This is a genomic window from Streptomyces sp. NPDC023541 (assembly GCF_055559995.1).
In genome coordinates this window covers 55,813-404,851 of sequence record NZ_JBVHJO010000008.1, presented here as the reverse complement: position 1 = coordinate 404,851, position 349,039 = coordinate 55,813, and the positions used below count along the sequence as shown (strand labels likewise).

Annotated in this window: 312 protein-coding genes, 9 tRNA genes, 1 rRNA gene and 2 pseudogenes (1 of these 324 cut by a window edge); 219 read left to right on the top strand and 105 right to left on the bottom strand. The window is 72.4% G+C overall.

Features of this window, described 5'->3' with window-relative positions:
* From rrf to ACZ3X1_RS22580, 3 genes and pseudogenes are all read left to right on the top strand, one after another.
* Positions 1-91, top strand: a 5S ribosomal RNA gene (gene rrf, locus ACZ3X1_RS22590); the annotation flags it as partial.
* Between the two features lie 105 nt (positions 92-196).
* Positions 197-1,126: pseudogene (locus tag ACZ3X1_RS22585) on the top strand (hypothetical protein); the annotation flags it as partial.
* A 228-nt stretch (positions 1,127-1,354) separates the two neighbouring features.
* Complete coding sequence (locus ACZ3X1_RS22580) at positions 1,355-2,191, top strand: tetratricopeptide repeat protein (RefSeq protein WP_467280746.1); 837 nt, start codon at positions 1,355-1,357, stop codon at positions 2,189-2,191.
* 115 nt (positions 2,192-2,306) lie between these two features.
* Here the strand turns inward: ACZ3X1_RS22580 and ACZ3X1_RS22575 are convergent, their stop codons facing one another.
* Positions 2,307-3,578 carry a DUF1015 family protein gene (locus ACZ3X1_RS22575; protein ID WP_467280734.1) on the bottom strand — a complete coding sequence of 424 codons (1,272 nt, stop codon included), beginning with the start codon at positions 3,576-3,578 and terminating at the stop codon, positions 2,307-2,309.
* An 87-nt stretch (positions 3,579-3,665) separates the two neighbouring features.
* On the opposite strand from ACZ3X1_RS22575, the gene ACZ3X1_RS22570 reads away from it, so the two are divergent.
* The 4 genes from ACZ3X1_RS22570 (at position 3,666) to ACZ3X1_RS22555 (ending at position 7,760) form a co-directional block, all read left to right on the top strand.
* Positions 3,666-4,757, top strand: coding sequence for an HAD-IIA family hydrolase (locus ACZ3X1_RS22570; protein ID WP_467280733.1), 1,092 nt, complete (start codon positions 3,666-3,668; stop codon positions 4,755-4,757).
* 74 nt (positions 4,758-4,831) lie between these two features.
* A complete protein-coding gene (locus ACZ3X1_RS22565) occupies positions 4,832-5,890 on the top strand; it encodes a FecCD family ABC transporter permease (RefSeq protein WP_356815064.1) in 1,059 nt (352 codons plus the stop codon).
* On the top strand, positions 5,887-6,933 hold the full coding sequence (locus ACZ3X1_RS22560) for a FecCD family ABC transporter permease (RefSeq protein ID WP_467280731.1): 1,047 nt from the start codon (positions 5,887-5,889) through the stop codon (positions 6,931-6,933). Before ACZ3X1_RS22565 ends, ACZ3X1_RS22560 begins: the two co-directional genes overlap by 4 nt.
* The gene (locus ACZ3X1_RS22555) at positions 6,930-7,760 is read left to right on the top strand and encodes an ABC transporter ATP-binding protein (RefSeq protein WP_467280730.1); all 831 of its coding nucleotides are present in this window, start codon (positions 6,930-6,932) and stop codon (positions 7,758-7,760) included. The genes ACZ3X1_RS22560 and ACZ3X1_RS22555 overlap by 4 nt, the downstream gene beginning before the upstream one ends.
* Before the next feature lie 26 nt (positions 7,761-7,786).
* On the opposite strand, the gene ACZ3X1_RS22550 is transcribed toward ACZ3X1_RS22555, so the two are convergent.
* Positions 7,787-8,134, bottom strand: coding sequence for an alkyl sulfatase C-terminal domain-containing protein (locus ACZ3X1_RS22550; RefSeq protein WP_356815067.1), 348 nt, complete (start codon positions 8,132-8,134; stop codon positions 7,787-7,789).
* Between the two features lie 65 nt (positions 8,135-8,199).
* On the opposite strand from ACZ3X1_RS22550, the gene ACZ3X1_RS22545 reads away from it, so the two are divergent.
* From ACZ3X1_RS22545 to ACZ3X1_RS22525, 5 genes are all read left to right on the top strand, one after another.
* Entirely contained in the window at positions 8,200-8,517 is a 318-nt protein-coding gene (locus ACZ3X1_RS22545; RefSeq protein ID WP_467280729.1) for a hypothetical protein, read from the top strand.
* 7 nt (positions 8,518-8,524) lie between these two features.
* Complete coding sequence (locus ACZ3X1_RS22540) at positions 8,525-9,340, top strand: TlyA family RNA methyltransferase (protein ID WP_467280728.1); 816 nt, start codon at positions 8,525-8,527, stop codon at positions 9,338-9,340.
* Positions 9,337-10,245 carry an NAD kinase gene (locus ACZ3X1_RS22535; protein WP_356815070.1) on the top strand — a complete coding sequence of 303 codons (909 nt, stop codon included), beginning with the start codon at positions 9,337-9,339 and terminating at the stop codon, positions 10,243-10,245. Before ACZ3X1_RS22540 ends, ACZ3X1_RS22535 begins: the two co-directional genes overlap by 4 nt.
* Positions 10,246-10,446: 201 nt before the next feature.
* The gene (gene recN / locus ACZ3X1_RS22530; RefSeq protein WP_356815077.1) at positions 10,447-12,171 is read left to right on the top strand and encodes a DNA repair protein RecN; all 1,725 of its coding nucleotides are present in this window, start codon (positions 10,447-10,449) and stop codon (positions 12,169-12,171) included.
* A 252-nt stretch (positions 12,172-12,423) separates the two neighbouring features.
* A complete protein-coding gene (locus ACZ3X1_RS22525) occupies positions 12,424-13,539 on the top strand; it encodes a glycosyltransferase family 4 protein (RefSeq protein ID WP_390080160.1) in 1,116 nt (371 codons plus the stop codon).
* Positions 13,540-13,934: 395 nt separating this feature from the next.
* Here ACZ3X1_RS22525 and ACZ3X1_RS22520 read toward each other — a convergent pair whose 3' ends face one another.
* The 3 genes from ACZ3X1_RS22520 to ACZ3X1_RS22510 all read right to left on the bottom strand — a co-directional run bounded on the left by ACZ3X1_RS22520 (position 13,935) and on the right by ACZ3X1_RS22510 (position 18,959).
* Positions 13,935-15,554 (bottom strand): PucR family transcriptional regulator, encoded by a 1,620-nt coding sequence (locus ACZ3X1_RS22520; protein WP_362633715.1) that lies wholly within the window; start codon positions 15,552-15,554, stop codon positions 13,935-13,937.
* Positions 15,555-15,576: 22 nt separating this feature from the next.
* Positions 15,577-16,959: an FAD-binding oxidoreductase gene (locus ACZ3X1_RS22515; RefSeq protein WP_356815073.1), complete on the bottom strand. Its 1,383-nt coding sequence runs from the start codon at positions 16,957-16,959 to the stop codon at positions 15,577-15,579.
* Between the two features lie 170 nt (positions 16,960-17,129).
* Complete coding sequence (locus ACZ3X1_RS22510) at positions 17,130-18,959, bottom strand: glycoside hydrolase family 15 protein (RefSeq protein WP_356815078.1); 1,830 nt, start codon at positions 18,957-18,959, stop codon at positions 17,130-17,132.
* Between the two features lie 444 nt (positions 18,960-19,403).
* Between ACZ3X1_RS22510 and ACZ3X1_RS22505 the strand changes: the two genes are divergently transcribed.
* From ACZ3X1_RS22505 to ACZ3X1_RS22440, 14 genes are all read left to right on the top strand, one after another.
* On the top strand, positions 19,404-21,056 hold the full coding sequence (locus ACZ3X1_RS22505; RefSeq protein WP_356815074.1) for a CTP synthase: 1,653 nt from the start codon (positions 19,404-19,406) through the stop codon (positions 21,054-21,056).
* Between the two features lie 76 nt (positions 21,057-21,132).
* Positions 21,133-21,774, top strand: coding sequence for an NUDIX domain-containing protein (locus ACZ3X1_RS22500; RefSeq protein WP_467280727.1), 642 nt, complete (start codon positions 21,133-21,135; stop codon positions 21,772-21,774).
* A gap of 392 nt (positions 21,775-22,166) precedes the next feature.
* Positions 22,167-24,143, top strand: coding sequence for a tetratricopeptide repeat protein (locus tag ACZ3X1_RS22495; RefSeq protein ID WP_467280726.1), 1,977 nt, complete (start codon positions 22,167-22,169; stop codon positions 24,141-24,143).
* Positions 24,144-24,296: 153 nt separating this feature from the next.
* Positions 24,297-25,412 carry an alanine dehydrogenase gene (ald, locus tag ACZ3X1_RS22490; RefSeq protein WP_266598142.1) on the top strand — a complete coding sequence of 372 codons (1,116 nt, stop codon included), beginning with the start codon at positions 24,297-24,299 and terminating at the stop codon, positions 25,410-25,412.
* A gap of 449 nt (positions 25,413-25,861) precedes the next feature.
* Positions 25,862-26,899, top strand: coding sequence for a ParA family protein (locus ACZ3X1_RS22485; RefSeq protein ID WP_225884681.1), 1,038 nt, complete (start codon positions 25,862-25,864; stop codon positions 26,897-26,899).
* The gene (locus ACZ3X1_RS22480) at positions 26,884-27,420 is read left to right on the top strand and encodes a hypothetical protein (RefSeq protein WP_467280725.1); all 537 of its coding nucleotides are present in this window, start codon (positions 26,884-26,886) and stop codon (positions 27,418-27,420) included. The genes ACZ3X1_RS22485 and ACZ3X1_RS22480 overlap by 16 nt, the downstream gene beginning before the upstream one ends.
* Before the next feature lie 468 nt (positions 27,421-27,888).
* Positions 27,889-28,935 carry a segregation and condensation protein A gene (locus ACZ3X1_RS22475; protein ID WP_467280724.1) on the top strand — a complete coding sequence of 349 codons (1,047 nt, stop codon included), beginning with the start codon at positions 27,889-27,891 and terminating at the stop codon, positions 28,933-28,935.
* Complete coding sequence (scpB, locus tag ACZ3X1_RS22470; RefSeq protein WP_356814160.1) at positions 28,932-29,564, top strand: SMC-Scp complex subunit ScpB; 633 nt, start codon at positions 28,932-28,934, stop codon at positions 29,562-29,564. Before ACZ3X1_RS22475 ends, scpB begins: the two co-directional genes overlap by 4 nt.
* On the top strand, positions 29,564-30,931 hold the full coding sequence (locus ACZ3X1_RS22465; protein ID WP_390080170.1) for a pseudouridine synthase: 1,368 nt from the start codon (positions 29,564-29,566) through the stop codon (positions 30,929-30,931). Before scpB ends, ACZ3X1_RS22465 begins: the two co-directional genes overlap by 1 nt.
* 127 nt (positions 30,932-31,058) lie before the next feature.
* Positions 31,059-31,670, top strand: a complete 612-nt coding sequence (gene pnuC, locus ACZ3X1_RS22460; RefSeq protein ID WP_467280723.1) for a nicotinamide riboside transporter PnuC — start codon at positions 31,059-31,061, stop codon at positions 31,668-31,670.
* A complete protein-coding gene (locus tag ACZ3X1_RS22455; protein ID WP_356814163.1) occupies positions 31,667-32,746 on the top strand; it encodes an AAA family ATPase in 1,080 nt (359 codons plus the stop codon). The genes pnuC and ACZ3X1_RS22455 overlap by 4 nt, the downstream gene beginning before the upstream one ends.
* Positions 32,743-33,483, top strand: coding sequence for an NUDIX hydrolase (locus ACZ3X1_RS22450; protein ID WP_362633739.1), 741 nt, complete (start codon positions 32,743-32,745; stop codon positions 33,481-33,483). Before ACZ3X1_RS22455 ends, ACZ3X1_RS22450 begins: the two co-directional genes overlap by 4 nt.
* Positions 33,480-34,490: an ADP-ribosylglycohydrolase family protein gene (locus tag ACZ3X1_RS22445; RefSeq protein WP_467280721.1), complete on the top strand. Its 1,011-nt coding sequence runs from the start codon at positions 33,480-33,482 to the stop codon at positions 34,488-34,490. The genes ACZ3X1_RS22450 and ACZ3X1_RS22445 overlap by 4 nt, the downstream gene beginning before the upstream one ends.
* A 3-nt stretch (positions 34,491-34,493) precedes the next feature.
* Positions 34,494-35,258, top strand: coding sequence for a nucleotidyltransferase domain-containing protein (locus ACZ3X1_RS22440; RefSeq protein ID WP_390080173.1), 765 nt, complete (start codon positions 34,494-34,496; stop codon positions 35,256-35,258).
* Here ACZ3X1_RS22440 and ACZ3X1_RS22435 read toward each other — a convergent pair.
* The 3 genes from ACZ3X1_RS22435 to ACZ3X1_RS22425 all read right to left on the bottom strand — a co-directional run bounded on the left by ACZ3X1_RS22435 (position 35,247) and on the right by ACZ3X1_RS22425 (position 36,922).
* On the bottom strand, positions 35,247-35,927 hold the full coding sequence (locus ACZ3X1_RS22435) for a nucleotidyltransferase domain-containing protein (RefSeq protein ID WP_467280720.1): 681 nt from the start codon (positions 35,925-35,927) through the stop codon (positions 35,247-35,249). The genes ACZ3X1_RS22440 and ACZ3X1_RS22435 overlap by 12 nt on opposite strands.
* Before the next feature lie 88 nt (positions 35,928-36,015).
* On the bottom strand, positions 36,016-36,498 hold the full coding sequence (locus ACZ3X1_RS22430; protein ID WP_356814170.1) for a Rieske (2Fe-2S) protein: 483 nt from the start codon (positions 36,496-36,498) through the stop codon (positions 36,016-36,018).
* 82 nt (positions 36,499-36,580) lie between these two features.
* The gene (locus ACZ3X1_RS22425) at positions 36,581-36,922 is read right to left on the bottom strand and encodes a DUF952 domain-containing protein (protein WP_356814172.1); all 342 of its coding nucleotides are present in this window, start codon (positions 36,920-36,922) and stop codon (positions 36,581-36,583) included.
* A gap of 185 nt (positions 36,923-37,107) precedes the next feature.
* Here ACZ3X1_RS22425 and ACZ3X1_RS22420 point away from each other — a divergent pair, with 185 nt between their 5' ends.
* From ACZ3X1_RS22420 to der, 4 genes are all read left to right on the top strand, one after another.
* Positions 37,108-38,196: a prephenate dehydrogenase gene (locus tag ACZ3X1_RS22420; protein ID WP_356814173.1), complete on the top strand. Its 1,089-nt coding sequence runs from the start codon at positions 37,108-37,110 to the stop codon at positions 38,194-38,196.
* 186 nt (positions 38,197-38,382) lie between these two features.
* Positions 38,383-39,090: a (d)CMP kinase gene (gene cmk, locus ACZ3X1_RS22415; protein WP_356814175.1), complete on the top strand. Its 708-nt coding sequence runs from the start codon at positions 38,383-38,385 to the stop codon at positions 39,088-39,090.
* Positions 39,045-39,734, top strand: coding sequence for a lysophospholipid acyltransferase family protein (locus ACZ3X1_RS22410; RefSeq protein WP_390080177.1), 690 nt, complete (start codon positions 39,045-39,047; stop codon positions 39,732-39,734). The genes cmk and ACZ3X1_RS22410 overlap by 46 nt, the downstream gene beginning before the upstream one ends.
* Before the next feature lie 76 nt (positions 39,735-39,810).
* Positions 39,811-41,274, top strand: a complete 1,464-nt coding sequence (gene der, locus ACZ3X1_RS22405; RefSeq protein ID WP_467280717.1) for a ribosome biogenesis GTPase Der — start codon at positions 39,811-39,813, stop codon at positions 41,272-41,274.
* 13 nt (positions 41,275-41,287) lie between these two features.
* On the opposite strand, the gene ACZ3X1_RS22400 is transcribed toward der, so the two are convergent.
* Both ACZ3X1_RS22400 and ACZ3X1_RS22395 read right to left on the bottom strand, forming a co-directional pair.
* Positions 41,288-41,695 (bottom strand): hypothetical protein, encoded by a 408-nt coding sequence (locus tag ACZ3X1_RS22400; RefSeq protein WP_356814178.1) that lies wholly within the window; start codon positions 41,693-41,695, stop codon positions 41,288-41,290.
* 209 nt (positions 41,696-41,904) lie between these two features.
* Positions 41,905-42,723, bottom strand: a complete 819-nt coding sequence (locus ACZ3X1_RS22395) for a hypothetical protein (protein ID WP_356814180.1) — start codon at positions 42,721-42,723, stop codon at positions 41,905-41,907.
* 294 nt (positions 42,724-43,017) lie between these two features.
* Here ACZ3X1_RS22395 and ACZ3X1_RS22390 point away from each other — a divergent pair, with 294 nt between their 5' ends.
* Positions 43,018-43,899 (top strand): LysM peptidoglycan-binding domain-containing protein, encoded by an 882-nt coding sequence (locus ACZ3X1_RS22390; RefSeq protein ID WP_467280716.1) that lies wholly within the window; start codon positions 43,018-43,020, stop codon positions 43,897-43,899.
* A gap of 30 nt (positions 43,900-43,929) precedes the next feature.
* On the top strand, positions 43,930-44,910 hold the full coding sequence (locus tag ACZ3X1_RS22385) for a helix-turn-helix transcriptional regulator (protein WP_467280715.1): 981 nt from the start codon (positions 43,930-43,932) through the stop codon (positions 44,908-44,910).
* Positions 44,911-45,192: 282 nt separating this feature from the next.
* On the opposite strand, the gene ACZ3X1_RS22380 is transcribed toward ACZ3X1_RS22385, so the two are convergent.
* Both ACZ3X1_RS22380 and ACZ3X1_RS22375 read right to left on the bottom strand, forming a co-directional pair.
* Entirely contained in the window at positions 45,193-46,260 is a 1,068-nt protein-coding gene (locus tag ACZ3X1_RS22380) for a phosphatase PAP2 family protein (RefSeq protein WP_362633770.1), read from the bottom strand.
* A gap of 238 nt (positions 46,261-46,498) precedes the next feature.
* A complete protein-coding gene (locus ACZ3X1_RS22375; protein WP_467280714.1) occupies positions 46,499-47,614 on the bottom strand; it encodes a glycosyltransferase family 39 protein in 1,116 nt (371 codons plus the stop codon).
* Positions 47,615-47,896: 282 nt separating this feature from the next.
* On the opposite strand from ACZ3X1_RS22375, the gene ACZ3X1_RS22370 reads away from it, so the two are divergent.
* Positions 47,897-49,585 (top strand): MFS transporter, encoded by a 1,689-nt coding sequence (locus ACZ3X1_RS22370; RefSeq protein ID WP_356814186.1) that lies wholly within the window; start codon positions 47,897-47,899, stop codon positions 49,583-49,585.
* A gap of 265 nt (positions 49,586-49,850) precedes the next feature.
* Positions 49,851-51,020, top strand: a complete 1,170-nt coding sequence (locus ACZ3X1_RS22365) for an acyl-CoA dehydrogenase family protein (RefSeq protein ID WP_391707668.1) — start codon at positions 49,851-49,853, stop codon at positions 51,018-51,020.
* A 9-nt stretch (positions 51,021-51,029) separates the two neighbouring features.
* Here the strand turns inward: ACZ3X1_RS22365 and ACZ3X1_RS22360 are convergent, their stop codons facing one another.
* A complete protein-coding gene (locus ACZ3X1_RS22360; RefSeq protein WP_356814188.1) occupies positions 51,030-51,479 on the bottom strand; it encodes a cell division protein SepF in 450 nt (149 codons plus the stop codon).
* 286 nt (positions 51,480-51,765) lie between these two features.
* On the opposite strand from ACZ3X1_RS22360, the gene ACZ3X1_RS22355 reads away from it, so the two are divergent.
* The 3 genes from ACZ3X1_RS22355 (at position 51,766) to ACZ3X1_RS22345 (ending at position 55,556) form a co-directional block, all read left to right on the top strand.
* Entirely contained in the window at positions 51,766-53,142 is a 1,377-nt protein-coding gene (locus ACZ3X1_RS22355) for a DUF5685 family protein (protein WP_467280712.1), read from the top strand.
* Between the two features lie 951 nt (positions 53,143-54,093).
* Positions 54,094-54,978 carry a S1 family peptidase gene (locus ACZ3X1_RS22350; RefSeq protein WP_356814190.1) on the top strand — a complete coding sequence of 295 codons (885 nt, stop codon included), beginning with the start codon at positions 54,094-54,096 and terminating at the stop codon, positions 54,976-54,978.
* Positions 54,979-55,076: 98 nt separating this feature from the next.
* Entirely contained in the window at positions 55,077-55,556 is a 480-nt protein-coding gene (locus tag ACZ3X1_RS22345; RefSeq protein ID WP_362633784.1) for a hypothetical protein, read from the top strand.
* Positions 55,557-55,600: 44 nt separating this feature from the next.
* Here ACZ3X1_RS22345 and ACZ3X1_RS22340 read toward each other — a convergent pair whose 3' ends face one another.
* The 7 genes from ACZ3X1_RS22340 to ACZ3X1_RS22310 form a co-directional block, all read right to left on the bottom strand.
* Entirely contained in the window at positions 55,601-56,497 is an 897-nt protein-coding gene (locus ACZ3X1_RS22340; protein WP_356814192.1) for a DUF4231 domain-containing protein, read from the bottom strand.
* 75 nt (positions 56,498-56,572) lie between these two features.
* Complete coding sequence (gene fxsT, locus ACZ3X1_RS22335) at positions 56,573-60,571, bottom strand: FxSxx-COOH system tetratricopeptide repeat protein (protein WP_390080190.1); 3,999 nt, start codon at positions 60,569-60,571, stop codon at positions 56,573-56,575.
* Entirely contained in the window at positions 60,555-61,940 is a 1,386-nt protein-coding gene (locus ACZ3X1_RS22330) for a TIR-like protein FxsC (RefSeq protein WP_356814198.1), read from the bottom strand. The genes fxsT and ACZ3X1_RS22330 overlap by 17 nt, the downstream gene beginning before the upstream one ends.
* A 43-nt stretch (positions 61,941-61,983) precedes the next feature.
* Positions 61,984-62,838, bottom strand: coding sequence for an AAC(3) family N-acetyltransferase (locus tag ACZ3X1_RS22325; RefSeq protein WP_467280711.1), 855 nt, complete (start codon positions 62,836-62,838; stop codon positions 61,984-61,986).
* Positions 62,835-65,087: a radical SAM/SPASM protein FxsBH, inactivated beta-hydroxylase extension form gene (gene fxsBH, locus ACZ3X1_RS22320; RefSeq protein ID WP_467280710.1), complete on the bottom strand. Its 2,253-nt coding sequence runs from the start codon at positions 65,085-65,087 to the stop codon at positions 62,835-62,837. Before fxsBH ends, ACZ3X1_RS22325 begins: the two co-directional genes overlap by 4 nt.
* Before the next feature lie 28 nt (positions 65,088-65,115).
* The gene (gene fxsA, locus ACZ3X1_RS22315; protein WP_063761584.1) at positions 65,116-65,280 is read right to left on the bottom strand and encodes an FxSxx-COOH cyclophane-containing RiPP peptide; all 165 of its coding nucleotides are present in this window, start codon (positions 65,278-65,280) and stop codon (positions 65,116-65,118) included.
* Between the two features lie 579 nt (positions 65,281-65,859).
* Positions 65,860-66,762 (bottom strand): alpha/beta fold hydrolase, encoded by a 903-nt coding sequence (locus tag ACZ3X1_RS22310; protein WP_356814195.1) that lies wholly within the window; start codon positions 66,760-66,762, stop codon positions 65,860-65,862.
* A 927-nt stretch (positions 66,763-67,689) separates the two neighbouring features.
* Here ACZ3X1_RS22310 and ACZ3X1_RS22305 point away from each other — a divergent pair.
* The 3 genes from ACZ3X1_RS22305 (at position 67,690) to ACZ3X1_RS22295 (ending at position 73,251) form a co-directional block, all read left to right on the top strand.
* Positions 67,690-71,235, top strand: coding sequence for a DNA polymerase III subunit alpha (locus ACZ3X1_RS22305; RefSeq protein WP_467280709.1), 3,546 nt, complete (start codon positions 67,690-67,692; stop codon positions 71,233-71,235).
* Positions 71,232-72,236 carry a DNA polymerase Y family protein gene (locus tag ACZ3X1_RS22300; RefSeq protein ID WP_362625684.1) on the top strand — a complete coding sequence of 335 codons (1,005 nt, stop codon included), beginning with the start codon at positions 71,232-71,234 and terminating at the stop codon, positions 72,234-72,236. The genes ACZ3X1_RS22305 and ACZ3X1_RS22300 overlap by 4 nt, the downstream gene beginning before the upstream one ends.
* 154 nt (positions 72,237-72,390) lie before the next feature.
* Positions 72,391-73,251, top strand: a complete 861-nt coding sequence (locus tag ACZ3X1_RS22295) for an esterase/lipase family protein (protein ID WP_356815829.1) — start codon at positions 72,391-72,393, stop codon at positions 73,249-73,251.
* Positions 73,252-73,294: 43 nt separating this feature from the next.
* Here ACZ3X1_RS22295 and ACZ3X1_RS22290 read toward each other — a convergent pair whose 3' ends face one another.
* The 3 genes from ACZ3X1_RS22290 to ACZ3X1_RS22280 form a co-directional block, all read right to left on the bottom strand.
* A complete protein-coding gene (locus tag ACZ3X1_RS22290) occupies positions 73,295-74,383 on the bottom strand; it encodes a lytic polysaccharide monooxygenase auxiliary activity family 9 protein (protein WP_467280708.1) in 1,089 nt (362 codons plus the stop codon).
* A gap of 232 nt (positions 74,384-74,615) precedes the next feature.
* Positions 74,616-75,098 carry a ribonuclease FAU-1 family protein gene (locus ACZ3X1_RS22285; protein ID WP_467280707.1) on the bottom strand — a complete coding sequence of 161 codons (483 nt, stop codon included), beginning with the start codon at positions 75,096-75,098 and terminating at the stop codon, positions 74,616-74,618.
* A complete protein-coding gene (locus tag ACZ3X1_RS22280) occupies positions 75,083-76,036 on the bottom strand; it encodes a GNAT family N-acetyltransferase (RefSeq protein WP_467280706.1) in 954 nt (317 codons plus the stop codon). The genes ACZ3X1_RS22285 and ACZ3X1_RS22280 overlap by 16 nt, the downstream gene beginning before the upstream one ends.
* Positions 76,037-76,107: 71 nt before the next feature.
* Here ACZ3X1_RS22280 and ACZ3X1_RS22275 point away from each other — a divergent pair, with 71 nt between their 5' ends.
* Positions 76,108-76,497 (top strand): GntR family transcriptional regulator, encoded by a 390-nt coding sequence (locus tag ACZ3X1_RS22275; protein WP_391694579.1) that lies wholly within the window; start codon positions 76,108-76,110, stop codon positions 76,495-76,497.
* 148 nt (positions 76,498-76,645) lie between these two features.
* Here ACZ3X1_RS22275 and ACZ3X1_RS22270 read toward each other — a convergent pair whose 3' ends face one another.
* Complete coding sequence (locus ACZ3X1_RS22270) at positions 76,646-77,776, bottom strand: DUF5925 domain-containing protein (RefSeq protein ID WP_390079158.1); 1,131 nt, start codon at positions 77,774-77,776, stop codon at positions 76,646-76,648.
* 169 nt (positions 77,777-77,945) lie between these two features.
* Between ACZ3X1_RS22270 and ACZ3X1_RS22265 the strand changes: the two genes are divergently transcribed.
* Positions 77,946-78,749, top strand: a complete 804-nt coding sequence (locus ACZ3X1_RS22265; protein WP_467280745.1) for an SGNH/GDSL hydrolase family protein — start codon at positions 77,946-77,948, stop codon at positions 78,747-78,749.
* Here ACZ3X1_RS22265 and ACZ3X1_RS22260 read toward each other — a convergent pair.
* A complete protein-coding gene (locus ACZ3X1_RS22260; RefSeq protein WP_467280705.1) occupies positions 78,719-80,473 on the bottom strand; it encodes a serine/threonine-protein kinase in 1,755 nt (584 codons plus the stop codon). The genes ACZ3X1_RS22265 and ACZ3X1_RS22260 overlap by 31 nt on opposite strands.
* Positions 80,474-80,763: 290 nt before the next feature.
* Here ACZ3X1_RS22260 and ACZ3X1_RS22255 point away from each other — a divergent pair, with 290 nt between their 5' ends.
* On the top strand, positions 80,764-81,033 hold the full coding sequence (locus ACZ3X1_RS22255; protein ID WP_467280704.1) for a hypothetical protein: 270 nt from the start codon (positions 80,764-80,766) through the stop codon (positions 81,031-81,033).
* Between the two features lie 52 nt (positions 81,034-81,085).
* Here ACZ3X1_RS22255 and ACZ3X1_RS22250 read toward each other — a convergent pair whose 3' ends face one another.
* The 3 genes from ACZ3X1_RS22250 to ACZ3X1_RS22240 form a co-directional block, all read right to left on the bottom strand.
* A complete protein-coding gene (locus tag ACZ3X1_RS22250) occupies positions 81,086-82,282 on the bottom strand; it encodes a CaiB/BaiF CoA transferase family protein (protein WP_467280703.1) in 1,197 nt (398 codons plus the stop codon).
* Between the two features lie 83 nt (positions 82,283-82,365).
* Positions 82,366-83,154, bottom strand: a complete 789-nt coding sequence (locus ACZ3X1_RS22245; protein WP_467280702.1) for an ABC transporter permease — start codon at positions 83,152-83,154, stop codon at positions 82,366-82,368.
* Entirely contained in the window at positions 83,151-84,119 is a 969-nt protein-coding gene (locus tag ACZ3X1_RS22240; protein ID WP_467280701.1) for an ATP-binding cassette domain-containing protein, read from the bottom strand. Before ACZ3X1_RS22240 ends, ACZ3X1_RS22245 begins: the two co-directional genes overlap by 4 nt.
* A 73-nt stretch (positions 84,120-84,192) precedes the next feature.
* Between ACZ3X1_RS22240 and ACZ3X1_RS22235 the strand changes: the two genes are divergently transcribed.
* Complete coding sequence (locus ACZ3X1_RS22235; protein WP_356810829.1) at positions 84,193-84,918, top strand: TetR/AcrR family transcriptional regulator; 726 nt, start codon at positions 84,193-84,195, stop codon at positions 84,916-84,918.
* A 59-nt stretch (positions 84,919-84,977) separates the two neighbouring features.
* On the opposite strand, the gene ACZ3X1_RS22230 is transcribed toward ACZ3X1_RS22235, so the two are convergent.
* A complete protein-coding gene (locus ACZ3X1_RS22230) occupies positions 84,978-86,147 on the bottom strand; it encodes a type ISP restriction/modification enzyme (RefSeq protein WP_467280700.1) in 1,170 nt (389 codons plus the stop codon).
* 103 nt (positions 86,148-86,250) lie between these two features.
* On the opposite strand from ACZ3X1_RS22230, the gene ACZ3X1_RS22225 reads away from it, so the two are divergent.
* Entirely contained in the window at positions 86,251-86,412 is a 162-nt protein-coding gene (locus tag ACZ3X1_RS22225) for a hypothetical protein (RefSeq protein ID WP_356810830.1), read from the top strand.
* Between the two features lie 75 nt (positions 86,413-86,487).
* Here ACZ3X1_RS22225 and ACZ3X1_RS22220 read toward each other — a convergent pair whose 3' ends face one another.
* Together ACZ3X1_RS22220 and hmgA are read right to left on the bottom strand one after the other, a co-directional pair.
* Positions 86,488-87,237 (bottom strand): GntR family transcriptional regulator, encoded by a 750-nt coding sequence (locus ACZ3X1_RS22220; RefSeq protein WP_030831725.1) that lies wholly within the window; start codon positions 87,235-87,237, stop codon positions 86,488-86,490.
* Positions 87,238-87,300: 63 nt separating this feature from the next.
* Complete coding sequence (gene hmgA / locus ACZ3X1_RS22215; RefSeq protein WP_362625703.1) at positions 87,301-88,644, bottom strand: homogentisate 1,2-dioxygenase; 1,344 nt, start codon at positions 88,642-88,644, stop codon at positions 87,301-87,303.
* A 230-nt stretch (positions 88,645-88,874) separates the two neighbouring features.
* Between hmgA and ACZ3X1_RS22210 the strand changes: the two genes are divergently transcribed.
* The 8 genes from ACZ3X1_RS22210 to ACZ3X1_RS22175 all read left to right on the top strand — a co-directional run bounded on the left by ACZ3X1_RS22210 (position 88,875) and on the right by ACZ3X1_RS22175 (position 100,996).
* Positions 88,875-91,232, top strand: coding sequence for a right-handed parallel beta-helix repeat-containing protein (locus ACZ3X1_RS22210; protein ID WP_467280699.1), 2,358 nt, complete (start codon positions 88,875-88,877; stop codon positions 91,230-91,232).
* 98 nt (positions 91,233-91,330) lie between these two features.
* Entirely contained in the window at positions 91,331-92,149 is an 819-nt protein-coding gene (locus tag ACZ3X1_RS22205; RefSeq protein ID WP_467280744.1) for a cupredoxin domain-containing protein, read from the top strand.
* A gap of 256 nt (positions 92,150-92,405) precedes the next feature.
* Positions 92,406-93,770: a hypothetical protein gene (locus tag ACZ3X1_RS22200; protein ID WP_467280698.1), complete on the top strand. Its 1,365-nt coding sequence runs from the start codon at positions 92,406-92,408 to the stop codon at positions 93,768-93,770.
* A gap of 35 nt (positions 93,771-93,805) precedes the next feature.
* Positions 93,806-94,426: a TetR/AcrR family transcriptional regulator gene (locus ACZ3X1_RS22195; RefSeq protein WP_356810908.1), complete on the top strand. Its 621-nt coding sequence runs from the start codon at positions 93,806-93,808 to the stop codon at positions 94,424-94,426.
* A 169-nt stretch (positions 94,427-94,595) separates the two neighbouring features.
* Positions 94,596-96,794: a molybdopterin-dependent oxidoreductase gene (locus ACZ3X1_RS22190; protein ID WP_467280697.1), complete on the top strand. Its 2,199-nt coding sequence runs from the start codon at positions 94,596-94,598 to the stop codon at positions 96,792-96,794.
* Between the two features lie 73 nt (positions 96,795-96,867).
* Entirely contained in the window at positions 96,868-98,334 is a 1,467-nt protein-coding gene (locus tag ACZ3X1_RS22185; RefSeq protein WP_467280696.1) for a CitMHS family transporter, read from the top strand.
* A gap of 98 nt (positions 98,335-98,432) precedes the next feature.
* A complete protein-coding gene (locus tag ACZ3X1_RS22180; RefSeq protein ID WP_467280695.1) occupies positions 98,433-99,845 on the top strand; it encodes an aldehyde dehydrogenase family protein in 1,413 nt (470 codons plus the stop codon).
* Positions 99,846-99,916: 71 nt separating this feature from the next.
* The gene (locus tag ACZ3X1_RS22175; protein WP_467280694.1) at positions 99,917-100,996 is read left to right on the top strand and encodes a Zn-dependent alcohol dehydrogenase; all 1,080 of its coding nucleotides are present in this window, start codon (positions 99,917-99,919) and stop codon (positions 100,994-100,996) included.
* Positions 100,997-101,098: 102 nt separating this feature from the next.
* On the opposite strand, the gene ACZ3X1_RS22170 is transcribed toward ACZ3X1_RS22175, so the two are convergent.
* Positions 101,099-101,749 carry a TetR/AcrR family transcriptional regulator gene (locus tag ACZ3X1_RS22170; RefSeq protein ID WP_467280693.1) on the bottom strand — a complete coding sequence of 217 codons (651 nt, stop codon included), beginning with the start codon at positions 101,747-101,749 and terminating at the stop codon, positions 101,099-101,101.
* 116 nt (positions 101,750-101,865) lie between these two features.
* On the opposite strand from ACZ3X1_RS22170, the gene ACZ3X1_RS22165 reads away from it, so the two are divergent.
* The 3 genes from ACZ3X1_RS22165 to ACZ3X1_RS22155 all read left to right on the top strand — a co-directional run bounded on the left by ACZ3X1_RS22165 (position 101,866) and on the right by ACZ3X1_RS22155 (position 104,168).
* Positions 101,866-103,026, top strand: coding sequence for an acyl-CoA dehydrogenase family protein (locus ACZ3X1_RS22165; RefSeq protein ID WP_467280692.1), 1,161 nt, complete (start codon positions 101,866-101,868; stop codon positions 103,024-103,026).
* A gap of 122 nt (positions 103,027-103,148) precedes the next feature.
* Entirely contained in the window at positions 103,149-103,436 is a 288-nt protein-coding gene (locus ACZ3X1_RS22160) for a YiaA/YiaB family inner membrane protein (protein ID WP_356810840.1), read from the top strand.
* A gap of 96 nt (positions 103,437-103,532) precedes the next feature.
* Entirely contained in the window at positions 103,533-104,168 is a 636-nt protein-coding gene (locus tag ACZ3X1_RS22155; protein WP_356810841.1) for a TetR/AcrR family transcriptional regulator, read from the top strand.
* Here ACZ3X1_RS22155 and ACZ3X1_RS22150 read toward each other — a convergent pair.
* Positions 104,159-104,620 (bottom strand): MaoC family dehydratase, encoded by a 462-nt coding sequence (locus ACZ3X1_RS22150; RefSeq protein WP_030901938.1) that lies wholly within the window; start codon positions 104,618-104,620, stop codon positions 104,159-104,161. The two genes, ACZ3X1_RS22155 and ACZ3X1_RS22150, sit on opposite strands and share 10 nt — an antisense overlap.
* 108 nt (positions 104,621-104,728) lie before the next feature.
* On the opposite strand from ACZ3X1_RS22150, the gene soxR reads away from it, so the two are divergent.
* On the top strand, positions 104,729-105,172 hold the full coding sequence (gene soxR / locus ACZ3X1_RS22145) for a redox-sensitive transcriptional activator SoxR (protein ID WP_390079177.1): 444 nt from the start codon (positions 104,729-104,731) through the stop codon (positions 105,170-105,172).
* Between the two features lie 14 nt (positions 105,173-105,186).
* Here the strand turns inward: soxR and ACZ3X1_RS22140 are convergent, their stop codons facing one another.
* From ACZ3X1_RS22140 to ACZ3X1_RS22125, 4 genes are all read right to left on the bottom strand, one after another.
* Positions 105,187-105,978 carry a 3-keto-5-aminohexanoate cleavage protein gene (locus tag ACZ3X1_RS22140; protein ID WP_467280691.1) on the bottom strand — a complete coding sequence of 264 codons (792 nt, stop codon included), beginning with the start codon at positions 105,976-105,978 and terminating at the stop codon, positions 105,187-105,189.
* Positions 105,975-106,556 (bottom strand): hypothetical protein, encoded by a 582-nt coding sequence (locus ACZ3X1_RS22135; RefSeq protein WP_356810844.1) that lies wholly within the window; start codon positions 106,554-106,556, stop codon positions 105,975-105,977. The genes ACZ3X1_RS22140 and ACZ3X1_RS22135 overlap by 4 nt, the downstream gene beginning before the upstream one ends.
* Before the next feature lie 95 nt (positions 106,557-106,651).
* The gene (locus ACZ3X1_RS22130; RefSeq protein ID WP_467280690.1) at positions 106,652-107,980 is read right to left on the bottom strand and encodes a serine-threonine protein kinase; all 1,329 of its coding nucleotides are present in this window, start codon (positions 107,978-107,980) and stop codon (positions 106,652-106,654) included.
* Between the two features lie 206 nt (positions 107,981-108,186).
* The gene (locus ACZ3X1_RS22125) at positions 108,187-109,506 is read right to left on the bottom strand and encodes an exo-beta-N-acetylmuramidase NamZ family protein (protein ID WP_467280689.1); all 1,320 of its coding nucleotides are present in this window, start codon (positions 109,504-109,506) and stop codon (positions 108,187-108,189) included.
* A gap of 94 nt (positions 109,507-109,600) precedes the next feature.
* Between ACZ3X1_RS22125 and ACZ3X1_RS22120 the strand changes: the two genes are divergently transcribed.
* The 3 genes from ACZ3X1_RS22120 (at position 109,601) to ACZ3X1_RS22110 (ending at position 112,771) form a co-directional block, all read left to right on the top strand.
* Positions 109,601-110,365: an SDR family oxidoreductase gene (locus ACZ3X1_RS22120; RefSeq protein WP_467280688.1), complete on the top strand. Its 765-nt coding sequence runs from the start codon at positions 109,601-109,603 to the stop codon at positions 110,363-110,365.
* Positions 110,350-112,098 (top strand): AMP-binding protein, encoded by a 1,749-nt coding sequence (locus ACZ3X1_RS22115; RefSeq protein WP_467280687.1) that lies wholly within the window; start codon positions 110,350-110,352, stop codon positions 112,096-112,098. Before ACZ3X1_RS22120 ends, ACZ3X1_RS22115 begins: the two co-directional genes overlap by 16 nt.
* A gap of 67 nt (positions 112,099-112,165) precedes the next feature.
* The gene (locus ACZ3X1_RS22110) at positions 112,166-112,771 is read left to right on the top strand and encodes a TetR/AcrR family transcriptional regulator (RefSeq protein WP_356810849.1); all 606 of its coding nucleotides are present in this window, start codon (positions 112,166-112,168) and stop codon (positions 112,769-112,771) included.
* Here the strand turns inward: ACZ3X1_RS22110 and ACZ3X1_RS22105 are convergent.
* Positions 112,710-113,882: an alkene reductase gene (locus ACZ3X1_RS22105; RefSeq protein ID WP_467280686.1), complete on the bottom strand. Its 1,173-nt coding sequence runs from the start codon at positions 113,880-113,882 to the stop codon at positions 112,710-112,712. The two genes, ACZ3X1_RS22110 and ACZ3X1_RS22105, sit on opposite strands and share 62 nt — an antisense overlap.
* 54 nt (positions 113,883-113,936) lie before the next feature.
* On the opposite strand from ACZ3X1_RS22105, the gene ACZ3X1_RS22100 reads away from it, so the two are divergent.
* The gene (locus ACZ3X1_RS22100) at positions 113,937-114,305 is read left to right on the top strand and encodes a MerR family transcriptional regulator (protein ID WP_467280685.1); all 369 of its coding nucleotides are present in this window, start codon (positions 113,937-113,939) and stop codon (positions 114,303-114,305) included.
* Positions 114,306-114,314: 9 nt separating this feature from the next.
* On the opposite strand, the gene ACZ3X1_RS22095 is transcribed toward ACZ3X1_RS22100, so the two are convergent.
* From ACZ3X1_RS22095 to ACZ3X1_RS22065, 7 genes are all read right to left on the bottom strand, one after another.
* On the bottom strand, positions 114,315-115,529 hold the full coding sequence (locus tag ACZ3X1_RS22095) for an acyl-CoA dehydrogenase family protein (RefSeq protein WP_356810851.1): 1,215 nt from the start codon (positions 115,527-115,529) through the stop codon (positions 114,315-114,317).
* Positions 115,530-115,539: 10 nt separating this feature from the next.
* Entirely contained in the window at positions 115,540-116,607 is a 1,068-nt protein-coding gene (locus tag ACZ3X1_RS22090) for a phosphotransferase family protein (protein ID WP_356810852.1), read from the bottom strand.
* A gap of 137 nt (positions 116,608-116,744) precedes the next feature.
* The gene (locus tag ACZ3X1_RS22085) at positions 116,745-117,656 is read right to left on the bottom strand and encodes an MBL fold metallo-hydrolase (protein ID WP_467280684.1); all 912 of its coding nucleotides are present in this window, start codon (positions 117,654-117,656) and stop codon (positions 116,745-116,747) included.
* A gap of 132 nt (positions 117,657-117,788) precedes the next feature.
* Positions 117,789-118,085 carry a hypothetical protein gene (locus ACZ3X1_RS22080; protein ID WP_467280683.1) on the bottom strand — a complete coding sequence of 99 codons (297 nt, stop codon included), beginning with the start codon at positions 118,083-118,085 and terminating at the stop codon, positions 117,789-117,791.
* Between the two features lie 83 nt (positions 118,086-118,168).
* On the bottom strand, positions 118,169-118,480 hold the full coding sequence (locus ACZ3X1_RS22075) for a DUF202 domain-containing protein (RefSeq protein ID WP_467280682.1): 312 nt from the start codon (positions 118,478-118,480) through the stop codon (positions 118,169-118,171).
* 2 nt (positions 118,481-118,482) lie between these two features.
* Complete coding sequence (locus ACZ3X1_RS22070; protein ID WP_356810856.1) at positions 118,483-118,881, bottom strand: YidH family protein; 399 nt, start codon at positions 118,879-118,881, stop codon at positions 118,483-118,485.
* 9 nt (positions 118,882-118,890) lie between these two features.
* Positions 118,891-119,412: an NUDIX domain-containing protein gene (locus ACZ3X1_RS22065; protein ID WP_356810857.1), complete on the bottom strand. Its 522-nt coding sequence runs from the start codon at positions 119,410-119,412 to the stop codon at positions 118,891-118,893.
* Positions 119,413-119,496: 84 nt separating this feature from the next.
* On the opposite strand from ACZ3X1_RS22065, the gene ACZ3X1_RS22060 reads away from it, so the two are divergent.
* Positions 119,497-121,152, top strand: a complete 1,656-nt coding sequence (locus ACZ3X1_RS22060) for an FAD-binding dehydrogenase (RefSeq protein WP_356810858.1) — start codon at positions 119,497-119,499, stop codon at positions 121,150-121,152.
* 316 nt (positions 121,153-121,468) lie between these two features.
* Here the strand turns inward: ACZ3X1_RS22060 and ACZ3X1_RS22055 are convergent, their stop codons facing one another.
* Positions 121,469-121,894: an ASCH domain-containing protein gene (locus ACZ3X1_RS22055; RefSeq protein WP_362625757.1), complete on the bottom strand. Its 426-nt coding sequence runs from the start codon at positions 121,892-121,894 to the stop codon at positions 121,469-121,471.
* Between the two features lie 457 nt (positions 121,895-122,351).
* Here ACZ3X1_RS22055 and ACZ3X1_RS22050 point away from each other — a divergent pair, with 457 nt between their 5' ends.
* The 3 genes from ACZ3X1_RS22050 (at position 122,352) to ACZ3X1_RS22040 (ending at position 126,612) form a co-directional block, all read left to right on the top strand.
* On the top strand, positions 122,352-123,299 hold the full coding sequence (locus tag ACZ3X1_RS22050) for a hypothetical protein (protein ID WP_356810860.1): 948 nt from the start codon (positions 122,352-122,354) through the stop codon (positions 123,297-123,299).
* Between the two features lie 119 nt (positions 123,300-123,418).
* Entirely contained in the window at positions 123,419-124,963 is a 1,545-nt protein-coding gene (locus ACZ3X1_RS22045; RefSeq protein ID WP_467280681.1) for an APC family permease, read from the top strand.
* Positions 124,964-125,172: 209 nt separating this feature from the next.
* Positions 125,173-126,612 carry an amino acid permease gene (locus tag ACZ3X1_RS22040; protein WP_362625763.1) on the top strand — a complete coding sequence of 480 codons (1,440 nt, stop codon included), beginning with the start codon at positions 125,173-125,175 and terminating at the stop codon, positions 126,610-126,612.
* A 138-nt stretch (positions 126,613-126,750) separates the two neighbouring features.
* Here ACZ3X1_RS22040 and ACZ3X1_RS22035 read toward each other — a convergent pair.
* A tRNA-Leu gene (locus tag ACZ3X1_RS22035) sits at positions 126,751-126,838 on the bottom strand.
* Between the two features lie 145 nt (positions 126,839-126,983).
* A tRNA-Leu gene (locus ACZ3X1_RS22030) sits at positions 126,984-127,071 on the bottom strand.
* 172 nt (positions 127,072-127,243) lie between these two features.
* On the opposite strand from ACZ3X1_RS22030, the gene ACZ3X1_RS22025 reads away from it, so the two are divergent.
* The 3 genes from ACZ3X1_RS22025 to ACZ3X1_RS22015 all read left to right on the top strand — a co-directional run bounded on the left by ACZ3X1_RS22025 (position 127,244) and on the right by ACZ3X1_RS22015 (position 129,849).
* Complete coding sequence (locus ACZ3X1_RS22025; RefSeq protein WP_390079202.1) at positions 127,244-128,569, top strand: M20/M25/M40 family metallo-hydrolase; 1,326 nt, start codon at positions 127,244-127,246, stop codon at positions 128,567-128,569.
* A gap of 131 nt (positions 128,570-128,700) precedes the next feature.
* The gene (gene chpH, locus ACZ3X1_RS22020; RefSeq protein WP_356810866.1) at positions 128,701-128,934 is read left to right on the top strand and encodes a chaplin ChpH; all 234 of its coding nucleotides are present in this window, start codon (positions 128,701-128,703) and stop codon (positions 128,932-128,934) included.
* Between the two features lie 156 nt (positions 128,935-129,090).
* Positions 129,091-129,849 (top strand): chaplin, encoded by a 759-nt coding sequence (locus ACZ3X1_RS22015; protein WP_467280680.1) that lies wholly within the window; start codon positions 129,091-129,093, stop codon positions 129,847-129,849.
* A 40-nt stretch (positions 129,850-129,889) separates the two neighbouring features.
* On the opposite strand, the gene ACZ3X1_RS22010 is transcribed toward ACZ3X1_RS22015, so the two are convergent.
* Positions 129,890-130,078: a DUF5703 family protein gene (locus tag ACZ3X1_RS22010; protein WP_030037337.1), complete on the bottom strand. Its 189-nt coding sequence runs from the start codon at positions 130,076-130,078 to the stop codon at positions 129,890-129,892.
* Positions 130,079-130,125: 47 nt separating this feature from the next.
* On the opposite strand from ACZ3X1_RS22010, the gene ACZ3X1_RS22005 reads away from it, so the two are divergent.
* On the top strand, positions 130,126-130,806 hold the full coding sequence (locus tag ACZ3X1_RS22005) for a hypothetical protein (protein WP_467280679.1): 681 nt from the start codon (positions 130,126-130,128) through the stop codon (positions 130,804-130,806).
* An 80-nt stretch (positions 130,807-130,886) separates the two neighbouring features.
* On the opposite strand, the gene ACZ3X1_RS22000 is transcribed toward ACZ3X1_RS22005, so the two are convergent.
* Together ACZ3X1_RS22000 and ACZ3X1_RS21995 are read right to left on the bottom strand one after the other, a co-directional pair.
* Complete coding sequence (locus ACZ3X1_RS22000) at positions 130,887-133,121, bottom strand: helix-hairpin-helix domain-containing protein (protein ID WP_467280743.1); 2,235 nt, start codon at positions 133,119-133,121, stop codon at positions 130,887-130,889.
* A gap of 215 nt (positions 133,122-133,336) precedes the next feature.
* Positions 133,337-134,319 (bottom strand): annotated as a pseudogene (locus ACZ3X1_RS21995) (aldo/keto reductase).
* A 99-nt stretch (positions 134,320-134,418) separates the two neighbouring features.
* Between ACZ3X1_RS21995 and ACZ3X1_RS21990 the strand changes: the two are divergent.
* Both ACZ3X1_RS21990 and ACZ3X1_RS21985 read left to right on the top strand, forming a co-directional pair.
* A complete protein-coding gene (locus ACZ3X1_RS21990; RefSeq protein ID WP_356810870.1) occupies positions 134,419-135,468 on the top strand; it encodes an LLM class F420-dependent oxidoreductase in 1,050 nt (349 codons plus the stop codon).
* Between the two features lie 213 nt (positions 135,469-135,681).
* The gene (locus tag ACZ3X1_RS21985) at positions 135,682-136,470 is read left to right on the top strand and encodes a ferritin-like domain-containing protein (protein ID WP_356810871.1); all 789 of its coding nucleotides are present in this window, start codon (positions 135,682-135,684) and stop codon (positions 136,468-136,470) included.
* 9 nt (positions 136,471-136,479) lie between these two features.
* Here ACZ3X1_RS21985 and ACZ3X1_RS21980 read toward each other — a convergent pair whose 3' ends face one another.
* On the bottom strand, positions 136,480-137,472 hold the full coding sequence (locus ACZ3X1_RS21980; RefSeq protein WP_356810872.1) for a magnesium and cobalt transport protein CorA: 993 nt from the start codon (positions 137,470-137,472) through the stop codon (positions 136,480-136,482).
* A 55-nt stretch (positions 137,473-137,527) separates the two neighbouring features.
* On the opposite strand from ACZ3X1_RS21980, the gene ACZ3X1_RS21975 reads away from it, so the two are divergent.
* The 4 genes from ACZ3X1_RS21975 to mshC all read left to right on the top strand — a co-directional run bounded on the left by ACZ3X1_RS21975 (position 137,528) and on the right by mshC (position 141,067).
* Positions 137,528-138,247 carry a histidine phosphatase family protein gene (locus ACZ3X1_RS21975; protein ID WP_053613248.1) on the top strand — a complete coding sequence of 240 codons (720 nt, stop codon included), beginning with the start codon at positions 137,528-137,530 and terminating at the stop codon, positions 138,245-138,247.
* 77 nt (positions 138,248-138,324) lie between these two features.
* On the top strand, positions 138,325-138,915 hold the full coding sequence (locus ACZ3X1_RS21970; RefSeq protein WP_030655891.1) for a DUF3090 domain-containing protein: 591 nt from the start codon (positions 138,325-138,327) through the stop codon (positions 138,913-138,915).
* Positions 138,879-139,727, top strand: coding sequence for an SCO1664 family protein (locus ACZ3X1_RS21965; protein ID WP_356810873.1), 849 nt, complete (start codon positions 138,879-138,881; stop codon positions 139,725-139,727). The genes ACZ3X1_RS21970 and ACZ3X1_RS21965 overlap by 37 nt, the downstream gene beginning before the upstream one ends.
* Before the next feature lie 110 nt (positions 139,728-139,837).
* Positions 139,838-141,067, top strand: coding sequence for a cysteine--1-D-myo-inosityl 2-amino-2-deoxy-alpha-D-glucopyranoside ligase (gene mshC, locus ACZ3X1_RS21960; protein ID WP_356810874.1), 1,230 nt, complete (start codon positions 139,838-139,840; stop codon positions 141,065-141,067).
* Positions 141,068-141,335: 268 nt separating this feature from the next.
* Here mshC and ACZ3X1_RS21955 read toward each other — a convergent pair whose 3' ends face one another.
* The 5 genes from ACZ3X1_RS21955 to ACZ3X1_RS21935 form a co-directional block, all read right to left on the bottom strand.
* Positions 141,336-142,331 (bottom strand): PAC2 family protein, encoded by a 996-nt coding sequence (locus ACZ3X1_RS21955; RefSeq protein ID WP_356810875.1) that lies wholly within the window; start codon positions 142,329-142,331, stop codon positions 141,336-141,338.
* A gap of 126 nt (positions 142,332-142,457) precedes the next feature.
* The gene (locus ACZ3X1_RS21950) at positions 142,458-144,065 is read right to left on the bottom strand and encodes a glycerol-3-phosphate dehydrogenase/oxidase (RefSeq protein WP_356810876.1); all 1,608 of its coding nucleotides are present in this window, start codon (positions 144,063-144,065) and stop codon (positions 142,458-142,460) included.
* A 40-nt stretch (positions 144,066-144,105) separates the two neighbouring features.
* Positions 144,106-145,632 carry a glycerol kinase GlpK gene (gene glpK, locus ACZ3X1_RS21945; protein WP_356810877.1) on the bottom strand — a complete coding sequence of 509 codons (1,527 nt, stop codon included), beginning with the start codon at positions 145,630-145,632 and terminating at the stop codon, positions 144,106-144,108.
* 79 nt (positions 145,633-145,711) lie between these two features.
* A complete protein-coding gene (locus tag ACZ3X1_RS21940; RefSeq protein ID WP_356810878.1) occupies positions 145,712-146,494 on the bottom strand; it encodes an MIP/aquaporin family protein in 783 nt (260 codons plus the stop codon).
* Between the two features lie 314 nt (positions 146,495-146,808).
* Positions 146,809-147,576 carry an IclR family transcriptional regulator gene (locus ACZ3X1_RS21935; RefSeq protein WP_356810879.1) on the bottom strand — a complete coding sequence of 256 codons (768 nt, stop codon included), beginning with the start codon at positions 147,574-147,576 and terminating at the stop codon, positions 146,809-146,811.
* Positions 147,577-147,850: 274 nt separating this feature from the next.
* Here ACZ3X1_RS21935 and metH point away from each other — a divergent pair, with 274 nt between their 5' ends.
* From metH to ACZ3X1_RS21915, 4 genes are all read left to right on the top strand, one after another.
* Complete coding sequence (gene metH / locus ACZ3X1_RS21930) at positions 147,851-151,360, top strand: methionine synthase (protein WP_467280678.1); 3,510 nt, start codon at positions 147,851-147,853, stop codon at positions 151,358-151,360.
* A gap of 111 nt (positions 151,361-151,471) precedes the next feature.
* Positions 151,472-152,173 (top strand): HAD family hydrolase, encoded by a 702-nt coding sequence (locus ACZ3X1_RS21925; RefSeq protein WP_356810881.1) that lies wholly within the window; start codon positions 151,472-151,474, stop codon positions 152,171-152,173.
* A 571-nt stretch (positions 152,174-152,744) separates the two neighbouring features.
* Complete coding sequence (locus tag ACZ3X1_RS21920; RefSeq protein WP_467280677.1) at positions 152,745-154,349, top strand: ABC transporter substrate-binding protein; 1,605 nt, start codon at positions 152,745-152,747, stop codon at positions 154,347-154,349.
* Between the two features lie 71 nt (positions 154,350-154,420).
* A complete protein-coding gene (locus ACZ3X1_RS21915) occupies positions 154,421-156,004 on the top strand; it encodes an ABC transporter substrate-binding protein (RefSeq protein ID WP_356810883.1) in 1,584 nt (527 codons plus the stop codon).
* A gap of 127 nt (positions 156,005-156,131) precedes the next feature.
* Here the strand turns inward: ACZ3X1_RS21915 and ACZ3X1_RS21910 are convergent, their stop codons facing one another.
* Both ACZ3X1_RS21910 and ACZ3X1_RS21905 read right to left on the bottom strand, forming a co-directional pair.
* Positions 156,132-156,803, bottom strand: coding sequence for a response regulator (locus ACZ3X1_RS21910; RefSeq protein WP_030655915.1), 672 nt, complete (start codon positions 156,801-156,803; stop codon positions 156,132-156,134).
* Positions 156,804-156,960: 157 nt separating this feature from the next.
* The gene (locus ACZ3X1_RS21905) at positions 156,961-157,851 is read right to left on the bottom strand and encodes a RecB family exonuclease (RefSeq protein WP_356810884.1); all 891 of its coding nucleotides are present in this window, start codon (positions 157,849-157,851) and stop codon (positions 156,961-156,963) included.
* A 223-nt stretch (positions 157,852-158,074) separates the two neighbouring features.
* Between ACZ3X1_RS21905 and ACZ3X1_RS21900 the strand changes: the two genes are divergently transcribed.
* The 3 genes from ACZ3X1_RS21900 (at position 158,075) to ACZ3X1_RS21890 (ending at position 160,924) form a co-directional block, all read left to right on the top strand.
* Positions 158,075-159,208, top strand: coding sequence for a site-2 protease family protein (locus ACZ3X1_RS21900; RefSeq protein ID WP_390079239.1), 1,134 nt, complete (start codon positions 158,075-158,077; stop codon positions 159,206-159,208).
* An 18-nt stretch (positions 159,209-159,226) separates the two neighbouring features.
* Positions 159,227-160,123: a tRNA (adenine-N1)-methyltransferase gene (locus ACZ3X1_RS21895; RefSeq protein WP_030833375.1), complete on the top strand. Its 897-nt coding sequence runs from the start codon at positions 159,227-159,229 to the stop codon at positions 160,121-160,123.
* A 189-nt stretch (positions 160,124-160,312) separates the two neighbouring features.
* A complete protein-coding gene (locus ACZ3X1_RS21890; protein ID WP_356810886.1) occupies positions 160,313-160,924 on the top strand; it encodes a hypothetical protein in 612 nt (203 codons plus the stop codon).
* 4 nt (positions 160,925-160,928) lie between these two features.
* Here ACZ3X1_RS21890 and ACZ3X1_RS21885 read toward each other — a convergent pair whose 3' ends face one another.
* The gene (locus tag ACZ3X1_RS21885) at positions 160,929-161,249 is read right to left on the bottom strand and encodes a ferredoxin (protein WP_356810887.1); all 321 of its coding nucleotides are present in this window, start codon (positions 161,247-161,249) and stop codon (positions 160,929-160,931) included.
* A gap of 264 nt (positions 161,250-161,513) precedes the next feature.
* Between ACZ3X1_RS21885 and arc the strand changes: the two genes are divergently transcribed.
* The 6 genes from arc (at position 161,514) to prcA (ending at position 167,672) form a co-directional block, all read left to right on the top strand.
* Positions 161,514-163,280, top strand: coding sequence for a proteasome ATPase (arc, locus tag ACZ3X1_RS21880; protein WP_356810888.1), 1,767 nt, complete (start codon positions 161,514-161,516; stop codon positions 163,278-163,280).
* A gap of 262 nt (positions 163,281-163,542) precedes the next feature.
* Positions 163,543-165,054 carry a depupylase/deamidase Dop gene (gene dop, locus ACZ3X1_RS21875; RefSeq protein ID WP_467280676.1) on the top strand — a complete coding sequence of 504 codons (1,512 nt, stop codon included), beginning with the start codon at positions 163,543-163,545 and terminating at the stop codon, positions 165,052-165,054.
* Between the two features lie 174 nt (positions 165,055-165,228).
* Positions 165,229-165,441, top strand: coding sequence for a ubiquitin-like protein Pup (locus tag ACZ3X1_RS21870; RefSeq protein ID WP_030016348.1), 213 nt, complete (start codon positions 165,229-165,231; stop codon positions 165,439-165,441).
* A gap of 41 nt (positions 165,442-165,482) precedes the next feature.
* The gene (locus tag ACZ3X1_RS21865) at positions 165,483-166,070 is read left to right on the top strand and encodes an endonuclease VII domain-containing protein (protein WP_467280673.1); all 588 of its coding nucleotides are present in this window, start codon (positions 165,483-165,485) and stop codon (positions 166,068-166,070) included.
* Positions 166,022-166,861, top strand: a complete 840-nt coding sequence (gene prcB / locus ACZ3X1_RS21860; RefSeq protein ID WP_030233611.1) for a proteasome subunit beta — start codon at positions 166,022-166,024, stop codon at positions 166,859-166,861. The genes ACZ3X1_RS21865 and prcB overlap by 49 nt, the downstream gene beginning before the upstream one ends.
* 46 nt (positions 166,862-166,907) lie before the next feature.
* Positions 166,908-167,672, top strand: coding sequence for a proteasome subunit alpha (gene prcA / locus ACZ3X1_RS21855; RefSeq protein ID WP_030655938.1), 765 nt, complete (start codon positions 166,908-166,910; stop codon positions 167,670-167,672).
* A gap of 99 nt (positions 167,673-167,771) precedes the next feature.
* On the opposite strand, the gene ACZ3X1_RS21850 is transcribed toward prcA, so the two are convergent.
* Entirely contained in the window at positions 167,772-168,770 is a 999-nt protein-coding gene (locus ACZ3X1_RS21850; RefSeq protein ID WP_390079222.1) for a LacI family DNA-binding transcriptional regulator, read from the bottom strand.
* A 135-nt stretch (positions 168,771-168,905) separates the two neighbouring features.
* On the opposite strand from ACZ3X1_RS21850, the gene ACZ3X1_RS21845 reads away from it, so the two are divergent.
* From ACZ3X1_RS21845 to ACZ3X1_RS21790, 12 genes are all read left to right on the top strand, one after another.
* Positions 168,906-170,168, top strand: a complete 1,263-nt coding sequence (locus ACZ3X1_RS21845) for an MFS transporter (RefSeq protein WP_467280672.1) — start codon at positions 168,906-168,908, stop codon at positions 170,166-170,168.
* Positions 170,169-170,307: 139 nt separating this feature from the next.
* Positions 170,308-171,669 (top strand): Pup--protein ligase, encoded by a 1,362-nt coding sequence (gene pafA, locus ACZ3X1_RS21840; protein WP_356810893.1) that lies wholly within the window; start codon positions 170,308-170,310, stop codon positions 171,667-171,669.
* A gap of 116 nt (positions 171,670-171,785) precedes the next feature.
* Positions 171,786-172,727, top strand: a complete 942-nt coding sequence (locus ACZ3X1_RS21835) for an FKBP-type peptidyl-prolyl cis-trans isomerase (RefSeq protein WP_362625832.1) — start codon at positions 171,786-171,788, stop codon at positions 172,725-172,727.
* 38 nt (positions 172,728-172,765) lie between these two features.
* Positions 172,766-173,146 (top strand): FKBP-type peptidyl-prolyl cis-trans isomerase, encoded by a 381-nt coding sequence (locus ACZ3X1_RS21830; RefSeq protein ID WP_326479019.1) that lies wholly within the window; start codon positions 172,766-172,768, stop codon positions 173,144-173,146.
* 126 nt (positions 173,147-173,272) lie between these two features.
* The gene (locus tag ACZ3X1_RS21825; RefSeq protein ID WP_467280671.1) at positions 173,273-174,229 is read left to right on the top strand and encodes a helix-turn-helix transcriptional regulator; all 957 of its coding nucleotides are present in this window, start codon (positions 173,273-173,275) and stop codon (positions 174,227-174,229) included.
* 101 nt (positions 174,230-174,330) lie between these two features.
* On the top strand, positions 174,331-175,299 hold the full coding sequence (locus ACZ3X1_RS21820) for a helix-turn-helix transcriptional regulator (protein WP_030025909.1): 969 nt from the start codon (positions 174,331-174,333) through the stop codon (positions 175,297-175,299).
* Positions 175,300-175,313: 14 nt separating this feature from the next.
* Complete coding sequence (locus tag ACZ3X1_RS21815; protein ID WP_356810896.1) at positions 175,314-175,541, top strand: CpXC domain-containing protein; 228 nt, start codon at positions 175,314-175,316, stop codon at positions 175,539-175,541.
* 26 nt (positions 175,542-175,567) lie between these two features.
* Positions 175,568-175,768, top strand: coding sequence for a hypothetical protein (locus ACZ3X1_RS21810; protein WP_356810897.1), 201 nt, complete (start codon positions 175,568-175,570; stop codon positions 175,766-175,768).
* Positions 175,769-175,935: 167 nt separating this feature from the next.
* A complete protein-coding gene (gene tatA / locus ACZ3X1_RS21805) occupies positions 175,936-176,223 on the top strand; it encodes a Sec-independent protein translocase subunit TatA (protein ID WP_356810898.1) in 288 nt (95 codons plus the stop codon).
* A gap of 47 nt (positions 176,224-176,270) precedes the next feature.
* Positions 176,271-177,239: a twin-arginine translocase subunit TatC gene (gene tatC / locus ACZ3X1_RS21800; protein WP_356810899.1), complete on the top strand. Its 969-nt coding sequence runs from the start codon at positions 176,271-176,273 to the stop codon at positions 177,237-177,239.
* 81 nt (positions 177,240-177,320) lie between these two features.
* Complete coding sequence (locus tag ACZ3X1_RS21795) at positions 177,321-178,208, top strand: diacylglycerol kinase (protein WP_356810900.1); 888 nt, start codon at positions 177,321-177,323, stop codon at positions 178,206-178,208.
* A gap of 46 nt (positions 178,209-178,254) precedes the next feature.
* Positions 178,255-181,095, top strand: coding sequence for a DEAD/DEAH box helicase (locus tag ACZ3X1_RS21790; RefSeq protein ID WP_356810901.1), 2,841 nt, complete (start codon positions 178,255-178,257; stop codon positions 181,093-181,095).
* 63 nt (positions 181,096-181,158) lie between these two features.
* On the opposite strand, the gene ACZ3X1_RS21785 is transcribed toward ACZ3X1_RS21790, so the two are convergent.
* The 4 genes from ACZ3X1_RS21785 to ACZ3X1_RS21770 all read right to left on the bottom strand — a co-directional run bounded on the left by ACZ3X1_RS21785 (position 181,159) and on the right by ACZ3X1_RS21770 (position 185,866).
* Complete coding sequence (locus tag ACZ3X1_RS21785; protein ID WP_467280670.1) at positions 181,159-182,145, bottom strand: RluA family pseudouridine synthase; 987 nt, start codon at positions 182,143-182,145, stop codon at positions 181,159-181,161.
* Between the two features lie 19 nt (positions 182,146-182,164).
* Positions 182,165-183,700, bottom strand: coding sequence for a serine hydrolase (locus ACZ3X1_RS21780; protein WP_467280669.1), 1,536 nt, complete (start codon positions 183,698-183,700; stop codon positions 182,165-182,167).
* A gap of 373 nt (positions 183,701-184,073) precedes the next feature.
* A complete protein-coding gene (locus ACZ3X1_RS21775; protein ID WP_362625857.1) occupies positions 184,074-184,913 on the bottom strand; it encodes a siderophore-interacting protein in 840 nt (279 codons plus the stop codon).
* Positions 184,914-184,960: 47 nt separating this feature from the next.
* Entirely contained in the window at positions 184,961-185,866 is a 906-nt protein-coding gene (locus tag ACZ3X1_RS21770; RefSeq protein WP_390079240.1) for a 5'-3' exonuclease, read from the bottom strand.
* Between the two features lie 313 nt (positions 185,867-186,179).
* Between ACZ3X1_RS21770 and ACZ3X1_RS21765 the strand changes: the two genes are divergently transcribed.
* From ACZ3X1_RS21765 to ACZ3X1_RS21755, 3 genes are all read left to right on the top strand, one after another.
* Positions 186,180-186,728 (top strand): helix-turn-helix domain-containing protein, encoded by a 549-nt coding sequence (locus ACZ3X1_RS21765; RefSeq protein WP_356815995.1) that lies wholly within the window; start codon positions 186,180-186,182, stop codon positions 186,726-186,728.
* A gap of 4 nt (positions 186,729-186,732) precedes the next feature.
* Complete coding sequence (locus ACZ3X1_RS21760; RefSeq protein WP_467280667.1) at positions 186,733-187,455, top strand: helical backbone metal receptor; 723 nt, start codon at positions 186,733-186,735, stop codon at positions 187,453-187,455.
* Positions 187,456-188,187: 732 nt separating this feature from the next.
* Positions 188,188-188,805 carry a signal protein gene (locus ACZ3X1_RS21755; RefSeq protein ID WP_467280665.1) on the top strand — a complete coding sequence of 206 codons (618 nt, stop codon included), beginning with the start codon at positions 188,188-188,190 and terminating at the stop codon, positions 188,803-188,805.
* On the opposite strand, the gene ACZ3X1_RS21750 is transcribed toward ACZ3X1_RS21755, so the two are convergent.
* The gene (locus ACZ3X1_RS21750) at positions 188,802-189,920 is read right to left on the bottom strand and encodes a TDT family transporter (protein WP_467280664.1); all 1,119 of its coding nucleotides are present in this window, start codon (positions 189,918-189,920) and stop codon (positions 188,802-188,804) included. The two genes, ACZ3X1_RS21755 and ACZ3X1_RS21750, sit on opposite strands and share 4 nt — an antisense overlap.
* Before the next feature lie 70 nt (positions 189,921-189,990).
* On the opposite strand from ACZ3X1_RS21750, the gene ACZ3X1_RS21745 reads away from it, so the two are divergent.
* The gene (locus ACZ3X1_RS21745) at positions 189,991-190,914 is read left to right on the top strand and encodes a LysR family transcriptional regulator (protein ID WP_362625868.1); all 924 of its coding nucleotides are present in this window, start codon (positions 189,991-189,993) and stop codon (positions 190,912-190,914) included.
* A gap of 371 nt (positions 190,915-191,285) precedes the next feature.
* Here ACZ3X1_RS21745 and ACZ3X1_RS21740 read toward each other — a convergent pair whose 3' ends face one another.
* The 4 genes from ACZ3X1_RS21740 to ACZ3X1_RS21725 all read right to left on the bottom strand — a co-directional run bounded on the left by ACZ3X1_RS21740 (position 191,286) and on the right by ACZ3X1_RS21725 (position 195,343).
* Positions 191,286-192,092 carry a hypothetical protein gene (locus ACZ3X1_RS21740; protein WP_467280663.1) on the bottom strand — a complete coding sequence of 269 codons (807 nt, stop codon included), beginning with the start codon at positions 192,090-192,092 and terminating at the stop codon, positions 191,286-191,288.
* A gap of 137 nt (positions 192,093-192,229) precedes the next feature.
* Complete coding sequence (locus ACZ3X1_RS21735; RefSeq protein WP_467280662.1) at positions 192,230-192,937, bottom strand: gamma-glutamyl-gamma-aminobutyrate hydrolase family protein; 708 nt, start codon at positions 192,935-192,937, stop codon at positions 192,230-192,232.
* Between the two features lie 45 nt (positions 192,938-192,982).
* Positions 192,983-194,461, bottom strand: coding sequence for an ethanolamine permease (gene eat / locus ACZ3X1_RS21730; RefSeq protein WP_356813818.1), 1,479 nt, complete (start codon positions 194,459-194,461; stop codon positions 192,983-192,985).
* A 135-nt stretch (positions 194,462-194,596) separates the two neighbouring features.
* The gene (locus ACZ3X1_RS21725) at positions 194,597-195,343 is read right to left on the bottom strand and encodes a FadR/GntR family transcriptional regulator (protein ID WP_356813817.1); all 747 of its coding nucleotides are present in this window, start codon (positions 195,341-195,343) and stop codon (positions 194,597-194,599) included.
* Positions 195,344-195,420: 77 nt separating this feature from the next.
* Here ACZ3X1_RS21725 and ACZ3X1_RS21720 point away from each other — a divergent pair, with 77 nt between their 5' ends.
* From ACZ3X1_RS21720 to ACZ3X1_RS21705, 4 genes are all read left to right on the top strand, one after another.
* Positions 195,421-196,791 carry a glutamine synthetase family protein gene (locus tag ACZ3X1_RS21720; RefSeq protein WP_467280661.1) on the top strand — a complete coding sequence of 457 codons (1,371 nt, stop codon included), beginning with the start codon at positions 195,421-195,423 and terminating at the stop codon, positions 196,789-196,791.
* A gap of 43 nt (positions 196,792-196,834) precedes the next feature.
* Positions 196,835-198,199 carry an aldehyde dehydrogenase family protein gene (locus ACZ3X1_RS21715; protein WP_356813830.1) on the top strand — a complete coding sequence of 455 codons (1,365 nt, stop codon included), beginning with the start codon at positions 196,835-196,837 and terminating at the stop codon, positions 198,197-198,199.
* Between the two features lie 5 nt (positions 198,200-198,204).
* Positions 198,205-198,996 (top strand): 3-oxoacyl-ACP reductase, encoded by a 792-nt coding sequence (locus tag ACZ3X1_RS21710; RefSeq protein ID WP_030829941.1) that lies wholly within the window; start codon positions 198,205-198,207, stop codon positions 198,994-198,996.
* Positions 198,997-199,084: 88 nt separating this feature from the next.
* Positions 199,085-199,879, top strand: coding sequence for a hypothetical protein (locus ACZ3X1_RS21705; RefSeq protein WP_467280660.1), 795 nt, complete (start codon positions 199,085-199,087; stop codon positions 199,877-199,879).
* On the opposite strand, the gene ACZ3X1_RS21700 is transcribed toward ACZ3X1_RS21705, so the two are convergent.
* Positions 199,849-201,051 carry an amino acid deaminase/aldolase gene (locus tag ACZ3X1_RS21700; protein ID WP_467280659.1) on the bottom strand — a complete coding sequence of 401 codons (1,203 nt, stop codon included), beginning with the start codon at positions 201,049-201,051 and terminating at the stop codon, positions 199,849-199,851. The two genes, ACZ3X1_RS21705 and ACZ3X1_RS21700, sit on opposite strands and share 31 nt — an antisense overlap.
* 496 nt (positions 201,052-201,547) lie before the next feature.
* Here ACZ3X1_RS21700 and ACZ3X1_RS21695 point away from each other — a divergent pair, with 496 nt between their 5' ends.
* From ACZ3X1_RS21695 to ACZ3X1_RS21685, 3 genes are read left to right on the top strand one after another with little or no spacing between them, the layout of a single operon-like run.
* Complete coding sequence (locus tag ACZ3X1_RS21695; protein WP_467280658.1) at positions 201,548-202,378, top strand: hypothetical protein; 831 nt, start codon at positions 201,548-201,550, stop codon at positions 202,376-202,378.
* The gene (mycP, locus tag ACZ3X1_RS21690) at positions 202,375-203,616 is read left to right on the top strand and encodes a type VII secretion-associated serine protease mycosin (RefSeq protein WP_467280657.1); all 1,242 of its coding nucleotides are present in this window, start codon (positions 202,375-202,377) and stop codon (positions 203,614-203,616) included. The genes ACZ3X1_RS21695 and mycP overlap by 4 nt, the downstream gene beginning before the upstream one ends.
* A 21-nt stretch (positions 203,617-203,637) precedes the next feature.
* Positions 203,638-204,378 (top strand): SseB family protein, encoded by a 741-nt coding sequence (locus ACZ3X1_RS21685; protein WP_356813810.1) that lies wholly within the window; start codon positions 203,638-203,640, stop codon positions 204,376-204,378.
* 65 nt (positions 204,379-204,443) lie between these two features.
* On the opposite strand, the gene ACZ3X1_RS21680 is transcribed toward ACZ3X1_RS21685, so the two are convergent.
* Positions 204,444-204,827 carry a DUF1844 domain-containing protein gene (locus tag ACZ3X1_RS21680; protein WP_356813809.1) on the bottom strand — a complete coding sequence of 128 codons (384 nt, stop codon included), beginning with the start codon at positions 204,825-204,827 and terminating at the stop codon, positions 204,444-204,446.
* A gap of 326 nt (positions 204,828-205,153) precedes the next feature.
* Here ACZ3X1_RS21680 and infC point away from each other — a divergent pair, with 326 nt between their 5' ends.
* The 10 genes from infC to ACZ3X1_RS21630 all read left to right on the top strand — a co-directional run bounded on the left by infC (position 205,154) and on the right by ACZ3X1_RS21630 (position 216,270).
* Positions 205,154-205,867 carry a translation initiation factor IF-3 gene (gene infC / locus ACZ3X1_RS21675; protein ID WP_362625895.1) on the top strand — a complete coding sequence of 238 codons (714 nt, stop codon included), beginning with the start codon at positions 205,154-205,156 and terminating at the stop codon, positions 205,865-205,867.
* 104 nt (positions 205,868-205,971) lie between these two features.
* The gene (rpmI, locus tag ACZ3X1_RS21670) at positions 205,972-206,166 is read left to right on the top strand and encodes a 50S ribosomal protein L35 (protein WP_030012385.1); all 195 of its coding nucleotides are present in this window, start codon (positions 205,972-205,974) and stop codon (positions 206,164-206,166) included.
* A 107-nt stretch (positions 206,167-206,273) separates the two neighbouring features.
* On the top strand, positions 206,274-206,660 hold the full coding sequence (gene rplT / locus ACZ3X1_RS21665) for a 50S ribosomal protein L20 (RefSeq protein WP_007263143.1): 387 nt from the start codon (positions 206,274-206,276) through the stop codon (positions 206,658-206,660).
* 135 nt (positions 206,661-206,795) lie between these two features.
* Positions 206,796-207,656, top strand: a complete 861-nt coding sequence (locus ACZ3X1_RS21660) for a TrmH family RNA methyltransferase (RefSeq protein ID WP_467280742.1) — start codon at positions 206,796-206,798, stop codon at positions 207,654-207,656.
* Positions 207,657-207,721: 65 nt separating this feature from the next.
* The gene (locus ACZ3X1_RS21655; RefSeq protein ID WP_362626127.1) at positions 207,722-208,978 is read left to right on the top strand and encodes a sensor histidine kinase; all 1,257 of its coding nucleotides are present in this window, start codon (positions 207,722-207,724) and stop codon (positions 208,976-208,978) included.
* Between the two features lie 151 nt (positions 208,979-209,129).
* Entirely contained in the window at positions 209,130-210,257 is a 1,128-nt protein-coding gene (gene pheS, locus ACZ3X1_RS21650) for a phenylalanine--tRNA ligase subunit alpha (protein ID WP_356813806.1), read from the top strand.
* Positions 210,257-212,785, top strand: a complete 2,529-nt coding sequence (gene pheT, locus ACZ3X1_RS21645; protein WP_467280656.1) for a phenylalanine--tRNA ligase subunit beta — start codon at positions 210,257-210,259, stop codon at positions 212,783-212,785. The genes pheS and pheT overlap by 1 nt, the downstream gene beginning before the upstream one ends.
* A gap of 152 nt (positions 212,786-212,937) precedes the next feature.
* Positions 212,938-214,005 (top strand): PP2C family protein-serine/threonine phosphatase, encoded by a 1,068-nt coding sequence (locus tag ACZ3X1_RS21640; RefSeq protein WP_467280655.1) that lies wholly within the window; start codon positions 212,938-212,940, stop codon positions 214,003-214,005.
* Between the two features lie 337 nt (positions 214,006-214,342).
* Complete coding sequence (locus ACZ3X1_RS21635; protein WP_356813803.1) at positions 214,343-215,683, top strand: transcriptional regulator; 1,341 nt, start codon at positions 214,343-214,345, stop codon at positions 215,681-215,683.
* Positions 215,684-215,736: 53 nt separating this feature from the next.
* Positions 215,737-216,270 carry an NUDIX hydrolase gene (locus ACZ3X1_RS21630; RefSeq protein WP_467280654.1) on the top strand — a complete coding sequence of 178 codons (534 nt, stop codon included), beginning with the start codon at positions 215,737-215,739 and terminating at the stop codon, positions 216,268-216,270.
* Between the two features lie 20 nt (positions 216,271-216,290).
* Here ACZ3X1_RS21630 and ACZ3X1_RS21625 read toward each other — a convergent pair whose 3' ends face one another.
* Entirely contained in the window at positions 216,291-217,184 is an 894-nt protein-coding gene (locus ACZ3X1_RS21625) for a 3-hydroxybutyryl-CoA dehydrogenase (RefSeq protein ID WP_045937043.1), read from the bottom strand.
* A 138-nt stretch (positions 217,185-217,322) separates the two neighbouring features.
* Here ACZ3X1_RS21625 and ACZ3X1_RS21620 point away from each other — a divergent pair, with 138 nt between their 5' ends.
* Positions 217,323-218,564: a glycoside hydrolase family 10-like protein gene (locus ACZ3X1_RS21620; protein WP_356813802.1), complete on the top strand. Its 1,242-nt coding sequence runs from the start codon at positions 217,323-217,325 to the stop codon at positions 218,562-218,564.
* 1 nt (position 218,565) lies between these two features.
* Here the strand turns inward: ACZ3X1_RS21620 and ACZ3X1_RS21615 are convergent, their stop codons facing one another.
* Together ACZ3X1_RS21615 and ACZ3X1_RS21610 are read right to left on the bottom strand one after the other, a co-directional pair.
* Entirely contained in the window at positions 218,566-218,763 is a 198-nt protein-coding gene (locus ACZ3X1_RS21615) for a DUF1918 domain-containing protein (protein WP_030841812.1), read from the bottom strand.
* A 33-nt stretch (positions 218,764-218,796) separates the two neighbouring features.
* Positions 218,797-219,726, bottom strand: coding sequence for a DMT family transporter (locus ACZ3X1_RS21610; protein WP_467280653.1), 930 nt, complete (start codon positions 219,724-219,726; stop codon positions 218,797-218,799).
* Here ACZ3X1_RS21610 and ACZ3X1_RS21605 point away from each other — a divergent pair.
* The 8 genes from ACZ3X1_RS21605 to ACZ3X1_RS21570 all read left to right on the top strand — a co-directional run bounded on the left by ACZ3X1_RS21605 (position 219,725) and on the right by ACZ3X1_RS21570 (position 227,916).
* Positions 219,725-221,173 carry an aminotransferase-like domain-containing protein gene (locus ACZ3X1_RS21605; protein WP_467280652.1) on the top strand — a complete coding sequence of 483 codons (1,449 nt, stop codon included), beginning with the start codon at positions 219,725-219,727 and terminating at the stop codon, positions 221,171-221,173. The two genes, ACZ3X1_RS21610 and ACZ3X1_RS21605, sit on opposite strands and share 2 nt — an antisense overlap.
* A gap of 31 nt (positions 221,174-221,204) precedes the next feature.
* Entirely contained in the window at positions 221,205-221,780 is a 576-nt protein-coding gene (locus tag ACZ3X1_RS21600; RefSeq protein ID WP_467280651.1) for a histidine phosphatase family protein, read from the top strand.
* A 288-nt stretch (positions 221,781-222,068) separates the two neighbouring features.
* The gene (argC, locus tag ACZ3X1_RS21595) at positions 222,069-223,097 is read left to right on the top strand and encodes an N-acetyl-gamma-glutamyl-phosphate reductase (protein ID WP_356813797.1); all 1,029 of its coding nucleotides are present in this window, start codon (positions 222,069-222,071) and stop codon (positions 223,095-223,097) included.
* Positions 223,094-224,263 (top strand): bifunctional glutamate N-acetyltransferase/amino-acid acetyltransferase ArgJ, encoded by a 1,170-nt coding sequence (argJ, locus tag ACZ3X1_RS21590; RefSeq protein WP_356813796.1) that lies wholly within the window; start codon positions 223,094-223,096, stop codon positions 224,261-224,263. The genes argC and argJ overlap by 4 nt, the downstream gene beginning before the upstream one ends.
* Positions 224,260-225,192 carry an acetylglutamate kinase gene (gene argB, locus ACZ3X1_RS21585; protein WP_356813795.1) on the top strand — a complete coding sequence of 311 codons (933 nt, stop codon included), beginning with the start codon at positions 224,260-224,262 and terminating at the stop codon, positions 225,190-225,192. Before argJ ends, argB begins: the two co-directional genes overlap by 4 nt.
* Positions 225,189-226,394, top strand: coding sequence for an acetylornithine transaminase (locus tag ACZ3X1_RS21580; RefSeq protein WP_356813794.1), 1,206 nt, complete (start codon positions 225,189-225,191; stop codon positions 226,392-226,394). Before argB ends, ACZ3X1_RS21580 begins: the two co-directional genes overlap by 4 nt.
* 7 nt (positions 226,395-226,401) lie before the next feature.
* Positions 226,402-226,938, top strand: a complete 537-nt coding sequence (locus ACZ3X1_RS21575; protein WP_030027366.1) for an arginine repressor — start codon at positions 226,402-226,404, stop codon at positions 226,936-226,938.
* 78 nt (positions 226,939-227,016) lie between these two features.
* The gene (locus ACZ3X1_RS21570; protein WP_467280650.1) at positions 227,017-227,916 is read left to right on the top strand and encodes a hypothetical protein; all 900 of its coding nucleotides are present in this window, start codon (positions 227,017-227,019) and stop codon (positions 227,914-227,916) included.
* On the opposite strand, the gene ACZ3X1_RS21565 is transcribed toward ACZ3X1_RS21570, so the two are convergent.
* The 3 genes from ACZ3X1_RS21565 to ACZ3X1_RS21555 are packed head-to-tail and all read right to left on the bottom strand — an operon-like array spanning position 227,903 to position 230,687.
* Complete coding sequence (locus ACZ3X1_RS21565) at positions 227,903-228,601, bottom strand: L,D-transpeptidase family protein (RefSeq protein WP_467280741.1); 699 nt, start codon at positions 228,599-228,601, stop codon at positions 227,903-227,905. The genes ACZ3X1_RS21570 and ACZ3X1_RS21565 overlap by 14 nt on opposite strands.
* Before the next feature lie 6 nt (positions 228,602-228,607).
* The gene (locus tag ACZ3X1_RS21560) at positions 228,608-229,189 is read right to left on the bottom strand and encodes a pyridoxamine 5'-phosphate oxidase family protein (protein ID WP_356813792.1); all 582 of its coding nucleotides are present in this window, start codon (positions 229,187-229,189) and stop codon (positions 228,608-228,610) included.
* A gap of 43 nt (positions 229,190-229,232) precedes the next feature.
* A complete protein-coding gene (locus ACZ3X1_RS21555) occupies positions 229,233-230,687 on the bottom strand; it encodes a hypothetical protein (RefSeq protein ID WP_467280649.1) in 1,455 nt (484 codons plus the stop codon).
* A 175-nt stretch (positions 230,688-230,862) separates the two neighbouring features.
* Here ACZ3X1_RS21555 and ACZ3X1_RS21550 point away from each other — a divergent pair, with 175 nt between their 5' ends.
* The gene (locus tag ACZ3X1_RS21550) at positions 230,863-232,056 is read left to right on the top strand and encodes an argininosuccinate synthase (RefSeq protein ID WP_467280648.1); all 1,194 of its coding nucleotides are present in this window, start codon (positions 230,863-230,865) and stop codon (positions 232,054-232,056) included.
* A 99-nt stretch (positions 232,057-232,155) separates the two neighbouring features.
* Positions 232,156-233,586: an argininosuccinate lyase gene (gene argH / locus ACZ3X1_RS21545; protein WP_356814542.1), complete on the top strand. Its 1,431-nt coding sequence runs from the start codon at positions 232,156-232,158 to the stop codon at positions 233,584-233,586.
* Positions 233,587-233,761: 175 nt separating this feature from the next.
* Here the strand turns inward: argH and ACZ3X1_RS21540 are convergent, their stop codons facing one another.
* Positions 233,762-234,934 (bottom strand): hypothetical protein, encoded by a 1,173-nt coding sequence (locus tag ACZ3X1_RS21540; RefSeq protein WP_467280647.1) that lies wholly within the window; start codon positions 234,932-234,934, stop codon positions 233,762-233,764.
* An 88-nt stretch (positions 234,935-235,022) separates the two neighbouring features.
* The gene (locus ACZ3X1_RS21535; RefSeq protein ID WP_356814544.1) at positions 235,023-235,556 is read right to left on the bottom strand and encodes an HAD domain-containing protein; all 534 of its coding nucleotides are present in this window, start codon (positions 235,554-235,556) and stop codon (positions 235,023-235,025) included.
* Between the two features lie 89 nt (positions 235,557-235,645).
* Here ACZ3X1_RS21535 and ACZ3X1_RS21530 point away from each other — a divergent pair, with 89 nt between their 5' ends.
* The 3 genes from ACZ3X1_RS21530 (at position 235,646) to ACZ3X1_RS21520 (ending at position 239,282) form a co-directional block, all read left to right on the top strand.
* Complete coding sequence (locus tag ACZ3X1_RS21530) at positions 235,646-236,197, top strand: TetR/AcrR family transcriptional regulator (RefSeq protein ID WP_362625942.1); 552 nt, start codon at positions 235,646-235,648, stop codon at positions 236,195-236,197.
* Positions 236,194-237,738 carry an MFS transporter gene (locus ACZ3X1_RS21525; RefSeq protein ID WP_467280646.1) on the top strand — a complete coding sequence of 515 codons (1,545 nt, stop codon included), beginning with the start codon at positions 236,194-236,196 and terminating at the stop codon, positions 237,736-237,738. Before ACZ3X1_RS21530 ends, ACZ3X1_RS21525 begins: the two co-directional genes overlap by 4 nt.
* A 68-nt stretch (positions 237,739-237,806) precedes the next feature.
* Entirely contained in the window at positions 237,807-239,282 is a 1,476-nt protein-coding gene (locus tag ACZ3X1_RS21520; protein ID WP_467280645.1) for a membrane-associated oxidoreductase, read from the top strand.
* Between the two features lie 20 nt (positions 239,283-239,302).
* Here ACZ3X1_RS21520 and ACZ3X1_RS21515 read toward each other — a convergent pair whose 3' ends face one another.
* A complete protein-coding gene (locus tag ACZ3X1_RS21515; RefSeq protein ID WP_037696105.1) occupies positions 239,303-239,932 on the bottom strand; it encodes a lysophospholipid acyltransferase family protein in 630 nt (209 codons plus the stop codon).
* Positions 239,933-240,238: 306 nt separating this feature from the next.
* Here ACZ3X1_RS21515 and ACZ3X1_RS21510 point away from each other — a divergent pair, with 306 nt between their 5' ends.
* The 3 genes from ACZ3X1_RS21510 to ACZ3X1_RS21500 all read left to right on the top strand — a co-directional run bounded on the left by ACZ3X1_RS21510 (position 240,239) and on the right by ACZ3X1_RS21500 (position 242,601).
* Positions 240,239-241,411 (top strand): glycerophosphodiester phosphodiesterase, encoded by a 1,173-nt coding sequence (locus ACZ3X1_RS21510; protein ID WP_356814548.1) that lies wholly within the window; start codon positions 240,239-240,241, stop codon positions 241,409-241,411.
* Between the two features lie 85 nt (positions 241,412-241,496).
* The gene (locus tag ACZ3X1_RS21505; protein ID WP_362625953.1) at positions 241,497-242,057 is read left to right on the top strand and encodes a sigma-70 family RNA polymerase sigma factor; all 561 of its coding nucleotides are present in this window, start codon (positions 241,497-241,499) and stop codon (positions 242,055-242,057) included.
* A 37-nt stretch (positions 242,058-242,094) separates the two neighbouring features.
* Entirely contained in the window at positions 242,095-242,601 is a 507-nt protein-coding gene (locus ACZ3X1_RS21500; protein ID WP_030656084.1) for a GNAT family N-acetyltransferase, read from the top strand.
* Positions 242,602-242,638: 37 nt separating this feature from the next.
* Here the strand turns inward: ACZ3X1_RS21500 and ACZ3X1_RS21495 are convergent, their stop codons facing one another.
* Both ACZ3X1_RS21495 and ACZ3X1_RS21490 read right to left on the bottom strand, forming a co-directional pair.
* On the bottom strand, positions 242,639-243,076 hold the full coding sequence (locus tag ACZ3X1_RS21495; protein WP_467280644.1) for a hypothetical protein: 438 nt from the start codon (positions 243,074-243,076) through the stop codon (positions 242,639-242,641).
* Positions 243,069-243,437, bottom strand: a complete 369-nt coding sequence (locus ACZ3X1_RS21490; protein WP_467280643.1) for a hypothetical protein — start codon at positions 243,435-243,437, stop codon at positions 243,069-243,071. The genes ACZ3X1_RS21495 and ACZ3X1_RS21490 overlap by 8 nt, the downstream gene beginning before the upstream one ends.
* 600 nt (positions 243,438-244,037) lie before the next feature.
* Here ACZ3X1_RS21490 and ACZ3X1_RS21485 point away from each other — a divergent pair.
* From ACZ3X1_RS21485 to ACZ3X1_RS21450, 8 genes are all read left to right on the top strand, one after another.
* Positions 244,038-245,102 carry a methionine ABC transporter ATP-binding protein gene (locus ACZ3X1_RS21485; protein ID WP_467280740.1) on the top strand — a complete coding sequence of 355 codons (1,065 nt, stop codon included), beginning with the start codon at positions 244,038-244,040 and terminating at the stop codon, positions 245,100-245,102.
* Positions 245,099-245,767 (top strand): methionine ABC transporter permease, encoded by a 669-nt coding sequence (locus ACZ3X1_RS21480; RefSeq protein WP_356814553.1) that lies wholly within the window; start codon positions 245,099-245,101, stop codon positions 245,765-245,767. The genes ACZ3X1_RS21485 and ACZ3X1_RS21480 overlap by 4 nt, the downstream gene beginning before the upstream one ends.
* A 109-nt stretch (positions 245,768-245,876) precedes the next feature.
* A complete protein-coding gene (locus ACZ3X1_RS21475) occupies positions 245,877-246,740 on the top strand; it encodes a MetQ/NlpA family ABC transporter substrate-binding protein (RefSeq protein ID WP_467280642.1) in 864 nt (287 codons plus the stop codon).
* A gap of 259 nt (positions 246,741-246,999) precedes the next feature.
* Complete coding sequence (locus ACZ3X1_RS21470) at positions 247,000-247,725, top strand: GNAT family N-acetyltransferase (RefSeq protein WP_356814555.1); 726 nt, start codon at positions 247,000-247,002, stop codon at positions 247,723-247,725.
* Positions 247,726-247,795: 70 nt separating this feature from the next.
* On the top strand, positions 247,796-249,004 hold the full coding sequence (gene cbiE / locus ACZ3X1_RS21465; RefSeq protein WP_467280641.1) for a precorrin-6y C5,15-methyltransferase (decarboxylating) subunit CbiE: 1,209 nt from the start codon (positions 247,796-247,798) through the stop codon (positions 249,002-249,004).
* Positions 249,005-249,278: 274 nt separating this feature from the next.
* A complete protein-coding gene (cobT, locus tag ACZ3X1_RS21460) occupies positions 249,279-252,524 on the top strand; it encodes a nicotinate-nucleotide--dimethylbenzimidazole phosphoribosyltransferase (RefSeq protein ID WP_467280640.1) in 3,246 nt (1,081 codons plus the stop codon).
* A 441-nt stretch (positions 252,525-252,965) separates the two neighbouring features.
* Positions 252,966-254,201, top strand: a complete 1,236-nt coding sequence (gene cobA / locus ACZ3X1_RS21455; protein ID WP_356814558.1) for a uroporphyrinogen-III C-methyltransferase — start codon at positions 252,966-252,968, stop codon at positions 254,199-254,201.
* 42 nt (positions 254,202-254,243) lie between these two features.
* A complete protein-coding gene (locus tag ACZ3X1_RS21450; protein WP_356814559.1) occupies positions 254,244-255,053 on the top strand; it encodes a TrmH family RNA methyltransferase in 810 nt (269 codons plus the stop codon).
* A 13-nt stretch (positions 255,054-255,066) separates the two neighbouring features.
* On the opposite strand, the gene ACZ3X1_RS21445 is transcribed toward ACZ3X1_RS21450, so the two are convergent.
* The gene (locus ACZ3X1_RS21445; RefSeq protein ID WP_390078076.1) at positions 255,067-256,254 is read right to left on the bottom strand and encodes a serine/threonine-protein kinase; all 1,188 of its coding nucleotides are present in this window, start codon (positions 256,252-256,254) and stop codon (positions 255,067-255,069) included.
* A 550-nt stretch (positions 256,255-256,804) separates the two neighbouring features.
* On the opposite strand from ACZ3X1_RS21445, the gene ACZ3X1_RS21440 reads away from it, so the two are divergent.
* Complete coding sequence (locus ACZ3X1_RS21440) at positions 256,805-256,990, top strand: hypothetical protein (protein ID WP_030032802.1); 186 nt, start codon at positions 256,805-256,807, stop codon at positions 256,988-256,990.
* Between the two features lie 203 nt (positions 256,991-257,193).
* Here ACZ3X1_RS21440 and ACZ3X1_RS21435 read toward each other — a convergent pair.
* The 5 genes from ACZ3X1_RS21435 to ACZ3X1_RS21415 all read right to left on the bottom strand — a co-directional run bounded on the left by ACZ3X1_RS21435 (position 257,194) and on the right by ACZ3X1_RS21415 (position 257,658).
* Positions 257,194-257,268, bottom strand: a tRNA-Val gene (locus ACZ3X1_RS21435).
* 40 nt (positions 257,269-257,308) lie between these two features.
* Positions 257,309-257,380: transfer RNA gene (locus ACZ3X1_RS21430), tRNA-Val, on the bottom strand.
* A gap of 19 nt (positions 257,381-257,399) precedes the next feature.
* Positions 257,400-257,471, bottom strand: a tRNA-Val gene (locus ACZ3X1_RS21425).
* Position 257,472: 1 nt separating this feature from the next.
* Positions 257,473-257,546: transfer RNA gene (locus ACZ3X1_RS21420), tRNA-Cys, on the bottom strand.
* A 39-nt stretch (positions 257,547-257,585) separates the two neighbouring features.
* A tRNA-Gly gene (locus ACZ3X1_RS21415) sits at positions 257,586-257,658 on the bottom strand.
* A gap of 180 nt (positions 257,659-257,838) precedes the next feature.
* Between ACZ3X1_RS21415 and ACZ3X1_RS21410 the strand changes: the two genes are divergently transcribed.
* From ACZ3X1_RS21410 to ACZ3X1_RS21400, 3 genes are all read left to right on the top strand, one after another.
* On the top strand, positions 257,839-258,921 hold the full coding sequence (locus ACZ3X1_RS21410; protein WP_467280639.1) for a chorismate-binding protein: 1,083 nt from the start codon (positions 257,839-257,841) through the stop codon (positions 258,919-258,921).
* A complete protein-coding gene (locus ACZ3X1_RS21405) occupies positions 258,918-259,751 on the top strand; it encodes an aminotransferase class IV (RefSeq protein WP_356814561.1) in 834 nt (277 codons plus the stop codon). Before ACZ3X1_RS21410 ends, ACZ3X1_RS21405 begins: the two co-directional genes overlap by 4 nt.
* Before the next feature lie 72 nt (positions 259,752-259,823).
* Positions 259,824-260,666, top strand: a complete 843-nt coding sequence (locus ACZ3X1_RS21400) for a GNAT family N-acetyltransferase (RefSeq protein ID WP_467280638.1) — start codon at positions 259,824-259,826, stop codon at positions 260,664-260,666.
* Between the two features lie 81 nt (positions 260,667-260,747).
* On the opposite strand, the gene ACZ3X1_RS21395 is transcribed toward ACZ3X1_RS21400, so the two are convergent.
* A complete protein-coding gene (locus ACZ3X1_RS21395) occupies positions 260,748-261,242 on the bottom strand; it encodes a DsbA family protein (RefSeq protein WP_356814563.1) in 495 nt (164 codons plus the stop codon).
* A 179-nt stretch (positions 261,243-261,421) separates the two neighbouring features.
* Here ACZ3X1_RS21395 and ACZ3X1_RS21390 point away from each other — a divergent pair, with 179 nt between their 5' ends.
* On the top strand, positions 261,422-261,841 hold the full coding sequence (locus ACZ3X1_RS21390) for a hypothetical protein (RefSeq protein WP_362625985.1): 420 nt from the start codon (positions 261,422-261,424) through the stop codon (positions 261,839-261,841).
* A 392-nt stretch (positions 261,842-262,233) separates the two neighbouring features.
* Here the strand turns inward: ACZ3X1_RS21390 and ACZ3X1_RS21385 are convergent, their stop codons facing one another.
* Positions 262,234-262,854, bottom strand: a complete 621-nt coding sequence (locus tag ACZ3X1_RS21385; protein ID WP_356814565.1) for a CGNR zinc finger domain-containing protein — start codon at positions 262,852-262,854, stop codon at positions 262,234-262,236.
* 196 nt (positions 262,855-263,050) lie between these two features.
* Complete coding sequence (locus ACZ3X1_RS21380; RefSeq protein ID WP_030011909.1) at positions 263,051-263,464, bottom strand: SsgA family sporulation/cell division regulator; 414 nt, start codon at positions 263,462-263,464, stop codon at positions 263,051-263,053.
* 177 nt (positions 263,465-263,641) lie between these two features.
* Between ACZ3X1_RS21380 and ACZ3X1_RS21375 the strand changes: the two genes are divergently transcribed.
* The gene (locus ACZ3X1_RS21375) at positions 263,642-264,124 is read left to right on the top strand and encodes a TIGR02611 family protein (RefSeq protein WP_467280637.1); all 483 of its coding nucleotides are present in this window, start codon (positions 263,642-263,644) and stop codon (positions 264,122-264,124) included.
* 46 nt (positions 264,125-264,170) lie between these two features.
* A tRNA-Val gene (locus tag ACZ3X1_RS21370) sits at positions 264,171-264,242 on the top strand.
* 64 nt (positions 264,243-264,306) lie between these two features.
* On the opposite strand, the gene ACZ3X1_RS21365 is transcribed toward ACZ3X1_RS21370, so the two are convergent.
* On the bottom strand, positions 264,307-266,658 hold the full coding sequence (locus ACZ3X1_RS21365; RefSeq protein ID WP_467280636.1) for an SCO7613 C-terminal domain-containing membrane protein: 2,352 nt from the start codon (positions 266,656-266,658) through the stop codon (positions 264,307-264,309).
* Positions 266,659-266,796: 138 nt separating this feature from the next.
* Here ACZ3X1_RS21365 and ACZ3X1_RS21360 point away from each other — a divergent pair.
* Positions 266,797-266,868: transfer RNA gene (locus ACZ3X1_RS21360), tRNA-Val, on the top strand.
* A gap of 62 nt (positions 266,869-266,930) precedes the next feature.
* On the opposite strand, the gene ACZ3X1_RS21355 is transcribed toward ACZ3X1_RS21360, so the two are convergent.
* Positions 266,931-267,656: a 3'-5' exonuclease gene (locus ACZ3X1_RS21355; RefSeq protein WP_356813142.1), complete on the bottom strand. Its 726-nt coding sequence runs from the start codon at positions 267,654-267,656 to the stop codon at positions 266,931-266,933.
* Positions 267,657-267,877: 221 nt separating this feature from the next.
* On the opposite strand from ACZ3X1_RS21355, the gene ACZ3X1_RS21350 reads away from it, so the two are divergent.
* Both ACZ3X1_RS21350 and ACZ3X1_RS21345 read left to right on the top strand, forming a co-directional pair.
* Positions 267,878-268,492, top strand: coding sequence for a DUF4365 domain-containing protein (locus ACZ3X1_RS21350; protein ID WP_356813143.1), 615 nt, complete (start codon positions 267,878-267,880; stop codon positions 268,490-268,492).
* On the top strand, positions 268,492-269,727 hold the full coding sequence (locus tag ACZ3X1_RS21345; protein ID WP_467280635.1) for a hypothetical protein: 1,236 nt from the start codon (positions 268,492-268,494) through the stop codon (positions 269,725-269,727). Before ACZ3X1_RS21350 ends, ACZ3X1_RS21345 begins: the two co-directional genes overlap by 1 nt.
* On the opposite strand, the gene ACZ3X1_RS21340 is transcribed toward ACZ3X1_RS21345, so the two are convergent.
* Positions 269,669-270,199: a GNAT family N-acetyltransferase gene (locus ACZ3X1_RS21340; RefSeq protein WP_356813145.1), complete on the bottom strand. Its 531-nt coding sequence runs from the start codon at positions 270,197-270,199 to the stop codon at positions 269,669-269,671. The two genes, ACZ3X1_RS21345 and ACZ3X1_RS21340, sit on opposite strands and share 59 nt — an antisense overlap.
* A gap of 875 nt (positions 270,200-271,074) precedes the next feature.
* Here ACZ3X1_RS21340 and thrS point away from each other — a divergent pair.
* The gene (thrS, locus tag ACZ3X1_RS21335) at positions 271,075-273,051 is read left to right on the top strand and encodes a threonine--tRNA ligase (protein ID WP_356813146.1); all 1,977 of its coding nucleotides are present in this window, start codon (positions 271,075-271,077) and stop codon (positions 273,049-273,051) included.
* 67 nt (positions 273,052-273,118) lie between these two features.
* A complete protein-coding gene (locus ACZ3X1_RS21330) occupies positions 273,119-273,679 on the top strand; it encodes an HIT family protein (protein ID WP_356813147.1) in 561 nt (186 codons plus the stop codon).
* A gap of 11 nt (positions 273,680-273,690) precedes the next feature.
* Here the strand turns inward: ACZ3X1_RS21330 and ACZ3X1_RS21325 are convergent, their stop codons facing one another.
* The 3 genes from ACZ3X1_RS21325 to ACZ3X1_RS21315 all read right to left on the bottom strand — a co-directional run bounded on the left by ACZ3X1_RS21325 (position 273,691) and on the right by ACZ3X1_RS21315 (position 278,162).
* Positions 273,691-274,098, bottom strand: a complete 408-nt coding sequence (locus ACZ3X1_RS21325; RefSeq protein ID WP_356813148.1) for a DnaJ family domain-containing protein — start codon at positions 274,096-274,098, stop codon at positions 273,691-273,693.
* Between the two features lie 51 nt (positions 274,099-274,149).
* Complete coding sequence (locus ACZ3X1_RS21320) at positions 274,150-275,826, bottom strand: hypothetical protein (RefSeq protein WP_356813149.1); 1,677 nt, start codon at positions 275,824-275,826, stop codon at positions 274,150-274,152.
* Between the two features lie 131 nt (positions 275,827-275,957).
* Complete coding sequence (locus ACZ3X1_RS21315; protein WP_467280634.1) at positions 275,958-278,162, bottom strand: elongation factor G-like protein EF-G2; 2,205 nt, start codon at positions 278,160-278,162, stop codon at positions 275,958-275,960.
* A gap of 289 nt (positions 278,163-278,451) precedes the next feature.
* Here ACZ3X1_RS21315 and pgsA point away from each other — a divergent pair, with 289 nt between their 5' ends.
* The 15 genes from pgsA to ACZ3X1_RS21240 all read left to right on the top strand — a co-directional run bounded on the left by pgsA (position 278,452) and on the right by ACZ3X1_RS21240 (position 293,633).
* Positions 278,452-279,114, top strand: a complete 663-nt coding sequence (gene pgsA / locus ACZ3X1_RS21310) for a phosphatidylinositol phosphate synthase (protein ID WP_356813151.1) — start codon at positions 278,452-278,454, stop codon at positions 279,112-279,114.
* On the top strand, positions 279,114-280,019 hold the full coding sequence (locus ACZ3X1_RS21305; RefSeq protein ID WP_467280633.1) for a phosphatidylinositol mannoside acyltransferase: 906 nt from the start codon (positions 279,114-279,116) through the stop codon (positions 280,017-280,019). The genes pgsA and ACZ3X1_RS21305 overlap by 1 nt, the downstream gene beginning before the upstream one ends.
* Entirely contained in the window at positions 280,016-281,188 is a 1,173-nt protein-coding gene (locus ACZ3X1_RS21300; RefSeq protein ID WP_356813153.1) for a glycosyltransferase family 4 protein, read from the top strand. Before ACZ3X1_RS21305 ends, ACZ3X1_RS21300 begins: the two co-directional genes overlap by 4 nt.
* A gap of 122 nt (positions 281,189-281,310) precedes the next feature.
* Complete coding sequence (locus ACZ3X1_RS21295) at positions 281,311-281,853, top strand: LemA family protein (RefSeq protein ID WP_467280632.1); 543 nt, start codon at positions 281,311-281,313, stop codon at positions 281,851-281,853.
* 154 nt (positions 281,854-282,007) lie between these two features.
* Positions 282,008-282,925, top strand: a complete 918-nt coding sequence (gene pdxS, locus ACZ3X1_RS21290) for a pyridoxal 5'-phosphate synthase lyase subunit PdxS (protein ID WP_030027911.1) — start codon at positions 282,008-282,010, stop codon at positions 282,923-282,925.
* Between the two features lie 7 nt (positions 282,926-282,932).
* On the top strand, positions 282,933-283,526 hold the full coding sequence (gene pdxT / locus ACZ3X1_RS21285; RefSeq protein ID WP_356813155.1) for a pyridoxal 5'-phosphate synthase glutaminase subunit PdxT: 594 nt from the start codon (positions 282,933-282,935) through the stop codon (positions 283,524-283,526).
* Positions 283,527-283,583: 57 nt separating this feature from the next.
* Entirely contained in the window at positions 283,584-284,336 is a 753-nt protein-coding gene (locus tag ACZ3X1_RS21280) for a YebC/PmpR family DNA-binding transcriptional regulator (RefSeq protein ID WP_030656159.1), read from the top strand.
* Positions 284,337-284,507: 171 nt separating this feature from the next.
* Positions 284,508-285,038, top strand: coding sequence for a crossover junction endodeoxyribonuclease RuvC (gene ruvC / locus ACZ3X1_RS21275; RefSeq protein ID WP_467280630.1), 531 nt, complete (start codon positions 284,508-284,510; stop codon positions 285,036-285,038).
* Positions 285,035-285,658: a Holliday junction branch migration protein RuvA gene (ruvA, locus tag ACZ3X1_RS21270; protein ID WP_356813158.1), complete on the top strand. Its 624-nt coding sequence runs from the start codon at positions 285,035-285,037 to the stop codon at positions 285,656-285,658. Before ruvC ends, ruvA begins: the two co-directional genes overlap by 4 nt.
* An 88-nt stretch (positions 285,659-285,746) precedes the next feature.
* The gene (gene ruvB / locus ACZ3X1_RS21265) at positions 285,747-286,808 is read left to right on the top strand and encodes a Holliday junction branch migration DNA helicase RuvB (RefSeq protein ID WP_356813159.1); all 1,062 of its coding nucleotides are present in this window, start codon (positions 285,747-285,749) and stop codon (positions 286,806-286,808) included.
* 166 nt (positions 286,809-286,974) lie between these two features.
* On the top strand, positions 286,975-287,442 hold the full coding sequence (gene yajC / locus ACZ3X1_RS21260; protein ID WP_356813161.1) for a preprotein translocase subunit YajC: 468 nt from the start codon (positions 286,975-286,977) through the stop codon (positions 287,440-287,442).
* 153 nt (positions 287,443-287,595) lie between these two features.
* Positions 287,596-289,377 carry a protein translocase subunit SecD gene (secD, locus tag ACZ3X1_RS21255; RefSeq protein ID WP_356813162.1) on the top strand — a complete coding sequence of 594 codons (1,782 nt, stop codon included), beginning with the start codon at positions 287,596-287,598 and terminating at the stop codon, positions 289,375-289,377.
* Between the two features lie 3 nt (positions 289,378-289,380).
* A complete protein-coding gene (secF, locus tag ACZ3X1_RS21250) occupies positions 289,381-290,442 on the top strand; it encodes a protein translocase subunit SecF (protein ID WP_356813163.1) in 1,062 nt (353 codons plus the stop codon).
* Positions 290,439-290,993: an adenine phosphoribosyltransferase gene (locus ACZ3X1_RS21245; protein WP_356813165.1), complete on the top strand. Its 555-nt coding sequence runs from the start codon at positions 290,439-290,441 to the stop codon at positions 290,991-290,993. The genes secF and ACZ3X1_RS21245 overlap by 4 nt, the downstream gene beginning before the upstream one ends.
* A gap of 192 nt (positions 290,994-291,185) precedes the next feature.
* Entirely contained in the window at positions 291,186-293,633 is a 2,448-nt protein-coding gene (locus tag ACZ3X1_RS21240; RefSeq protein ID WP_356813166.1) for a RelA/SpoT family protein, read from the top strand.
* 85 nt (positions 293,634-293,718) lie between these two features.
* On the opposite strand, the gene ACZ3X1_RS21235 is transcribed toward ACZ3X1_RS21240, so the two are convergent.
* Positions 293,719-294,948 carry a DUF349 domain-containing protein gene (locus tag ACZ3X1_RS21235; RefSeq protein WP_356813167.1) on the bottom strand — a complete coding sequence of 410 codons (1,230 nt, stop codon included), beginning with the start codon at positions 294,946-294,948 and terminating at the stop codon, positions 293,719-293,721.
* Between the two features lie 187 nt (positions 294,949-295,135).
* Positions 295,136-295,927 (bottom strand): peptidylprolyl isomerase, encoded by a 792-nt coding sequence (locus ACZ3X1_RS21230; RefSeq protein WP_356813168.1) that lies wholly within the window; start codon positions 295,925-295,927, stop codon positions 295,136-295,138.
* 153 nt (positions 295,928-296,080) lie between these two features.
* Here ACZ3X1_RS21230 and ACZ3X1_RS21225 point away from each other — a divergent pair, with 153 nt between their 5' ends.
* From ACZ3X1_RS21225 to ACZ3X1_RS21210, 4 genes are all read left to right on the top strand, one after another.
* Positions 296,081-296,794, top strand: coding sequence for an MBL fold metallo-hydrolase (locus ACZ3X1_RS21225; protein ID WP_356813169.1), 714 nt, complete (start codon positions 296,081-296,083; stop codon positions 296,792-296,794).
* A gap of 10 nt (positions 296,795-296,804) precedes the next feature.
* Positions 296,805-298,058: a histidine--tRNA ligase gene (hisS, locus tag ACZ3X1_RS21220; protein ID WP_467280629.1), complete on the top strand. Its 1,254-nt coding sequence runs from the start codon at positions 296,805-296,807 to the stop codon at positions 298,056-298,058.
* A gap of 121 nt (positions 298,059-298,179) precedes the next feature.
* Positions 298,180-298,797 carry a vitamin K epoxide reductase family protein gene (locus ACZ3X1_RS21215; RefSeq protein WP_356813171.1) on the top strand — a complete coding sequence of 206 codons (618 nt, stop codon included), beginning with the start codon at positions 298,180-298,182 and terminating at the stop codon, positions 298,795-298,797.
* Positions 298,798-298,838: 41 nt separating this feature from the next.
* The gene (locus ACZ3X1_RS21210; RefSeq protein ID WP_356813172.1) at positions 298,839-300,197 is read left to right on the top strand and encodes a replication-associated recombination protein A; all 1,359 of its coding nucleotides are present in this window, start codon (positions 298,839-298,841) and stop codon (positions 300,195-300,197) included.
* A gap of 171 nt (positions 300,198-300,368) precedes the next feature.
* Here ACZ3X1_RS21210 and ACZ3X1_RS21205 read toward each other — a convergent pair whose 3' ends face one another.
* On the bottom strand, positions 300,369-301,049 hold the full coding sequence (locus tag ACZ3X1_RS21205) for a DUF2470 domain-containing protein (protein WP_467280628.1): 681 nt from the start codon (positions 301,047-301,049) through the stop codon (positions 300,369-300,371).
* A 286-nt stretch (positions 301,050-301,335) separates the two neighbouring features.
* On the opposite strand from ACZ3X1_RS21205, the gene rpsD reads away from it, so the two are divergent.
* Complete coding sequence (gene rpsD / locus ACZ3X1_RS21200) at positions 301,336-301,947, top strand: 30S ribosomal protein S4 (RefSeq protein WP_030026606.1); 612 nt, start codon at positions 301,336-301,338, stop codon at positions 301,945-301,947.
* Between the two features lie 270 nt (positions 301,948-302,217).
* Here rpsD and ACZ3X1_RS21195 read toward each other — a convergent pair whose 3' ends face one another.
* The gene (locus tag ACZ3X1_RS21195) at positions 302,218-302,346 is read right to left on the bottom strand and encodes a hypothetical protein (protein WP_467280627.1); all 129 of its coding nucleotides are present in this window, start codon (positions 302,344-302,346) and stop codon (positions 302,218-302,220) included.
* Positions 302,347-302,626: 280 nt separating this feature from the next.
* Here ACZ3X1_RS21195 and ACZ3X1_RS21190 point away from each other — a divergent pair, with 280 nt between their 5' ends.
* The 15 genes from ACZ3X1_RS21190 (at position 302,627) to nusB (ending at position 316,147) form a co-directional block, all read left to right on the top strand.
* On the top strand, positions 302,627-303,067 hold the full coding sequence (locus tag ACZ3X1_RS21190) for a DUF948 domain-containing protein (RefSeq protein ID WP_356813177.1): 441 nt from the start codon (positions 302,627-302,629) through the stop codon (positions 303,065-303,067).
* 7 nt (positions 303,068-303,074) lie between these two features.
* Positions 303,075-303,419, top strand: coding sequence for a DUF6167 family protein (locus tag ACZ3X1_RS21185; RefSeq protein ID WP_356813178.1), 345 nt, complete (start codon positions 303,075-303,077; stop codon positions 303,417-303,419).
* Positions 303,419-306,088, top strand: coding sequence for an alanine--tRNA ligase (gene alaS / locus ACZ3X1_RS21180; RefSeq protein WP_467280626.1), 2,670 nt, complete (start codon positions 303,419-303,421; stop codon positions 306,086-306,088). The genes ACZ3X1_RS21185 and alaS overlap by 1 nt, the downstream gene beginning before the upstream one ends.
* A 2-nt stretch (positions 306,089-306,090) precedes the next feature.
* Positions 306,091-306,561, top strand: a complete 471-nt coding sequence (gene ruvX / locus ACZ3X1_RS21175) for a Holliday junction resolvase RuvX (RefSeq protein ID WP_030028999.1) — start codon at positions 306,091-306,093, stop codon at positions 306,559-306,561.
* Positions 306,562-306,690: 129 nt separating this feature from the next.
* Positions 306,691-308,475, top strand: a complete 1,785-nt coding sequence (gene mltG / locus ACZ3X1_RS21170) for an endolytic transglycosylase MltG (RefSeq protein WP_356813180.1) — start codon at positions 306,691-306,693, stop codon at positions 308,473-308,475.
* A 6-nt stretch (positions 308,476-308,481) separates the two neighbouring features.
* Complete coding sequence (locus tag ACZ3X1_RS21165; protein ID WP_467280625.1) at positions 308,482-309,309, top strand: shikimate dehydrogenase; 828 nt, start codon at positions 308,482-308,484, stop codon at positions 309,307-309,309.
* A gap of 113 nt (positions 309,310-309,422) precedes the next feature.
* Positions 309,423-309,614, top strand: a complete 192-nt coding sequence (locus tag ACZ3X1_RS21160; protein ID WP_356813182.1) for a hypothetical protein — start codon at positions 309,423-309,425, stop codon at positions 309,612-309,614.
* 133 nt (positions 309,615-309,747) lie between these two features.
* Positions 309,748-310,932 carry a chorismate synthase gene (gene aroC, locus ACZ3X1_RS21155; RefSeq protein ID WP_356813184.1) on the top strand — a complete coding sequence of 395 codons (1,185 nt, stop codon included), beginning with the start codon at positions 309,748-309,750 and terminating at the stop codon, positions 310,930-310,932.
* Positions 310,929-311,447, top strand: coding sequence for a shikimate kinase (locus ACZ3X1_RS21150; RefSeq protein ID WP_356813185.1), 519 nt, complete (start codon positions 310,929-310,931; stop codon positions 311,445-311,447). Before aroC ends, ACZ3X1_RS21150 begins: the two co-directional genes overlap by 4 nt.
* Positions 311,444-312,535, top strand: coding sequence for a 3-dehydroquinate synthase (gene aroB / locus ACZ3X1_RS21145; protein WP_467280624.1), 1,092 nt, complete (start codon positions 311,444-311,446; stop codon positions 312,533-312,535). Before ACZ3X1_RS21150 ends, aroB begins: the two co-directional genes overlap by 4 nt.
* Entirely contained in the window at positions 312,532-312,972 is a 441-nt protein-coding gene (gene aroQ, locus ACZ3X1_RS21140; RefSeq protein WP_356813187.1) for a type II 3-dehydroquinate dehydratase, read from the top strand. The genes aroB and aroQ overlap by 4 nt, the downstream gene beginning before the upstream one ends.
* A gap of 92 nt (positions 312,973-313,064) precedes the next feature.
* Complete coding sequence (locus tag ACZ3X1_RS21135; protein ID WP_362626058.1) at positions 313,065-313,856, top strand: AAA family ATPase; 792 nt, start codon at positions 313,065-313,067, stop codon at positions 313,854-313,856.
* Between the two features lie 121 nt (positions 313,857-313,977).
* Positions 313,978-315,084 carry an aminopeptidase P family protein gene (locus tag ACZ3X1_RS21130; protein WP_356813189.1) on the top strand — a complete coding sequence of 369 codons (1,107 nt, stop codon included), beginning with the start codon at positions 313,978-313,980 and terminating at the stop codon, positions 315,082-315,084.
* 59 nt (positions 315,085-315,143) lie between these two features.
* Positions 315,144-315,710, top strand: coding sequence for an elongation factor P (gene efp / locus ACZ3X1_RS21125; RefSeq protein ID WP_030656220.1), 567 nt, complete (start codon positions 315,144-315,146; stop codon positions 315,708-315,710).
* A gap of 2 nt (positions 315,711-315,712) precedes the next feature.
* Positions 315,713-316,147, top strand: a complete 435-nt coding sequence (gene nusB / locus ACZ3X1_RS21120) for a transcription antitermination factor NusB (protein WP_356813190.1) — start codon at positions 315,713-315,715, stop codon at positions 316,145-316,147.
* Positions 316,148-316,334: 187 nt separating this feature from the next.
* Here nusB and bldD read toward each other — a convergent pair whose 3' ends face one another.
* Positions 316,335-316,835 carry a transcriptional regulator BldD gene (gene bldD / locus ACZ3X1_RS21115; protein WP_030026184.1) on the bottom strand — a complete coding sequence of 167 codons (501 nt, stop codon included), beginning with the start codon at positions 316,833-316,835 and terminating at the stop codon, positions 316,335-316,337.
* Positions 316,836-317,122: 287 nt separating this feature from the next.
* Here bldD and pyrR point away from each other — a divergent pair, with 287 nt between their 5' ends.
* From pyrR to ACZ3X1_RS21045, 14 genes are all read left to right on the top strand, one after another.
* Positions 317,123-317,698: a bifunctional pyr operon transcriptional regulator/uracil phosphoribosyltransferase PyrR gene (gene pyrR, locus ACZ3X1_RS21110; RefSeq protein WP_030656222.1), complete on the top strand. Its 576-nt coding sequence runs from the start codon at positions 317,123-317,125 to the stop codon at positions 317,696-317,698.
* Between the two features lie 111 nt (positions 317,699-317,809).
* Positions 317,810-318,790 carry an aspartate carbamoyltransferase catalytic subunit gene (locus ACZ3X1_RS21105; protein WP_356812726.1) on the top strand — a complete coding sequence of 327 codons (981 nt, stop codon included), beginning with the start codon at positions 317,810-317,812 and terminating at the stop codon, positions 318,788-318,790.
* A gap of 2 nt (positions 318,791-318,792) precedes the next feature.
* A complete protein-coding gene (locus tag ACZ3X1_RS21100; RefSeq protein ID WP_356812727.1) occupies positions 318,793-320,106 on the top strand; it encodes a dihydroorotase in 1,314 nt (437 codons plus the stop codon).
* Complete coding sequence (locus ACZ3X1_RS21095; protein WP_356812728.1) at positions 320,103-320,684, top strand: PH-like domain-containing protein; 582 nt, start codon at positions 320,103-320,105, stop codon at positions 320,682-320,684. The genes ACZ3X1_RS21100 and ACZ3X1_RS21095 overlap by 4 nt, the downstream gene beginning before the upstream one ends.
* Entirely contained in the window at positions 320,681-321,844 is a 1,164-nt protein-coding gene (carA, locus tag ACZ3X1_RS21090) for a glutamine-hydrolyzing carbamoyl-phosphate synthase small subunit (RefSeq protein ID WP_356812729.1), read from the top strand. Before ACZ3X1_RS21095 ends, carA begins: the two co-directional genes overlap by 4 nt.
* A complete protein-coding gene (carB, locus tag ACZ3X1_RS21085; RefSeq protein WP_356812730.1) occupies positions 321,837-325,145 on the top strand; it encodes a carbamoyl-phosphate synthase large subunit in 3,309 nt (1,102 codons plus the stop codon). Before carA ends, carB begins: the two co-directional genes overlap by 8 nt.
* A 99-nt stretch (positions 325,146-325,244) precedes the next feature.
* Complete coding sequence (locus ACZ3X1_RS21080) at positions 325,245-326,354, top strand: quinone-dependent dihydroorotate dehydrogenase (RefSeq protein WP_467280623.1); 1,110 nt, start codon at positions 325,245-325,247, stop codon at positions 326,352-326,354.
* Positions 326,351-327,190 carry an orotidine-5'-phosphate decarboxylase gene (gene pyrF / locus ACZ3X1_RS21075; protein WP_356812732.1) on the top strand — a complete coding sequence of 280 codons (840 nt, stop codon included), beginning with the start codon at positions 326,351-326,353 and terminating at the stop codon, positions 327,188-327,190. Before ACZ3X1_RS21080 ends, pyrF begins: the two co-directional genes overlap by 4 nt.
* Before the next feature lie 315 nt (positions 327,191-327,505).
* The gene (locus ACZ3X1_RS21070) at positions 327,506-327,829 is read left to right on the top strand and encodes an integration host factor (protein ID WP_030008746.1); all 324 of its coding nucleotides are present in this window, start codon (positions 327,506-327,508) and stop codon (positions 327,827-327,829) included.
* Positions 327,830-327,890: 61 nt separating this feature from the next.
* Complete coding sequence (gene gmk, locus ACZ3X1_RS21065) at positions 327,891-328,454, top strand: guanylate kinase (protein ID WP_356812733.1); 564 nt, start codon at positions 327,891-327,893, stop codon at positions 328,452-328,454.
* Between the two features lie 74 nt (positions 328,455-328,528).
* Positions 328,529-328,801: a DNA-directed RNA polymerase subunit omega gene (gene rpoZ / locus ACZ3X1_RS21060; RefSeq protein ID WP_004948662.1), complete on the top strand. Its 273-nt coding sequence runs from the start codon at positions 328,529-328,531 to the stop codon at positions 328,799-328,801.
* A 130-nt stretch (positions 328,802-328,931) separates the two neighbouring features.
* Positions 328,932-330,146, top strand: coding sequence for a bifunctional phosphopantothenoylcysteine decarboxylase/phosphopantothenate--cysteine ligase CoaBC (gene coaBC, locus ACZ3X1_RS21055; protein WP_356812734.1), 1,215 nt, complete (start codon positions 328,932-328,934; stop codon positions 330,144-330,146).
* A gap of 196 nt (positions 330,147-330,342) precedes the next feature.
* Positions 330,343-331,551, top strand: a complete 1,209-nt coding sequence (gene metK, locus ACZ3X1_RS21050; protein ID WP_350996735.1) for a methionine adenosyltransferase — start codon at positions 330,343-330,345, stop codon at positions 331,549-331,551.
* Between the two features lie 87 nt (positions 331,552-331,638).
* Complete coding sequence (locus tag ACZ3X1_RS21045) at positions 331,639-333,738, top strand: primosomal protein N' (protein ID WP_467280622.1); 2,100 nt, start codon at positions 331,639-331,641, stop codon at positions 333,736-333,738.
* A 198-nt stretch (positions 333,739-333,936) separates the two neighbouring features.
* Here ACZ3X1_RS21045 and ACZ3X1_RS21040 read toward each other — a convergent pair whose 3' ends face one another.
* The gene (locus ACZ3X1_RS21040; protein WP_362626081.1) at positions 333,937-334,485 is read right to left on the bottom strand and encodes a hypothetical protein; all 549 of its coding nucleotides are present in this window, start codon (positions 334,483-334,485) and stop codon (positions 333,937-333,939) included.
* A 261-nt stretch (positions 334,486-334,746) separates the two neighbouring features.
* Between ACZ3X1_RS21040 and fmt the strand changes: the two genes are divergently transcribed.
* The 10 genes from fmt to ACZ3X1_RS20990 all read left to right on the top strand — a co-directional run bounded on the left by fmt (position 334,747) and on the right by ACZ3X1_RS20990 (position 344,887).
* Positions 334,747-335,691 (top strand): methionyl-tRNA formyltransferase, encoded by a 945-nt coding sequence (gene fmt / locus ACZ3X1_RS21035; RefSeq protein ID WP_356812737.1) that lies wholly within the window; start codon positions 334,747-334,749, stop codon positions 335,689-335,691.
* 129 nt (positions 335,692-335,820) lie between these two features.
* A complete protein-coding gene (locus tag ACZ3X1_RS21030) occupies positions 335,821-337,296 on the top strand; it encodes an RsmB/NOP family class I SAM-dependent RNA methyltransferase (protein WP_356812738.1) in 1,476 nt (491 codons plus the stop codon).
* Positions 337,297-337,350: 54 nt separating this feature from the next.
* On the top strand, positions 337,351-337,944 hold the full coding sequence (locus ACZ3X1_RS21025; RefSeq protein ID WP_390077985.1) for an Imm21 family immunity protein: 594 nt from the start codon (positions 337,351-337,353) through the stop codon (positions 337,942-337,944).
* A 208-nt stretch (positions 337,945-338,152) separates the two neighbouring features.
* Positions 338,153-338,536, top strand: a complete 384-nt coding sequence (locus ACZ3X1_RS21020; protein ID WP_356812741.1) for a DUF6507 family protein — start codon at positions 338,153-338,155, stop codon at positions 338,534-338,536.
* Positions 338,533-340,887 carry a hypothetical protein gene (locus ACZ3X1_RS21015; protein WP_467280621.1) on the top strand — a complete coding sequence of 785 codons (2,355 nt, stop codon included), beginning with the start codon at positions 338,533-338,535 and terminating at the stop codon, positions 340,885-340,887. Before ACZ3X1_RS21020 ends, ACZ3X1_RS21015 begins: the two co-directional genes overlap by 4 nt.
* Positions 340,888-340,899: 12 nt before the next feature.
* Positions 340,900-341,187: a hypothetical protein gene (locus ACZ3X1_RS21010; RefSeq protein ID WP_467280620.1), complete on the top strand. Its 288-nt coding sequence runs from the start codon at positions 340,900-340,902 to the stop codon at positions 341,185-341,187.
* 548 nt (positions 341,188-341,735) lie between these two features.
* Positions 341,736-342,365, top strand: coding sequence for a hypothetical protein (locus ACZ3X1_RS21005; protein WP_467280619.1), 630 nt, complete (start codon positions 341,736-341,738; stop codon positions 342,363-342,365).
* A gap of 35 nt (positions 342,366-342,400) precedes the next feature.
* Positions 342,401-343,189 carry a hypothetical protein gene (locus tag ACZ3X1_RS21000; protein WP_467280618.1) on the top strand — a complete coding sequence of 263 codons (789 nt, stop codon included), beginning with the start codon at positions 342,401-342,403 and terminating at the stop codon, positions 343,187-343,189.
* Positions 343,186-344,613 (top strand): DUF6177 family protein, encoded by a 1,428-nt coding sequence (locus ACZ3X1_RS20995; protein WP_467280617.1) that lies wholly within the window; start codon positions 343,186-343,188, stop codon positions 344,611-344,613. Before ACZ3X1_RS21000 ends, ACZ3X1_RS20995 begins: the two co-directional genes overlap by 4 nt.
* A gap of 94 nt (positions 344,614-344,707) precedes the next feature.
* Entirely contained in the window at positions 344,708-344,887 is a 180-nt protein-coding gene (locus tag ACZ3X1_RS20990; protein ID WP_467280615.1) for a hypothetical protein, read from the top strand.
* Positions 344,888-346,524: 1,637 nt separating this feature from the next.
* Here the strand turns inward: ACZ3X1_RS20990 and ACZ3X1_RS20985 are convergent.
* Positions 346,525-347,829, bottom strand: coding sequence for an MFS transporter (locus ACZ3X1_RS20985; protein WP_467280614.1), 1,305 nt, complete (start codon positions 347,827-347,829; stop codon positions 346,525-346,527).
* 133 nt (positions 347,830-347,962) lie between these two features.
* On the opposite strand from ACZ3X1_RS20985, the gene rpe reads away from it, so the two are divergent.
* Positions 347,963-348,649 (top strand): ribulose-phosphate 3-epimerase, encoded by a 687-nt coding sequence (gene rpe / locus ACZ3X1_RS20980; protein WP_467280613.1) that lies wholly within the window; start codon positions 347,963-347,965, stop codon positions 348,647-348,649.
* A gap of 138 nt (positions 348,650-348,787) precedes the next feature.
* A protein-coding gene (locus tag ACZ3X1_RS20975) for a sugar-binding transcriptional regulator (protein WP_030656274.1) crosses the window boundary here: on the top strand, positions 348,788-349,039 show its 5' end (the start). 765 nt of this gene lie beyond the right edge of the window; the window shows 252 of its 1,017 coding nt (coding positions 1-252); the start codon lies at positions 348,788-348,790; its stop codon lies beyond the right edge, outside the window.

The following is a 349,039-nucleotide window of genomic DNA, read 5'->3' as shown; positions in this document are numbered from 1 at the left end:
GCCCGGTTACATTCCGAACCCGGAAGCTAAGCCTTTCAGCGCCGATGGTACTGCAGGGGGGACCCTGTGGGAGAGTAGGACGCCGCCGAACAATCTTTCAAAGGACCCTTGGTCCAGCGTTCAACGCTGGACCAAGGGTCCTTTTTGTTTTTCACCTCTTTACGCCGAAGCGCGGCCATGGGTTGGTTGCGCGAGAATGACTAGCGGTACCCCGAAGACAGGAGTCACACCCATGTCCAACTCTCCCGACGATCGTCCGGAGCGCGAGCCTCGGCGCAACGACGGCGGTGACAGGGGCGGCTACCGCGGGGGCCGTGACGACCGTGGCGGCGACCGTCCCCCGTTCCGTCGCGACGACCGTGGCGGCAGGCCGGCCGGCGGTAGCAGTAGTGGTAGTGGCGGCGGTGGCTACCGTCGCGACGACCGTGGTGGGCGTCCCTCCGGCGCTGGTGGTGGCGGCGGTTTCCGCCGTGACGACCGTGGTGGCGACCGTCCGTCCTACCCGCGTCGTGACGACCGTGGTGGCGACCGTCCGTCCTACCCGCGTCGTGACGACCGTGGCGGTGACCGTCCGTCCTACCCGCGTCGTGACGACCGGGGCGGTGACCGTCCCAGCTTCCCGCGTCGTGATGACCGGGGTGAGCGTCCCTCGTATCCCCGTCGGGATGACGAGCGCGGTGGGTTCCGTGGCGGCCGTGACGACCGTGGCGGCGACCGTCCGTCCTACCCCCGTCGTGACGACCGCGGCGGCGACCGTCCCTCGTACCCCCGTCGCGACGACCGCGGCGAGCGTCCTTCGTACCCGCGTCGTGATGACCGGGGTGAGCGTCCCTCGTACCCGCGTCGCGATGACGAGCGCGGTGGGTTCCGTGGCGGCCGCGACGACCGCGGCGGCGACCGTCCGTCCTACCCGCGTCGTGACGACCGCGGTGGGGACCGTCCCGCCTTCCGCCGCGACGACCGTGGCGGTGACCGTCCGTCCTACCCGCGTCGTGACGACCGGGGCGGCGACCGTCCCAGCTTCCCGCGTCGCGACGACCGCGGCGAGCGTCCCTCGTACCCCCGTCGCGATGACGAGCGCGGTGGGTTCCGTGGCGGCCGCGACGACCGTGGCGGCGACCGTCCGTCCTACCCCCGTCGTGACGACCGCGGCGGCGACCGTCCCTCGTACCCCCGTCGCGACGACCGGGGTGGCGACCGCGGAGGCTTCCGTGGCGGCCGCGACGATCGCGGTGGCTACCGTGGTCGGGACGACCGTGGCGGCGACCGCGGTTACCGTTCGGACCGCGACCGTGACCCGGTCAAGCGGCTGCCGATCGACGAGGACGTCACCGGCCTGGAGATCGACGCCGACGTGCGTCAGGAGCTGCTGAGCCTGCCCAAGGGCCTGGCGGAAGAGGTCTCCAAGAACCTCGTCATGGTCGCCCGGCTGATCGACGAGGACCCCGAGCAGGCGTACGCGTACTCGCGCATCGCCCTGCGTCTGGCCTCCCGCGTGGCCGCCGTCCGTGAGGCCGCCGGCTTCGCCGCCTACGCCACGCAGAAGTACAGCGAGGCCCTCGCCGAGTTCCGTGCCGCCAAGCGCATGACCGGCTCGGTCGAACTGTGGCCCGTCATGGCCGATTGCGAGCGCGGCCTCGGCCGCCCCGAGCGTGCGCTGGCCATGGCCGGTGAGCCCGAGGTGCAGAAGCTCGACAAGGCCGGCCAGGTCGAGATGCGACTGGTCGCGGCCGGTGCCCGACGGGACCAGGGGCAGCTCGAAGCCGCCATCGTGACCCTGCAGAGCCCCGAGCTGGCGTCCAACGCCGTCCAGCCGTGGACCGCGCGCCTGCGGTACGCCTACGCCGACGCCCTGCTGGCGGCCGGTCGTGAGGACGAGGCCCGCGAGTGGTTCGGCAAGGCCCTCGAAGCGGACAAGGACGGGGCCACCGACGCCTCGGACCGTCTCGCCGAGCTCGACGGCGTCGAGTTCGTCGACGCCGCGATCGACGCGGCCGACGACGAGGACCAGGACGGAACCGAGAACCTCGTCGACGACGAGGACGACGAGGACGACGACGAGGACGCGGCGGAGATCGCCGCGGCCGAGCGCGCCACCGACGTCGCCGAGTACTACGACGAGGACGACGAGGAGTACGAGCCGCTGGAGCAGTCCGCGGCCGACTCCGATGCCCGGGGCGACAAGGCCTGAGCCACGTCGCAGTGACGTCGGACTGAAGAAGTCGGACTGAAGAAGAAGGGCGGTACCCCGGTCGGGGTACCGCCCTTCTTCGTGTCCGGGGTCGGGGCCAGTGGGCCCGGAGGGTTCAGCCCAGTCCGCGCAGGACCAGGCCGGTGGCCGGCTTCGGTCCGAAGGACGTGGACTTCCGCGGCATGGTGACCCCCTGGCGGGCGAGGTCGCGTACGACCTCCTCGCGCACGGGGTGCAGCAGGACGGCGGTCCCCCCGTGGCGTTCGGCCATCTCCACGGTGGACGCTGCGTCGTGGATGTACGTGATCTGGTCCGGGGCGTCCGGGACGCGCCAGAGCGCGTCGAGCAGCGTCGCGTGCAGCACGGTGGCATCCAGCCGGCGCCAGGCCTCGGGGCGGTCGTGGCGGACCGTGCGGTCGAGGAGGGCCAGGTCGGGATCGGTGACCAGGTGGAAGGTGCCGTCGCCGGCGAGGAGGAAGGCGTTGCCGCGTTCCGCCGCGTCCGAGAGGGCGTCCAGGGCCAGCGGAAGGGGCCCGTCGACGGGGCGGACCCGGAAGTGACCGGCGACGGCCGCCAGCGCGTCGGCGACCGGGAGGCGGCGCAGCATCCGGTGGATGGCGCGGACTTGGAGCGGGTAGCGGGCGGTGTCCACGAGGAGCACCAGGCCGAAGTCCCACGCGGTGGGTGAGCCGTGCTCCTCCTGCAGGCGCAGGTACGTCGCCCAGCGGTGGTGGCCGTCGGCGATGAGGGCCTGGCGGTGGCTGAGGTCCGCCGTGACGGTGGCGAGTTCGGCCGGGTCGGTGATGGCCCAGAGCCGGTGCTGGAAGCCGTCCTCGGTGGTGGTCGACAGCAGGGGGGCGCGCTGGGCGGTCCGCTCGACGACCGACGCCGCACCCGCGCCGGGGTCGTCGCCGCGGTAGGTGAGGAGGAGGGGTTCGAGGTTGGCGGAGGTGGCCCGCATCAGGCCCGCCCGGTCGGTCACCACGTCCGGCATGACGTCCTCGTGGGGGAGGACGATGCCCGCGTCGGCGGTGGACAGGGCCAGGGCGCCGATGACGCCGCGCTGGAGCAGGCCCGCCCTGCGCTGCTCGTACACGTACAGCGCGGGCTCCGGGTCGGCGGACAGGATGCCCTCGGCGAGCCAGTCCCGCAGGGTGCGTGCGGCCTGTTCGTTGCGCGCGGCCGGGGTGCCGGCCTGGGGGAGGATCAGGCGGACGATGTTGTGCGGGTCGGCGGATTCGAGGTGGTCGACTCCGTCGGGACGCACGACCACGTCGTACGGCGGCGAGGTGACGGCGGCCAGGCTGCCGACACGCTCGGGGACGTAGCGCAGGCCATGGAACGGGATCAGGCGCAGTCCGTGCTCCGCGGTGCCAGAAATGGTCATTGGTGCATGGTAAGTCGCGTCTCGCCATGCGGGATGATCGGGGCAGTAGGGAATCGGACAAGATCGATCACAGAGGGAGCGGCCAGAATGACCCGGCAGATCAGGACCAGTCCCGCGGCGTGTGACCAGAGTCTGCACCAGGCGTACGACACCGCTCTCCTGGACCTGGACGGGGTGGTGTACGCGGGCGGGCGGGCCATCGGCCACGCCGTGGAGTCCCTCGCGGCGGCCCGCGCCGACGGCATGCACCTCGCGTACGTCACGAACAACGCGCTGCGGACCCCCGAGGCCGTCGCCGAGCATCTGGGCGAACTGGGCATCCCGACGGAGGCGGCCGAGGTGATCACCTCGGCGCAGGCGGTGGCCCGGCTGATCGCGGAGCAGGTGGAGCCGGGGTCCAAGGTGCTGGTGATCGGCGGGGAGGGGCTGCGAGTCGCGCTGCGCGAACGCGGGCTCGTGCCGGTCGAGTCCGCCGACGAGGAGGGCCTCGCGGCCGTCGTGCAGGGCTACGGCGGACCGGACCTGGCATGGGGCCGGTTCGCGGAGGCCGCGTACGCGATCAACCGGGGCGTGCCGTGGTACGCGTCGAACACCGACCTGACGATCCCCGGGGCGCGGGGCATCGCGCCGGGCAACGGGGCCGCGGTGGAGGTCGTACGGATCGCCACGGGCGCGGACCCGCAGGTGGCGGGCAAGCCGCTGCCGCCGATGCACCGGGAGACGGTGCTGCGGACCGGGGCGAAGCGGCCGCTGGTCGTCGGGGACCGGCTGGACACCGACATCGAGGGCGCCTTCAACGGGGAGGTGGACTCGCTGCTGGTGCTGACCGGGGTGACCGACGCGGAGCAGCTGCTGCGTGCCGAGCCCCGGCACCGGCCGACCTACGTGGACCGGGACCTGCGCGGGCTGCTGTCCGGGCAGCCGGAGGTGGTGCCGGCCGCGGAGGGGTTCCGCTGCGGCGGGTGGACGGCGGTCGCGTTGAACAACGGTGTGCTCGAACTGAGCGAGGACGACGAGGGCGGCGAGGGCGGCGAAGGGGCCGCGGGGGGCGCCGGGGGAGGGTCGGACCGGGACCCGATGGACGGTCTGCGGGCGCTGTGCGCGGCGGCCTGGACGGCGGCCGCGGAGGGTGCGTGCACGCTGGATCCGGCGAAGGCGCTGGCCAGGCTGGGTCTTTAGGGCCGCCTGCGCCGGATGCCCCCGGGGGACCTCCGGGGTCCGTCGGAGGTGCAGGCTAGGCTAACCTAACCTGCGTGTTGGTTGAGAGTCCTCCTGAATCCGGACCGAGCGCGGCGCCACCGCCCGACGCCGTCGCCCGCCCACGCCATGCCGCGCGTGCCGCCGGCCTGGCCGGCGCCCTCGTGGTGCTCGCCCTGATCGCGGTGGTGAGCATCGCCGTGGGCGCCAAGCAGATGCCCCTGGACGAGGTCTGGCACGGCCTCTTCCACTACTCGGGGACCACCTCGGACGTGGTCGTGCGGGACCTCCGGGTCCCGCGCACCCTCCTCGGGCTGATGGTCGGGCTCGGACTAGGCCTGTCCGGGGCGGTGATGCAGGCGCTGGCCCGCAACCCGCTGGCCGAGCCCGGCATCCTCGGTGTCAACGCCGGCGCCGCGGCGGCCGTGGTATCCGCGATCAGCTTCTTCGGCGCGAGCTCGCTGAGCGAGTTCGTGTGGTGGGCCTTCCTCGGTGCCGCCGTCGTCTCGGTCGTCGTGTACGTGCTCGGCGGCAGCCGCAGCGCCACGCCGGTGCGCCTCGCGCTCGCCGGTACGGCGGCCAGCGCGGCCCTCGTCGGCTACATCAACGCAGTGCAGCTGATGGACAGCAAGGCGCTGGACAAGCTGCGCTTCTGGACGGTGGGCTCGCTGGCCTCGGCCAACATGGACACCGTCCGGCAGGTCGCCCCCTTCCTGCTGGTCGGCGCGGTGCTCGCGCTGACGCTCGGCCGGCCGCTCAACGCGATGGCCATGGGCGACGACACGGCCCGGGCGCTGGGCGCGAACCTGACGCGGACCCGGGTCGGCGCGATGCTCGCCATCACCCTGCTCTGCGGTGCGGCGACCGCCGCCTGCGGGCCCATCGTCTTCATCGGCCTGATGATCCCGCACCTCGTGCGCGTGTTCACGGGACCGGACATGCGTTGGGTGCTCGCGTACTCGGCCGTCCTGTCGCCCGTCCTGCTGCTCGGCGCGGACGTGGTCGGCAGGGTCGTCACCCGGCCGGCCGAGCTGCAGGTCGGCATCGTCACCGCGCTCATCGGCGGGCCCGTGTTCATCTACCTCGTCCGGCGCAAGAGGATGGCCCAGCTGTGACCGTGACCGCCAAAGCCCGTCCCGTGCGGCTGCCGGGCGGGGTGTCGCTGCGGATCGAGCGGCGCGCCCTGGCCGTCGGCGTCCTGCTCGTCCTCGCCGCCTTCGTCATGGCCGTCCTGCTCATCGGTACCGGCGACTTCGACATCGCGCCGTGGGACGTCGTACAGACCCTGCTCGGCAACGGCACCCCCGCCAACGACTTCATCGTCAACGACCTGCGGCTGCCCCGGGTGCTGGTCGCCCTGCTGGTCGGCGCCGCCCTCGGGATGGCCGGAGCCGTCTTCCAGTCGGTGACCCGCAACCCGCTCGGCTCGCCCGACCTGCTCGGCTTCTCGTACGGGTCCGCGGTCGGCGCCCTCGTCGTCATCATCCTGCTGAACGGCTCGGCGACCGAGGTCGCCGTCGGCGCGCTGCTCGGCGGCCTGCTGGCCGGCACCGCCGTCTACCTGCTGGCGTACAAGCGGGGCATCCACGGCTACCGGCTGGTCCTGGTGGGCATCGGCGCCTCCGCGATGCTGGTGGCCGTCATCCAGTACCTGATCACCAAGGCCCAGCTGGTGGAGGCCTCACGGGCGATGGTCTGGCTGACCGGTTCGCTGGCCGGCCGGGACTGGGCACAGGTGTGGCCGCTGATGGTGACCTGCGCGGTGCTCTTCCCGCTGGTGCTGGGGCAGAGCCGGGCCCTGCGGATGATCGAGATGGGCGACGACGCCGCGTACGCGGTGGGGGTACCGGTGGAGCGCACCCGGCTGCTGCTGATGCTGGCCGCCATCCTGCTCACCACGGCGGCGAGCGCCGCGGCCGGGCCGATCAGCTTCGTCGCGCTGGCCGCGCCGCAGCTGGCGCGGCGGCTGACCCGCTCGCCCGGCGCCAACCTGCTGTCCGGCGCCCTCATGGGCTCGGTGGTGCTGCTGCTCTCGGACTGGGCCTCGCAGCGGGCCTTCGGCGCGGACCAGTTGCCGGTGGGCGTGGTGACCGGGCTGGTCGGCGGTGTCTATCTGCTCTGGCTGCTCGTCACCGAGCGCAAGGCAGGACGTATATGAACCTCAGGAGTGCGCAAGTGCAGCGGTTGACCGCGGAGAACGTGACCCTCGGCTACGACCAGCGGGTCATCGCCGAGAACCTGTCGGTGGAGATCCCCGACAACTCCTTCACGGTGATCGTCGGCCCCAACGCCTGCGGCAAGTCCACGCTGCTGCGGGCCCTGTCGCGGATGCTGAAGCCGTCCGGGGGACGGGTGCTGCTGGACGGGCAGGCCATCGGGTCCATGCCCGCGAAGAAGGTCGCCAAGACCCTGGGCCTGCTCCCGCAGTCCTCGATCGCGCCCGACGGCATCACGGTGGCCGACCTCGTCTCGCGCGGCCGGTACCCGCACCAGGGGCTGCTGCGGCAGTGGTCGGCCGAGGACGAGCGGATCGTCAAGGAGTCGATGGCCTCGACCGGGGTCGCCGAACTCGCCGACCGGGCCGTGGACGAGCTGTCGGGCGGGCAGCGGCAGCGCGTGTGGATCGCGATGGCCCTGGCCCAGCAGACGCCGCTGCTGCTGCTCGACGAGCCGACGACGTACCTGGACATCCAGCACCAGATCGACGTGCTGGACCTGTGCGCCGAACTGCACGAGACCCGGGGCCGCACGCTCGTCGCCGTGCTGCACGACCTCAATCACGCCGCCCGCTACGCCACGCACCTGATCGCCATGCGGGGCGGGAAGGTCATCGCCGAGGGGGCGCCGCAGGAGGTGGTCACCGCGGAGCTCGTGGAGAAGGTGTTCGGGCTGCGCTGCCAGATCATCGACGACCCGGAGACGGGGACGCCGCTCGTGATCCCTGCGGCACGCAAGGCCCGTACGGCCGCCGTGCCCGCCGGCTAGCCCGGCGGGCACGGCACGGGCGGGCGTCAGAGCAGGCTCTTCAGCCTCAGCAGGTCGCGGATGCCGGCCTCCAGCCTGACCCGGCCGGAGGCCCAGGCCTTCGCGAACTTCAGCTCGCCCGCGACCAGCGCGAGCAGGTCGTCGCCGGTCATCGCGAGGCGGATCTCGGCCTTCTGGGCCGGCGGGCCCGGAGCGACCGCGTCCACCCGGATCCGGCCTCCTTCGAGGCGGCCCGTGAACGTCTGGTCCAGGTCCGTGATGTGGCAGCTGAGGGAGCGGTCGAACGCGGCCGCGCCGCGCACACCGTCCTCGGCCCGCGCGAGGTTGTCGGAGAGTCGGTCGAGTGCTGCACGGCACTCCTGGATCGTAGCCATCGTGATCACGACCGTACCGCAGAGCCGCGCGTCGCCGCGGGGGCGCTTCGGGGTAGCGTCGTGGCATGAGCGACGAAGCAGCCGAGACCCGTGCGGAGGCCCGGAACGAGCCCGCGTCCGAGGCCGGGGCCGAGGCCGGGGTCGACGCCGGGGTCCGGGATGACGCCGCCGACGGGCCCGCGGGGCCCGCGCCGCTGGGCGTCGTACGCACCCCCACGGGCCACGCCGGGGTGGACGCGCACCTGGAGCGGCTGGAGGACGCGGACCGCCTCGGGGCGGACGGACACGTCGAGGTGTACGAGGATGTCCACCGGGGGCTGCGTGAGGCGCTGACGGCGCTGGACGCACCGCCCGTCCCCGGACCGTACGAAAACAGGAGCTGAACCGAACGTGGCAGGAGTGGCACGCCGCCGCCTGGACGCCGAACTGGTACGCCGCAGCATGGCCCGCTCGCGCGAGCACGCCGCGCAGCTGATCGCCGCGGGCCGGGTGACCGTGGGCGGCGCGACCGCGACCAAGGCCGCCACCCAGGTCGAGACCAGCGCGGCCCTCGTGGTCCTCAAGGACGACGCCGACCCCGACTACGTCTCCCGCGGCGGACACAAGCTCGCGGGCGCCCTCGCGGCCTTCCAGCCGCAGGGGCTGCGGGTCGAGGGCCGCCGGGCGCTGGACGCGGGCGCGTCCACCGGCGGCTTCACCGACGTGCTGCTGCGCGCGGGCGCGGCCCACGTCATGGCGGTCGACGTCGGCTACGGGCAGCTCGCCTGGTCGCTGCAGAGCGATGACCGGGTCACCGTGAAGGACCGCACGAACGTGCGCGAGCTGACGGTCGAGCAGATCGACGGCGTCCCGGTGGACCTCGTCGTCGGCGACCTCTCCTTCATCTCCATCGGCCTGGTGCTGCCCGCCCTGGTGCGGTGCACGGCGCCGGACGCCGACCTGGTGCTGATGGTCAAGCCGCAGTTCGAGGTGGGCAAGGACCGGCTGGGCAGCGGCGGCGTCGTGCGCAGCCCGGAGCTGCGGGCGGAGGCCGTGCGCGAGGTCGCGGCCCACGCCGCGGCCCTGGGACTGGGGGTCCTCGGAGTGACCGCCAGTCCGCTGCCGGGGCCGTCCGGGAACGTCGAGTACTTTCTGTGGCTGAGGGCGGGGGCACCGGCGCTCGACCCGGCGGATGTTGACCGTGCAGTGGCGGAGGGGCCGCAGTGAAAGATTCTTCGGGGGAACGGACCGTATTCCTGCTCGCGCACACCGGGCGGCCGGCGGCCATCCGCAGCGCCGAGCTGGTCGTCAAGGGGCTGCTGCGCTGCGGGCTGGGCGTACGGGTCTTCGACCACGAGGCGGTGGACCTGCCGCTGCCGCCGGAGGTGGAGCTCGTCACCGAGTCCACGCCGGGGGTGCTCGACGGGTGCGAGCTGCTGGTGGTGCTGGGCGGTGACGGGACCCTGCTGCGGGGCGCCGAGTTCGCGCGCGCCTCGGGCGTGCCGATGCTCGGCGTCAACCTGGGCCGGGTCGGCTTCCTCGCCGAGGCCGAGCGGGACGACCTGGACAAGGTCGTGGACCGGGTCGTGACGCGCTCGTACGAGGTCGAGGAGCGGATGACCCTCGATGTGATCGTGCGCACGAACGGCGACGTCGTCCACCGGGACTGGGCGCTGAACGAGGCCGCGGTCCAGAAGGTGTCCCCGGAGCGGATGCTGGAGGTGGTCCTGGAGATCGACGGGCGCCCCGTGACCGGCTTCGGCTGTGACGGCATCGTCTGCGCGACTCCGACGGGCTCGACGGCCTACGCCTTCTCCGCGGGCGGGCCGGTGGTCTGGCCGGAGGTGGAGGCGCTGCTGATGGTGCCGATCAGCGCGCACGCGCTGTTCGCGAAGCCGCTGGTGACCTCGCCGAACTCGGTGCTGGCGGTGGAGGTGCAGAACGGCACCCCGCACGGCGTCCTGTGGTGCGACGGCCGGCGCATGCTGGAGCTGCCCGCCGGGGCCCGCGTGGAGGTCCGGCGGGGTGCGGTGCCCGTGCGGCTCGCCCGGCTGCACCACGCGTCCTTCACGGACCGGCTCGTCGCGAAGTTCGCCCTGCCGGTGTCGGGCTGGCGCGGCGCGCCCCACTGACGGACGTACCTCACCGGAGAACGCGGCAGGCGGCGGGCGTCCACGGGACCTCGCCGCCCGCAAGGCCGCCTGCGATCAACGGTGTTGTCGTTCCGGGCCCGCCGCCAGAGCATTAATAGCACACGCGTTCGAGGAACTCGGGACGGGTGACGTCACATGGCACCGCGGAAACCTCGGTATCGTCGTCCCGTGCTTGAGGAGATGCGGATACGGTCGCTCGGGGTCATCGACGACGCGGTGGTCGAGCTGTCGCCCGGTTTCACCGCGGTGACCGGCGAGACCGGCGCGGGCAAGACGATGGTCGTCACCAGCCTCGGGCTGCTGCTCGGCGGTCGCGCCGACCCGGCCCTGGTGCGGATCGGGGCCAAGGCGGCGGTGGTCGAGGGCCGCATCGTCATGCGCCCGGACGCCCCCGCCGCGGTACGCGCCGAGGAGGCCGGCGCCGAGCTCGACGACGGCGCCCTGCTGATCAGCCGGACCGTGTCCGCCGAGGGGCGTTCGCGCGCCCACGTCGGCGGCCGCTCCGTGCCCGTCGGCCTGCTCGGCGAACTGGCCGACGACCTGGTCGCCGTCCACGGACAGACCGACCAGCAGGGCCTGCTGCGGCCGGCCCGGCAGCGGCAGGCGCTCGACCGGTACGCCGGGGACGCCGTCGCCGTGCCGCTGGAGAAGTACGTCTCGGCCTACCGCAGGCTGCGCGCGGTCGCCGTGGAGCTCGACGAGATCACCACCCGGGCCCGGGAGCGGGCCCAGGAGGCGGATCTGCTCCGCTTCGGCCTGGACGAGATCGCGGCCGTGGAGCCGGTGGCCGGCGAGGACGCCGAGCTGGCGGCCGAGGCGGAGCGGCTCGGTCATGCCGAAGCGCTGGCGTCGGCGGCCCAGGCGGCGCACGCCGCGCTCGCGGGCAACCCCGAGGACCCCGAGGCGATCGACGCGAACATGCTCGTCGCCGGAGCCCACCGGGCACTGGAATCCGTACGCTCGCACGACCCGGCTCTCGGGGCGCTCGCCGAGCGGATCGGGGAGCTCGGCATCCTGCTGTCCGACGTCGCCGGGGAACTGGCGGGCTACGCCGACGACCTCGACGCCGATCCGCTGCGGCTGGCCGCGGTGGAGGAGCGCCGGGCCGCCCTCACGCAGCTGACCCGCAAGTACGGCTCCGGGGGCACCGTGGACGCCGTGCTGGAGTGGGCCGAACAGGGCGCGGCCCGGCTGCTGGAACTGGACGGCGACGACGAGCGGATCACCGAGCTGACCGCCGAGCGCGACGGACTGCGCTCCGAACTGTCGCTGCTGGCGCAGGCGCTGACCGACGCCCGGGTCGAGGCGGCGACGCGCTTCGCCTCCGCGGTGACGCAGGAGCTGGCGTCGCTGGCGATGCCGCACGCCCGGGTGACGATCGACATCCGCCAGGCGGAGGACCCCGAAGGAGTGGACGTGGACGGCCGCCCGGTCGCCTACGGACCCTCCGGCGCCGACGAGGTCGAACTGCTGCTGGCACCCCACCCGGGGGCCCAGCCGCGGCCGATCGCCAAGGGCGCCTCCGGCGGTGAGCTCTCCCGGGTGATGCTCGCGGTGGAGGTCGTCTTCGCCGGCACCGACCCGGTGCCCACCTACCTCTTCGACGAGGTCGACGCGGGAGTCGGCGGCAAGGCGGCGGTCGAGATCGGCCGGCGCCTGGCGAAGCTCGCCAAGTCGGCGCAGGTCGTCGTCGTCACCCACCTGCCGCAGGTCGCGGCCTTCGCCGACCGGCAGCTGCTGGTGGAGAAGACCAACGACGGCTCGGTCACCCGCAGCGGTGTCACCGTCCTGGAGGGCGAGGACCGCATCCGCGAACTCTCGCGCATGCTCGCGGGGCACGAGGACTCCGTCTCCGCGCGGGCGCACGCCGAGGAACTGCTGGCGGCGGCGCGCGCCGACGCGTGAACCCGCACACCACTCGGAGGGCCCGGAACGCATGACGTTCGGGGCCCTCCGCTTGTCCGCGAACGACTGTTTCGGACCCGAAACGCACCGATCGGTGCGTCACTCTCCGGATTCCACTTAAGCCGTGTGGGTGAGGCCGGGGGGTGTCCGGCCGTATCCCGCACAGGATCCGCACCCATATGGTCCCGGAACGCGCGTACGGACTGGCATCCTTGGCGACATCTCTGACTCCTCCCCCTGGAGCTTCGGCCCGTGAGCAGCTCCCCGGTCTCCACCCCCGTCGCGGCCCAGCCCTACGGGCGCCAGCCGCTGCGCACCGTCCAAGTGCTCGGCGACGGTGCGGGCGCGGGCAGTTGCACGCACGTCCGATCGCTCGCCACCGGACTCGCCGCGCGCGGGGTGCGGGTCACGGTGTGCGCGCCCGTGCGGGCGGAGGGGGAGTACGACTTCACCGGCGCCGGGGCGGAGTTCGCGCCCGACGCGGTGAGCGTGCTGCGGGCGGCGTGCGCCGGGGCGGACGTCGTACACGCGCACGGGGTGCGGGCCGGGCTGCGGGCCGCGCTGGCCATACGCGGGCGCCGGGTGCCGCTGGTGGTGAGCTGGCACGGCGACGGCCCGACGGCGCCCGGCACGCTGGGGCGGCTGAGCCGGATACTGGAACGGCGCGTGGCGCGGGCCGCCGCCGTGGTGCTCGGAGCCTCCTCGGACCTCGTGGACCTCGCGCGGCAGCGGGGCGCCCGGGACGCGCGGCTGGCCCCCGTGGCGGTCCCCGCCGCCCCGGAAGGAGCGTCGGACGCCGGTAAGCTGAGGGCGGAACTCGGTGTCGTGGAACGGCCGTTGCTCATCGCGGTCGGCAGCCTGGCGGCGCACCGCGGGTACTCGGTCCTGCTCGACGCCGCGCGGGAGTGGCGGGCCCTGGAACCCGCACCGCTGCTGGTGATCGCGGGGGAGGGGCCGCTGCGGGCCGAACTGGCCCGGCGGATCGAGGCGGAGGGGCTCCCGGTCCGGCTGCTCGGGCGCCGGCGGGACGCGGCGCAGCTGCTGGCAGCGGCTGACCTGGCGGTGCTGCCGAGCCGTTGGGAGGCGCGGGCCCTGCTGGCGCAGCAGGCACTGCGGGCGGGCGTGCCGCTGGTCGCCACGGCGGTGGGCGGTGTGCCGGAGCTGGTGGGGGACGGCGCGGTGCTCGTCCCGCCGGGGGAGGCGCACGCCCTCGCCTCGGCCGTGGCCGGCCTCCTGGCCGATCCGGCCCGCCGGGCCGACCTGGCCGCCGCCGGGCGCATACAGGCCGCGACGTGGCCGTCGGAGGACGACACGGTGGCGCAGGTCCTTTCCGTCTACGACGAACTGACGGAACGCCGCCGCCGCTAGCCCTTCGCCTGCGGCGCCGCCCGGCGCCGCGGCCGCAGCCTGCCCGTCGGGGCCCTGCGCGCAGGCGGGGCCGGGCGTTTCAGCCTCGCCGGCGTCTGAGGCGCGGGTGCGGGCAGAGCCCGGGGAACGGTGGAAGGGCGGGTAGGGGACCAGCCCCGCAGGGCCCCGCCAGGACCGTGGCCGGGCGCGGCGCCGCTGCGGGGCTCCGCCCCGGGCCCCGCGCCTCAAACGCCGGCGGGGCTGAAGTGGCGGGGCCTGCCCCGGGCCCGCCTGAAGCGCCGGCGGGAGTGGCGGGGCCGTCGCCGGGCGAGGGGGGATGCGGTCGGCGGAGCGTGTCCGGCGCAGCGGGCCGGAGCCCGCGAGGCGCCCCTGCGCCGAGTGGTGCGAGGGACGCGTCAAGAAGGGGTGGCGTGGCGGCGGGCGCGGAGGGCGAGGCTGAGGGAGAGGACCGTCTCCGGGTCGTCCAGGTCCGTGCCCAGCAGCTCCGAGATGCGTGCCAGCCGGTTGTAGAGGGTCTGCCGGTTCAGGTGCAGCTCACGGGCCGTCTCCGCCTTGCGGCCCGCATGGGCCAGGTACGTCTCCAGCGTCGGCAGCAGCGGCGGCCGCGAAGTCCCGTCGTGCGCCCGCAGTGGACCGATCGCCCGGTCGACGAAGGCGGCCAGGTCGGGGTGTTCGCGGAGCCGCCACAGCAGCAGGTCGATGTCGAGGCGGCGGGCGTCGTACCAGGGGCGGGCCGGCAGGCCGTGGGCCGCCGTCGCCGTCTCCGCCGCGTGCCGAAGACCCGCCGAGGCGGCCGCCCAGCCGCCCGCGACGCCGACGACGACGGCCGGCGGAGCGGTGGCCCGGTCCAGGCCGGCGCGTTCGACCCCGGCCCGCAGCGCCGCCGCGACCCGGTCGGCGACCGCCGTGCGCTCCGACTCCGCCCGCAGCGACACCAGCAGCGGCACCCGGCCCTCGACCGGGCGGACGCCCAGCAGCACCGGGACCCCGACGGACGACAGCTCCTCCAGGACCGCCCGGGCCAGGACGGCCCAGTTGCCGGACGGGCCGAGGTCCGACAGCCGCATGACCACCGGCAGCAGCGGGCCGGCGCCCGGCTTGAAGCCCAGCACCCGGGCCTGCGCCGGCGCGTCCTCCGCCGAGATGCGGCCTTCCGCGAGATCCGTGAGGAAGTCGCCGCGGCCGCGCGCCGCCAGCTCCTCCTCCTGCCGCGCCTGCATGAGGACCACGGCCAGTACCCCGGCCGTACGCTCCGCCGCCATCCGGTGCACCGGGAGCAGCGGGCCCGAGACCCCGACCAGGACCACGCGGGCCCGCACCGAGCCCGTGCCGTGGCCGCCACCCGGTACGTCGATCACCACCGTGTTCGCGGACGGTTCGGCCTCGCGCTGGCCGCGCAGCCCCTCCCACACCTGGAGCGGGTCGGCGCCCGGGTCCCCGGCCGAGCTGGCGGCCGCGTACAGCAACTGCCCGTCCGGGGTCTCCAGGAAGACCGGGTTGCCCGTGAAGTCGGCCAGGATGCGCAGCACCTGCGGGATGCCCCCGCCGCCCAACAGGGCCTCCGTACAGCGCCGGTGCACCTCCTCGGCCCGCTGGAGCAGGGCGTAGTGGCCGTTGACGATCTCGGTGTGGACCTCTTCGGTGACCGCGACGAAGGGGACCTCCCGGTGGAGCTGGACCAGGGGCAGTCCTGCCGCGCGCGCCGTCTCCACGAGCGTCGCGGGCAGCCGGGTGAAGCGCGGTCCCAGCTCGACGACCAGCGCGGCGATGCCCCGGTCCGCGAGGCGGCGTACGAAGGCCCGCTGCTCGGCGGGGCGGGTGCCCAGGCCGAGCCCCGTGGTCAGCAGCAGCTCGCCGCCCTTGAGCAGGGAGGCGATGTTCGGCACCTCGCCCGCGTGCACCCAGCGGACGGTGCGGCCCAGGCGGTCGGCGCACGCCACGACTTCCGGCAGGCCGCTGCGCAGCCCCGGCAGCTCCAGCGCCCGCTGAACCGTGATCCCGCCCTGGTTGTCCATGTCGCGGGACGCTATCAGGGGGTCAGGCCGGGCGGATGTTGTGGTTGAAGCGGAAGACGTTGTCCGGGTCGTACTGCCGCTTCAGGGCGCCCAGCCGCTGCATGTTCTCGCTGCCCAGACCCGAGACCACCCGGTCCGTGCCCTCGTTCCCGGTGAAGTTCAGGTACACCGCTCCGGTGCTCCAGGGCTCGGAGTCGGACCGGACGTCCTTGACCCACTGCCGGCACCTCTCGTCGTCGGCCGGGTCCTCCCACACCCCGAACGGGTGCACCGCCCAGGGCGCGCCGCGGTACGGCACCGGATAGTCGTCGGGGCCGGAGGCGATGGCGCCGCCCTGCGGGAAGACCAGGTGCTGGGTGCCGGTCGGGACCGGCATCGAGTCGGCACGGGCGCAGAAGACGTCGACGAACTCGTCGGGCAGGCCGGTGAGGTACTCCGCCGACCAGTAGTTCCGCATGCCCGGCGGGTCGTCGATCATGCACTGGAGGTCGGCGTACGGGATGGCGGTGACGATCTCGGACTCGTGGGGGATCGCCAGCAGCGGCTGCGCCAGCTTGCGCATCTCGTCCTCCGGGCCCGCGTACGTCAGCAGCACTCCGGCCAATAGCCGGCCCACCAGGTGCGGCGGCACGAACTCCTCGGGCGGCCCGGTGATGTAGAGCGCGGCGCCGGAAGCCTCCGGCGGTGCGGCCTCGATCAGGTCCCGGTAGGCGCGGACCACCTCGGGCCCGCGTTCGGGCAGGTACAGCACGAACGCGATCGACATGTGCGGCAGTTCGTGCAGACGCAGCGTCAGTGAGGTGGCGACACCGAAGTTCCCGCCGCCGCCGTGCAGCCCCCAGAACAGCTCGGGGTGGTCCTCCGAGGTGGCGTGCACCAGCTCGCCCTCGGCGGTGACCAGGTCCACGCCCAGCAGGTTGTCGACGGCCAGGCCGAACCTGCGGTCCAGCCAGCCGGTGCCGCCGCCCAGGACGAAGCCGCCGACCCCGGTGGTGGAGGCCCGGCCGCCGGTGGTCGCGAGACCGTACGGCTGGCAGGCGCGGTCCAGGTGGCTCATCGTGGCGCCGCCCTCGACGTGCGCGGCCCCGGCCGCCGGGTGGACCGTCACCTCGTGCATCCGCCGCAGGTCCACCACGACGCCCCCGTCGTTGAGGGCCATCCCGGCGACGCTGTGACCGCCGCCGCGCACGGCGATGTGCAGGTCCAGCTCCCTCGCGAAGCGCACGGCGGTGACCACGTCCTCCGCGCTCTCGCACTGGGCGATCACGGCGGGCCTGCGGTCGATCATCGCGTTGAAGACGGTCCGGGCCTCGTCGTAGCCCGGATCCTCCGGGGCGAACACCTCACCGGACAGATCCTCGCGGAGCGCGGTCAGGGCCGCGCCCGCCTTCGAGAGGGGAGCCATGGCTGCCCCCTTCCAACGGACGGAGGGCATAAGACCCTTCCAGCCTAGGCCCGGAGGATCACCGGGGCGCGGCGAGCGCCGCGCCCCGACCCGGGCGCGGGTGAGCGCCGTGCCCCCACCCGCCCCCACCCGCCCCGAACCGCCCGGAAGTCCCGGAGGCAGGAGCGGCCTCAGCCGCCGTACGCCCCGCTCGCGGTCAGCCGCAGCGCCGTGTCGATCAGCGGAACGTGGCTGAACGCCTGCGGGAAGTTCCCCACCTGCCGCTGGAGCCGCGGATCCCACTCCTCCGCCAGCAGGCCCAGGTCGTTGCGCAGTGCCAGCAGCCGCTCGAACAGCCGCCGCGCCTCGTCCACCCGGCCGATCATCGCCAGGTCGTCCGCCATCCAGAACGAGCAGGCGAGGAAGGCGCCCTCGTCGCCCTCCAGGCCGTCGACACCGGCCTCCTCGCCCGCCGTCGGGTAGCGCAGGATGAAACCGTCGGGGGTGGACAGCTCCCGCTGGATCGCCTCGATCGTGCCGATGACCCGCTTGTCGTCCGGAGGAAGGAAGCCCATCTGCGGGATCAGCAGCAGGGAGGCGTCCAGCTCCTTCGACCCGTACGACTGGGTGAAGGTGTTGCGCTCCTTGTCGTAGCCCTTCTCGCACACGTCCTGGTGGATCTCGTCGCGCAGTTCCCGCCAGCGCTCCAGCGGGCCGTCCGCGTCCCCGCTCTCGATCAGCTTGATCGTGCGGTCCACGGCCACCCAGGCCATCACCTTGGAGTGCACGAAGTGCCGGCGCGGGCCCCGCACCTCCCAGATGCCCTCGTCCGGCTCGGACCAGTGCGTCTCCAGGTAGCGGATCAGCTTGAGCTGGAGCAGGGAGGCGTAGTCGCTGCGGGCCAGACCGGTCATGTGGCCCAGGTGCAGGGCCTCGGTGACCTCGCCGTACACGTCGAGCTGGAGCTGGCCGGCGGCGCCGTTGCCGACACGCACCGGGCGGGAGCCCTCGTAGCCGGGCAGCCAGTCCAGCTCGGTCTCGCCGAGCTCACGTTCGCCCGCGATCCCGTACATGATCTGCAGGTTCTCCGGGTCGCCGGCCACCGCGCGCAGCAGCCACTCGCGCCACGCGCGGGCCTCCTCGCGGTAGCCGGTGCGCAGCAGCGAGGAGAGGGTGATGGCCGCGTCGCGCAGCCAGGTGTAGCGGTAGTCCCAGTTGCGGACCCCGCCGATCTCCTCCGGAAGGGACGTGGTCGGCGCGGCGACGATCCCGCCCGTGGGGCCGTACGTGAGGGCCTTGAGCGTGATCAGGGAGCGGACCACGGCCTCCCGGTAGGGCCCGTGGTACGTGCACTGCTCGACCCACTCGCGCCAGAACTCGGTGGCCGACTCCAGGGCCGCCTCGGCGTCGGGAGCCTCGGGCGCGCCGCGGTGCGAGGGCTGCCAGCTGATGCTGAAGGCGATCCGGTCGCCCGGCCCGACGGTGAAGTCGGAGTACGTCGTCAGGTCCTTGCCGTACGTCTGCGCGTCGGTGTCCAGCCAGACCGAGTCCGGGCCGGCGACGGCGACGGTACGCCCGTCGACCTTGTGCACCCACGGCACCACCCGGCCGTAGCTGAAGCGCATGCGCAGGCTGGAGCGCATGGGGACGCGCCCGCTGACGCCCTCCACGATGCGGATCAGCTGCGGCGCGTGGTGCTCGCGCGGCGGCATGAAGTCGATGACGCGGACGTTGCCCCGCGGGGTGTCCCACTCGGACTCCAGCACCAGCGAGTCGCCGCGGTATCGACGGCGGGTGGCGGGCGGCGCCTCGGAGCCGGCCGGGAACGCCGGCCCGATCCGCCAGAAGCCGTGATCCTCGGTGCCGAGGATGCTCGCGAACACGGCATGGGAGTCGAAGCGGGGCAGGCACAGCCAGTCCACCGCCCCGTCCCGGCAGACCAGTGCTGCGGTCTGCATGTCCCCGATCAGTGCGTAATCCTCGATGCGCCCGGACACGTGCATCTCCAGTCGAACGGCCACGTCCGCCCCGAAGGGCGCTTGCATTGCGTTTGCGCGGTCTCCTGTGTGCAGGGACCTCCGCGTGAGCCCATGATTCCGTATATCGGCTCGATTAGGCCGTCTGACGGACTGCCCGGCGGTGATGTGTGCAATATCCGAGCAGGATATGACGGCACCCTAGTGATCCTTTCCAGGCCGCGGGGAACGCCGTTCGGCCGAACGGGTGAGCATCGGGTTCCGCGCCCCGGCGCACATCGGCGCTCTGCTACGAGCCGTGGACGGCGCGTGGCCGGAGGCGGACCGGCCCGGGCGCTGATAGGCTGGTACCCCGTGGACCGGTGGTCTGCCTGTGCGAATCAGGAACCCCGAAACCGCAGCTTCGGCGCCCCCTGAGACCCTTCCGGATCGACGGTGGCCGGCGCCGGACGCACCTCACCTCGCGACCACGGGAGCCCCCTCTTGGCGATGCCGCCCAAATCCATGACGACCAAGCACATCTTCGTCACCGGGGGTGTCGCTTCCTCCCTCGGCAAGGGCCTGACGGCCTCCAGCCTGGGTGCGCTCCTGAAGGCGCGCGGTCTGCGGGTCACGATGCAGAAGCTCGACCCGTACCTGAACGTCGACCCGGGCACGATGAACCCGTTCCAGCACGGCGAGGTGTTCGTCACCAACGACGGCGCCGAGACCGACCTGGACATCGGCCACTACGAGCGCTTCCTCGACGTCGACCTCGACGGCTCGGCCAACGTCACCACCGGCCAGGTCTACAACACGGTCATCGCCAAGGAGCGGCGCGGCGAGTACCTCGGTGACACCGTGCAGGTCATCCCGCACATCACCAACGAGATCAAGCACCGCATCCGCCGCATGGCGACCGAGGACGTCGACGTCGTCATCACCGAGGTCGGCGGCACCGTCGGCGACATCGAGTCGCTGCCGTTCCTGGAGACCGTCCGCCAGGTCCGCCACGAGGTCGGCCGCGACAACGTCTTCGTCGTGCACATCTCGCTGCTGCCCTACATCGGCCCCTCCGGCGAGCTGAAGACCAAGCCGACCCAGCACTCCGTCGCGGCCCTGCGCAACATCGGCATCCAGCCCGACGCCATCGTGCTGCGCGCCGACCGCGACGTCCCCGTCTCGATCAAGCGCAAGATCTCGCTGATGTGCGACGTGGACGAGGCGGCCGTGGTCGCGGCCATCGACGCCAAGTCGATCTACGACATCCCCAAGGTCCTGCACACCGAGGGCCTGGACGCGTACGTCGTGCGCAAGCTCGACCTGCCCTTCCGCGACGTCGACTGGACCGTCTGGGAGGACCTCCTGGACCGCGTCCACAACCCCGACCACGAGGTCAAGGTCGCGCTCGTCGGCAAGTACATCGACCTGCCCGACGCCTACCTGTCGGTGACCGAAGCGCTGCGCGCCGGCGGCTTCGCCAACAAGGCCCGCGTCCAGATCAAGTGGGTCACCTCCGACGACTGCAAGACCCCGGCCGACGCCGCGGCCCAGCTGTCCGACGTGGACGCGATCTGCGTGCCCGGCGGCTTCGGCGACCGCGGTGTGAACGGCAAGGTCGGCGCGATCACCTACGCCCGTGAGAACAAGATCCCGCTGCTCGGCCTCTGCCTGGGCCTGCAGTGCGTGGTCATCGAGGCCGCGCGCAACCTCGCGGGCATCGAGGACGCCAACTCCACCGAGTTCGACGCCTCCACCACGCACCCGGTCATCTCGACCATGGAGGAGCAGCTGGCCTTCGTCGAGGGCGCGGGCGACCTGGGCGGCACCATGCGCCTGGGCATGTACCCGGCGAAGCTCGCCGAGGGTTCCATCGTGCGCGAGGTCTACGGCGACCAGGCGTACGTCGACGAGCGCCACCGCCACCGCTACGAGGTCAACAACGCCTACCGCGGCGAGCTGGAGAAGAAGGCGGGCATCGTCTTCTCCGGCACCTCCCCGGACAACAAGCTCGTCGAGTACGTCGAGTACCCGCGCGAGGTCCACCCCTACCTGGTGGCCACGCAGGCCCACCCGGAGCTGCGCTCGCGCCCGACGCGCCCGCACCCGCTGTTCGCGGGTCTGGTCAAGGCGGCCGTGGAACGGCAGCAGTCCGCGAAGTGAGCGCCTGACCGCATAACGTAGACGGCCGGGGCACGCATCGTGCCCCGGCTGTCGCGTTCTCGGGAAGGTATCGGCCATGGCCATCGGCAACGACATCGTGGACACACCGGAGTCGTGGGAGGTCGTCGCCTCACGCACCCCGTTCGAGGGCGCGAAGACGTCCGTCAAATCGGACCAGGTCCGGATGCCCGACCGCTCGGTGGTGCGCCGGGACTACCAGGTGCACCCCGGCTCGGTGTGCGTGCTGGCCCTCGACGAGCAGCAGCGCGTGCTGGTCCTGCGGCAGTTCCGGCACCCGGTGCGGCACCGGCTGTGGGAGCTGCCGGCCGGGCTGCTGGACGTGGCGGGGGAGAACCCGCTGCACGCGGCGCAGCGGGAGCTCTACGAGGAGGCGCACGTCAAGGCGGAGGACTGGCGTGTCCTCGCCGACTTCTTCACCTCCCCGGGCGGGTCGGACGAGGCGGTACGGGTCTTCCTCGCCCGTGACCTCTCGGAGGCGGAGGGGGAGCGGTACGCGGTCTCCGACGAGGAGGCGGACATGGAGATCGCCCGTGTTCCCCTCGGCGACCTGGTCCGTGGGATCCTCGCGGGCGAGCTCGGCAATCCGGGGCTGGTGACGGGCGTCCTCGCCCTGACCGCCGCCCTGGCCTCCGAGGGCGGCATCGAAGCCCTCCGCCCGGCCCTGGCCCCGTGGCCGGCCCGCCCGTACGAGGCGTAGCCCACAGGACGCGCCAACGGCGGTGCTGGATCTTCCAGCCCTGCCGGTGTCTGAGGCGCGGGGTCTGGGCGCGCCCGGGTCTTCCAGCCCCGCCGGCGAATGCGGCGCGGGGTCCGGGGCAGAGCCCCGGGGAGCGGTGGGAAGGGCTGGTGGGGGACGGCCCCGTGCAGCGGCCAGCCTCCGCTCGCGCCGCAGACGGCGGGTGATCCTGTCCACCGGACAGGCGATGACAACCCCGCCTGCGGCACGGCAGGAGGAGCCTCGCCATCGGTACAGGGAAAAAGCCGACCATCCGCTGATCCGATCGGGGGATTTACCCGCCGCGCTCCACACGGGCCGTCGCTCTGCGTGAACTACGCTCGCCATCCGAAGGCAGGGAGAGGAGCGGATCCGTGACGGATTTCGTGGGGCGGCGGCGTGAGCTCAAGGAGCTGCGCGAGGACATCGCGCGGACCGGGCTCGACACCCTCTCCGGCCGCAAGGCCAAGGCCCCCCGGGCACGAGTGCTGCTCGTCGCCGGACGCCCGGGATCCGGCCGCACCGCCCTCGCCGAGGCGTTCGTGCGGGAGGTCGCCGACCAGTACCCCGACGGCGTGCTGCGGACCCGGCTCAACGCCCCCGGCGGGCAGACCGTGGCGACCGAGCGGGCCCTGCGCGGCCTGCTGGGGGCGCTGGGACGGCCCACCCCGCCCGGCGCCGACGAGGACGAACTCAGCTCCGCCCTGCGCACCGCGCTCCATGGCCGGCGGGCGATCATCCTGATCGACGACGCCGCCGATCCGCACCAGGTCGACGCCCTGCTCCCGGACACCCCCGACTGCCTCGTCGTGGTCACCGCCGAGGGCCCGCTCACCGGCGTCCCCGACGTGCGCCCCTGCACCCTCGGCGGACTGGACACCGCCTCCGCCGTCGGGATGCTCGCCCGCCGCATCGGCGACACCCGCGTCGCCACCGACCCGCGGGCCGCAGAGACCCTGGCCGAGGCCTGCGGGGGCCAGCCCGCGGCCCTCGAACTCGTCGGGGGCTGGCTCGCCGCCCGTCCCAAGGCGGCCGTCGCCGACGTGGCCAAACAGCTCCACGACACGCCTTCCGGCGCCGGCGGGCCGCTCGGCCGCGCCTTCCGGCTCGTCTACGACTGCCTGCCGCAGCCCGCCCAGCGGACGCTGCGCCTGCTCCCCCTCGCCCCCGCCGGCCTCGTCGACTCGCACACCGCCTCCGCGCTGGCCGGCTGCTCCGTGGCCGCCGCCCAGTCCACGCTCGACGACTTCGCCGGGCTGGGACTGGTCCGGCACGCCCCCGACGGCCTGTTCCTGCTGCCCGGCTGCCTCGCGCCGATGCTCCAGGCCCTGCTGGAGAGCACGGAGCGCCCCGCCGAGGTACAGCTGGCCCGCGCCCGGATGCTGGAGCGGACCGTACGGCTGCTGCACTCCTGCCGGGCCATGGCGGCCGCCGAGGGCGACGATCTCGACACCGACCTCCAGGAGCTGATGGACGGCCTCCCGCGCGCCCTGCGGTTCCCCGACCGGCGGGCGGCCGCCGTCTGGCTGGACACCCGGCTGCCGGCCCTCACCGCGGCCGCCTCCCTGGCGGTGGCCGACGGCGAGCTGGACACCCTCGCCCGCCGGCTCGTCGCGGCCCTCGTACGGGCCCTCGCGGACCACCGGGGCACCACCGAGGCCGCCCCCGAGCTCTACGGGCTGCACCGTCTGGTCCTCGACGTGGCCGAGCGCCGCGACCTGCACCGGGAGCAGGCCGCCGCGCTGCTGAACCTGGCCGACCTGGACGCCGAGACCGGCCGCACCCAGGAGGCCCTGGAGCGCTACCGGGCCGCCCTGGACGCCGGAAGGGCCGCGAGCGACCCGTACGCGACGGGCCGCGCGATGGAATCCGTAGGCGGTGCCTACCAGGAGCTGGCGGACTGGCACCGGGCCGCCGACTGGTTCGGCCGGGCACTCGCCCAGGCCCTCTCGCGGGGGGAGCGCGCGGACGAGGCCCGGCTGTACGGACGGCTCGGCAATGTCCACACGTACGCGGGCCGGTACGGGGACGCGCTGCGCAGCTGGCGGGCCGCCGCCGCGGGCTACCGGAAACTGGCCGATGTCCCGGGGCAGGCAAAGGCGTTGAGCGAGATGGCCCGGATCCAGGAGTACGCCGGCCGGCCCGAGGAATCCCTGCACACCTGCCGCGAGGCGGTGGAGCTGGCGCGCAGGGCCGGCGACCAGCGGCTTCAGGCCGCACTGCAGGTCCGGCTGGCCGACACGCTGGACCGTCTCGGGGACCCCGCGGCCGCGCGACTGCACCGCTCCGCGGCAGACAGATTGCTGGGAGACGACCCTGCAGCCTGCGAAATCCGCAGTGGATCCGACTAAGATTATTCGTTTGCAAGGCTAGACAGCGACTCATCCTTCATTAAACTGGGTTCACCACGTCATCTCGTGGTGCATCCCGTTGCGCACTCTTGTGGGCGGGTATGTATGGAAGTGCCCCGTTATTTCCCCCTGAGTCAAGGACCGTGATCGACGATGAAGGTCGGCATCCCCCGCGAGGTCAAGAACAACGAGTTCCGGGTCGCCATCACGCCCGCCGGCGTGCATGAGCTGGTCCGAGGCGGCCACCAGGTCTTCATCGAGCAGAACGCCGGCGTCGGCTCCTCGATCACGGACGCCGAGTACGTCTCGGCCGGCGCCGAGATCCTCGGCACCGCCGACGAGGTCTGGGCCACCGCCGACCTGCTGCTCAAGGTCAAGGAGCCGATCGCGGAGGAGTACCACCGCCTCCGCAAGGACCAGACCCTCTTCACGTACCTGCACCTGGCGGCCTCCCGCGAGTGCACGGACGCCCTGCTGGAGTCCGGCACCACCGCCATCGCCTACGAGACGGTCGAGCTCGCCAACCGCGCGCTTCCGCTGCTCGCCCCGATGTCCGAGGTCGCGGGCCGCCTGGCCCCGCAGGTCGGCGCCTACCACCTGATGCGATCGGCCGGCGGCCGCGGCGTCCTCCCGGGCGGTGTCCCCGGCACCCACGCCGGCGAGTGCGTCGTCATCGGCGGCGGCGTCTCCGGCTGGAACGCCGCGCAGATCGCCATCGGCATGGGCTTCCACGTGACCCTGCTCGACCGCGACATCAACAAGCTCCGCGAGGCCGACAAGATCTTCGGTACGAAGATCAAGACGATCGTCTCCAACGCCTACGAGCTGGAGAAGGCCGTCGTCGAGGCCGACCTCGTCATCGGCGCCGTCCTGATCCCGGGTGCGAAGGCCCCGAAGCTGGTCACCAACGAGCTCGTCGCCAAGATGAAGCCCGGAAGTGTACTTGTCGACATTGCGATCGACCAGGGCGGCTGCTTCGAGGACTCCCGTCCGACCACCCACGCCGAGCCGACCTTCCAGGTCCACAACTCGGTCTTCTACTGCGTCGCCAACATGCCGGGCGCGGTGCCGAACACCTCCACCTACGCGCTGACCAACGCCACGCTGCCCTACATCGTGCAGCTCGCGAACCTCGGCTGGGTCGAGGCGCTGCGTCGTGACCCCGCGCTCGCGCTGGGCCTCAACACCCATGACGGCCAGGTCGTTTACGGTCCGGTCGCCGAGGCCCACGGTCTCGAGACCCTCGAGCTCAGCACGCTGCTCGGCTGACACGTCAACGACTGACGTCAATCTCACGTATCCGGCCGGACCTTGCCCGCAAGGTCCGGCCGGACGCGTTTGCGAAGGGCCCCGAGATCCCCCTCAACTCGCCTCGAACGTAACCCTTTAACCCTTTCGCGCACCCGCGAAACTTCGCAGCGACAGCTCGCACGCCCTTGACAGAGTGGTGTTCGGTTGCCGACACATCGTGCCGGGTCCGGCGGATTGTGTTGCCGCTGAGTGGTGACACGCCATAGAGTCGCCAACCGTCGGCATGGTGCCACGCTGACCTATCGATAAGTGTCCTGGTCACGTCCGAGGAGGTAAGACGACTTGTGAATGAGTCGACATTTACTCCTGGGGGTGGTGGAGCAGGAGTCCCTGAGCGGGGCCAGAGTCCTGCCGGGCTCGAAGCTGTCGGCTCCGTCGCAGTACGCACCTTCGCAAACCACCAGCACATGACGACGCCCCAAAAGAGCATGGACGGCCTAGACGTGAACTCCAGGGCCGGCGACCTGAGCGGCGATACGCCCACGGGATTCGCCGACTACGACAATGTGCCCGAGGGGCACTTCTACGACCCCGACGCGGAGTACGAACCGGACCCCGAGTACGCGGCCACCCTCGCCCCCGACGCTGCCCGCCAGCGCCGTGAGCGGATCGGCCCGACCGGACGCCCGCTCCCGTACTTCCCGATCCCGGGTCCGCTGACGGACCACGGTCCGGCGAAGATCATCGCGATGTGCAACCAGAAGGGCGGCGTGGGCAAGACCACGTCGACCATCAACCTGGGTGCCGCGCTCGCCGAATACGGGCGCCGCGTGCTGCTCGTCGACTTCGACCCGCAGGGCGCGCTGTCCGTGGGTCTCGGCGTGAACCCGATGGAACTCGACCTGACGGTCTACAACCTGCTCATGGAGCGGGGCATGTCGGCCGACGAGGTGCTGCTCAAGACGGCGGTCCCCAACATGGACCTGCTGCCGAGCAACATCGACCTGTCCGCTGCGGAAGTGCAGTTGGTCAGCGAGGTCGCGCGCGAGTCCACCCTGCAGCGGGCCCTGAAGCCCCTGATGGCGGACTACGACTACATCGTGATCGACTGTCAGCCCTCGCTCGGTCTGCTGACCGTGAACGCCCTGACGGCGGCTCACAAGGTCATCGTCCCGCTGGAGTGCGAGTTCTTCGCCCTGCGCGGTGTGGCGCTGCTGACCGAGACCATCGAGAAGGTGCAGGAGCGGCTCAACCCCGAGCTGGAACTCGACGGCATCCTCGCCACCATGTACGACTCCCGCACCGTGCACAGCCGCGAGGTGCTGGCGCGCGTCGTCGAGGCCTTCGACGACCACGTCTACCACACGGTCATCGGCCGGACGGTGCGCTTCCCGGAGACCACGGTCGCCGGCGAGCCGATCACGACGTACGCCTCCAACTCCGTCGGCGCCGCCGCCTACCGCCAGCTCGCCAGGGAGGTGCTCGCCCGGTGTCACGCCGAGTGAGTCTGCCCGGAGCCGACGAACTGTTCCGTACGACCGGTGGGATGGCGCTCCAGTCGTCCTCGCCGCGCCGCGGGGCCGAGGAGGCGCCCGCCGCGGAACACTCGGCCGCTCCGGCCGGGGGCACGGCGGGAGAGGGGCGCAGCCGGGAGGCTGAGGCCGGTACGGATGCGGGCGGCCCCGTGGTGGGGCAGCCGCGGCGAGCGCAGGAAGGTTCTGTCAGCCCGGTCGGGCCGACCGCCGGGGCTTCCGCCCCGGCCGGGGCGACCCGGCGGGGCAAGGGCCAGGGCCGCGGCGCGAACCGGCGGCCCAGCGGCCGCGAACGGCACGACGAGAAGATCACGGTCTACGTCTCCGCCGAGGAGCTGATGGACCTGGAGCACGCGCGGCTGGTGCTGCGCGGCGAACACGGCCTGGCCGTCGACCGCGGCCGCATCGTCCGCGAGGCGGTCGCGGTCGTCCTGGCCGACCTGGAGTCGCGGGGCGACGCCAGCATCCTGGTCCGCCGCCTCCGCGGCCGCTGACCCCCGGCCTGCCGGCCTCCGCCTGCGGCGCCGCTCGGCCGGACCGGGCCGCGCGGGGTGGGTGGCAGTGGCGCTGCCGCGCCCGACTCTTGCCGAACCAGCCGGGAGGCCGCCGACCCGCCGTCGGCGGCCTCTCCGCCGTGTGGCGGCCGGCAGGACCGCAAGGGCCCCCGGGGGCTGCTTCCGCCCTCGGCGAGGGCCGTCGGCCCGCCGGGGCGGGAGATCGTTCGGCCAGGGCACAAGGGCTGTCCCGTCGTCCCCGGCGGGCGCGCGACGCCCGCTGCGGCGCCTCGCCGCGTTGCCGGAACGCCCACACATCCCCCTACAACGCCCACATGTGCGCCCTGTGAGGACACCCTCCGCCTGCGCTGCACCGCAGCCGGGGCCGCGCGCTGGTCCACCAGGGATGACGGGACAGCCCTTAGGGTGGTCGACCTGCCGTTTCTTCCGTACCCCACTTGGACCGCCATGCCATCCGATCACGACGCCGCCCGTCCGGCCCGCCGGAGCCTGGGGCGCGGGCCGGGCGCGGCCGCCGAGGCCCCGGCCCCCGGTCCGGACGCGGTGTCCGACCCGCCGGCGGCCGACCCGCCGGCGGCCGCCCCCGTCGCGGAGCCGGCGGGGCCTGCCGGCGCAGCCGCGGGGCCCCCGGACGCGGCGCAGTCGCCGGGGGGGCCCCAGGAGCCCGCGGAGGGCGTTGCGGCAGGCACCGCCGGAGGCGACGGCCGGTTCACGCTGCGGCTCGCCAACTTCGAGGGGCCGTTCGACCTGCTGCTGCAGCTGATCTCACGGCACAAGCTCGACGTCACCGAGGTCGCGCTGTCCAAGGTCACCGACGAGTTCATGGCGTACATCCGGGCCATGGGTCCCGACTGGGACCTCGACCAGACCACCGAGTTCCTCGTCGTAGCCGCCACCCTGCTCGACCTGAAGGCCGCCCGGCTGCTGCCCGTCGCCGAGGTCGAGGACGAGGCCGACCTCGCCCTCCTGGAGGCCCGGGACCTGCTCTTCGCGCGCCTGCTCCAGTACCGCGCGTACAAGCAGATCGCGGACATCTTCGAGCGCCGCGCGGAGAGCGAGGCCCGGCGCTACCCCCGGACGGTGGGGCTGGAGCCGCACCACGCGGAGCTGCTGCCCGACGTCGTCATCAGCATCGGCGCCGAAGGGTTCGCCCGGCTCGCCGTGAAGGCCATGCAGCCCAAGGCGAAGCCCCAGGTGTACGTGGACCACATCCACGCGCCCCTGGTCAGCGTGCGCGAGCAGGCCGGGCTGGTGGTGCGGATGCTGAAGGCGCGCGGGGAGGCCACCTTCCAGGAGCTCACCGAGGACGCCGAGGACACCCTCACCGTCGTGGCGCGCTTCCTGGCCCTTCTGGAGCTCTACCGGGAGAAGGCGGTCGTCCTCGACCAGGAGGAGGCCCTGCGGACCCTCACGGTGCGCTGGAGCGGCGGGGAGGGCGACGGCATGCCGACCGTGACCGACGAGTTCGACCAGATCGTGGAGGCGAAGGATTGAGCAGCGACGGCAGCGCGGTGGCCGCGCTGGAACTGAAGCCGGCCCTGGAGGCCGTCCTGATGGTGGTGGACGAGCCCGCGACCGAGGCGCACCTGGCCAGGGTGCTGGAGCGCACCCCGCGCGAGGTCGCGGACGCGCTGCGGGAGCTCGCCGACGAGTACACGGCCGCCCGCAGGGGCTTCGAGCTGCGGCTCGTCGCGGGCGGGTGGCGGTTCTACACCCGGGCCGAGTACGCCCCGGCCGTCGAGGGCTTCGTCCTGGACGGCCAGCAGGCCCGGCTGACCCAGGCGGCGCTGGAGACGCTGGCGGTCGTCGCGTACCGCCAGCCGGTGAGCCGCTCGCGGGTCTCCGCCGTGCGCGGAGTCAACTGCGACGGGGTCATGCGGACCCTCCTCCAACGCGGTCTGGTGGAGGAGGCGGGGACGGAACCCGAAACAGGTGCGATCCTATACAGGACGACGAACTACTTTCTGGAGCGGATGGGCCTGCGCGGCCTGGACGAGCTCCCGGAGCTCGCGCCCTTCCTCCCCGAGGCGGACGCGATCGAAGCCGAGACGCAAGAAGGTGTGCCGTCGTTCGATCCGGACGCACCGGACACCGATGAAGACGACAAGACGACGGAACTTTGATGCGAAGCAGCGGCAACGGCAACGGTGGCAACAGGAACAGCGGCGGCGGTGGCGGCGGCGGGCGCGGTAACTCGCGCGGCGGCTCCTCCAGCGGCGGCGGTGGCTACCGCGGGAGCGGCTCCGGCGGTGGCAGCCGCGGCGGCAGCTCCGGCGGGTCCCGTGGCGGCTCCTCCTCCGGCGGTGGCGCGCGCGGCGGCTACCAGGGCGGTGGCTCCTCCTCCGGCGGTGGCGCGCGCGGCGGCTACCAGGGCGGTGGCTCCTCTTCCGGCGGTGGCGCGCGCGGCGGCTACCAGGGCGGCGGCTCCGACTCGCGCGACCGCGACCAGCCGGCCCCCCGCATCCGCAACCCCCGCCCGGAGGAGCGCCGCTACGACGTGGGCCCCGAGGGCGAGCGCAGTGGACGCAGCGGCCCCAAGGCGGGCGGCGGCGGTGCCCGCGGCGCAGCGGCGCGCGGCGGTGCCAAGGGCGGTCCCCGGACCTCCAGGACCCCCGGCATCGGCGGCGCGGGCGGCCCGCGCAGCGGCCCGGGCAGCCGCAGCGGCCAGTCCCGCCCGCGCGAGCTGGACGCGCGCATCGAGGAGCGCGTGCGCGACCGTTACGCCGACAAGCCCGTGATCCGGACCCCGAAGACCTTCCCGGGCGCCGAGCAGGAGGGCGAGCGTCTGCAGAAGGTCCTCGCCCGCGCCGGCATGGGCTCGCGCCGCGCCTGCGAGGAGCTCATCGAGCAGGCCCGCGTCGAGGTCAACGGCGAGATCGTCACCGAGCAGGGCAAGCGCGTCCAGCCGCAGGACGAGATCAAGGTGGACGGCCTGACCGTCGCCACCCAGTCGTACCTGTTCTTCGCGCTGAACAAGCCGGCCGGTGTCGTGTCCACCATGGAGGACCCCGACGGCCGCCAGTGCCTGGGCGACTACGTCACCAACCGCGAGACGCGCCTGTTCCACGTCGGCCGGCTGGACACCGAGACCGAGGGCATCATCCTGCTCACCAACCACGGCGAGCTGGCCCACCGCCTCACGCACCCGAAGTACGGCGTGAAGAAGACCTACGTCGCCGCCATCACCGGCTCGCTGCCGCGTGACATCGGCAAGCGGCTCAAGGACGGCATCGAGCTCGAAGACGGCTGGGCGCGCGCGGACAACTTCCGCGTCCTGGACCAGGTCGGCAAGAACTACATGGTCGAGGTGACCCTCCACGAGGGCCGCAAGCACATCGTCCGCCGCATGCTGTCCGAGGCAGGCTTCCCCGTCGACAAGCTCGTGCGGACCTCCTTCGGTCCCATCGAGCTGGGCGACCAGAAGTCCGGCTGGCTGCGCCGCCTGACCAACACCGAGGTCGGCATGCTGATGCGCGAGGTCGGACTGTAGGACCACCGGCCGGACCCCGCTCCACCAGAAGAGCCCGCAGTGCCCACGGCACTGCGGGCTTTTCCCTTGCCCCGACCCCGCACCCCTGTTTATAGTCACAGTGACTATAAAAGGAGGGGGGCTCGGCATGAACTGGACCTTGAGCTGGACCGAGGTGCTCGGTTTCGCCACGGGCGCCCTGTGCGTCTGGCTGGTGGCCCGTCAGCACATCGCCAACTGGCCGATCGGCATCGCCAACAACGTCTTCTTCATCGTGCTCTTCGCCCAGGCCGGCCTGTACGCCGATGCCGGGCTCCAGATCGTCTTCATCGCCCTGGCCGCGTACGGCTGGTGGTCCTGGACCCACGGGGGTGGACCAGGAACCGCCGAAGCCCTGCCGGTGCGCCGCACCACGCGCACCGAGTGGGCCTGGCTGGCCGCGGCCGGGGCGGTGGCGACGCTCGGCCTGACCCTGCTCCTCGCCCGGGCCACCGACTCCACCGTCCCCTTCTGGGACGCGGCCACGACCGTGCTCTCCCTCGCGGCGACCTACGGCCAGTGCCGCAAGCTCGTCGAGTCCTGGTGGCTGTGGATCGCCGCGGACCTCGTCTACGTGCCCCTGTACGTCCACAAGGGGCTCCACCTCACCGCCCTGCTCTACGTCGGCTTCCTCGCGCTGTGCGTCGTGGGCCTGCTCGGCTGGCGGCGGACGCTCCCGGAGCGCACCACCCCCACGGCGGCCGTGGAGGCGACGGCATGAGGCGCTTCGGCCACGGCCTGGTGCTCGGCAAGTTCTACCCGCCGCACGCCGGCCACCACCACCTGGTGCGCACCGCCCAGGACCGCTGCGAGCGGCTGACCGTCCTGGTCTGCGCGGCCTCCGTGGAGTCGGTGCCGCTCGCCGACCGCGTCGCCTGGATGCGGGAGGCCCACCCGGACGCGGACGTCGTCGGAGCCGTCGACGACATCCCCGTCGACCTGCACGACCCGGCGGTCTGGGAGGCCCACATGGTGATCTTCCGGGCCGCGGTCGGCCGGCCCGTCGACGCCGTCTTCACCTCGGAGGAGTACGGGACCGAACTCGCCCGCAGGTTCGGCGCCGAGGAGGTCTGCGTGGACCCCGCGCGGACCCTCTTCCCGGTGTCCGGGACGGCCGTCCGGGCCGACCCCGCCGCCTGCTGGGACTTCCTGGGACCCGCCGTACGGGCCCGCCTCGCACGCCGCGTCGTCGTACTCGGCGCCGAGTCCACCGGGACGACCACACTGTCCCGGGACCTGGCCGCGCGACTGCGGGCACGCGGCGGGGTCTGGGCGGCGACCGGCTGGGTCGAGGAGTACGGACGCCGCTACAGCGAGGAGAAGCTCGCCGCGGCCAGGGCCGCCGACCCGGGCGCCACCTGGACGGACGTCTCCTTCACCTCGGAGGAGTTCCCGCTGATCGCCCGCCGGCAGGACGAGGCGGAGGAGCGGGCGGCCCGCCAGGGCTCCCCGGTGCTGATCTGCGACACCGACTCCTTCGCCACCGGCATCTGGCACGAGCGGTACATGGGCGGCCGCAACGCCGAGGTCGAGCGGATCGCCGCCCTCACGCACCGGGACCTCTACCTGCTGACCGAGGACGCCGACGTGCCCTTCGAGGACGACGGACTGCGCGACGGCCCCCACCTCAGACCCTGGATGACCCGGCGGTTCCGCGAGGAGCTGGAGGCGACCGGACGGCGCTTCCTGTCCCTGCGCGGGGACCGGCGGGAACGGCTGGCCACGGCCGTCGCGGCCGTGGACGCACTGCTCGCCGAAGGCTGGCGGTTCGCCGACCCGCTCCCGGAGAACCGATGAGCGGTGCACCGGAGCCGGGCTACGACCCGTACGCCTTCGAGCCGTTCGCGGTGACCGTCGACCTCGCCGTGTTCACCGTGCGCGGCGGCGCCCTGCACGTACTGCTGATCCGGCGCGGCCAGGAGCCGTACGCGGGCGCGTGGGCGCTGCCCGGCGGGTTCGTCCTGCCCCGGGAGTCCGCCGAGACGGCCGCCCGGCGCGAACTGGCCGAGGAGACCGGCCTGCCGCGGCAGGTCGTGGCCGACCTGCACCTGGAGCAGCTGCGCACCTACAGCGAGCCGGACCGCGATCCGCGAATGCGGGTCGTCTCGGTGGCCTTCACCGCCCTCGTCCCGGACCTGCCGGAGCCGGCGGCGGAAGGGGGCGGGGACGCCGCACAGGCCCGCTGGCTGCCCCTGGGACAGGCCCCGGAGCTGGCCTTCGACCACGCGGTGATCCTCGCCGACGCCCGGATACGGATCCGCTCGAAGCTGGAGTACACCTGCCTGGCCACCGCCTTCTGCCCGCCCGAGTTCACGCTCGGAGAGCTCCTGGCCGTCTACGAGACCGTCTGGGACACCGTCCTCGACCGCCCCAACTTCCGCCGCAAGGTCCTGACGACGCCCGGGTTCGTCGAGGCCGTACCGGGCGCCGCCCGGCTCACCGGGGGTCGCGGCAAACCGGCCGCCCTCTACCGGGCCGGCCCGGCGACCGCCCTCCACCCACCTCTGCTCCGACCGGAAGGAACCACCCGATGACGAAGCGAGCCGCGACCGGCGCACTGGTCGGCCTGGCCCTCGGCGACGCCCTTGGCTTCCCGACCGAGTTCAACGACGTGCCCTCGATCCTCGCCAAGACCGGTCCGTGGCGCGAGATGCGCCTCCCCGCGCCGGCGATCGTCACGGACGACACCCAGATGACGCTCGCCCTGGCGCGCGGCATACGGACAGCGGCCGACCGCGGCCGGGTGGGCCCGCTGCGCCTCACCCGTCCGGTCCGGGAGGAGTTCGTCGACTGGTACCACTCCCCGGAGAACAACCGCGCGCCCGGCAACACCTGCCTGCGGGCCTGCCACCTTCTGAACGACCCGCAGCGCGACTGGCGCGACGCCAGCCAGACCGGTTCCAAGGGCTGCGGGGCCAACATGCGGGTGGCCCCCGTCGGGCTGGTGCCCGGCTGGACCGACGAGGAGCGGGCCGGCGCGGCCCAGCTCCAGTCGGCCCTCACCCACGGCCACCCCACGGCGCTCGCCGCGTCCGACCTGACCGCGCGGGCGGTGCACCTGCTGGCCTCCGGCACCGAGGTCACCGGCCTCGTCGGGCAGCTGCGCTCGTACGCCCTGGAGAACCGCACCCGCTACCACGAGCGCTGGCTCGGCGACCTCTGGATGCGCACCGCCAGTGATGCCACGCCGGAGTCCTTCATCGCGCGCGGCTGGGACGAGTGCCTGGAGGTACTGGACCGGCTCGCGGCCGCCCTGCGCTCCCCGTCCCCGGAGACCGACCCCTGCCTGACCACCGGCGACGGCTGGATCGCCGAGGAGGCCCTCGCCACCGCCCTGCAGTGCTTCCTCCTCTTCCCCGAGGACCCGCTGACGGCGTTGCGCCGCGCCGCCTGCACGAAGGGCGACTCCGACTCCATCGCCTGCCTCGCCGGCGCCTTCGCCGGAGCCCACCTCGGAGCCGACGTCTGGCCGCGCGAATGGGAGGGCCGTATCGAGTACCGGGACGAGCTGCTGGCCTTCGGCACCCTCTGGGATGCTTGATCCGTGCTGGACGCCCTGAGTATCGACCTGACCCCCGTCGTGGCCGAGCAGCCCGACCCCCTGCTCTTCGCCACCGTCTCGGGAGCCCATTTGTACGGCTTCCCGTCGCGGGACTCCGACATCGACCTGCGAGGGGCGCACCTGTTGCCGGTGGAGGATCTGCTGGGCCTGCGCGAGCCCGAGGAGACCCGCACCCGCATGTGGGACCGCGACGACGTGGAGATGGACCTCGTCACGCACGACCTGCGCAAGTTCGTCCGCCTGATGCTCAACCGCAACGGCTACGTACTGGAGCAGCTGCTCTCCCCGCTCGTCGTCCACACGACGCCCGCGCACGAGGAACTGGTCGCCCTGGCGCCGGGGGTCCTGACCTCCCACCACGCCCACCACTACCGGGGGTTCGCCAACACCCAGTGGCGGCTCTTCGAGAAGGCCGCCGAACTCAAGCCGCTCCTCTACGCCTTCCGGGCGCTGCTCACCGGCATCCACCTGATGCGGTCGGCCGAGGTGCAGGCGCACCTGCCGACCCTGCTGGCCGAGGTGCCGCAGGCGCCGCCGTACCTGGCCGCCCTGATCGAGGCCAAGACGGCCGCCGAGCACGGGGGCTACCAGGGCCCGCCGATCGCCGCGGTCCGGGAGGACTTCGAGGCGCTGCACGTGGTGCTGGACACCGCGCAGGCGGCCACCGCGCTGCCCGAGCACGGGTCGGCGTACGACGCACTGGACGCGTTCGTCGTCCGGCGGCGGACGGGGGGCCTACGCGGCTGACGCGCGCCGGGCGCGGACGAGGAAGTCCTCCACCCGGGCCCGGTCCGGTTCCTCGGGCAGAGGAGTGCCGGCCAGGGCCCTGTCCGTCTCCTCCTGCAGGCCCGTCATCCAGGCGTCGACCTCGTCCCAGGTGAGCTCCCCGCGGCGCACCGCGAGGAGGCGGTCGCGGTAGGGGCCCGCGTCGATGCTCAAAGCGCCGCTGCGCAGCAGGTCGCGGCAGGACAGCAGCAGGCGCAGCAGGTGCATGGCGTGCTTCCAGCGCGGCGCACCGTGGACGCGGACGTCCGCGAGGAGTTTGCCGTGCTGGGAGGCCGCGTACCGGCTGAAGCTGGTGTGGGCACGGCGGGAGAGGAAGGCGGCGCGCAGCGAGAGCAGCTCCGCACCGACCGGACCGACGTGCTCCACCAGGGGTGAGTGCAGGCACTCCAGGATGTTCGGGTTGGCGCGCAGGGCCAGTTCGCAGAAGCGCTCAAGCTCCCAGGAGAACTCCTCCTCCCGAGGCCCCTCCACGTGCGTGGGGGGCTTGTCGAACCCCCAGAACAGCGGTGTCGGGGCGAGGTAGACACCACGCCGGTCGGTGTCGCTGGTCTCCGTGGCCAGCCCGAAGGCCCGGGAGCCCATCACGCACCGGTAGACCGTGTGGTCCCGTACCAGCGTCAGATCGTCCATCCCGGGAGCCTACGCCAGGACGCGCCCGCCCTGCCGGGCCGTTTCCGCAGGCCGGCAGGGCTGTGAGCGCCTCGCTGTCGGAGTGTCGCTACGCGAGCGTGATGTTGCCGTCCGCGGCGACCGTGATCTTCTTCTCGGCCAGGCCCTTGGTGGCCGGTCCCTTGACCACCGCGCCGTCCGTGTCCTTGAACTCGCTGCCGTGGCAGGGGCAGTCGATGGTGCCGTCCGCCACCTTGTTCACCAGGCAGCCCTGGTGGGGGCAGACCGCCGTGAAGCAGCGGAAGGAGCCCTTCGTGGGCTGGGTGACGACGAGCTTCTCCTCCTTGAGGACCTTGCCGCCGCCCACGGGCACGTCCGCCGCCTTGGCGATGGCCTTTCCGCCGCCCGCGCCGCCGGCCGAGGGAGTGGCCTCCGGGGAGGAGCCCGGCGGCGGCGTGGCGGCGTTCGGCTCGCCCGACGAGGTCTTCTCGCCGTCGCCGCCACTGCCGCAGGCGGTGAGCGCACCGCCGGCCAGGGCGGCCGCACCGGCCACCAGTACCTTGCGCCGGACGGTTTGCGTGGGGTCGCTCATCAGTCTCTCCTCGCTCTGTGGCCGGATCGGCGTGCAGCATCCTGGCCTGCGACGGGCCTCAGGTGAAGCCCGCCGCGCCGTTTCACGAGCCCGGCTGCCACGGTGCCAGTGAGGCAGGTGCGCCGGGTGTGCGTACGACCTCCCACACGCGGCTCACGGCGTCCCGGTTCAGCGGTCCGAAAACATGTGGGAATCGGCCACCCGAATGACCCTCCCGGCGGACCTCCGCGGTCAGCGCGTCCTCGTCGAGCTCGACCGCGAGGAGGGTCCCCGGCTGCGCGCGGTAGTGCGTGTCGGCGATGCCGAGCGCCGTCGTACGGTCCGCAGAGCAGTGCACGAAGCCCTCGGATTCCAGCGAGGGCGGGGCGTACGGCAGCTCGGGCGCGGCGGTCCAGTCGGCGAGCGGGACGATGTGGAAGATCATGCCGATCGTTCTACCGCAAGGGGAGCTGACGCCGCCGGGCAGGCGGAGCCCCGCCGGGCAGGACCCGGGCTCCGCGGGGGCGAGGTTCCGGCCGTCGTCCCACTGGGCGGGCAGCCGGTCCCTCGCGGCGTACCGTCTGGCTACCCTGAGTCAGAACCTGTCGTCACGCACCCGTGGAGCGCCCCGTGAGAACCGCCGTCGTCATCGGAACCGGACTGATCGGCACCTCCGCGGCGCTCGCCCTGACAGCCCGCGGGATCACCGTGCACCTCGCCGACCACGACCCCGACCGGGCCCGCACGGCCGCCGCCCTCGGGGCCGGCACCGACGAGCCCCCGCAGGGACAGGTCGACCTCGCGATCGTCGCCGTACCGCCGGCGCACGTCGCCGCGACCCTGGCCGACCTGATGGGACGCGGCGCGGCGCGCGCCTACGTCGACGTCGCCAGCGTCAAGGGCGGGCCGCGGCGGGAACTGGCCGCGCTCGGCGTCGACGCCACCGCCTACATCGGCACGCACCCGATGGCGGGCAAGGAGCAGTCGGGGCCGCTCGCCGCGACGGCGGACCTCTTCGAGGGACGACCCTGGGTGCTCACCCCGACCCGGGACACCGACCACGAGGTGCTCAACCTCGCGCTGGAACTCGTCGCCCTGTCCCGGGCCGTGCCGGTGGTGATGGACGCGGACGCCCACGACCGGGCCGTGGCGCTGGTCTCGCACACCCCGCAGCTCGTCTCCAGCATGGTCGCCGCCCGCCTGGAGGAGGCCGACGAGACGGCCGTCCGGCTGTGTGGACAGGGCATCCGTGACGTGACCCGGATCGCGGCCTCCGACCCGCGGATGTGGGTGGAGATCCTCTCGGCCAACCCGGGACCGGTCGCCGACGTCCTCGCCGGCATCGCCGCGGACCTGGAGGAGACCGTGGACGCGCTGCGCAGCCTGCAGTCCGCCGACGTCGAGAAGCGGCGCGGCGGAGCCGCCGGCATCGAGGACGTGCTGCGCCGCGGGAACGCCGGCCGGGTGCGGGTCCCGGGCAAGCACGGGGCGGCGCCCACGGTCTACGAGACGGTGGCCGTGCTCATCAGCGACCAGCCGGGCGAGCTGGCACGGATCTTCGCCGACGCGGGCCGCGCCGGGGTCAACATCGAGGACGTGCGGATCGAGCACGCCACGGGCCAGCAGGCCGGTCTGGTACAGCTCATGGTGGAGCCGAGGTCCGTGGCCGGGCTCACCGCCGAGCTGCGCGAACGGGGCTGGGCGCTGCGCAGCCAGTAGCCGGAAGGCGCGGGCGGGGCCGGGGCGCCGGGGGTGTCGTGCCGACCAGGCCGGATCAGGGAGCGGGGTCCGGTGCGGCGGAGCCCCGCCTGATCGGCAATACACCTCCCTGGGGCCCGGTAACCTTGCAGAGGGGCGCTTTGCCGCGCCCGGACACGTACGCGCAACCAGGAAGGTGCCCGCACCGTGGAAACCGCCGCTCCGTCCGCCGTGATCGTCGCCATCGACGGTCCCTCCGGCACGGGCAAGTCCAGCACCTCCAAGGCCGTGGCCGCCAAGCTCGGGCTCCGCTACCTGGACACCGGTGCCCAGTACCGGGCCATCACCTGGTGGATGATCACCAACGGGGTCGACACCGACGACGCGCAGGCCGTGGCGGTCGCCGCCGGCAAGCCCTCCATCGTGTCCGGCACCGACCCGGCCGCGCCCACCATCACCGTCGACGGCCTCGACGCCGCCGGCCCCATCCGGACCCAGGAGGTCACCTCCAGGGTCAGCGCCGTCAGCGCGGTCCCCGAGGTGCGCACGCTCATCACCGAGCTGCAGCGCTCCATCGCCGCCGAGGCGGCCCGGGACGCGGACGGGATCGTCGTCGAAGGCCGGGACATCGGCACCACCGTCCTGCCCGACGCCGACCTCAAGGTCTTCCTGACGGCCTCCGCCGAGGCGCGCGCCGCCCGGCGCAGCGGAGAGCTCCGCGGCAAGGAGGCCGCCGACCTCGCGGCCACCAAGGAGGCGCTGATCAAGCGCGACGCCGCCGACTCCGGCCGCAAGACCTCTCCGCTGGCCAAGGCCGACGACGCCGTCGAGGTGGACACCACCGAGCTCACGCTCGACCAGGTGATCGAGTGCGTCGTGACGCTCGTCGAAGAGAAGCGGGCGGTCCGCACGTGAGTCGAACGCCCTCCCTCAAGGGTGCGGCGGTCGGCAGGCGCATCGGCATCGGCCTCATGTACGGGCTGTGGAAGCCGCGCGTACTGGGCGCCTGGAAGGTGCCCGCCTCGGGTCCCGTCATCCTCGCCGTGAACCACACGCACAACATAGACGGCCCCATGGTGATGGGCACCGCGCCCCGACCCCTGCACTTCCTGATCAAGAAGGAAGCGTACGTGGGCCCGCTCGGCCCGTTCCTGGACGGCATCGGGCAGGTCAAGGTCGACCGCTCCGGCGCCGACCGGGCGGCGATAGGCCGCGCCCTCGCCGTGCTCGACCAGGGCGGGGCCCTGGGGATATTTCCCGAGGGCCGCAGGGGCGAGGGCGACTTCGCCTCGCTGCGCGCGGGACTCGCGTACTTCTCGGTCCGCAGCGGCGCACCCATCGTGCCCGTCGCGGTCCTGGGCAGCGCCGAGGACCGCGGCAGGCTGATCCCGGGGCTGCCGCCCTTCAAGAGCCGGGTCGACGTCGTCTTCGGCTCGGCCTTCGACGCCGGGGACGGCAGTGGCCGCCGTACCCGTACCGCGCTGGACCGCGCCACCGTACGCATCCAGGACCGGCTGACCGCCCACCTGGCCGACGCCAAGCGCCTGACCGGGCGCTGAGCGAGACTTGAACCCAGTAGTGGAACCGCGCTGCGCGGGCACCACCGATCACCACGAACGACGAGGAACGGACTTCATGAACGACCAGCACGACCACGGAGCACTTGGCGATGCCGAGTACGCGGAGTTCATGGAGCTCGCCGCGGAAGAGGGCTTCGACCTCGAAGAGGTCGAAGGCGCCATCGAGGAGGCGGGCCACGGCCCGCTGCCCGTCCTCGCCGTCGTGGGCCGGCCCAACGTCGGCAAGTCGACGTTGGTGAACCGCATCATCGGCCGCCGCGAGGCGGTCGTCGAGGACAAGCCCGGCGTCACCCGCGACCGCGTCACCTACGAGGCCGAGTGGGCCGGCCGGCGCTTCAAGGTCGTCGACACCGGCGGCTGGGAGCAGGACGTCCTCGGTATCGACGCGGCCGTCGCCGCCCAGGCCGAGTACGCCATCGAGACCGCCGACGCGGTCGTCTTCGTCGTCGACGCCAAGGTCGGCGCCACCGACAGCGACGAGGCCGTCGTCAGGCTGCTGCGCAAGGCCAAGAAGCCCGTCGTCCTGTGCGCCAACAAGGTCGACGGCCAGAGCGGCGAGTCCGACGCGGCGTCCCTGTGGTCGCTGGGCCTCGGCATGCCGCACCCCGTCTCCTCGCTGCACGGCCGCGGCACCGGCGACATGCTCGACGCCGTCCTCGACGTCCTGCCGGAGGCCCCGGAGCAGACCTTCGGCGGCGTCGCGCCCGGCGGCCCGCGCCGCATCGCACTGATCGGCCGCCCGAACGTCGGCAAGTCCTCGCTGCTGAACAAGGTCGCGAAGGAGAACCGGGTCGTCGTCAACGAGCTGGCCGGCACCACCCGCGACCCGGTCGACGAGCTCATCGAGCTCGGCGGCATCACCTGGAAGTTCGTCGACACCGCCGGCATCCGCAAGAAGGTCCACCTCCAGCAGGGCGCCGACTACTACGCCTCGCTGCGCACCGCCGCGGCCGTCGAGAAGGCGGAGGTGGCGGTCATCCTGATCGACACCACCGAGACCATCAGCGTCCAGGACCAGCGCATCATCACCATGGCCGTCGAGGCCGGCCGCGCGATCGTGATCGCCTACAACAAGTGGGACGAGCTCGACGAGGAGCGCCGCTACTACCTCGAGCGCGAGATCGAGACCGAGATGCAGCAGGTCTCCTGGGCGCCGCGGGTGAACGTCTCGGCGCTCACCGGCCGCCACATGGAGAAGCTGGTCCCGGCGATCGAGACCGCGCTGGCGGGCTGGGAGACGCGCGTCCCCACCGGCCGGCTGAACGCCTTCCTCGGCGAGGTCGTCGCCGCCCACCCGCACCCGATCCGCGGCGGCAAGCAGCCCCGCATCCTGTTCGGTACCCAGGCGGGGAGCAAGCCGCCGCGGTTCGTCCTCTTCGCCTCCGGCTTCCTGGAGCACGGTTACCGGCGCTTCATCGAGCGCCGCCTGCGCGAGGAGTTCGGCTTCGAGGGCACCCCGATCCACATCTCGGTGCGGGTGCGCGAGAAGCGCGGTGCCCAGTACAAGAAGAAGAAGTAGCGGTGGTCCGGGGTCAGTAGCCCCGGCGCGGAGCGGGCGGCAGGGCCGCCGGGACGTGCGTCATCCCGGTCTGGTGCTGCCGCCCGTCGGCGTATCCGGGGTTGCCCGCGTACGAGTAGGCCGGCTGCGTCTGGGGCTGCGCCTGCGACGGGGACGGCGTCTGGGACGGGGTCTGCGGGCCGTAGGAGGAGGGCTGCCAGCTGTCCGTCCGCTGCCACGCGGAACCGCTCCAGCCGCCGCTGCCGTACGTGCCGACCGTGTAGCCGCCGCCGTACGAGAAGGCCGTGAACCCGAGGTCCTCCTCGCCCGTCCGGTCGCCCGGCAGGGCCCGGAAGGCGCGCAGGTACTCCGAGTACAACGTGTCGTAGATCGGGGTGTGCGAGACGGCCGGAGAGCTGTCCCGGTCCCGTACCGGACGCATGGCGGGGACGGTGCTCGGATGGGACGGGGCGCGGGAGGAGTCGTATGGATGCACGTATCAGCCAACGAAACCGGCGCTCTGCGGATGCGGGGTGACGGGGGAGGAAACACAGATCGCCGGGGGTGTGCGGGACGGACCGCACACCCCCGGCGCACGCCGCCCGGCCCTCCATCGCGGGGGGCCGGGCAGCCGTTCGGTACCGGCTTCGGTCAGGCGCCGGGCGTCCCCGCCAGGGGCATCGCGGCGGCCACGAGCTTGCCCGCGGCGGCGGCCTTGTCCAGTGCGTCGCGCAGCAGGTCCTCGCGCGGCTGCTGGCCGATGGAGCCGACCGGGGCGGCGTAGATGAGCACGCGCTGGGTCTTCTGGACGGCGGCCCGCCAGCCGTCGGTGACCGACAGCGCTTGGTGCGCCTGCCACCAGGCGACCTGGCCGCCGCCCTCGGTGCCGGGCTGGAGCACGGCGTGCAGCTGCCCGGCCGCGAGCAGGACCGACCAGCCGCCGAGGAGGGTGGGGAGTTCGGCCGTGTCGGTCACCGGGATGAAGCCCTGCTCGATCAGGAGCGGCAGGAAGTCGTCGCCGGGGCCGTCGCTGCCCGGGCGGGCGATGGGCGCGGTCGGCTCGACGACGAGGGCGGGGTGCAGCTCGCCGCCGATCAGCACGAGGCCGCTGGTGATGCCGAGGACGGCCTGTCCGCCGGGCACGTTCTGCGGTGCGCCCGCGCCCGCGCCCGCGTCCTGCCCGGAGGCCGGGCTGTCACCGGTGATGCTGCGGACCGCGCCCTGGAGCTGCTCCTCGGAGACGGAGACGACCTGCGAGGGGATGCAGGTGGCGTGGGCGAAGGCGAGGACGGCGGTCTCCTCGCCGACGAACAGCACTGTGCTGGTGCGGTCGTTCTCGGGGTCGCCCGGGGTACGGCAGGAGGTGCAGTCGTAACTGCGCGGCGCGTCGTCGCCGACGAGCAGCCTGTCGGCTTCTTCGTCGCCGATCTCGGCACGTACCTCATCACTGACGTCGAGCATGCGCGGCACGGGGTGCTCCTCGGCATAGGTGCGGGTCCGGGAGGCTCCCGGCTCGCCGGGCACAACGCGGGAGCGGCGGCCGGGGTCACGCCATTTGAGGGAACGGATTCGAACCGGGCGCCCGGAAGGGTGAACCGTGCGACCACAGCTTCGGTTTTGTGCCAACTGTTTTCTGGTTGTGCGCAGTTGGTGGCCGGGTGTGGCCGTTTCGGGGGAGCGTGAAGTCGGCCGACCGGGTGGGGTGCGGTGCCCCGCCGCGTGGCGGGGCCCGGAGCAGTGTGGGGCGCTGCGTAGCGTGACCCGATGCCCAACCTCCGGACCGTCCGGGCCGCCCGCGCCGTCGTCGCGGCCGTCGTGCTGGCGCTCGTAGCACCCCGGGGCGCGGCGGAGGCGGCACCGCCACCGCCCGCGCCGGGTCCGGCCGGGGCCGCGCACCCCGGGTCGCCGGGCGTGATCGGAAACGGGCCAGGGGACTGCGGACCGGGCGGGGAATGGCCCTGGGACTGCGTGGCCCACTGCGAGAGCGGCGGGCGGTGGGCGGTCAACACCGGCAACGGCTTCTACGGCGGGCTGCAGTTCTGGCAGCCGACGTGGGAGGAGTACGGCGGCCTGGCCTTCGCGCCGCGGGCCGACCTGGCGGACCGCGTGCAGCAGATCAGGGTGGCGCAGGAGGTCCTCGGCACGCAGGGGTGGAACGCGTGGCCGGTCTGCTCGAAGCGGTACGGGCTCGCCGGGCGGATGCACACCGTGCGGGTCGGGGACACGCTGGCCACGATCGCCCGCGAGCGCCGGGTGAAGGGCGGGTGGCAGGCGCTGTACGAGGCCAACCGGGAGACGATCGGGCCGAAGCCGGCGGTGATCGCCGTGGGCGCGCTGCTGGTCATCCCGGAGCCGAGTCCCGTGCCCGGGGCGGTGCCGGGTTCCGTGCCGGGGGTGGTGCCGGGTCCCGTGCCGGGGGTGAAGCCGAGTTCCGTGCCCGGGGCCGTGCCGAGTCCTGCGCCTGCGGCGAAGCCCAGGACCGCGGCCGTGCCGGAGCCTGGGCCCGCGGCAAGGCCGGCTCCCGTGTCCGCGGCGGAGCCGAAGCCCTGGCCGAAGCAGGCGTTCGAGCCGGGGACGACGGGCGCCGGCAGTTTCCGTTCGACGGAGCAGGAGCCCTCCGCGGTGCCTTCGCCGGCACCCCGCTGAACGCCGCACGCCCGCTGGCAGACTCGGGGGATGCTCGAAACCTCCGCACGGCTGCTGCGCCTGCTCTCCCTGCTCCAGGCCCACCGCGAATGGACCGGTGCCGATCTCGCCGACCGCCTCGGCGTCACCGCCCGGACGGTCCGACGTGACGTGGACCGGCTGCGGGAGCTCGGGTATCCGGTGAACGCCAGCCCCGGGACCGGTGGCGGCTACCAGCTGGGAGCAGGGGCCGAGCTGCCGCCGCTGCTGCTGGACGACGACGAGGCCGTGGCCGTCGCAGTCGGGCTGCGGACCGCCGCGGGCAACGGGGTCGAGGGGATCGGGGAGGCTTCCGTACGGGCCCTCACGAAGCTGGAGCAGGTCCTGCCGTCCCGCCTGCGCCGGAGGGTGTCCGCCCTCAACGAGTTCACCGTGCCGATGCTGCGCGGGGCCGAGCGGTCCACCGTGGACGCCTCGGTGCTGACCGAACTGGCCTCGGTCTGCCGGGACGCCGAGCGGCTCCGCTTCGGGTACCGCGACCACGGCGGCGGCGTCAGCCGCCGCACCGTCGAACCGCACCGGCTCGTCTGCACGGAGCGGCGCTGGTACCTGGTCGCCTGGGACCTCGACCGCGAGGCGTGGCGGACCTTCCGCGCGGACCGGATCGAGCCCAGACCGCCCCACGGGCCGCGGTTCACCCCGCGCCCGCCCCCCGCCGAGGACCTTGCCGCGTACGTCTCCGAAGGCGTGTCCCGGCGGGTCTACGCCGCCCGCGCGGTGGTGCGGCTGAAGATCTCCGAGCAGGAGGCGGCGCAGATCATCGGGCCGAGCGACGGTGTCCTGGAACCGGTCGACGCGCATACCTGCCTGCTGCGCACCGGCGCCGTGAACCTGGACGTTCTGGTGATTCACATCATGCTGCTCGGTTGTGAGTTCGAAGTGGTCGAGCCGCCCGGGCTCACGGATCGGATGAGGTCCTTGAGAGATCTGCTGGGGCGGGCCGTGGGTCCGCCAGAAGTGAAGGAAATGTAGCGGACCTGAGGGGGATTCAGCTGGTCCGGTCCAAGGGGTGCATGGAATTGCGTTGCGGCAATTCTGTGCTTCTCGACGGAAATTCGAATACGTCCGGACGCCGGGCGTGTCGCGCTCCGGAAAGCAATTGGCGACTGTAGATATTCTGTGACACAAGCGTGACCCGGGACGGACGAACGTCCGGGCGCGCCGCTGACGAACGCCGAAGGCGGGCCGGGTCGATGAGCCGGCCCGCCTTCGCGGTGCGGGGGTGGGTGGTGCGTACCGCCCCCGCCGTGGCCGTCAGCCGCCGGCGACCGGACGGGCGGCGGCGCCCCGCGTGCCGGCCCGCTCGGTGTGCGGAGGGCGGCGGCTGCCGACCGGGGTGACCGGGGTCCGCTCGGAGCGGATCAGGTGCGGCCGGTTGGCCGGGTGCACGGCCGGGCGGTGCGCCGGGGAGTGTCCCGTGGCGGCGCCGGCCGCCGCTGCCGCGGCGGGCACCGCGGCCGGTTCCTCGGCGGTCGGCGTGACGGGCTTCAGCTGCCACTTGCCGCCCGCGGAGAGCAGCGGGGTGAGCGCGGAGACGACCGGGGCGGGCATCCGCCCGGTCTCGGCCCGGCGGCGCAGCATCTCGCGCAGGTCGAAGACGTAGGCCTCGGCCCGTGCGATGAGCGGCTCGAACCAGGGGAGGGCCAGCAGGATCAGCAGACCCGCGGACCAGCCCAGCAGGACATCGCTGACCCAGTGCGTGCCGAGGTACACGGTGGTGGCGCCGACGCTCAGCGAGACGACCGCGGACACCACGGACAGCACCCGCCGGGTGACCACGGTGGAGGCCAGGTAGGCGAGGATCCCCCAGGTCACGACGGCGTTGGCGGTGTGGCCGGAAGGGAATATATCGCCGCCCGCGAAGAGTTCGGCCGAGCCGATCTCTGTGGCGTAGTGCGGGCCGAGCCGGCCCAGGCCCAGCTTCACCGACCCGACGGTGACGTTGAGCAGCAGCAGCGCCACACCGAGGGTGATCAGCGGGCGGAGGGTGTGCTGCCGCCAGGAGCGCCATCCGAGCCACGCGGCGACCATGACCGCGGTGGGCCCGCGTTGGCCGAGCACGACCAGGTAGTCGAGGAAGGCGTGCAGCTGCGGCCACTGCTCGTAGGGCCGGAAGAACATGATCTGCCAGTCGAGGCGGACCAGCCAGGACGTGGTCAGCACGGCCACCACGATGGCGAGGTAGAACGCGAGGGTCGAGCCCAGGAGTACGACGCGGTGCCGGCTCATCTGCGGGGTCTGCAGATGAGCCGGTCGCTCTGGTTCCCGGTCCAGCCGGGCGAAGACCCGCTCCAGACGGGTCAGGATTTGGTCGGTACGCACTCAATCGACGTTACCGCGCGGCGATGGTCAGGCCGGGCGAATCGCGGGCTTTGTGATGACCATGTGATGTGGAGTTGGTCTCACGCGGGGCATAATTCCCGGTATTCCGGCAGGGGTTGGGTCCTTCTCGATCCGGTGGCCGGTAATTGTTTCGGGCGCTTATTGGGGCTTTATTGCCGCAGGTCGATTCCCTTGCCCGTAGAGGACCGGGGAAGATCCGGTCCGGTCCGCGGGGAGCCTACGGAGGGCCCGAGCCGTTCAGCCAGAACGCCCCGTACACCGCCGAGGCCAGGGCGGCAGCCCCCAGCACCAAGACCGCCCGCCGGGTCCGCCACCGGGCGAGCGCCACCGCCGGCACCAGCATCAGCGGGAACGCCGGCAGCAACAGCCGCGGCTTCGAACCGAAGTACCCGGACGCGCACAGCGCGAGCGCCACGACGATCCCGCAGTACACGAGCAGCGGCGCCGGCTGACGCTGCCGCACGCACGCCCCGTACAGCCACAGCACCAGGACGACCCCGGCGATCAGCCCCAGCCCGGCCGGCCAGGCGGACGAGACCAGCTTCGCCCCGACGAACCGGGCGAAGGCCCAGCCGCCGTCGAAGCCGTTGCCCCAGCCGTCCTGCACCTCCAGGTACCCGAGCAGCCCGCCCCCGGTGCGCGCACCCACCCACAGCACGTACGCGGCCGCGCCCGCCGGAGCCAGCAGCACCCCCACCGCCATGCGAACCGACCGCTCCCCGCGCCGCCGGGCCAGTACGGCGGCCACCCACACCGCCGCGACGACCGCCGCGCCGACCGGGCGGGTCAGTCCGGCCCCGGCGGCGAGCAGGCCCGCCGTCAGCCACCGGCCGCGCAGGGCCCCGTACAGCGCCCAGGCGGCCAGCGCCGTGAACAGCGACTCGCTGTAGGCCATGGACTGCACGATCCCGACGGGCAGCGCCGCCCACACGGCGACGGCGAACACCCCGGTCCGGCGGCCGTGGAGCAGGTCGGCCACCGCGAAGATCCCCCACGCCGCCGCGAGCCCGGCGAGCACCGACACCACCAGGCCCGCCGAGCCGTACGAGAGCCCGGTCACCGCAGACACCACCCGCTCCAGCCACGGCAGCAGCGGGAAGAACGCCAGGTTCGAGTGAACGTCCCCGTCGGGCAGGACGATCTCGTAGCCGTACCCCTCTGCGGCGATGCGCGCGTACCAGAGCGAGTCCCAGCGGGCCGACAGCAGCGTGTGCGGGCTGCTGCCCGCCACCGCGCCCCACACGGCGAGCACGGTCAGCCCGAGCAGCCGAACCGCCGCGTAGACGGCCAGCGCGGGTGAGGCCCGGCGAAATCCAAGATCTTCCACGGGCATGATTATCGGTGGCGTCCGACCGGGGCCGGCGCCGAGACAACGGAACGTGAGCGGGCGCGCACGCGGGGGAGGACTCCCGGACGGGGGAGTGGCACACGCCACACGGAGGGCGCCGCCGGGATGAGAGCTTGGCCACGTGACGGGCACACGAACTCGCGTACGCTGACCGTTCACTCGCGTGTCGATGCCGGACCCCGTTGGATGCCGCACAGCGCACCACCCCTCGCGGCTCCACCAGACGCTGGTCCACCGAGCGCGAGGGATCACCTGGGAGGTACATGCATGGCGGGGACGAACGCGGCCACGGCCGGGACCCCTTCGCCCTGGCAGCGGCTGGGTGCGGTCTCCGGCGGCGCCAACCGCTGGGTCGTTCTGGCAGTTCTCTGCGTCAGCCTGGTCCTCGTCGCGCTCGACGCGACGATCCTGCACGTCGCGGTCCCGTCCGTCACCGAGGACCTGCGGCCCGGCCCGATCGAGCTCCTCTGGATCGTCGACGCCTACCCGCTGGTCTGCGCCTCGCTGCTGATCCTCTTCGGCACCCTCGGGGACCGGGTCGGCCGCCGCCGCATCCTCCTCCTCGGCTACGGGCTCTTCGGCGCGGCCTCCGCGACAGCGGCCCTCGCCGACAACGCCCAGGTCCTCATCGCAGCGCGCGCCCTGCTCGGCATCGGCGGCGCGATGATCATGCCTGCCACCCTGTCGATCCTGCGCCAGGTCTTCCCCGACCGGCGCGAGCGGGCCCTCGCCATCGGCATCTGGACCGCCGTCGCCGCGATCGGCGCGGCCAGCGGTCCGGTCCTCGGCGGCTTCCTCATCGAGCACTTCTGGTGGGGTTCGGTCTTCCTCATCAACATCCCGCTCATGGCGCTGATCCTGCCGCTCGGACGCTGGCTGCTGCCGGAGTCGCGCGGCTCCGCGGACGGGCCCTGGGACGTGCTCGGCGCGCTGATGGCCGCCGCCGGCGTGCTCGGCTCGGTCCTCGGGATCAAACGGCTCGGTGCCGAACGGCACCTCCTCGACGCCGAGGCGCTGGTCCCGATGCTGCTCGGCGCCGCGCTCCTCGTGCTGTTCGTACGGCGCCAGAAGCGGCGCGAGCACCCGCTGATCGACATGCGGATGTTCTCGCGGGCCGCCTTCTCCACCTCGGTCGCCTGCATCGTGCTCGCCATGCTCGCGCTGGTGGGGTTGGAGCTGATCGCCGTCCAGTACCTGCAGCTGGTGCTGCACCTCAGCCCCCTGGAGACCGGCCTGCGGCTGCTGCCGCTGACCTTCGCCGCCATGGCCGCGGGCGCCACCGGCTCCCACACCCTGGCCCGGGTCGGCCCGCGCACCATGGTGTCGCTGGGCTTCGTGCTGACGGCCTTCGCCGTGCTGCTGCTGACGCAGATGGGCCAGCAGGACCGGCCGGTGCTGCTGACCATCGGCTTCGTCCTGCTCGGTTTCGGACTGCAGACCACGCTGTTCGCCGCGTACGAGTCGATGCTGAGCGAGGCCCCGGCCGAGACCGCGGGCGGGGCGGCCTCGATCGGCGAGACCTCCTACCAGCTGGGCGCGGGCATCGGCATCGCGCTGCTCGGCAGTGTGATGAACGCGGCGTACCGGCCGGGACTGGCGTCCGTGCCGGGGGTTTCGGCGGCGGACTCGGCGGGCGCGGCGAACTCCCTGGGCGAGGCCTACCAGATCGCGGCCGGCCTCGGCGGCCCGGCCGGGGCCTCGCTGTACGCGGCGGCGCGGCACGCCTTCGTGCACGGGCTGCACGTCACGCTGCTGGTGAGCGCGGGGCTGCTGTTCGCGGGGGCGGCGATGGCGCTGAAGCTGCCGCGGGCGATGGACTGCGGGGTGCCGTCGCCGTCCGGCGGTGAGCCGGATCCCGCGGTTGCCCCTCCGCCGCAGGCGACGGCGGCGCGGGTCGCCGTGCCGGCGCAGTCGAAGGGCGAGCCCTGTCCGGCTCCGGTGGAGCACGCGGGCTGACCGCCTGATGCGCCGGGTGCGGCGCCGCTGCCGGGGCTCCGCCCGGACCCCGCTCCTCAGACGCCGGTGGGGGCTGAATTCGCCGGGCGCCGCCGGGTTGTGCGGCGGAGCCGGGGAAGTGGGGCTGGATTTTGTACCGGCGGGGTCGCTAGCGTCAGCGATATCGCGCAAAACTTGCGCTGTTAGGTTCTGTCGGCCGGGCCGGCCGCGACGCGGCCCCCGGCACCCCGCGGCCCTCGGGCCGCCCAGGCCGCCGGGAGGCCCCGTGTCCTTCGTACCCACCGATCCGCTCGGGCTCGACGAGCTCCTCGGGCCCGAGGACCTCGCCGTCCGGGACACCGTCCGCGGCTGGGCCGCGGACCGGGTGCTGCCGAACATCGCCCAGTGGTACGAGAGCGGCGAGCTTCCCGCGATCCGCGAGTTGGCGCGGGAGCTCGGTGCCATCGGGGCGCTCGGGATGTCCCTGGAGGGCTACGGCTGCGCCGGTGCCAGCGCCGTTCAGTACGGCCTGGCCTGCCTGGAGCTGGAGGCCGCCGACTCCGGGATCCGCTCCCTCGTGTCGGTGCAGGGCTCGCTCGCCATGTACGCGATCTGGAAGTACGGCTCCGAGGAGCAGAAGCAGCGCTGGCTGCCCGGCATGGCCGCGGGCGAGCTGATCGGCTGCTTCGGGCTGACCGAGCCCGATGTGGGATCGGACCCGGCGGCGATGCGGACCCACGCCAAGCGCGACGGCACGGACTGGGTGCTCAACGGCCGCAAGATGTGGATCACCAACGGCTCCGTCGCGGCGGTGGCCGTGGTGTGGGCGCAGACCGACGACGGGATCCGCGGCTTCGCGGTGCCCACCGACACGCCCGGCTTCTCCGCGCCGGAGATCAAGCACAAGTGGTCGCTGCGGGCCAGCGTCACCAGCGAGCTGGTCATGGACGACGTACGGCTGCCCGCCGACGCGGTGCTGCCGCTCGTCACCGGGCTCAAGGGGCCGCTCGGCTGTCTCAGCCACGCGCGGTACGGGATCATCTGGGGATCCATGGGCGCGGCGCGGGCCAGTTTCGAGGCCGCGCTCGACTACGCCAGGACGCGGGAGCAGTTCGGCAAGCCGATCGGCGGCTTCCAGCTCACCCAGGCCAAGCTGGCGGACATGGCACTCGAACTGCACAAGGGCATCCTGCTCGCCCACCACCTGGGCCGGCGGATGGACGCGGGCACCCTGCGGCCGGAGCAGATCAGTTTCGGCAAGCTCAACAACGTCCGCGAGGCCATCGAGATCTGCCGCACCGCGCGGACCATCCTCGGCGCCAACGGGATCTCTCTCGAATACCCCGTCATGCGGCACGCCACCAACCTCGAATCGGTGCTCACCTACGAGGGCACCGTCGAGATGCACCAGTTGGTGCTGGGCAAGGCGCTCACCGGGCTGGACGCCTTCCGGTGAGAGCCCTGCTCAGCTCTGGTTGAAGAAGTCGCGCGAGCGGCCGCCGGGCTCGCCGCTCACGATCTGGGTGTCGGCCGGGGTCAGCAGGAAGACCCTGGTCGCCACCCGCTCGATCGAACCGCGCAGCCCGAAGGTCAGTCCGGCCGCGAAGTCGACGACGCGCTTCGCGTCGGTCGGATCCATCGACGACAGGTTCACGATCACCGGGACACCGTCGCGGAACAGCTCGCCGATGCCGCGCGCGTCGCGGAATCCGTCCGGGGTGACCGTCGCGATCCGGCGGCCGTGATCGACGGCCGATTCGGAGGCCACCTTGACGCGGGGGTCGGTCACCCACTGGTCACCCGGGCCCGCGACGGAACCGTGGGCGGCCTCCGCGTAGTCGTCGTCGTAGTAGCGCTCGTCGTCGCTGTCCTCCACGAGACCCAGCCAGGCACTCGCCTTGCGCACCGAACCCATGGACTGCCTCCTTTCACCGCGGTCAGTCTGTCTTTCTCTCCGCTGCCCCTATGCTCGTCCATGATGCTGACAACGCGCCAAGTGGATAGTCGCCGCGCAGGGGTTTCGTGACGGTACTGGTGCAGAACATCCGTTGCACGGTCAAGGATCCTGACCGCTCCCGCTGCTGACTGAGTGAAAATACGACCGCCGCCGCCGTACGGGTGGGCGGCGGGGACGTACGGGTGAAAGACGCGGGTCGATACGATGCCCGGCAGGCACGCGTACGACACACGGGGGAAGCAGCTTGTTCGGCATAGTCAGACCTTGCACGCACCGGCTCGGGGAGCGGTTCAAGGCCGAGTGGATGGCCCATCTGTGCGGGCTGTGCCTGGCACTTCGGGGGGACCACGGGCAGTTCGCCCGGATCGTCACGAACTATGACGGGCTGCTCGTCTCCGTTCTGACGGAGGCTCAGTCCGGTCCCGCACCCGGCTCCCGGCGCACCGCCGGCCCCTGCCCGTTGCGCGGGATGCGCACCGCCGCCGTCGCCAAGGGCGAGGGGGCGAGGCTCGCGGCCGCCGTCTCCCTCGTCCTGGCCTCAGCGAAGGTCCGCGACCACGTGGCGGACCGGGACGGCCTGTTGGCCCGCGCCCCGATCGCCCTCGCCGCGCGCAAGGTGGCTCGCGGCTGGGACCGGGCCGGTGCCCGCACCGGCGCCTCGCTCGGCTTCGACACCGCGGTGCTCGTCGACGCGGTGGACCGGCAGGCCGGCATCGAGACGCTGGCCGGCATCGGCACCTCCGTGCTCGTCGTGACCGAGCCGACGGAGACCGCGACGGCCGCCGCCTTCGCGCATACCGCGCAGCTGGCCGGACGGCCGGGCAACGCCCCCGCGCTGGCCGAGGCGGGCCGCTACTTCGGGCGGCTCGCGCACCTGCTGGACGCGGTGGAGGACCAGGGCGCCGACGCGGAGGCGGGCGCCTGGAACCCGCTCACCGCCACCGGCACCTCGCGCGCCGAGGCCCGAAGGCTCTGCGACGACGCCCTGCACGGCATCCGGCTGGCCCTGGGCGAGGTCGAGTTCGCCGACGCGGGGCTCGCCCACCAGCTGCTCGTGCACGAACTGCGCACCTCGGTGGACCGGGCCTTCGGGACCATGAGCTGCGGCCACACGGCCACCGCCTCGGCCGGGCAGGGCCCGAACCCCTACGGCTCCGCCCCCTACGGCTCGAACCCGTACGACGGGACCGGCGCCGCCGGCGGCAATCCCTACGGCGGCGCTCCGCACGGGGCGAACCCCTACGGCGCCGGCCCGCACGGCGTGAACACCCCGCAGGCTCCCGGCGGCCCGGCCGGGCCGCCGCCCATGGGGCCCGGCGGGTACGGCGGTGGCGGCTTCGGCGGCGCTGACTTCGGTGGCGGCGGTCAGCACCCGCAGCGGCCGCGCCGGGGCCTGCTGGCCGGCTGCGCCGTGGCCATCGGGCTCTTCTGCACCTGCCAGATCTGCTGCACCGAGCACGAGGGCCCCTGGTCGCGCAAGAAGCGGGACCCGTGGTGCGACGCCTGCGACTGCTGCCCCCCGAACTCCTCGGCGACCGGCGGTTCCGGGGGCGGCTCCAGCGGCGGCGGCGGTGGCGACGGAGGCTGCTGCGACTGCAACTGCGGCTGCTGCTGCGACTGAGTGCGCGTCAGTTTCGCGCGCCCGGACGGCGTATGCGGGGATTCCCGTCCGGACGCGCGTGGAAGGGCTGAGCGGGATGAGCGATGACGCAGACGATCCGCACGCCGCCCGGCGGACACGGCGCGAGCACGGGGCCGCGACCGTGTCCGCCCCGTACGGTCCCCCGGCGCCGGGGCAGCGTCCCCCCGCGCCGGGTGGCGGCTCCCGGACCGCCGCCTACCCGGAAGGTCGAATTCCGGCCGTTCCGGGCCCCAGCTCGTGTCCGCGAAGTCCCGCCTGCCCGCCCGAGTACCGCCCGCGCCGGGGCCCCGAACCGGGGACGGGCCGGGCCGTCAGGGCCGCCGCCTTCCCGCCCGTACGGTCCCGGTTCCCGGCCGTGACCGCCCGGGCCGCCGCGATCCGGCCCGAAGGGCGTCTGGCGGTACGCACCGTCGGGCCGGTCACCGAGTGCGCCGCAGCCCACCCGGGCGCCCCGGTGCCCGTGCGCCCGGGGCGATCCCACGCTTGCGCGCACGACCGGGCCGGTCAGGTGGCGAACTCCGACGGGAACGCACGCCGCCCCGCCCCCGGTCGGAAGCCGACCCTTGCCTCCGCTGCCGCCGGGCGCGGCCGACGCCCCCTCCGCCGCCCGCAGGCCGGCATACCCGAGGCGCGGGGCGCGGTCACCGCGGGCCCCGACCAGGCTCCGCCGCGCCGTCCGACCGCACCCTCGCGGACCCCTTCCCCCGGCCTTTCCCGCTGCCCCGGAACACACCGCAGCCCACGGTGAGACGCGGCGCGCCGAGGCCGAAAGCCGCTCTTGCGGCCGGTATCCGACGACAGGACACTCCCGACAGCGCTTGTCAGGGACACGGCCAAAGTTCATGCGCCCGCCGTGCCCCCGGCTGCGCCTCACGGGCTCCGGCACCCCCACGACCGCCGGGCCCCCGAACCTCTCCAGGAGGACGAGAAGTGAGGATCAAGCGCACCACCCGTAACAGGCTGCTCGCGGTGGCCACCGGCCTGGCCGCCGCCGCAGCGCTCGCCGCACCCACGGCGGCGAGCGCGGACCCGCAGGACGGCGGATTCAGCGCCGACCGGCTCGCCTCGGCCGGCGCCTCCGTCCTGCGCGCCGACGTCGCGGGCACCGCCTGGCACGCCGACCCCGCCACCGGGACCCTCGTGGTCTCCGCCGACTCCACCGTCTCCGCCGCCGCCATCGCGAGAATCAAGCGCGAGGCCGGAACCGACGCGGGGGCGCTGCGCATCGAGCGCATCCCGGGCAAGCTCACCAAGCTCGCCTCGGGCGGCGACGCCATCTACGCCAACAGCTGGCGCTGTTCGCTCGGCTTCAACGTCCGCAGCGGCGCCACCTACTACGCCCTGACCGCCGGACACTGCACCGACGGCGCGGGCACCTGGTGGACCAACTCCGCGCGTACGAACGTCCTCGGCTCCACGGCCGGGTCCAGCTTCCCCAACAACGACTACGGCCTCGTCAAGTACGCCAGCAACACGCCCACGCCCCCCGGGACCGTCGGCAGCCAGGACATCACCAGCGCCGTCAACGCGACGGTCAACATGTCCGTCACCCGGCGCGGCTCCACCACCGGCACCCACAGCGGCCGGGTCACCGGCCTCAACGCCACCGTCAACTACGGCGGCGGCGACGTCGTCTACGGCATGATCCGCACCAACGTGTGCGCCGAGCCCGGCGACAGCGGCGGCCCGCTCTACTCGGGCACCCGCGCCGTCGGCCTCACCTCCGGCGGCAGCGGCAACTGCTCGTCGGGCGGCACCACCTTCTTCCAGCCCGTGGTCGAGGCCCTCAACGCCTACGGGGTCAGCGTCTACTGACGAAGGTCCCGTGCGCCCCTGTCGGCACCCTGGACGTCCTCCCGCCTTCTGGGAGGATGTCCAGGGCGGCCGTGTCCCCGGGGGAAGCAGGTTCCTGCATGAAACGCATCGGCGTGACCGGGCACCGGGCCATCCCCGACTCGGTGCTCGGGCATGTGGAGAGCGGCCTGCGGGCCGTACTGGGCGGCCACGAAGGGCCGCTGGAGGCCCTCTCCAGCCTCGCCGACGGAGCGGACCAGCTGTTCGCCGCCGTCGCGCTCGAATGCGGCGCCGACCTCACCGTGGTGATCCCCAGCGAGGACTACGAAGACGCCTTCGAGGGCGCCGAGGCGCTCGACCGCTACCGGCGCCTCAGGCTCCGGGCCACCCAGGAGGTCCGGATGGACTTCGCCCGCTCCACGGACGAGGCCTACTACGCCGCCGGCACCTACATCGCCGACTCCTGCGACCGGCTCGTCGCCGTCTGGGACGGCCGGCCCGCCCGCGGGCACGGCGGCACCGCCGAGATCGTCGCCTACGCCCGCTCCCTGGGCAAGCCGGTCACCGTCCTGTGGTGCGAGGGCGTGTCCCGGGACTGACCCACGCCCCGCACCACCGACACCGACCCGTCACCGCCACCGGCTCAACTGCTGTGCCGGACCAGCCAGTCCGTGTGCTGCGGCGAGACGTAGCGCTCGGTCTCGTACACCGACGACGGCCACTGCGACTCGGTGATGGTCGTCTGCATCACCACCATCATCGCCGCCAGGTCCTGCTCGATCAGGGTGTGCGCCTCGATCAGCGGATGGTGGCGGCGCACCTCGTTCCAGGCGATGCCGGCCGCCGCCGCCGTGCTCAGCAGCCCCGTCAGGCCCGCCCCCGGACCCGAACCGAACGCCCTCAGCACGGCGAACATCAACGCCAGACAGGTCAGCAGGACGATCGTCCACGACCACAGGTGCGTCGCCCGCCGGGACACCTCCGTCCGCCGCCGGTACCAGTTGCGCTGCTCGATCAGCCGGTCCCGGACGTACGTCTCCCGCCGCACGTGGTAGTCCTTGCCGCGCAGCCGCTGCATCGCCCCGGTGATCTCCGCGCCCTCCGGCACGGCACCGGCCGTCCGCGGATCGTCCCAGCCCATCTTCCGCAGCTCCGCCAGACCCGCTTCCAGCCGAGTCCGGTACGTCTCCCCGGGATCGGCCACGTCACTGCCGAACGGCGCGCCGTGCACCGCGTACCGCCAGGCCAGGGACTTGATGAACTCCGCGGCGCTGCGGTTGAGCTGCCACTGCGGGCGGGCCCGGCGCCGGGTCGCCCGCATGCCCACGCCCAGCACCCCCGCGTAACTGATCACGCTCAGCAGCCCGAAGAGGTGCAGCGAGCCGAGCTGGGGCCCCGGCGGCAGCGCCGCCGCCCCCGCGGCCACGACGAGCAGCAGCAGCTGCGTCCTCGTCGCCTGGGCCGACTCCCGCTGCCGGGAGATCGCCGTCCGGTCCGTGTGGTGGAAGAGGACCGGCAGGTCCTCGTTTCGAAAGGTCATGCTGTCGGTCACAACGCCCCCCTGATGTCGGGTGGCGGGCGGCGGGGGCCCAAGCCCCCGCCGTCCTCCGTCGGATCACACGGCGAGCGGCTCCAGGTCCCGGTGGATCCGCCGCTCGTCACGGGCGTACCGGGTGAGGCTGTGGTCCTCGCCGAGCAGCCGGGTCAGCTCGGACACCACCTCCCCGCGCAGCCGGGCCGCCTCCTCCTTGCGGCCCATCGAGTCCAGGCTGATCGCCATGTTGGAGCTGCTCGCCAGGGTCTCCGGATGGTGCGCCCCGAGCGCCTCGCGCAGCCGCAGCACGGCGAGCCGCTCCAGCTCCAGGGCCCCTTCCGGATCGCCCAGGTCGGCCCGGGCGTTCGCCAGGTTGAGGTGGGCGAACACCGTGTGCGGGTGGTTGTCGCCCAGGACGTCCCGCATCAGCCGGATCGTCTGCCGCAGCATCGCCTCCGCCGGCTCCGCGGCGCCCGTGCCCCAGTGGAAGACCGCCAGGTTGTTCACGGCCGCCAGCGTGTACGGGTGCCGCTCGCCCGGGACCTTCATGTACTCGTCGACCACCTCCTGCGCCAGGTCCCGCGCCCCGCCCGGGTCCCCGGTCGCGAACAGGTCCGAGGCCAGGTTCAGTTCACAGGAGAGCAGGTCCGGGTTGACCGACGTGTACTTGGCCCGGTAGCGGGCCCGGGTGGCCGTGGTCAGCCGCAGCGCGTCCTCCAGCTGGCCCGCCCGGCGCAGCGACACCGCCAGGTTCTTCGCGGCCGACAGCGTGCCCGGGAACGCCCGGCCCAGCGTCCGCTTGTAGATCTCGTACGTCCGGCTCAGCAGCTGCACCGAGTCCTCGTACCGGCCCACCTCGCGCAGGTCGCGGGCCAGGTTCTGCGCGGAGGACAGGGTGTACGGGTGCTCCGGGCCGAGCACCTCCGTACGCAGGTCGTACACCTCCTGGTCGATCTCGCGGGCCCTGGTGTACTGGCCCACCAGCCGCAGGTTCAGCGCCAGGTTGTTCGCCGCCGCCAGCGTGCGCGGGTGCGCCTCGTGGAAGATCTGGCTGAACCCCTCGTGCGCGTCGGTCGCCAGCTCCATCGCCTGCCCGTACTGGCCCAGCGCGCCCAGCGTGTTGGCCAGACCGCTCATGGTCATGTACGTGTGCGGGTGCGAGGGGCCGAGCACCGCCTTCTGCCGCTCCAGGGTGACCTCGTCCAGCTCCTTCGCCTCCACGAACCGGCCCTGCGAGCGCAGGATGTTCGACAGGTGGAAGCGCAGGTACAGGTACTGGAGGTCGTCGTTGCCCAGCATCTCCTTCCAGGCCTCGCGCAGCTCCTCGCCGAGCTGGTAGGCGGCCTTGAAGTCACCGCGCTTCCAGAGGTAGCGCACCCGGTCGATCAGCAGCCTGCGCGTCTCCGGTTCCTTGCAGTACCGGGCCTCGGACGGGGTGAGGTGCGACCAGATGGTGTTGAACCGCGGCCACGTCTCCGGGTTGTCGATCGGCTCGTCGTCGTCCGGCCGGGCCCCGGCCAGGATCCGGTGGACGGCGTGCCGGGCCTCCCGCTGGTCCTCCTCCGGCATCTGTGAGCGGATCACCGCCTGCACCAGCCGGTGCACCTGGATGCTGTTGCTGACCTGGTCGACCTTGGCCAGCGCGAACCGGCCGATCTCCCGGATCACCCGCCCCAGCACCAGCTTCTCCTGGAGCGAGGCGTCGTACGGCTTGAGGGCGTCGATCATCTCCTTGCTGTACAGCAGGTTCGCCGAGATCGGCTCCGGCGCCAGGAACGCGCACAGCTGGAGCAGCCGCACCGCCGCGGGGGAACGCGACTGGAGCCGTTCTATGGAGATGTTCCAGGTGGCGGCCACCGGCTCCGGATATCCGGGCGGCTGGTTCAGCCCCAGGACGCTCGCCGCCTGCTGGGCCAGCTGCTCGATGTACGCGGCCACCGGGGTCGCGGTCTCCGCGATCCAGGCGCCCGCCTGCTCGACGGCCAGCGGCAGGTCGCCCACCGCGATCGCCACCTGCTCGGCGTCCTCCTTGCTGAGCCCGGGGGCCCGGCGCTGGAGGTGCTCGATGGACTCCTCGCGCAGGAACACGTCCACCGGGAGCGCGTCACCGTACTGCGACCAGGACTGGTTGCGGGAGGTCACCAGGACGTGGCCCGGACCGCCCGGCGGGAAGAACCGCTTGAGGGTCTCGGGATCGTCGGCGTTGTCGAAGACCAGCAGCCAGCGGGAGGACGGCACCCCGCGCCGCAGCAGGTCGATCGCCTCCTGGGAGGCGGCCGCCATGTCCTCGCCCGTCTGCGCGCCCAGCCGTACGGCCAGCTCCGCGAGGGCGGCGACCACGTCGTCGGTCTGCTCCGAGGAGATCCACCACACCAGGTCGTAGTCGGCCATGAACCGGTGCACGTACTCCAGCGCCACCTGGGTCTTGCCGACGCCGCCGAGACCGAACAGGGTCTGCGGCTGCGGCAGCACCACGGCCATGCCGCCGCCGAGCTGGTCGCGCATCCGCTCCAGCACGATGCTGCGGCCGGTGAAGCCGGGGTTGCGGGGCGGTGCGTTCCAGATCTTCGGGACGGTCCCCGGGAAGCGCGGGCCGGGCTGGGAGGCGCTCGCCACGCTGTCGGGCAGGGCCATGGGGCGCTCCACCGCGCGCAGCAGCGCGGCCGTGGCGTGCACCTCGTCGAGCCGGAAGAGGTCCACCGGGTTGCGGTCGATGTACGGCGTGGCGAGCCGTACGTCACCCACCCTCAGCGGCACCAGCTGGCGCCGGCCACCGGTCGGGTCCTCGGCGGCCGCCCGCTCCCACACGTCCACGGCCCGGGTGGACTTCAGGTACGCCGTGGACAGCAGCACCACGGTCCGGGCGGCGGTGTCGATGCTGATGCCCGTGCCGCCGCCCAGCGTGTCCCCGGCGGAGGCCGGGCCGCCCGCCGCGGGCCGCTCGGCCGAGACGTCCTTGGGCACCACCCGGAAGCCGGCCCGGGTCAGCACCGACTCGATCCAGTCGGCCCACATCCGGTTCTCGGCGACGTAGGACAGGAACAGGTCCGCCGGCAGCGCCGGGCGGCGCCGGGTGAACGCGTCCCTGATGCGCAGCCGGACCTCCTCGCCGATGGCGGGCATGGAGGTGATCTCGCCCTCGGTGACCACGGCGGTCAGCCGTTCGAAGGCGGAGAGCAGGGAGTTGGTCAGACCCGCCTCGTCGCCGAAGGTGGCCAGCGTCTCCTCGTAGGCGTAGTAGGGCCGGTACGGGATCTCCACCGCGCCCCAGTAGGAGGTGAGCTCGTCCCCGACCAGGCCGCCCGGGAACCGGTCGAACTTGATCCTGGCCAGCGCCCGGCCCGCATCGGCCTTCTCCTTCTCGCCCTCGTCGATCCGCATCGGAACCGGGAAGATCTTGATGCCGCGGTCGTTGAACCGCTCGTCGATCTGGCGGGCGACGGACGCGGCGCCGTCGATGGACTGGTCGGACAGGGTGAAGCAGTCCACCAGGACGTCCGGCAGGTGCACGGTGCAGATGTCCGCGATGTCGGACAGGCCGGTGCGGCTGTCGATCAGGACGTAGTCGTAGTTGCTCTTCATGTCGGCGCGTAAGGCGTCGAAGAAGAGGCCGCCGCCGAGCCGGTCGTAGAAGTTGTCCCAGTCGAAGGTGGACACGGTCGCGGAGTACTCGCGGTTCTGCCGGCCCGCCGAGACGAAGTCCAGGGTGCCGCCGTCCGGGAACTCCCAGCCCAGCGTCTCCGGAGTGAGCGAGACGGCGTGCGGCTGTATCCGCGCGTAGTCCTTGTGCCAGTCGTCGGCTCGCGTCACCGGACTGGTGGCGGCCCACGCGTACTCGCTGATCAGGTCGATGACCCCGGTGGTGGCCCCGAGCGTGGACGGGTCCAGGAAGGGGTGGAAGAAGCGGTGCAGGCCCGGGGCCTCCAGGTCCCAGTCCACGGCGAGGACCCGCTTGCCGTTGGCCGCCAGGATCCAGGCGGTGTTGGCCAGCGCCATGGTGCGGCCCGTACCGCCCTTGTACGAATAGAAGGTGACGATGCGCCCGTCACGGCCGTCCCTGCTGTCACGACTCGCTGTCATCCGCGTCCCCCCGGTCGGTGTCGATGCTGTCGTTGCCGTCGTTGTGGCCGCCGAACGTGTCGGGCGGGAAGGGCGCCCGCCGCGGGGCCGGAGGGCCGCTCATCCCCATCGGCCCGAGCAGCCGCGGGCGTTCGGTGCGGGTGTTGCCGGCCGGCAGGTAGACCTGGGCGTGTCTGAGGAACTGCTGCGCCGCGGCCTCGACCACCTGCGGCAGGATCTGACCGAGGGTCTCCATGTTCGCCACCCCGTTGGCGGCGGCCCGGCAGGCCGCCCGGCCCTGGCCCATCTTGACGGGCAGGGTCTCCTCCAGCCGCCGCGCCAGCTCGATCTCCTTCGCGCGGCTCTGGTGGTCGTAGCGGTTCCACGGCACGACCACGTTGACCCACGGGCGGGACTCCTGGTCGAAGGCGGCCAGGCGCTGGCGGCGGTGCTCGTCCTCCACCACCCAGCGGTCGACGATCAGGATCTCCGGCCGGGTCGGCGGCTGCTTGCTGTCGTAGTGCCCGGCCTCGTCGTCGAAGGAGCCGATGCTGGTCTGGTAGTTGAGGTTCTTGACCAGGTCCTCGGCGACGTAGGCGATGGGCCGCTGGGCCACCGGGTGGTACGGGTTCCACTCCAGCGCGCTGTCCCCGTAGTACTCGGGGCTGCGGCCGTCCGGCAGATCGTGCCGGGAGGCGGCGGCCACGCTCACGTGCAGCGTGCGGGCGGGGCTGCCCGTGGGGCCGAAGGCACTCGGCACGCCCCGGTAGTCCAGTGGCCGGACGGGTTCGAGGCGGACGGTCTCGGCGACGCGGACGATGCGCTTGGCGAGCTCGTACACCGCCCGCTCGTACTGCTCGGCGTAGCCGCGCAGTTTGATCAGCCCGTACAGCCCGTCGGTGACGTAGCGCTCGCCGAAGGTGTTGTGGTTGAACTGCAACCGCTCGGCTGGGCCGGGGAGTTGCGAAGGGGGGACCGGCACCCACAACGCGGGCACGATGGCCTCGGCGGGCTGGTTGCTCAACGCCCCCTGGTGGATCGCCCGCTGCGCGAAGGCGTACCACTCCTTGCCGCACATCTCACTGGCGAAGTACCGCGGCGAGAACAAGGGCACGAAGACCCGGCAGGTGGCGAGCGCCGCCCCGAGCCGCTCCGACCAGCCCTCGCCGCTGCGTATCTCCCGGTCCATGAAGCCGGCCTCGGCCCCGGCGGGCAGGTCCGTCAGCGCCATGACATGGCTGCAGAGATCACGGAACAGGCGCTCGACCCACATGTCGGGGTCGGGCCCCCCGGCCCCGAATCTCGGTGTATGCGCATAACTGAGAAAAAAATACGGCTGCACTGATGCGGGCACACGCCCCCCGTCCCGAAGCTGCGAGCGAAGAAACATCATTCCGGAGCTGCTTCGCCACATCCCCTCATCGTTCAGTCAATCAGCGTCTGTTTTCGGTCATCCACTCAAGGGCGTGGTCAACGGCGTCCGGGACGGAGAAGAGCATGGTCGACGCCCCTGCGACCCGCCCCCTGCGCACCCGCGAATCCGGGAACGCCCTTCCGATCTCCGCGAAATCGCCGTCGTCCAGCGCGACGTCCTCGTATGCGGTCCACTCCCCCTCCTGGCGGGACCCCTGGTGCCCCTCCGGAAGGTTCACCTTCACCACACACTCGTACATGCGCAAGGGGGGCTTCGGAATTCGATACTCCGCGAGATGGAAAGCGGTGCAGACCGAAAACCCCACATTGATCATGAGTACCTGTCCGCCCTCCCAGCACAGCTTTCCCAGGGGCGACTCCTCACCGAGGTGACATTCCAGGCGGTGACCGGCGCAGAGCCGCTCCGCGTCCGCGCCGAGCGCGGCGAAGGACGTCTGCGGATGGGAACTGCGCGCGGCCCCCGGCGCGGTGCGGACGGCTTCCGCGAGGGAGCCCATGCCGTGGCTGGGGGTGCTCGCCGGATCGAAGGCGGGCATCCGGTCGACGAAGGCACGCACCTGCGCCTCGTCCATTCCGGCGATCCGCTCCAGGTGGGCGCTGGACGTCCTGGAGTTCTCCGGGGTGAACGCGGGGACCACCAGGGTGCCGCGCGGGCCCAGGACGCCCGTCAGGGCGTCGCGCAGCTGCTCCGCGCGCAGCCCGGTCCCGCGCAGGGAGGCGTGCACCAGGAGCCGCGTCCCCGGCCGTACCCCGAGCAGCCGCAGCTGCACCGCCAGCTGCAGGGCGCCCCCTCCCCGGCGGCCCCGGCCCGGGCCCGCCGGGGAGGGGGCGGGCGCGGGGGAGTGGGCGCTCACGCGTCGACCGCCTTCAGTTCGTAGCGCAGCTCCGCCACCAGCCGCTTGCCGGTGACCGTCAGCTCGGCCGCCGCGGACAGCCGGTCCAGGGCCTTGTGGATGCGGTCCGAGCCGCCCGGCTCGGGACCCGCCGTCGCCCGCCGGTACGCCTCCACCGCCACCCGCTCGTGCACGTCGGCCAGCAGCCGCGACACCGGCACCGGCCGCGACCGCCACGGCGACGGGTGCTGCCACTCCCCGTCCAGCGCGTACAGGTCGGTCACTTCGGTCAGGGCCCGCAGCCGGGTCCGCCGCCGCCCGGTCAGCAGCGCCAGCGCGGTCTCCCGTACGCCCGCCGCGTACGGCACCCCGAGCGCCCCCGGCCCGCTCCGGCCCGCCTCGCCCCAGCCGCCGGCCCGCGGGCCGCCCGCGAGCGGTGTCAGGGTGGTCAGCCCGGCCACGGCCGTCCGGGCGAACCCGGGTACCGCCTTGTGCAGCAGCGCCCAGGCCCGGTCGAGCCTGCCCCGCCACTCCTCGGTCTCGCCGGCGCCGAGCCGGAGCCTGGGCGGGCGGGGGAAGCAGTTGCGGTACGGGTCGAGGTCCTCCAGGGCCACCGGCGCCGCGTCCGGGTCGGGCGACCAGGTACGGACGGGCTGCCAGCGGGCGTCGCCCGCCGCCGGCCCGAAGCGGTGCTCGGAGCGGCCGTCCCGGACGACGTACCCCTCGTCGGTGACGCGCAGCGAGGCCCGGCCCTGCGTGCCCGGCTCCCCGAGCCGCAGCAGCCCGAGCGTCGGCAGGTACACCTCGCCGTCCCGGTAGGCCACCTCGGCCGGCAGGTCCAGCCCGCCGCGCAGCACGGCCGCCGCGGCCAGCGCGGTGAGCCTGCGGGCCGCCTCCGCGCCGCCGGTGCCGCCCTCCCGCGCGGCGTCCAGGGCCGCCAGCACCCAGGTCCGGGTGAACGGGTGGTCCAGTACGGCGTCCAGCGCGTCGGCGCCCGCTTCCCCGGCCCGCTCCACCGCGGCCACCAGCTCCCAGGCGTGCGCCCAGGCGGGGTCGCCCGCCAGGTCCGCGTTCAGCCGGGCCAGCAGGATCCGGGTCAGCTCCTGCTGGGAGCGGGCCAGTTCGGCCGGGTCGGACAGCTGCGGAGCGGTCTCCCGGTGCGCGGTGCGGCCCTCGACCCCGTCCACGAGTTCGCGCAGGTCGGTGCAGTACACGGAGGGGTTGTCGAAGCCGTTGCGGGCGCGGTAGCGGTGGGTGTAGAGACCGCCACCGCACGAACGTACGACGGGGCAGCGGCGGCACGAATCGCTGACGCCCGCCAGGCCCAGCTGCCGGGCCCGGACACCGGGGTGGGCCGCGACCTGGTCGAAGGCGTGGTCGAAGACGTTGAACCCGGTGGCGGCCGCCCCCTCGAAGGCGCTCTTGAGGGAGTCCACCTGCTCCAGGGTCCCGTCGGTCTCGACGACCACGAGGTCGGTTGGCGCGAGGCCGAGCGACTCGGTGAGGCTGGGTCCGCCGCGCAGGGTGGACAGGAGGGACTCGAAGAGCCGCACGGGCACCGGGCGGCCCAGCCGCTCCCAGTGGTCGAAGATCCGCAGGAGCCAGCGGGCGTAGGCGTCCGGGGCGCCGTCGGGCCGGACGGGGGGCGTTTCCCAGGTGGCGTGCGGAAGGAGGAAGTCCACCCGCGGGGGATCGAGTTCGACGAGGGCGTCGAACACGGCGACGGGATCGTTGGCCACGTCCACGGTGCAGAGCAGACCCTGGTAGAGGTGGCGGTAGGGCGCGGAGCGCAGCAGCGCGACGGCGGCGAGGACCAGCGGGTGGCTCGTACGGCCGTCCGCGAAGCGGCGGTGGCGGTCGTTGGCGGCGCGGTCCCCGTCGAGGGAGACGCCCACGCGAACGCCGAACTCCGCGAAGAGGTCGAGGTAACGCGTGCTGAGCTGGAGCCCGTTGGTGTGGATCCGCAGGTCGAGGGCGGCGATCCCAGTGAGCGCCCGGCTGAACTCCTCGCAGACGAGTCGGAGCCGGGCCGTGCCCGCCAACAGGGGTTCCCCTCCGTGGAGAATCACCGTGACGGAGGGGAGTGCATGGTCACGGGCATGTTCGGCGAGCCTCGACGCGGTCTGTGAAATAACCTCGGGGGAGATCACTTTCGGCCGGGCTCGCCAGCTCTGATCTGCGTGTTCGTAGACGTAGCAATGATCACAAGCCAGATCGCATCTGCTGTGAACTTTCAGGACGATCTCGCGAAATGCGATCAGGCCGGTCATTCCGCCAGTCTAGGGCTCTTACTCCGGGTCAGAGCGCGGAGTTGAAGATCGGTGCCTGAACCGGACGGCCGGATTCGGCAGGCAGCACGCGGCCGAGCGTCGCGGCCGCGGAGGCGGTCTCGACGTCGATCTTGGCGAGCGGGACCCGACGGGCCTTGACCGTGCTGGTCGGGGGGGTTGCGGAAGTGTTCACGACACCGTCCTCGGGGAAGCCATGTGGAATGGGCATGTGAATGACAACAGCGGCACGCTGCCGTCAAGCGTGGACTTTACTCGGCCACACCCCATTGGCAACCGAGACATGACGCCTGGTCAACCGTTCTATAGCGAGTGCGGCGTATTTCTCGGGGTGGCTTATTCGGCCGTTCGCCGGACGGCAAGATCCATTTTTCCCGGACCCGTGGCCCGGCCGTTCCCCCCGGGCGTGGCGCCCGCCGTCCCCGGCGGCCGGATCGCGGCCTGTCCGCGTGCTCGCCGTACCGGCGGGGAGCGCCGGGCCGGAGGGTCCGGGGGGCCGCAGCGGCGGCGCCGATCGCGGCCACGAGGTCTCCCCGGAGGTGGACCCGGAGGCGGATCGCGCGCGCCGGCGGACGGCGTACCCGACGAGGAGTCCGATGCCGAGTACCGCCATGCCGATGTCGTCGATGTGCAGGGTCACGGCGGGGCCCTCGCCCATGCCCCGAGGGCAGGTCGGTACGTGACGCCCGGTCAGGCGTGCGCCGAAACGGGGATCGACGCCCCCCGAGGGCGGCGCCGGGAGGCCGAACGGCCGCTAGGCAGGCTGCTGTTCGCTCAGGTCCGGGACGGGGAGGTCGCGCAGCAGCCAGTTCAGCACGTCGGGCAGTGCGCGCAGGGCCGCGAAGTGCGCGGCGGCCGGCTCGATCGTGGTGGTGGCCCCCGGGATCCGGCGGGCCAGCCAACGGGAGTGGCCCACAGGGGAGAACACGTCGAGCTCCCCGTGCCAGATCATCACCGGACAGCGGATGGAGGCCGGGTCGAAGCCCCAGGGGCGGCTGAAGGCGAGGACGTCGTCGATCCAGCCGTACGCCGAACGGCGCAGCCCCTCACGGTAGTTCCGCAAGAGCATCGACCGCAGCCCGGCATCGGAGACGATCATGCGGTCGTTGTCGGTCAGTTCCCGGCGCAGCTCGTCCAGCAGCCGCCCCGGGTCCTTGCGGATGCCGTCGGCGCGCGGGATCAGCCGGGCGGCCAGCTCCTCGGGATCGGTGGAGGCGGTGGTGTACTCCTTGACGTTCGACGCGGCCATCCCCGCGAACCAGTCCAGGTCCTCCGCGTCCCGGGGGGCCAGCCCCACCATCGCCGCGGTACGGGTGACCCGGTCCGGCAGCAGGGCGGCGCAGGCGAGGGCGCCGGCGGCGCCTCCGGAGCGGCCGGCCACCGCGAACCTGTCCAGGCCGAGGGCGTCGGCCACGGCGGCCACGTCGTGGGCCACGTCGGCGACGGTGCGGCCCGGATGGCGGTCGGAGTCGCCGTAGCCGGGTCTGTCGTAGGCGATGAGCTGCATCCGGCGCTGGTAGAGGACCATGCCCCGGGGGGCCGGGCCCAGGCGGCTGCCGGGCATGCCGTGGAGCAGGAAGACGGGCTTGCCGTCCGGATCGCCCCAGCGCTCCACGGTCAGAGCGCGCCCGTCCGCTGTGCGCACCTGATTGCGCACGCGCTCCCTCCCTCACGGTCGATGTGAGTCGTCACGGCGATTGTGCTCGCTGGGGGAGGAGTGCGGTAGGGCGCACTTCGGGGGCGATTCTTGTGACGGTTCCCGCAGCGCGCGCCGCCGAGCGCGTCCGCTTCGGCTGCGGCTGGCCGGTGGGTGCTGGGGCTCCGCCCCAGACCCCGCGCCTCAATCGCCGGCGGGGCTGGTGGTGTGGGGCGGTGCCCCGCCGGAGTGTCTCCTCGGCTCGGCGCCCGCGGGCATGTCGCGGTGGTACCCGGTGGTCGCGCCTCGTCCTGCGGGGACACTCCGCCGTGTCCCCGCCCCACGGCAGGGCTCCGACAGTGCCCCGAAAACGCCCCCGGGCCGACTGGACGGTTCCCGGAGCGGGGCCCGACGCGTGGGGAGCGGGGACGGGGAGGGGTGTCCCCGCAGGACGAGCGCGCAACCACCGGGTACAGCCGAGACACCCCGCACGCGCCGAGCCGAGGAGACACCCCTCCCCGGCCCCGCGAACCGGCCCGCAGGACGATCCGAACCCGCCCGCTCCGCCGCGGGAAGGGCCCCGCGGACCCGCCCCCATCACGCCCGGATCCCGACCCGCGAACCGGCCCGCATCACGATCCGAACCCGCCCGCCCCGCCGAGGGAAGGGCCCCGCGGACCCGCCCCCACCACGCCCGTATCCCGACCCGCGAACCGGCCCGCATCACGATCCGAACCGCCCCCACCGCGCCCGTATCCCGGTGAGGGGGCCGGTCCGCAGGACGACTCGAACCCGCCCGCCCCGCCGCGGGAAGGGCCCCGCGGGCCGGTCCGCCACCCGGATCCGGGGGGACATCGGCTGATCGAACAAGTGTTTCGCACGAGTATTCGAATTGCTCTATGGTGGAGAGCGGGGGTGGTGTTCTACGAGCGAAGCAGGAGGCCGCGGGTGCCTGGTTTTACGCATCTGCACACCGTTTCGGGGTTCTCCGTGCGCTACGGAGGATCGCACCCGGAACGGCTGGCGGAGCGTGCCGCCGAGCGGGGCATGGACGCCCTCGCCCTGACCGACCGCGACACCCTCGCGGGCGCGGTCCGGTTCGCGAAGGCGGCGGCACAGGCGGGCATCCGGCCGCTGTTCGGCGTGGACATGGCGGTGTCGCCCGCCGGGTCCCCCGCGGCGGGCTCGGCCGGGCCGGGGGGCTCGACCGCGTCCGCCCCGGGCGGCGGTCCGGGCGAGGCCTCGTACCGGCGGCGCACCCCCGTCAAGGGCGGGGCCTTCCTGGACGAGTCCGCCGCGCGGGCCGTCTTCCTGGCCCGGGACGGGGCCGCCGGCTGGGCCGAGCTGTGCCGGATGGTCACCACCGCCCACGCGACGGCCGCCGAGGTCCCGCTCGTCCCCTGGGACGCCCTGCGCGGGGAAGGCGTCTTCGTCCTCCTGGGCCCCGGCTCCGAGGTGGGGCGGGCGCTCGCGGCGGGCCGTCCCGACCGGGCCGCCCGGCTGCTCGCGCCCTGGCGGGAGATCTACGGCGACTCCCTGCGCCTGGAGGCCGTCCACCACGGCCGCACCGGCACCGGCCCCGGCTCGCTGCGGCTGGCCGCCCGTACCGTCGGCTTCGCCGCCGAGCAGGGCGTCCCGGCCGTGCTCACGAACGCCGTCCGCTACGCCGACCCCGGCCAGGGCCCGGTCGCCGACATCCTCGACGCCGCACGCCGTCTGGTCCCCATCGACCGCCGGGGCCCCCTCGACACCGGCGAGCGCTGGCTCAAGGCCCCCGCCGCCATGGCCGAGGCCGCCGACCTGATCGCCCGGGCGGCCGGCCTCGGCCCCGCCGACGCCCGACGCCTGCTCGCGCAGACCCGGCAGACCGCCGAGGCCTGCTGCGTGGACCCTGAGGACGACCTCGGCATGGGCTCCGTGCACTTCCCCGAGGCCCGGCTCGTCGGCGCCGCCCACCGCAGCGCCCAGCGGGTCCTCGCCTCCCGGGCCTCCGCCGGCATGGTGCTGCGCGGCTACGCGGGCGACCCCGCCTACTGGGAACGGATGCACCACGAGCTCGACATCATCGCCCACCACGGCTTCGCCTCGTACTTCCTGACGGTCGCCCAGGTGGTGGACGACGTACGGAAGATGGGCATCCGGGTGGCGGCCCGAGGCTCCGGCGCCGGCTCCCTCGTCAACCACCTGCTCGGGATCGCGCACGCCGACCCCGTCGAGCACGGCCTGCTGATGGAGCGCTTCCTGTCCAAGCGCCGGCGCGTCCTGCCCGACATCGACATCGACGTGGAGTCCGCCCGCCGGCTGGAGGTCTACCGGCGGATCATCGACCGGTTCGGCGCCGAGCGCGTCGCCACCGTCTCCATGCCCGAGACCTACCGGGTCCGCCACGCCATCCGGGACGTCGGCGCCGCCCTCTCCATGGACCCGGCCGTCACCGACCGGCTCGCCAAGGCCTTCCCGCACATCCGGGCCCGCGACGCCCGCGCCGCGCTGCAGGAGCTCCCCGAACTGCGCGACGTGCGCGGGGAGTCCTACGGAAGGCTGTGGGAGCTCGTCGAATCGCTGGACGCACTGCCGCGCGGGGTCGCCATGCACCCGTGCGGGGTGCTGCTCTCCGACGCCTCGCTGCTCGCCCGTACGCCCGTGGTCCCCACCAGCGGCGAGGGCTTCCCCATGTCCCAGTTCGACAAGGACGACGTGGAGGAGCTCGGACTGCTCAAGCTGGACGTGCTCGGCGTACGGATGCAGTCCGCGATGGCGCACGCGGTCGCGGAGATCCGGCGCGGCACGGGGCGGGAGCTCGACCTGGACGACCCGGCGCAGGTGCCGCCGGGCGACCGGGCCACGTACGAGCTGATCCGCTCGGCCGAGACGCTGGGCTGTTTCCAGATCGAGTCGCCGGGCCAGCGGGACCTGGTGGGGCGGCTGCAGCCGGCCACCTTCCACGACCTGGTCGTCGACATCTCCCTCTTCCGCCCGGGGCCGGTGGCCGCCGACATGGTGCGGCCCTTCATCGAGGCCCGGCACGGGCGGGCGCCGGTGCGCTTCCCGCACCCGGACCTGGCCGACGCGCTGCGCGAGACGTACGGGGTGGTGGTCTTCCACGAGCAGATCATCGAGATCGTGGACGTCATGACCGGCTGCGGGCGGGACGAGGCGGACCGCGTGCGGCGCGGGCTGTCCGACCCGCCGTCGCAGGCGCGGATCAAGGTCTGGTTCGCGGCGAGGGCGGCCGAACGCGGCTATCCGGTGGAGGTGATCGCCCGTACCTGGGAGATCGTGGAGGCCTTCGGCTCGTACGGTTTCTGCAAGGCGCACGCGGTGGCCTTCGCCGTGCCCACCTACCAGTCGGCGTGGCTGAAGGCGCACCACCCGGCGGCCTTCTACGCCGGGCTGCTCACCCACGATCCGGGGATGTACCCGAAGCGGCTGCTGCTGGCGGACGCGCGGCGGCGGGGCGTGCCGGTGCTGCCGCTGGACGTGAACCGGTCGGCGGTCGCCCATCGCATCGAACTGGTGTCCGATGCCGGTGGGGTGTGGGGGCTGCGGCTGGGGCTCACCGACGTCCACGGCATCAGCGGGGCCGAAGCGGCCCGGATCGAGTCCGGACAGCCCTACGCCTCCCTGCGCGACTTCTGGGACCGGGCCCGTCCGGGACGGCCGGTCGCCGAACGGCTCGCCCAAGTGGGGGCCTTGGACTCGTTCGGCGCGAACCGGCGGGATCTGCTGCTGCACTTGACGGAACTGCACGGCGCGCAGCGCGCGGCGGGTGCGCGCGGTGCCCAACTCCCGCTGGAGGGAGGCCGGTCCACGGCGTCCGTCGGGCTGCCCGACCTGAGCGACGCGGAACGGCTCAGCGCCGAGCTGGGCGTCCTCGGCATGGACGCCTCGCGGCACCTGATGGGCGACCACCACGCCTTCCTGGCCGAGCTGGGAGTGATCCCGGCGCGCCGGCTGCGGGAGACCGAGCACGGGCGGACCGTACTGGTCGCGGGAGCCAAGGCGGCCACCCAGACCCCGCCGATCCGGTCCGGGAAGCGGGTCGTCTTCACGACGCTGGACGACGGTACGGGCCTGATCGACCTGGCCTTCTTCGAGGACAGCCACGAGCGGTGCGCGCACACCGTCTTCCACTCCTTCCTGCTGCTGGTACGAGGTGTCGTGCAGCGGAGGGGCCCGCAGAGCCTGAGCGTGGTCGGGGCGGCGGCGTGGAACCTGGCCGAGCTGGTGGAACTGCGGGCGGCGGGCGGCCTGGACGCGGTCGCGGCCCGCCTCGCCGAGCCGGCCGGCGAACCGGTCGGCGGGCAGGACGGCGAACTTGTCGCCGTAGGGGAGGGCGGGGGCGACGGGGAGCCGGCGGCGAAGGCCCCCGGGCGCACGATCCGCATGTCCACGGGGTACGAGATGAACCCCTGGGCCGACCTCCAGCCGCCCGGCACCGGCCCCGCGACCGGCCGCAAGCTGTGGCACTCCAGCCCGGGGAGCGCGGGATGAGCGCCACCGGAAAGGCCGTGATGTGCCTGCGACTGCACCCCGCCGGCGGAGGGCCGCTCGGGGCGCGGGAGTACGCCGGGGTGCTCGCTCTGCTCGGCGGGATCACCCCTGCCGTGCAGGCCCTGCCGCCCGACGCCGCCGTCGCCGATGTCCGGGGCGCGCTGCGCTACTTCGGCTGCGACGCCCGCCGGCTCGCCGCGGTGATCCGGGTCCGGGCCCTCGCCCTCTACGGCGTGGACGCCGCCGTCGGCGTGGCCGGCAACCCCATGCTGGCCCGGGCGGCGGCCCGCGAGGCCGGGCCCGGGGAAACCCTGGTGCTCCCCGAAGACCCCGCCGCCGTACGGCAATTCATGGCGGACAAGCCCGTCACCGCGCTCGACGGGGTCGGGCCCAAGGCCGCCCGCACCCTGTGCTCCTACGGCCTCGATTCCGTCGGCCGGGTCGCCGCCGCCCCGCCCGCCGCCCTGCGGCGTATCCTCGGCGCCCGGCTCGGCCGCGAGGTGCACGAGCGCGCCCTCGGGATCGACCGTACCCCCGTCCGGCCGGGCGCGGCCGCCCGCGCCATCGCCGCCGAGCGGCTCTTCGACCGGGACGAGCTGGATCCCGTACGGCACCGGCGGGCGCTGCTCTCGCTGACGGAGGAGCTCGGCGCGAAGCTTCGTACACAACAGGACGGGCAGGTGTGCCGGGTCCTCTCGCTCACCGTCCGCTGCGCCGACCGCACCACGCTCACCAGGACCCGCACCCTGGCCGAACCCACGGCGCACTCCGCGGCCCTGACCGCCACGGCCTACGCCCTGTACGAGGGCCTCGGTCTGCAGCGGGCCCGGGTCCGTGCGCTGTCCCTGCGGGCCGAGGAGCTGATCCCGGCCGAACGGGCCGTACGGCAGCTCAGTTTCGACCCCGAGGACGAGAAGGCCCGCCGCCTGGAAGCGGTCACCGACCGGGTCCGTACGCGCTTCGGTCCGCACGTCATCGCCCGTGGCACGCTGGCCGCCTGACGGTCGATCGGACGACACGCGAGTTTTTACCGACGCGTAACTTCCCTGTGTTGCTACTCACACGTAATTTAGCGGCAGCAGCCCCCTTGTGATCCGGATCACGGGACGAACCCCCACGCTCATCCCCTTGAGTCGACCGCAAGGAGATCACACGATGCTGCCCTGGAGACGCCTGCTCCGCCCGCTGGCCGTCCTCACCCTCACCGCCGCCGCACTCGTCGCCCCCACCGGCGCAGCGCAGGCCGCATCCGCCCCCAGCAGCGGCTGGAACGACTGGTCCTGCAAGCCGTCCGCCGCGCACCCGCGCCCCGTCGTCCTCGTCCACGGCACCTTCGGCAACTCCTGGGACAACTGGCTGGGCTTCGCCCCGTACCTCGTGCACCGCGGGTACTGCGTCTACTCGCTCGACTACGGCCAGCTGCCCGGCGTGCCCCTCTTCAACGGGCTCGGCCCCATCGACAAGTCCGCCGAACAGCTCGACGTCTTCGTCGACAAGGTGCTCGCCTCCACCGGCGCGTCCAAGACCGACATCGTCGGGCACTCGCAGGGCGGCATGATGCCGCGCTACTACCTGAAGTTCCTCGGCGGCGCGTCCAAGGTGAACGCGCTGGTCGGGCTCGCCCCCGACAACCACGGCACGACCCTGCTCGGCTTCACCAAGCTCCTGCCGTACTTCCCCGGGGCCGAGGACCTGATCAGCAGCGCGACCCCCGGCCTCGCCGACCAGATCGCCGGCTCCGCCTTCCTGCAGAAGCTCAACGAAGGCGGCGACACCGTGCCCGGGGTGAAGTACACGGTGATCGCCACCAAGTACGACGAGGTGGTGACCCCCTACCGGAGCGGCTTCCTGGAGGGGCCGAACGTCCGCAACGTCGTGCTCCAGGACCTGTGCTTCCTGGACCTCTCGGAGCACGTCACCATCGGGCTCACCGACCGCATCGCCTGGCACGAGGCGGTCAACGCCCTCGACCCGGCCCATGCCGAACGGACCACCTGCGCCTCGGTCTTCGACTGACCCGGGGCGCGGGCGGTCCGCCCGGTGTGAAGGTTCCTACCGGCTAGCGACCGTGCCGGCCCGTCGCCGTCGCACGGCGGCGGGCCATCGCGAACAGCACGGCCGCGCCGATGGCCAGTGCGCCGGCCCCGGCGATGGCGATGGACGGGGTGGCGCTGTTGCCACCGGTCTCCGCCAGGTTGCCGCCGGCCGGGGTGCCCGAGCCCGCCGAGCCCGCGGAGTCCGACGAGTCCGCGGAGGACGGCGAGGACGGGGAGGGGAGCGGGGCCCCGGCCGCGCCGTTCGTCTTCGGGTCGTTGTCGCCGTGGCCGTGGTGCTCCACCGAGGACTTGCCGGCGCCGTCGGCGATCTGCTGGTCGGTCGGGGCGGAAGGCTTGTCGGACGGCTTGGACCCGTTGCCGTTGCCGTTCCCACCACCGGTGCTGGGCCTGGTGCTCGGCGAGGCGCCCGTACCGCCGTTGCCGCCGTCGCCCCCATTGCCGCCGTTGTCCTTGCCGAAGACCACGTCCGAGCAGGTGTAGAAGGCCTCCGGACTGTCGGAGCGCTGCCAGATGCTGTAGATCAGGTGGCGGCCGGACTTGTCGGGGACGGTCCCGGAGAAGACGTAGTCGCCGTTCTGCATGCCCGGGTCGGTGGCCTTCGCGAACGGCGCGGGCTCCAGGTCGGACCACTTCAGCGGCTTCGCCGGGTCGTAGCCGTCCTTCGTCACGTACAGCTCGAAGGAGCCCTTGTGCGGGGCCGTGCCCCTGTAGCGGAAGGTGTGCGGGCCGGCGGACAGGGGGCTGGCCGGCCAGTCGGCGCGGGCCAGGTCCAGTCCCCGGTACTTGTCGTTGCCGGCCGAGCACAGCTGGCCGTTCGGGATCAGCGCCCGGTGGTTGCCGGCCGCGTTGGCGATGTTGACGGCGTTCCAGTCGTAGAACGCCTGTGTCCCGCTCGACGCGACCGCAGCTTTGCACGCCGCCGACTTCGGTGACTCCGGTCCCTCCGCGTAGCACGCCGCGACCCTGCTGACCGGGTCCGTCATCGAGCCGTGGGCGGCCGCGGGAACGGCGGCGTACCCGGCCAGCGCGAGCGGGGCGAGACCGGCGGCGGCGATACGGATCGGCGTCACGGTGCGGCGGCGTGCGGACATGAGTGGGTCTCCTTCGGGCAAAGGCAGGGGCGCGCCGGCGGATCGGGGCTCGGCGGCGCCGCCCCCCGGCGGCGCCACGACCGGCCCTTCCTGTCCTGGCCCCGCCAAGCTAGCCCCCGGACCACGCCTTTTCGCCGCCGGCACCCCCCAGGAGAGGATCCTTAGGGTCCGCTTAAGGAAGGCGAAAGAGCGGCATCAGGAACCGCACCCGGCACGCAGGGGAAACGCCCTTCTACCGCAGGAGCGCGGCCAGGCCATGCTCGGAGCGGGCCTGGTCGTCCAGGGCGTCCAGGGCGCGGACGGCCTGGGCGGCCGCCTCCGGGTCGCTCGCCGCGAGGCCGCTCTCGGCGAACTCGTCCTCGTCCAGCCGAAGTACGGACGTCCCGTCCGCCGAGACCCACAGATCGAGGTCCAGGTCCTCCACGAGGATCTCCCCGCTCCGCACCAGGGCCGGGCGTGTCACGTCGCAGTACCAGCCCTTCAGGGCGCCGTCGCCCGTGCGCACCTCCTTGACCGCGTACCAGCGGGTCCGCCAGAAGTGCTCGACGAACACGTCGCCCGGCTCGAAGCGGACGAAGCCGAAGTCCCGTACGCCCTCGGCCGCCCAGGGGGCCCGTACGCAGATGCGGTCGCCGTCGTCGGCGACCTGCGTCGCCGGATAGCGGATCTTGGTCCGGCCGGCCTTGGTCAGGACGACGGTCAGTTGCTCGGCCACCGGTTCCCCAGCTCCCTGGTGTAGTGCGTCTCGGTCGCGCAGATCTCGTACCCGAACCACCGGTTGATGGCGAGCATCGGTTCGTTGCCGCTGTCGTTGCCGGTGAACGCCTCGGTGTACCCGGCCGCGCGGGCCCGGTGCAGGGAGGTGTTCTTGGCGAGTTTGGCCAGGCCGCGCCCCCGGAAGGCGCGCAGCGTGCCGGTCATCGCCGAGCCGTAGCGGGTGGCGCCGTCGGTCCGGGCGGCGCTGAAGGCCACCGCCCGCCCGTCGACCAGGGCGACGGTCGTCAGCTCCTTGTCGAGGGAGGGGTTGTGCCAGATGTGGGCCAGCCAGTCCTCGTAGTCGTCGAGATCGGCCGGCACGTCACCCGGTTCGTCGGCCGTCGACTCGGCGTCGATCGCGAAGAGCGGACGCGGGTCCGCGGCGAAGGCCGTCGCGGGCCGCAGCTCCACCCCGGGCGGAAGGGCGTCCGGGAGCGCGGGCAGCGCGGCCGCCGTCAGGTCCAGGCGCAGGAAGTGCGCCGAGCGGCCGGGCCGGTAGCCGTGCCGCTCGGCGAAGGCGCGGTGCGCGGGCTCGTCGAGCACCCAGGCGTACGAGTCCACCGCGCCCCGGGCGGCCAGGTGCTCCTCGGCCGCGCCCAGCAGGAGCCGGCCGGCGCCGAGGCCGCGGCGGGCGGGGTCGACGTACGCGTTGACGTATCCCTGGCCCGGCCGGGGGCTGTCGTGTGCGATGCCGACCTGGGCGCTGCCGACGACCTCGCCGTCCTGGGTCTCGGCGACGAGGACCCGGTGGTGCCGGGCGGGGTGGGCGCCGGAGAGCTCGAAGGCCACGTCCACGGCACTGGTGATCAGGCACGGCAGGGCCGCGCGGCGTACCCGTACCACCGACTCCACGTCACGGAGGTCACCCGGACGGAGATCGCGGATCAGAACAGTCATGCGGCAGACGCTACGGGCGCACGCGCGCCCGGCGCCTCCCAATTAACCGGCGATGGTGGACAATCACCCCCGTGAGCTCGACGAACCTGAAGATCACCATCGACGGCTCGGCCGGGTCGGCCGCCCCGTACGAACAGCTGCGCGCGCAGATCGCCGCCCGGGCCCGGTCGGGGAAGCTGCCGGCCGGCTTCAAACTGCCGACGGTACGGGGGCTGGCGGAGGAACTGGGGCTGGCCGCCAACACCGTCGCGAAGGCCTACCGTGCGCTGGAGGCCGACGGGGTGATCGAGACGCGCGGCCGCAACGGGACCTTCGTCGCGGCGGCGGGGGAGGGCGCGGCGCGTGAGGCCGCGTCGGCCGCGCAGGCGTTCGCGGAGCGGGCGCACCGGCTGGGGCTGACGGAGGCGGAGGCGATCGCCTCCGCCACCGCCGCCCTCCGGGCCCGGTTCGCCGCGAAGTAGCCGCCTGCCGCCCCGCCCCGGTGGGCCCGCGGTCCGGCGGAAACCTGCCCGGCTCGCCGAGGCCCGGCTTGCCGAGGCCCGGCCTGCGGGGGCTCCGCCCCCGGCCCCGCGCCTCGATCGGTCCGGGGGAGCCTGCCCCTTTGACGACCTAGAGGTAGAGCCCCGCCTCCGAGTGGGACTGCGGTGGCAGGACCGCCGCCGGGCCCGTGCCGCGGCGTAGGGCGAAGAGCTCCGCCAGGGTGGCGCCCTCGCGCGGGACGCCCTCCTCGGTGCCCAGCCAGTCCACCGCCTCCCCGTGGGTCAGCCGGCCGACCTCGATACGGGCCAGGCAGCGCCCGGGGCGGACCACCGCCGGGTGGAGCCGTTCCAGGTCCTCGTTGGTCGTCACGCCGACCAGGACGTTGCGGCCCTGCCCCAGCAGGCCGTCCGTGAGGTTCAGCAGCCGCGACAGCGCCTGGCCCGCCGTGTGCCGGGCCTCGCCGCGGATCAGCTCGTCGCAGTCCTCCAGCAGCAGGAGCCGCCAGCGGCCCTTCGCCGTGCCCTCGTCCTCGCCGATCGCGATGTCCATCAGGTAGCCGACGTCGTTGAACAGCCTCTCCGGGTCCAGGACGCAGTCCACCTGGCACCAGTCCCGCCAGGACCGGGCCAGCGTGCGCAGGGCAGAGGTCTTGCCCGTGCCCGGCGGGCCGTGCAGCAGGAGCAGCCGGCCCGCGATGTCGTCCGGGGTCACCTTCATCAGCCGGTCCATGGCCGCGGCGACCGGCGCGGTGTAGTTGGGCCGTACCTCCGCCCAGGTCCCCGCGGCGATCTGGCGGGTCGTCCGGTACGGGCCGCGGCGCGGGGAGACGTACCAGAAGCCCATCGTGACGTTCTCGGGCTGCGGTTCCGGCTCGTCCTGCACGCCCTCGGTGGCCCGGCCGAGCACGCCGGCGGCGAGCTCGTCGCTGACGGCCGTCACGGTGACGTCCGCGCCCCGGCTCCACCGGGAGACGAGCATCGTCCAGCCCTCGCCCTCGGCGAGGGTGGCGCTGCGGTCGCTGTCGCGCGCCGAGCGCAACACCGTGGCCTCCGGCGGCAGGAGGGTCGCCTCCACCTTGACCCGCTCGATCGACACGCTGTGCGAGTAGGGCTGCTCGCCCGAGGCGAACCGGCCGAGGAACAGCGCGTCGACGACGTCCGACGGTGAATCGCTGTCGTCGACGTTGAGCCGGATCGGCAGCGCGTCATGCGGGTTGGCTGGCATGGCGCCCATGATCCGGCACGAGGTGCCCTCGTGCACCCGTGTTTCGCCGGATCGGGTGCCAAGTTCCCCCTCCAAACGCAGGGGGCGTGAAGATTCGGGCCGCAACTCCACTCCGAACATTCTTGGCATGGACACTTCCGGCAACCCCCGGCTGCTTGTACCAACAACTCAGGAGTAACCCCCACAAGGAGCCGCACACATGAGCATGAGAATGTCGCGCTTCGCTGCCCTGACCTCCTCCCTCTTATTCGCCGCGAGCGCCGCGCTGTTCGGCGCCGGCCAGGCGGCCGCCGCCCAGGCCGACTTCGGCTACGTCGCCCTCGGCGACTCGTACTCGTCCGGACTCGGTGCCGGCAACTACGACGGCGCGAGCGGCAACTGCAAGCGCACCACCCGCGCCTACCCCGCCCTCTGGGCCGCGGCCCACTCCCCCCAGACCTTCGCCTTCACCGCCTGCTCCGGCGCCCGTACGGGTGATGTGCTCTCGGGCCAGCTCGGTCCCCTCAACTCCGGGACCGACCTGGTCAGCATCACCATCGGCGGCAACGACGCCGGATTCTCCGACGTCATGACGACCTGTGTGCTCCAGTCCGAATCCACCTGCGTCAACCGCGTGAACCAGGCCAAGGCCTACGTGGACTCCACCCTCCCCGGCCGGCTCGACCAGGTCTACGACGCCATCGACAGCCGGGCACCCGCCGCCCGCGTCGTCGTCCTCGGCTATCCCCGCTTCTACAAGCTGAACGGCGCCTGCACCACCGGCCTGACCGAGGGTGAGCGCGCCGCCATCAACGGCGCCGCCGACCACCTCAACGCCGCCATCGCCAAACGCGCCGCGGACCACGATTTCACCTTCGCCTCCGTCGCCGGCGCCTTCACGGGCCACGAGATCTGCTCCGGCAGCCCGTGGCTGCACAGCGTCAACTGGCTGAACATCGCCGAGTCCTACCACCCGACCGCCTCCGGACAGTCCGGCGGCTACCTGCCCGTCCTCACCAACGCGGCCTGATCCGGCCCGCCGTCCTCCGGGGTCGCCGCCGGCCCGGCCGTCGGCGGCCCCGGCGGCCCCGGCGACCCCGGCGGCCCCGGCGAACTCGGCGGCTCCGGCGGCCCCGGTGACGGGCTCGCGCCGGGGGAGGAGGCCCCGCCCGTCGGGGTCGCCTCCTCGCACGTCACGGAGGTCGCCACCCACTCGGTGGCGACCTCCGCCGTTCCCCGCACCTCCAGCCTGACCGCGTCCTCGAAGACCGTGCCGGGCACGTGCGTCAGCTCGGTGTGCTCCAGCCGCCGGCTCTTCGGCCCGGCCGCCTCGTACGTCACGGACTGCCAACCGGGCCCGGAGGTCCGCCCGCTCCGCGTGGCCCAGCGGTACTCCAGCGCCACGGGGACGCTCTCCACCTCGACGGTCGCGGTGAAGGACGGTGCGCTCCCGACGGGCGGCGGACAGCTCCCGGTGTACCGGGTGCGCACCGCGTCGACGTACACCGAGACGTGCCCGCCCGCGCCGGACGAGGCCGGAGCCGAGGGCGACGCGGACGCGGAGGTCGGCGCGCCGGACGCGGGAGCCGTGGTGGCGGCCGGGGCCGTGGCCGCCGGGCCCGTCGGCGCGCCCCCGCTCCCACCGCGCCCGCCCGCGTCCCCGAGGTCCTTGAGCAGGACCCAGCCCAACGCGGCCAGGGCGAGCAGCAGCGCGATCCCGACGGCGAGCACCGGCCCGGCCGCGCCCCGGCCCTCCCCGGGCCCGGCCGAGGGCACCGGGCCGCCCGCCGTCACCGGCCCGCGTACGGGGGTCGGTGGCGCCTGCGGCCCGTACGGCCCGGCGCCGCCCCGCGGCTCGTGCCCCTGGCGGGCCGAGGGCATCGGCGCGTCCGGTCCCGACACCGGCCCGGCGGACGCCCGCACGGCACCGCCCGCGCCCACCACCCGCAGGATCCGGGCCGCCTCCGCCGCGTCCAGGCGCTCTGCGGGGTCCTTGCGCAGCAGCCCCTCCAGTACGGGCTCCAGCGGACCGGCCCGGCGCGCCGGGGGCGGCTCCTCGTCCGCCACGGCCCGCAGGGTGTCCAGCGGGGTGGCCCGCCGGAACGGCGTGACCCCCTCGACGCAGGCGTAGAGCATGACGCCGAGCGACCACAGGTCCGATCCGGGGCCCGGTTCGCGCCCCAACGCCCGTTCCGGCGACACGAATTCGGGGGAGCCGACCACTTCGCCCGTCATGGTGACGGCCGAGGAGCCCTCCAGGCTCGCGATCCCGAAGTCGCTGAGCACGACCCGGCCGTCGTTGGCGATCAGCACGTTCGCCGGCTTCACGTCCCGGTGCAGCACCCCCGAGTCGTGGGCGGACCGCAGTGCGGCCAGGACCTGCTCGCCGATGTGTGCGGCGCGCTGCGGGGCCATCGGCCCCTCGGCCTCCAGTACGTCCGCCAGCGATAGCCCGCGCACGAGCTCCATCACGATCCAGGGCCGGCCGTCCTCGGAGGCCACGTCGTAGACCGTGACGGCCCCGCGGTGCGAGACCCTGGCGGCGGCCCACGCCTCCCGCTCCAGCCGCCGGTACATACGCTGCAGTTCGGCGGTGTCCAGCCCGGCCGGTGCGCGCACCTCCTTGACGGCCACGTCGCGGGCCAGTACCTCGTCCCGGGCACGCCACACCACGCCCATCCCGCCGCGGCCGATCTGCTCCAGCAACCGGTAGCGGCCCGAGACGACACGTTCGGAGTTGGCTTCCTCACTCACGCGAGCCCCCCGAATGCTTCTGTGCGCCCATGTGTCATCGATCGGTCACTCCAAGTTAGCGCAGTGTGCGTCGTGCGGCCCCTGTCGTGACGAGACTCGCGCCGAGCTCTTCCGGAGCGTGATTTTCGTGCCCGTTCCTGTGCGGAGAGTAACTGTCGACTCCGCTGAGTAATCGTCAACTCCCCGTCGCCACAGGGGTAATTCACGCCACCGGGATACCCGCGCGCGACGCGGGGGCGATAGGGTTAACCTGCCCGGGCCGGGTGCCCTCGTACGGGTGGGGAGAGATCATGGAACAGATAGCAATGCGCAGCAGGCCGCCTCGCGTGCCTGCCATCAACTGCGGCAGCGGTGCGACCAGCTCGCGCCTCGACCGCCACCTCGCCGTGCTGGGCGGACCCGCCGTCCCGCACCGGGAGGCCGCGGAGGCGACGCTGCTGATGCGCGAGCTCACCTCCCGCGACCACACGCACCGTCTGCGGAGCCGGAGCGCGCGCGTCTCGCTCTTCGCGCCGCTGCGCCGTCTGCGTCGCACGCTCTTCGGCAGCCGCCGCTCGTAACAGACCCCGCACCCGCGGCCGTTCGCCTTTCCCGGCCTCCGGCCACCCGGCCCTACGCGATCACACCGTCCCGGCGCAGTTCCGAGATCCGTGCGCCCGCCATCCCCAGGGCGTGCAAGAGGTCGTCGGTGTGCTCACCCAGCGCGGGCACCGCACCCATGTGCGGTGCCGCGCCGTCCGGCAGCCCGATCGGCGGCAGCAGGGCCCGCAGCGGACCCACCGGCGATCCCACCTCGCGCCACCGGTCCCGGGCCGCGAGCTGCGGATGCCCGGCCAGTTGGGCCACCGAGTTCAGCCGTGCGCAGGCGATGCCCGCGGCCTCCAGGCGTCCGATCGCCTCGTCCGCGTCCAGCCGGCCCAGCGCCTCCGCCACGACCGCGTCGGTCTTCTCCCTGTTCCCGGTGCGCGCCGTGTTCGTCGCGTACGCCGGATCCTCGGCCAACTCGGGTCGTAGCAGCACCTGTTGTGCAAGCCGCCGCCACTCGCGGTCGTTCTGCACCGACAGCAGCACCCGGTTCCCGTCCGCCGTCGTGTAGGCGTCGTACGGGGCGATCACCGCATGCGCCAGACCGGTGCGCACGGGCTGCTCCCCGCCGTGCATCGTGTGGTGCAGCGGATGCCCCATCCACTCGGCGAGCGCGTCCAGCATGGACACCTCCACCCTGCCCCCGCGCCCGGTGACTGCGCGGCGCAGCAGCGCGGCCAGTACCCCCGAGAAGGCGTACATGGCCGCCGCGATGTCGGCCGCCGGGATCCCCGCCTTGACGGGCTGCTCCGGGGTGCCCGTCACCGACACCAGCCCCGCCTCGCACTGCACGAGCATGTCGTAGGCCCGCTTGTGGGCGTACGGGCCCTCCGCGCCGTAGCCCGACACGTCCACGGCGACCAGTCGCGGGTAGCGGGCGCACAGCGCGGCCGAGTCGAGTCCGAGGCGGGCGGCGGCCCCCTGCGCGAGGTTCTGCACGAACACGTCCGCGCCGGCCAGCAGGCCGTGCAGCACCTCACGGCCGCGCGGGTCCTTCAGGTCGAGCGCGATCGACTCCTTTCCCCGGTTGGCCCACACGAAATGCGAGGCGAGGCCGTGCGCGGCGGTGTCGTAGCCGCGGGCGAAGTCGCCGCCGTCCGGACGCTCGACCTTGATCACCCTGGCGCCGAGGTCGGCGAGCTGGCGGGTGGCGAAGGGGGCCGAGACGGCCTGTTCGACGGCGACGACGGTGATGCCGTCCAGGGGCAGCGGTTCGGTGGTCATGAGGCCCTGCCTACCGGGTCGGGCGGGGGTCTGTCACCACTCGGAGGGCGATATGCGCCGTTGATCGCCTATGAGGACCCGCGTCAGGCTCCGCCGCGCCCGAACCTCCGCGTGGCCGGCGGCACGAACACCACGAGGAGCACCACCGACCACAGCAGCGCCCCGGCCACCGGATGGGCGACGGGCCAGGCGGCGCCCGGCCCGGCCTGCGCCCCGGCGTTCCCGCACAGTTCGCGCACGGCGGTGGCGACGGAGCTGATCGGGTTCCACTCGGCGGCCGTGCGCAGCCATCCGGGCAGGCCCGCCGTCGGCAGGTAGGCGCTGGACAGCATCGGCAGGACGAAGGTGGCGCCGCCCAGCTGCCCTGCCGCCTCCTCGCTGCGGCTGAGCAGACCGAGGTACGTGCCCACCCAGGCGGTGGCGAAGCGGAACAGCAGCAGCACGCCCAGGGCGCCGAGCGCGCCGGGCAGGCCGTTCTCGATCCGCCAGCCCATCGCCACTCCCACCAGCATCAGCGGCACCATCGACACGCCGGTGGTGAGCAGGTCGGCGGCGGTCTGCCCGAGCGGGACGGCGGTCCGGCTCATCGGCAGGGTGCGGAAGCGGTCCGTCACCCCGCGGTGGGCGTCCTGCGCGGCCGTGAACATGCCGGCCATCAGGCCGTTCGCGGCCGTGGCGGCGAGCAGGCCCGGTACCAGGAACTCCCGGTACTCGGCGCCGGGCATGGCGAGCGCGCTGCCGAAGACGTAGCCGAAGAAGAGCAGCATCGTGATCGGCATGGTCTGGGTGAGGATCAGGAGCGCCGGTGCGTGGCGGGTCTTCTGGAGCTGGCGGGTGAGGACGGCGGCGCCGTCGTACAGCAGGGTGCTCATGCGGCGGACTCCTGTTCCGGGCGGGCGGTCCCGGCCCGCGTGACGCGGAGGAACACCTCGTCGAGGGTGGGCGGGCGCAGCCGCGCGTCGGTGACCGGGACGCCGGCGGTGTCGAGTTCGCGGATGATCCGCGGCAGGGTGATCCCGCCGTCGACGACGGTCACGCCGACCGTCAGCCGTTCCTCGTCGAGCACGGGCCGGGCACCGGTGAGCCGGTCGAGTACGGCGGCGGCGCCGGCGAGTTCCTCCCGCGCGGTGACGGCGACCTCGGCGCGGGACCCGATCAGGGCCTTGAGGCGGGCCGGGGTGCCGCCGGCGAGGACCCGGCCCTCGGAGACGACCACGACGTCGTCGGCCAGCCGGTCCGCCTCCTCCAGGTGCTGGGTGGTGAGCAGCACCGTGGTGCCGTCCTCGGCGAGGGCGCGGACCGCGGTCCAGACGTGCTCGCGGGCGGCCGGGTCCAGGCCGGTGGTGGGCTCGTCGAGGAAGAGCACCCGGGGGCGGGTGACGAGCCCGGCGGCCAGGTCCAGACGCCGCCGCATGCCGCCGGACCAGGTGGAGGCCACCCGGTCGGCGGCCTCGCCGAGCCCGAAGCGCTCCATCAGCCCGTCGGCGAGGGAGCGGGCCTGCGAGCCGCGCAGTCCGGCGAGCCGCGCGAACAGCCGCAGGTTCTCCCGGCCCGTCAGGTCCCCGTCCACGGAGGCGTACTGGCCGGTCACGCCGATGGCCCGGCGGACCGCCGCCGGGTCGCGGGTGACGTCGTGGCCGGCGACGAGGGCGCGGCCGGCGGTGGGCTCGGTGAGGGTGGTCAGGATCCGGACGGCGGTGGTCTTGCCCGCACCGTTGGGGCCGAGGAGTCCGCAGACCGAGCCCTCGGGAACGGCGAGGTCGAGCCCGCGCAGGGCATGGATCCGGCCGTAGGTCTTCTCCAGACCCTCACTAAGTACGGCGTACGTAGTAGTCATGCGCGCCACCGTACCCCATTACGTACGGCGTACGTAACTAAGATGGTGTCGAGACGACGAGGTGATCTGAGCGATGACAGCCGGCGGGCGACCCGCTGAACCCGAAGTGATCTGGTCCCGCCCCCAGCGGGCCGGCCGCGGCCCCAGGCCGGCGCACAGCCGCGAGTCGATCGCGGCCGAGGCGGTGCGGATCGCCGATGCCGAGGGGATCGAGGCCGTGTCCATGCGGCGCGTCGCCGCCGGGATCGGCGCGGGGACCATGTCCCTCTACAACTACGTGCCGCGCAAGGAGGAGCTCTACGAGCTGATGGTCGACGCGGTCAGCGGGGAGTACGAGTTCACCGCGCCGACCGGCGACTGGCGGGCCGACCTGCTGGCCCTCGCCCGCCAGACACGGGCGCTGATGCACCGCCACCCGTGGCTGCCGCGCCTGCTGAGCCCCGTGTACGGCTTCAGCCCGAACGCCCTGCGCTACCTGGAGCACAGCCTGGAGTGCCTGGCGCCGCTGGACGTGCCCGACGCCGAGAAGCTGGAACTCGTGGCCGCCGTCAACGGCACCGTCGCCACGTACGTGGCCGGGGAGCTGGCCCTGGCCGAGCGGGCCCGCGCGCTGCCCTGGAGCGAGGACGAGGAGCAGGGCGTACGGACGGCCTGGCTCGGCTCCCGCCTCGCCTCGGGCGAGTACCCGCGGCTGGCGGCGGCCGTCTCGGGTACCGGCCCGGTCCCCGGCGCGGGCCTGGACATGGCCGCGGTCTTCGACCGCTCGGTGTCCCGGCTGCTGGGCGCCTGGGGGGCGTAGGGGGTGTCCGGCCGGGGCCGGCGGCCGGGGCCGGGGCCGGCGGCCCGGCGTCCGGCCGGTCAGAGCAGGGCGAACTGGCCGCCCGGGCCCTCCTCCTGGTGGTCCAGAACCGAAGCGGGGCGCCGGCTCCACGCCGGCGGCGGCAGCACCCCGGCCGCCCGCAGCTCCGCGGCCGACAGGCTCGGGCCGGGCTCGAACGCGGCCCGCTCCGGGGCCAGTTCGGCCAGCAGGGCCAGCGTGGTCACCAGCGCGAGCAGCTCCGAGGTCCAGCTCTGCGGCCACTCGGCGGGGCCCAGCGCCGCCAGGCCGTCCGCCTCCGGACCGCGGTGCGCCGTACGCGCGGCGAACCAGCTCTCCAGCACGCGCACGCCCTGCACCTCGTACTCCCACGCCCCGGCCGGCACCGGGGAGACCGTTCCGCTCCCCAGCGCCAGCGTCTCGGTCTCCGCGTCGTACGTGACCCCGCCCGGCCACCCCCCGACCGCGGAGCGGACGTACGGGCGGCGCCCGCCGGGCAGCCGCGGCGCCTCCCCGCCGCGCGCCCCGCGCAGCTGGACGGTGAGCAACCGGTGCCCCAGCTCCAGCCCGGCCCGCCAGCGCCCTGAATCGGCGGCGAGCGGGACCTCGTACCCCCGCGGCCCGGGCCGGGCGGCCGCCAGGATCCAGCACAGGACGTCCTGCGGGGTCACCCGGCCGCCGTGGCGCTCGCCCATCAGCGGCAGCAGACCGGGGGCGAGATTCGGCTCGCCGCCGCCCGGGCGTCGGTGCAGGGGGCGGATCCGGCCGAGCCGGCCGGCCGGGAGGTGCGCGGTGACCAGCGGCTCCGGGGACTCCACGAGGAACAGCTGGTGCTCGTCGAGGACCCGCCACAGCTCCGGGCGGGCGGTGTCGATCAGCCGCTGGTCGGGCAGGAGCCACTGCTCGTCGAAGGGCTCGCGCAGTACCCGTACCGGGTCGGGGCAGGGGCCGGGAGCGTCGGCGAAACGTGCCGTCCCCGCCGAGCGCTGCCCGGGCAGGGCGGCCGCCGGGGCGGTGGGTGTGCGGCTGCGGCTCGGGCGGAACAGCCGGTCCCGCTCGGCCCCTTCGGCGCCGGCCAGGACGGACCAGCGGGTGCGCAGGGCCGCCGGATCGGGCGCGGCCACCCAGTCCCGGCCCAGGCGCAGGCCGCCCACGGCCCAGGGCATCAGATCGTCCAGCAGCGGGTCCGGCTGCGGTGTGTCAGCGCTCACGCCGCCGATGGTAGCGACGGGCTCCGATGCCCGGGCTGCGCCCAGGCCGAAGAGCTACGCTGCTTATATATGGATACGTACGGTATCGACCGAGGAGACGGTCATGAGCCAGTACGACGAATACTCGACTCCGTCCCAGGCCGAGGGCGAACGCCTCGACGAGGACATGGACGAGACCCAGCGCAAGCAGCTCCACCCGCAGACGACGCGGACCACGCCCTCCCAGGCCGAGGGCGAGCGGACCGGCGACGACGAGAAGAAGTGAAACGACGGGGTGACGCGGCCGGCCGGCGCGGGCAGTACGGCGGTCAGCGGGGTCGGTGCGGTCAGCGGTCAGCGGTCAGTGCGCGTCGACCGTCACCGTGAAGGAGAACCGGTCGCCCCGGTAGCGGATCCGCGCCACGTCCACCACCCGGCCGTCCTCGTCGTAGGTCACGCCCGTGTAGTGCAGGATCGGGCTGAGCAGCGGGACCTGGAGCAGTTCGGCCGTCTCCGGGTCCGCGAGCCGGGCCTCCACGGTGTCCGTGATCCGGCTGATGCGCACCCCCACGACGTCCCGCAGCACCTTCGTCATCGGCCAGCGCTCCAGGTCGGCGAGGTCGACGGCCTCGGCGAACTCCGGCAGGACCGCGTTCTCCGCCCAGTTGGTCGGCTCGCCGCTCTCGCGGTCGCGCCGCAGACGCCGGTACGTGACCACCTCGGGCGTGCCGGGGAAGTGCTCCAGCAGCTCCCCGGCCACGGGAGTGCGCCCGTGGCCGAGGACGGTCGTGCTGTCGCCCGACTGCTGGGCCACGATCGCGTCGACCGAGCCCAGCAGCCGGACCGGGGTGCTGCGCAGCGCGCCCGGCTCGATGAAGGTGCCGCGCCGCCGGTGCCGGCTGATCAGGCCCTCGCCCTCCAGCTCCTTGAGTGCCTGCCGCATGGTCAGCACGCTCACCCCGTAGTGCTCGGCGAGCTGCTCCTCGGTGGGCAGGCGCAGCGAGGCGTCCGGGGTCCGCCCCAGTATCGAGGCGCGCAGTGACTGCGAGACCTGATACCAGAGCGGCAGCTTCCGGTTCAGTACCAGCGAGTCGGGGGCGAAGGCGGTCACGGGTGGATCTCCGAACGGCTGGACGGTGCTGACGTGCGGCGCATGCAGGGTATGCAGTGCGGGTCAGGCGCGGAAGTGGCGCTGCAGACCCTGCCACACGTCGTCGTAACCACGCTGGAGGTGGTCCGCGCCGGCCGCCTGGGCGGTCGCGGTGATCGGCCAGCGGGTCTCGAACATGAAGGCCAGACCGTCGTCGATCTTCTGCGGCTTCAGGTCGGCGGCGCTGGCCTTGTCGAAGGTCTCGTGGTCGGGGCCGTGCGCGGACATCATGTTGTGGAGCGAGCCGCCGCCGGGGACGAAGCCCTCCGCCTTCGCGTCGTAGGCGCCCTCGATGAGGCCCATGTACTCGCTCATCACGTTGCGGTGGAAGTACGGCGGACGGAAGGTGTCCTCGCCGACCAGCCAGCGCGGCGCGAAGACCACGAAGTCCACACCCGCCAGCCCCGGGGTGTCCGAGGGCGAGGTCAGGACGGTGAAGATCGACGGGTCCGGGTGGTCGTAGCTGATCGTGCCCAGGACGTTGAAGCGGCGCAGGTCGTAGACGTACGGGACGTGCGTGCCGTACCAGGCGACCACGTCGAGCGGCGAGTGGCCGTAGGTGGCCGACCAGAGGTTGCCGCAGAACTTGTTGATCACTTCGGTGGGGCGCTCGACGTCCTCGTAGGCGGCCACCGGGGCGCGGAAGTCCCGGGCCGCGGCGAGGCCGTTGGCGCCGATCGGGCCCAGGTCGGGCAGGACGAAGGGCTGGCCGTAGTTCTCGCAGACGTAGCCGCGGGCGTCGGCGTCCAGCAGCTCGACGCGGAAGCGGACGCCGCGCGGAACGAGCGCCACCTCGCCCGGACGGGCGGTGAGCAGGCCCAGCTCGGTGCGCAGGAGCAGGCCGCCGCGCTCGGGGACGATCAGCAGCTCGCCGTCGGAGTCGCTGAACACCCTGTCGGTCATGGACGCGTTGGCGGCGTAGAGGTGGACGGCCATGCCGGTGCGCTGGGTCGCGTCGCCGTTGCCGCCGAGGGTCCACAGGCCGGCGAGGAAGTCGGTGCCGGGGGCCGGATCGGGCAGCGGGTTCCAGCGCAGCCGGTTGGGGTCCGCGGGCGCCTCGGTGAAGGGCGCGCTGCGCAGGGTTCCGTTGTCGATCCGGGTGAAGGGCGGGTGCGCGGCCGAGGGGCGGATCCGGTAGAGCCAGGAGCGGCGGTTGTGGCTGCGGGGTTCGGTGAAGGCGCTGCCGCTGAGCTGCTCGGCGTAAAGACCGAGGGGTGCGCGCTGGGGCGAGTTCCGGCCGAGCGGCAGGGCGCCGGGGACGGCCTCGGAGCTGTGTTCGTTGCCGAAGCCGGTGAGGTATTCCAGTGCCTCGGCCGTCTTCCTGGCCTGCTCGCTGCCGGCGTGCGCGCTGTCGGCCTGCTCGCTCATGTGCTGCTCCCGCTCCGTCGAAGGAATCCTATGGTCGACAGTAGGATTCCGCGGCCCGCGCGTCAACGGCGTCCTTCGGGCGTCCGGGGGTGGCGCGGCGGCGGAAGGCCCGGGTGGAGAGGGAGGAAACGGCGGGATCCGGGAGGAAGGGGCGTGGGGCGGCCGGGAGGGGATGCGGATTCGCTCCCGGGGGGCTCACAAAAGATGAACATTGCTCTACTCTCACGCGCATGTCGTGGACCCGCAGGTTCCCTGCCGTGCCGGCGGCGCTCCTGGCCGCCCTCCTCGCCCTCCTGTCACTCTTCGCCGCCGCGCCCGAGGCCCGCGCACACGAAGAGCGCCCGGTCACCTTCCCGGACGGCTCCGGATCCGTCCCGGAGTACCGCAAGGCCGACCCCGACCTCATCGTCTGCAAGACGGACCGGCCGGCCTTCGAACGCCGGATATCCGCCTTCCCCGAGGAGCTCAGGACCCGCAACCTCGCCCTGTACGAGCGGTGCGAGAAGAGCGGGTTCCGCCACATCCAGGAAGCCGTCGACGCCGTCGACCGCCCCGGGATGAACATCGCGATCCTCCCGGGCCTCTACGAGGAGGAGCCCTCGCTGCCCACACCGACGGGGGAGTGCGCCGCGCTCGAGGCACCCGACTCCGCACTCGGCTACCAGATCCTGTCGTACGAGCAGCAGGCGCAGTGCCGGCACAACCAGAACCTCGTCGCCGTCCTCGGCAAGAAGGACCTGCAGATCGAGGGCACCGGTGCGTCCCGGCTCGACGTGGTGATCGACGCCAAGTACCAGAAGCTGAACGCCATCCGCGCCGACAAGTCCGACGGCGTCTACTTCCGCAACTTCACCGCCCAGCGCACCACCTTCAACTCGCTGTACGTCCTCGCCGCCGACGGCTTCGTCATCGACGACGTGCTGACCCGCTGGAACGACGAGTACGGCTTCCTGACCTTCGCCAGCGACCACGGGCTCTACAAGAACTGCGAGTCCTACGGGAACGGCGACTCGGGCATCTACCCCGGCAGCGCGTCCGACATCAACGACGGCCGCGGCTACGACGTCCCCCGCTACTCCATCGAGATCACCGGCTGCCGCAGCCACCACAACATGGTGGGCTACTCAGGCACCGCCGGCGACTCGGTGTGGGTGCACGACAACGAGTTCGACCACAACATGGGTGGCGCTTCGATGGACAGCGCCTTCCCCGGACACCCCGGACTCCCGCAGAACCACGCCAAGTTCCAGCGGAACCTGATCCACGACAACAACCAGGACTACTACCGCCACGTCGCCGACGGAACCTGCGCCAAGCCTCCGATCGAGCGGGGCTACGAGCGCGGCGTCGTCTGCCCGCAGATCTCCATGCCACCGGGCACCGGCATCATCACCGCGGGCGGCAACTGGAACCTCTACGAGGACAACTGGGTCTACGGGCACGAGCGCGCCGGCTTCTTCCTCAGTGCCGTCCCCGCCTTCATCCGCGGCGAGGACGCATGGTCGAAGCAGACCGACACCTCCCACCACAACCGGTACGCCGGCAACGTGCTCGGCAAGGACAGGTCCGGCGCCTCCCGCCCCAACGGCATGGACGTGTGGTGGGACGGCCAGGGCAGCGGCAACTGCTGGCAGGACGGCCCCGACGGCTCCACCCCGGGCGCGGTCCCGCGGTGCGGCGAACGACGGGGCGCCGTCTCGGGTGCGTCGGCCCGCCTGGTCGGCGAGCCGGTCAAGCTGGTCCAGCTCCTCGTCTGCGCCGACTACAACGTCCAGGCGCGCAAACTCCCGGCCGGCTGCGACTGGTACGGCGCGCGCGGACCGGAACGGGTCGAGACCCAGCTCGCCCTGGCCGTGGCCGCCGTGCTGCTCCTGGTCGGCGGCGTCCTGTGGTGGCGCCGCCTGCGCGGCTCCCGCCTGGGCACGGCCGCCACACTGGTAGGGCTGGCGGGCCTGGCCCTGGACGTGGCCGGCTCCACCATGCCCCTGACCGCCACCTTCGTCCCGGCGCTCGCCCTGCTGATGCTCGGCCTGTGGTGGGCGGGCGCCGGCCTGGTGCTGCGCCCCACCCGCCCCTGGCTGGCTCGCCTGACCCTGCTGCTGGCCGGACTCACCCTGCTGGACGCCTTCGACAAGGCCGTCCTCATGATCCCGTGGACCCCCCTGAGCCCCGCCTGGGTGCGGTCCCTGGTGGCCGTGGTCTGGATCCTGTGGGCAGTCGTGGCCTCGGCCCGCCCGGCCGCCACCCCCCGTCCGGCCGCCACCCCCCGTCCGGCCGCGGCCCCCAGCTCGGGCGCGGCCCCCAGCTCGGGCGCGACCTCCGGCTCGGGCCCGACCTCCGGCCCGGCCGCCACCCCCTGCCCGGACGCGGCCCCCAGCTCGGGCGCGACCTCTGGCCCGGATGCTGCCCGCGGCCCGGATGCTGCCCGCGGCCCGAATGCCGCCCGCGGCTCGGACGTGGCCACCGGCCCGGACGCCGCCACCCGCGAGGCCGCCACCCGCGAGGGGGACGACCCGCCCGTTCCGCCCGTCCCGGCCGACAGGGCTCCGGACCCGCAGGCGCCCAAGGCCACCGGAGGGCAGACGTGACCGACCGGCCCCACCACCGGACCCCGTGCGACGTCTGCGGTACGCCGCCCCGCGCGGCCCGCGGGGCGGCGTACCGCCGAACCGCCCGCCGCGCGGCCCTGCTCACCCTCGCCCTGCTCCTCGCGGGCGGCGCGGCGACGGGCTGCGGCGGGCAGGCCACCACCCACCACAAGCCCGGCACCAGCCACGAGCAGGCCTCCGGCAGCGTCGGCACCCTGCTCCCCGCCGCCGACGCGGCCGGCCACAAACTCCGCGAGGTCCCGGCCGAGGGCGCCCCGGAAGTCCAGCTGGCCGTCCGCCCGGACTCCGAGGACGGATGGAACCTCCAACTGAGCGTGAAGAACTTCCGCTTCACACCCGACAGCACCGGCGGCGCCGCCCTCCCGGGCGCCGGCCACGCCCACCTGGAACTCGACGGACGCAAGGTCGCCCGGCTGTACGGCCCCTGGTTCCACCTGCCCGCAGCGCAGGTCCCCGAAGGCGCGCACACCCTGACCGTCCGCCTCTACGGGGACGACCACACCGCCTGGGCGGTGTCCGGCAAGGCCGTCGAGGGCACGTCACAGCTCACCGCCCCCGCACCGGGCCGGTCCGGAGGCCACAGCCACGGCGGCTCCCCGCCCACGCAGTCACCGACGCCGGGCCAGGCGCAGGCGGACCGCACGGTCACCATCACGGTCCGGGACGGCAAGGTCAGCCCCGCCCCGGCCCGCACCGAGCTGCGGCGCGGCGAACGCGTCGCCCTGCGCGTCACCAGCGACCGCGCGGACACCCTGCACGTCCACGGTTACGACAAGGAACTCGCCCTGCCCGCAGACCAGGAGGCCATCCTGATCCTGACAGCCGACCGCACGGGCCTCTTCGAGGTCGAGACCCACGAGTCCGACCTCGTCCTGACCCAACTCCTCGTCCGATGACCGCCCGCCACCCCCGTCCCGGCCCCGCCGACTCCGCCGAGCCCGCCGAGCCCCCTGTCCCCACGCCGGCCCCCCTGCTGCTGCAGCTGCGGCTACGGGTGCCGGCCGGGATACCGCCCATCGCCGAGCGCGCGGCGTCGGGGCGCCGGGCCGGGCTCCGGCCCCCACGGCGGTCCGCGCGCCCCGTCGTCGGGCCGTCCGGGCACGGCGGGCACGGCCGGCCCGCCGACGGCGGCATGCGGCGGCCGGCGGTCCGATGGTGAGCGCGGGCCCGCTCGGGCCGGGGACCTCCCCGGCGACCGGCCACGGCCAGGGCGTGGTCCTACACCCGGCCGAACCGCTCACCGCGCTCGCGCACGGCATCGGCTCCCAGCACGATCTGCCGATCTCTCCCTTCTACGCCTTCGCCGGGGCCTTCGCCGCGTTGTTCGTCTCCTTCCTCGCGCTCGGCCTGCTCTGGTCCACATCCCGCTTCCGCGGAGAGCACTCGGGCCTCGCCCTGCCCGGCGCCCTCCAGCGGGTGGCCGACGCGCCGGCCACCCGAACCACCCTGCGCGGGCTGGGACTCGCCGCCGCGCTCTTCGTCCTGCTCCACCTCCTCCTCGGTCCCGACGACCCCGCGCGCAACCCCGCTCCCGGAGCCGTCTACGTCCTCCTCTGGGTCGGACTCGTGCCCGCCTCCCTCCTCCTCGGCCCCGTCTGGCGCCTGCTCAACCCGCTGCGCGCCCTGCACCGCCTGCTCTCCAGGGCCCTGCGCCGCCCCGGTACCGGCCACCACCCCCTCCCCGCCCGGCTCGGGCTGTGGCCCGCTGCCGCCGGGCTCTTCGCCTTCACCTGGCTCGAACTCGTCGCACCTGATCCCGCATCCACCACCACCCTCCTGATCGCACTCGCCACCTACACCACCGCCCACATGCTGCTCGCCGCCCGCTACGGCGAGAGCTGGTTCACCGACGGCGACGCCTTCGAGGCGTACTCCGCCCTCCTCGCCCGCCTCTCCCCCCTCGGCCGCCGCGGTGACGGCCGCCTCGCCCTGCGCAACCCCTTCCACGGACTCGACGCGACGCCCGAGCGGCCCGGACTCGTCGCCACCGTCTGCGTCCTGCTCGGATCCACCGCATACGACGGCTTTTCCGACAACCCCTCCTGGATCAACACCCTTCAGACCTCCCCCCTCGGCCGCACCCCTACGGCCACACTCGGACTGCTCGGCTCCATCGCCCTCGTCGCCGCCCTCTACTGCTCGTGCGCCGCGGCCACCCGCCTCGTCAGCGGCCCGCACCCCGGCCCGCTGACCGCCTTCGCGCACTCACTCGTGCCGATCGCCCTCGGCTATCTCATCGCCCACTACTTCTCCCTCCTGGTAGTCGAAGGACCACGCACAGTAAGCATGGCACTCGGCACTGACAACGCCCCAGAACCCGCTCCACCGCTGGGCTCCGGCGGCCTCGCCGCCCTTCAGGTCATCGCCGTCGTCACCGGCCACGTCCTCGGTGTGGTCGCCGCCCACGACCGTTCCGTACGCCTCTTCCCGCCCGCGAAAGCGGTGGCCGGACAGCTGCCGCTGCTCACGCTGATGATCACCTACACGATCGGGGGCCTCAGCCTCCTGCTGAACTGAGGCCCCCGCCCGCCCCGGAAGCGAGGAGCGGCATGATGGACCCCGTGCCTCCCGCCCACTCCCTGCGCCGTGCGCCGATCCAGCAGCGCAGCGCCGACCGCCTCGCCCGGATCCTCGACGCCTGCGCCGAACTGCTCGACGAGACCGGGTACGAGAACCTCAGCACCCGCGCCGTCGCCCAGCGCGCCGGAGTGCCGATCGGCTCCGTCTACCGCTTCTTCGGCAACAAGCGGGCCATGGCCATCGCCCTCGCCCACCGCAACCTGGACCGTTACGCCGAAGGCATCGCGGACCGCCTCGCCGGCCTCCCCGCCACCCACTGGCGGCCGGTGGTGGACGCCGTACTGGACGAGTACCTGGCGATGAAGCGCGGCGTGCCCGGTTTCGCGCTCGTCGACTTCGGCGTGCCCGCGCCGCCGGCCGACGACCCCGAAGGCGACCCCAACCACCAGGTCGCCGCCCGGCTGACCGAACTGCTCTCCGCGCATCTCGGCCTGACCCCCGACGCCACGCTGGAGCGCGCGGTCCTCGTCGCCGTCGAGGCGACCGACGCGCTGATCCAACTGGCCTTCCGCACCGACCCGGCCGGGGACCCCGGCATCGTCGCCGAGACCCGCGCGATGATGCACGCGTACCTGGCCCGCGTACTCGACTGAGCCCGCGCTTCCGCACCCGCTCCCGGGCCCACCGCCTCCTTCCGGGCGCCGGCCCCCGCCTTCCCCGCGTGCCGCCGCCGCGCACGCCCTCGCCACCGTGCCTACCGGTCGGTATGCTCGGTGCTCCCCGCAAGCCCGTCCCGCCGCCTGCCGCCGCCCTGGAGGGCCCATGCCCCGCACCGCCCTGCGCATCTGCCCCTTCTGCGAGGCCACCTGCGGCCTCACCCTCACCATTGAAGGCACCACGGTCACGGGCGCCCGCGGAGACCGCGACGACGTCTTCAGCCGCGGCTTCATCTGCCCCAAGGGCGCCGCCTTCGGGCAGATCGACGCCGACCCCGACCGCCTGCGCACCCCCCTCGTCCGCCGTGACGGCCGGCTCCAAGAGGCCACCTGGGAGGAGGCCTACGACGCCATCGCCGCCGCCGTACCCGACCTGGTCCGGGAGTACGGGCCCCAGTCCGTCGGCGTGGTCCTCGGCAACCCGAACGTGCACACCATGGCCGGCGCCCTCTACCCGCCGCTCCTCCTCAAGGCCCTCGGCACCCGCAACCTCTTCACCGCCAGCACGCTCGACCAGATGCCCAAACACGTCTCCAGCGGATTCCTCTTCGGCGACCCCCTGGCCATCCCGGTCCCCGACCTCGACCGGACGGACTTCCTGCTGCTCCTGGGTGCCAACCCGGTCGAGTCCAACGGCTCCCTCTGCACGGCCCCCGACTTCCCCGGCCGGCTCAAAGCCCTGCGCGCCCGCGGCGGCACCCTCGTCGTCGTCGATCCGCGCCGCACCCGCACGGCCGCCCTCGCCGACCTGCACCTCGCACCGCGCCCCGGCAGTGACGTGCTCCTGCTCGCCGCCCTCGCGCACACCCTGCTCGCCGAGCGGCTCGCCGCCCCCGGCGGCCTGGAGGAACACGTCGAAGGACTCGGGGAACTCGGCGCCGCCCTCGCGAGTTTCACTCCTGAGGCCGTCGCACCCGCCTGCGACCTCACGGCCGACGAGATCCGCAGCCTCGCCCGCGAGCTCGCCGCCGCGCCCACCGCCGTCGTCTACGGGCGGATCGGCAGCTGCACCGTCGAGCACGGCACTCTCGCCAGCTGGCTCGTCGACGTACTGAACATCCTCACCGGCAACCTCGACCGGCCCGGCGGAGCCCTCTTCCCGCTCTCCGCCACGGACCGCACCCCCCGGCCGGCCGGTCCCGGCAAGGGCTTCACGGTGGGCCGCTGGCACAGCCGGGTCAGCGGCCACCCCGAGGCCAAGAGCGAACTGCCCATCGCGGCACTGGCCGAGGAGATCGAAACGCCGGGGGAGGGGCGGATCCGCACCCTGATCGCCATCGCCGCCAACCCCGTCCTCTCCGCACCCGACGGCGACCGCCTCGACCGGGCGCTGGCCGGCCTCGACTTCATGGTCTCGGTCGACCCGTACCTGAACGAGACCTCCCGTCACGCCCACGTCGTGCTGCCCCCGCCGCCGCCCGCGCAGAGCGCGCACTTCGACTTCGCGTTCAACGCCTTCGCCGTACGCAACCAGGCCCGCTACTCGCCGCCCGCCATCCCCTTGGAGGAGGGGCGGATGGACGAGTGCGAGATCCACGCGCGCCTGATCCTCGCCGTGTCAGGGCTGCACGGTGCCCCGCCGGAGGCCGTCGACGAGCGCGTCATCGTCGACACCCTCGCCCGGGCCGTCACCGACGCGCACTCGCCGCTGCACGGCGCCGACCCGGCCGCGCAGGCGCTCCGGTTGACGGGTGGCACCGGTCCGGAGCGGAGGTTGGACCTGATGCTGCGTCTGGGACCGTACGAGCTGGGCCTGGAGGACTTGCTGAAGGCGCCGCACGGCATCGACCTGGGCCCGCTGCGGCCCCGGCTCCCGCAGGTGCTGAGGACGCGCAGCGGCAGGATCGAGCTGCTCCCGGATCCGATCGCGGCCGAGCTCCCCGCGCTGCGGGCGACGCTCGCCGACCGTCCCGCCGCCCTGGTGCTCGTGGGCCGCCGCCACCTGCGGTCCAACAACAGCTGGTTGCACAACGTCCCGGCCCTCACCGGAGGTTCCAACCGGTGCACCCTCCACGTCCATCCGCAGGACGCGGCCCGGCTGGGTCTCACCGACGGGGGGCGGGCCAGGATCGCCGCCGACGGCGGAAGCCTGGAGGTCCCCGTCGAGGTGACCGACGCCGTCCGCACAGGAGTGGTCAGCCTCCCGCACGGCTGGGGCCACGACCGCGCCGGCGCCCGCCTCGGCGTGGCGTCCGCCGCGCCCGGAGCCAACGTCAACCAGCTCCTCGACGGCACCCGGCTCGACCGGCTCTCCGGCACTGCCGTGCTCAACGCCTTCCCCGTCGAGCTGACACCCTTGCCCTGAGCTGGGGTTTTGCTCGTATTGCTCACGCGTCGACGTCTTGTTGGCGAAAGGAGGCGGCACCTACCTTCCCCCCATGCTGACCTTCCTCGGCTTCGCCATGATCGCGACCTTCCTGGTCCTGATCATGATGAAGAAAATGTCGCCCATCGCGGCGCTCGTCCTCATCCCCGCACTGTTCTGCGTGTTCGCCGGAAAGGGCGCACACCTCGGCGACTACGTCATCGAAGGCGTCGGCAAGCTCGCACCGACCGCCGCCATGCTGATGTTCGCCATCGTCTACTTCGGCCTGATGATCGACGTCGGCCTCTTCGACCCGATCGTCCGGGGCATTCTGCGCTTCTGCAAGGCCGACCCGGTGCGCGTCGTGGTCGGCACGGCCGTCCTCGCCGCGATCGTCTCGCTCGACGGCGACGGATCGACCACCTTCATGATCACCGTCTCCGCCATGTACCCGCTCTACAAGCGGCTCGGCCTCAGCCTGGTGGTCATGACGGGCGTCGCGGCCACGGCCAACGGCGTGATGAACACCCTGCCCTGGGGCGGCCCCACGGCCCGCGCCGCGACCGCCCTCAAACTCGACGCCGCCGACATCTTCGTCCCGATGATCCCGGCCCTCGCGGTGGGTCTGCTCTTCGTGTTCGCCCTGGCGTACTTCCTCGGCCTGCGGGAACGCCGTCGCGTCGGAATGCTGACGCTGCCCGGCCGGACAGCCCCCGGGGACGTCGAGGACGTCGAAGAGGAGCTGGTCGGGGCCGCCGCCGGGAGCGGCGCCCAGTCGGTTTCCGCCGGTTCCGCCGGTTCCACCGCGGCGGGGGCGGCCGACGGGCCGGCGCCCGCTGCGCCCTCGACTTCCACCCCCACTCCTGCCGCGGGCCCCGGCGTCGCCCCCGAGGACGGGTTCCAGGGCCTCGACCCCCACCGGCCCACGCTGCGGCCCCGCCTCTACTGGTTCAACGCCGGCCTCACCGTCGCCCTCCTCGCCGCGATGATCACTGAGTTGCTGCCCATCCCGGTGCTGTTCCTGCTGGGCGCCGCCCTCGCCCTCACGGTCAACTTTCCGCACATGCCCGACCAGAGGGCCCGGATCGCCGCCCACGCCGACAACGTCCTCAACGTCGCCGGCATGGTCTTCGCCGCCGCCGTGTTCACCGGGGTCCTCACCGGTACGGGCATGGTCAAGCACATGGCCGACTGGCTGGTCGGCGCCATCCCCGAGGGCATGGGCCCGCACATGGCACTGGTGACCGGCCTGCTCAGCCTGCCGCTCACCTACTTCATGTCCAACGACGGCTTCTACTTCGGGGTCCTGCCCGTCCTGGCCGAGGCCGGCGCCGCCCACGGGGTCTCCCCGCTCGAGATCGCCCGCGCCTCACTCGTCGGCCAGGCGCTGCACATGTCGAGCCCGCTGGTTCCGGCCGTGTACGTCCTCGTGGGCATGGCCAGGGTCGAGTTCGGCGACCACACCCGCTTCACCGTGAAGTGGGCGGCCCTCACCTCGCTCGTCGTCCTCGCGGCAGGAATGCTTTTCGGCATCATCTGATTCCGACAGCCCCTGGCCGACAAAAACTACCGCCGCTAGTTTGTAGGGTGGCGGGGAGGTCGGATCCACGCGCACGTGCGGTACTCGGGAGGAATGCCATGAAGGCCCAGGACGGGATGTACATCGACGGCGCATGGCGGCCCGCCGTCGGAACCGGCCGGATCGAGGTCGTCAACCCCGCCGACGGAGAGGTCATCGCCCAGGTCCCGGCCGGCAACGAAGAGGACGTGGACGCGGCCGTACGCGCCGCCCGTGCGGCCCTGCCCGGCTGGGCGGCCACGCCGCCGGCCGAGCGGGCCGCCCTGATCGGCGCACTCCGCGACGCGCTGCAAGCCCGCAAGGGCGAGTTGACGCAGACCGTCACCGCCGAGCTCGGCGCCCCGCTCGGCTTCGCCAAGGCGGTCCACGTCGGCTCGTCCATCGCCGTCGTCTCCTCCTACATCGAACTCGCCGCCTCGTACGCCTTCGAGGAGCGCATCGGGAACTCCACCGTCCTGATGGAGCCGGTCGGTGTGGTCGGGGCCATCACGCCCTGGAACTACCCGCTCTACCAAATCGTTGCAAAGGTGGCACCCGCTCTCGCCGCCGGCTGCACCCTCGTCCTCAAGCCGGCGGAGGACACCCCGCTGACCGCACAGCTCTTCGCCGAAGCCGTGCATGAGGCGGGGATCCCGGCCGGGGTCTTCAACCTGGTGACCGGCACCGGCCCGGTCGCGGGCCAGGCCCTGGCCGCCCACGAGGGAGTCGACTTCGTCTCCTTCACCGGCTCGACCGCCGTCGGCAAGCAGGTCGGAGCCACCGCCGGCGCGGCCGTCAAGCGCGTCGCCCTCGAACTGGGCGGCAAGTCGGCGAACGTCATCCTGCCCGGCGCCGACCTGCCCAAGGCCGTCGCCGCGGGCGTCGGCCACGTCATGAACAACACCGGCCAGAGCTGCAACGCGCTCACCCGGATGCTCGTCCACCGGGACCAGTACGAGGAGGCCGTCGCGCTGGCGGTCGCCGCCGTCGCCGACCACCCCGTCGGCGACCCCCGCACGGCGGGCACCCGCGTCGGCCCCGTCGTCAACGCCAAGCAGCACGAGCGCGTCCGCGGCTTCATCGCCAAGGGCGTGGAGGAGGGCGCGCGCCTGGTCGCCGGCGGGCCGGACGCGCCGTACGAGCACGGGTACTTCGTCGCTCCGACCGTGTTCGCCGACGTGACCCCCGACATGACCATCGCGCAGGAGGAGATCTTCGGCCCGGTGCTGTCGATCCTCGCCTACGAGGACGAGGAGGAGGCCCTGCGCATCGCCAACGGCACCGTCTACGGCCTGGGCGGCGCCGTCTGGGCCGCGGACGAGGAGACGGCCGCGGCCTTCGCGCGCCGCATGGACACCGGGCAGGTGGACATCAACGGCGGCCGCTACAACATCCTCGCGCCCTTCGGCGGCCACAAGCAGTCGGGCGTCGGCCGCGAGCTGGGTCCCCACGGCCTGGCGGAGTACCTCCAGACAAAGTCCCTGCAGTTCTGAACACGCCGAACACGCCGAACCAGACGAACAAGCCGAAGCCGCCCCAGCACCGGAAAGTCGAGACGACGCCCATGGTCCGCGCCGCCATCCTGCCCGCCGTCGGAGCACCGCTGGAGATAAGGGAGATCGTGCTGCCCGATCCCGGCCCCGGGCAGGTCCGCGTCAGGCTGGCCGCGGCCGGCGTCTGCCACTCGGACCTCTCCCTCACCAACGGCACCATGCGGGTCCCCGTGCCCGCCGTCCTCGGCCACGAGGGCGCCGGCACGGTCCTCGCCGTCGGTGAAGGCGTCACCCACGTCGCCCCCGGCGACGGCGTGGTGCTCAACTGGGCCCCGTCCTGCGGGAAGTGCCACCACTGCACCATCGGCGAGGTCTGGCTCTGCGCGACGGCGCTCGCCGGGGTCGGTGACATCTACGCACACGACACGCAGGGCACGGCACTGCACCCCGGGCTGAACGTGGCCGCCTTCGCCGAGGAGACCGTCGTCGCGGCCAACTGCGTGCTGCCCGCACCCGCCGGGATCCCGCTCACCGAGGCCGCCCTGCTCGGCTGCGCCGTCCTCACCGGCTACGGGGCCGTCCACCACAGCGCCCAGGTCCGCCCGGGCGAGTCGGTGGCCGTCTTCGGAGTCGGCGGGGTCGGCCTGGCCGCGCTCCAGGCCGCCCGGATCGCGCAGGCGGGCCCGGTCGTCGCCGTCGACGTCTCGCCGGCCAAGGAGGAACTGGCGCGGGCCGCCGGGGCCACCGATTTCGTGCTCGCCTCGGACACCACCGCCCGGCAGATCCGTGCGCTGACCGGCGGGCAGGGCGCGGACGTCGCCGTCGAGTGCGTGGGCCGCGCCGACACCATCCGCGGCGCCTGGGAGTCGACCCGCCGCGGCGGCCGCACCACGGTCGTCGGCATCGGCGGCAAGGAGCAGCAGGTCACCTTCCACGCCCTGGAGATCTTCCACTTCGCCCGCACCCTCACGGGCTGCGTCTACGGCAACAGCGACCCCGCCCGCGACCTGCCGGTGATCGCCGAACACGTCCGCACGGGCCGCCTCGACCTGGGCGCCCTCGTCACCGACCGCATCACCCTCGACGGCATCCCGGCCGCGTTCGACGCCATGCTGGCAGGCCAGGGCGGCCGCTCCCTCGTCGTCTTCTAGGGGAGCCCTGTCGCTCGGGCCGGGTCATGCCGGGCTCCGGGCCGGGTCATGCCGGGCTGGGGCCGGATGAACCGGCCGCGCCGGCAGGCCGGCCCGGCCGGCTCAGGCGCCCCGGTTCGCGTGCGTCAGAGCTTCGTACTGCAGGGCCAGGCCGTCCAGCAGCGCCTCCAGGCCCGTCTCGAACGCGCCCTCGTCCACCTCGCGCTGCCGCTCCGCCAGCAGGTGGGCCTGGCCCAGGTGCGGGTAGTCCGCCGGGTCGTACGCCGCTCGGTCGTCGACGAAACCCCGGGCGAAGGAAGCCACCGCCGAGCCCAGGATGAAGTACCGCATCAGCGCACCGATCCGGGTCGCCTGCGCCGCCGGCCACCCGGCCTGCGTCATCGCGCCGAACACCGCGTCCGCCAGCCGGAGCCCGGCCGGGCGTCGCCCGGGACCGCGGGCCAGCACGGGCACGATGTTGGGATGGTCCGCGAGGGCGTCCCGGTACGAGTGCGCCCACGCGTGCAGGGACGCCCGCCAGTCCTGCCCGCCGTCGAACATCGACAAGTCGACTCGCGAGCTCACCGCGTCCGCCACCGCGTCCAGGATCTCGTCCTTGGTGCGGAAGTGGTTGTAGAGCGAGGGCCCGCTGACGCCGAGCGCGGCCGCCAGCCGCCGGGTCGACACCGCCTCCAGCCCCTCCGCGTCGACGAGCGCCCCGGCCGCCTCGACGATCCGGTCCCGGCTGAGAAGGGGCTTGCGCGGTCTGGCCATGCGCCACATAGTAGGGCCTGCCCCTGAAAAACTACCGGTGCTAGTTAAAGCAGCGCCGGCCGCCCCCGCCACACTCCACCCGCCCACGCCACGCACCACCGCCAGAGGAGGTTCCGGTGAATCTTGAGCTGAGCGAGGAGCAGAGCGCCGTACGCCGGCTCGCCCGCGAGTTCGCCGAGCGCGAGATCGTCCCGAACGCCGCCGAGTGGGACCGCGCCGAGAGCGTGGACCGGGCCGTGGTGAAGAAGCTGGGCGCGCTCGGTTTCCTCGGCCTGACCGTCCCCGAGGAGTACGGCGGTTCCGGCGGCGACCACCTCGCCTACGTCCTGGTCACCGAGGAGCTCGGCCGCGCCGACTCCGCCGTGCGCGGGATCGTCTCGGTCTCCCTCGGCCTGGTCGCGAAGACGATCGCCGCCTGGGGGACCGAGGAGCACAAGCGCGCCTGGCTGCCGCGCCTGTGCTCCGGCGACGCGCTCGGCTGCTTCGGGCTGACCGAGCCCGGCACCGGCTCCGACGCCGCGAACCTCACCACCCGCGCCGTGCGCGAGGGGGACTCGTACGTCCTCCACGGGAACAAGATGTTCATCAGCAACGGCACCTGGGCCGACGTCGTGCTGCTCTTCGCCCGCACCGGCGAGGAACCGGGCGAACCGGCCCACCGCGGGATCTCCGCCTTCCTCGTCCCCGCCGACGCCCCCGGCCTGACGCGCCGCGAGGTCCACGGCAAGCTCGGCCTGCGCGGCCAGGCCACCGCCGAACTCGCCCTCGACGGGGTCCGCGTGCCCGCCTCCGCGATGCTCGGCCCGGAGGGCAAGGGCTTCTCGGTGGCGATGTCCGCGCTCGCCAAGGGCCGCATGTCGGTCGCTGCCGGCTGCGTCGGGATCGCACAGGCCGCCCTGGACGCGGCCGTCTCGTACGCCGCCCACCGCGAGCAGTTCGGCAAGCCCATCGCCCACCACCAGCTGGTCCAGGAACTCATCGCCGACATCTCGGTCGACGTGGACGCGGCCCGGATGCTGACCTGGCGCGTCGCGGACCTCATCGACCGCGGGCGGCCCTTCGCCACCGAGTCCTCCACCGCCAAGCTCTTCGCCTCCGAGGCCGCAGTGCGCGCCGCCGGCAACGCCCTCCAGGTGCACGGCGGCTACGGATACATCGACGAGTACCCGACCGGGAAGCTGCTGCGCGACGCCCGCGTGGCGACCCTGTACGAGGGCACCAGCCAGATCCAGAAACTCCTCATCGGCCGTGCCCTCACCGGGGTTTCGGCCTTCTAGAGCGCCCCGGTGCCCGGCGCCCCGGTGCCCGGCGCCCCGGTGCCCGGCGCCTCACGGGTTGAGTACCCGTATGAGTACGCGTGCGCATGCGCTCCGCCCCGCCGCGGCCCGATGCTCGACGCATGAACGAGACACCGGTCAAGCAGCAGAGCACGGGGGCGTACTACGGACAGGCCGTCGCCTCCTTCGCCATCGCCCTCATCGCCGTGGCCGTGGGGATCTACCGCCTGGACGCCGACGGCTGGGTCCGCGCCTTCCTCGGGATCGCGGTCCTCTACCTCACCACCTCCGCCTTCACCCTCGCCAAGGTGATCCGCGACCGCCAGGAGGTCACGCAGATCGTCAGCCGAGTGGATCAGGCCAGAATGGAGAAGATCATGGCCGAGTACGATCCGTTCGCGCCGAAGTAGCCCCCGTGGCCGAAGCGACCGGCCCGAGAATGCTAAGCGCTTGCTCACCCGCCCTGTAGGGTGTTCACTCCCGAATGGTGAAGAGGTGAGTGGGCGATGGACAGCGCGGAGGACACGGCCGAGGGCTACCGACCGTGGTCCGAGGTCACCCCGGACGCCGCACGGCGGCTGCTCGTCGCCGCCGTCGACGCCTTCGCCGAGCGCGGCTACCACGCCACCACCACCCGCGACATCGCGGGCCGCGCCGGCATGAGCCCGGCCGCGCTCTACATCCACTACAAGACCAAGGAAGAGCTGCTCCACCGGATCAGTCGCATCGGGCACGACAAGGCCCTCGACATCCTTACCACCGCCGCCGACGGCCCCGGCTGCGCCGCCGAGCGCCTCGACGCCGCCGTGCGGTCCTTCGTACGGTGGCACGCCGCGCACCACACCACCGCGCGCGTGGTCCAGTACGAGCTCGACGCCCTCGCCCCGGAGCACCGCTCCGAGATCGTGGCGCTGCGCCGGCAGAGCGACGCCGCCGTCCGCCGCATCCTCGCCGACGGGGTCGCGGCGGGGGAGTTCGACGTCCCCGACGTGCCGGGCACCACCCTCGCCGTCCTGTCGCTGTGCATCGACGTGGCCCGCTGGTTCAGCGCGGCCGGACAGCGCACGCCCGACGAGGTCGGCGCGCTCTACGCCGACCTCGTACTGCGCATGGTGGGGGCGCGGCCGCGCCCTCAGAAGTAGTAGCGGGACACCGACTCCGCCACGCACACCGGCTTCTCGCCGCCCTCGCGTTCCACCGTCACCGTGGCCGTGACCTGTACGCCGCCACCCGCCTCCGCGACCTCCGTGATCACGGCGGTGGCGCGCAGCCGCGAACCGACCGGCACCGTCGCCGGGAAACGGACCTTGTTCGTCCCGTAGTTGAGGCCCATCCGCATGCCCTCGACCCGCATGACCTGCGGCACCAGGCTGGGCAGCAGCGACAGGGTCAGGTAGCCGTGCGCGATGGTGGAGCCGAAGGGGCCCGTCGCGGCGCGCTCCGGGTCCACGTGGATCCACTGGTGGTCGCCGGTGGCGTCCGCGAAGAGGTCGATCCGCTTCTGGTCCACCTCCAGCCACCCGCTCGGACCGAGCGGTTCGCCGATCCCGGCGTGCAGTTCCTCGGCGGACGTGAAGACCCTCGGCTCGGCCATGCCTGTTCCTGTCTCTCGCGGACCACTGACTCACGGACGAATAAGCGCTTGCTCAGCATGCTGGGACCGTATGTGTATGTCAACGGACCTCCGGCTACCCTCGGCCGGGTGCCGCAGATTCCCGAGAAGGTCCACGAGCTCACCGTCGGCCAGCTGTCCGCCCGTAGTGGCGCCGCCGTATCGGCGCTCCACTTCTACGAGGCCAAGGGCCTGATCCACAGCCGCCGCACGGCCGGCAACCAGCGCCGCTACACCCGTGACGCGCTGCGCCGGGTGGCCTTCGTACGCGCGGCCCAGCGGGTGGGCATCCCGCTCGCCAGCATCCGTGAGGCACTGGCCCGGCTCCCCGAGGAGCGCACCCCCAACCGGGAGGACTGGGCCCGCCTGTCCGAGGCCTGGCGCACCGAGCTCGACGAACGGATCAGCCGGCTCGCCCGGCTGCGCGACCACTTGACGGACTGCATCGGCTGCGGCTGCCTCTCGATGGAGACCTGCGCCCTGTCCAACCCCGACGACGTCTTCGGCGAACGGCTCACCGGCTCGCGCCTCTGACCCGCCCACCGGCCTCACCCCTGCCGCAGCAGCAGTTCCCCGGCCGCCGTGACCAGTTCGGCGTTCGAGCGCGCCGGCCGGCCGTCCGGCAGGTGCAGCACGTCCCCCACGCCGGTCCGCGCGGCCGCGCCGCACCGGCCGGCCAGGCGTAGCGCCGGCCAGGAGGCCCCGTCGCACCCGAACAGCAGCACCGCCTCCGGCGCCAGCCCGCGCAGACCGGCCGGCAGGGCCGGCCCTGCCCCGGCCGCCCGTACGTCCGGCGGCTCCTCGGCGACCTCCGCCGCCACCCGGACCCGGCCGACGCCGCCCGGGCCCCCGCCGAGTCCGCGCCCCTGCTCCCGTACCAGCCAGGCCCGCAGCCGCTCCAGCGCCTGCGGCCCGGCCGCGCCCCCGAGCGCGACCACCGCGTCCACCGCGACGCCCCGCTCCAGCAGGGCCCGCGCGAGCTCGGCCGCCCCCGGCTCCGCGAAGCGCACCACCGCCCGGTCCGGCAGTACCGTCCACGCCCGGACCCGCGCCAGCCGCTCCGCCGGATCCGGCTCGGCCCCGATGCTCGCCGGCACCGTCAGCGGTACGCCCACCCCCGCGCCCCGCAGCACCTCCAGCACCGGCCCGACCACCCGGGGCGAGAGGCTCTCCCGCCCGCACGGGGCCCGCGGGTGCACCAGCACCTCACCCGCCCCGGCGGCGACGGCCCGCACCGCCGACCGAGCAAGATCCTCCGGCGACACGGGCACGGCCGGCCCGTCGGCCGCACTGCGCGAACCGTTCAGCGAGACCACCGCCAACAGGCCCGCACCGCTCACGCCGCGCCCGCCGAGGGGAAGTCCGCCAGCGCCGGTCTCGGCACCACGATCCCGCAGCCCGCGCACACCGGCCCGTCCCACGCCAGCGCCCCCGCCCAGGGGCCCACCGGAGCCACCTCCGGCCACCGCAGCTCGGTGTCCCCGCAGACCGGGCACGCCGTCCCCGGCTCCGACTCCAGCGCCCGGACCAGGCGCCGCAGCACCTCGCCCAGCGCCCCCTCCGGCCGCACCCCCGGGTCCGCGCAGCGCACCACCGCGTCCCCGCTGCCGCCCCACGCCCACTCCGGCCGGCGCAGCCCGTGGTGCTTCTCCCGCCGGCGCCGTTCCGCGAACTGGCGCTCGTACTCCAGCCAGACCGTCCGCGCGTCCTCCAGCTCCTCCAGCGCGGCGACCAGCCGCAGCGGGTCGGCCCCCCGGTCCTCGGGGCCGATCCCGTGCCGGTCGCACAGGTGCCACCACGTGGCCCGGTGCCCGTAGGGCGCGAACCGTTCCAGGCAGCGGCGCAGCGAGTGGCGCCGCAGAGCCCGGTCATTGCGCGCGTCGCGCACCTGATAGGCCAGACTCCGGAATCCCGCCATCACACCATCACCTCCGCCGATGTGCCCAACATGCCCGCTCGGGTGCGGGCGCATGCGGGGGCGGACGAGGCGTGCCGGTGGCACATGGCCGGAACTCAGCGCCCCATGCGCCCCGCGGACACCACCACCCGGGCCAGTTCCTCGTGGCAGATGTCGCTGTGCGCCCCCGAGGGGGCGCCGCCGCGCCGCACCACGGAGCCCGCGTCCACGCTGACGCAACCGGCCGCGGGCACCCCGTCGCGCAGGGCGGTGTCCAGGCTCAGCCGCGGCGCTCCCGGCACCGCCCGGACCCCGTCGTGCCCGATCGCGCCCCACCGTTCGTCGAAGCCGAGCAGACCGGCCGAATCACCTGCCATGCGGGACGCCAGCGGGTAGAAGACCTTGAGGGCGGAGTCGTGCGGGGAGTGGCAGGCCACCACCGGCCCGTCGACCCTACGGTCGAGGCCGCGCAGGGCCCCGCCGCGGTCCTTGTCGTGCGGCAGCCGGTCGGCGAAGGCGTAGTGGGAGAAGGCTCCCTGGAGCAGGGTCACGGACTTCACGTACCGGGCTCCGTCCGGCACCGCGCGCAGCGAGAAGGACACCACCCGCGCCCCGAAGCTGTGGCCGATCAGATGGAACCGCATCGCCGGACGGCCCGCCGCCAGCTCCGCCAGTACCGGGCCCAGCCCCCGCTCGCCGACCACACCCGCCCGCTTCTTCATCTTGTAGTACGTCGCCTGTCGGAGCAGTTCCTTGGCGCCGCCCCACAGGCCGCAGGGGCCCTCGCCGACCGTGAGCCGGGGCCCCTCGGCGCCGGCGGCCACGCTCCCGGTCCCGGTCCCGGTCCCGGCCCCGGCCCCGGTCCCGGCCCCGGCCCCGGTCCCGGCCCGGGCCCCGGCCCTCGCCAGGGCGAGGGAGAGGACCCGGCAGACCTCCAGCACGTCGTCCGCGAAGATCGCGGGGACCGCCGGCGCGGCCGGCGCGTGCACCGAGTCGACCCCGGCCAGCTCCCGTACGAGCGCACCGAACTCGATGAAGGCGGCCGCCGACTCCGGCTGCTCCGCCAGCAGTTCGGCAAGCCGGTCCAGCTCCGCGCGCCGGCCCGGCCAGACCCCTTCGAGCGCCTGCCGGGTGAGGGGGTCGAGGGCGCAGCCGTAGCCCGGTTCCGCGAGGGCGCCGGGCGCCTCGAAGTCGGGTATCGGCTCGTCGGAAAACCGCATCGAAGGCCACACGACACCCACGTACCCCAGCCGCACCCCCGGCCCCACCAGCGCGGGGAAGGGTGCGAAGAACCGGTCGTAGAGCCGGACCGCCGTGGACCGGTCGCTGTTCCAGCCGTGCGCGAAGACGAGCACGTCCGTGGCCTCCATCCGGGCCACCGCCCCCTGCGTGGCACGGTCCACGTCCCCTTCGGAGTCGAAGGTGAGCTCCGTGTACGGCCCCACCCCGATCCCGGACCCGGTCGCGAACCCGATCCCCTTCCCGTTCCCGACCCCATTCCCGTTCCCGACCCCGTTCCCGCTTCCGGTCCCCGTCCTGGAGCCGAATCCGCCAACGACGTCCGCCATGAGGTCCCCCTTCACGCCGTGCCTCCGGTGCGGCCAGCATCCTGCTGCGGCGCCCGCCCGGCCAGCCCCCCGGCGCGACCGCCTCAGGCGTAGAGCAGGTACTGCGCGCGCACCGCCTCGAAGCGCGCCAGCCCCGCCGCCCAGTCGCCCGCGACCTCCTCCACCCCGGCGCCGGCGTCCACCAGCGTGCGCACCCGGTCCGAGCCGGTCAGCCGGTCGATCCAGTGGTCCGCGCGCCACCCGAAGCCGCTCCACGCCCGGCGCGCGGTGACCAGCAGTCCGATGCCGGCCCGCACCGGGTCGAAGGCCTCCCGGTCGTGCACGATCAGCCGGACCCCGCCGCACACCTTCCCCACGTGCTTGGAGAAGGTGGGAGTGAAGTACGCCTCCCGGAACCACACCCCGGGCAGCCCCAGCCCGTTCGCCGCCTCCGCCCAGCGCCGGTCGATCCCCTCCGCGCCCAGCACCTCGAAGGGCGTGGTCGTCCCGCGCCCCTCGGAGAGATTCGTCCCCTCGAACAGGCAGGTGCCGGCGTACGCGAGGGCCGTGTCGGGCGTCGGCATGTTCGGGCTCGGCGGCACCCACGGCAGCCCGGTCTCCCCGAAGAACGACCCGCGCCGCCATCCGGACATCGCCACCGTGGTCAGCCGGACCGGCGCGGCGCCCAGGAACTCGCCGTTGAAGAGCCGTGCCAGCTCGGCCGCCGTCATCCCGTGCGCGAGCGCGATCGGCTCCCGGCCCACGAAGCTCGCGTACGGCCGCTCCAGCACCGGCCCCGCGGCCCGCCGGCCGCCCACCGGATTCGGCCGGTCCAGGACCACCACCGCCTTGCCGGCGAGGGCGGCCGCGCGCATGCAGTCGTAGAGCGTCCAGATGTAGGTGTAGAAGCGCGCCCCGACGTCCTGGATGTCGAAGACGACGGTGTCGATCCCGGCCGCCGTGAACACGTCGGCGAGCCGCTGCCCGTTCCTGTCGTACGTGTCGTACACGGGCAGCCCGGTCGCCGGGTCCCGCGAGGCCCCCTCGGAGTCGCCCGCCTGCGCCGTCCCGCGGAACCCGTGCTCGGGCCCGAACACCGCGACGAGGTCGACCCGTTCGTCCGCGTGCAGCACGTCCACCAGGTGGCGGGCGTCGGAGGCGATCCCGGTGGGGTTGGTGACCACCCCCACCTTCTGCCCGGCCAGGACGGCGTACCCGTCCGCCGCCAGCCGCTCGAAGCCGGTACGCACCCGGCCCGCCGCCGGTGTCGCGCCGCCCCCGGCAGTCCCGGCAGTCCCGGCGGTCCCGCCGGTCCCGGCAGCTCCGGCGGTACCCGCCGCGCCCAAGGCGCCCCCCGCGCCCACCGCGCCGATCGATCCCACGGCCCCCGCAAGCCCCAGCACCCCGCGTCGCGACAACGTCATCCCGACACGCTAAGCACCGCACCCCTTCCGCCCCGACATACCGACTGGTTAGTCTGCCCAGATCCGCAACCGGCCGTACGAGAGGTGTGATCCCGTGAGCGCGTACCAGGACCAGCGAGTCGTCGTCACCGGCGCGGGCGGCGGCATCGGCGCCACCCTCGCCCACCGCTTCGCGGCCGAGGGCGCCACGGTCGTGGTCAACGACCTCGACCCCGCCAGGGCCGCCGCGGTCGCGGGCGAGATCGGAGCCCGGGCGATCCCGCTGCCGGGCGACGCCTCCCGGATCGTGGCCGAGGCCCGCGAGGCCCTCGGCGGAACGGTCGACGTCTACTGCGCCAACGCCGGACTCGCCTCGGGCGGTGACGCCGGCGCCGAGGAGGCCGTCTGGGAAGCGGCCTGGGACGTCAACGTCATGGCCCATGTCCGCGCCGCCCGGCTGCTGCTGCCCGACTGGCTGGAGCGGGGGAGCGGCCGCTTCGTGTCCACCGTCTCGGCCGCCGGTCTGCTGACCATGATCGGAGCGGCCCCGTACAGTGTCACCAAGCACGGTGCGCTCGCCTTCGCCGAATGGCTGTCACTGACCTACCGGCACCGCGGTGTCCAGGTCCACGCCATCTGCCCGCAAGGAGTGCGCACCGACATGCTGACCGCCGCGGGCTCGGCGGGCGAACTCGTCCTCGCGCCGACCGCGATCGAGCCGGAAGCGGTCGCGGACGCGCTGTTCGACGGCATGGAGAAGGGCCGCTTCTTGATCCTCCCGCACCCCGAGGTCGCCGACTACTACGCGGTCCGCGCCACCGAACCGGACCGCTGGCTGAGCGCCATGAACCACCTCCAGCAGACATGGGAGACCCGGTGACCTCCACCTACGCCGCCCAGCCATGGCTCGGCCTGCTCTCACCGGCCCAGCGGGCGCCCGTCGCGCCGCCGCCCACCGTCCTGCACGCCTTCCGCGAAGCCGCCGCCCGAGCCCCCGAACGCACCGCGCTCGCCTACTTCGACGGCCGGATCGGCTACGCCGAGGCCGACGCGCTCTCCGACTCCGTCGCCGGCCACCTCGCGGCGCGCGGCGTCCGGCGCGGCGACCGGGTCGCGGTCATGCTCCAGAACACCCCGCACTTCGTGCTCTCCGTCCTCGGCGCCTGGAAGGCCGGGGCCGTCGTCGTCCCCCTGAACCCCATGTACAAGGCGGGCGAGGTCGGCCACGTCCTGCGCGACTCCGGGGCCGCCGCACTCGTGTGCGACGACGGCGCGTGGACGGCGTACCTGAGGGAGGCCGTGCGGGGCAGCGCCGTGCGGAGCGTCCTGACCGCCTCGGACCGCGACTTCCAGACGCGTGACGACCCGCGGCTCTTCGCACCGCGGCCCCAGGACCCCGCCCCGGTCCGGCCCTCCGTACCGCACCAGCAGGCCGGGTCCGCGGACCACACCGCCGCCGGTCCCGCCGGCCCGCACGCCGCCGACCCGCACACCGCCGACCTCGCGTCCGTGGCCCGCCGGGGCCACCGCGCCCCGGACGGCCCGGAGCCCACCGCCGACGACACCGCCCTCATCAGCTACACCTCCGGCACCAGCGGTACCCCCAAGGGCGCGATGAACCCGCACGGGGCGCTCACCTACAACGCCGTACGGCAGGTCACCTCCCACCCCATTGCCGAGGGCGCCGGCTACTTCGCCCTCGCGCCCCTCTTCCACATCACCGGCATGGTCTGCGAGCTCGCCGCGTGCTTCGTCAACGCCGGCACCCTCGTCATCGCCCACCGCTTCGACGCCGGCGCCGTCCTCGACGCCTTCCTGGAACACCGCCCCGCCTACACCGTCGGCCCGGCCACCGCCTTCATGGCGCTCGCCGCCCACCCCGCCGTCACCCCCGACCACTTCGCCTCCTTCCAGGTGATCTCCTCCGGCGGCGCCCCGCTCCCGCCCGCGCTCGTCGAGCGCCTGCGAGCGGCCTTCGGCTTCTACCTGCGCAACGGCTACGGCCTCACGGAGTGCACCGCCCCCTGCGCCACCGTGCCCGTGCACCTCGAAGCCCCCGTCGACCCCGCCTCCGGAACCCTGTCCGTGGGCCTGCCCGGCGCCGACACGGTCGTCCGCATCCTCGACGAGGACGGGGCCGAACTCCCCATCGGCCGGACCGGCGAGATCGCCGTCCGCGGCCCCCAGGTCGTGCCCGGCTACTGGGGCCTGCCCGCCGAGACCGCCGAGGCCTTCCCGGACGGCGAACTGCGCACGGGGGACGTCGGCTTCATGGACCCCGACGGCTGGCTCTACGTGGTCGACCGCAAGAAGGACATGATCAACGCCTCCGGCTTCAAGGTCTGGCCGCGCGAGGTCGAGGACGTGCTCTACACCCACCCCGCCGTCCGCGAGGCCGCGGTGGTCGGCGTCCCCGACCCGTACCGCGGAGAGAGCGTCAAGGCGTACGTGAGCCTGCGCCCCGGCACCGCGGCCCGGCCCGAGGAACTCTCCGCGTACTGCGCCGAGCGCCTCGCCGCGTACAAATACCCGCGCCGGGTCGAGATCCTGCCTGTCCTTCCGAAGACGACCAGTGGCAAGATCCTGCGACGGGAACTGCGCGACCGCGGCTGAAAACAGTCGGACGGTCGTACAGCTGGTCGCAGCGACCAGGCAGAACGAGAAGAGGAAGGTCAGCACCATGGCGGCCAGGACCACGGAACCCGCAGGCACGCACGAGGCCCCGGTACCGCAGCGGCTGCTGGCCGTCGCCACCCGGCTGTTCGCCGAGCGCGGCTACGACCGCACGTCCGTCCAGGAGATCGTCGAGGCGGCCGGGGTCACCAAGGGCGCGCTCTACCACTACTTCGGTTCCAAGGACGACCTGCTGCACGAGGTGTACGCGCGGATGCTGCGCCTGCAGCAGCAGCGCCTCGACGCGGTGGCCTCCTCCGACGCCCCCGTCGAGGAGCGGCTGCGGGCGGCGGCCGCCGACGTGGTCGTCACCACCATCGAGAACCTCGACGACGCCATGATCTTCTTCCGGTCGATGCACCAGCTCAGCCCGGAGAAGTTCAAGCAGGTACGGGCGGAGCGCCGGCGCTACCACGAGCGCTTCCGGGCGCTGATCGAGGAGGGGCAGCGGGCCGGCGTGTTCTCCACCGCCACCCCCGCCGACCTGGTGGTGGACTACCACTTCGGGTCCGTGCACCACCTGTCCACCTGGTACCGGACCGACGGCCCGCTCACACCGCAGCAGGTCGCCGACCACCTCGCGGACCTGCTGCTGCGGGCCCTGCGGCCCTGACCGCGGCCGGGTCCAGCGAGGGGTAGTCGGTGTAGCCCTCCGGCCCCTGGACGTACATCAGGAACTCCGGCCGCACCTCGTTGAGCGGAGCGCCCGTGCGCAGCCGCTCCACGAGGTCGGGGTTGGCGAGGAAGCCGCGGCCCAGCGCGATCAGGTCGGCGCCGGCGGCCAGCAGGCGTTCGCCGCGCCGCGCGCCCCCGTCGGCCGCCACCTCCTCGCGGGAGAGCGCCGGGTTGGCGATCAGCGTGCCGGGCCAGGCCCTGCGGATCTCCCCGAAGAGCGGCAGGTCCGGATCGGCGTACACCTGGTGCAGGTAGACCGGCCCGAGCTGCGCCAGCGCCGGGATCAGCGCCCGGTAGAGCGCCTCCGTGTCGCCCTCCTCGATGGCGTTGACGTCCAGCCCGGGGGAGATCCGGACGCCGACGCGCTCCGCTCCGACGGCCTCGATCACCGCCCGCACCACCTCGACGGTGAAGCGGATGCGCCCCTCGACGGACCCGCCCCAGCCGTCGGTGCGGCGGTTGGTGTTCCCTGCGAGGAACTGGTGGAGCAGGTGGCCGTTGGCGGAGTGCACCTCCACCCCGGCGAACCCGGCCTCCAGCGCGCCGCGCGCGGCGTCCGCGAAGTCGGCGATGGTGGACCTGACGTCCTCGTCCGTCATCTCCCGGGGCGTCACCGCGTCCCGGAGCCCGCCGGGGGTGTGCAGCGGCTCAGGGAACCGCACCGCCGACGGGGCGAGCGGCACGTGGCCGCTGGTGTCGGGGTGGCCGACCCGGCCGCCGTGCTGGAGCTGGAGGAACATCCGCCCGCCCGCCCCGTGCACGGCGTCGGTGACCCGGCGCCAGCCCGCGATCTGCGCCGGGGTGTGGATGCCGGGGATGTGGGGGTAGGTCTGGCCGACGGCGTTCGGCGTTGCCGCCTCGGCGATGATCAGACCGGCCGAGGCGCGCTGCGCGTAGTAGGCGGCCATGAGTTCGCCGGGTACGCCGTCGGCGCCGGCGCGATTGCGCGTCAGCGGGGCCATCACCAGGCGGCTGGGGAGTTCGAGGCCCCCGAGGCGGGCGGAAGAGAAGAGTCGGGATGCGGCGGTGACCCGCTGTGGCTGCGTCATGCCGGGTACCGTAAAACCTGACACTGATGTCAGATTCAAGACCTGGGGTGGACCGTGCGGATCGGGGAACTGGCGGCGCGCACCGGCGTGGGCGAGCGTTCGCTGCGCTACTACGAGGCACTGGGGCTGGTGGCCTGCGACCGTACTCCCGGCGGCCACCGGGACTTCTCCGAGCGGGCCGTTGACCGGGTCATCCGCATCCAGGAGCTCTACGCGGCCGGCCTGAACAGCGCGAAGATCGGGCAGATCCTGCCCTGCATGCGGGACGAGGACGGCGGCCCGTCGGTGCGCGCGACCCCGGCGCTGGTGGCCGAACTGGTCGGGGAGCGGGAGCGGATCGATCGGATGATCGGCGAGCTGATCCGCTCCCGCGAGGTGCTGGACGAGGTCATCGCGGCGGCGGGCCGCACCACGACGCCCTGACGGGCCTCTCTACATGTAGCGCTTCAGTTCGCGCCGGGCCAGGGACCGCTGGTGCACCTCGTCCGGTCCGTCGGCCAGCCGCAGGGTCCGTGCCGCCGCCCACAGTTCGGCCAGCGGGAAGTCCTGGCTCACCCCGCCCGCGCCGTACAGCTGCACCGCGTCGTCCAGGATCCGCACCACCGCCCGCGGAGTCGCGATCTTGATGGCTTGGATCTCGGTGTGCGCGCCCCGGTTCCCGACCGTGTCCATCAGCCAGGCCGTCTTCAGCACCAGCAGCCGCAACTGCTCCACCGTCACCCGGGCGTCCGCGATCCAGTTCTGCACGACGCCCTGCGCGGCCAGCGGCTTGCCGAAGGCCGTACGCTCCACCGCCCGCCGGCACATCAGCTCGATGGCCCGCTCCGCCATGCCGATCAGCCGCATGCAGTGGTGGATGCGGCCCGGGCCGAGCCGCGCCTGGGCGATGGCGAAGCCGCCGCCCTCCTCGCCGATCAGGTTCGCCGCGGGGACGCGGGCCCCGTCGAACACCACCTCGGCGTGGCCGCCGTGGTCGTGGTCTTCGTACCCGTACACCGTCATGGCCCGGCGCACCTCGACGCCCGGGGTGTCCCGCGGGACCAGCACCATCGACTGCTGACGGCGCGGATCGGCGCCCTCCGGGTCGGTCTTGCCCATCACGATGAAGATCGCGCAGTCCGGGTTCATGGCACCCGAGATGAACCACTTGCGGCCCGTGACCACATACTCGTCACCGGCCCGCTCGATTCGGGTCTCGATGTTCGTCGCGTCCGAGGACGCCACGTCGGGCTCCGTCATGGCGAACGCCGAGCGGATCTCGCCGTTCAGCAGCGGCTGGAGCCACTGCTTCTTCTGCTCCTCGCTCCCGAACTGCGACAGCAGCTCCATGTTCCCGGTGTCCGGGGCCGCGCAGTTCGTCGCCATGGGCGCCAGGTGCGGGCTGCGGCCGGTGATTTCCGCCAGCGGGGCGTACTGGAGGTTGGTCAGGCCCGCGCCGTACTCCGAGTCGGGCAGGAAAAGGTTCCACAGGCCCTGGCGCCGTGCCTCGGCCTTCAGTTCACCGAAGACGGCCGGGGTGTCCCACGGCGAGGCCAGCCGTGCGCGCTGCTCGGCGGCGAGGGGCTCCGCCGGAAAGACGTACTCCTCCATGAACGCGAGCAGCCGCTCGCGGAGTTCCTCGGTCCGGGCGTCGAATGCGAAGTCCATGCTGCGTTCCTCAGCCTTTCTTGCCGTTTTCGAAGGGAGGGAGGCCCTGGAGGGTGGTCAGTCCGTGCTCGATGAAGACCGGAACCAGCTCGCCGATCCGGTCGAAGCCCGCCCCGACGGTCTGCCCGAGCGTGTAGCGGTAGTGGATGCCCTCGAGGATCACCGCGAGCTTGAACCACGCGAAGGCCGTGTACCAGGCGATCGCCCCGGTGTCCCGGCCTGACCGGGCGGCGTACCGCTCGACCAGCTCGGCGGGTGACGGATGGCCGGGAGCCCCGCTCGTCGTGCTGACCGGGGACCCGGTCAGGCCCAGATCGGAGCTGTACATCACCAGCAGCCCGAGGTCGGTCAGCGGATCCCCGAGCGTGGACATCTCCCAGTCCAGCACCGCCCGGATCGTGTCGGTGCCGGACGGGGATCCGCCGATCAGCACGTTGTCGAGCCGGTAGTCGCCGTGCACCACCGTCGGCGCGGGGGAGTCGGGCAGCCTGCGGCCCAGGGCGCCGTGCAGCTCGTCGATCCCGGCGAGCTCCCGCCCCCGGGAGGCCGCGAGCTGCTTGCCCCAGCGCCGCAGCTGCCGGTCGAGGAAGCCCTCCGGCCGGCCGAAGTCGCCCAGGCCCACCGCCTCCGGGTCCACCGCGTGCAGCTCGACCAGTGTGTCCACCAATCCGAGCACCGCCCGCCGGGTGCGCTGCGGGCCGATCGCGGCGAGTTCGCCGGCCGTGCGGTACGGCACCCCGTCCACGTACTCCATGACGTAGAACGGCGCGCCGAGCACGGTCTCGTCCTCGCACAGCAGCACCGGCTCCGGCACCGGCACGGCCGTCCCGTGCAGCGCCGCGATGACCCGGTGCTCGCGGCGCATGTCGTGGGCGGTGGCCAACACGTGGCCGAGCGGCGGCCGGCGCACCACCCAGCGGGCGGACCCGTCGGTGATCTCGTACGTGAGATTCGACCGGCCGCCCTCGATCAGCCGGCCGCGCAGCGCACCGGCCACGAGTCCCGGCCGGGCCCGGTCGAGATGACCGCGCAGCCGCTCCAGGTCCAGGCCTCGGGGATCGGCCGGGGCTGAGGTCATGGTGCGCACCTCCGTGCGGAGAGTTGACGAGGGGGAAGAGCGGGCGGTGCGTCGGCGCACCCCCGCACCCAATCATGCCGACCAGTCGGTATGTAGTCCAGAGGGCGGGCCGAAAGAACACCTCCGGCCGGCCGGCCTCATGCGTGACAGAGGATCGGCGTACCGCCGTTCATCGCGGTCATGTCCCTCAGCACCGCCAGTATGTCCAGCGGCGCACCCTCCGGCTCACCGGCCAGCTCCGCGTACGCCCGGTGCACGTTCGCCACGAGGCGCTCGCTCTCCCGCCACGCGGAGAACTCGCCGAGATCGGCCTGCCGGGCCGCCTCCAGCGGGGTCAGCCCCTTGGCGTGCCCCTCCCGGGCGAGCTCGGACACGTACCGCAGGTAGCGCTCGGTGGAGTCGTAGGCCGACGGGTCGGTCAGCGGTCCGTGGCCCGGTACGACGGTCTCCGCGTCCAGTGATCGCAGCAGCTCCAGCGCCCGCAGGGAGCCGGCCAGCGAGCCCATCGCCAGGAACGGCGTGCCCCCGGCGAAGACCAGGTCCCCGGTGAAGACCACCCGCTGCGCGGGCAGCCACACGACCGAGTCGCCGGTGGTGTGCGCGACGCCCGGGTGGACGACCCGCACCTCGGTCCCGCCCACGTGCACGGTCGCCCGGTCGCCGTAGGTGAGGTCGGGCGCGGTGATGTCTATCGCCCCGAAGTCCGTCGCGGGCCAGATCATCTCCAGCTGGTGCCCGGCGGCGAGCTGCTCGGCCCGTGCGTTCTCGTGCCCGAGGATCAACGCCTCGGGGGTGAAGACGGAGTTGCCGTAGGTGTGGTCGCCGTGGTGGTGGGTGTTGACCACGGTCCGGGGGAGCGGGACCCCGGCCGCCACGACCGCCTCGCGCAGTGCCAGCGCCCGCCGCTCGGTGGCGGCGGTGTCCACGAGCAGGGTCCGGCCGCCGTCGCTCACGAAGCCGGCGTTGTTCAGGCACCAGCCGCCGTCCGGCTGGACGTAGGCGTACACCCCCGGCGCGGGCTGGAGCAGGTACGGGTCATCGACGGACATCTGCGCTCTCCCCGGGTCGCTTTGACAGGCGGTCAGCATCCTGTCAGCCGTCGCCGCGGCGGGGGAGGGCGGGTCGCCGCTCGCGGCCGGGGAAGCCCCGGTCGGGAGCCGCCCGGTCAGGGGCGGCCCCGGTCAGTGGTCGTCGTAGTGCCCGTCGTGCTCGGCGTGCCGGTGACCGTCGTGCAGGTAGTCGACGTGGTCGCCGTGCCGGACCGTGTCGTGCCCGCAGTCCGCGCCGTGCGCGTGGGGGTGGCCCTTGTGGGCGGTGTGCCCGGCCGGCTCGCACTCGTCCCAGTGCCCCGAGTGCTCCCGGTGCAGGTGGCCGTCGTGCGCGTAGTCGACGTGGTCGCCGTGCGGGACTGCCTGGTGGCCGCAGTCCGCGCCGTGGGCGTGCTGGTGCGTGGGGTGTTCGTGGTGGAGGGTCGTCATGGTGCCGAGACTAGTGCGAATGGTCGGCTATTGCCCGTTGTGTCCCGATCGGTGAAGGGAAGTGGGATGATCCGGCGAGCGGCTCAGAGGATGACCGCCATCGCGAACACCGCCAGCGCCACCGTGCACGCCACCACGGCCAACGCCGACCGGGGCGCCAGCCCCCGCGGCCGGCCCGTGGCCAGCGCCCGGATCCTGCGGTGCGCCACCCACAGGAACACCAGCCAGATCAGCACGATCACCGCCGCCCCGGCCACCTCCGTCGACGAGCCGGACCCGTGCAGCGCCTGCCGCAGCGCCAGCACCGCCACCACCGAGGACGCCAGCGTCGTACGCCGCCAGGCGAGCCGGGTCCGCTCGGGCTGCAGCCCGGCGTCGCGGTCCGTGCCCGGCACGTTCACCGCCCCGACGTCCAGCCCAGCAGCACGACCACCACCATCGCCACCGCGACCAGCCCCACGCCCAGGCTCAGCACCACCGGGAACCGCGACAGCGGCAGGTCCTCGTGCCGCCGCATCGCCCGCTCGCAGCGCACCCAGTGGTTCACCGCGCGCAGCGCGCAGGCGGCGCCGACCGCGAGCAGCGTGAAGGCCATCCCGACCCGCACCCCCCACCGCAGGTCGGGCAGGAACTGGTCGACGGCGAAACCGCCGCCGACCAGGGCCAGCGCGGTCCGGATCCAGGCGAGGAACGTACGCTCGTTGGCCAGCGAGAATCGGTAGTCGGGGGTCTCGCCCTCGTCCTTCAGCCGCGACGGCGCGAACCACAGGCGTACGTCCTTGACGAAGTCGATCACCCGGTCAATCTACTGGCGGGAGCCACGACGCGCGCACAGCCGCCGGTAGGCCTCCAGCCCGTCCGGCACCCAGGGCCACTCCCCGTCGGCGACCCGCCGGTCCAGTTCGTCCCGCGTGAGGAAGGTGTGCCAGTCCACCTCCGAGACCTGCGGGGCCACCGGCAGGTCGCACCGCACCTCGTGCACGTACGACCACCAGGCCCCGCCCGGGCCCTCGTACAGGAACTTGAACAGCGGCTCCGGCTGCGCCAGCCCCCGCACCCCCAGCTCCTCCTCGGCCTCCCGCAGCGCGGCCTCCCCGTAGCTCTCGCCGGCGCCCAGCACCCCGCCCACGAACATGTCGTAGTGCGAGGGGAAGACGAGCTTCGAAGCGGTGCGCCGGTGCACGAAGATCCGCTCCTGCGCGTCCGTGGCCAGCACGAACACACAGCGGTGGATCAGCCCGCGGGCGTACACCTCGCCCCGCGGGGCCTGACCGGTGACCCGGTCCTCCCGGTCCACCACGTCCAGTACTTCATCAGCGGCACTCACAGGTTCATCCAATCACCGCTGTTGACTGGTTACCGCTCCGTAGCAAAGGATCTGCCCCACCATCGACGGAGGACGGGTATCCGCATGACGTACGACGCAGACGTGATCGTGATCGGAGCCGGGCTCGCGGGCCTCGTGGCCACCGCCGAGCTCGTCGACGCGGGCCGCAAGGTCATCCTGCTCGACCAGGAGCCGGAACAGTCCATCGGCGGCCAGGCGCACTGGTCCTTCGGCGGCCTGTTCTTCGTGGACTCGCCCGAGCAGCGCCGGATGCGGATCAAGGACAGCCACGCCCTCGCCCTCCAGGACTGGCTGGGCACCGCCGGGTTCGACCGCGAGGAGGACGCCTGGCCGCGCCGCTGGGCCCAGGCCTACGTCGACTTCGCGGCCGGTGAGAAGCGCCCCTGGCTGCACCGGCAGGGCGTCCGCTTCTTCCCCGTCGTCGGCTGGGCGGAGCGCGGCGGCTACGACGCCAACGGACACGGGAACTCCGTCCCCCGCTTCCACATCACCTGGGGGACCGGCCCCGGCCTGGTGGAGCCCTTCGAGCGGCGGGTCCGGGAAGGCGTGGCCCGCGGCCTGGTCCGCCTGGCGTTCCGCCACCGGGTGACCGGACTGTCCGCCACCGCCGGCGCCGTGGACACCGTGACCGGCGAGATCCTGGAGCCCTCCGACGCCGTACGGGGCACCGCCAGCGGCCGCGAGGCCACCGGGTCCTTCTCCCTGCGGGCCCAGGCCGTGATCGTCACCAGCGGCGGCATCGGCGGCAACCACGACCTCGTGCGCGCGCAGTGGCCCGCCCGGCTCGGCACCCCGCCGCGGCGGATGCTCTCCGGGGTCCCCGCACACGTCGACGGCCTGATGCTGGGCATCGCGGAGGCGGCGGGCGCCAGCCACATCAACAAGGACCGGATGTGGCACTACACCGAGGGCATCCAGAACTGGGACCCGATCTGGGCCAAGCACGGCATCCGCATCCTCCCCGGCCCGTCCCCGCTCTGGCTGGACGCCACGGGCAAGCGGCTGCCCGTACCGCTCTTCCCCGGCTTCGACACCCTCGGCACGCTCGACCACATCATGAAGACCGGCCACGACCACACCTGGTTCGTGCTCAACCAGCGCATCATCGGCAAGGAGTTCGCCCTCTCCGGCTCCGAACAGAACCCCGACCTCACCGGCAAGTCGGTGCGCGACGTCATCACCCGGGCCCGCCAGGCCGTACCCGGCCCGGTCAGGGCCTTCATGGAGCACGGCGCCGACTTCGTCGTCGAACGCGACCTCTCCGCCCTCGTGCGCGGCATGAACGCCGTCACCAAGGAGGACCTCCTCGACGAGGCCGCCGTCCGGCGCGAGATCGTGGCCCGCGACCGCGAGATCGCCAACCCCTTCACCAAGGACCTCCAGGTCACCGCCATCCACGGCGCCCGCAGGTACCTGGGCGACAAGCTGATCCGCACCACCGCCCCGCACCGCATCCTCGACCCCGGGGCCGGCCCGCTGATCGCCGTACGGCTCTCGATCCTGACCCGCAAGTCCCTCGGCGGCCTGGAGACCGACCTCTCCTCCCGGGTCCTGACCGGGACGGGCGAACCGCTGCCGGGCGTCTACGCCGCGGGCGAGGCGGCCGGATTCGGCGGCGGCGGGGTCCACGGCTACCGGGCCCTGGAGGGCACCTTCCTCGGCGGGTGCATCTTCTCGGGCCGCGCGGCGGGCCGGGCCGCGGCCCAGGCGGTCGGCTGAGCCCGGCCCTGCCGCCGGCCTCGGCCCCAGGCCCCGGCCCCGGTGCCCGGCCCCGGCGCCCAGCCGTCGGCGCGCTGCCACCGGCCCCGCCGCCCGCCACCGGCCCCGCCGCCCGCCACCGGCCCCGCCGCCCGCCACCGGCCCCGCCGCCCGCCGCTCGGCCCCGCCGCCCGCCACCGGCCCCGCGACCCGCCGCTCGGCCCGGCCCTCGGCGCCCGGCGCTCGGCCCCGCCGCCCGTCGCCCGGCCCCCGGCCCCGGCACCCGTCGCCCGGCCCTCGGCCCCCGGCCGCGGCGCCCCCTCGCGGGCCGGGGGCGTCAGACCAGTCGCTCGGTGACCCGGAACCGCTCCGCGATGACGGGTGTGTCGTCGTCGACCGTGAAGCCCGGGTCGCCGATCACCGTGCGCACCGGCTCGCTGTGCCAGAACTCCTCGTGTGCCGTGCGCCATTCGGCCACCGACGTGTATCCCTCCCCCTCGTCGAGGGCGTGCCCCAGTCCCACGTCGGCGAGCCGCAGCACCTCCACGGCCGTCACCTCCACCACCGCCACCCCGCGCTCGTCGGAGTCGACCAGCAGGGACCGCGTGCCGGGCTCCGGCAGCGGTTCCCGCTCCGCCTCGTACTCCGCGAGCAGGCCGGTGGTGCTGGTCTTCGCCCCGCTCAGCACGGCCGCGACCAACTGGTCGCGCAACGGGCCGGGGAAGCCCAGCAGGTACGGGGGAAGATCGCCATATGCAGTCATACGGCCACCCTACGGCGCGGCCCATGGCCGCCCGGAACGAATGCCGCCCGACCAACTGGCACGGTGGCCAGAGCAGTTGAAACCCGCCACGCAGTGGACTGGACCTTGACTCGGAGCTGCGCGTACCGCTTTGCTGTGCGTGATCACCGGAGTGCTCACCGGAGTTCCGCCCGAATCCGCCCGAGCGCCCGGCGTCCCGTCGCAACCCCCCCGGAACTCCACCGCGGTCCTGCCGCAGCCCCACCGGAGCTCCGTCACAGCACCACCGGCACGATCCCGCGGCCTTGCGGCCGAGCCACGCGCGTGCGCCCAGCGCGCGGGCGGCCGCCGCAGACCCGCGCCCCGCCCCGACCGCCGACCGCCGACCGCCGATCACCGATCGCCGACCCCTGATCACCGATCCCTGATCCCCGACCCCGATCACCGTCCGCCCGCGTCCTGGAGGGAAACCCCGCGGATGTCCCCGCCTCCGCCGCCCCTCGGCCGCGCCCGCAAGCGGGACGCCCAGCTCTTCGACCCGGCCCTCTGCGACGCCGAACTCATCGACGTGCGCTCCCAGTTCGCCCAGGGCCGCTGGGCCAGGGTGCGTTCCCTCCTCGTCGGCACCGGCGACGACTGGGACCGCCGCGGCCACCGCGTCGTCGTGCTCGCCCAAACCCCGGCGGCCACCGCCTGGGCCCGCGAATGGCTGCTCGCCGAACCGGACAGCGCCGACGCCGCCACCCTGCTCGCATGCGCCGCCGTCTTCACCGCCCTGCGCCACAAGGGCACGCCGGCCGCCGCCGAGGAGGCCTGCCGCCGGGCCGCCGCGCTGCTGCCCGACGACCCGACCCCGTGGCTCGGACTGCTCCTGCTCTCCCGCGCCTTCGGCACCGAGGAGGAGTTCAGCCGACACTTCGACCAGGTCCGGGCCCGCCACCGCGAGCACCACCACGCCCACCACCTCATGGTGGCCAAGCTGGCCGAACGCACCCTCGCCCCCGGCCAGGACCCGCTCCACGAGGTCTACGACTTCGCGGCCTGGGCCGCCGAGGAGTCCCCGGCCGACTCCCCGCTGGCCGTGCTCCCCGTCGTCGCGCACGCCGAGCGCTACCGCGTGCTCGCCGCCACGCACGGCCACACCCCCGAGACGGCCGCCGCCCACTGGGCGGGCCGCCGCGCCCGCCAGGTCCTGCGCTCCGCCTTCGACTGGTGGCTGGAGTGGGAGCGCGACGACCACCCCCGCAACCGGGTCGACCTCAACTTCCTCGCCCACGCCAAACTCTGCGAGGGCCGCCCCGCCGAGGCCGCCGCGCTCTTCCACCGCATCGGCAGCCACGCCACCCGCGCCCCCTGGTCCTATCCCGACCGGGACCCGCAGAAGGCCTTCCTCGCCGCACGCAACGTCGCGCTCGGAACCGCCTGACCCCGGACCGGACCCCACGGCCCCACCCCCACTCCGCCCCGCTCCACCCGCTCCGCCCGATCCACCCGATCCACCCCCATCCGCCCCGAAAAGAACCGCGCCCCCGAAAGGACGCCGCCATGCCGACGGGCAGATCCACCACGCTCCAGGACCCGGCCGAGATACGCACCTACAAGGGCCAGGACCGCGCGCTGCGCGCCGACCGCCTCGGCACCGCCGGTCTGCTGCTCTCCGTACTCGCCGCGAGCGCCCCCCTGATGGTGGTCGCGGGTGTCATGCCCACGACCTTCGGCCTGATGGGCGTCGTCGGCCAGCCCCTGCTCTTCGTCATCCTGGGCCTGGTCCTCGCTCTGTTCAGCGTCGGCTACGCCGAGATGAGCCGCCACGTCCACAACGCCGGCGCCTTCTACGCGTACATCGCCCGCGGCCTCGGCCCCACCGCCGGCGCGGCCGCCTCGCTCGTCGCCCTCGTCGCGTACAGCGCCATGCAGGTCGGCGTCTACGGCATCCTCGGCTTCGAGATCTCCGGCCTCTTCGCCACCTACCTGGACACCGAGCTCGCCTGGTGGATCCCCGCCCTGCTCGCGGTCGCCGTCACCGGCGCGCTCGGCTGGCTCAAGATCGACCTCAACGCCAAGGTCCTCGGCGTCCTCCTCCTGATCGAGTGCGCCCTGGTCGTCGTCTTCGACGCCGCCGCCCTCGCCAAGCCCGGACCCGAAGGCCTCTCGCTCCACGCCTTCAACCCCGAGACCCTCGGCGGAGCCGGTCTCGGCACCGCCCTGTGCTTCTGCATCGCCGCCTTCGTCGGCTTCGAGCAGTCCCCCGTGTACGCCGAGGAGACCAGCAGGCCGCACATCGTCGTCTCCCGCGTGATGTTCCTCGCGGTCGGCTTCGTCGCCCTCTTCTTCGCCTTCAGCGCCTGGGCCCTCACCGTCGCCACCGGCCCCGGCGAAGTCGTCAGGGCCGCCGGCGAAGCCGGACCCGGCCTGCTCTTCCAGCTCACCGAGTCCCGCCTCGGCACCACCTTCACCGACGTCCTGCACGTCCTCTTCGTGACCGGCATGTTCGCCGCCATGCTCAGCTTCCACAACGTCGTCGCCCGCTACGCCTTCGCCATGGGCCGCGAGGGCCTGCTCCCCGCCGCCTTCGGCCGCACCAACGCCGGCACCGGCGCCCCCGCCACCGGCTCGCTGCTCCAGACGGGCATCGCGGCCCTCGTCGTCGCCGCCTTCGCCGTCACCGACGACCTGCCGGCCGGCGACCCCACCGCGCCCGTCCTGCACCTGTTCACCTGGATGGGCAGCGTCGGCGCCCTCGGTGTGACGCTCCTCATGGCCGCCGCCTCCTTCGCCGTGATCGCCTTCTTCGTCCGCCGCGGCACCGCCGGCGCCCAGGTCTGGCGGCTCGTCGCGGCCGGAGCCTCCGGCCTCGCCCTGCTCGCCATCGCCGCCTACACCGTCAAGGACTTCGGCGTCCTCGTCGGCGCCGAGAAGGGCTCCGCCCTCAGCTGGGTCCTGCCGGGCATCATCGGCGCCGCCGTCGTCGGCGGACTGCTGTACGGGGCCCTCCTGCGCCGCCGACGCCCGGAGGTCCACGCCCGCATCGGCCTCGGCAACGAGGCCTTCCGCCTCGACCAGGCGGCCGAGGCCGCACCCCGCGACTGACCTCGCTTTCCAGGCTCTGCAGGGCCCCCGACGACCGTTTCCAAGGTCGTCGGGGGCTTCGGTGCGTAGGGGCGATTTTGGCGGCCGGCGGAGCGCCGTGGTCTCCTGGGGCGTTCAAAACACCCGGAACGCGCCACAGGGGACACCACCCAGCTCCCCTGCGACGCCTTCCCGGGCTGCCTGTCCCACCCACGAAGGCGAAGTCATACATGAGTGACCGCACCTTGACCGAGGCACCCGCCCCGGCGTCCTCCCGCCATGTCGACGCTGGTGACGAGGGCTACAGCAAGGACCTGAAGTCCCGCCACATCAACATGATCGCGATCGGCGGGGCGATAGGCACCGGCCTGTTCCTCGGAGCCGGCGGCCGCCTCGCCGGCGCCGGCCCCTCCCTCGCGATCGCCTACGCGGTGTGCGGCGTCTTCGCCTTCTTCGTGGTCCGCGCCCTCGGCGAGCTCGTCCTCTACCGGCCCTCATCCGGCGCCTTCGTCTCCTACGCCCGTGAGTTCATGGGCGAGAAGGGCGCCTACACGGCCGGCTGGCTGTACTTCCTGAACTGGTCCACGACCACCGTGGCGGACATCACGGCCGCCGCCATGTTCGCCCACTACTGGTCCGCGTTCACCGACGTGCCCCAGTGGGTCCTGGCGTTCATCGCCCTCGCCATCGTCCTCACCGCGAACCTGATCTCGGTGAAGTACTTCGGCGAGATGGAGTTCTGGTTCTCGATCGTCAAGGTCAGCGCCCTGGTGATCTTCATGGTGGTCGCCATCTACCTGGTCGCCACCAGCCACCCGATCGACGGCCACACCCCGGGCCTCGCGACGATCACCGACAACGGCGGCCTCTTCCCCTCCGGCGTGATCCCGATGCTCATGGTGGTCCAGGGCGTCGTCTTCGCGTACGCCTCCGTCGAGCTGTGCGGCGTCGCCGCGGGCGAGACCGAGAACCCCGAGAAGATCATGCCGAAGGCGATCAACTCCATCATGTGGCGCGTCGGCGTCTTCTACGTGGGCTCGGTCGTCCTGCTGGCCCTGCTGCTCCCGTACACCGCCTACTCCGCCGACCAGTCCCCGTTCGTGACCGTCTTCGACAAGCTGGGCATCCCCGGCACCGCGGGCATCATGAACCTGGTCGTCCTGACCGCCGCTCTGTCTTCGCTGAACTCGGGCCTGTACTCCACCGGCCGCATCCTGCGCTCGATGGCCCTGTCGGGCTCCGCCCCCAAGTTCACCGGCGTCATGAACAAGGGCAAGGTCCCCTACGGCGGCGTCCTGTTCACCGCCGCCTTCGGCGTCGCCGGCGTCGGCCTGAACTACTGGATGCCCGGCGAGGCCTTCGAGATCGTCCTCAACCTCGCCTCCGTCGGCATTCTCGGCACCTGGGGCATGGTCATGCTCTGCTCGCTCTTCTTCTGGCACCGTTCGAAGAACGGCCTGGTCGACCGCCCGTCCTACCGCCTGCCGTGGGCCCCCTACACCCAGATCGTGACCCTGGTCTTCCTCGCCACGGTCCTGGTCCTGATGTGGAGCGACGGCGGCGTCGGCCGCACCACGGTCATGCTCGTCCCGGTCATCGCCGCCGCCCTCGTGGGCGGCTGGTTCCTGGTCCGCGGCCGAGTCGCCACCCTGTCCGCATCCCGCGACTGACGCCCCACGAGACCCCTCGCGCCGCTCCGGCGCGGGGGCCTCGCCGCTGCCGGACGGGCATCGCGCCCGGGTTTCCGGCCCCGCGCCCCGTAGACGCACGAAAGGCCGGTCAGGATGTCTCCTGACCGGCCTTTGCCGTGGTGTCCGAGGGGGGACTTGAACCCCCACGCCCGATAAAGGGCACTAGCACCTCAAGCTAGCGCGTCTGCCATTCCGCCACCCGGACCGGGTGTGTGTCTCGCGTCCCTCGCGGGCCGTTGCGACGAGCGAAACACTACCAAACATTCCGGGGCCGCCGCCGCGCGCCCGGCGGCGCCGTGCGGCCGCCTCCGGGAACGAAGAAGGACCCCGCCGAAGCGAGGTCCTTCCGTTGGTGTCCGAGGGGGGACTTGAACCCCCACGCCCGATAAAGGGCACTAGCACCTCAAGCTAGCGCGTCTGCCATTCCGCCACCCGGACCGGGTGTCTGCCGTACGTCCCTCGCGGGCCGTTGCGACGTGGAAAACACTACCAAACGGCAGGAGGTCCTCGATCACACCCCCCGACGGCCGGGGATCGCCCTTGGGGAGAGCGGCCCGGAGCGCGAGGATGGGAATGTTCGGTACTGAGTGGATCAGTGGGAGGAAGCAGCGTGAGCGAGTCGAGCGCGGGCAGGACCGTCTCCGGCGAGGACGAGGTCGTCGACCTCTGCCGGGACCTCATCCGGATCGACACCAGCAACTACGGGGACCACTCGGGCCCCGGGGAGCGCAAGGCGGCGGAGTGGGTCGCCGAGAAGCTCGCCGAGGTCGGGCTGGAGCCGCAGATCTTCGAATCGCACAAGGGCCGCGCCTCGACGGTGGCGCGGATCGAGGGCGAGGACCCCTCACGGCCCGCGCTGCTGATCCACGGGCACACCGACGTGGTGCCGGCGAACGCCGCGGACTGGACGTACGACCCGTTCGCGGGCGAGATCGCCGACGGATGCCTGTGGGGCCGCGGCGCCGTCGACATGAAGGACATGGACGCGATGACGCTGGCCGTCGTCCGCGACCGGATGCGCAGCGGCCGCAAGCCCCCGCGGGACATCGTGCTGGCCTTCCTCGCCGACGAGGAGGCGGGCGGCATCTACGGGGCCCGGTACCTCGTCGACAAGCACCCGGGTCTGTTCGAGGGCGTCACCGAAGCAATCGGCGAGGTCGGCGGTTTCTCCTTCACCGTGAACGAGAACCTCCGGCTCTACCTCGTGGAGACCGCCCAGAAGGGCATGCACTGGATGCGGCTCACGGTGGAGGGCACCGCGGGCCACGGCTCCATGACCAACAACGACAACGCCATCACGGAGCTGTGCGAGGCCGTGGGCCGACTCGGCCGCCACCAGTGGCCGGTGCGCGTGACCAAGACCGTACGGTCCTTCCTGGACGAGCTCTCGGACGCGCTGGGCACCCCTCTGGACCCGGACAACATGGACGCCACGCTCGCCAAGCTCGGCGGCATCGCCAAGATGGTCGGCGCGACCCTGCGCAACTCGGCCGCCCCGACGATGCTCGGCGCCGGCTACAAGGTCAACGTCATCCCGGGCCAGGCGACGGCCCACGTCGACGGCCGCTTCCTGCCGGGCTACGAGGACGAGTTCTTCGCCGACCTGGACCGCATCCTCGGCCCCCGCGTGAAGCGCGAGGACGTGCACGGCGACAAGGCTCTGGAGACGGACTTCGACGGCCGGCTGGTCGAGGCCATGCAGGGCGCCCTGAAGGCGGAGGACCCGATCGCGCGGGCGGTGCCGTACATGCTCTCGGGCGGCACGGACGCCAAGTCATTCGACGACCTCGGCATCCGCTGCTTCGGCTTCGCGCCGCTGCAGCTGCCGCCGGAGCTGGACTTCGCCGGGATGTTCCACGGCGTGGACGAGCGGGTGCCGGTGGAAGGACTGAAGTTCGGGGCGCGGGTGCTCGACCGATTCATCGACAACGCCTGACATTCGAGAAGGTGTGCGCATTCCACTGAGAAGAGTGAATGCACTCATACGCTCGTAGCCCTGGTGATCCCTCCTCGTTACAGGTGGTGCGGTCCGCGGCTGGGACCGCACTTTGCCTACTAGGAGGAACAATGCTCAAGAAGGTTGTCGCCGCTGCGGCTGCTACCGGTGGTCTGGTTCTCGCGGGTGCGGGTCTGGCCGTCGCCGACGCGGGTGCCCAGGGTGCGGCCATCGGCTCCCCCGGTGTCCTGTCCGGCAACGTCGTCCAGGTCCCGGTCCACATCCCGGTCAACGTCTGCGGTAACACCGTGAACATCGTCGGCCTGCTGAACCCGGCCTTCGGCAACACCTGCGTCAACGCCTGACGCATCTGAAGTCTTCGGCCCCGGAGCGCATTCCAGCGCTCCGGGGCCACCGGGCTTTTCCGGCCCGGAACCACTTATCGGCGTACCAGGCGGGGGAGTCTGGGCGGCCGGCCTCCGAGCGCCGGCCGACACGTACACACCAGGGGACGAGTACAGATGCGACGACCGGCACAGGTCACCAGGAAGACCCTGATCACCATGGCTGCCGCGGGGGGTGTCCTCGCGCTGGGCGGGGGCTACGCACACGCGGACTCAGCCGCTACAGGGCATGCGAAGAACTCTCCGGGCCTGCTGTCCGGGAACACCGTGCAGGCGCCCGTGGACGCGCCGGTGAACGTCTGCGGGAACACGGTGACGGTGGTGGGAGGCCTCAACCCGGCCTTCGGCAACCACTGCGCCAACGCCTCGGGCCACGGCAACCCCGGCCAGCCGGGCAACCCCGGCCATCCCGGCAACCCCGGCCAGCCGGGCAACCCCGGCGACGATGAACCCTGCGACGACCACCCGGGCAACCCCGGGAACCCCGGGAACCCCGGCACGCCCGGCAACCCCGGCAACCCCGGGAACCCCGGCAACCCCGGGAACCCCGGCACGCCCGGCAACCCCGGCACGCCCGGCACGCCCGGCAACCCCGGCACTCCGGGTAACCCCGGTACCCCGGGCAGCCCCGGCACTCCGGGTAACCCGGGTACCCCCGGCAACCCCGGAACCCCGGGTACCCCCGGCAACCCGGCCAACCCGGGTACGGGTTCCGTCACCCCCGTCACGCACCCCGGCACGGGAAGCGGCACCGAGGCGCACCCCGGCCTCGCCGCGACCGGCGCCGGTGACGTCCTGACCGCCGGCCTCCCGATCGCGGGTGGCCTGCTGCTGGCCGGCACCGTGCTCTACCGGCGTTCCAGGAACGCCGCCTGACGGTCGCTCACGACGCGGGCCCCGCCCCCGGGGCCCGCGTTCACCAGGTCGCGCGGACCTGGCGGATGATCCGGCGGCGCAGCCGCACGCGGCGGCTGCCGTCCCGGTGCAGGCTCAGCCGGTCGATCTCCCAGTTTCCGTACTCGGCATGGTCGGTCAGCAGGCGGGTCGCCTCCTTGCGAGGGACGCCGCGGGGCACGTACACGTCGACGAATTCGTATTCCGGCATCGCATCTATTGTGCGGGCAGAGCCCTGCTACGGATAGCGTCTGCTCTATGTCTGATGCCGCTCTGCCCACTGTTGCCGAGGTCCGCGCCGCCGCCGAGGCGGTCAAGGCCGCGCTCGACCGCCACCTCGCCGCGGTCGAGCGCAGGATCGGGGACGAGGATCCGGACGTCTACGCCGCCTTCAACGAACTCGCCGCCGCCGCCGAGGAATACGACGAGCTCCTCTACGACCGCTACGACGAGGTCACGCCCTTCGAGATCCCGACGCCCGAGGACGGTGTCCCGTACACCGGTCCCGCTGAACCGGCCGCCTTCAGCGTGCTCATCCGCCGCGACTACGCCGTCGCCGAACCGGCGCGGCTGATCGCGCAGGCGGAACGGGTCGCCGCACACGACCGGGACGCCGACTTCGTCCACGACGGAGGCACCGCCGACGCCCTCGGCGTCCTCTTCGGGGAGTACGAGCCCGACGAGATCGCCTCCCGGTACAAGGACTTCGGACTGGAGGAGGGCGACTCCACGCTCTGGGTCGCCGCCTCGGAGGACATGGCGGAACCGGGGGAGTGGCTGGGCTCGCCCTTCGGGCACATCGACCCGCAGGACGTGCTGCACCGGTTCGACGTCAGCTCCGTCTTCGACGAGGAGGCCGACGAGTTCGACGACGCCGAGGACGTCGACGACGCCCAGGAGGAGGACGAAACCACCCGGCCGGGCCTTACTCCCGCCTGACCCCCGACCCCCGACCCCCGACCCCTGACGCATGCCGGCACCGCGGCCTCCCGCCCTTCGTGGCGGGAGGCCGCGGCCGTCTACTGCTCCGGCTGTTCGCCCGCCGCCGCGAGCGCCTTCAGCAGAGCCGCCAGTCGCGTCGTACGCGGCTTCGGCAGTACCTCGGCGACCGCGCGCGGCAGTGCCTGGTCGACGCCGTGCACCACCGACAGGTGCCGCTCGGCCCGCCCGAACGCCGTGTAGACCCAGTCCCGCGACAGGGCTTGCGCCGCGTCGCCCGGCAGTACGACCACGACCGCCGGCCAGCGCGCTCCGACCGCCTGGTGCGCCGTCACCGCCCAGCCGTGCCGGACCTGGGACTCGACCAGGTCCTTCGGTACGACGATCCGCACTCCCGCGCGGTCCAGGTGCAGCCCCTGGGCGTCGGCCGACACCACACGGGCCGGAAGCGCCCGCCCCGGGGAGGGGACGTGGACCACCCGGTCACCGGGGTCGAAGCCGCCGAACCGGCCCGGGCCGGGATTGAGTCGCTCCTTGAGCGCGGCGTTCAGCGCCCGCGTTCCCGCGGACCCGCCGTGCCCCGGGGTGATCACCTGCACGCTGTCCGCCGGGATCCCGAAGGCCCGCGGCACCGACTCCGCCACCAGCTGCACCGCGCGGTGCACGGCCTCCCCGGCGTCCTGCACCGGGACGATCACGACCTCCTTGCCGGGGGCGTCGACCTGGTTCAGCTCCCCGATCCCCACGCCGGAGACGAGCTCGCCGACGGGCCCCGGGTCCGGGGTGCGGGAGACCAGCTGGGGGCAGGTACGCGCTGCCAGTACATCGGCGAACACTCGGCCCGCGCCCGCGGAGCCGAGCACTCCGGGGTCTCCGGACAGGACCAGCCGGGTCCCGTCCGCCATGCCCTCGACCAGCGCGGCGGCGCTCTCCACGTCCAGCTGCGGCGCGTCCAGCACGACCAGCAGGTCCAGTGCGAACTGCCCGTCCGCGTCCCGCCCGGGCCCTTCCTGGCCGGACAGCAGCTCCGCCACCGTCACCGCATCCGGGCCGCCGGGGGCGTGCGCGGCCACGCAGACGCGCAGGCCCAGTCCACGGGCCGCCGCGGCCAGTGCGAGCGGTTCGGCCCGGGCGGCCTCGCCACCCGTATGAGTGACCAGACCATGGCCGGCGACCGCGCGGATCAGCTCGGCGGAGGACCGGTCCGGCGCGGCCGCGGCGGCCTGCTCCCAGTCCGCCGGGTCGCCGAAGGTGCCGGCCAGCCGGGCCAGGCCGTCGGCCAGGCTCTCCTCGGCCATCGCGGCGCCCTCCAGGCCCACGAGGATCCGTACGGGCTGCTCCTCGCCCTCCTCCACCGGCGGGCCGAGGGGCTCGTGGAAGACCAGTACCGAGGCCTCCGCGACGGCCTGCTCCAGCGCCTCGGCCGGATCCGGCACGCCGTACTGGGCCAGGGCCTTCTCCAGGACCGGAACCTCCAGCGCGGTGTGCCCCTTCAGACCCGCCCGGGCCAGCAGCCAGCCCACCAGGACGGCCGTGCGGCGCTCGTCCCCGGGACCGGCCCCCGCGCCCAGCAGGGCGCGGGCGAAGCCGTCCGCCTGCGTCGGACGCACGGCGGGGACCGCCAGCAGGCGCCACGGGTTCTGCGAGAGCTCCTGCGCGGCGCCGTCACCGAGGGCCGCCGCGACGGGTCCCGCCAGCGACTCGGGCGCACCGCCGCGGGCCAGGACGGCCCGTACGCCGTCGACGGCGTCGGCGGAGGGTGCGACGGGCGCGGCCGCCGGAGCCGGGGCGGCGGCGGGACGTGGCGCCTGGGGAGCGGGGGCCGCCTTGCGGGGGGCGGCCGGTGCGTCGTCGAAGTAGGCGGCGGAGGGCTTCGCGCCGCCCTCCACCGCCCGTACGGCGGCCAGGAGGTCGGCGGCCTTCCCGCTGAGCTTCGCGCCTGCTTCGACGGGTCCTTCGCGTTCGGCCTTGCGCCGGGCGATCCGCTCCCGCTCGATCTTCTGCGCGGCCAGTTCGGCCTGGGCCTCGCTGAGCCCGCCGCCTGCGGCGGGCTCGGCCCCGGCCGTGTCGGCGGCTGCCGCGGGAGCCTGCGCACCGGGCTCGGAGGTTGGCCCTGCGGGGCTTTCCCCCACGCCGCCCCTTCCCGAAACCGGTGGCTCCGCCCCCGGACCCCCGTCACCGGCCGGGGCGTCCACCGGGGGCTCCGCTCCCTGGTCTCCGTGCCCGGCGGGGGCGTCCGCGGCCGGCTCCGCGCCCGAGTCACCGTCAGCGGCGGGCTCCGCGTCCGCGTCCTCGGGCCCGGCGGGGGCGGTCATGGGGGGCTCTGTCCCCGGACCCACGTCACCGGCCGGCCCGTCGGCTTCGCCGTGGGGTGCGGCGGAGCCTGCCTCGGGCTCGGGCTCGGGCTCGCGCTCGCCCGGCTCGGTCTGCGCCGGCCGGCCGTCCTCGACGTGCGGCGCGGCCCGCTCGGCGTCGGGCCCGCTCAGGGCCTCCGCGGCAGCGGTGGCGGCTTCGGCCTGACGGTCCGTACTCACAGCGTGCTCCAGTCCTGATCGGGATAGCGGTGCTCCGGCGCCGACACGTCGTCCAGCGCCCGGCAGATCTCCTCCGGAAGACTAAGCGCCTCCACCGACAACGCCGCCGCGAGCTGAGCCGACGTCCGCGCGCCGACGATCGGCGCGACCACACCCGGCCGGTCCCGGATCCACGCCAGCGCCACCTGGAGCGGGGTCACGGCCAGGCCCTGGGCCGCCGTCACCACCGCGTCCACGATCCGGCCCGCCGCGTCGTCGAGGTACGGCTCCACCAGCGCGGCCAGGGACTCCGAGGCGCCCCGCGAGTCGGCCGGGGTGCCGTCCCGGTACTTGCCGGTCAGCACCCCGCGGCCCAGCGGGGAGGACGGCAGCAGACCGACCCCCAGATCCAGCGCGGCCGGCAGCACCTCCCGTTCCACCCCGCGCTGGAGCAGCGAGTACTCCATCTGCGTCGAGGCGATCCGGGTCCGACCCCGGGGGCCGCGAGCTGCCAGGTGGCCGCCTTCGCCAGCTGCCAGCCGCAGAAGCCCGCCACCCCCGCGTACCGGGCCCGGCCGCTGCTCACCGCCAGGTCCAGGGCCTGCAGCGTCTCCTCCACCGGCGTCGCCGGATCGAAGGCGTGGACCTGCCACAGGTCGACGTGGTCGGTGCCCAGCCGGTCCAGCGAGTCGTCCAGGGCCGCGAGCAGATGTCCGCGCGAGCCGTCGAAGCGCCGGTCCGGGTCCGGGACGCTGCCCGCCTTCGTCGCGATCACCAGGTCCCGGCGCGGGACGAGCCCGCCCACCAGCCGCCCGAGGAGGTACTCCGCCTCACCGCCGCCGTAGACGTCGGCGGTGTCGACGAGGGTGCCGCCCGCCTCCCAGAACGCCTTCACCTGTTCGGCGGCGGCTTCCTCGCCGGTGTCGCGGCCCCAGGTGAGGGTGCCGAGGCCGATCCGGGAGACGCGCAGTCCGGTGCGGCCGAGATGCCTCTGCTCCATGAGCGCTGAGACTACTGGGGCGCTGACGTGGAGGACCCGGGCGCGCTACAGTCCCCGCACACCAACGTTACTGATCGGTACACCGGTAAGGGGACGAACATGCGGCTCGGCATCAATCTCGGTTACTGGGGGGCGGGCATGGACGCCGACAACCTCGCCGTCGCCCAGGAGGCCGACCGCCTCGGCTACGACGTCTGCTGGGCGGCGGAGGCCTACGGCTCGGACGCCCCGACCGTCCTGGCCTGGGTCGCCGCCCAGACCGAGCGCATCGACGTCGGCTCGGCGATCCTCCAGATCCCCGCCCGGCAGCCCGCCATGACCGCGATGACCGCAGCCACCCTCGACTCGCTCACCAAGGGCCGCTTCCGGCTCGGCCTCGGCGTCTCCGGCCCCCAGGTCTCCGAGGGATGGTACGGCGTCAAGTTCGACAAGCCGCTCGCCCGCACCCGTGAGTACGTGGAGATCGTCCGCAAGGCCATGTCCCGCGAGCGGCTGAGTTACGAGGGCGAGCACTGGACCCTCCCGCTGCCGGGCGGCCCGGGCAAGCCGATCAAGCTGACCGTGCACCCCGAGCGCGAGCACATTCCGCTCTACATCGCCGCCATCGGGCCCAAGAACCTGGAGCAGACCGGCGAGATCGCCGACGGCGCCCTGCTGATCTTCCCGGCCGCCGAGCACCTGGAGGCCACCGCGCTCGCCCACATCCGGGCGGGCCGCGAGAAGGCCGGACTGACGATGGACGGCTTCGACGTCTGCCCGACGGTGCCGCTGGCCCTCGGCGACGACGTGACGGCCCTCGCCGACATGTTCCGCCCCTACACCGCCCTGTACGTGGGCGGCATGGGCAGCCGGAAGCAGAACTTCTACAACCAGCTGGCCCAGCGCATGGGCTACGAGAAGGAAGCCGCCGAGATCCAGGACAAGTACCTGGCCGGCGACAAGGACGGCGCGGCCGAGGCCGTCCCGCACTCGCTGATCGACTCGACGACGCTGCTCGGCCCGGTCGAGCGGATCGCCGACGGGATGCGGGCCTACGCGGAGGCCGGGGTCACCACCCTCACGCTGGCGCCGGCCGGTTTCACCCTGGACGAGCGGATCGCCGCCCTGCGCGCCGGCACCGAGGCCATGGAGCTCGCGGGCCTCGCCTGAGCCGGAGGCCGGACGGGCGGGGCCGGACGCCGCCTGAAAGCTCTGCGGCCGTGGTGGGGGCTCGGGGGGTCTTCCCCGCCACGGCCGACACAGCCAACAACGCGCCGGACGTCCAAGGGTTACGCACCCCGGCCCGACCGGCGGTTCGTTCATTCGGACGAGTAGTGCCACCTCTCGGTTGCCCCGCCCCCGGACCGGCGTTTGACTCGTTGCATGCTTTCTGCCCGCAGCCTGTTTCAGGAGATCGTCGACAACGACGACTCCTTCCAGCTGTTCTGCTCCATCGCCGCCAGCGGGGAAGCCCAGGGCGGCTGGGAGAACGCCCGTATCGCGGCCCTGGTCCCGGACGGCATGCGCGACCTCGCGCCCAAGATCACCCGGCACGGCGCCGACGAGGACAAGCACGGCCGGATCTTCCACGCCCTGCTCCGCCAACGCGGCCTGGAAACCGTCCCCGTACCGCCCGAGACCGACTACACGATGCTGCTCGAACGCCGCGGCATCGGACTCGCCCACGACAAGCTGCGCGGCCAGGAGCCGCTGAGCGAGGAGGACATCGTCGTCTACCTCGCGCACAGCCGCGTCACCGAACAGCGCGCCGCCGACCAGATGGACATGCTGGTCAAGCACTTCGGCGACCACCCCGTGGTGGGCAAGGCCATCCACATGATCAGCAACGACGAGGACAGCCACCTCGCCTACTGCCACGAGGAACTGCTGCGCCTGGCCCGCGCCGGCCACGGCCGGACCATCCACCGGGTACTGCGCGAGAGCGCCCTCGCCGAGATCGCCGTGTACCGCGACGTGAGCCTCGCCGTCATGGACCACATGGGACGGCTGCTGCACTGGCCCGCGCCGAAGGCCGCCCTGCTGGCCGCCGGGATCCGCGCGATGTACGGGTACGAGCGCTTCAGCGGCTGGCACCGGATGGTCGACCTGCGGATGCCCGAGCGGCGCAACGCCCTCGGCGGCGCATCCGCCACCGCCCCCGAGTTCGCGTAGCGGGGGGCCTCAGAGCCAGCCCCGGCGCTTGAACAGCCGGTGCAGGCCCAGACAGGTGCCCGCCATGAGCACGAGCACCCCCGGATAGCCCCACCACCGGTGGAGCTCGGGCATGTGCTCGAAGTTCATGCCGTAGATCCCCGCGACCATCGTCGGCACCGCCGCGATCGCCGCCCAGGCCGAGATCTTCCGTACGTCGTCGTTCTGCCGCAGCCCCGTCTGGGCGAGGTGCGCGGCCAGCGCGTCCGACAGCAGCCGGTCCAGGCCCTCGATGTACTCGCTCGCCTTGGTCAGGTGGTCGGCGACGTCGCGGAAGAACGGCCGGGCGTGCTCGTGGACGAAGGGGACCTGCCCGAAGGCGAGCCGGTCCATCGGCGCCAGCAGCGGGTTCGTCGCCCGCCGGAACTCCAGCACCTGCCGCTTGAAGCCGTAGATGCGGGCCGCGGTGTTCTTGGTGTCCGAGGCGTTCGGGGCGAAGACCTCCGCCTCCAGCTCCTCCAGGTCCGACTGGAGTTCGGCCGCCACCTCGATGTAGTGGTCCACCACCGCGTCGCTCACCGCGTACAGCACCGCCGTCGGGCCGTGCCGCAGCACGTCCGGCTCCTGCTCCAGCCGGTGGCGTACGGCGGCCAGCGGGGCCCCCTCGCCGTGCCGGACCGTGACGACGAACGAATCGCCTATGAACACCATCAGCTCGCCCGCGGTCACGGTGTCCGTGGCCTCGTCGTAGACCACCGGCTTCAGCACGACGAACAGCGAGTCGTCGTACACCTCCAGCTTGGGGCGCTGGTGGGCGTTGAGCGCGTCCTCCACTGCCAGCGGGTGCAGGCCGAACTCCCGGCGGACGTGATCGAACTCCGCCTCCGTCGGCTCGTAGGTGCCGATCCAGAGGAAGGCGTCACCGCTCGCCCGGGCCTCGTCCAGGGCGTCGGAGAAGTCCTCCGGACCCTTGGCACGGCGACCGTCCCGATAAATCGCGCAGTCGACAATCACGCCGAACATTGTCCCCCGCCGCCGAGGCCCCCGCACCCCTCCCGCACCGCCTACGCTGGCCCCCATGGCCACGCTGATCCTCGTACGACACGGGCGGTCCACCGCCAACACCGCAGGGCTGCTCGCCGGATGGACCCCCGGCGTGGCCCTCGACGAGCGCGGCGCCGAGCAGGCCGCCGCGCTCCCCGGACGGCTCGCGGGCGTGCCGCTCGCCGCCGCCGTCACCAGCCCCCTGCAGCGCTGCCGGGAGACCCTCGCACCCCTGCTGGCCGCGAGGCCCGAGCTGGAACTGCACACGGACGAGCGGATCGGCGAGTGCCACTACGGCGACTGGTCCGGGCGCAAACTCTCAGAACTGTCCGAAGAACCGCTGATGAAGATCGTGCAACAGCACCCGTCGGCGGCCGCCTTCCCCGGCGGCGAGTCCATGCGGGCCATGCAGGCGCGCGCCGTGGACGCCGTACGCGACTGGAACGCGCGGATCGAGGAGCGGGACGGCAGCGACGCCGTCTTCCTGATGTGCTCGCACGGCGACATCATCAAGTCCCTTGTCGCCGACGCCCTGGGCATGCACCTGGACCTCTTCCAGCGCATCCACGTCGACCCCTGCTCGGTGACGGCGATCCGCTACACGCAGACCCGGCCGTTCGTGTTCCGGCTGGGCGACACCGGGGACTTCGGCTCGCTCGTACGGCGGCCGGCCGCGCCCGAGCCGGTCGCCTCGGACAAGGACGCCGAGGACTCCGGGAACGCGGTCGTGGGAGGCGGCGCGGGCGCGGCGTGATCGCAGGGCGCAGTAGGGTGGACGGGCCCACACAAGGGCGCAGACCGGCCCCCGCCGCCGAGACTTGGAGACTGGACGTGCCCCGTCAGGTGTTCCTCTACGACCCGCCGGACCGCTTCGTGGCCGGCACGGTCGGCTTGCCGGGACGCCGTACGTTCTTCCTGCAGGCCTCCGCCGGCCCCCGCGTCACCAGCGTCTCCCTGGAGAAGACCCAGGTCGCCGCACTCGCCGAGCGGATGGACGAGCTGCTGGACGAGGTCGTGCGGCGGACCGGCGGAAACGCCCCGGTCCCGGCCATGGCCCCCGCGGAGGCCGCCGACACCGCCCCGCTGGACGTCCCCGTCGAGGAGGAGTTCCGCGTCGGCACCATGGCCCTGGCCTGGGACGGCGAGGAACAGCGGATGATCGTCGAGGCCCAGGCCCTGGTGGAGCTGGACGCCGAGTCCGACGAGGACCTCGCCGAGGCGGAGGAGAGGCTGCTCCAGGACGAGGAGAACGGCCCGCCGATGCTGCGGGTCCGCCTCACCGGCGCCCAGGCGCGCGCCTTCGCCAAGCGCGCCCTGGACGTGGTCAACGCCGGCCGCCCGCCGTGTCCGCTGTGCAGTCTGCCGCTGGACCCGGAGGGACACGTGTGCCCGCGCCAGAACGGCTACCGGCGCCAGGCGTGACCGGCCAGGGGGACATGGAGGAACTGCTCGCCAAGGGCGAGCTGACCGTCGTCGGCCGGATCCGGGAGGCGTCCAACGCGGTGCTGCTGTGCACCGTCACGTACGACGGCGCGAGCACCGACTGCGTCTACAAGCCGGTCAAGGGCGAACGGCCGCTGTGGGACTTCCCCGACGGCAGCCTCGCCCAGCGGGAGGTCGCCGCCTACCTGGTCTCCGAGGCCACCGGATGGGGCCTGGTGCCCGCCACCGTGCTGCGCGACGGGCCCTACGGCGAGGGCATGGTCCAGCAGTGGATCGAAGCCCGGCAGCCGCAGGGCGACTCCCCGGAGGACGGGCTCCTCGCCCTCGTCGACGGCGAGGAGGCCGGTGAGGGCTGGAAGCCCGTGGCCTTCGCCGAGGTGGGAGAGGGCCGCACCGCCCTGCTCGTCCACGCCGACGACCCCAGGCTGCGCCGGCTCTCCGTCCTCGACGCCGTGATCAACAACGGTGACCGCAAGGGCGGGCACCTGCTGCCCGCTCCCGACGGACGGATCTACGGCATCGACCACGGAGTGACCTTCCACACCGAGGACAAGCTGCGCACCCTGCTGTGGGGCTGGGCGGGGGAGCCGCTGACGCACGAGGCCCGCCGGGCGCTCACCGCGCTGGCCGCGGAACTGGCCGAGGGAGCCCCCCTCGCCACCCGGCTGGCCGAACTGATCACGGCGGCCGAGCTGGCCGCCGCACGGGAGCGGGTGGCGCACATGCTGCGCACCGGAACGCACCCCCAGCCGTCCGGGCAGTGGCCGGCGATCCCCTGGCCACCGGTCTGAACCGGCCACCGGCCATACGCACAGAACCGGCCAGACCGCAAGAGTGCCGATCAAGACAACAGTGCAGGTCCAGTTCGTTTCCGGAACATCCGTCCGGTTAGGCTCGACACATGCATGCCTGGCCCGCTTCTGAGGTCCCCGCCCTTCCCGGTAAGGGCCGCGACCTCCAGATCCACGACACCGCGACCCAGGGGACGATCACCCTCGCCCCCGGTCCCGTCGCCCGTATCTACGTCTGCGGCATCACCCCGTACGACGCGACCCACATCGGTCACGCGGCGACCTACAACGCGTTCGACCTCGTACAGCGCGTGTGGCTCGACACCAAGCGGCAGGTCCACTACGTCCAGAACGTCACCGACGTCGACGACCCGCTCCTGGAGCGGGCGCTGCGCGACGGCCACGACTGGACCGAGCTGGCCGAGCGCGAGACCGCGCTCTTCCGTGAGGACATGACGGCCCTGAGGATGCTGCCGCCGCAGCACTACATCGGAGCCGTCGAGGCCATACCCGGCATCGTGCCGCTGGTCGAGCGGCTGCGGGACGCGGGCGCCGCGTACGAGCTGGAGGGCGACGTCTACTTCTCGGTGGAGTCCGACCCGCACTTCGGCGGCGTCTCCCGCCTCGACGCCGAGGCGATGCGCCTGCTCTCGGCGGAGCGGGGCGGCGACCCCGAGCGCCCGGGGAAGAAGAACCCACTGGACCCGATGCTGTGGATGGCGGCTCGCCCGGGCGAGCCGAGCTGGGACGGCGGCTCGCTGGGCCGCGGCCGGCCGGGCTGGCACATCGAGTGCGTCGCGATCGCCCTGGACCACCTGGGCATGGGCTTCGACATCCAGGGCGGCGGCTCCGACCTCGCCTTCCCGCACCACGAGATGGGCGCGTCGCACGCGCAGGCGCTGACGGGCGAGTTCCCGATGGCCAAGGCGTACGTCCACGCCGGCATGGTCGCCCTGCACGGCGAGAAGATGTCGAAGTCGAAGGGCAACCTCGTCTTCGTCTCGGCGCTGCGCCGCGCCGGCGTGGACCCGGCGGCGATCCGCCTGGCCCTGCTCTCGCACCACTACCGGGCCGACTGGGAGTGGACGGACGCCGTCCTCGACGAGGCCGTGGCCCGGCTGGAGCGGTGGCGCGCGGCGGTCTCCCGGCCGGACGGCATCGCGGCGGACGCGGTCCTCGAAGAAGTCCGCGAGGCCTTGGCGAACGACCTGGACGCCCCTGCGGCGCTCGCGGCCGTGGACCGCTGGGTGGAGCTCCAGAACGCCACCGACGGCGACGACGAGTCGGCCCCCGGCCTGGTCTCCCGCACCGTGGACGCCCTGCTGGGCGTGGCCCTGTAGCCGCCGCGGCCCTGGCGCCGATGCCCCCGGCCCCACCCGGGCCGGGGGCATCGCCCTGTCCGGGCGCGCAGGTCCGGGCCGCCGCTGGCGCGGAGCCGTCCCCTACCCGCCCTTCCACCGCTCCGAGGGCTCTCCTGGACCCGGTCCTTCTGAAACGCCGGACGGGCTGGGAGAACCAGCCCCGCCGGAGTTCGAGGCGCGGGGTGCGGGGCGGAGCCCCACCCGGCCGGGCGCAGCCCGGGGTGCTTGCGCCGCGGCGCCGCGCGGGTCACGCTTCCGGGGTGTCGTCCCCCTGCTCCTCCGCCGGATCGGCGGGCGCCTCCTCCCCCGCGGGGTCCGGCTTCCGCTTCGGCGGACGCGTCAGACCGCTCGACGTGTCCCGCAGGTACGAGCCGTCACCCGGATCCGCCGCCGGGCCCGCCGCAGGGTCACGCCGCCGCAAGTACCGCTCGAACTCCCGGGCGATCGCGTCACCCGACGCCTCCGGCAGGTCGGCGGTGTCGCGCGCCTCCTCCAGCGTCTGGACGTACTCCGCCACCTCGCTGTCCTCGGCGGCCAGTTGGTCCACGCCCAGCTGCCACGCGCGCGCGTCCTCCGGCAGCTCGCCCAGCGGGATCCTGATGTCGATCAGGTCCTCCAGCCGGTTCAGCAGGGCCAGCGTCGCCTTCGGGTTCGGCGGCTGCGACACGTAGTGCGGCACGGCCGCCCACAGCGACACCGCGGGCACGCCCGCATGCGTACAGGCCTCCTGGAGGATGCCCACGATGCCCGTGGGGCCCTCGTACTTGGTCTCCTCCAGGTCCATCGTCCGCGCCAGGTCCGCGTCCGAGGTGACCCCGCTCACCGGCACCGGCCGGGTGTGCGGCGTGTCCCCGAGCAGGGCGCCCAGGATGACCACCATCTCCACGCCCAGCTCGTGCGCGAAGCCCAGGATCTCGTTGCAGAACGACCGCCACCGCATGGACGGTTCGATCCCGCGCACCAGCACCAGGTCGCGCGGCTTGGCGCCGCCGATGCGGACCACCGAGAGCCGGGTCGTCGGCCACGTGATCTTACGTACCCCGTTGTCCAGCCACACCGTGGGCCGGTTGACCTGGAAGTCGTAGTAGTCCTCGGCGTCCAGAGCCGCGAAGACCTCGCCCTTCCACTCCCGGTCCAGGTGTGCGACCGCACCGGAGGCCGCGTCACCCGCGTCGTTCCAGCCCTCGAACGCGGCCACCATGACCGGGTCGATCAGCTCGGGCACGCCCTCAAGCTCGATCACCCAGGTCTCCTTCCGAAGTTCCTTGCGTACGTGGGTCAGCCTATGCCTTGAGGGGACACCGGCCACAGCCCACGACAGAGGGGCGGTTCCCCTCGGAACCGCCCCTCTTCCCCACCTGCGTGAGAGCTATGCCTTGCGTGCCAGCATCTCCTCGACACGGGCCCGGACGGCGTCGTCGTCCAGGCCGCGGATCGTCACCGTCGTGCGGCGGCGCAGCACGTCGTCGACCGTCTCGGCCCACTCGTTGTCACGGGCGTAGGCGACCTGCGCCCAGATCTCCGGACCGTCCGGGTGGATGCGCTCGGCCAGCGCCGGGTCCTCGTTCGCGATGCGCGCGATGTCGAAGGCCAGCGAGCCGTAGTGCGAGGCCAGGTGGCGGGCAGTCAGCGGGTCCATCCGCGAGCCGGGCTCACGGTCCACCAGCAGCCGGTGCGCGACCGCGTTCGGGTTGGCGACACCCGGCAGCGCGATCCGGCGTACGAGGGACTTCACGGGCTCCATGTCCTCGGTCAGCGGGCTGCCCGGGAGCTTGGCCAGCTTGTCCATGACGACGCGGCCGATGTGGCGGTACGTGGTCCACTTGCCGCCGGCGACCGACAGCATGCCGCCCGCGCCCTCGGAGACGACGGTCTCGCGCTTGGCCTTCTCCACGCCGCCGGGGCCGCCGGGCAGCACGCGCAGGCCGGCGAAGGCGTACGTCATCAGCGAGCGGTCGAGGTCGGCGTCCTTCACCGAGAAGGCCGCCTCGTCCAGGATCTGCTGGATGTCGGACTCGGTGGCGCGCACGTCCGCCGGGTCGCCCTCGTACACCTCGTCGGTGGTGCCGAGCAGCAGCTGGTCCTCCCACGGGAGTGCGAAGGTGATGCGGTACTTGTCGATCGGGGTGGCCATGGCGGCCTTCCACGGCGACTTGCGCTTCATGACGATGTGCGCGCCCTTGGAGAGGCGGATCGACGGCATCGAGTGCTTGTCCTCCATGCGCCGCAGGTGGTCCACCCACGGGCCGGTGGCGTTGAGCACGACGCGGGCGTCGATCCCGAACTCGGTGCCGTCCAGGCGGTCCTTGAGCTCGGCGCCGGTGACCCGGCCGTGCGTCTTGCGCAGCCCGGTGACCTCGGCGTGGTTGAGGACGACCGCCCCCGACTCGACGGCCGCGCGGACCGTCATGACGGCGACGCGGGAGTCGTTCATCTGGTGGTCGTAGTAGACCGCGACGGCCTTGAGGTTGTCGGTCTTCAGACCGGGGTTGTCGGCGACGGCACGGGCCGGGGATATGACCTTGCCCATGCCGTCGCCGAAGGCCGAGAGGGCGGAGTAGGCGAAGACGCCCGCGCCCAGCTTGGCCGCACCCACCGGACCGCCCTTGTAGACCGGCAGGTAGAAGGTGAGCGGGTTGACCAGGTGCGGGGCCACGTCCTTGGCCAGCACCCGCCGCTCGTGGTGGTTCTCCGCGACCAGCTTGACCGCGCCGGTCTGCAGGTAGCGCAGGCCGCCGTGGACGAGCTTGGAGGAAGCCGAGGAGGTGGCGCCGGCGAAGTCGCCGGCGTCCACCATGGCAACCCGCAGACCCGACTGCGCGGCGTGCCAGGCCACCGAGGTGCCCAGGATTCCACCACCGATGACCAGCAGGTCGTACGTGGCCTTCGCCAGCTGCTCACGGGTCTCGGCACGGCTCGCGTTCGCGCCGGCGGTCGGGTGCGTACCCAGGGCGGGGACGCTCTGCAGGGTGCTCATATCTCTTTCAGCTCCTCGTCGATTGACTCAGCTGGTGCGGTCAGCTGCCGTCTTCGTCGTCGACCCAGCCCATGGACCGCTCCACGGCCTTGAGCCAGCTCTTGTACTCGCGGTCCCGCTGCTCGGCGGGCATCCGCGGGGTCCACTCCGCCGCGCGGCGCCAGTTGGCGCGCAGGGCGTCGGTGTCGGGCCAGAAGCCGACGGCCAGGCCGGCGGCGTAGGCGGCGCCGAGGCAGGTGGTCTCGGCGACCATCGGGCGCACCACGGGGGCGTCCAGGAAGTCCGAGAGCGTCTGCATCAGCAGGTTGTTGGAGGTCATGCCGCCGTCGACCTTGAGGGCGGCGAGCTCGACGCCCGAGTCCTTGGTCATGGCGTCGGTGATCTCGCGGGTCTGCCAGGCGGTGGCCTCCAGGACGGCACGGGCGATGTGCGCCTTGGTGACGTACCGGGTGAGGCCGGCGATCACACCGCGGGCGTCGGAGCGCCAGTACGGGGCGAACAGGCCGGAGAAGGCCGGTACGAAGTAGGCGCCGCCGTTGTCCTCGACGGAGGAGGCCAGCGTCTCGATCTCGGCCGCGGACTTGATCAGGCCCATCTGGTCGCGCATCCACTGGACGAGCGAGCCGGTGACGGCGATGGAGCCCTCCAGGGCGTAGACCGGCTTCTGGTCGCCGATCTGGTAGCCGACCGTGGTCAGCAGGCCGCTGTAGGAGTTGATGATCTTGTCGCCGGTGTTCATCAGCATGAACGTTCCGGTGCCGTACGTGGACTTCGCCTCGCCCTCGGCGAAACAGGTCTGGCCGAACAGGGCGGCCTGCTGGTCACCGAGCGCCGAGGCGACCGGGACGCCGGCGAGGACGCCGTCCTTGACGTGGCCGTAGACCTCGGCGGAGGACTTGATCTCGGGGAGCACGTTGAGCGGGACGCCCATCGACTCCGCGATCTTCTCGTCCCAGGCGAGGGTGTGCAGGTTCATGAGCATGGTGCGCGAGGCGTTGGTGACGTCGGTGACGTGCGCTCCGCCCTGGGCGCCGCCCGTGAGGTTCCAGATGACCCACGAGTCCATGGTGCCGAAGAGGATGTCGCCGGCCTCGGCGCGCTCGCGCAGGCCCTCGACGTTGTCGAGCAGCCAGCGGACCTTGGGGCCCGCGAAGTAGCTCGCCAGGGGCAGGCCGGTCTCGCGGCGGAAGCGGTCCTGGCCGACGTTGCGGCCGAGCTCCTTGCACAGGGTGTCGGTGCGGGTGTCCTGCCAGACCAGCGCGTTGTGGACGGGCTCGCCGGTGTGGCGGTCCCACATCAGGGTGGTTTCGCGCTGGTTGGTGATGCCGATCGCCTTGACGTCCGCGGCGGTGATCTCGGCCTTGGCGATGGCGCCGGCGACGACCTCCTGGACGTTGGTCCAGATCTCGGTGGCGTCGTGCTCCACCCAGCCCGGCTTCGGGAAGATCTGCTCGTGCTCCTTCTGGTCGACGGCGACGATGCGGCCGTCGCGGTCGAAGACGATGCAGCGGGAGGAGGTGGTGCCCTGGTCGATCGCGGCGATGAAGGGGCCGGTGCTGCTGGTCATGATGGCTGCTCCTGGCAGGTCTGGTGAGTAGGCGGAATCAGGAGTGCGGTGCGGATCTTACGAGCGCGGCAGATGCTGATCAGGCGAACGCGATGTTGTAAAGACCGCCGGCGAGCACGGCACCGACGAGCGGGCCGACCACCGGGATCCAGGAGTATCCCCAGTCGGAGCCGCCCTTGTTGGGCAGCGGCAGCAGGGCGTGGACTATTCGGGGGCCGAGGTCGCGGACCGGGTTGATGGCGTAGCCGGTCGGGCCGCCCAGCGAGAGGCCGATGCCGACGACCACGAAGGACGTGATCAGGACACCGATGACACCGAGGCCCTTGCCGCCGTCCTGGAGGCCCTGGGTGAGGATCGCCAGGATCAGCACGGCGGTGCCGATGATCTCGGTCGCGAGGTTCTGCACGACGTTGCGGATCTCGGGGCCCGTGGAGAAGACGCCGAGCACCGGGCCGGCCACGTCGTGCGGGTGCGGGTCCTCCGGGCCGAGCTTGGCGTCGCGGATGTGCTCGGGGTCGGAGAGGTGCACGCGGAACTGGCCGTAGTAGGTCACCCACATCAGCACCGCGCCGAGCATGGCGCCCAGCAGCTGGCCGGCGAAGTAGACGGGCGTGTCGCCCCACTCGCCGGTCTTGACGGCGAGGCCGACGGTGACGGCCGGGTTGAGGTGCGCGCCGGAGAGCGGTGCGGACACGTAGGCCGCGATCAGTACGGCGAAGCCCCAGCCGAAGGTGATGGCGAGCCAGCCCGCGTTGCGGGCCTTGGAGCTCTTGAGTGTCACTGCGGCGCAGACGCCACCGCCGAGCAGAGTGAGCAGGGCGGTACCGATGGTCTCGCCGATGAAGATGTCGGAGCTGGACACCCGCGACTCCTTACGTACGTCCAGGGGTGGGCGGAACCCGGGTCCCTCCGGTGGTTCCGCGCACTCGGTGAGTGCTGCACCGGTCCTTGGCCTTGCCGCATCCTAGCGCGTATTGCCGTTAGGTGTTCGACAATGCCGACCGGTGAACGGCAGTTTTCCGCCCAGGTGAAGAATGCGTCAAGGGTCGGGCAGGCCAATGTGTCGGATCGTTACCAGCACGTGCGATCAGCCAAATCCGGCCATCTCAAGGTCGAGTTATGGCGAAAAATAGGCAGAAGGGGGCCAGGTGATGGCCGGGGCCTGTTAAAGGGAGGTCAGAACCGGCCTGCGCCGAGATCGCGTGAAACCGCGCGCGCACAGTCCCTCACCGAGGCGACGAGGGTCGCGCGGGGCTCCCCGGACTCGCCGCAGACCCGCTCCACGGCGCCCGCGACCGCCACCGCGCCCACCGGCATCCGGCGGCGGTCGTGGATCGGCGCCGCCACCGAGGCGACGCCCTCCCAGGTCTCCTCGACGTCGGCGGCCCAGCCGCGCGCCCGGGTCAGGCCCAGGATCTCCTCGAAGCCGACCGCGTCCGTGACCGTACGGGGGGTGAAGGGGTCCCGCTCCACTTCCATCGCCTGGGAGTGCGCGACCGGGTCGTACGCCGACAGCACCTTGCCCAGCGCGGTCGAGTGCAGCGGCTGCATGGCCCCGACCTCCAGCACCTGGCGGCTGTCGTCGGGCCGGAACACGTGGTGCATGATCAGCACCCCGCTCTGGTGCAGCACGCCCACGTACACGCTCTCGCCGCTCGCCCTGGCCAGGTCGTCCGTCCACACCAGGGCGCGGGCGCGCAGCTCGTGCACGTCCAGATAGCTGTTGCCCAGGCGCAGCAGCTCGGCGCCCAGCTGGTAGCGCCCGGAGGCCGGATCCTGCTCCACGAAGCCCTCGGCCTGCAAGGTGCGCAGGATGCCGTGGGCCGTGCCCTTGGCCAGGCCCAGCGAGGACGCCACGTCCGAGAGCCCCAGCCGGCGCTCGCCGCCCGCCAGGAGTCGCAGCATCGCAGCGGCTCGTTCGAGCGACTGGATGTTCCGTGCCATCGCGCAGCCTCCTGCTGACCTTCGGTATCACTGACCATCTTGACGTGGTTCGACAATGCTGAACAGTATCGGTCGATGCCGACCTCGCGCACCGTAGGAGATCTGTTCGCCGTACCGCCACCGGGACACCTCGGACAAGCCCCCGCCACAGAATGCAGTCCGCCACGTGGGACACCAGCACCGGGGCCGGTGCCCCGCGGTTACGCTGGCCGCGTGCACCCCTGACGCAGAGGGGGTGCAAAGCCGACAGCCGTCGCATCCCAGGGAGCACTCCATGGCCTCGTTGCCGAACCCGCCCGCCGACACCCAGACCCGGGCCGACGCCCTCCGGGAGGCGCTCGCGACCCGCGTGGTGGTGGCCGACGGGGCCATGGGAACGATGCTCCAGGCACAGGACCCCACGCTCGACGACTTCCAGCAGCTCGAAGGCTGCAACGAGGTCCTCAACGTCACCCGCCCCGACATCGTCCGCACGGTGCACGAGGCGTACTTCTCGGTGGGCGTGGACTGCGTCGAGACCAACACCTTCGGCGCGAACTACGCCGCCCTCGCCGAGTACGACATCGCCGAACGCAATTTCGAGCTCTCCGAGTCCGGTGCCCGCATCGCCCGCGAGGCCGCCGACGCGTTCACCGCCTCCACCGGGCAGCAGCGCTGGGTGCTCGGCTCCATGGGCCCCGGCACCAAGCTGCCCACCCTCGGCCACATCACCTACGCGCAGATCCGCGACGCCTACCAGACCAACGCCGAGGGCCTGCTCGCGGGCGGCGCCGACGCGCTGCTCGTCGAGACCACCCAGGACCTCCTGCAGACCAAGTCCTCCATCATCGGCGCCCGCCGCGCCATGGAGGCGCTCGGCGTCAACGTCCCGCTGATCTGCTCCGTCACCGTCGAGACCACCGGCACCATGCTGCTGGGATCCGAGATCGGCGCGGCCCTCACCGCGCTGGAGCCCCTCGGCATCGACATGATCGGCCTGAACTGCGCCACAGGCCCCGCCGAGATGAGCGAGCACCTGCGCTACCTCGCGCGCAACGCCCGCATTCCGCTCTCCTGCATGCCCAACGCCGGCCTGCCCGTCCTGACCAAGCAGGGCGCGCACTACCCGCTGACCGCCCCCGAGCTCGCCGACGCCCAGGAGACCTTCGTCCGCGAGTACGGCCTCTCCCTGGTCGGCGGCTGCTGCGGCACCACCCCCGAGCACCTGCGCCAGGTCGTCGAGCGCGTCCGCGGCACGGCGATCGCCCCGCGCGACCCCCAGCCCGAGCCGGGGGCCGCCTCGCTCTACCAGACCGTGCCCTTCCGCCAGGACACCTCGTACATGGCGATCGGCGAGCGCACCAACGCCAACGGCTCCAAGAAGTTCCGCGAGGCCATGCTGGAGGGCCGCTGGGACGACTGCGTCGAGATGGCCCGCGACCAGATCCGCGAGGGCGCGCACATGCTCGACCTCTGCGTGGACTACGTCGGCCGCGACGGCGTCGCCGACATGGAGGAGCTGGCCGGACGCTTCGCCACCGCCTCCACCCTGCCGATCGTCCTGGACTCCACCGAGGTTCCCGTCATCAAGGCGGGCTTGGAGAAGCTGGGCGGCCGCGCCGTCATCAACTCGGTGAACTACGAGGACGGCGACGGCCCGGAGTCCCGCTTCGCCAAGGTCACCCGCCTGGCCCAGGAGCACGGCGCCGCTCTCATCGCGCTGACCATCGACGAGGAGGGCCAGGCCCGCACCGTCGAGCACAAGGTCGCCATCGCCGAACGCCTCATCGAGGACCTGACGGGCAACTGGGGCATCCGTGAGTCGGACATCCTCATCGACACGCTGACCTTCACCATCTGCACCGGCCAGGAGGAGTCCCGCGGCGACGGCATCGCCACGATCGAGTCGATCCGCGAACTCAAGCGCCGCCACCCCGACGTCCAGACCACGCTGGGCCTGTCGAACATCTCCTTCGGCCTGAACCCGGCCGCCCGCGTCCTGCTGAACTCGGTCTTCCTCGACGAGTGCGTCAAGGCCGGCCTCGACTCGGCCATCGTGCACGCCTCCAAGATCCTGCCGATCGCCCGGTTCGACGAGGAGCAGGTCACCACCGCCCTCGACCTGATCTACGACCGGCGCACCGAGGACTACGACCCGCTGCAGAAGCTGATGGCCCTCTTCGAGGGCGTCAACACCAAGTCCCTCAAGGCCGGCCGCGCCGAGGAACTCCTCGCCCTGCCCCTGGACGAGCGCCTGCAGCGCCGCATCATCGACGGCGAGAAGAACGGCCTGGAGGCCGACCTCGACGAGGCCCTCCAGACCCGCCCCGCCCTCGACATCGTCAACGACACCCTCCTGGAGGGCATGAAGGTCGTCGGCGAGCTCTTCGGCTCCGGCCAGATGCAGCTCCCCTTCGTCCTGCAGTCCGCCGAGGTCATGAAGACGGCCGTGGCCCACCTCGAACCGCACATGGAGAAGACCGACGACGAGGGCAAGGGCACCATCGTCCTCGCCACGGTCCGCGGCGACGTCCACGACATCGGCAAGAACCTCGTCGACATCATCCTGACCAACAACGGCTACAACGTCGTCAACATCGGCATCAAGCAGCCGGTCTCCGCGATCCTCGAAGCCGCCCAGGAGCACAAGGCCGACGTCATCGGCATGTCCGGCCTGCTCGTGAAGTCGACCGTGATCATGAAGGAGAACCTGGAGGAGCTGAACCAGCGCAAGCTGGCCGCCGACTACCCGGTGATCCTCGGCGGCGCCGCCCTCACCCGCGCCTACGTCGAACAGGACCTCCACGAGATCTACGAGGGCGAGGTCCGCTACGCCCGCGACGCCTTCGAGGGCCTGCGCCTCATGGACGCCCTCATCGCCGTCAAGCGCGGCGTGCCCGGCGCCGCCCTGCCCGAGCTCAAGCAGCGCCGCGTCGCCAAGCGGGACACCCCCCTGCAGGTGGAGGAGCCGGAGGAGTCCGGCGGCCGCTCGGACGTGGCCGTCGACAACCCGGTGCCCACCCCGCCGTTCTGGGGCACCCGGGTGGTCAAGGGCATCCCGCTCAAGGACTACGCCTCCTGGCTGGACGAGGGAGCCCTCTTCAAGGGCCAGTGGGGCCTCAAGCAGGCCCGCGCGGGCGGTGCCACGTACGAGGAGCTGGTCGAGAGCGAGGGCCGCCCGCGCCTGCGCGGCCTGCTGGACAAGCTGCACACCGAGAACCTGCTGGAGGCGGCCGTCGTCTACGGCTACTTCCCCTGCGTCTCCAAGGGCGACGACCTGATCATCCTCGACGACGACGGCAACGAGCGGACCCGCTTCACCTTCCCGCGCCAGCGCCGCGGCCGCCGCCTGTGCCTCGCGGACTTCTTCCGCCCCGAGGAGTCCGGCGAGACCGACGTCGTCGGCCTCCAGGTGGTCACCGTCGGCTCGAAGATCGGCGAGGCCACGGCCAAGCTGTTCGAGTCCGACTCCTACCGCGAGTACCTGGAGCTGCACGGCCTCTCCGTCCAGCTCGCCGAGGCCATGGCCGAGTACTGGCACGCCCGCGTCCGCGCCGAGCTCGGATTCGGCGGCGAGGACCCGGCCAAGGTCGAGGACATGTTCGACCTCAAGTACCGCGGTGCCCGCTTCTCCCTCGGCTACGGCGCCTGCCCCGATCTGGAGGACCGCGCGAAGATCGCCGACCTCCTCCAGCCGGAGCGGATCGGCGTCCACCTCTCGGAGGAGTTCCAGCTCCACCCGGAGCAGTCGACGGACGCCATCGTGATTCACCACCCCGAAGCGAAGTATTTCAACGCACGCTGAGCTCCACCGACGTACACTTGTCGGTCCCATACAGGCCGGTCGCCTGTTCCCCCGGGGATGCCCCGCGGGAAGAGGTGACCGGCCTTCTCGTCCCTTAAGAGAGGTACGCGCATGACGAGCACCGTTCCCGCCCCGGTCACCCGTACGGCCGACGGCTCGGCCCTGCAGGCGGTGCTGCTCGACATGGACGGCACCCTGGTGGACACCGAGGGCTTCTGGTGGGAGATCGAGGCGGAGATCTTCCGCGAACTCGGCCACCGCCTGGAGGACGCCTGGCGCCACGTGGTCGTCGGAGGCCCCATGACCCGCAGCGCGGGCTTCCTGATCGAGGCGACCGGCGCCGCCATCGGCATCGCCGAGCTGAGCGTCCTGCTCAACGAGCGCTTCGAGGCCCGCATCGCCGACCGGGTCCCCCTGATGCCCGGCGCCGAGCGGCTGCTGACCGAGCTGGCCCGGCACAACGTGCCCACCGCCCTCGTCTCCGCCTCCCACCGCCGGGTCATCGACCAGGTGCTCCTCACCCTCGGCCGCGACCGCTTCACGATGACGGTCGCCGGCGACGAGGTCGCCCGTACGAAGCCGCACCCCGACCCGTACCTGCTCGCGGCGCGGACGCTCGGCGCCCACCCCTCGCGGTGCGCGGTCATCGAGGACACCAGCACCGGTGTGGCGGCCGCCGAGGCCGCCGGCTGCCGGGTCGTGGCCGTCCCTTCCGTGGGCGTCATCGAACCGGCCCCCGGGCGCACGGTCGTCCGCTCGCTGGAGGACGTGGACCTGGAGTTCCTGCGCTCCCTCATCGTCCCCATGAACTGAGCCCGCGCATCCGTCCGGACCTGCGCCACCCAAGCGGACACATCGGCATGCACTGACCTACATCGGTATGCATCGCCACGCACCGGAATCCCCCGAGTACGCTCTGTGCCGAACGGAACCCTGTCGCGCCGCGCTCTGACGGAAGGATCTTCCGCCGTAGGCCCCGGAGGCTGAAATTCCATCCTCTCCGGGGCTGTTGCGCAGGGTGACCTTGGTCACGCGTCACACCCCCGACGGGCCTGTCCAGGGGCCCTCACGGCTTCCCATGTGTCCACATTGATCAGCTCCTGACCGAATCTGCGCAGCCCTGCCTGTGAACAGGCAGTTCGCTCCGATCACAGTGCGATTACGTCCCAAGTCCGGCCAGTTCCAGCCATCCCGCCCCGGACCACTAGTGTCGAGCCGGGCACTGCGCCGCACCCAGCCGTCCCGGACACACACCCCTGTGCCAGAACCGCGTGGACCGATCGTCACAACACCGGCCCGATCGTTCCGCCCCGAACGGGCGACCGCCGCGAAGTGCCCTTCACACCGCTTTGAGCAAGTGCCGGTTACAGGGAGTACTTCCAGCATGAACCGCAAGACCATGGTGCTGACGGCCGCGGCCGGACTGCTCACCCCCTCGCTGGCCGCATGCGGCACCGCGAGCGGCGGAGGAGCAGGATCCGCGGCGATCGTCGTCGGGACCACCGACCGGTTCGAGGCCGCAGACTTCGCTCCCGCCCCCTTCGACCCCGCATACGCCTACGACGCCGGCGCATGGAACATCCTGCGCCAGACCGTCCAGACGCTGATGCACACCCCGCGCGGCGGCGGCCAGCCCGTCCCCGAAGCGGCCTCCGCCTGCCGTTTCACCGACTCCGGCAACGAGAGCTACCGCTGCACCCTGCGCCCCGGTCTGAAGTTCGCCAGCGGCGACCCGCTCACCGCCAAGGACGTCAAGTTCTCCATCGACCGCGTCCTCGCGATCAAGGACGAGAACGGCCCCTCCTCGCTCCTCTCCACCCTCGACAACGTCGAGGTCAAGGGCCAGGACACCGTCGTCTTCCACCTGAAGACCCCGGACGCGACCTTCCCCTTCAAACTCTCCACCCCGGCCGCCGGCATCGTCAGCGAGAAGAACTACGACGCCAAGAAGCTCCGCGAAGGCTTCGCAGTCGACGGCTCCGGGCCCTACACCATGAAGGCCGAGGTCAAGGACAACCACCTCGTCCGCGCCGTCTTCAGCAAGAACCCCCACTACAAGGGCGACCTCAAGCTGCAGAACGACAAGGTCGAGCTGCGCACCTATCCCGACTCCCCGGCCATGGGCAAGGCACTCGCCGACGGCAAGATCCACGTGGTCTCCCGCACCCTGTCGCCCGCCCAGATCAACGAGCTCAGCGCCAACCCGCCCAAGGGCGTCAAGCTGGTCCCCATGCCCGGCCTGGAGATCCGCTACATCGGCTTCAACACCGACGCGCCCGTCGTCAAGGACAAGGCCGTCCGCCAGGCCCTCGCCGCCGCCGTCGACCGCAGCGCGCTCATCTCCAAGGTCTACGGCAAGTCCGCCCAGCCGCTCTACTCGCTGGTGCCCACCGCCGTGACCGGCCACGTCAACTCCTTCTACAACAAGTACGGCGACGCCAACACGCCCAAGGCCGCCGCGCTGCTGAAGGACGCCGGGATCAAGACCCCGGTCAAGCTGACCCTGCACTACACCAGCGACCACTACGGCGACGGCACGGCGGCCGAGTTCGAGGCCCTCAAGGCCCAGCTCAACTCCACCCAGCTCTTCGACATCACCGTCCAGGGCAGCGAATGGGCGGACTTCCGCCCCGCGCAGAAGAAGGGCGACCACGCCGCCTACGGGCTCGGCTGGTTCCCCGACTACCCGGACGCCGACAACTTCCTCGCCCCGTTCCTGGAGCAGGACAACTTCCTGGGCACGCCGTACGCCAACAGCGCGGTGCGCACCAGGCTCCTCCCCGAGTCCCGGCGCGCGGTCGACCGTAACGTCGCCGCGCCCGCGGTCACGGAGATGCAGGACATCGTCGCGGAGGACGTACCCGTCCTGCCCCTGTGGCAGGGCAAGCAGTACGTCGCCGCACGCGACGGGATCACCGGAGTGGAGTGGTCGGTCAACGCCATCTCCGACCTCCAGTTGTGGGAGCTCGGCCGCGGCGTAAGCGGCTGAGCAAGGCAAAGACCGGCAGCGGGTGTCGCGGGCCGGAGCAACGAAACAGTTCGACTGTGAAGGACGTTCGCGTGAATCGACGTAACCAGTGGCTGGCGGCCCCGCTCGGCGCAGCCACCGCCGCCGCGCTGCTCAGCGGTTGCGGTTCGACCGATGGCTCCAATGCCGGCAGCGGCAAGGGCGTGGTCATGGGCATATCCGACAAGGTGAAGTCCACCGACCCGGCGTCCGGCTACGACCCGGGCTCCTGGCTGCTCTTCAACAACGTCTTCCAGTCGCTGCTGAGCTTCCCCAAGGGCGGCACCACCCCCGAGCCCGACGCCGCCCAGAGCTGCGCCTTCGAGGGCGGCGACAGCAAGCTCTTCAAGTGCACCCTGAAGAAGGACCTGAAGTTCAGCAACGGGCACGAGCTCACCTCGAAGGACGTCAAGTACTCCTTCGAGCGCACGCTGAAGATCAACGACGAGAACGGCCCCGCCGTCATGCTCGCCTCGATCGCCGGCATCGACGCCCCTGACGCGCAGACCGTCGTCTTCCGCCTGAAGACCTCCGACGCCACCTTCCCGAGCAAGATCGCCTCGGGTGCGGGCTCCATCGTCGACCACCGCGAGTACCCGGCCGACAAGCTCCGCACCGACAACAAGGCCGTCGGCTCCGGCGTCTACAAGCTCGACTCCTTCAGCGAGAAGAGCGCCACCTTCTCCGTCAACGAGTCCTACACGGGCAAGGCCAAGGCCAAGAACACCGGCGTCACGCTGAAGTTCTTCAACGGCGACCAGGCCGGCCTCAAGACCGTCCTCGAAAGCGGAGACGTCGACTTCGCCTTCCGCGGCCTCGCCGCCAAGGACATCGCCGCCCTCGCCTCCACCAAGACCGGCGACGACAAGGTCGACGTCGTCCAGGGCACCGGCGCCGAAGTCGAGCACATGGTCTTCAACATGAACGACCCCGTCGTCGGCAAGCTCCCCGTCCGCAAGGCCATCGCCTACCTCGTGGACCGCGAAGCCCTGGTCAAGGACGTGTACGCCGGCACCGCCACCGCCCTGTACTCCATCGTCCCCACCGGCATCGCCGGCCACACCACGCCGTTCTTCGACCGCTACGGCGGCACCCCGCAGCCCGAGAAGGCCAAGGCCGTCCTCAAGGCCGCCAACATCAACGGCAAGGTCAAGGTCACCCTGTACTCGACCCCGTCCCGCTACGGCCCCTCCACCGACCAGCAGTTCGAGGTCATCGCCAAGCAGCTCAACGACAGCGGCCTCTTCGAAGCCGACGTCAAGTCCGTCGAGTACGAGCAGTACGAGAAGGACATCCAGGCCGGCAAGTACGGCATCTACGTCAAGGGCTGGGTCCCCGACTACCCGGACGCCGACAACTTCACCCAGCCGTTCTTCGGCCCGGGCAACGTCCTGAACAACAACTACGACAACAAGGAGATCACCGGGACGATCATCCCGTCGACCTCCGCGAAGTCCGACCGCACCGCGGCCAACACCGACTACAACCGCCTCCAGGACATCGTCGCCGAGGAGCTCCCGCTCCTCCCGCTCTGGCAGGGCAAGCAGTACGCCGTCACCCGCCAGAACGTCAACGGCCTCCAGTGGTCCCTGGACGCCTCGACGGTCTTCCGCTTCTGGGAGATCAGCAAGGGCTGACGCGGGCCGCGCCCCGAACGCACCGAGGGGCCGCACGCAGCGGCGCGGACGTCCACCGACGTTCCGCCGCGCGTGCGGCCCCTCGGCCGTCACGGGCACTGTGCCCGCGGCCACAGCCGGCCACCGGCTACTGCGCCCCGGGCCGCACCAGACCGCTCTCGTACGCGTACACCGCCGCCTGGACCCGGTCACGCAGCCCCAACTTCGTCAGGACGTGCCCCACGTGCGTCTTGACCGTCGTCTCGCTCACGAACAGGTCCGCCGCGATCTCCGCGTTCGACAGCCCCCGCGCCACCAGCTTCAGCACCTCCACCTCGCGCTCGGTCAGCGTCCCCAGCGTGTCCGGGACGCGCTCCTCACCCGACGGCAGATGCCCCGCGTACTTGTCCAGCAGCCGCCGCGTGATGCTCGGCGCGAGCATCGCCTCGCCGGCCGCCACGACCCGGATCGCCTGCACCAGCTCGTTCGCCGGCGCGTCCTTCAACAGGAAGCCGCTCGCCCCCGCACGCAACGCCTCCACCACGTACTCGTCAAGATCGAACGTGGTCAGCACCAGCACCTTCGCCGGACCGTCCCGGCCCGGCCCCGTGATCTGCCGCGTCGCCTCGACCCCGTCCATCCGCGGCATCCGGATGTCCATCAGCACCACGTCCGGCTGCAGCGCCCGCACCTGGTCCAGCGCCTGCAGGCCGTCCCCGGCCTCGCCGACCACAGCCAGCTCCTCCTCCGCCTCCAGGATCATCCGGAAGCCGGTGCGCAACAGTGGCTGGTCGTCGACCAGAAGAACGCGGATGGCCACGGGCGATACCTCGTATTCGTCGGACGGCTTCGGCGGACACGCCCATTCTGCCCTGACCCGACGATCAAGAAATCCCGCCCCCGCCCCGGGCCCCAGGCCGTCCAGGGGGTATGCGGCGAATCAACGCCCGGACCGGCCGACGCGATCCCCAAGAGGCCTAGCTACCCGCCGAAGCACCACCGGGCCGCGGCACGACCGGCAGCGGATACACCGGGGGAGTACCGCCGAACTCCGGACACGACGCCTGGTGATCACACCAGCCGCACAGCTTCGTCGGGCGCGGCCGCCACTCACCCGTCTGCGTCGCCTCCCGGATCGCCTCCCACAACGCGAGCAGCTTGCGCTCCACCCGCTCCAGGTCCGCCACCACCGGGTCGTACGTCAGCACGTCCCCACTGCCCAGATACACCAGCTGCAGCCGCCGCGGCACCACCTGCTTCAGCCGCCACACCACCAGCGCGTAGAACTTCATCTGGAACAGCGCACCCTCCGCGTACTCCGGCCGCGGCGCCTTTCCCGTCTTGTAGTCGACGATCCGCACCTCACCCGTCGGCGCCACGTCCACCCGGTCGATGATCCCGCGCAGCCGCAGCCCCGACTCCAGCTCCGTCTCCACGAAGAACTCCCGCTCCACCGGCTCCAGCCGCGTCGGGTCCTCCAACGTGAACCAGCGATCGACCAGCGCCTCCGCCTCCGTCAGCCACCGCGCCAGCCCCGCCCCCTCGTCACCCTCCGGGAACAGCTCCGCCAGCTCCGGACGCGACCCCAGCAACCGGTCCCACTGCCCCGGAATCAGCTCCTTCGCCCGCGGCGCCGTCCGCTCCACCGCGGGATGATCGAAGAGCCGCTCCAGCACCGCGTGCACCAGCGTCCCCCGCGTCGCCGCCGCACTCGGCTTCTCCGGCAGCTTGTCGATCACCCGGAACCGGTACAGCAAAGGGCACTGCATGAAATCGCTCGCCCGGGAAGGAGAGAGGGAAGAAGGTGCCACAGCGCTCGGGCTTGCGGCTTGGGCCGCGCCGGGCACGGCACCGGGGCTCGTCGTCATGGACAAAACCCTACGACCCGCGACCGACAGCACGCGCATACCATCGACGCCAAGCCCCCTCGCACTGCATGATCGGAGCATCACCAGGCGCTGTTCACACCGCGCCGTACACCACGAGAACCACACGCGAACCCCCGGCACCGAACGAAGGACAGACGTGGCAGACACCGACCAGACCGGCGAGCGCGATAACCGGCGCTCCGGACCGGGCGGCGGACTCCTCATGGGCCGCCCCTTCGGCGTGCCCGTCTACGTCTCACCCAGCTGGTTCCTCGTCGCCGCCCTCATCACCTGGGTCTTCGGAGACCAGCTCGACCGCGTCCTGCCCGACCTCGGACCCGTCCGCTACCTCGTCTCCCTCTTCTTCGCCGTCGCCTTCTACGCCTCCGTCCTCGTCCACGAACTCGCCCACACGGTCGCCGCCCTCCGCTTCAAACTCCCCGTCCGCCGCATCCAGCTCCAGTTCTTCGGCGGAGTCTCCGAGATCGAGAAGGAGTCCGAGACCCCCGGCCGCGAATTCGTCCTCGCCTTCGTCGGCCCCCTCCTCTCCCTCCTCCTCGCCGGAGCCTTCTACCTCGGCATGAAAGCCGTCGACCCCGCGACCGTCCCCGGCGTCCTCCTCGCCGGCCTCATGATCTCCAACCTGCTCGTCGCGGCCTTCAACCTGCTCCCCGGCCTCCCCCTCGACGGCGGCCGCATGCTCCGCGCCGTCATCTGGGGCATCACCGGCAAGCCCATGGCCGGCACCGTCGCCGCCGCCTGGGTCGGCCGCGCCCTCGCCGTCGCCGTCCTCCTCGGCCTGCCCCTCCTCACCCACACCGGACTCCTCGGCAACCGCACCGAAGAGACCGGCGGCATGGACACCGTCATGGACGCCCTCCTCGCCGCCATCCTGGCCGCCATCATCTGGACCGGCGCCGGCAACAGCCTCCGCATGGCCCGCCTGCGCGAACACCTCCCCGAACTGCGCGCCCGCACCCTCACCCGCCGCGCCATCCCCGTCGAGAACGCCACCCCCCTCTCCGAAGCCCTCCGCCGCGCCAACGAAGCCGGAGCCCGCGCCCTCGTCGTCGTCGACGGCCACGGAGACCCCACCGCCATCGTCCGCGAGAGCGCCATCGCCTCCGTCCCCGAACACCGCCGCCCCTGGGTCGCCGTCAGCACCCTCGCCCAGGACCTCACCGACGGCATGAAGGTTTCCTCGGAACTCACCGGCGAACAACTCCTCGACCACCTCCGCGCCACCCCCGCCACCGAATACCTCGTCCTCGAACCCGGCGGTGCCATCTACGGCGTCCTGTCCACCCTCGACGTCGAGAAGGCCTTCGTGAAGGCCATGGCACGGCCCCAGTCCTGAAGCCAATACACTGTTCACATGTCCGAACCGACCGGTGCCGCCCGCCGACGCGGGCCCTTCAAGGTCGGGGACCAGGTTCAGCTCACCGACCCCAAGGGCCGCCACTACACGTTCACGCTCGAAGCCGGGAAGAATTTCCACACCCACAAGGGTTCCTTCCCCCACGACGAGCTGATCGGTGCTCCCGAAGGCAGTGTTGTCCGTACCACGGGGAACGTCGCGTACCTCGCGCTGCGCCCCCTGCTCCCCGACTACGTCCTGTCCATGCCCCGCGGCGCCGCCGTGGTCTACCCCAAGGACGCGGGCCAGATCCTGGCCTTCGCCGACATCTTCCCCGGCGCCCGCGTCGTGGAAGCGGGTGTGGGCTCCGGATCCCTGAGCAGCTTCCTGCTGCGCGCCATCGGCGACCAGGGCATGCTCCACAGCTACGAGCGCCGCGCGGACTTCGCCGAGATCGCCACCGCCAACGTGGAACGCTACTTCGGCGGCCCCCACCCGGCCTGGCAGCTCACCGTCGGCGACCTCCAGGACAACCTGTCCGACACCGACGTCGACCGCGTCATCCTCGACATGCTCGCCCCCTGGGAATGCCTGGAGGCCGTCTCCAAGGCCCTCGTCCCCGGCGGCATCCTCTGCTGCTACGTGGCCACCACCACCCAGCTGTCCAAGACCGTCGAGTCCATCCGCGAGATCGGCTGCTTCGCCGAGCCGCAGCCGTGGGAATCGATGATCCGCAACTGGCACGTCGAAGGCCTCGCCGTCCGCCCGGACCACCGCATGATCGGCCACACCGGCTTCCTCGTCACCGCCCGCCGCCTCGCGGACGGCGTCGAGCCCCCCATGCGCCGCCGCCGCCCCGCCAAGGGCGCCTACGGCGAGGACTACGAGGGCCCCGGCAGCGACCGCTCCGCGTAACGGCCCCCAAGGACCCTCCGCCGACCCAACACGACGGCGCTGCGGCGCAGTTCCCCCCACCACCGGGGAACTGCGCCGCAGCGCCTTTTGGTTGTCTGCGCACCGACTCCGGACCCTGCCGTTCCACCCCCGTGTGACGTGTGGCACGATGCTGGCTCCCCGTCACCCTTCGCACAGGAGACACCCCGCGTGCTGCACACCCCCGCCACGCTGGCAACGCCCCACACCCCGGCCCACACCCGGACCAGGCCCCTCCACTGGCTCGCCACGGCCACCGCCCTGGCCGCCGTCATCGCCGCGGCGGGACTCGTACAGCCGGCCACCGGCACCCCCGCCGACGCCACCGCCACCACCGCCGCCGGGGAACCCGCCGCGCAAGGTCCCGGAGCCACCGCTCCCGACGCCGCGGCCGCCACCTACCCCCTCGACTGCAAGGGCGCACCCCGGGCGGTCACCGCCACTGCCCAGGGCGACCTCGACGGCGACGGCCGCCCCGAGACCGTGGCGGCCGTCCGCTGCGACGCGGGCTCCGGCACCCCGCCGCACGCCATCTACGTACTCACCCAGGACCCCGCCGAAGGCTCCCGCCCCCGCGTCGTGGCCACCCTCCTGGACACCCCGCAGCGCCGGACCGCCACGGAGCTCACCGTGCGCGACCGCACCGTCACCGCGACCCTCCTCGGCTACTCCGGCCCCGAGGTACCCCGCTGCTGCCCCGACAAGAAGCAGCTTGCCAAGTGGCGCTGGGGCGACGGAAAATTCCGCCAGGAGCTGACGGACTCAGCCGCCAGGAGTGTTTGAAACGTCACTCCGCGTCCGGACCGAAGACCTCCACACCGTCCGAAACGCGCCTTACGTGAATGCAGTCGCCCGGGCATTCCTTCGCCGAGTCCACCACGTCCCGCAGCAGCGGCAGCGGCACCGGAGCGGTCGCCCCCACCTCCTGCAGCAGCTCGTCGTCCGCGCTCTTCACGTACGCCAGACCATCGATGTCCAGCTCGAACACCTCGGGCGCGTACTGCGCGCAGATGCCGTCCCCGGTGCAGAGGTCCTGGTCGATCCAGACCTCAAGCGGCTCGCCCGCCCCACCGGCGCCGCCCGTCGGAGCCTCCTGCTGCACGGTCATATCTCCTGCCGTTCCCTGCGGTGAGTGATCCATCCCGGTCACAACCCGCAGCAAGTCGCACGGGCCCTGACGGGTGTTGAACACTTCGACCTTACAACCGGCGGCTTCCCGAGTTTGATGGGTGGGTATTTCCTTGGCGTGAGGGAGTACGCAAGGGTGAAGATCGGACACACCTCTATCGTCTTTGTGATCTAGGGGTTTCAATCACCACCAGCCCAGGTAGGGTCAGGAAGCGTCCAGCTCCCCTTGGAGGAGGTGAGGACCGTGGCAGCCCACGACGACGACATCAACCGCGGCATCCGGCCCGCGCGAGGGTCCGAGGACCCCGCCGGCCAGGTTGCCTATCTCGAGCAGGAAATCGCCGTCCTGCGACGCAAGCTCGCCGACTCTCCGCGACACACGAGGATTCTCGAAGAGCGGATCGTCGAGCTCCAGACAAATCTGGCCGGCGTCTCCGCGCAGAACGAACGACTGGCGAATACCCTCCGTGAGGCCCGGGACCAGATCGTGGCCCTCAAGGAAGAAGTCGACCGGCTCGCACAGCCGCCGGCAGGCTTCGGTGTCTTCCTCCAGGCGAACGAGGACGGCACCGTCGACATCTTCACCGGAGGCCGAAAGCTCCGCGTGAACGTCAGCCCCAGCGTCGACCCGGAAGACCTCCGGCGCGGCCAGGAGGTCATGCTCAACGAGGCCCTCAACGTGGTCGAGGCCATGGCATACGAGCGGGCCGGGGACATCGTCACCCTCAAGGAGATCCTCGAGGACGGCGAGCGCGCCCTGGTCGTCGGGCACACCGACGAGGAACGGGTGGTGAGGCTCGCCGAGCCGCTCCTGGACATCACCATCCGTCCCGGCGACGCCCTCCTGCTCGAACCCCGCTCCGGCTACGTCTACGAGGTCGTCCCCAAGAGCGAGGTCGAGGACCTGGTCCTCGAAGAGGTCCCCGACATCGACTACGACAAGATCGGCGGCCTGGGCGACCAGATCGAGCTGATCCGCGACGCGGTCGAGCTCCCCTACCTCTACCCCGACCTGTTCAAGGAACACGAACTGCGGCCCCCGAAGGGCATCCTGCTCTACGGCCCGCCCGGCTGCGGCAAGACGCTCATCGCCAAGGCCGTCGCCAACTCCCTTGCCAAGAAGGTCGCCGAGGTGACCGGACAGGCCCAGGGGAAGTCGTACTTCCTGAACATCAAGGGCCCCGAACTCCTCAACAAGTACGTCGGCGAGACCGAGCGGCACATCCGCCTGGTCTTCCAGCGGGCCCGCGAAAAGGCCAGCGAGGGCACCCCCGTCATCGTCTTCTTCGACGAGATGGAATCCCTCTTCCGCACCCGCGGATCCGGAGTCAGCTCCGACGTCGAGAACACCATCGTCCCGCAGCTCCTCGCCGAGATCGACGGCGTGGAGGGCCTGGAGAACGTCATCGTCATCGGCGCCTCCAACCGCGAGGACATGATCGACCCGGCCATCCTGCGCCCCGGCCGCCTCGACGTGAAGATCAAGATCGAGCGTCCGGACGCCGAGGCCGCGAAGGACATCTTCGCGAAGTACCTCAAGGCATCGCTGCCCCTGCACACGGACGACCTGTCCGAACACCAGGGCTCCACGGCCGGCACCGTCCACAGCATGATCCAGACCGTCGTCGAGCAGATGTACGCCGAAACCGAGGAGAACCGCTTCCTCGAGGTCACGTACGCCAACGGCGACAAGGAAGTCCTGTACTTCAAGGACTTCAACTCGGGCGCGATGATCCAGAACATCGTCGACCGGGCCAAGAAGATGGCCATCAAGGCCTTCCTCGAACACAACCAGAAGGGCCTGCGGGTCTCCCACCTCCTCCAGGCCTGCGTGGACGAGTTCAAGGAGAACGAGGACCTGCCCAACACCACCAACCCGGACGACTGGGCCCGAATCTCCGGCAAGAAGGGCGAGCGGATCGTATTCATCCGCACACTCGTCACCGGAAAGCAAGGCGCGGACACCGGACGCTCCATCGACACGGTGGCGAACACCGGTCAGTACCTCTGAACCGGAGCGGCTGCGGATGCCCTCCCCGGGCATCCGCAGCCGACTGCTTTACCCGACCGATTGACCGGCCGTATTCCAGCCGGTGACAGGGCAGATTCAATGACGGAAATGATCTCCCCACGAGCGCGCAGTGGTTCTAGGCTCTTCCGTACCGCCGGTCGCGCAGTGCGGGGACGGGCACCGCACAGTCACACGCACCGGAGCACCAGCGGTACTTGAGCGCCGCCCCCGGAGGGGGGCGCCGCCGGGCAAGGAGGGCCGCATGACCGTACGGCGAGTAATGGGGATCGAGACGGAGTACGGGATCTCCGTCCCCGGTCACCCGAACGCCAATGCCATGCTCACCTCGTCCCAGATCGTCAACGCCTACGCGGCGGCGATGCACCGGGCGCGACGCGCCCGCTGGGACTTCGAGGAGGAGAACCCGCTGCGGGACGCCCGCGGCTTCGACCTCGCCCGCGAGGCCGCCGACAGCAGCCAGCTGACCGACGAGGACATCGGCCTCGCCAACGTCATCCTGACGAACGGCGCACGGCTCTACGTCGACCACGCACACCCCGAATACAGCTCCCCGGAGATCACGAACCCGCTGGACGCCGTGCTCTGGGACAAGGCCGGCGAACGGATCATGGCCGAGGCCGCCGTACGGGCCGCCCAGCTGCCCGGGGCCCAGCCCATCCACCTCTACAAGAACAACACCGACAACAAGGGCGCCTCCTACGGCACGCACGAGAACTACCTGATGAAGCGGGAAACCCCCTTCTCGGAGATCGTGCGCCACCTGACCCCCTTCTTCGTCTCGCGACAGGTCGTGACCGGAGCGGGACGCGTGGGCATCGGCCAGGACGGCCGCGAGCACGGCTTCCAGATCAGCCAGCGCGCGGACTACTTCGAGGTCGAGGTCGGCCTGGAGACCACACTGAAGCGGCCCATCATCAACACCCGCGACGAGCCGCACTCCGACGCCGAGAAGTACCGCCGGCTCCACGTGATCATCGGAGACGCCAACCTCTCCGAGGTCTCCACCTACCTCAAACTCGGCACGACGGCCCTGGTCCTGTCCATGATCGAGGACCAGTTCATCAGCGTCGACCTCGCCGTCGACCAGCCCGTACGCACCCTCCACCAGGTCTCCCACGACCCGGACCTGGGGCACCTCATCACGCTGCGCAGCGGCCGGACACTCACCGCGGTGCAACTCCAGATGGAGTACTTCGAGCTGGCCCGCAAGTACGTGGACGAGCGTTTCGGGACCGACGCCGATGAGCAGACCAAGGACGTGCTGGCCCGCTGGGAGGACGTGCTGGGCCGGCTGGAGAGCGACCCGATGAGCCTGTCGGGTGAGCTGGACTGGATCGCCAAGCGGGAGATCCTGGAGGGCTACCGGCGCCGGGACGGGCTGGACTGGGACGCGGCGCGACTGCACCTGGTGGACCTCCAGTACGCGGACGTACGGCCCGAGAAGGGCCTGTACAACCGCCTGGCGGCCCGCGGCAAGATGAAGCGGCTGGTGGAGGAGGCCGCGGTCGAGCGGGCTCAGAGCAAGCCTCCGGAGGACACGCGGGCCTACTTCCGCGGGCGCTGCCTGGAGCAGTACGCGGACGACGTGGCGGCGGCCTCCTGGGACTCGGTGATCTTCGACCTCCCGGGCCGGGACTCGCTGCAGCGCGTCCCGACGCTGGAACCCCTGCGGGGGACCCGCAACCACGTCAAGGAGCTCCTGGACCGCTGTCGCACGGCGGAGGACCTGGTCCGGGTGCTTTCGGGGCAGTGAGCGGGCCTGAAATGCGGTCGGTCCGGGAATCATGAGGAGAACCGGACGTTGTGAAAGTGCCGGGACGAATGTCGGACCCTCCCTATAGGGTCCGACGTAGGGTCTGATCTTGAGAGATCCCGAATCCCGGGGTCTCTCGACATGAGCGTGCGAACCGAGCGGGGTGAGGTAGACATGGCGACCAAGGACACCGGCGGCGGACAGCAGAAGGCGACGCGCTCGACCGAGGAGGTCGAGGAGGCGGCGGTCGAGGAATCGACCGACCTCAAGGAGCGCCAGGAGAAGCTCTCCGACGACGTCGACTCCGTACTTGACGAGATTGACGATGTACTCGAAGAGAATGCTGAGGATTTCGTGCGGTCCTTCGTTCAGAAGGGTGGCCAGTAAGGTCACTTGACCTTCGAATCGAAGGCTTGGGGGCGGGGTAGGTGTCTGAGGGCACGAAGCGGTGTTCGCGATGTAAGCAGGACTGGCCACGGGCGGAATATGCGAACAACCGCTCTGCCGCCGACGGCTTACAGGCGTATTGCCGAACGTGCCGGGCGGAGTACTACAAGGCTCGCCAGGAGGCGAAAGGGCGGACGGTGCGGGTGAAGGTGGCCGTGCCGTCCGGCCACAAGCGGTGCCCTCAGTGTCGCGAGATCAAGCCCCATTCCGAATGGGAAGCCGAAAAAACCACCTCGGACGGATGGTCCAGCTACTGCCGTTCGTGTCGGGCGCAACGCAATGGAGCGAGCTACTACAAGCGCAAGTACGGCATCACCGAGGCCGAGCGCGACGAGATGATCGCTGCTCAGGGCGGGGTCTGCGCGATCTGTCGGATCGCTCCAGCAGAGCATGTGGATCACGATCATCAGACGGGTAAGGTCCGAGGCGTACTGTGCTTCAGCTGTAACGCAGCTTTGGGGCAGTTCAAGGATCGGCCGGACGTCATACGGCGTGCAGCCGCTTACGTGGAAGGAAACCTGTGGAACCCAACACTCGTAGCACAGGGCGTCTACCGGCAGCCTTCCTGACGCCGGGGTCTTCGTCCTTCATGGACTTCCTGGGCGCGCACTCGCCCGAGATGCTGCCCGGGAACCGCAAGCTGCCGGAAGGTGTCGTCGAGGCGCCGCACGGGACGACCATCGTGGCCGCCACCTTCCCCGGCGGGGTCGTGCTCGCGGGTGACCGGCGGGCGACCATGGGGAACATGATCGCGCAGCGGGACATCGAGAAGGTGTTCCCGGCGGACGAGTACTCCGCCGTCGGCATCGCCGGTACGGCCGGCCTGGCCGTGGAGATGGTCAAGCTGTTCCAGCTGGAGCTGGAGCACTTCGAGAAGGTGGAGGGGACGACGCTCTCCCTGGAGGGCAAGGCCAACCGGCTCTCCACCATGATCCGGAGCAATCTGGGGATGGCCATGCAGGGTTTGGCCGTCGTGCCCCTGTTCGCGGGCTACGACGAGGCGAAGGAGAAGGGGCGGATCTTCTCCTACGACGTCACGGGCGGTCGCTCCGAGGAGCACGGCTACGCGGCGACCGGTTCCGGCTCGATCTTCGCGCGGGGCTCCATGAAGAAGCTCTTCCGCCCCGATCTGACGGAGGAGCAGGCCACCACCCTGGTCGTCCAGGCGCTGTACGACGCCGCCGACGACGACTCGGCGACCGGCGGGCCGGACCTGTACCGCCACATCTACCCGATCGTCACCGTCATCACGGACGAGGGGTTCCGCAGGCTGACCGACGACGAGTCGCAGGAGCTCGCCCGTACGGTCACCAACCGTCGGCTGGAGCAGCCCGACGGCCCGCGCGCCGCCCTGCTCTGACCATCCGTCGCTTCGTAGGAACCCAGAAGAAAGGGACGGAAAGCCGGTGTCGACTCCGTTCTATGTGTCACCCCAGCAGGCCATGGCCGACCGGGCGGAATACGCCCGGAAGGGCATCGCCCGCGGTCGCAGCCTTGTCGTGCTGCAGTACGCCGACGGCATCGTGTTCGTCGGTGAGAACCCGTCCCGCGCGCTGCACAAGTTCAGCGAGATCTACGACCGGATCGGCTTCGCGGCCGCCGGCAAGTACAACGAGTACGAGAACCTGCGGATCGGCGGTGTGCGGTACGCGGATCTGCGCGGATACACCTACGACCGTGACGATGTGACGGCGCGTGGGCTGGCCAACGTGTATGCGCAGACCCTCGGCACCATCTTCTCCTCGGCCGGTGAGAAGCCGTACGAGGTGGAGCTGGTGGTGGCGGAGGTCGGTGCGACGGCCGCCGGTGACCAGATCTACCGGCTGCCGCACGACGGGTCGATCGTGGACGAGCACGGCTCGGTCGCGGTCGGCGGCAACGCCGAGCAGATCAGCACCTACCTGGACCAGCGCCACCAGGACGGGATGACGCTGTCGGAGGCGCTGAAGCTGGCGGTGGCGGCGTTGTCCAGCCAGGCCAACGGTGCCGACAAGGCGATTCCGGCCGAGCGGCTGGAGGTGGCGGTGCTGGACCGGACGCGCTCGCAGCAGCGCAAGTTCAAGCGGATTCGGGGCCGGCAGCTGTCGCGGCTGCTGGAGGCGGACGTGCCGGCAGCGGCGCAGGCGGACGCGGTGTCGAACGACGAGGCGCCGGAGGACGACGCCGAGTAGGACGTCGAGTAGGACGCCGGGCAGGACGTGTATGCGGCCCCGGTCGCCCCGCAGGGGGTGGCCGGGGCTTCGTCGTGTCCGGGCGGCGGTCGCGGCGCCCTACGGGGTGGGGGCGGGGCCCGTGGAGTCGCGGGTGACGAGGGTGACGGGGATGTCGGGGGCGGTCCAGGGGGTGCCTTCGAGGACGGCGAGGAGGGCGGTCATGCCCTGTTCGCCGACGCGTTCGGCGGGGAGGTGGACGGTGGTGAGTTCCGGTTCGACGGCGGTGGCGAGGGCGAGGTCGTCGAAGCCGGTGACGGAGAGGTCCTCGGGGACGCGCAGACCGAGGCGGCGGGCGGCCTTGCAGGCGCCGGCGGCGAGGATGTCGTCGTCGCAGACGATGGCGGTGGGTCGGCCCTCGGGGGCCGCGAGGGAGGCCTCCATGGCCGTACGGGCGCCGTCGACGGTGAGGGGCGACCGTACGGTGCGCAGCTCGGTGCCGGGGCCCAGGAGGGTCGTGAGGGCCTCTGCGCGGGTGTGGAAGGTCCAGGAGTCGACGGCGGAGGCGAGGTGGAGGAAGCGCCGGTGGCCGAGGGCGAGGAGGTGTTCGGTGATCTGGCGCATGCCGTCGGCCATGGCGAGGTTGACGTGGGCGGCGGCGGCTCCGGCGCGGGGGTCGCTGTCGAGCATGACGAGGGGGAGGGTGTCGCCGCCGATGGCGTGCAGGGCGTGGGCGGCCATGGAGGAGGCGATGACTCCGTCGAGGGCGGCGCGGGCCGAGGCGAAGGGGTCGCGGGCGGGGCCGGTGCCGTCGGGGGAGGGGTAGAGGACCACGCCGAAGCCGTGTTCGGCGGCGACGCGGGCGGCGCCGGTGTAGACGCGGGCGAAGAACTCGTTGGTGAGGGCGGGGACGACGAGGAGGGCGGTGCGGGTGGAGCCGAGGCGGAGGTTGCGGGCGGCGAGGTTGGGGCGGTAGCCGAGCCGGGTGGCGGTCTCGCGGACGAGGGCGGCGGTGCGTTCGGAGACGCGGCCGGGCCATTTGTCGCCGAGGACGAGGGAGACGGTGGCCTGGGAGACCCCGGCGGCGGCGGCCACGTCCCGGCTGGTGGGTCTCGTCACACGGTGCTCCTGTAGTGCGAGGTCAGGGGTGGTTTCGTGGTCTGCGGGGTGGACCCGTGGACTGTGGCCATGGTACGTATGACGCGTCAAGTTATACGTATTACTCCGGCTGGGTCCGGGCAGAAGGGGGCAGTTATGGCCGCGGGATACGCGGAGCTGCTGGGGACCCGGCACGCCGCGAGGCTGTTGGCGGGCACGCTGATCGGCAGGCTGCCGAACGCCACCGCGCCGATCGCGATCGTGCTGTTCACGCGTGCGGAGGGCGGCAGCTACAGCCTGGCGGGGGCGCTGGCCGCCGTGTACGGGCTGGCGAACGCGGTGGGTCAGCCCCTGCTCGGGCGGGCCGTGGACCTGTTCGGCCAGCCGCGGGTGCAGTTGCCGGCCGCGCTGCTGTCCGCGCTGGGAATGGTGTGGCTGGCGCTGGCGGGCACCGGCTCGGTGGTCGCGGCGTACGCCGCCGTGGTGGTCGGCGGGCTCTTCACGCCCCCGCTGGAGGGCGGGCTGCGAGCCCTGTGGCCGAGCGTGCTGGGGGGCCGTGAGGAGAGGGTGCACGCGGCGTACGCGATGGACGCCGTGGCCCAGGAGATCATGTTCACCGTCGGTCCCCTGCTGGTGACGCTGTTCGTCGCGATGTGGTCGCCGGCCGGGGCGCTGCTGGCGCTGAACGCGATCGGGGTGCTGGGCGCGCTGTCGGTGGTGGTCAGCGAGCCGTCGCGGGCGTGGCGCTCGGAGCCGCGGGATGCGCACTGGTTGGGCGCGCTGCGCTCGCGCGGGCTGCTGGCGCTGCTGGGCTCGTTCTTCTTCGTGGGTATGGCACTGGGTTCGATCACGGTGGCCGGTGTGGCGTACGCCGACGGCCACGGGGGCCAGGCGGTGTACGGCTGGCTGATGGCGGCGCTGGGTCTGGGCGCGCTGATCGGCGGTGTGTTCTACGGTGCGCGGCAGTGGGCGGGTGCGCCCGAGCGGCGGCTGCGGTTGCTGGTGGCGCTGCTCGCGGTCTGCTACCTGCCGTTGCTGCTGACTCCGGGGCCGGTGGCGATGACCGCCCTGGCGGCGGTGTCGGGTGTGTTCCTGGCGCCGGCCCTGGCGTGTGCGTTCATCGTGGTGGACCGGCACGCGCCGGCGGGCACGGTGACGGAGGCGTTCTCGTGGCTGGTCACCTTCTTCGGGGTGGGGGCGGCGATCGGCACGGCGGCGGCGGGACCGGCGGTGGAGCTGGGGGGCACGGCGTGGGGCTTCGGCGTGGCGTGTGCCGCGGGCGGTTCGGCGCTGCTGGTGCTGATGGTGACTCAGGGGGCGCTGTCAACTGCGGGGCGCGGCCGTGCGGTGGCGGGTTCGGCCCGGGGAGTGCCGGACGGCTCTGGTGAGGTGGCTGCGCAGGCCCGGTCGGCGCAGTGACGGGCGGGCGCGTCGGTGCGGCGCGCCCGTGGGTTCGCGGGGCTCCCGCCCGCCGTTCGGCGACCTCCTCGGGGGAACTGATCGAAACGGCGGCTGCGAACCCGGTTTCAGAAGAGGGCAGAAGGCGTAATGTTCAGTCATGGACCGCCGCATTTTCGGGCTGGAGAACGAGTACGGCGTCACGTGCACGTTCAGGGGACAGCGCCGACTGTCTCCTGACGAAGTGGCGCGCTACCTCTTCCGCCGTGTCGTGTCATGGGGCCGCAGCAGCAATGTCTTCCTGCGGAACGGCGCCCGCCTGTACCTCGACGTGGGTTCGCATCCGGAATATGCAACTCCCGAATGCGACAACGTGACCGAGTTGGTCACGCACGACAAAGCAGGCGAGCGCATTCTCGAAGGACTGCTCGTCGACGCCGAACGCCGCCTGCACGAGGAAGGAATCGCGGGCGACGTCTATCTCTTCAAGAACAACACCGACTCGGCGGGCAACTCGTACGGCTGCCACGAGAACTACCTGGTGGCCCGGCACGGGGAATTCTCCCGCCTGGCGGACATCCTCATTCCGTTCCTCGTCACGCGGCAGCTGATCTGCGGTGCCGGCAAGGTGCTGCAGACCCCTCGGGGCGCGGTCTACTGCGTGAGCCAGCGGGCCGAGCACATCTGGGAGGGCGTCAGCTCCGCGACGACGCGTTCCCGGCCGATCATCAACACGCGCGACGAGCCGCACGCGGACGCGGAGCGGTACCGCCGCCTCCACGTGATCGTGGGCGACTCGAACATGTCCGAGACGACCATGTTGCTGAAGGTCGGGGCGACCGACCTGGTGCTGCGCATGATCGAGGCGGGCACGGTGATGCGGGACCTGACCCTGGAGAATCCGATCCGGGCGATCCGCGAGGTCAGCCACGACATCACGGGCCAGCGCAAGGTGCGCCTGGCGTCCGGCCGGGAGGCCTCCGCGCTGGAGATCCAGCGGGAGTACTACGACAAGGCGGTGGACTTCGCCGAGCGCCGGGGCATCCGTACCGGCGTGGTGGACCAGGTCCTGGAGCTGTGGGGCCGCACGCTGGACGCGGTCGAGGCGGAGGACCTGGACCGGATCGGCACCGAGATCGACTGGGTCATGAAGTACCAGCTGATCGAGCGGTACCGGGGCAAGCACAACATGACCATGTCGAATCCGCGGGTCGCCCAGATAGACCTCGCCTACCACGACATCCATCGCAGGCGCGGGCTGTACTACCTGCTGGAGCGCAAGGGGCAGGCGGCGCGGATCTGCAACGACCTCAAGATCTTCGAGGGCAAGTCGGTGCCCCCGCAGACGACGAGGGCGCGGCTGCGCGGCGACTTCATCCGCCGTGCGCAGGAGCAGCGGCGGGACTTCACGGTCGACTGGGTGCACCTGAAGCTCAATGACCAGGCGCAGCGGACGGTGCTGTGCAAGGACCCGTTCCGGTCGGTGGACGACCGTGTGGAGAAGCTCATCGCCGGTATGTGAGCGGGCGGGGTGACGTCCCCCATCTCGCCAAGGGCCCCGTACGTCTCTCGTACGGGGCCCTGCGCACGGCTTAGAGTGGCGGGCGACCGCCTTGCCGTCTGAGATCTGAGGAACACGTGCGCCGACTTGCCGGCCTGCTTGTCGTACCCCTTCTGCTGCTGTCGACAGCGGCGTGTGGCGACGACAGCGGCTCCGACTCCGCCCAGATGAAGAACGGAGCGCCCGCGATCACGAAGGGCGCCGAGTTCGGGGAGACGCCCACCCTGTCGAAGGGGAAGGGCGAGCCGCCCAAGGAGCTGAAGGTGGTGACCGTCAAGGAGGGCACCGGGCAGGTGCTGAAGAAGGGCGACATCGCCCAGGTCAACTACTACGGTCAGGTGTGGGACGGTACCGAGCCGTTCGACCAGAGCTTCGGCAAGGGCCAGCCGTTCGACGTGACGATCGGCGCCGGCGCCGTCATCAAGGGCTGGGACCAGGGCCTCGAGGGCCAGAAGGTCGGCAGCCGCGTCGAGCTGGTGATCCCGCCGGACCTCGGTTACGGAGCGCAGGGGTCGCCCCCGAAGATCAAGGGGAACGCCACGCTGGTGTTCGTCGTGGACATCGTCAAGGGTGCCACGGTCCCGGTCTCGGCCACGGGCAAGGAAGTCGCCCAGGACAACAAGGACCTGCCGAAGGTCGGTACGAACACGGACGGCAAGGAAGTCTCCGTGGCCGTCCCGAAGGACGTCACCCCGCCGGCGAAGCTCGTGTCGAACTACGTCCTGGAGGGCGACGGTCCGGCCGTGACGGACAAGAACAGCGTCGTCGTCAAGTTCCACGGCAAGACCTGGAAGGACGACAAGACCTTCGAGAGCACCTACACCTCCGACCAGTCGGTGACCTGGCCGCTGGAGCAGCTGCAGGTGAAGGGCCTCAAGGAGGGCATCGTCGGCAAGAAGGTCGGCAGCCGCATCCTGCTGGTGATCCCGCCGGACATGGGCTTCGGCGACAAGGAGCAGGGGACCATCCCGGCGAACTCGACGCTGGTCTTCAGCCTCGACATCCTCGCGGTGATGTAAGACTGTCCCGGTTGTCCCATAGTTTGAGGAGCAGTTCCGTGAGCGACAAGCTCGAGAAGCCCGAGATCGACTTCCCCGAGGGCGAGGCCCCCAAGGACCTCGTGATCGAGGACATCTGGCTGGGTGACGGTGCCGAGGCCAAGGCCGGCGACATGGTCGCCGTCCACTACGTGGGCGTGGCCTTCTCCACCGGCGAGGAGTTCGACGCCTCCTGGAACCGCGGTTCCGCGCTCCAGTTCAAGCTCGGTGTCGGTCAGGTCATCAGCGGCTGGGACCGCGGTGTCCAGGGCATGAAGGTCGGCGGCCGCCGCAAGCTGGTCATCCCGGCCCACCTGGCGTACGGCGACCGTGGTGCGGGCGGTGCGATCGCCCCGGGCGAGACGCTGATCTTCGTCTGCGACCTGGTCAAGGTCGGCTGAGCGGAACATCCGTGAGCAGTTGCCGGGCCCCCGCCGTGAGGCGGGGGCCCTCGCTTTTGTCCGCGACCGCCGGGGCGGTACGGTCAGCGGTCACGGGTGTGTGTCGAGAACGGGGGTTGGGCGTCGATGGCGATTGCCAAGGCCGAGCGGCTGATGAATCTGGCGCTGTGTCTGCTGGGGACCCGCCGGCCGCTGAGCAAGCGCGAGTTGCGCGGTTCCATCGAGGCCTACATGGAAGCCGGCAACGACGAGTCCTTCAACCGGATGTTCGAGCGGGACAAGGACGACCTGCGCGAACTCGGTCTGGTCATCGAGACGGTGGAGAACCTGGAGGGGGAGACGGGCTATATGGCCCGCCGGGACAGCAACCGGCTGCCCCCGGTCTCCCTGGACGCCGAGGAGGCCGCCGCCCTGGGCCTGGCCGCCAAGGTCTGGCAGCAGGCCCGTCTCGCGGGGGCCGCCAGCGGCGCCCTGCAGAAGCTGCGGGCGGGCGGGATGCCCGAGGCCGGTAACCCGTACGAGGGCCAGCACAGTGCCATCGAGCCGCGCATCCCGGTCCACGAGGCGGCCTTCGAGCCGCTGATGCTGGCCTGCCGCGACCGCCGGCCGGTGGTCTTCGACTACCGCAAGTCGACCGCTGCCCGGCCCGAGACCCGCCAGGTGGAGCCGTGGGCGCTGGAGTGCTGGCGCGGTCACTGGTACCTGGCCGGCTACGACCGTGAGCGCGGGGCGGAGCGGGTGTTCCGCCTCTCCCGGATCACCGGGAAGGTCCGCTCGCGCGCGGCGAGGTACACCGCGGAGGTGCCGGACGTGGTGACCGTGCGGGAGACCGTGGCGAGCTGGGCCGGGGAGAGCGCGGACCGCTCCGCGCTGATCCGGCTGCGGGCCGGGGCGGGCTACCCGCTGCGGGCCAAGGCCACGGCGGTGCGCGAGGGCACGGACGGCTGGGACGAGCTGGAGATCCCCTACGGGCACGGGCTCGACGCCTGGCTGGTGGAGTTCGGTCCCGACGTCGTCGTGGTCGGGCCGGCAGATCTGCGGGCGGACGTGGTGGACCGGCTGCGGGCCGTCGCCGGGGCCTGACGGGCTTTCCGGAACCGCCGCCCGTGCGGCGCCCGTCCGCCGCCGCACCCTTTTCGAACCGCGACATCCACAGACGTGCCCTGAGGGGGAGACGTACCAGCATGGCTGCCAACGCCATCGACCAGACCCGCCGGATGCTGTCCCTGGTGACGTACCTGCGCGAGCGCCCGGGTGCGCACGTCGCCGACGTCGCGCGCGCCTTCGGCATCACCGAGGACGAGCTGATCTCGGACCTCGACGTGCTGCCCATGTGCGGGACCAGCTTCCGGGGCGGGGACCTGCTCGACATCGACACCGACGGGGAGCGCATCTGGTGGCGCAATCCCGACGCCTCGGGGGAGTCCACCGCCGAGCCGCTGCGGCTCGCCGCCGACGAGGCGACCGCGCTGCTGGTCGCCGCGCGTGCGGTGGCGACCCTGCCGGGGCTGCGCGAGAGCGACCGGGACGCCCTGCTGCGGGCGACCGCGAAGCTGGAGGCGGCCGCGGGCGAGGCGGCCGGGGCCAGCTCCCGGCTCTCGGTGACCTTCGAGTCCGAGGGCGGGGTCTTCGCGGACGTCGACCGGGCCATCGCGGAACGCCGGCGGCTGTGGCTGCGCTACTACTCGCCGGCCCGTGACGAGCTCACCGAGCGCGAGGTCGACCCGATCCGGCTCTTCGCGGTGGGACACACCTACATGGAGGGCTGGTGCCACCTCTCCGAGGCCCGGCGCACCTTCCGGCTCGACCGGGTCGCCGAGATCCGGCTGCTGGACGAGCGGGCGGAGCCGCCCGCCATCGAGCCGCGCGACCTGTCGGTGGGCCTCGTCCAGCCGTCCGCCGAGGACCCCGAGGTCGTGGTCGAGGTCGGACCGGGCGGACGCTGGGTCGCCGAGTACTACCCGCACGACAGCGCCGAGGAGCTCGCGGACGGCGGCCTGCGGATCACGCTGCGCACCCCGGACCCGGGCTCGCTGCGCCGCCTCGCGCTGCGGCTGGGCCGAGAGGGGCGGATCACCGCCCCCGCCGAGCTGGCGGACAGCGCGCGCAGCGCCGCCCGGGAGGCCCTCGCGGGGTACGGGGAACAGGTCTGAGGGGAGCGCGGTCGATGTCGCCAACGTCCGGGCCCGTCGCCTTCAAGGCCTCCTGTCCCGAGTGCCGCGCCCGCTTCGAGCTGGGCGCGGGAGCCCTGCGGCTGGCCATCGGCGGCAGCCGCAGGGCCACCTTCTACTCCTTCACGTGTCCTCAATGCGGTGCCGCCGTCCGCAAACCGGCCGGGGACCGCATCGTGGAGCTGCTGACCGGTGGCGGCGTGAGCACCCTGCGCAGCATCTGAGGCGCCCGGTGGCCTAGGCTCGGCCCATGCTGTGGCCGATGTTCGCAATTGCCCTGGGCTTCCTCGGAGTGTCCGTGCTCGCCGTGCTGGCCGTGCGCGTGTACGTGGAGGTGCGCCGGCTCTCCGCGGAGGTCGCGCTGGCCAGCCGCCGGATCACCGCCGCGTCGGCCGATCTGGAGCGGGAGGCGGCGGGTCTGGCCCGGGCGGGCCACGACGCGCGGCCGTAACGAACGCGACAGGCGTGTGACCGGGGGATTGACAACCGGCCAGGACGCAAGACGGGATACGTCGGGGGATTGCCGGGCGTTAACCCCCGGGGGTTACGATCCTCGGTAGAGACAGTCCCAGGCGCCCGTACCGGTGCGCTGCAAACCTCGGAGAAAAGGAAGACTTCATGGGCAACCTCAGGGGTTGGGAAATCCTCGTCATCGTCGGAGTCATCATCCTGCTCTTCGGCGCCAAGAAGCTCCCCGACATGGCCCGCTCCCTCGGCAAGTCGGCCCGCATCCTCAAGAGCGAGGCCAAGGCCATGAAGAAGGACGGCGAAGCCGACGACGCGGCCGCCGCCCCGGCCGACCAGTCCGCGCAGCAGCCGGTCGCCCCGCGCACCATCCAGGCCGCGCCCGGTGACGTCACCAGCTCCCGGCCGGTCAGCGAGCCGAACCGCACCGCCCAGGGCTGACGGACGCCCTTCACGCCAGTCATCTGCAACGAGACAAGGGACGTGGGTTGCTCAAGTCTGCCCGCAAGCAGGGGAAACAAGAACGACAGGCAAAGGACGCCGAAGGGCGCATGCCTCTCGTCGAGCACCTGCGTGAACTGCGTAACCGCCTGCTGAAGTCGGTGCTGGCGATCCTCGTCATCACGATCGTCGCGGCCTTCTTCTACCGGGACATCATCAACTTCCTGTTGAAGCCGATGCTGGACTCCGTCGGCTGCACCAACGGGGTGGTGACCCAGCGCAACGGGCGCCCCTGCGCCGACATGACCGTGAACGGCCTGATCTCGGCGTTCTCGATCGCCCTGAAGGTCTCGCTGATGGCCGGTGTGGTGCTCTCCGCTCCGGTGTGGCTCTACCAGTTGTGGGCGTTCGCCGCGCCCGGGCTGCACAGCCACGAGAAGAAGTACGCGCGCAGCTTCGTCGCGGTCGGCGCGCCCCTGTTCATGGCCGGCGCCGTGCTCGCGTACAAGATCCTCCCGCAGACCGCGACGATCATGCTCGAGTTCACCCCCGACCACGCGCGCAACCTGCTGCCGGTCGACGACTACCTCGACCTGGTCACCCGCATGGTGATCGTCTTCGGCCTGGCCTTCGAGCTGCCGCTGCTGCTGATCCTGCTGAACTTCACCGGCGTGCTCACCGGAAAGCGGCTCGCCGGCTGGTGGCGGGGCATGGTCCTCGGCATCACCGTCTTCGCCGCCTTCGCCACGCCCACCGGTGACCCGCCGACCATGCTCGCGCTGGCCCTGCCCATCGTGGCCCTGTACTTCGCGGCCGTCGGCATCTGCCTCCTCAACGACCGCCGCCGTCGGCGCAACGACCCCGACGCGGGGCTGAGCGACGACGAGGCCTCGGAGCTCGACCTCACCCCGGCGCCGATCGGCGCGATCGACGCGGTGCCCGCCCCGGCCGCCGCCCTGCCCGAACAGGCCGACGGCGGACGACAGCGGATCAACGGGTACGACGACGCCACCTGACAGGTATGCCCCCGGCCACGGCCGGGAGGTGCCCCACGGGGTCACCGGGGTCCGGGGACGGGCTCCGGTACATTCCCGGGGGTGAGCTACGAGGTCACCCTTTTCGTCAATCCCACCGCGGGGCGCGGCCGGGGCGCGCATGCCGCGCAGCCGGCCGCTTCCGCTCTGCGGGACGCCGGATTCTCGGTACGGACCCTGGTGGGCACCGACGCGCCGGACGCGCTGGCCCGGCTGACGGCCGCGGTCCGCGAAGGCGCCGGCGCCGTCGTCGCGGTCGGCGGCGACGGGATGGTATCCCTGGCGCTCCAGGCGGTCGCGGGCACCCGGGTGCCGCTCGGTGTGGTCGCCGTGGGCACCGGCAACGACTTCGCGCGGGCCACGGGACTGCCCGTACGGGATCCCGCGCGGGCGGGGCGGACGGCCGCCGAGGCGCTCAAGGAGGGCCGGACCCGGGAGATCGACCTGGGGCGCGTGGGCGGCACCTGGTACGGCACCGTGCTGTGCTCGGGCTTCGACTCGAGGGTCAACGACCGGGGCAACCGGATGCGGCTGCCGGCGGGCCGCTTCAAGTACGACCTCGCCATGATCGCGGAACTGGCCGCCTTCCGGCCCTTCCCGTACCGCATCACCCTCGACGACGGCCCGGTGATCGAGACCGGGGCCACGCTGGTGGCCGTCGGCAACGGCTCCTCCTACGGCGGCGGCATGCGCATCTGCCCCGGCGCGGTCCCCGACGACGGCCTCTTCGACGTCACGGTCGTCGGCGACTGCAGCCGGGCCACCCTGCTGAAGGTGTTCCCGCAGGTCTACCGGGGCGGCCACATCTCCCACCCGAAGGTGAGCGTCCACCGGGCCCGGAAGATCACCCTGGAGGCGCCCGGCCTGACCGCGTACGCCGACGGGGAGCCGCTGGGGCCCCTCCCGGTGACCGCCGAGTGCGTGCCCGGAGCGGTCCGGCTCCTCACATAAATGATCGCGACTGTTGTCAGACCCGGCGGGTAGGCTCGACAGCAAGATGACCGAAGAACTCTCACCCGCCGAGCGGTACGCCGCTGCCCGGATCCGCGCCGCCGAAGAGGCCACCGCCCTGGCCCCCTTCCGGGAGATGTACGACTTCGACCTGGATCCCTACCAGGTGGAGGCATGCAAGGCGCTGGAGGCCGGCAAGGGCGTCCTCGTCGCCGCTCCGACCGGCTCGGGCAAGACCATCGTCGGCGAGTTCGCCGTGCACCTGGCCCTCGCGCAGGGCCGCAAGTGCTTCTACACGACGCCGATCAAGGCGCTCTCGAACCAGAAGTACGCCGACCTCGTCAAGCGCTACGGCGCCGACAAGGTGGGCCTGCTGACGGGTGACAACAGCGTCAACTCCGAGGCGCCGGTGGTCGTGATGACCACCGAGGTGCTCCGCAACATGCTCTACGCGGGCTCCCAGTCGCTGCGCGGCCTCGGATACGTCGTGATGGACGAGGTCCACTACCTCTCCGACCGGTTCCGCGGAGCCGTCTGGGAGGAAGTGATCATCCACCTCCCCGAGTCGGTGACCCTGGTCTCCCTGTCGGCCACCGTGTCCAACGCCGAGGAGTTCGGCGACTGGCTGGACACCGTGCGCGGCGACACCGAGGTGATCGTCTCCGAGGAGCGGCCCGTACCGCTGTGGCAGCACGTCCTGGCCGGCCGCCGGATCTACGACCTCTTCGAGGAGGAGTCCGACCACGGCGGCCGCGGCTCCGCGCGCCGGGAGGTCAATCCCGACCTGCTGCGCATGGCGCGCGAGGAGAACAGCCGCACCTACAGCCCGAAGGACCGGCGGCGCGGCAAGATGGTCCGCGAGGCCGACCGCGAGCGCGAGCGGCGCTCCCGCGGCCGGATCTGGACCCCGTCCCGCCCCGAGGTCATCGCCCGCCTCGACAACGACGGGCTGCTGCCCGCCATCAACTTCATCTTCAGCCGGGCCGGCTGCGAGGCCGCGGTCCAGCAGTGCCTGTTCGCGGGTCTGCGGCTCAACGACGAATCCGCGCGGATCAGGGTCCGCGAGATCGTCGAGGCGCGGACCGCCTCCATCCCCACCGAGGACCTGCACGTCCTCGGGTACTACGAATGGCTCGAAGGGCTGGAGCGGGGCATCGCCGCGCACCACGCGGGCATGCTGCCGACCTTCAAGGAGGTCGTGGAGGAGCTGTTCGTCCGCGGCCTGGTCAAGGCCGTCTTCGCCACGGAGACCCTGGCACTGGGCATCAACATGCCCGCGCGCACGGTGATCCTGGAGAAGCTCGTCAAGTGGAACGGCGAGCAGCACGCCGACATCACCCCCGGTGAGTACACCCAGCTGACCGGCCGGGCCGGACGGCGCGGCATCGACGTCGAGGGCCACGCGGTCGTGCTCTGGCAGCGGGGCATGGACCCGGCCGGCCTCGCCGGGCTCGCGGGCACCCGTACGTATCCGCTGCGTTCCAGCTTCAAGCCCTCGTACAACATGGCCGTCAACCTGGTCAGCCAGTTCGGGCGGCACCGCTCGCGCGAGCTGCTGGAGACCTCCTTCGCGCAGTTCCAGGCCGACCGCTCGGTCGTCGGGATCTCCCGGCAGGTGCAGCGCAACGAGGAGGGCCTGGAGGGCTACCGGGAGGGCATGACCTGCCACCTGGGGAACTTCGAGGAGTACGCGCAGCTGCGCCGCGACCTCAAGGACCGCGAGACGGAGCTGGCCAAGCAGGGCGCCGCCCAGCGGCGGGTGCAGGCGGCCAGTTCGCTGGAGAAGCTCAAGCCGGGCGACATCATCCACGTGCCGACGGGCAAGTTCGCCGGGCTGGCGCTGGTCCTCGACCCGGGCGTGCCGGCCGGACGGGTCCACGGGCACCGCGGGTACGAGTACGCGGAGGGCCCGCGGCCGCTGGTGCTCACCGCCGAGCGGCAGGTCAAGCGGCTCGCCGCGATCGACTTCCCCGTCCCGGTCGAGGCGCTGGACCGGATGCGGATCCCCAAGTCCTTCAACGCGCGCTCGCCGCAGTCCCGTCGGGACCTGGCCTCCCAGCTGCGGAGCAAGGCCGGGCACCTCGCGCCGGAGCGGCGCTCCCGCGGCCGGGCCGCGGCCGCCGACGACCGCGAGATCGCCAGGCTGCGCGCCGAGCTGCGGGCGCACCCCTGCCACGGCTGCGACGAGCGCGAGGACCACGCCCGCTGGGCGGAGCGGTACCACCGGCTCCGGCGGGACACCCAGCAGCTGGAGCGGCGGATCGAGGGCCGGACGAACACGATCGCCCGCACCTTCGACCGGATCCACGCCCTGCTGACCGAGCTGGACTACCTGCGCGAGGACGAGGTCACCGTGCACGGCAAGCGGCTCGCCCGGCTGTACGGGGAGCTCGACCTGCTGGCGTCCGAATGCCTGCGCGCCGGGATCTGGGAGGGGTTGAACCCGGCGGAACTGGCCGCCTGTGTCTCGGCGTTGGTCTTCGAGGCCCGGCAGTCCGACGACGCGGTCGCGCCGAAGGTCCCGGGCGGCGCGGCGAAGGTGGCGCTCGGCGAGATGGTCCGCATCTGGGGCCGGCTCGACGCCCTGGAGGAGGAGCACCGCATCAACCAGGCGGAGGGCGTGGGCCAGCGCGAGCCGGACCTCGGCTTCGCGTGGGCGGCGTACCAGTGGGCCTCCGACAAGAGCCTGGACGAGGTGCTGCGCGAGGCGGAGATGCCGGCCGGTGACTTCGTGCGCTGGTGCAAGCAGGTCATCGACGTGCTCGGCCAGGTCGCGGCGGCGGCCCCCTCGGCCTCCGGTGACAGCGGCAGCACGGTGGCGAAGAACGCCCGCAAGGCCGTGGACGCGCTGCTTCGCGGCGTGGTGGCCTACAGCTCCGTCGGCTAGACGGCACACATGCGGTGATCGGCCGCCGTGCGGGGAACTCCTCCGTGCGGCGGCCGAGTTGTGTCAGGGCGCTGGCGTGGGCGGGGTGTCCGCCCGGGGGCCGGCCTCCCAGCCGGGACGGTCGCGCCAGGCCTGGAGGGTGCGGGCGCTCTCGAAGCGGTGCGCCGCGCCGGTGACCGGGTCGGTGAAGGCCAGTACGCGGGCGAGGAGTTGCAGCGGCCGCCGGTAGTCGTCCGGGGCCGGGTCGGTGACCTCCGGGTACACCGGATCGCCCAGGATGGGCAGGCCCAGGCCGCTCATGTGCACCCGCAGCTGGTGGGTACGGCCGGTGTGCGGGGTCAGCCGGTAGCGGCCCAGGCCGCCGCGGACGCCGACGAGCTCGACCAGGGTCTCGGCGTTGGGTGGGCCGGGGACCTCGGTCGCGGCGATCACCCCGCGGACCTTCTCGATCCGGCTGCGGACCGTGCGCGGGAAGGTGAGCGCCGGGTCGCGGGCGGCGAGCGCCTCGTACTCCTTGTGCACCTCGCGCCGCTGGAAGAGGAGCTGGTAGGCGCCCCGGTCCTCGGGCCGGACGCTGAACATCACCAGGCCGGCGGTGAGCCGGTCGAGGCGGTGCGCCGGGCTGAGCCCGGGCAGGTCCAACTCCTCGCGCAGCCGGGCCAGGGCGGTCTCGGTGATGTGGCTGCCGCGCGGAGTGGTCGCCAGGAAGTGCGGCTTGTCCACGACCAGCAGGTGCGCGTCCCGGTGGACCACGCGCACCGAGAACGGCACCCGCGGTTCCGGGTCCATGTCCCGGTGGAACCACAGGTGGGTGCCCGGTTCGTACGGGTCCCCGGCGTGCAGCACCCGCCCGCCGGGGCCGAGGACCCGGCCCGCGGCCAGCAGCCGCGCCATGGACTCCTCGCCGCGGGTGCCGGCGTAGCGGGCGGCGAGGTAGCTGCCGAGGTCCGGCCACGTCCCGTCCGGGTCGGGTGGCAGCCGGAGCCGGACCGGGTCGATGCCGGCCCGCTGGGGGAGGGGCGAGGGGGGTGCCGGGGATCTGCGTCTCATCGGGGAACAGGCTATGCGGCTACTGCTCGGTGAAGGTGCCCAGGTGGTTCGCATCGAGGGACTCGACGCGGACCGTGCCGTCGGCGAAGGTCACCCCGGTGCGGCCGGCCGCCATCTCGCCGGTGGTCTCGAAGCTGAAGGTGTCGCCGTCGTAGTGGGTCAGCGGGAAGCGCAGCGGCTTCGGCCCGAGGGCGAGGGTCAGCGCGCCCTTGTCGTCGGCCGTCACGGTCGCCTTGCCGTAGTACGGGTTGTCGTAGGTGCCGGTGTACGCGGCGCTGTCCTTGGCGGGCTTGGCGGAGGCGGGCGGGTGGGCGTAGTCGGTGGGGGACCGGGCGTTGTCGACCTCCTTCGCGTAGACGGACGCGAGCAGGGGCAGCCAGTCGGTCGTGGCCTTGCCGTGCTGGGCGACGTCGAAGAAATCGAGGGCGACGGCGTCGGCCAGGCCGACGGGGGCGCCGTTGGTGAGGACGACGATGCCGAGCTTCTCCAGGGGGAGCATCGTGACGTTGGCGTTGGTACCGAGTTCGAAGGCGCCGGAGTGGCTCAGGCGCAGTCGGCCCGCGTCGTCGTAGGACACGTTCCAGCCGAGGCCGTAGAAGCCGGCGCGGCCGGTGGGGGAGGTGGGCGGCTGAGAGACGATCTCGGGAACGTGCGTGCGGGCGAGCGTGGCGGCGGGGATGATCCGCTTGCCGTCGAGGGTGCCGTCGGCCAGCTGGAGCCGCAGCCAGCGGGACATGTCGCGGGCGGTGGAACTGACGCCGCCGGCGGGGGCCTGGGCGTCCGGGTCGCGGACGTAGCGGGGGCTCCAGGTGCCGTCCGAATTCTTGACGTGGGTGGCCGCGTGGTTAGGGGCGTTGACGTAGGCGGAGAACTCGGTGCTGGTGTGCGCCATGCCCGCGGGCTTGAAGAGGGTGTCGTCGGCGAGCTTCTGCCAGCTCGTGCCCTTGGCGCGGGCGACGGCCTCGGCAGCGGCCGTCAGGCCGAAGTTGGTGTAGGCGTAGCTCGCGCGGAAGGGCGTGAGGGGCTCCAGGCGCAGGTGGTCGAGGATGTACGACTGGTCGTAGCCGAGGTCTTCGAGGAGGTCGCCGGCGTGGTCGGGCAGGCCGCTGCGGTGGGAGAACAGGTCGGCGGTCGTGACGTGGTCGGTGACCCAGGGGTCCTTGAAGGCGAAGCCGGGGAGGGTGACGTGACGGTCCCACTCGTCGGGGGTGGTGAAGGCGCCGGCGATGACGGTGGAGGAGACGGGCTTGGAGACGGAGGCGATCTGGAAGACGGTGTCGGGGCCGACTTCGGCGGGCTCGCCGGTGCGGCGGACGCCGAAGCCCTTGAGGTGGACCACCTCGTCGTCGTGGACGACGGCCACCGCGACGCCGGGAACGCCGGTGCGGCGCATCATGTCCGTGACCGTGCCGTCGAGCCGGGCGACGGCCTTGTCGACGGCGGCGTCCGTGAGTTGGGGCTGCGGGGGTGGGGGCGGGCTCGGTGCGGCCGTCGCCGCCGAGGCGGTGAGGAGGGCCGCGGCCGCTGCCGCCCCGAGGGCGCGGAACGTACGCATGGGGACATTGTCCCGCCGTACGCCTCGCGGCGCGCGGCGCGCCACCTCCGAGGGTGCCGGCCCCGCCGGGCCGGCGCGCCTGGAGCGCGGGCGGTGCGCTGCCCCGGCCCCGTGGGCGCGGACGTCACGGGGCGTCGGCGCCGTCTCTGCGGGGGCGCCGCCCCCGGGCCCGCGCGCCTCGAACGTCGGCGGGGCTGGGGTAGGGCGGGGGCGCCGCCCCTGGGCGCCCGCGCTCCGAACGTCGGCGGGGCTGGGTTGGGCCCGGAGGGCCGGACGGGGCGGGGCAGGCCCGGGCCCATGGCGCCAGTGGGGCAAGGGCCGGGGCGAGAGCGGCGGGAACGGGGCCCTATGGCCGCCGACCGCCCCGGAGGGGTCAGGCGGCGGCGCGGTGTTCCTGTTCGGCCTCCACCGACGCGTTCCAGTCACGCTTGATCGCGCGCCAGCCCTCGTCCGTCTCGCCCAGGCGCCAGTAGCCCGAGATCGACAGGCGTTCCCGGGCGATGCCGCGCTCCAGGCGGAGGTGGCGGCGCAGGTCCTTGACGAAGCCGGCCTCGCCGTGGACGAAGGCGTGGACGTCCGTCGAGGGGAACTCCAGGGCCTGGACCGCCTCCACGAGGGCCTCGCCGACCGGGCGGTCGCCGCGGTGCAGCCAGACCGGTACGACGCCGTCCGGGGTGGCGACCTTCAGCTCGTCGGCCGGGCCGTCGATCTCCACGATGGCGTGGACCTCCGCGCCCGCCGGCATCCGCTCCATCGCAGCGGCGATCGCCGGCAGCGCGCTCTCGTCACCCACCAGGAGGTGCCAGCCCGCCGCCGGGTCCGGGGCGTAGGCGCCGCCCGGGCCGAGGAACCGTACGAGGTCGCCCGGCTGGGCCCGGGCCGCCCACGGGCCGGCCAGGCCCTCGTCGCCGTGGACGACGAAGTCCAGGGTCAGCTCCCGGTGCAGCACGTCCCAGTTGCGCACGGTGTAGGCGCGCTGGCGCGGCCACTGCGCCCGCGGAAAGTCGCCGCGGATGCGTTCCAGATCCCACGGGGCGGGGTAAGTGACACCCTCGGGAGCGAAAAGGAGCTTCACGTAATGGTCGGTGTACTCGCCCGCGCCGAAGTCCGCCAGGCCCTCACCACCCAGCACGAGCCGCACCATGTGCGGCGAGAGCCGCTCGGTGCGTACGACAACGGCGGTGCCGACAGTGCGGCCGCGTCCTTCTGCCACGGTATCCCCTGACTCCCATGAAACTTAGCCTTACCTAAGTTAGCACCTCAGGGGTGCAGGGCGCCGCTCAGACGGGAGACAGCGCCTCCCAATCCCCACCGATGGGCTAGTGCGTCGACCAGCTCGGGCTGGGCCGGGACCGCCGGAAGAGCCGCGTCGAACCGCGGAAGCGGCACGTCGGAGGCCACCTTGACCACCTTCGGAGCCACCGCCAGATACGGCCGCGACTCATCCAGCCGCTTGCGCTGGGTGGGCGTCAGTTTCGACTTCGGGTCGTCGACCGCCGCGATGACCCCGGCCAGGTCGCCGTAGGCGTCGAGCAGCTTCGCCGCCGTCTTCTCACCGATTCCGGGGACGCCCGGCAGGCCGTCGCTGGGGTCGCCCCGCAGCAGGGCGAGGTCTGCGTAACCGGGGCCGTCCACCCCGTACTTCGCCCGCAGCCACGCCTCGTCCGTGACCTGGAGCGTGCCCACGCCCTTGAGGGGGTACAGCACCCGCCGCTGCCGGGCGTCGTCCACGAGCTGGTAGAGGTCCCGGTCACCGGTGACGATGTCGACCGGCCCCGTCGCACGGGCGGTGAGCGTCCCGATCACGTCGTCCGCCTCGTAGCCGGCGACGCCGACCCGGGCGATGCCGAACGCGTCCAGGGCGGCCTCGATGATCGGCACCTGCGGGGCGAGCGTGTCCGGGGTCTCCTCCACGTCGGGACCCGTCTCGGTCTCGACCGCGACCCGGTGGGCCTTGTACGAGGGGATCAGCTCCACCCGCCAGTGCGGCCGCCAGTCGGCGTCCATGCAGGCCACCAGGTCGTCCGGCCGGTGGTCCTGGACGAGCCGGCCGATGAAGTCGAGGAGCCCGCGCACGGCGTTGACCGGGGTGCCGTCGGGAGCCTTCACGGAGTCCGGCACGCCGAAGTAGGCGCGGTAGTAGAGGGAGGCGGTGTCCAGGAGCATCAGGCGTCGTGTCGTCACGGAGACGATGATGCCGCAACGGTCCGCGGGGGCGTTTCCGGTCGCCGGGGCGCCCCGGCGCGCGCCCGAACGCCCCCGGAGCGCCACTGACGGTGAGCGGGCGGGTACGGGAAGGTCGGTGCGGGCGAAACCGGAGGCGGTTGCTGCGTAAGGTGCTTACAGCACACCGATGTGCGACGGACATGGGGAGGGCAGCCCCGACATGAACGACAGGGACGGCACGGACGGTCTGAGCGGCAAGCTGAACGACGTGGACGACAAGCGCAAGGACAAGGACGGCAAGGAACCGCTGCGGGTGGGTGTGGCCGTGCGCAAGCGCCGCCGCGCGCTCCACCTGACGCTGGCCGCCGTGTCGGCGCGAAGCGGTCTGTCGGTGCCCTTCCTGAGTCAGATAGAGAACGAGCGGGCCCGGCCCAGCATGCGGTCCCTGGAGCGCGTCGCGGACGCCCTGGAGACCACGGCCGTCGAGCTGCTGGCCGCCTCCGACACCGCGCGCACGGTGGACCTCGTACGGGCCGGCGACGAGTCGGCGCTGACCCCGGTGCCGGGCGTACGGCCCCTCGTCCGCGGACACCACCAGCTGCACGCACTGGAGTTCACCGGGGACCAGGACGCCGGGCGCGAGTACCAGCACCGCAACGACGAGCTGATGTACGTGGTCGAGGGCGCCTGCCAGGTGGAGGCCGAGGGACGGGCGTACCGGCTGGAGAGCGGGGACGCGCTGTTCCTGTCCGGGGGCGTGCGCCACCGGTGGCGGGCCGTCTCCGAGGACACCCGGATCCTGGTGGTCGCCGTCGGCGACCACATCCACGCGACGTCCGAGCCGCCGTCGCCGGGGCGCTGAAAGGGTGCGGCGGCGGGTCGTGTCGCTGGTGCCGTCGCTGACCGAGGCGGTGGCCGTGAGCGCGCCGGGGCTGCTGGTCGGGGTCACCGACTGGTGCACGCACCCCGGCGATCTCGGGGCGGCGGAGCGGATCGGGGGGACGAAGAACCCTGACGTGCGCAGGATCGCGGAACTCCGGCCCGACCTGGTGATCGCCAACGAGGAGGAGAACCGGGCACCGGACCTGGCCGCGCTGCGCGCGGCGGGACTGGAGGTGCTCGTCACCGAGGTCCGGGACCTGCCGCAGGCGCTGCGGGAACTGGACCGGGTACTGGTGGGCGCGCTGGGAGTGGCGAGGCCGGCGTGGCTGGCGGACGCGGAGGCCGCATGGGCCCGGGCGGAGCGGGTGGGAGAGCTCACGGCCTTCGTACCGGTGTGGCGGCGGCCGTGGATGGTGCTGGGCCGGGACACCTTCGCGGGTGACCTGCTGGGCCGGCTCGGCGTCCGGAACGTCTACGCCGGGCACGCGGAGCGGTATCCGAGGATCGCGGTGGAGGAGCTGGCCGCGGCCGGCTGCGATCTGGTGGTGCTGCCGGACGAGCCGTACGCCTTCGCGGCGGGCGACGGGCCGGAGGCCTTCCCCGGCCTGCCGGCGGCCCTGGTCAGCGGACGGCACCTGACCTGGTACGGGCCTTCGCTGGCGGAGGCGCCGGGGGTGTTGGCGCAGGCGCTGCGCTCCGCGGGCTGATCCTCGCCGGTCCGCCGGTGGCTGCCGCCCGGGCCCTGCGGTTCGGCTGTGGCGGGTGGGTGGTGCTGGGGCGCTGCCGGGGCCCTGCGGTTCGGCTGCGGCGGGTGGGCGGTGCTGGGGCGCCGCCCCGGGCCCTGTGGTTCGGTTGCGGGGGGTGGGTGGTGCTGGGGCGCTGCCCCGGGCCCCGCGCCTCGATCGCCGGCGGGGCTGGTGGTGTGGGGCGGTGCCCCGCCGGAGTGTCTCCTCGGCTCGGCGCCCGCGGGCATGTCGCGGTGGTACCCGGTGGTCGCGCCTCGTCCTGCGGGGACACTCCGCCGTGTCCCCGCCCCACGGCAGGGCTCCGACAGTGCCCCGAAAACGCCCGGGCCGACTGGGCGGTTCCCGGAACCGGGCCCGACGCGTGGGGAGCGGGGACGGGGAGGGGTGTCCCCGCAGGACGAGCGCGCAACCACCGAGCACAACCGCGATCGCTCGCACGCGCCGAGCCGAGGAGACACCCCTGCCCGGCCCCGCGGACCCGCCCGCACCGCGCCCGGATCCCGACCCGCGAACCGGCCCGCATCACGATCCGAACCCGCCCGCCCCGCCGAAGGAAGGGCCCCGCGCCCGGATCCCGGTGAGCGGGCCGGTCCGCAGGGCAATGCACCCGCCCGCCCCGCCGAAGGAAGGGCGCCGTGGCCGGATTTCGGTCCTTGGGTCGGTCCGCAGGACGATCCGAACTAGCATGCGCGGATGCGTACTGGAAGATCATTCATGCTGCTCGCGGTGACGGCCCTGCTCGTCGGAGGGTGTTCGGCCGGGCAGGCCGAGGACGACCCCCGGCGCCCGCCGCGCGGGATCGCCGAGCTCAGCACCGCCGAGATCCAGAGCCGCTGGTGGAGCTGGGCCGCATCCAGTCCGGCCGCCACCAACCCGGTGTCCGACCCGGACGGCCGCTTCTGCGCCGAGAACCAGCCCGCCGACGCCTGGTTCCTCGCGGGCACCTTCGGCGGCAAGGCCGAGCGCCGCTGCGCGATCCCTGTGGCACGGCCCGTGGTCTTCCCGGTGGTCAACTTCACCGGTACGAAGGCCGAGTGCGCGGCGAAGATGGCCGAAGCGGAAGGCAAGGTCGTGATCGGCAGCAGCGACGTGGCGGTGGAGCGCATGGAGCCAACCGCCATCCGGATCAAGGGGGTCGAAGGCAACCCGGTGACGCAGACGGCGGAGACGGTCAATACGTACGGTTGCGGGCTGTGGGTGCGGCTGGGGCCCGTCCCCGGAGGCACAGGCACCCTGACCATCGACGGTACGGCGGGATCCTTCTCCCTCTCGGTCACCTACGAGCTCGAGGTCGGCAAGTGGACGTACTAGTCGGCGAGCAGGCGGCCTGAGAACAGGCCCCGCAGGGTGTGGGCGGCGGCGAGGAGCCAAGCGGTCAGCAGGGCGAGGAAGAGGGCCGCGGCGAGCCAGCAGAGCGCGTTGAGCCCGGTGTGGCGGGCCAGGCCGGCGGCGCCCGTGACACAGGTGCCGACGGGGAAGGTCAGCGCCCACCAGGTCATCGCGAAGCCCATGCCGGCCCGGGCCGCCCGGACCAGCATGCACACGGCGAGGGCCAGCCACAGCAGGGCGAATCCCATCACGGGCACCCCGTAGACGACCGCGAAGGCGCCGAGCGCGCCGGCGTAGGGGGCGCCGATGGCCTGGGGGGCCATGTCGGCGAGCTGGTTCACGGCGGTGGTCGACTGTCCCAGGGGGCCGAGGACCAGGAACAGCGTCGGGGTGAGGGCCAGGGGGAGGGGGCCGCCCACGATCAGCCGGCCGAAGATCAGGGGCAGCATCAGCAGGGTGGCGAGCAGGCTGATGCCGAACATGGCGTAGCAGGCGAGCAGCATGGCCTCGCGGGGCTGGCCGGGCGACAGGTGGGGTATCAGCAGCGGGCCGAGGGCCGCCGAGACCATGGGGGCGACGAGGGGCAGCAGCCAGACGGGGGTGGCCTGCTTCGGCTCGACCTTGTGGCGCACCACCATCAGGTAGGGCACGGTCACTGCCGCGACCAGGCCGATCGCGGTGCCCGCGGTGAAGAGCACGGCGTCCACGGCCACGGCGGCGCCGGTCCCGATCAGGTCCCTGCCGACGATGAGGGTGCCGCCGCCCACGGCCAGCAACGCCATCGAGAGGCACCCGTAGAAGGGGGCGACGGCGGGGTCGAGGAGGTGGGCGCGGGCCTGGTCGCGGTGGTGGAGCCAGTGCCCGGCGCGCGCGGTGAGCAGGACGGCGAGGGCGGCGGCGGACAGCGCCCAGACGAGCTGGCAGGCCACGCGCTGGCCGGGGAGCTGGTACGGAAGGGCCGCGCCGGCGTTGGCGACGATCGCGGTGCCCATGACGGAGGCGTACCAGTTCGGGCCGAGGTGTCGCAGCGCCGGTGCCTTGTGGGCGGTGGGCGCGGGTTCGGAGAGGGTGCGGGGTCGCACGAGGGTGGTGGCCATGGGTCCAGCGTCATGCCGGGGCGGGACGAACGGCAGGGATCACCTTTCTATAAGGCCATAAACTGATGTTATGGGTGATGAGAAGTGGGTTCCGCTGGCGCACCGCGTACCGGACCTGGGCGCGCTGGAACTGCTGCTGGAGGTGGCCCGCGTCGGGAGCCTCAGCGGCGCCGCCCGGCGGCTGGGGATCACCCAGCCCGCGGCGAGCAGCCGGATCCGCGCGATGGAGACCCGGCTCGGTGTGGCGCTGGTGGACCGTTCCCCGCGGGGGTCGACGCTGACGGCCGAAGGCGCACTGGTCACCGACTGGGCCCGGCGGGTGGTGGAGGCGGCGGAGGCCCTCGACGCGGGGGCGCAGGCACTGCGGGGGCGGCGGGACTCGCGGCTGCGGGTGGCCGCCAGCATGACCATCGCGGAGTACCTCCTGCCGGGGTGGCTGATCGCGCTGCGCGGCCAGCGGCCCGACACGGCGGTGTCGCTGCACGCGGGCAATTCCGCGGTGGTCGTGCAGCGGGTTCTCGCGCACGAGGCCGACCTCGGCTTCGTGGAGGGCCTGACGGTGCCGGAGGGACTGGACTCGGCGGTGATCGCGCAGGACCGCCTCGTCGTGGCGGTGGCGCCCGTCCATCGGTGGGCGCGGCGCACGCGGGGCGTGGAGGCGGCGGAACTGGCGGCGACCCCGCTGATCCTGCGCGAGCGGGGATCGGGTACCCGGCAGGTACTGGACGCCGCGCTCGCCGGGCACGGCGGTCTGGCCGCGCCGCTGCTGGAGCTGGCGTCGACGACGGCGGTGAAGGCGGCCGCGCTGGGCGGTGCGGGGCCGTGCGTGTTGTCGGAGCTGGCGGTGGTGGACGAGCTGGCGGCGCGCCGGCTGGTGGAGGTGCCGGTGTCGGGCGCGGAACTCGGCCGGGCCTTGCGGGCCGTCTGGCCGGCGGGCGCCCGCCCGGCCGGCCCCGCCCGGGACCTGCTGTCCCTGACCCGGGGCACCCCCTGAGGAGTGCCCGCGCTCAGGCCGGCCCGGCGGCGCGCCCTGCGCCGCGCCTCGCCCCGTTGTCCTCGCTCGACGACGCTCCGCGCAGCCTCCTTCATCCGCCTTGCGATCCTTCCCCTCGGCCCTGCGGGCTGGGATGCCCTATGACGCCGGACTGCGCTCCTGGATCCGGCCTGCTCGACAGGAAGCCCCCTGACCTCCCGGCAGGGGGCGCACGGTGAGGATCTGTTCGGCGTGGCCGACCGGGCCGTCGATGTCGTTAGGGCGCGGAGGGGCGATTCGCTGGGGCACGGGGGCCTATGGGTGCACCCGTAAGAAGGGTGGCTCCGGCACGTATCACGCCCGCCGGGCCGCCGCCACAGGCCCGGCGGGTGTCAGCCCGGCGCCTGGGAGCGCGACTGCAGGCGCTTCGTCAGGAGGGAGCCCAGGACGATCAGGGCGATTCCCAGCCACCACACGGTGTCGAAGATCAGGACCGCGATGCCGATCGGTACGAGCAGGCCCGCCAGCGGCACCAGGAAGCCCGCCCACCGTGTGGGCTCGGGAGGCAGTCCGGCGGCTTCGCGGACCGCCCGGGCGCGGGCGACGTCCGGGTACCAGACGGTGAACTTCACCGCGGCGACGATCGCCAGGATCTGGATGATCCAGCCGGTCCAGAGGTTGCTCGGGTTGTGCAGGACCAGGTCCCCGTACGCGCCCGCGGCGGCGGCCACCAGGAAGGCGATGCCCCACGCCCCCGTGATCATGTAGTTGGTGCGCAGGAAGCCGCGGGTGTGCCAGAGGGACGGGTCGACCTGCTCGCGGGCGTACTGGAGGGTGAACGGCATCCGCACGGCCATCGAGCCGAAGGCGATCACCGCCAGCGCGATGTTGGCCACCTCGCCCGCGTACGTCTCCAGCCAGCGCAGGGTCCCTTCGTCGACCAGGGCTCCGATGACGGCCATCGACGCGAAGAAGACCACGTCGGCCAGTTCCAGCAGCTTCCAGGAGCTGCCGCGGTTGACCAGGTGGCCCACCGCGATCAGGGCGACCGCCGCGGCCAGGGCCAGTCCGACGGCCAGTTCGAACCGTCCGGGGCCGACCAGCAGCGAGAAGACGATCCACGGCGCCATGCCCACGACCGGGTTGTCCAGGAACCGGGCCACCGGTCCCTTCGCCGTGCGGTGCGCGTCGGTGCTCACCCGTCCAGCGTGCCCGCCCGTCGGCCGGAGGGCCATTCGTGGCGGCCGCGCCCGGCGCGGGGCGCGAGCGGGGTGCGGGGGCCGGCCGCGGGCCCCGGCGCTGGGGAAGGCGCTGGAGTCCCGCGGCCGGCGGTCGGTCAGGCCACCGGTACCGCGCCGCGGACGGCGGCGGCCTCGATCAGGGACGCCATCACCCGGGTGTCCTCGTCCCGCTCCGGGTGCCACTGCACGCCCAGCACCCAGCGCGCGGGGTCGGGCAGCTCGATGGCCTCCACCGTTCCGTCGAGCGCGTGCGCCGAGACGACCAGGCCGCGGCCCAGGCGCTCGACCGCCTGGTGGTGGTAGGTCGGCACCTGCGCCTCCTCGGGGACGAGGTCCGCGTACCGGGTGCCCGGGACCGGGCGGACCGGGTGCCGGGACATGACGCCCGGGGTGTCGACGTGGCCGTCGATGTGCTGGATCAGGGTGCCGCCCAGGGCCACGTTCAGGGCCTGCATCCCGCGGCAGATGCCGAGCACGGGCACGTCCGCCTCCAGGGCGGCGTTGATGAGGGCCAGCTCCCACTGGTCGCGGACCGTCGCGGGGGCGCCCGTACGGGGGTCGCGCGCGGCTCCGTAGTGGACCGGGTCCACGTCCGGGCCGCCCGCGACGACCAGGCCGTCCACCCGGCTCAGCACCTCCGCCGCCGATCCGGGCTCGTCCGGGGGAAGCAGCACGGCCGCGCCGCCCGCCGCCTGGACGAGTTGGTGGTACCCGGTCGGTACGAGCGATGTCGGGAGGTCCCACACCCCGTAACGGGTGGATTCCTCGACGTAGGTGGTGATGCCGATGAGCGGCCTGGGCACGTTCGATACCTCCGGAAGGGGGCGGGGGCGGACGGTGACAGGGTTTCAGTCGCGGGCCAGTTCCGCCTCGGCTTCCGCGAGGGCCGCGAACTCCTCCTCGGGGGCCGACGCCACGAGGTGGCGGCGACTGTAGAGCGCGAAGTAGGCCAGGGCGACGGCGTACACGGCCAGGGCGATGAACGCCGCGTCCTTGTCCACGAGGAAGGTGGCGACCAGGGCCGACAGGGCGAGTACGAAGGCCACCGAGGAGGTCAGGACCCCGCCCGGGGTGCGGTAGGGGCGCTCCAGCTGCGGCTCCCGGCGGCGCAGCACGATGTGCGAGAGCGCCATCAGGGCGTAGGAGATGGTGGCGCCGAAGACGGCGATGTTGAGCATGCGGGCGCCGTTGCCGGTGGCCGCGGCCAGGGCGAAACCGATCGCGCCGGGGATGATCAGGCCCAGGTACGGGGCCTTGCGCTTCGAGGTGAGCGAGAGGAAGCGGGGCAGGTAGCCGGCGCGCGAGAGGGCGAAGAGCTGGCGCGAGCCCGCGTAGATCAGCGAGAAGAAGGAGGCCACCAGGCCCGCCAGGCCCGCGTAGTTCACGAATCGGCTCAGCGCGGTCGGGCCGCCGTCCCCCTCCAGGGCGACGACGAGGGGGTTGCCGGCCGACTTGACGGCGTCGGCGCCCTGCGCGCCGGTCGCCGCGAAGAAAGTGATCAGGGCCAGTAGGGCGAGGATGCCCATGCTGATGGACAGGGCCTTCGGCATGGAGCGGACCGGGTCCTTCGCCTCCTCGGCCGCCAGCGGTACGCCCTCCACGCCGAGGAAGAACCACATGCCGAAGGGGAACGCGGCCCAGATGCCGAGCACGCCCAACGGCAGCCATGAGTTGGAGCCGAAGGCGCTCGTGTCGACCGGGATGTCGTTCAGGCCGTCGGCGCTGAACTCCGTGAAGGCGCCCACCGCGAAGATCAGCAGCGCGGCGACGGCGACGGCGGTCACGACGAGGCTGAAGCGGAGCGCCTCGCCGACGCCCCACAGGTGCACGCCGATGAAGACCACGAAACAGCCGAGGTAGACGGGCCAGCTGGAGGTGAGGCCGAAGAGGCCGAGGGACTCCACGTAGTCGCCGATGAAGATGACGATCGCCGCCGGGGCGAGGATGTACTCGATGAGGATGGCGGTGCCGGTGAGGAAGCCGCCCCAGGGGCCCAGCGCCCGGCGGGCGAAGCCGTACCCGCCGCCCGCGGTCGGCAGGACGGTGGACAGCTCCGCGAGGGAGAACACCAGGCAGGCGTACATGGCGCCCATGAGGACGGTGGCGATGGCGAGGCCGCCGAAGCCGCCCTTGTCGAGGCCGACGTTCCAGCCGGAGAAGTCACCGGAGACGACGTAGGCGACTCCGAGCCCGGTCAGGAGCAGCCAGCCGGCGCTGCCGCGGCGCAGTGTGCGGCGCTCCAGGTAGTCGTCCGGGCCGTCGCCGCCGGCGGGTGACGTGGTGGGTGCGGGCACGGCTGTCAGCCGTGCCTCGATGTCGTCGGCCATCGTGCGCTCCTGCCTCAGGGCAATGGTTGTGGGGCGTACCTTTGCCGCAGTGGAGCGGAGCGCGCAAGACCTCTGCGTAAAACAGACGTTACGAAAGCCTCTCGGACACCCCCTTCCCCCCTCGTCCCGTCCACCTCAGGCGAGGAACCCCCGCAGCAGCGCCGCCGTGCCGCAGCAGTGCTCGCGCATGGTCTCCCGCGCCCCGGCCGCGTCCCGTTCCAGCACCGCCTCGACCAGCGTGCTGTGCTGCTGCTGCGAGTGCTCCAGGTTGCGCACCAGCAGCGGGATGCAGTCGAGCAGGTCGTTGACGGTGGCCCGGACGGCGGCGTACTGGGCCGTCAGGGTGGCGGACCCGGCGAGCTCGCACAGCGTGAGGTGGAAGAGGGTGTCCTGGCGGCGATAGTCGGCGAGCGGGGCGTCGTGGGTGGCCCCGAGCGCGGCGAGCAGCCGTTCGGTGCCCTCCTCGGTCAGCCCCTGGGAGGCGCACAGCCCGGCCGCCCCCACCTCCAGGACCTCGCGGAAGCGCAGGGCGTCCTCGATGTCGACGCCCGCCACCCGTCTGCGCAGCTCCTCCTCCGTGCCGCCGGCCGGGGTGTCGGGGCGGGGCAGCACGAACGTTCCGCCGTACCGGCCGCGCCGCGCCTCCACCAGGCCCTGGTCCTGCAGTACCTTCAGGACCTCGCGCAGGGTGACCCGGCTGATCCCCATCCGCTCCGCGAGCTCGCGCTCGGGCGGGAGCCTCTCGCCGCCGGGGACCAGCCCCAGGCGGACCACTTGGAGGATCTGCTCCAGCGCCTCCTCGAACCCGTTGCCCGCCCGCACCTGGCGCAGCACCGGGTTCAGGCGCCGGGCGGCGTCGCCTTCGCTCGCCGTATCGGTCATCTCGGCTCCTCCCCTTCCCAAGCAATGGTTCTATTCAATACCTTAGGCCTCCTCGGCTCACCGAAGGAGAGAATCCCGTGGTAGACCGCAAGCCGCCGCTCGCGCCCGAGGAGCTCCGCATCCTCGTCGCCAGCGGTGAGATCGACACAGTCGTCCTGGCCTTCCCCGACATGCAGGGGCGGCTCCAGGGCAAGCGGTTCGCCGCACAGTTCTTCCTGGACGAAGTCCTCGAGCACGGCACCGAGGGCTGCAACTACCTCCTGGCCGTCGACACCGACATGAACACCGTCGACGGCTACGAGATGTCCTCGTGGGAGCGGGGCTACGGCGACTTCGCCATGCACCCCGACCCCGCCACCCTGCGCCGCATCCCCTGGAACCCCGGCAGCGCCTTCATCCTCGCCGACCTGGCCTGGAACGACGGCACGCCCGTCGTGGCCGCACCCCGCCAGATCCTGCGCCGCCAGCTGGAACGCCTCACCGAGCACGGATACACCGCGATGGTCGGCACCGAGCTGGAGTTCATGGTCTTCCAGGACACCTACGAACAGGCCTGGAACGCCAACTACCGCGGCCTGACCCCCGCCAACCAGTACAACATCGACTACTCCGTCCTCGGGACCGGCCGCATCGAACCCCTGCTGCGCCGGATCCGCAACGAGATGCAGGCCGCCGGCCTGACCGTCGAGTCGGCCAAGGGCGAGTGCAACCTCGGCCAGCACGAGATCGCCTTCCGCTACGACGAGGCGCTCACCACCTGCGACCAGCACTCCGTCTACAAGACCGGCGCCAAGGAGATCGCTTCCCAAGAAGGCGTCTCGCTCACCTTCATGGCCAAGTACGACGAGCGGGAGGGCAACTCCTGTCACATCCACCTCTCGCTCACCGACGCCGACGGACGCAACGCGATGGCCGGAGAGGGCCACGAGGAACACGGCATGTCCCCCGTGATGCGCCACTTCCTGGCCGGCCAGCTCGCCGCGCTGCGCGACTTCTCCCTTCTCTACGCCCCGAACATCAACTCGTACAAGCGTTTCCGGCCGGGATCCTTCGCACCGACCGCCGTCGCCTGGGGCCTCGACAACCGCACCTGCGCCCTGCGCGTCGTCGGCCACGGCCGCTCCATGCGCTTCGAGAACCGCCTCCCCGGCGGCGACGTCAACCCCTACCTCGCCGTCGCCGGCCTGGTCGCGGCCGGGCTCTACGGCATCGAGAACCGCCTGGAGCTGCCGCCGATGTGCACCGGCAACGCCTACACCGGCGACTACGCACACGTACCCGCCACCCTGCGCGAGGCCGCCGACCTCTGGGAGAACAGCGAGATCGCCAAGGCCGCCTTCGGCCCCGAGGTCGTCGCCCACTACCGCAACATGGCCCGCGTGGAACTCGACGCCTACGACTCCGCGGTGACCGACTGGGAGCTGCGCCGCTCCTTCGAACGCCTGTAGCCACGCTCACGCTCGCCATCGAACCGAAACTGTGAGGCACCACGTGTCCGACGCGCTGGAAGTACTGAATCCGGCCACCGAGGAACTCGTCGCCGTCGTCCCGGCCGCCACACGGGACGACGTCGGCGCCGCCGTCGCCCGGGCAGCCGCCGCCCAGCGCGCCTGGTCGGCGGCTGCCCCCGCCGACCGGGCCCGCCTGCTGCGCCGCTTCGCCGCGGTCGTCGACGCGAACATCGAGGAACTGGCCCGGCTGGAAGTCCGCGAAGCCGGGCACACCATCGGCAACGCCCGCTGGGAAGCCGGCAACGTACGCGACCTCCTCGACTTCGCCGCCGGGGGAGTGGAACGGCTCTCCGGCCGCCAGATCCCCGTCGCCGGCGGCATCGACGTCACCTTCCTCGAACCCCTCGGCGTCATCGGCGTGATCGCCCCCTGGAACTTCCCCATGCCGATCGCCGCCTGGGGCCTGGCCCCGGCGCTCGCCGCCGGCAACGCCGTCATCCTCAAGCCCGCCGAGACCACCCCTCTTACCGCTCTGCGCCTCGCCGAACTCGCCCTCGAAGCCGGGATCCCCGAACACCTCTTCCAGGTGCTCCCCGGCCACGGCGACACCGCGGGCGACGCGCTCGTCGAACACCCCGGCGTCGCGAAGATCGTCTTCACCGGCTCCACGCGCGTCGGCAAGCAGATCATGGCCAAGTGCGCCGGCCGGGTGAAGCGCGTCACCCTCGAACTCGGCGGCAAGAGCCCCAACATCGTCTTCGCCGACGCGGACCTGGAAGCCGCCGCGGCCGCCGCCCCCATGGCCTTCCTCGACAACAGCGGCCAGGACTGCTGCGCCCGCACCCGCATCCTCGTACAGCGCTCCGCCTACGACCGCTTCCTCGACCTCGTGGCCCCCGGCATCGAGGCCGTCGCCGTGGGTGACCCGCTCGACGAGAAGACGCAGATGGGCCCGCTGATCTCACGGACCCAGCTGGACCGCGTACGGTCCTTCGTCACCGACGACCTGACCGCCGTCCGCGGCACCGCCCCCGAGGGCCCCGGCTTCTGGTACCCGCCGACCCTCGTCACCGACGTCGCCCCCACCGCGCCCGTCGCCACCGAGGAGGTCTTCGGCCCCGTCGCCGTCGTCCTGCCCTTCGAGGACGAGGAGGACGCCGTACGCCTGGCCAACGCCACCGAATACGGCCTCTCCGGCTCCCTCTGGACCCGCGACATCGGGCGCGCGCTGCGCGTCTCGCGCGCCGTCGCCGCCGGCAACCTGTCCGTCAACTCCCACAGCAGCGTCCGCTACTGGACCCCCTTCGGCGGCTACAAGCAGTCCGGACTCGGCCGCGAGCTCGGACCCGACGCCCTCACCGCTTTCACCGAGACCAAGAACGTCTTCATCAGCACGGAGGCCTGAACCACATGTCCGTAGAGCCCACCGAGATCATCTGCCGCCGCCTCGTCGGCCGCACCGCCGTCATCACGGGAGCCGGCAGCGGCATCGGCCTCGCCACCGCCCGCCGACTGGCCTCCGAAGGCGCCGACGTCGTCTGCGCGGACATCGACGAAACGGCCGGCAAGGCCGCCGCCGAGGAGGTCGGAGGCCTCTTCGTCAAGGTCGACGTCACCGACAAGGAAGACGTCGACGCCCTCTTCAAGACCGCCTTCGACACCTACGGCTCCGTCGACATCGCCTTCAACAACGCCGGCATCTCGCCCCCGGACGACGACTCCATCCTCACCACCGAGCTCGACGCCTGGCGCCGCGTCCAGGACGTCAACCTCACGTCCGTCTACCTCTGCTGCAAGGCCGCACTGCCCTACATGCAGCGCCAGGGCCGCGGTTCGATCATCAACACCGCCTCCTTCGTCGCCATCATGGGCGCCGCCACCTCCCAGATCTCCTACACCGCATCCAAGGGCGGCGTCCTCGCCATGTCGCGCGAGCTCGGCGTGCAGTTCGCCCGCGAGGGCATCCGCGTCAACGCCCTGTGCCCCGGGCCCGTCAACACCCCGCTGCTCCAGGAGCTGTTCGCCAAGGACCCCGAGCGCGCCGCCCGCCGGCTCGTACACATCCCGCTGGGCCGGTTCGCCGAGCCCACCGAGATCGCCGCCGCCGTCGCCTTCCTCGCCAGCGACGACTCGTCCTTCATCAACGCCACCGACTTCCTCGTCGACGGCGGCATCTCGGGCGCGTACGTCACCCCGCTGTAGCCCCCCACCCGACAGCCGGGCGTCGCACCACGCCCGGCTGTCGTGCTCCACCGTCCGTGACGCCTTCACCGCCAAGCAGCGTTCACCCGTGTTTCCGCGCAACCCCACCCGGCGCCTCCAGCAGCTCATCGACCGGGTACGGCCGCTGCAACCCCTACCGGTCCCGCGCGCCAGGCCAGTCGCCGACGCCTGCGACGCCCTCGCCCGCCCCGGCGCCCCGGTGCCCACCGGGACCCCCGCCGGCGCCGGCTGCGCGGACGAGATCCACGCGGTCTACGGCACCGCCGCGACCCGCACCGGAGCCGCCGCCTTCGCCGGCCGGGACCGCCGCACCATGGAACCCGGACACGCCCGGCTGCCCCAGCTGATGCAGGGCTGGTCCGCCCGCGAGATCCGCGGCTCCGCCGCCTCCGCCCGCGCCGAGAACCTCGCCGCGCCCGTCGGCGCCACCCAGCAGGTCGGCACCCCTGAGCGAGGGCCTACGGAGAGCCGGCTTCGACGTCTGGATCAGCTCGGCCTCCCCGCAGCCGGTCGTCGAGGACTGGGCCGAGGGCGTCGGCACCGACGCGGACCACGTCATCGGCATCCGCAACACCACGGCCCGCGCCGGGGCGTACACCACCCGCCTCCGGTCCAGCCGGTCGTCCGCCGCCAGGTGTCCGCGGCGGGCGACTCCGACACCGACATCTCGTTCCTGCGGTGCGCGACCGCCCTGCGGCTCGTCCCCAACCGGAACAAGAACGAACTGATGTGCCGGGCCTACGACAGCAGCGGCGGCACCCACCGGACCGGTCCGCCGCGGCGACACCAGCGTCGTCCCGGACCAGGCGGACACCGTGTTCCCGCGGACCGTCACAGGAAGGTGCGGCCCTCGCCCCGGTAGGTGGGGACGCTCTGCGTGACCCGATCGCCCTCGACGAGGTGCAAGGTGTCGAAGCGTTCGCACAGCTCGCCCGCCTTCGCATGGCGGAACCACACCCGGTCGCCGATCAGCAGGTCGTCGGCCGGGCTCCCCAGGAGCGGCGTCTGCACCTCACCCGCACCCTCCTGGGGGTCGAAGCGCAGCCCCTGCGGCAGGTGGGGAACCGGCAGCCGGTCCGGGCCGGCCGCCCCCGAGGCCGGATAGCCGCCGCCGAGCACCGTCACCACCCCCACCCCGGGGCGGCGCACCACCGGCTGCGCGAACAGTGCCGCCGGACGCCCGCTGAACGAGGTGTAGTTGTCGAAGAGCCGCGGCACGTACAGCCCCGACCCGGCGGCGATCTCCGTCACCGCGTCCTCGGCCGCGGTCTGCTGCACGCTGCCCGTACCGCCGCCGTTGACGAACTCAAGGTCCGGCACGACGGCCCGCACCGCCGCCGCCACCTCGGCCCGCCGCGCCACCAGCTCCCTGCGCGCCGCGCCCTGCATGAGCCGGATGGCCCGCGACCGCAGCGGGCGCCCCGCCAGCGCGTCCCCGACCCCGGCGACGTGCCCCTCGTACGCCATCAGCCCCACCACCCGGAACCCGGGCCGCCCGGCGACCGTACGGGCCAGCGCGGCCAGTTGCGCGGGCTCGCGCAGTGGCGAGCGGCGCGCCCCCACGCGGATCCGGCCGCCGAGCAGCCGCAGGGCGGTGTCCAGCTCCAGGCAGACCCGGATCTCCTCGCCGCCGCCGTCGCGGGCCCCGTCGATCAGCTCCAGCTGCGCGGGATCGTCCACCATCACGGTCACGGCGGCGGCCAGCTTGGCGTCGTTCGCCAGCTCGCCGAAACCGGCCCGGTCCGCGGACGGATAGGCGAGCAGCACGTCCTCGAACCCGGAGCGGGCCAGCCAGAGCGACTCGGCGAGCGTGTACGACATGACCCCGGCGAACCCGGGCCGGGCCAGTACCCGTTCGAGCAGGGCCCGGCACCGGACCGACTTGCTGGCGACCCGGACCGGCTTGCCGCCGGCCCGGCGCACGAGATCGTCGGCGTTGGCGTCGAAGGCCTCGAGATCCACGATGGCCAGCGGCGCGTCCAGGTGCGCGGTCGCCCGGTCGTACCGGGCGCGGTCGGCGGCGGCGGAGTTCATGGGCGGCAGCTTGCCAGAGGTCTCTACCGGTGGGTAGGCCCCGGCCCAACCCCGGGACTCCGCCCCGGACCCCGCGCCTCAAACGCCGGCGAGGCTGAAGTGGGAGCCGGCGGGGCTGAGGGGGGAAGCCGGTGGGGCTGGGGGGGGGTTGGTCGGTCGGGCTGGATCTGCTGGACGGGGGCGGGGGCTGGGCGGGGTGTTGGCCGGGACGTAAAACGTGATTTGTGGCGCGGTAGGCGCCTGTACGGGTCGGTCCGCCCCAGGCGCCATAAATCATGCAGTCCCGGACGACACCCCGACCCGGCCCCGGCGCCGGCCCCGTGTTCCACCGCCGCCCGGCCCGCCCGGGCCCGCACCGCCCCCGCGGACCCCCGCCCCCGCGGACCCCCGCCCCGCCGGACCCCGGACTCCGCCCGACCCGCCCAGCCAGGCGGCACCCGCGAACCCCGTAGAGTACGGGCAGGCAGCCGTACGGAACGGGGGGCGGAGCCGCCGGATGACCACGACGACACCGCGGACCACGATCCCGGGCGAGCCCGACCCCTGGTCCCCGCCGCCCCAGCCCGCACACGCCCCGCCGCGTCGCCGCCCCGCCCGTGTCGCGGCCGCGACCCTCTGCCTCGTCCTCGGCGGCGGCCTCGTCGGCGGAGCCGCCGTCACCACCTGGGCCGAACACCGCGCCGCGAACCGCCCCTTGCCCGCCGACGCCGCTTACCGCAGGGCCGGCTCGCTGTGGCGCGCCGCCCCCGCGGACAGCCTCCTCCCGCCCGTCCTCGCCGGCCCCTCGGCCGGCCCCGGCGGCGCCGACCGCACATGGACCCGCATCGCGCTCGCCCCCGACGCCGACTGCCCGGCCGCCCTCGCGGCCGACTGGCAGGCACTGCTGGCCCCCACCGGCTGCACCCGCGTTCTCCGCGCCACCTACACCGACGCCACGCGCAGCTCCCTGATCGCCGTCGGCATGGTCTTCACCCCCGCCGACGAGGCCACGATGCGCTCGCTCGACGGCCGGCTCACCGCCCCGCCCGCCTACGGGTTCGCCGACAACCAGCGGGCCGCCTGGGCCACCTCCGTACGCACCGAGGCCCCCGTCGTCGTCTACGCCGTCTCCGCCTTCGCCGACGGCCGCCCGCAGGACGCCCCCCGCCCCGCCGAGGACCTCGTCAAGAAGGACGCCACGGGAGCCGCCGCCCAGGCGGGCCTCGGCCACGAGGCCAAGGCGCTCGCCGCCCGCCTCGGGGACGGCCTGGCCGCCCTCGCCGCACCGCCCGCCCCAGGCACCGCCCCCGCCACAGCCACCCCGCCCGCGCCGAAGGCCGCACGATGACCCCCGCCCCCGCCCCCGGCCCCGCCCGCACTGGCACCCGCCTCCGCACCCGCACCCTCCGCGGCGCAGCCGTACTCGCCGCCACCGCCCTGCTCGCCACCGCCACCGCCGTCCCGGCCGCCGCCGACACCATCCGCGACCGCCAGTGGGGACTCCTGGCCCTGCGCGCCGAGGAGGCCTGGGGCACCACGCGGGGCGACGGCGTGACCGTCGCCGTCCTCGACACCGGTGTCGACGAGTCCCACCCCGACCTGTCCGGGCAGGTCCTCGCCGGCACCGACCTCATCGGCATGGGCGCCGGCCCCGGCGACCGCGCCTGGGCCCGCCACGGGACCGCCATGGCGAGCATCATCGCTGGGCACGGCCACGGCCCGAGCCGCGGCCAGGGAGTGCTCGGCATCGCCCCGCAGGCACGGATCCTTCCGGTGCGGGTGATCCTCGAAGAGGGCGACCCGGGCCGGGCCAAGGCCCGCGAGAGCAAGGGCGGTGCCCTGGCAGAAGGCATCCGCTGGGCGACGGACCACGGCGCCGACGTGATCAATCTGTCCCTCGGGGACGACAGCGACTCCGCCCACCACGAGGCCGGCGAGGACGAGGCCGTCCAGTACGCCCTCGCCAAGGGCGTGGTCGTCGTCGCCTCCGCGGGCAACGGAGGCGAGTCCGGCGACCGCGTCTCCTACCCGGCGGCCTATCCGGGGGTCATCGCCGTGACCGCGGTCGACCGCCGCGGCCGGAAGGCCAAGTTCTCCACGCGCAACTGGTACGCGACCGTGAGCGCCCCCGGCGTCGACGTCGTCATCGCCGACCCCGACCGCTCCTACTACGAGGGCTGGGGCACCAGTGCCGCCGCGGCCTTCGTCTCCGGCGCGGCGGCCCTCGTCAAGGCCGCGCACCCCGACCTGTCCCCGGCCCAGATCAAGAAACTGCTGGAGGACACCGCCTCCGACTCCCCGGCCGGCGGCCGCGACGACGCCCGCGGTCACGGAACGGTGGACCCCGCCGCCGCACTGCAGGTCGCGGAGGCGATGCGGGCGGAGGCCGCGGTGCCCGCGCCGGCCGCCGCCGCGAGCCGGTACTTCGGCCCGGGCCCCGAGCCGGTCCGACCCCGCGAGCGGGGCGCCCGGCTCGGCGCCCCGGCGGCGGCGGTCGCGGGAGCCGCGCTGCTCGTCCTGGCCGCCGTACTGGCCCGGCGCCCGCGCCGGGGTCCCCGGGGCCACGACGCACACCCGGCACAGTAGGGTCGGGTAACTGTGGCGAACATGGCGAACAAGAACATTCCCGACCCGGGCTTCTCCGATGACGACGGCTCCGCCGATCCCGAGCTGACCGCGGCCCTCGCCGCCTGGGCCGAGGACCGCACCCAGGAGCCGCGGGTACTGGCGGCGCTCAAGGGCGCCCGGCTGCTGGTCCCGGTGGTCGCCGTGCTCGGCGAGGTGGAGACCGACCCGGGGACCGGCCTGAAGCGGGAGAAGACCAGCGACATGGCCGTCCCGACCCTGCGGGCGGGCGACCGGCGGGCCCTGCCCGCCTTCACCTCGATCGCCTCGCTCGCGCTCTGGGACCCGGCCGCCCGGCCGGTGGCCGTACCGCTGCACCAGGCGCTGGCGGCCGCCGCGCACGAGAAGGCCGACACGGTGGTGCTCGACCTGGCCGGCCCGGTCGCCTACCAGCTGACCGGCCCCGCGCTGCTCGCGCTCGCCGAGGGCCGTACCGACACCGACCCGCTGGCCGACCCCGCCGTACGGGAGGCCGTACGGGCCGCCGTGTCCGCCGAGCCCGCCGTGCTCCGCGCCCACCTCGGCCCGGCCGGCGCGGACGCCGACGGGATCCTCGCGATCGTGCTGGCCGCCGACGCCCAGGCCCCCGCAGCTGCCCGCCGCGTCGCAGAGGCCCTGGCGGCGGACACCACCCTGCGGGCCCGCCTGGTGCGCGGCCTGAACCTGGCACTGCTGCCGTCGGACGCCCCGGCCCCGCCCGGCGAGGCGCTCTTCACCCGCTGAACGACGAAGGAGGGGCGGGCCGTGGTGTCACGGTCCGCCCCTCCTTCGTCGTGTTCCGGGCGGGATCAGCCGAACACGGGGCCGGTGAACTTCTCGCCCGGGCCCTGGCCCGGCTCGTCCGGGACGATCGACGCCTCGCGGAAGGCCAACTGGAGCGACTTCAGGCCGTCGCGCAGCGGGGCGGCGTGGAAGGAGCTGATCTCGGTGGCGCTCGCGGTGACCAGGCCGGCGAGGGCCGTGATCAGCTTGCGGGCCTCGTCGAGGTCCTTGTGCTCGGAGTCCGGCTTGTCCAGGCCCAGGTTGACCGCCGCGGCGCTCAGCAGGTGCACGGCCACGGTGGTGATCACCTCGACGGCGGGCACGTCCGCGATGTCGCGGGTCATGGCGTCGTAGTCGGGGGTGCCGTCGGCAGTGGTTTCGGTGGAGGTGGAGGGCGTCGCGTCAGTCATGCGGACCACGATATGCCGTGCGGCGGGCTTGCAACGCGGGTGCTAGTATGTACATCGACCGGCCGGATGCTGTGGTGTCCGGCCCACAAGTGGAGGCTCCGTTCTCCCACCTGACCGCCTTCCGGGGCGGCGGGTCACCGGTCAGGCGGCATCCATCGTTCCGTACGGACGATGGAAAGCCGCCCGAGTTTGCGCCCCGCATCTTCGCATGCGGCGGTGCTCCGGTTGTTTTGGAGCCCCCGCCTGTGCCCGGCGGGGCTTTTTTCATTCCCCCGCCGTGGTCGGTCTGACGGAAATACACGTCAGCGGCTGTCTGCCAGGCAGTCGTGTGGTGCTACCGAGGAGGATCCATCAGCACCGAGCCCCGCATCAACGACCGGATTCGCGTTCCCGAGGTACGACTCGTCGGTCCCAGCGGCGAGCAGGTCGGCATCGTGCCGCTTGCCAAGGCGCTTGAGCTCGCGCAGGAGTACGACCTCGACCTGGTCGAGGTCGCGGCGTCCGCACGCCCGCCGGTCTGCAAGCTCATGGACTACGGCAAGTTCAAGTACGAGTCGGCCATGAAGGCCCGTGAGGCGCGCAAGAACCAGGCGCACACGGTCATCAAGGAAATGAAGCTCCGGCCGAAGATCGACCCGCACGACTATGACACCAAGAAGGGTCACGTCGTTCGGTTCCTCAAGCAGGGCGACAAGGTCAAGATCACGATCATGTTCCGTGGTCGCGAGCAGTCCCGGCCGGAACTCGGCTACCGACTGCTGCAGCGTCTCGCTTCGGACGTCGAGGACCTCGGGTTCATCGAGTCGAACCCGAAGCAGGACGGCCGAAACATGATCATGGTCCTCGGTCCGCACAAGAAGAAGACCGAGGCGATGGCCGAAGCCCGCGAGGCGCAGGCCGCCCGCAAGGCCGAGCGCCAGGGCGTCGCCGCTGCCGACGAGGCGGCTCCTTCCGAGGAGGCCGCCCCGGTCGAGGCGACGGACGCCAAGGATGCCGAGGTCACCGAGGCCGACGCCGGTGAGGCGAACGCCGAGGCCTGATTCCGAGGCACCTGTCTCGAATCACCTACACAACATGACGCTCCCACAAGCCGGTCCGGACCGGGCCGGCGAGGGAGCGCCACCGACGAGGAGATAACGGCGCCATGCCGAAGAACAAGACGCACAGCGGTACCAAGAAGCGCTTCAAGGTCACCGGCTCCGGCAAGGTGCTCCGCGAGCGCGCCGGCAAGCGCCACCTGCTCGAGCACAAGTCGTCCCGTGTCACCCGCCGCCTCACCGGCAACGCGGAGATGGCTCCCGGCGACGCCGCGAAGATCAAGAAGCTTCTCGGCATCTGACGTCCTCCGCTCCCCTTCTCGGGAGCGGAAGCATGTCGAGACCGGGACCCCATCGAATTTCCGGGTCGTGTGAAGACACCCACGGCCCCGCTACAAGGAGTTAAAAAGTGGCACGCGTCAAGCGGGCAGTAAACGCCCACAAGAAGCGCCGGGCGATCCTCGAGGCGGCCTCCGGCTACCGCGGTCAGCGTTCGCGCCTGTACCGCAAGGCCAAGGAGCAGGTCACCCACTCGCTGGTCTACAACTTCAACGACCGCAAGAAGCGCAAGGGCGACTTCCGTCAGCTGTGGATCCAGCGCATCAACGCCGCTGCCCGCCAGAACGGCATGACGTACAACCGCCTCATCCAGGGTCTGAAGGCCGCCAACATCGAGGTGGACCGCAAGATCCTCGCGGAGCTGGCCGTCAACGACGCCAACGCGTTCGCCGCGCTCGTCGAGGTCGCGCAGAAGGCGCTCCCGGCCGACGTCAACGCCCCCAAGGCCGCCGCGTAAGGCTTGGCCGGCCGCATGAGCGGTCGGCACCCTCGGACCCGCAGGCGATGCGCCTGCGGGTCCGAGTGCTTTCCCCGCACCGTCGCGCCCCGGGCGCCCGCACCCCGAGAGAGAACCGCAGAGACCATGGCTGACCTGGGTCACCCCGCCGAGCTGATCTCCCCCCGATCCCCGCGGGTGGCCGCCGCCAGGCGACTGGCGCGGCGCAACTTCCGCACCAAGGAGCGCCGGTTCATCGCCGAGGGCCCCCAGGCGGTCCGGGAGGCCGTCGAGCACCGCGGACCCACGGGAGAGCCGACCCTGATCGAGCTGTTCGCCACCGTCGAGGCCGCCGAGCGCTACTCCGAGATCATCGGTGCGGCCCTGGACGCCGGCGCGCGCGTCCACTACGCCTCCGACGAGGTGCTCGCCGAGGTCTCCCAGACGGTCACGCCCCAGGGCCTCGTCGGCGTCTGCCACTTCCTCGACTCGCCGTTCGAGGAGATCCTCAAGGCCGAGCCCAAGCTCGTCGCGGTCCTCGCGCACGTCCGCGACCCCGGCAACGCCGGTACGGTGCTGCGCTGCGCGGACGCCGCCGGCGCCGACGCGGTCGTGCTCACCGACGCCTCCGTGGACCTCTACAACCCCAAGTCCGTACGCGCCTCCGTGGGCTCCCTCTTCCACCTCCCGGTCGCCGTCGGCGTTCCGGTGGAGCAGGCCGTCCACGGACTGCGCGCGGCCGGCGTGCGGATCCTCGCGGCCGACGGCGCCGGCGAGGACGACCTCGACGCCGAACTCGACGCGGGCACCATGGGCGGGTCCTCCGCCTGGGTCTTCGGCAACGAGGCCTGGGGCCTGCCTGAGGAGACCCGGGCCCTCGCGGACGCCGTCGTACGGGTCCCGATCCACGGGAAGGCGGAGAGCCTGAACCTGGCGACGGCCGCCGCCGTGTGTCTCTACGCGTCCGCGCGAGCACAGCGGGCGCCCGGAGGGTGCCGCTCCGTGACCCCCAGCTAGTAGTGTGGCGGCCCGGGGGGCCCACGGCGCTACTCGGAGATGTGGGGTACGGGGACATGACGGACATGACCGTCGGTACGAACAGCGCACCTGGGGCCGCTGCCGCGGCCGAGGAGCGGTTCCGGGACGCTCCCGGACCCCCGGCCGCAGCCGCCGACGGGCTGTGCGGCGTGCCACCGCAGGCCGTGGACTCGGCCCGCGCGCGCGGCGCCGGACCCGCCGCCCGCCCGGTCCGCGCAGCCCAGACGGCCGCCGGGGCACCGGCCGCGGGCTTCGGCCCCGGCTTCGCCGTGGACCCCGACTACCTGCCCGACGGACTCGTCGTCGCCGACGACACCGGCCGGGTGGTCTGCTTCAACGCGGCCGCCGCGCGGATCACCGCCCTCGCGCCGGAGCAGGCGCTCGGCGCCCCCATCGACCGGGCCCTCCCGCTGGAGGACCTCGAAGGCCGCCGCTGGTGGGCGCTGACCGACCCGTACGGGGGCCTGGCCACCCGTCGCGGCCAGCCCGAGCGGAACCTGCTGCTGCCGGGCGGCCGCGAGGTGCTCGTCTCCGCGAGCTACATCCGTACCCACCCCACCGGGCCGGTGCGCCGCCTCGTCGTCACCCTGCGCGGTACGGAGGCCCGCCGCCGCACCGAACGCAGCCATGCCGAGCTGATCGCCACGGTCGCCCACGAGCTGCGCTCGCCGCTGACCTCCGTCAAGGGCTTCACTGCGACCCTCCTGGCGAAGTGGGAGCGGTTCACCGACGACCAGAAGCGGCTGATGCTGGAGACCGTCGACGCCGACGCGAACCGCGTCACCCGCCTGATCGCCGAGCTCCTCGACATCTCGCGCATCGACTCGGGCCGCCTGGAGGTCCGCCGCCAGCCGGTCGACATCGCCACCGCGGTGGGCCGGCACGTGCAGGCGCTCACGGCGAACGGCCAGGCCCCCGAGCGGTTCCTCGTCAGCATCAGCCGCCCCCTCCCCGACCTGTGGGCCGATCCCGACAAGATCGACCAGATCCTCGGCAACCTCCTCGAAAATGCGGTGCGCCACGGCGACGGAACGGTCACCATCGGGGTATCGCCGCATGAGAAGGGAACCGCCGTCACCGTGTCCGACGAAGGCCCCGGGATCCCCGAGGAGTCGATGGCCCGCGTCTTCACCCGCTTCTGGCGGGGGAGCAAGCGCGGCGGCACCGGCCTGGGCCTGTACATCGTCAAGGGCATCGTGGAGGCGCACGGCGGCACCATCACGGTCGGCCGCGGCCCCGGCGGCGGCGCCGAGTTCCGATTTATCCTGCCCGTGAGCGCCCCGGCCTACCTCACGCAGTAGTCCTGCGGAGCGTCTCACCGGGCGGCCCACGGGCTCCTTCACCCCCGGCGACCTTTAGACTCGTCCTTTGGCACCTTTGTGTCTCTGTGTCGATCGGTCTGATCGCACCGTACGGGGACCCACCAGCCAGCCATCGGAAGTACGGGAAGAGATGTCGGCACCGAACAAGTCGTACGACCCTGTCGAGGTCGAGGCACTGAAACCGGAAGAGATCGAGCGCATGCGGGACGAGGCGCTCGCCGCCTTCGCGTCCGCCGGCGACCTCGACGCGCTGCGCGAGGCGAAGACCGCGCACATGGGCGACCGCTCGCCCCTGGCGCTCGCCAACCGCGAGATCGGCGCCCTGCCCCCGCAGGCCAAGGCCGAGGCGGGCAAGCGCGTGGGCCAGGCCCGCGGCGCCGTGAACAAGGCCTTCGGGGCCCGCACCGTCGAGCTCGAGGCCGAGCGCGACGAGCGGGTGCTGGTCGAGGAGGCGGTGGACGTCACGCTGCCGTACGACCGCGTCCCCACCGGCGCCCGGCACCCCCTGACCACGCTGATGGACCGCGTCGCGGACATCTTCGTCGCCATGGGGTACGAGGTCGCCGAAGGGCCCGAGGTCGAGGCGGAGTGGTTCAACTTCGACGCCCTCAACTTCACGCCCGACCACCCGGCGCGCCAGATGCAGGACACCTTCTTCGTCCAGGGGCCCGAGGGCACCGAGGGCGACGAGTCCGGCGTCGTGCTGCGCACCCACACCTCCCCGGTGCAGGCGCGCTCTCTGCTGGAGCGCAAGCCCCCCGTCTACATCGTCTGCCCGGGCCGCGTGTACCGCACCGACGAGCTCGACGCGACGCACACCCCGGTCTTCCACCAGGTCGAGCTGCTCGCCGTGGACGAGGGCCTGACCATGGCGGACCTGCGCGGCACCATCGACCACATGGTCAAGGAGCTGTTCGGCGAGGAGACCACCACCCGGCTGCGCCCGCACTTCTTCCCGTTCACCGAGCCGTCCGCCGAGATGGACATGCAGTGCTACGTGTGCCGCGGCGAGTCGGTGGGCAACCCCGACCGCCCGTGCCGTACCTGCTCCAGCGAGGGCTGGATCGAACTGGGCGGCTGCGGCATGGTCAACCCGAAGGTGCTCACCGCCTGCGGTGTGGACCCGGAGAAGTACAGCGGGTTCGCCTTCGGCTTCGGCATCGAGCGGATGCTGATGTTCCGTCACAACGTTGAAGACATGCGAGACATGGTCGAGGGTGACGTTCGTTTCACCCGGCCTTTCGGGATGGAGATCTGATGCGGGTCCCGCTTTCGTGGCTGCGGGAGTACGTCGACCTCCCCGCGGGTGAGACCGGTCGCGACGTCGCGGCCAAGCTCGTCGACGCCGGCCTGGAGGTCGAGACGGTCGAGCAGCTCGGCGCCGGGCTCAAGGGCCCCCTCGTCGTCGGCCAGGTGCTGACCATCGAGGAGCTCGAGGGCTTCCGCAAGCCGATCCGGTTCTGCACGGTCGACGTCGGCGCCGCCAACGGCACCGGTGAGCCGCAGGAGATCGTCTGCGGCGCCCGGAACTTCGCCGTCGGCGACAAGGTCGTCGTGGTCCTGCCCGGCGCCGTCCTGCCCGGCGACTTCGCGATCGCCTCGCGCAAGACGTACGGCAAGACCTCGCACGGCATGATCTGCTCCGGCGAGGAGCTCGGCATGGGCGACGACGGCACGCACGGCATCATCGTGCTGCCGCCGGAGCACGAGACCGGCACCGACGCGATCGAGCTGCTCCAGCTCGTCGACGAGGTGCTGCACATCGATGTCACCCCGGACCGCGGCTACTGCATGTCCCTGCGCGGCATCGCCCGCGAGGTGGCCACCGCCTACGGCCTGCCGCTGCGCGACCCGGCGCTGCTCGACGTGCCCGGGCCGAACTCGTACGGCTACCCGGTCAAGATCGACGACCCGGCCGGCTGCGACCGCTTCACCGCCCGCACCGTGACCGGTCTCGACCCCGAGGCCCGCTCCCCGATCTGGCTCCGGCGCCGCCTCCAGAAGGCCGGCATGCGCCCGATCTCGCTCGCCGTCGACATCACCAACTACGTGATGCTCGAACTGGGTCAGCCGCTGCACGCCTACGACCGCTCGCGGATCGACGGCACCATCGGCGTCCGCCGCGCCGAGCAGGGCGAGAAGTTCACCACCCTCGACGGGGTCAAGCGCACGCTCGACGCCGAGGACCTGGTGATCACCGACAACAGCGGGCCGATCGGTCTCGCCGGTGTCATGGGCGGCGCCAACACCGAGATCGCCGACTCCGTCACCGACCCGGAGACCGGGGCCGTCACCGGGACCACCGACGTGGTCATCGAGGCCGCGCACTTCGACTCCGTGTCGATCTCGCGCACCGCCCGCCGCATGAAGCTCTCCTCCGAGGCCTCCAAGCGCTTCGAGCGGGGCGTCGACCCGCTGGCCGCCGCCGCGGCCGCACAGCGGACCGTCGACCTGCTCGTGCTCCTCGCGGGCGGCACCGCCGAGGCCGGGGTCACCGAGGTCACCGCCCCGGGCGCGCCGCGCACCGTCGCGATGGCCGCCGACCACCCGGACCGGGTCGCGGGCATGGACTACGGCCGTGAGACCGTCGTGCGCCGCCTCCAGGAGATCGGCTGCGACGTCTACGGGCAGGACGAGCTCGTCGTCACGCTGCCGTCGTGGCGGCCCGACCTCGCCGCGCCCAACGACCTCGCCGAAGAGGTCATCCGGCTGGAGGGCTACGGCAACCTCCCGTCGACCCTGCCGCAGGTGCCCTCCGGCCGCGGTCTGACCGCTCGGCAGCAGCTGCACCGCCGCGTCGGCCGCGCGCTGGCCGGCGCCGGCTACGTCGAGGCGCTCAGCTACCCGTTCCTCGGCGAGGGCGTCTTCGACCAGCTCCAGCTGCCGGCGCACGACGCCGCCCGCCAGGTCGTCAAGCTGGTCAACCCGCTCTCCGACGAGGAGCCGGCGCTGCGCACCACGCTGCTGCCGGGTCTGCTCGGCGCGCTGCGCCGCAACGACAGCCGCGGCAGCCACGACCTGGCGCTCTTCGAGACCGGTTCGGTCTTCCGGGCCGCCGCCCGGCCGGGTGTCGCCGTACGGCTGCCCGTCGACCGCCGTCCCACCGACGAAGAGGTCGCCACCCTGGACGCGGCACTGCCCGCGCAGCCGCGGTACGCCGCGGTCGTGCTGGCCGGCGCCCGCGAGCAGGCCGGCTGGTGGGGCAAGGGCCGCCCGGCCGACTGGGCCGACGCCGTCCAGGCCGCCCGTGCGCTGGCCGTCGAGGCCGGCACGGAGCTCGTCGTCCGCCAGGGCCAGTACGGCCCCTGGCACCCGGGCCGCTGCGCCGAGCTGGTCGTCACCGTCGACGGTGTGGAGCAGGTCATCGGCCACGCCGGGGAGCTGCACCCGCGGGTGGTCAAGGCGATGGGCCTGCCGGCCCGCACCAGTGCGATGGAACTCGACCTGGACCGCCTCGCGGCGGCCGGCGGAGAGGCAGTCCAGGCGCCCCGGATCTCCTCCTTCCCGGTGGCGACCCAGGACGTCGCGCTGATCGTCGACGCGTCCGTTCCGGCGGCCTCGGTGGAGGCGGCCCTGCGCAAGGGCGCGGGCGAACTCCTGGAGTCGCTGCGCCTGTTCGACGTGTTCACCGGTGAGCAGGTCGGCGCGGGCAAGAAGTCCCTGGCGTACGCGCTGCGCTTCCGCGCGAGCGACCGCACGCTGACCGCCGAGGAGTCCACGGCCGCGCGCGACGCGGCGGTGGCGCTCGCCGGCGAGCGCACCGGAGCGGTGCTCCGGGGCGCGTAGCCGCACGGTCCTCGGACCTGTTCGAGGCCTGGTGAGGGGCGTATCCGCTATCGGATACGCCCCTCACTCATTCGGGTGAGAACCTCCGCGGCCCGTGTCGGAGGCCGCCGTCCGGTCGACACAATCGATCCGGCCGGAGGGGAGACCTACGGATGATCACGCGCGGGGAGACGACCCGGGTGCGCCGGGTGTGCGTCGCGGCCTGGGGCGGCGCCGCCGTGTCCTGGGAGCTGTCCACCCCGGGAATGCTGGTGCCGAGCCTGGCCACCTGCGCCGCCTTCCTGCTGCTGGCCACCGGGTGCGCCCTGCACATCCGGCGCGGGCTGCTGGCCGAGCTGCGCCGGTCCGAGGAGATCGCGGGCGCCGTACAACGGGCCCTGCTGCGGCCGCTGCCGGGCCGCATCGACGGTCTGGCCCTGGCCGCGGCGCAGCTCTCCGCCAGCCGGGGCGCCGCGGTGGGCGGCGACCTGTACGAGGCCGTCCCGACGGCCCACGGGATCCGGGTGGTCATCGGGGACGTACGGGGCCACGGGCTGCCGGCGCTGGGCGCGGCGGCAGCCGTCCTGGGGGCCTTCCGCGAAGCCGCGTACGACGAGCCCTCGCTCGGCGGTGTCCTGCGGCGGATGGAACGGGCCCTGGGCCGGTACGTACGGGACCGGGCCCGGTCGGAGCACCCGTCGGCCTGTCCGGCCGAGCCGGAGTCCCCGGCGGCGGAGGAGTTCGTGACGGTCCTGCTCCTCCAGATCGCTCCGGACGGTGCCCTGACGGCCCTGAACTGCGGCCATCCCTGGCCCTACCTGATCCGCCCGGTGCCGGTGACGGCACCGCAGCCCTGCGCGGCGCGCTGCCGGGGCTCCGCCGAGAGGTACTCCCGGGCGGAGCCCGGCGCAGGGGGAGGCTCTGCGCCGGGCGCCATCGACGTGAGAGCCCTCGCCGGAGAGACCCTGCCGCCGCTCGGCGTGGTGCCGTTACCGCGGGATCCGCGGGCCCGCGCGTGCGGGGAACTGCGGCCCGGGGAGACGCTGTTCCTGCACACCGACGGGGCGGAGGACGCCCGTGACGGCGCCGGGCGGTTCTTCCCGCTGCGGAGCGTCCTCGCGAGGGCACCGCTCACGCCCGCGCGGCTGGTCGCGGGCGTGCACGCGGCCCTGCTGCGGCACACCGGCGGGCGGCTCGCCGACGACGTCGCCCTTGTGGTGCTCCGCAACGACCGGCATTGACCCACGCACGCCGGGCCCGGTGGATGGGCCCGGCGCGCGTCCGGTCCGGTCAGCCGCCGGCGCCCGGCGACCAACCGGGCGCCGACGGGACCGGAAGGCGCCGCCCGCCTGCCATGGAGTGTCGGGCAGACAGCAGGACGGGCGGCGCGGTGACGGGTCGTCGCACTGTACGAGGGGGAGCCGACGACCCGAGCTCCTCTTGGCGAGGGTCTTCAGTGAAGCGCCTCCAAGGGTCCGTGCGGCAGAGTGCGAATCGCATTTATGCGCGTACTCACTTCACACCCCGTGTGAACCGCGCACCCACTAGCCTGATACCGACGAGCTCCGGGAGCGCCCCATGCAGCCCAATGTCCTGCTCGACGCCCTCCTCGCCGAGGCGGGCATGTCCCACGCCGGGCTCGCCGCCTACGTGAACCAGGCGGGGCGCACCCGCGGGCTGGCCCTGCGCTACGAACACACCGCCGTGACGCGGTGGTTGAAGGGGCAGCGCCCCCGCGGCCAGGTCCCCGACCTGATCTGCGAGGTGCTCGGAGGCCGGCTGCGGCGGCCCCTCGGCCTGGACGACATCGGCCTCGGCGCGGCGGACCACCCGGTCTCCCTGCACGCCTCCCCGCTCAGCGGGTTCGTGGACCGGGCCGCGGCCCTGTGGCGCTCCGACGGGCAGGCCCGGCCCCAACTGCTCACCGCCGAGGCGGTGACCGGCACCCCGGCCGTCATTCCGGTCTGGGAATGGGAGAACCCGCCCGAGGACGCCGACGTCTCGCGCGACGGACCGAACCGGATCGGCCCCGAGCACGTGGAGATCCTGAAGGCCGCCCGCGCCCACTACGAGCTGATGTACCGCCGGGCCGGCGGCATGGCCACCCGCGACCGGATCGTCCGCTTCCTCGGCACCGAGACCGCGCCGATGCTGCGAGGGAGTTACCCCGACGACCTCGGGCGCCGGCTGCACCGGGCCACCGGGTCCCTGGTGGCGGTGGCGGGGATCTGCGCGTACGACTCCGACGCGCACGGGCTGGCCCAGCGCTACTTCCACCAGGCGCTGCGGCTGGCCAAGGCGAGCGGGGACCGGGGGCTCGGGGCGTACGTGATCGCCCTGATCGTCAACCAGTCCCTGCACCTGAGGGAGTACCGCCAGGCCGTCGCCTTCGCCGAGGCCGCGCTGCGCGCCGCGGGTCGGCACACCACCCCGGCGCTCGCCGCCGACCTGCACGCCATGCAGGCCAAGGCCTACGCCCAACTAGGCGACGCGCAGGCCGCGTTGGCGTGCATCCGCGGTGCCGAGACGGCCGCCGCCCGGATCCACCCGGGCAGCGAACCGGACGAGACCGGCTACGTACAGCCCGGCCTCGTCAACGTCCAGGTCGCCGAGGCACTGCTCAGTCTGGGGGATCTGGAGGCGGCGCGGGTCCAGGCGGCCGCCGCCGTCGGCACCCCGGCGCACGACCGGGGGCGGGTGCACCGGCTGGCGATGCTCTGCGAGATCCAGCTCCGCCAGGGAGAGGCGGACCGGGCCGCGGCGGGCGCGGCCGAGATGGCCGAGCGGGCCCGCGGGATGGAGTCGCTGCGGCTGCGCGACCGGCTTCGGGCGGTCCGCGAACAGCTGCTGACCAGCGGTTGCTCGGACGCGCAGGAGACCGTGCGGCTCATCGACGGGGCGCTGCGCGTTCCGCTGTGACAGGGCAGCTGCTGCGATGTTTGCCACCTACTCGAACGGAAGGTGGCACAGCCGTGCAGTGGACGAACCTGAGTGAGCAGACTGTGTACAAGAACCGCTGGTTCGACGTGAATCTCGCCGATGTGGAACTTCCCGACGGCCGGCACCTGGACCACTTCGTGATCCGGCTGCGTCCGGTGGCCGTGGCCACGGCCGTCAACGAGGCCAATGAGGTGCTGCTGCTCTGGCGGCACCGCTTCATCACCGACAGCTGGGGCTGGGAGCTGCCCGCCGGAGTGGTCGAGGACGGCGAGGACATCGCCGCCGCGGCGGCCCGCGAGATGGAGGAGGAGTCGGGCTGGCGGCCCGGCCCGCTCCACCACCTGATGACCGTCGAGCCGTCCAACGGGCTGACCGACGCCCGCCACCACCTCTACTGGGCGGACGGGGCCACCTACACCGGCCACCCCGAGGACGAATTCGAGTCCTCGCGCCGGGAGTGGGTCCCCCTCAACCTGGTGCCCGACATGATCGCGGACGGGGAGATCCCGGCCGCCAACATGGCGGCCGGGCTGCTCCTGCTGCACCACCTGCGGCTGGGCCGGTAGGGGGACCTCGCCCCGGGCGGTCAGCCGTACGGGTAGAAGCCCGCGCCCGTCTTGCGGCCCAGGCGGCCGGCGTCGACCATGCGCTGGAGCAGCGGGGGAGCGGCGTACAGCGGCTCCTTGTACTCGGCGTACATCGAGTCGGCGATCGAGGCGATGGTGTCCAGGCCGATGAGGTCGGACAGCTTCAGCGGGCCCATGGGGTGGGCGCAGCCCAGCTCCATGCCGTTGTCGATGTCCTCGCGGCTCGCGATGCCCGACTCGAACATCCGGATCGCGGACAGCAGGTAGGGGACGAGGAGCGCGTTGACGACGAAGCCGGAACGGTCCTGGGCGCGGACCGCGTGCTTGCCGAGCACGTCCCGCACCAGGGCCTCTGCCCGCTTGATGGTCTCCTCGCCCGTGGTCAGCGCCGGGATCAGTTCGACGAGCTTCTGCACGGGGGCCGGGTTGAAGAAGTGGATGCCGATGACCTGGTCGGGCCGCGAGGTGGCGACGGCCAGCTTGACCAGCGGGATCGAGGAGGTGTTGGAGGCGAGAATCGCGTCCGGGCGGGTGATCACCTGGTCCAGGACCTGGAAGATCTCGGTCTTGACCTGCTCGTTCTCCACGACGGCCTCGATGACGAGGTCGCGGTCGGCGAACTCGCCGAGGTCGGTGGTGAAGGTGAGGCGGGCCAGGGTGGCGTCCCGCTCCTCTTCGGTGATCTTGCCGCGTTCGGCGGCCTTGGTCAGGGAGTTGTGCAGCCGGGTACGGCCGATCTCCAGGGCTTCGCCGGTGGTCTCGGCGACCTTGACCTCAAGGCCGCTTCGGGCACACACCTCGGCGATACCCGCGCCCATCTGGCCACAGCCCACTACGCCGACTCGTGTGATGTCGGAAGGGAGGTCAGTCACTTCGTGCCTTTCGCAGCTCATCCTCGGCGGGTCCCCCGTACGATTCCGGCGCCCGCCACGCCCCCCGACGTTACTCCCGACCTTGCGCGGCGCGGCGGGCCGGGGCGGGCATGCTGAGCGGGCACCACGCATCGTCACTCAGCGAAACGGAGCTGTCACATGGCGTACATCGGTCGACGGGCACTGCTGGCGGGAGCGGCGGCGGTGATCGCCGCCGCGACGGGGGGACCGGCCTTCGCCGGGCCGCGGAGCTCCGGTCCGCTCCCCGGCGGGGGTGCCGGAACCCCGGAGTTCCGGGGCATGTGGATCGCCACCGTCTCGAACGTGGACTGGCCCTCGCGCAGTGGGCTGTCCGCGGCGACGCAGCGCAAGGAGCTGCTCGCCCTCCTCGACACCGCCGTGCGCCGCCGGCTCAACGCCGTGGTCCTGCAGGTCCGGCCCGCGGCCGACGCCCTGTGGCCCTCCCCGTACGAGCCCTGGTCGCAGTGGCTGACGGGGGAGCAGGGGGTCGATCCGGGCTGGGACCCCCTGGGAACGGCCGTCGCCGAGGCGCACGCCCGGGGTCTGGAGCTGCACGCCTGGTTCAACCCGTACCGGGTGGCCAACCACACCGACTTCGACCGGCTGGTGCCCGAGCATCCGGCGCGGCAGGACGGCTGGACGGTCGAGTACGGCGGGAAGCTCTACTACAACCCCGGGGTGCCCGAGGTGCGGCGGTTCGTGCAGGACGCCATGCTCGACGCGGTCACCCGCTACCCGCTGGACGCGGTCCACTGGGACGACTACTTCTACCCCTATCCGGTGGACGGCGAGTACTTCGACGACGACGCGGCCTATGAGGAGCACGGTGGTGGCTTCTCGTCGCGGGCGGCCTGGCGCCGCGGCAACACCGACACCCTGGTGCGCGAGATGTCCGAGCGGCTGCGCGCCCTGCGGCCCGCGGTCAGGTTCGGCATCAGCCCCTTCGGGATCTGGCGCAACTCCGACCGGGACCCGGCCGGCTCGCGCACCCGGGGGCTCTCCGCGTACGACGACCTGTACGCGGACACCCGCAACTGGGTCAGGCAGGGCTGGATCGACTACGTCGTGCCGCAGGCCTACTGGCACATCGGACACCCGACGGCCGACTACGCGGCGCTCGTCCCCTGGTGGGCCCGGACCGTCGCCGGCACCCGCGTGGCCCTGTACGTGGGGGAGGCGCTGTACCGCTGCGAGGCCGACAGCCCCACCGCGGCCTGGCGCGATCCGGCGGAGCTGTCTCGGCACGTGCGGTTCGCCCGCGGCTACCCCGAGGTCCGCGGCCACGTCTACTTCTCGGCGAAGCAGGTGGCCGCGGACCCCAACGGGGCGATGGCACGTGTGGTCGCCGACCATTACGGCTCGGCCGTGCCGCCGCGGTGAATCAGTGACCGGGCTCTGCGGGGTGGCGGACCACGCAGTCGGGTCCGGGCGCCATCAGCGCTTCGTGTCCGTCCTGGAAGCGGACCCGGTACGGGGGCGTCCCGTTCTCGCCGAGCACCTGGGTGATCTCGCCCACCTTGTCGGGTTGTCCGACGATCCTGCCGTGCTGCACCAGCTGGTCGCCCTCGGTCGCTCGCATGTCTGACCTCCTCGGTGGCGCTCCGATCCGGTGCTAGCAGTTTAGGTCGTTCCGGGGCTGTTTGACCCGTTGGGTCACCGCAATGCAGACGAGAACCGCGCAGGCGGCGGCCGGTGCGGCGGGGGCGAGCCGCTCCCCGAGGAGCGCCACGGACCAGACCAGGGTCAGCAGCGGCTGGGCGAGCTGGAGCTGGCTGGCCCGCGGCGCTCCGATCTCCGCCATGCCCCGGTACCAGACGTAGAGGCCGAGGAAGGTGGAGCCGGCCGCCGCCCAGACCAGTCCGGCCAGCCCGTGGCCGGTGAGGTGCGCCGGCTCGTACACGAGCCCGAGCGCGGAGCCGGCCACGGTGAGCGGCAGGCACAGCACCAGGGCCCAGCCGATCACCTGCCAGCCCGGCAGCGTACGGGCGAGCCGTCCGCCTTCGGTGTACCCGGCGGCGCACACCAGCAGGGCGGCGAACAGGTAGCCGTCGCCGGCCGAGAGCGAGCCGCCGCTCTGCGCGAGGGTGAAGCCGAGCACCACCACGGCCCCGGCCACCGCCGCGGCCCAGAAGGCCCGCGGGGGGCGGGTGCCGGTGCGCAGTGCGGACAGCGCGGCCGTGGTCAGCGGCAGGAGGCCGACCACGACGGCGGCGTGCGAGGTGGTGGAGGTCTGCAGCGCCAGGGTCGTCAGCAGCGGGAAGCCGACGACCACCCCGCCGGCGACGACGGCGAGGCCGGCCCAGTGCTCGCGGGCCGGCGGCCGGACCCGGCGGGCCAGCAGGAAGGCGCCCGCGATCGCGGCCGCCAGGACGCTGCGCAGGGCCACCAGCGACCACGGGCCGAAGCTCTCCAGCCCCCAGGCGGTGGCGGGGAAGGTCAGCGAGAAGGCGACGACGCCGAGCGAGGCGAGAGCCGTGCCGCGCAGCAGCGGATTCTTCACCGCTATTGCGGTCGGGAGAGTAGCGCTATTCTGTGCTGTCATGTATGAGCGTAGCAGTGTGGCGGAGCTGGCAGATTGCCTGCGGTCCGAGCTTGACCGCTACTCGGTGGGTGGAAAGCTCCCGTCGAGCCGGGCCCTGGTCGAGCGGTACCGGGTCAGTCCCGTAACCGTCTCCCGGGCCCTCGCGCAGCTCGCCGCCGAGGGCCTCGTCGTCACCCGGCCCGGCGCCGGCGCCTTCCGCGCCGCGCCGCGCACACCGCTCCCCGCGGCCGGGGACACCTCCTGGCAGGAGGTCGCCCTCAGCGCGGAGACCCCCGGGGAGATCGTGCCGCGCTCGGTGGATGCGTCCGGGGTGCTGGCCTGCCTGGCCGCGCCGCCGCCGTCGGTGATCGGCCTCAACAGCGGTTACCTGCACGCCTCCATCCAGCCCGAGCGGGCCATGGCCGCGGCGCTCGCCCGGGCCGGGCGGCGCCCGGGAGCCTGGGACCGGCCGCCCATGGAGGGGCTGCCCGAGCTCCGAGACTGGTTCGCCCGCGAGATCGGCGGAGCCGTCGGGGCCGCCGACGTACTGGTCACCGCGGGCGGGCAGAGCGCGCTGACCACCGCCGTACGTGCGCTGGCCCCGCCGGGGGCGCCGATCCTGGTGGAGTCCCCGACCTACCCCGGACTGCTGGCCATCGCCCGCGCCTCCGGATGCCGTCCGGTGCCCGTCCCGGTGGACGCCGAAGGGGTCCGGCCGGAACTGCTGGCCGCCGCCTTCGAGGCGACCGGTGCGCGGGTGTTCGTCTGCCAGCCGCTGTTCCAGAACCCCACCGGCGCGGTCCTCGCGCCCGCGCGGCGGGCCGAGGTGCTGCGGATCGCGCGGGCGGCCGGGGCCTTCGTGGTCGAGGACGACTACGCCCGCGCCCTGGGCCACGACGACTCCGGTCCGCTGCCCGCGACGCTGGCCGCCGAGGACCACGACGGGGTGGTCGTCCACGTCCGGTCCCTGACCAAGGCCACCTCGCCCAGCCTGCGGGTCGGCGCCCTGGCGGCCCGGGGCCCGGTGGTCGACCGGCTCCGTGCCATCCAGGTGGTGGACAGCTTCTTCGTGCCCCGGCCGCTGCAGGAGGCCGCACTGGAACTGGTCGGCGCGCCCGCCTGGCCGCGCCACCTGAAGGCCGTGGCCGCCGAACTGCGTCACCGGCGCGACGTGCTCGCGGGCGCGCTGCGGCGGGAGCTGCCCGGGCTGACCCTGCCCCATCTGCCGTCGGGCGGCTACCAGTTGTGGGCCCGGATGGCCGGTGGCGGCGACGACGCGGCCTTCGCGGCCGCGGCCCTGCGCGCCGGAGTCGCGGTGGCTCCCGGCCGCCCCTACTTCTGCGCCGAACCGCCCGCTCCGTACGTGCGGCTGAGCTTCGCCGGCGTCTGCGGCCCGGCCGAACTGGTGGAGGCCGTGCAGAGGCTGCGCGCGGGCCTGGGAGAGGAGCCGCACACTCCGGACGCTTGACCCGCCGCCGCGCGCGGCCCACCATCGCCGCATGCATGTTCGGGTTTCGCTTGTCGCCGCAGCCCGTAGTTCCTCGCTGCTCGCCGAGCGCTTCGACGACGACCGCCCGCTGGACGGAACCGGCTGGCGGGCCGTCGAGTCCGCCGCGCAGGGCCTCGTACCCCTGGGCGCGGCGGAGTTGCGCTACTGCTCGCCGACCCCGCGCAGCCGGGCCACGGGCGAGGCCCTCGGGTACGCGCCCCTGGCCCAGCCGGCGCTGCGCGAGTGCGACATGGGCCGCTGGCGGGGGCTGACCCTCGCCGAGGTGACCGCGCAGGAGCCCGGGGCGGTCGACCAGTGGCTCAGCGACCCGCGGGCCGCCCCGCACGGAGGGGAGTCGCTGCTCGCCTTCATCTCCCGGATCGGCGGGTGGCTCGACACCCGGCCCGCCGACGACGGCGGTGCGATCGTGGCGGTGGCGGAACCCTCCGTGGTCCGCGCCGCCCTGGTCTACGCCCTCAAGGCGCCCCCGCTGGCCTACTGGAACGTGGACGTCCGGCCGCTGTCGACGATGACCCTCACGGGCTGGTCCGGCCAATGGCACCTCTGCCTCCAGGCGCCGGCCTGATCGCGGCGTGAGAGCCCGGGCGGGCCCGGCCGGGGCCGCTCGGGCCCGCGCCGTCTCGTCGACGGGACCGCCTCCGCGGCACCGCCACGGTCCGGTGCGGTCCCCTTCCGGGGCCCGCTCCTGACGCGACCGGCGCAATCGCCGCCGGACGGCGGGCTTTGCTGCTAGACATCTTTCAGAGGGAGCGTGTCGCGCCCGTTCCTTCGGCCAGGCCCTCCCGCCGAGATCCACAACATTGCATAAACGTGCGGACGTACGTATAGTCATGCCATCGATGAGGAGGGTCCGATGGTGGTACGTGTAGCGGTGGCCGGAGCGAGCGGGTACGCGGGCGGAGAAGTCCTGCGCCTGCTGCTCTCGCACCCCGAGGTGGAGATCGGTGCACTCACCGGCAACTCCAACGCCGGGCAGCTCCTCGGCTCCCTGCAACCGCACCTCGTGCCGCTGGCGGGCCGCACCCTGGAAGCGACCACCCCCGAGGTGCTCGCGGGCCACGACGTCGTCTTCCTCGCCCTTCCGCACGGCCAGTCCGCCGCCGTCGCCGCCCAGCTCGGCGACGACGTCCTCGTCGTCGACATGGGCGCCGACCACCGCCTCAAGGACCCGGCCGACTGGGACGCGTTCTACGGCGCCCCCCACGCCGGGACCTGGCCCTACGGGCTCCCCGAACTCCCCGGCGGCCGCGCCGCACTGGAAGGCGCCAAGCGGATCGCCGTCCCCGGCTGCTTCCCCACCGCCGTCTCCCTCGCGCTCTACCCGGCCTACCAGGCGCAGCTCGCCGAGCCCGAGGCCGTGATCGTCGCCGCCACCGGCACCTCCGGCGCGGGCAAGGCGCTCAAGCCGCACCTGCTCGGCGCCGAGGTCATGGGGTCCGTGACCCCGTACGGCGTCGGCGGCAGCCACCGGCACACGCCCGAGATGGTGCAGAACCTCAGCCCGCTCGCCGGCGAGCGGGTCTCCGTCTCCTTCACGCCGACCCTCGTGCCCATGGCCCGCGGCATCCTCGCCACCTGCTCGGCCAAGGCCCTGCCCGGCACGACCGCGGACTCGCTGCGCGCCGCGTACGAGAAGGCGTACGCCGACGAGCCCTTCGTGCACCTGCTGCCCGAGGGCCGGATGCCGTCCACCAAGTCCGTCCACGGCTCCAACGCCGTTCACGTCCAGGTCGCCTACGACGAGTCCGCCCGCCGGATCATCGCCGTCAGCGCCATCGACAACCTCACCAAGGGCACCGCCGGCGGCGCGGTGCAGAGCATGAACATCGCCCTGGGGCTTCACGAGGGCCTGGGCCTTTCGACGATCGGAGTCGCACCGTGAGCGTCACGGCAGCACAGGGATTCACGGCGGCGGGCATCGCCGCCGGGATCAAGGCCAACGGCAACCCGGACCTGGCCCTCGTGGTCAACAACGGGCCGCGCCTCGCCGCCGCGGGCGTCTTCACCTCCAACCGCGTCAAGGCCGCGCCCGTCCACTGGTCCGAACAGGTCCTGCGCGGCGGCACCGTCAGCGCGGTGGTCCTCAACTCCGGCGGGGCCAACGCCTGCACCGGCCCCAAGGGCTTCCAGGACACCCACGCCACCGCGGAGAAGGTCGCCGCCACCCTCAACGAGCACGGCCTCGGCGAGCACAACGCCGGCGAGGTCGCCGTCGCCTCCACCGGCCTGATCGGCGTCCTGCTCCCCATGGACAAGCTGCTTCCCGGCATCGAGACCGCCGCCGCCGCCCTGTCCGAGGACGGCGGCGAGGCCGCCGCCGTCGCCATCAAGACCACCGACACCGTGCACAAGACGGCCACCGTGACCCGGGACGGCTGGACCGTCGGCGGTATGGCCAAGGGCGCCGGCATGCTCGCCCCGGGCCTGGCCACCATGCTGGTCGTGCTCACCACCGACGCCGACGTGGACGGCCCCGCCCTCGACAAGGCGCTGCGCTCCGCCACCCGCACCACCTTCGACCGGGTCGACTCCGACGGCTGCATGTCCACCAACGACACGGTGCTCCTGCTCGCCTCCGGCGCGTCCGGCCGTACGCCCGCCCACGCGGACTTCGCCGAGGCCGTCCGCACGGTCTGCGACGACCTGGCCCGTCAGCTGATCGGCGATGCCGAGGGCGCCAGCAAGGACATCCGCATCGAGGTCATCGGCGCGGCCAGCGAGGACGACGCGGTCGAGGTCGGCCGCTCCATCGCCCGCAACAACCTCCTCAAGTGCGCCATCCACGGCGAGGACCCCAACTGGGGCCGCGTGCTGTCCGCGATCGGCACCACCAGAGCCGCCTTCGACCCGGACCGGCTGAACGTCGCCATCAACGGCGTATGGGTCTGCAAGAACGGCTCCGTCGGCGAGGACCGCGACCTGGTCTCGATGAAGGACCGCGAGGTCCGCATCACCGCGGACCTCTCCACCGGCGGCGAGTCCGCCGTCATCTGGGCCAACGACCTGACCGCCGACTACGTCCACGAGAACAGCGCGTACTCCTCATGAGCGACGAGAAGGCCGGCCTGCCCGGCACCGCCCGCAAGCACACCGCCCTGCCCAAGGCGCGGATCCTCATCGAGGCCCTGCCCTGGCTCAGGCGCCACAACGGCAAGGTCGTCGTCATCAAGTTCGGCGGCAACGCCATGATCGACGAGGACCTCAAGGCCGCCTTCGCCCAGGACGTCGTCTTCCTGCACCAGGCCGGCCTCAAGCCGGTCGTCGTGCACGGCGGCGGCCCGCAGATCAACGCCCAGCTCGACAAACAGGGCCTGGTCAGCGAGTTCAAGGCAGGCCTGCGCGTGACGACCCCGGAGGCCATGGACGTCGTACGGATGGTCCTGGCGGGCCAGGTCCAGCGCGAGCTGGTCGGGCTGCTCAACCAGCACGGTCCGCTCGCCGTCGGCATGACCGGCGAGGACGCCCGCACCATCACCGCGACCAAGCACAGCCCCGAGATCGACGGCGAGGTCGTCGACATCGGCAGGGTCGGCGAGATCACCGACATCGACACCGGCGCGATCGAGGCGCTGCTGGCCGACGGCCGGATCCCGGTCATCTCCTCCATCGCCCGCAGCGCCGACGACCACCACGTCTACAACGTCAACGCCGACACGGCGGCCGCGGCGCTCGCGGCCTCCCTCGGCGCCGAGACGCTGATGGTCCTCACCGACGTCGAGGGCCTCTACGCCGACTGGCCGCACAGCGACGAGGTCATCAGCCGGCTCACCGTCAGCGAGCTGGAGAAGCTGCTGCCCGAGCTGTCCAGCGGCATGGTGCCCAAAATGGAGGGCTGCCTGCACGCCGTACGCAACGGCGTCGGCACCGCCCGCGTCCTCGACGGGCGGGTCCCGCACTCGATCCTGCTGGAGATCTTCACGGACTCCGGCATCGGCACGATGGTCGTGCCCGACCGACAGCCAGGGGGAGCAGCATGACGAAGGGCACCGGCAACCAGGAGTACGGCGCACGGTGGCAGGGCGCGCTGGCCGACAACTACGGCACGCCCGCCCTCGCCCTCGTCCGCGGCCGGGGCGCCCAGGTCTGGGACGCCGACGGCAAGCAGTACACGGACTTCGTCGGCGGTATCGCCGTCAACGCCCTCGGCCACGCGCACCCGGCGATCGTGACGGCCGTGACCGAGCAGATCTCCACGCTCGGCCACGTCTCCAACCTCTTCGCCTCCGAGCCGGTCATCGCGCTCGGCGAGCGGCTGCTCCAGCTCTTCGGCCGCCCCGGCAAGGTCTTCTTCTGCAACTCCGGCGCCGAGAGCATCGAGGCCGCCTTCAAGATCGGCCGGCTGACCGGGCGGACCCACATGGTCGCCACCGACGGGGGCTTCCACGGCCGGACCATGGGCGCCCTCGCGCTCACCGGCCAGCCGAAGAAGCAGGAGCCCTTCCTGCCCCTGCCCGGCGACGTCACCCACGTCCCGTACGGCGACGTCGAGGCCCTGCGGGCCGCCGTCACCGAGGAGACCGCGCTCGTCGTCATCGAGCCGATCCAGGGCGAGAACGGCGTGGTCGTTCCCCCCGCCGGATATCTGACGGCCGCCCGCGAGATCACCCGGGCCACCGGCACCCTGCTGGTCCTCGACGAGGTCCAGACCGGCATCGGCCGCTGCGGCCAGTGGTTCGAGCACCAGGCCCACGAGGGCGTCGAGCCCGACATCGTCACGCTGGCCAAGGGGCTCGGCGGCGGCCTCCCCATCGGGGCCGTCGTCGCCTTCGGACCCACCGCCGACCTGCTGCGGCCCGGCCAGCACGGCACCACCTTCGGCGGGAACCCGGTCGCCTGCGCCGCCGGCCTCGCCGTCATCGACACCATCGCCGCCGACGACCTGCTCGACCGGGTCAAGGCGCGGGGCGAGCGGCTGCGCTCGGGGATCGAGTCCTCGGGCCACCCTCTGGTATCCCACGTCAGGGGTGCCGGCCTGCTCCTGGGTATCGTGCTGACCGAGCCGCTCGCACCCAAGGTGCAGCAAGCGGCCCAGGACGCCGGCTTCCTGGTCAACGCGCCCGCCCCCGACGTCGTACGGCTCATGCCCCCGTACGTACTCACCGAGGCCGAGGCGGACGCGTTCGTCCGGGCGCTGCCCGGCGTCCTCGACGCAGCCCACGGGGACGGATCCGGAGAATGAGACGACGATGAGCCAGGCGCAGGACAACGAGCACGGCGGGCAGGCCGTCCCGCAGACCCGCACCGCGCGTCACCGCCGGATCGTGGACATCCTCAACCGGCAGCCGGTCCGCTCCCAGAGCCAGCTGGCGAAGCTGCTCGCCGACGACGGGCTGAGCGTCACCCAGGCGACGCTCTCCCGCGACCTCGACGAGCTGGGCGCGGTGAAGATCCGCAACACCGGAGGCGAGCTGATCTACGCGGTGCCCAGCGAGGGCGGCTTCCGCACCCCGCAGGCCCCGCTCGGCGAGTCCGCGAAGGAGGAGCGCATGCGGCGCCTCTCCGGGGAGCTGCTGATCTCGGCGGAGGCCTCCGCGAACCTCGTGGTCCTGCGCACCCCGCCGGGCGCGGCGCAGTTCCTCGCCTCGGCCATCGACCAGGCCGAGCTCCGCGAGATCCTCGGCACGATCGCCGGCGACGACACCCTGATGCTGATCAGCCGGGACCCGGCGGGCGGCCAGGCCCTCGCCGACCACCTCCTGCGGCTGGCGCAGAAGGAGGGCTGAGCGGGACGGGCCGGCGGGCGGTCCGGGGCGCCGGAAATCCCCGTGCCGGACCGTCGTTCGCCGACATAGCCTCGGGGCGTGCGCCAACTCGCCCTCGCCCTGGTGGTGTCCGCCGTGACCGCCGCGGTCTACGGGCCCATCGCCCTGCTGTGGTGGCGCCGTGCCCGGATCCGCAGCCGGACGCTCCGGCTCGTCGCCGCCGTCGAGCTGGAGCCGTACCACGCGGCCCTGTTGCGGAACGAGGCGACCGAGGCGGCCGCCGCCGAACTCGTCCTCGCCGGGTACCTCCGCATCGACGACGAAGGTGCCGCGTCCCTGACCGGGCAGGGCCGCGACCCTGCCCGGGCCCCCGACCACCCCATGCCCGCCGCCCTGCTGGAGGCCGTACGCCGGCACGATCCCGAGCCCGTTTCGATCGGCTGGATCGACTGGTGCGACGAGGAGTACCTGCAGCGGCTCAACGCCTACCGGAGCGAACGGCAGACCCTGCTGCCCGAACTCCCGCGGATGCCCGGCGGCGAGGGGAACCCGTTCCTGGCCTGCTGCAGTTGTGTGGGCATCGTCCTGGTGATGTTCTTCTGGGTCCTGGCGAGCGCGCTGCTGGTGACCGGGCGCCCGCACGGTCTGCGGGAATGGGGCTGCGCCGTGGTGGCCGCCCTCGGTCTGTCGGCGCTGCTGACGGCCGAGAAGGCCGGCAGGGTGGTCCGGGAGCGCACCGATTGCGGCGACCCGCTGGGCGACCTGGTGCGCTCCGAGCCGCACCCGGCCTTCGCGGCGCTGGACGAGGAGCAGCGCGCGCTGGTGCTGCTGAGCCTCGGCGACCGCCACACGTGCCGCGGCGCCGAGGTCGTCCACGAGGAGGCCGGCGACGAGGGCGACGAGTGGCTGGACGACAAGGTCTGGTGGGAGGACGCGTACGAGTACCGGGCCGCCGACGAGGACGAGTCGGAGCAGGCGGGGGACGCTAGTAGCGGGTGACGGCGAGCGGTCCGTCCTGCGTGCCGATCGCGATGTGGGGGCGCCGGCCGGGGTCCGCCCAGCGCAGGATCCTCCGCATGTCGCGCGCCGGCACCGACACGCAACCCGCCGTCGCACCCTTGCCGTTCACGTGCAGGAAGACTCCGGCGCCCCGGCCGCGCACCGGCCGGTCGTAGTTGAAGGCGATCAGCAGCGCGTGCGCGTACTGCTTCTCGTAGGTGACCAGATGCTCGGCCTCGCCCGGCGCGCAGTCCGCCGGCAGCGGCTCCACCCAGCGGTTGTAGGCCGCCGAGGCGTTGTCCTGGCACCACCAGGAGTCCGCCTTCACCCGCCGGTAGACGTACGCCGTCCCGGCCGGCGCCCGCCGGATCCCGAAGGCGTACGGCAGCTCGTACAGCCCCGTCGGAGTGGTGTTGGTGCCCTGCGTACGGGTCGCGCCCTCGGTGAGGCCGCCGGCCCCGAAGCGGGCGGGCGCGCTCCCGACCTCGTACCAGCGCCCCGCCCACCGGTCCCACCAGGTCACCCGGCCGGTCGTGGATCCGGGCGCGGGCGCGACGGCGGTGATCAGCTGACTGCCGCCGCCGGTGTCGGCGAGACGGGTGGGCAGGGGCCCGGGTGAGGGCGCGGCCCCTTGGGGGAGCAGCGCCGTGACGATCAGTGAGCCGGTGACGAGAGCGGTACGCAGCACATGTCAGACGGTACGTGCAGGAAGCGGCAGGGGCAGTGCAGGCAGGCCGTCGAGGCTCGTCGCGATGTGCTCCTTCTTCTCGCAGTACTCGGCGAACTCCTCGTCGCTCTTGCGGGCGAGGTGGTCCGCATGGAGGGTGCGCTCGCCCCGGTACTCCATGAAGGGGACGGCGTACCCGCACACATCCGCGATCCGGCGGGCGCGCACCAGGATGATCGCCCGCGCGCCGGGCCCGTCGGCCGTGCCGAACAGGCCGATCAGCTCGGGCCAGCGAGGGTCGTCGCGGAAGACGGCCTCGCCCTCGCCGTGGATGCGCACGATGTTCGGGGGTCCGCTGAAGGCGCACCACATGAGGGTGATCCGGCCGTTCTCGCGGAGGTGGGCGATGGTCTCGGCGCCGCTGCCGCCGAAGTCCAGGTAGGCGAGCCGCTGTTCGTCGATGACGACGAGGGTGCCGGCGCGGCCTTTGGGGGACAGGTTGACGTGGCCGTCACCCGAGAGCGGGGCGGTCGCGGTGAAGAAGACAGGCTGCTCCTCGATGAACGTGCGGAGCCTGCCGTCTATGCGTTCGTAGAGCTTTCCCATGGGCTGATTATCGGCCCGCACGTGTGGAACGGGCCGGAGGATTTCACGTCGCGAGCCCCAATCTGCTGCGACGCAACCCCAGTCCGTATTCGCCGAAGAGCTTGGCGGACCGCTTCAGCAGGGCTGCCAGCTCCGCCCTGTCCGTCTCTCCTTCGAACTGCGCCGGGTGCCACTGGCAGGCGCGCACGGCGGTCCGCGCCGTTTCGCGCGTCCTCGGGTGCCAGTCGTCGATCAGTGCGACGGCGGCCCGCAGCGCGTGGATCCCGCCCCGGGCGCGCAGCAGGCGGAAGGCGGCGCGCCGGATGTGCAGCGGGCCGCGCGGGTCCAGCCGTTCGGCCAGGTGCGCCGGGTCCAGGCGCCCGGCCGCGGGCAGCAGGCCCAGGCTCGCCTCGCGGGCCACGGAAGGCGTCGGGTCGTCCAGCAGTGCGAGCAGGACGGAGTCCTCCACGACGGCGTCCCGGCGCCGCAGGCCGGCCAGCGCGGCGGCCCGGACCGGCCCGGCGGGGTGCGCCACGAGCCCTCGCAGCAGGTCGGTGTCCTCGCCGCGGCCGCACTCGGCGAGTCCGGCCACCGCGTACGGCGACGGCCCGGCGGGATCGGAGACCAGCCAGCGGTAGTGCTCGCGGGGGTCGCCGCCGTCCTGGCCGACCAGCCAGCGGGCGCAGGACCGGACGAGCCCGGAGCTGTCGGCGAGGTGCGAGACGCCCTCGGCGGCCCGGCCGGCCCGGCGCAGCGCGGTGACGCCGGCGGCGCGCACGGCGGGGATCCGGGCGCCGGCCAGCACGTCGATCACCGCGTCGTCCGCCGCGGCCAGAGCGGCGTCGGTCCAGAGTCCGGCCGCCGCCGGGTCGGACTCGGCGGCGGCCCGACGGGCACACTCCAGGCCGTCGGCCCGCCCGGGCCCGGTGAGGGCGAGCCGGACGGCGAACTGCCGCACCTGCCGGTCGGGGCAGTCCAGCAGTTCGGCGAGGACGGCGCCCGTACCGCCGCCCGGCGGCGCCGACGGCCCGGGCAGGTGCCACCAGGGCGAGGCGGCCGCGGCCTGCCGGCGCAGCGCCTCCTCGAACAGTTGCAGGATCCATCCGCCCCGCGAGCGCCGCCCCAGCCGCAGCGCCAGCGGGGTCAGCGCCCGCAGGGTGGCCTCCGGGCGGGCGACGAGAATGCGCTCCAGCACGACGCGGGCCCGGTCCCGTACGGGCGCCGCCGAGTCGGTGGTCAGGACGGCGACCAGCTCCGCGGGGGGGTCCGGCTCGGCGAGGGCCGCCTCGCGGACCCAGCCCCGCGGGTGGCACAGCCGCAGCGCCGGGGGCGCGGGCACCGGCGGCCGCCGCCCGCCGTGGCCCCCGCTGCGGACCTGCTCGGCGAAGGCGAGCCAGACGTCCGGCCCCGAACCGGGCGCCGGCACCGCGGCCGCGCACCCGTCCAGCAGCTCCTCCGCCAGGGCGCGCCCCCTCGCGGCGTCGGTGCCGGCCGCTGCGCCGGCCCCTGTGCGGTTCATCTGTCGCCACCCCTCCCGAAAGTGTTCCGGGCCCCGATCGTAGGCGGGGGTCCGGTTTCGGGCTCGGAATATCTCCCCTGGCCACGAGCCTGCCACCTCCCGTCGATTGACGAAACATACGGAGCAGTGCATAGTTATGCCTGTCGTCGAACGCACCCCACCGAGGAGGAGTCCCGTGACCGAGCGCGTCGTACTCGCCTACTCGGGCGGCCTGGACACCTCCGTCGCCATCGGCTGGATCGCCGAGGAGACGGGCGCCGAGGTCATCGCCGTCGCCGTGGACGTCGGGCAGGGCGGCGAGGACCTGGACCTCATCCGCAAGCGCGCGCTGGCCTGCGGTGCGGTCGAGGCCGAGGTCGCCGACGCCAGGGACGAGTTCGCCGACGAGTACTGCCTCCCGGCGGTCAAGGCGAACGCCCTGTACATGGACCGGTACCCGCTGGTCTCGGCCCTCTCCCGGCCGGTCATCGTCAAGCACCTGGTGGCCGCCGCCCGCAAGCACGGCGCCGGCACCGTCGCCCACGGCTGCACCGGCAAGGGCAACGACCAGGTGCGCTTCGAGGCCGGCATCCAGGCCCTCGCCCCCGACCTGAGGTGCATCGCCCCGGTCCGCGACTACGCGATGACCCGGGACAGGGCCATCGCCTTCGCCGAGAAGGCGCACCTGCCGATCGCCACGACCAAGAAGTCCCCGTACTCCATCGACCAGAACGTCTTCGGGCGCGCCGTCGAGACGGGCTTCCTGGAGGACATCTGGAACGGCCCGATCGAGGACATCTACGAGTACACCTCGGACCCGGCCGTCCCGCGCGAGGCCGACGAGGTCGTCATCTCCTTCGAGGAGGGCGTGCCCGTCGCCCTCGACGGCCGGCCCGTCACCGTCCTGCAGGCCGTCCAGCAGCTCAACGAGCGCGCCGGAGCCCAGGGCGTCGGCCGGATCGACATGGTCGAGGACCGCCTCGTCGGCATCAAGTCCCGCGAGGTCTACGAGGCTCCGGGCGCGATCGCGCTGATCACCGCCCACTGCGAACTGGAGAGCGTCACCGTCGAGCGCGAACTCGCCCGCTACAAGCGGCAGGTCGAGCAGCGCTGGGGCGAGCTGGTCTACGACGGCCTGTGGTTCTCCTCGCTCAAGCGGGCGCTGGACGGCTTCATCGACGAGGCCAACCAGCACGTCACCGGTGACATCCGGATGACCCTGCACGGCGGCCGCGCCGTCGTCACCGGCCGCCGGTCCGAGGAGTCGCTGTACGACTTCGACCTCGCGACCTATGACACCGGCGACACCTTCGACCAGTCCAAGGCGCAGGGCTTCATCGACATCTTCGCCCTGTCGTCGAAGATCGCGGCCAAGCGCGACCTGGCCTGATCCCCCTCCGCCCGGCCGGCCCGAGGACGGCCTCCCCGTTACCTCCGCGGCGGGGAGGCCGTTCTCCATCCACCCATGCAGTCTTGAGGAGCAGTAGCTGTGAGCAGCAACAACGCTGGTGACGTCCGGCTCTGGGGCGGCCGGTTCGCCGACGGTCCCGCCGAGGCCCTCGCGAAGCTGTCCGCGTCGGTCCACTTCGACTGGCGCCTCGCGCCGTACGACATCGCCGGCTCGCGCGCCCACGCCCGCGTGCTGCACACGGCGGGCCTGCTCACGGCCGACGAGCTCCAGCGCATGATCGCCGGCCTGGACCGGCTGGAGGCCGACGTCGCCGACGGCTCCTTCACCGGCACCATCGCCGACGAGGACGTGCACACCGCCCTGGAGCGGGGCTTGCTGGAGCGTCTCGGCGCCGACCTCGGCGGTAAGCTGCGGGCCGGCCGGTCCCGCAACGACCAGGTGGCGACCCTCTTCCGGATGTACCTGCGCGACCACGCCCGGATCATCGGCGGCCTGATCGCCGACCTCCAGGACGCGCTGGTCGGCCTCGCGGAGAGCCATGCCGACGTGGCGATGCCGGGCCGCACCCACCTCCAGCACGCGCAGCCGGTGCTCTTCGCCCACCACGTACTGGCCCACGTACAGGCCCTGTCCCGGGACGCGGAGCGGCTGCGGCAGTGGGACACGCGGACCGCGGTCTCGCCGTACGGCTCCGGGGCGCTGGCCGGTTCCTCGCTGGGCCTGGACCCGGAGGCGGTCGCCGCGGAGCTGGGCTTCGAGCGCGGCTCGGCCGGCAACTCGATCGACGGCACGGCCTCGCGGGACTTCGTCGCCGAGTTCGCCTTCGTCACCGCGATGATCGGGATCAACCTGTCCCGGATCGCGGAGGAGATCATCATCTGGAACACGAAGGAGTTCTCCTTCGTGACGCTGCACGACGCCTTCTCCACCGGCTCGTCGATCATGCCGCAGAAGAAGAACCCGGACATCGCGGAGCTGGCGCGCGGCAAGTCCGGGCGTCTCATCGGCAACCTGACGGGCCTGCTCGCGACCCTCAAGGCACTGCCCCTGGCCTACAACCGGGACCTCCAGGAGGACAAGGAGCCCGTCTTCGACTCCTGCGACACGCTGGAGGTCCTGCTGCCGGCCTTCACCGGCATGATGGCCACGCTCACCGTCAACCGGGAGCGGATGGAGGAGCTGGCCCCGGCGGGCTTCTCGCTCGCCACCGACATCGCGGAGTGGCTGGTGAAGCAGGGCGTCCCCTTCCGGGTGGCGCACGAGGTGGCCGGTGAGTGCGTCAAGGAGTGCGAGGGGCTCGGCATCGAGCTGGAGGAGCTCACGGACGAGCAGTTCGCGAAGATCTCCGAGCACCTGACCCCCGAGGTCCGCACCGTCCTCAACGTCAAGGGCGCGCTCGCCTCCCGCAACGGCCGCGGCGGCACCGCCCCGTCGGCGGTCGCGGTCCAGCTCACCGAGCTGAAGGCCGATCTGGTCATCCAGCACGCCTGGGCCGTCCACAAGCAGTAGCCGCCACCGGCAGGGGCCGCCAACGCCGCCCCCGCCCCGCTGCCCCCGCCGCCCTGCGGCCCGCACGCCCGCCGGAACCCGGGTCCGGGCCTGTACGTCCGCACGCGGCGGAATGCCCGGAGGGGCGGCCGGAGCACATCGCTTCGGCCGCCCCTCCGGCGCGTCCGCCTCCGCCTCAGTCGAGCGGGTGGTCCGGCTCGTAGTTGGTCAGGACACAGCCGTCGACGCTGGACTTCTCCAGCCGGTACCCGGACGGGGCGGAGAAGCCGGGAATGCAGTTCAGATAAAGGAACTGCAGCTGGTAGAGGCCGCGGCGGGACGACGGGCTGTTGGTCTCGACGGCGATGTTCTCCCCGACGAGCAGCCGGCTCGCGGTCTGCTTCAGCTTGCCGTCGTCCTTGTAGTCGGCCAACTGGGCGGCCTTCGCCTTGGTCTGGAGCAGCTTCATGTTCCCGACGGTGTCGAGCCAGCTCAGGTCGCGGGCGCGCTGCCCCGTCGCGGGCTGCCCGCACAGGGCGCGGCCGGTCACGCCCCAGTCCAGGCCACTGCCCTCCACCACCGGCGCGTAGTCGATCGACTCGATGGCGACCGCGGCGGGGTCGGTCGAGAAGTGCTGCTCGCAGTCGAGGCTGTTGCCGACGAGTTTGCGCAGCTCGGCGATGCTGCCGGCGCGCGGGAGCCCCAGGCTTCCCGTCTTGGGCTGGCCCAGCTTCTCGCCCTCGCCCGCGGGATCCTGCGGGGTCTCCAGGTTCGGGCTGCCCGATCCGTCCTCGGAGCCGACGAAGTCGCTGAGGTTGCAGTGTTCGACCAGCGGCTTCTCCCGCTTGTAGCCCTTGGGGACGGGAGCGGTCGGGTTGCAGGTCAGGACCCGCAGGTCGGAGCGGACCAGGGCGAGAGCCGTCTTGGTGCTGGTCGGGAACGCGACGAAGCCCTTGCCGACGAGGACCCGGCTCTCCAGCCCGTACGCGCCGTCACCGCCGTCGATCCTGCCGAGGACGTACTTCTTGTAGCCCTCCTGGAACTGCTTCATGTCCCCGGGAACGGCGATGACGATCTCGCCCTGCCGGACCTTGTCGCTGCAGACGCCCAGCTCCTTCACCGACCACTGCCCGGCCTTGGGGAAGTCGCCCGAGGGCATCCGGGGGTCGTCGGGGTTGTCGCTCAGGTCGTCGCAGTTGGCGAACTGCCGCAGGTACCGCTGTGCCTCGGCGAGCGGGCCCGTACCGGCGGCGGCCGCCGTGGAGGACGATGCAGCCGGTGCGGCCGGAGGCTCGCCCTCCTTGCACGCGGCCAGTGTGGCGAGGCATCCGAGGGTGGCTGTCGCGGCGAGGGTCCGCTGGAGGCGCATGGGTCGCTTTCGTCGGTGACGTCCGGGGGGCATGTGCATGCTAAGTCGCGGCGGGAGCATGATCAAAACCCCGGCCCGCGGCGGCCGTTCACCGCCCCGCGCCCCGTCCGTGCCCCGCGGCCCAGTCCGCCAGGGTGTCGAAGTCCCCGCGGGCCAGGCCGATCTGCTCGTCGATGCGCAGCAGGAGCGTGTGCGCCGGGTGGCGCAGGTCGACGTACTCGCGGTCCAGCGGGGTGATGTCGTCGTCGATCCAGGCGAAGGGGCGCTCGCCCGCGTACTCCAGGATGTACTGGGTCTTCCAGAAGGTGCCGTGCGGAGCCCGGCCGTGCATCACCGGCCAGTCGATGTAGGGCAGCCGGGGCAGGCCCAGGTGGGGGCCTATCCAGTCGTTTGCCTCGTCCTTCCAGGTCGTCGCCCAGACCAGCTCGTACGCGTCCGCGAGCGCGAGCAGCTCCGCGCCGTGGCCGTGGTTCAGCCAGACCCGCAGCGGCTTCGCGCTCTCCTTCTCCGTCCAGCCCGTCGGCCGCATCCGGTGCGTGGAGTACCCCTCCGGTCGGCGCTGCGCCTTGGCCGCGTAGGGGTTCAGTGGTCCGTCGACGTCGATCAGCAGGAGTGGCTTCATCCGGGCAGGATTCTCTTCCGGCCGCCCGCGGGCAGCCCATTTTCCGCAAGAATGAGACGTGCATGTCTCAATCGGTGTATGCTTGTCTCATGGCCATGGATCGTGACCAGGTGCTCCGCGACGCGGCCGCCCTGCTCTCCCGCAAGTCGACCGCCACGATGGACGAGGTCGCCCGCGCCGCCGGAATCGGCCGCGCGACCCTCCACCGGCACTTCGCCGGGCGCGACGCCCTCGTACGCGCCCTCGAAGAGCTCGGCATCCGGGAGTTCGAGGTGGCGTTCGACCATGCCCGCCTCGACGAGGGCACCGCGGTGGAAGCGCTCAGACGCCTCGTCGCCGAGGCCGAGCCCAATGCCCAGCTGCTGGCCTTCCTCGTCACCGAGAACCAGCTTTTCGAGGGCGACGAGGTCAACGAGGGCTGGGCCCGGCTCGACGCCCGCGTCACCGCCCTGTTCCGGCGCGGCCAGGAAGAGGGCGACATCCGGATCGACCTGAGCCCCGCGTGGCTCACCGAGGCCCTCTACGGCCTCATCGGCAGCTGCGCCTGGGCCGTCATGGACGGCCGGGTCGCCGCCAAGGACTTCCAGTACATGATCACCGAGCTGCTGCTCGGTGGCGCCCGACGGAGTGTGGAGAAATGAGCCGTACCGAACAGCTGATACGTCAGACGGGGGTGGAGGAGAAGAGCCGCGGCCGCTGGCTCGCACTCTCCGTGCTCGTCCTGGCCGTGCTGCTCGTCGCGGTCGACGCCACGGTCCTCGGCCTCGCCACACCCTCCCTCAGTGAAGACCTCGAGCCCTCGGGCACCCAGCTGCTGTGGATCGGCGACATCTACTCCTTCGTCATCGCCGGACTCCTGGTCTCCATGGGCTCCCTCGGCGACCGCATAGGCCGCAAGAAGCTGCTCCTCGTCGGCGCCACCGCCTTCGGCGCCGTCTCGGTCCTGAACGCCTACGCGACCAGCCCCGAGATGATGATCGTCGCCCGCGCCCTGCTCGGCGTGGCCGGCGCCACCCTGATGCCGTCCACCCTCGCGCTGATCCGCAACATCTTCACCGACCCCAAGGAACGCAGCCTCGCCATCGGCATCTGGGGTGCCACCGCCTCGGCCGGCGCGGCCGTCGGCCCGGTCGTCGGCGGAGCCCTGCTCCAGCACTTCTGGTGGGGCTCGGTCTTCCTCATCAACCTCCCCGTGATGGTCGCCCTGGTCCTCGTCGGGACCAAGCTGCTGCCCGAATCGAAGAACCCGGTCGCGGGCCCCTGGGACCTCGTCAGCGTCGCCCTCTCCCTCGTCGGCGTGATCGGTGTGGTCTACGCCGTCAAGGAAGCCGCCACGCACGGCATGACCTGGGAGGTCGCCCTCGCCGCGACCCTCGGCGCGGGCGCGCTCTACGCCTTCGTCCGCCGCCAGTTCACCCTGCCGTCCCCGCTGCTCGACATGCGGCTCTTCCGGCACCGCGGCTTCTCCGGCGCGGTCCTCGCCGACCTGCTCACCGTCTTCGGCCTCTCCGGACTGGTCTTCTTCCTCTCCCAGTTCCTCCAGCTCGTGCAGGGCCGCGGCCCGCTGGAGGCCGGCCTGGCCGAACTGCCCGCCGCCATCGGCGCGGTGGCCACCGGCCTGGTCGCGGGCCGGTACGCCCGCCGGTACTCGGTGCGCTCCGTCGTGACCGGCGGCCTCGCCGCCATCGGCCTGGCCCTCGCCGTGCTGACAGTGATCCACAAGGAGAGCGGCTACCCGCTGCTCGGCGCGGCCCTGCTCGTCGTCGGCCTCGGCGCCGGCTTCTCCTTCACCGTCACCGCCGACGTGATCCTCTCCAGCGTGCCCAAGGAGCAGGCCGGTTCGGCCTCCGCCGTCTCCGAGACGGCGTACGAACTCGGCGCCGCCCTCGGCATCGCCCTGCTCGGCTCCATCGTCACCGGCGTCTACCAGGGCTTCACCGCCCCGGCGTCCGTCAGCGGACCGGTGGCCGACGCCGCGCACCAATCCCTCGGCGGAGCCGTGGAGGCCGCCAGGACGCTGGACCCGGACACCGCCGCCCGCATGGTCGGCGCCGCCCAGGAGGCCTTCGTCGACGGCCTGCGGTTCGCCTCCGGCGTCGGCGCGGCCGTACTGCTGGCCACCGCCGCGGCCGCCTGGTTCCTGCTGCGGGGCCAGCGCCTCCAGGGGGGCGTCGAGCACTGACCCGACGCCAAGGGGCGCTGTCCCGGACCGAGTTGACAGTCCATGGAACCCGGGGCACCATCCCGGCGATGGAGATCAACGATCTGACCCCGGCCGAGCGCCGCGTCTGGGACGCCTTCCCGCGCGGCGACGGCGTCGACTTCCGGGAGCACCCCGAGGACAGCTCCGTGGACGGGGCCGGCTGGGGCCCGGGACGCACCCTGCGGGCCGAGGTGCTGCGGGCCCTCCTGCTGGGCGCCGCCCCCGCCGCGGAGGGCCGGGTCGCCGGGCTCAAGATCAAGGGCGCGCGGATCATCGGGAAGCTCGACCTGCGCTACGCGGTGATCGACCACCCGATCCGGATGCGTGACTGCTGGTTCGAACGCAAACCGCTCCTGTACGGAGCCCAGCTGAAGGCCCTCGTCCTCGGCTACTCCACCCTTCCCGGCCTCACCGCGGCCACCGTGCGCGTCGACGTCGTCCTGCGGCTCTCCTGCTGCCACATCAGCGGTCCGGTCCGGCTCCAGGGAGCCAAGATATCCGGCGGCCTCTTCCTCCAGGGTGCGGTGGTGGGCCCCGCGACGGGCGAGGAGGCGGACGAACCGCCGCTCCAGCTCAACCACGCGGAGATCGGCACCGACATCATCGCCAACGACCTGACCGTCCACGGCCAGCTGCGCCTCAACGGCGCCGTCGTCGGCGGCCAGATCAACCTCGACGACGCCTGCCTGCTCGCCCCGGACGGCACCGCCCTGCAGGCCGAGACCCTCACGGTCGGTACCAACCTCCAGGCCGCGCGGGCCCGGACCCAGGGCCGCCTCAACCTCACCGGATCGCGCGTACCCGGCCGCCTCAACCTCGCCCGAGCCGTCCTCGACAACCCGGGCGGCGTCGCCCTTCGCGCCTCCAGCTGCACGGTCGGCGAGACGTGGCTGCCCGCCTGCGAGGACGTGCGGGGCACCGTGAACCTGCGGCGCTCGCAGTTCGACCTGCTGAACATGCGGCCCGGGACCTGGCGGGACCCGCTGCGCCTCGACGGCCTGACCTACCGCGCACTGGGCCCCCACCTGCCCGCCGAGGAGCGGCTGGCCGCACTGGAGACCGGCGAGCCCGTATACCTCCCGTACCCGTACGAACAGCTGGCCGCGGCCTACCGCACGGCGGGCGACGAGGCGGCCGCCCGGACCGTCCAGCTCGCCAAGCTGCGCAGGCACCGCCGCACACTGCCCCGGCACGCGCGCCTGTGGGGCCTCCTCCAGGACGCGACGGTCGGGTACGGCTTCCGGCCGCTGCGCGCGGCGGGCTGGCTGACGGCGCTGCTGCTCACCGGGGCCGTCGCGTTCGCGCTGGAGGAGCCGCGCCCGCTCAAGCAGGGCGAGGCGCCTGACTTCAACGCGGTCTTCTACACCATCGACCTGATGCTGCCGATCATCGGTTTCGGCCAGGAGCAGGCCTTCGCACCGAGCGGCTGGCACCAGTGGCTCTCGTACCTGCTGATCGTGACCGGCTGGATCCTCGCCACCACGACGGCGGCGGGCGTCAGCCGGTCACTGAGGCGGCAGTGACGCCGTGAGGAGCCGGGGGACTAGGCGGCCTTCGCCTTGGTCGCGTACATGTCGACGTACTCCTGGCCCGAGAGCCGCATGACCTCGGCCATCACCGAGTCCGTGACGGCGCGCAGCACGTACCGGTCGCGGTCCATGCCCTCGTAGCGGGAGAACTCCATCGGCTCGCCGAAGCGGACCGTGACCCGGCCCGGGCGCGGCATGCCGGCGCCGCCGGGCTGGAGCTTGTCGGTGCCGATCATCGCGAACGGCACCACGGGGGCACCGGTCATCAGGGTGAGGCGGGCGATGCCGGTGCGGCCGCGGTACAGCCGGCCGTCGGGGGAGCGGGTGCCCTCGGGGTAGATGCCGAAGATCTTGCCCTCTTCGAGGATCCTGCGGCCGGTCATCAGGGCCGCGACGCCGCCGTTCGCACCGTCACGGTCGACGGGGATCATGCCGGAGCCGGTGAAGAACCACGCCATGAGCCGGCCCTTGAGCCCCTTGCCGGTCACGTACTCGTCCTTGCCGATGAAGTGGACCGTGCGGTCGCACACCAGCGGCAGGATCATGGAGTCGATGAAGGTGAGGTGGTTGCCCGCCAGAATCACCGGTCCGGAGCCGGGGATGTTCTCGACGCCCTCCACGCGGGTGCGGAACATCGTGCGCATGACCGGTCCGACAGTGGCTTTGATGAGCTTCGTACGGAACAACGTGGGCCCTCCGGCATCGAAAAGCGGCTCGCGCACCCACCACTCGGCAGTAGCGCAGGTGAGGACGATACTCGCGGGTCAGCTCCGAGCGCACATCGGGTTCACGTGTCGGATACGTATTGTTGACGCGCGTTTTCGCCAAGTTCCCCGGATGTGCCCACGCGGCACCCCCCGCGGCCACCCCCGTTTGCCTACCATCGGCACGCCGATCACGACCGGCACGCTTCACGGCCCTCGGGGCCTTCACGACGAGGAGTGGCACTCATGACGCAGGGTGGGGCAGCGCGGCGCACGGTCCTGGGGGCGGCCGTGATGGCCGCCGGGGCCGGGATCACCGGACTCGCGGCGGGACCGGCCGCCGCCTCCGGGGAGGGTGGCGGGCACGGCGGCGACGGCGGCTTCCGGGACCTTCCGTACCCCACGGTCGTCGGCCACCGCGGCGCCAGCGGCTACCGGCCAGAGCACACGCTCGGCTCCTACCAGCTGGCCCTCGACCTGGGGGCGGACGTCGTCGAGCAGGACCTGGTCCCCACCCGGGACGGCCACCTGGTGTGCCGCCACGAGAACGAGATCGGCGGCACCACCGACGTCGCCGCCCACCCCGAGTTCGCCTCCCGGCGCACCACCAAGTCCGTCGACGGGGTCCAGGTCACCGGCTGGTTCACCGAGGACTTCACCCTCGCCGAGCTGAAGACCCTGCGCGCGAAGGAACGTATCCCCGCCGTCCGCCAGCGCAACACGCTCTACGACGGCCAGTGGGCGGTCCCCACCTTCGAAGAGGTGCTCCGCTGGGCCGACCGTGAGGGCAGGCGGCGCGGCCGGCGCGTCTGGCTGCACGTCGAGACCAAGCACCCCAGCTACTTCCGCGGCCTGGGCCTCGGCCTGGAGGAGCCCCTGGCCCGGCTGCTGCGCCGGTACCGCCGGGACGGCCGCGACGCCGCCGTCTTCCTCCAGTCCTTCGAACCCTCCAGCATCCAGCGGCTCTCCCGGCTGGTCTCCGCGCCCCGCGTGGTCCTGCTCTCCGCCGCCGACACCCGTCCCTGGGACTTCGAACAGGCCAAGGACCCGCGTACGGTCGCCGACCTGGTCAAGCCCGAGGGCCTGAAGTGGATCGCCGGCTTCGCCCAGGGCATCGGCCCCACCATGGACCTGATCCTCCCGCGCGACGCGGCCGGCCGGCTCGGCGCTCCGACCACGCTGGTGAAGGACGCCCACGCCCGCGGGCTGCTGCTGCACCCCTATACCGCGCGCAACGAGAACAGCTTCCTGCCCGCCGAGTACCGCAGGGGTACGGATCCGGCCGCGTACGGCGACGCTCTCGGCGCCTTCCGCACGTACTTCGAACAGGGCATCGACGGGATCTTCACCGACAACCCGGACACCGGACTGCTCGCCGCCGAGGCCTTCCGCCCGGGCCGGCGCCCCGTCAACGGCTGAGCGCCGCTTCCCGAACGAGTGGGCCGCGCCCGGCGGGGAAACCGCCGGGCGCGGCCCACTCGTCCCGCTCGGCATGGACCTGTTGATGGACCCCGACCTCGTCAACGAACTGGGCCCGCTGCTCTCCGCGGAGGCGGCGGCGGAGGCCCCCGGCGCCGGAGTGGACGCGGCCGACCTGGAACAAGCCGTCTGGGTCAGGCTGTTGGAGAGCGGCCGGGGCGCACCCGATCCCGCGGACCCGGCCGAGCCGGCCCGCTGGCTGCGCCGCGCGGTACGGGCCGAGGCCCGGCTCGCCCGGCGCCGCGCGCGCCGCGAGATCCCGTACGACCACCGCCGTCACCGCGTGGAGGACCGCCGGCCGCGGGCGGGCGCCGCCGGCGGGCCCGGGCCGGAGCCCGAGGACGCCCTGCTGCACGGTGAGGAGAACCGCGCCCTCCGATCGGCCGTCGCCCGATTGCCAGGGCGCTGTCCCGAACTGATGAAGGCACTTCTTTCGCCCAGAGACCTCACATACCGTGAAATCGCAGGAGAGTTGGGTATCTCACAAGGAAGTTTAGGGCCCGTGCGTTCCCGTTGCCTGGGATGTCTGCGCAGAATGCTCGCGGCAGAGGTTGCGGCTCCTGGCCTTCGGGGAATGGAGCGGTAGACCAACGGGCTACCAGGTGAGCTGGAGGCATGCGCACATGGGCATGAGCGTGACCATTTCGGCGGCGACTGCCGAGGACGCCGAGCAGATCTTCAAACTGCAGTACCTTGCCTTCCAGCGCGAGGCGGAGCTGTACGGCAACTACCTCATCCAGCCGCTCACCCAGTCCCTGGACTCCCTCAAGGGAGAGCTCGCGACGGACACCGTCCTGGTGGCGCGGCTCGGCGACGAGATCGTCGGAACCGTACGCGGCAGCGTGGACGAAGAGGGCACCGCCAAGATCGCCAAGCTCTGCGTCCACCCGCGCCTGCAGGGACACGGGCTCGGCGCCCGCCTGCTGCGCGCCGTGGAGGAGGCCCTCGCGAGCCCCGGCACCACCACCCGCTTCCGCCTGCACACGGGTCACAAGAGCGAGTCCAACCTGCGCCTCTACCGCAAGGCCGGCTACGTCAAGGTCGGCGGGCGTACGGCGTCCGACGGCGTGCAGCTGGTGATCCTGGAGAAGGAAGCCAAGGACCCGACCGACTTCGCGGTCAGCGCCTGAGCCCGCCCAGGGCCTGTCGTCAACGTCCTGCCCGGCGCTACTTTGACGGCGGGACCCGGGGCTTGCGCAGCCAGAGCATCCCGGTGATCGGCAGGATCACCGGGATGAACAGGTAGCCCATCCCGAACTGCGACCAGACGGTCGTGTCGGGGAAGGACTCCGGGCGCACCAGCGTCCACGTGCCCACGGCCAGCACGCCCGCCAGTTCCGCGGCGCAGCACACCAGCGCCGCCCTGCGCGCCGCCTCGCCGCCGCGCACGAGCGAGTACGTGATGAACGCGTAGGCCAGCGCCGCCACCGCCGACAGCGAGTAGGCCAGCGGCGCCCGGTCGAACTCGGTGGAGATCTGGAAGGCCGACCGCGAGACCGCGCCCACCACCATCACGCCGTACAGCCACACCAGCAGCAGCCCGGGCCCGGAGACCAGCCGCTTGCGCCCGGCGGGAGTGGCGGTCGTCGTCTCGACGTCAGGCACCGGTCGTTCCCCAGATGTCGTAGAGCCGTACTTCGAGGACGGCGAGGACGACCGCGCCGGCGGCCACCGTCACCGATCCCCACTTGGTCCGCTCGGTCAGCGAGAGCATCCCGGCGGCCGGTACCGCGGCGAAGGCGCCGAGCAGGTAGGCCACGAAGATCACCGTGCCCTCGTCGGGCTTCTCGCCCCTGGCCAACCGGACCAGCCCGATCACCAGCTGGGCCAGGACCAGAACGGTCACGACGGCCATGCCGATGAAGTGCCAGTCCTTGGTGGGCTGGTCCCGCAACGCGGCGAAACCGCACCAGGCGGCGAGGGCGAGGGCGGCCACGCCGATGGCGACCGTCAGGGCGTCGAGCATGCAGCGAGGGTATTACGGGCCGAAAGACCCGATGCGCGCGCCCCTTCCCGTACGACCGCTCCGGCGCGGCCGCGTCCCTCGCCGAGGTCGTGGTCTTGACCACAGGGCACCTCGCGAAGGCCCCCGCCGGCGGTCCCCGCAGCGACCCCGCCACAGGCCCGGCGGAGCGTGTCGGCGCAGGTCGGCGATGATGACGGCAGGGTGGGACGGAGGGCGTCGGCCGACCGGCGTTGTCCGGTATGCGGCCAGATTGCGTCCGCTATCCGGACAGCTTTGATCGGTGACGGGATACGTCTGGTTTACTGGGGCCCATGACCACGACGAGCAGCCGCACCCTTGCGACCGAGGCGACGATGACGCCCGGTGCTCGCTGTATGTGTCGAATGTGCGCCTTCTGAGGGCCCCTTCCTGAGCCTCGCGCCCCGAAGCGAGACCGGCCGCGCCAGTACGTCACCACCTGATGCACAGCACGGCCCACTCATGCCCGGCGCACGCGTCGAAGCCATCGTTTTCTGACGGTTCGTCCCGTATCGCGTCCCAGATGTTTGCCCCGTGCCCGGCACCCCGCTGCGCCGTGCACTCGACAGCGACGGAATTCCTGTGATCACCACATCGGGCCTCACGAAGGTCTACCAGTCCCGTGGCCGCGAGGTCACCGCCCTGGACGGCGTCGACCTCCACGTCCGCGAGGGCGAGGTGTACGGAGTCATCGGCCAGAGCGGCGCCGGCAAGTCCTCCCTGATCCGCTGCGTGAACCTGCTGGAGCGCCCCACCACCGGCACCGTCCACGTCGACGGTGTCGACCTCACCGCGCTCGCCGGCCGCGGCCGCCGCGCCGGCAAGGAACTCCGCGAGGCCCGCAGCCGGATCGGCATGGTCTTCCAGCACTTCAACCTGCTGTCCTCCCGCACCGTCCAGGCCAACGTCGAGCTGCCCCTGGAAATCCTCGGCGTCTCCGGCCGCGAGCGCTCCCGCAAGGCCCTGCAACTCCTCGACCTCGTCGGCCTCGCCGACAAGGCCAAGGCCTACCCCACCCAGCTCTCCGGCGGCCAGAAGCAGCGCGTCGGCATAGCCCGCGCCCTGGCCGGCGACCCCAAGGTGCTGCTCTCCGACGAGGCCACCAGCGCCCTCGACCCCGAGACCACCCGCTCCATCCTGAAGCTGCTGCGCGACCTCAACGAGCAGCTCGGCCTGACCGTGCTGCTCATCACGCACGAGATGGACGTCGTCAAGACCGTCTGCGACTCGGCCGCCCTGATGAAGAAGGGCCGCATCGTCGAGTCCGGCACCGTCGCCGAACTCCTCGCCACCCCCGGCTCCGAACTCGCCGGCGAGCTGTTCCCGGTCACCGGCGCCGCCTCCGGCCCCGACCGCACGGTCGTCGACGTCACCTTCCACGGTGAGGCCGCCGCCCAGCCGGTCATCTCGCAGCTCTCGCGCACGTACAACATCGACATCTCGATCCTCGGCGCCGCGATGGACACCGTCGCCGGCCGGCTCATCGGCCGCATGCGCATCGAACTGCCCGGCCGCTACGAGGAGAACGTCGTGCCGGTGGGCTTCCTGCGCGAGCAGGGCCTCCAGGTCGACGTCGTCGACGAGGCCGACGGGATCGACAACGAACTGGCCGAACTGACCGAACTGGCCGAGGATGGTGCCAAGTGACCTGGTCCGAGATGCAGCCCCTGCTCACCCAGGGCACCTACGACACCCTCTACATGGTGCTGTGGTCCACCCTGGTGACCGTGCTCGGCGGACTGCCCATCGGCATCCTGCTGGTCCTCACCGACAAGGGCGGCCTCCTGCAGAACCAGCCGCTCAACAAGGTCCTCGGCGTGATCGTGAACATAGGCCGATCGCTGCCGTTCATCATCCTGCTGATCTTCCTGATCCCGGTCACCACCGCGGTCGTCGGCACCTTCATCGGCCCCACCGCCATGATCGTCCCGCTCGCCATCGGCGCCATCCCCTTCTTCGCCCGGCTCGTCGAGACCGCCGTCCGCGAGGTGGACCACGGCCTGATCGAGGCCGTCGAGTCCATGGGCGGCGGCATCCCGACCCTGGTCGGCAAGGTCCTCCTGCCGCAGGCCCTGCCCTCCCTGGTCGCCGGCGTCACCACCACCGTCATCACCCTCGTCGGCTACTCCGCCATGGCGGGCGCCGTCGGCGGCGAAGGCCTCGGCTCCAAGGCCATCACCTACGGCTTCCAGCGTTTCGAGACCGGCTTCATGGTCGCCACCGTCGTGGTCCTCATCGTCCTCGTCACCGTGGTCCAGCTGATCGGCGACGGCGTCGTACGGCTCCTGGCACGCCGCGGCCGGACGGTCTGACCTCCACCGCGGCCCCGGCCCCACCGATTTCCCCCAGAGCCCGCACTTGTCGTGCTTGGGCCACCACCAGCAAGTCCTCGGTACTTGTTCAGCAAGAAAGGCACTCTTCGTGCGTAAGAACATCAAGCTCACCGCCCTCGCCGCCACCGCCACCGCGCTGACCCTCGGCCTCACCGCCTGCGGCAGCTCCTCGGACCCGTCCTCCGCCAAGGCCGACGGCGGCAAGGCCGACGAGAGCAAGCCGCTCGTCATAGCGGCCTCCCCGAGCCCCCACGCCGACGTCCTGAACTTCGTCAGGGACAAGCTCGCGGCCAAGGAAGGCCTCAAGCTGGAGGTCAAGGAGTTCACGGACTACGTCCTGCCCAACACCGCCACCGAGCAGGGCCAGGTCGACGGCAACTACTTCCAGCACAAGCCGTACCTCGACGACTTCAACAAGAAGAACAACACCCACGTCGTCCCCGTCGTGAACGTGCACCTGGAGCCCCTCGGCCTCTACTCCAAGAAGGTCAAGGCACTCTCCGACATCAAGGCCGGCCAGACCATCGCCGTCCCCAACGACACCACCAACGAGGGCCGCGCGCTCCAGCTGCTGGCCGCGAACAACCTGATCACCCTGAAGGAGGGCGTCGGCACCAGCGCGAAGCTGTCCGACATCACCGACAAGAAGGGCCTGGAGTTCAAGGAGCTGGAGGCCGCCACCGTCCCGCGCGCCCTGGGCGACGTGGACGCCGCGGTGATCAACGGCAACTACGCCATCGAGGCCGACCTGTCGCCCGCCAAGGACGCGCTCGTCCTGGAGAAGGCCGAGGGCAACCCCTACGCCAACTTCCTCGCGGTCAAGGACGGCAACCAGAACGACCCGCGGGTCCAGAAGCTCGCCAAGCTCCTGAACTCCGACGAGGTCAAGAAGTTCATCGAGGAGAAGTACCAGGGCTCGGTCGTCCCGGCCTTCGGCACCCCCGCCTCCTGACCCCGCCGCCCGACCCCTGTCGGGCCCGGACGGTCATGCATCTCGGCCCCGCACGCCCCTGTCGGCGTGCGGGGCCGAGTCCTGCCCGCCCCCGGCGCCGAGTCCTGCCCGCTCCCGGGCAACCCGGCCCTGCACATCCCCCGTTCGATGCTGCATGCTGTGGCCTACGACCCGTGGATCAGGTCCCGCACCAACGGCCCCGCACCACACGGTCGCCTCGCAACACGGTCGCACCACGTTCTCAGGCATGGAGCTGCGCATGACTACCACCTTCCCGGACGTCACCATCAGCACGGACCGGCTGGTGCTGCGCCCGTTCGAGGAGGAGGACGTCACCGCGCTCGCCGAGATGATGAACGACGAGCACATCACCGCCTGGACCTCCGCGCCGCACCCCTACACCCAGGCCGACGCGTATGCCTGGGCCACCCGGGACTCCCACACCGAACGCGCCGAGGGCCGCGGCATCGTCTTCGCCGTCACCGAGTTCCTCACCCAGCGCCTCGTCGGCATCGTCCACCTCCGCAACACCAACTGGCGCACCCGCGCCACCGAGGTCGGCTACGTCACCGCGCCCTGGGCCCGCGGCGAGGGCTACGCCAGCGAGTCCGTCCTCGCCGTCGCCCAATGGCTCTTCCGTGAGCAGGCGTTCGAGCGCCTGGAACTGCGCACCGCCGCCGACAACACCGCCTCCCAGCAGGTCGCCCAGAAGATCGGCTGCATCAGCGAGGGCGTCCTGCGCAACGCGTGGACGGTGCGCACGCAGACCGCCGACGGCGGCTGGGCCGACACCCGTACCGACCTGATCGTCTGGAGCCTCCTGCCCGAGGACCTGGACGAAGGCGACGACTACGACGGGTACGACGGCTACGGGAGCTACGAGAGCCACGACACCCACGGCGGCCACGGCGGACGGCCGGACGGAGCGGTCGCCGGGCAGCGGTCCGACGCGCACGGCCACCCCGTCGGCGCCGACCGGAAATGAACCGATGACCGGGTAGTCTCACCGTGCCCGCCCCTCCCTCCCGCCCCCCCACATCAGGAGACAGACGACGATGGCCGACCGGGTCACGGTGATCGGCTGGGACGGTTCGCCCCTGACCTCGGCCGCCCGGTCCGCGCTCTCCGCCGCCACCCTCGTGGCCGGAGCCGCCCACCACCTCGCACTCCCCGAAGTCCCGCCCGCCGCCGAGCGCATCCGCCTCGGCAGCCTTGGCCTGGCCGCCCGTCGCATCGCCGGCCACCGCGGCACCGCGGTGGTCTTCGCCGACGGCGACCCCGGCTTCTTCGGCGTCGTACGCACCCTGCGCGCTCCGGAGCACGGCCTGGAGGTCGAGGTCGTCCCCGCCGTCTCCTCCGTCGCGGCCGCCTTCGCCCGCGCCGGCATGCCCTGGGACGACGCCCAGGTGGTCGTCGCCCACCCCCGCACCCTGCGGCGCGCCGTCAACGTCTGCCGCGCCCACCCCAAGGTCGCGGTCCTCACCTCGCCCGGCGCCGGCCCCGCCGAACTCGCCCTGCTCCTCGACGGAGTCCACCGCACCTTCGTCGTCTGCGAGGAACTCGGCACGGACCGCGAGCAGGTGAGCGTCCTCACCTCCGACAAGGCCGCCGACCACAGCTGGCGCGACCCGAACGTCGTCATCGTCATCGGCGGCGCGGGCCAGGCCCCGGCCGCCGACCCCGGCTGGCTGCTCGGCCAGGGCGCCGCCCACGGCGCCGACCGCGGCTGGGCCCGCCCGCAGACCGGGGCGGGGGAGGGCGAGGGGGAGTCGGCACTGCTGCACGCGGCCCAACTCGCCCGGCTCGGCCCGCGTACCGGCGACCTCGTCTGGGACATCGGCACCGGATCCGGTGGCGTGGCCGTGGACGCGGCCGCCCTCGGCGCGGCCGTGATCGCCGTGGACGCCGCCCCCGGGGCCCGCGAGCGGGTAACCGCCGCCGCCCGCAAGCGAGGAGTGCAACTGCAGTTCGTCGCCGGGCGCGCCCCGCACGTCCTGGAGAGCCTGCCCGAACCCGACGTCGTCCGCGTCGGCGGCGGCGGCGCCGAGGTCGTCGCGGCCGTCGCCGACCGCCGCCCCGAACGGATCGTCAGCCACGCCTCCACCCGCGACGAGGCGGAGGCCATCGGCCGCGTCCTCACCGAACACGGTTACGACGTCGAGTGCGCCCTCCTCCAGGCCGTCGGCCTGGACCCCCGCACGTGGGCCGAACAGGACCGTTCCGTGGTGTTCCTCCTGGCAGCTCAGCGCCCTGTCGCCCGCTGAGACCAGGGCCGGGGTAGGCTGGCCGATCGTCGTACCGCGCGGACGTTCCGGGCATCACGACACGGCCTGGACGCGCGACGTGGCGCAGTCCACAGAGGACCGTGGTGGTTATGGCCGCCACGATCGCCAACGGGCGCGACAATGCTTACTGGTTGTCGTGCGGGCGCACGTGAGACGGACTCGTCGCACCCGCGACACCGCACGGCAACTCCGCTCGGAGGCCTCGTGGGCGACCGGGCGATCGAAGAGGCAACACGATGGGCGAGGGGTAAGCATGACTGACACCGGCCAGGTCCCGGGCGAGGGTCTCCCGGACAACACGGGCATGGTGGATCAGCAGGGCATCCCCGCCCCGGTCCAGATCCCCGCACCCATGCCCGGTTATGCCTTCCAGGACCTCATGGACAATCCGGCCGAGCCGGAGGACGAGGAACTCCTGCTGATGCCGAGTGCCCAGGGCTCCTGGAGCGACCCGCAGGTCGTCCCGCAGGCCCCCGCCTTCCCCGTGCAGCCCCAGCACGCCGAGCAGCAGATGTACGCCGACGCCTCCTACGGCGCGGGGACCGCGTACGCGGGCGCCCCGGCGGCGTACCCGGAACCCGCCGCGTACACCGAGTTCCCCCAGCCCGCCTTCCCCGAGGGCTCCTACAGCGCGGGCGCCCACGAGACGGGCGGCCGGGACTCCGGAGCGCTCGACCTCGGCGGGCTCGTGCCGCCGCCCGCCGCCCCCGCCGCCCCCGCGTCCCCCGTCCGGCGCCCGCTGCACATGGGGCCGCCCGTGCCCGATGCCACCGGCGGAGTCGTACGCTCCCTCGCGGACCGCGGCCCGGCCGCGACGCCCGCCACGCCCGCGCCGGCCGCCCCCCTCGCCCCCGCGGCGCCCACGACCCCGCTCCACCAGGCCGGCCCCCCGACCATCGGGCCCGAGTACCTGGACGTCCCGCGTGCGGCGGCCGCCCAGGACCCCGCTGCCCCGCAGCTCGGCGAGGTCCCGCCGCAGGCCGGCACGCCGTGGACGCCGGAGCCGGTGCCCGCGCCGGAGCCGGTTGCGGCGCCGGAGCCGCCGTCGGCAGAGGCGGCACAGGCCCCCGAGCCGGTGGCCGCCCCCGAGCCCGTCCAGGTTGCCGAGCCCGTCCAGGCCGCCGTGGAGCCGGAGCCCGAGCCGGTGCCCGCAGAAACGGTGGCTCACGCCCAGGCGCAGCCCGAGGCCGTACCGGCCGAGGCGCTCCCCGTGGCGGAGGGCCCCGAGCCGGTCGCTGCCGAGGCACCGGCCGTCGTACCCGTGGCCGTCGCTCCGGTCGCTCCCGTGGAGCCGGTCGAGGCCGCCGAACCGGTCGGGGCCGTCGCCGCCGAGGCGGTCCAGTCGGCGCCGGTCGAGGCCGCCCCCGTCCCGGCCGAGCCGGTGGCCGTCGAGCCGCAGCCCGTGGCGGCCGCCCCCGAAGAGCAGCCGGTTGCGCCTGTCGCGCCCGAGCCGGTTCAGCCCGAGCCGGTTCAGCCCGAGCCCGTTCAGCCCGAGCCCGTCCAGCCGGAGCCCGTGGCGGTCGCCCCTGCGGAGCCGGTGGCGGCCGTAGCCGCTGCCGTCCCGGTCGAGCCGGTGGCCGTCGAGCCGGAGCCCGTGGCGGCCGCCCCCGAGGAGCCGGTCGGGCAGGTTGAGGCCGTCGATCCCGAGGCACAGCTTGAGGCACAGCCCGAGGCGGAGCCCGCGCCCCAGCCCGGCCCCGAGGCCGAATCCGAAGCCGAATCCGAGGCCGCCGAGGCGGTCGCCGAGGCGGAGCCCGCCGCCGCCGGCGAGCCGGCCCCCGGCTACGCCGACGCCGAGCGTGAGGCCGTCCTGCGCGTGATGCGCGAGCGCCGCGACATCCGCAAGGGCTTCCGCACCGACCCGATCCCGCACGAGGTGTTGCTCCGCGTCCTGGAGGCGGCCCACACCGCGCCCAGCGTCGGCCACTCCCAGCCCTGGGACTTCGTCGTCATCCGCTCCGCCGAGACCCGTCGGACGATGCACGAGCTCGCCCAGCGCCAGCGCGAGGCCTACGCGAAATCGCTGCCCAAGGGCCGGGCGAAGCAGTTCAAGGAACTCAAGATCGAGGCCATCCTCGACACCCCGGTGAACATCGTCGTCACCGCCGACCCCACCCGCGGCGGCCGCCACACCCTCGGCCGGCACACCCAGCCGCAGATGGCCCCGTACTCCTCGGCCCTCGCCGTCGAGAACCTGTGGCTCGCCGCGCGCGCCGAAGGCCTCGGCGTCGGCTGGGTGAGCTTCTTCGACGAGCGCGAGATGGTCCGCGAGCTCGGCCTGCCGGAGCACCTGGAGGTCGTCGCGTACCTGTGCGTCGGCTACGTCGACGAGTTCCCGGAGGAGCCCGAGCTGGCCCAGGCCGGCTGGTCGCAGCGCCGCCCCCTCTCCTGGGTGGTCCACGAGGAGACCTACGGCCGCCGCGCGCTGCCCGGCGAGGAACCGCACGACCTCCTCTCGGAGACGGTCGCCGGCATCCGCCCGCTCGACGCGAAGGCGCTCGGCGAGGCCTGGGAGCGCCAGAAGCGCATGACCAAGCCGGCCGGCGCGCTGGGCATGCTGGAGATCATCTCGGCCCAGCTGGCGGGCCTGTCCCGGGTCTGCCCGCCGCCGATCCCCGAGCCGGCCGCCGTCGCGATCTTCGCGGGCGACCACGGCGTGCACGCCCAGGGCGTCACCCCGTGGCCGCAGGAGGTCACCACGCAGATGGTCGCCAACTTCCTGGGCGGCGGCGCGGTCTGCAACGCCTTCGCCAACCAGGTGGGCGCCGAGGTCTGCGTCATCGACGTCGGCGTCGCGGGCGACCTGCCCGCCACCCCGGGCCTCCTGCCCCGCAAGGTACGCCCGGGCACGGCCGACCTGTCCACCGGCCCGGCGATGACCCGCGAGGAAGCGATCGCGGCGATCGAGGTCGGCATCGAGACGGCCCGCGACCTCGTCGCGGCGGGCAACAAGGCGCTCCTCACGGGCGAGATGGGCATCGCGAACACCACGGTCTCCGCAGCCCTGATCTCGGTCTTCACGGGAGTCGACCCGGCGGAGGTCACCGGCCGCGGCACCGGCATCAACGACGAGACGCACGCCCGCAAGGTCGACGTCGTACGCCGTGCCCTGGAGCTCCACCAGCCCGACCCGGCGGACCCGATCGGCGTCCTCGCCGCGATCGGCGGCCTGGAGCACGCGGCGATCGTGGGCCTCCTCCTGGGTGGCGCGTCCCTGCGCACGCCGGTGATCCTGGACGGCGTCAGCGCCGGGGCCGCCGCGCTGGTGGCCCGTGCCATCGCGCCCGAGTCGCTGTCGGCCTGCATCGCCGGCCACCGCAGCGCCGAGCCGGGACACGTGGCGGCCCTGAACAAGCTGGGCCTGCGCCCCCTGGTCGACCTGGACCTCCGCCTCGGCGAGGGCACCGGAGCCCTGCTGGCCCTCCCGCTGGTCCAGAGCGCGGCCCGCGCGATGCACGAGGTCGCCACGTTCGACTCGGCGGGCGTCACGGAGAAGTAGGCCCGGCCCGGGTCCTGCGGGCGGGCGCCGTTCAAGGAGCGGTGCTCCGCCTCGCACCCCCGCAAGAGGTCCCCGCAAGCCGAGCGAACCCATCGCCGAGCGCCGGTCCGGTCCGGCTCAGGGTTCGCGAGCCGAGGAGACCTGCCGGAGGGGCACCGCCCCACCGCGAAGCCGCCTCGAACCCCGCCCTCCGGGCCGGGACACCCGGGTCCGGTAGGAGCCCCGATCCTTGAGCCGGACCGGCGCTGATCCAGCCCCGCCGGCGTCTGAGGCGCGGGGTCCGGGGCGGAGCCCCGGGAGGCCGGGCGCAGCCCCCGTCCGCGCTACGGGACGGCCCGCGCCGTATGGTGGACCCGCACCGGATCACCGCACGTCAGTACACCGCCGCTCCAACGCCGCAGCGGCACGCACAGAACCGCCGCCTTCAGGAGCCGCACCGCCATGGCCGACACCCCCGCCTACCCCGTAGGACTCCGCCTCGCCGGCCGCCGCGTCGTCGTCATCGGCGGTGGTCAGGTCGCCCAGCGCCGCCTCCCGGCGCTCATCGCGGCCGGCGCCGACGTCCTGCTCGTCTCGCCCTCCGCCACGCCCTCCGTGGACGCCATGGCCGAGACCGGCGAAATCCGCTGGGAGCGCCGCCGCTACCAGGACGGCGACCTCGCCGGTGCCTGGTACGCCCTCATCGCCACGCAGCACCGCGACGTCAACGAGCAGGCATCCGCCGAGGCCGAGCGCGAGCGCGTCTGGTGCGTCCGCGCCGACGACGCCTCCGCGGCCACCGCCTGGACCCCGGCCACCGGCCGCATCGAAGGTGTCACCGTCGCCGTGCTGACGGGCAACGACCCGCGCCGTTCCGCCGCCGTGCGGGACGCGGTGATCGAGGGTCTGCGCGACGGCAGCCTCGCCGCCCCCGGCCACCGCCACAAGTCCACCCCGGGCGTCGCCCTCGTCGGTGGCGGCCCCGGCGACCCCGACCTGATCACCGTGCGCGGCCGCCGCCTCCTCGCCGAGGCCGACGTGGTCATCGCCGACCGGCTCGGCCCCCGCGACCTGCTCGACGAACTCCCCCCGCACGTCGAGGTCATCGACGCCGCGAAGATCCCGTACGGCCGGTTCATGGCCCAGGAGGCCATCAACAACGCGCTGATCGAGCACGCCAAGGCCGGCAAGGCCGTGGTCCGGCTCAAGGGCGGCGACCCGTACGTCTTCGGACGGGGGATGGAGGAGCTGCTGGCCCTCGCCGAGGAGGGGATCCCCTGCACCGTCGTGCCCGGCATCTCCAGCTCCATCTCGGTGCCCGCGGCCGTCGGCATTCCGGTCACCCACCGGGGCGTGGCCCACGAGTTCACCGTGGTCAGCGGCCACGTCGGCCCCGACGACCCGCGGTCCCTCGTGGACTGGGCCTCCCTCGCCAAGCTCACCGGCACCCTGGTGGTCCTCATGGGCGTCGACAAGATCGGCCTGATCGCCGAGGCGCTCGTCCGGCACGGCCGCTCCGCCGACACCCCCGTCGCCGTCGTCCAGGAGGGCACCACCGCCGCCCAGCGCCGGGTGGACGCCACCCTCGCCACGGTCGGCGAGACGGTCCGCGCCGAGGAGGTCCGCCCGCCCGCCGTCATCGTCATCGGCGAGGTCGTCCGTGTCGGAGCCCCGGACCTTCCCCCCACCAGCGCCTGACAGGCCGTTGGCACCGCACCCAGGACAAGGCAGTATCACCCTGTGGCTGATCTCATCACCATCACCGACCCCGACGACCCGCGCCTGCGCGACTACACGGGCCTGACCGACGTCGAACTCCGGCGCAGGCGAGAGCCCGCGGAAGGCCTCTTCATCGCCGAGGGCGAGAAGGTCATCAGACGGGCCAAGGACGCCGGGTACGAGATGCGCTCGATGCTGCTCTCCGCCAAGTGGGTCGACGTCATGCGCGACGTCATCGACGAGCTCCCGGCACCGGTCTACGCCGTCAGCCCCGACCTTGCCGAACGCGTCACCGGTTACCACGTGCACCGGGGGGCCCTCGCCTCCATGCAGCGCAAGCCGCTGCCCACGGCCGAGGAACTCCTGGCCACGACCCGCCGCGTGGTCGTCATGGAAGCGGTCAACGACCACACCAACATCGGGGCCATCTTCCGCAGCGCCGCCGCCCTCGGCATGGACGCGGTGCTCCTGTCGCCCGACTGCGCCGACCCGCTCTACCGGCGCTCGGTGAAGGTCTCCATGGGCGCGGTGTTCTCCGTGCCCTACGCCCGCCTGGAGGCCTGGCCCAAGAGCCTGGACTCGGTGCGCGAGGCCGGCTTCAAACTGCTGGCGCTGACCCCCCACGAGAAGGCGACGCCGATCGAGGTGGCCGCTCCGCAGTCCCTGGAGCGGGTCGCCCTGATGCTCGGTGCCGAGGGCGACGGCTTGTCGACGCGGGCGCTGGTCGCCGCCGACGAGTGGGTGCGCATCCCCATGGCCCACGGTGTGGACTCGCTGAACGTGGGCGCCGCCGCGGCGGTCGCCTTCTACGCGGTGGCCCAGGGCCGGTAGCCGCCCCCTGGCGCTACAGCTTCTGGGCGGCCGCGATGCCCAGCGCCACGACCAGCGTGACCACGATGAACACGATCAGGCGCTGGCGCATCAGCTTCGGGTCCGGCCGCGAGGGGCGCCGTCCCGTACCCGTCGTCCTCGGCGCCGGGCGGCCGCCCGTGCGTCCCGCGGTCGGCCGGGAGGACGGGCCGCCGGGACTGCGCGAGTTGCGCGAGGAGGAGGGCCGCGAGTGCGGGCCGCCGGGTGCGCCGCCCTGGGCCGCCCTGGGCGCGCTGCCGCCCGTACGACGCTCCGCACGCTGCTCCGCGTGGTCCGGGGCGCCCTCGGGCAGCCGTTCCGTCCTCGCCCGCTGCGCGGGCGGGCGGCCGTCCGACAGCCCCTGAGCCTCGCGGGCCGCGATCTCCTTGAGCCGCATCGACAACTGGAGCGTGCTGGGCCGCTCCTCGGGGTCCTTGGCCAGGCAGGCCCGTACCAGGGGCGCCAGTGCGTCCGGGACGCCCTGCAGGTGCGGTTCCTCGTGCACCACGCGGTACAGCATGACCTCGGAACTGCCGTGCCCGAAGGGCGAGTCGGCGGTCGCCGCGTAGGCGAGGGTGGCGCCGAGCGCGAAGACGTCGGTGGCCGGGGTGACGGCGGCGCCCCGAACCTGCTCGGGTGCGAGAAACCCGGGGGAGCCGACGGCCGTACCCACATGGGTGAGGGTGCTCGCCCCGGTCGCCCAGGCGATGCCGAAGTCGATGATCCGCGGGCCCTTGGGGGACAGGAGGATGTTCGAGGGCTTCAGGTCCCGGTGGACGACCCCCGCCTCGTGGACGGCGACCAGCCCCTCGGAGAGCGCGGCGCCGACGGCGGCGATCTGCGCGGCCGTCAGGGGGCCCTCCTCGGCGACCCTGTCGTGCAGCGAGGGCCCGGGCACGTACTGCGTGGCGAACCACGGCCGCTCGGCCTCCAGGTCCGCGGCGACCAGGCGCGCCGTGCACCCGCCCCGGATCCGCCGGGCCGCGGACACCTCGCGGGCGAAGCGCGAGCGGAACTCCTGGTCCTCGGCGAGGTCCGGCCGGATGACCTTGAGGGCGACCCGCTGCCCGCGCCGGTCCGAACCCAGGTAGACCACGCCCATGCCGCCGGCCCCGAGCCGCCGGTGCAGTCTGAACGAGCCGACGACACGCGGGTCCTCGCGCCGGAGCCGCATCATCGCCATGTCCACCCCGCTGACGGTCGTCCTGTTGACGTGGCACAGCTTACGGACCATCCGCCATGCGTGCTCAGAGGCCGCGCCCTCGTCGGGGGATTCGATCGTCAGTGCGGCACAGCACACTTGAGGGAGTCTCAGGGATCCGCGGACCCGGTCCGGCCGTGGCCGACGGGGAGCTCAAACGGCCCTTCAGGCAAGGGGATTGGCGCACCACGGCAGGCCGGCGCGCACCGGAGCGCGCGCCGGAGCCGCCGCGACCCGAGTCGATCTTGCGGATGCCCAGTGGACGGACGCGCATGAACAGGGAGTGACGGAAGTGAGGGAAGTCACTACCCTCCGGTCATCCCCTCGGGGAAGACCCCGACGCAAGGGGGACGCTCTCCACCCAGGGGTGTACACGGCGGGGCCGCCGTCATCCTCCTGGAGGCCCGGCAATGGGTACGAGGGCATGAGGCCGGCGGCCGCCCGCCCGCCTAGTGTTGAAGTCAAGCGGCGGGTGATGCACTCGTCCCCCGAGGTCAAGAGCCCGCCGCTGCCAGACGACAGGGAGAGGGCCATGGCGGGCATCGCACGGCAGGGACGCAAGGCATTCGCGTTCAACAGCCATGAGTCCGGCACCCGCCACCCACTGGTGGCCGCGGCCATGGTGCTCCCCCTGGCCGCGCTGCTGCTCTTCCTCTTCGGAGGATTCGATCAGCTGGCGGCACAGGCGTCGTCCGTGGGCATGATGCCGGGGCGCTGAGCGGCGCCCCGGGCCCGGGAGAGCGGCCCGGGCCGGGACATCGGCCTGTCGTACCCCGTGGGGACGGGGGCGCGACGGACGGCAGGTGAAGGGTGCTGCCCGTACGACTGGGGAGTCGTACGGGCAGCACCCTTTTTGACGCCCGCACACCCGTGTGGAGGAACGCGAGAGCCCCGGCCGTCGAAACGGCCGGGGCTCTCCGGTGGTGCGCGATACTGGGATTGAACCAGTGACCTCTTCCGTGTCAGGGAAGCGCTCTCCCGCTGAGCTAATCGCGCGGGACCGCGGTGCGAAACCGCAGGTGGTACGTGTACTGCGTGCGCGATACTGGGATTGAACCAGTGACCTCTTCCGTGTCAGGGAAGCGCTCTCCCGCTGAGCTAATCGCGCGGGGATCCTTGCGGACCAGTGGACGATACTGGGATTGAACCAGTGACCTCTTCCGTGTCAGGGAAGCGCTCTCCCGCTGAGCTAATCGTCCTTGGAGGTGGAGACGGGATTTGAACCCGTGTAGACGGCTTTGCAGGCCGTTGCCTCGCCTCTCGGCCACTCCACCATGGAGCTGCAGGGGTTCTCGGGAAGATCCCCCACTTCGAGCGGACGACGAGACTCGAACTCGCGACATCCACCTTGGCAAGGTGGTGCTCTACCAACTGAGCTACGTCCGCAGGTCACCTTGTTCGCTCCGGGGTGTTCCCCCTTCGCTCCCTGGCGACGTGTTGAACTCTAGCGGATTCCCCGTCCAGCTCAAAAACGCGTTTCCGCAGCGTGCTGCCGCTCGATCACCACAGGTCACCCGGCCGTCACCGCACCGGCGCGGTCGCGTCGCCGGTCATAGACTCGCAGCCGTGCACGACCTGCCCCCCATGGCCCGCTTCGGCGGCCTCCTCGCGACCGACCTGCGGGATGTCACCAGTGACCCCGCCGCCCTCGACTCCACCGGCTTCTGGGCGGTGGCCGCCGACTTCGAAGGGCGCCTCGTCTGCGCGCGTTTCGGGGACGTGCGACCCGACCCCGTCCCCGAGCCCGCGCCCGGTGCCTGGAGCGGTCCCGGCGCCGACCGGTGGACCTCCTCGCTCGATCGCGCCGCGTACCTCGCCGGAGTACGCCGCATCCGCGAGCACATCGCGGCCGGCGAGGTCTACCAGGCGAACCTCTGCCGGGTGATGTCGGCGCCGCTGCCCGACCCGGACCGCGCCGACGTCGACGCCCTCACCGCGCTCCTTGCCCGCGGCAACCCCGCACCCTTTGCAGGAACGATTCGCCTCGCCGCTCACGGCGTGGAGATCGCCACCGCCTCGCCCGAGCTCTTCCTGCGCCGCAACGGCCGCCGGGTCGAGTCCGGACCCATCAAGGGCACCGGCCGCACCGTCGCCGACCTCCTGCCCAAGGACCACGCCGAGAACGTGATGATCGTGGACCTCGTACGCAACGACCTCGGCCGGGTCTGCGCCACGGGCTCCGTATCCGTTCCCGAGCTGTGCGCCGTCGAGGAGCACCCCGGCCTCGTACACCTCGTCTCCACCGTGAGCGGCGAACTGGCCGACGGCACCGGCTGGCCCGAACTCCTCGACGCGACCTTTCCGCCCGGATCCGTCACGGGCGCGCCCAAGTCCTCCGCCCTGCGGATCATCGAGGCCCTGGAGACCGCCCCGCGCGGCCCCTACTGCGGTGGCATCGGCTGGGTCGACGCCGACCGCGGCGCCGGCGAGCTCGCCGTCGGCATCCGTACCTTCTGGATCGACCGGGCGGCCCCCGGCGGCCCCCGCCTGCTCTTCGGCACCGGGGCCGGCATCACCTGGGGGTCCGACCCCGACCGCGAGTGGGCCGAGACCGAGCTCAAGGCCGCCCGCCTGCTGCGGGTCGCGGCGGGCCGGGAGACCAGCGCGACCCAGGGGGCGAACGGCACCACCGGAAGGACAGCACCATGAGAATCTGGCTCGACGGAGCCCTGAGGGACGTCGACAGCGCGACGGTGTCCGTCCTGGACCACGGGCTCACCGTGGGCGACGGCGTCTTCGAGACGCTCAAGGCCGTTCGCGGCCGGCCCTTCGCGCTCACCCGCCACCTGGAACGGCTGACCCGCTCGGCCCGCGGCCTCGGCCTCCCCGACCCCGACCTCGACGAGGTGCGCCGCGCCTGCGCCGCCGTCCTGGAGGCCGAACCGGTCGAGCACGGGCGGCTGCGCCTCACCTACACCGGCGGCGTCGCCCCGCTCGGCTCCGACCGCGGCGACGCCGCGCCCACCCTGATCGCCGCCGTCGCCGCGTCCCCCCGCCGCCCGGACACCACCTCCGTCGTCACGGTTCCCTGGGTCCGCAACGAGCGCTCCGCCGTGGCCGGCCTGAAGACCACCTCGTACGCCGAGAACGTGGTCGCGCTCGCCGCCGCGTACCGGGCCGGGGCCTCGGAGGCGCTGCTGGCCAACACCGTCGGGCGGCTCTGTGAAGGCACGGGCTCCAACGTGTTCGTCGTGCTCGACGGGGAACTGCACACCCCGCCCCTGCAATCCGGCTGCCTCGCCGGCATCACCCGGGCCCTCATCGTCGACTGGGCCGGCGCCAAGGAGACCGACCTGCCCTTCGAGGTGCTCGCGGAGGCCGAGGAGGTCTTCGTGACCTCCTCGCTGCGCGACGCCCAGGCGGTCGTCCGCCTCGACGGCCGCAAACTCGGAACCGGAACGGGAACCGGTCCCGGACCCGTCACGGCCGAGGTCATGCGGATCTTCGAGGTGAAGGCCGGCGCGGACCTCGACCCGTGACCCCCCGATCCGTGAACACCGGTCCGCGCACACCAGTGACGTGGAGCCGCGGGGCAGGTAGAACTCCAAGTGATGACCACCACCCTGCGGCCCGCGCAGCCGCTCCAGCGAAACAGTGACGGCACCCGGCGGCAGACCTACGAGGTCCGGGTCAACAGCCGTCGGGTCGGCACGCTCGAACTGGCCACCCGGTCCGCCGCCCAGCCCTCCATCGGCGTGATCCGGGGGCTGCGGATCGAGGAGGGCGACCGCCGGCGCGGCCGCGGCACGGTCGCCGCGCTCGCCGCCGAGGAGGTGCTGCGCTCCTGGCGCTGCACCGGGATCGCGGTGTCGGTGCCCGCCGACGCCGAACCGGCGCTGCGGATGGCCGCGGCCCTGGGCTACCGGGAGACCGGCCGGATCATGGTCAAGGAACTGCCGGCGCAGCCGCCGGGCCTCCCGGCGGGCAGCGTCGGCCGGCCGATGACCCGGGCCGAGTTCGACGCCTGGCTCGAACCGGGCATCGTGGAGTACGGCCGCCGGCTCGTCGCCCCGGGCATGACCGACGAGCAGGGTGTGGCCGCCTCCCGAGCCGAACACGCCAGGATGCTGCCCGACGGCCCGGACACCCCCGGAGCGGACTTCCTCCTGCTGGAGACCCCGGCGGGGGAGACCCTGGGCACGGTGTGGATCGGGGAGTGCGAACTGCCCGGCCTCGGCGCCGTCCCGTACGTGTACGACGTCAAGGTCGCCCCCGAGCACCGCGGGCAGGGCCACGGGCGGACCCTCATGCTCCTCGCCGAGCGGACCGTCCTGGCCGCCGGAGGCCGCCGGCTGGGCCTGCACGTGGTCGAGGGCAACACCCCGGCCCGGCGGCTCTACGAGTCGCTCGGCTACCGGGACATCGCGGTCAACGCTTCCAAGGAGCTGATCTAGGGAGTGTCGTCGAAGTGGCGTCGGCCGGCCGAAGGGCGGGGCGGGCGCCCCGCCGGCCAGGCGGGACTTTGACGACGCGATCTAGGACGCGGTCAGACGGTCGACGATCTCCTCGATGCGGGCGCGCAGGCCCTCCTGGCTCTTGCCGCCGTCGAGACGCTCGCCGTCGATCACGTACGTCGGGGTGCCGGTCACGCCGATCGCCTTGCCCTCGGCCTGGTCGGCGTCGACGATCAGGATGTGCCGTCCGTCGATCAGGGCGGTGTCGAACTCCTCGACGTCCAGACCCAGACCGCGGGCCACGTCCAGCAGCACGGGCTCGCCCTTCTCGGCCAGCTCCGCCGTACGGGCCAGCAGGGCCTCCGCGTAGGGCCAGCCCTGCCCCTGCTCGGCGGCCTCCTCGGCCGCCTGCGCGGCGGCGAACGCGTGCTTGTGCTTCTCCAGGGGGAAGTGGCGCAGCCGGATGTCCAGCCGGTCGCCGTAGCGGGCCCGCAGGGCACGGACGTCGTCCAGGGCGCGGTGGCAGTCCGGGCACTGCAGTTCGCACCAGACGTCGAGGATCACGGAATCGGTCATGCGAACAGTCTCCCAGCCCCCGCCCGCCCCACCGACCGGCACCTGCGGAGGACCCCGACCCCGAGATCCCCCGGAGATCCGTACGGGGGCGGCCCAGCGCCTGGCCCGTACGGCGGCGGGCGGTGCACGATGGACGGACGGGGACAGATCGCCCCGCCGCCGAGAGTCCGGAGGACCGCATGCTTGCCGAGACCATTTGCTCCGCGGTGTCCGCGGCGGGCCTGGGCATCGCCGCTGTGACCGCCTACCGCAGGCGGTTCCTGGCCGCCGCGCGGATCACCGCGTACGCGCTGGTGCCCGTCGGCCTCGTGATGACGGGTGTCGTGGAGTGGCTGACCGGCATCGTCTTCAACCCGACCGTCTGGCTCGGATTCGGGCTGCTGGGCCTGGCCTGGCTGATCCTCGCCACCACCCGGGCCGTGGAGCGGCGCCGCCCTGGCGGTGCCGGCGAGCCCGTGAAGAAGGCGAAGACCGGCCCCTCCCCGGAGGCCGTCGCCCCGGCCGCCTCCAAGCCCTCCCTGGGCAGCGCCGGCCCGACCCGGGCCCCCGCGGACGACTTCTCCGACATCGAGGCCATCCTCAAGAAGCACGGCATCTGACCCGCCCGCCGAGGCGCGCCCGCACGGATCCCACGCTCTCGGGTCCCTGTCACCGAGTGACAGTGGTCGAGTCCTCGGGCGGAAGCGGGGGCGCACGCCAGGGGCACGCGGTGCAGGTTGCGGGCGCGGCCTCGGTGCGCGGTGTCGGCGCGGAATGCACGCCGGGGGGTGAACGGGGGCGGAGAGGGCGGTGCGTCCACGAGATCGAGCGAACTGCCGCGCGAGTGTTGGCGTGTTGAGGGGTGCGGGGCGGCGCGCTGCGCCATCATCGCCCCGACATGTTCGAGACATCGCAGAGTGACCCCGTGGTGCCCGTCGCGGTACCCGACCCTGTCGCCGACGAGCCGCGGGGCTGTCTGTTCGCGCTTTCCCAGCCACCCCTGATGATCTTCCTAGCGGTGATCGGAATCCTGTTGCTGCTCGCCGCCGTGCACGATCTCTTCCTGCTCTGACGGTCCCGCGTCGGCCTCCTTGCGGCGGGCCCGGTACGCCGCAACGTGCAGCCGGTTCCCGCAGGTCCGGCTGTCGCAGTAGCGCCGGGACCGGTTCCGCGAGAGGTCCACGAAGGCGCGCCGGCAGTCGGGGGCCTCGCAGCGGCGCAGCCGCTCCTGTTCCCCGGAGACCACGATGAAGGCCAGTGCCATGCCGCCGTCGGCCGCCAGGTGGTCGCCCACCGACGCGCCCGGCGCGAAGTAGTGCACGTGCCAGTCGTAGCCGTCGTGGTCGGTCAGCTGCGGGGTGGTGCCCGCGGTCGCCACCAGCTCGTTGATCAGCACGGACGCGGCGCGGGCGGTCGGCGCCGCGAAGACCTGGGCGAACTTCGAGCGCACGGTCCGCACACCGGCCAGATCGCGGGCGCCGAGCTCACCGACGTCGCTGATCGAGTACTCCTGGACGAAGTCGCGCAGCGCGCCGATGTCCGAGAGCCCGTCGGGCTGGTCAGATTCGGCCGCGGTGTTCACCAGCGCGACGACGACGTCGAGCGCGCGACGGGTGTCGTGTGGGATCTGCACGGTGTCTCCCTGGGGGCCGGGCCTGCGGCGACGGGCGCCGCCGATGCCGCCCGACAATAGCCGGTCCCCGCACAGCACACAGGCGCCGTCCTCGCGGGTGGCTTCCGCGGGAACAGCGCCGGGCGCAGGCGTATGTGGTTGTCCGCTCCGCACCGTCGCCCCGAGTCGGACGGTGCCGAGCGGCTGAGAGCCTGGCTCAGCTTTCGGCCAGGATGTGGGAGAGCTCCTTGTCGAGGTCGAAGTGCCGGTGCTCGGTCCCGGGTGGAACCGCGGCGTCCGTCCGCTTGAGGAACGACTCCAGGGCTCGGGCGGGTGCTTCGAGAAGCGCTTCTCCCTCCGGTGAGCTCAGGGCGATGCAGACGACGCCCTGACCGTGACTGCGGGAGGGCCAGACGCGGACGTCGCCGGTACCGGTGGGCCGGTGGAGGCCCTCCGCGAGGAGGTCGCGGGCGAACACCCATTCGACCGTCTCCTCGGCGCCGGTGTGGAAGGTGGCGTGCACGGCGTAGGGGTCGGCCGTGTCATACCGCAGGCCCGCGGGAACAGGCAGTGAGGACTCGCTCGACACAACGAGGCGCAGGTGCAGCTCGCAGCTGACCGTGGTGTTCATAAGCGCCAGGGCCTTTCGCTCAGTGTGCGCTCGGGGATTCGCACGTCGGCGAAATCGACATGCCACCTACGGTGCCGTTGTAAACCCCTCTGACCGTTTTGCGGACCTCTGGGTCCCTCGGACGGCGGATCCAAACCGCCGTTCCCGTGTGCTTCCCGACTCGGGTAGATTCGACCTATGAATACGGGGAGTGACCGCGGAACGAACGAGTCCGCTACCGGTGACGCCGCCACGGAAGCCACCGCACAGGCCGCCGGCGAGAACGGCGAGGAGGCGGCGGAGGAAAAGCCGCACGTCTCGAAGGCGCCCGCCTTCATCAAGGCCCGCAAGAGCCTGCACCTCAGCTGGCAGGTCGGAGTCTTCGTCGTCGGACTCGCGGTGATCGCCGCCGGCGTCGCCATGCTCGTCCTGCCCGGCCCCGGCTGGGTCGCGATCTTCGCGGGCCTGGCGATCTGGGCCACCGAGTTCGCCTGGGCCCACCTCGTGCTGCGCTGGACCAAGCGCAAGGTCACCGAGGCCGCCCAGAAGGCGCTCGACCCGAAGGTGCGCCGCCGCAACATCATCCTGACCACCACGGGCCTCGTCATCGCGGGCGCCCTGATCGGCTTCTACCTTTGGAAGTACGGGCTCGTCCTGCCCTGGGACCTCAAGGACCAGTGACGGTCAAAGAGCACCGCTGACATGGGGTAATGTTTGCGGTGCGTCCGGGCGATTAGCTCAGTGGGAGAGCACTTCGTTCACACCGAAGGGGTCACTGGTTCGAACCCAGTATCGCCCACCCGGACCAGAGGCCCGGAGACTTCACCGTCTCCGGGCCTCTGGCGTTCCCGCCCTGCCACGACCTAGCGCAGCCGCCCGATCGCGGACCGCAGCCTGCGGGCGTCGCGCAGCCGCTTCTCGTACGTCGCGCCCACCGCAAGCAGCAGCACGCCCGCCAGGGCCGGCGGCACCCAGCGCGGTAGCGCCCCCGCGACCTGCACCACGTACGGGGCCAGCTCGTGCACCGCCACCGCCGCCAGCACCGCGCCGCCCAGCAGGAGCGGGGCCTGCAGCCGCCACCGGCCGCCCGCCAGGGTCACCGCCAGCGCGGCCACCCCCAGCACCAGCGGGCGCACCCAGCCCGCGTCGCCCCAGGCCGCCAGCAGGCTCGGCAGCAGCGTCGCCGCCAGCCCCGGTCCGTACGCCGTCCAGGACGAGGCCCGCGCGTCCCGGCGCCTGCGCAGGAAGCCCACCGCGAGCGCGGGCACGGTGACCGGCAGCGTGTAGGCCTCCGGGGCCGTGATCCCGGCCTCCGCCAGCCGTACCCACGTCGCCGCCGCGAACAGCGCACCCGCCGCCCAGCCCAGCACCCGCCGCTCCGGCCGCACCGCGGCCCCCGCGCAGAGCACCCCGGACAGCGCCAGGACCAGCGCCAGCGTCCCGGGCCGCCCCGCGGACAGGGCCAGGGCCAGGACACCCGACACGGCCGCCGCGATCTCGGCCGGCAGCCGCACGGCCCCCAGCCGCGGCCCGAGGGCCGCCACCAGCGCCGGCACCGCGAGCACGGGCAGCGCCCACCAGACCACCGCCAGGTCCGTCACCGCGGCAGCCGCCACCGACAGCCCCGTCGCGTAACCGACCGCGCACACGGCCGCCCCCGAGCGCACCCACCGCGCGGCGGCCCCGTACGCCGCTCCCGCCGCACAGGCCGCGCCCAGCAGGCCCCAGACCGCGAAGGTCGCCGTGCGGCCGTCCAGCGCGCCCAGGGACACGTTCACGGCGCCCGCCAGCGCACACCCGGCCGCTGCGATCCCGGCCCCCCGCCCGGAGGAGCGCAGGGCCAGGGCCCCCGCCGCGCCCGTCACCGCGAGCTGCACCGCGAACACCGCCGCCACCGGGAACCCCAGCAGCACCGGCGCCGAGAACAGGCCCGCCCAGGCCGGCACCACCGCCAGAACTCCGGGCTCCGGCCGCGCCGACACCCGCGACAGCCACCAGGCCGCCGCCGCCGTCAGCAGCAGCCCCACCGCGGGCGACGCCCCCGGACCGTACGGGTCCGCCGCCGGGGTGGTCGCGGCCCACACCTCCTCCAGCACCCGCAGCCGGGCCGCCAGCACCGGAGCCACCGCCGCGCCGGCCGCCAGCGCGCCGAGGGCGCCCACCACCGCACCGGCCGCGACCGCTCCGCGCCGCACCGCCTCCGGCAGCGCGGGCACCCGTACCGCCGCCAGCAGCGGCAGACCCACCAGCAGGTGCGCCACCACCGCCCAGCCCGGTGAGAGCTCCGGCCGGGCCACGCCGGCCACGGCCACCACGGCCGCCACGCCGCCCACCAGCGCGGCACCCCAGACCCGCGGCTCCCGCCAGGCGGCCGCCGCGCCCAGGGCCGCGCCCGCCAGCAGCAGCGCCGCCGGAGCCAGGGCCTGCGCCGCCGACCCCGCCGACCACGACTGGACCGCCCCGACGAGCAGCGCCGCCGAGCCCAGCAGCGCCGCCGGGACCGCCGCCGCCCGGACCCGCAGCGCCAGCGCCGCGTCCAGCGCCGCCGTCACCAGCAGCGCCCAGCCGAGCCCCAGCGGGCCCGCCTGCCAGGCCACCGCCGCCAGCGGCAGCGGCAGCTGCGCCGCGACCACCGCCGCCGGCAGCGGGATCCGCAGCGTGCGCAGCGCCGACCCGTACCCGGCCCACACCGCCGCCAGCACCGCGGCCGCGCCGGCCGCGTACCCGGTGCCGTCCGCGTCCGGCATGCCGACCGCGTACAGGGCGTACGCGTCCAGCACCGTCAGCAGCAGCCCCACGGCGGCCACCGACTCCGCCGTCGACCGCAGCCCGCGGCGCAGCAGCACAGCGGGGGCGGCCAGCGCCGCCGCCGTCACCACGGCCAGCACCGCCGAACGCCCGGCGATCCCCATGGACCCCCAGCTGACCAGAGTGAACGCCAGCGCGGCCACGGCCAGGAGCACCGCGCCCAGGGTGAGCAGCACGTTCTGCGCGCCGGGAGCCGAAGCCTCCTTCGCCGGGCCGGCGGACCGGGCGGGCGGGGCCGGCGAACCGGACGCGGCGGGCCCCCAGGGGGCCACCGCCGCACCCGACTGCTGGAGCAGACGCAGCAGCCAGTCCCGGCGGGCCAGCAAATACAGGCGCCGGGCATCGAGTTGGGCCAGCTCACGGTCGATGAGCGCCAGCTCTTCGGCCGGCGGCAGAGGGGAGTTCATATGCGGAGTGTGGCGCCCGTCACCCGGTCAGGGCATGGGCGGGGGTACTCAAGTACGCCCTGAGTACCCCCGGGCGGGCCCGGCCGGGGAAGCGGTTTGAACCAGCCCCGAGGCTTCTGTATTGTTCAGTGCGTTCCCGGGCGATTAGCTCAGCGGGAGAGCACTTCGTTCACACCGAAGGGGTCACTGGTTCGATCCCAGTATCGCCCACCGGGTCAGGCCGGTCCGTCGACGACGGACCGGCCTTCCGCATGTCCGGGCCTCCTGCCCGGCTACGCGGCCGCCGACAGGTCCGGCCGCAGCGGCCAGTGCGGATCAACCGGCTCCGGGGTGCCCTGCCGCGCGAACCACGCCTGCAGCCCGCGCGCCTGCGCCGCGTGCCACACCGCCTGCAGCGTGTGGAGTTCGGCCGGCGTCAGCCGCTCCAGCCGCGAGGCGAACCGGCGCCCCACCGCCCGTACGAGCTCCAGCGAGGCCAGCGCGTCCGCCGCCGCGTCGTGCGCGCCCTCCAGCTCGATCCCGTAGTGCGCGCACAGGTCCGTCAGCGTCCGGCGGCCCTTGCGGTACCGGTCCAGGTGCTTGTCCAGCACCCGCGGGTCCAGCACTGTCAGCGGCCGGTTGTCCAGGTATCGCGACAACGACGACGCCCGGTGCCGGCGCAACTCCCGGTCCAGCAGCGTCAGGTCGAACGGGGCGTTCATCACCACCACCGGCCGGCCCGCGATCTGCTGCTCCCCGAGCGCGCGGGCTATCTCCTCCACCACCGGCGCCGGCCAGCGCCCGTGGCGCTGCAGGTGCTCGTCGGTGAGGCCGTGCACTTCCGTCGCGCCCGCGGGCACCGGCACGCCGGGATTGACCAGCCAGCGCGTCGTGCGGACCCGGCCGCCCGCGCACTCCTGCACGATGAGCGCGGCGGACACGATCCGGTCCTGCTCCACGTCCACCCCGGTCGTCTCCGTGTCGAATGCGGCCAGCGGGCCCTCATACCAGCGGTTCATGGCGAACTCCTCGTCCCCGGTCGGCAGTTGGGGTGCAGCCGGGCGCCGCCGCCTCGGAACGTGCCGCCCCTGCCCGAATCGGTGATACCCGGGCTGTTTGTTCCGTACGCCGTTTGCCGCGACCCGGGTGCGGAGACAACATCCATGGGAGGCCGTACACATGACCGGTCGTCACCCACCCACCACCGAAGGCAGAGCCCGGAAGGCACGGGGAGCCGGCCATGGCGCTCGCACAGCCCGAACCGGGCGGGGTGCTGGCGGGGCGGATCGAACCGCGGACCGGTACCGGTACAGGTACACCGGACGGGACGCGGGCCGTACCGCTGCGCGGCACACTCGCCACCACCGCCTGCATGGAGACCCTCCAGGTGGGATACCTGCACGCCGTCGCCGCCGCGGCCGGCTGCTCGCTGTCCCAGCCCTTCCCGGACAACGGCGTGGACTGGCACGTCAGTCACGGGGCCCCCGAGCACGTCGTCGACGACGAGGTCACCGTCAAGGTGCAGTTGAAGGCGACCTACCAGGTACCACCCCGGCCGCCCGGCCCCACCTTCGCCTTCACCCTCGACAACGAGCACCTGGTGAAGCTGGCCCGCACCCCGGTCGCCGTCCACAAGATCCTCGTCGTGATGCTCGTCCCGCGGGAGCGCGACCAGTGGCTCGCCGCCGGACACGACCGGCTCGACCTGCGGCACTGCTGCTACTGGACCAATCTTGCCGGACACCCGGTGACCGGCCGGCGCCGGACCACCGTACGGATACCGACCGCGCGGATCTTCGACGACCGGGCACTGTGCGAGATCATGACCCGGGTCGGGTCGGGAGGGACACCCTGATGCACTGGCACCCGTCGAACCTCGAACCACTCCTGCCCCCGGACCACGCCCGCCCCGGGCACTTCCCGGCCTTCCCGCAGTCCGCCGTGCCCGATCCCGCACAGGTCGACCCGGCCGTGCTCGGCGCACTGCTGCACCGGCACGGATGGCTGCGCCGGGGCGGGGCAGCCGGCCGGTACGGGCGCTGGACACCGCCCGGGTACGCCGGCACCAGCGTGCTCGTCCCCGAGAACCGGGCCTTCCCCGACTGCGCCGACCTCCTGGAGGAGGCGCTGACCGCGCTCTCGCGCAGCACGCTCCCGTCCGCGCGGGAGGTCCTCTACGGGCTGAGCGTGCCCAGCGACGAGATCCGCTGGGAGCGGGAGGTCCCGCCCGGGGCGTACGGCCTGGAGGGCGAGGCCGCCTGGACCGTGCAGGAGCAGTTGCGCTCGGCCGCACGGCAGTTGCTGCTCGCCGGGGCGCTCGCCGTACGGGCGAGGGCCGGCTACTACGGCGCCCGCCACCGGGCCCAGGCCGAACGGGCCCTGGACACCGTCCTGGTGGGGCCGCAGCCGGGCGGGCGGCATCTGAGCGCGTACGTGCCGGTGGACGGCGGGCGGGGCATCGTGACGCGGCTGCACCACGCCCTGCACGCGGCCCGCGAGGCCGCGGACTACCAGCGGGCCACCGGCGGCATGGAGGCCTTCGACGCCGCCGTGGGCGCGGGGGTCAGCCGGGAGCTCGCCGAGGCGCTGATCGCGCTGGTGCGGGGCTCGGAGGGTGCCCGCGTCGGGCTGGCCTGGGCGCCGGCGGCGGGGGTTCCGGCGGGCTGCGCGGCGCGGCCCGAGCCGGTGGAGTTCTCCCCGGGCGACCTGCCGGTCCTGCGGGAGGCGGCGGAGCGCTACACCCGCGGCGAGCCGGCCGTGCCGGTGCGCGTCGCGGGGGCGGTGGTCCGGATGCGGCGCTCGGCCCCGGGCGGCGGGGGCACGGTCCGGCTGCGGGTCCTCGCCGGGGCGGAGGTCCCGTACGTACGCGCCGCGCTCGACGAGGAGGCGTACCGGGTGGCGGGCCACGCGCACCTGGTGGGCCTGCCGATCCGGATCAGCGGGCGGCTGCAGCGGCGGGGCGGCTTCCGGAGGCTCACCGATGCCAGGGACGTGAGCCCCGTGCCCCTGGACGAGGTCGAGCGGGACCGCCTCATGAAGTCGCTGGACGAGTCCTTCGACCCGGCGGACGTACTGCCGTCGGACGACTGAAGGAGGCCATGGTCAGTCCCGGGGCGGGGGAGAAGTCCGCGCCGCGGACGAAGCCGAGGCCTTCGTAGAGGCGGACGGCGGGGGCGTTGGCGGCGCCCGTGGTGACGTTCACGGAGCGGCCGGGGAAGAGCTCGGCGAGGGCGTGGCGCAGCAGCAGGGAGGCGACGCCGCGGCGGAAGAAGGCGGGGGCGACGCAGAGCCGGTCGATGCCGATGCCTGCGCCCGTGCCGGTGCCGCCGTCGGGCACCTCCTCCCAGGCGAGGAAGCCCGCCAGCTCCCCGCCCTCGCAGACGGCCCCGACCCAGCGCAGGTCCTGCGCGCGCATCTCGGGGAGGCTCTCGCGCAGGGCGGGGATCCCGTCGAAGCCGATGATCTCCGCCTCGACGGCGTACGCGGCCCGGCCGATCCGGTGCACGGCGCGGGCGGTGGCGTCGTCGGCCAGGTCGAGCGGGCGTATCTGGGGGCTCGGCATACGGGTCCCTCCGGGGGCTGGGGCGCCCCCACGCTACCGGTGGCCCCCGGCGGCGGCCCGGAATTTCCGCTGGCGGCGCCTGCCCGTCCGGGCCGGAGCCGGCCGGGGCCTCCGGACCTGCCCGGCCATGCCCCCGCTCGGGCCGAGCGGGGGCTCGCCTGGGGCGGGCCCCTTGGGTTGCGCGGGCATGCCGGTTCGGGTCGGGCGGGGGCTCGGTGCGGGGCGGTGCCCTTGGCTGCGCGGGCCGTGTCGGTTCGGGCCCGGCGGGGGCTCGGTGTGGGGCGGTGCCCTTGGCTGCGCGGGCATGGCTCGGGCTGGGCGGGTCCGCGTGGGGCGGTGCCTTGGGGCTGCGCGGGCCCCCCACGGGCCGGCTTCGTCAGTGGGGGCGGCCCGCCTCTACGGGTGGGGTGGGGGCGCGCCGGGACCTCCCCGCAGGTCGAGCGAACCCACCCCTGGTCGGCGGGCCGGTCCGGCCAGGGGTTCGCGAGCCGAGGAGAGGTCGCGGGGGACCCCGCCCCACCCCCGCCTGCGGCTGCTCGTGCCAGCGGCGCCGGAGCCCGGGACCCACCGCCGAGCAGCGGGCCGGTTCGGGCAGGGGCTCACCCCCGCGTGCGCCTGCCTCCGCCCGGCGGGAGCCGCGCCTCTGGCCCGCTTCGGCGGTCCGCTTCTTCGGGCGAAGCCGGCCCGCTGGTCGGCGGTGGGTTCGCCCGGCCTGTGGGGACTACCCCGCCCCACGGGCCGGGGCCTTGGCCACGGCTCGCGAGCACGGGTCCGGGCCGGGCCCGGGAGGAACCGTTTAGCGGCGCAGCCACTCCGCTCGGTACGATTCAGGCGCGCGGCGTTCGCTCGCGCATCCCCTGAGTCAGGAGAGACCGGTGTCAGACGTCCGTGTGATCATCCAACGCGATTCCGAGCGGGACGAGCGCGTGGTGGCCACGGGCACTACGGCGGCGGAGCTCTTCGCCGGCGAGCGCACCATCGTCGCCGCCCGCGTCGCGGGCGAGCTCAAGGACCTCGCGTACGAGGTGCAGGACGGCGAGACCGTCGAGCCGGTGGAGATCTCCTCCGAGGACGGCCTCAACATCCTGCGCCACTCGACCGCGCACGTGATGGCGCAGGCCGTGCAGGAGCTGTTCCCCGAGGCCAAGCTCGGCATCGGCCCGCCGGTCCGCGACGGCTTCTACTACGACTTCGACGTGGCCCGGCCCTTCACCCCGGAGGACCTCAAGGCCGTCGAGAAGAAGATGCAGGAGATCCAGAAGCGCGGCCAGCGCTTCTCCCGCCGCGTCGTCAGCGACGAGGCCGCCCGCGAGGAGCTCGCGGACGAGCCGTACAAGCTGGAGCTCATCGGCATCAAGGGTTCCGCGTCCACCGACGACGGTGCGAACGTCGAGGTGGGCGGCGGCGAGCTGACCATCTACGACAACCTGGACGCCAAGACCGGCGAGCTGTGCTGGAAGGACCTCTGCCGCGGTCCCCACCTGCCCACCACCCGCAACATCCCGGCGTTCAAGCTCATGCGCAACGCGGCCGCCTACTGGCGCGGCAGCGAGAAGAACCCGATGCTCCAGCGCATCTACGGCACCGCGTGGCCGTCGAAGGAGGAGCTGAAGGCCCACCTCGACTTCCTCGCCGAGGCCGAGAAGCGCGACCACCGCAAGCTCGGCAACGAGCTCGACCTCTTCTCCGTCCCGGACGAGATCGGCTCCGGCCTCGCCGTCTTCCACCCGCGCGGCGGCATCATCCGCCGCACCATGGAGGACTACTCGCGCCGCCGGCACGAGGAGGAGGGCTACGAGTTCGTCTACTCGCCGCACGCCACCAAGGGCGCCCTCTTCGAGAAGAGCGGCCACCTGGACTGGTACGCGGAGGGCATGTACCCCCCCATGCAGCTCGACGGTGGTACCGACTACTACCTCAAGCCCATGAACTGCCCGATGCACAACCTGATCTTCGACGCGCGCGGCCGCTCCTACCGCGAACTGCCGCTGCGCCTCTTCGAGTTCGGCACCGTGTACCGGTACGAGAAGTCCGGCGTCGTGCACGGCCTGACCCGGGCCCGCGGCTTCACCCAGGACGACGCGCACATCTACTGCACCCGTGAGCAGATGGCGGAGGAGCTCGACCGCACGCTCACCTTCGTGCTGAACCTGCTGCGCGACTACGGCCTGACCGACTTCTACCTGGAGCTGTCCACCAAGGACCCGGAGAAGTTCGTCGGCTCGGACGAGGTCTGGGAGGAGGCCACCTCGGTCCTCCAGCAGGTCGCCGAGAAGCAGGGCCTCCCGCTGACCCCCGACCCGGGCGGCGCGGCCTTCTACGGCCCGAAGATCTCCGTGCAGGCGCGCGACGCCATCGGCCGTACCTGGCAGATGTCGACCGTGCAGCTCGACTTCAACCTGCCGGAGCGTTTCAACCTGGAGTACACCGCCCCGGACGGCTCCCGCCAGCGCCCGGTCATGATCCACCGCGCGCTGTTCGGCTCGATCGAGCGGTTCTTCGCCGTGCTGCTGGAGCACTACGCGGGTGCCATGCCGCCGTGGCTTGCCCCGGTCCAGGCCGTCGGCATCCCGATCGGCGACGGGCACGTGGAGTACCTGCAGGAGTTCGCCGCCGAGGCGAAGAAGCAGGGCCTGCGGGTCGAGGTGGACGCCTCTTCCGACCGGATGCAGAAGAAGATCCGCAACCACCAGAAGCTCAAGGTGCCGTTCATGATCATCGTCGGTGACGAGGACATGGCGGCGGGGACGGTCTCCTTCCGTTACCGCGACGGTTCGCAGGAGAACGGCATCCCCAAGGACGAGGCGCTCGCCAAGCTGGCGAAGGTCGTAGCCGACCGCGTCCAGGTCTGATCGTGACGAGGGCCCCCGGAAGTGATCACTTTCCGGGGGCCTTCCTCGTCCGCGCGGGCAAGGTCATATGCTGCATGCCATGACGACTGAGCCGGAGCAGCAGATCGGGGTGGGCACGCAGGACGCGTTCCAGCGTCTGTGGACGCCCCACCGGATGGCCTACATCCAAGGGGAGAACAAGCCGACCGGCCCGGATGCCGGGGACGGCTGTCCCTTCTGCGGGATTCCGGAGATGTCCGACCAGGACGGCCTGGTGGTGGCGCGGGGCCGGCACGTCTACGCCGTGCTGAACCTCTACCCGTACAACGGCGGCCACCTGATGGTCGTGCCGTACCGCCACGTCGCCGACTACACCGAGCTCGACGCCCCGGAGACGGCCGAGCTGGCCGACCTCACGAAGCGCGCGATGGTCGCGCTCCGCAAGGCCTCGGGGGCGCACGGGTTCAACATCGGCATGAACCAGGGTGCGGCGGCCGGCGCCGGCATCGCCGCGCACCTGCACCAGCACATCGTGCCGCGCTGGGGCGGGGACACGAACTTCATGCCGGTGGTCGGGCACACCAAGGTGCTGCCCCAACTCCTGGCGGACACCCGCCAGATGCTCGCCGACGCCTGGCCGGTCGGCTGATCGGGCGCCGATCAGGCGCTGTCCGGGTGTGACGCGCGCCAGGTGCCGAGCACCTCGTCGACGTCGAACTCGCTCAGGCCCAGGGGCGGCCCCGGCGGCGGCATGCGCAGGGCCGCGCGGATCTTCTCGTTGATCTCCGTGAGGACCGTCCGGGCCCGCTGCTCGGTCCGTGCCGCCAGGGCCGCGTCCAGGGCGTCCTCGGCCTCCTTGCGCAGCGCGAGCGCCGGGGGCAGGACGGCGAGGCCCTCGCGGTGCATCTTGTCCTTGACCCACCACAGGTCGTCGTAGGGCGCGTCGAGCGAGGCCAGCGGCTTGCCGAAGCCCGGCAGCTCCGCGAAGTCGCCGCGTGCGGTGGCCTGTCTGATCTGCCGGTCCACGAAGGACTCGAAGTCCACGCCAGGCGGTTTGCGCTCGGTCACGGTTGCCTCCTCGGGCCGTCTCCTCCTCCACCCTAGCCACGCCCTCCCCTGCTAGGCGTCGTACACGTCCGCCTTCCGCGGCGACGGCTCCTGGATGAGACCGCTCATGATCGAGGACCGGTTGGTGAAGCGCTCGGTGTCCACGCCGTTCTCCTCCAGGACCTTGAAGGTCGCCGTGTGGATCGACCTCAGGACGGGGGCCACCGTGCGCAGGGCGTCGTCTGCCATGAACCGGTGGCGCCACATCGAGCTCGCCCAGACGTGGCGCAGGCCGAACGGCTCGGGCAGGACGAGCTTGCCGCCGAAGAAGTCGAGGACCGGCGGGTACCAGGTCAGCGGTGCCCGTACGGCGAGGCGCACCACCTCCTGGGTGTCCACCAGCGGTAGCGGCTTCTCCACGGTCTCCCAGAAGCGGATGCTCTTGGGCACCTCCACCACCGGGGCCTTGGACTTGGTGGTGAACAGGCCGTGTACGGGGCCCAGGGCGTGCGCGGTGACGTCCACGCGCAGGGTCTTGTAGAGCACGGTGACCGTGACCAGCATGTTGATGATCAGCTGGCCGTCCCAGAGCGGGTACTGGATGCCCAGGTAGTGCCGGTTCCCGGAGTTGAACTGCTGCTCGTTGCAGATCCGGGTGACCTCGTGGGGCTTGACGAGGAAGGCGTCGACGTTCTCGCCGGTGGGGCGGGCCACCTCGGCGGCGCCCTCGCCGACCGGGGTGACGATCCAGTGCTGGATCGCGGCGGGCGGGAAGCCCCCGGTGTGCAGTGGGCCGCGCTCCAGCTTGCGCAGCTGGGCGTCGATCGCGCGTATGACGTCCCAGGCCCGGAAGGGGTGGATCTCCTTGGCCTCGTCCTTCGGGGCGAGCTCCTCGGCCATCTGCCAGTTCCCCCAGCGGGTGCCCATGCCGAGGATGCCCTTGGGGCCCGCGTAGAAGACCTGGTTGCTGCGGTCCTCCGCGGTGAGCTTGGCCAGCTGGTGGCGCAGGTCCTCACGGGCCTTCTCGTCGGGGTTGCCGGGCACGGCCTCCGGGATCTTGGCGGCGACCCCGCCGCCGGACAGCAGCCCGTCCCAGCGCTCGCGCAGGTCACGGGCGGTCGACTCGCAGATGCGGCGGGCGAGCAGCCAGCCCAGTGCGGGCGCGATGACCATGCCGCGGACGTAGAGGCCGAGGAACCCGGTGAGCGGCAGCCTGAACATCAGGACGGCCACCACGAGGCCGACGCCCACCAGCAGCACGGTGCCCAGCCAGGAGTGCTTGCCGTCCTTCGAGGACAGGGACTTGCGGAGCTGGAAGAGGCCCAGCCACAGCAGCAGCCCGGGCAGGAACAGCACACCGCAGACCAGCATGATCAGGCGGAGCCTGCGGTCCCGCTCCTTGCGGATCCGGGACGCCGCCAGGCAGTGCTCCACGACCGTCTGCGGGTCGGCGCCGAAGGACTGGATGAGCGGCTTGCGGCCGGCCCCCAGGGTGCGCGCCTCGACGGCCCGGCAGAAGGCCTCACCGAGGCTCGGCTCGAAGAGCGAGAGCTTCGGGGGCTTCACCGTGGCCGGGTGGTTCTCGCTGTTGGCCCCGAGTATCGCGTCGAGCTTGCTGTCCTTGCCGCCGTCGCGGTACGCGGCCGAGGCGAGGGCGTTGGTCGCCGCCGTCTGCCCCCCGCCGTTCTGCAGAGGAATCTGCGCGCCGGGCCTGAAGTCGAATCCGTCGTCCGCCACCGCTGCCCCCATCGCTGTGCGTTCCTGCTCTTTTGGTGCGCCGACGAGCCTATCGGCGGATCTCGCCCCACGGTCATGGGACAGGGAAATGCCGCCCACCGCAAGCTGGTCGGGTGGGCGGCTCTTCCTGGGGATCACCCCAACTAGCTTCCCTTCTCCGCCTGTTCGCGCACCTTCTCCGCGATCTGGGGCGGCATGGGCTCGTGCCGGGCGTAGGCGCGGGCGAAGCGGCCCGTGCCGTGCGAGACCGAGCGCAGCTCGACGGCGTAGCGGCTGATCTCGATCTCGGGGATCTCGGCGCGGACCCGAGTACGCCCGGACCCGGCCTGGTCGGTGCCGACGACACGGCCGCGGCGGCCCGCGAGATCGCTCATGACGGGCCCGACGTACTCGTCGGGGATCAGGACGTCGAGCTCGGCGACCGGTTCGAGCAGGTCGATGCGGGCCTCGGCGGCGGCCTCGCGCAGGGCGAGGGCGCCGGCGGTCTGGAAGGCGGCGTCCGAGGAGTCCACCGAGTGCGCCTTGCCGTCGAGGAGGGTGATGCGTACGTCGACCAGCGGGTAGCCCGCCGCGACCCCGCGGGCGGCCTGGCTGCGCACGCCCTTCTCCACGGACGGGATGAACTGGCGGGGCACGGAGCCGCCGACGACCTTGTCGACGAACTCGATGCCGCTGCCGGGCGGGAGCGGCTCCACCTCGATCTCGCAGATGGCGAACTGGCCGTGGCCGCCGGACTGTTTGACGTGCCGGCCGCGGCCGGCCGCCTTGGCCCCGAAGGTCTCGCGCAGGCTCACCTTGTGCGGGACGGGATCGACCTGGACGCCGTAGCGGGTGCGCAGCCGCTCCAGGGCGACGTCCTGGTGGGCCTCGCCGAGGCTCCACAGGACGACCTGGTGGGTGTGCGGGTTCTGCTCCAACCGCATGGTGGGGTCCTCGGCGACGAGCCGGGCCAGACCCTGCGAGAGCTTGTCCTCGTCGGCCTTGCTGTGGGCCTCGATGGCGAGGGGGAGCAGGGGGTCGGGCATCGTCCAGGGCGCCATGAGGAGCGGGTCGTCCTTGGCGGAGAGGGTGTCGCCGGTCTCCGCACGGCTCAGTTTCGCCACGCAGGCCAGGTCGCCGGCGATGCACCGGTCCAGGACGCGCTGTTGTTTGCCGAAGGGGGCGGTGAGGGTGCCGATCCGCTCGTCTGCTTCGTGCAGGGAGCGGCCCTCGTGTCCGCGGTCGGCGACGCCGTTCCCGCTGACGTGGACCGTCTCGTCGGGGTGCAGGGTGCCGGAGAAGACGCGCACGAGGGAGACGCGGCCGACGTAGGGGTCGGAGGAGGTCTTGACGACCTCGGCGACCAGGGGCCCGGCGGGATCGCAGGTGACGTCGGGGCGGGCGGAGCCGTCGGGACGGGTGACCGGGACGGCGGGGCGCTCCAGGGGCGTGGGGAAGCCGCCGGTGATCAGTTCGAGCAGTTCCACCGTGCCCAGGCCCTGCCGGGCGCCGTCGGCGGCGGGCGCGGCCATCAGGACGGGGTGGAAGGTGCCGCGGGCGACGGCGCGCTCCAGGTCGTCGACGAGGGTCTTCAGGTCGATGTCCTCGCCGCCGAGGTAGCGGTCCATGAGGGTCTCGTCCTCGCTCTCGGCGATGATCCCCTCGATCAGGCGCGAACGGGCCTCGGTGATGAGGGCCAGCTCCGCCGGGTCCGGGTCGCGCTCCACGCGCTCGCCGGAGGCGTACTCGTACACGCGCTGGGAGAGCAGGCCGAGCAGGCCGGTGACGGGCGCGTGGCCGTCCGGGCCGGCGGGGCCGTGCAGGGGGAGGTAGAGGGGGATGACCGCGTCGGGGTCGTCGGCGCCGAAGATCTCGCCGCAGACGGCGGTCATCTGCGTGTAGTCGGAGCGGGCGGCCTCCAGGTGGGTCACGACGATGGCGCGGGGCATGCCGACGGCCTCGCACTCGTCCCAGACCATGCGGGTGGCGCCGTCGATCCCGTCCGAGGCCGAGACGACGAAAAGGGCCGCGTCCGCCGCGCGCAGACCGGCCCTGAGTTCCCCGACGAAATCGGCGTATCCGGGGGTGTCCAAGATGTTGATCTTGATCCCGTCCCATTCGACGGGGACGAGGGAGAGCTGGATGGAGCGGTGGCGTCGGTGTTCGATCTCGTCGTAGTCGGAGACGGTGGCGCCGTCCTCGACCCGACCGGCCCGGTTGACCGCTCCGGCGGTCAGGGCGAGGGCTTCGACCAGCGTGGTCTTGCCGGATCCGCTGTGGCCGACCAGCACGACGTTCCGTACGGAAGAGGGGCGGTCGGCCGTCAGTGCCCTGCCGGCGGCTCCGGCTTGGTGTGATGTGGCTCCCATGGTGCTCGTGCCTCCCGGTGGTGACGGTGAGGAGGTGGGTTCCTTGTCCCCGCGCATGAGGAATGCGCGGTTCTACGAGCTTTGCACTGCTGTCACATCGCGTCCATACGTCGTACCGGGGACGTACCGGGGCCGTACCCGTGGCGCACGGGCAGCGGTCCACGGCATGAAGAACGCCTTACGGGCGAGAACCGGTGGGTGCGCGGCGTTCCGGCGGCGGCGTGCTGGCTACGATGGGCCAGCCGGTGGCCGTGGTGGCCGTGCGGCCCAGCGACCCTCCGGGAAGGCCATGCTGAACAAGTACGCGCGTGCATTCTTCACGCGTGTTCTCACGCCATTCGCCGCATTTCTGCTCCGGCGGGGGGTGAGCCCGGACGCGGTCACCCTGATCGGCACGGCCGGAGTGGTGGCGGGCGCACTGGTCTTCTTCCCCCGCGGGGAGTTCTTCTGGGGCACCATCACCATCACCCTCTTCGTCTTCTCCGACCTCGTCGACGGAAACATGGCCCGCCAGGCCGGCATCTCCAGCCGGTGGGGCGCCTTCCTCGACTCCACCCTCGACCGGGTGGCCGACGCGGCGATCTTCGGCGGCCTGGCCCTCTGGTACGCGGGCTCCGGCAACGACAACGCGCTGTGCGCGGTCGCGATCTTCTGCCTGGCCAGTGGCCAGGTGGTGTCCTACACCAAGGCGCGCGGCGAGTCGATCGGGCTGCCGGTGGCCGTCAACGGGCTCATCGAACGCGCCGAGCGGCTGGTGATTTCGCTGGTCGCGGCCGGCCTGTCCGGACTGCAGACCTTCGGGGTGCCGTCCTGGATCGGCGTCCTCCTGCCGATCGGCCTGTGGGTGGTGGCCGCCGGCTCGCTCGTCACGCTGATCCAGCGCGTGGTCACGGTACGGCGCGAGTCCGCCGAGGCCGACGCCGCGGCCGCTCCCGAGGGCGGCGCCGCCTGATGGGTACCGCACAGGACAAGCTGGTCGACGGGCTGTACGGGCTGGGCTGGGCCGGAGTCAAGAAGCTGCCCGAGCCCGCCGCGGTCGCCCTCGGCCGACGGATCGCGGACTATGCGTGGAAGCGCCGCGGGAAGAGCGTGCTGCGGCTGGAGTCGAACCTGGCCCGGGTGGTGCCCGACGCCGGCCCGGAGCGGCTGCGCGAGCTGTCCAAGGCCGGCATGCGCTCGTACATGCGGTACTGGATGGAGTCCTTCCGGTTGCCGACCATGGACCCGCGGCGGTTCGGTACGGACGTCGAGTTCGAGGACGAGAACATCCTGCGCGATGCCCTCGCCTCCGGGCGCGGAGTCGTCGTGGCCCTGCCGCACCTCGCCAACTGGGACCTCGCCGGGGCCTGGGCCATCGGCCACATCGGCGTGCCGTTCACCACGGTCGCAGAGCGGCTCAAGCCGGAGACCCTCTACGACCGCTTCGTGGCCTACCGGGAGAGCCTGGGCATGGAGGTCCTGCCGCACAGCGGCGGCGCCGCCTTCGGCACCCTCGCCCGGCGGCTGCGCTCCGGAGGCCTGGTCTGCCTGGTGGCGGACCGGGACCTGTCGGCCTCCGGGGTCGAGGTGGACTTCTTCGGCGCGAAGGCGCGCATGCCGGCCGGGCCGGCGCTGCTGGCCCAGCAGACGGGCGCGGTGCTGCTCCCGGCGACCCTGTACTACGGCGAGACGCCGAAGATGTACGGCCGGATCCACCCCGAGGTGGAGGTCCCCAAGACCGGGACCCGGGCCGAGAAGACCACCGCCATGACCCAGGCGGTGGCGGACGCCTTCGCGTGGGGCATCGCCGAGCACCCGGAGGACTGGCACATGCTGCAGCGGCTCTGGCTGGAAGACCTGGAGGAGCGCACGCAGTGAAGATCGGCATCGTGTGCCCGTACTCGTGGGACGTGCCGGGCGGCGTCCAGTTCCACATCCGGGACCTCGCCGAGCACCTGATCGGCCTCGGCCACGAGGTGTCCGTGCTGGCCCCGGCCGACGACGAGACCCCGCTGCCGCCCTACGTGGTCTCCGCCGGGCGGGCCGTGCCGGTCCCGTACAACGGGTCCGTGGCCCGGCTGAACTTCGGATTCCTGTCGGCCGCCCGGGTCCGGCGCTGGCTGCACGACGGCACCTTCGACGTGATCCACATCCACGAGCCGGCCTCGCCCTCGCTGGGACTGCTCTCCTGCTGGGCGGCGCAGGGGCCGATCGTGGCCACCTTCCACACCTCGAACCCGCGCTCCCGGGCCATGATCGCCGCGTACCCGATCCTGCAGCCCGCGCTGGAGAAGATCAGCGCGCGGATCGCGGTGAGCGAGTACGCGCGGCGCACGCTGGTGGAGCACCTGGGCGGGGACGCGGTCGTGATCCCGAACGGCGTGGACGTGGACTTCTTCGCGAAGGCCCGGCCCAAGGCGGAGTGGGGCGGTCAGACGCTCGGCTTCATCGGCCGCATCGACGAGCCGCGCAAGGGCCTGCCGGTGCTCATGGCCGCCTTCCCGAAGATCGTCGAGGCCTGCCCGGACGTACGGCTGCTGGTCGCGGGCCGCGGCGACGAGGAGGAGGCGGTGGCCACGCTGCCCGCCGAGGTCCGCTCGCGGGTCGAATTCCTCGGGATGGTCTCGGACGAGGACAAGGCGCGTCTGCTGCGCAGTGTCGACGTCTACGTGGCCCCCAACACGGGCGGCGAGAGCTTCGGCATCATCCTGGTCGAGGCCCTGTCGGCGGGCGCCGCGGTGCTGGCGTCCGACCTGGACGCCTTCGCGCAGGTCCTGGACCAGGGCGGGGCCGGCGACCTCTTCGCCAACGAGAACGCGGACGCCCTCGCGGCGGGCGCGATCACCCTGCTGCGGGACCCGGAGCGCCGGGCGCGGCTCAGCGCCAGCGGCTCGGCGCACGTGCGCCGCTTCGACTGGTCCACGGTCGGGGCGGACATCCTGGCGGTCTACGAGACGGTCACGGACGGCGCGGCGGCGGTCGGCGCCGACGAACGCGTCCCGCTCCGCACCCGCCTGGGCTTCTCGAAGGACACCACGGCCTCCTGACCGGCCGCATCCCCCCGGGTTGTCGATGATCATGCACCCTGCGGGACCGGGACCGGGACCGGGTCCGGCCCGGCAGGGCCCGATGGGAGCCCGCTGCCCCCGGAGCGGTAGGGTCGCGCAGCGTGATCGAAACCCTTGTCTGGATCGCCCTGGCCCTGGCCGTCATCGGCGTCTACCTCAGCTGGACCGCCGGCCGACTGGACCGGCTGCACGCGCGGATGGACGCCGCGCGGGCCGCGCTCGACGCGCAGCTCGTCCGGCGGGCCTCGGTGGCACTGGAGGTGGCCACTTCCGGGGCCCTCGACCCCGCCTCCTCGTTGGTGCTGTACGAGGCCGCGCACGCGGCCCGGCAGGCCGAGGAGGACCAGCGCGAGGTCGCCGAGAGCGAGCTGAGCCAGGCGCTGCGGGCGGTCTTCGCCGACGCGGACCAGGTCGAGGTGCTGAAGGCCGCTCCCGGCGGGGCGCAGGCCACGGAAGAGCTGGCGGCGGCCGTCCGCCGGGTACCGATGGCCCGGCGCTTCCACAACGACGCCGTACGGGCCGCCCGCGCGCTGCGCCGCCACCGCAAGGTCCGCTGGTTCGGACTGGCCGGACACGCGCCGTTCCCGCTGGCCTTCGAAATGGACGACGAGCCGCCGGCGGACCTCGCGGACCGGCCGACCTAGACACCACTTGGGGCGCAGGTCCGGGACCTCTGGGTCGGCCACGAGGGACAAATGAAAGAGCCACTGGCTCCACATTGGCCCTTGTAGTGGACTGATCCTTTGGGGTTTCCTCAGCGGGAGTAGTACCCGTCTTCCTTTCGAGTGAGGTCAATCCGTGAGCACGCTTCCCACCTCCCCCCAGTCCGCCGAGTCGGCGATCGGCACCTCGCGCGTCAAGCGCGGCATGGCCGAGCAGCTCAAGGGCGGCGTGATCATGGACGTGGTCAACGCCGAGCAGGCGAAGATCGCCGAGGACGCCGGCGCCGTGGCCGTCATGGCCCTGGAGCGGGTTCCGGCCGACATCCGCAAGGACGGCGGCGTCGCGCGCATGTCCGACCCGAACATGATCGAAGAGATCATCGAGGCCGTGTCCATCCCCGTGATGGCCAAGTCCCGCATCGGTCACTTCGTCGAGGCCCAGGTCCTGCAGTCCCTCGGCGTCGACTACATCGACGAGTCCGAGGTCCTGACCCCGGCCGACGAGGTCAACCACTCCGACAAGTGGGCGTTCACCACCCCCTTCGTCTGTGGCGCCACCAACCTGGGCGAGGCCCTGCGCCGTATCGCCGAGGGCGCGGCCATGATCCGCTCGAAGGGCGAGGCCGGCACCGGCAACGTCGTCGAGGCCGTCCGCCACCTGCGCCAGATCAAGAACGAGATCGCCAAGCTGCGCGGCTTCGACAACAACGAGCTGTACGCCGCCGCCAAGGAGCTGCGCGCCCCGTACGAGCTCGTCAAGGAGGTCGCCGAGCTCGGCAAGCTCCCCGTGGTGCTGTTCTCCGCCGGTGGTGTCGCCACCCCGGCCGACGCCGCCCTGATGCGCCAGCTCGGCGCCGAGGGTGTCTTCGTCGGCTCCGGCATCTTCAAGTCGGGCGACCCGGCCAAGCGCGCCGCCGCCATCGTGAAGGCCACCACCTTCTTCGACGACCCGAAGATCATCGCGGACGCCTCCCGCAACCTGGGCGAGGCCATGGTCGGCATCAACTGCGACACCCTCCCCGAGACCGAGCGCTACGCCAACCGCGGCTGGTAGTACCGACATGACGAACACCCCCGTGATCGGTGTCCTGGCCCTCCAGGGCGACGTACGGGAGCACCTGATCGCCCTGGCCGCGGCGGACGCCGTGGCCAGGCCGGTCCGGCGCCCCGAGGAGCTCGCCGAGGTCGACGCCCTGGTGATCCCCGGCGGCGAGTCCACGACGATGTCGAAGCTCGCCGTGCTCTTCGGCATGCTGGAGCCGCTGCGCGAGCGCGTGGCGGCGGGCATGCCGGTGTACGGCACGTGCGCCGGCATGATCATGCTGGCGGACAAGCTCCTCGACGGCCGTGAGGACCAGGAGACCCTGGGCGGCATCGACATGATCGTGCGCCGCAACGCCTTCGGCCGCCAGAACGAGTCCTTCGAGGCGAAGATCGACTTCACCGGCATCGAGGGCGGCCCGGTCGAGGGCGTCTTCATCCGCGCCCCGTGGGTCGAGTCCGTCGGCGGCGCCGCCGAGGTGCTCGCCACCTACGACGGCCACACGGTCGCCGTGCGCCAGGGCAACGTCCTGGCGACCTCGTTCCACCCCGAACTGACCGGCGACGACCGCGTCCACGCGTACTTCGTCGAGATGGTGCGCGCCGGGCTGTGACGAGCTCCCGGTAGGATCGGAGGCGAACACTGTTGGTTACGCGAAGGAGACAGGCGGATGTCCGGCCACTCTAAATGGGCTACGACGAAGCACAAGAAGGCCGTGATCGATGCCAAGCGCGGCAAGCTCTTCGCGAAGCTGATCAAGAACATCGAGGTCGCGGCGCGTATGGGCGGTGCCGACATCGACGGCAACCCGACCCTCTTCGACGCGGTCCAGAAGGCCAAGAAGCAGTCGGTCCCGAACAAGAACATCGACTCCGCGGTCAAGCGCGGCGGCGGCCTCGAGGCCGGCGGCGCCGACTACGAGACGATCATGTACGAGGGCTACGGTCCCAACGGTGTCGCGGTGCTCATCGAGTGCCTCACCGACAACCGCAACCGCGCCGCCTCCGACGTCCGCGTCGCCATGACCCGCAACGGCGGCTCGATGGCCGACCCGGGCTCGGTCTCCTACCTGTTCAACCGCAAGGGCGTCATCATCCTGCCCAAGGCCGAGCTGAGCGAGGACGACGTCCTCGGCGCGGTCCTGGAGGCCGGCGCCGAAGAGGTCAACGACAACGGCGACACCTTCGAGATCATCAGCGAGGCCACCGACCTGGTCGCGGTCCGCACCGCGCTCCAGGAAGCCGGCATCGACTACGACTCGGCGGACTCCAGCTTCGTCCCGACCATGCAGGTCGAACTCGACGAAGAGGGCGCCCGCAAGATCTTCAAGCTCATCGACGCGCTCGAGGACAGCGACGACGTCCAGAACGTCTTCGCCAACTTCGACGTCTCGGACGAGGTCATGGAGAAGGTCGACGCGTAACGCTGCCGCGCACCGAGCGGTCGGCGGCGGGCCGGTGGGGACACGTCCCACCGGCCCGCCGTCGTTGTCAGTGGCAGCGGATAGCCTGACGGCGCCGGCGATCACCGTCGGCGTGCGCGGCCCGTCGGGCCCGCGAAGGCGGCACGGTCGTGCGGTGAAGAGGGGTGGGCGGTGCGGGTACTGGGCGTGGACCCGGGGCTGACGCGATGCGGTGTCGGCGTCGTCGAAGGCGTGGCCGGCCGTCCCCTCACCATGCTCGGGGTGGGGGTCGTACGCACGCCCGCGGACGCGGAGCTGGGAGACCGGCTCGTCGCCGTCGAGCAGGGCATCGAGGAATGGCTCGACACGCACCTGCCCGAGATCGTCGCCGTGGAGCGGGTCTTCAGCCAGCACAACGTCAGCACGGTGATGGGCACCGCCCAGGCGAGCGCCGTCGCGATGCTGTGCGCCGCCCGCCGCGGCATACCGGTCGCCCTGCACACCCCGAGCGAGGTCAAGGCCGCCGTCACCGGCAGCGGCCGGGCCGACAAGGCGCAGGTCGGCGCGATGGTCACCCGCCTGCTGCGGCTGGCCGAACCGCCCAGGCCCGCCGACGCCGCCGACGCCCTCGCCCTCGCCATCTGCCACATCTGGCGGGCCCCCGCCCAGAACCGCCTCCAGCGGGCGGTCGCCCAGCACGCCTCGAAAGGCCGTACCCGATGATCGCCTTCGTCAACGGCGCGGTCGCCGCGCTCACCCCCACCCTCGCCGTGATCGAGGTCGGGGGAGTGGGCATGGCCGTGCACTGCACCCCGAACACCATCGCCGGCCTGCGGACGGGCGAGCAGGCCCGGCTGGCCACCTCCCTGGTCGTACGGGAGGACTCGCTGACCCTGTACGGCTTCGCCGACGACGACGAGCGCCAGGTCTTCGAGCTCCTCCAGACCGCGAGCGGCGTCGGACCGCGCGTGGCGCAGGCCATGCTCGGCGTGCACAGCCCGGACGCCCTGCGCGCGGCCTTCGCCGCGGGCGACGCGAAGGCGCTGACCGCGGTGCCGGGCATCGGGCCGAAGGGCGCGCAGAAGCTGCTGCTGGAGCTCAAGGGCAAGCTGGGCGCCCCCGCCCCGGTGGTGGGCGCCCAGCGCGCGGTCGCGTCGGGGCCCGCCCCCTGGACCGAGCAGCTCTCGGCCGCGCTGATCGGCCTCGGCTACGCGTCGCGCGAGGCGGACGAGGCGGTCGTGGCGGTGACCCCGCAGGCGGAGGCGGCCATCGCCGCCGGCGGCTCGGCCCCCGTCCCGCAGCTGCTGCGAGCCGCCCTGCAGTCCCTGAACCGCGCCCGCTGACGCCGCTGCCGCCGCCGCGCGGGACCGGTAAAGCCGCAGCGGGGCCCGGGTCGACCAACGCAACGACGTAGAAGGCAGACTGAACACCGTGAACTGGGACGACGAGAGCGACGACCGGATCGTGGCGGCCGCCGCCGACGGGGAGGACACCGCCGTCGAGGCGGCCCTGCGCCCCAAGGACCTCGGGGAGTTCGTCGGCCAGGAGAAGGTCCGCCAGCAGCTGGACCTGGTCCTGAAGGCGGCCAGGCAGCGCGGGGCCACCGCGGACCACGTCCTGCTGTCCGGCGCGCCCGGACTCGGCAAGACCACCCTCTCGATGATCATCGCGGCCGAGATGGGGGCGCCCATCCGGATCACCTCCGGCCCCGCCATCCAGCACGCCGGCGACCTCGCCGCCATCCTCTCCTCCCTCCAGGAGGGCGAGGTCCTCTTCCTCGACGAGATCCACCGCATGTCCCGGCCCGCCGAGGAGATGCTCTACATGGCCATGGAGGACTTCCGCGTCGACGTGATCGTCGGCAAGGGGCCCGGGGCCACCGCGATCCCGCTGGAGTTGCCGCCCTTCACCCTGGTCGGCGCCACCACCCGGGCCGGACTGCTGCCCCCGCCGCTGCGGGACCGCTTCGGGTTCACCGGCCACATGGAGTTCTACGCGCCCGAGGAGCTGGAACGCGTCATCCACCGTTCCGCCCGCCTCCTCGACGTGGAGATCGACACCGACGGCGCCGCCGAGATCGCCGGGCGCTCCCGCGGCACCCCGCGCATCGCCAACCGGCTGCTGCGCCGCGTGCGCGACTACGCCCAGGTCCGGGCGGACGGTGTGATCAACCGCGAGGTGGCCGCCACCGCCCTCCAGGTGTACGAGGTGGATGCCCGCGGGCTCGACCGACTGGATCGCGCCGTTCTGGAGGCTCTCCTCAAGCTGTTCGGCGGCGGGCCCGTCGGGCTGTCGACCCTCGCCGTGGCGGTGGGGGAGGAACGGGAGACCGTGGAGGAGGTCGCGGAACCCTTCCTGGTCCGCGAAGGCCTGCTCGCCCGTACCCCCAGGGGGCGGGTCGCGACCCCCGCCGCATGGGCTCACCTGGGGCTTGTCGCGCCGCAGCACGGCGGAAGTGGATCAACGGGGCAACAGGGCCTGTTCGGGGCCTGACGGCGCGGAGGTTCGCCCCCTCAGGAACTGCGGTGCCATGCTGGGCGTTGTTCCATCGGTGCGGACTCGCCTAGACTCCGCCGATGCCGACCCTTCGGGTCGGCGTGCCCACCCCCCGTAGAAAAGGCCGCCGTCCGCGTGCGGTCGTGCGAAGGATTTCCGTCCCGTGAATCTCGTGACACTCCTCCCGTTCATCGCGATCATCGCGGCGATGTTCCTGATGACCCGCTCCGCGAAGAAGAAGCAGCAGCAGGCCGCGCAGATGCGCGACCAGATGACGCCCGGCACGGGCGTCCGCACCATCGGCGGCATGTACGCCACGGTGAAGGAGATCGGCGACGACACGGTCACCCTCGAGGTGGCTCCCGGTGTCCACGCGATCTACGCGAAGAACGCCATCGGCGCCGTCCTGGAGGACGCGGAGTACAACCGCATCGTCCACGGCATCGACGACGTGACGACCGACACCCCGGCCGTCCCGGACGACGCGTCGTCCCTCACCGAGGCCCCGAAGACGGACCTCGGCAAGGGCGAGGACGAGGCGCCGAAGCTGGACCTGGGCAAGAAGGATCAGTCCACGGGCGACGACGAGCCCAAGGACGGCAAGACCGACGGCGAGGCCGGCGCGAAGTAGCGCGCGGCCGGGGACCGTGCGGGCGCCCGACCGGCGGTCGGCGCGGTCCCCGTCAGTGACACTTCTGCGGGGGGCAGGGGTCCCCACCACACATTTCGTGGCCGTCCGCGCGCTGACCCGGCGCGGGGCGGTTGGACAGGGAGAAACGACAAGGTGGCAGCACCGAAGAAGGGCCGGCGGCCCACGGGGGCTCAGGGGAGGCCGGGGCGCGCCCTGGCGATCATCCTGATCGCGATGGTGGCGCTCACCGCGGGGATGTTCATCTCCAAGCAGACGACTCCCCGGCTGGGCATCGACCTCGCCGGCGGCACGAGCATCACGCTCAAGGCCAAGAGCGAGCCCGGCAAAGAGAACGCCGTCAACGAGACCAACATGAACACGGCGGTCGGCATCATCGAGCGCCGCGTCAACGGACTCGGCGTCTCCGAGGCCGAGGTCCAGACGCAGGGACGCGACCACATCATCGTCAACATCCCCAAGGGGATGAACGAGAAGCAGGCGCGCGAGCAGGTCGGCACCACCGCCCAGCTCTACTTCCGCCCGGTCATCGCGTTCGCGGACGGCGCCCCCGCCGCTCCCGAGGGCACCCAGAGCCCGAGCCCCTCCGCGAGCGGCTCCGGCGCTCCCAAGGCCCAGGACGGGAACAAGACCACCCCGTCCGCCACCCCGTCGTCCAGCGCCACTTCCCAGGGCCGCGCGCTCAGCGAGGGCCTCAAGGCCCCGAACGCGCCCACTCCCACGCCGTCGGCGAGCGAGTCGAAGAAGGCAGACGACAAGGCGGCCCCGTCGCCGTCCGCGAGCGCCCCCGCGCCCGATCCGGCCGCCGCGGACCTGCAGGCCAAGTTCGCCGCGCTCGACTGCACGAACGAGGCGCAGCGCGCGGACGTGGGCAAGGGCGTCAAGCCCACCGACCCGACGCTCGCCTGCGGCCAGCGCGGTGAGCAGTGGGGCAAGTGGCTCCTCGGCCCCGCCGCGGTCGAGGGCAAGGACGTGAAGAGCGCCAAGGGCGAGATCGACCCGCAGTCGGGTCAGTGGATCGTCACGATGAACTTCAACGACCACGGCGCGGACGCCTTCGCCAAGGTCACCGGCGAGCTGGCGGCGAAGCAGATGCCGCAGAACCAGTTCGCGATCGTCCTCGACGGCGACGTCATCTCCGACCCGTCCGTCAGCACGGCGATCACCGGCGGCAACGCGCAGATCTCCGGCGGCTTCGACCAGCAGTCCGCGCAGGACCTGGGCAACATGCTCTCGTACGGCGCCCTGCCGCTGTCCTTCCAGGAGGACAGCGTCACCACCGTCACCGCCGCGCTCGGCGGCGAGCAGCTGCGGGCCGGCCTGATCGCCGGTGCGATCGGCCTCCTCCTCGTGGTCGTCTACCTGCTGGTCTACTACCGCGGCCTGGCCTTCATCGCGATCGTCAGCCTCCTGGTCTCCGCGATCCTGACCTACACGATCATGGCGCTGCTCGGGAAGGGCATCGGCTTCGCGCTGAACCTGCCGGCCGTCTGCGGTGCGATCGTCGCCATCGGTATCACCGCGGACTCGTTCATCGTGTACTTCGAGCGCATCCGCGACGAGATCCGCGAGGGCCGCACCCTGCGTCCGGCCGTCGAGCGCGCCTGGCCGCGTGCCCGCCGCACGATCCTGGTCTCCGACTTCGTGTCGTTCCTCGCCGCCGCGGTGCTGTTCATCGTCACCGTCGGCAAGGTGCAGGGCTTCGCCTTCACGCTGGGTCTGACCACCCTGCTCGACGTGGTCGTGGTGTTCCTCTTCACCAAGCCCGTGATGACGCTGCTGGCGCGTACGAAGTTCTTCTCCAGCGGTCACCCGTGGTCCGGGCTGGACCCGAAGCGGCTGGGCGCCAAGCCCCCGCTGCGCAGCTCCCGCCGTACCGCCGGCGCCCCCGCCCCCGTCGAAGCAAAGGAGGCGTGAGAGATGTCGAAGCTGGGAGATCTCGGCGCCAAGCTGTACCGCGGTGAGGTCGGCTACGACTTCGTCGGCAAGCGCTTTCTCTGGTACGGCGTTTCCATCCTGATCACCATCACGGCGATCGTGGCCCTGGCCGTACAGGGCCTGAACATGGGCATCGAGTTCAAGGGCGGAGCGGTCTTCACCACCCCGAAGACGGCCGTCTCGGTCGCCAAGGCGACGGAGGCCGCGGAGGAGGCCTCCGGCCACGACGCGATCGTCCAGGAGCTCGGCACCGGCGGCATGCGCATCCAGATCTCCGGTCTGGACACCGCCGCCGCCACCGACGTGAAGAAGGAACTGGCCACCGACCTCAAGGTCACCGAGGCCGACATCAACGCCGACCTGGTCGGCCCCAGCTGGGGCGAGCAGATCGCGAACAAGGCCTGGACCGGCCTCGGCGTCTTCATGGTCCTCGTGGTGATCTACCTCGCCATCGCCTTCGAATGGCGCATGGCCGTCGCCGCGCTGATCGCCCTGATCCACGACCTCACCATCACCGTCGGCGTGTACGCGCTCGTCGGCTTCGAGGTCACCCCGGGCACCGTCATCGGTCTGCTGACCATCCTCGGTTACTCCCTCTACGACACCGTCGTCGTCTTCGACGGTCTGAAGGAGGGCTCGAAGGACATCACCAAGCAGACCCGCTACACCTTCAGCGAGATCGCCAACCGCAGCATCAACGGCACCCTGGTCCGTTCGATCAACACCACGGTCGTGGCGCTGCTGCCGGTCGCGGCCCTGCTGTTCATCGGCGGCGGCTTCCTGGGCGCCGGCATGCTGAACGACATCTCGCTGTCGCTGTTCGTCGGCCTCGCGGCCGGTGCGTACTCCTCGATCTTCATCGCGACCCCGCTGGTCGTGGACCTCAAGGAGCGCGAGCCGGCGATGAAGGCGCTGAGGAAGCGGGTGCTCGCCAAGCGCGCGTCCGCCGCGGCCAAGGGCGAGTCCGCGGACGACACCCACGGCTCCGATGACGAGCCGCAGGTCGTCTCGCAGGGCCGGCAGCAGCCGGGGCGGCGGCGTTGACCGCTCAGTTGTCCGACGACGTACGGACCCTCCTGCTCAGCCGCATCAAGGACGTGGCGGACTACCCGAAGCCGGGCGTGATGTTCAAGGACATCACCCCGCTGCTGGCGGACCCCGAGGCGTTCGGCGCGCTGACCGGCGCGCTCGTGGAGCTGGCCGGGCAGTACGGCGCGACGAAGATCGTCGGGCTGGAGGCGCGCGGGTTCATCCTCGCGGCCCCGGTGGCGGTGCAGGCCGGGATCGGCTTCGTGCCGGTGCGCAAGGCCGGCAAGCTGCCGGGCGCGACGCTCGCGCAGTCGTACGAGCTGGAGTACGGCACGGCGGAGATCGAGGTCCACGCCGAGGACCTGGCGGCCGGCGACCGGGTCATGGTCATCGACGACGTGCTCGCCACCGGCGGCACGGCGCAGGCGTCCCTCTCGCTGATCCGGCGGGCCGGGGCCGAGGTCGCCGGCGTGGCGGTCCTGATGGAGCTGTCCTTCCTCCCGGGCCGGGCCAAGCTGGCCGCGGCCCTGGCAGGGGCTCCGCTGGACGCGCTGATCGTGGTCTGACCGCGCCCGCGCGTACGTGACGGCGGGCATCCGGAAATCTCCCGGGTGCCCGCCGTTCGCGTGCGCGGGCCGTTGCGGCAGGCTCGGCGAACGGGGTGACCCAACCCTCGCTACGATGGGTTATCCGGACCGGACACGGGCACCGGACCCACCCCCTGACTCCGTCCGGGGGGACCCCCGTGAGGAGCGCTCTTGCCAGACGAGGTCCAGCCAATCTCCGCCGCGCAGCCCGACCCGCAGGCCGAGCAGGCCACGGCGGCCGCTGCCACGCCCCCGCCGACCCCGCCGGCCGAGCCCGCCCCGAAGCCGGCGCCGGTCAAGCCCGCGCCCGCGAAGTCGGCCGCGTCCTCCAACCGGGTGCGCGCCCGCCTGGCCCGCCTAGGCGTGCAGCGTTCGAACCCGTACAACCCGGTACTGGAGCCCCTGCTCCGCATAGTCCGCAGCAACGACCCGAAGATCGAGACGTCGACGCTGCGCCAGCTCGAACAGGCCTACCAGGTGGCCGAGCGCTGGCACCGCGGCCAGAAGCGCAAGAGCGGCGACCCGTACATCACCCACCCGCTCGCGGTCACGACCATCCTCGCCGAGCTCGGCATGGACCCGGCCACCCTCATGGCCGGCCTGCTGCACGACACCGTCGAGGACACCGAGTACGGCCTGGAGGACCTGCGCCGCGACTTCGGCGACGCCGTGGCGCTGCTCGTCGACGGCGTCACCAAGCTCGACCGGGTGAAGTTCGGCGAGGCGGCCCAGGCGGAGACCGTCCGCAAGATGGTCGTGGCCATGGCGAAGGACCCGCGCGTCCTGGTCATCAAGCTCGCCGACCGGCTGCACAACATGCGCACGATGCGCTACCTCAAGCGGGAGAAGCAGGAGAAGAAGGCCCGCGAGACCCTTGAGATCTACGCCCCGCTGGCGCATCGGCTGGGCATGAACACGATCAAGTGGGAGCTGGAGGACCTCTCCTTCGCGATCCTCTACCCCAAGATGTACGACGAGATCGTGCGCCTGGTCGCCGAGCGCGCGCCCAAGCGTGACGAGTACCTCGCCCTCGTCACGGACGAGGTCCAGGTGGACCTCAGAGCCGCCCGGATCAAGGCCACCGTGACGGGCCGCCCCAAGCACTACTACAGCGTCTACCAGAAGATGATCGTCCGCGGCCGTGACTTCGCGGAGATCTACGACCTGGTGGGCATCCGCGTCCTCGTCGACACCGTCCGCGACTGCTACGCGGCCCTCGGCACGGTGCACGCGCGGTGGAACCCGGTCCCGGGCCGGTTCAAGGACTACATCGCGATGCCCAAGTTCAACATGTACCAGTCGCTCCACACGACGGTCATCGGGCCCAGCGGCAAGCCCGTCGAACTGCAGATCCGCACCTTCGACATGCACCGCCGCGCCGAGTACGGCATCGCCGCGCACTGGAAGTACAAGCAGCAGACCGTCGCGGGCACCTCCAAGGTCCGCACCGACGTCCCCCAGGCCGCCAAGGGCAGCGCCGGCCAGGACACCGTCAACGACATGGCGTGGCTGCGCCAGCTGCTGGACTGGCAGAAGGAGACCGAGGACCCGGGCGAGTTCCTCGACTCGCTGCGCTTCGACCTCTCGCGCAACGAGGTCTTCGTCTTCACCCCCAAGGGCGATGTCATCGCGCTGCCGGCCGGTGCCACCCCGGTGGACTTCGCGTACGCCGTCCACACCGAGGTCGGCCACCGGACGATAGGGGCCCGCGTCAACGGCCGCCTCGTCCCGCTGGAGTCGACCCTCGACAACGGCGACCTGGTCGAGGTCTTCACCTCGAAGGCCGAGGGGGCGGGACCGTCCCGCGACTGGCTGGGCTTCGTCAAGTCCCCGCGGGCCCGGAACAAGATCCGCGCCTGGTTCTCCAAGGAACGCCGCGACGAGGCCATCGAGCACGGCAAGGACGCCATCGCGCGGGCCATGCGCAAGCAGAACCTGCCGATCCAGCGGATCCTGACCGGCGACTCGCTCGTGACCCTCGCGCACGAGATGCGCTACCCGGACATCTCCTCCCTGTACGCGGCGATCGGCGAGGGCCACGTGGCCGCGCAGGGCGTCGTACAGAAGCTGGTCGCGGCCCTCGGCGGCGAGGAGGCCGCCAACGAGGACATCGAGGAATCGATGCCCGCGCGGACCCGCGGCAAGCGGCGCAGCAACGCCGACCCGGGTGTGGTCGTCAAGGGCGTCGACGACGTGTGGGTCAAGCTCGCCCGCTGCTGCACCCCGGTGCCCGGCGACCCGATCATCGGGTTCGTCACGCGCGGCAGTGGCGTATCGGTTCACCGCGCGGACTGCGTCAACGTCGACTCCCTCTCCCAGCAGCCCGAAAGGATGCTGGAGGTCGAGTGGGCGCCCACCCAGTCCTCGGTCTTCCTGGTCGCCATCCAGGTCGAGGCGCTGGACCGGTCCCGGCTGCTGTCGGACGTCACCCGGGTCCTCTCCGACCAGCACGTCAACATCCTGTCGGCGGCGGTGCAGACCTCCCGCGACCGGGTGGCCACCTCCCGGTTCACCTTCGAGATGGGCGACCCCAAGCACCTCGGCCACGTCCTGAAGGCCGTCCGGGGCGTGGAGGGCGTCTACGACGTCTACCGCGTGACCTCGGCCCGCCGGCCGTAGGGGCACCCTCCCCGGGCCGCAGCCCGCATGACGAAGGGCCCCGGTACACGGAACGCGTACCGGGGCCCTCGTCGGTGGCGGGATATCAGCCGCCGAACTCCTCCAGGCCCTTCAGCGCCTGGTCCAGCAGGGCCTGGCGGCCCTCCAGCTCACGCGACAGCTTGTCGGCCTTGGCGTTGTTGCCCGCCGCGCGCGCCGCGTCGATCTGCCCGCGCAGCTTGTCGACCGCCGCCTGGAGCTGGCCGGTCAGACCGGCCGCACGGGCCCGCGCCTCCGGGTTCGTACGGCGCCACTCGCCTTCCTCGGCCTCCTGGATGGCGCGCTCCACCGCGTGCATCCGGCCTTCTACCTTGGGCCGGGCGTCGCGCGGCACGTGGCCGACGGCCTCCCAGCGCTCGTTGAGCGAGCGGAACGCGGCACGGGCCGCCTTCAGGTCCGTCACGGGTACGAGCTTCTCGGCCTCGTCGGCGAGCTCTTCCTTGAGCTTCAGGTTCTCGGTCTGCTCGGCGTCACGCTCCGCGAACACCTCGCTGCGGGCCGCGAAGAACACGTCCTGCGCACCGCGGAAACGGTTCCACAGATCGTCCTCGGCCTCGCGCTGCGCCCGGCCCGCCGCCTTCCAGTCCGCCATCAGCTCGCGGTAGCGGGCGGCCGTCGGACCCCAGTCGGTCGACTTCGACAGCGACTCGGCCTCCGAGACCAGCTTCTCCTTGACCTTGCGGGCGTCCTCACGCTGCGCGTCCAGCGAGGCGAAGTGCGCCTTGCGGCGCTTGGAGAAGGCGGAACGGGCGTGCGAGAACCGGTGCCACAGCTCGTCGTCCGACTTGCGGTCCAGGCGCGGCAGGCCCTTCCAGATGTCCACCAGGGCGCGCAGGCGCTCGCCGGCACTGCGCCACTGGTCGCTCTGCGCCAGCTGCTCGGCCTCGGCGACCAGCGCGTCCTTGGCCGCCCGGGCCTCGTCCGCCTGCTTGGCCTTCTGGGCCTTGCGCTCCTCGCGCCGGGACTCCACGGTCTCGACCAGCTTGTCCAGACGCACGCGCAGGGCGTCCAGGTCGCCCACGGCGTGGTGCTCGTCGACCTGCGTGCGCAGGTGGTCGATCGCCGTCTGGGCGTCCTTGGCGGACAGATCAGTGGTCCGCACCCGCTTTTCGAGGAGGCCGATCTCGACCACCAGGCCCTCGTACTTGCGCTCGAAGTAGGCCAGAGCCTCCTCAGGGGTGCCCGCCTGCCACGAACCGACGACCTGCTCGCCATCGGAAGTACGCACGTACACGGTGCCCGTCTCGTCGACTCGGCCCCACGGGTCGCTGCTCACAGCGCCTCCTCCACCTGATGCCTGCGAGGGGTTCACCCCCTGGGCATCGTCCACAGTTTCCTGGGGCGGGCAGCGCCCGCCCTGCACAACGCCAACATAGGCGACCGCCGGGCCGGCTGTCCGCATCCCGCACGACGGAATATCGGCGCAGAGGGCGGGCCGGCCGGCCCGTGGGTCGCTCACCCCGTCAGTTCTGGGTGACGGTGCCCTTCTCGATCTTGACATCGTTCTTCGGCGCACCGTCCTGGCCGCCGTCGACCGTGCCGGCCTTGGCGATCTCCTCCAGGACCTTCAGGCCTGCCGCGTCGATCTTGCCGAACGGCGTGTACGTCGGCGCCAGCGGGCTGTCCTTGTAGACCAGGAAGAACTGGCTGCCGCCCGAGCCGGGCCGGCCGGTGTTGGCCATGGCCACCGTGCCGGCCGGGTAGATCACCTGGCCCTGCTCGTTGGCCTTGCCGAGCGAGTCCAGGTTCTCGTCCGGGATGTTGTAGCCCGGGCCGCCGCGGCCGGTGCCCTCGGGGTCGCCGCACTGGAGCACGAAGATCCCCCCGGCCGTCAGCCGGTGGCACTTGGTGTTGTCGAAGTAGCCCTTGTCGGCGAGCGACTTGAACGAGTTCACCGTCTGCGGGGTCTTCGCCGCGTCCATCGCGAAGTTGATGTCACCCGCGCTGGTCTTCAGCGCGAAGGTGTACTTCCCCTTCTGGTCGATCGCCATCTCCGGCGAAGGGGACTGCTTCGGCTCGGGCGCGGTCGCCGAGGCCGACGGGTTCGCCGCCGGGTCCGCGGCCTGGTCCTTCTTGTCCTTGTCGAAGACACCGCCCACGATCAGGCCCACCAGCGTCGCGATCACCACGGCGACCACCGCGCCGATCACCGCCGCCCGCTGGCGCGTCTTCTTCCGGGCCTCGGCGCGGCGCTTCTGCTGGCGCTCGTACTTCTCCCTGGCGAGCTGTCGCCGCCGCTGATCGCTCGTGACCACCGGGTCGTCTCCTTGTACGTGTCTGATACTGCTGTCCGGGCTGGGATAGGCCGTACCGTATATGGGTTCGCTGTGTAATGAGCGGCGCCGGTAGGCTCTGAGCAGCAGGATTGACGACCTGCACCCTCCCGCCGACGACGATTGAGGACGAACGTGCTGATTGCCGGGTTCCCCGCAGGCGCCTGGGGCACCAACTGCTACGTGGTCGCCCCCGCCGCCGGCGAGGAGTGCGTCATCATCGACCCGGGCCACCAGGCCGCCCAGGGTGTCGAGGAGACGCTGAGGAAGCATCGGCTCAAGCCCGTCGCGGTCGTCCTGACCCACGGCCACATCGATCATGTGGCCTCGGTGGTCCCGGTGTGCGGAGCACACGACGTACCGGCCTGGATCCACCCCGAGGACCGCTACATGATGAGCGACCCGGAGAAGGCCCTCGGCCGGTCCATCGGGATGCCCCTCATGGGCGAGCTGACCGTGGGGGAGCCCGACGACGTCCGCGAGCTGGCCGACGGCGCCGCCCTGAGATTGGCCGGAATGGACTTCTCCGTGGCGCACGCGCCGGGCCATACCAAGGGGTCGGTGACCTTCCGGATGCCCGAGCTGGCCGACATCCCGCCGGTCTTCTTCTCGGGCGACCTGCTCTTCGCCGGCTCCATCGGACGAACCGACCTGCCGGGCGGCTCCCACGCCGAAATGCTCGATTCGCTGGCCCGCGTGTGCCTGCCGCTCGACGACACGACCGTGGTGCTGTCCGGCCACGGTCCCCAGACCACCATCGGCCGCGAGCGCGCGACCAACCCGTACCTGCGGGAGGTCGCCGCCGGCCTGGCAGCGGACCCGACAGCCGCTCCACGACGAGGAATGTGACGAAAGCTTCGTGGCTACTTTTCAGGCCCCCAAGGGCACGTACGACCTGATCCCGCCGGTCTCCGTGAAGTACCTGGCGGTACGCGAGGCCATCGCGGCCCCGCTCCGCAACTCCGGCTACGGCTACATCGAGACCCCCGGCTTCGAGGACGTGGGCCTCTTCGCCCGCGGCGTAGGCGAGTCCACCGACATCGTCTCCAAGGAGATGTACGCCTTCGAGACCAAGGGCGGCGACCAGCTCGCCCTGCGCCCCGAGGGAACCGCCTCCGTGCTGCGCGCCGCCCTGGAGGCGAGCCTGCACAAGAAGGGCAACCTGCCGGTCAAGCTCTGGTACTCCGGCTCGTACTACCGCTACGAGAAGCCGCAGGCGGGCCGCTACCGCCACTTCTCGCAGGTCGGTGCCGAGGCGATCGGCGCCGAGGACCCCGCGCTGGACGCCGAGCTGATCATCCTGGCCGACCAGGCGTACCGCTCGCTCGGCCTGCGCGACTTCCGGATCCTGCTGAACTCGCTCGGCGACAAGGAGTGCCGCCCCGTGTACCGGGAGGCCCTGCAGTCCTTCCTGCGAGGCCTCGACCTCGACGCGGAGACCATGCGCCGCGCCGAGATCAACCCGCTGCGCGTGCTCGACGACAAGCGGACCGACGTCCAGAAGCAGCTCGTCGGCGCCCCGGTGCTGCGCGACTACCTGTGCGACGCCTGCAAGGCGTACCACGAGCAGGTCCGGGTCCTGGTGACCGCGGCCGGCGTCGCCTTCGAGGACGACGACAAGCTGGTGCGCGGCCTGGACTACTACACCCGCACCACCTTCGAGTTCGTCCACGACGGCCTGGGCATCGCGGTCGGCGGCGGCGGCCGCTACGACGGCCTGTCCGAGATGATCGGCGGACCGGCGCTGCCGTCGGTCGGCTGGGCGCTCGGCGTGGACCGCACGGTCCTCGCGCTGGAGAAGGAGGGCGTCGAACTCGACATCCCCGCGTCGACCTCCGTGTTCGCCGTGGCACTGGGCGAGGCCAAGGCGACCGTGTTCGGGCTCGTGACGCAGCTGCGCAAGGCGGGCGTCGCGGCGGACATGTCGTACGGCGGCAAGGGCCTCAAGGGCGCCATGAAGGACGCGAACCGCAGCGGTGCCCGCTTCGCGATCGTCGCGGGCGACCGCGACCTCGCCGAGGGGGTCGTCCAGCTCAAGGACATGGAGTCCGGGGACCAGACGGCCGTGCCCGTCGGCGAGCTGATCGACACGGTCCAGGCCCGCCTCGCCTGACGGCGGCGGCAGCGAACGCCTGAGCACGGGGCCGGGGATCTTTCCCCGGCCCCGTCCGTTCACAGGCTCGTACGGCACAATGGCCCGTGCTTGATCACCTGGCAGATGTGGAGCGGGCGGTATGACGACACGGGATACGGACGCGGAGACCGCCCGGGGGCCGGCCTTCGGGGCGAGCCGGGCGCTGGCCCTGCTGCTGGTGATCACGGGGGCCGCGGGCCTGCTCGCCGCCTGGGTGATCACGATCGACAAGTTCAAGCTGCTGGAGGACCCGAACTTCACACCGGGCTGCAGCCTCAACCCGGTCGTCTCCTGCGGCAACATCATGAAGAGCGACCAGGCGGCCGTCTTCGGCTTCCCGAACCCCATGCTGGGCCTGGTCGCCTACGGCATCGTGATCTGCGTCGGCATGAGCATCCTGGCCGGCGCCCGGTTCCGCGCCTGGTACTGGCTCACCTTCAACGCCGGCACGCTCTTCGGGGTCGTCTTCTGCGCCTGGCTCACCTACCAGTCGCTCTACAACATCAACGCGCTGTGCCTGTGGTGCTCCCTGGCGTGGGTCGCCACGATCCTGATGTTCTGGTACGTCACCTCCCACAACGTCCGCGCCGGGCTGCTGCCGGCCCCGGGCTGGCTGAAGGGCTTCTTCGAGGAGTTCACCTGGGTGCTGCCGGTCCTGCACATCGGGATCATCGGCATGCTGGTCCTGACCCGCTGGTGGGACTTCTGGACCTCCTGACGGCGGCCGGCGTTGTCGGTGGGCTCGCTTAGGCTTCCCATGTGGAACCAGACCTGTTCACCGCCGCCGCCGAAGAGCGCCAGGAGAAGGACCCCGCGAGCTCGCCGCTCGCCGTCCGTATGCGCCCGCGCACCCTGGACGAGGTCGTCGGCCAGCAGCACCTGCTGAAGCCCGGATCACCGCTGCGGCGACTGGTCGGGGAAGGGGCCGGAGGCCCGGCCGGCGCCTCCTCGGTGATCCTCTGGGGCCCGCCCGGCATCGGGAAGACGACCCTCGCCTACGTGGTCAGCCAGGCCACGCAGAAGCGCTTCGTGGAGCTCTCCGCCATCACCGCGGGCGTCAAGGAGGTACGGGCCGTCATCGAGGGCGCGCGCCGCGCGGCCGGAGGGTACGGCAAGGAGACCGTCCTCTTCCTCGACGAGATCCACCGCTTCAGCAAGGCCCAGCAGGACTCCCTGCTGCCGGCCGTCGAGAACCGCTGGGTGACGCTGATCGCGGCCACCACGGAGAACCCGTACTTCTCGATCATCTCCCCGCTGCTGTCGCGATCGCTGCTGCTCACGCTGGAGCCGCTGACCGACGCCGACCTGAGCGGCCTGATGCGGCGCGCGCTCACGGAGGAGCGGGGCCTGGCAGGGGCGGTGACCCTGCCGCAGGACGCCGAGGCGCACCTGCTGCGGATCGCAGGCGGCGACGCCCGGCGCGCGCTGACCGCACTGGAGGCGGGGGCCGGCTCGGCCATCGCCAAGGGCGAGGACGAGATCACCCTCCAGACCCTGGAGGAGGCGGTCGACCGGGCGGCGGTCCGCTACGACAAGGACGGCGACCAGCACTACGACGTGGCGAGCGCCCTGATCAAGTCGATCCGCGGTTCCGACGTGGACGCAGCGCTGCACTACCTGGCGCGGATGATCGAGGCCGGCGAGGACCCCCGGTTCATCGCGCGCCGCCTGATGATCTCCGCGAGCGAGGACATCGGCCTCGCGGACCCGACGGCGCTGCCGCTCGCGGTGGCCGCGGCCCAGGCCGTGGCGATGATCGGCTTCCCGGAGGCCGCGCTGACCCTCTCGCACGCCACCATCGCCCTTGCCCTGGCCCCCAAGTCGAACACCGCCACGACCGCGATCGGCGCGGCGCTGGCCGACGTACGGGCGGGCCTCGCCGGCTCCGTCCCGACGCACCTGCGGGACGGGCACTACAAGGGCGCGGCCAAGTTGGGGCACGCCGTGGGGTACGTGTACCCGCACGACGTGCCGGGCGCCATCGCCGCCCAGCAGTACGCCCCGGACGAGATCCACGGCAAGCAGTACTACGAGCCGACCCGCTACGGCGCCGAGGCCCGCTACGCGGACGTGGTGGAAAAGGTCCGCGAACGCCTCCGCGGCACCGACCGCGGCTAGGGAGTGTCGTCAAAGTCCCGCAGGGCCGGCGGGGCCGCCCTTCGGGCGGCCGACGCCACTTCGACGACACTCCCTAAGGCGTGCCCGAGCCGGGCTGTCCGAGCTGCCCGGCGGGCTGTCCGTGACCGCGCCGGAGAAGCGGGCGCTGCAGGACGTGCCGGCCGCCCGCCCTCAGTGAGCGGCGGCCGAGAAGAGGGTGCCCATCGCCCGGCGCAGGCCGCAGATGTCCTTCACCGGCTCCGGGAAGTCGAAGCGGGCGTCGAAGGAGCCGCCGGAGGCGCCGCCGGTGAAGCGGACGCGCAGGCCGGCGCGGTCGAGGGCGAGCGGGACGGCGCTCATGCCCCGCGCCCCTCGGTCGCCGAGCAGCCCGCACAGCTCGCCGATCCGGTCGCCGTGGGCGGAGTGCAGGTGCTGGAGCAGCTCCGCCTCGTGCGGGGACACCGGGTCGGGCTCCGCCGCGGCCAGGTCGTCGGGGTCCACGTGCTCGGCGCCCCACAGGTCGTCCACGGTGATCTCGCCGACCTCCAGGCGCAGCATCATCCAGGCCGGGCGCCCGGCGTGAGGGGCGTCGAGGGACTCGCCCAGGCCCAGCAGCTCGCCCACGGGGTGCCGCTCCGCGAGCAGCGCGGCGCACGCCCCGCGGTCGTCCCCGCGCACCGGCGTCAGCCACCCGGCCAGCCAGGCCCGGCCTCGGATACGATGTGGAACGGACACCGGCGCCACATCCGTGATCTCGATCACGGCGGTGAGGTCGTCGTCCTGGGCGTGAGCGGCTGCCCTGGCAGCCGTGGATTCCCCTGAGACAAGGAGAATCACGTCCCCGTCCGGGGTGGCGGTCCGCGCGACCGGCATCCCTGTCCCGAACTCCTCGGACCCGTGACTGTCACGAGCACCGATCAGTGTGAGGGATACTGAGGCGTTGGACTCTACGAGGGTTCGTACGCGTTCGGCTCCGGTGAGCTGCCGAACGCCTTCCCTGGGACGCGGCTGACCTTGCTTATCGTCGGCGCAAGCGGATTCTGTTTCGTCTGAATCCGAACTGCGTTGCGCACTGGGCAGGGGGATCCCATGTGGTCGAGACATTACGTCCTCCTCGCTAAGGTAAGCCTCACCTAACTTACATGGAGGTAGGTTCCCCGTGAACCAGAAGCGACCCAAGGTCAAGAAGTCTCGCGCCCTCGGCATCGCCCTGACGCCGAAGGCCGTCAAGTACTTCGAGGCCCGCCCCTACCCGCCGGGCGAGCACGGCCGTGGCCGCAAGCAGAACTCGGACTACAAGGTCCGTCTGCTGGAGAAGCAGCGTCTGCGCGCTCAGTACGACATCTCCGAGCGCCAGATGGCCCGCGCGTACGACCGCGCCAAGAAGGCCGAGGGCAAGACGGGCGAGGCGCTCGTCGTCGAGCTCGAGCGTCGTCTCGACGCCCTGGTCCTGCGTTCGGGCATCGCCCGCACGATCTACCAGGCCCGCCAGATGGTCGTTCACGGCCACATCGAGGTCAACGGCGCCAAGGTCGACAAGCCGTCGTTCCGTGTCCGCCCGGACGACGTCATCACCGTGCGCGAGCGCAGCCGCGAGAAGGTTCCGTTCCAGGTCGCCCGTGAGGGTGGCTACGCAGGCGAGGGCGAGACCCCGCGCTACCTGCAGGTCAACCTGAAGGCCCTGGCCTTCCGCCTGGACCGCGACCCGAACCGCAAGGAAATCCCGGTCATCTGCGACGAGCAGCTCGTCGTCGAGTACTACGCCCGCTGATCTTCCGGCAGGCGTAGCCCTCACAGGCTGGTGGAAACCCGCCGCTCCCTCCATGGGGCGGCGGGTTTTCCGCGTTCCGGGGGTACGACACCTCCTACGGCTGGTCCGCCGGCGCCGTGCTGCGCGCGACCCGCGGGCCGGGCACCCCGCCCCGCTCGGCCGGCCGCGGCGCCGGCGCCGCCCCCCCCGCAGCGCCCGCACCACCAGCGCCTCCCCACCCAGCTCCCGGGCCTCGGCCGCGTACGCCGCGTACCGCTCGGCGCCCAGCAGCTAGCCCGCCCGCGCCCGGCACATCAGCCGCGGGGCGCCGAACAGCTGCAGCCCCACCCCGCCCCACATCGGCTCCGCCGCGCCCTGGAGCACCGCGACCTCGGCCGGCTCCCCCTCCGCGACCGTCACCAGCGCGCGGCCTCCAGGAGCCGCCCCACCTCGGCGAGTTCGGCACCCCGCCCGATGAACCCGCTCAGCTCCGAGGGAAGATTGCCCCGGGCGGTATGTCGAAGGGGTCTCTGTCGCATCGGACACGGAGCGTACTGGTCCGGATGCACTGCGTCCAAGATGCGTCGCCCCTACCCCGAATTCGGGTACGGCCGGGTATCCCCGGCGCGATAGGGTCGGAGGACCATTTGTAGGAATCGCTGCCGCCGGCGGTTCGGGTACAGACAGAGAGCGGTGTGACGTGTCCGGTGTAGAGGTGGCCGGGATCATCGTGGCCGTCTTCTGGGCCATCCTGATCTCCTTCCTCGCCGTCGCCCTGGTGCGGCTGGCGCAGGTGCTCAGGGCGACGACCAAGCTGGTGTCCGAAGTGACCGACCAGGCCGTACCGCTCCTGGCCGACGCCTCCAGCACCGTCCGCTCCGCGCGCACCCAGCTCGACCGGGTCGACGCCATCGCGAGCGACGTCCAGGAGGTCACCTCCAACGCCTCCGCGCTGTCCTCCACCGTGGCCACCGCCTTCGGGGGACCGCTGGTGAAGGTCGCGGCCTTCGGCTACGGCGTCCGCAAGGCGCTGGGCAAGGGGGACGCCGCCCCGGGCGGCGTGCCGCCGAAGGCATCCCGCCGTACTGTGATCGTTGGCCGAACGGTGCCGGCCGCCCGGCGCCGGAAGCAGAAGGACTGAGACGCCGATGTTCCGCCGAGCCTTCTGGTTCACCGCAGGCGCAGCCGCCGGCGTGTGGGCCACCACCAAGGTCAACCGTCAGCTCAAGAAGCTGACGCCGGAGAGCCTCGCGGCCCAGGCCGCCGACAAGGCCGTCGAGGCGGGCCACCGCCTCAAGGACTTCGCCCTCGACGTCAAAGCGGGAATGACGCAGCGCGAGGACGAGCTGAACGACGCACTGGGGCTCCACCAGGACCCCGACCGGCCCGACAACGTCACCGCCCTCCCCGGGCCGCGACGGCTGCGGGCCATCGAGAACGACCAGAGCAACCCCCGACCAAAGCTTTCGTACAACCGGAATGAGGACCACTGATGGAGTCGGCTGAAATCCGCCGCCGCTGGCTGAGCTTCTTCGAGGAGCGCGGTCACGCCGTTGTCCCTTCGGCGTCGCTCATCGCGGACGACCCGACTCTGCTGCTGGTCAACGCGGGCATGGTCCCCTTCAAGCCGTACTTCCTCGGTGAGACCAAGCCCCCGGCCCCCCGCGCCACCAGCGTGCAGAAGTGCGTCCGTACGCCGGACATCGAAGAGGTCGGCAAGACCACCCGCCACGGCACGTTCTTCCAGATGTGCGGCAACTTCTCCTTCGGCGACTACTTCAAGGAAGGCGCCATCAAGTACGCCTGGGAGCTGCTCACCAGCTCCGTGGCGGACGGCGGCTACGGCCTCGAGCCCGAGAAGCTCTGGATCACCGTCTACCTCGACGACGACGAGGCCGAGACGATCTGGCGCGACGTCATCGGCGTCCCCGCCGAGCGCATCCAGCGCCTGGGCAAGAAGGACAACTTCTGGTCCATGGGCGTCCCCGGCCCCTGCGGCCCGTGCTCGGAGATCAACTACGACCGCGGCCCGGAGTTCGGCGTCGAGGGCGGCCCGGCCGTCAACGACGAGCGCTACGTGGAGATCTGGAACCTGGTCTTCATGCAGTACGAGCGCGGCGCCGGCGACGGGAAGGAAGACTTCCCGATCCTCGGCGACCTGCCGTCGAAGAACATCGACACCGGTCTCGGTCTCGAGCGCCTCGCCATGATCCTGCAGGGCGTGCAGAACATGTACGAGACCGACACCCTGCGCGTGGTCATGGACAAGGCCACCGAGCTGACCGGCGTCCGGTACGGGGCCGCCCGGGACACCGACGTGTCCATGCGCGTCGTCGCCGACCACATCCGCACCTCCGTCATGCTCATCGGCGACGGCGTCACCCCCGGCAACGAGGGCCGCGGCTACGTGCTGCGCCGCATCATGCGCCGCGCCATCCGCAACATGCGCCTCATGGGCGCCACGGGACCCGTCGTCCAGGACCTCGTCGACGTCGTGATCGACACGATGGGGCAGCAGTACCCGGAGCTCATCACCGACCGCAAGCGCATCGAGACCGTCGCGCTCGCCGAGGAAGCCGCCTTCCTCAAGGCCATCAAGGGTGGCACCAACATCCTCGACACCGCCGTGACCGATACCAAGGCCGCCGGCGGCACGGTCCTCTCCGGTGACAAGGCGTTCCTGCTCCACGACACCTGGGGCTTCCCGATCGACCTCACCCTGGAGATGGCCGCCGAGCAGGGCCTCTCCGTGGACGAGTCCGGCTTCCGCCGCCTGATGCAGGAGCAGCGCGACCGCGCCAAGGCCGACGCCAAGGCCAAGAAGACCGGCCACGCGGACATGTCCGCCTACCGGGAGATCGCCGACGGCGCCGGCGCCACCGAGTTCACCGGCTACGCCACCAACCAGGGCGAGTCCACCATCGTCGGCCTGCTGGTCAACGGCGTCTCCGCGCCCGCCGCCTCCGAGGGCGACGACGTCGAGGTCGTCCTCGACCGCACCCCCTTCTACGCCGAGGGCGGCGGCCAGCTCGCCGACCAGGGCCGCATCAAGCTCGACTCGGGCGCCGTCATCGTCGTCCGCGACGTGCAGCAGCCCGTCCCGGGCGTCTCCGTGCACAAGGGCTCCGTCCAGGTCGGCGAGGTGACGGTGGGCGCCTCCGCGTACGCCGCCATCGACGTGGGCCGCCGCCGGGCCATCGCCCGCGCCCACTCGGCCACGCACCTGACGCACCAGGCGCTGCGCGACGCCCTGGGCCCCACGGCCGCCCAGGCCGGTTCCGAGAACAGCCCCGGCCGCTTCCGCTTCGACTTCGGTTCGCCGAACGCCGTCCCGGGCACCGTCCTCACCGACGTCGAGCAGAAGATCAACGACGTGCTCGCCCGCGAGCTGGACGTCACCGCCGAGATCATGAGCATCGACGAGGCGAAGAAGCAGGGCGCCATCGCCGAGTTCGGCGAGAAGTACGGCGAGCGCGTGCGCGTCGTCACCATCGGCGACTTCTCCAAGGAGCTGTGCGGCGGCACGCACGTCGGCAACACCGCCCAGCTGGGTCTGGTGAAGCTGCTCGGCGAGTCCTCCATCGGCTCCGGCGTGCGCCGCGTCGAGGCCCTGGTGGGCGTGGACGCGTACAACTTCCTCGCCAAGGAGCACACGGTCGTCGCCCAGCTGCAGGAGCTGGTCAAGGGCCGTCCGGAGGAGCTGCCGGAGAAGATCGCCTCGATGCTCGGCAAGCTGAAGGACGCCGAGAAGGAGATCGAGAAGTTCCGCGCGGAGAAGGTCCTCCAGGCCGCCGCCGGTCTCGCCGCCAACGCCCAGGACATCCACGGCGTCGCCCTGGTCGTCGGCCAGGTGGCGGACGGCATCGGCGCCGACGACCTGCGCAAGCTGGTCCTCGACGTCCGCGTGCGGATCCCCGGCGACCGTCCGGCGGTCGTGGCCCTGTTCACCGTCGCGGGCGGCCGCCCGCTGACCGTCATCGCGACCAACGAGGCGGCCCGCGAGCGCGGTCTCAAGGCCGGTGACCTGGTCCGTACGGCCGCCAAGACCCTCGGCGGCGGCGGTGGCGGCAAGCCGGACGTCGCCCAGGGCGGCGGCCAGAACCCGGCTGCCGTCCCGGAGGCCATCAGCGCCGTCGAGCGCCTCGTCGTCGAGACGGCCTGACGATGACACTGCGCCGCGGCCGCCGACTGGCCATCGACGTCGGGGACGCCCGGATCGGGGTCGCGTCCTGCGACCCCGATGGGGTGTTGGCCACACCGGTGGAAACCGTTCCGGGCCGGGACATCCCCTTCGCCCACCGGCGGCTGCGGCAGCTCGTCGAGGAGTACGAGCCCCTCGAAGTCGTGGTCGGCCTCCCCCGCTCGCTCAGCGGGCGGGAAGGGCCGGCCGCGGCCAAGGTGCGCGCCTTCGCGAACGAACTCGCCAAGGGCATCAAGCCGGTGACGGTCCGTCTGGTGGACGAGCGGATGACCACGGTCACCGCCGCCCAGGGGCTGCGCGCCTCCGGCAGGAACGCGAAGAAGGGCCGGTCGGTCATCGACCAGGCCGCCGCTGTGGTGATCCTTCAGAACGCTCTTGAGACCGAACGGGTATCAGGTAATCCGCCTGGCGAGTGCGTCGAAGTGGTTGTCTGATCGCGATACGGTAACGTTCCGCGCGATGAGACGGCATTCGAACAGCCGTCGCCCACCGTCAAAGAGGCGGAACCGGGTGCCACGGACGACGGAGTCCATGGCCCCGCGTCTCGCGGCTCTAGGGGACCGATGACTGAGTATGGCCGGGGCCGTGGCCCCGAACCCTGGCACCCTGAGGACCCCCTGTACGGGGACCAGGGGTGGACCGGGCACCAGACCCAGCAGGGCCAGGTGCCGTACGCCGGTGCCCCGCAGCAGGAGTACCAGCAGGAGCCCCAGTACCAGCAGCAGTACCCCCAGCAGCCGCAGTACCAGGAGTACCAGCAGTACCCCGAGTACCAGCAGCAGCAGTACGCGCAGCAGCAGTACGCCCAGCCGCAGCAGGGGTACGCCCCGCAGCAGGCTCAGCATCCCCAGCAGGCTCAGCACCCGCAGCAGGCTCAGCCGCCGCACCAGTACACGCCGCAGCAGGGGCAGCCCCCGCAGCAGGGGCAGCCCCAGCAGCCGGTGTACGACAGCCAGGGCTGGGACACCGGCCAGAGCCAGTACACGGCCGCGGTGCAGACCGACCCGTACGCGGGGGCGGACTACGCCCAGCACCCGTCGGCCGGCTACCCGGGCGAGACCCCCGACCTCTACGGCACGGCCGAGGCCTACCCGCCGCCGCAGCCCCCGGGCCGGCGCCACCTGGAGCCGGAACCGGTCGAGCAGGAGGAGCCCGAGAGCGACCTCCCCGTCGGCGGCGCGGGTCGCGACGGCGAGGACGACGGTGACGGAGACGAGCCCGCGGGCCGTCGCGGCGGCCGTTCGCCGAAGGGCGGCAAGAAGCAGCGCAGCGGCACGGCCTGCCTGCTCGCCGCCGTGGTCATCCTCGGCGTGGTCGGTGGTGGCGGCTACTACGGCTACACCTACATCAAGGCCAGGTTCGCCCCTGCCGAGGACTTCGCGGGCGAGGGCGCCGGCGAGGTCGTCGACGTGGAGATCCCCAAGGGCGCGGGCCTGGGGCAGATGGGCCGCATCCTCAAGGAGGCCGGCGTCGTCGCCAGCGCCCAGGCCTTCGTCGACGCGGCGAACGCCAACCCCAAGGGCAAGTCCATCCAGCCGGGTGTCTACCCGATGAACAAGAAGATGTCGGGTGCGGCCGCCGTCGCGCTGATGATCGACCCCACCAAGCTGAACGTCATCACCGTCACCGAGGGCATGCGCAACTCCAAGGTGTACGAGGCGATCGACAAGAAGCTGAGCAAGCCGGAGGGCACCACCCGGGAGATCGCCCTGCGCGACGCCAAGAACCTGGGGCTGCCGGCCTGGGCCGGGAACAACCCCAAGCTCATGGACCCGCTCGAGGGCTTCCTGTTCCCGACGCGCTACGACCTCAGCAAGGACAGCACACCCGAGTCGCTGCTCAAGCAGATGGTCAAGAACGCCACCGACAAGTACGCGGAGCTGGGCATCGAGGCCAAGGCCAAGGAGCTGGGGCTGGAGAACCCGCTCCAGGTCGTCACGGTCGCCAGCCTCGTCAACGCCGAGGGCAAGAACCACGACGACTTCCGCAAGATGTCCGAGGTCGTCTACAACCGCATGAAGAAGACCAACGACGTCACGAACCAGAAGATCGAGTTCGACTCGACGTACAACTACGCCAAGAACCAGAGCGAGATCAACTTCAACCTCAAGGAAGCCCAGGCGTTCAACAACCCGTACAACACCCACTTCATCAAGGGGCTGCCCGTCGGCCCCATCGGGAACCCGGGCATGGACGCCCTTACCGCTACGCTCAACCCGGACCACGGCGGCTGGATGTTCTTCGTGTCGGTCGACGGCAACACGACGACCTTCACCAAGACCTACGACGAGCACCTCAAGCTCGTCGCCGAGTTCCAGGAACGGCAGAAGCAGAAGAACGGCGGGTAGCAGGACATGACACGGATACGGGCCGCGGTGCTGGGTTCGCCCATCGAGCACTCGCTCTCACCGGTGCTCCACCGTGCCGCCTACGGGGAGCTCGGCCTCGACGACTGGTCGTACGACCGCTTCGAGATCGACGAGGCCGCGCTCCCCGGGTTCGTCGCCGGGCTCGGCCCCGAGTGGGCCGGGCTGTCGCTGACCATGCCGCTCAAGCGGGCTGTCATCCCGCTGCTGGACGGCGTCAGCGACACGGCGGCCTGCGTCGAGGCCGTCAACACGGTCGTCCTCACACGGGACGGCCGACGCCTGGGCGACAACACCGACATCCCCGGCATCGTCGCCGCGCTCCACGAGCGCGGCGTCGAGAAGGTCCCCTCGGCCGCCGTCCTCGGGGCCGGGGCCACCGCCTCCTCGGCGCTGGCCGCGCTCTCGCGGATCTGCACCGGCGAGGTCACGGCGTACGTCCGCTCGTCGGCGCGCGCCGGCGAGATGCGCCGGTGGGGCGAGCGGCTCGGCGTCCCCGTCCGCACGGCCGACTGGTCCGAGGCCGCAGCGGCGCTGGAGGCGCCCCTGGTCATCGCGACCACCCCGGCCGGAGCCACCGACGAACTGGCCGCGGCGGTCCCGGCCGCCCCGGGCACCCTCTTCGACGTCCTGTACGACCCCTGGCCGACGGCCCTGGCCGCCGCCTGGTCACAGCGCGGGGGCAAGCTCCTGGGCGGCCTGGACCTGCTGGTGCACCAGGCGGTCCTCCAGGTCGAGCAGATGACGGGCCGCTCCCCGGCGCCGCTCCAAGTGATGCGGCGCGCAGGCCTCGCGGCCCTCTCAGGAGCCCGCTGAGGCTCCGGCGCGGCCGGCCGGTCCCGTCGGCGGGCGATCTTGGCGGGATTGTGGCTACTCGGCGGTAATATCACCCGCTACCCTGTTCACCTGCACTTTTACAGGGGGATGGGATGGACGGAACGGACACGGAGCAGCTACTCGCGTCGAAGTGGGACCTCCCCTTGGCGCTCTTCAGCCTGATCAGGGTGGCCTTCGGAGACTTGCCGGTATGGGCCAAGGCCGTCGTCTTCGGACTCCTCGGTTCCGTCGGCGTGTGGACGGCGATCAGCTGGCTCCGCGGCCGCCGCAGCCGCGTCCGCTGACCTCCAAGGCGTCCGACAGCTGGACCGGGGCCCAAGAAACCACTCCGGACGTGGGAGGATTCGGGTGAGGCGGGTCCGGGCCGCGCACCCGATCGCGCCGTCGCAGTACCAGGCGCGAGCATGAGGAGCATCGTTGAGCAGGTTGCGTTGGCTGACCGCGGGAGAGTCGCACGGACCGGCACTGGTCGCGACGCTGGAGGGTCTTCCCGCCGGCGTCCCGGTCACCACCGAGCTGGTGGCCGATCACCTGGCCCGTCGCCGGCTCGGCTATGGCCGCGGTGCCCGGATGAAGTTCGAGCAGGACGAGATCACCTTCCTCGGCGGCGTCCGCCACGGCCTGTCCCAGGGCTCCCCGATCGCGGTCATGATCGGCAACACCGAGTGGCCCAAGTGGGAGACCGTCATGTCGGCCGACCCGGTCGACCCCTCGCTCCTCAAGGACACCGGCCGCAACGCGCCGCTGACCCGTCCGCGCCCCGGCCACGCCGACCTCGCGGGCATGCAGAAGTACGGCTTCGACGAGGCCCGGCCGATCCTGGAGCGCGCCAGCGCCCGTGAGACCGCCGCCCGCGTCGCCCTCGGCGCCGTCGCCCGCTCCTTCATCAAGGAGGTCGCGGGCATCGAGATCGTCTCCCACGTGGTCGAGCTGGCCGCCGCCAAGGCCCCGTACGGAGTCCTCCCCACCCCCGCCGACGTCGACAAGCTCGACGCCGACCCGGTGCGCTGCCTCGACGCCGACGCCAGCAAGGCGATGGTCGCGGAGATCGACCAGGCCCACAAGGACGGCGACACCCTCGGCGGCGTCGTCGAGGTGCTGGCCTACGGCGTCCCGGTCGGCCTCGGCTCGCACGTCCACTGGGACCGCCGGCTCGACGCCCGCCTCGCCGGAGCCCTCATGGGCATCCAGGCCATCAAGGGCGTCGAGGTCGGCGACGGCTTCGAGCTCGCCCGCGTGCCCGGCTCCAAGGCCCACGACGAGATCGTCTCCACCCCCGAGGGCATCAAGCGCACCTCCGGCCGCTCCGGCGGGACCGAAGGCGGCCTGACCACCGGCGAACTGCTCCGCGTCCGCGCCGCGATGAAGCCCATCGCGACCGTTCCGCGCGCCCTCGCCACCATCGACGTCGCCACCGGCGAGGCGACCGTGGCCCACCACCAGCGCTCCGACGTCTGCGCCGTGCCGGCCGCCGGCATCGTCGCCGAGGCGATGGTCGCCCTCGTGCTGGCCGACGCCGTCGTCGAGAAGTTCGGCGGCGACTCGGTGCCCGAGACCCGCCGCAACGTCCGGGCCTACCTCGACAACCTGCAGATCCGGTGACGGCCGGACCGCTCGTCGTCCTCGTCGGACCCATGGGGTCCGGCAAGTCCACGGTGGGGGCGCTGCTCGCCGAGCGGCTCGGCGTCCCCTACCGGGACACCGACGCGGACATCGTCACGGCCCAGGGCCGGCCGATCTCCGACATCTTCGTCGACGAGGGCGAGCCGTACTTCCGCGAGCTGGAACGGCAGGCCGTCGCGGCCGCCGTCGCCGAGCACACCGGAGTCCTCGCCCTCGGCGGCGGAGCCGTCCTCGACGAGGGCACCCGAGAACTGCTGACCGGCCTGCCCGTCGCCTATCTCTCGATGGACGTCGAGGAAGCCGTACGGCGCGTGGGCCTCGGCGCCGCGCGCCCGCTGCTCGCCGTCAACCCGCGCCGCCAGTGGCGCGAGCTGATGGAGGCCAGACGCCCCCTCTACACCGAAGTCGCGCGCGTCGTCGTGGCCACCGACGACCGCACCCCCGAAGAGGTCGCCCAGGCGGTCCTCGACGCTCTGGAGTTGAAGGACGTATGACAGACCAGGTGACGCGGATCCACGTCGGCGGAAGCGCCGGCCATGACCCGTACGACGTGCTGGTCGGGCAGCAGCTGCTCGGCGAGCTCGGCTCCCTGATCGGTACGAAGGCCCAGCGGGTCGCCGTGATCCACCCCGAGGCCCTCGCCTCGACCGGTGAGGCGCTGCGCGACGACCTCGCCGACCAGGGCTACGAGGCGATCGCCATCCAGGTGCCGAACGCCGAAGAGGCCAAGACGGTCGAGGTCGCCGCGTACTGCTGGAAGGCGCTGGGCCAGTCCGGCTTCACCCGCACCGACGTCATCGTCGGCGTCGGCGGGGGAGCCACCACAGACCTGGCGGGCTTCGTCGCGGCCAGCTGGCTGCGCGGCGTGCGCTGGGTCGCCGTACCGACCACCGTCCTGGCGATGGTGGACGCGGCCGTCGGCGGCAAGACAGGCATCAACACCGCCGAGGGCAAGAACCTCGTGGGCGCCTTCCACCCGCCGGCCGGCGTGCTCTGCGACCTGGCGGCGCTGGAGTCCCTGCCGGTCAACGACTACATCAGCGGCCTCGCCGAGATCATCAAGGCCGGATTCATCGCCGACCCGGTGATCCTCGACCTGATCGAGGAGGACCCGCAGGCGGCCCGTACGCCCGCCGGTCCGCACACCGCCGAACTGATCGTGCGCTCCATCCAGGTCAAGGCCGACGTCGTCTCCAGCGACCTCAAGGAGTCGGGACTCCGCGAGATCCTCAACTACGGCCACACCCTCGCGCACGCCATCGAGAAGAACGAGCGCTACAAGTGGCGGCACGGCGCGGCCGTGTCGGTCGGCATGGTCTTCGCCGCCGAACTCGGCCGGCTCGCCGGCCGCCTCGACGACGCGACCGCCGACCGGCACAAGGAGGTCCTCGCCTCCGTCGGGCTGCCGCTGACCTACCGCGGCGACCAGTGGCCCAAGCTGCTCCAGACCATGCAGGTCGACAAGAAGTCCCGCGGCAACCTGCTGCGCTTCATCGTCCTCGACGGCCTGGGCAAGCCGACCGTCCTGGAGGGCCCCGACCCGGCACACCTGATCGCCGCCTACGGCGAGGTGTCGGCGTGAGCCGGCCCGTCCTCGTGCTGAACGGCCCGAACCTGGGCCGGCTCGGCTCGCGCGAGCCCGACGTGTACGGGGCCACCTCGTACGCGGGCCTGGTGGAGAGCTGCCGGTCGCTGGGCGAGGAACTCGGCTTCGACGTCGAGGTCCGCGAGACCAACGACGAGGGTGAGATCATCCGCTGGCTGCACGAGGCGGCGGACGGGAAGATCCCCGTGGTCATCAACCCGGGGGCCTTCACCCACTACTCGTACGGCATGCGGGACGCGGCCGCGCAGCGTACGGCGCCGCTGATCGAGGTGCACATCTCCAACCCGTACGCCCGTGAGGAGTTCCGGCACACCTCGGTCATCGCGGCCGTGGCGACCGGGACCGTGGCGGGCTTCGGTATCGGCTCCTACCGGCTGGCGCTGCGTGCGCTGGCGGACGAGATCGACTCCTGACACACCCCGCCCGGGGCCTGGTGGACGGTCGGGCCTCCGCGGTCATATAACGTTCTCGCATCAGTCGCAGGAACGAGACGGAGTGGCAGCGGATGCACCAAGGAGTGGGTGGCGGGGGCTGGGGGCAGCCGGGGCAGCGTCCTGCGGCGCCCCCGCAGCCGCCCATACCCCCGGCGCAGGGCTGGCCGGGTTCGCACCCGCCCCCGCCGCCGTCCCAGCAGCAGGCCCCGTCCCCGCACCAGGCGCCGGCGCCGCCGCCCCAGGTGGCGCCCGTACCGGAAGCCACCGGGCACATCCCGCTGCCGCCCGCGGTGGCGGGGACCGGCGGCGCCGTGCTCGCCGTACTGCTGATCGGGCCCGCCGGCGCGGGCAAGACCACCGTGGCCCGGCACTGGGCCAGCACCCGTCCCGTGCCCACCGCGCACGTCAGCCTGGACGACGTGCGCGAATGGGTCTGCTCCGGCTTCGCCGACCCGCAGGCCGGCTGGAACGAGCACTCCGAGGCCCAGTACCGGCTCGCCCGCCGCACCTGCGGTTTCGCGGCCCGCAACTACCTGGCCAACGGCATCTCCTGCATCCTCGACGACGCCGTCTTCCCCGACCGGCCCGTGGTGGGACTGGGCGGCTGGAAGCGGCACGTGGGACCGACGCTGCTGCCGGTCGTGCTCCTGCCCGGCCTGGAGATCGTCCTGGAGCGCAACGCCGAGCGCTCCGGCAACCGCCGGCTCTCCGACGAGGAGGTCGCCCGCATCCACGGCCGGATGGCCGGCTGGTACGGCTCCGGACTGCCGATCATCGACAACTCCCAGCTCGACGTCGAAGGCACCGCCCGCGCTCTCGACGAGGCCCTGGCCAGAGCCCTCCCGGCACCCGGCGGCTGGTAGCGCTCCCGCCGGGGTCGCAGGAGGGGCCAGGGGAGTCGGCCCGTCGCGGCGGGCCCGTGCCGCGCCTCGTCCGGACGCGCTCGCCGGGCCGGATCCGCACGGCGCTCGTACGCTCGAAGACATGTCAGACGTGTACGCCGCCCGTCGGGGCCTGCTTCGCGACCGATGCGCCGCCGCGGGGAACGCCGCAGCGCTGATCACGCGTCCGGCGAACGTCCGCTACCTCTCCGGGGCGTCACCGCTCGGCGCCGTACTGCTCGTCGGACCGACCGAGGACGCGATGTTCTGCGCCGGCGCGCCCACCGGCGAGGCCGACGAGGGCCGCCTCGACGAACACCTCCGAGTCACCGTGCTGGCCGGCCGCGGCGGGGATCCCGCCGTCGCGGCGGCCGACGCCGCCTCCTCCGTACGTGCCGACTCGCTCGCCGTGGAGGAGCACCACCTCACCGTCGCCCGGCACCGGGCCCTGCGGTCCGTCGCGCCCAAGCTGCGCCTCGCCGACCTCGGCAACGCGGTGGAGCAGCAGCGCCTCGTCAAGGACGAGGGCGAGATCGCCTGTCTGCGGATCGCCGCCGAGATCGCCGACCAGGCACTGGGCGAGCTGCTGGAGTCCATCCTCGTCGGGCGCACCGAACGCCACCTCGCGCTGGAGCTGGAGCGCCGGCTCGTCGACCACGGCGCGGACGGCCCCGCCTTCCCGACCTCGGTCGGCACCGGCCCGCACTCCGGCCACTCCCGGCACCGGCCCTCCGACCGCAGGGTGGAGGAGGGGGACTTCCTCTCCGTCTGCCTGGGTGCCAACTACCGCGGCTACCGGTGCGAGATCGGCCGGACCTTCGTCATCGGCACCACCCCGGCCGACTGGCAGATCGAGCTCTACGACTGCGTCTTCACCGCCCAGCGGGCTGGCCGGGAGGCGCTCCTGCCGGGGGCCGCCTACCGGGAAGTGGACCACGCGGCCCGGTCCGTGCTGGACTCCGCGGGGCACGCGGAAGCCCTCGCTCCATCGACGGGACACGGTGTCGGCCTCGAAATCGACGAGGACCCGCAGCTTGCACCTACGGCAATGGGTAAACTGGACGCTTGCGTGCCGGTCACCGTCGAACCGGGGGTTCACCTCCCCGGCCGGGGAGGTGTCCGGATCGATGACACGCTCGTCGTACGCCCCGAGGCGGACGGCGGTCCCGAGCTACTCACCATTACGACCAAGGAGCTGCTCGCGCTCTAGCCCGCACTGCCGGGTAGTGCGCGCACCCGTGGTCTTCCAGTGCAGGAGATTCCGCAACCGTGGCTTCCACGAACGACCTCAAGAACGGCATGGTGCTCAAGCTCGACGGTGACCAGCTCTGGTCCGTCGTCGAGTTCCAGCACGTCAAGCCCGGCAAGGGCCCGGCCTTCGTGCGCACCAAGCTCAAGCACGTGCTCTCCGGCAAGGTCGTCGACAAGACCTTCAACGCCGGCACGAAGGTCGAGACGGCCACCATCGACCGCCGTGACATGCAGTTCTCTTACATGGACGGCGAGTACTTCGTCTTCATGGACATGCAGACCTACGACCAGCTGATGGTCGACAAGAAGGCCGTCGGCGACACCGCCAACTTCCTCATCGAGGGCTTCACCGCCTCCGTGGCCCAGCACGAGGGCGAGGTGCTCTACGTCGAGCTCCCGGCCGCCGTCGAGCTGACCATCGAGCACACCGACCCGGGTGTCCAGGGTGACCGCTCCACCGGCGGCACCAAGCCCGCCAAGCTGGAGACCGGCCACGAGATCCAGGTCCCGCTCTTCGTCACCACCGGCGAGAAGATCAAGGTCGACACCCGCACCAGCGCCTACCTCGGCCGGGTGAACAGCTAACCGTGGCTGCCCGGAGCAACGCGCGCAAGCGCGCCTTCCAGATCCTCTTCGAGGCCGACCAGCGCGGGGTGTCCGTCCGCGAGGTCCTCGCGGACTGGATCCGCCACGCGCGGTCGGACGACCGGCAGCCGCCGGTCAGCGCCTTCACGATGGATCTTGTCGAGGGTTACGCCGACAAGGTGAACCGCATCGACGACCTGATCGTCACCTACGCCGTGGACTGGGAACTCGACCGCATGCCGGTCGTGGACCGGAACATCGTGCGGCTCGGTGCCTACGAGCTGATCTGGGTGGACGACACCCCGGACGCCGTGGCCATCGACGAGGCCGTCCAGCTCGCCAAGGAGTTCTCCACGGACGAGTCCCCCTCGTTCGTAAACGGGCTGCTGGCCCGCTTCAAGGACCTGAAGCCGAGCCTGCGGCGCAGCGAGAGCTGACCGGACGCCGCCCACGGCGGCACCGGCACCGCCATTCGGAAGGGCCCGCAGCGCACGCGCTGCGGGCCCTTCCGTTGTCGCCCCTACGGCCTCGGGGCGCGGGGGACGGAAAAACCGGTGGGTGCCGGGCCCCCGCAAGGGCCCGGCACCCACCGGTAAACGTTTCTGCTGGTGTGGAGCGTGAGGGTCAGACGTCCTCGTGCGCCACCGCGCGACGGGCATCCGCGTCGAGCACGCCCCAGCTGATGAGCTGCTCGGTCAGGACCGAGGGCGACTGGTCGTAGATGACGGCCAGGGTGCGCAGGTCGTCCTGGCGGATCGACAGCACCTTGCCGTTGTAGTCACCGCGCTGGCTCTGGATCGTCGCCGCGTAACGCTGCAGCGGGCCGGCCTTCTCGGCGGGGACGCCCGCCAGCCGCTCCAGGTCGAGGCGCAGCTTCGGCGGCGGCTCGGCCGCTCCGCCGGGAGTCGTGCCCGGCAGGAGTTCCTGCACCGGCACCCCGTAGAAGTCCGCCAGCTCGGCCAGGCGCTGGACGGTCACGGCGCGGTCCCCGCGCTCGTACGACCCGACCACCACGGCCTTCCACCGGCCCTGCGACTTCTCCTCGACACCGTGGAGGGAAAGGCCCTGCTGGGTGCGGATGGCGCGGAGCTTGGCCCCGAGCTGTTTGGCGTATTCGCTGGACATAACGCTCCCGGACGCTGTGACGCTGTGACTGCATGGACACTGCGACTACACAACTACGTGCGGCTCCGCCGCGCGGCTGGTAACTCACTGTGAGGTTACGCAGCGTTACTTGGGTGCGTCAAGCCGAATGGTCTCCATCCCCCCGCCAGGGCGGCGCCAGCAGCCCCGTGGGCGCCCCTGCGCGGACCCCGGGTGCCGAGCCACCACCGCCGCCCTGGTACCGTGGGACACGTACATCAGACGTCCTTTAAGGTCCGTCCCGTGAGGCGGAGAAGGAGGTCCTTTTCATGGACGCCCAGCAGAACTCCGATTCCGCGCGCCCCGTACTGGAGGCGCAGGACATCGCACGGGTCCTGACCCGTATCGCCCACGAGATCGTCGAACGCGCCAAGGGCGCCGACGACGTGGTGCTCCTCGGCATCCCCACCCGCGGTGTGTACCTGGCCCGCCGGCTGGCGGCCAAGCTCGAAGAGATCACCGGCACGAAGATCCCCGTCGGCTCCCTCGACATCACCATGTACCGCGACGACCTGCGGATGAAGCCCGCCCGCGCGATCGGCCGCACCGAGATCCCCGGTGACGACCTCGACGGCCGCCTCGTCGTCCTCGTCGACGACGTCCTCTTCTCCGGCCGCACCATCCGCGCCGCGCTCGACGCCCTCGGCGACCTCGGCCGCCCCCGCGCCGTACAGCTCGCGGTCCTGGTCGACCGCGGCCACCGCGAACTGCCGATCCGCGCCGACTACGTCGGCAAGAACCTCCCCACGTCGCTGCGGGAGACCGTCAAGGTCCAGCTCCAGGAGGAGGACGGCCGTGACGCCGTGCTGCTCGGCCAGCGGACCGCCCAGGCAGCAGGGCAGTAGCCCACCACGACGACGGACCCCGGCGGGGTCCGCGCCGAGCCCTGCCCTGCCCGCCCGCACCCCTGCACGTCCGTCCGCCTGCATGCCCTCCCGACCTACGGAGCCATCCAGATGAAGCGCCACCTCATCTCGGCCGCCGATCTCACGCGCGACGACGCCGTCCTGATCCTCGACACCGCCGAGGAGATGGCCCGCGTCGCGGACCGGCCGATCAAGAAGCTGCCCACCCTGCGCGGCCTCACCGTCGTCAACCTCTTCTTCGAGGACTCGACCCGCACCCGGATCTCCTTCGAAGCGGCCGCCAAGCGGCTCTCCGCCGACGTCATCAACTTCTCCGCCAAGGGCTCATCGGTTTCCAAGGGCGAATCCCTGAAGGACACCGCGCTGACCCTGGAGGCGATGGGCGCCGACGCCGTCGTCATCCGCCACCACGCCTCCGGCGCCCCCTACCGGCTCGCGACCTCCGGCTGGATCGACTCCGCCGTGGTCAACGCCGGCGACGGCACCCACGAGCACCCCACCCAGGCCCTGCTGGACGCCTTCACCATGCGCCGCCGCCTCGTCGGCCGCGACGCCGGCCTCGGCAAGGACCTCAGCGGCCGCCGCATCACCATCGTCGGCGACGTCCTGCACAGCCGCGTGGCCCGCTCCAACGTCCACCTGCTGCACACCCTCGGCGCCGAGGTCACCCTGGTGGCCCCGCCCACCCTGGTGCCGATCGGCGTCGAGACCTGGCCGTGCGAGGTCTCGTACAGCCTCGACGACGTGCTGCCGAAGTCGGATGCGGTGATGATGCTCCGTGTGCAGCGCGAACGCATGAACGCCGCCTTCTTCCCGACCGAGCGCGAGTACTCCCGCCGGTACGGCCTCGACGGCGACCGCATGGCCAAGATGCCCGAGCACGCCATCGTGATGCACCCCGGCCCGATGAACCGCGGCATGGAGATCACCGCCCAGGTCGCCGACTCCGACCGCTGCACGGCCGTCGAGCAGGTCGCCAACGGCGTCTCCACCCGCATGGCCGTCCTCTACCTGCTGCTCGGAGGCTCCGAGCCCGCCGTCACCACCGCCCGTACCGAGGAGAGCAAGTAACCATGAGCAAGATCCTTATCCGTGGTGCGAAGGTACTCGGCGGCGAGGCGCAGGACGTCCTGATCGACGGCGAGACCATCGCGGCCACCGCCAGGACCGGCGAAATCGACTGGAGTGGCACCGGCCTGTCCGCCGAGGGCGCGACCGTCATCGAGGCCGAGGGCCAGGTCCTCCTCCCCGGCCTCGTCGACCTGCACACCCACCTGCGCGAGCCCGGCCGCGAGGACTCCGAGACCGTCCTGACGGGCACCCGCGCCGCCGCCTCCGGCGGCTACACCGCCGTCTTCGCCATGGCGAACACCTTCCCCGTCGCCGACACCGCCGGCGTCGTCGAGCAGGTCTGGCGCCTGGGCAAGGAGTCCGGCTACTGCGACGTGCAGCCCATCGGCGCCGTCACCGTCGGCCTGGAGGGCAAGCAGCTCTCCGAGCTGGGCGCCATGCACGACTCCGCCGCCCGCGTCACCGTCTTCTCCGACGACGGCAAGTGCGTCGACGACGCCGTGATCATGCGCCGGGCCCTGGAGTACGTGAAGGCCTTCGGCGGCGTCGTCGCCCAGCACGCCCAGGAGCCCCGCCTCACCGAGGGCGCCCAGATGAACGAGGGCGTCGTCTCCGCCGAGCTGGGCCTCGGCGGCTGGCCCGCCGTCGCCGAGGAGTCGATCATCGCCCGCGACGTGCTCCTCGCCGAGCACGTCGGCTCCCGCGTCCACATCTGCCACCTCTCCACCGCCGGCTCCGTCGAGATCGTCCGCTGGGCCAAGTCCCGCGGCATCGACGTCACCGCCGAGGTCACCCCGCACCACCTGCTCCTCACCGACGAGCTGGTCCGCTCGTACAACGCGGTCTACAAGGTCAACCCGCCGCTGCGCACCGAGCGCGACGTCATGGCCCTGCGCGAGGCCCTCGCCGACGGCACGATCGACATCGTCGCCACCGACCACGCCCCGCACCCCCACGAGGACAAGGACTGCGAGTGGGCCTCCGCCGCCATGGGCATGGTCGGCCTGGAGACCGCGCTCTCCGTCGTCCAGCAGACGATGGTGGAGACCGGACTCCTCGACTGGGCGGGCGTCGCCGAGCGGATGTCCTTCGCCCCGGCGCGCATCGGCAGCCTGGAGAACCACGGCCGTCCCGTCTCGGCAGGTGAACCCGCGAACCTGACCTTGGTCGATACCTCGTACCGTGGTGTCGTGGACCCCGCACACTTCGCCTCCCGGAGCCGCAACACGCCTTACGAGGGCCGTGAGCTCCCGGGACGCGTCACTCACACCTTCCTGCGGGGCCGGGCAACGGTCGTGGACGGGACACTGGCGTGACACCTGCAGTAATCCAACTGGCCGCCGAGGCCGCCGAACGACAGTCGGCGGAGGTGACCGAAGTCGGCGCCCGCATCGCGTGGGTGGTCGGCCTGGTCGTCTTCATCGCGTTCGTGTACTGGCTGATGCGGCAGGGCTGGAAATGGCGAGGGGCTCTGCAGAACGATCTGCCCGAGCTCCCCGCCGCCCCCGACGGCCTCCCCGCGCACCGGCTGGCCCTGACCGGCCGGTACCACGGCTCCACCACCGCCGGGCAGTGGCTCGACCGGATCGTCGCCCACGGCCTGGGCCTGCGCAGCCGGGTCGAGCTCACGCTCACCGACGCGGGCCTCGACGTGGTCCGACCGGGTGCAGGCGACTTCTTCGTACCGGCCGCGCAGCTGCGCGGCGCCCGCCTCGACAAGGGGATCGCGGGCAAGGTACTCACCGAGGGCGGTCTGCTCGTCGTCACCTGGGCGCACGGCGGCAAGCTGATCGACTCCGGATTCCGCTCCGACCGCGCGGCCGAACACGCCGCATGGGTCGAAGCCATCAACCTCATGAACCCATCCATCACGACGGAAGGCGCCGAACGATGACGACCTCCACCAGGGGAGCAGCCAAAGCTCCCGCCGTACTCGTCCTGGAGGACGGCCGCATCTTCCGCGGCCGCGCCTACGGCGCAGTGGGGGAGACCTTCGGCGAGGCCGTGTTCTCCACCGGCATGACCGGCTACCAGGAGACCCTCACCGACCCGTCGTACCACCGGCAGGTCGTCGTGATGACCGCCCCCCACGTGGGCAACACCGGCGTCAACGACGAGGACCCCGAGTCCTCCCGCATCTGGGTCTCCGGCTACGTCGTGCGCGACCCCGCCCGCGTCCCCTCCAACTGGCGCTCCCGGCGCACGCTGGACGAGGAACTCGTCGCGCAGGGCGTCGTCGGCATCTCCGGCATCGACACCCGCGCCCTGACCCGCCACCTGCGCGAGCGCGGCGCCATGCGCGTCGGCATCTTCTCCGGCGAGTCCTGGGTCGGCATCCGCGACGAGGCCCTCCTGGCCAAGGTCCGCTCCCAGCCCGAGATGAAGGGCGCGAACCTCGCCGCCGAGGTCGCCACCAAGGAGGCGTACGTCGTCCCCGCGATCGGCGAGAAGCGCTTCACCGTCGCCGCCGTCGACCTCGGCATCAAGGGCATGACCCCGCACCGCATGGCCGAGCGCGGCATCGAGGTCCACGTGCTGCCCGCCACCGCCACCGTCGAGGACGTGTACGCGGTCAACCCGGACGGCGTGTTCTTCTCCAACGGCCCGGGCGACCCGGCCACCGCCGACGGCCCCGTCGCCGTCATGCAGGGCGTCCTGGAGCGCAAGACCCCGCTCTTCGGCATCTGCTTCGGCAACCAGATCCTCGGCCGCGCGCTCGGCTTCGGCACCTACAAGCTGAAGTACGGCCACCGCGGCATCAACCAGCCCGTCCAGGACCGCACCACCGGCAAGGTCGAGGTCACCGCGCACAACCACGGCTTCGCCGTGGACGCGCCCCTCGACAAGGTGTCCGAGACCCCCTACGGCCGCGCCGAGGTCTCGCACGTCTGCCTGAACGACAACGTGGTCGAAGGCCTCCAGCTGCTCGACCAGCCGGCCTTCTCCGTCCAGTACCACCCCGAAGCGGCCGCGGGCCCGCACGACGCCGCGTACCTCTTCGACCGCTTCACGTCTTTGATGAGCACCGCCCAGATGGAGGCCGATCGTGCCTAAGCGCTCCGATATCCAGTCCGTCCTGGTCATCGGCTCCGGCCCGATCGTCATCGGACAGGCCGCCGAGTTCGACTACTCCGGCACCCAGGCCTGCCGCGTCCTCAAGGCCGAAGGCCTGCGCGTCATCCTGGTCAACTCCAACCCGGCGACGATCATGACCGACCCGGAGATCGCCGACGCCACGTACGTCGAGCCGATCACCCCCGAGTTCGTCGAGAAGATCATCGCGAAGGAGCGCCCCGACGCGCTGCTCCCGACCCTCGGCGGCCAGACCGCGCTGAACACCGCCATCTCCATGCACGAGCAGGGGGTGCTGGAGAAGTACGGCGTCGAGCTCATCGGCGCCAACGTCGAGGCCATCAACAAGGGCGAGGACCGCGACCTCTTCAAGGGCGTCGTCGAGGCCGTCAAGGCCAAGATCGGTTACGGCGAGTCCGCCCGCTCGGTCATCTGCCACTCGATGGACGACGTCCTCAAGGGCGTCGAGACCCTCGGCGGCTACCCCGTCGTCGTCCGCCCCTCCTTCACGATGGGCGGCGCCGGCTCCGGCTTCGCCCACGACGAGGACGAGCTGCGCCGCATCGCCGGCCAGGGCCTCACGCTCTCCCCGACCACCGAGGTGCTCCTGGAGGAGTCCATCCTCGGCTGGAAGGAGTACGAGCTGGAGCTGATGCGCGACACCAAGGACAACGTGGTCGTCGTCTGCTCCATCGAGAACTTCGACCCGATGGGCGTCCACACCGGCGACTCCATCACCGTCGCCCCCGCCATGACGCTCACCGACCGCGAGTACCAGCGGCTGCGCGACATCGGCATCGCGATCATCCGCGAGGTCGGCGTCGACACCGGCGGCTGCAACATCCAGTTCGCGATCGACCCGGTCGACGGCCGCGTCATCGTCATCGAGATGAACCCGCGCGTCTCGCGCTCCTCGGCGCTCGCGTCGAAGGCCACCGGCTTCCCGATCGCCAAGATCGCCGCCAAGCTGGCCATCGGCTACACGCTCGACGAGGTCCCCAACGACATCACCGAGAAGACGCCGGCCTCCTTCGAGCCGACCCTCGACTACGTCGTCGTCAAGGCCCCGCGCTTCGCCTTCGAGAAGTTCCCGGCCGCCGACGCCACCCTCACCACCACCATGAAGTCGGTCGGCGAGGCCATGGCCATCGGCCGCAACTTCACCGAGGCCCTCCAGAAGGCCCTGCGCTCCCTGGAGAAGAAGGGCTCGCAGTTCACCTTCGTCGGCGAGCCCGGCGACAAGGACGAGCTCCTCGCCACCGCCGTCCGCCCCACCGACGGCCGCATCAACACCGTCATGCAGGCCATCCGCGCCGGCGCCACCCAGGAAGAGGTCTTCGAGTCCACGAAGATCGACCCCTGGTTCGTCGACCAGCTCTTCCTGATCAAGGAGATCGCCGACGAGCTCGCCGGCGCCGAGAAGCTCGAACCCGAGCTGCTCGCCGAGGCCAAGCGCCACGGCTTCTCCGACTCCCAGATCGCCGAGATCCGGGGCCTGCGCGAGGACGTCGTCCGCGAGGTCCGCCACGCCCTCGGCGTCCGCCCGGTCTACAAGACGGTCGACACCTGCGCCGCCGAGTTCGCCGCGAAGACCCCGTACTTCTACTCCTCGTACGACGAGGAGTCCGAGGTCGCCCCCCGCACCAAGCCCGCCGTCATCATCCTGGGCTCCGGCCCGAACCGCATCGGCCAGGGCATCGAGTTCGACTACTCCTGCGTCCACGCCTCCTTCGCCCTCAGCGACGCCGGCTACGAGACCGTGATGGTCAACTGCAACCCGGAGACCGTCTCCACCGACTACGACACCTCCGACCGCCTGTACTTCGAGCCGCTGACGCTCGAGGACGTGCTGGAGATCGTCCACGCCGAGTCCCTCGCCGGCCCCATCGCCGGCGTCGTCGTCCAGCTCGGCGGCCAGACCCCCCTGGGCCTCGCCCAGGCCCTCAAGGACAACGGCGTCCCCGTCGTGGGCACCTCCCCGGAGGCCATCCACGCCGCCGAGGACCGCGGCGCCTTCGGCCGCGTCCTCGCCGAGGCCGGCCTGCCCGCCCCCAAGCACGGCACGGCCACCACCTTCACCGGCGCGAAGGCGATCGCCGACGAGATCGGCTACCCGGTCCTGGTGCGCCCCTCGTACGTGCTCGGCGGCCGCGGCATGGAGATCGTCTACGACGAGGCCCGCCTGGAGTCGTACATCGCGGAGTCCACCGAGATCTCCCCGACCCGCCCCGTGCTGGTCGACCGCTTCCTCGACGACGCCATCGAGATCGACGTCGACGCCCTCTACGACGGCAACGAGCTCTACCTCGGCGGCGTCATGGAGCACATCGAGGAAGCCGGCATCCACTCCGGCGACTCGGCCTGCGCCCTGCCCCCGATCACCCTCGGCGGCTACGACATCAAGCGCCTGCGCGCCTCCACCGAGGCCATCGCCAAGGGCGTCGGCGTCCGCGGCCTGATCAACATCCAGTTCGCGATGGCCGGCGACATCCTCTACGTCCTGGAGGCCAACCCGCGCGCCTCCCGGACGGTGCCCTTCACCTCGAAGGCCACCGCCGTCCCGCTCGCGAAGGCCGCCGCCCGCATCTCGCTCGGCGCCACCATCGCCGAGCTGCGCGAAGAGGGCCTGCTGCCGAAGACCGGCGACGGCGGCACCCTGCCGATCGACGCGCCGATCTCCGTCAAGGAGGCCGTCATGCCGTGGTCGCGCTTCCGCGACATCCACGGCCGCGGCGTGGACACCGTCCTCGGCCCGGAGATGCGCTCCACCGGCGAGGTCATGGGCATCGACGCCGTCTTCGGCACCGCCTACGCCAAGTCGCAGGCCGGCGCCTACGGCCCGCTGCCGACCAAGGGCCGCGCCTTCATCTCCGTCGCCAACCGCGACAAGCGCTCGATGATCTTCCCTGCCCGCGAGCTCGTCGCCCACGGCTTCGAGCTGATGGCCACTTCCGGCACCGCCGAGGTCCTGCGGCGCAACGGCATCAACGCCACCGTGGTGCGCAAGCTCAGCGAGGGCGAGGGCCCGAACGGCGAGAAGACCATCGTCCAGCTGATCCACGACGGCCAGGTCGACCTGATCGTCAACACCCCGTACGGCACCGGCGGCCGCCTCGACGGCTACGAGATCCGCACGGCGGCCGTGGCCCGCAGCGTCCCCTGCCTGACCACGGTCCAGGCGCTCGCCGCCGCCGTCCAGGGCATCGACGCGCTCAACCGCGGCGACGTGGGCGTCCGCTCCCTCCAGGAGCACGCGGAGCACCTGACCGCGGCCCGCGACTAGCAGCCCGTTCGAAAGGGGGGCACCGGCGACAACGACCGGTGTCCCCCCTTTCATGAGGTCCATCCGAGCGCACAAGGGATTCAAGGGAAAAATCGGACGATGTACAAGCTGTTCTTCAACCTGGTCTTCAAGCGGATGGACCCCGAGCGGGCCCACTACACGGCCTTCCGCTGGATCCGCACGGCAGCGCGCACCCCGGTGCTGCGCACCTTCGTCGCCGCCTACCTCGCCCCCCGCCACCAGGAGCTGCGCACGGAGGCCCTGGGCCTGCGCTTCCACGGCCCCTTCGGCCTGGCCGCCGGCTTCGACAAGAACGCCGTCGCCATCGACGGCATGTCGATGCTCGGCTTCGACCACGTCGAGATCGGCACGGTCACGGCCGAGCCGCAGCCCGGCAACCCGAAGAAGCGGCTGTTCCGCCTCGTGCCGGACCGCGCCCTGATCAACCGGATGGGCTTCAACAACGAGGGCTCGGCGGCCGTGGCGGCCCGCCTGGCGGCCCGCGAGGCCGTCTTCCGCACGGTCGTCGGCGTCAACATCGGCAAGACGAAGGTCGTACCCGAGGAAGAGGCCGTGGGGGACTACGTCACCTCCACCGAGCGCCTCGCCCGCCACGCCGACTACCTCGTCGTCAACGTCTCCTCTCCCAACACCCCCGGCCTGCGCAACCTCCAGGCCACCGAGTCGCTGCGCCCGCTGCTGACGGCCGTGCGCGAGGCCGCGGACCGCACCGTGACCGACCGCCGGGTGCCGCTCCTCGTCAAGATCGCACCCGACCTCGCGGACGAGGACGTCGACGCCGTCGCCGACCTGGCCCTGGAGCTGGGCCTCGACGGCATCATCGCCACCAACACCACCATCGCCCGCGAGGGGCTGGGCCTGAAGTCCGACCCCGCCCTGGTCAAGGAGACCGGCGGGCTCTCCGGCGCGCCCGTCAAGGAGCGCTCCCTGGAGGTCCTGCGCCGCCTGTACGCCCGCGTGGGCGACCGCATGGTCCTCATCGGGGTCGGCGGCATCGAGAACGCCGAGGACGCCTGGCAGCGGATCCTGGCCGGCGCCACGCTGGTCCAGGGCTACAGCGCCTTCATCTACGAGGGCCCGTGCTACGCCCGCGCCATCCACAAGGGCCTGGCCGCGCGCCTGGCCGCCAGCCCGTACGCGACGCTCGCCGACGCGGTGGGCGCCGAGACCCGAAAGGCCGCACAGTGACCCTGACCCCGTTCGGCACCCGACTGCGCGCCGCGATGGACTCCCGTGGCCCGTTGTGCGTGGGCATCGACCCGCACGCCGCCCTGCTGGCGCAGTGGGGCCTGCAGGACGACATCGCGGGCCTGGAGCGCTTCTCCCGCACGGTCGTCGAGGCCCTCGCGGAGTCGGTGGCGGTCTTCAAGCCGCAGGCCGCCTTCTTCGAGCGGTTCGGCTCCCAGGGCGTCGCCGTCCTGGAGCGGACCGTCGCGGACGCCCGGGCGGCCGGGACCCTGGTCGTCATGGACGCCAAGCGCGGTGACATCGGCTCGACCATGGCCGCGTACGCCTCGGCCTTCCTGGACCCGGCCTCGCCGCTGTTCTCCGACGCGCTGACGGTGTCCCCGTACCTGGGCTACGGTTCGCTGGCGCCGGCGGTGGAGCTGGCGCGCGAGTCCGGCGCGGGTCTGTTCGTCCTGGCCCTGACGTCGAACCCGGAGGGCGCCGAGGTCCAGCGGGCCGTCCGCGAGGACGGCCGGACCATCGGAGCCACCATGCTGGCGCACCTGGCCGAGGAGAACGCCGGCGCCTCCCCGATGGGATCCTTCGGCGCGGTGGTCGGCGCCACCCTGGGTGATCTGTCCTCCTTCGACCTGGACATCAACGGCCCGCTGCTGGCGCCCGGCATCGGCGCACAGGGTGCGACCGCGGCGGACCTGCCCGCGGTCTTCGGCAAGGCCGTGCGCAACGTCGTCCCGAACGTCTCGCGCGGCGTCCTGAAGCACGGCCCGGACGTGAACGCGCTGCGCGACTCGGCGCGGCGCTTCGCCGACGAGATCCGCGAGGCCGTTTCCGGGTAACCGGCACCCGCCGGGACCTCCCCGAGACCCCGCTCCGCAGCCGCGCGGAGCGGGGTCTCGCACTTTCTGACGAAATTCGAACGCTCTTCACCGGACAAAACACGGGTATTTTGTCCGTGATGTACGGTTCAGTGGAGGCTGACCAGGACTTTTCGTTCGTTCTCGCTGACTGGAGCGGTGTTGGCCGCTAGTCTCCGAGCAGAGTGAACGCGCAGCGAACGAGTTCCATCGCTGTTCGGGAGCTCGCCTGGTGTGGTGCCCTTGGGTTCCCCACCGGTCCGTATCCGACAGTTCGACATCCGAGGTGACGTAGGCGTGGCTCTTCCGCCCCTTACCCCTGAACAGCGCGCAGCCGCGCTCGAAAAGGCCGCCGCGGCTCGCCGGGAGCGGGCCGAGGTGAAGAATCGACTCAAGCACTCCGGCGCCTCGCTCCAAGAGGTCATCAAGACGGGCCAGGAGAACGACGTCATCGGCAAGATGAAGGTCTCCGCCCTGCTGGAGTCCCTGCCTGGCGTGGGCAAGGTGCGCGCCAAGCAGATCATGGAGCGTCTCGGCATCTCCGAGTCCCGGCGTGTCCGAGGTCTCGGCTCCAACCAGATCGCCTCTCTGGAGCGCGAGTTCGGCAGCACCGGCGCCTGAGGCGTCGCCTGGCGTTCTCCCGGTGTTCTCAGGCAGTCCCGAGAACCTGGATAATCGCTCTATGGCAGCAGAGGTTCGTCCGCGGCTGACCGTGCTCTCCGGCCCCTCAGGGGTCGGCAAGAGCACGGTCGTCGCGCATATGCGCAAGGTTCACCCCGAGGTATGGCTCTCGGTGTCGGCCACCACCCGCAAGCCGCGGCCCGGTGAGCGACACGGAGTCCAGTACTTCTTCGTCAACGACGACGAGTTCGACAAGCTGATCGCCAACGGCGAGCTGCTGGAGTGGGCCGAGTTCGCGGGCAACCGCTACGGCACACCGCGCGGCGCGGTGCTGGAGCGCCTGGAAAACGGCGAGCCCGTACTGCTGGAGATCGACCTCCAGGGCGCACGACTCGTCCGCGAGTCGATGCCCGAAGCCCAGCTGGTCTTCCTGGCCCCGCCGAGCTGGGAGGAGCTGGTCCGCCGGCTGACCGGCCGGGGCACCGAATCGGTCGAGGTGATCGAGCGCCGGCTCGCCGCTGCCAAGATCGAACTCGCTGCCGAGTCGGAGTTCGACGTCACCCTGGTCAACACCTCCGTCGAGGACGTGGCCCGTGAGCTGCTAGCCTTGATGGAAGTTGTCTGAATCGTCGATCGGTCTTCACGGATTCGCCCGACTCCAGACGGCCCAATCTTTCATCCATCTTCGGAAGGTAGAGCGTGTCCTCTTCCATCACTGCGCCCGAGGGCATCATCAACCCGCCGATCGACGAGCTGCTCGAGGCCACTGACTCGAAGTACAGCCTCGTGATCTACGCGGCCAAGCGCGCGCGTCAGATCAACGCGTACTACTCGCAGCTCGGTGAGGGCCTGCTCGAGTACGTCGGCCCGCTGGTGGACACCCACGTCCACGAGAAGCCGCTTTCGATCGCGCTGCGCGAGATCAACGCGGGTCTGCTGACCTCCGAGGCCATCGAGGCCCCGGCCCAGTAAGGCACCGAGAAATTCCTTCACCACAGGCCCGGCAGAACATCTGCCGGGCCTGTGGTGTGTCATGGGTGGGTACGACGGTCAGAGCCGAACGCGTCGGACGAGTCGAGAGTGTCAAAAGGGGTGTGCTCGGATGGGTAAGCCGAAGGTCGTGCTGGGCGTCAGCGGCGGGATCGCCGCCTACAAGGCGTGCGAACTGCTCCGCCGGCTGACCGAGTCCGGACACGACGTACGGGTGGTTCCCACGGCCGCCTCCCTGAACTTCGTCGGCGAGGCCACCTGGGCCGCCCTGTCCGGGAACCCCGCCTCCACCGAGGTGTGGGAGACCGTCCACGAGGTGCCCCACGTACGCATCGGCCAGGGCGCGGACCTCGTCGTCGTCGCCCCGGCCACCGCCGACATGCTGGCCAAGGCCGCCCACGGGCTCGCCGACGACCTGCTCACGAACACCCTGCTCACCGCCCGCTGCCCGGTGGTCTTCGCCCCGGCCATGCACACCGAGATGTGGGAGCACCCCGCCACCCAGGAGAACGTGGCCACGCTGCGCCGCCGCGGCGCCGTCGTCATCGAGCCCGCCGTGGGCCGGCTCACCGGCAAGGACACCGGCAAGGGGCGGCTGCCCGACCCCGAGGAGATCTTCGAGGTGTGCCGACAGGTCCTGCGCCGCGGGGTGGCCGAGGCGGACCTCACCGGTCGCCACGTCGTGATCAGCGCGGGCGGCACCCGCGAACCGCTGGACCCGGTGCGCTTCCTCGGCAACCGCTCCTCCGGCAAGCAGGGCTACGCGCTCGCCCGTACGGCCGTCGCCCGCGGGGCGCGGGTCACCCTGATCGCGGCCAACACCGCGCTGGCCGATCCCGCCGGGGTGGACGTCGTACGCGTGGGCACGGCGGTACAGCTGCGCGAAGCGGTCCTCAAGGCGGCGGCGGACGCCGACGTCGTGGTCATGGCCGCGGCCGTGGCCGACTTCCGGCCGGCCGAGTACGCCGGCGGCAAGATCAAGAAGAAGGACGGGGAGGACCCCGCTCCGGTCGCGCTCGTGCGCAACCCCGACGTCCTCGCCGAGATCTCCGCCGACCGGGCCCGCGAGGGCCAGGTGATCGTGGGCTTCGCCGCGGAGACCGACGACGTCCTGGACAACGGCCGGGCCAAGCTCCGTCGCAAGGGATGTGATCTTCTCGTCGTGAACGAGGTGGGAGAGAGCCGCACCTTCGGATCCGAGGAGAACGAGGCGATCATCCTGGTCTCTGACGGGTCGGAAATTCCGGTGCCCTACGGTCCGAAGGAAGTCCTCGCCGAAGCGATCTGGGACGAGGTTACGCAGCGGTATACGTCGCGACGCGCCTGAGCGGATTCCCCTTCACTCGGTCACTTCCGTACGTAAGAATGGAGTGCCGCAGGTCACACGGCTCCCACAAGGCGAGACGGATGGTCCGGGCAACGGTGGCGACCGATAAACTGCACCCGGAACGTGATCGGGCGCAGCCCCCGATGTGGTTCCGCCAAATGATCAGCCAGCAGCCGCTGCAACCCCAGGGAGCGTTGTGTCCCGTCGTCTCTTCACCTCGGAGTCCGTCACCGAGGGCCACCCCGACAAGATCGCTGACCAGATCAGCGACACGATCCTCGATGCGCTCCTCACCGAGGACCCGACCTCGCGCGTCGCCGTGGAGACCCTCATCACCACGGGTCTCGTGCACATCGCGGGAGAGGTGACGACGAAGGCCTACGCGCCGATCGCGCAGCTCGTGCGCGAGAAGATCCTGGAGATCGGCTACGACTCCTCGAAGAAGGGCTTCGACGGCGCCTCCTGCGGCGTGTCGGTGTCCATCGGCGCCCAGTCCCCGGACATCGCGCAGGGCGTCGACACCGCCTACGAGAAGCGCGTCGAGGGCGACGAGGACGAGCTGGACAAGCAGGGCGCCGGCGACCAGGGCCTGATGTTCGGCTACGCCTGCGACGAGACCCCCGAGCTCATGCCGCTGCCGATCCACATCGCGCACCGGCTCTCGCGCCGCCTGTCCGAGGTCCGCAAGAACGGGACCATCCCGTACCTGCGCCCCGACGGCAAGACCCAGGTCACCATCGAGTACGACGGCGACAAGGCCGTCCGCCTCGACACCGTCGTGGTCTCCTCGCAGCACGCCTCCGACATCGACCTCGACTCGCTGCTCGCGCCCGACATCCGCGAGTTCGTCGTCGAGCACGTCCTGGCCCAGCTCGTCGAGGACGGCATCAAGCTCGACACCGAGGGCTACCGCCTGCTCGTGAACCCGACCGGCCGCTTCGAGATCGGCGGCCCCATGGGCGACGCCGGCCTGACCGGCCGCAAGATCATCATCGACACCTACGGCGGCATGGCCCGCCACGGCGGCGGTGCCTTCTCCGGCAAGGACCCGTCCAAGGTCGACCGCTCCGCGGCCTACGCCATGCGCTGGGTCGCCAAGAACGTGGTCGCCGCCGGTCTCGCCTCGCGCTGCGAGGTCCAGGTCGCGTACGCCATCGGCAAGGCCGAGCCCGTCGGCCTCTTCGTCGAGACCTTCGGCACCGCCAAGGTCGAGACGCAGAAGATCGAGGACGCGATCGGAGAGGTCTTCGACCTGCGCCCGGCCGCGATCATCCGCGACCTCGACCTGCTGCGCCCGATCTACGCCCAGACCGCCGCCTACGGCCACTTCGGCCGCGAGCTGCCGGACTTCACCTGGGAGCGCACCGACCGCGTGGACGCCCTGCGCGCCGCCGCCGGCCTGTAAGGACCACCCGCCGAAGGGCCCCGGACCCACGGTCCGGGGCCTTTCGCGTACGCCCGCCTGTCAGAGCGGTTTGGTAAGAATGCTGATGTGAGCAGCGCGAACGATTCCCCGCCGGAGCAGCTCGCGCTGCTCCGGGAGATGGTCGCCGAGGCGAAGGCCAAGGCGCCCAAGGCGAAGCCGCGTACCTGGCGGGGGGCCGCCCTGGCCGAAGAACTGCCCGTCGCCCGGGTCCTCGTGAACAAGGGCGTGCTCCACCTCGACCGGACCTTCGACTACGCCGTGCCGGCCGAGCTCTCCGACGCCGCCCAGCCCGGCGTCCGCGTCCGCGTCCGCTTCGGCGCAGGCTCCCACCAGGTCCACGGAGGCCGCCGCGAGGGCGGCGGCCTCATCGACGGCTTCATCGTGGAGCGCCGCGCCGAATCGGACTACAACGGAGCCCTCGCCGCCCTCGCCCAAGTCGTCTCGCCGGAGGTCGTGCTCAGCCCGCGCATGCTCGCGCTCGCCCGTGCCGTCGCCGACCGGTACGCCGGCAGCCTCGCCGACGTGCTCCAGCTCGCCCTGCCCCCGCGCAACGCCCGCGCCGAGGCCAAGCCCTCCCCGGAGCCGCTGCCCGCGCCACCGGCGCCCGAGCCCGCAGGCTGGGAACGGTACGGAGCCGGCCCCGGCTTCCTGCGCGCCCTCGCCGCCGGAGCCACCCCCCGCGCGGTGTGGACCGCGCTGCCCGGCCCCGGTTGGGCCGACGAACTCGCCCGGGCCGTGGCCGCCACCCTGGCCTCCGGCCGCGGCGCCCTCGCCGTGCTCCCCGACGGCCGGACCGCCGCACGGGTGGACGCCGCCCTGACCGCCCTCCTCGGCCAAGGACGGCACGCCCTGCTGACCGCCGAGTCCGGGCCCGAGAAGCGCTACCGGCAGTGGCTCGCCGTCCACCGCGGCTCCGTCCGCGCCGTCATCGGCACCCGGGCCGCGATGTTCGCCCCCGTACGCGACCTCGGACTCGTCGCGATCTGGGACGACGGCGATTCCAGCCACAGCGAGGACCGCGCCCCCTTCCCACACGTCCGCGAGGTGCTGGAACTGCGCGCCGTCAGCGACGGCTGCGGCTTCCTCGCCGGCAGCACCAGCTGCACCGTGGAGGCCGCCCAGCTCGTCGAGTCCGGCTGGGCCCGCCCGCTGGTGGCGGCCCGCGAGACGGTACGGGCCCACGCGCCCCGGATCCGCACCGTCGGCGACGAACTGCTCGCCCGCGACGAGGCGGCCCGGGCCGCCCGACTGCCCAGCCTCGCGTGGGAGACCGTACGGGAGGGACTCAAGACCGGGCCCGTCCTCGTACAGGTGCCCCGAAGGGGCTACGTACCCCGGCTGTCGTGCGAGCGGTGCCGGACCCCCGCCCGCTGCACCGTCTGCGCCGGACCCCTGGAAGCCCCCGACGAGCGGGACCTCACGTGCGGTTGGTGCGGCCGCGACGAGGCGTCCTGGCACTGCGAGGAATGCGGGTCCTTCCGGCTGCGAGCCCAGGTCGTGGGCGCCCGGCGCACCGCCGAGGAACTCGGGCGGGCCTTCCCTGCCGTGCCCGTACGCACCTCCGGCCGCGACCACGTCCTGGACGAAGTCCCCGACCGGCCGGCACTCGTCGTGAGCACCCCCGGCGCCGAACCGGTGGCGGCGGGCACCGGGTACGCCGCCGCGCTGCTCCTCGACGGCTGGGCCATGCTGACCCGCCCCGACCTGCGCGCCGGCGAGGACGCCCTGCGCCGCTGGATCGCCGCCGCCTCCCTCGTACGGGCCGACGGCCAGGTCGTGGTGGTCGCCGAGCCGACGCTGCGCCCCGTCCAGGCCCTCGTCCGCTGGGACCCGGTGGGCCACGCCGTGCGGGAGCTCGCGGAGCGGGCCCAGCTCGGCTTCCCGCCCGTCTCCCGGATGGCCGCGGTCGCCGGGCGGGGCGAAGCCGTGGAGGCCTTCCTGGCCGGAGCCGGGCTGCCGCCCGACGCCGAGATCCTCGGCCCGGTGCCGCTGCCCGGACGTCGGGGGGAGCCGTCCCCCGGGGAGCGGGCCCTGGTCCGGGTCCCGCCGGGCAGCGGAGCCGCCCTGGCTGCCGTGCTGAAGTCCGCGCAGGCGGCGCGCCTGGCCCGCGGTGTTCCCGCGGCGGAGGCGGTGCGGGTCCGGATCGACCCGTTGGACATCGGCTGACATCGGCCGGCACGGGCCGGCACCGGCTGCATGGCATCGGCCGGCAGCGACCGGCATGGGCCTCGGCCGCCACCGAGACCGTGCCGAACGCCGAAGCCCCGGCGGGGAGCACCGTACGGTCCTCCCCGCCGGGGCGGTTTTCTGCGCGGCGGCCCTGGGCCGGCCGTCGGGGGTCGGCGTCCCGGCGGCGGGACAGGGTCAGCCGTTGCGCGGACCGGGGAAGGCGGGGGAGCGCGGAGCCTCCACGAGGCTGCGCGCGGGGGCACCGCCGGCGGCTGCCTGGGCCTCCTCGCGCACCGGCTGCGGCGGCACCGAACGGGCGGCCGGGACGGTGGGCAGCGGCCCCATGGTCCGGGTGGTCGTCCCCTCGGCCAGCGGCTCCGCCGCCTCCGCGGACTGTGCCCGCCGGGCACCGTAGCGGCGGTGCACCGCCTGCTTGGTGACGCCGAGCGCCGAGCCGACCGCGTCCCACGAGAAGCCGAGCGAGCGGTCGAAGTCCACCGCGGCGGTCACCAGCGTCTCCACGCTGTCGCGCAGCTCCTGGGCGAGGCGGACGGTGGGCGCGGGCGCCCGGCCGTAGACGACGAAGCCAGTGGAGGGGCCCGAACGACGCGGGCGGTACACGTTGCCGAGCTGGGCCGTGAGCGTACGCAGGGCATCCACCTGCCGGCGAACCCGCTCGATGTCCCGTACCAGGAGGTGCAGGCTGGCCCGGGCTTGGGCGTCGTGGGTGGCGTGGTCGGCCATGAAGAAGCCTCTCGAACCGGTGCTGAAGGGCGGATCGGGCCGCAGACATCGTTCACACGCGGCCCGTTTCGGTCAATCTCTCTTGACCAACGCGCCACCCGTCGCGCAGGTCACGCTAGGGGGGCGTGTCGGCATATGCGAGTGGCGCGCGCGTGTACGCACGCCCCCTCGCCACCCCGTGGCACCACAGGTGGGCCGCCCGGCGGACGCCCCATAGACTGGTGCGCTGCTGACAGCCGACATAGCGAGGTAGGACCCCCAGTGAAGCTCGTCTTCGCAGGCACCCCCGAGGTCGCCGTACCCGCCCTGGACGCCCTGATCGCCTCCGGGCGGCACGAGGTCGCGGCCGTCGTCACCCGGCCCGACGCCCCGGCCGGCCGCGGCCGCCGACTCGTCGCCAGCCCGGTCGCCGAACGCGCCGAAGAGGCCGGCATCGAGGTCCTCAAGCCCACCCGGCCGCGCGACCCCGACTTCCAGGCCCGGCTGCGCGAGATCGACCCCGACTGCTGCCCCGTCGTCGCCTACGGCGCCATCCTCCCCAAGAGCGCCCTCGACATTCCCCGCCACGGCTGGGTCAACCTGCACTTCTCGCTGCTGCCCTCCTGGCGCGGAGCCGCCCCCGTCCAGCACTCGATCATGGCGGGGGACCAGCTCACCGGCGCCTCCACCTTCCAGATCGAGGAAGGCCTGGACTCGGGTCCGGTCTACGGCGTACTCACCGAGGAGATCCGTCCGACCGACAACAGCGGCGACCTGCTCACGCGCCTCGCCTTCGCCGGCGCCGGACTGCTCGCCGCCACCATGGACGGCATCGAGGACGGCACTCTGCGCGCCGTCGCCCAGCCCCTCGAAGGGATCTCCCTCGCACCCAAGATCACGGTGGACGACGCCCGGATCGACTGGACGGCGCCCGCGATGCGCGCCGACCGCGTCGTGCGCGGCTGCACGCCGGCCCCGGGCGCGTGGACCGTCTTCCGTGGGGAACGCCTCAAGCTGATCTCGCTGGGCATGGTCGCCGACCGTACGGACCTGGCGCCGGGCATGCTGTCCGCGGCCAAGAACAACGTCTACGTCGGCACCGGCTCGCACGCCGTCGAGCTGCTCTGGGTCCAGCCGCAGGGCAAGAAGCCGATGCGCGCCGCCGACTGGGCGCGCGGGGTACGGATCGCCCCCGGCGAGCGGCTCGGCGCAGCCGACGTAGGCTGATCGGTGCGGACTTTCCCGCGGTCCCGGCGGGACCCGGCGGATTCCAGCACGCGCAGGGCCCCTACCAACTCGTAGCAGGCGTAGCACTCCCAGCAGCCGTACCACTCGTACATCCGGAGCACCTTTCACGTGAGCGAACAGCCCCGTCAGCCCCGTCGCAAGCCCGCCCCCGCGGGAGCGGGCGGCAAGCAGGCCAAGCCGCACCGTCGGCCCCAGAAGGACCCCGTCCGGATGCTGGCCTTCGAGGTGCTGCGGGCAGTGGACGAACGTGACGCCTACGCCAACCTCGTTCTGCCGCCGCTGCTCAAGAAGGCCCGCCAGGACGAGAGCTTCCAGGCGCGCGACGCGGCGCTGGCCACCGAACTGGTCTACGGAACGCTGCGCCGGCAGGGCACGTACGACGCGGTCATCAAGGCCTGCATCGACCGGCCGCTGCGCGAGGTCGACCCGCCGGTTCTCGACGTCCTCTCCCTCGGCGCGCACCAGCTGCTGGGCACCCGGATCCCCACCCACGCCGCCGTCTCGGCGAGCGTGGAACTGGCCCGGGTGGTGCTCGGCGACGGACGCGCCAAGTTCGTCAACGCCGTGCTGCGCAAGATCGCCGCGCACGACCTGGACGGCTGGCTGGAGCGGGTCGCACCGCCGTACGAGGACGACGCCGAGGAACACCTCGCCGTCTACCACTCGCACCCCCGGTGGGTCGTCAGCGCCCTGTGGGACGCCCTGGGCGGCGGGCGCGCCGGGATCGAGGACCTGCTGGAGGCCGACAACGAGCGGCCCGAGGTGACCCTGGTCGCACGGCCCGGCCGGTCCACGCCCCAGGAGCTGCTGGAAGCGGTCGGCGAGGAGTCGGCACTCCCCGGGCGCTGGTCGCCGTACGCGGTCCGGATGGCCGAGGGCGGCGAGCCGGGCGCGCTGGAGGCGGTGCGCGAGGGCCGCGCCGGCGTGCAGGACGAGGGCAGCCAGCTGGTGGCGATGGCCCTGGCGGCCGCGCCGGTCGAGGGCCGTGACGAGCGCTGGCTCGACGGCTGTGCGGGCCCGGGCGGCAAGGCGGCGCTGCTCGCCGCGCTCGCTGCCGAGCGCGGGGCGTTCCTGCTGGCGTCGGAGAAGCAGCCGCACCGGGCGCGGCTGGTGGGTCGGGCCCTCGCGGGCAACCCGGGCCCGTACCAGGTCATCGCGGCGGACGGCACCCGCCCGGCGTGGCTGCCGGGCTCCTTCGACCGCGTCCTGATGGACGTGCCGTGCTCCGGCCTGGGCGCGCTGCGCCGCCGCCCGGAGGCCCGCTGGCGCCGTCGCCCGGAGGACCTGGAGGGCTTCGCGCCACTGCAGCGCGGCCTGCTGCGGCAGGCCCTGTCGGCGGTGCGGGTCGGCGGGGTCGTCGGCTACGCGACGTGCTCACCGCACCTGGCGGAGACCCGGGTCGTGGTGGACGACGTCCTCAAGGGCCGCGGCGCCGGCCATGCGCCGGTGTCCGCCGAACTCATCGACGCCCGGCCCTTCATGGCGGGCGTCCCGGCCCTGGGCGACGGCCCGGACGTCCAGCTGTGGCCCCACCTGCACGGCACGGACGCGATGTACCTGGCCCTCCTGCGCCGCACGGCGTAAGCAGTACTGCGGCGGTCGGGCGGGCCTGTCAGTGGTCGGCGGCACACTGCAGCCATGAACCTCTCTGCGCCCGCCGCGGGCAACGCTTCCCACACCCCCACCCCCACCGCCTGGGTGGACTCGATGGGCGGCCCTCTGATCGTCGTCCCCGTGTCCGCGTCGGCCGCGTGGCACGGCTGCACGGAGTCCGGGGTCATGGTGGGGGACGCCACCGCTGCCGACGACTACGACCGGGCCTGTGCGGTGGCAGGTCTGGCCGGCGTGATCGGCGTCGGCGGGGCTGGCGCCGAGGCGCTCGTACTGGCGGACGAGCCGGCCACCACCTGCTATCTGCCCGAGCACCGGGCCTTCCTGCGGTGGCTGGCCGCCGACTCCGAGGCCGGGCTGAGGGCCGCCGCCGAGGCTGTGCTCGCGGACCCCGCCACGGCGTGGGAGGAGTGTGGGACATGGGTCTCGGACGGGCCGGCCGTACTCATGGATTCCGCCGAAGCGGGATCCGATCTGAACGTCGAGTATCCCGGTGGCGGGATACCTTCCCAGGCTCCGGTCCCACTGCCCGCCGGCCGCTGGAGGGTCCGCGCCGTCCACGTCGAGGCGGACGAGGAGAACTGGCCCGGCCTGGTCCAGCTCCTGCCGGCCGACTCCTGAACCGGAGGGTCGTGAAACGACGAGGGGTAGTTCCGCGCTGTGTCACAACTCCGTGACAGGGACGGCCGCCGGGCCGGAATGACCCGCATTCACTTTGCAGACAGCAATGCCAGGTTGATAGAAATGGATCACCTGTGCGGGTGGGCGGCGGTGCCGTCGGCCGGCGTCGGGGCACTGGAGAGAAGCGTTGTGAGGAACGGGGGACAACGTGTCTACGTGGGACATCAAGCCGGCCGGCGTCCAAGGCGTCCTGAACAAAACCGCCGAAGCGGGCAGTAAGTTCGAGGAAGAGTTCACGTCGTACAGCGACGGCCTGGTCGGCGCCGCGACGTGGGCGGGCACGATGGTGCTGGGTGGGACCGAGCTGCCCAAGGAGGGCGCGTTCGGCCCTGTGGCCCAGGCCTTGCTCGAGTTTCAGCAGCGAACGGAAAACGACCTGAAGTTCCTTCCCGTCCGGACGGGAAAGTCCATCACCGGGGCACGCCTTGCCACTGAGGAGTACGTCAAGGGCGACCTGCAGATGGCGAAGAACAAGCAGGAGGAGTACTCCAAGGCTCCGACCGCGGAAGAGCTGAAGGGTCCCAAGAAGTGATCGACGTCGGGAAGATACCGACCTTCACCGGCAACCTGGAGACCCTGGAGACGCACGCGGCCGCGCTCAAGACGACCGCCTCCAGCATCCGCGGCACCGGCAGGGACGTGCACAACGCCTTCCAGGCACTGGACCCGGTCTATGACGCTCCCGAACAGGAGGAGTTGCTCAACTCGACGATTCCCGTCCGGGACAAGGCGGACGCGTTCGCGACGAAGCTGGAGTCGGTCAGCGGTGCGCTGACGACTTTCGCGTCGACCGCCCGGCCGCTGGTGGCGAAGATGAAGCAACTCCGCAGTGATGCGGAGAAGTTCGTCGCGGACAACAAGGACGACGAGGACTGGCAGCAGGACCAGGGCAAGATCGACGAGAACGCGCGCCTCGTCCGCGAGGTCGGCGTGACGTGGGTGGCGTTCCAGGGCGTCGAGCGCGACGCGGCCAACAAGATCACCACCCTGGTGGGCGGCACGCACTTCGTCGTCGACGACGGCTCGCACAAGGCCGGCATGTACGGCTTCAAGGAGAGCGACGTCAAGGACGCCAAGGAGACGCCTTGGGGGACGGCCGACGAGCGCGAGTACACGGGCCTTCGGGCCGCGTGGGAGTGGACGAAGGACAACGTCGGCAGCGGCCTCAAGGGCTTCTTCGTCGACGGCGTCTGGGGCACCCTCAAGGGCCTCGGCAACATGGTCAACGTGTTCGACATGGACACCTTCAAGAAGACCTGGTCGGGCATCGGCGACGTCTTCGCCGGTGTCAGCGGCTACATCATCACGCCCTACGACTGGGCGATGGACAAGATGTTCGGCCCGGTCGACCACAGCGACCGGGAGACGAGCAAGGCCGCCCTGCGCAACTTCGGCAAGTCGCTGGTCGCGTGGGACGAGTGGGGCAAGGATCCGGCGCGGGCCGGCGGGACGGTGGTGTTCAACATCCTGACCATCGGCGCTGGTTCGTTCCTCAAGCTCGGCAGGGCCGGAAAGCTGGGTGTGGGCTCGGAGATCGCGACCGCGGTGGGCAAGGCGGGCGTGCTCGTCGACCCGATGAGCTACCTGGGCAAGGCGGCCAACGTCACGAAGATCAAGGTCGGCGACTTCATGGAGGGCTTCAAGGCCAGCCGTGCGGGCGTGGACGACATGGCCCACAACATGCCCGGCGGAACCTCCCCGCACCCGGCGGAAACGACCCCGCCCCCGGCCGGCCACGAGTACACCGACCCGAACGGCAAGAAGCGCGTCATCGGCCACGACGGCACCATCCGTGACGAGCACGGCAACGTCGTCCCCGACACCGAGCCGGTCCGGGAGCCGCACAAGGACGACCTGCCCAACACCCACGAGCCGGCACCGGTCAGGGAACGCGTCCTCGAAGGCGCGGGCGGCCCCAGCCACGCGGAGAACTCCACGGGCCACCCGACGGGCCCGACCCACCCGACCGGCGGATCCCACGCCCCGGGAGGCAGCAACCACTCCGTCGGCGGCTCGGCATCCCACACCCCTGGCGGGGCGGGCCACAACACGGCCCACAACAGCCACACCACGCCGGGCGGAGGCGGGGGAGCAGGGGCACACACCGCCCCTCATGCGACGGGCGGGGGTACTGCCACGCATGGCGACACTGCCACGACGGGCGGCGACGGCTCGGGCGGGGGCTCGACCGGCCCGCACCACGGCGACGGCTCTGGCGTTCCGCACCAGGGTGACGCCGGCGGCCACGGCGCCTCGGGCAACTCCGGTGACGGGGGCGGCCAGGGCGATACCCCGGACGCTTCGACCGGCGGCGCGGGCGATCAGCCGATGGACCCCAAGGTGGTAGACCAGCGCATCAAGGACCTGGACGACCGGCGGGGCGGCGAGGGGCATGCGCCGGGCCGTCATCTCTACCCTGCCGACCAGGCATTGATTGACCGCCTTGGTACGGTACTCCGCGATGCCAATGGGGTGCCGAAGGTGTACGGGCCGAACTCGAACTACCCGGGGCTGCTCAAGTCTGAAAACAACATCGACCCTCTGACCGGCACCACGGTGGACGGCGTGCACGGTGGCGTCCACCGTGTCGGCCCTTACGCCACACGATTTGATCACGCGGAAGACATGGTGCGTGCGGACGCATATTTCCGCGACGAGTTCGCGCGAACCGGGGAGATGCCGAAAGACACATCCATCGAGGACATTTTGGGGCCGGAAGCTCATGATCGATTCAGCGGCTATTATCGCGACCCTAACAATCTCACCGAGTTCAAGCCGGTTGACTTCGAAGGTGGATCGATCGTTCCCGGCTACCGCATCCACGATGGAAAATTGACCCTGCACACCATGTTCGCCAACCCGGCGCCCGGCCGTCACCCGTAAAAGAGGAGTTCAGTGGACGAGCGATTCGAGCGCTTTGTCAAGGGGTATCTCAACATGATGGAGGGCTATGATACGAGTGGATATCTCAGGCCCACGCTGATGGGATTCAATGAATCGTTTGTCGAAGCGGTCCGTTCAGGATTTGCCCAGGCTTTGGCGGACGAGTCATTCGGGCCGGCCGAATATGAGCGGCTGACCGATATCGAATTTCCCGACAGGGAGACTCTTCGATCCTACCTCCAGGCGATGTACGACTACCTGTTCAACGAGGCGCCGGAACAGCCGATGCCGCCCGGGTGACCACGTGGCGCTGAGTCTTGCGAGCCAGGCGGGTTGCCCGGTCGTTCGGCCGTGTTGGCGTGCCGCCGACACGGCCGACGCGGTCGGCGAGCTGTACTCCTCGGCGGCTGACGTGTGGAATCTGGTGCCGGTTCGGCTGTCTTCCCGCAATGACGTTGCCGTCGTGCTTGACGACCTCGTGCCCCTCCTTGAGAAGGTGCGACGCCCGGGATTCTCGGATGCCCGGGTCTTCTGGGGGTCGGACACGTTCTCGGCCGAGTGGACCGTCGTCCGCGAAGGCGATGTGCTGAGGGTCCGGGCGCGCTGGCACAGCACGCTCGGCAACCATGAGCCGCTGCTCGCTGATCGGGGCGATGTCGTGGTCCCCGCTGAGGAATTCGTCAGCGAGTGGGCGAAGCTTCTGCGGGCGGATCTTCACCGACGTCGAGGCGCAGTGCGTGGAGTTGGAGGGACAGCGACCTTTTTTCGGCCGCGCCAAGGCTCTGTCGGCTCGGTCGTCAAATATCCCCGCAGTATTTGCTGCCCCGACGTAGGAGAGTTTGCCGACCATGTTGATGCGCGCGCCCAAGGAGAGCGGCTCGTGGACCTGGATCCTGGACGACGTGCCGGGCCCCGGTCTGGAATTCGCGCTCAACGCTGCGGCGCGCATGAGCGCGGTGCTCGAGAAGCACGATCTGCTGGAGCTGCATTCAATCGAGTGGGACTGGTCCCACGCCGGCAGAAGGGGCCTCGCGGGCCACAACCGCCTGGGCGTCAGCTCGAGTGCGATTGCCGGGCCGGCATTGCCCGATCGGCTGCGTTCCTGTCATCCGCAGGCGCGAATCAGCTCGATCATGTTGCTGGGAACGGGCGCCTGGTTCGATGCGGACGGTGAACGGCACCGAGAGGATCGGCTGGTGGAACTCTTTCTGGCGCCTGACGAAACGGATGTCTGGGTCGAACTGTCCGTGCACCACGACGTCTGGGCGCAATGCGATTTCCGAGGCCGGCCGCAACCGCGCATCCACGCCCACAACGCGCCCCGCCTCGCCGCCGCCCTGCGGGAGATCGAGCAAGTACTCGGCGTCGCGGCGGAGCCCGGCGAGCCGACGTACTACGGATGCGCCGAGGGTTACGGCTTGAAGGCTCCCGACATCATCGACGGGCTGGGGCCTGACGTCAGTGCGGCGCTCGGCTAGTGGACGACGGATTCGGTGGGATCGGGAGCCGGTCCATGCGGGGATATGGCCAACTGCTCGGAACGGATTTCGACGGGCGGCCGACGGACGACATCGACAACGTCATCTACGACGCGTTCGAAAGCCCCCGTCACCTGACCCGCGTTCCCGGCCTCGTTGCGTTGATGAACGATCCGGGCACTCCCGAGATCGAGCGCTTCCTGGCGTGCGTGACGCTGACGACCTGGGGCGAGGCGGCCGGATACGAGGCGGTGATCCGTGCCGCCGCGGATCCCAAGAGGGCCCCCTGGTACGACTTCTCGATCGACCGGAAGTTCTCTGTGGACAGCACGTTCGCGCAGCTCGCGCCTGCTGTCGCCGAGCGGGATCTGACGAGGGCGAAGGGAACCGAGGCCCTTCGGCTCGACGCCGCCCGGGCGCTGGTGCGGCTCGCCGACCGCGAGTACTTCGAGGACAGGCTGGGTGAGTTGTTCGACAGGGACACGTTCCAGGTGCTGCTGGACGACGTCAGAGAGGTCATCGGTCGGGGCGTGCGGTCCCTGGCGGCGGGTGAGAAGTGCTCGTTCGACCTGCCCACACAGCTGGTGGACCTGGCGTCCGGTGTTTCCACGGTCGACGGGTGCCTGGGCGTGGAGTCGGCCATGAGCGTGCTCGGCGTCAGCCGCTCCCCGCGGGCGCTGATCCATGCCGTCCCCATCGTCTCCCGTGCGCGGGGCCCGGAAGGCCGGCGGTTCGGCGAGTACCTGCTGACTTTCGGAAACGAACGAGTGTGCGCGGAGGTCCGCGAGGCACTGAAAGACATGACGACAAGGAACACGGCATGACCAAGGACGTGATCGCGCTCACCGAGCGCATGCCGGACGCGCTCAGCGTCCTGGCGGGCCTGCTCGCGGGCGGCCCGGACCTGGTGGTCGAGTCCGCCGGAGAGGGCGCCGTGGTCCAGCTGTGCGACGCCGACGGCCGGCCGCTCGTCTCGATCGAGGTCCCGCTGATGCTCCAGGTGCCGGGCGAGGCGGCCCGGCTGCTGGGGTCCGGCGCCGAGCTGTCGGGCGACGGCCCGGCGTGGTGGGTCGAGGCCCGCGCCGCCGCGGGCGTACCGCAGGCCGAGCAGCTCGCCGGAGCCTTCGCGGCCCGTCTGACGATGCTCCTGGGCGGCAGGGTCTGGCCGCCGAACGCCCCGGGCACCGTCGGCGCGGCCCGCCCGGTCGACGTCTCGGGAATCACCGCCGTACCGGCCCCCGCCGCCGCCCAGCCGGCCGTCGACATGCTCACCGACAAGGCCGCCGTGGTGCTCCAAGACCGCCCGGTCATCCCCATGACGAGCTGGCTCTCGGAGGCGCTGCGGGCCACCGTGGAGAGCGACCGGTCCCTGCAGATCGTCACCCCGCCGCACTGCCGCCTCTCCACGCCCACCCGCCTGCTGCTGCAGTCCATGCCCTCCCGGTGGGTGGTGCAGGACGAGCGCTGCGGCTATTACGACGGCCTCACGGGCGCCGTCCTCACATGGCAGGACGACACCTTCGCTCCGGCCCGCGACGAGAACGGCGAGACGCCGGTGGCCGACGCCTTCACGGAGGCCGGGCCCACCGGTGAGCGTCAGCTCACCGTCTCCTTCCGCACCCTGCACCGCCCCACGGCGGACCTCGTCCTCGGCGGCGCGCTCGAGGCCGCCTGGCAGGCGCTCACCGGCGGGCTGCCGGCCGGCTGGGGGACCTCTGAGCCGGCCGCCCTGAGCTGGTCGCGGCGCCAGCTGACCGAGCTGGCGTACGAGCGGGCCCCGCGCTCCACCTGGACCGTTGTCGTCGGCACGCCCGAACGGCCCGCGGTCGCCACCCTGCGCGTGATCCGCACCCCCGAGGGGGTGGAGGAGGACGTCACCCTCACCGTCGGCTTCGGGCCGGGCGAGGAGATACCGCTGGGCGCGCTGCCGGAGCTGGCCGAGGAGCTGGTGACCCGGTACGGGCTCAAGACCATGCTGTGCCAGCTGCGCGAAGCCCGCCGGGACCTGAGCGCCCCGCCCCACTACGAACACCCGCCGCTGCCGTACGCGTTCGTACTCGGTCCGGCGGAGGTCCAGGAGGCGGGGCGCGACACCGCGAGCAGGACGCCGCTCAAGGAACGCCCGGTGCAACTGGGCCCGAACGCCAGGCCGGGCTACTACTACGCGCTCGGCGACGCCGAGACGGCCGAGAGTTGGGCCGCCCTGGAGCGCCTGCTGCGCCACCTGCGCGGCGCGCCGCCCGCCTGACCGACGACGGAGGCCGGTGCGGGCATGCCCCGGCTTCCGTCCATAGCGAAAGATTGCAGTGGACCCTCGTTTCAGGAACTTCTTCAGAGCCTATTTGAACCTTGAGCAGGGCTACTACGTGGGTGGCTGCCTGCGGCCCACTGTGCTGAGCTTCAGCGACTCCTATGTGGAGCTGGTCCGTGCGGGATTCGAGAAGATTATTGCCGATGATTCCTTCGGTCCGGCCGAATATGAACGACTGACTGATATCGAATTCCCTGCAGGGAAAGCCTGAAGGTCTACCTTCGCGCCATGTATGCCCATCTGTTCATTGGAGCTTCGCAGCAGCCGATGCCGCCGGGGTGACGACGTGGGGATGGCTGGGATTGCTGGTCATGCTGATGCACGCGGCTAGCGGGGCGGGGCGGGGTGAGCCGGGTGGGCCGGGGCCGGGCTGGAAGGGCGCGGCGGGGGCTTCGGGAGGTCGGGAGCCGCTCGGGCGGTGTCAGGGTTGTGCTGGGGGTTTCCCGTCAGTCCCATCGTCTCTCCGTGTCGGGCCGGCCCGTCAAGGGCGCTCGTTCCTCGCGTCGCTTCGCGATGTCGCTGCGCTCCACCCTTGACCGACCGTCCCGCCACGGAAATCCGAGGACAGCCGGGAAACCCCCAAAGGAACGGGCCGGGACCAGTTTTCAGGGACGGGGCGTCGGATGCGTCCGGGCGGAGCCCGGTGCGCATCCAATCGCTACGCGCTCCTGCCTGACGGCGTCCGCGAGCCCTTTGGGCTGGGCATAAGCCGCCCCAAATCGCTACGCGCTCCTGCGAGACGGCGCCTGCGAGCCCCTTGGGTTGGGCATAGGCCGCCATCGATCGCTACCCGCTTTTCGAGGACGGCGTCCGACCCTCATCTGGGGCTGATGGGGGCGATATCGAGGGGCGGAAGGGCGATCCATCGGCTCAGCCGAACCCAACCCCCATCAAGACCACGACAAGATTCCACCCGCCGGTACAGACAGGGGCAATTGGGGCGAATTGACGACTCTTTGAGGCGCACACTCACCTAGACATGGATTGGCATCGCTCCAGCCGTCATCTGACGCTTTTCCACCCCACACAGGGGGCCGGACGCCGTTCGTGAAGAGCGGAGGAAGCTTTCTGCGGCCCGAGACCAGCCCCAGACGGATCGCAGACGCCTGATCGAGAAGCGAGTAGCGGTTGGTGGCGGCTTATGCCCAGCCCGAGGGGCTCGCAGGCGCCGTCTCGCAGGAGCGCGTAGCGATTTGGGGCGGCTTATGTCCAGCCACAAGGGGCTTGCGGGCGCCGTCTGGCAGGAGCGCGTAGCGAATGGTGGCGGCTTATGCCCAGCCCAAGGGGCTCGCAGGCGCCGTCTCGCAGGAGCGCGTAGCGATTTGGGGCGGCTTATGTCCAGCCACAAGGGGCTTGCGGACGCCGTCTGGCAGGAGCGCGTAGCGAATGGTGGCGGCTTATGCCCAGCCCGAGGGGCTCGCAGGCGCCGTCTGGCAGGAGCGCGTAGCGATCGGATGCGCACCGGGCTCTGCCCGGACGCATCCGACGCCCCGCCCCTGAAAACTGGTCCCGGCCCGTTCCTTTGGGGGTTTCCCGGCTGTCCTCGTATGTCCGTGGCGGGACGGTCGGTCAAGGGTGGCCGCAGGCCATCACGAAGTGACGCGAGGAACGAGCGCCCTTGACGGGCCGGCCCGACACGGAGAGACGATGGGACTGACGGGAAACCCCCAGCACATCCCTGACACCGCCCGAGCGGCTCCCGACCTCCCGAAGCCGCCCCGTTCCTTTCGCCCCCGCCCGGGTGCCCCCCGCCCGGGTGCCCCCCGCCCGGGTGCCCCCCGCCCGTGCGTCCCCCCGCCCGTGTGTCTGTCCCCCCGCTGTCGCCCTGCCCCAGCCGGAGCCGGCCCCTCACGGCATTGGGTCGCGGCGTCGCTTGAGGGGGGAGAAGGCCACCGGGGTCCAGGACAGGGAGAGGAGGGCGGCTCCGGTCCAGAGCGTGGTGTGGAGGGTGGTGACTTCCGTCATGAGGCCCGAGGTGGCGGAGCCCAGGGCCACGGCGCCGGTCAGGGTGAAGCGGAAAGTGGCGTTCATGCGGCCCATCAGGGGGTCCGGGGTGAGGTGCTGGCGGAGGCTGACCCCCAGGACGTTGTCCGAGCCGATCTTCATCATGGTCAGCAGCCAGGCGCCGCCCGCGAGCCAGAGCCGCGGGCCGTGGTCGAGCAGGGGCACCAGCAGGGCCGCCGGGGTCAGGGTGAGCAGCAGGGCGCGCCCGTAGCCCACGCGCGCCGCGAAGGGCCGGGCCAGGCGGGCTCCCAGGAGCAGGCCCACGCCGCCGGCCGCCCAGAACAGGCCGAGCGAGGCGGGGGACAGGCCCAGGTCGCGGACGAAGAGGACCGGGAGCATGGTGTTGAGGATCGCGCTACCCAGGTTGTTGAGGGTGGCGGCCAGGGCCAGGGCGCGCAGCTCGGGGTGGCCCAGTACGTGCTGGAGTCCCTCCCGGATCTGGGTCGTGAGCGGGGTCCGGGCGGTGGCCGGCGCGGTGGGTGCGGCCCGGATCCCGGTGAGGCGGAGTGCGGAGGCGAGGTACGCCGCGGAGGAGCAGGCCAGTGCCAAGGGGGCGGTCAGCGCGGCGACCAGGGCGCCGCCGGCTCCGCGGCCGGCGATGTTGGCGGCGGCCATGAGAGTCACCATCGCGGTGTTCGCGCGGATGAGGCCCTCCCGGCCGACGAGCCGGGGCAGGACGCTCTGCGAGCCGACGTCGGAGAAGACGGTGGCGCAGCCGGCCAGTAGGACGACGCCGTACAGCTGCCCCAAAGTGAGGGCGTCCAGCCACCAGGCGAGGGGTAAGGAGGCGAAGAGCACCGCCCGGGCGAGGTCGGCGGTGATGAGGACGCCGCGGGTGCGCAGGCGGTCGACCCAGGCTCCGGCCGGCAGGCCGATCAGCAGGAAGGCGAGCGTGGAGAGCGCGGCGAGGGTGCCGACCTGGGCGGGGCCGGCGTCGAGGGCGGTGAGGGCGAGCAGGGGGACGGCCACGTAGCCGGTGTTGGTGCCGAGCTGGTTGAGGGTGGCGGCGCCGAAGAGGGTGCGGAAGTCCCGATTGCGCCAAGGGGAACGCGTGGCGGAGGGGATGGCGGGTGTTCCCGCGGTGTGTTCGGGCGTCGTGCGGACCGACCGGGGGCGGTGGCCCGGGCCTCGGAGCGGAGAGGGTGTCATGGACAGAACCGTGCCGAACGGCAATCTCTAAGAACAAGTTAAATGTTCTCCGTCATCGCTTAAGTATCGCTGCGAGGTTCTTGACTTGCGGGGTCGTGGCCGGAACCGGCCGCAGGCATGGCAGGCTTGGGGCATGGCCGCTCAGATCTATCCCAGCATCCTGTCCGCCGACTTCGCCCGTCTCGCCGAGGAGGCGAAGGCCGTCGAGGGGGCCGACTGGCTGCATGTCGACGTCATGGACAACCATTTCGTCCCGAACCTCACCCTCGGAATGCCGATCGTGGAGTCCTTGAGCCGGGCCACGGACATCCCGCTGGACCTTCATCTGATGATCGAGAACCCCGACCGCTGGGCCCCGCAGTACGTGGAGGCCGGCGCGGGCTCGGTCACCTTCCACGCCGAGGCCGCGGCGGCGCCCGTACGCCTCGCGCGCGAGATCCGGGCGAAGGGGGCGCGGGCCTCCATGGCGCTCAAGCCCGCGACGCCGATCGAACAGTACGAGGACATCCTTCCCGAGCTCGACATGCTGCTGATCATGACGGTCGAGCCCGGCTTCGGCGGCCAGCCCTTTCTCGACATCATGCTCCCGAAGATCCGCCGCACCCGGGAGCTGATCGCCAAGCACGACCTGGAGCTGTGGCTCCAGGTCGACGGCGGGGTCTCGGCCTCGACCATCGAGCGCTGCGCCGAGGCCGGCGCGGACGTCTTCGTGGCGGGCAGCGCGGTCTACGGGGCGGTCGATCCGGCGGCCGCCGTCCGCACGCTGCGTGACCAGGCGGGCGCGGCGATCGCGGCGGCGCCGTGGGCTTGCGACCACTGAGCCAAGCGTTGGTGAACAGCTCGGTGAACGGGAGCTGTCCAGGCTGATCAACGGCCGTCGGATCTGACAGGATGAACGGCGAGTCGAGAGTGTGAACACGAGAGTGTGAACAGCAGTGAGGAGAACGCGGTGTCTGCAATGTCGGCGGGACGGTCAGCCCTGCGGATGGGACCCGCGGAGCTGGTGCAGGCGGCGGCCATGGCCCGCCGCTTCTACCTGGAGGGCAAGTCCAAGATCCAGATCGCCGAGGAGTTCGGCGTGAGCCGCTTCAAGGTGGCCCGGGTGCTGGAGACCGCCCTCGAACGCGACCTCGTGCGCATCGAGATCCGGGTCCCGGCCGAGCTCGACGCGGAGCGGTCGGACGCGCTCCGGGCCCGGTACGGGCTCCGG

Coding starts and splice junctions, on each gene's coding strand:
- ACZ3X1_RS22575 (WP_467280734.1), bottom strand. CDS start 3,578: ATGACCATTTCTGGCACCGCGGAGCACGGACTGCGCCTGATCCCGTTC.
- ACZ3X1_RS22570 (WP_467280733.1), top strand. CDS start 3,666: ATGACCCGGCAGATCAGGACCAGTCCCGCGGCGTGTGACCAGAGTCTG.
- ACZ3X1_RS22555 (WP_467280730.1), top strand. CDS start 6,930: ATGAACCTCAGGAGTGCGCAAGTGCAGCGGTTGACCGCGGAGAACGTG.
- ACZ3X1_RS22550 (WP_356815067.1), bottom strand. CDS start 8,134: ATGGCTACGATCCAGGAGTGCCGTGCAGCACTCGACCGACTCTCCGAC.
- ACZ3X1_RS22545 (WP_467280729.1), top strand. CDS start 8,200: ATGAGCGACGAAGCAGCCGAGACCCGTGCGGAGGCCCGGAACGAGCCC.
- recN (WP_356815077.1), top strand. CDS start 10,447: ATGCGGATACGGTCGCTCGGGGTCATCGACGACGCGGTGGTCGAGCTG.
- ACZ3X1_RS22520 (WP_362633715.1), bottom strand. CDS start 15,554: ATGGACAACCAGGGCGGGATCACGGTTCAGCGGGCGCTGGAGCTGCCG.
- ACZ3X1_RS22515 (WP_356815073.1), bottom strand. CDS start 16,959: ATGGCTCCCCTCTCGAAGGCGGGCGCGGCCCTGACCGCGCTCCGCGAG.
- ACZ3X1_RS22505 (WP_356815074.1), top strand. CDS start 19,404: ATGCCGCCCAAATCCATGACGACCAAGCACATCTTCGTCACCGGGGGT.
- ACZ3X1_RS22500 (WP_467280727.1), top strand. CDS start 21,133: ATGGCCATCGGCAACGACATCGTGGACACACCGGAGTCGTGGGAGGTC.
- ald (WP_266598142.1), top strand. CDS start 24,297: ATGAAGGTCGGCATCCCCCGCGAGGTCAAGAACAACGAGTTCCGGGTC.
- ACZ3X1_RS22485 (WP_225884681.1), top strand. CDS start 25,862: ATGACGACGCCCCAAAAGAGCATGGACGGCCTAGACGTGAACTCCAGG.
- ACZ3X1_RS22475 (WP_467280724.1), top strand. CDS start 27,889: ATGCCATCCGATCACGACGCCGCCCGTCCGGCCCGCCGGAGCCTGGGG.
- ACZ3X1_RS22465 (WP_390080170.1), top strand. CDS start 29,564: ATGCGAAGCAGCGGCAACGGCAACGGTGGCAACAGGAACAGCGGCGGC.
- pnuC (WP_467280723.1), top strand. CDS start 31,059: ATGAACTGGACCTTGAGCTGGACCGAGGTGCTCGGTTTCGCCACGGGC.
- ACZ3X1_RS22455 (WP_356814163.1), top strand. CDS start 31,667: ATGAGGCGCTTCGGCCACGGCCTGGTGCTCGGCAAGTTCTACCCGCCG.
- ACZ3X1_RS22450 (WP_362633739.1), top strand. CDS start 32,743: ATGAGCGGTGCACCGGAGCCGGGCTACGACCCGTACGCCTTCGAGCCG.
- ACZ3X1_RS22445 (WP_467280721.1), top strand. CDS start 33,480: ATGACGAAGCGAGCCGCGACCGGCGCACTGGTCGGCCTGGCCCTCGGC.
- ACZ3X1_RS22435 (WP_467280720.1), bottom strand. CDS start 35,927: ATGGACGATCTGACGCTGGTACGGGACCACACGGTCTACCGGTGCGTG.
- ACZ3X1_RS22430 (WP_356814170.1), bottom strand. CDS start 36,498: ATGAGCGACCCCACGCAAACCGTCCGGCGCAAGGTACTGGTGGCCGGT.
- ACZ3X1_RS22425 (WP_356814172.1), bottom strand. CDS start 36,922: ATGATCTTCCACATCGTCCCGCTCGCCGACTGGACCGCCGCGCCCGAG.
- der (WP_467280717.1), top strand. CDS start 39,811: ATGAACGACCAGCACGACCACGGAGCACTTGGCGATGCCGAGTACGCG.
- ACZ3X1_RS22400 (WP_356814178.1), bottom strand. CDS start 41,695: ATGCGTCCGGTACGGGACCGGGACAGCTCTCCGGCCGTCTCGCACACC.
- ACZ3X1_RS22390 (WP_467280716.1), top strand. CDS start 43,018: ATGCCCAACCTCCGGACCGTCCGGGCCGCCCGCGCCGTCGTCGCGGCC.
- ACZ3X1_RS22385 (WP_467280715.1), top strand. CDS start 43,930: ATGCTCGAAACCTCCGCACGGCTGCTGCGCCTGCTCTCCCTGCTCCAG.
- ACZ3X1_RS22375 (WP_467280714.1), bottom strand. CDS start 47,614: ATGCCCGTGGAAGATCTTGGATTTCGCCGGGCCTCACCCGCGCTGGCC.
- ACZ3X1_RS22370 (WP_356814186.1), top strand. CDS start 47,897: ATGGCGGGGACGAACGCGGCCACGGCCGGGACCCCTTCGCCCTGGCAG.
- ACZ3X1_RS22360 (WP_356814188.1), bottom strand. CDS start 51,479: ATGGGTTCGGTGCGCAAGGCGAGTGCCTGGCTGGGTCTCGTGGAGGAC.
- ACZ3X1_RS22345 (WP_362633784.1), top strand. CDS start 55,077: ATGAAACGCATCGGCGTGACCGGGCACCGGGCCATCCCCGACTCGGTG.
- ACZ3X1_RS22340 (WP_356814192.1), bottom strand. CDS start 56,497: ATGACCTTTCGAAACGAGGACCTGCCGGTCCTCTTCCACCACACGGAC.
- fxsT (WP_390080190.1), bottom strand. CDS start 60,571: ATGACAGCGAGTCGTGACAGCAGGGACGGCCGTGACGGGCGCATCGTC.
- ACZ3X1_RS22330 (WP_356814198.1), bottom strand. CDS start 61,940: ATGTTTCTTCGCTCGCAGCTTCGGGACGGGGGGCGTGTGCCCGCATCA.
- fxsBH (WP_467280710.1), bottom strand. CDS start 65,087: ATGACCGGCCTGATCGCATTTCGCGAGATCGTCCTGAAAGTTCACAGC.
- ACZ3X1_RS22300 (WP_362625684.1), top strand. CDS start 71,232: ATGAGCGCCACCGGAAAGGCCGTGATGTGCCTGCGACTGCACCCCGCC.
- ACZ3X1_RS22295 (WP_356815829.1), top strand. CDS start 72,391: ATGCTGCCCTGGAGACGCCTGCTCCGCCCGCTGGCCGTCCTCACCCTC.
- ACZ3X1_RS22290 (WP_467280708.1), bottom strand. CDS start 74,383: ATGTCCGCACGCCGCCGCACCGTGACGCCGATCCGTATCGCCGCCGCC.
- ACZ3X1_RS22280 (WP_467280706.1), bottom strand. CDS start 76,036: ATGACTGTTCTGATCCGCGATCTCCGTCCGGGTGACCTCCGTGACGTG.
- ACZ3X1_RS22265 (WP_467280745.1), top strand. CDS start 77,946: ATGAGAATGTCGCGCTTCGCTGCCCTGACCTCCTCCCTCTTATTCGCC.
- ACZ3X1_RS22255 (WP_467280704.1), top strand. CDS start 80,764: ATGGAACAGATAGCAATGCGCAGCAGGCCGCCTCGCGTGCCTGCCATC.
- ACZ3X1_RS22250 (WP_467280703.1), bottom strand. CDS start 82,282: ATGACCACCGAACCGCTGCCCCTGGACGGCATCACCGTCGTCGCCGTC.
- ACZ3X1_RS22245 (WP_467280702.1), bottom strand. CDS start 83,154: ATGAGCACCCTGCTGTACGACGGCGCCGCCGTCCTCACCCGCCAGCTC.
- ACZ3X1_RS22240 (WP_467280701.1), bottom strand. CDS start 84,119: ATGACTACTACGTACGCCGTACTTAGTGAGGGTCTGGAGAAGACCTAC.
- ACZ3X1_RS22235 (WP_356810829.1), top strand. CDS start 84,193: ATGACAGCCGGCGGGCGACCCGCTGAACCCGAAGTGATCTGGTCCCGC.
- ACZ3X1_RS22225 (WP_356810830.1), top strand. CDS start 86,251: ATGAGCCAGTACGACGAATACTCGACTCCGTCCCAGGCCGAGGGCGAA.
- hmgA (WP_362625703.1), bottom strand. CDS start 88,644: ATGAGCGAGCAGGCCGACAGCGCGCACGCCGGCAGCGAGCAGGCCAGG.
- ACZ3X1_RS22210 (WP_467280699.1), top strand. CDS start 88,875: ATGTCGTGGACCCGCAGGTTCCCTGCCGTGCCGGCGGCGCTCCTGGCC.
- ACZ3X1_RS22200 (WP_467280698.1), top strand. CDS start 92,406: ATGGTGAGCGCGGGCCCGCTCGGGCCGGGGACCTCCCCGGCGACCGGC.
- ACZ3X1_RS22195 (WP_356810908.1), top strand. CDS start 93,806: ATGGACCCCGTGCCTCCCGCCCACTCCCTGCGCCGTGCGCCGATCCAG.
- ACZ3X1_RS22190 (WP_467280697.1), top strand. CDS start 94,596: ATGCCCCGCACCGCCCTGCGCATCTGCCCCTTCTGCGAGGCCACCTGC.
- ACZ3X1_RS22185 (WP_467280696.1), top strand. CDS start 96,868: ATGCTGACCTTCCTCGGCTTCGCCATGATCGCGACCTTCCTGGTCCTG.
- ACZ3X1_RS22180 (WP_467280695.1), top strand. CDS start 98,433: ATGAAGGCCCAGGACGGGATGTACATCGACGGCGCATGGCGGCCCGCC.
- ACZ3X1_RS22175 (WP_467280694.1), top strand. CDS start 99,917: ATGGTCCGCGCCGCCATCCTGCCCGCCGTCGGAGCACCGCTGGAGATA.
- ACZ3X1_RS22170 (WP_467280693.1), bottom strand. CDS start 101,749: ATGGCCAGACCGCGCAAGCCCCTTCTCAGCCGGGACCGGATCGTCGAG.
- ACZ3X1_RS22160 (WP_356810840.1), top strand. CDS start 103,149: ATGAACGAGACACCGGTCAAGCAGCAGAGCACGGGGGCGTACTACGGA.
- ACZ3X1_RS22155 (WP_356810841.1), top strand. CDS start 103,533: ATGGACAGCGCGGAGGACACGGCCGAGGGCTACCGACCGTGGTCCGAG.
- ACZ3X1_RS22150 (WP_030901938.1), bottom strand. CDS start 104,620: ATGGCCGAGCCGAGGGTCTTCACGTCCGCCGAGGAACTGCACGCCGGG.
- ACZ3X1_RS22135 (WP_356810844.1), bottom strand. CDS start 106,556: ATGGCGGGATTCCGGAGTCTGGCCTATCAGGTGCGCGACGCGCGCAAT.
- ACZ3X1_RS22125 (WP_467280689.1), bottom strand. CDS start 109,506: ATGACGTTGTCGCGACGCGGGGTGCTGGGGCTTGCGGGGGCCGTGGGA.
- ACZ3X1_RS22115 (WP_467280687.1), top strand. CDS start 110,350: ATGGGAGACCCGGTGACCTCCACCTACGCCGCCCAGCCATGGCTCGGC.
- ACZ3X1_RS22110 (WP_356810849.1), top strand. CDS start 112,166: ATGGCGGCCAGGACCACGGAACCCGCAGGCACGCACGAGGCCCCGGTA.
- ACZ3X1_RS22105 (WP_467280686.1), bottom strand. CDS start 113,882: ATGACGCAGCCACAGCGGGTCACCGCCGCATCCCGACTCTTCTCTTCC.
- ACZ3X1_RS22095 (WP_356810851.1), bottom strand. CDS start 115,529: ATGGACTTCGCATTCGACGCCCGGACCGAGGAACTCCGCGAGCGGCTG.
- ACZ3X1_RS22090 (WP_356810852.1), bottom strand. CDS start 116,607: ATGACCTCAGCCCCGGCCGATCCCCGAGGCCTGGACCTGGAGCGGCTG.
- ACZ3X1_RS22085 (WP_467280684.1), bottom strand. CDS start 117,656: ATGTCCGTCGATGACCCGTACCTGCTCCAGCCCGCGCCGGGGGTGTAC.
- ACZ3X1_RS22080 (WP_467280683.1), bottom strand. CDS start 118,085: ATGACGACCCTCCACCACGAACACCCCACGCACCAGCACGCCCACGGC.
- ACZ3X1_RS22060 (WP_356810858.1), top strand. CDS start 119,497: ATGACGTACGACGCAGACGTGATCGTGATCGGAGCCGGGCTCGCGGGC.
- ACZ3X1_RS22055 (WP_362625757.1), bottom strand. CDS start 121,894: ATGACTGCATATGGCGATCTTCCCCCGTACCTGCTGGGCTTCCCCGGC.
- ACZ3X1_RS22050 (WP_356810860.1), top strand. CDS start 122,352: ATGTCCCCGCCTCCGCCGCCCCTCGGCCGCGCCCGCAAGCGGGACGCC.
- ACZ3X1_RS22045 (WP_467280681.1), top strand. CDS start 123,419: ATGCCGACGGGCAGATCCACCACGCTCCAGGACCCGGCCGAGATACGC.
- ACZ3X1_RS22040 (WP_362625763.1), top strand. CDS start 125,173: ATGAGTGACCGCACCTTGACCGAGGCACCCGCCCCGGCGTCCTCCCGC.
- chpH (WP_356810866.1), top strand. CDS start 128,701: ATGCTCAAGAAGGTTGTCGCCGCTGCGGCTGCTACCGGTGGTCTGGTT.
- ACZ3X1_RS22015 (WP_467280680.1), top strand. CDS start 129,091: ATGCGACGACCGGCACAGGTCACCAGGAAGACCCTGATCACCATGGCT.
- ACZ3X1_RS22010 (WP_030037337.1), bottom strand. CDS start 130,078: ATGCCGGAATACGAATTCGTCGACGTGTACGTGCCCCGCGGCGTCCCT.
- ACZ3X1_RS22005 (WP_467280679.1), top strand. CDS start 130,126: ATGTCTGATGCCGCTCTGCCCACTGTTGCCGAGGTCCGCGCCGCCGCC.
- ACZ3X1_RS22000 (WP_467280743.1), bottom strand. CDS start 133,121: ATGACCGCCCCCGCCGGGCCCGAGGACGCGGACGCGGAGCCCGCCGCT.
- ACZ3X1_RS21990 (WP_356810870.1), top strand. CDS start 134,419: ATGCGGCTCGGCATCAATCTCGGTTACTGGGGGGCGGGCATGGACGCC.
- ACZ3X1_RS21985 (WP_356810871.1), top strand. CDS start 135,682: ATGCTTTCTGCCCGCAGCCTGTTTCAGGAGATCGTCGACAACGACGAC.
- ACZ3X1_RS21980 (WP_356810872.1), bottom strand. CDS start 137,472: ATGTTCGGCGTGATTGTCGACTGCGCGATTTATCGGGACGGTCGCCGT.
- ACZ3X1_RS21975 (WP_053613248.1), top strand. CDS start 137,528: ATGGCCACGCTGATCCTCGTACGACACGGGCGGTCCACCGCCAACACC.
- mshC (WP_356810874.1), top strand. CDS start 139,838: ATGCATGCCTGGCCCGCTTCTGAGGTCCCCGCCCTTCCCGGTAAGGGC.
- ACZ3X1_RS21950 (WP_356810876.1), bottom strand. CDS start 144,065: ATGAGCACCCTGCAGAGCGTCCCCGCCCTGGGTACGCACCCGACCGCC.
- glpK (WP_356810877.1), bottom strand. CDS start 145,632: ATGACCAGCAGCACCGGCCCCTTCATCGCCGCGATCGACCAGGGCACC.
- ACZ3X1_RS21935 (WP_356810879.1), bottom strand. CDS start 147,576: ATGGCACGGAACATCCAGTCGCTCGAACGAGCCGCTGCGATGCTGCGA.
- metH (WP_467280678.1), top strand. CDS start 147,851: ATGGCCTCGTTGCCGAACCCGCCCGCCGACACCCAGACCCGGGCCGAC.
- ACZ3X1_RS21925 (WP_356810881.1), top strand. CDS start 151,472: ATGACGAGCACCGTTCCCGCCCCGGTCACCCGTACGGCCGACGGCTCG.
- ACZ3X1_RS21920 (WP_467280677.1), top strand. CDS start 152,745: ATGAACCGCAAGACCATGGTGCTGACGGCCGCGGCCGGACTGCTCACC.
- ACZ3X1_RS21905 (WP_356810884.1), bottom strand. CDS start 157,851: ATGACGACGAGCCCCGGTGCCGTGCCCGGCGCGGCCCAAGCCGCAAGC.
- ACZ3X1_RS21900 (WP_390079239.1), top strand. CDS start 158,075: ATGGGCCGCCCCTTCGGCGTGCCCGTCTACGTCTCACCCAGCTGGTTC.
- ACZ3X1_RS21895 (WP_030833375.1), top strand. CDS start 159,227: ATGTCCGAACCGACCGGTGCCGCCCGCCGACGCGGGCCCTTCAAGGTC.
- ACZ3X1_RS21885 (WP_356810887.1), bottom strand. CDS start 161,249: ATGACCGTGCAGCAGGAGGCTCCGACGGGCGGCGCCGGTGGGGCGGGC.
- dop (WP_467280676.1), top strand. CDS start 163,543: ATGACCGTACGGCGAGTAATGGGGATCGAGACGGAGTACGGGATCTCC.
- ACZ3X1_RS21870 (WP_030016348.1), top strand. CDS start 165,229: ATGGCGACCAAGGACACCGGCGGCGGACAGCAGAAGGCGACGCGCTCG.
- ACZ3X1_RS21845 (WP_467280672.1), top strand. CDS start 168,906: ATGGCCGCGGGATACGCGGAGCTGCTGGGGACCCGGCACGCCGCGAGG.
- pafA (WP_356810893.1), top strand. CDS start 170,308: ATGGACCGCCGCATTTTCGGGCTGGAGAACGAGTACGGCGTCACGTGC.
- ACZ3X1_RS21825 (WP_467280671.1), top strand. CDS start 173,273: ATGGCGATTGCCAAGGCCGAGCGGCTGATGAATCTGGCGCTGTGTCTG.
- ACZ3X1_RS21820 (WP_030025909.1), top strand. CDS start 174,331: ATGGCTGCCAACGCCATCGACCAGACCCGCCGGATGCTGTCCCTGGTG.
- ACZ3X1_RS21815 (WP_356810896.1), top strand. CDS start 175,314: ATGTCGCCAACGTCCGGGCCCGTCGCCTTCAAGGCCTCCTGTCCCGAG.
- ACZ3X1_RS21810 (WP_356810897.1), top strand. CDS start 175,568: ATGCTGTGGCCGATGTTCGCAATTGCCCTGGGCTTCCTCGGAGTGTCC.
- tatA (WP_356810898.1), top strand. CDS start 175,936: ATGGGCAACCTCAGGGGTTGGGAAATCCTCGTCATCGTCGGAGTCATC.
- ACZ3X1_RS21790 (WP_356810901.1), top strand. CDS start 178,255: ATGACCGAAGAACTCTCACCCGCCGAGCGGTACGCCGCTGCCCGGATC.
- ACZ3X1_RS21785 (WP_467280670.1), bottom strand. CDS start 182,145: ATGAGACGCAGATCCCCGGCACCCCCCTCGCCCCTCCCCCAGCGGGCC.
- ACZ3X1_RS21780 (WP_467280669.1), bottom strand. CDS start 183,700: ATGCGTACGTTCCGCGCCCTCGGGGCGGCAGCGGCCGCGGCCCTCCTC.
- ACZ3X1_RS21770 (WP_390079240.1), bottom strand. CDS start 185,866: ATGCTCCTGGACACCGCCTCCCTCTACTACCGCGCCTACTTCGGCGTG.
- ACZ3X1_RS21755 (WP_467280665.1), top strand. CDS start 188,188: ATGCGTACTGGAAGATCATTCATGCTGCTCGCGGTGACGGCCCTGCTC.
- ACZ3X1_RS21750 (WP_467280664.1), bottom strand. CDS start 189,920: ATGGCCACCACCCTCGTGCGACCCCGCACCCTCTCCGAACCCGCGCCC.
- ACZ3X1_RS21745 (WP_362625868.1), top strand. CDS start 189,991: ATGGGTGATGAGAAGTGGGTTCCGCTGGCGCACCGCGTACCGGACCTG.
- eat (WP_356813818.1), bottom strand. CDS start 194,461: ATGGCCGACGACATCGAGGCACGGCTGACAGCCGTGCCCGCACCCACC.
- ACZ3X1_RS21725 (WP_356813817.1), bottom strand. CDS start 195,343: ATGACCGATACGGCGAGCGAAGGCGACGCCGCCCGGCGCCTGAACCCG.
- ACZ3X1_RS21710 (WP_030829941.1), top strand. CDS start 198,205: ATGTCCGTAGAGCCCACCGAGATCATCTGCCGCCGCCTCGTCGGCCGC.
- ACZ3X1_RS21700 (WP_467280659.1), bottom strand. CDS start 201,051: ATGAACTCCGCCGCCGCCGACCGCGCCCGGTACGACCGGGCGACCGCG.
- ACZ3X1_RS21695 (WP_467280658.1), top strand. CDS start 201,548: ATGACCACGACGACACCGCGGACCACGATCCCGGGCGAGCCCGACCCC.
- mycP (WP_467280657.1), top strand. CDS start 202,375: ATGACCCCCGCCCCCGCCCCCGGCCCCGCCCGCACTGGCACCCGCCTC.
- ACZ3X1_RS21685 (WP_356813810.1), top strand. CDS start 203,638: ATGGCGAACAAGAACATTCCCGACCCGGGCTTCTCCGATGACGACGGC.
- ACZ3X1_RS21680 (WP_356813809.1), bottom strand. CDS start 204,827: ATGACTGACGCGACGCCCTCCACCTCCACCGAAACCACTGCCGACGGC.
- rpmI (WP_030012385.1), top strand. CDS start 205,972: ATGCCGAAGAACAAGACGCACAGCGGTACCAAGAAGCGCTTCAAGGTC.
- ACZ3X1_RS21655 (WP_362626127.1), top strand. CDS start 207,722: ATGACCGTCGGTACGAACAGCGCACCTGGGGCCGCTGCCGCGGCCGAG.
- pheS (WP_356813806.1), top strand. CDS start 209,130: ATGTCGGCACCGAACAAGTCGTACGACCCTGTCGAGGTCGAGGCACTG.
- pheT (WP_467280656.1), top strand. CDS start 210,257: ATGCGGGTCCCGCTTTCGTGGCTGCGGGAGTACGTCGACCTCCCCGCG.
- ACZ3X1_RS21640 (WP_467280655.1), top strand. CDS start 212,938: ATGATCACGCGCGGGGAGACGACCCGGGTGCGCCGGGTGTGCGTCGCG.
- ACZ3X1_RS21635 (WP_356813803.1), top strand. CDS start 214,343: ATGCAGCCCAATGTCCTGCTCGACGCCCTCCTCGCCGAGGCGGGCATG.
- ACZ3X1_RS21625 (WP_045937043.1), bottom strand. CDS start 217,184: ATGAGCTGCGAAAGGCACGAAGTGACTGACCTCCCTTCCGACATCACA.
- ACZ3X1_RS21620 (WP_356813802.1), top strand. CDS start 217,323: ATGGCGTACATCGGTCGACGGGCACTGCTGGCGGGAGCGGCGGCGGTG.
- ACZ3X1_RS21615 (WP_030841812.1), bottom strand. CDS start 218,763: ATGCGAGCGACCGAGGGCGACCAGCTGGTGCAGCACGGCAGGATCGTC.
- ACZ3X1_RS21605 (WP_467280652.1), top strand. CDS start 219,725: ATGTATGAGCGTAGCAGTGTGGCGGAGCTGGCAGATTGCCTGCGGTCC.
- ACZ3X1_RS21610 (WP_467280653.1), bottom strand. CDS start 219,726: ATGACAGCACAGAATAGCGCTACTCTCCCGACCGCAATAGCGGTGAAG.
- ACZ3X1_RS21600 (WP_467280651.1), top strand. CDS start 221,205: ATGCATGTTCGGGTTTCGCTTGTCGCCGCAGCCCGTAGTTCCTCGCTG.
- argC (WP_356813797.1), top strand. CDS start 222,069: ATGGTGGTACGTGTAGCGGTGGCCGGAGCGAGCGGGTACGCGGGCGGA.
- argB (WP_356813795.1), top strand. CDS start 224,260: ATGAGCGACGAGAAGGCCGGCCTGCCCGGCACCGCCCGCAAGCACACC.
- ACZ3X1_RS21580 (WP_356813794.1), top strand. CDS start 225,189: ATGACGAAGGGCACCGGCAACCAGGAGTACGGCGCACGGTGGCAGGGC.
- ACZ3X1_RS21575 (WP_030027366.1), top strand. CDS start 226,402: ATGAGCCAGGCGCAGGACAACGAGCACGGCGGGCAGGCCGTCCCGCAG.
- ACZ3X1_RS21560 (WP_356813792.1), bottom strand. CDS start 229,189: ATGGGAAAGCTCTACGAACGCATAGACGGCAGGCTCCGCACGTTCATC.
- ACZ3X1_RS21555 (WP_467280649.1), bottom strand. CDS start 230,687: ATGAACCGCACAGGGGCCGGCGCAGCGGCCGGCACCGACGCCGCGAGG.
- ACZ3X1_RS21540 (WP_467280647.1), bottom strand. CDS start 234,934: ATGCGCCTCCAGCGGACCCTCGCCGCGACAGCCACCCTCGGATGCCTC.
- ACZ3X1_RS21535 (WP_356814544.1), bottom strand. CDS start 235,556: ATGAAGCCACTCCTGCTGATCGACGTCGACGGACCACTGAACCCCTAC.
- ACZ3X1_RS21530 (WP_362625942.1), top strand. CDS start 235,646: ATGGCCATGGATCGTGACCAGGTGCTCCGCGACGCGGCCGCCCTGCTC.
- ACZ3X1_RS21525 (WP_467280646.1), top strand. CDS start 236,194: ATGAGCCGTACCGAACAGCTGATACGTCAGACGGGGGTGGAGGAGAAG.
- ACZ3X1_RS21520 (WP_467280645.1), top strand. CDS start 237,807: ATGGAGATCAACGATCTGACCCCGGCCGAGCGCCGCGTCTGGGACGCC.
- ACZ3X1_RS21515 (WP_037696105.1), bottom strand. CDS start 239,932: ATGCGCACGATGTTCCGCACCCGCGTGGAGGGCGTCGAGAACATCCCC.
- ACZ3X1_RS21510 (WP_356814548.1), top strand. CDS start 240,239: ATGACGCAGGGTGGGGCAGCGCGGCGCACGGTCCTGGGGGCGGCCGTG.
- ACZ3X1_RS21505 (WP_362625953.1), top strand. CDS start 241,497: ATGGACCCCGACCTCGTCAACGAACTGGGCCCGCTGCTCTCCGCGGAG.
- ACZ3X1_RS21500 (WP_030656084.1), top strand. CDS start 242,095: ATGGGCATGAGCGTGACCATTTCGGCGGCGACTGCCGAGGACGCCGAG.
- ACZ3X1_RS21490 (WP_467280643.1), bottom strand. CDS start 243,437: ATGCTCGACGCCCTGACGGTCGCCATCGGCGTGGCCGCCCTCGCCCTC.
- ACZ3X1_RS21470 (WP_356814555.1), top strand. CDS start 247,000: ATGACTACCACCTTCCCGGACGTCACCATCAGCACGGACCGGCTGGTG.
- cbiE (WP_467280641.1), top strand. CDS start 247,796: ATGGCCGACCGGGTCACGGTGATCGGCTGGGACGGTTCGCCCCTGACC.
- cobT (WP_467280640.1), top strand. CDS start 249,279: ATGACTGACACCGGCCAGGTCCCGGGCGAGGGTCTCCCGGACAACACG.
- cobA (WP_356814558.1), top strand. CDS start 252,966: ATGGCCGACACCCCCGCCTACCCCGTAGGACTCCGCCTCGCCGGCCGC.
- ACZ3X1_RS21445 (WP_390078076.1), bottom strand. CDS start 256,254: ATGGCGATGATGCGGCTCCGGCGCGAGGACCCGCGTGTCGTCGGCTCG.
- ACZ3X1_RS21440 (WP_030032802.1), top strand. CDS start 256,805: ATGGCGGGCATCGCACGGCAGGGACGCAAGGCATTCGCGTTCAACAGC.
- ACZ3X1_RS21405 (WP_356814561.1), top strand. CDS start 258,918: ATGAGAATCTGGCTCGACGGAGCCCTGAGGGACGTCGACAGCGCGACG.
- ACZ3X1_RS21400 (WP_467280638.1), top strand. CDS start 259,824: ATGACCACCACCCTGCGGCCCGCGCAGCCGCTCCAGCGAAACAGTGAC.
- ACZ3X1_RS21395 (WP_356814563.1), bottom strand. CDS start 261,242: ATGACCGATTCCGTGATCCTCGACGTCTGGTGCGAACTGCAGTGCCCG.
- ACZ3X1_RS21390 (WP_362625985.1), top strand. CDS start 261,422: ATGCTTGCCGAGACCATTTGCTCCGCGGTGTCCGCGGCGGGCCTGGGC.
- ACZ3X1_RS21380 (WP_030011909.1), bottom strand. CDS start 263,464: ATGAACACCACGGTCAGCTGCGAGCTGCACCTGCGCCTCGTTGTGTCG.
- ACZ3X1_RS21375 (WP_467280637.1), top strand. CDS start 263,642: ATGAATACGGGGAGTGACCGCGGAACGAACGAGTCCGCTACCGGTGAC.
- ACZ3X1_RS21365 (WP_467280636.1), bottom strand. CDS start 266,658: ATGAACTCCCCTCTGCCGCCGGCCGAAGAGCTGGCGCTCATCGACCGT.
- ACZ3X1_RS21355 (WP_356813142.1), bottom strand. CDS start 267,656: ATGAACCGCTGGTATGAGGGCCCGCTGGCCGCATTCGACACGGAGACG.
- ACZ3X1_RS21350 (WP_356813143.1), top strand. CDS start 267,878: ATGGCGCTCGCACAGCCCGAACCGGGCGGGGTGCTGGCGGGGCGGATC.
- ACZ3X1_RS21345 (WP_467280635.1), top strand. CDS start 268,492: ATGCACTGGCACCCGTCGAACCTCGAACCACTCCTGCCCCCGGACCAC.
- ACZ3X1_RS21340 (WP_356813145.1), bottom strand. CDS start 270,199: ATGCCGAGCCCCCAGATACGCCCGCTCGACCTGGCCGACGACGCCACC.
- ACZ3X1_RS21330 (WP_356813147.1), top strand. CDS start 273,119: ATGCTGCATGCCATGACGACTGAGCCGGAGCAGCAGATCGGGGTGGGC.
- ACZ3X1_RS21320 (WP_356813149.1), bottom strand. CDS start 275,826: ATGGGGGCAGCGGTGGCGGACGACGGATTCGACTTCAGGCCCGGCGCG.
- ACZ3X1_RS21315 (WP_467280634.1), bottom strand. CDS start 278,162: ATGGGAGCCACATCACACCAAGCCGGAGCCGCCGGCAGGGCACTGACG.
- pgsA (WP_356813151.1), top strand. CDS start 278,452: ATGCTGAACAAGTACGCGCGTGCATTCTTCACGCGTGTTCTCACGCCA.
- ACZ3X1_RS21305 (WP_467280633.1), top strand. CDS start 279,114: ATGGGTACCGCACAGGACAAGCTGGTCGACGGGCTGTACGGGCTGGGC.
- pdxT (WP_356813155.1), top strand. CDS start 282,933: ATGACGAACACCCCCGTGATCGGTGTCCTGGCCCTCCAGGGCGACGTA.
- ACZ3X1_RS21280 (WP_030656159.1), top strand. CDS start 283,584: ATGTCCGGCCACTCTAAATGGGCTACGACGAAGCACAAGAAGGCCGTG.
- ruvA (WP_356813158.1), top strand. CDS start 285,035: ATGATCGCCTTCGTCAACGGCGCGGTCGCCGCGCTCACCCCCACCCTC.
- secF (WP_356813163.1), top strand. CDS start 289,381: ATGTCGAAGCTGGGAGATCTCGGCGCCAAGCTGTACCGCGGTGAGGTC.
- ACZ3X1_RS21215 (WP_356813171.1), top strand. CDS start 298,180: ATGACGACACGGGATACGGACGCGGAGACCGCCCGGGGGCCGGCCTTC.
- ACZ3X1_RS21205 (WP_467280628.1), bottom strand. CDS start 301,049: ATGCCGGTCGCGCGGACCGCCACCCCGGACGGGGACGTGATTCTCCTT.
- ACZ3X1_RS21185 (WP_356813178.1), top strand. CDS start 303,075: ATGTTCCGCCGAGCCTTCTGGTTCACCGCAGGCGCAGCCGCCGGCGTG.
- alaS (WP_467280626.1), top strand. CDS start 303,419: ATGGAGTCGGCTGAAATCCGCCGCCGCTGGCTGAGCTTCTTCGAGGAG.
- ruvX (WP_030028999.1), top strand. CDS start 306,091: ATGACACTGCGCCGCGGCCGCCGACTGGCCATCGACGTCGGGGACGCC.
- mltG (WP_356813180.1), top strand. CDS start 306,691: ATGACTGAGTATGGCCGGGGCCGTGGCCCCGAACCCTGGCACCCTGAG.
- ACZ3X1_RS21165 (WP_467280625.1), top strand. CDS start 308,482: ATGACACGGATACGGGCCGCGGTGCTGGGTTCGCCCATCGAGCACTCG.
- ACZ3X1_RS21160 (WP_356813182.1), top strand. CDS start 309,423: ATGGACGGAACGGACACGGAGCAGCTACTCGCGTCGAAGTGGGACCTC.
- aroB (WP_467280624.1), top strand. CDS start 311,444: ATGACAGACCAGGTGACGCGGATCCACGTCGGCGGAAGCGCCGGCCAT.
- ACZ3X1_RS21135 (WP_362626058.1), top strand. CDS start 313,065: ATGCACCAAGGAGTGGGTGGCGGGGGCTGGGGGCAGCCGGGGCAGCGT.
- ACZ3X1_RS21130 (WP_356813189.1), top strand. CDS start 313,978: ATGTCAGACGTGTACGCCGCCCGTCGGGGCCTGCTTCGCGACCGATGC.
- bldD (WP_030026184.1), bottom strand. CDS start 316,835: ATGTCCAGCGAATACGCCAAACAGCTCGGGGCCAAGCTCCGCGCCATC.
- pyrR (WP_030656222.1), top strand. CDS start 317,123: ATGGACGCCCAGCAGAACTCCGATTCCGCGCGCCCCGTACTGGAGGCG.
- ACZ3X1_RS21105 (WP_356812726.1), top strand. CDS start 317,810: ATGAAGCGCCACCTCATCTCGGCCGCCGATCTCACGCGCGACGACGCC.
- ACZ3X1_RS21100 (WP_356812727.1), top strand. CDS start 318,793: ATGAGCAAGATCCTTATCCGTGGTGCGAAGGTACTCGGCGGCGAGGCG.
- carA (WP_356812729.1), top strand. CDS start 320,681: ATGACGACCTCCACCAGGGGAGCAGCCAAAGCTCCCGCCGTACTCGTC.
- ACZ3X1_RS21080 (WP_467280623.1), top strand. CDS start 325,245: ATGTACAAGCTGTTCTTCAACCTGGTCTTCAAGCGGATGGACCCCGAG.
- gmk (WP_356812733.1), top strand. CDS start 327,891: ATGGCAGCAGAGGTTCGTCCGCGGCTGACCGTGCTCTCCGGCCCCTCA.
- coaBC (WP_356812734.1), top strand. CDS start 328,932: ATGGGTAAGCCGAAGGTCGTGCTGGGCGTCAGCGGCGGGATCGCCGCC.
- ACZ3X1_RS21040 (WP_362626081.1), bottom strand. CDS start 334,485: ATGGCCGACCACGCCACCCACGACGCCCAAGCCCGGGCCAGCCTGCAC.
- ACZ3X1_RS21025 (WP_390077985.1), top strand. CDS start 337,351: ATGAACCTCTCTGCGCCCGCCGCGGGCAACGCTTCCCACACCCCCACC.
- ACZ3X1_RS21005 (WP_467280619.1), top strand. CDS start 341,736: ATGTTGATGCGCGCGCCCAAGGAGAGCGGCTCGTGGACCTGGATCCTG.
- ACZ3X1_RS21000 (WP_467280618.1), top strand. CDS start 342,401: ATGCGGGGATATGGCCAACTGCTCGGAACGGATTTCGACGGGCGGCCG.
- ACZ3X1_RS20995 (WP_467280617.1), top strand. CDS start 343,186: ATGACCAAGGACGTGATCGCGCTCACCGAGCGCATGCCGGACGCGCTC.
- ACZ3X1_RS20985 (WP_467280614.1), bottom strand. CDS start 347,829: ATGACACCCTCTCCGCTCCGAGGCCCGGGCCACCGCCCCCGGTCGGTC.
- rpe (WP_467280613.1), top strand. CDS start 347,963: ATGGCCGCTCAGATCTATCCCAGCATCCTGTCCGCCGACTTCGCCCGT.